General features: G+C 70.2%; 323 protein-coding genes, 1 tRNA gene, 4 pseudogenes and 1 riboswitch (1 of these 329 only partly in view). Of the genes and pseudogenes, 145 read left to right on the forward strand and 183 right to left on the reverse strand.

Going from position 1 to position 429,766, the window contains the following annotated elements; genetic code table 11:
• A protein-coding gene (locus JYK02_RS31250) for a PQQ-binding-like beta-propeller repeat protein (RefSeq protein WP_207056492.1) crosses the window boundary here: on the forward strand, positions 1-54 show its 3' end. The gene continues 2,142 nt to the left of window position 1, outside the view; 54 of the gene's 2,196 nt are visible here — the last part of the coding sequence; the start codon falls outside the window, past its left edge; the stop codon is at positions 52-54.
• Between the two features lie 2 nt (positions 55-56).
• On the opposite strand, the gene JYK02_RS31255 is transcribed toward JYK02_RS31250, so the two are convergent.
• Entirely contained in the window at positions 57-986 is a 930-nt protein-coding gene (locus JYK02_RS31255; protein WP_207056493.1) for a hypothetical protein, read from the reverse strand.
• A gap of 35 nt (positions 987-1,021) precedes the next feature.
• Here JYK02_RS31255 and JYK02_RS31260 point away from each other — a divergent pair, with 35 nt between their 5' ends.
• Entirely contained in the window at positions 1,022-2,074 is a 1,053-nt protein-coding gene (locus JYK02_RS31260; protein ID WP_242589416.1) for an alpha/beta fold hydrolase, read from the forward strand.
• Between the two features lie 3 nt (positions 2,075-2,077).
• Here the strand turns inward: JYK02_RS31260 and udk are convergent, their stop codons facing one another.
• The 3 genes from udk to JYK02_RS31275 form a co-directional block, all read right to left on the reverse strand.
• Entirely contained in the window at positions 2,078-2,716 is a 639-nt protein-coding gene (gene udk / locus JYK02_RS31265) for a uridine kinase (RefSeq protein ID WP_207056494.1), read from the reverse strand.
• A gap of 68 nt (positions 2,717-2,784) precedes the next feature.
• Entirely contained in the window at positions 2,785-4,431 is a 1,647-nt protein-coding gene (locus JYK02_RS31270; RefSeq protein ID WP_207056495.1) for a DUF692 domain-containing protein, read from the reverse strand.
• A 34-nt stretch (positions 4,432-4,465) separates the two neighbouring features.
• Entirely contained in the window at positions 4,466-4,915 is a 450-nt protein-coding gene (locus tag JYK02_RS31275; RefSeq protein WP_207056496.1) for a winged helix-turn-helix transcriptional regulator, read from the reverse strand.
• A gap of 114 nt (positions 4,916-5,029) precedes the next feature.
• Between JYK02_RS31275 and JYK02_RS40575 the strand changes: the two are divergent.
• Both JYK02_RS40575 and JYK02_RS31285 read left to right on the forward strand, forming a co-directional pair.
• Positions 5,030-5,254: pseudogene (locus tag JYK02_RS40575) on the forward strand (SDR family NAD(P)-dependent oxidoreductase); the annotation flags it as partial.
• Between the two features lie 193 nt (positions 5,255-5,447).
• A complete protein-coding gene (locus tag JYK02_RS31285) occupies positions 5,448-6,776 on the forward strand; it encodes a ferritin-like domain-containing protein (RefSeq protein WP_207056497.1) in 1,329 nt (442 codons plus the stop codon).
• On the opposite strand, the gene JYK02_RS31290 is transcribed toward JYK02_RS31285, so the two are convergent.
• Complete coding sequence (locus tag JYK02_RS31290; protein WP_207056499.1) at positions 6,777-7,199, reverse strand: hypothetical protein; 423 nt, start codon at positions 7,197-7,199, stop codon at positions 6,777-6,779.
• A 100-nt stretch (positions 7,200-7,299) separates the two neighbouring features.
• Here JYK02_RS31290 and JYK02_RS31295 point away from each other — a divergent pair, with 100 nt between their 5' ends.
• From JYK02_RS31295 to JYK02_RS31310, 4 genes are all read left to right on the forward strand, one after another.
• Positions 7,300-8,103 (forward strand): GNAT family N-acetyltransferase, encoded by an 804-nt coding sequence (locus JYK02_RS31295; protein WP_207056501.1) that lies wholly within the window; start codon positions 7,300-7,302, stop codon positions 8,101-8,103.
• A gap of 121 nt (positions 8,104-8,224) precedes the next feature.
• Positions 8,225-10,573: a YfhO family protein gene (locus JYK02_RS31300; protein ID WP_207056502.1), complete on the forward strand. Its 2,349-nt coding sequence runs from the start codon at positions 8,225-8,227 to the stop codon at positions 10,571-10,573.
• Positions 10,574-10,713: 140 nt separating this feature from the next.
• Positions 10,714-11,967, forward strand: a complete 1,254-nt coding sequence (locus JYK02_RS31305) for a hypothetical protein (RefSeq protein WP_207056504.1) — start codon at positions 10,714-10,716, stop codon at positions 11,965-11,967.
• 203 nt (positions 11,968-12,170) lie between these two features.
• The gene (locus tag JYK02_RS31310; RefSeq protein ID WP_207056506.1) at positions 12,171-13,631 is read left to right on the forward strand and encodes a PAS domain-containing sensor histidine kinase; all 1,461 of its coding nucleotides are present in this window, start codon (positions 12,171-12,173) and stop codon (positions 13,629-13,631) included.
• Between the two features lie 5 nt (positions 13,632-13,636).
• On the opposite strand, the gene JYK02_RS31315 is transcribed toward JYK02_RS31310, so the two are convergent.
• The 5 genes and pseudogenes from JYK02_RS31315 to JYK02_RS31330 all read right to left on the reverse strand — a co-directional run bounded on the left by JYK02_RS31315 (position 13,637) and on the right by JYK02_RS31330 (position 19,894).
• Positions 13,637-15,316 carry a carboxypeptidase-like regulatory domain-containing protein gene (locus JYK02_RS31315; RefSeq protein WP_242589485.1) on the reverse strand — a complete coding sequence of 560 codons (1,680 nt, stop codon included), beginning with the start codon at positions 15,314-15,316 and terminating at the stop codon, positions 13,637-13,639.
• Between the two features lie 270 nt (positions 15,317-15,586).
• Positions 15,587-15,910: pseudogene (locus JYK02_RS40045) on the reverse strand (carboxypeptidase-like regulatory domain-containing protein); the annotation flags it as partial.
• 41 nt (positions 15,911-15,951) lie between these two features.
• The gene (locus JYK02_RS31320) at positions 15,952-18,210 is read right to left on the reverse strand and encodes an MSCRAMM family protein (protein ID WP_207056511.1); all 2,259 of its coding nucleotides are present in this window, start codon (positions 18,208-18,210) and stop codon (positions 15,952-15,954) included.
• 42 nt (positions 18,211-18,252) lie between these two features.
• Entirely contained in the window at positions 18,253-19,065 is an 813-nt protein-coding gene (locus JYK02_RS31325) for a TIGR02452 family protein (RefSeq protein WP_207056513.1), read from the reverse strand.
• Between the two features lie 4 nt (positions 19,066-19,069).
• A complete protein-coding gene (locus JYK02_RS31330; protein ID WP_207056515.1) occupies positions 19,070-19,894 on the reverse strand; it encodes a hypothetical protein in 825 nt (274 codons plus the stop codon).
• A 376-nt stretch (positions 19,895-20,270) separates the two neighbouring features.
• Here JYK02_RS31330 and JYK02_RS31335 point away from each other — a divergent pair, with 376 nt between their 5' ends.
• Positions 20,271-23,420, forward strand: a complete 3,150-nt coding sequence (locus JYK02_RS31335; protein ID WP_207056517.1) for an ATP-binding protein — start codon at positions 20,271-20,273, stop codon at positions 23,418-23,420.
• Between the two features lie 6 nt (positions 23,421-23,426).
• Here the strand turns inward: JYK02_RS31335 and JYK02_RS31340 are convergent, their stop codons facing one another.
• Genes JYK02_RS31340 through JYK02_RS31355 form a run of 4 tightly spaced genes read right to left on the reverse strand, consistent with a single transcriptional unit; the run spans position 23,427 to position 29,193 of the window.
• Positions 23,427-25,076, reverse strand: coding sequence for a M28 family metallopeptidase (locus JYK02_RS31340; protein WP_207056519.1), 1,650 nt, complete (start codon positions 25,074-25,076; stop codon positions 23,427-23,429).
• Between the two features lie 42 nt (positions 25,077-25,118).
• Positions 25,119-27,143, reverse strand: a complete 2,025-nt coding sequence (mdoH, locus tag JYK02_RS31345) for a glucans biosynthesis glucosyltransferase MdoH (protein WP_207056521.1) — start codon at positions 27,141-27,143, stop codon at positions 25,119-25,121.
• 47 nt (positions 27,144-27,190) lie between these two features.
• The gene (locus tag JYK02_RS31350; RefSeq protein WP_207056523.1) at positions 27,191-27,706 is read right to left on the reverse strand and encodes a hypothetical protein; all 516 of its coding nucleotides are present in this window, start codon (positions 27,704-27,706) and stop codon (positions 27,191-27,193) included.
• Positions 27,694-29,193, reverse strand: coding sequence for a glucan biosynthesis protein (locus tag JYK02_RS31355; RefSeq protein ID WP_431603515.1), 1,500 nt, complete (start codon positions 29,191-29,193; stop codon positions 27,694-27,696). Before JYK02_RS31355 ends, JYK02_RS31350 begins: the two co-directional genes overlap by 13 nt.
• 564 nt (positions 29,194-29,757) lie before the next feature.
• Here JYK02_RS31355 and JYK02_RS31360 point away from each other — a divergent pair.
• The 4 genes from JYK02_RS31360 (at position 29,758) to JYK02_RS31375 (ending at position 35,066) form a co-directional block, all read left to right on the forward strand.
• Entirely contained in the window at positions 29,758-31,209 is a 1,452-nt protein-coding gene (locus JYK02_RS31360) for a DEAD/DEAH box helicase (protein ID WP_207056526.1), read from the forward strand.
• A 196-nt stretch (positions 31,210-31,405) separates the two neighbouring features.
• Positions 31,406-33,355 (forward strand): serine/threonine-protein kinase, encoded by a 1,950-nt coding sequence (locus JYK02_RS31365; RefSeq protein WP_207056527.1) that lies wholly within the window; start codon positions 31,406-31,408, stop codon positions 33,353-33,355.
• 53 nt (positions 33,356-33,408) lie between these two features.
• A complete protein-coding gene (locus tag JYK02_RS31370) occupies positions 33,409-34,230 on the forward strand; it encodes a hypothetical protein (protein ID WP_207056528.1) in 822 nt (273 codons plus the stop codon).
• A gap of 11 nt (positions 34,231-34,241) precedes the next feature.
• Entirely contained in the window at positions 34,242-35,066 is an 825-nt protein-coding gene (locus tag JYK02_RS31375; RefSeq protein WP_207056529.1) for a hypothetical protein, read from the forward strand.
• Between the two features lie 13 nt (positions 35,067-35,079).
• On the opposite strand, the gene JYK02_RS31380 is transcribed toward JYK02_RS31375, so the two are convergent.
• Together JYK02_RS31380 and JYK02_RS31385 are read right to left on the reverse strand one after the other, a co-directional pair.
• The gene (locus JYK02_RS31380; protein ID WP_207056530.1) at positions 35,080-36,045 is read right to left on the reverse strand and encodes a 3-oxoacyl-[acyl-carrier-protein] synthase III C-terminal domain-containing protein; all 966 of its coding nucleotides are present in this window, start codon (positions 36,043-36,045) and stop codon (positions 35,080-35,082) included.
• Between the two features lie 5 nt (positions 36,046-36,050).
• Entirely contained in the window at positions 36,051-37,967 is a 1,917-nt protein-coding gene (locus JYK02_RS31385) for a thiamine pyrophosphate-binding protein (protein WP_207056531.1), read from the reverse strand.
• A 395-nt stretch (positions 37,968-38,362) separates the two neighbouring features.
• Between JYK02_RS31385 and JYK02_RS31390 the strand changes: the two genes are divergently transcribed.
• Together JYK02_RS31390 and JYK02_RS31395 are read left to right on the forward strand one after the other, a co-directional pair.
• Positions 38,363-38,776, forward strand: coding sequence for a hypothetical protein (locus JYK02_RS31390; RefSeq protein WP_207056532.1), 414 nt, complete (start codon positions 38,363-38,365; stop codon positions 38,774-38,776).
• Between the two features lie 149 nt (positions 38,777-38,925).
• Positions 38,926-40,689 carry a hypothetical protein gene (locus JYK02_RS31395; protein WP_207056533.1) on the forward strand — a complete coding sequence of 588 codons (1,764 nt, stop codon included), beginning with the start codon at positions 38,926-38,928 and terminating at the stop codon, positions 40,687-40,689.
• 10 nt (positions 40,690-40,699) lie between these two features.
• Here the strand turns inward: JYK02_RS31395 and JYK02_RS31400 are convergent, their stop codons facing one another.
• The 7 genes from JYK02_RS31400 to JYK02_RS31430 all read right to left on the reverse strand — a co-directional run bounded on the left by JYK02_RS31400 (position 40,700) and on the right by JYK02_RS31430 (position 47,852).
• Positions 40,700-41,278 (reverse strand): GNAT family N-acetyltransferase, encoded by a 579-nt coding sequence (locus tag JYK02_RS31400; RefSeq protein WP_207056535.1) that lies wholly within the window; start codon positions 41,276-41,278, stop codon positions 40,700-40,702.
• Positions 41,279-41,354: 76 nt separating this feature from the next.
• On the reverse strand, positions 41,355-42,584 hold the full coding sequence (locus JYK02_RS31405) for an ABC transporter permease (RefSeq protein ID WP_207056536.1): 1,230 nt from the start codon (positions 42,582-42,584) through the stop codon (positions 41,355-41,357).
• Positions 42,585-42,588: 4 nt separating this feature from the next.
• Complete coding sequence (locus tag JYK02_RS31410) at positions 42,589-43,827, reverse strand: ABC transporter permease (RefSeq protein WP_207056537.1); 1,239 nt, start codon at positions 43,825-43,827, stop codon at positions 42,589-42,591.
• The gene (locus tag JYK02_RS31415) at positions 43,824-44,582 is read right to left on the reverse strand and encodes an ATP-binding cassette domain-containing protein (RefSeq protein ID WP_207056538.1); all 759 of its coding nucleotides are present in this window, start codon (positions 44,580-44,582) and stop codon (positions 43,824-43,826) included. Before JYK02_RS31415 ends, JYK02_RS31410 begins: the two co-directional genes overlap by 4 nt.
• A complete protein-coding gene (locus JYK02_RS31420; RefSeq protein ID WP_207056539.1) occupies positions 44,579-45,832 on the reverse strand; it encodes an efflux RND transporter periplasmic adaptor subunit in 1,254 nt (417 codons plus the stop codon). The genes JYK02_RS31415 and JYK02_RS31420 overlap by 4 nt, the downstream gene beginning before the upstream one ends.
• Positions 45,829-47,154, reverse strand: a complete 1,326-nt coding sequence (locus tag JYK02_RS31425) for a TolC family protein (RefSeq protein WP_207056540.1) — start codon at positions 47,152-47,154, stop codon at positions 45,829-45,831. The genes JYK02_RS31420 and JYK02_RS31425 overlap by 4 nt, the downstream gene beginning before the upstream one ends.
• Positions 47,151-47,852, reverse strand: coding sequence for a YIP1 family protein (locus tag JYK02_RS31430; RefSeq protein ID WP_207056541.1), 702 nt, complete (start codon positions 47,850-47,852; stop codon positions 47,151-47,153). The genes JYK02_RS31425 and JYK02_RS31430 overlap by 4 nt, the downstream gene beginning before the upstream one ends.
• A 216-nt stretch (positions 47,853-48,068) precedes the next feature.
• On the opposite strand from JYK02_RS31430, the gene JYK02_RS31435 reads away from it, so the two are divergent.
• Both JYK02_RS31435 and JYK02_RS31440 read left to right on the forward strand, forming a co-directional pair.
• On the forward strand, positions 48,069-50,636 hold the full coding sequence (locus JYK02_RS31435; protein WP_207056542.1) for an AAA family ATPase: 2,568 nt from the start codon (positions 48,069-48,071) through the stop codon (positions 50,634-50,636).
• Positions 50,637-50,638: 2 nt separating this feature from the next.
• On the forward strand, positions 50,639-51,481 hold the full coding sequence (locus tag JYK02_RS31440; protein ID WP_207056544.1) for a DUF2520 domain-containing protein: 843 nt from the start codon (positions 50,639-50,641) through the stop codon (positions 51,479-51,481).
• A gap of 44 nt (positions 51,482-51,525) precedes the next feature.
• Here JYK02_RS31440 and JYK02_RS31445 read toward each other — a convergent pair whose 3' ends face one another.
• Positions 51,526-52,851: a hypothetical protein gene (locus JYK02_RS31445; RefSeq protein ID WP_207056545.1), complete on the reverse strand. Its 1,326-nt coding sequence runs from the start codon at positions 52,849-52,851 to the stop codon at positions 51,526-51,528.
• Between the two features lie 88 nt (positions 52,852-52,939).
• On the opposite strand from JYK02_RS31445, the gene JYK02_RS31450 reads away from it, so the two are divergent.
• The gene (locus tag JYK02_RS31450; protein WP_207056546.1) at positions 52,940-56,071 is read left to right on the forward strand and encodes a hypothetical protein; all 3,132 of its coding nucleotides are present in this window, start codon (positions 52,940-52,942) and stop codon (positions 56,069-56,071) included.
• Positions 56,072-56,078: 7 nt separating this feature from the next.
• On the opposite strand, the gene nadD is transcribed toward JYK02_RS31450, so the two are convergent.
• The 5 genes from nadD to JYK02_RS31475 all read right to left on the reverse strand — a co-directional run bounded on the left by nadD (position 56,079) and on the right by JYK02_RS31475 (position 60,773).
• Positions 56,079-56,636: a nicotinate (nicotinamide) nucleotide adenylyltransferase gene (gene nadD / locus JYK02_RS31455; protein WP_207056547.1), complete on the reverse strand. Its 558-nt coding sequence runs from the start codon at positions 56,634-56,636 to the stop codon at positions 56,079-56,081.
• A gap of 10 nt (positions 56,637-56,646) precedes the next feature.
• Positions 56,647-57,324: a hypothetical protein gene (locus JYK02_RS31460; protein WP_207056548.1), complete on the reverse strand. Its 678-nt coding sequence runs from the start codon at positions 57,322-57,324 to the stop codon at positions 56,647-56,649.
• Between the two features lie 7 nt (positions 57,325-57,331).
• Positions 57,332-58,522: an exo-beta-N-acetylmuramidase NamZ domain-containing protein gene (locus JYK02_RS31465; RefSeq protein ID WP_207056549.1), complete on the reverse strand. Its 1,191-nt coding sequence runs from the start codon at positions 58,520-58,522 to the stop codon at positions 57,332-57,334.
• 61 nt (positions 58,523-58,583) lie between these two features.
• A complete protein-coding gene (locus JYK02_RS31470; protein WP_207056550.1) occupies positions 58,584-59,960 on the reverse strand; it encodes an adenylate/guanylate cyclase domain-containing protein in 1,377 nt (458 codons plus the stop codon).
• Between the two features lie 78 nt (positions 59,961-60,038).
• The gene (locus JYK02_RS31475) at positions 60,039-60,773 is read right to left on the reverse strand and encodes a tetratricopeptide repeat protein (protein WP_207056551.1); all 735 of its coding nucleotides are present in this window, start codon (positions 60,771-60,773) and stop codon (positions 60,039-60,041) included.
• A gap of 75 nt (positions 60,774-60,848) precedes the next feature.
• Between JYK02_RS31475 and JYK02_RS31480 the strand changes: the two genes are divergently transcribed.
• From JYK02_RS31480 to JYK02_RS31505, 6 genes are all read left to right on the forward strand, one after another.
• Positions 60,849-63,254, forward strand: a complete 2,406-nt coding sequence (locus JYK02_RS31480; protein WP_207056853.1) for an endonuclease MutS2 — start codon at positions 60,849-60,851, stop codon at positions 63,252-63,254.
• Positions 63,255-63,414: 160 nt separating this feature from the next.
• Positions 63,415-65,577: a putative metal-binding motif-containing protein gene (locus tag JYK02_RS40580; protein ID WP_347402632.1), complete on the forward strand. Its 2,163-nt coding sequence runs from the start codon at positions 63,415-63,417 to the stop codon at positions 65,575-65,577.
• 134 nt (positions 65,578-65,711) lie between these two features.
• The gene (locus JYK02_RS31490) at positions 65,712-67,919 is read left to right on the forward strand and encodes a putative metal-binding motif-containing protein (RefSeq protein WP_207056555.1); all 2,208 of its coding nucleotides are present in this window, start codon (positions 65,712-65,714) and stop codon (positions 67,917-67,919) included.
• 56 nt (positions 67,920-67,975) lie between these two features.
• On the forward strand, positions 67,976-70,225 hold the full coding sequence (locus JYK02_RS40585; RefSeq protein ID WP_207056557.1) for a putative metal-binding motif-containing protein: 2,250 nt from the start codon (positions 67,976-67,978) through the stop codon (positions 70,223-70,225).
• A gap of 129 nt (positions 70,226-70,354) precedes the next feature.
• The gene (locus JYK02_RS31500; RefSeq protein WP_207056559.1) at positions 70,355-70,936 is read left to right on the forward strand and encodes a DUF642 domain-containing protein; all 582 of its coding nucleotides are present in this window, start codon (positions 70,355-70,357) and stop codon (positions 70,934-70,936) included.
• Between the two features lie 367 nt (positions 70,937-71,303).
• Positions 71,304-72,626, forward strand: coding sequence for a hypothetical protein (locus tag JYK02_RS31505; RefSeq protein ID WP_207056561.1), 1,323 nt, complete (start codon positions 71,304-71,306; stop codon positions 72,624-72,626).
• Between the two features lie 3 nt (positions 72,627-72,629).
• Here the strand turns inward: JYK02_RS31505 and JYK02_RS31510 are convergent, their stop codons facing one another.
• On the reverse strand, positions 72,630-75,041 hold the full coding sequence (locus JYK02_RS31510; RefSeq protein WP_207056563.1) for an ABC transporter permease: 2,412 nt from the start codon (positions 75,039-75,041) through the stop codon (positions 72,630-72,632).
• Positions 75,042-75,201: 160 nt separating this feature from the next.
• Here JYK02_RS31510 and JYK02_RS31515 point away from each other — a divergent pair, with 160 nt between their 5' ends.
• The 3 genes from JYK02_RS31515 to JYK02_RS31525 all read left to right on the forward strand — a co-directional run bounded on the left by JYK02_RS31515 (position 75,202) and on the right by JYK02_RS31525 (position 76,975).
• Positions 75,202-75,984 (forward strand): class I SAM-dependent methyltransferase, encoded by a 783-nt coding sequence (locus JYK02_RS31515; protein WP_207056565.1) that lies wholly within the window; start codon positions 75,202-75,204, stop codon positions 75,982-75,984.
• Positions 75,985-75,998: 14 nt separating this feature from the next.
• Positions 75,999-76,457, forward strand: a complete 459-nt coding sequence (locus JYK02_RS31520; RefSeq protein ID WP_207056567.1) for a YdeI/OmpD-associated family protein — start codon at positions 75,999-76,001, stop codon at positions 76,455-76,457.
• A gap of 68 nt (positions 76,458-76,525) precedes the next feature.
• Positions 76,526-76,975, forward strand: coding sequence for a hypothetical protein (locus tag JYK02_RS31525; protein WP_207056568.1), 450 nt, complete (start codon positions 76,526-76,528; stop codon positions 76,973-76,975).
• Between the two features lies 1 nt (position 76,976).
• On the opposite strand, the gene JYK02_RS31530 is transcribed toward JYK02_RS31525, so the two are convergent.
• From JYK02_RS31530 to JYK02_RS31545, 5 genes are all read right to left on the reverse strand, one after another.
• Positions 76,977-77,915, reverse strand: a complete 939-nt coding sequence (locus tag JYK02_RS31530) for a class I SAM-dependent methyltransferase (protein ID WP_207056569.1) — start codon at positions 77,913-77,915, stop codon at positions 76,977-76,979.
• A 24-nt stretch (positions 77,916-77,939) separates the two neighbouring features.
• A complete protein-coding gene (locus JYK02_RS40590; protein WP_277991468.1) occupies positions 77,940-78,068 on the reverse strand; it encodes a hypothetical protein in 129 nt (42 codons plus the stop codon).
• Positions 78,069-78,091: 23 nt separating this feature from the next.
• A complete protein-coding gene (locus tag JYK02_RS31535) occupies positions 78,092-78,955 on the reverse strand; it encodes a sigma-70 family RNA polymerase sigma factor (protein WP_207056854.1) in 864 nt (287 codons plus the stop codon).
• A 1-nt stretch (position 78,956) separates the two neighbouring features.
• Positions 78,957-79,418, reverse strand: coding sequence for a carboxymuconolactone decarboxylase family protein (locus tag JYK02_RS31540; protein WP_207056570.1), 462 nt, complete (start codon positions 79,416-79,418; stop codon positions 78,957-78,959).
• Between the two features lie 99 nt (positions 79,419-79,517).
• Positions 79,518-79,979: a carboxymuconolactone decarboxylase family protein gene (locus JYK02_RS31545; RefSeq protein ID WP_207056571.1), complete on the reverse strand. Its 462-nt coding sequence runs from the start codon at positions 79,977-79,979 to the stop codon at positions 79,518-79,520.
• A 119-nt stretch (positions 79,980-80,098) separates the two neighbouring features.
• Here JYK02_RS31545 and JYK02_RS31550 point away from each other — a divergent pair, with 119 nt between their 5' ends.
• A complete protein-coding gene (locus JYK02_RS31550; protein ID WP_207056572.1) occupies positions 80,099-80,710 on the forward strand; it encodes a pyridoxamine 5'-phosphate oxidase family protein in 612 nt (203 codons plus the stop codon).
• Positions 80,711-80,713: 3 nt separating this feature from the next.
• Here the strand turns inward: JYK02_RS31550 and JYK02_RS31555 are convergent, their stop codons facing one another.
• The 3 genes from JYK02_RS31555 to JYK02_RS31565 form a co-directional block, all read right to left on the reverse strand.
• The gene (locus tag JYK02_RS31555; protein WP_207056573.1) at positions 80,714-81,748 is read right to left on the reverse strand and encodes an ABC transporter ATP-binding protein; all 1,035 of its coding nucleotides are present in this window, start codon (positions 81,746-81,748) and stop codon (positions 80,714-80,716) included.
• Positions 81,748-83,406 (reverse strand): ABC transporter permease, encoded by a 1,659-nt coding sequence (locus JYK02_RS31560; protein WP_207056574.1) that lies wholly within the window; start codon positions 83,404-83,406, stop codon positions 81,748-81,750. The genes JYK02_RS31555 and JYK02_RS31560 overlap by 1 nt, the downstream gene beginning before the upstream one ends.
• A 622-nt stretch (positions 83,407-84,028) precedes the next feature.
• On the reverse strand, positions 84,029-85,075 hold the full coding sequence (locus tag JYK02_RS31565; RefSeq protein WP_207056575.1) for an ABC transporter substrate-binding protein: 1,047 nt from the start codon (positions 85,073-85,075) through the stop codon (positions 84,029-84,031).
• Positions 85,076-85,231: 156 nt separating this feature from the next.
• Here JYK02_RS31565 and JYK02_RS31570 point away from each other — a divergent pair, with 156 nt between their 5' ends.
• The gene (locus JYK02_RS31570) at positions 85,232-86,224 is read left to right on the forward strand and encodes an aldo/keto reductase (RefSeq protein ID WP_207056576.1); all 993 of its coding nucleotides are present in this window, start codon (positions 85,232-85,234) and stop codon (positions 86,222-86,224) included.
• Between the two features lie 73 nt (positions 86,225-86,297).
• A complete protein-coding gene (locus tag JYK02_RS31575) occupies positions 86,298-87,656 on the forward strand; it encodes a glycoside hydrolase family 16 protein (protein WP_207056578.1) in 1,359 nt (452 codons plus the stop codon).
• Between the two features lie 83 nt (positions 87,657-87,739).
• Here JYK02_RS31575 and JYK02_RS31580 read toward each other — a convergent pair whose 3' ends face one another.
• A complete protein-coding gene (locus tag JYK02_RS31580) occupies positions 87,740-88,627 on the reverse strand; it encodes a hypothetical protein (protein ID WP_207056579.1) in 888 nt (295 codons plus the stop codon).
• An 810-nt stretch (positions 88,628-89,437) separates the two neighbouring features.
• A complete protein-coding gene (locus tag JYK02_RS31585; RefSeq protein WP_242589422.1) occupies positions 89,438-90,640 on the reverse strand; it encodes a polysaccharide deacetylase family protein in 1,203 nt (400 codons plus the stop codon).
• Between the two features lie 111 nt (positions 90,641-90,751).
• On the opposite strand from JYK02_RS31585, the gene JYK02_RS31590 reads away from it, so the two are divergent.
• The 4 genes from JYK02_RS31590 to JYK02_RS31605 all read left to right on the forward strand — a co-directional run bounded on the left by JYK02_RS31590 (position 90,752) and on the right by JYK02_RS31605 (position 94,273).
• Positions 90,752-91,630 carry an ABC transporter substrate-binding protein gene (locus JYK02_RS31590; protein WP_207056584.1) on the forward strand — a complete coding sequence of 293 codons (879 nt, stop codon included), beginning with the start codon at positions 90,752-90,754 and terminating at the stop codon, positions 91,628-91,630.
• On the forward strand, positions 91,627-92,421 hold the full coding sequence (locus JYK02_RS31595) for an ABC transporter ATP-binding protein (protein ID WP_207056586.1): 795 nt from the start codon (positions 91,627-91,629) through the stop codon (positions 92,419-92,421). The genes JYK02_RS31590 and JYK02_RS31595 overlap by 4 nt, the downstream gene beginning before the upstream one ends.
• On the forward strand, positions 92,418-93,353 hold the full coding sequence (locus tag JYK02_RS31600) for an iron chelate uptake ABC transporter family permease subunit (RefSeq protein WP_207056588.1): 936 nt from the start codon (positions 92,418-92,420) through the stop codon (positions 93,351-93,353). Before JYK02_RS31595 ends, JYK02_RS31600 begins: the two co-directional genes overlap by 4 nt.
• An 86-nt stretch (positions 93,354-93,439) precedes the next feature.
• Entirely contained in the window at positions 93,440-94,273 is an 834-nt protein-coding gene (locus JYK02_RS31605; RefSeq protein ID WP_207056590.1) for a tetratricopeptide repeat protein, read from the forward strand.
• 21 nt (positions 94,274-94,294) lie between these two features.
• Here the strand turns inward: JYK02_RS31605 and JYK02_RS31610 are convergent, their stop codons facing one another.
• From JYK02_RS31610 to JYK02_RS31620, 3 genes are all read right to left on the reverse strand, one after another.
• Positions 94,295-94,513, reverse strand: a complete 219-nt coding sequence (locus JYK02_RS31610; protein ID WP_171415907.1) for a DUF3185 family protein — start codon at positions 94,511-94,513, stop codon at positions 94,295-94,297.
• A 51-nt stretch (positions 94,514-94,564) separates the two neighbouring features.
• Entirely contained in the window at positions 94,565-97,708 is a 3,144-nt protein-coding gene (rnr, locus tag JYK02_RS31615; RefSeq protein ID WP_207056591.1) for a ribonuclease R, read from the reverse strand.
• A 127-nt stretch (positions 97,709-97,835) separates the two neighbouring features.
• A complete protein-coding gene (locus JYK02_RS31620; RefSeq protein WP_207056592.1) occupies positions 97,836-99,236 on the reverse strand; it encodes a protease inhibitor I42 family protein in 1,401 nt (466 codons plus the stop codon).
• A gap of 162 nt (positions 99,237-99,398) precedes the next feature.
• Here JYK02_RS31620 and JYK02_RS31625 point away from each other — a divergent pair, with 162 nt between their 5' ends.
• The 3 genes from JYK02_RS31625 (at position 99,399) to JYK02_RS31635 (ending at position 102,281) form a co-directional block, all read left to right on the forward strand.
• A complete protein-coding gene (locus JYK02_RS31625; protein WP_207056593.1) occupies positions 99,399-100,628 on the forward strand; it encodes a molybdopterin molybdotransferase MoeA in 1,230 nt (409 codons plus the stop codon).
• Positions 100,629-100,750: 122 nt separating this feature from the next.
• The gene (gene ribA / locus JYK02_RS31630) at positions 100,751-101,425 is read left to right on the forward strand and encodes a GTP cyclohydrolase II (protein ID WP_207056594.1); all 675 of its coding nucleotides are present in this window, start codon (positions 100,751-100,753) and stop codon (positions 101,423-101,425) included.
• Positions 101,426-101,459: 34 nt separating this feature from the next.
• Positions 101,460-102,281: an MBL fold metallo-hydrolase gene (locus tag JYK02_RS31635; protein ID WP_207056595.1), complete on the forward strand. Its 822-nt coding sequence runs from the start codon at positions 101,460-101,462 to the stop codon at positions 102,279-102,281.
• A 5-nt stretch (positions 102,282-102,286) separates the two neighbouring features.
• On the opposite strand, the gene lipB is transcribed toward JYK02_RS31635, so the two are convergent.
• The 4 genes from lipB to lipA all read right to left on the reverse strand — a co-directional run bounded on the left by lipB (position 102,287) and on the right by lipA (position 107,411).
• A complete protein-coding gene (lipB, locus tag JYK02_RS31640; protein ID WP_207056596.1) occupies positions 102,287-103,372 on the reverse strand; it encodes a lipoyl(octanoyl) transferase LipB in 1,086 nt (361 codons plus the stop codon).
• Entirely contained in the window at positions 103,369-105,066 is a 1,698-nt protein-coding gene (locus JYK02_RS31645; protein WP_207056597.1) for a ClpX C4-type zinc finger protein, read from the reverse strand. Before JYK02_RS31645 ends, lipB begins: the two co-directional genes overlap by 4 nt.
• Before the next feature lie 99 nt (positions 105,067-105,165).
• On the reverse strand, positions 105,166-106,437 hold the full coding sequence (locus tag JYK02_RS31650) for a dihydrolipoamide acetyltransferase family protein (RefSeq protein WP_207056598.1): 1,272 nt from the start codon (positions 106,435-106,437) through the stop codon (positions 105,166-105,168).
• A 44-nt stretch (positions 106,438-106,481) separates the two neighbouring features.
• Positions 106,482-107,411 (reverse strand): lipoyl synthase, encoded by a 930-nt coding sequence (lipA, locus tag JYK02_RS31655; RefSeq protein WP_207056600.1) that lies wholly within the window; start codon positions 107,409-107,411, stop codon positions 106,482-106,484.
• Between the two features lie 140 nt (positions 107,412-107,551).
• On the opposite strand from lipA, the gene JYK02_RS31660 reads away from it, so the two are divergent.
• On the forward strand, positions 107,552-108,328 hold the full coding sequence (locus JYK02_RS31660) for a DUF72 domain-containing protein (protein ID WP_347402633.1): 777 nt from the start codon (positions 107,552-107,554) through the stop codon (positions 108,326-108,328).
• A gap of 60 nt (positions 108,329-108,388) precedes the next feature.
• Here the strand turns inward: JYK02_RS31660 and JYK02_RS31665 are convergent, their stop codons facing one another.
• The 6 genes from JYK02_RS31665 to JYK02_RS31690 form a co-directional block, all read right to left on the reverse strand.
• The gene (locus JYK02_RS31665) at positions 108,389-109,882 is read right to left on the reverse strand and encodes an OmpA family protein (protein WP_207056601.1); all 1,494 of its coding nucleotides are present in this window, start codon (positions 109,880-109,882) and stop codon (positions 108,389-108,391) included.
• Between the two features lie 174 nt (positions 109,883-110,056).
• Positions 110,057-111,049 carry a SpoIID/LytB domain-containing protein gene (locus JYK02_RS31670; protein WP_207056602.1) on the reverse strand — a complete coding sequence of 331 codons (993 nt, stop codon included), beginning with the start codon at positions 111,047-111,049 and terminating at the stop codon, positions 110,057-110,059.
• A 203-nt stretch (positions 111,050-111,252) separates the two neighbouring features.
• On the reverse strand, positions 111,253-113,556 hold the full coding sequence (pbpC, locus tag JYK02_RS31675; protein WP_207056603.1) for a penicillin-binding protein 1C: 2,304 nt from the start codon (positions 113,554-113,556) through the stop codon (positions 111,253-111,255).
• Positions 113,556-119,453, reverse strand: a complete 5,898-nt coding sequence (locus JYK02_RS31680) for an Ig-like domain-containing alpha-2-macroglobulin family protein (RefSeq protein ID WP_207056604.1) — start codon at positions 119,451-119,453, stop codon at positions 113,556-113,558. Before JYK02_RS31680 ends, pbpC begins: the two co-directional genes overlap by 1 nt.
• A 424-nt stretch (positions 119,454-119,877) precedes the next feature.
• Positions 119,878-121,317 carry a hypothetical protein gene (locus JYK02_RS31685; RefSeq protein WP_207056605.1) on the reverse strand — a complete coding sequence of 480 codons (1,440 nt, stop codon included), beginning with the start codon at positions 121,315-121,317 and terminating at the stop codon, positions 119,878-119,880.
• A gap of 64 nt (positions 121,318-121,381) precedes the next feature.
• Positions 121,382-122,338, reverse strand: coding sequence for an SDR family oxidoreductase (locus JYK02_RS31690; protein ID WP_207056606.1), 957 nt, complete (start codon positions 122,336-122,338; stop codon positions 121,382-121,384).
• A 102-nt stretch (positions 122,339-122,440) separates the two neighbouring features.
• On the opposite strand from JYK02_RS31690, the gene JYK02_RS31695 reads away from it, so the two are divergent.
• The gene (locus tag JYK02_RS31695; RefSeq protein WP_207056607.1) at positions 122,441-123,439 is read left to right on the forward strand and encodes a helix-turn-helix transcriptional regulator; all 999 of its coding nucleotides are present in this window, start codon (positions 122,441-122,443) and stop codon (positions 123,437-123,439) included.
• On the opposite strand, the gene lpdA is transcribed toward JYK02_RS31695, so the two are convergent.
• A complete protein-coding gene (gene lpdA / locus JYK02_RS31700) occupies positions 123,436-124,833 on the reverse strand; it encodes a dihydrolipoyl dehydrogenase (protein WP_207056608.1) in 1,398 nt (465 codons plus the stop codon). The genes JYK02_RS31695 and lpdA overlap by 4 nt on opposite strands.
• A 114-nt stretch (positions 124,834-124,947) precedes the next feature.
• Here lpdA and JYK02_RS31705 point away from each other — a divergent pair, with 114 nt between their 5' ends.
• On the forward strand, positions 124,948-126,051 hold the full coding sequence (locus JYK02_RS31705) for a hypothetical protein (RefSeq protein ID WP_242589425.1): 1,104 nt from the start codon (positions 124,948-124,950) through the stop codon (positions 126,049-126,051).
• Between the two features lie 57 nt (positions 126,052-126,108).
• Here JYK02_RS31705 and JYK02_RS31710 read toward each other — a convergent pair whose 3' ends face one another.
• From JYK02_RS31710 to hisG, 10 genes are all read right to left on the reverse strand, one after another.
• Positions 126,109-126,552: a DofB protein gene (locus tag JYK02_RS31710; RefSeq protein WP_120523716.1), complete on the reverse strand. Its 444-nt coding sequence runs from the start codon at positions 126,550-126,552 to the stop codon at positions 126,109-126,111.
• 222 nt (positions 126,553-126,774) lie between these two features.
• On the reverse strand, positions 126,775-127,392 hold the full coding sequence (hisIE, locus tag JYK02_RS31715; protein ID WP_207056610.1) for a bifunctional phosphoribosyl-AMP cyclohydrolase/phosphoribosyl-ATP diphosphatase HisIE: 618 nt from the start codon (positions 127,390-127,392) through the stop codon (positions 126,775-126,777).
• The gene (gene hisN / locus JYK02_RS31720; RefSeq protein ID WP_207056612.1) at positions 127,389-128,174 is read right to left on the reverse strand and encodes a histidinol-phosphatase; all 786 of its coding nucleotides are present in this window, start codon (positions 128,172-128,174) and stop codon (positions 127,389-127,391) included. Before hisN ends, hisIE begins: the two co-directional genes overlap by 4 nt.
• Positions 128,171-128,932, reverse strand: a complete 762-nt coding sequence (hisF, locus tag JYK02_RS31725; protein WP_207056614.1) for an imidazole glycerol phosphate synthase subunit HisF — start codon at positions 128,930-128,932, stop codon at positions 128,171-128,173. The genes hisN and hisF overlap by 4 nt, the downstream gene beginning before the upstream one ends.
• Entirely contained in the window at positions 128,932-129,477 is a 546-nt protein-coding gene (locus JYK02_RS31730; RefSeq protein WP_014396523.1) for an imidazoleglycerol-phosphate dehydratase, read from the reverse strand. Before JYK02_RS31730 ends, hisF begins: the two co-directional genes overlap by 1 nt.
• Complete coding sequence (locus JYK02_RS31735) at positions 129,474-130,190, reverse strand: HisA/HisF-related TIM barrel protein (protein WP_207056615.1); 717 nt, start codon at positions 130,188-130,190, stop codon at positions 129,474-129,476. The genes JYK02_RS31730 and JYK02_RS31735 overlap by 4 nt, the downstream gene beginning before the upstream one ends.
• On the reverse strand, positions 130,187-130,780 hold the full coding sequence (gene hisH, locus JYK02_RS31740; protein WP_207056616.1) for an imidazole glycerol phosphate synthase subunit HisH: 594 nt from the start codon (positions 130,778-130,780) through the stop codon (positions 130,187-130,189). Before hisH ends, JYK02_RS31735 begins: the two co-directional genes overlap by 4 nt.
• Positions 130,780-131,817: an aminotransferase class I/II-fold pyridoxal phosphate-dependent enzyme gene (locus tag JYK02_RS31745; RefSeq protein ID WP_207056617.1), complete on the reverse strand. Its 1,038-nt coding sequence runs from the start codon at positions 131,815-131,817 to the stop codon at positions 130,780-130,782. Before JYK02_RS31745 ends, hisH begins: the two co-directional genes overlap by 1 nt.
• Positions 131,814-133,115, reverse strand: coding sequence for a histidinol dehydrogenase (hisD, locus tag JYK02_RS31750; protein WP_207056618.1), 1,302 nt, complete (start codon positions 133,113-133,115; stop codon positions 131,814-131,816). Before hisD ends, JYK02_RS31745 begins: the two co-directional genes overlap by 4 nt.
• Entirely contained in the window at positions 133,112-133,969 is an 858-nt protein-coding gene (gene hisG / locus JYK02_RS31755) for an ATP phosphoribosyltransferase (protein ID WP_207056619.1), read from the reverse strand. Before hisG ends, hisD begins: the two co-directional genes overlap by 4 nt.
• Before the next feature lie 293 nt (positions 133,970-134,262).
• Between hisG and thiO the strand changes: the two genes are divergently transcribed.
• The 3 genes from thiO (at position 134,263) to moaA (ending at position 137,855) form a co-directional block, all read left to right on the forward strand.
• A complete protein-coding gene (gene thiO, locus JYK02_RS31760; RefSeq protein WP_207056620.1) occupies positions 134,263-135,378 on the forward strand; it encodes a glycine oxidase ThiO in 1,116 nt (371 codons plus the stop codon).
• Between the two features lie 172 nt (positions 135,379-135,550).
• The gene (locus JYK02_RS31765; RefSeq protein WP_207056621.1) at positions 135,551-136,783 is read left to right on the forward strand and encodes an HD domain-containing phosphohydrolase; all 1,233 of its coding nucleotides are present in this window, start codon (positions 135,551-135,553) and stop codon (positions 136,781-136,783) included.
• Between the two features lie 67 nt (positions 136,784-136,850).
• Positions 136,851-137,855: a GTP 3',8-cyclase MoaA gene (moaA, locus tag JYK02_RS31770; RefSeq protein ID WP_207056856.1), complete on the forward strand. Its 1,005-nt coding sequence runs from the start codon at positions 136,851-136,853 to the stop codon at positions 137,853-137,855.
• A 3-nt stretch (positions 137,856-137,858) separates the two neighbouring features.
• Here the strand turns inward: moaA and JYK02_RS31775 are convergent, their stop codons facing one another.
• From JYK02_RS31775 to JYK02_RS31785, 3 genes are all read right to left on the reverse strand, one after another.
• Positions 137,859-138,269 (reverse strand): DUF4870 domain-containing protein, encoded by a 411-nt coding sequence (locus tag JYK02_RS31775; protein WP_207056623.1) that lies wholly within the window; start codon positions 138,267-138,269, stop codon positions 137,859-137,861.
• A gap of 130 nt (positions 138,270-138,399) precedes the next feature.
• A complete protein-coding gene (gene thiC / locus JYK02_RS31780; RefSeq protein WP_207056624.1) occupies positions 138,400-140,271 on the reverse strand; it encodes a phosphomethylpyrimidine synthase ThiC in 1,872 nt (623 codons plus the stop codon).
• 45 nt (positions 140,272-140,316) lie between these two features.
• Positions 140,317-140,429, reverse strand: a riboswitch (TPP riboswitch).
• 115 nt (positions 140,430-140,544) lie between these two features.
• Positions 140,545-141,678 carry a hypothetical protein gene (locus tag JYK02_RS31785; RefSeq protein ID WP_207056625.1) on the reverse strand — a complete coding sequence of 378 codons (1,134 nt, stop codon included), beginning with the start codon at positions 141,676-141,678 and terminating at the stop codon, positions 140,545-140,547.
• A 253-nt stretch (positions 141,679-141,931) separates the two neighbouring features.
• On the opposite strand from JYK02_RS31785, the gene JYK02_RS31790 reads away from it, so the two are divergent.
• From JYK02_RS31790 to JYK02_RS31800, 3 genes are read left to right on the forward strand one after another with little or no spacing between them, the layout of a single operon-like run.
• Positions 141,932-142,792: a hypothetical protein gene (locus JYK02_RS31790; RefSeq protein ID WP_207056626.1), complete on the forward strand. Its 861-nt coding sequence runs from the start codon at positions 141,932-141,934 to the stop codon at positions 142,790-142,792.
• Positions 142,793-142,825: 33 nt separating this feature from the next.
• Positions 142,826-143,689, forward strand: a complete 864-nt coding sequence (locus JYK02_RS31795) for a hypothetical protein (RefSeq protein WP_207056627.1) — start codon at positions 142,826-142,828, stop codon at positions 143,687-143,689.
• 54 nt (positions 143,690-143,743) lie between these two features.
• Complete coding sequence (locus JYK02_RS31800; protein WP_207056628.1) at positions 143,744-144,925, forward strand: Kelch repeat-containing protein; 1,182 nt, start codon at positions 143,744-143,746, stop codon at positions 144,923-144,925.
• 4 nt (positions 144,926-144,929) lie between these two features.
• Here JYK02_RS31800 and JYK02_RS31805 read toward each other — a convergent pair whose 3' ends face one another.
• The 4 genes from JYK02_RS31805 to JYK02_RS31820 form a co-directional block, all read right to left on the reverse strand.
• Positions 144,930-145,850, reverse strand: coding sequence for a hypothetical protein (locus JYK02_RS31805; protein WP_207056629.1), 921 nt, complete (start codon positions 145,848-145,850; stop codon positions 144,930-144,932).
• 66 nt (positions 145,851-145,916) lie between these two features.
• Entirely contained in the window at positions 145,917-148,184 is a 2,268-nt protein-coding gene (locus JYK02_RS31810) for a xanthine dehydrogenase family protein molybdopterin-binding subunit (protein WP_207056630.1), read from the reverse strand.
• An 11-nt stretch (positions 148,185-148,195) separates the two neighbouring features.
• Complete coding sequence (locus tag JYK02_RS31815; RefSeq protein WP_207056631.1) at positions 148,196-148,657, reverse strand: 2Fe-2S iron-sulfur cluster-binding protein; 462 nt, start codon at positions 148,655-148,657, stop codon at positions 148,196-148,198.
• The gene (locus JYK02_RS31820) at positions 148,654-149,325 is read right to left on the reverse strand and encodes an Isoquinoline 1-oxidoreductase subunit (RefSeq protein WP_207056633.1); all 672 of its coding nucleotides are present in this window, start codon (positions 149,323-149,325) and stop codon (positions 148,654-148,656) included. Before JYK02_RS31820 ends, JYK02_RS31815 begins: the two co-directional genes overlap by 4 nt.
• Positions 149,326-149,676: 351 nt before the next feature.
• Between JYK02_RS31820 and JYK02_RS31825 the strand changes: the two genes are divergently transcribed.
• Positions 149,677-150,042: a hypothetical protein gene (locus tag JYK02_RS31825; RefSeq protein WP_207056635.1), complete on the forward strand. Its 366-nt coding sequence runs from the start codon at positions 149,677-149,679 to the stop codon at positions 150,040-150,042.
• On the opposite strand, the gene JYK02_RS31830 is transcribed toward JYK02_RS31825, so the two are convergent.
• The gene (locus tag JYK02_RS31830) at positions 150,043-150,753 is read right to left on the reverse strand and encodes a siderophore-interacting protein (RefSeq protein ID WP_207056637.1); all 711 of its coding nucleotides are present in this window, start codon (positions 150,751-150,753) and stop codon (positions 150,043-150,045) included.
• Between the two features lie 111 nt (positions 150,754-150,864).
• On the opposite strand from JYK02_RS31830, the gene JYK02_RS31835 reads away from it, so the two are divergent.
• The gene (locus JYK02_RS31835) at positions 150,865-151,632 is read left to right on the forward strand and encodes a DUF6600 domain-containing protein (protein WP_207056638.1); all 768 of its coding nucleotides are present in this window, start codon (positions 150,865-150,867) and stop codon (positions 151,630-151,632) included.
• A 40-nt stretch (positions 151,633-151,672) separates the two neighbouring features.
• On the opposite strand, the gene JYK02_RS31840 is transcribed toward JYK02_RS31835, so the two are convergent.
• The 3 genes from JYK02_RS31840 to JYK02_RS31850 form a co-directional block, all read right to left on the reverse strand.
• The gene (locus JYK02_RS31840) at positions 151,673-153,067 is read right to left on the reverse strand and encodes a hypothetical protein (protein ID WP_207056639.1); all 1,395 of its coding nucleotides are present in this window, start codon (positions 153,065-153,067) and stop codon (positions 151,673-151,675) included.
• Between the two features lie 76 nt (positions 153,068-153,143).
• On the reverse strand, positions 153,144-154,862 hold the full coding sequence (locus tag JYK02_RS31845; protein WP_207056640.1) for a B12-binding domain-containing radical SAM protein: 1,719 nt from the start codon (positions 154,860-154,862) through the stop codon (positions 153,144-153,146).
• Positions 154,863-154,982: 120 nt separating this feature from the next.
• Complete coding sequence (locus JYK02_RS31850) at positions 154,983-157,400, reverse strand: helicase-related protein (protein WP_207056641.1); 2,418 nt, start codon at positions 157,398-157,400, stop codon at positions 154,983-154,985.
• A gap of 241 nt (positions 157,401-157,641) precedes the next feature.
• Here JYK02_RS31850 and JYK02_RS31855 point away from each other — a divergent pair, with 241 nt between their 5' ends.
• Positions 157,642-158,115, forward strand: a complete 474-nt coding sequence (locus tag JYK02_RS31855; protein WP_242589426.1) for a ferritin-like domain-containing protein — start codon at positions 157,642-157,644, stop codon at positions 158,113-158,115.
• A gap of 60 nt (positions 158,116-158,175) precedes the next feature.
• Here JYK02_RS31855 and JYK02_RS31860 read toward each other — a convergent pair whose 3' ends face one another.
• Together JYK02_RS31860 and JYK02_RS31865 are read right to left on the reverse strand one after the other, a co-directional pair.
• Positions 158,176-159,183: a fatty acid desaturase family protein gene (locus JYK02_RS31860; RefSeq protein ID WP_207056643.1), complete on the reverse strand. Its 1,008-nt coding sequence runs from the start codon at positions 159,181-159,183 to the stop codon at positions 158,176-158,178.
• A 99-nt stretch (positions 159,184-159,282) separates the two neighbouring features.
• The gene (locus JYK02_RS31865) at positions 159,283-160,110 is read right to left on the reverse strand and encodes a polyphosphate kinase 2 family protein (protein WP_207056644.1); all 828 of its coding nucleotides are present in this window, start codon (positions 160,108-160,110) and stop codon (positions 159,283-159,285) included.
• Positions 160,111-160,261: 151 nt separating this feature from the next.
• On the opposite strand from JYK02_RS31865, the gene JYK02_RS31870 reads away from it, so the two are divergent.
• Entirely contained in the window at positions 160,262-161,698 is a 1,437-nt protein-coding gene (locus JYK02_RS31870; protein WP_207056646.1) for a cytochrome c peroxidase, read from the forward strand.
• 7 nt (positions 161,699-161,705) lie between these two features.
• On the opposite strand, the gene JYK02_RS31875 is transcribed toward JYK02_RS31870, so the two are convergent.
• Positions 161,706-162,191, reverse strand: coding sequence for an SRPBCC family protein (locus JYK02_RS31875; RefSeq protein ID WP_207056647.1), 486 nt, complete (start codon positions 162,189-162,191; stop codon positions 161,706-161,708).
• Between the two features lie 360 nt (positions 162,192-162,551).
• Between JYK02_RS31875 and JYK02_RS31880 the strand changes: the two genes are divergently transcribed.
• The 11 genes from JYK02_RS31880 to JYK02_RS31935 all read left to right on the forward strand — a co-directional run bounded on the left by JYK02_RS31880 (position 162,552) and on the right by JYK02_RS31935 (position 176,274).
• On the forward strand, positions 162,552-163,184 hold the full coding sequence (locus JYK02_RS31880) for an OsmC family protein (RefSeq protein ID WP_207056649.1): 633 nt from the start codon (positions 162,552-162,554) through the stop codon (positions 163,182-163,184).
• Positions 163,114-163,362, forward strand: a complete 249-nt coding sequence (locus tag JYK02_RS31885; RefSeq protein WP_207056651.1) for a hypothetical protein — start codon at positions 163,114-163,116, stop codon at positions 163,360-163,362. Before JYK02_RS31880 ends, JYK02_RS31885 begins: the two co-directional genes overlap by 71 nt.
• 189 nt (positions 163,363-163,551) lie before the next feature.
• The gene (locus JYK02_RS31890; protein ID WP_207056653.1) at positions 163,552-165,681 is read left to right on the forward strand and encodes a PAS domain-containing sensor histidine kinase; all 2,130 of its coding nucleotides are present in this window, start codon (positions 163,552-163,554) and stop codon (positions 165,679-165,681) included.
• Positions 165,678-167,018 carry a sigma-54-dependent transcriptional regulator gene (locus JYK02_RS31895; protein ID WP_207056655.1) on the forward strand — a complete coding sequence of 447 codons (1,341 nt, stop codon included), beginning with the start codon at positions 165,678-165,680 and terminating at the stop codon, positions 167,016-167,018. The genes JYK02_RS31890 and JYK02_RS31895 overlap by 4 nt, the downstream gene beginning before the upstream one ends.
• A 12-nt stretch (positions 167,019-167,030) precedes the next feature.
• Positions 167,031-167,906 carry a subclass B3 metallo-beta-lactamase gene (gene bla, locus JYK02_RS31900; protein WP_207056657.1) on the forward strand — a complete coding sequence of 292 codons (876 nt, stop codon included), beginning with the start codon at positions 167,031-167,033 and terminating at the stop codon, positions 167,904-167,906.
• A 90-nt stretch (positions 167,907-167,996) separates the two neighbouring features.
• Complete coding sequence (locus JYK02_RS31905) at positions 167,997-168,206, forward strand: hypothetical protein (protein WP_207056659.1); 210 nt, start codon at positions 167,997-167,999, stop codon at positions 168,204-168,206.
• A 981-nt stretch (positions 168,207-169,187) separates the two neighbouring features.
• Positions 169,188-171,527 (forward strand): S8 family peptidase, encoded by a 2,340-nt coding sequence (locus tag JYK02_RS31915; protein ID WP_347402634.1) that lies wholly within the window; start codon positions 169,188-169,190, stop codon positions 171,525-171,527.
• 68 nt (positions 171,528-171,595) lie between these two features.
• Positions 171,596-171,775 (forward strand): hypothetical protein, encoded by a 180-nt coding sequence (locus JYK02_RS31920; RefSeq protein WP_207056663.1) that lies wholly within the window; start codon positions 171,596-171,598, stop codon positions 171,773-171,775.
• Positions 171,776-172,042: 267 nt separating this feature from the next.
• Positions 172,043-172,750, forward strand: coding sequence for a hypothetical protein (locus tag JYK02_RS31925; protein WP_207056665.1), 708 nt, complete (start codon positions 172,043-172,045; stop codon positions 172,748-172,750).
• Positions 172,747-173,658: a type VI immunity family protein gene (locus JYK02_RS31930; RefSeq protein ID WP_207056667.1), complete on the forward strand. Its 912-nt coding sequence runs from the start codon at positions 172,747-172,749 to the stop codon at positions 173,656-173,658. Before JYK02_RS31925 ends, JYK02_RS31930 begins: the two co-directional genes overlap by 4 nt.
• 171 nt (positions 173,659-173,829) lie before the next feature.
• Positions 173,830-176,274 carry an Ig-like domain-containing protein gene (locus JYK02_RS31935; protein ID WP_207056669.1) on the forward strand — a complete coding sequence of 815 codons (2,445 nt, stop codon included), beginning with the start codon at positions 173,830-173,832 and terminating at the stop codon, positions 176,272-176,274.
• 9 nt (positions 176,275-176,283) lie between these two features.
• Here the strand turns inward: JYK02_RS31935 and JYK02_RS31940 are convergent, their stop codons facing one another.
• Genes JYK02_RS31940 through JYK02_RS31950 form a run of 3 tightly spaced genes read right to left on the reverse strand, consistent with a single transcriptional unit; the run spans position 176,284 to position 180,580 of the window.
• Positions 176,284-177,579, reverse strand: a complete 1,296-nt coding sequence (locus JYK02_RS31940; RefSeq protein WP_207056671.1) for a porin — start codon at positions 177,577-177,579, stop codon at positions 176,284-176,286.
• 51 nt (positions 177,580-177,630) lie between these two features.
• The gene (locus JYK02_RS31945; protein WP_207056673.1) at positions 177,631-179,094 is read right to left on the reverse strand and encodes a sigma-54-dependent transcriptional regulator; all 1,464 of its coding nucleotides are present in this window, start codon (positions 179,092-179,094) and stop codon (positions 177,631-177,633) included.
• Entirely contained in the window at positions 179,084-180,580 is a 1,497-nt protein-coding gene (locus JYK02_RS31950; RefSeq protein ID WP_207056675.1) for a HAMP domain-containing sensor histidine kinase, read from the reverse strand. Before JYK02_RS31950 ends, JYK02_RS31945 begins: the two co-directional genes overlap by 11 nt.
• Positions 180,581-180,852: 272 nt before the next feature.
• Here JYK02_RS31950 and JYK02_RS31955 point away from each other — a divergent pair, with 272 nt between their 5' ends.
• The 3 genes from JYK02_RS31955 to JYK02_RS31965 all read left to right on the forward strand — a co-directional run bounded on the left by JYK02_RS31955 (position 180,853) and on the right by JYK02_RS31965 (position 185,188).
• Positions 180,853-182,529, forward strand: coding sequence for a SulP family inorganic anion transporter (locus JYK02_RS31955; RefSeq protein ID WP_242589466.1), 1,677 nt, complete (start codon positions 180,853-180,855; stop codon positions 182,527-182,529).
• A 93-nt stretch (positions 182,530-182,622) separates the two neighbouring features.
• Positions 182,623-183,360, forward strand: a complete 738-nt coding sequence (locus JYK02_RS31960) for a hypothetical protein (protein WP_207056678.1) — start codon at positions 182,623-182,625, stop codon at positions 183,358-183,360.
• A gap of 97 nt (positions 183,361-183,457) precedes the next feature.
• Positions 183,458-185,188, forward strand: a complete 1,731-nt coding sequence (locus tag JYK02_RS31965) for a sensor histidine kinase (protein ID WP_207056679.1) — start codon at positions 183,458-183,460, stop codon at positions 185,186-185,188.
• 17 nt (positions 185,189-185,205) lie between these two features.
• Here the strand turns inward: JYK02_RS31965 and JYK02_RS31970 are convergent, their stop codons facing one another.
• Together JYK02_RS31970 and JYK02_RS31975 are read right to left on the reverse strand one after the other, a co-directional pair.
• Positions 185,206-186,501, reverse strand: coding sequence for a DUF4082 domain-containing protein (locus JYK02_RS31970; RefSeq protein WP_207056680.1), 1,296 nt, complete (start codon positions 186,499-186,501; stop codon positions 185,206-185,208).
• Between the two features lie 127 nt (positions 186,502-186,628).
• The gene (locus tag JYK02_RS31975) at positions 186,629-188,290 is read right to left on the reverse strand and encodes an amidase (RefSeq protein ID WP_207056681.1); all 1,662 of its coding nucleotides are present in this window, start codon (positions 188,288-188,290) and stop codon (positions 186,629-186,631) included.
• A 113-nt stretch (positions 188,291-188,403) separates the two neighbouring features.
• Between JYK02_RS31975 and JYK02_RS31980 the strand changes: the two genes are divergently transcribed.
• Together JYK02_RS31980 and JYK02_RS31985 are read left to right on the forward strand one after the other, a co-directional pair.
• Entirely contained in the window at positions 188,404-191,286 is a 2,883-nt protein-coding gene (locus JYK02_RS31980) for a hypothetical protein (protein WP_207056682.1), read from the forward strand.
• Between the two features lie 107 nt (positions 191,287-191,393).
• Positions 191,394-192,284: a hypothetical protein gene (locus JYK02_RS31985; RefSeq protein ID WP_207056683.1), complete on the forward strand. Its 891-nt coding sequence runs from the start codon at positions 191,394-191,396 to the stop codon at positions 192,282-192,284.
• A gap of 36 nt (positions 192,285-192,320) precedes the next feature.
• Here JYK02_RS31985 and JYK02_RS31990 read toward each other — a convergent pair whose 3' ends face one another.
• Positions 192,321-193,430 (reverse strand): serine hydrolase domain-containing protein, encoded by a 1,110-nt coding sequence (locus JYK02_RS31990; RefSeq protein WP_207056684.1) that lies wholly within the window; start codon positions 193,428-193,430, stop codon positions 192,321-192,323.
• Between the two features lie 348 nt (positions 193,431-193,778).
• Between JYK02_RS31990 and JYK02_RS31995 the strand changes: the two genes are divergently transcribed.
• Positions 193,779-195,194: an HNH endonuclease gene (locus JYK02_RS31995; protein WP_207056685.1), complete on the forward strand. Its 1,416-nt coding sequence runs from the start codon at positions 193,779-193,781 to the stop codon at positions 195,192-195,194.
• 74 nt (positions 195,195-195,268) lie between these two features.
• On the opposite strand, the gene JYK02_RS32000 is transcribed toward JYK02_RS31995, so the two are convergent.
• Entirely contained in the window at positions 195,269-196,498 is a 1,230-nt protein-coding gene (locus tag JYK02_RS32000) for a Kelch repeat-containing protein (RefSeq protein WP_207056687.1), read from the reverse strand.
• A gap of 48 nt (positions 196,499-196,546) precedes the next feature.
• Between JYK02_RS32000 and JYK02_RS32005 the strand changes: the two genes are divergently transcribed.
• A complete protein-coding gene (locus JYK02_RS32005; RefSeq protein WP_207056689.1) occupies positions 196,547-197,377 on the forward strand; it encodes a hypothetical protein in 831 nt (276 codons plus the stop codon).
• 27 nt (positions 197,378-197,404) lie between these two features.
• Here JYK02_RS32005 and JYK02_RS32010 read toward each other — a convergent pair whose 3' ends face one another.
• From JYK02_RS32010 to JYK02_RS32045, 8 genes are all read right to left on the reverse strand, one after another.
• Complete coding sequence (locus JYK02_RS32010) at positions 197,405-197,938, reverse strand: hypothetical protein (protein ID WP_207056691.1); 534 nt, start codon at positions 197,936-197,938, stop codon at positions 197,405-197,407.
• 15 nt (positions 197,939-197,953) lie between these two features.
• Positions 197,954-198,346 carry a hypothetical protein gene (locus tag JYK02_RS32015; protein WP_207056692.1) on the reverse strand — a complete coding sequence of 131 codons (393 nt, stop codon included), beginning with the start codon at positions 198,344-198,346 and terminating at the stop codon, positions 197,954-197,956.
• Positions 198,347-198,474: 128 nt separating this feature from the next.
• Positions 198,475-200,664, reverse strand: a complete 2,190-nt coding sequence (locus tag JYK02_RS32020) for a peptidase domain-containing ABC transporter (protein ID WP_207056693.1) — start codon at positions 200,662-200,664, stop codon at positions 198,475-198,477.
• Positions 200,665-200,667: 3 nt separating this feature from the next.
• The gene (locus JYK02_RS32025; protein ID WP_207056694.1) at positions 200,668-201,240 is read right to left on the reverse strand and encodes a hypothetical protein; all 573 of its coding nucleotides are present in this window, start codon (positions 201,238-201,240) and stop codon (positions 200,668-200,670) included.
• Positions 201,230-202,543, reverse strand: a complete 1,314-nt coding sequence (locus tag JYK02_RS32030; protein ID WP_207056695.1) for a lanthionine synthetase C family protein — start codon at positions 202,541-202,543, stop codon at positions 201,230-201,232. Before JYK02_RS32030 ends, JYK02_RS32025 begins: the two co-directional genes overlap by 11 nt.
• Entirely contained in the window at positions 202,540-205,800 is a 3,261-nt protein-coding gene (locus JYK02_RS32035) for a lantibiotic dehydratase (protein ID WP_207056696.1), read from the reverse strand. Before JYK02_RS32035 ends, JYK02_RS32030 begins: the two co-directional genes overlap by 4 nt.
• A gap of 121 nt (positions 205,801-205,921) precedes the next feature.
• A complete protein-coding gene (locus tag JYK02_RS32040; protein ID WP_207056697.1) occupies positions 205,922-206,116 on the reverse strand; it encodes a class I lanthipeptide in 195 nt (64 codons plus the stop codon).
• 99 nt (positions 206,117-206,215) lie between these two features.
• On the reverse strand, positions 206,216-207,700 hold the full coding sequence (locus tag JYK02_RS32045; protein ID WP_207056698.1) for an NAD(P)-binding domain-containing protein: 1,485 nt from the start codon (positions 207,698-207,700) through the stop codon (positions 206,216-206,218).
• A 121-nt stretch (positions 207,701-207,821) separates the two neighbouring features.
• Here JYK02_RS32045 and JYK02_RS32050 point away from each other — a divergent pair, with 121 nt between their 5' ends.
• The gene (locus JYK02_RS32050; RefSeq protein WP_207056699.1) at positions 207,822-209,057 is read left to right on the forward strand and encodes a hypothetical protein; all 1,236 of its coding nucleotides are present in this window, start codon (positions 207,822-207,824) and stop codon (positions 209,055-209,057) included.
• 111 nt (positions 209,058-209,168) lie between these two features.
• Positions 209,169-209,636: a hypothetical protein gene (locus JYK02_RS32055; protein ID WP_207056700.1), complete on the forward strand. Its 468-nt coding sequence runs from the start codon at positions 209,169-209,171 to the stop codon at positions 209,634-209,636.
• A 21-nt stretch (positions 209,637-209,657) separates the two neighbouring features.
• Here JYK02_RS32055 and JYK02_RS32060 read toward each other — a convergent pair whose 3' ends face one another.
• Positions 209,658-210,083: a hypothetical protein gene (locus tag JYK02_RS32060; protein ID WP_207056701.1), complete on the reverse strand. Its 426-nt coding sequence runs from the start codon at positions 210,081-210,083 to the stop codon at positions 209,658-209,660.
• Positions 210,084-210,344: 261 nt separating this feature from the next.
• On the opposite strand from JYK02_RS32060, the gene JYK02_RS32065 reads away from it, so the two are divergent.
• The 4 genes from JYK02_RS32065 (at position 210,345) to JYK02_RS32080 (ending at position 217,331) form a co-directional block, all read left to right on the forward strand.
• Positions 210,345-212,192, forward strand: a complete 1,848-nt coding sequence (locus tag JYK02_RS32065; RefSeq protein ID WP_207056702.1) for a hypothetical protein — start codon at positions 210,345-210,347, stop codon at positions 212,190-212,192.
• 1 nt (position 212,193) lies between these two features.
• Entirely contained in the window at positions 212,194-213,195 is a 1,002-nt protein-coding gene (locus tag JYK02_RS32070; RefSeq protein WP_207056703.1) for a hypothetical protein, read from the forward strand.
• Between the two features lie 8 nt (positions 213,196-213,203).
• Complete coding sequence (locus JYK02_RS32075) at positions 213,204-214,796, forward strand: DUF1501 domain-containing protein (RefSeq protein WP_207056704.1); 1,593 nt, start codon at positions 213,204-213,206, stop codon at positions 214,794-214,796.
• A gap of 81 nt (positions 214,797-214,877) precedes the next feature.
• Complete coding sequence (locus JYK02_RS32080) at positions 214,878-217,331, forward strand: fibronectin type III domain-containing protein (RefSeq protein ID WP_207056705.1); 2,454 nt, start codon at positions 214,878-214,880, stop codon at positions 217,329-217,331.
• 18 nt (positions 217,332-217,349) lie between these two features.
• On the opposite strand, the gene JYK02_RS32085 is transcribed toward JYK02_RS32080, so the two are convergent.
• Both JYK02_RS32085 and JYK02_RS32090 read right to left on the reverse strand, forming a co-directional pair.
• Positions 217,350-218,099, reverse strand: coding sequence for a metal-dependent hydrolase (locus JYK02_RS32085; protein WP_207056706.1), 750 nt, complete (start codon positions 218,097-218,099; stop codon positions 217,350-217,352).
• Between the two features lie 51 nt (positions 218,100-218,150).
• Positions 218,151-219,002, reverse strand: coding sequence for a helix-turn-helix domain-containing protein (locus JYK02_RS32090; protein WP_207056707.1), 852 nt, complete (start codon positions 219,000-219,002; stop codon positions 218,151-218,153).
• 275 nt (positions 219,003-219,277) lie between these two features.
• Here JYK02_RS32090 and JYK02_RS32095 point away from each other — a divergent pair, with 275 nt between their 5' ends.
• The gene (locus JYK02_RS32095; protein WP_207056708.1) at positions 219,278-220,189 is read left to right on the forward strand and encodes a hypothetical protein; all 912 of its coding nucleotides are present in this window, start codon (positions 219,278-219,280) and stop codon (positions 220,187-220,189) included.
• A gap of 26 nt (positions 220,190-220,215) precedes the next feature.
• Here JYK02_RS32095 and JYK02_RS32100 read toward each other — a convergent pair whose 3' ends face one another.
• The 6 genes from JYK02_RS32100 to JYK02_RS32125 all read right to left on the reverse strand — a co-directional run bounded on the left by JYK02_RS32100 (position 220,216) and on the right by JYK02_RS32125 (position 225,213).
• Positions 220,216-220,962 carry an SGNH/GDSL hydrolase family protein gene (locus tag JYK02_RS32100; RefSeq protein ID WP_207056709.1) on the reverse strand — a complete coding sequence of 249 codons (747 nt, stop codon included), beginning with the start codon at positions 220,960-220,962 and terminating at the stop codon, positions 220,216-220,218.
• Between the two features lie 125 nt (positions 220,963-221,087).
• Positions 221,088-222,029: an alpha/beta hydrolase gene (locus JYK02_RS32105; RefSeq protein ID WP_207056710.1), complete on the reverse strand. Its 942-nt coding sequence runs from the start codon at positions 222,027-222,029 to the stop codon at positions 221,088-221,090.
• 38 nt (positions 222,030-222,067) lie between these two features.
• A complete protein-coding gene (locus JYK02_RS32110) occupies positions 222,068-222,667 on the reverse strand; it encodes a TetR/AcrR family transcriptional regulator (RefSeq protein WP_207056711.1) in 600 nt (199 codons plus the stop codon).
• Between the two features lie 45 nt (positions 222,668-222,712).
• Positions 222,713-223,609, reverse strand: coding sequence for a monofunctional biosynthetic peptidoglycan transglycosylase (mtgA, locus tag JYK02_RS32115; RefSeq protein WP_207056712.1), 897 nt, complete (start codon positions 223,607-223,609; stop codon positions 222,713-222,715).
• A gap of 70 nt (positions 223,610-223,679) precedes the next feature.
• Positions 223,680-224,453 (reverse strand): DNA/RNA non-specific endonuclease, encoded by a 774-nt coding sequence (locus tag JYK02_RS32120; protein ID WP_207056713.1) that lies wholly within the window; start codon positions 224,451-224,453, stop codon positions 223,680-223,682.
• A 256-nt stretch (positions 224,454-224,709) separates the two neighbouring features.
• Positions 224,710-225,213: a hypothetical protein gene (locus JYK02_RS32125; protein WP_207056714.1), complete on the reverse strand. Its 504-nt coding sequence runs from the start codon at positions 225,211-225,213 to the stop codon at positions 224,710-224,712.
• Between the two features lie 261 nt (positions 225,214-225,474).
• Here JYK02_RS32125 and JYK02_RS32130 point away from each other — a divergent pair, with 261 nt between their 5' ends.
• The 5 genes and pseudogenes from JYK02_RS32130 to JYK02_RS32150 all read left to right on the forward strand — a co-directional run bounded on the left by JYK02_RS32130 (position 225,475) and on the right by JYK02_RS32150 (position 229,416).
• Positions 225,475-225,738: a hypothetical protein gene (locus JYK02_RS32130; protein WP_207056715.1), complete on the forward strand. Its 264-nt coding sequence runs from the start codon at positions 225,475-225,477 to the stop codon at positions 225,736-225,738.
• A 144-nt stretch (positions 225,739-225,882) separates the two neighbouring features.
• Positions 225,883-226,869 carry a glutaminase A gene (gene glsA, locus JYK02_RS32135; protein WP_207056716.1) on the forward strand — a complete coding sequence of 329 codons (987 nt, stop codon included), beginning with the start codon at positions 225,883-225,885 and terminating at the stop codon, positions 226,867-226,869.
• Positions 226,870-226,933: 64 nt separating this feature from the next.
• Positions 226,934-227,769 (forward strand): annotated as a pseudogene (locus tag JYK02_RS32140) (IS5 family transposase).
• The gene (locus JYK02_RS40820; protein WP_207056717.1) at positions 227,735-228,772 is read left to right on the forward strand and encodes an AHH domain-containing protein; all 1,038 of its coding nucleotides are present in this window, start codon (positions 227,735-227,737) and stop codon (positions 228,770-228,772) included. The pseudogene JYK02_RS32140 and the gene JYK02_RS40820 overlap by 35 nt, the downstream one beginning before the upstream one ends.
• Positions 228,769-229,416: a hypothetical protein gene (locus JYK02_RS32150; protein ID WP_207056718.1), complete on the forward strand. Its 648-nt coding sequence runs from the start codon at positions 228,769-228,771 to the stop codon at positions 229,414-229,416. Before JYK02_RS40820 ends, JYK02_RS32150 begins: the two co-directional genes overlap by 4 nt.
• Here JYK02_RS32150 and JYK02_RS32155 read toward each other — a convergent pair.
• Both JYK02_RS32155 and JYK02_RS32160 read right to left on the reverse strand, forming a co-directional pair.
• Positions 229,346-230,956, reverse strand: coding sequence for a nitrilase-related carbon-nitrogen hydrolase (locus JYK02_RS32155; protein WP_242589428.1), 1,611 nt, complete (start codon positions 230,954-230,956; stop codon positions 229,346-229,348). The genes JYK02_RS32150 and JYK02_RS32155 overlap by 71 nt on opposite strands.
• Positions 230,953-231,531 (reverse strand): PadR family transcriptional regulator, encoded by a 579-nt coding sequence (locus tag JYK02_RS32160; RefSeq protein ID WP_207056719.1) that lies wholly within the window; start codon positions 231,529-231,531, stop codon positions 230,953-230,955. The genes JYK02_RS32155 and JYK02_RS32160 overlap by 4 nt, the downstream gene beginning before the upstream one ends.
• 258 nt (positions 231,532-231,789) lie before the next feature.
• Here JYK02_RS32160 and JYK02_RS32165 point away from each other — a divergent pair, with 258 nt between their 5' ends.
• A complete protein-coding gene (locus tag JYK02_RS32165; protein ID WP_207056720.1) occupies positions 231,790-232,095 on the forward strand; it encodes a hypothetical protein in 306 nt (101 codons plus the stop codon).
• 16 nt (positions 232,096-232,111) lie between these two features.
• On the opposite strand, the gene JYK02_RS40935 is transcribed toward JYK02_RS32165, so the two are convergent.
• Positions 232,112-232,360, reverse strand: coding sequence for an MYXO-CTERM sorting domain-containing protein (locus JYK02_RS40935; RefSeq protein ID WP_431603511.1), 249 nt, complete (start codon positions 232,358-232,360; stop codon positions 232,112-232,114).
• A 349-nt stretch (positions 232,361-232,709) separates the two neighbouring features.
• Here JYK02_RS40935 and JYK02_RS32175 point away from each other — a divergent pair, with 349 nt between their 5' ends.
• From JYK02_RS32175 to JYK02_RS32220, 10 genes are all read left to right on the forward strand, one after another.
• Positions 232,710-233,990 carry a M57 family metalloprotease gene (locus tag JYK02_RS32175; protein WP_207056722.1) on the forward strand — a complete coding sequence of 427 codons (1,281 nt, stop codon included), beginning with the start codon at positions 232,710-232,712 and terminating at the stop codon, positions 233,988-233,990.
• 18 nt (positions 233,991-234,008) lie between these two features.
• Positions 234,009-234,494, forward strand: coding sequence for an NUDIX hydrolase (locus JYK02_RS32180; protein ID WP_207056723.1), 486 nt, complete (start codon positions 234,009-234,011; stop codon positions 234,492-234,494).
• A gap of 152 nt (positions 234,495-234,646) precedes the next feature.
• Entirely contained in the window at positions 234,647-235,057 is a 411-nt protein-coding gene (locus tag JYK02_RS32185) for a response regulator transcription factor (RefSeq protein ID WP_207056724.1), read from the forward strand.
• A 157-nt stretch (positions 235,058-235,214) separates the two neighbouring features.
• Positions 235,215-235,604, forward strand: coding sequence for a response regulator (locus JYK02_RS32190; RefSeq protein ID WP_207056725.1), 390 nt, complete (start codon positions 235,215-235,217; stop codon positions 235,602-235,604).
• 207 nt (positions 235,605-235,811) lie between these two features.
• Positions 235,812-244,004, forward strand: a complete 8,193-nt coding sequence (locus JYK02_RS32195; protein WP_207056726.1) for an Ig-like domain-containing protein — start codon at positions 235,812-235,814, stop codon at positions 244,002-244,004.
• Positions 244,001-245,179 (forward strand): FecR family protein, encoded by a 1,179-nt coding sequence (locus JYK02_RS32200; protein ID WP_347402635.1) that lies wholly within the window; start codon positions 244,001-244,003, stop codon positions 245,177-245,179. Before JYK02_RS32195 ends, JYK02_RS32200 begins: the two co-directional genes overlap by 4 nt.
• A gap of 1 nt (position 245,180) precedes the next feature.
• Positions 245,181-246,644, forward strand: coding sequence for a CHASE2 domain-containing protein (locus JYK02_RS32205; RefSeq protein WP_207056727.1), 1,464 nt, complete (start codon positions 245,181-245,183; stop codon positions 246,642-246,644).
• A gap of 783 nt (positions 246,645-247,427) precedes the next feature.
• On the forward strand, positions 247,428-248,825 hold the full coding sequence (locus tag JYK02_RS32210) for a hypothetical protein (RefSeq protein WP_207056728.1): 1,398 nt from the start codon (positions 247,428-247,430) through the stop codon (positions 248,823-248,825).
• A gap of 1,201 nt (positions 248,826-250,026) precedes the next feature.
• Positions 250,027-251,826 (forward strand): GGDEF domain-containing response regulator, encoded by a 1,800-nt coding sequence (locus JYK02_RS32215; protein ID WP_207056729.1) that lies wholly within the window; start codon positions 250,027-250,029, stop codon positions 251,824-251,826.
• Positions 251,827-252,053: 227 nt separating this feature from the next.
• A complete protein-coding gene (locus JYK02_RS32220) occupies positions 252,054-253,085 on the forward strand; it encodes an LLM class flavin-dependent oxidoreductase (RefSeq protein ID WP_207056858.1) in 1,032 nt (343 codons plus the stop codon).
• Here JYK02_RS32220 and JYK02_RS32225 read toward each other — a convergent pair.
• The 4 genes from JYK02_RS32225 to JYK02_RS32240 form a co-directional block, all read right to left on the reverse strand.
• Complete coding sequence (locus JYK02_RS32225) at positions 253,036-253,557, reverse strand: DUF6232 family protein (RefSeq protein ID WP_207056730.1); 522 nt, start codon at positions 253,555-253,557, stop codon at positions 253,036-253,038. The genes JYK02_RS32220 and JYK02_RS32225 overlap by 50 nt on opposite strands.
• The gene (locus JYK02_RS32230) at positions 253,550-253,915 is read right to left on the reverse strand and encodes a DNA-binding response regulator (RefSeq protein WP_207056731.1); all 366 of its coding nucleotides are present in this window, start codon (positions 253,913-253,915) and stop codon (positions 253,550-253,552) included. Before JYK02_RS32230 ends, JYK02_RS32225 begins: the two co-directional genes overlap by 8 nt.
• A 117-nt stretch (positions 253,916-254,032) precedes the next feature.
• Complete coding sequence (locus tag JYK02_RS32235; protein ID WP_431603512.1) at positions 254,033-255,397, reverse strand: sigma-54-dependent transcriptional regulator; 1,365 nt, start codon at positions 255,395-255,397, stop codon at positions 254,033-254,035.
• The gene (locus JYK02_RS32240; RefSeq protein ID WP_207056732.1) at positions 255,375-257,507 is read right to left on the reverse strand and encodes an ATP-binding protein; all 2,133 of its coding nucleotides are present in this window, start codon (positions 257,505-257,507) and stop codon (positions 255,375-255,377) included. Before JYK02_RS32240 ends, JYK02_RS32235 begins: the two co-directional genes overlap by 23 nt.
• 199 nt (positions 257,508-257,706) lie before the next feature.
• Here JYK02_RS32240 and JYK02_RS32245 point away from each other — a divergent pair, with 199 nt between their 5' ends.
• The 7 genes from JYK02_RS32245 to JYK02_RS32275 all read left to right on the forward strand — a co-directional run bounded on the left by JYK02_RS32245 (position 257,707) and on the right by JYK02_RS32275 (position 265,399).
• Positions 257,707-258,414, forward strand: a complete 708-nt coding sequence (locus JYK02_RS32245; protein WP_207056733.1) for a TetR/AcrR family transcriptional regulator — start codon at positions 257,707-257,709, stop codon at positions 258,412-258,414.
• Positions 258,411-259,211: a CoA-transferase gene (locus JYK02_RS32250; protein WP_207056734.1), complete on the forward strand. Its 801-nt coding sequence runs from the start codon at positions 258,411-258,413 to the stop codon at positions 259,209-259,211. The genes JYK02_RS32245 and JYK02_RS32250 overlap by 4 nt, the downstream gene beginning before the upstream one ends.
• Positions 259,212-259,270: 59 nt before the next feature.
• Entirely contained in the window at positions 259,271-260,017 is a 747-nt protein-coding gene (locus tag JYK02_RS32255) for a CoA-transferase (protein ID WP_207056860.1), read from the forward strand.
• A gap of 44 nt (positions 260,018-260,061) precedes the next feature.
• On the forward strand, positions 260,062-261,099 hold the full coding sequence (locus JYK02_RS32260; RefSeq protein ID WP_120587968.1) for a zinc-binding dehydrogenase: 1,038 nt from the start codon (positions 260,062-260,064) through the stop codon (positions 261,097-261,099).
• A 43-nt stretch (positions 261,100-261,142) separates the two neighbouring features.
• Positions 261,143-262,393: a hydroxymethylglutaryl-CoA synthase family protein gene (locus tag JYK02_RS32265; RefSeq protein ID WP_207056735.1), complete on the forward strand. Its 1,251-nt coding sequence runs from the start codon at positions 261,143-261,145 to the stop codon at positions 262,391-262,393.
• Between the two features lie 105 nt (positions 262,394-262,498).
• A complete protein-coding gene (locus JYK02_RS40595) occupies positions 262,499-263,959 on the forward strand; it encodes a ferritin-like domain-containing protein (protein ID WP_347402640.1) in 1,461 nt (486 codons plus the stop codon).
• An 81-nt stretch (positions 263,960-264,040) separates the two neighbouring features.
• Complete coding sequence (locus tag JYK02_RS32275) at positions 264,041-265,399, forward strand: ferritin-like domain-containing protein (RefSeq protein ID WP_207056737.1); 1,359 nt, start codon at positions 264,041-264,043, stop codon at positions 265,397-265,399.
• Between the two features lie 4 nt (positions 265,400-265,403).
• On the opposite strand, the gene JYK02_RS32280 is transcribed toward JYK02_RS32275, so the two are convergent.
• From JYK02_RS32280 to JYK02_RS32290, 3 genes are read right to left on the reverse strand one after another with little or no spacing between them, the layout of a single operon-like run.
• Positions 265,404-266,426, reverse strand: coding sequence for an isopenicillin N synthase family dioxygenase (locus JYK02_RS32280; RefSeq protein ID WP_207056738.1), 1,023 nt, complete (start codon positions 266,424-266,426; stop codon positions 265,404-265,406).
• 55 nt (positions 266,427-266,481) lie between these two features.
• Positions 266,482-266,667 (reverse strand): VOC family protein, encoded by a 186-nt coding sequence (locus JYK02_RS32285; protein WP_207056739.1) that lies wholly within the window; start codon positions 266,665-266,667, stop codon positions 266,482-266,484.
• Between the two features lie 6 nt (positions 266,668-266,673).
• On the reverse strand, positions 266,674-267,672 hold the full coding sequence (locus JYK02_RS32290) for a FadR/GntR family transcriptional regulator (RefSeq protein WP_207056861.1): 999 nt from the start codon (positions 267,670-267,672) through the stop codon (positions 266,674-266,676).
• 400 nt (positions 267,673-268,072) lie between these two features.
• Between JYK02_RS32290 and JYK02_RS32295 the strand changes: the two genes are divergently transcribed.
• Positions 268,073-269,125 (forward strand): oxidoreductase, encoded by a 1,053-nt coding sequence (locus tag JYK02_RS32295; RefSeq protein WP_207056740.1) that lies wholly within the window; start codon positions 268,073-268,075, stop codon positions 269,123-269,125.
• Between the two features lies 1 nt (position 269,126).
• On the opposite strand, the gene JYK02_RS32300 is transcribed toward JYK02_RS32295, so the two are convergent.
• On the reverse strand, positions 269,127-269,600 hold the full coding sequence (locus JYK02_RS32300; protein WP_207056741.1) for a GNAT family N-acetyltransferase: 474 nt from the start codon (positions 269,598-269,600) through the stop codon (positions 269,127-269,129).
• 284 nt (positions 269,601-269,884) lie between these two features.
• Between JYK02_RS32300 and JYK02_RS32310 the strand changes: the two genes are divergently transcribed.
• Entirely contained in the window at positions 269,885-302,473 is a 32,589-nt protein-coding gene (locus JYK02_RS32310; protein ID WP_242589430.1) for a non-ribosomal peptide synthase/polyketide synthase, read from the forward strand.
• A gap of 76 nt (positions 302,474-302,549) precedes the next feature.
• Here the strand turns inward: JYK02_RS32310 and JYK02_RS32315 are convergent, their stop codons facing one another.
• The 7 genes from JYK02_RS32315 to JYK02_RS32345 are packed head-to-tail and all read right to left on the reverse strand — an operon-like array spanning position 302,550 to position 310,376.
• Positions 302,550-303,374, reverse strand: coding sequence for a GNAT family N-acetyltransferase (locus JYK02_RS32315; protein ID WP_207056742.1), 825 nt, complete (start codon positions 303,372-303,374; stop codon positions 302,550-302,552).
• Between the two features lie 29 nt (positions 303,375-303,403).
• Positions 303,404-304,126 (reverse strand): hypothetical protein, encoded by a 723-nt coding sequence (locus JYK02_RS32320; RefSeq protein WP_207056743.1) that lies wholly within the window; start codon positions 304,124-304,126, stop codon positions 303,404-303,406.
• A complete protein-coding gene (locus tag JYK02_RS32325) occupies positions 304,123-306,102 on the reverse strand; it encodes a serine/threonine-protein kinase (protein ID WP_207056744.1) in 1,980 nt (659 codons plus the stop codon). Before JYK02_RS32325 ends, JYK02_RS32320 begins: the two co-directional genes overlap by 4 nt.
• Before the next feature lie 52 nt (positions 306,103-306,154).
• Positions 306,155-306,697: a latent transforming growth factor beta-binding protein gene (locus tag JYK02_RS32330; protein WP_207056745.1), complete on the reverse strand. Its 543-nt coding sequence runs from the start codon at positions 306,695-306,697 to the stop codon at positions 306,155-306,157.
• 42 nt (positions 306,698-306,739) lie between these two features.
• A complete protein-coding gene (locus tag JYK02_RS32335; protein ID WP_207056746.1) occupies positions 306,740-308,458 on the reverse strand; it encodes a sigma 54-interacting transcriptional regulator in 1,719 nt (572 codons plus the stop codon).
• A gap of 4 nt (positions 308,459-308,462) precedes the next feature.
• On the reverse strand, positions 308,463-309,101 hold the full coding sequence (locus JYK02_RS32340) for a carbonic anhydrase (protein WP_207056747.1): 639 nt from the start codon (positions 309,099-309,101) through the stop codon (positions 308,463-308,465).
• 60 nt (positions 309,102-309,161) lie between these two features.
• Positions 309,162-310,376, reverse strand: a complete 1,215-nt coding sequence (locus JYK02_RS32345; RefSeq protein WP_207056748.1) for an NAD(P)/FAD-dependent oxidoreductase — start codon at positions 310,374-310,376, stop codon at positions 309,162-309,164.
• A gap of 155 nt (positions 310,377-310,531) precedes the next feature.
• Between JYK02_RS32345 and JYK02_RS32350 the strand changes: the two genes are divergently transcribed.
• A complete protein-coding gene (locus JYK02_RS32350) occupies positions 310,532-311,233 on the forward strand; it encodes an MBL fold metallo-hydrolase (protein WP_207056749.1) in 702 nt (233 codons plus the stop codon).
• A 2-nt stretch (positions 311,234-311,235) separates the two neighbouring features.
• Here the strand turns inward: JYK02_RS32350 and JYK02_RS32355 are convergent, their stop codons facing one another.
• Positions 311,236-311,787, reverse strand: a complete 552-nt coding sequence (locus JYK02_RS32355) for a glutathione peroxidase (protein WP_207056750.1) — start codon at positions 311,785-311,787, stop codon at positions 311,236-311,238.
• A gap of 267 nt (positions 311,788-312,054) precedes the next feature.
• On the opposite strand from JYK02_RS32355, the gene JYK02_RS32360 reads away from it, so the two are divergent.
• Genes JYK02_RS32360 through JYK02_RS32390 form a run of 7 tightly spaced genes read left to right on the forward strand, consistent with a single transcriptional unit; the run spans position 312,055 to position 318,702 of the window.
• Positions 312,055-312,789, forward strand: coding sequence for a GNAT family N-acetyltransferase (locus JYK02_RS32360; protein WP_207056751.1), 735 nt, complete (start codon positions 312,055-312,057; stop codon positions 312,787-312,789).
• Positions 312,786-313,508 (forward strand): iron-containing redox enzyme family protein, encoded by a 723-nt coding sequence (locus JYK02_RS32365; RefSeq protein WP_207056752.1) that lies wholly within the window; start codon positions 312,786-312,788, stop codon positions 313,506-313,508. The genes JYK02_RS32360 and JYK02_RS32365 overlap by 4 nt, the downstream gene beginning before the upstream one ends.
• Positions 313,509-313,518: 10 nt before the next feature.
• Positions 313,519-314,598, forward strand: coding sequence for a DUF3419 family protein (locus JYK02_RS32370; RefSeq protein ID WP_207056753.1), 1,080 nt, complete (start codon positions 313,519-313,521; stop codon positions 314,596-314,598).
• Between the two features lie 13 nt (positions 314,599-314,611).
• The gene (locus tag JYK02_RS32375; protein ID WP_207056754.1) at positions 314,612-315,496 is read left to right on the forward strand and encodes an aspartyl/asparaginyl beta-hydroxylase domain-containing protein; all 885 of its coding nucleotides are present in this window, start codon (positions 314,612-314,614) and stop codon (positions 315,494-315,496) included.
• Positions 315,474-316,604 (forward strand): GNAT family N-acetyltransferase, encoded by a 1,131-nt coding sequence (locus tag JYK02_RS32380; protein ID WP_207056755.1) that lies wholly within the window; start codon positions 315,474-315,476, stop codon positions 316,602-316,604. The genes JYK02_RS32375 and JYK02_RS32380 overlap by 23 nt, the downstream gene beginning before the upstream one ends.
• Before the next feature lie 20 nt (positions 316,605-316,624).
• Positions 316,625-317,260 (forward strand): FMN-binding negative transcriptional regulator, encoded by a 636-nt coding sequence (locus tag JYK02_RS32385; protein WP_207056756.1) that lies wholly within the window; start codon positions 316,625-316,627, stop codon positions 317,258-317,260.
• Positions 317,261-317,289: 29 nt separating this feature from the next.
• Entirely contained in the window at positions 317,290-318,702 is a 1,413-nt protein-coding gene (locus JYK02_RS32390) for an acyltransferase (RefSeq protein ID WP_207056757.1), read from the forward strand.
• Here JYK02_RS32390 and JYK02_RS32395 read toward each other — a convergent pair.
• Positions 318,686-319,903, reverse strand: a complete 1,218-nt coding sequence (locus JYK02_RS32395; RefSeq protein WP_207056758.1) for a GNAT family N-acetyltransferase — start codon at positions 319,901-319,903, stop codon at positions 318,686-318,688. The genes JYK02_RS32390 and JYK02_RS32395 overlap by 17 nt on opposite strands.
• Before the next feature lie 143 nt (positions 319,904-320,046).
• Here JYK02_RS32395 and JYK02_RS32400 point away from each other — a divergent pair, with 143 nt between their 5' ends.
• Complete coding sequence (locus JYK02_RS32400) at positions 320,047-321,261, forward strand: DUF418 domain-containing protein (protein ID WP_347402636.1); 1,215 nt, start codon at positions 320,047-320,049, stop codon at positions 321,259-321,261.
• Positions 321,262-321,267: 6 nt separating this feature from the next.
• Here the strand turns inward: JYK02_RS32400 and JYK02_RS32405 are convergent, their stop codons facing one another.
• Positions 321,268-321,534: a hypothetical protein gene (locus tag JYK02_RS32405; protein ID WP_207056760.1), complete on the reverse strand. Its 267-nt coding sequence runs from the start codon at positions 321,532-321,534 to the stop codon at positions 321,268-321,270.
• A gap of 225 nt (positions 321,535-321,759) precedes the next feature.
• Between JYK02_RS32405 and JYK02_RS32410 the strand changes: the two genes are divergently transcribed.
• Positions 321,760-322,902, forward strand: coding sequence for a hypothetical protein (locus JYK02_RS32410; protein ID WP_207056761.1), 1,143 nt, complete (start codon positions 321,760-321,762; stop codon positions 322,900-322,902).
• Positions 322,903-322,921: 19 nt separating this feature from the next.
• Here JYK02_RS32410 and JYK02_RS32415 read toward each other — a convergent pair whose 3' ends face one another.
• Complete coding sequence (locus JYK02_RS32415) at positions 322,922-323,695, reverse strand: ferredoxin--NADP reductase (protein ID WP_207056762.1); 774 nt, start codon at positions 323,693-323,695, stop codon at positions 322,922-322,924.
• 219 nt (positions 323,696-323,914) lie between these two features.
• Here JYK02_RS32415 and JYK02_RS32420 point away from each other — a divergent pair, with 219 nt between their 5' ends.
• Positions 323,915-328,747, forward strand: a complete 4,833-nt coding sequence (locus tag JYK02_RS32420) for a diguanylate cyclase domain-containing protein (RefSeq protein WP_207056763.1) — start codon at positions 323,915-323,917, stop codon at positions 328,745-328,747.
• A gap of 4 nt (positions 328,748-328,751) precedes the next feature.
• Here JYK02_RS32420 and JYK02_RS32425 read toward each other — a convergent pair whose 3' ends face one another.
• The 3 genes and pseudogenes from JYK02_RS32425 to JYK02_RS32435 all read right to left on the reverse strand — a co-directional run bounded on the left by JYK02_RS32425 (position 328,752) and on the right by JYK02_RS32435 (position 330,585).
• On the reverse strand, positions 328,752-329,123 hold the full coding sequence (locus tag JYK02_RS32425; protein ID WP_207056764.1) for a DUF2019 domain-containing protein: 372 nt from the start codon (positions 329,121-329,123) through the stop codon (positions 328,752-328,754).
• Positions 329,120-330,443 (reverse strand): annotated as a pseudogene (gene sitA5, locus JYK02_RS32430) (SitA5 family polymorphic toxin). The gene JYK02_RS32425 and the pseudogene sitA5 overlap by 4 nt, the downstream one beginning before the upstream one ends.
• Positions 330,444-330,509: 66 nt before the next feature.
• Positions 330,510-330,585, reverse strand: a tRNA-Thr gene (locus JYK02_RS32435).
• A 297-nt stretch (positions 330,586-330,882) separates the two neighbouring features.
• Here JYK02_RS32435 and JYK02_RS32440 point away from each other — a divergent pair.
• Positions 330,883-332,433, forward strand: coding sequence for a Glu/Leu/Phe/Val dehydrogenase dimerization domain-containing protein (locus tag JYK02_RS32440; RefSeq protein WP_207056765.1), 1,551 nt, complete (start codon positions 330,883-330,885; stop codon positions 332,431-332,433).
• A gap of 81 nt (positions 332,434-332,514) precedes the next feature.
• Here the strand turns inward: JYK02_RS32440 and JYK02_RS32445 are convergent, their stop codons facing one another.
• Entirely contained in the window at positions 332,515-332,874 is a 360-nt protein-coding gene (locus JYK02_RS32445) for a PilZ domain-containing protein (RefSeq protein WP_014396384.1), read from the reverse strand.
• Positions 332,875-333,072: 198 nt separating this feature from the next.
• On the opposite strand from JYK02_RS32445, the gene JYK02_RS32450 reads away from it, so the two are divergent.
• Positions 333,073-333,708, forward strand: a complete 636-nt coding sequence (locus JYK02_RS32450) for a DUF6066 family protein (protein ID WP_207056766.1) — start codon at positions 333,073-333,075, stop codon at positions 333,706-333,708.
• Between the two features lie 13 nt (positions 333,709-333,721).
• On the opposite strand, the gene JYK02_RS32455 is transcribed toward JYK02_RS32450, so the two are convergent.
• From JYK02_RS32455 to JYK02_RS32480, 6 genes are all read right to left on the reverse strand, one after another.
• On the reverse strand, positions 333,722-335,257 hold the full coding sequence (locus JYK02_RS32455; protein ID WP_207056767.1) for a trypsin-like peptidase domain-containing protein: 1,536 nt from the start codon (positions 335,255-335,257) through the stop codon (positions 333,722-333,724).
• A gap of 93 nt (positions 335,258-335,350) precedes the next feature.
• Positions 335,351-335,941: a nucleotide exchange factor GrpE gene (locus JYK02_RS32460; protein ID WP_207056768.1), complete on the reverse strand. Its 591-nt coding sequence runs from the start codon at positions 335,939-335,941 to the stop codon at positions 335,351-335,353.
• An 84-nt stretch (positions 335,942-336,025) separates the two neighbouring features.
• On the reverse strand, positions 336,026-336,274 hold the full coding sequence (locus JYK02_RS32465) for an RNA polymerase sigma factor region1.1 domain-containing protein (RefSeq protein ID WP_207056769.1): 249 nt from the start codon (positions 336,272-336,274) through the stop codon (positions 336,026-336,028).
• A 105-nt stretch (positions 336,275-336,379) separates the two neighbouring features.
• Positions 336,380-338,425: an ATP-dependent zinc metalloprotease FtsH gene (gene ftsH, locus JYK02_RS32470; protein ID WP_431603516.1), complete on the reverse strand. Its 2,046-nt coding sequence runs from the start codon at positions 338,423-338,425 to the stop codon at positions 336,380-336,382.
• Positions 338,426-338,573: 148 nt separating this feature from the next.
• Positions 338,574-339,512: a hypothetical protein gene (locus JYK02_RS32475; RefSeq protein ID WP_431603513.1), complete on the reverse strand. Its 939-nt coding sequence runs from the start codon at positions 339,510-339,512 to the stop codon at positions 338,574-338,576.
• Positions 339,513-339,514: 2 nt separating this feature from the next.
• A complete protein-coding gene (locus JYK02_RS32480) occupies positions 339,515-339,922 on the reverse strand; it encodes a (deoxy)nucleoside triphosphate pyrophosphohydrolase (protein WP_207056770.1) in 408 nt (135 codons plus the stop codon).
• 335 nt (positions 339,923-340,257) lie between these two features.
• On the opposite strand from JYK02_RS32480, the gene JYK02_RS32485 reads away from it, so the two are divergent.
• Positions 340,258-340,494: a helix-turn-helix domain-containing protein gene (locus JYK02_RS32485; protein ID WP_043321491.1), complete on the forward strand. Its 237-nt coding sequence runs from the start codon at positions 340,258-340,260 to the stop codon at positions 340,492-340,494.
• 48 nt (positions 340,495-340,542) lie between these two features.
• Here the strand turns inward: JYK02_RS32485 and JYK02_RS32490 are convergent, their stop codons facing one another.
• The 5 genes from JYK02_RS32490 to JYK02_RS32510 all read right to left on the reverse strand — a co-directional run bounded on the left by JYK02_RS32490 (position 340,543) and on the right by JYK02_RS32510 (position 349,251).
• Positions 340,543-341,415, reverse strand: a complete 873-nt coding sequence (locus JYK02_RS32490; RefSeq protein WP_207056771.1) for a MaoC family dehydratase — start codon at positions 341,413-341,415, stop codon at positions 340,543-340,545.
• A gap of 52 nt (positions 341,416-341,467) precedes the next feature.
• Positions 341,468-342,664 (reverse strand): sigma-54 interaction domain-containing protein, encoded by a 1,197-nt coding sequence (locus JYK02_RS32495; protein WP_207056772.1) that lies wholly within the window; start codon positions 342,662-342,664, stop codon positions 341,468-341,470.
• A gap of 48 nt (positions 342,665-342,712) precedes the next feature.
• Positions 342,713-344,467, reverse strand: coding sequence for a hypothetical protein (locus JYK02_RS32500; protein WP_207056773.1), 1,755 nt, complete (start codon positions 344,465-344,467; stop codon positions 342,713-342,715).
• A 192-nt stretch (positions 344,468-344,659) separates the two neighbouring features.
• Positions 344,660-346,894 carry a hypothetical protein gene (locus tag JYK02_RS32505; RefSeq protein WP_347402637.1) on the reverse strand — a complete coding sequence of 745 codons (2,235 nt, stop codon included), beginning with the start codon at positions 346,892-346,894 and terminating at the stop codon, positions 344,660-344,662.
• Positions 346,891-349,251 carry an FdhF/YdeP family oxidoreductase gene (locus JYK02_RS32510; protein WP_242589434.1) on the reverse strand — a complete coding sequence of 787 codons (2,361 nt, stop codon included), beginning with the start codon at positions 349,249-349,251 and terminating at the stop codon, positions 346,891-346,893. Before JYK02_RS32510 ends, JYK02_RS32505 begins: the two co-directional genes overlap by 4 nt.
• A gap of 181 nt (positions 349,252-349,432) precedes the next feature.
• Between JYK02_RS32510 and JYK02_RS32515 the strand changes: the two genes are divergently transcribed.
• From JYK02_RS32515 to JYK02_RS32535, 5 genes are all read left to right on the forward strand, one after another.
• Positions 349,433-349,864 (forward strand): hypothetical protein, encoded by a 432-nt coding sequence (locus tag JYK02_RS32515; RefSeq protein ID WP_207056774.1) that lies wholly within the window; start codon positions 349,433-349,435, stop codon positions 349,862-349,864.
• Between the two features lie 129 nt (positions 349,865-349,993).
• Entirely contained in the window at positions 349,994-351,649 is a 1,656-nt protein-coding gene (gene hutU, locus JYK02_RS32520; protein ID WP_207056775.1) for a urocanate hydratase, read from the forward strand.
• Between the two features lie 10 nt (positions 351,650-351,659).
• Positions 351,660-352,379, forward strand: a complete 720-nt coding sequence (locus JYK02_RS32525; RefSeq protein WP_207056776.1) for a hypothetical protein — start codon at positions 351,660-351,662, stop codon at positions 352,377-352,379.
• A 3-nt stretch (positions 352,380-352,382) separates the two neighbouring features.
• Entirely contained in the window at positions 352,383-353,648 is a 1,266-nt protein-coding gene (hutI, locus tag JYK02_RS32530) for an imidazolonepropionase (protein ID WP_207056777.1), read from the forward strand.
• Positions 353,649-353,735: 87 nt separating this feature from the next.
• Entirely contained in the window at positions 353,736-354,605 is an 870-nt protein-coding gene (locus JYK02_RS32535) for a class II glutamine amidotransferase (protein ID WP_207056778.1), read from the forward strand.
• 1 nt (position 354,606) lies between these two features.
• Here JYK02_RS32535 and tsaE read toward each other — a convergent pair whose 3' ends face one another.
• The 10 genes from tsaE to tilS all read right to left on the reverse strand — a co-directional run bounded on the left by tsaE (position 354,607) and on the right by tilS (position 369,160).
• Positions 354,607-355,095 (reverse strand): tRNA (adenosine(37)-N6)-threonylcarbamoyltransferase complex ATPase subunit type 1 TsaE, encoded by a 489-nt coding sequence (gene tsaE, locus JYK02_RS32540; protein WP_207056779.1) that lies wholly within the window; start codon positions 355,093-355,095, stop codon positions 354,607-354,609.
• Between the two features lie 298 nt (positions 355,096-355,393).
• Entirely contained in the window at positions 355,394-356,926 is a 1,533-nt protein-coding gene (locus tag JYK02_RS32545) for an NAD(P)H-hydrate dehydratase (RefSeq protein ID WP_207056780.1), read from the reverse strand.
• Between the two features lie 14 nt (positions 356,927-356,940).
• Complete coding sequence (locus JYK02_RS32550; RefSeq protein ID WP_120562699.1) at positions 356,941-357,315, reverse strand: holo-ACP synthase; 375 nt, start codon at positions 357,313-357,315, stop codon at positions 356,941-356,943.
• A 6-nt stretch (positions 357,316-357,321) separates the two neighbouring features.
• Positions 357,322-358,047: a pyridoxine 5'-phosphate synthase gene (locus JYK02_RS32555; RefSeq protein ID WP_120550607.1), complete on the reverse strand. Its 726-nt coding sequence runs from the start codon at positions 358,045-358,047 to the stop codon at positions 357,322-357,324.
• Positions 358,048-358,148: 101 nt separating this feature from the next.
• Entirely contained in the window at positions 358,149-359,543 is a 1,395-nt protein-coding gene (gene glmM / locus JYK02_RS32560) for a phosphoglucosamine mutase (RefSeq protein ID WP_207056781.1), read from the reverse strand.
• A gap of 164 nt (positions 359,544-359,707) precedes the next feature.
• Complete coding sequence (folP, locus tag JYK02_RS32565; RefSeq protein ID WP_207056782.1) at positions 359,708-360,931, reverse strand: dihydropteroate synthase; 1,224 nt, start codon at positions 360,929-360,931, stop codon at positions 359,708-359,710.
• A 154-nt stretch (positions 360,932-361,085) separates the two neighbouring features.
• Positions 361,086-363,092 carry a DNRLRE domain-containing protein gene (locus tag JYK02_RS40600; protein ID WP_207056783.1) on the reverse strand — a complete coding sequence of 669 codons (2,007 nt, stop codon included), beginning with the start codon at positions 363,090-363,092 and terminating at the stop codon, positions 361,086-361,088.
• Positions 363,093-363,365: 273 nt separating this feature from the next.
• The gene (locus tag JYK02_RS32575) at positions 363,366-365,372 is read right to left on the reverse strand and encodes a DUF7594 domain-containing protein (RefSeq protein WP_207056784.1); all 2,007 of its coding nucleotides are present in this window, start codon (positions 365,370-365,372) and stop codon (positions 363,366-363,368) included.
• Positions 365,373-365,706: 334 nt separating this feature from the next.
• On the reverse strand, positions 365,707-367,623 hold the full coding sequence (gene ftsH, locus JYK02_RS32580) for an ATP-dependent zinc metalloprotease FtsH (RefSeq protein WP_120525141.1): 1,917 nt from the start codon (positions 367,621-367,623) through the stop codon (positions 365,707-365,709).
• A gap of 181 nt (positions 367,624-367,804) precedes the next feature.
• On the reverse strand, positions 367,805-369,160 hold the full coding sequence (tilS, locus tag JYK02_RS32585) for a tRNA lysidine(34) synthetase TilS (RefSeq protein ID WP_207056785.1): 1,356 nt from the start codon (positions 369,158-369,160) through the stop codon (positions 367,805-367,807).
• A gap of 432 nt (positions 369,161-369,592) precedes the next feature.
• Between tilS and JYK02_RS32590 the strand changes: the two genes are divergently transcribed.
• Together JYK02_RS32590 and JYK02_RS32595 are read left to right on the forward strand one after the other, a co-directional pair.
• Positions 369,593-369,802 carry a TIGR04563 family protein gene (locus JYK02_RS32590; RefSeq protein ID WP_014396356.1) on the forward strand — a complete coding sequence of 70 codons (210 nt, stop codon included), beginning with the start codon at positions 369,593-369,595 and terminating at the stop codon, positions 369,800-369,802.
• Between the two features lie 9 nt (positions 369,803-369,811).
• Positions 369,812-370,093, forward strand: coding sequence for a TIGR04563 family protein (locus JYK02_RS32595; protein ID WP_207056786.1), 282 nt, complete (start codon positions 369,812-369,814; stop codon positions 370,091-370,093).
• Positions 370,094-370,139: 46 nt separating this feature from the next.
• On the opposite strand, the gene JYK02_RS32600 is transcribed toward JYK02_RS32595, so the two are convergent.
• Positions 370,140-370,970 carry a 5'-nucleotidase C-terminal domain-containing protein gene (locus tag JYK02_RS32600; RefSeq protein WP_207056787.1) on the reverse strand — a complete coding sequence of 277 codons (831 nt, stop codon included), beginning with the start codon at positions 370,968-370,970 and terminating at the stop codon, positions 370,140-370,142.
• Positions 370,970-374,143 carry a TonB-dependent receptor plug domain-containing protein gene (locus JYK02_RS32605; protein ID WP_207056788.1) on the reverse strand — a complete coding sequence of 1,058 codons (3,174 nt, stop codon included), beginning with the start codon at positions 374,141-374,143 and terminating at the stop codon, positions 370,970-370,972. Before JYK02_RS32605 ends, JYK02_RS32600 begins: the two co-directional genes overlap by 1 nt.
• Before the next feature lie 114 nt (positions 374,144-374,257).
• Between JYK02_RS32605 and JYK02_RS32610 the strand changes: the two genes are divergently transcribed.
• Both JYK02_RS32610 and JYK02_RS32615 read left to right on the forward strand, forming a co-directional pair.
• Positions 374,258-375,817 carry a ChaN family lipoprotein gene (locus JYK02_RS32610; protein ID WP_207056789.1) on the forward strand — a complete coding sequence of 520 codons (1,560 nt, stop codon included), beginning with the start codon at positions 374,258-374,260 and terminating at the stop codon, positions 375,815-375,817.
• Positions 375,818-375,877: 60 nt separating this feature from the next.
• Entirely contained in the window at positions 375,878-376,564 is a 687-nt protein-coding gene (locus JYK02_RS32615) for a hypothetical protein (RefSeq protein WP_207056790.1), read from the forward strand.
• Positions 376,565-376,601: 37 nt separating this feature from the next.
• Here the strand turns inward: JYK02_RS32615 and JYK02_RS32620 are convergent, their stop codons facing one another.
• The 6 genes from JYK02_RS32620 to JYK02_RS32645 all read right to left on the reverse strand — a co-directional run bounded on the left by JYK02_RS32620 (position 376,602) and on the right by JYK02_RS32645 (position 380,996).
• The gene (locus JYK02_RS32620; protein WP_207056791.1) at positions 376,602-376,997 is read right to left on the reverse strand and encodes a LysM peptidoglycan-binding domain-containing protein; all 396 of its coding nucleotides are present in this window, start codon (positions 376,995-376,997) and stop codon (positions 376,602-376,604) included.
• 110 nt (positions 376,998-377,107) lie between these two features.
• Positions 377,108-378,058: a hypothetical protein gene (locus JYK02_RS32625; protein ID WP_207056792.1), complete on the reverse strand. Its 951-nt coding sequence runs from the start codon at positions 378,056-378,058 to the stop codon at positions 377,108-377,110.
• 82 nt (positions 378,059-378,140) lie between these two features.
• Entirely contained in the window at positions 378,141-378,524 is a 384-nt protein-coding gene (locus JYK02_RS32630; RefSeq protein WP_207056793.1) for a hypothetical protein, read from the reverse strand.
• 117 nt (positions 378,525-378,641) lie between these two features.
• The gene (locus JYK02_RS32635) at positions 378,642-379,439 is read right to left on the reverse strand and encodes a class I SAM-dependent methyltransferase (RefSeq protein WP_207056794.1); all 798 of its coding nucleotides are present in this window, start codon (positions 379,437-379,439) and stop codon (positions 378,642-378,644) included.
• Positions 379,429-380,205, reverse strand: a complete 777-nt coding sequence (locus JYK02_RS32640) for an SDR family NAD(P)-dependent oxidoreductase (RefSeq protein WP_207056795.1) — start codon at positions 380,203-380,205, stop codon at positions 379,429-379,431. The genes JYK02_RS32635 and JYK02_RS32640 overlap by 11 nt, the downstream gene beginning before the upstream one ends.
• A gap of 164 nt (positions 380,206-380,369) precedes the next feature.
• On the reverse strand, positions 380,370-380,996 hold the full coding sequence (locus tag JYK02_RS32645) for a TetR/AcrR family transcriptional regulator C-terminal domain-containing protein (RefSeq protein WP_207056796.1): 627 nt from the start codon (positions 380,994-380,996) through the stop codon (positions 380,370-380,372).
• 91 nt (positions 380,997-381,087) lie between these two features.
• Between JYK02_RS32645 and JYK02_RS32650 the strand changes: the two genes are divergently transcribed.
• Entirely contained in the window at positions 381,088-382,530 is a 1,443-nt protein-coding gene (locus tag JYK02_RS32650; protein ID WP_207056797.1) for an FAD-dependent monooxygenase, read from the forward strand.
• Positions 382,531-382,579: 49 nt separating this feature from the next.
• Here the strand turns inward: JYK02_RS32650 and JYK02_RS32655 are convergent, their stop codons facing one another.
• From JYK02_RS32655 to JYK02_RS32675, 5 genes are read right to left on the reverse strand one after another with little or no spacing between them, the layout of a single operon-like run.
• On the reverse strand, positions 382,580-383,407 hold the full coding sequence (locus tag JYK02_RS32655; RefSeq protein ID WP_207056798.1) for a 3-keto-5-aminohexanoate cleavage protein: 828 nt from the start codon (positions 383,405-383,407) through the stop codon (positions 382,580-382,582).
• Positions 383,404-383,802, reverse strand: a complete 399-nt coding sequence (locus JYK02_RS32660; protein WP_207056799.1) for a hotdog domain-containing protein — start codon at positions 383,800-383,802, stop codon at positions 383,404-383,406. The genes JYK02_RS32655 and JYK02_RS32660 overlap by 4 nt, the downstream gene beginning before the upstream one ends.
• Positions 383,799-384,584 carry an OAM dimerization domain-containing protein gene (locus JYK02_RS32665; protein WP_207056800.1) on the reverse strand — a complete coding sequence of 262 codons (786 nt, stop codon included), beginning with the start codon at positions 384,582-384,584 and terminating at the stop codon, positions 383,799-383,801. The genes JYK02_RS32660 and JYK02_RS32665 overlap by 4 nt, the downstream gene beginning before the upstream one ends.
• Before the next feature lie 4 nt (positions 384,585-384,588).
• Positions 384,589-385,074, reverse strand: a complete 486-nt coding sequence (locus tag JYK02_RS32670) for a hypothetical protein (protein ID WP_207056801.1) — start codon at positions 385,072-385,074, stop codon at positions 384,589-384,591.
• Positions 385,071-386,621: a lysine 5,6-aminomutase subunit alpha gene (locus JYK02_RS32675; protein WP_207056802.1), complete on the reverse strand. Its 1,551-nt coding sequence runs from the start codon at positions 386,619-386,621 to the stop codon at positions 385,071-385,073. Before JYK02_RS32675 ends, JYK02_RS32670 begins: the two co-directional genes overlap by 4 nt.
• A gap of 315 nt (positions 386,622-386,936) precedes the next feature.
• Here JYK02_RS32675 and JYK02_RS32680 point away from each other — a divergent pair, with 315 nt between their 5' ends.
• From JYK02_RS32680 to JYK02_RS32690, 3 genes are all read left to right on the forward strand, one after another.
• A complete protein-coding gene (locus tag JYK02_RS32680) occupies positions 386,937-388,481 on the forward strand; it encodes a catalase (RefSeq protein ID WP_277991470.1) in 1,545 nt (514 codons plus the stop codon).
• Positions 388,482-388,559: 78 nt separating this feature from the next.
• The gene (locus JYK02_RS32685; protein ID WP_207056803.1) at positions 388,560-389,177 is read left to right on the forward strand and encodes an ankyrin repeat domain-containing protein; all 618 of its coding nucleotides are present in this window, start codon (positions 388,560-388,562) and stop codon (positions 389,175-389,177) included.
• Between the two features lie 230 nt (positions 389,178-389,407).
• Positions 389,408-391,183: a glycosyl hydrolase family 18 protein gene (locus tag JYK02_RS32690; protein WP_207056804.1), complete on the forward strand. Its 1,776-nt coding sequence runs from the start codon at positions 389,408-389,410 to the stop codon at positions 391,181-391,183.
• On the opposite strand, the gene JYK02_RS32695 is transcribed toward JYK02_RS32690, so the two are convergent.
• Genes JYK02_RS32695 through JYK02_RS32705 form a run of 3 tightly spaced genes read right to left on the reverse strand, consistent with a single transcriptional unit; the run spans position 391,180 to position 394,264 of the window.
• Entirely contained in the window at positions 391,180-392,205 is a 1,026-nt protein-coding gene (locus tag JYK02_RS32695) for an L-erythro-3,5-diaminohexanoate dehydrogenase (protein ID WP_207056805.1), read from the reverse strand. The two genes, JYK02_RS32690 and JYK02_RS32695, sit on opposite strands and share 4 nt — an antisense overlap.
• Before the next feature lie 13 nt (positions 392,206-392,218).
• Positions 392,219-393,226: an alpha/beta hydrolase gene (locus JYK02_RS32700; RefSeq protein WP_207056806.1), complete on the reverse strand. Its 1,008-nt coding sequence runs from the start codon at positions 393,224-393,226 to the stop codon at positions 392,219-392,221.
• A gap of 36 nt (positions 393,227-393,262) precedes the next feature.
• The gene (locus tag JYK02_RS32705) at positions 393,263-394,264 is read right to left on the reverse strand and encodes a uracil-DNA glycosylase family protein (protein ID WP_207056807.1); all 1,002 of its coding nucleotides are present in this window, start codon (positions 394,262-394,264) and stop codon (positions 393,263-393,265) included.
• A gap of 225 nt (positions 394,265-394,489) precedes the next feature.
• On the opposite strand from JYK02_RS32705, the gene JYK02_RS32710 reads away from it, so the two are divergent.
• A complete protein-coding gene (locus tag JYK02_RS32710; RefSeq protein WP_207056808.1) occupies positions 394,490-395,053 on the forward strand; it encodes an NADPH-dependent FMN reductase in 564 nt (187 codons plus the stop codon).
• A gap of 4 nt (positions 395,054-395,057) precedes the next feature.
• On the opposite strand, the gene JYK02_RS32715 is transcribed toward JYK02_RS32710, so the two are convergent.
• On the reverse strand, positions 395,058-395,876 hold the full coding sequence (locus JYK02_RS32715; RefSeq protein ID WP_207056809.1) for a helix-turn-helix domain-containing protein: 819 nt from the start codon (positions 395,874-395,876) through the stop codon (positions 395,058-395,060).
• Positions 395,877-396,022: 146 nt separating this feature from the next.
• Here JYK02_RS32715 and JYK02_RS32720 point away from each other — a divergent pair, with 146 nt between their 5' ends.
• From JYK02_RS32720 to JYK02_RS32735, 4 genes are all read left to right on the forward strand, one after another.
• A complete protein-coding gene (locus JYK02_RS32720; protein ID WP_207056810.1) occupies positions 396,023-396,430 on the forward strand; it encodes a hypothetical protein in 408 nt (135 codons plus the stop codon).
• 82 nt (positions 396,431-396,512) lie between these two features.
• On the forward strand, positions 396,513-397,412 hold the full coding sequence (locus tag JYK02_RS32725; protein WP_207056811.1) for a hypothetical protein: 900 nt from the start codon (positions 396,513-396,515) through the stop codon (positions 397,410-397,412).
• Between the two features lies 1 nt (position 397,413).
• Complete coding sequence (locus JYK02_RS32730) at positions 397,414-398,094, forward strand: hypothetical protein (protein ID WP_347402638.1); 681 nt, start codon at positions 397,414-397,416, stop codon at positions 398,092-398,094.
• 8 nt (positions 398,095-398,102) lie between these two features.
• Entirely contained in the window at positions 398,103-398,579 is a 477-nt protein-coding gene (locus tag JYK02_RS32735) for an SMI1/KNR4 family protein (RefSeq protein WP_207056812.1), read from the forward strand.
• A gap of 8 nt (positions 398,580-398,587) precedes the next feature.
• Here the strand turns inward: JYK02_RS32735 and JYK02_RS32740 are convergent, their stop codons facing one another.
• Positions 398,588-399,490 (reverse strand): LysR family transcriptional regulator, encoded by a 903-nt coding sequence (locus JYK02_RS32740; RefSeq protein ID WP_207056813.1) that lies wholly within the window; start codon positions 399,488-399,490, stop codon positions 398,588-398,590.
• Between the two features lie 116 nt (positions 399,491-399,606).
• On the opposite strand from JYK02_RS32740, the gene JYK02_RS32745 reads away from it, so the two are divergent.
• Positions 399,607-400,665, forward strand: a complete 1,059-nt coding sequence (locus tag JYK02_RS32745; protein WP_207056814.1) for an SDR family oxidoreductase — start codon at positions 399,607-399,609, stop codon at positions 400,663-400,665.
• Here JYK02_RS32745 and JYK02_RS32750 read toward each other — a convergent pair.
• The gene (locus JYK02_RS32750) at positions 400,655-401,164 is read right to left on the reverse strand and encodes a LysR substrate-binding domain-containing protein (protein ID WP_347402639.1); all 510 of its coding nucleotides are present in this window, start codon (positions 401,162-401,164) and stop codon (positions 400,655-400,657) included. The two genes, JYK02_RS32745 and JYK02_RS32750, sit on opposite strands and share 11 nt — an antisense overlap.
• A 242-nt stretch (positions 401,165-401,406) precedes the next feature.
• Between JYK02_RS32750 and JYK02_RS40940 the strand changes: the two genes are divergently transcribed.
• The 3 genes from JYK02_RS40940 to JYK02_RS32765 are packed head-to-tail and all read left to right on the forward strand — an operon-like array spanning position 401,407 to position 405,630.
• Positions 401,407-402,450, forward strand: a complete 1,044-nt coding sequence (locus JYK02_RS40940; RefSeq protein WP_431603517.1) for a DNA cytosine methyltransferase — start codon at positions 401,407-401,409, stop codon at positions 402,448-402,450.
• Positions 402,413-404,368, forward strand: a complete 1,956-nt coding sequence (locus JYK02_RS32760; RefSeq protein WP_207056816.1) for an ATP-binding protein — start codon at positions 402,413-402,415, stop codon at positions 404,366-404,368. Before JYK02_RS40940 ends, JYK02_RS32760 begins: the two co-directional genes overlap by 38 nt.
• Before the next feature lie 2 nt (positions 404,369-404,370).
• On the forward strand, positions 404,371-405,630 hold the full coding sequence (locus tag JYK02_RS32765; RefSeq protein ID WP_207056817.1) for a PP_RS20740 family protein: 1,260 nt from the start codon (positions 404,371-404,373) through the stop codon (positions 405,628-405,630).
• A 121-nt stretch (positions 405,631-405,751) separates the two neighbouring features.
• Here the strand turns inward: JYK02_RS32765 and JYK02_RS32770 are convergent, their stop codons facing one another.
• Positions 405,752-406,690 carry a LysR family transcriptional regulator gene (locus JYK02_RS32770; protein ID WP_207056818.1) on the reverse strand — a complete coding sequence of 313 codons (939 nt, stop codon included), beginning with the start codon at positions 406,688-406,690 and terminating at the stop codon, positions 405,752-405,754.
• A 46-nt stretch (positions 406,691-406,736) separates the two neighbouring features.
• Between JYK02_RS32770 and JYK02_RS32775 the strand changes: the two genes are divergently transcribed.
• Complete coding sequence (locus tag JYK02_RS32775) at positions 406,737-407,195, forward strand: SgcJ/EcaC family oxidoreductase (RefSeq protein WP_207056819.1); 459 nt, start codon at positions 406,737-406,739, stop codon at positions 407,193-407,195.
• Here JYK02_RS32775 and coaBC read toward each other — a convergent pair.
• The 5 genes from coaBC to JYK02_RS32800 all read right to left on the reverse strand — a co-directional run bounded on the left by coaBC (position 407,181) and on the right by JYK02_RS32800 (position 414,082).
• Positions 407,181-408,398 carry a bifunctional phosphopantothenoylcysteine decarboxylase/phosphopantothenate--cysteine ligase CoaBC gene (gene coaBC, locus JYK02_RS32780; protein ID WP_207056820.1) on the reverse strand — a complete coding sequence of 406 codons (1,218 nt, stop codon included), beginning with the start codon at positions 408,396-408,398 and terminating at the stop codon, positions 407,181-407,183. The two genes, JYK02_RS32775 and coaBC, sit on opposite strands and share 15 nt — an antisense overlap.
• Positions 408,399-408,438: 40 nt before the next feature.
• On the reverse strand, positions 408,439-411,420 hold the full coding sequence (locus tag JYK02_RS32785; protein ID WP_207056821.1) for a carboxypeptidase regulatory-like domain-containing protein: 2,982 nt from the start codon (positions 411,418-411,420) through the stop codon (positions 408,439-408,441).
• A 111-nt stretch (positions 411,421-411,531) separates the two neighbouring features.
• Complete coding sequence (locus JYK02_RS32790) at positions 411,532-412,809, reverse strand: Stp1/IreP family PP2C-type Ser/Thr phosphatase (protein ID WP_043323281.1); 1,278 nt, start codon at positions 412,807-412,809, stop codon at positions 411,532-411,534.
• Between the two features lie 71 nt (positions 412,810-412,880).
• Complete coding sequence (locus JYK02_RS32795; RefSeq protein ID WP_207056822.1) at positions 412,881-413,393, reverse strand: FHA domain-containing protein; 513 nt, start codon at positions 413,391-413,393, stop codon at positions 412,881-412,883.
• Between the two features lie 74 nt (positions 413,394-413,467).
• On the reverse strand, positions 413,468-414,082 hold the full coding sequence (locus JYK02_RS32800) for a hypothetical protein (protein ID WP_207056823.1): 615 nt from the start codon (positions 414,080-414,082) through the stop codon (positions 413,468-413,470).
• Between the two features lie 110 nt (positions 414,083-414,192).
• Between JYK02_RS32800 and JYK02_RS32805 the strand changes: the two genes are divergently transcribed.
• The gene (locus JYK02_RS32805; protein WP_207056824.1) at positions 414,193-414,387 is read left to right on the forward strand and encodes a hypothetical protein; all 195 of its coding nucleotides are present in this window, start codon (positions 414,193-414,195) and stop codon (positions 414,385-414,387) included.
• A gap of 16 nt (positions 414,388-414,403) precedes the next feature.
• Here the strand turns inward: JYK02_RS32805 and JYK02_RS32810 are convergent, their stop codons facing one another.
• Positions 414,404-414,988 (reverse strand): DUF2716 domain-containing protein, encoded by a 585-nt coding sequence (locus JYK02_RS32810; protein WP_207056825.1) that lies wholly within the window; start codon positions 414,986-414,988, stop codon positions 414,404-414,406.
• Between the two features lie 266 nt (positions 414,989-415,254).
• On the opposite strand from JYK02_RS32810, the gene JYK02_RS32815 reads away from it, so the two are divergent.
• The gene (locus JYK02_RS32815; RefSeq protein WP_207056826.1) at positions 415,255-415,671 is read left to right on the forward strand and encodes an EamA family transporter; all 417 of its coding nucleotides are present in this window, start codon (positions 415,255-415,257) and stop codon (positions 415,669-415,671) included.
• 2 nt (positions 415,672-415,673) lie between these two features.
• Here JYK02_RS32815 and JYK02_RS32820 read toward each other — a convergent pair whose 3' ends face one another.
• Both JYK02_RS32820 and JYK02_RS32825 read right to left on the reverse strand, forming a co-directional pair.
• Positions 415,674-416,213 carry a hypothetical protein gene (locus JYK02_RS32820; protein ID WP_207056827.1) on the reverse strand — a complete coding sequence of 180 codons (540 nt, stop codon included), beginning with the start codon at positions 416,211-416,213 and terminating at the stop codon, positions 415,674-415,676.
• Positions 416,214-416,328: 115 nt separating this feature from the next.
• A complete protein-coding gene (locus JYK02_RS32825; protein ID WP_207056828.1) occupies positions 416,329-417,783 on the reverse strand; it encodes an RluA family pseudouridine synthase in 1,455 nt (484 codons plus the stop codon).
• An 82-nt stretch (positions 417,784-417,865) separates the two neighbouring features.
• Between JYK02_RS32825 and JYK02_RS32830 the strand changes: the two genes are divergently transcribed.
• From JYK02_RS32830 to JYK02_RS32845, 4 genes are all read left to right on the forward strand, one after another.
• Positions 417,866-418,693 (forward strand): helix-turn-helix domain-containing protein, encoded by an 828-nt coding sequence (locus JYK02_RS32830; RefSeq protein WP_207056829.1) that lies wholly within the window; start codon positions 417,866-417,868, stop codon positions 418,691-418,693.
• Positions 418,694-418,757: 64 nt separating this feature from the next.
• Positions 418,758-419,531: a dienelactone hydrolase family protein gene (locus tag JYK02_RS32835; RefSeq protein ID WP_207056830.1), complete on the forward strand. Its 774-nt coding sequence runs from the start codon at positions 418,758-418,760 to the stop codon at positions 419,529-419,531.
• Positions 419,532-419,577: 46 nt separating this feature from the next.
• Complete coding sequence (locus tag JYK02_RS32840) at positions 419,578-420,948, forward strand: FAD-binding oxidoreductase (RefSeq protein WP_207056831.1); 1,371 nt, start codon at positions 419,578-419,580, stop codon at positions 420,946-420,948.
• A 123-nt stretch (positions 420,949-421,071) separates the two neighbouring features.
• Positions 421,072-421,482 (forward strand): VOC family protein, encoded by a 411-nt coding sequence (locus tag JYK02_RS32845; protein ID WP_207056832.1) that lies wholly within the window; start codon positions 421,072-421,074, stop codon positions 421,480-421,482.
• 1 nt (position 421,483) lies between these two features.
• On the opposite strand, the gene JYK02_RS32850 is transcribed toward JYK02_RS32845, so the two are convergent.
• On the reverse strand, positions 421,484-421,942 hold the full coding sequence (locus JYK02_RS32850; RefSeq protein WP_207056833.1) for a GNAT family N-acetyltransferase: 459 nt from the start codon (positions 421,940-421,942) through the stop codon (positions 421,484-421,486).
• Positions 421,943-422,042: 100 nt separating this feature from the next.
• Here JYK02_RS32850 and JYK02_RS32855 point away from each other — a divergent pair, with 100 nt between their 5' ends.
• Together JYK02_RS32855 and JYK02_RS32860 are read left to right on the forward strand one after the other, a co-directional pair.
• Positions 422,043-423,293 carry a hypothetical protein gene (locus tag JYK02_RS32855; RefSeq protein ID WP_207056834.1) on the forward strand — a complete coding sequence of 417 codons (1,251 nt, stop codon included), beginning with the start codon at positions 422,043-422,045 and terminating at the stop codon, positions 423,291-423,293.
• 124 nt (positions 423,294-423,417) lie between these two features.
• Entirely contained in the window at positions 423,418-424,137 is a 720-nt protein-coding gene (locus JYK02_RS32860) for a hypothetical protein (protein ID WP_207056835.1), read from the forward strand.
• On the opposite strand, the gene JYK02_RS32865 is transcribed toward JYK02_RS32860, so the two are convergent.
• From JYK02_RS32865 to JYK02_RS32885, 5 genes are all read right to left on the reverse strand, one after another.
• A complete protein-coding gene (locus JYK02_RS32865) occupies positions 424,109-425,089 on the reverse strand; it encodes an ABC transporter substrate-binding protein (protein WP_207056836.1) in 981 nt (326 codons plus the stop codon). The two genes, JYK02_RS32860 and JYK02_RS32865, sit on opposite strands and share 29 nt — an antisense overlap.
• Positions 425,086-426,150 carry a hypothetical protein gene (locus tag JYK02_RS32870; RefSeq protein ID WP_207056837.1) on the reverse strand — a complete coding sequence of 355 codons (1,065 nt, stop codon included), beginning with the start codon at positions 426,148-426,150 and terminating at the stop codon, positions 425,086-425,088. Before JYK02_RS32870 ends, JYK02_RS32865 begins: the two co-directional genes overlap by 4 nt.
• The gene (locus JYK02_RS32875) at positions 426,147-428,240 is read right to left on the reverse strand and encodes an MFS transporter (RefSeq protein WP_207056838.1); all 2,094 of its coding nucleotides are present in this window, start codon (positions 428,238-428,240) and stop codon (positions 426,147-426,149) included. Before JYK02_RS32875 ends, JYK02_RS32870 begins: the two co-directional genes overlap by 4 nt.
• A complete protein-coding gene (locus tag JYK02_RS32880; RefSeq protein ID WP_207056839.1) occupies positions 428,237-428,992 on the reverse strand; it encodes a cache domain-containing protein in 756 nt (251 codons plus the stop codon). Before JYK02_RS32880 ends, JYK02_RS32875 begins: the two co-directional genes overlap by 4 nt.
• Before the next feature lie 16 nt (positions 428,993-429,008).
• Positions 429,009-429,766 (reverse strand): porin (locus JYK02_RS32885; RefSeq protein WP_207056840.1); only part of this gene is annotated, 758 nt, incomplete at its 5' end.

A 429,766-nucleotide genomic window follows, 5' to 3' on the forward strand; every position in this document is an offset into this window, starting at 1 on the left:
GCCGGCACGCTGTCCGCGTACCGGCTGGGTTCACACTTCGCCGTCGTGAAATAGGGCTACTCGCCCTTCTTCGCGGAGGCCTTGGCCGGGTCGATCTCCTCCTCCGGCCGCTCCTCCTGCGTGGCGCCTTCCCAGGTCTCGTTGGCGCCCAGCTTCCACTCCGACGGCACGTCCAGCTTCCACACGTAGGTGGCGTTGGCGTTGCCACCGGACGCCGCGTGCGACGCGACGTTGATGGTCATCTCCAGCTTCGCCACGTCCGAGGGCAGGAGGTCCAGGTCGTAGTGGCCCAGCACCATCTGCGGGGGGAACTCCGCGATGAGGCGCTCCGGGTAGTCGATCTTCATCGACGGATCCGCGCCGCGCATTTCACCCAAGAGCTTGCCCTTCGCGTCGGTGAGCTTCCACACCGTGTCGAACGCGGCGCTGGTGACCATCTTCTTCAGCTTGCCCTCGTCCTTCTCCACGCGCTGCGCGCCCCAGAGCACCAGCTGCAGGCGGATCTGCGGCTTGCCCATCACCATCACCACGTCGTTGGACACCACGTCCAGGCGCATGCCCTTGTCCGTGGCAGTCCACACCGGGCGGTAGCGGCCCTCGTGCAGGGCGTCGAACTGCTTGCGCGCGTACTCGTAGAAGGCCTTGCGGTCCGTGGCGCGGTTGTCCTTCTTCTCGCCGCCGGACGCCTCGCGCTGCTCGAGCTCCGCCAGGTAGCTGTCGAACTTCTTGTTGCCGTGGAAGCGGTCCAGGTGCGCGTCGACGTCGTCGAAGTACGCCTTGAAGAAGGACTTCAGCTCGTCCCGGTAGGACGCCTCATCCGGGTTGGAGCGCATCCAGCCCACGCGCTCCAGGTAGACGGACTGGATGCGGCGGAAGTCCGCGTCCCGCTCCGCCTCCGTGGCCCGCGCGGAGGCGGTGCGGTGACTCGCCACCGCGGCGACGATCACCAGGGCGATGACAACGATGATTCCGAAGTAGCGCTTCAAGCGACAGGCTCCTGTGCGTACGGGCAGGCAATGATATGAGCCCCATCATCGTGCCCCAGGCCGAGGGAATCCAACTGTTCACCGTGCCCCTTCCGCTGGAGGAAGGAGAGCTGCTGGGGAGCCCCCAGATTGCCTGGCAGGCCTTCGGGAAACCGTCTGATGGCAAAGCGGTGGTGGTGCTGCACGACCTGTCCCATTCGCACCAGGCCTTGAGCACGGAAGTGAACGGTGCGTTCCAACCCTCGGGCTGGGGGCGGGAGCTGATTGGCCCGGGCAAGGCGCTGGATCCGGAGCTGACGCCGGTCATCGTGCCCAACCTGCTGGGCAGCCCGTTCGGATCCACGTCGCCGGTGACGCTGGATCCGCACACCGGGGCGCCGTGGGGCACGGCGCTGCCGCCGCTGACCGTGCTGGACATGGCGCGCGGTGTGTCCGCGCTGCTCAAGGCCCTGGGGCTCACGCGCGTGCGGGCGCTGGTGGGCATTGGCCTGGGCGGGCTGGTCGCGCTGCGGCTGGCGGCGCTGTTCCCGGAGCTGGCGGACGGCGTGGTGGTGCTTGGCGCGGCGCGGGCGCTGCCCGAGGGGCTGCGCGAGAAGCTGGGCCTCACGTCGCAGGTGCTGCGCATGGCGCCCGACAACGAGGACACCCCGCCCCTGCGCGAGCGCGCCCCGAACCGGACGCTGGCGCGGCTGCGGCTGGACTACCTGAAGCTGCTCTACGGGCGCGACCACCTGGGCACGGCGTATCCGGACAGCGCGGCGGCGCAGGCGGCGCTGGAGGCGGAGGCCGCGTCGTTCGCGGACACGTTCGATCCGGTGGCGTGGGCGCTGCTCTGCTCCGCGTACGCGGGCTGCGACCTGACGGAGACGTTCCCGAAGATCCGCGCGCGGGTGCTGCTGCTCGCGGGCGCGACGGACGCGCTGGCGCCGGCGGGCCGCGTGCGGGACACGTACCACCAGCTCACGGCGGCGGGCGTGCAGGCGCGGTTCGTGGAGCTGCAGGGGCCGGGAGACCACGGCACCCTGCTGTCGGACGCGCACCGGCTCAAAGGGCCGGTGCAGGACTTCCTGCGCTGGCTGCGCGGCTGAGCGCTAGCGCTGCGACTGGTGCTGGGAGGCGAGCCGCGCCCGGAGCGCGCCCACGAGCATCCCGATGGCGATGTCGTTGTTGCCGCCGTGCGGGATGATGATGTCCGCGTGGTGCTTGGACGGCTCCACGAAGCCCATGTGCATGGGGCGCACGTGGCGCAGGTACTGGCCCACCACGTGGTCGAAGTCGCGGCCGCGGTCCTTGATGTCGCGCGTGAGGCGGCGAAGGATGCGCAGGTCGTCGTCCGCGTCGACGTAGATCTTCACGTCCATCTGGTCGCGGACTTCCTTCATGTGCAGCACGAGGATGCCCTCGATGAGGATGATGTCCCCGGGGTCCACGCGGTGCGTGTGCGGCTGGCGGCCCGACGTGACGAAGTCGTAGACCGGCTTCTGGATGGCCTGGCCCTGCTTGAGCGCGCGCAGGTGGCTGACGAGCAGCTCCGTGTCGAACGCGTCGGGATGGTCGAAGTTCACCTCCCGCCGGTCCACCAGGGGCATGTCCTTCAGGTCCCGGTAGTACGAGTCCTGATCAATGAAGGCGACCCGGCAGTCGGCGAGGGCCTCACGCACCTTGCGGGCCACCGTGGTCTTGCCGGATGCGGTGCCGCCCGCGATACCAACGACGAGGGGTGACGACATGCGGCGGGCAGTACCCCACCAGACAGGTGGGCGCAAGGGTCCGTTCACTCCCCGACAGCGCGCGTGGCTTATGCCCGCCGCAAGAGCCCGCGCGCCTGCCCTTCCGCGAGCAGCCACCCGGGCAGGTCCTCCACCGGACGCGGACCGTCCGCGAGCCCCTGGAGTCCCGTAGCCACCTCGGGCGGCAGCGTCAGGACCTCGAAGCCCGTCGCCTTGCGGCGGATGGCGAAGCGCCACGGGCCCGGGCCCGGCCGGGCCGCCACCTGCGCCAGGGCCTCCAGGCCGGACACCTCCAGGGCCCCGCAGGCCCACGCACGCCCGGTGAGGTGACGCCGCAACGCCCGTGCGGCGAAGACGAGCTCCGTCAGGTCCGCCGGGAAGGCGCCCAGGCGGACGTCCTCGGCCAGCGCCACCTGGCCCGGACCGGGAGCTGGGGGCGGCTGGAGGAAGGCGTGCGGCAGCATCATCTCCAGCGACAGCGCGGCGGCCACCCCGTCCGACGGCGCGGCCATCACGCGCTTGCGTGCCCAGGACGCGAAGGCGTGGGACAGCGACTTGCCCAGCCCGTCGAAGAGGCCGCGGTACTCGCGCGAGCGGGTGAAGGACTCCAGCCCCTCCGGCGTCGCCGCGAGCAAGAGGCGCGTCAGCGGCCAGTCCTTGTCCAGTTGCTCGGCCACCACCGCCAGCCGGAAGTCCCGGTCCGCTCGCGTGCCCTCGGGGTCCGGGTCCTCCGTGGCCGGCGTGACGCCGTGGCCTGCGTCGAACAGCGCCCACGGGCGGCTCTCCCCGGTGAGCGCGGGCACGGGCTCGCGCGACGCGGGGTAGTCGATGGCGGGTCGGGACTCCTTCGGCACGAGCGCGCGCAGCCGCCGCAGCGACGCGAGCGCCACCTCCGGCGGATGGCCGTCGCCTTCGAAGGTCACGGCGCGCACGCGCGGGCAGCGCGGCAGCACCTCCGCCAGCAGTTCGAACAGCTCCTCGCGCACGGGCTGCGTGTGGTCATCCACGTAGAAGGTCCGCCCTCCCCTGCGCGTCACCACGCCGCCCGCGATGTGGATCTCCACCACCTGATCCAACGGGAAGCCGTCCAGGCCCGTTCGCAGGGGCAGCCCCGCGGAGAGCTGGTGGCTGAAGAGGTGGCCCAGGTCCAGGAGCAGCGGCAGGCCCGTGCGCGCGTGCAGCTTCGCCATGAAGTCCAGCGCGTGCATTCCGCCGCGCGTGGCGAGGACGGCGGGGTTTTCAATCACCAGCGGCACGCTCAAGCCCGCCTGGATGTGGAGCGCGTGCGCCGCGCTGTCCCGCACGCCCGCTTCGTTGAACGGCGGCGTGACGTAGAGATAGCCCGGGAAGGGCTGGCCGCCCGCGTGCCACCAGCCCACGTCGTTGCCCACCCACGGGCTGCCCACCGCGCGCGCGTGCGCGTCCAACTGCGCCAACGCGGACGCGGGCTCCAGCTCCGGACCCCACAGGTTCAGGTGTACGGGATGGAAGAGGACCGGCACGTCCGAGCGGCGGCGCCACATCTCCGGGAAGAGCGTGGCCTGTTCCTTCGCCTCCTCCAGCGCGATGGGCGCGCTGTACTCCACGAAGTCGAAGAGGCCGGGCGAGGCGTCGAGCAACCGGTACGGATGCGGCACGTCCGAGGCGCTCAGGTTGCTGCTCAGCCCCAGCCCCATCCAGGGCAGTGACCACGAATCCGATGCAGGGCGCGTCATGGGCACACCCTAACCAGCCCGGCCCTGCGTGGCGCTAACCTTGTGGCACCGGCTCCAGGCGCACGTCCTGGACCGTCAGCACCCGGCCGTCCGCCGCGCGCACCTCCAGCGGCTTCACCGGCTGCCCGTGCGCCTTGTCGAGCACCCGCGTGCGCGGCTCTCCCGCTTCGAAACAGTGCTCCTGCCCCCACTGGCCCAGCGCGATGAGGATGGGAAAGAGGCTGCGTCCCTTCTCCGTCAGCACGTACTCCTGCCAGGCGCTGCCGTCGGAGGCCGGCTGCGTCTCCAGGATGCCGTGGTCCACCAGGTGCTTCAGGCGCTGGGTCAGGATGTTCTTCGCCACGCCCAGGCTCTTCTGGAACTCACCGAAGCGGCGCAGGCCGTACTGCGCGTCCCGCACGATGAGCAGCGACCACCAGTCCCCGATGACGTCCAGGGACCGGGCCACCGGGCACGCCGCCCCCTCCATGCTCGTCCGCTTCATCACCCGCTCCTTCCCGTGACGCCCTGGCCACAACTGGTTGCATAACGAAACCAGGCCTTTTATCCATCCGGAAATTAGTTTCATCATGAAACCATTCAAACCGGAGGCACTCGGATGCGGCTCAACGGAAAGACGGCGCTGATCACGGGCGGAAACAGCGGCATCGGGCTGGCGACAGCGCGGCTGTTCGTGGCGGAGGGCGCGCGGGTGGCCATCACCGGGCGCAACCGGGAGACGCTGGACGCGGCGGTGAAGGAGCTGGGCGGCAACGTGCTGGCGATCCAGGCGGACGCCACGGATCCGGCGGCGCTGGAGCACGCGGTGGCGGCGACGGTGGAGCGCTTCGGCGGGCGCTGGGTGCGCCCCTGTTCCGCACGTCCCAGCCGATTTGATACGGGCCTCAGGTTTCTGAAGGCGCCTCGGTTTTCCGAGCGCACGGACAGGCCCGTGGGACGGCGTCTCGCAGAGGGAGCACGGCGATGGCATCGCCATTGCTCTGCTCACGGGACACTTCGTCCTACGGGAGTCGTCCATGAACACGAACCGGTTGCGGCATCTGTTCTCTCGCGCACTGCGGGCCTCGCTCGCGACGCCGCTGGTGCTGGCGGGCTGTGGCACCAGCAGCACGAACCTGACGGAGTACTCGAAAGTCGAGTGCGCGCCAGGGGGGACGCTCGCCATCGACGGCCTGAGCATCCAGCCGGCGCAGGACTACATCGAGCTGCGCCAGGTCACGAGCTACGACGATCAAGAGCCGCCCACCTACGTGCTCCGGGCCTCCAGCGGCGAAGCGTGCGCGACCGCCACCGACGTGCCCGCCTGTCAGACCGCCCTGGCCGAGGCGCGCTCCAGTGACGGCTTCACCGGCGAGTGCATCCAGGTCTGCTTCGACTACTTCCTGGCGACGACTCGCGGTGACGAAGTGAAGACCTGGGCGACGATGGATGCGCTCCGGCAGTTGATTGGAACGGTCGACACCGCGCAGGACGCGGCGCTCCTGACCTTCGCCGCGGGCTACAGCTTGAGCTGCGACGCGCTGGAGCGGGGGGCGGTGAAGCGCAATCCGGATGGCAGCTTCAACGTCATTGGCACCAAGGGCTTCGTGTGCGGCGAGGGCTCCAGCCTGACGCAGCACGTGGTCCGGGTGTCCACCGACGGCACCCTCAACGAGGTGGAGGGCCACGTGCTGCAGAAGGGCTCCGGCAGCTGCTCCGTGGGCCGCCGGCCCGTGGGGCTCCAGGGCGCCGTCGCGGGCGGCTGCGAGGACGCGCTGGGGCACTACTTCGCCCAGACGGCGCACCTGGAGGCCGCGTCCATCCACGCCTTCCTGCGGCTGCGCGAGGAGCTGGCCCTCCACGGCGCGGAGGCCAGCCTCCAGGACGCGGCGCTCGCGAGCGCGGTGGACGAGGTCCTGCACACGGAGATGACGGGACGGCTCGCGCGCCGCTTCGGGGCCACGCCTCCGCCGCCCTCCGTCGCGGCCGTGCCGCCGCGTTCGCTGGACGCCGTGGCGCTGGACAACGCCGTGGAGGGCTGCGTGCGCGAGACGTACGGCGCGCTGGTGGCCCACCACCAGGCCCTGCACGCGCGCGACGCGGAGGTCCGTGAGGCCATGGTCCGCATCGCCGAGGACGAGACGCGGCACGCGGGCCTGTCGTGGGACATCGACCGGTGGGTGCGCTCGCGGCTGTCCGCTCCGGAGCAGGAGGCGCTGCGCGAGGCGCGCAGGCGCGCGGTGGCCCTGCTGCGCGCGGAGGTCGCGGTGCCGGTCGACGCGGCGCTCGTCACCGAGGCGGGACTGCCCACGCCCGAGGTCGCGCTGGCGCTGCTCGACACGCTGGAGCAGGAGCTGTGGGCCTGATCAGCTCGTGGGCTTGTCGCGCCTGGCGGCCTCGCGCGCGGCTTCGAGCACGTCGTCCACGGCGGACTCCACCGCGTCGCTGACCAGCTCCGGCGCGGAGGTGCGCCAGCGCTCCAGCGACGCTTCGTGCATCGCCTCCGGGTCCTGGAGCCGCGCGTCCGTCTCCGGGGCCACCTCCGCGATGCAGTCCGGGCACACGCCTTCGAGCGCCCGCGACCACACCTCCAGGTGCGTGGTGATGAGCACGCCCTCCATGGCCAGGGCCTCGCGCAGGCCCCGCTGGCCCGCGCCGCGCATCTGCGTCCCGTGCACGCGGTCCAGCATCGTCCGCATCCAGGAGGCCACCGCCTCCGGCTTCGGGCAGGTCTGCCTGCCACATACCCGGCACGTCGTCTGCCAGGGCTGTCCTTCCATGGGGTTCATGCCGCTCGCTTTAGCAGGGCCCCTCCCGCCGCGCACATAGACGCGAGCCACTGGGAATGCGGAGAATCCAACTCCCTTGACCCCGTCTGGAGGCAGCCCCGTGTCCCGAGCCGAGATCGACGAATCACACGCGCAGTTCCGTGGAGCCTGGAGGCTGTTCGCGCTGGGCCTGCCCGGTGGAGAGGTCGTGGAGCGGGCGGACGTGTTCATCACCGCGGGCCACGTCGCGTGGTCCCTGATGAACATGGCGTTCCTGACGCGGCCGGTGGAGACGGAAGCGGAGCTGGAGCGCGCGGTGGACTCGGCCGCGCGCTACTTCGCGCAGGGGCCCCACGGCTGGGCCTTCACGCTGACGCCGGACTGGCTGTCCCCGGTGCTGCGTGACAAGGCGGACGCGGTGCTCGCCTCGCGGGGGCTCAAGCCGGGGATGCTCACGACGGGCATGGTGGCGGACCAACTGCGGGAGCCGGTACGGCACCAGTCCTCGCTCGAGCTCCGGGAGGTGCGGGACGAGTGGGGCCGCAACGCGGTCGCGGACGTGAACTCCGCCAGCTACGACGTGCCGCGGGCCATGGGGCGCGAAGCCCTGGCCGCGCCCGGCATCTACGGCCCCGAGTGCCGGGCCTTCGTCGGCTGCCACGACGGCGCACCGGCGACGAGCACGGCGGTACTGCGCGTGGACGGCATCGTCTATGTCGCGCTCGTGGCGACGCTCGCGGAGCACCGCCGGCAGGGCGCGGCGGAGACCGTGATGCGGCGCACGCTGGAGGAGGCGAAGCGCGTGTGGGGGCTGGAGCGCACGGTGCTGCATGCCACCGCCGCCGGTGCGCCCGTGTACCGGCGCATGGGCTACCGCGACGTGACGAGCTTCTGCTCGTACTTCGCGCCCGCGAAGGAGGCGTGAAGCATCGCTCGCTGGACGGGGACACCCGCGACCAGGAACAATCCGCGTCCCGATGGAGTCCCCCGCATCCCCCGACCGCGCCGAACCACGAGTCCCGGGTCCGCGCGCGGCGTGGGCCGTCGTGGGGGCCGCGCTCGGGCTGACGTGCCTGTTCTTCCACCGGGCCGTCTTCAGCGCGCAGGTCTTCACCGGGCGGGACATGCTGCTCGTCTACGCGCCGCTGCGCCGCTACTGGGCGGAGCGCGTGTCCCACGGGGACTTCCCGGGCTGGTATCCCTTCGACGGCCTGGGCCAGTCCTTCCCGGGGACGATGCTGTCCGCCGCGTTCCATCCCTCGCAGTGGCTGGGGCTGGCGCTGTCCACGGGCACGGCGATGAAGCTCACCGTGCTGCTGTGCCCGCCGCTCGCGCTCTTGGGCACGTACGCGCTCCTGCGCCTGTACGCGGTGCCACGGGCGGGTGCGTTCTTCGCGGGGATCGCGTTCGCGTTCAGCGGCTACATGGTGAGCCTCACCAGCAGCCTCGCGTACCTGATGGCGGGCGCCACCCTGCCCTTCGCGCTCTGGGGGGCGGTCCGCTTCCTTCGCGAGGCCTCGCCCGCTCGTGCCGCCGTCGCCGCGCTGGGCCTGGGCGGCGTGCTCCTGGCCGGTGACACCTGGGCCTATGCGTTCGTGAACGCGTTCGTGCTGTTCCTCGCGCTGACGGAGGACGGGCCTCGCGCGGTCCTCGTGCGGCGGGGGCTGGGGCTCGTGGCCCTGGGCGCGGGAGTGGCCGCGCCGCAGTTGTTCGCGGGCGTGGCGGTGTTCGCCGGCGGTGCCCCGGGCGCCAGCTCCGTCGAGGACGCGCTGCGCTGGTCGGTGGATCCGCTGCGCCTGCCGGAGCTGCTGCTCGGGCCGTTCCTGGCGAACCCCACCGTGGAGCGCGCCGTGCCGGAGGAGATCGTCAAGCCGCTCCTGCGCACCGGGGGATTCTCCACGCTGTGGTCGGAGTCGCTGTTCATCGGCGTTCCGGTGTTCGTGCTCGCCGTGGCGGGATTGCGCTTCATCCCCTTCCGCCGCTGGGCTCCGTACGGCGCGGCGTGGACCGCGCTGCTCGCGCTGGCGCTCGGATCCGCCCTGCCCTTCTATGCGCTGCTCTACCGCGTGCTGCCGCTGTGGCGGCCGTTCCGGTATCCGGAGAAGCTGGTTGTGCATCTGTCCCTGGGCCTCGCGCTGCTCGCGGGGTTCGGATGGAAGGCCGTCGTGTCCTCGCCGGAGCGCATGCGCTGGACGGCTCGCGCGGCCGGGGTCCTCGCCGGGCTCCTGGCCCTCGTGGCGATCGCCGAACGCGCGGCGGGTGCGTGGTCGCATGCGTTCGTGCTCGCGCGCTGGCCCCAGGTCCCCGCGCCGACGCTGGACACGCTCTCCCATGCGTTCAGCACCGCGGGCTTCATCGCGGCGGGCCTGGCGCTGGGCTGCGCGCTCGTCCTGCCGGGCCTCGCGGAGTCCCGCGCGCGCATGGCCGTGCTGGTGGCGCTGCAACTGGGCGCGGCCTTCACCGCGAATGAGCCGCTCGTCATCCTCGGCACCGAGGAACTGCTCGACAGCCCACCGGCGTTCATCGAGACCGTGAAGGCCTGGGCCGACCGCACCGGAACCTCCGTCCCCCGCGTGTCGTCGCGCATCCAGCGCTTCCGTCTGCCGCGCTTCGAAGGCTTCGAGTACCAGGACAGCGTCGCGCTCATGTCGCGGGCCATGCTGGTCCCGGACAGCCCCGCGCTGTGGGGCATCGGCACCGCGGAGGCCTACCTCCCCGCCGCGAGCCCCCGCGTGCTGAACCTCCAGGACGCCACGCCCGGCCTCTTCACGGAGCTGTTGCCCGTCTTCGGCGTGCGCTTCAGCGCCTACACCCCGGCGGACTTCGATGCCCTGAAACACAGACCCGGCGCCATCGTGGCGAAGGATCCCGCCTTCGAGCTGCTGCTGGTGGAACACCCGGACGCGCGCCCTCGCCTGTCCCTGGCGAAGCCCCGGTGCGTCGCGGATGCATCGGCGGCGCTCGAACTGCTGCGCGACGCGGCCTTTCGCTCCAGCGCGCAGGCCGCGGTGGAGTGCGGTGAGCCGGTCCTCCCCCGCGCCAGCGACGCGCTCCTGGAAGGCCACCTCCGCGTCGAACAGGACGCGCCCGAGCACCTCCTCGTGAACGTGGACGCCTCCGAGGACGCGGTGCTGCTGATCAACGACGCGTGGCAGCCCGGCTGGACGGCGTTCGTGGATGACGCCCCCGCGCGCCTGCTCCCCGCCAACGTGGCGGTGCGCGCCGTGCCCACCCCTCGGGGCTCGCACCGCGTGGAGCTGCGCTACCGCGCGCCGGGCGTGCTGCCGGGCGTCTGCCTCTGCGCCGCGACCTTCCTGGGGCTCGCCGTGGCGGAAGCCCTGCGCCGACGCCGACTTCCCCGGAAGACCGGTGCGCTCGCCGGAGTTGGGAGCTGACCTCTCGCGTCAACACCGCGCGAGCCTGTCCCAAGGGTCGTCCACTCAACGCTGCGCGAATCCCCCGCCGGGCCGCGGGGTTTGGACGGCCGTCCCCGCTGCCTAGCTTGAACCCACCCCCTCCACCCTGGACCTCCACCGTGGCGACTTCCCTTCGCACCGACGTGCGTCGTTCCACCTTCGCGCTCCTGGGCGCGCTCCTCCTCCTGACCTCCGCCTCCGCCCGAGCGCAGTCCGCGCCCACGCCGCTGGAGGACAACCGCACCATCACGCTGGGCTACATCGACATCGCGTATGAGCTGGGCGGCATCATCGACCCCACGCTGCAACCCGGTGGCACCAGCAGCGCGCGGCCCAACTGGTTCACCTTCGCACCGCACGCGTCCCAGGCCGGCGGCAAGGGCATGTACAGCGCGGTGCTCGCGCGGCACTTCATCAACACCGCGCGGCTCCAGCCCTCGCTGTCGCTGACGAACGCGCTGGACCGGCTGGGGCTGGGCGGCGTGGTGCGGCTGCGCCTTCAGGACCTGTCCCTCCAGCTCATCGCGCAGGGGCTGACCACGGACGCGGCCACGGCCCTCAGCGTGCTGACCAGCTCGCTCAACACCGCGGCGCTCGCGGACACGCGCACCCTGCTGGCCACCGCGTCGCGCATGGGCGCGATGTACTGGAGCGCTCCGGGCGTGACGCCGCTCGACAAGGTGGAGTCCATCGTCATCACGCTGGAGCGCACGCTCCACGAGGGAAACCTGGCCATCTTCAACGACATCGGCGGTTCGGCGCGCCTGTACCTGGACTGGCGCGCGGCCGCCACCGGCGCCATCACGCCCACGCGCGTGCTCACCGAGTTCACGCTCGTGGACGCCTACAACACCGAGGCGCAGCAGGCCTACGCCTGGGCCGTCGCGCACGCGGAGGACTCGCCGCGCCCCACCCGCATGGACCTGATCTTCCCGGGCATGCACTGGAAGAGCCTGCTCATCGCCGCGTTCGCCCTCTACGAGGACGCCCGGCTGGCGCCCACGCCCGCGCGCCGCGACGCGCTCGTCGCCATGGGCACCAACTTCGTCGCATGGCGTGAGCAGCGCGACCAGGCCCAGCCCGTCTTCACGCCCGCGGGCTCGCCCACGGACGAGGTGTCGCGCTCGGCCGTGCTCCAGGCGCTGACGCCGTTCCTGATGACGGACTTCGGCACGGTGCGCTGGACCTACGCGGACTACGCCTACGCCCAGCCGGACCGCGACGGGAACATCCTCACCGCCCCACCCTGCGAGTACAGCTGGGCGGACTTCTGGGACCGGTGGAACGGCATCCTCTTCGCGTTCGACGGGGCCTACACGCGGCCCACCGAGCTGTGGGTCATGCCTGAACCCCTCACGGATCCGCTGGGCTGACAGACGGCCTGGACGGCCCCTGCGCTTGCTTGACGGGCGCCGGGGCCGTGCGGGAGCGTGCATCCCCGATGAGTCCCCTCCCCGGTGGTCCGTTCGAACCCGTCCGCCCCGCCTCCAAGGACGACCCGTCCTCGCTGGACGCAACCTCCGCGCGCACGCCGAAGGATTCCCACCAGCCCCCGCTTCCGGCCGACGAGGCCAGCATGTCCGCCCAGACCCGCCTGCAGGTCCTGCGGGAGATGATGGCCGAAGCGTTCCTGGCGCTCGACGCGCAGGGAACCATCCATGAGCTCAACCACCGCGCCGCGTCCCTGCTGGGCCTGCCCTATGGCGCCTGCGAGGGCATGACGCCGTGGGCGGCGCAGCCGATGCTGGCCGGCACGACGCTGCACGAGCGGCTGCTGGACGCGCTCACCACGCGCGAGCCCGCGCGGTTCCTGTCGGAGCTGCCGTCGGGCGTCTGGCTGGAGCTGTCGGTGCGGCCGGTGGGCGGTGAGATGTGGGTGCTGGCCACGGACATCACCCGCCGTCAGCGCGCGGAGAACGAGGTCGCGCGCACCGAGGAGCGCTTCCGCCAGTTGGGCGAGCGGTTCCAGGTGGCGCTGGAGTCCGCGCAGATGGCGGTCTGGGAGACGAACCTCGTCACCGGGCAGGTGTTCCGCTCGGAGGGGCATGACCGGCTCTACGGCTACCCGCAGCCCCTGGAGGAGTGGACGCACGAGCAGTTCCTGGCGTCGCTGCACCCGGACGACCGGCCGGAGGTGGAAGCGCAGGTGGCGGCCATCTTCCACAACGACGTGCTGTCGTATTCCTCCACGTTCCGCACGCACTGGCCGGACAACACGTGGCACTGGCTCATCAGCCGCTCGCGCGTCATCCGCGACGCGAACGGCAAGGTGATGGTGGTGCGCGGGGCCATCCTGGACATCACGGCGCTGAAGGAGACGGAGCAGGCGCTGCAGGAGGCGGTGCGCACGCGCGACGACTTCCTGTCGGTGGCGAGCCACGAGCTGCGCACGCCGCTCACGTCGCTGCGACTCCAGATAGACCTCCTGCGCCGCATGGCCGAGGGCAAGGGCCAGGAGCCCGTCAGCTCGGAGAAGGTCACGGCGCGGCTGGACGCGGCGGACCGGCAGCTCAAGCGGCTGGCGGCGCTGCTGGACAACCTGCTGGACGTGAGCCGCATCCGCACGGGCAAGCTGGACTTCGAGCTGGCGAGCGGAGACCTGGCGCCGGTGGTGCAGGACCTGGTGGGGCGCTTCGCGGACGAGGCGAAGCAGGCCGGCGTGGTGCTGGACGCGCGCGTGGAGGGGCCGGCGCCGTGCCGGTTCGACAAGCTCCGGATGGAGCAGGTGGTGAGCAACCTCATCGCCAATGCGCTGCGCTACGGCCAGGGCACGCCGGTGCACGTGGCGCTGCGCCAGCAGGACGGACAGCTGCGGCTGACGGTGCGAGACGGAGGCCCGGGCGTCCCGGCCACCGAGCGCGAGCGCATCTTCCAGCGCTTCGCCCAGGTGCAGGGCTCCGCGCGCACGGGAGGCCTGGGACTGGGGCTCTACATCGTGCGGCAGATATTGGAAGCCCACGGCGGCCACGTCTGGGTGGAGGACACGCCCGGCGGCGGCGCAGCGTTCGTGGTGACGCTGCCGGTGGAGGGCGCGTAGGCGCGTCAGCGCCGGATGAACGTCCCTCCACGGTAGGCGGGGCGATCCAGCGTGACGGTGTGCATCCGCGCGTCATCCAGGACCAGGGGCATGCGCGTGACCGAGTCCCCACCGTCCACTTCGTCGCGGACGAAGACCGTGTAACGCCCCAGGGGCAGGTGCCCGAAGTGGAAGCGCGCGGCGGCCATGAAGGACGGCGTTGCCCCGTCCGGATCCCATGAGTCGTCGCCCGAGCCCTCCCGGAGCAGCGCATCCAGCGCCTCACCTGACACGGGCATGGGGATGTCCCCTGGCACGATGAACGCCGAGACGAATTCACGCGAAGCCTCGACGTGCACGCGCACTGTCCCCGGCCCTTGCCGTGCTTCGATGTCCAGGGCCGGATGCGAGCCCGGGCCCAGACGGATCCGCCGCGGAGCGAAGGACACCGGGGGCGGCTGAGGCGTGGACACATTCAGGGGACGCGCCACGGCATGCACGAAGCAATTGCGGTCGCCCGGCACGTGCATCGTGTAGCGGCCCGCGACGTCGGTTGTGGCCTCCACCTCGAAGCCGCCTTCACAGCGGACCTCCAGGTGCACACCCGCCAGGGGAACCTTCGCGCCACCCGTCACGGCGCCTTGAAGCTCGGCATCGGCCACGAGCCGCGACTTCACCGAGTCGTCCTCGGGATGGAGCGGCCGGAGCACCGTTCCCCTTCCCTTCGCGTGCACGCGGATCAACTGGGGCCGGGACGCCACGTTCTCGAACCGGAAGCGCCCGTCCTCATCGGTCACGGCCGTTCGCGGCGCATGCCGCCCGCGAACCTCCAGGTCGAACACCTCACGCAGCTCGACCTCCTGTCCCGCCACGTTCGTCCAGCCGTCAGCCGCGACGAGGCGCCCCCGGACGGTGCGGCCTTCCTCCAAGAGGACGTCCGGGACCGTCACCGTTTCGTCCAGGCGCCCTTCGGCGCGAACCAGCGCGGGAGCGAAGCCGTGGACATTCCCGATGACCCATTGGACGGGGCCTGATGCGGAGACGTACCGGGTGTACTCGCCACGTGGATTCGCCACGGCGTGACCGTCGATTTCGAAGTACCAGGCGGCCCGTCCATCCGGGCGGAGGACGCGTCCCTTCAAGACACCACTGTCGGAGCTGAACACCCACGGCGCGTCCGCCGCCGAGGGCGGGCGTGCTTCCATTTCCCCGCCCGTCCTGGACTCGTTCACCGACCAGGTCAGCTTGGAGGGGGCCTGGAAGACGAAGGGAATGGCGAAGGAGCCATCCGCCTCCGTGCGGGCCATGCACCTGCCGCTCATGCCCACGCCACCGGTCCCGCCCATCCAGGCCGTCACCACGCCATGGGCGAGCGGTCGCCCCTTCAGGTCCACGGCGCGCCCCCGCCACGGTCCACCGTTCGGAACATCCTGAAAGCTCACCGTCGCTTCCGTCCGCGTGCCCGGAAGGACCTGGCTTTCGAGGGTGCGCTGCCACTCACAGCCCGGCATCGGTTCGTACCGCCCCGTGACGCGGTAGAGCTCCGCGGGAAGTTGCTCGAAGAGAGCGGCGTCCGGAGTTTCCTTCCGGTGCATTGGGAGATCGCGCAACTCGCCCATCCCCTCGATGGACGCGGGGCCTCCAGGCAACGGCCTTCCCTGGGGATCCAGCACCCGGACCTGGAGCGAGCTGAGTCCCCACATCATCACTTCAAGCTCCGGTTGCGGTGCACGACGCCGCAGGAGGACGGGACTCCAGCCATCCTTTTCGGCACGAAGCTGAAGCCACCCGTCCCCCGCGGGCACACCGTCGAACCGGAAGCGCCCCTGCGCGTCGCTCTGGGTTTCCGGCAGTGGTTCCAGGATGTCTTCGATGGGAAGGGTTTCAAGCCGGAGACGGACCCCTTCGAGGGGCTGCCCTTTCATGTCGACCACGCGGCCCTCGAAGGGAACCGCGCGCGCCATGGACAGATCCCACCGGGCCTCCGTGTCGAAGGCAATCCGCACATCCGTACGAATCACGCCCACGAATCCAGGGGCCTCCGCCTGGGCGACGTACCACCCTGGCATGAGGTGGAGCCGGGCCGTCCCGTTCACATCCGTGAGGCCCGACCTGGAGACGCTGGAGCCGCGATCCGCGCGCCGTGCCCGCAGCGTCACCCCGGGAATCGGCTGTCCCAGTGCATCGACGGCCCGGACGGTCAGCGTCCTCTCCTCCAGCGGCCATCGCTTCAACACCGGACGCGGAGCTTCCGCGCACGCGAGCACCACGGCCAAGAGCCCCACCCAGCTCCATCGCATGCCCCGCAGGTTAGCAGGGCATGGCGTGACAACGGCCAGCGTCAGCGAGCGAAGCGCGTGCCGCCCTCTTCAGGGCGCGGTGTCTCGAACCGGTGCACGCCGGGCTCCGTGAGGTTCACGGGGTAGCGGAGCACGACCAGGTTCGCATCGCTCGTGAGCACGAACACCGTGTAACGCCCCAGCGGCAGGTGACTGAATCGAGGCTCCCACCAGGAACGGTAGGACCAGTTCTCCACCTGGCGCTCTGGACGCTGCTCGGCGGGCTCGGAATCCGGCTCGGCGGCGGACACCATCAGCGTGTGGACGGCGTCCACCGTCGACGGCATCGGGACGTCTCCGGGAACGAGCAGGACCCGGTCCCACTCGCCCGCACCGGGGAACAGGACCTGCACGGACGCGGGCCCTGTGCGTGGCCGCAGGTCCACCCGGACCGTCTCTCCCGGACGGCCACTGCTGAAGCGCTGGGGCCAGAAGACACGCAGCGGCGGCGAGGGCCATCCGGAGGGACCGCCCGTGTCGTAGACGCTCAAGAAGCACTCGCGCCCCGAGACGACATCCAGGCTGTACCGTCCCTCCGCGTCGGTGACAGCCATCTGGTCGGGGTAGACCTCGCACCCGGTCATCAGGCGCGTGCCCGGCAACGGACGCCCCGCTTCATCCGCCACCGTCCCCACGAGGTGGGCAGCCGGGACGAGCGGCACCGTCACCTCCGCCACCTCCGGACTCAACGGCAGCGAGGCGGTTCCGTCTTCTTCCGTCTCCGCCTTGAGGATGAGCGGCTCACGCGGCACGTTCTCCAGCAAGAACCGTCCGTCCGCCTCCACCCTCAGGAACGCCTGCTCCCAGGCGAACGTCGACTCGTTCCCTGGCGGCGGGCGCAGGGCCACCCAGCCCTTCGACAGGGCCGGCTGCCCATCCTTCCGCAGCAGCCGGACTCGCACGTCGCGCCCGGCCTTCAGCATCACGTCGGACAGCACGGTCCGTTCCCCCACGGGCTCCACCCGCCTGCGCGTGCTCGCGAATCCCTCCGCCGAGAAGGTCAGCCCCTCGGGCCAGGGACCTTCCAGCGTGTACTGGTAGCGCCCTTCCCGCTCATGGTGGAGCGTCGAGTTCACTTGAAAGTCAGTCAGGGGCTTCCCATCCGGCCCCAGCACGCGTCCCTGCACGCTGGGATGGGAACGGACCTCCACGGAGACGTCTCCCGCGTCCGGGCCGAGCTCGACCTTCGTGTTCCCCTTGTGAACCACCACGCGCACGGGTCCCGCCAGCAGGTGATGCACCGCGAAGCGTCCCTCCAGGTCGGTCGTGCTGGAGGACTCGCTCACGAAGGCGTCCTTCTTCGGGTCACCCGAAGAGGCCCTCAACTGCACGCCCGCCACGGGCCCGTCCGCGCCAACGACCCGGCCCTGAAGCGGTGCGCGCTCCGGCGCGTTGTCGAAGCGGAGCGTCAGCTCGCGGGTCCCTCCCGCCACGACCTCGACGTCCAAGGACGCGCTCCAATCCGCGCCAATCCCCACCGGACACGTGACCGTCACCCGGTAGCGCCCTGACTCCAGGCCCCGGTACACCCGGGCGTCCTTCACCTTCTCGTCGATCCAGGCCCCCTCCTTCGACACGGGATCCAGCGCCTTGATCTTCACCTCCGGCGGGTGCGCAAGCCTTCCCCCCGGGCCGAAGGCCATCACCCGCAGCGAGCCCTGCTCGCGCATCACGAGCGTCAGCTCCACGGGCCGGGCGTCGAACACCCGGCGTTCGTCGCTGTAGCCCTTGCGCCGCGCCAGCAACACGCCAGGGCCTGGCCCCATGCCTTCGAACCGGAAGGTTCCGTCCGGGTTCCCCACGAGGTCCAGACGGGGCGCCGTCGTATCCGCGGGGATCCATGAGAGCGACACGGCGCGGACGGGCTGGCCCGCTCCGTCCACCACGCGCCCTGGCACCGGGGCGGAGGGCCGCAGCGTCATCATCACCGCCGCCGGATGCTCGCGCCCGAGCCGCATGTCCGGATCCACGAAGGTCTGATGGCCCGTGGCCTCGGCGGTGAAGACGTACCAGCCGGAGGGCACCGTCAACACGGCCTGTCCCCGTGCGTCGGTCGTGCCCCAGAACACCTCGGGGGGATTCACCATCGCCTGCCGGATGCGGAACGGGATGCCAGGAAGAGGATGGCCCTCCGCGTCCTTCGCCAGCACCGTGAGCATTGCTGTCGCGGGCGCCGGCTCGGACGCCGTCACGGGTTGCTGCTTCGGCGTGCCCGCGCACGCGAGCATCCCCACCACGAGCCCCAGCTGGCTCCATCGCATGTGCCCGACGCTAGCAAGCGCGCGAGCACACGGGACAGCCCCTCAGCCGAAGCGCTCGCGGAAGGTGCTCAGGTTGGGCCCCTTTCCATCGCGCTCGTACACCGCGAACACCACGCGGCTGAACGCGCCCGCCATCGTGGACAGCCCTCGCGCGAAGGCCTCCGCCGCGTCGCGCGGGTTGTTGCGGAACGCGCCGCAGCCCCAGGCCCCCAGGATGATCGTCCGGTGCCCGTGGTGCGCCGCCACCTGCAACACCTTGAGCGCTCGCGCGAAGAGCACGTCCCTCACCTGCTGCGCGACCTCCGGGTCCCCTGCCGGCAGCTGCTTCGCGTTGGGCGCGGGTGCCGTGAGCAGCGACACGAGGAAGGGCCGCTCCAGCAGGTCATGGTGCTCGTTGCGGAAGAACGGCACGTCCGGCGAGTAGATGAAGTGATCCGTGTACAGCGGCGAGCGCAGCTTGCGGTTCGCGTCGTAGTACTCCGGCCACTTCAACAGACACGGGTACAGCGCCGAGCACCGCGCCAGGTCCTCCTCCTGCGCCTTCGCGCCCGTGAGGAAGCCGCCGCCCGGGTTCACCGCCGACGCGAAGTTGAGCGCCAGCACGCGGCGCTCCCCCTCCTGCTCCACCAGCCGGCGCGCGGCGTCGCCCGTCTTCTCCGGCGTCACCTCGATGGTGAAGCCCTGCACCGGAGAAGGCCGTGTCAGGTGTTCGAAGTCCCCGGGGCGCACCAGCACGGTGCCCTGGACCGCGTGCGCCACCGCGTCGCGAAGGGACACCTCCTTCCCGGAGAGCGGCACGTAGCGGCCCTCATCCAGGATGCGAAGGGTCTCGTCCGCGACGCGGTTCAGCGCCATGGCGTCACTCGCAGCCGATGCGCTGGGTCGCCACCGCGAGGTCGTCGATCCACGTCTCCGACGCGGAGTCGCCCTTGGGGTGCACGAAGCCGTAGCCCACGCCGAAGTTGGTGAACGGCCGGATGCCGACGTTCGGGAAGTCGAAGGCCTGCTGGCCATCCACCCACACCAGCGCGTGGCCCGTGGTGGCGGAGGTGTCGGCGCGCTCCACGCCCCACTCGATGCACGTCCACTTGTTGGGCGACACCGTCACCGCCGTGTTGTCCTGGAGGTTCCAGCCCGTGCCCTTGATGCCGCTCCAGTCATCCAGCGCGAAGGCGCCGTTGTGCATGCCTTGGAGCTCGATGCCGCCGAAGTCGTTGTCCTTCGGGGAGAAGAGGATGAAGTACGTCCCCATCACGCCCTCCGGCGAGGCCCGGCTCAGGTACACGTACGCGCGCGTGTAGAGCTTCGTGCCGAACGCCGGCATGTCCTTGCGCAGGTGCGCGATGGCCTGCTGGTCCCCCGAGCCCGTGTCCTCGTTGTAGCCGGGGTCCGTCTTCACGTGCACCGCGCCGCTGCCGGAGCGGGTGCGCGAGTTGTCGATGGTGATGGTGGCGTGGTGGTTCTCGTCCGGCTGCTTCCAGCCGTTCATCCCCTTGTCGAAGTTCTCGCAGAAGATGGCGGAGGCGGGGCACTGGCCGTTGGGCGTGGTGGTGCCGCCGTCGGTGTTCGTGCCCGCGTCCGTGCCCGAGTCGGGGGTGTTGTCCGTCTTGTCGTCGCCGCAAGCCGACAGCGCGCCCACCGCGAGGGAAGCCATCATCAACGCCAGTGCCGAAGTCGAACGCATGAGTCCTTCCAGGAAGAAGCGTCGCGCCCTCGCGCTCCTGCCGCGGGGACGGGACGTGTCGCAGTCCTAACACGGCCCCCCGTCCACCTTGGAATGGGGCCCGCCAGACCCCGGCCACGCAAGGCAGGCGGGCAGGCGCGAGGCCCGCCGTGACGACAGGCCCCGCGGGGCCATACGGATGTCGGCCAGCGATGGATGCGCGCGCGGCGCGATCACAAGTGCTCACTGGCAGCGCACGGACCTGCCCGGCAGGTGCGCGTTGCCGTTCCGCCCCGTACTGCTTTCCATGTGAAGCGCCAGCGGCACGGGCGTCACCCTCACGGGCAGCAGAGGGGTGGGAGCGGGTGGGGGTTCCTGGCATCGGGGAGAGCGGGAGATGGGAGAGGCCTTCCGAAGACTCACGATCGTCGAGCCCCCGGCCGACGACGCGCCCTCCAATTGCGCCACGCCGCCGCATGCCCGGCACCTGCCGCCCACCGGCTCGGTGGCGCTCGTCTTCACGGACATCCAGGGGTCCACGCGGTTGTGGGAGCGCTGTGGCCAGGCCATGCGCGACGCGCTGGAGCTGCATGACGGCGTGCTGCGCGCGCTGCTGCCGGGCACGGACGGCTACGAGGTGAAGTCGCAGGGTGATGCCTTCATGGTCGCGTTCGCGTCCCCGGTGGAGGCGGCGCACTGGTGCCTTCGCGCGCAGGAAGCGCTGCTGCACGCGAGCTGGCCGGAGACGCTGCTGGAGGAGCCGGACGCGGCGGAGGAGCACACGCCGGAGGGGCTGTCCCACCGGGGGCTGCGCGTGCGCATGGGTGTGCACGTGGGCGAGCCCGACTGCCGCCTGGATCCCTCCACCCACAGGCTGGACTACCTGGGGCCTCCGGTGAACATCGCGGCGCGTGTCGCGGACGCGGGCCACGGCGGCCAGGTGCTGCTGAGCGGCGCGGCGTGGGCCCGCATCCAGCCGGAGCTGGCCTCCCTGGGCATGCCCGTCTCTCGCGCGCTGGGGTCCTTCCGCCTGCGCGGCGTGAGCGACAGCGTGACGCTGGTGGAGCTGCTGCCCGCGTCGCTCGCGCACCGCCGCTTCGGTCCCCTGCGCGCCCCGCGCGAGCGGCCCGGCAACGTGCCCTCGATGCGGCAGGACCTGGTGGGGCGCGCCGAGGAGCTGGACACCCTGCGGCAGTGGATGTCCGAGGGCGCGCGGCTGATCAGCATCCTGGGCCCGGGCGGCATGGGCAAGACGCGGCTGGCCACGCACTTCGGCGCGCTGGAGTCCGACGCGGGCTCGTGGGAGGGCGGCGTCTGGCGGTGCGACCTGGAAGAGGCGCTGACGGAGAGCGACCTCTGCCACGCGGTGGGCCGGGCCCTGGGCGTGCCGCTGACGGCGGACGGCGACGGCAGCACGCCGGCGGAGCGGCTGGGGCGCGCGCTCGCCGGGTGCGGCGACGTGCTGGTCATCCTGGACAACGTGGAGCAGGTGGTGCGGCACGTGCCCGCGACGCTGGGGCGCTGGCGGGTGCTGGCGCCGCGAGCCCGCTTCCTCGTCACCACGCGCGAGGCCCTGCGCCTGCCCGGAGAGCGCGTGCTGGACCTGGCCCCGCTGGGCCTGCCGGATCCCGAGGAGACGCGCTGGGACGTCATCCTTCGCTCGGACGCGGTGCGCCTGTTCGTGCAGCGTGCGCGGGAGACGCGCGGCGACTTCATCCTGAGCGACGCGGAGGCGCCGCGCGTCGCGGACATCGTGCGGCAGTTGGACGGCATCGCGCTGGCCATCGAGTTGGCCGCGGCGCGAGTGAGCGTGCTGGGCGTGGAGCAACTGCGCGAGCGGCTGTCGAAGCGCTTCGACCTGCTGCGCGTGGGACGAAGGGACGCGCCCGCGCGGCAGGCGACGCTGCGGGGTGCCATCGACTGGTCCTGGAACCTGCTGGAGCCGGCCGAGCGCGCCGCGCTGGCGCAGTGTTCCGTGTTCCGCGGCGGCTTCACGCTGGAGGCGGCCGAAGCCGTGCTGGTGCTGCCGGACGGCTCGCCGGACGTGCTGGAGGTGGTGCACTCGCTGCGCTCGCAGTCGCTCTTGTGCGCGCGCGAGGTGGGGGCGCCCGGCGGCTTCCTGCGCCTGGGGCTGTACGAGAGCATCCGCGAGTACGCGGCGCTGCGGCTGCGGGAGATGGGAGACGCGGCGGCGTGCGAGGCCCGGCACGCGGACACGTACCTCCAGGTCGCGGGCCGGCTGCGCGAGCGCGTGCAGAAGACGGGAGGCGCGACGGCGCTGCGGCGGCTGGCCCTGGAGCGCGAGAACCTGCTGGCCGCGTGCGACAACGCGATGGCCGTTCGCCCCGCGACCGCCGAGTCCCTGGGCCGCGCGCTGGAGACGCTGGTGGCGCTGGAGCCGGATGCGCGCACGCGCGGGCCGGTGGGGCTCTTGGTGGATCGGCTGGAGCGCGCGCTGGAGGCCTCGTCGCAAGTGCCGGTGGCGCCGCTGAAGCGCGCGGAGGCGCTGGCGGTGCTGGGCCGCGCGTACCTGGACGCGGGCCAGGCCGAAGCCGCGCGCCGGGCCCTGGAAGAGGTGCGCGGCGTCTTCCACACGCTGGGCGAGACGGCGTCGGAGAAGCGCGTGCTCGTGGACCTGTCCATCGTCGCCCGACATGCCGGGGACGGTGCCGCCGCGTGGACGCTGATGCGCGACGCGCAGGCGCTGCCGTCCGGAAGCAACCGGTGGCTGGAGGCCTACGCCGTGGGAAACCTGGGCCTCGTCGAACAGGTGCGGCATGGACCGGAGGCGGCCATCCCGCATCTGCGCGCGTCGCTGGCGCTGTTCCGCGAGGTGGGCGACGTGACGTTCGAGGTGGGCTTCCTCACCAACTGCGCGGTCGCCATCGGCGAGGCGGGCGACCTGGGCGAAGCGGTGATGCTCCTGGGCGAGGCGCTGGGCCGGGCGCTGAGCGTGGAGGACCGCGCGGGCCAGGCGCTCGCGCGGCTCAACCTGGGCTGCTACCTGATGGACGCGGGCGGCGTCGCGGAGGCGTGCGAGCACCTGGAGGCCGCGGTGCGCCTGTCGCGGCTGTTGGGCCAGCGGCTGCTGGAAGGCACCGCGCTGGGGGAGCTGGGCCGGGCCTCGCTCGTGCGGGAGGACTGGGCGCAGGCCCGCGCGGCGCTGACGGAGGCCGTCTCCATCCTGGGCCGCGTGTCGCGCTGGCAGGCGCTGCGGTTCATCGCGTACCGGGCCGCGCTGGACGCCGCGTGCGGAGAGCCCAGAGCCGCCCGGGACGGCTTCGCCGCGCTGGAAGGCGCCCCCGAGCTGCGCGAGGACCCTGCCCTCTTCCAGCTCGTGGATCTGCTCCGCGCGGCGCTCGACCTGGCGGAAGCCGACGCCGCGCCCCCGGGGAGCGCGCAGGCCCACGAGGCCAGGGCCGCCGCGCGCCGCCGCATCGAAGCCGCGCGCAACGCCCCGCGAGAGACGGCGTCGTCCGACATCCGGGGCGCGCTCCGCTTCCTGGAGGCCCGCCCCGGCGTCAGCGATTCGCACCTGGACGCGTGACGCCGCTCACGGCTTCGCGGCGGGAGCCTCCACGGGCTCCGGCAGCGGCTTCGCGAAGCGGCGGAAGAAGCTGTCGTCGTTCCAGTACGGGCGCCGGGGCTCGTCCGCCACCGCGTTCGTCAGGGCGGTCAGGAAGGTGATGAAGCGCGCGGCGCCCTCGTGATCCACGGGCTGCTGCGCCAGGTCATCCGACGGCGCGTGGTAGCGCTCGGTCAGCCACTGCTTGAACACCTTCTGCTCCTCCGAGCCCGGCGTGTAGCCGAACTTGAAGAACAGCGCGGGCACGCCCTCGCGGATGAACGAGTACTGATCGCTGCGCACGAACAGGTTGCGGTCCGGCTCCGGATCCGGGAGCACCTGCACGTCCTGCTTCGCCGCCACCTCCGCCAGCGGCACCGCGAGCGAGGACTCGTCCTTGCCGTGCGCCACCACGGAGGTGAACGGCCAGTGGGGCATGAACATGTCCAGGTTGAAGTCCGCCACGATGGAGGTGATGGGCACCGGCGGCCGTGACGCGAAGTACTTCGACCCGAGCAGCCCCTTCTCCTCCCCCGTCACCAGCGCGAACAGCACGGACCGCTTCGGCTTCTCCGGCTGGTCGTGCAGCCGCCGCGCGACCTCCAGCACCGCCGCCACACCGGACGCGTTGTCCATGGCGCCGTTGTAGATGCGGTCGCCCTTCACCGGCTCGCCAATGCCCACGTGGTCCAGGTGCGCGCTGAGCACCACGTATTCCTTCGAGAGCACCGGATCCGCGCCCGGCATGACGCCCACCACGTTCATGGACTTCAGCGGCTTCACGTCGAAGGCCACCTTCGCCTTCATGCGCAGCGGGATGTCGAACTTCGGCAACGGCTTGTCCGCGTCGGCCAGCGCCAGCAGCTCCTCGTACGTGTGTGGCGCGCCCTCCAGCCACTTCCGCGACTTCGTCACGTTCACCATCACCGCGACCTTCAGCCCGCGCGAGTCATTGAGCGACGGATCCGCGAACACCACCGTGGGGTTCTTGCTGGAGCCCACGATGCGCTCCCACGGCAGCTCCAGCAGCTTCGGGTTCTGGAGGTACACGTACCCCACGGCCCCCGCGGCCTTGAGCACCTTCAGCCGCTCCGACCACGCGGAGAAGTGCGACTTCACCGGGCCCGGGATGTCCCCCGGCCCGCCCTGGAGCATCACCACCACCTTGCCCTTGAGGTCCAGGCCCGCGAAGTCGTCGTGGCCCAGCTCCGGGATGGACAGGCCGTAGCCCACGAACACCAGCGGCGCGTCCACGGTGCCGTTGTCCCCCTGCCGCGCGGACAGCACCACGTCCTCGCCCTGCACCAGCGGCAGCGTCTGGCCGTCCTTCACCAGCGCGACGCTGGACTTGGACTCGATGAGGCGGCGCGACTGGAGCGCCATGGGCTGGAGGAAGCCCGTCTTCAGCATCGGCTTCACGCCCAGCGCGGCCAGCTCCTTGGACACGTAGCCGGCGGCCGTCGCATAGCCCTTGCTGCCCGTGTCGCGCCCCTCCATCGCGTCACTGGCCAGCACCTCCACGTGCTTCCACCAGCGATCCTCCGCGGCGGCGGCGGGCTTGGAGGCAGGAGGCTCCGCGGCCAGGGCCCCGGAGGAGACGAACAGCGCGAGCGCGGCGACGGACGAGACCCGATTCATGCCCCGGAGCATCCAGGGCGGAGCCGGCGCATGCAACCGCGATCAGGCCTGCACGCCCAGCCGCCGGCCACGCAGCTCCGACAGCGTGCGCGCGTCCAGCAGCACCGCGGACTTCTCCTGCGGAGACAGGGGCTCCACGCCGCCCGCCAGCAGCTTGCGCCGCGCGGACGCCAGCGCCGCGGGGACGCTCGCCGCCGGGTGGGACTCCAGCAGCGCCAGGTGCAGCGCGTGCGCGCGAGGGTCGGTCAGCACGTGGTCCAGCGCGTCGTCCACCGGCTCCATCCCCTCCTCCGCCAGCTCCTGCGCGCGCACCAGCACGGTGGGCGGCTCGGCCTCTTCCGGAATGAGGAGCAGGCCCTGCTTCTGCAGCCACAGCCCCAGCGACGCACGGGAGGTGAAGACGGAGATGGCCGGGGCCAGCCACAGCCCCAGGATGACCGGCGACAGCCACGCCAGCATGCCGGGCGCCACCGCGAGCGTCAGCGCCGCGAGCACGACGCCGATGACCATGTGCCCCTTGTGCCGGCGCAGCGCCTCCGACCACGGCAGGTCCGTGTCCTCGCGCTGCTGGCTGGACCAGTTCACCTTGTAGCCAAACAGCGTCCCGAACACGAAGTGCGACTGGAAGAGCATCATCACCGGCGCCATCAGCGTGGACACCACGCCCTCCAGCAGCACGCTCAGCACCAGCTTGAAGCGGCCGCCCATGCGCGCCGCCTCCTCGCGGTTCGCGAGGATGAGGCCCGTCCCCATCAGCCGGGGGATCCACAGGAGCGCCAGCGACAGCACCATCAGCCGCAGCGCGCCCACCGTGTCGAACGCGTCCCCGCCCGGCAGCGTGGCCTGGAACTCCATCAGCGTCGCGGGCGCGAAGAACCACTCGTGCAGCGCGGCGAACAGGCCGGCCACCAGGAAGATGAGCCACAGGGGCGACGCCACGTAGGACATCACGCCCATGAGGAAGTGCATCCGGCTCATCGGGTGCAGGCCGCCCGCCATCACCAGGCCCATGTGCTGGAGGTTGCCCTGGCACCAGCGGCGGTCGCGCTGCGCGTACGCCAGCAGGTCCGGCGGCGGCTGCTCGTAGCTGCCGCCCAGCTCCGGCACCAGCCACACCGTGTAGCCCGCGCGGCGCATCAGCGCGGCCTCCACGAAGTCGTGGCTGAGGATGTGGCCGCCAAAGGGCTGCTGTCCCGGCAGCACCGGCAGGCCGCAGTGCTCGATGAAGGGCGCCATGCGCAGGATGGCGTTGTGGCCCCAGTAGTTGGAGTCCCCCAACTGCCACGCCGCCGCGCCCGCCGCCACGATGGGGCCATAGACGCGCCCGGCGAACTGCTGCAGCCGCGCGAACAGCGTGGAGCGCCCCACGTTCTGCGGCGGCACCTGGAGGATGCCCGCGCCCGGGTTGAGCTCCATCAGCCGGGCCATCTTCACCACGCTGTCGCCCGCCATCAGGCTGTCGGCGTCCAGCACCAGCAGGAAGTCGTAGCGGCGGCCCCAGCGCTCGCAGAACTCCGCGAGGTTGCCCGCCTTCTTGGCCGTGTTGTCGGAGCGGCGGCGGTAGAAGATGCGCCCCTGCCCGCCCACCCGGCGGACCAGCTCCGACCACGCCAGCTCCTCCGCCACCCACGACTCCGCGCGCGTGGAGTCGCTCAAGACGTAGAAGTCGAACGCGTCCAACTGCCCCGTCGCGGCGATGGACTCGTACGTGGCCTGCACGTGCGCGAACACCGCGGCCGGGTCCTCGTTGTAGACGGGCATCACCACGGCGGTGCGGCGCGTGAGGGGCTTTCCGGCCTCCTCTTCCGTGGGCCAGCGCAGGCCGGGCACGCGCTGGTTCGACACGAGCTGGAGGAAGCCCGCGACGCCGCTCCAGAACGACAGGGCGATCCACGCGAAGCACAGCGCGAACAGCCCCAGCACGAACAGCTCCGGCACCGTGGTGCCGTGGGCCGCGAGCAGCCGGTGCATCTCCACCGAGGCGAACCCGGTGGACAGGGCCGCCAGTCCCAGCACCATGACGCGGCGGGGCCGCGCCAGGGCCGGAGTGTAGGGTTGGGCGTTCATGCGGACTCCGGGCTCCCGTGCGGCTTCAGGTGTGGGGTGTGCCGCGCCTAGCGCGACGGCGACACGTCCGCCTGGCTGGCGGCGGGACGCAGCCAGCGGCGCAGCATGTCCATGAAGGGATTGAGCACGAGCACCTGCTCGCGCATCTGGCAGGGCACTTCCGCCGGCGTGGACATGGGCACTGCTTCACACACCGCGCGGCGCCAGGCCTCCGGCAGCGAGGACGGAGCGCGCATCAGCACGTCCGCGCCCCAGCGCGCGCCGCCCACCAGCACGAACGCGGCCCGGCCGCGACCCAGCAGCGCCGGCCCCACGTGCGCGGGCCCCAGCACCTCCGCCAGCCACCCCTCCACCCGCCAGCGCGCCAGCGCCAGCGCGGCCTCCGGCGACAGGGACAGCTCGCGCGTGCCCAGGATCCAGCCCGCCAGCTTCTCCAGGTCGCCACGGGCGGTGAAGCCGAAGTCCTGGAAGAAGCTCACCAGCGCGGCCTGGGTGTCCGCACGGGGCGCCTGCGGCATCGCCGGGGCGAAGGAGATGAACGGGTGCGTGGTCACGGAATCCACAGGTAGCTCCAGGTCTCGGTGAGGGTCTCGGAACCGCGTTTCAGGAAGCAGCGCAGCTCGACGGGGCCATCCCCGTCGGGCATGAGCTCGAAGGCCGCGCGGAAGCCACCGGTGACGGCGTGGACCTCCGCGCGCGGGTGCAGCACCTGGCCGCGCGAAGCGGTGACGACCGCCTCCACGGGGCCCGTGCCCTCCACGCTGGCCTTGTTGAAATCGAGGACGAAGCGGCGCGCCCCCGGCTTGGTGCCCGCCGCGACACGCGTCGCCGCGACGGTGGAACCTCCGGCCTTCACGCCCTCGGGGGCAAAGCCCCAGGACAGCCGGTAGGCGAAGTGAAGCTGCGCACCCGCGGGCACCGGCGCATCCGGCACCCAGAAGGCCACGATGTTGTCGTGGACCTCTTCGCGGGTCGGCAGCTCCACGAGCCGCACGGAGCCCGCGCCCCAGTCACCCACCGGCTCCACCCAGGCGCCCGGACGGCGCTCGGAGCGCGCCTCCAGGTCCTCGTAGCTGCTGAAGGCCTGGTCGCGCTGCAACAGGCCGAAGCCCGCGAGCCCGTCCGTGTGGAAGCTGCTCACCTGGATCTGCTTGGGGTTCTTCAGGGGGCGCCAGAGCTTCTCGCCGTTCTTCATCCACACGGAGATGCCGTCGGAGTCGTGCACCTCCGGGCGGAAGTCGTCGAAGTCGCCCCGGTCGTTCTCCCCGAAGAGGAACATGCTGGTGAGCGGCGCCACCCCCAACTGGCGCACCGCCTTGCGCACGAACACCTTGGAGGTCACGTCCATCACCGTGCGCTCACCCGGGCGGATGGCGAAGCGGTACGCGCCCGTGACGCTGGGGCTGTCCATCAGCGCGTGCACCACCACCGTGTCGGAGCCCCTGGCCGGCGTCTCCAGCCAGAACTCGCGGAACGTGGGGAACTCCTCGCCCCCCGGCTGCGCCGTGTCGATGGCGAGCCCGCGCGCGGACAGGCCGTACAGGTTGCCCTTGCCCAGCGCGCGGAAGTAGCTGGCGCCCAGGAAGACCACCAGCTCGTCGTAGTAGTCCTTCGTGTTGAGCGGCGCGTTGAGGCGGAGGCCCGCGAAGCCGTTCACCTGGCCCTTGGGCGGCGTCCCCACCAGCGGGCCGTAGGTGAACTGCTCCGTGGAGAACGGCACCGGGCGCGCCTTGCCGCCCTCCACCACGTTCACGCCCACCGGACGGGTGTAGAAGAAACCGGGGTGGAAGAACTGCGCCCGGAAGGGCAGCCCCTCTTCACGCCACAGCGACGCGGCGTCGCGGAAGCGGATGTCGCGGTACTGATCGTAGGTGAGCTTCTCGAAGGACGGCGGCACGCCGACGGGCGGCTCCTGGTACGGCTTCGCGGCCAGCGCGCGGGCCTTCTCTTCCACCGTCGCCGCGGAGAACCCGGACACCTTCGCCGCCCCTGCCTTCGGCTGCTGGGCACACGCCATGGCCGCGACGCACAGCCCCAACCCCCACGCCATCCCCACCGTCTGTCGCTGCCACCGCTTCAAGTCCCGCTCCTCACCAGGGGCCACCGCCCGCGCCAGTACGGCGCGACGCGGCATAGGCTAGCAACGGTCATGCCAAGCGGCAGGGGACGGGGAATTTCCCAATCAATCCAAGGACCTGCTCATCACCGGTTGATTTGAGTCCAAATGATTCCGGTGGGTTGAGAGGGGGACAGGAGAGGGAGCCACCGGCGCCTGGATTGGGGGGTTGTGGACGTTGGGGACAGGGGGCCAACAGCCCTGTCCGAAATCTCCACAGCGGAGGGGGGCAGCCGGGCGGGAAGGATTTCCCGGGACATTGCCGCCCATTGCAGGCAGTGTGGCCCGCGCCCTGGGCGGCACCGGGAATCCATCCGGAGGCCCAAGGGTTCCAAGACGTTTCCAGGTGCCTCGGGCCGCAGGTTGGCCTGACCGCGTACCGCCAGGCGCCCCCGCAATACCGCGGGAGGGCGCGCTGCGCGGTCGGTCCCCCGCCAGAAGGGGGAGTGGTCCCCCGCCAGAACGGGGAGTGCGCCCACCCATCTCATGCGGGATTTCATGACTTTCGACGAACTGCAGTTGACCGATTCACTCCTCAAGGCCGTCAAGGCCGAGGGCTACACCACGCCGACGCCCATCCAGGCGAAGGCGATTCCCCACGCGCTCGCCGGCAAGGACGTGCTGGGCGTGGCCCAGACGGGCACGGGCAAGACGGCGGCGTTCGCGCTGCCCATCCTCCAGCGCCTGTCTGCGAAGGCGCCCGCGGGCGGCGCCCGTCCGGTGCGCTGCCTGGTGCTGACGCCCACGCGCGAGCTGGCCAGCCAGGTGAGCGACAGCTTCGTGACCTACGGCAAGCACCTGCCCCTGCGCCACGCGGTGGTGTTTGGCGGCGTGGGCCAGAACCCGCAGGTCCAGGCGCTGCGCCAGGGCGTGGACATCCTGGTGGCGACGCCGGGGCGCCTGCTGGATCTCATCGACCAGGGCTTCGTGACGCTGCGCGCGCTGGAAGTGTTCGTGCTCGACGAGGCGGACCGCATGCTGGACATGGGGTTCATCCACGACGTGCGGCGGGTCATCAAGGTGCTGCCGCCGGTGCGCCAGACGCTGTTCTTCAGCGCGACGCTGCCGCCGGACATCATGGACCTGGCGCGCAACATCCTGAAGGACCCCGTGCGCGTGGAGGTGTCCCCCGCCTCCAGCACGGCGGAGACGGTGAGCCAGCAGGTGTACTTCGTGGAGCGCGAGGAGAAGCGCGCGCTGCTCACGCACCTGCTCCAGGACGCGAAGGCGATTCCTCGCGCGCTCGTCTTCACGCGCACGAAGCACGGCGCCAACCGCGTGGCCAAGCAGCTCACGGCGGCGGGTGTGCGCGCGGACGCCATCCACGGCAACAAGAGCCAGAACGCCCGCGAGCGCGCGCTGGACGAGTTCCGCGCGGGCACCCTGCGCGTGCTGGTGGCCACGGACATCGCGGCGCGCGGCATCGACATCGACGGGCTGTCGCACGTGTTCAACTACGACCTGCCCAACGTGCCGGAGCAGTACGTGCACCGCATCGGCCGCACGGGCCGCGCGGGCGCCAGCGGCCAGGCCGTGTCCTTCTGCGACTCCGAGGAGCGTGCGTACCTGCGCGACATCGAGCGCACCATCCGCCGCAGCGTGCCGGTGGTGGCGGACGCCGCCTTCCGCTCGCACCTGCCCCCTCCCATGCCCGGTGACGTGGAGGACGACCGTCCCCCGATGAACCGGGGTGGCCGGGGCCCCTCGCGCGGCAACGGCGGCGGCGGTGGCGGTCAGCGCCGTGGCGGGGGTCAGCGCCGCGCGGGTGGCGGTGGGGGTCAGGGCGGCCGTCCGAACGGTGGCCAGTCGCGTCAGGCGAGCGGCGGAAACAGCCAGGCGCCGCGCAACGGTGGCCAGGGCCGTCCGCAGCAGGCCCGGCCCGCCGTGGCGTCGCCCGCCGCGGGGCCGAGCTCGCCTCCGCCCCGTCGCACGATGTCCAAGTGGGGCTGATCCCTCCTCCCGGGTGAGCCGGGAGGGTTGAAGTCCATGACGCCCGGGTCCTCCTTCGAGGGTCCGGGCGTTTGACTGTCCGGGGTGTGGCGGGAGGGGTTGGGCTGGCCCCCTGGCGGATGGGGCCGTGATAGCGTGACGCCCTGATTCACGGTGGTGCCTCGCACCCCTTTGTCATCAGGACACGCCCTCTTCCATGACGCGCTCGGCTGACGGTGAGCTGCACATCGATTCGGTCCTCCGGAACACCTACAAAGTCGTCTCCGTGTTGGGTCGGGGCGGCATGGGTTCGGTGTTCCTGGCCCAGCACCTGCGGCTCCCGGGCAAGCAGGTCGCGGTGAAGGTGCTGCGGGTGGGGGACCACGTGGGGCCGGACCTCCACGTGCGGTTCCGGCGCGAGGCGGAGATCGCCTCCCGGCTGGGGCACCCGAACATCGTGGAGGTGCTGGACTTCGACACGCTGGAGGACGGCAGTCCGTTCCTGGTGCTGGAGTACCTGCGCGGGGAGAGCCTCGCGGACCGGCTGCGGCGCGGGCGGCTGTCGCTGGAGGAGGTGTTCTCCTTCACGCGGCAGATGGGCTCCGCGCTGCAGACGGCGCACCGCGCGGGCGTCGTCCACCGCGACCTGAAGCCCGCGAACATCTTCCTGGTGCCCACGGACTCCGGCGGCGTGGTGGGCGAGCGCGTGAAGCTGCTCGACTTCGGCATCTCCAAGGTCATGTCGTCGGAGACGCTCCAGACGCAGGAGGCGGTGCTCATCGGCACGCCGCAGTACATGTCGCCGGAGCAGGCGCAGGGGCAGAACAGCCGCATCGACGCGCGCACGGACCTGTTCGCACTGGGCGGCATCGTGTTCGAGATGCTCTCCGGAATGACGCCCTTCGGTGGCGGGTCGCTCGCGCAGATCATCTACCGCGTGGTGCATGAGCCGCCGGTGTCTCTGGCCACGCTGATGCCGGACCTGCCGCCGAACGTCGCGAAGGCGGTGGCGCGGGCGCTGGAGAAGAACCCGGACAACCGTCATCCGGACGTCGCGTCGTTCATCGCGGAGCTCACGGGGACGACGCTCCAGTCGCTGCCGGAAACCGAGGAGCAGATCGCGGCCCGGACCTTCTCGCGAGCGAAGCGCCCGTCGGGCGTGGCGCTCCCCTCCGTGGCGCCGAGTGACGAGGAAGCGATGGGCGCCACCATCGCACCAGCGGCCAACAAGGCGCCGGGGACGGGCCGCTTTGGCGCGGATGCGCTCGCGGCGTCGGATGACATCGGCTTCGACGCGACGATGGCGCCGCGAGCCAGCGGCACGGTGCCGTACGGACAGCAGCCCCAGGTCGCGGGCGGCACGATGGGCTTCGGCGCCACGCAGGCGCCTGGAAGCGGCGTGGGAAGCTCAGGCGTGGCCCTGCCCGCGCCGGGTGTTTCCGTGCAGCAGCCGGGAAGCTACAGCGGCCAGCAGGTCGCCCCGGGCAGTCTCCCGGGAGCCATTGTCAGTCCCCCATCCCAGACCCAGCCGCTCGCCCCTGTGAGCGTGGCGGGTCAGCCGGGGATGCCCGGCCCGATGACGATGCCCGTCCCCGCCGCGGGCCCGGCGAAGTCGCACGTGCTTCCCATCGCGGGTGCTGCCGCGCTGATCATCGGCGCCGTGGGGCTCGGCTGGTGGCTGCGGCCTCCGCCGCCGGTCGTGGCACAGCCCCCTGTCGTGAACGCGGCTCCGCCTCCCCTGCCCCCTCTCCCCGTGGCCCCGCCGCCCGTGGCGCCACCGCCGACCCAGCCCGCGACGCCCGCCGTGGCGCAGAATGTCGTGCCCCCGCCCGTTCCCAAGCTGGATCCGCCGCCGAAGCAGAAGGCCACCGGCACCACGAAGGAGCCCCAGGGACCGGGGATTGATCCGCCCAACGAACTCTCACGAGCGGCCCTCGCTGAAGCACGCATTGCGTTCGCGGCGGGCGAGCTGAACACGGCGATCACCCGGGCCAAGCGCAGCTATAGCGATGGTCCTAACCTCGCCGCCTACCTGCTGCTGACCGAGGCCTACTGCAAACAGAAGGATCTCGGAGGAGCGCGCACATATTGGCGGCTTCTGCCCGCCAAGCTGCAACGAAAGGCCGAGCAGGAGTGTCTGACCTCTGAGATAGATCTGAGGCCTTGAGCCGACACCGCCCCTCCGCACGCCCGCGGAGGGGTGAGGGGGAAACATCCAACATGAAATGCATCGTCGCCGTGGCCGCGCTGGCCACCCTTCTGGGCACCCTGCCCGCCCGGGCCGCGCCGCCCGCTCCCGTTGAAGCCGGCAAGGTGTTCGTGGGCCCGCAGGGGGAACAGGTCGCGGTCGTGCCGCTCACGCCCCGCGACCAGAAGAAGTTCCTCCTGCGCATCCAGGGCACGGGCTCCGCGCTGGACAACCTGGTCCTCCCCTACACCGTGAAGGACTGGAGCAGCCAAAGCACCCTGCGCCAGAACTACACCACGCAGTGGCACGGCAAGGACTACTCGCCACTGATCATCGTGGGCAAGAACTCGGAGCTGCACTTCCCCGGCGGCCCCGGCAACGGCATCGCGGTCCAGTACGACGAGGCGCGCTCCCAGAAGCTCAAGCCGGAGGAGGTCTACGCGCAGCACGTGCAGCAGACCCAGAGCGGCCAGCTCGCGAAGCTGATGGCCTTCGACCGCAAGGCGGAGGAAGCCCTCCACGACACCGCCTACGCCGAAGCGCTCCAGGAGCTGAACACCGCCTGCCGCACCTCCGTGGCGGGCGCCATCGACTGGGCCACCATCCCCGAGCCCGTCCTCAAGACCCAGAAGATCGCCCGCTACTGCGTCCATCCCCTCACCGCGATGAAGGCCCTATGCGAGGTCTCCGAGGAGGCCCGAGGCACCGTGAAGGCCCGCCTGCGGACCATGGACTGCCGCTTCGGCTCCGCGCTGGAGCCCGCCCTGCAGGGTGACCGCTTCATCTGGACCACCACTCCGGAGGCGGGCAACCAGGAGAAGGCCGCCACCCGCTACTTCAAGAAGCACCTCTAGGCCCGCGCACCATGCTCTTCCAACGCATCCTTCCCGTGGCCGTGCTCCTCGCCGCCAGTCCCGCCGCCGCCGTTGAACCGCCGTGGGGCAAGGCGGAGAACCTGGGGCAGCGCATGCTCCTGGAGGCCACCTCCGTCTGCACCGACGGCAAGGGCCACTACGTCGTCTCCGTGCCCCGCGAGGACACGGACGGAACGGACGACCAGCTCTACTACGGCGACGGCAAGTCCCTGGTGGAGGTGCCGCGCCCCCGCACCCGGAACCTGTCCGCCAACACGTTCCAGGATCCGCGCTTCTTCAATCCCGCCGGCACCGCGGACTACGACGGCGTGGACCTGCGCGTGCACTCGCAGGTGTCCGTGGACACCAAGGAGCGCACCTGCTCCCTGCGCTGCGGCGAGCGCAAGGTGACGCTGGAGATGGTCCCCGGCGCGCAGGCGCGCGAGCTGCTGCGCAAGGCCACCTACGTGGCCAACCCGCAGAAGTTCGTGCCGCACGCGCTGCTGCGCGACTCGACGGGCACGTACTACTACGTGGACAAGGGCTTCACGCCCGCGGAGTCACGCAACTTCCGCGTGTTCATCGGGCCGCGCGGGGACCTGAAGCCGCAGAAGATGACCAACGTGGTGGCGGACTCCGAGGGGGAGATCTTCACCACGAAGAAGGGCCAGCTGCGGCTCGTCATCGACCGCGCGCAGAAGCCCATGTGGATCGAGAAGGCGAACAAGGAAGTGGAGCTGCGCAACGTCCCCGTGGAGCAGAACCTGCCCCTCATCTACAACGAGCTGGGCGTCTACACGGGCATCCGGCTGGGCACGCCCTGCGACGACCAGTAGCCCCGCCGTCGCGCTAGACGCGCACCAGCACGGCCAGTTGGTGCGCGCCAATGCCCAGTCCGACCATCACCAGGTACTTCGTGCGCAGCTGCCGGTGGAACCGGGCCAGCGTCACCGGCATGGACGCGTGCACCATGTTCCCGTAGTCCTCGAAGGTGTCCAGGTACTCGCGCGGGCGGATCTCCTTCGCCCAGTGGTCCATCAGCTTGCGCGTGGCCTGGTGCGAGATGAGCGTCACGTCCTCGCGCGCGATGCCGTGCTTCGCGAGCAACCGCTCCACCAGCCGGGGCGGCCCGTTCATCCCTGAGTTCAGGAACGCCTTCACGCCCTCCGTGGGCGCGATGCCGTAGGTCGGGTGCGCGATGCCGGACTCCGGCCGCACGCCCATCATCATCGCGCCGTACTCGTCGCTGAAGGTGTCCGCGCCCCAGTCCACCAGCGTGAGCCGGTCCCCCGCGCCCACCACCACCGCGCCCGCACCGTCACCAATGCCAATGGCGTGGCCCTGCGTGTAGTCCACGTTGCGGGTCCACGCGGAGCCCACCGCCACCAGCGCGTGCTGGAGGCTGCCCGCGCGCAGAGCCTCCCAGGCCAGCACGATGCCCATGAGGAAGTTGACGAAGTCCGCCTGCACCGGCACCACCAGCGTGCCCTGCGCAAGGCCCAGGTCCCGGTGCACCGCGTACAGCGCGTTCGGCGTGACGAACTCCGACACCGACACGTAGCCGTACAGCCGGTCCACGTCCGCGACGCCCAGCCCCGCGTCCTGGAGCGCGGCGGCGCCCGCCTTCGCGGTGAGCGCGGCCAGGGACTCGCCGGGCGCCAGCACGCGGCGCTCCCGGTTGCCGTAGAAGAGCGCGTGCTCGCCACCACTTCCGGCGGCGCGGCGCAGGGGCTCGAACAGCGGGTCGTCGTTGCCGCGCACCTGGTCGGGGACGGCGGCGCCGACTCCCAGGAGCGCGAAGGTCGCGGCCGTCATGGGTGCTACTTCGCGTCCGACGCCACGGCGGCGAAGCGGTCACCGTACGGCGGCACCTCGCGGTAGTCGATGTGCGCGACGATGACCTGCGGCTGGCCGGTCTCGTTCGCGCGGCGGATCACTTCCGGCAGCAGCGCGTCCAGCTGGCCGGGGCCGTCCACCGTGTAGGCGCGCGCGCCCAGGGACTCGGAGAAGGCCTTCAGGTCCGGGTTGCCCAGGCTGTAGAAGTCGCTCTCCAGCGCGTTCGAGCGGTCCTGCGCGTGCTCGCCGTGGTTCACCATGCCCAGGAAGTTGTCGTTGAGGACGATGGTCACCGTGCCGACCTTGTAGCGCGAGGCGGTGAGCATCTCGGTGCCGTTCATCAGGAACGCGCCGTCGCCGACGACGGCCACCGCGGTGCGCTCAGGGCGGCCAATCTTGCCGCCGATGACGGCGCCGCAGGACCAGCCCATGGACGACAGGCCGCACGGGTAGAAGATTCGCGAGGGCGGCGTGATGTGCAGGATGTGCGCGGTCCAACCCGAGCAGTTGCCCATGTCGATGTACAGGTCCATGTCCGGGCTCAGGTGCTTGTCGAGCTCCAGCATCAGGTCCTGCGGCTTCACCGAGTCCCGGTCCTGCGGGGTGCGCACGACGGGCGCGGGCTCCGTCAGCGCCATCACCTGCGCCCAGCGCTCCTGCACGCGCGCGCCGCTGGACGGGCCAATCATCTGCCCCAGCTCCGCCAGGCCCGTCACCACCGAGCCCACGTCCGCCACGATGGGCAGCCGCACCGGCAGGAACTGGCCGATGTTGGAGGCGTTCACGTCCACCTGGATGACGTGGTGCACGGACTGGAAGTAGCGGTGGAAGCTCTTGGAGGCCCACTCTCCCAGGCGGCTGCCCAGGACGAGCATCACGTCCACGCCGTCGCGCAGGTACGCCTCGGAGCGCTTGCTGCCGCCCAGGCCCAGCACGCCCAGGGACAGCGCCTCGCGCTCGGAGAACAGCCCCTTGCCGCGCATGCTGGTGGCCACCGGGATGCCGTGCTGGGTGACGAACGCGGTGAACAGGTCGGCGTGCTCCGCCATCGCCTCGCGCGCGCCCGAGCCCAGGAAGATGAGCGGACGGCGCGCGGTGCGCAGCAGCGTGAAGGCGGCGCGCAGATCCTCGAAGGGCGCCATCGCCGGACGCGCGCGGAAGGCGCCGCGCGTGGTGGGCACCGAGGCGCGGTGGATGGGCTGGCGCGCGATGTTGGACGGCACGCTCAGGTGCGCGGCGCCGCCGGGCAGGCCCTGCGCGGTGCGCATGGCGCGCGCCAGCAGCCGGTTGAAGCTCTGCGCGTCGTTGACGCCCGTGGAGCTGGCGCACGCCTGGCGGAACATCTCCACCGTGTTCACGCCGTGGACGCTGCTGCTCTCCTGCATCGCCATCAGGCCCACGCGGTCCGTGGCGACGTTGCCGCTGATGGCCAGCATGGGCACGCCGTCCAGGTGCGCGGAGGCCACGCCCGTCAGCGCGTTGGTGGCGCCCGGGCCCGCCGTCACCATGCACACGCCCAGCTTGCCGGTGGCGCGCGCGTAGCCGTCCGCCATGAACGCCGCGCCCGCCTCGTGCGACGTGATGATGAAGCGCATGGACGCGTGCTTGCGCAGCGCCTGCTGGAACGGAGCGAGGTTGCCGCCCGGGATGCCGAACACCGCATCCACCTGCTCCGCCTCCAGGTGCGCGATCACGCAGTCGGCGACCGTGATGTCCTCCACCGTCTTGAAGCCCCGCGCGTTCGTGTCCCCGTACATCGGGATCGCGTCGCCGTGCCGAGCCTCCATCGCGTTCGTCATCCCAGTGGACGGCGCCTCATGGCGCAGTGCCTCGACGGGCACCTCGTTCCGAAGGGAGGTCGACGTGACGGACTGGAGCTCAACGAGCGAGGAGCTGGACATTGAAGGACGTCTCCAAGGCCCCGGAACCCGTGTAGTCCGACGCGGCTGCGTCGGCTCGCTGCCACCGAGTCCGGGGGGACCTCGATGCGTGTGACAGTTTTGCGGGGGTGCTGGAAAACTGCATCCCTTTAATAGCGGAGAACCGAGCGACTGTGAAGTAAAAAGAGTGGAAAGTTCGCCTGACGCTGGATTCTCACACTTCGTGACGGGTTACCACGTTTACCCCGGGACGTCTTCATCTTCACGCGGAGGCCGGGACTCGCGCGCGCGTACGCAGGTGCAGCAGGAGTGGATCCACTGTGAGCCCGAGTGGAGTAGGCTCGTGGCACGCTGCCATCCGGCCCGAGTCGCACGGACATGGCGCGCGCACCACAAAAACAACGTGGGGGTTTCTCATGGCTGAGAATCTGCGGACGGAGTACGGCTTCCGGATCAATGCGCCGGGCTACATCACCCCAGCTGAGGCCAAGGCCTGGTACGACGACCTTCGCACCAAGGTGTCGGTGAAGCGGGGACGGCCCTTCGGGCTCCTGGTGGACATGCGGAGCCAGAAGGCGAACCCGCCGGAGACCCAGGAGATCATCAAGAACGCGATGGGCTGGCTCCGGCAGAACGGCATGGTGCGCTCGGCGGTGGTGCTCGACAGCACCGTGGCCCGCCTGATGATGGTGCGCATGGCCAAGCAGAGCGGCGTGTACGAGTGGGAGCGCTACATCGACGCCTCGAAGGACACGGACTGGGAGCACAAGGCGATCGACTGGATCACGAACGCCACGGAGCCTTCGAAGGAAGAGGACGCCGCGGCTTGAGGTGATGTGATTTCCCGGGTGATGGCGGTGAGGCTCCCGTTGAGAGGCCCACCGCCTCCCCTGCCCGGTCGGGCACGACCGTTCCCCCCGCTACCTCCCAGGTCCTGTCCGTGATTGCCGGGTCCCCGCGGACGCCAGGCTGGTTCGGGGTGGTCCTGCTCCTCATGGCGGGACTCCTGGGGCTGCGCTGCGCCGCCCCCGCCCCACCGCGCGACGGCTCGCGGGCGCGGATCGCACCTTCACCGACCTTGTCCCCCTCCCCGGCCGCGCGCGTGCTGCGGGTTCGCGTGTACGCGGATGGAGACCACCGCGCGCGGGTCCTCCATTGGGAGCGGTCCTTCGCGGCGTGGCTCCAGCGCGCGAGCGAGTCGGTGCGCGGGCCCCTGGGCGTGACGTTCGAGCTGGAGTCCGCCCGGACCTGGGACCGGCGCGGCTCCGAAGGTCCGCTGGAGCCGGTGCTCGGGGCGCTGGAGTCATTGGACGCGGGCGAGGACGTGGACCTGGTCATCGGCCTGGTGGCGGCGCCGGTGTCGTTCGACGGTGCCCAGCACGAGCTGGGCTTCGCGCGCGTGCTGGGGCGCCACTGCGTCCTGCGCGGTCTGGGCGGAGGGCTGCCGGTGGACGCGCGGCAGCGGCTGGAGGTGGCGGTCCTCCTGCATGAATGGGCGCACACGCTGGGTGCGCCGCATGTGCGTGACGGACGTGGGTGGATGTCGCCGAAGTACGACGCGGCCCAGACGGGGTTCGATGCGCGGACGCTCGCGTTGCTGGGCGCGGGGCTGCGGCACCTGCCCGCGGCGCGCGTGGAGCTGGAGGCGCAGAAGGCCTGGGCTCGCGAGCTGCGGCGGGAGGTGGAGGGGATGACGGGTCCGGCGTGGGAGGGACCTGAGCGGGACTTCCTCCTGGAGTGGACGGAGCGGGTCCGCGTCTCCGGCGTCGTGTTGGGGCCGGAGGGCACGCCCCGTTCGCTGACGCCGCTGGAGCGCCAGCGATTGGCGGAGGTCATCGCGCTGGAGAAGGCGGGCCGGCCGGAGGTCGCCGCGGAGGCCCTGGAGCCGCTGGCCGTGCGGCATCCCCACGACGAACGCGTGCAGTTGCTGGCGTGCTACCTCGCCGTGCACCTGACGCCGGGACTGGACGCCACGCGGGAGCGCTGCGAGCGCGCCATCGCGCGGTTTCCCGACGAGCCCTCCCTGCGGATGAACGTCGCGCTGCTGCACCTGCACGCGGGCCGCTTCGACGAGGCGCAAGACAGTCTGGTGGCGGCGCGGAGGAACCTGGAGGCACGTTCGGAGGTGGAGCCCGCGCAGTGGGCGGATCTGGCGGCCCTCTTCCTGCGCGCGCACTGCGTGACGTGGGCGGAGGAGATGGCGGCCCGGGCACCGGGACTCGCGGCGTCAGCGGCGGTCCTGGAACAGGCGGCCCGGCTGCGGCGGCAGGTCGCGCTGCCAGCCCTGCCCGAGGCGAGCACCGCCACTGCCCTGCCCCCCGCGCGCGAAGGAACGCTGGTGCGCGCGGTGTCCGACGTGGAGGCGCTGCTGCATGCCGGCTCCTCGGGCCCGGCACGTGAGCGCATCGCCGCGCTGGCGCAGGCGTTCCCGGCGAGCGCGTCCGTCGCGCTCCTGCAATGTGAGCTGCAACTGCTCCAGGGACGCCTGTGCTCCGCGCGGACCGCTTGCGAGCGCGTGCTCGCGTTCCGGGAGGATGCGGTGCAGGCCCACCTGCTGCTCGGCGTGCTGGCGACGAACACCCGTGCGCATGCGCGTGCACGCAAGCACCTGGAGCGCGTCATCGCCCTGGAGCCCTCGCGCACGGAGGCGTGGCACCTGCTCGCCCGCGAGTACCGGGGCACCCGGCAACTGCGCACGCTCCAGACGCGCTACCGCGAACAGTTCGCGCGCGACCTGCCGTGAGGCGCGCGGCCTACTTCGCGACGGACGCGCGCCAGGCGTCCTCGAGCAGTGCCAGGAGGGCCATGTCGTTGAAGCCGCCCCCGTTGCCGTCGGCCTGGTAGCCGCGCAGCACGCCTTCCTGCTGGAAGCCCACGCGCGTCAGCGCCCGGTGCGATGCCGTGTTGCGCACGTTCACCATGCCCTCGATGCGGTGCAGGTTCATCTGCTCGAAGCCGAAGCGGATCAGCGCGGGGAGGATTCCCGTCATCACGCCCTGCCCCCACAGCGCGCGCCCCACCATGTAGCCCACCTCCGCGCGGCGGTCCTTCTGGCTCCAGTTGAAGAGGGTCAGGTAGCCCAGGGGCGCCGGGGCCTCCTCGTGCGCCAGCACCCACCGGATGCCCTTGCCCTGGCGCATCGCCTCCAGGTCGCCGGTCAGCTTCGTGTGCAGCGTCTCCCGGAGCACCGGCACGGTGAAGTTGAGGCTCCGCGCCACTTCCGGCTGGGAGTACAGCGCGATCACCCCGTCCATGTCCTCCGGGGTGAAGAGGCGCACCCGGTACGGCGCGGGAACGACGGGCAGCGGCAGCGTGGCGTAGGACATGGACATGCGGAGGGAGGCCCCGTGCGCGGTAGGGACCTCCTCACCCTACCGGCTGAGCGCCATCCCCGCCATCGCGCAGTCCCTACTCCGCGCGCATCGCCTCCACCGGATCCAGCCGCGCCGCGCGCGACGCCGGGTAGATGCCGAACAGCAGGCCCACGCCGCAGCTCATGCCCAGCGACAGCGCCACGGCCCACGCGGGCACGCTCATGGGGAACAGCAGCACCCACTTGCCCAGGAAGACGAACCCGAAGCCCAGCCCCAGTCCCAGCACCCCGCCGACGAGCGACAGCATCACCGCCTCCGTGGCGAACTGGCCCAGGATGCGGCGGCGGCGCGCGCCCAGCGCCTTGCGGATGCCAATCTCCCGCGTCCGCTCCGTCACCGACATCAGCATGATGTTCAGGATGCCGATGCCGCCCACCACCAGCGACAGCAGGCACACGCCCACGCCCGCGAACGCGATGACCTGGGACAGCTCGTTGAAGGACGCCGTCATGGACTCGTTGGTGTGCACCTCGAAGTCGTTCGGCTCCTGCGGCGTCAGGCCCCGCCGGCGGCGCATCAGGTTCACCACCTCGTCCTGCGCCTTCTGGAAGGACTCACCGTCGCGCGCCTGGATGTCGATCTCCACCGAGCGGTTCTTGCCGTAGAACTGCTGGAAGGCGCGCATGGGCACGATGGCCTGGTTGTCCTGGCTGGCCATCCCCATGACGCTGCCGCGCTTCTGGAGCACGCCAATCACCTGGAAGGGCCGGCCCTGCAGCCGCACCTCGGAGCCCACCGGGTTCATGCCCGGGAAGAGCGTGTCCGCCAGGTCCACGCCAATGACCATCACCGGGCGGCCGTCCAGCGTCTCCGTCTCGTTGAAGAAGCGGCCCGTCGACACGACGACGCCGCTCGTCTCCAGGTACGTGGGCTCCGTGCCCAGGACGCTCACCGACGGGGGCGTCTCCCGGAACGCCGTGGTCAGCTTCTTGCCCCACTCCTGGGCCACGGGCGTGGCCGCCCCCACCGAGGGACAGGACTCCACGATGGCGCGCACGTCGTCGCCGAGCAGGTCCTTGCGCTTGGCGTACTTCGCCCAGTTGATGCGGCCGAAGCCGGTGGGCCACTTCGTCACCTCGAAGGTGTGCGCGCCCAGGCTGCCCAGGTTCTTGTTCACCTGTTCGCGCAGGCCCTCGATCAGGGCCATCATCGTGATGACGGTGGCCACGCCGATGACGATGCCCACCAGCGTCAGGAGCGAGCGCAGGGGGTTGCCCAGGAAGGTGCCCACCGACAGCCGCAGGTTGTCCAGGAAGGCCCGCATCGCTCTATTCGTAGCGGAGCGCTTCCACCGGGTCCAGCTTCGCCGCCCGCGCGGCCGGCCAGATGCCGAACAGCAGGCCCACCAGCGCCGCGAACGCCACCCCGCCCACCACCGTGCTCGGACGCACGTCCGCCGCCAGCGGCGTCACCAGGGACACGATCTTCGCCGTGCCCAGCCCCACCGTCGTCCCCAGCAGGCCCCCCACCGCGGACACGCTGGAGGCCTCCATCAGGAACTGGAGCACGATGGTGCGCTGCCGCGCGCCCAGCGCCCGCCGGACGCCAATCTCCCGCGTCCGCTCGCGCACCGACACCAGCATGATGTTCATGATGCCGATGCCGCCCACCAGCAGGGTGATGAGCCCCACGCCCGTGGCCACCGCGTAGAGCGCGCCGGTGAGCTGCTCGTAGGTCGCCGCGAGCGAGTCCGTGCGGTTGATGTTGAAGTCGTCCGGCTGGCCCGGCGGCGTCGCGCGCACGCGCCGCATGATGCCCACCAGCTGGTCCTCCACCTTCGCCATCTGGCCCGCGTCCGCCACGGAGATGGCGATCTGCATGGGCCGCCCCTTGCCGAAGCTGGCGTTGAAGGTCTTGAAGGGCATGAACACGGACATGTCCATGTTCTCCGCCACGACCTTCCCCTTGCGCCCCAGCGTGCCCACCACCTGGAAGGGCCGCCCGTCGATGCGCACCGTCTGCCCCAGCGGGCTGATGCTGGGAAAGAGCGTGGCGGCCACGTCCGCGCCCAGCACCGCCACCGGCCGGTTCACTTCTTCGTCCGCGCGGGTGAGGAAGCGGCCGGACACCACCTCGTAGTTGCCAATGGCCAGGTAGTCACTCCACACGCCGTTGATGCGCACGTTGGAGACCTGGAGCGCGCCGTGCGCCACGTCGGACGAGCGCAGCACCGCGGGGGAGATGGCGGTGATGAAGTCCGCCTGGGCGCGCAGCTGCGCCACCTGCTCCAGCGTGAAGTTCTTCCGGTTGCGGTACATCCACCAGTTGCCCTTGATCATCCAGGGGTACTTGGAGATGAACACCGTGTTCGCGCCCAGGGTGGCCAGCTGCTTCTCGAACGACGAGTTGAGCCCCTGGATGATGCCCACGATGGCCAGCAGCGTCGCCACGCCGATGCCGATGCCCAGCGTCGTGAGCACCGTGCGCATCCGGTTCGCGCGGAGGGAGAACACCGCGATGCGGGCCCCCTCCAGCACGTCCACGCGGAAGCCCTGCCCGAACCTCATGCCGTGCCCGCCTGCGGCACCGGGCCGTGCACCCCCAGCGCCACCTCCGGCCCCGGCCCGTCCGCGACAATCTCTCCGTCGCTCAGGCGGATGGCGCGGGGACAGCGCGCGGCCAGCTTGGGCTCGTGCGTGACGAGCACCAGCGTGTGCCCCGCCCGGTGCAACTGCTCGAAGAGCTTGACGATCTCCTCGCCGGTGGCCGAGTCCAGGTTGCCCGTGGGCTCGTCCGCCAGGAGCATGGACGGCTCCGACACCAGCGCCCGCGCGATGGCCACGCGCTGGCGCTGACCGCCCGACAATTCGTTGGGCCGGTGGTGCATGCGGTGCGTGAGCTGCACCTTGTCCAGCGCCGCCTTGGCGCGCTCGCGCCGCTCCTTCGCGCCCATGCCCCGGTACACCAGCGGCAGCTCCACGTTGGCGAGCGCCGTCTCCCGGGGGAGCAGCTGGAACGTCTGGAAGATGAAGCCGATCTCCACGTTGCGGATGACGGCCAGGTCGTCGTCGTCCATGCGCGACACGTCCTTGCCGTTGAGCATGTAGCGGCCGCTCGTGGGCGTATCCAGGCAGCCCAGCACGTTCATGAGCGTGCTCTTGCCGGAGCCGGACTGGCCGATGATGGCCACCCATTCCCCGCGCTGGATGCCAAAGGACACGCCGCGCAGCGCGCGCACCTCCTCACCGCCCACGAAGAAGGCCCGCGTGAGCCCCTCCACCTGGATGAGGGGGCCGGCGTCCGTTGCAGGGGTTCCCGTCACGACTTGCCCTTCGCCGCGGCCTTCTCCGGCTCGCGCACCGCGTCCCCGTGGGACAGTTCCTTGGACAGCGTGCGGTAGGGGCCCTCCACCACGCGGTCGCCCACCTGCAGGCCTTCCAGCACCTCCAGCTCCGTGTCGGACGCGATGCCCGTGCGCACGCGGCGGACCTGGGCCTTGTTGTCGTTGTCCACCACGAAGACGACCTTGGCCAGCGCCTCCGTGCGGCGCTTGGCGGTGAGGGTCGTGCCCTCCACCGGCGCCTGGTAGTCCGGCAGCGAGCGCTCGGCGCGCACCGTGACGGCCTGGATGGGCACGAGCACCGCGTCGTCGTGCGTCTCCGCGCTGATGCGCGCCTCGGCGCTCATGCCGGGGAGCACGCCCGGCGGACGCGCGTCCAGGGCGACGGTGATGGGGAAGCTCGTCACCTCGGCCTCCGTGCCCGGGTTCTTGATGGTGGCCTTCTGGGCGATCTCCACCACGGTGCCGCTGAAGGACTGGCCCTCCAGCGCGTCCAGCGTCACCTCCGCGGGCTGGCCGTACTTCAGGTGCACGACCTCGTGCTCACCCACCTCGAACTTCACCTCCATCTGGTTGAGCGCGGCGATGGTCATCACCACGTCCTCGGAGAAGTCCGAGCCGCGCACGCGCTCGCCCACTTCACGCGACAGCTCGATGACGTTGCCGTCGATGGGGGACAGGAGCGTCGTGCGCGCCAGGTCCGTCGTCGCCTGCTCCAGCACGGCGCTGCTCTGGGCCACGCGCTGCTTGGCGGCGGTGAGGCGCGCCTCGGCGGTGTCCGTCACGGCCTGGGACTGCTCCACCTCCGCGGCGGACGCGAGCCCCTTCTCCGCCAGGCCCTTCACGCGGGCCAGGTCCGCGCGCTGGCGCACGGCCTCCACCTCCGCCACCTGCACCTCGGAGCGGGCCGCGTCGCGCGACGCGGTGGCCTGCTTCACGGCCGCCTCGTAGTAGCGCTTGTCGATCTGCCCCAGCACCTGCCCCTTGGTGACGGAGTCGCCGTCCTTCACCTTGAGGGCGACGAGGTCGCCGGACAGGTTGGAGGAGATCTTCACCGTGGTGGCCGCCTGCACCTTGCCCGCGCCGGTGATGGTGCGGGTGATGGTGCCCTTGCGGGCCTTGGCCATCTGGACTTCCTGCGTCGGGGGCGGCCGTTCACGCAAGCCGCCCACGGTGATGGCCACCGCTCCCAGCAACAGCGCGCCGGCGATTGCCGCCTTCCACCACGTCATTGTGATTCTCCCGGGTTCAGCGTGCCCATGGCCCGGAACAGGGCATAGCGGGCGATTTCGACATCAATGCGGCTCTGGAGCAACACCAGCTCCGCCTGGGTCAGCTTGAGCTGCGCGTCTCGCACGTCCAGCGTGGAACCGGCGCCCGCGCGGAAGCGCTGTTCCGCCAGCTCCAGGCCCTGCTGGGCGACCGCGCGGTTGGCCGTCGCGAGCTTCGCGGAGGCAATCTGTCCGTCCAGCACCTGGTGGGCGCGGCGGACCTCCGCCTCCAGCTCGCGCGCCGTCTGCGCGAACGTCAGCTCCGCCTTGCGGATGTTCACCTGGGCGCGAGCGGACTGGGCATCCGTGTTGAACCCGTTGAAGAGGTCCCACGTCAGGTTGATGCCGCCCGTGAAGATGTTGCCGTAGCCGGGCTCGCTGAAGAACGGGCCCGGGGCCTGGCTGGTGTGCGAGTACTGCGCGGACAGGCCCACGCGCGGGATGTAGTCCCCCTGCACGATGGCGCGCTGCAGCTCCGCCACGCGCACGCGCTGCTGGAGCGCCTTGAGCAGGGCGCGGTGCTCGCGGGCCTGCTTGATGGCGTCCTCCAGGACGGGCGCGGGCGCGGGCTCCTGCTGGAGCACGCCGGGGTCCACCGCCTGGATGGCCTCGGTGCCGGGGCGCGCCAGCCACACGGCCAGCTGCACCTGGTCCGCCACCAGCTGGTTCTGGCGCTGCACGATGTTGATGCGGTCGTTGCCCAGGTTGACCTCCGCGGAGATCTCCTCGGCCTTGCCCACGCGGCCCGCCTGGAAGAGGGCGCGCGCGCGCTCCAGCTGCTCCTCGCTGCGCTTCGCGGTGGCGTTGAGCACGTCCAGCGTGGCCTGCGACAGGAAGAGGTTGAAGAAGCGGCGGATGGCCTCCAGCTCGGAGGTGTCCGCCTCCTCGATGGACTGGTTGCGCGTGGCGTCCACGTTGACGCCCGCCTGCTCCAACTGCTTCCAGAGGCCGCGGTTGTAGATGACCTGCGACAGGCCCAGGGACGCGGAGTAGCTGTCCGCCGTGTTGGAGGTACTCACCACCTCGCGCGTGACGGTCTCCGTCTCACTGACGGGGACGCTGAAGACCTGCCGGCGCCGGCCCAGGTACTGGAGGCTGGGGCCCAGGTTGAGCTGCACCTGGGGCAGGAGGCCGGAGCGCGCCACGCGCTGGTCCTCCTGGGCCACGGCGACGTCCAGCGCGGCCTGGAGCGCCTGGGTGTTCTTGCGGCCGAGCTGGCGCGTCTCCTCCAGCGTGATGGGCGTGGCGGACAGCAGCGCCGCGACGACGAGGAAGCCGCTCACTGGCCACCTCCCATCCCCGGCAACCCGATGACGAAGACGCCGACATACATGAGGTAGAGCACTCCGATGAGGACGAGCGCGCGCCCCAGACGCATCCCGGTGGCGGTGGAGAAGCCCACGCCCAGCAGGCCCACGCTCCACAGGTTGAAGAAGTCCGCGCCCTTGAGCACCCGCTGCATCTTGGGCGACAACCCGTCCAGGAGGGCCAGGCTGGAGGGCACGAGCCGCTCCGCGCGCAGGGTGGTGAGCGAGTGCTGGTAGCTGGCGCACACCGCGTAGATGAGGTGGTACAGCGCGATGGGCAGCAGCGCCACCGCGGCGGCCGCCATCAGCTGACCGAAGGAGGCGGGCTTGTTGAAGAGCCACGCCGTGACCCAGAGGATGCACGCGAGCAGCAGCACCATCAGGGGCATCACGATGAGGCCGTTCGCGATGCCGCCCACCAGCGCCTTGCGCGACGCGGTCTGGATCTGCTCGGCGATGTCGGACTCCGACACGCTGGAGGCCGTGGCGTCCGTGGGGAGGGAGCTCACCACGGAGGTGGCGGCGTCCCAGCGCAGCGCGAAGACGGTGCCGGAGGCGGCGACGCAGAAGGCGAGGATGAGGAGCGGCCACAGCCAGTGCCGGGCCTCGACGGCGCTGCGCGTGCCCCCGAGGGGGTCCACGAAGATGCGCGCCGGTTGGACAAGGGAGGTCATAGGGATGGGGTCTCTGGGCGGATTACGCAGCCCACCCGGCGTGATTGCCCGGTCGCTTGAATTGAGTCGGGAAACGGGCGGGCAGCCAATCGAAATCCGGCCGCGCCCCAAGGTTTATCCTGCCTTGCATCCATCCTGTAGCGGTCTGTAGCCTAAATTTTGCGGCGGGGCGGCGGACGGTGTATTCCGCTCGGCTGCACGCTTGCCGGAGCATGAATGGTCGACAGCACGGATCTCGCCCAGGTTCTCCATGAGGCGCATGACATCGCCCGCAGCGTCGCCCAGAAGCCCACGTCGGCCCACGTGCTGCTCGCGCTCTTCACGGTGGAGAACCGCGCCCAGCTCCTCCTGAAGGAGAAGGGCGTGGACGAGGACGCGCTGCTCCAGCTCATCACGGAGGCCCCGGCGGAGACGGGCAACGTGGTGCAGGAGCTGACCGCGCGCGCCCGCGAGCTGGCCAGCAACTCCCGGGCGAACGAGGCGGACTGCCTCCACCTGCTCATCGCCATCATCCGCAAGCGCTGCGCCGCGAGCGACCTGCTGGGGCGGACGGGGCTGGACCTCATCTCGCTGTCCAACACGGCGCTCGCCTATTCCACCAGCGGCGGGCTGCCGCGCCGCCTCCAGCCGGGCTACGGCCAGGCGGTGACCACGCGCGCGCCGGTGAGCCGCCCGGTGGGGGCGCCGCCGTCTCCCCTTCCCTCCTCCACGTTCGCGCTGAGCGTGCCGCGTCCGGCCCCCATCACGACGCCCCCGGTGACGACCCCGCCGCCGCCGGCCGCGCGCGCGACGCCCGCGCTGTCCCCGCGAGACCTCATCGACGTGGACGAGGACGACGTGACGCAGGACGCCGCGGAGCCGGTGCCTCCGCCGATGCCGCGCATGGCGCCGCCCGCGCCTCCGGCCCCGGTCGCCCGCGCGACGCCGCCTCCCGCGTCCCAGGCTCCGGTGACGCGTCCGTCCCCGCCTCCGTCCTCGCAGGCCAGGGGACAGGCGCTGACGCTGGACGCCAAGGCGTTCCCGATGCTCACGTCGCTGGGCCGCAACCTGAGCCAGGCGGCCCGCGAGGGGAAGCTGGACCCGGTGGTGGGCCGCGCGCGGGAGGTCGAGGAGGTCATCGACATCCTGGGCAAGCGCCGCACCAACAACCCGTGCCTCCTGGGCGAGCCCGGCGTGGGCAAGACGGCGGTGGTGGAGGGCGTGGCGCAGCGCCTGCTGGGCCTGCGCGGCACGCTGGCGGAGAAGATCCTCGTGGAGCTGGACATGGCCACGCTGGTGGCGGGCACGCAGCTGCGCGGCTCGTTCTCCGAGAAGCTCAACGCGCTGAAGGAAGAGGTCCGGCGCGCCGAGGGGCGCGTGGTCGTCTTCATCGACGAAATCCACACGCTGGTGGGCGCGGGCTCCACGGGCGAGGGCCCGCAGGACGCGGCCAACGAGCTGAAGACGGCGATGGCTCGCGGCGAGTTCCCCTGCATCGGGGCGACGACGCACGACGAGTACCGCAAGTTCATCGCGGCGGACCCGGCGCTGGAGCGGCGCTTCACGCCGGTGGTGGTGAACGAGCCGTCCGTGCCGGAGACGGTGCAGATCCTCCAGGGCATCATCGGCCGCTACGAGGAGCACCACGCGCTGCGCTACCTGCCGGAGGCGCTGGAGGCGGCCGCGTCGCTGGCGAGCCGCTACGTGACGGACCGGTTCATGCCGGACAAGGCCATCAGCGTGGTGGACCTGGCGGGCAGCCGCTGCCACCGCGAGGGCAAGCAGCGGGTGGACGCGGCGGACGTGGCGCGCGTGGTGGCGAAGCTGGCGGGCGTGCCGGAAGAGCGGCTCCTGATGAAGGATTCCGCGCGGCTGTTGCGGCTGGAGAACGACCTGGCGGAGCGCGTGATTGGCCACGGCGACGCGGTGGTGCGCATCGCCCGGGTCATCCGCCGCAACTACGCGGGCTTCGCGTCGCGCCGTCCCATGGGCAGCTTCCTCTTCCTGGGCCCCACGGGCGTGGGCAAGACGGAGATGGCGCGGGCGTTGGCGGAGGTGCTGTTCGGCAACCGGGACGCGCTGGTGCGCCTGGACATGAGCGAGATGTCCGAGTCCCACGGCGTGTCGCGCCTCATCGGTTCGCCCGCGGGCTACGTGGGCTTCGGCGAGGGTGGGCAGCTCACGGAGCCGGTGCGCCGGCGGCCGTCGTCGGTGGTGGTGCTGGACGAGATCGAGAAGGCGCACCGCGAGGTGCAGATGCTGCTGCTCCAGGTGCTGGAGGAGGGACGGCTGACGGACGGCAAGGGCCGTCACATCGACTTCTCCAACACGGTCATCGTGATGACCACGAACCTGGGCGCGGAGGCGTTCAACCGCACGGGCCGCGCGGTGGGCTTCGGCGCGGCGGACGCGGCCGAGGGCAAGGCGCTGGACATGGCGTCGGACACGGCGCGCAAGGCGCTGCCGCCGGAGCTGTGGAACCGCATCGATGAGCGGCTGCCGTTCCGTCCGCTGGCGGAGCAGGAGGTGGCGAAGATCGCCACGCTCATCCTGGCGGAGAGCAGCAAGCGGCTCGCGACGGAGCGTGGCATCGTCTACACGGCGGGCACGGACGTGGTGGGTCACCTGCTGAAGTCCGGCGGCTTCGATCCGATGCTGGGCGCGCGGCCGATGCGCCAGGTGGTGCAGCGGCTGGTGGAAGGTCCCCTGGCGGAGCGAATCCTCTCCGGCGAGTTCGGCGCGGGAGACCGCGTGCGAGTGGCCGTGCAGGCCGGGCAGCTCCAGTTCGCGCGGGACGCCGCCTGACCGTGAAGTCGAAGGCGAAGCGCGCGCCCGTGGTCATCGTCGGCGCTGGCCGGCTGGGTGGTGCGCTCGCGCTGGCGCTGCAGGCGAAGCGCTGGCCCGTGCGCGTGTACTCGCGCGACGACGCGGGCCGTGAGCGCACGTGGGCACTGGGGCTGAAGCCCGCGACCCCGGCGGATCTGAAGAAGGCTCGCGTCTGCGTGCTGTGCGTTCCGGATGCGGCGGTGCCTTCCGTGTCCGAAGCGCTCTCACGTGAGCTGCCGCGCACGGTGGCGCTGGTGCATACCGCGGGCGCCCTGCCCCTCTCCGTGCTGGGGACACAGAAGAGCCGCGCGGTGGGCTCCTTCCATCCGCTCTGCGCCGTGTCCTCCGCCCGGGATTCGCTCGCGGGCCACACGGCCGCCATCAGCACGCGCTCCCCTGCCCTGCGCGCCCTGCTCCAGCGCATGGCGGAGGACGTGGGCTTCGCGATGTTCGACGTGCCGGAGGAACACCGGGCCGCCTACCACGCGGGCGCGGTGCTGAGCGCTGGCGGACTGGTGTCCCTGGCGGACGCGGCCGTGGGCGCCCTGGGCGCGGCCGGCATCGAACCCGAAGCCGCGCTGAAGGCCCTATTGCCGCTGATGCGCTCGGCGTTGCGAGGCATCGAAGCGCGCGGCCTCTCGGGCGGACTCACAGGCCCCATCGTCCGGGGTGACGCGGGCGTCGTCGCGGCGCACCTCGCGGCGCTGCCCGCGGACATCGCCCCGCTCTACGCACAGCTCTCGCGGCGGGCCCTGCGGCTGGCCTCCGAGCGGCTCCAGCCTGGACCGCGCGCCGCGCTAGAAGCCCTGCTCGCCAAGAAGTGACGGCGCGCGTCCCGGTACTCCCGGACGCGCGCCCCCCCACCGGACTAGGTGAGGATGATGCGCGGGCTCTGCAGCGCGCGGCGCACGATGGCCAGCGCCTGCTCGGAAGCGGCCTCGGCCTCGGTGAGGCGGCGCAGGCAGACGTCGCCCGGCACCGACACGGAGCGCTTCAGGTCCGCCAGCAGCGTCAGCGCCGCCTGGAGCATCTCCTTGCCCTGCGCGGACTCCGCGGCCGGCTGGCCCGCGGCCTTCGACACGTGCGCCGTGAAGCGCTGCACCGCGTCCATGGTCGCGTTCGGGTCGTACTTCTCCAGCAGCGGCTTCAGCCGGTCCGGGTTGATGCGGATGAGGCGCAGCGCGCCGACCTTCTGGAAGGCCGGGTGCACCAGGCCGATCTCCGACATCTCGAACGCGCCCAGCAGGCCCTCGTCCGGCGCGCGGTGCGAGTGCGGCACCACGTCCACGAAGAGCGCCAGCGGATCCGCGCCCTGCTTGAACGCGTCCAGCTCCTCGTCATCCAGCGGCGGGAAGCTCGCGGGCGTGCCGATGAACAGCAGCGGCAGCACCACGTCGTGCCAGAACTCCTCCGGCGCGGAACCCGTGCCGCCCACCGTCGCCACCAGGTGCGTCATCAGCTCCGCCAGACGCGGGGCGCGCTCGGCCTGATCCGCCAGCGTCTTGCCCTGCTCCATGCGCTGCAGGGACGTGACGATCTGCCCCTCGAACTGCTGGCGGGCCTCCGGCGGCAGCGGCGGCTGGGTGCGGCCCAGCGCGTCACGCACGTCGCGCGCCAGCACGTCCGTCTTCGCCTCCAGCGTCTGCTTCGCCTTGGCCTGATCCACCACGATGAACTGGAGGAAGCCCGGGTCGAAGAGGCGCTGGTAGTCCTGGGGCGCCAGCTTCTGGGGCTGACCGCCGCCCAGGGCCTGCGCGGGGTTGGTGCCGAAGCGCACCTGCCCCAGCGAGCGGCGGATGTCGCTGGCCAGGTCGTCCAGGCGCGTCAACTTGCCCTGCGCCAGCGCGTCCATCACCGCGCCGAACGGGGACAGCATGATGATGGCCTCGGGGAAGCCCAGCGAGGCGCCCTCCGGCGAGTCCCGGTTGGGGAACCAGAAGGCCTGGTGCTCGGAGATGAGCCGCAGCGCGAAGCCGCCCGCCAGGCCCAGCGCCGCGCCCTGGTGGTTCGGGTTGTTCGGGTCGAACCGGCCGCCCAGGAGCTGGATGACCGACTTCTCCACGTCCGCCCACGGCGCCTTCGTCAGGTCGACCGGCGCGCCGCTGGCCTTCTCCAGTGCGGCGGAAATCTGGAGCTGCGCGTTGTGGACGTGCTGCGGAACAGGGAGCCCCTGGGGCTCGGCGGGTTCGGTCATGGAAAGATTCCTGTGAGGAAGGCGACGCGTTCCCTTACCGTGAAAAACGCGTTCGTGACTACGAATTGTGGTCGGTAGGATGCCCACCATGTCAGCTTCTCGCGGGCCTGCCCGCCAGCCCGCCATCCTCGCGTGTCTCCTTCTGCTGACATCGGGGTGTGCTTTCGTCGCACCCCGTTTTCCGCAAAACGTCCAGGCGTCGTTCGCCCGGGACGACATGCACAAGCTGACCACGCGTTCCCTGGAGCTCTACTACCCGGTGCACCTGCGCGCGACGGCGCTGCGGGTGGCCGCCCGGATGGAAGGCTGCGTGGAGCGGCTGCGCACCGACGCGTGGAGCAAGGCCGAGCGCAAGCGGGTCCTCGTCTACCTGACGAGCGCGGACTTCAACAACGCGTACGTCCAATCGGAGTTCGCCAGCACGCCGCAGCAGATGGTCCTGCCGCAGCACATGACGCTGGAGCAGTTCAACCTGCTGGGCCTGGGTGAGACGGACATCGGAGACGTGGCCTGTCACGAGTCCGTCCACTACGTGCAGATGCAGCAGGTCGGGGGCCTCTGGAACGTCCTCAACAAGGTCACGGGCGGCCTCTTCCAGCCCAACATCTTCACCGAGTCCTGGTTCCTGGAAGGACTGGCCACCTACTACGAGGGACGGCTGGGCAAGGACACGGGACGTCCCCACAGCCCGGTGTGGCGCGGCTGGTGGGAGGGCGCGGTGCAGGCCCGGCGCGGTGAGCTCAACGCGGGCTACCTGTCCCCGGAGCACCGCGCGCTGGAGCCGTTCGGCGGCAACTACCTGAGCGGCATGCACTTCGTGGAGTACCTGGCGAAGACCTACGGCGAGAAGCGCCTGTGGAAGCTGGTGGAGGAGCAGGGCAGCTCGCTGTTCCCGCCCGTCGCGGTGACGCTGCGGTTCAAGCGGGTGTACGGCAAGGACATCGGGTCGCTGTTCAGCGAGTTCGAAGAGAGCCTCCAGAAGGACCTCCCGGTGCGCGAGCGCCCCGCCACGCAGCAGGTGCTCGTGCGGGAGGGAGGCTACTTCTCGCGGCTCGCCGCGAACCCGCTCGACGGCAGCACCGCGCTCCTGAGCGTGGGCCGCGAGGAGATCACCCACCTCACCGTGCGCGAGCGCGACGGCCGCGAGCGCTTCAGCCGCGCGCTGGTGCAGCTCTTGCCCGGGCGCAGGTGGGTGGTGGCCAGCCCGTCGCTCGTCAGCGGCATGACGTTCAGCCGCGATGGCCAGTGGCTCTACCTGGTCAGCGCGGACGTGGACTCGGTGGGCAGTTACGTGGGGAAGCTGTGGCGGGTGGACGCGCGCACGGGCGACGTGGTGCGGCTGTGGGACGACCTGGACGGCATGGGCGGCGACGTCACCGCGGACGGCCGGGCCTACGTGTTCGTGGACGTGAAGGGTGACGCGGCGAACCTCGTGCGGTTGGACCTGGAGAGCGGCCAGCGCGAGCGGCTGACGGAGTTCCCGGCGCACACGGCGCTGGGCACGCCTGTCACGTCTCCTGACGGTGGGCGCTACGTGTTCCCCATGGCCGGCGCGCAGGGCTGGGACCTGGTGCTGCGCGAGCCGGACGGTTCGCTGCGCTGGCTCACGCGGGACGGGCTGTTCAACTACTCGCCCCGGTGGCTGGACGATGATCACCTCGTCTTCCTGCGCGAGCACGAGGGCCGGCTCCAGGCGCACGTGATGACGGTGTCCACGCGTCGCATCGCGCGGGTCACCGACGCGCCGCTGCTGGTGCTCGACGTGGCGCCCGTGGGCGGGGACACGGTCGTGTTCCTCAACCGCGACGGTGTCAACTTCACCGTGGACCGCGCGCCCCTCACCGAGGCCCTGGCGGAGCTGCGCGCGACACCGGAGCCCGCGTCCGAGAGCATCGCGGCCGCGCCGGCCCCGGCACCCGCGCCCCCGGAAGCGCCAGCCGCCCCGAGCACGGACGCGCAGGAAGGCTTCGTCGCCTTCCCGGGCCAGCCCGCGGCCCCGACGGATGCCCCCACGCAGGCGCCTGCCGATGCATCCATCGCCCAGGTAGCACCGCCGCCTCCGCCGCCGGTGGATCCCGCGCAGGACGTGGACGCCCCCGTGACGCCTCCCGCCGTCGCGGGCCGCGCGGTGGACGTGCTGACCGACGAGCCCTACTCGCCGCTCGAGGGCTTCTTCATCCCGAACTACCGGGTCCCCTACTTCTACACGGTCCCCAACGAGGTCGACGGCGAAGACCCTTACCTCGCCGCGGGCCTCTCCATCGCCGGCCAGGACCGGCTGGGCTTCCACGCCTACGCGCTCACGCTCACCTACGACACGAAGGAAGAGCAGCCCAGCCTGTCGTTCGCGTACGGCAACGCGCAGTTGTCGCCCTTCTACCTCCAGGTCTCCGCGTCGCGCCTGCGCGAGGACGACCGCACGGACCTGCAGGCCACCGTGTTCGCGTCCCGCACGTTCTGGACGACGCCGGTGAGCTTCGGCGTGCTCGCGCTCGACCGCCGCTTCGACGCCACGGACCGCCGTCCGGCCATCACCACGCGCCTCATCGGTCCGGAGGTCGCCGCGTCGTACTTCTCCGGCGAGGGCACGTCCTACGGCGGCACGCAGCGCGGCCTGGGGCTATCCGTGAGCGGTGGCATCTTCCCGAAGGCGTTCACGCTCGACTCCGCCGTGGGCGACGTGCGACTGGGCGTGGATGGCTACCTGGGCGGCCTGCCCTTCACCGGCAAGGACAACCTCCAGCTCTCCGTCGTGGGCCGAGCCCTGCCCGGCGCGCCCGACGGCCTCCTGGAGGTCGGCGGCATCCTCCCGGGCCAGGCCTTCTTCATCAACCGCGACAGCACCAGCGATGGCGGCCTGCCCCTCCAGCTCCAGCCCGGGCTCGCCTTCAGCGAATACCTGCGCGGCTACGAGGACCACACCTTCCGCGCGCGCAACGTGCTCATCGCCAACGCGCGCTACCGCTACCGCTTCATCATCGACTACGGCTGGGCCTCCACGCTGTGGGTGCTGCCGTCGCTCTTCGTCAGCCAGGTGGAGCTGGACGGCTTCGGGTCCATCGCGCGCACGGACAACCGGGACAACCACGCGGCGGTGGGCGGCATGGCCACGCTGCGGCTCACCGTGGGCCAAGCCTACGCCGTCGCCTTCTACTACCAGTACGCCCACCGCTTCGATGACGGCTTCGGCGACCTGCACCTCATCGGCGTGACCTTCTAGCCTCCGCCTACCTGCCGCGCAGGCCGAACAGTCCCTCCTCGCGCGCCACCTTGAGCACCGCGGAGGGCACCAGCTCCGACGGCTCCAGGCCGCGCGCCAGCAGGTCGCGCACCTGCGTGGAGGACACCTCCGCCAAGGGCGGCCCCACCGTGTCCGGCGCCGGGTAGCCCGCGCGGTAGAGCACCAGCACGCGGGCCATGCGCTGGATGCGGTCGAAGTCCTTCCAGTTCGGCAAATCTCTCAGGATGTCGCTGCCGATGATCAGCGAGAACTTCGTATCCGGGTAGCGCTCCACCAGGAACGCCAGCGTGTCCACCGTGCGCCCGCCGCCGCCCAGCTCCCGCTCCACCAGGCTCGTCTGGAGCCAGCCGGACGTCTCGCGGCAGAGCGCCTCGCACATGCGCACGCGCGCGTCGAAGGACTCCAACTGCTTGCCGAACGGATGGTGGAACGTGGGCATCAGCCAGACGGCGTCCACGCCCTGCGTCGCATGGACGTAGGAGGCCGCCATCAGGTGGCCCACGTGCGGCGGGTTGAACGAGCCTCCGAGCAGCGCGACCTTCACGGCGGGCCTCTTATTTGACGGTGAGCTTCGTCGAGCGCGAATCGACCTGCAGCACCCGGGGCGGCAGCACCAGGTGCCCATCCAAGCGGAACGCGGAGAAGCTGAGGTTGCGCTCCGCCTTCTCCAGCAGGCCGCACGTCTGCTCCGCGGCCCCCACCAGCCGGCCCGGCGTCACGAAGTAGCGCGGGCCAATCTGCACCACCGCGGGCTCCGGCTCCTTGCCGTGGATGAACACCTGCGCGTTGAGCAGGTCGTCCCGCACCAGGTCGTTCTTGTCGTGCACCACGCAGCAGAGCGTGTCCCCCACCAGGTCCATGGCCTTGTTGGCCACGGTGGGGTCCCGGTACGCCAGCGAGTCGCGCTCCGGCACGCGCACGAAGCGCTCCATCACCAGCCGCCGGTCGTCCTCGGACGTGAGGTCCGCGGGGGCCTCGCGGGACGCGGGCGTGCGCCCCAGGCCGTCCTGCGGCGGCGCCACCAGCCACTGCGTCACGTCCGCCAGGAAGTCCGCGTCGGAGTACTCGCGCCCGCCCCGGCCCTTCTGCCGGCGCCACAGCACCCACTCATCCAGGTCCGTGTAGCGCGCGCCGGTGAAGAGGAAGCGCCGGGCACCCTTGGCCCGCAGCAGCTCATAGGCCGCGTCGAAGGCGGCGAGGTCGCCGTGCGTATCGGAGAAGACGCCAATCACGTGAGGGTCACCGCCCGGAAGCGTACAGCAGGGCGGGCTCGCGGTGCTTGCGGAAGGCCTCCGTCTGCGGCTCGAAGCCCTCCAGCATCCGGTCCAGGCTCCACCCCTCCTCGATGCCACGACGCACCTGGTCGGTGCCGCACAGGAGGTCGAACGCGGGCACGTCCTCCACGAACTCGTACGCGTCCGCCCGCCAGTCGAAGTGCCCCGGGCCAATGTCGTGCAGCGCCTGGGTGATGGCGATGCCCGTGCGCAGCGGCTTGAACGCCTTGCGGTCCGTGACGTGGATGAAGGCCCCGTTGCACGACTGGCCCTTGAACTTGTCGAACGTCGGCGTGAAGCCCACCGGACGGAAGGCCACGCCCGGCAGCCGCTCCCTGTCCAGCCGGGCCATGAGCTGATCCGTGTCCACCCACGGCGCGCCGAACTGCTCGAAGGGCCGGCAGGTGCCGCGGCCCTCGGACACGTTGGTGCCCTCCAATTGGCACATGCCCGGGTACACCAGCGCGGTGTCCGGGGTGGGCATGTTGGGCGACGGCGGCAGGAACGGCAGGCCCGTGTCGCTCCAGTACATGTCGCGCGTCCAGCCCTCGCACGGCACCACCGTGAGGTCGCAGCCGAAGCCCTCCTGCGCGTTGAACAGCCGGGCCAGCTCCCCCGCCGTCATGCCGTGGCGGTTGGGCAGCGCGTACAGCCCCACGAAGGAGCGGAACTTCTCCCCCACGAGGTTGCCCTCCAGCGTCACCCCATCCAGCGGGTTGGGCCGGTCCAGCACGTAGAACGCGACGCGGGCCTGGGCCGCGGCCTTCATGGCCAGGGCCATGGTGTAGACGTAGGTGTAGTAGCGGCTGCCCACGTCCTGGATGTCGAAGACGAGCGCGTCCAGGCCCTTGAGCCACTCCTGGCGCGGGGAGAGCGACTCGAAGGTGGAGCCATAGAGGCTGTGCACCGGCACGCCCGTCTTGCGGTCGCGCGCCTCGTCCACGGCCACCATGTACTGGGCCTCGCCGCGGATGCCGTGCTCCGGGCCGAAGAGCGCCGCCAGCGTCACGCCCTCCGTGCCGGCCAGCAGGTCCGCCAGGTGGCGGAAGCGCGAGTCCACGCTCGTGGGATTCACGATGGCGCCCACGCGCTTGCCCTTGAGCGCGGAGAAGCCCTGCGCGGCCCACACATCCAGTCCCGTCTTCACCTTCGTCACGTTCGGTCGCCTCGTCCCGCCGCCCACGGCATGCGCGGGCACGACAGGTCAGGTTCAGAGGTCAGTTCGCGGCCAGGCGCTTGAGCGCGCTCTGCGCCGCCTTCTTCGAGTCACAGGCGCCAAAGCCGAGGACGCCCCCGGACCCTTCATTCGGGCCCCCGTCGTCCGCGAGCGTCTTCAGCGGCCCCCGCGCGGACTCCAGGCGCAGGCTGGCCAGGGCCTCCGCCGCGCTGACGCGCACGCCGCACTGCTCGTGCTTCAGCAGCGAGATGAGCCGGGACGCCGCGCGGTCGCTGCCGTCCTCGCGCACCGCCTTCTTGTAGAAGCCCATCGCGGTGGTCATGCTGCCCAGCGCCTCGTCCAGCCGGCCATCGAGGTAGTTCCGCTCATCCTCGTCCTCCAGCTTGATGAGCCGCCGCGCCTCGTTCGCTCGCGTGAGCTTCTCCGCGCCGGTGGCGTGCTCCACGTCGCGGATGGCTCGCATGGCGGGGCCCCCGCCGTTGACGAGCAGCGCCCCGCCCAGCAGCACCACCGCCAGCAACAGCGCGCACACGGCCCAGCCGGCCACGGTGGACGACACCTTCGAGGTGATGGCGGGCGGCAGCTTCGCGTACGTGCGCGCCCAGAGCGCATCCGTCGCGGTGCGCGCCTGCTTGCCCAGCACCGTGGCCCGCTGCCTCACCGCCACCGCGCCCGCCGCCGCGCGCTGACTCACCACCACCGCGCCTGCCGCCGCGCGCTGCCCCACCGCCACCGCGCCCTGCCCCACCACCGCGCCCACCACGGCCGCGCGCTGGCCCAGGACCGCCAGGTCCAGGCCCGAATCCGGCACGCGCGACAGGGCCAGGTTGCCGTACGGCGGCAGCGAGGACGCCTCCTCCGGCGCGGGCAGCACCGCGTCCGGCGCCGGCGCCAGCACCCGGTAGGGCGCGCGCGGCACGCGGAAGACGCGGATCTTCCCGGGGATGCCCTTGAGCTCGAAGGCGCCCACCTCCTGGGAGGGCACCTCCGCCTTGTTCATGGAGAGGTAGACGGCCTCCGTGAAGAAGACCTCGTCCGCGTCGGTGATGCCCTCCACGCGGGCCGCGATGTTCACCGGCTCGCCGAAGATGTCGTTGCTCTCCACCCGGACCTCGCCCACGTTCACCGCGACGCGGACGTGGATCTGATCATCCTCCAGCAGCCCCCGGTTGTGGTGCCACAGCCGGTCCTGGATGGCGATGCCGCTCAGGACGGCCTGGGTGGGGGACTCGAAGGTGACGAGGAACGCGTCGCCAATCGATTTGATGATGCGTCCACCGAACGCCTTGAACAGCGGCGCGAGCAACGCCTCGTGCACCTGGAGCAGCCGCTGGTTCTCCTCCAGCGTCTGCCGACTGGTGCGCTCGGTGAAGCCCTTGATGTCGGTGAAGACGATGGCGAGGTTGGCGGTCTTCAAAGCGGGGGCAGTGTATGCAGCGCGTCGCGCGAAGCAATCGCCATGGACCGCGCCCCGCTGCTCGCTGTTCGCGCCTTGTCAGCGCTTCGAAGGTTTGAGGGCCCGCATGTTTCGCTTCTCCGGCGCCGTCAGCTGCGCCCGCACCTTCGCTGCGAGCTGGGGCCTGTCCGTCCGCTCGTAGAACGCGGCCAGGGTCCGCAGCACGCCCGGGTTGTCCGGCTGGGCGTCGCGCGCGGCCAGGAACTCCCGCTCCGCGTCCAGCGTCCGGCCCTGCTTCTCCAGCACCGCCGCCAGCTGCATGCGAACCTGGACCCACGCAGGGCGGGACTTGGAGAGCGGACGGTAGTGCAGCTCCGCCTTGAGCCAGTCCCCCGCCTGCGCCCAGAGGCCCGCGAGCCGGAAGCGCGCGTCGTCGTAGGACGGCCGCAAGGCAACGGCCTTCTCGTAGGCGCGGATGGCGTCGAGCGACGTCCCGCGCTCCTCCAGCAGTTGTCCCTGGAGGAACCAGACGCGGGGGTTGTCCGGGGCCTCGCGCAGGGCGGCCTCCAGGTGGGTGGCCGCGCGCTCCAGCTCCGGGGCGCTGCCTCCCTTGAGGAGCAGGCGCGCGGCCTCCAGCCTGGGCAACTCCCAGCGGGGCTGGTTAGAAATCAGCCGCTCCAGGGCGACGAGCGCTCCCGCGTCGTTGCCCGCCGTCTCCAGCGCCAGCGCATCCGCCAGCGGACTGGAGGCCGGAGCCGCTTGCGCCGTCAGGACCGGAGAGGCCGGTGCGTCGGACGCGCCCGCAAGCAGCGCCGCCACGAGAACCCACATCATGGTTGGCAGATAGCAGGTCCCGGTGGGCCACCTCAATACTTCCCCTTGACGGACACCCGGCCTCGCATGAAACCCATGACTGTGCAGATTTCCCAAAGGACGTTGGAAGATCTTGGTTTCTCGGAAGTGCTCCGCGCGCTGACGCAGCGCTGCCGCACGGAGCCAGGAAGGGAGCGAGTGCTCGCCCGTCCATTCCTGGACACCGAGGCGGAAGTCACCGAAGCGCTGGCCCTGGTCGACGAGGCCCGCTTCCTCTCCCAGCAGCAGTTCTCCCTGCCCCTGGGCGGCGTGACGGACCTGCGCACCGCCGTGGGCCACGCGGAGAAGGGCGGCGTGCTGGAGCCCCGCCAGCTCATCGACGCGGCCCAGTTGCTCTTCGCCTTCGCGCGCACCCGTGAGGCGCTGGACGAGCGCAAGGAGCGCGTCCCCCGCCTGGTGGAGATCTCCAAGCGCCTCCCCTTCCTGGAGGCCATGGCGCGCCGGTTGGATCAGTGTTTCGAACCGGACGGAACCATCGCGGACCGCGCCAGTCCTGAGCTGAAGGAAGCGCGGGACCGGGCGCGCGGCCTGCACCGGCGCATCAAGACGCGCCTGGACGAGCTGCTGCACGACGAGAGCTTCACCACCAAGCTGCGCGAGAACTACTACACGCTGCGCAACGGGCGGTACGTGGTGCCGGTGGTGTCGAACTACCGCTCGGAGGTGGACGGCATCGTCCACAACGCCAGCCAGACGGGGCAGACGCTCTTCATGGAGCCCCAGGCGATGGTGGGCCTGGGCAACGACCTGGCCATCGCGCAGTCGGAGGTCGCGGAGGAGGAGCTGAAGGTGCTCCAGGAGCTGAGCAAGCACGTGGGCCGCGAGTCCGTGCGCATCCTGGAGGGCCTGGAGGCGGTGGCGGAGCTTGACGAGGTGGAGTCCATCGCGGTGCTGGCCGCGGACCTGGACGCCACGACGCCCATCTTCGTGGACGTGAAGGAACTTCAGCTGCGCTCGCTGCGCCACCCGCGCCTGGTGCTCAAGGGCACGGAGGTGGTGTCCAACGACGTGACGCTCACGCAGGACGCCCGGGCGCTGGTGGTGTCCGGCCCCAACGCGGGCGGCAAGACGGTGACGCTGACGGGCGTGGGGCTGTGCGCGCTGATGCTGCGCGCGGGCCTGCCCATCCCGGTGGGCGAAGGGTCGCGGATGCCGCTGTACCGCTCCGTGCACTCCACCGTGGGTGACACGCAGGACCTGGCGCAGGGCCTGTCCTCGTTCAGCGGCCACGTGACGATGCTGCGCGACATCCTGTCGGTGGTGGGCACGGACTCGCTGGTGCTCATCGACGAGATCGCCTCGGACACGGATCCGCGCGAGGGCGCGGCCATCGCCATCGCGGTGCTGGAGGAGCTGCTGGGCAAGGGCGCGTACGTCCTGGTGACGACGCACCTGGAGGAGCTCAAGGCGCTGGCGCACATGGATCCGCGCTTCCTCAACGCGCGCGTGGGCTTCGACGCCAAGCGGATGGCGCCCACGTTCCGGCTGCAGATGGGCGCGTCCGGCCAGTCGTCCGCCATCGACGTGGCGGCGCGGGTGGGCCTGCCCGCTTCGGTGTGCGAGCGCGCGCGGGAGCTGTCGCTCAACGCGGGCGGTCCGCTCAGCAAGGCGCTGGCGGCGGCGGAGGAGGAGCGGCGCAAGCTCACCGAGGAGCTGGAGAAGGCGCGCATCGCGGCGAAGGAGGCGGAGGCACTTCGCGCGGACCTGGAGAAGCAGAAGGTCGCCTTCGAGCGCGAGCGCAAGGGCCGCATGATGCAGTTCAACGAGGACGTGCACGCGGCCAGCGAGCACGCCGCGCAGGAGGTCCGAGACCTCCTGACGAAGCTGCGCGCGGAGCAGAACGAGAAGGCGCTGTCGGAGGCGCGGCAGCAGTTGCAGCAGCGCGCGGACGAGGCGGCGAAGCGCGCGGCGGCGGCCAAGGCGGAGCTGTTCCAGGTGGAGGCCCCGGGGCCCGCGAGCCTCAAGGTGGGCGCGTGGGTGCACCACTCCGGCCTTGGCCGGGACGTGGAGATCCTGGAGCTGACGGACGGCCAGGCGGTGGTGTCCGCGGGCGGCGCGCTGAAGATGCGCGTGCCCACGACGGAGCTTTCCGGTTCGCGGGGCAAGAAGCCGCAGCAGGCGAAGTTCCCGGACCAGAAGAAGGGCGAGGCGGCCCTGAAGCGCGCGGCCTCCGCGGCGCCGTCGCAGGTGGACGCCACGAACTTCCGCTGCGACGTGCGAGGCATGCGCGCGGACGACGCGCTGGCGGAGCTGGAGACGTTCCTGGACCAGGGCCTGCGCAAGGGTGAGGAGGCGGCGCTCATCATCCACGGCCACGGCACGGGAGCCCTCAAGCAGGCCATCCGGGACCACCTGGCCGCGTCGCCCTACATCCGCATGTTCCGCCCCGGGGAGAGCCACGAGGGCGGCGACGGAGTGACGGTGGTGTCCCTGCGAGGCTGAGAGCCCCTTGGTGACAGGGGGCAGGGTCTGGATGGCCCCGCTCCCCTGCCCCTTGGGGGGTTGAGTACAGTGCGGCGCCATGTATCGGCTCTGCCTGCTGGGATGTGTGGTGTTGCTGGCTGCCTGTGGGGAAAAGGCTCCCGACGAAGGCGCCATCCGCGTGTCCGTGACCTACGGCTCCTTCAAGCCCGCGTGCCTGCGCGTCGAGGCGAAGGATGCAACCGGACACTCAGAGCGGACGGACATCCTCTCCAGCCAGTTCAAGAACGCTGACAAGCGAGAGGTCCTGGTCGCGGTGCGCCGCAAGGCGGACTGGGACACCGCGCTGAACGTCACCGTGTCGTCTTACGCGGCGGCGTCGGGGAACAGTTGCTCGGGCGAGGCCGTGGAGACCTTTCCGAGTAATTCACTCACCGTCGTGCCCAAGGAGTTCACGCGCTTCGACGTGACGCTGCAGGCCGTGGACGGAGACGGAGACGGTTCTCCCACGGGCATCGAATGGGCGGGGATCTCCGACTGCGACGACAAACGGGCCGACGTCCGTCCTGGCGCCGATGAGAAGTGCGACACGGAAGTCGACTTCGACTGTGATGGCAAGAAGGCGTGCGCGGACTCGAAGTGCGCACAGAAGACGTGCACGGACGGGGACCTGTGCAACACCGGCAAGCGGTGCATCGGAGTGGGCGCAGCGGCGGAGTGCGGGGGTGGCGAGCCGAAGTGCAAACAGACCGGGGGCCAGTGTCAGTCAGCGGTGCGGTGCGAAGCCTTCACGGGTCAATGCATCGATGAGATCGTGCTCGAGGGGACGGCCTGTGATCCCGGCGACAAGTGCGTGACGAATGGCCGCTGCACCGCCGACAAGCGATGCGTCGGCGATGTGAAGCCGTGCAACACACCGTTGGACGCCCAGTGCCAGGAGTCCGTGGGCACCTGCAACTCGACCAACGGCCTCTGTGAGTACGCCCCCAAGCCGGTCACCACGTCCTGCGTGGATGGGAACGTCTGCAATGATCCGGGGTCCTGCAATGGCAGTGGCGTATGCATCGGAACGCCCACGCCGTGCCCGCCCAGGGAGTGCCATGCCGTGGCGGGTTGCACGCGCAACGCGTCCTGCGTCTACGCGGGTGACCCGGCGCAGGTCAACAACCCCTGCAGCGAGGACAACTCGGGAACGCCGCGCGTGTGCAAGGTGGATGGCCAGTGTGTCGCGTTCCCCTACAGCCCGAGCAACTTCGATCCGAACGACATTCCTGGTGGGCAGATTGGTGAGCTGAAAACCACCGGCGCGGTGGTGTTCGACACGGATGCCCGGACCTGGACCCCTGCGAATCTGGGCCCGGATACTGACGCGTTCACAATCAGGGCCCTGCCCCAGGCTGGGGGCCCCGAGATTCTCCTCATCCCGGTACGGACCCTGGCCTTGGGTGGCGAGCTGCGCATCGTGGGCAGCCGCGCGGTCATCCTCGCGGTGTATGGGAATGCAACGTTAAGCCACGACATCCTCGCGAGCGGGCGCATTGTGAATGGCGAGCTGGTCCCTGGAAGTGGCGGCAATCAGCAGTGCGGGACTTCGACTGGAAAGAACGGGAAGTTCGGCGGTGGTGAGGGCGGTGGCGGAGGTGGTGCTGGTGGTGCGACGGTCGGGGCTGTTGGCGGCAAGGGCTACGACGACGGTGCCACGCGGGGCGACGCGGGCGCCCAGCAGGCCTCGGTCATCACGCCGCTCCTCGGCGGGTGCGCGGGAGGCAATGGTGGAGGCACGGGCGACGCGGCTGGTGGATTGGGCGGTGCCGGTGGTGGCGCACTCCAGCTCTCCGTTGCCAGGACCCTGACCATCAGCAAAACCCTTTCCGTCAGCGGCGGGGGTGGCTTGGGCGGCAAGGTGAGCACTTCGCCTGCCCAGGCGGCAGGGGGTGGAGGCGGCGGGAGCGGAGGACGCATCGTGCTGGAAGCCTTCCAGGTGAGCCTGACCGCCGATGCCAGTCTCACCGCCAATGGCGGCGGAGGTGGCCAGGGCGCCGGCCAGAGCGTCGGCTTCGCGAACAATGGAGCAGATGGTGCGAATGGCAGCGAGACCACTAGCACCACCGCGAGTGGTGGGACTGGTGGCAGCACGCTGGGAGGCACGGGCGGAGCCGGTGGCGCCCTGGACATCCCGACGGCTGGCGGCGCAGGAAGCACGGTCCCTGTCGCTGGCGGTGGCGGCGGTGGCGGCGGCGGCGGTGGCGCCGCGGGCTTCATCTACCTGCGCAGCATGCGGCCCTGCATGGTGAACACCACGGTGGTCAGCCCCACGCCCACGGGAGGCTGCACTCCCCTGTGACGGGTCTGTGGGACCCCTGCCATCCCCATCAGCGCCAGTCGCAGTCTACCCGCCACGGCCGGCTGCACGCGGCCTTGGCCCGTCTCCTCCGCGAGGCTTCAGAGGAGGAGGGCCGACAGGTAGACTGCGCAGCCATGTATCGGCTCTGCCTGCTGGGATGCGTGTTGCTGCTGGCCGCCTGTGGCGAGAAGGCGCCCGACGAAGGCGCCATCCGTGTGGCCGTGACCTACGGCTCCTTCAAGCCCGCATGCCTGCGCGTCGAGGCGAAGGACGCGAACGGGCATTCCGAGCGGACGGACATCCTCTCCAGCCAGTTCAAGAACGCTGACAAGCGAGAGGTCCTGGTCGCGGTGCGCCGCAAGGCGGACTGGGACACCGCGCTGAACGTCACCGTGTCGTCGTACGCGGCGGCCTCGGGGAACGGTTGTGACGGGCCCTTCGTGGAACGGCACGAGAGCAGTGGTCCCCTTCCCATCGTCGCCAAGAAGTTCACGAACTTCGAAGTGCTCTTGAAAGCGTCGGACGTGGACGGCGACGGCCATCTGGCGGGTGCCATGTGGGACGAGCCCGAGGACTGCGACGACTCGAAGCCGGATGTGCACCCGGGTGCCGTGGAGTCTTGCGGTGCCACCGTGGACATCAACTGCAACAAGCTGGTGGGCTGCCAGGAGGCAGGCTGCGGGGGCAAGTCGTGCGACGACAGCAGTGCCTGCACCACGGGAGACCACTGCGAGGGTTCAGGCCTGGACGCGAAGTGCATGCCTGGTCAGACGAAGACGTGCACGCAGCCCACGGGCATCTGTGATGCGCCCCAGGCATGCAATCCCAACACAGGTGCATGCGAGGCCCAGGCGGTCCCGACTGGAAAGAGCTGCGACGACGGGAACAATTGCACGGACATGGACGCCTGCGGAGCCGATGGGAAATGCGCAGGCACCGCTCGCACGTGCGTCTCCAACGGACAATGCGTGCAGAATCAAGGCACTTGCAACCCGATCACCGGAGCCTGTGTCTTCACTCCGCTTCCGAACACGACCTCCTGTCAGGACCCGCTGACGTGCACCACCTCGGACCGCTGTGACGGAAGCGGCAACTGCGTGGGCACCCCTGGGACTTGCGCTCCCCCTCCGTGCTACCGCGTGAAGCAGCAGTGCACGGCCAGCACCGAGTGTGAGTACGAGGTGGACCTCAACGCCGCATGCAGCACGTCCGGTGGCGTCCCCGGCGTGTGCTCGGCAACGGCCGAGTGCAGCCCCTTCCCCTACCGGCCCTCCAACTTCGACCCGAATGCCGTCGTGGCGGCGGACATCGGGGAGTTGAAGACCAGCGCGAACGTGACGTTCAACACCGCCGACCAGACCTGGTCGCCGTCGAGCGCGGTCACGACGCTGGCCAGCCTGCACGTCATGACGATCACCCAGGGTGCCGGAAATCCCCCGGCGCTCCTCATCCCGGTGAAGGCCCTGGAATTGAATGGCAGCCTCACCATCACCGGCCCCCTCCCTGTCATCCTGGCCGTCTACGGCGCGGCGACCGTGGACCAGTCCATCCTGGCCACCGGCAGCATCTTGAATCCCAACTTGGCCTGCGGCGCGTCCCAGGGCACCGCGGGCACCTTCGGCGGCGATACGGGCGGCGGGGGTGGCGGAGGCGGCAATACCACCGCGGGCGGGAATGGCGGCAAGGGCTATGACAATGATCAGCCTCAAGGTGGGGCCGGCGTCCTCCGGCCTTCCGGGCTTGAACCGCTCCTGGGAGGCTGCCCGGGGGGAAATGGTGGAAGCGGGGGACCTTCGTCCGCGGGAGGCAAGGGCGGAGCGGGAGGTGGTGCCATCCAGCTCTCCGTCGCTCGCACCCTGACCATTTCGAAAATGGTCTCCGCGAGCGGGAACGGGGGTGAAGGCGGCAAGGCGGGCGGGGGCAAGGGAGCTGGCGGCGGAGGCGGCGGCAGCGGTGGACGGATCGTTCTGGAAGCCTTGCAGCTGTCGCTGACTTCCGCCGCGCGTATCACCGCAAATGGCGGCGCTGGCGGCGAGGGAGGTTCCAGCGCCAACAATGCTGGCGAGAATGGCTCCAGCGGCAGCCAGGACACGTCCATTCCCGCGAGTGGCGGAAGCGGCGGAGCCGTGACGGGAGGAGACGGCGGCGACGGCGGCACAGGCACGGTTGGCCCGGGTAAAGGCATTAGTGGAAGCAGGGATGGTTTCAGCGGCACCGAGGGCGGCGGCGGTGGTGGTGGTGGCAGTGTGGGCTCCATCCACCTGCGCAGCGTCCAGAGCTGCACCCTGCCCGTCGGTCACGTCATCAGCCCCCCAGCCACGGGCGGCTGCGTGGCCCCCTGAGTTGTCCTTTCCCGTGTAATTCCAGCAAAGAGGGAGGACGAGTACAGTGCGGCACCATGCGTCTGATTTGTCTATTGACCTGCGTGGTGCTGCTGTCCGCCTGTCGGATGAAAGACCCGGCTGAGGGCGTCCTTCGCTTGACGGTGAAGTATCCCTCCTACACGCCCCAGTGTCTCCGCGTGGAGGTAGGCGACGGTCACAACCAGGTGGGCACCGACCTTCCCTCCAGCCAGGCCAAGGACCCTGACGCGAAGGAGGTCCAGGTCGCGATGGTCCGCAAGCCGGGGTGGGGGAATCGGCTGAACGTGAAGGTGACCTCGTTCGCAGCCTTCAGCGGCATTCAATGCGCAGGCTCGGTCGTGGAAGCCCACGAGGATCGCGCGTTGGATGCGCCTCCTGGAAAGTCCATCGACTGGACCGTCACGCTCCAAGGCCAGCAGGCGGCGGACGCGGATGGTGACGGTTTCGTCCCAGGCATGCCCGGAGTGGAGTCGCCCGACTGTGACGATACCCGCGCGGACGTCCATCCGGGCGCTGAGGAGAAATGCGACACGGCAGTCGACTTTGACTGTGACGGCAGGAAGGCATGCGCGGATCCGGACTGCTCCGACAAGACGTGTACGGACGGGGACCTGTGCACCCAGGGCAAGCGGTGCGTTGGCGTGGGCGTTATGGCCGAGTGTGGGGGCGGCGAGCCGAAGTGCAAACAGACCGGGGGCCCGTGTCAGTCGGCCGTGCGGTGCGAGGCCTCCACGGGTGAATGCATTGATGAGACGGTGGACGAGGGAACAGCCTGTGATCCTGGCGACAAGTGCGTGAACAATGGCCGGTGCACTGCCGACAAGCGGTGCGTGGGTGACGTAAAGACGTGCAACACACCGTTGGACGCCCAGTGCCAGGAGTCCACGGGAACCTGCAACTCGACCAATGGCCTATGTGCGTACGCCCCCAAGCCGGTCACCACGTCCTGCGTGGATGGCAATGTCTGCAACGATTCAGGATTCTGCAATGGCAGCGGTGCATGCAACGGCACGCCCACGCCCTGCCCGCCCAAGGAGTGCAACAGCGTCGCCGGCTGTACGCGCAATGCCTCCTGCATCTACGCGCCTGATACGGCACAACTCAACCTGCCCTGCAGCGAGGACAACTCGGGAGCCCCACGCGTGTGCCGTGCGGATGGCCAGTGCGTCGCGTTCCCCTACACACCCGCAAACTTCGATCCGAATGCGATTCCAGGCGGGCAGATTGGTGAACTGAGGACCACCGGGGCGGTGGTGTTCGATACGGACACGAGAACTTGGACCCCCTCTGCGGCCGGTCCCAATGTGGAGAATCTCACCATCAGAACCGTTACCCAGGCTGGAGGCGCCCCGGAGGCCCTGCTCATCCCGGTGAGGGCCCTGGTCCTCGGCGGTGAACTGCGCATCGTGGGCAGCCGCCCGGTCATCCTCGCGGTGTATGGCGATGTGGCGTTGAACCACGACATCCTCGCTAGCGGGCGCATCGTGAACGGTGCGCCGGTTCCAGGCGCAGGCGGTACTCAGCAGTGCGGGACATCAACTGGAAAGAACGGGACGTTCAGCGGTGGCGAGGGTGGCGGCGGCGGTGGAGCGGGCGGTGCGACGGCCGGTGCTATTGGCGGCAGGGGCTACGACAACGGTGCCACGCAGGGTGACGCGGGCGCGCAGCAGGCCTCCGTCATCACGCCGCTCCTCGGAGGATGTGCGGGAGGCAGTGGCGCAGGCATGGGCGGCACGAGCGGTGGGTTGGGCGGCGCCGGAGGTGGCGCACTCCAGCTCTCCGTCGCGAGGACCCTGACCCTCGGCAAGGCCCTTTCCGTGAGCGGCAGCGGCGGCTTAGGAGGCCAGGCAACTGTTTCGCCCGCCCAGGCGGCAGGTGGTGGAGGCGGCGGAAGCGGTGGCCGGATGGTGCTGGAAGCATTCCAGATAAACCTGTCGACTGGTGCGCGACTCACCGCCAATGGCGGTGGGGGTGGCCAGGGTGGCGGTGCCGGCTCCGGATCTGCGAGCAACGGAGCGAACGGCACGAGTGGCAGCGAGACCAGCGGAAGCAGCGCTAGCGGCGGCACCGGGGGCAGCACTTCAGGTGGTGCGGGTGGCTCGGGTGGTACATCGAGCAATCCCACCTCGGGTGAGAACGGAACCGCAATCATCTTGGCAGAAGGAGCTGGCGGTGGTGGCGGTGGTGCCGCAGGCTCCATCTATCTGCGCAGCATCCGGTCATGCGCCGTAAATGCCGCCGCCGTCGTCAGCCCCCCGGCCACGGGTGGCTGCACTCTCCCCTGACCCGCCTGGGTAGCAGCCGAGCCAGCAGTCCCTGATGTGAAGTTTCACACACTCGATGTGAAACTGTGTAATATCTGTTTCGCCTGTCGCACGACGCGCGGGCGAAACACATCCAGGGGGATTCACATCATGAATCGCAAGCATGTGCTGCGTTGCAGCGCGGTGGTGGGCTTTGGCTTTTTCGCGCTGGCGGGCTGTGGGGGCCCGGACGCGGTGATCCAGGAGCCGGAGCTCGGCAACGTCGAGCAGGGCATCAACGTCGCCACCAACGGCAGCTTCGAGAGCAACGCCATTGCCTCCAACTACGTGGTCCTCAGCGCGGGCAGCACCGCGCTGCCGGGCTGGACCATCACCTCCGGCATCAAGGTGATGCGCAGCCCGTACAAGACGGCGCAGAACGGGTCGCAGTCCATCGACCTCAACGGCCTGGGCGCGGGCTCGCTGTACCAGGACGTCCCCACCGTCGTCGGCGCCGGCTACACGGTGACCTTCTACCTGTCCAACAGCCCCGCCTGCGCCACCGTGTCCCGGTCCGCCACCATCAACTACGGCCCGTCCAGCGCCAGCTTCTCCAACGCGTCCGCGTCGTGGAGCCTGCGCACCTACGTGTTCAACGCCACCAGCACCACGTCCCGCATCCAGCTCACCAGCACCTCCGGCGGCGTCGGCTGTGGCCTCGCCATCGACAACCTCCAGGTGAACGGGCCGTGATGCACCGCGTCCGCTGATCCAGCGGATCATCCCTGTAGCCCTCCGGGCCGCCGCTCCGCTTCTGTGGAGCGGCGGCCTTTTTCCGCTGTAGCGCCCTGTAGCGTCCTTCGTGGGACGTCCGCTGGAGAACCCGGGGGGTAGACGGTTCGGGCCCGACGACACAGATCGCCGATGCCTTGGATCATCCCCCGCCCCCATCCCACATCCTGCGCTCGTGGAGAGCCCGGCTTGCTGCCGGCTCCGTGCGATCAACGCGGGATCAGCGGACCGGGAGACGACCCACGGCATCGGGCGGCGACGTGCGCCCGTAACGGGCACCAGGACACAGGGCCGGACGCTTCACCGCGTCCGGCTGGGAGGCGTGGACGTGGCGGGTCTGGACTGGGTGCAGGTGGACGTGGGCTTCCCCATGAGCCTCGCGGTGATCGGCGCCGCGCGTTCGCTGGGCATGGAGCGCCGCGCGTTCCTGGGCGCCATGGTGGAGCTGCAGATCTGGGCCGTGCAGGCCCTGCCCGAAGGCCGCTTCGTGTCCTTCGGACCGTCCGCGGATGCGTCCGGCGGACAGGCGTGGGACGCGTCCGCGGACGAAGCCGTCTGGATTGAAGCGCTGGAGTCCGCCGTCCGCTGGACGGGCACCCCCGGCGCCTTCTGGTCCGCCCTGCTCCGCGCCCGCCTCCTGATCCGTGAAGAGGACGGCGTGCGCCTCACCCTGTGCGACCGCTACGTCGGAGTGCTCGACAAACGGAAGAAGGAGGCCGAGCGCAAGCGACGGGAACGGGCGGCCGCCAGGGGCATCGACGTGTCCGCCGGACGTCCTCGGGACACGTCCGGGACGTCCTCGCCCAGAAACAGAAGGGAGAAGGAGAAAAAGAGATCTTCATCTGCTGCTGCCGGCCTGGATGAACTGGAAACCCACCGGGACACCGCCGCCACGCTCCCGGCCCATCTGGCCCCCGTGGCGCTGCTCCCGGTCGAGGACGCACCCACCCCGGACGCGGAGCAGGATCCCATCCAGCTCTCCCTCCCCGGCACGCACCTGGTCCCGGCCACCCCGCCCCGCGAGGACGCCCCCGCGCCGTCCCCGGACGCGGTCCGTCCCCTGCCCGGCCCCACGCTGACCGCGCGCGCCACGGCCTTCTTCGAATCCTTCCAGGACGCCAGAACGCGGGCCTTCCGGGGCGTTCCCCGGGAGAAGCCGCCCACCGGCTGGACGGAGTGGTACGCCCAGGCGCTGCGCGCCGTGGACGGCGACGAAGCCCGGCTCCATGCGGCCTGCCAGGGCTACCTCCAGTCCGACTGGGGCCGTGCCCGCCAGCCCCCCGGGACCGTGGTCGCGTTCTGCTCGCCGCGCGTGTGGACGCGCTACGTCCCGCAGCTGGAGGACGGACCGGAGACGGACACTGCGGAGTCCGGCCTCCCCGTCACGTCGGAGGCGGCGTCCACGGAAGCAAATCGCGTCTGGAGCGCCTGTCTGGACGGCGTGCGCGCCCAGGGCAAGCGGTATGCGCTGTCCTGGCTGGGCAAGGCCCGCGCGGTGGGCCTGGAGGACGGACACCTGGTGCTCGCGGCGCCGGACGCCTATTTCCGCCAGTGGGTGGAGGAGCAGTACGGCTCGCTGATGGAGGCGGAGGCGCGCGGCCTGGGGTTGAAGGGCGTGCGCTGGGCCCGGGCCGCGCACGAGGTCGCGTAGGCCTTATTCGTCGGCGCGCAGCGCGATGGCGGGCGTCACGCGCAGCGCGCGGCGAGCGGGCAGCCAACTGGCCACGAGCGCCACCACTCCCAACAGCAGGGGCACGCCTCCGAACGTCAGGGCGTCCAGCGTTCCCACGCCGTAGAGCATCCCCGCGAGCCCGCGCGCGAGCACCGCCGCGCCCACCAGCCCCACTCCGACGCCCACCGCGGCCAGCCGGAGTCCCTGCCCCACCACCAGCCACAGCACCTGCCGATCCGTCGCGCCCAGCGCCATGCGGATGCCCAGCTCGCGCGTGCGCTGGCTCACCGTGTACGCCAGCACGCCGTACAGCCCCACGCCCGCCAGCGTCAGCGCGAGCACGGCCATGGCCGTGAGCAGGCCGCCCATCACCTGCGTACGCCCCAGGCTCTCCGACACCACGTCCTCCAGGTCGCGCACCTGCATGAGCGGCAGGCCCGGATCCACCGCGCGAAGCTGTTCACGCAGCGCGGGCACCAGCGCCTGTGCGCTCCGGGTGGCGCGCACGGCGATGACCATGTGCAGGCCCTCGAACTGATCCATGGGCAGGTACACCTCCGCGCGCGGCTCCTCCGCGAGGCTCGCGTGGTGCACGTCTCCCACCACGCCCACCACCTCCCGGAACGGCTCGCCGTCGAGCGTCAGCCGGGCGCGCTGTCCCAGGGAGGGACCCTTCGGAAGAAAGCGCTTCACGAAGGCTTCATTGACCACCATCACTGGCGCGCTCCCCGCGCCGTCCGAGGCGCGCACGTCACGGCCTTCCTTCAGTGGGATGCGCAGCGTGGCGAAGTAGCCATCGCTCACCGCGCGGAAGTTGACGGGCTCGCGCGCATCGGCCTCGCGCTCCGTCTCACCGGGCAGCAGCACCGCGCTGAAACCGTTGCGATTCCACAGCGGCAACGTGCTGGCCAGTCCCGCCGACTGCACCGACGGCAGCGCCCGCACGCGCGCCAGCAGCTCCGCGCTCACCAGCCGCCGTCGCGTGTCGTCCTCTCCATACGCCTCGCGAGGGAACGACAGATCCATCGCGCTGACACCGTGCGGCTCAAAGCCAGGTGCTACGGAGTGCAGTGCGTGGAGCGTGCGCAGCATCAGCCCCGCGCCCACCAGCGGCACGAGCGCCAGCGCGACCTGCGCCACCACCAGCACCGCCCGCGCCCGCACCGGCCCCGTCGCGCCCCTTCCTCCGCGAAGGCCTCCGAGCGCGCCCTTCGCCTCCGCGCGGGAAGCGCGCAACGCGGGCACCAGACCGAAGAGGATGCTCGTGGTCAGCGACAGCCCCGCCGCGATGGCGAGCACGTGCGGCTCCAGCCGGATCTCCTCGGGTGACACCACCTCACCGGGCACGAACACGCGCAGCAGGTCCATGCCCCACAGCGCCAGGAGCAGCCCCACCGCGCCGCCCAGCACCGCCAGCACCGCGCTCTCCACCAGGAACTGCCGCACCAGCCGGCCCCGGTCCGCGCCCAGCGCCGCGCGCACGGCCACCTCCCGCTCCCGGGCACTGGCTCGCGCGAGCAGCAGGTTCGCCACGTTGGCGCACGCCACGCACAGCACCAGCACCATCACTCCGGCCAGCAGCCACAGCTGCTCGCGGGACGTCTCCACCACCTGTTCATGCAGCGGCACCAGGCGCACTCCGGGCACCGCTTCACCTCCACCCACCGTCGCGGCCCAGGCGCGCGAGCGCTCCTCCAGCTCCGCACGGGCGCGCTCCAGCGGAACGCCCGGCCGCAGCCGGCCCACGCCGCGCACGTAGAGTTCCTCCGGAACCTGCCCCGGTGCGGCGGTCGCGGGGGCCAGCGGCATCCACAGCTCCACGCCTGGCCAGAAGCGGAACGACGCGGGCAGCACGCCCTGGACGACGTGCGGGGTGCCATCGAGCGTCACCGTCTGCCCCACCACGTCCGCGCGTCCCGCGAAGTGGCGCCACCAGAAGGCATGGGACAGGAGCACGCCCCGGTCGCGCCCGGGCACCTGGGACTCGGGACCGAAGGCCTGGCCGCGCTCGGGCCGCACGCCCAGCAGGGGCAACAGGCCCGGAGTGGCCAGCCCCGCCCGCACCCGCTGCGCCGCGCCCGGACCGGTCAGCGTGTAGTCCACGGCGGTCACGCCCTCGATGCCCTGGAACGCGTCCGAGCGCTCGCGCCACGCCTGGAGGTACGAGTACGCCACCCCGCCCCGCTCGCGCTGCGGCGTCGACTGGTACAGGCGCAGCAGCTCCTGGGGCTCGGGGTACGGCAGGGGCTTGAGCAGCACCTGGTACACGAGGCTGAAGACCGCGGTGGTGGCGCCGATGGCGAGCGCGAGCGTGGCCACGACCACCCCGGTGAACACGGGCTCGCGGCGCATCCGGCGCAGCGACAGGCGGACGTCTTGGAGGAGCTGGGACATGGGGTGGGTCCGGGGCTGCAACTCTAGCGCCACGGGTCTTCGCCGGGCCGGGGTCGGAGGAAGGCGGAGCGGGTGTTCGCTCGTGGCACACGGCGTCCCGCAAGCGGACAGCGGCCGTTTTTCGGAAGGCAGGCGCGGGCCCCGGCGATATGGAGGGCCCATGCGCAATGCACTGATGGCGGCTTCGTTCCTTGCCCTCGCGGGCTGTTCCCACTCGACGCCCACGGCTCCGGCGTCCTCCCCCCAGGCCCAGGCGGCGTCCGTGCCGGCGCAGGCGCTGGTGGACGCGCCGGACCGCACGGAGGCGGACCGCAAGCTGGACGCGGGCCGGCACCCCGCGGCCCTGCTCGAGTTCGTGGGCGTGAAGCCCGGCATGCAGGTGGCGGAGCTGATGGCGGGCGGCGGCTACACCACGGAGCTGCTGGCTCGCGCGGTGGGGCCCACGGGCAAGGTGTACGGCGAGAACCCCAAGGTCGTGCTGGAGCGCTTCGCGGAGAAGCCGTGGCAGGAGCGGCTGGCGCGGCCGGTGAACCAGAACGTGGTGCGCCTGGACCGTGAGCTGGACGCGCCCTTCCCGCCCGAGCTCAACGGCACGCTGGACGCGGTGGTGAGCCACATCATCTACCACGACACCGGCTGGCTGGGCGTGGACCGGGCGAAGATGAACGCGGCGGTGTTCCAGGCGCTCAAGCCGGGCGGCGTCTACGTCATCCTCGACTCCAGCGGGAAGCCGGGCACGGGCATCACGGAAGGCCAGACGCTGCACCGCATCGACGAGCAGTTGGTGCGCGACGAGGTGCAGGCCGCGGGCTTCAAGTTCCAGGAGGAGGCCAACACCTGGCGCAACCCCGAGGACACGCGCGACTGGAACTCCAGCCCGGGAGCCGCGGGCGAGCGCCGGGGCACGAGCGACCGCTTCGCGTTCAAGTTCGTCAAGCCGTAGAGGCAGACACGCACATGGCCTCTCACAAGTTCAAGGCGAAGCTCGAAGTGGCCAACGACGTGGGAGGCCGGTTCGTGCGCTGTCCGTTCGACAGCCGCGAGGCCTACGGTGAAGCGCGGCCTCCCGTGGTCGGCACCGTCAACGGGCATCCCTTCCGGAGCCGGTTGATGGTGTACGGCGGCATCACCTACCTGGGCTTCACCCAGAAGGTGCGCGAGGCCGCGGGCGTCGAGGACGGCGCGCTGCTGAGCATCACGCTGGAGCGCGACACGGCGCCTCGCGAGATTGAAGTGCCGGAGGACCTCCAGCGTGCGCTGGACGCGGAGCCCGCGCTGCGGGACGTGTTCACGAAGCTCGCGTTCACGCACCGCAAGGAGTTCGTCCAGGCGCTCACCGAGGCGAAGAAGGAGGAGACCCGCGCGCGCCGCCTCGCGCAGACGCTGGAGAAGCTGCGCGCCAAGGTGGCGAAGTAGACCGGGTACGGACAGTGTCTGCTGGAGCCCCAGGCTGCCCGTCCCAGGGGTGGAGTAGCCTTCAGCCCATGGCCTCTCGCATCCCGGCTCGCCCTGTCCGCAACGTCGACGATTCGAGCGCACGCCTCATCGCCTGTGGCGTGTCCATCGGGCTGTTCGTGATCGCCTGTTTCATGCCCGCGCTGATCACGCGCACCCCGCACCATGGGGGTGACTCGTCGGTGAATGGAGCGTTCCTGCTGCTCATCGGCCCCACGGCCGTGGTCTCCGGGAACTTCGGTTGGTTCGCCAATCCCCTGCTGGCCGTGGCGATCGTCATGCTCGCGCTGAGGGCGGACCGGAAGGCGTTCTGGTGGGGGGCCACGGCCTGCGTCCTCGGGGCGTCTTCGATCATCAGCACGCGCTCCTACAACGCCGACGTGCAGGGGACCGAAATCGGCTTCTATGTCTGGATGGCCAGCCTGCTGGTGGTGCCTGTCACGGCCAACCTCCTCTCACTGCGCGACACGCAATCCTGATTCAGGCGTCTTCGTCCGCCGAGCCGAACGCCTGACCTCTCACCGCCGTAAGCAGCAGGTCGTACTTGCCGCCCAGGAACGTGCGGAAGCCGTGCTGGTGCAGGTAGCGGCGGTAGAAGGACAGGTCCTTCACCAGGAGCGACAGGTCCGGCTCACGCAGGTTGCGCACGCGCGCGCCGTACACGACCTCTCCGTCGCGGAAGCGTGAGTTGGGGAAGCCCAGCACCAGCGAGGCCTTGGGCTCCAGGTGCTCCTGCACCAGCTTGCGCAGGAGCGCGCGGTCATCCACGCCCGGGCTCTGCAACGTGCCCACCGACACCACCACGTCGAAGCGCCCCAGGTCCGAGGGCAGCGCGTTCAGGTCCGCCTGCACGAAGGCATGGCGCGCGTCCGGGAACGCCGTCCGCGCTTCCGCCAGGGCGCTCGCGCTGTGGTCCACCCCGACGAAGCGGATGCCCTCCACCTCCGCGAACGCGGCCAGCTCATCGCCCCGGTTCACCCCCAGGTCCAGGAGCCGCGCGCCCGGGGGCAATGACAGCCGGCCCACCGCCTCCAGCCAGGGCACGAGGAAGCCCGCGTCCTCGAACTTCCGCACGCGCGCGAAGTCGGATGCGGCGCCATAGCGCTCCTGCGGCGCCTCCGTGCGCGTCCCTCCGCCCGCATGCCACGACGCCTCCGACCCCAGCGGCTCGAACGTGAGCCGCACGTGCGTTGCGTCCACCGCGCGCGGCGTGCGCAGCCGGCACGACAGTCCCTCCGCCAGGTCGCACCAGCTCCGCAGCGGCCGGTGCACCAGTCCCCCCTCCACGCGCTCCCCGGGATAGCGGCCGTGGCCCAGGTCCGGATCCGGCACGTCGATGGACACGGGCCCTGAGGGCAACCGCGCCTCCAGGTGGCGCAGCACGAGGATCAACGGCTCGGCGTGGAAGCGGCGTGACATGCGCCGCACCCTACCCCGCGGGCTTCAGTGGGACTCCAGCACGATCTTCCCGAACGCGCCCCGGCGCAGGTGTTCCAGGGCGGCAGGCAGCGCCTCCAGCGGATAGCGCTTGTCGATGCCCGGCTTGAGCCCCGTGGCGTCCACCGCGCGCACCGGTGAGTGACGGACTGCCTACGCTACGAGGCCTCCCCCACCACGGCCCGCCGGATGCCCTTCAGCTTGTCGGGGTTGCGCGTGACGTAGAGGGCGACGATGCGGCCGTCCTCGATGGCGAGCGCCGTCGTCTGCAGCGTCCCATCCGCCTCCAGCGTGACGTACGCGGGCAGGCCGTCGATGGTGCCCTCGTGCACGAGCTGCGCCGACTTCACGGCCGCGTTACGGCTCACCCCCGCGAAGAAGCGCAACAGCTTCTCCTGGCCATAGATGGGGTTGAGGACCGCCTTCGCCTTGCCGCCGCCGTCTGCATACATGACGACGTCCTGGGCCAGCAGTGCCTGGAGCGACTGCGTGTCTCCGCTCCGGGATGCGGCGTGGAACGCCGAGGCCAGCTCGTGCCCCTTCGCCTCCGTCACGGGGAAGCGGGGACGCGCCTCCTGCACGTGGGCCCTCGCCCGGCTGGCCAGCTGCCGGCACGCGGCGGGGTCCCGGTCAATGGCCTTCGCCACCTGCTCGAAGTCCATGCCGAACACGTCGTGCAGGAGGAACGCGGCCCGCTCCAGCGGGGACAGACGCTCCAGGGCCATCATCAGGGTCAGCGTCAAGTCGTCGCCCTCCACTGTCTCGATGATGGGCTCAGGAAGCCACGTGCCCACGTACTCCTCGCGCCGGACGCGCGCGGACTTCAGGACGTCCAGGCACAGGCGCGTCACCGTGCGGACGAGCACGGCCTCGGCGTCGCGCACGGCCGCGCGGTCCGTCTGGTGCCACCGGAGATACGCCTCCTGCACCACGTCCTCCGCCTCCGCGACGATGCCCAGCATCCGGTACGCGATGCGGAGCAGCCGGGGGCGGAGCGGGTCGAAGACGTCCGCGGGGTTCAGGTCAGGCGGCGTCACTGCGAGCGGTCACCGGGTGGATGGACCGGAAGCCGATGGCGAACCGGTTCCAGGAGTTGATGACACCAATCATGAGGGTCAGCTTCACGATCTCCTCTTCGGTGAAGTGCGGCTTGAGCGCAGCGTAGTCCTCATCCGGGGCGTGTGTCTGGGAGATGAGCGTCAGGGCCTCGGTCCAGCCCAGGGCCGCCCGCTCACGCTCGGTGTACAGCGGCGACTCACGCCAGCCGTCCAGCAGGTAGATGCGCTCCTCCGTCTCCCCATGCGCGCGGGCGTCGCGGGTGTGCATGTGGATGCAGAAGGCGCAGCCGTTGAGCTGGGAGGAGCGGATCTTGACCAGCTCGCGAAGGCTGGGCTCCAGCCCCAGGGCCTCCACCTTCTTGCTGAAATCCATCATGAGGTTGACGGCGTCCGGCGCGACCGCGAAAGCATTCATGCGGGTCTTCATGTGCGGATCCTCTTTCTGGTGGGCGAAGCGCCCTTCCATCCCCAGGACGACGCAGCGGGTGCCGCGTGTGACATGGGCATTTAAAAAGCGATTCGGGGCTCAGGCGGCTTCGCTGCGAGGGGTCACCGGGTGCACGACCCGGAAGCCGAGGATGATCCGGTTCGCGATGTTGATCATGCCAATCAGGAGGGTCAGCTTCACGATCTCCTCCTCGGTGAAGTGCGGCTTGAGCGCGGCGTAGTCCTCGTCGGGCGCGTGCGTCTCGGAGACGAGCGTCAGGGCCTCGGTCCAGCCCAGGGCCGCGCGCTCGCGCCCGGTGTAGAGCGGCGACTCACGCCAGCCGTCCAGCAGGTAGATGCGCTCCTCCGTCTCCCCATGCGCGCGGGCGGCGCGGGTGTGCAGGTGGATGCAGAAGGCGCAGCCGTTCATCTGGGACGAGCGGATCTTGACCAGCTCGCAGAGGCTCGGCTCCAGCCCCAGGGACTCCACCTTCTTGCTGAAATCCTTCATCAGGCTGAGGGCGTCCGGCGCGACCGCGAAAGGATTCATGCGAGCCTTCATTAGAAACTCCTCGTTCTTGGGGGGGCGAAGTGCCCTTCCATCCCCAGGACGAGGCTGCGGGGGCCGCGTGTGACATGGTCATTTAAAAGGCGAAAATGACCAGCCAGGAGGCATCCCGGATGCAGACCGTGACGGATGTGGAGACGCTTGAGCGGCTGTACGGAGTGGTCGGGCAGTCGTCCGTACTCAAGGAGGTGGACCACCTCCACCCTGCGTACCGGCCCTTCATCGAGCGCTCGCCGTTCATGGTGCTGGCCACCGGGGGCCCTGGAGGGCTGGATGCGTCACCTCGGGGGGACCCCGCCGGCTTCGTGGTCATCGAGGACGCGCACACGTTGCTGCTGCCCGACCGCCGGGGGAACAACCGCATCGACTCGCTGCGGAACATCCTGGCGGATCCGCGAGTCGCGCTGCTGTTCTTCGTTCCCGGCGTCAACGAAACCCTGCGCGTCAACGGCCGGGCGAGCATCGTCATCGAGCCGTCGATGCTGGAGCGCTTCCCCTTCGAGGGGAAACTGCCGCGCTCCGTCCTGCGCATCACCGTGGAGACGGTCTTCTTCCAGTGCAGCCGCTCGCTGATCCGCGCGGGGCTCTGGGACCCGGCCCGCCACGTCGCGCGAGCGGAGCTGCCCAGCAACGGCGCCATCCTCGAAGCGCTTAGCCAGGGCTCCATCAACGGCGGTGAGTACGACCGCGACCTGCCGGGCCGGTTGAAGACGTCGCTGTACTGAGCCTCAAGCGCCCGCGTCGAACACCGTGGCCTTGCGCACGCGCACGCGGAGGGTCTGACCGGCGCGCACGCCCTCCAGCGCCGGTCCGATGACGCGCAGGAACGCGTCACCCACCGGGAAGCGGTACTCCGCGGCGTGTCCGAGGAACAGCCGCGCGGAGAGCACCAGCGGCGTGCCGGTGTCCCCCAGCTCCAGATCCTCCGGACGCACGACGAGGGTTCCCGATCCGCCCTTCGCTTCGAGGGGCAGCTCGAAGGCGAGCTCCGTCCCCGAGCAGTGGAAGGCGCCCGCGCGGACCTCGCCCGGCAGCACGTTGGCGCCGCCGACGAAGCCCGCGACGAACGGCGTGGCGGGTTGCCGGTACAGCCGCTCCGGCGTGTCCACCTGTTCGATGACGCCCCGGTTCATCACGGCGATGCGGTCCGACAGGGCCAGCGCCTCGCCCTGGTCGTGCGTGACGAAGACCAGCGTCGTGCCCAGCCGGGCCCGCAGCGCGGCGATCTCCGCGCGTAGCTCCTCGCGCAGGGCCGCGTCCAGGTTCGACAGGGGTTCATCCAGCAGCAGCACGCGAGGCCCCGCCACCAGCGCCCGCGCGAGCGCCACGCGCTGCAACTGTCCGCCGGACAGCTCATGCGGCATCCGCGACGCATAGGCATCCAGGCGCACCCAACGCAGGGCTTCGCGCACGCGCGAGGCGACCTCGTGACGGGGCACCTTCCGGAGCACGAGGGGATAGGCGACGTTCGCCTCCACGCTGCGGTGCGGCCAGATGGCGTAGCTCTGGAACACCATGCCCAGTCCGCGCTTCTCGGGTGGAACGCGCACGCCGGGCCCGGCGACGAGGTCGTTCCCCAGCCGGATGGTGCCCGCGTCCGGATGCTCCAGCCCCGCGAGCATCCGCAGCGTCGTCGTCTTCCCGCAGCCAGAAGGCCCCAGCAGGGACACCAGCTCGCCCTGCCCCACCTCCAGGCTGAGGCCGCGCACGACGGGCGTCCCGCCGTATGCCTTGACCAGTCCCTCCAGGACGATGGCCGCCATCACCGCACCTCCGGAACGCGACGTCGGGCCCACGCCAGCACGGCCTGACCCGCCACCACCAGCGCCACGAACGCGCACGCGAGCACGGCCGCGGCGGCCGGGTCCGCGTAGCTCTGCAACTCGAACAGCAAGGTGCCCAGCACCTCGGAGCCCGCGGGCACCAGCAGCACGGACAGGGTGATCTCCGTGGCGCACGCGAGGAACGCCAGCACGAAGGCCACCGTCAGCGCGGGCCGGAGCAGCGGCAGCGTCGCGTCCACGAACGCCCGCACGGGCCCCGCGCCGCCGACGCGCGCGGCTTCCGCGAGGGAGGGATCCACCTGGGCCAGGGCCTCGGAGCTGTTGCGCTCGCCCAGGGCCAGGTACTTCGCCACGTAGCCCACGAGCAGCAGCCACGGCGTATGCGCCAGGGCCAGCACGAACGCGAAGCGGTCCAGCACCACCAGCCGCCAGTCGCGAGAGAACGCCACCAGCAGCGCGAGCGCCAGCACCGTCCCCGGCACCGCGAAGGGCCACACCGCCATGGCCTCCACGCCCGCGCCGCCGCGACGGAACGCCCGCCGCAGGAGCGCACCCGCGAGCCCCAGCCCCACCACCAGCAATCCCGCCCCGGCCGCGAGCAACACGCTGCGCCCCGTGGCCCGCACGGTGCGAGCGTCCCAAAGCACCCCGGACCAGTGCGACAGCGTCAGCGTGTCCCACGTCAGCGCCGCGCCGAAGCTGCGTTGCAGCGACGTCAACAGGATGGCGGCCAGGGGAAGGACCACCAGCACGCCACCCACCGCCCCCACGCCCATGAGCGCCCAGGACCGCCAGGCCCCCAGCGAGATCACACGCGGAGACACGCCCTTGCCCGCGCTCAAGCGAACCCGTCCGGTCCGGCCCAGCCCCCAGGTCAGTCCCAATGCCAGCGGAGTGAGCAGCAGGAGGAACGACGCAAGCACCGACGCACGAGGCAAGCCCTCCTCGCTGCCCAGCAGCACCAGCTCATAGATGCGAGTGGTGAGGACGCGAGTGGGCGGCGATGCGGAGACCCCCAGCAGGTACGGCACGCCGAAGGACGACGCGGCCATGAGGAACACCATCACCGAGCCCGACAGCAGCGCGGGCAACACCAGGGGCACCGTGGTGTTCAGGAGGGCGCGAAGCGGCGAAGCACCACACACACGGGCTGCTTCTTCGAGCGCGGGATCCACGCGCCGCAACGCCGCCGCCCCCGCGAGCAGCACCAGCGGCAGGCCCGACAGGCCCTCCACGAACGCGATACCCGCCGCGCCATAAAGGTCGAGCACGTCCGAGCCCAGCATGCGGTTCAGGTAGCCAGCGCGAGGGCTCGCGAGCGACAGCCACCCCATGCCCCAGATGAACGCAGGGATGGCGGAAGGCAGCGTGAACAGCACGGTGAACGCGCCACGAAGGGGCAGGTCCGTGCGGAACAGGAGGAACGCCAGAGGAGCACCCAGGCACAGCGCCCAAGCTGTCGCGCCCAGCGAAATGCCCAGCGTGTTCACCAGCGCCCCGGACTCCGCCGCGAGCACCGCGCCCAATCCACCGGTCGCCGCCCCCACGCCCCGGACGAGCAACGCCACGACCGGCACCACCGCGAAGAGCATCAGCGGCACCAGCCACGCGGCCAATGCAATCCACCGGCCTCTCATCGCGCGTCCCCAGCGATAAGAAAAAGAGAGCCCAGTTGGGCCACCCCGTCCAAGGCGCAGCGCACGAACTGGTCCAACAGTCGGACCAGTTGGGACCACCGCCCCGGCCGCCCCGGGGCCGACGGATGCCCGAGGCCACGCCCCACCTCGCCATCCACCTGTCGGACAGGTTTGGACAGTCGCCCTGGCCTGGCCGGTGCCAACGAGCCCACATGGCCACTCCCCATCCCATCGCCCACCTCAGGGGCGGAGCGTCCCGTCCACCCGGGCAGCTGAAACGGGTCCGACTGTCGGACCCGTTGAGACGACCGCCCCGGCCCCGCCCGGACTGACGACGTCCAACGGCCATTACGAATCTCGTCACCCGCCGTGGGCAGAAGGCCCCGGGTCCGCCCAAGCAGCGGTAACGGGTCCGACAGTTGGACCCGTTGGGAAGTCCCGGGCCGAGGGTGCCCGGTCCATCGGAGCAATGGAAACGGGTCCGACCGTCGGACCCGTTGGGGTCGGGTCGGGCAGAAGGCGGACCTCGTGGATGGTCTGAGGTCTTGGGTTCGGCTTCGCGCCTGGGGCTGGGCCACCTCGCCGCGGAGGGCCTTGGCGCCACGGTGGAGGCGTTCGTGGATCATCGCGCGAACGCCCGGCTGAAGGCTTCCTTGATGTCGCCTCCGTGCAGCAGCCCCTGCTCCAGCAGTTCCGGAGTCCAGGCCTGCGCGCGGCCCAGCAACCCCTCCACACCGGACTCTCCACGGGGGCCGCTCAGGCGCGGATCCACCGCGTGCATGTCCCCCTTCTCCACGATGATCCGCTGACCCTCAGGGGACAGCAGCACGTCCACCAGCGCCTTCGCCGCCACCGGGTTTCGCGTCGATGCGAACAGCCCCACCGGGCCGGGGATGACCACCGCGCCGTCCTCCGGCCAGATGATTTCGATCGGGCTGCCCTTCGCTTTCGCCGCCAGCGCGTTCTCCAGCAGCAGCACGCCCGCATCTACCTCGCCGCTCTCCACCTTCTGGAGCACCGCCGCGTTGCCTCCCGCCACCACCGCGCCCTTGTCCCTCAGCCCCGCGAAGTACGCCTCTCCTCGCTTCGCGTGCAGGAACACCGCCCACGTGAACGCGGTGCCTGACGTGAGCGGATCCCCGATGGCCGCCCTGCCCTTCCAGCTTCCGTCCACCAGCGCCGCGAACGACTTCGGCGCATCGCCCGCGCCCAACCGGTGCACCAGCACCATCGTGGACAGCCGCACCGCCGCGTACCTCGCGTCCAGGTCCAGCAACGTGCGAGGAATGCGCAGCGCGTTCACGGAGGCGTAGCGCAGGAACGCTCCGTCCCGAGCCAGCCGCTCGTACAGGAACGGATCCGACGTCATCAGCACGTCCGCGCGCACCGCGCCCGCGGCCCGCTCCGCTTCCAGCCGGCTGGCCACCTTCTCGCTGCCCGCCTGGTACCAGTGCACCTGCACGCCGGGCAGCCGCTCCTTCAGCAACGGCTCCATCGCGTCCAGCACGTGCCGGTACATCGACGTGTAGACCCACACCTCACCGGACGGCGTCGCGGCCTGCGTCACGGCGGCGCCTCCCGACGGCGCGGCGGATTCGATGCGGCACGCGGCCAGGAGGATCAGCGCGAGGAGCGGACCCACGCGCCGCACAAGGAGGGGGATGCGCATGCGGGTGTCGATTATGCGGCACCCGCCCTCCCTGCACACCCACCGCGCAGCGATGGCTCCTGCACATTCAGCCCGCGCGCCCGTTGTCCCCGGCCCCTCGGGGTCCCAACGTCCGCCTTCCAGACGCCACCTGCCCCTCTGGAAGGACGCCCGTACATGACCCGGAAGGAATTCCTCGCCGCGACGCTGTCGCTGATGGTCGCCCCGCCCGTGCTGGGCGCTTCGCCCACCAAGGCGAAGAACGCGCCCGCCGTGCCCCGCCGCAAGCTGGGCCGCACCGGCCAGGAGGTGTCCTGCGTGGGACTCGGGGGCTTCCACATCGGCAAGCAGAAGGACGAGTCGGAGAGCATCGCGCTCATCCGGGGCGCCCTGGACCTGGGCATCAACTTCCTGGACAACTGCTGGGACTACAACGACGGCAAGAGCGAGGAGCGCATGGGCAAGGCGCTGCGCGACGGCTACCGCGCCAAGGCCTTCCTCATGACGAAGATCGACGGCCGCGACAAGAAGACCGCCGCGAAGCAGATCGACGAATCCCTCCAGCGCCTCCAGACCGACCACGTGGACCTGCTCCAGCTCCACGAGGTCATCCGCGACAATGATCCGGACAAGGCCTTCGCCGAGGGCGGCGCCATCGAGGCCATGAAGGACGCGCAGAAGGCCGGCAAGGCGCGCTTCCTGGGCTTCACCGGCCACAAGTCCCCGGACATCCACCTGAAGATGCTGGAGACCGCGAAGCAGCACGGCTTCCGCTTCGACACCGTGCAGCTCCCGCTCAACGTGATGGACGCACACTTCAACAGCTTCGAGAAGCGCGTGCTGCCCGTGCTCGTGAAGGACGGCATCGGCGTGCTCGCCATGAAGAGCATGGGCGACCCGTTCATCCTCGACAGCAAGACCGTCACCGCGCCCGACTGCCTCCGCTACAACCTGTCCCTGCCCGTCAGCGTCGTCATCACCGGCATCGACTCGCAGGAGCGCCTTCAGCAGGCCCTCACCGCCGCGCGCACCTTCAAGCCCCTGAGCGAAAAGGAAGTCCAGGCGCTGCTCGCGAAGACGAAGGACGCGGCGAAAGACGGCGCCTTCGAGAAGTACAAGACGAGCCACCACTTCGACGGAACCGTCCAGAACCCGCAGTGGCTTGGCTGAGCCGTTCCGGGCTTTCCTGGCAAGACGCGTTAAAACAGGCAAATATGAATGCTCCCCCATCCCCGGAGCATTCATGCACCGCCCCTTTCGAGCAGGCCTCGTCGCCGCAGGACTCCTGACCACCCTCTCCGGCTGTTCTCCGGAGCCGGAAGCCGCCGCCCCGGTGGAGGCGGAAGGCTACGGCCAGACGCAGCAGGGCGAGCGCGCGTACGACCCGGGCTCGGGCTGGTCGTTGGCGTGGCAGGACGACTTCACGGGCACGGCGCTGAACACGGGCGCGTGGACCGCGCTGACGAGCAACTGGGATCCGGTGACCAACAACTGCAACTTCGGCACGGGCGAGCTGGAGTTCCCGCGCGCGCAGAACGTGGCGGTGGCCAACGGCAAGCTGATCATCTCGGCGGAGCGCACGGCGGACAACCCCACGGATTCGCGCTGCCCGGGGCAATACCGGTCGTTCTATTCCGGCCGCATCCACACCAAGGGCAAGGTGGAGGGGCGCTACGGGAAGATCGTCGCGAGCATCAAGATTCCGCCGGGCTACGGCATGTGGCCGGCGTTCTGGACGCTGGGCTCGAACATCCAGAGCGCGGGCTGGCCCGCCGCGGGGGAGATCGACATCCTGGAGTGGAAGTCCACGGAGCCCACGTGGATGAAGTCCGCGGTGCACTGGTACAACGGCGGCAACGCGGACTGGGGCACGGGCGCGAGCCGTGGCGTGGACCTGTCCCAGGACTTCCACACGTATGAAGTGGAGTGGACCGCGAACACGATGGTGTTCCGTCTGGACAAGGACTTCGTGTCCACGGCGACGTTCAACCACAACGAGACGGAGTTCCAGCAGAACCACTACCTCATCCTGAACCTGGCGCTGGGAGGCGTCTGGTACGGGAACCCGGCTCCGGCCTCCGTCGACCTGGCCTGGGGCGCGAAGAAGACGATGGAGGTCGAGTGGGTGCGCTGGTACCAGCCGGGCACCACGCAGCCGCTGACGCTGACCAACCCGGGCTTCGAGAGCGGCATGACGGGCTGGAACACCTGGAGCCCGAACGGCACGGCCTCGGCGGCGTTCTCGGAGACGTACAACGGCGGGCACTCGGGCAGTTTCCACCTGACGCACTGGACGTCGGCGGCGGCCTACGAGGCGTGGACGTACCAGACGAAGTCGGGCCTCGCGTCGGGCAACTACAAGCTGCGCGCCTGGTTCCGCAAGGGCGGCACGTTCGACTTCGCGCGCTTCCAGGTGAAGAACTGCGGAGACTGCGCCGCGGCCATCACCAACCTGGGCACCTACGGCAACTACACGCTCGTGGAGACGCCCGCCATCAACGTCACCAACGGCTACCTGGAGTTCGGCCTGCACAGCAAGTCGCCGGCCCACAACGGCTCCAACGTCATCCACATGGATGACGTGGAGCTGATCAAGCTGTAGGCCCTGCTGACTTCACCCGCGCGCGCCGGAGCGGACCCCGGCGCGCGGCCATCACAGGTGACACATTCGTCACCCCAAACCGCTTATGTTTTTCTGGGCGGTTCTTCAGCAGATGCTTTGTCCTCGGAAGTCCCTGCGACGGCAGACTGTTCCTTTCGGACCGCAGCCGTGCGCACTACTTCTTCGGCATGAAGCCGTCTCAATTTGTTCTGAGCCCAACCAGATGGCACGCCGCGCTCAGCCAACATCGAAATAATAAGCCGATCAGACAATCCGCGCTTTAAGTACAGACGCATCAAGTCTTCGGCCTCATCAGGCCCAGGCACTTCCCTGTGGGAAGACAACCCTCCCGCCTGTGTGGCTCGCAACTCCGTCTTGACCAGGTCCAAGTCTCGCTTCACCTGGAGCAGCTCTTTTCTCTCCGGAGTGATTGTCGTTTTTCCTTCACCCGCACTAACCTTGAGAAAAGTTGGCAGAACTGACTCAAGCGGCGAAGACAAGACTTCCTTTAATGCCATTTTTATGTTGTCGCGAAGATCATTGCCCCAGTCCGGAGCGTTCTTGTCGTAGATGATTATCCGAAGAGCCCGCAAGTCAAATGGGACATCGTCCATCGATGGCGCAATCATGACCACCGGCTTTGCCGACGCGTGAGCAAGCCCTAACTCATAAAAAACGTTGGGGTTTTTCCCGGTAAGATCAGCCAAGATTACTCGTGATTTTTTTGTATACTCCCAGATGTCGCTAACAATGGATTGTGGTCCATACAGGTCATCTGCTCGGTGTGGCTCAAGTCCAGCATCCTTTACGCCCGGAATGTAGATCGACTCGTAGTAGGCATTGAAATAACCTCCGAAAGGCATAATCACAAAACACATGTCACGCGACTTTGGACCTTTACTTGAGCGCGTGACACCACGAAGCTTCCTGCTCGCCCTGGTCTTTTGTTGCTGCTTTTTCTTTGCAGTCACTGCAGTCTCCCTGTTGAACAAACACACTAGGCATCATCAAAAACAGCGGCGACCGAAGATAATTTCAAATCCTTATCCACAACTCGCCAAGCTCCAGCGCTTCACTGTACAGCAGGAAACAAGATCCATCCAGGACATCTCAGCATAAGCACGCGCAATACCCCTCGGTGGCGGAAGCAACCAGGACTGAAATCAAAGTAAATTTCAGCTCGTGTGCCTACGCAAGTGCCAATCACACGGCGTCGAGTTCAGGAGCGGCCTCTGAATGAAAGACTTGCGCAACAAGGCAGCTTTTCCCGCGCGTCTATCGAATCCTCATTCGTCTATGCTTCAACGGTGGAGTCGCGGCAAGTCCGTCAGACAGCCCGATGACATAAACAACCCTTCTCATAACTCGCCCGGCCTATCCCACCGTCTTTGGGCCGGAGGCATCCTTGCTTACGGCAGACTCTTCGCGACTGGACCTATGCGTCCGAGAAGGTCCTGCGCGAACTGCGCAGCGTAGCGGCGTCACTGCTCAAACTGTGAGTTTTGGCATCAAATCCAGAGATCGGCTGGGTCGCCTCAACTAGATTGTATAAGCACGCTAGTTTGGAGGCACTATTGGAGTCGCCTTCAAGGCCGCGACGGCTACAAGACACAGGTTCGCTTTGACATCTTCGTCCTTGGCTGCTGCATCAGGTTCCAGAGGAACCTCTGACCTGCTACTTGTCAGGATCAGTAAGTCATCTCATGCGCCTTTGTGCGGGCTCATCTCCCTGACAACCGCGCGCCGGCGCGAACCCCGGCGCGCGGCTGCAACACGGCGGCTCAGTACGGCACGAGCACGAAGTCGTCCACGTACACGGTGCCCTGATCCGAGCCGGAGTCGTCCATCAGGTAGATGTCATCCACCGTGCCGGACGTCGCGCCCAGCGTGGTCAGCGGGATGGAGATCTTCTGCCAGGTCCCCGCCGCGATGGGGTGCCCCAGCGCCGTCTCCAGGTTGATGCTGCCCAGCGGCGTGCCGCCGTTGTAGAGCGCCAGCCGCACCTGCTGCCCGCCCGCCGTGCCTCCGTGCACCCAGAGGTCGATGGACTGGTACAGCGACAGGTCCAGGCCCGTATGGTGGAACATCAGCGCCTCCCAGTAGTCCGGCTCGAAGCCCACCGCCGTGGAGCCGGAGTGCACCGTGACGGCCTGGTCCAGGTCGTGCGTCGCCCAGCTCCAGTCCTGGAAGCCGCTGCCCATGGCGTCGTCGTAGACGACCGTGCCCACCGACGGCGGCGCCTCCGTGACGCCGTCCGACAGCGCCAGGCCCTGCTCCACCGTCACGGTGCGGATGCCGGACGACTTCACGTAGCTGAGGATGCTGGTGAAGTTCGTCGTCTTGTACTGCGTCTCCCGCGTGGGCGTGCCGCTGGTGAACTCGTGGAAGAGGATGATGAGCCAGCTCTTCTCCGCGATGGCCTGGTTGATCCACCCCTTCACCTGCGCCACCGTCACCGCGCTCGACACGTCGTTGGCGCGCAGCTCGTAGACGACCGTGTCCTTGAAGTTGCGGCCCGCGTTGATGGTGCGGTGGCTCGCGTACTCCGTCTTCAGTGCCGTCATCACCGTCGCGTTGTACGCGCCGTAGGGTGACGCGAAGTCCTTGCCGCACGCCGCCCCCACGTTCGCCTGCAGCCACGCGCGCGAGTCGTGCAGCTCCGACGTCAGCTGCGCGGCCGTCAGCGTGGTGAGGTCCGCGTGCGTACGCGTGTGGCTGGCGATCTCGTTGCCCTCCGCCTTGAGCGTCTGCACCTGCGCGAGGGTCATGTAGCCCCCCCAGCCCTGGGCGACGGCGTCGGTGACCAGGTAGTACGTGGCGGGGATGGCTCGCGACTTCAGCGCCGGCCTCGCCAGCGTGTACTGCGTGCTCCAGCCGTCATCCAACGTGATGGAGATCATCCCTTCCGCGAACGGCGACGCGGCAAGGGCCGAGGAAGTGCAAAGCAACGCCGCGGCGCAGAGCGCGCGCGAAGACCAGTTCATCCAAGCCATGTCCGGGTATTCCCCCTGTGAGGAGCTCCCAGGATATGCGCGCTCCCCCAGCGAAACCCAGACGCCGCTTCCTCCGACCCGCGTGCTAGAAGTCGGCCGCCCATGAGTCTCTTCCGCCTCCCCTCCCTGCTGTGCGTGGTGCTCGCGCTCGCGGCGGGCTGCCAGCGTCCGGCGCCCCCTGCCCCGGAGGGCCAGGCACGGCGGATCGTCTCCCTGTCGCCGTCCGTCACGGAGACGCTCTTCGCCCTGGGCGCGGGCGCGCAGGTCGTGGGCGTGTCCGACTACACCGCCCTGCCCCAGGGCACGCCCGCCCTGCCCCGGGTGGGCACCACGTTCGCGCCCAACTTCGAGGCCATCGCGAGGCTCAAGCCCACGCTGCTCGTGGATCAGCAGGTGAAGCAGGCCCCGGCGGAGGCGCTCGCCGCGCTGGCGCCGCTGAAGGTGCTGCCCTGGACGTCGCTCCAGGAGGTGGTGGGGAGCGTGAAGGAGCTGGGCCGGCTGAGCGGTCATGAGCCCCAGGCAACGGCACTCGCGGAGAAGCTGGACCGCACGCTGTCACGGCCCGCGCCCAAGGACGCGCCCCGCGTGCTGCTCGTCCTGGGCGACGCCGCGGGCACGCTGTCGGAGGTCTGGTACATGAAGCGCGCGTCGCTGCACGGCGCCGCGCTGGAGGCCGCGGGCGCGCGCAACGCCGTCTCCGACGAGCGCACCGGGCCGCCCAACCTGTCGCTGGAGGGGGTCATCGCGCTGGATCCGGACGCGGTGCTGGTGCTCGTCAACGTGCCCGCGCTGGACGCCGCGCAACAGGCCCAGGTCCTGGCCCCGTGGAGGCAGCTCACCGCGCTGCGCGCCGCGCGGGAGGACCGGGTGCGGCTGGTCATCGGTTCCGACGTGCAGTCCACCGGGCCCGCCATCCTCGACGTCGTCGAGCGGCTTCGCGCCGCCCTGGGCACCCTGCCCTCCCCGCCCCCATCGCCATGACGGCCGGCCTGACGCTGGACGCGGTGACGGTGCGGGCGCGGGGACGGACGCTGCTGGACGGCGTGTCCCTGCGCGTGGCCCCGGGAGACTTCGTCGCCATCGTCGGGCCCAACGGCGCGGGCAAGTCCACGCTGCTGCGCGTGGCGCTGGGCCTGCTGCGGCCGGACTCAGGCCATGCGCTCGTGGACGGCCAGGACGTGTCGGGGCTCGCCCCCCGGGCGCGCGCGGCGCGGCTCGCGTGGCTGCCCCAGCGGCTGGAAGCGGCGGAGCCCATCACCGCGCTGGAGCAGGTCGTCTCCGCGCGCTACCGCTTCCCCGAGTCCCGCCGCGCCTCCGAGACGGCGGCGCACAAGGCGCTCGCGGAGGTGGGCGCCGCGTCCTTCGCCATGCGGCCCATCACGGAGCTGTCCGGCGGCGAGCGCCAGCGCGTGGCGGTGGCGGGGCTGCTCGCGCAGGAGACCCCGCTGGTACTGCTGGACGAGCCCGCCAACTTCCTGGACCCCGCGCACCAGTTGGAGCTGTACACGCGCATGGGCCACCTCTGGCGCGCCGGACGCGGCATCCTCTGCGTCACCCACGACGTCAACGTGCTCACCCACGCCCGCGCGCCGGGCAGCTCCGCGCCCCGCGTCGTCGGGCTGTTCCAGGGCCGCGTGGCGTTCGAGCTGCCGTACGACGCGCCCGAGCTGGGGGACCGCCTGGGCGAGCTGTTCGGCGTGCGCATGCACGCGACGTCCGTGGACGGCCACCGCGTCTTCGTGGGACTGCCCCGCAGCGGAGGCTCCCCGTGAAGGTCTGGATCCTGCTGGCCGTCTGCCTGGCCGCGTGCGCGGTGGCGCCGTTCATCGGCCCGGGGTTCACCGCCGACTCGGCGGACTTCGTCCTCTGGCAGCTGCGCGTGCCCCGCACGCTGATGGCCATGCTGGTGGGCGGCACGCTGTCGCTCGTGGGCGCCGTGTACCAGTCCCTCTTCGCGAACCCGCTGGCCGCGCCCAGCACCGTGGGCACCACGGCGGGCGCCACCCTGGGCGCGCTGGTGGCCATTATCCTGGGGGCCCGGCTCGCTCCGAGTGGATTTCCGTTCATCACCGCCGCGGCCTTCGTGGGGGCGATGGGCGTCAGCCTGGTGGTGGCCGCCATCGCCGCGGGCCGCCGCGTGCGGATGAACGACGTGGTGCTCGCCGGCATCGCCTGCTCCATGGCGGCGGGGGCCCTCTCCACCGGCTTGCAGTTCACCGCGGACTCCGCGGAGCTGACGGCCGCCCTGCGCTGGTCCCTGGGCCACCTGCCGCAGGTGGGCTACACGGGCGTGCTGCTCCTCACGCCGTTCGCGGCCGTCACGCTCGTGGGGCTGCTCGCCCTCACCCGCGCGCTGGAGGTCTTCATCGCGGGCGAGGATCACGCCGAGTCCCAGGGCGTCCCCGTCCGCCGCGTGCGCACGGTGGCCATCGGCCTGGGGGCGCTGGGGGTGGCCGCCTGCGTGGCGTGGTGTGGCCCCATCGCCTTCGTGGAGCTCATCGTCCCGCACGTCGTGCGCCGGACGCTGGGGGTGAGCCGCCGCGTGCTGCTGCCCGGCTCCGTGGTGGTGGGGGCCGCGTTCCTCGCGTTGTGCGATGCGTCGGCGCGGCTGATCCTCCCTGGGCGTGAATTGCCCGTGGGAGTGGTGACAGCCGCCCTGGGCGCGCCCCTGCTCGTCTCCCTGGTCGCGCGCGCCCGCTCCTGAAGCCGAGCCGAGTTCGGGTATATTCCGCGCCATGTGGGGCCCCCGCCTGGGACGTGCCCCTGGAACCTCTACGAAAGGCTTTGGGCATGAAGCGGCTGGGTAGCGTGGGTTTGATGCTGGGAATGCTGACCCTGGGCGGGTCCTTCGGCTGCGGTGACGAGAAGGCGGAGAAGGCCAAGGAGCACCGGGTCAAGGGCACCAACTTCCTCGCCGACAAGAACTACGCGGAGGCGGTGAAGGAGTACGAGGAGTCGCTGAAGATCGACCCGACCCAGGAGAAGGTCTGGGAGAAGAAGGCCTTCGCGCACATGCAGGCGGGCCAGACGGACCTGGCCGCGCAGTCCGCGCTGAAGCTGGTGGACTTCGCGAAGACGCCCCAGGACAAGTCCGACGCCTACCGCAACGTCGCGGCGATGTACGCGAAGAACGGCCCGCTGGAGAAGGCGGAGCAGTACTTCCAGGAGTGCCTGAAGATCAACCCGAAGGACACCGACGCGCTCAGCTGGATCGCCGAGGTCCACGCCCAGCGCGGTGGCGCCCGCTCCATGTCCGCCCCGGCGGTCCCCTCGGAGCTGGACCTGGCGCTGAAGACGTATGACCAGGTCATCGCCATCAACCCGGACCTGCCCAACACGTACCTGAACAAGCGCATCGTGATGTTCAAGTACATCGAGCACGAGAAGGCGCTGCAGCAGGCCGCGGAGCAGGAGGCCGTCGAGGCCGCCACGCCGCCCAAGCCGGAGAAGGGCAAGAAGGCCGTCGTGGATCCGCAGGCCGCCGAGCGCGTCGCCGCCGCCAAGGCCAGCGCCGAGGCTCACGCCAAGCGCATCACGGAGCTGACGGCCCAGGCCAACGAGTCCACCAAGCAGTTCGGCGAGGCGACCAAGCGCGCCAAGGCCGCGCAGGCTTCGAACAAGTAGTCCGGGTGGTGGGGACGGGGCCTAACGCCGGCCTCGTCCTCCCCCGAAGAGGGCCAGCAGGATGCCGCCCACGAGCGCGGCGCCGCCGCCCGCGACGTACAGCGTGGTCTGCTCGGTGTTGCGGCCGGTGATGAGCTCGGTGGCGCGTTCGGTGAGTGAGTCCCGCGCCTTGAGCCCGGTGAACAGCAGCACCCCGCCCGCCACCGCCAGCATCAACCCCACGATTCGCACAGCACCCACACAGCCTCCTTGAGTGGAACGGCGGCGAGGCCGGAAGGTCCGGCCCCGCGTTCAGCGCTTGCGCTTGCCCGGGGCACCGCGTCCCGGCTTCTTGCCCGCGCCCTTCGACCCGCCGGCCTTCTTCCCCGGCGAAGCCTTCTTCGAGGGCTTCGCCCGAGCACTCGCGCCCGAGGCCGCCTTGCGGACCTTCTTGGACGCGCCCGCGCGGCCCGGAGCCGCCCCCGTGGAGAGCTGCCCCCGCTGCGCGGCGAGCGCACGGATCCGGTCGAAGCCCGGGTGCGGTGAAGCGGCTGGAGCGCTGTCGTCGCCGCCAAAGGCCGGCGTGAAGTCCGCGCGAGGCGGAGCGGCCTCGTCATCGAAGCGGTCCGCGCCAGACGGCGCCTCCGAGGTGCTTTCCTCGGACGGGGGCAGCGCGGGACGGATGACCTTGCGCTTGCCCTTGGCCGGAGTGGCCGGCTCCGCCTTCGGTGCGGGGGCCTCTTCCGTACGGGCCTTCAGGAAGCGGGAGGTGGAACGCGCGGGGGCGGCCTCCTCGCGGCGACCTTCCCGGCTGAACCGCCCGCGCGGACGCGGCCGGGCCGTTTCTTCCTCCGAAGTGCCGTACCCGGAGAGCGCCGCGGCGTCCTCCGACGCGACGTCCTCGGCCGTGGGCGGCTGCCACCCCTTCACTCCGAACGGCGTCTGCTCCGCCTCCGCCATCGACTTCCACTGGTCCGCGTCGGAGGCCTCCGCCGCACCGGGCTTCCGCCACGGCGTGCGGCCCGTCTTCGCGGCCTGGCGCTCGTGACGGGCCCCGGCGTGACGGCCCGGCGCTTCGTTCACGGACTCGCGGCGGCGCAGCGTCGGCCGCGCTCCGGTGGCACTCGGCAGCGGCGCCTCGTCTTCGAACTGGAGCGCCTCGAAGTCGATCTTCCGCGACGTCGTGTTCGCGGACAGCAGCCGCACGCGCAGCTTCTGCCCCACGCGCACGCGCCGGCCATTCGAATACACGAGCGAGTGCGTCCGCTTGTCCAGCTTGGAGCCCGGCCCCAGCGTCTCCGCCTTCACCAGGCCCTCGACGTGGACCTCGTCCAGCTCCACGAAGAAGCCGAACTCGGCGATGCCCGCCACCGTCGCGTCGAACTCCTCGCCCACGCGGTCCTTCATCATCAGGGCCGCGTAGAACGCCACCACCTCGCGCTCCACCGTCATGGCCGCGCGCTCGCGCTCCGAGCACTGCTGCGCCATGCCCTCCAGCCGCTCCTCCTCGCGCTCCAGCTGCGACTCCGACGGCCGCTTGCCCTTGCGCGCCCACACCGCCTTCAGGATGCGGTGCACCAGCAGGTCCGGATACCGCCGGATGGGCGACGTGAAGTGCAGGTAGTTCTCCGCCGCCAGGCCATAGTGGCCCACGCGCGTCGACGTGTAGACGGCCTGCATCATGGAGCGCAGCAACAGCTGGTTCAGGGCCCGCTGCTCCGGGTGTCCCTCCAGCTGCGTGATGAACGCGTCCAGCTCCTTGGACGACACGCCGTCTTCCACGTTCAGGTGGAAGCCGTACGCCTCCGCCAGGACGGCGAACGCGGCCAGCTTCTCCGGGTCCGGCTCGCCGTGGAACCGGTACACCGTGGGCAGGCCCTCGTCCTGGAAGTACGTCGCCACCGCCTCGTTGGCGGCCAGCATGCACTCCTCGATGAGCCGGTGGCTGTCCTTGCGCTCGCGCTTCTCCATGCGCAGCGGGATGCCGTCCTCGCCCAGGACAATCTTGTGCTCGGGCACGTCGAAGTCGATGGCGCCTCGCGCCTTGCGCATGGCCATCAGCGAGCGCGCCAGCGCCATCAGCTGCTCGAACTGCGGCTTGAGGAAGTTGCGGTGCGGCACGTCCTTGCCGTCCAGGACGTCCTGCACCTCGTTGTACGTGCAGCGCGCCACGCTGCGCATCACCGCCGGGTACAGCTCGTGCGAGCGGCGCTGGCCGTGGCGGTCGAACGTCATGTCCGCCACCATGCACAGCCGGTCCTCGTCCGGACGCAGCGAGCAGATGCCGTTGGACAGCCGCTCCGGCAGCATGGGCAGCACGCGGTCCGGCAGGTACACCGACGTCGCGCGGTTGAGCGCTTCGGCATCCAGCGCGGTGCGCTCCTTCACGTAGTGCGACACGTCCGCGATGGCCACCACCAGCCGCCAGCCCCCGGCTATCGGCTCCGCGTAAACGGCGTCGTCGAAGTCGCGCGCGTCCTCGCCGTCGATGGTGATGAGCGGCATCTGCCGCAGGTCGCGGCGGTTGCCCTCCGTGGCCTCCGCCTCCGTGACCGTCACCGCGAAGGCGTCCGCCTCGTCCATCACCTCCGGCGGGAACTCGTCGGAGAAGCCATGGGCGAAGGCCGAGCCCAGCACCTCCGCGCTCGGGTCGCCCGGCCGGCCCAGCGAGCCGGCCACCTCACCGAACAGCCCCTGCCCGGGCTCCAGCAGGTCCGCGCCCACGCCCAGCCGCACCTTCACCAGGTCGCCGTCGCGCGCCATCTGCGTCGGCGGCACGCGGATGGGGCCCGGGAGGTTCGTGTCCGTGGTCATGACCAGCGAGTGCCGGCCCTGCGCCACGTACGTGCCCACCGCCAGCTCACGCCGCCGGCTGATGACGCGCGCCAGCCGGCCCTCGAAGCGGCCCGGCCGTCCCGCGACCTCCACGAGGACGCGGTCGTTGTCGAGCGCCCGCTGCGCCTCGCCGGGCGGCAGGAAGATGTTCTCGCCCTCGCCCGACACCGGGTGCACGAAGCCGAAGCCGTCCCGGTGCATGTGGAGGATGCCCTCCACCATGGGCTGCCCGGACTCCTCGAAGCGGTCGTCCCGGAAGCCACGCTGGAGCGAGCGCCGGAAGTCGCCGCCGCGGACACCCGGACGGTCCTCCCGGAAGCCGCCCCGGCGCTCCTCGCGCCCGCTGCCTGGCGTGGGGCCGCGCTTCTTGAAGGGAGGCGTGGACGGGTCCCGGCGGGCTTCGAAGCCTTCGTCGGGCGCCCGGGGCGTGCGCGGGCCTTCCAGGCGGAAGCGCTTGCCGTCCTTGACGATGGCGCCCGCGCGCACCAGCTCTCGCAGGGCGCGCTTGAGGTCGGTCTGCTGGCCGGGGTTCAAACCTCCCAGGCGAAGGAGTTCCTTCAGGCCCAGGGGGTGATCGGCTTCGGCGAGCAGCTGTCGGATATGGTCTTGGGAAATGCTCACGGTGGGGACGCGGCAAGGCCGCTGAGGGAACGGGTAAGCCCGAAGGGTGCGGGCGGGAACCCCCCGGCCCCCATTCGCCCTCCCCAGGTGACCTTGCGGTCCGGGGAGGGCCCGTGCGTCCAGGCCCTCAGGGCTTGACGGTGACGTTGATCTTGAAGGAGCGCTCCACCACGCCCGGCGTGAACGCCTTGGCGAGGAAGAACTCCACTTCGAAGCTGCCGGGGTTGCGCGGCGTGAAGAAGAACTCGCGGGTGGCCGGGCTGCCGTTGGGACCCGGCTCGAAGTTGGCCTCGCGCAGACCCACGCGCTTGGCCAGCGTGGGCTCGATGGCCCAGGTGGAGCCGGGCTGCTCCTGCAGGCGCACGGTGAGGCCGTGGTTGAGCTTCACGTCCACGGACGTGGGCACCTCGCCCTCGATGTGGACCAGCTCCATCTCGTCGCGCGACACCGAGCGGGCCTCGGACGGACGCGGCTCCACGGTCTCCGCCGTGATGCGGCCGCCCCAGCCGGACGTCTTGTCCACCACGCCCGTCACCTGGAGCGTCTGCCCCACGTGCTTGCGCAGGCTCTTCACGGCCGCCTTGCCTTCAATCGCGAAGGACACCTGCTGGCGCGTGCCGCCGTTGGACACGACGAGCACGAAGTCCTCGCCCATCATCTCCAGGTTGCCCCGGATGCTGGCGAAGCCCTTGACGCCCGCGCCCATGCCCGCGGCGATGGCCATGGAGACCTCGCCGGGCGACAGGTAGCGCAGCTTCGGCTCCGTGTCCGCGGGCGGCGGCGCGACCTCTTCCACCTCGGGCTTCTTGGCGGAGTACTTGCGCACCTCCACCACGCCGCTGTGGTTGGTGGTCTTCTTGATGAGGCCGACCACGGAGACCTTGTGGTCCACGTACGCCGGCAGCACTTCCTGATCCGGTCCCTGGAGCAGGAACGTCAGCTCGCGCTTGTCGCGGCCGACGACGACCAGGTGGGGCATCTCGCCGCTGAGGATGAGGCGGCCCTTGAGGCTGCCCTCCCCCATCACGCCGCGGCCTTCGCCGGCCGTGAGCAGCTGCTCCATCTCACGCTTCGTGAGCGGCTCGCCGACGGGCGGCAGCTTCGTGGCGCGCGGACGCGGCTTCTCCACCTGGGGGCCGGCGGGGACGGCCGACGGGGCCTTGCCCCCCGCCTTGCCAGCGCCCTTCTTGCCAGCGGCGGCAGGCGCGGGGGCCGCGGCCTTCGCGGCGGCCTTGCCAGCCTTCGCGGGAGGCGCCGGGGGCGCGGGAGGCGCCGCCTTGCCCGCCGCCTTCTTGGCGGCCGCGGGGGCCTTCTCCACCTTCTCCGCCACCGCCTTCTTCGCCGCCGCGACCTTTCCCTTCGCCCCTTCCGCCACCGCCTTGACGACCTTCGTCGCGGCCGTCGCCACCTTCTTGGAGGCGTTTCGGATCAGATCCAGGCGGGCCGCGTTGTCCTTCTTCGCGGCAGGCTTCGCACCGGCTTTTGCAGCGGGAGTCGGCTTCTTCGCCCCGGACTTGGGCTTGGCCATCGACGCTGTCTCCTTGGAAATTTCCCGTGTGCTATCAACGGGTTGGCGGGACGCCCCTGCTGTTGGACGCGAGCCTCGCGATCACGGTTGCTTGTAACGATGATCAGCTGGGCTGTCAAACTAACACTTGATTTTCCCACGGACTTTGGGTGGGAAAACATCATGAGTGACGCCCCCGCATTGCTGCCGGTGGAGGAGGCCCGAGCGCGGATCCTCGGGCTGTGCACGCCACTGCCCACCGAGTGGGTGCCCGGAGATGACGCCCTGGGCCGCGCGCTGGCCGAGGACGTCCTCGCCCGCCGCACGCTGCCCCCCTGGGACAACTCCGCCATGGACGGCTACGCGGTGCGCGCCCGGGACCTGGCGGGCCCCCTGCCCGTGCGCCTCGCCGTGGGCGAGACGGTGTTCGCCGGCAGGCGCCCCACCCGTGAGGTCGTCCCCGGCACCTGCGCGCGGATCATGACAGGCGCCCCCCTGCCCCCGGGCGCGGACGCGGTGGTGATGCGCGAGCGCACCCGCGCCGTGCCGGACGCCCCGGACGCCGTGGAGATATTGGAGGCCGTGGAGCCGGGGAACTTCATCCGCCCCCGGGGCGAGGACGCCAAGGAAGGCGACGTGCTGCTGCGGCGCGGCACCCCGCTGGGCATCCCGGAGCTGGGCCTCGTGTGGGCGCAGGGCCAGGGCACGGTGCCGGTGCCCCGCCGGCCGCGCGTGGCGGTGCTGTCCACCGGCGACGAGCTGTGCCGCGTGGACGAGCCCCCCGGCGACGGCATCGTGGACGTCAACGCCCCCGCGCTGGCCCTGGCGGTGCGGCGCGCGGGCGGCATCCCCACGCTCCTGGGCATCGCCCGGGACACGCGGGAGGCCGTCCAGGAGGCCCTGTCGCGCGTGGAGGGCTTCGACGTGGTCCTCACCAGCGCCGGCGTCTCCGTGGGTGACCACGACTTCGTGAAGGACGCCCTGGAGGCCCTGGGCGTGGAGCAGCGCTTCTGGCGCGTGGCCATCAAGCCCGGCAAGCCGCTGGTGGTGGGCCAGCGGGGCCACACCCTGTTCCTGGGCCTGCCCGGCAATCCCACGTCGTCGCTGGTGACCTTCGAGCTCTTCGTGCGCCCCGCCCTGCGCCGGCTCCAGGGGCTCACGGACGTGGAGCCCCCGCGCGTCTCCGGCCGCCTGGAGGGGCGCCTGTCGAAGGCCCCGGGGCTTGCCCACTTCGTGCGCGTCACGGCCACCTGGCGGGCGGGCGAGCTGTGGGCGAAGCCCCTGGGGACTCAGACGTCGGGGGCCCTGCGTTCAGCTTCGGCAGCCACACATTTGCTTCACTTCCCCCACGACGCTAGCAGCCTGACTGATGGCTCCCATGTGGAGCTGCTCCCCCTGTCGTGGGTCGCTTGAGCAACGCAGTCCACGTCCGCCGCATCCAAACAGGCGGGTTTCACCACACCCCTCCGGGTGTCACCTTGACTTGCATCCAGGGGGGCGAGAAGTAACAGCCCCCTACTGGGAGACGACCTACCATGTCCGACACGCGCTCACCCCAGGTCCTGCCGACCCGCAAGCCGACCCAGCACCTGGAGCGGTACTCGGAGGCGGACGTGCCCACGGCCCGCGGGGTCCTGAAGACCATCGTCTTCCGCGACAAGCGCAACGGGCGCGAGCACGTGGCGCTGGTGGTGGGCGAGCCCAAGGGCCTGGAGGGGGTGCCGGTGCGCATCCACTCCGAGTGCCTCACGAGCGAGGTCTTCGGCAGCCTCAAGTGCGACTGCCGCGAGCAGCTGGACCGGGCCCTGGACTTCGTGGCCCAGAACGGGCTGGGCGTGGTGCTGTACCTGCGCCAGGAGGGCCGGGGCATCGGCCTGGGCAACAAGATCAAGGCCTACGCCCTGCAGTCCAAGGGGCTGGACACCTACGAGGCCAACCGGCAGCTCGGCTTCGCGGACGACTTGCGCTCGTATGACATCGCTGCGGAAATGCTGCGGTCGCTGGATGTGCGGTCGGTGGACCTGATCACCAACAATCCGCTGAAGATCGCCGGGCTGGTGGAGGAAGGCGTGGCGGTCCGGCGCCGAATCCCTTCCCGGACCGAGCACAATCCGCATAACGTCGACTATTTGAAGACGAAGCGCGAGCGTACGGGGCACCTGATTGAGCTCTTCGCGGAGGACGACGACACCGAAGCCAAGGCCGGCTGAGCGCCCGGTCCGGCGGAGCACCGCGCGCTTCGAGGTGCGCTTCTGGGGGGTGCGCGGTTCCATCCCCGCACCCGGCCCCGCGACGAAGCGCTACGGCGGCAACACGCCGTGCGTGGAGGTCCGCTGCGGGGACGAGCTGCTCATCTTCGACCTGGGCTCCGGAGCGCGAGGCCTGGGAGATGCGCTGGTGGCGACGCGAAAGCCCGTCAAGGCGTCCATCTTCATCTCGCACTACCACTACGACCACCTGCAGGGCCTGCCGTTCTTCTCGCCGATGTTCAATCCGGCGAACGACGTGACGCTGTACGGGTCGCCTCGGGACGGCAAATCGCTCAAGCAGATATTGGCCGGGCAGATGGTGCACCCCTACTTCCCGGTGACGGCGGAGGACGTGTTCCGCACGCGCCTGGCGTACCGGGACGTGGTGGTGGGCGAGGACATCCCGGTGGGCAAGGCCACGGTGCGCACGCTGGAGCTGAACCACCCGGGCGGCAACGTGGGCTACCGGGTGGACTTCGGCGGGCGCTCGCTGGTGTACGCGACGGACGTGGAGCACGGCACCGCGCTGGACGCGAAGCTGTTCGACTTCGCGCGCGGCGCGGACGCGCTCATCTACGACTCCATGTACACGGAGGACGAGTACCGCGGCCGCACCGGGCCGGCCCGCACGGGCTGGGGCCACTCCACCTGGGAGGCGGCGGTGCGCGCGGCGGACGCCAGTGAGGTGAAGCAGCTGGTGCTCTTCCACCACGACCCGGGCCGCGACGACGCGAGCATGGACAAGCTGCTGCGCGAGGTGCGCAAGCACCGCAAGGCGACCATCGCCGCGAAGGAAGCGATGGTCATCGAGCTGTAGCGGAGTTACCGCCTGGGCGCGTTGAGCGCCCGGGTCACCGTCTCGCGCAGGCCCCGGAAGGGCAGCCGCGCGAGCGCCGTGGGCACGTCCACCCACTCGAAGGCGTCGTGCTCCGGGCCCAGGCGCACCTGCGTGTCCGGCGCGGCGTGCACCGCGAAGCCGTGCTCCTCCACCAGGCGCGGCGGCAGCGCCTCCCCCAGCGCGAACGCGTGGCGGTAGGCCAGGTCCACCACGGGGAGCTGGAGCCCCGTCTCCTCCGCCACCTCGCGGCGGGCGGCCTCCACGGGGGACTCGCCCGGCTCCAGGCGCCCCGTCACCGTCTGCCAGAAGCCGCCGCGCTCCGGCGTCCGGCGCAAGAGCAGCACGCGGGCCTCGGGGCCCCGGCCGTGCACCACGGCGACGCTCACCGTGCGCAGGTCCACCGTGCCGTCCACGCGCCGGGCGTCGAAGACCTGGGTGAACTCGCGGGCGAGCGCCTCCTCCACGTCCGGGACGGACACGGGGTGGCCCAGCTCGCGCTGCATGGACGTGACGCCCGCCTCGCGGATGCCGCACGGGACGATGAGCTGGAAGTGCTCCAGGTTCGTGTTCACGTTGAGCGCGAAGCCGTGCGTGGTGAGCCAGCGCGACAGGTGCACGCCAATGGCGCCAATCTTCCGCGCGTCCGGCGAGCCCTCGTGCCCCAGCCACACACCCGGCCACTTGGGGATGGCGCCCGCCGTGAGGCCGAAGCCCGCGAGCGTCTGGATGAGGCCGCGCTCCACGTCGCGCACGTAGCGGCGCACGTCGCGGCGGTCCTCCGGCAGCAGGAGGATGGGGTAGCCCACCACCTGTCCGGGGCCGTGGTAGGTGACGTCGCCGCCCCGGTTGGTGTCGAACACCTCCACGCCTTCCTGCGCGAGGTGCGCGTCGGTGGCGGTGATGTTCTCGCGCTTCGCGGCGCGGCCCAGCGTGAGGACGGGCGGGTGCTCCAGCAGCAGCAGCGCGTCGCCGATGAGCCCCTGCAGGCGGGCCTCGCCGAACAGGTGCATCAGCTTCAGTCCGTCCTCGTACTCCACCCGGCCCAGGCGGAAGACGGTGAGCGTGTTCATGGTGATCCCTTTCGCCCCCCTCGAGGGTTGTGGGATGGCGCGGCGGGCGTCTGCGCGGCTTCCAGGCTCCAGCTGCCCGCGTAGACGCGCGACAGGAGCGCCTGGAGCTCATGCCCCGCGCGCGGGGAGCGGACCGCTTCCGCGGCGAACGCGCCCAGGACTTCTTCCGACAGCGTGACGGCCGGCTGGCGCAGGGCCAGGGAGCGGCGGGCCACCTCGACCAGCTCCGGCACCGTGGGGCGGCGCACCGGGAGCAGCACCTGCACGCGCTCCAGCAGTGACACGGGCACCAGGCCCTGCACGGCTTCGATCATTCCCGCGGTGGTGGGCACGGGCAGGCTGCCGCCCTCCCCTCGCACCCACAGGCCCAGGGACGACACGGCGCCGCGAGCGCTCATCACCACCGCGCGTTCCCGGTGGCTGGCGAGGAACGCGGTCAGCGCGGCCTGCCCGCCGGACTCCAGGCGGTCCACGTCCTCCACGAGGAGCGGCTCCGTGCCCGGCGTGGACTCCAGCGCCTCCACGGTCGTGAGCACTCCCTGGCCGCGCCGCTGGAGCGACTGGAAGAAGAGGCTCTTGCCGCAGCCTTCCGGGCCCACGAGCAGCAGGCAGCGCGCGCCCGCCTGGAGCGTGCGCTCCAGCAGGGTCTTCACCTCGTCGTGGCCCACCATCTCCACGGTTCCCGTCTGGCGGGGCTCCTCCACGACGGGCTTGCGCACGGGGGGCGGCGGGACGACGTCGCCCAGGAGGCCCTGGGACTCGCCCAGGCAGCCCTTGCAGATGAACGCACCGGCCGGACCCGCGACCAGGTCGCCGACTTCTCCACGGGGGCGGCAGCAGAACGAGCACCACGCATCCAGCGCCGGATCCGCGCGGGTCGGACCGCGCTCGATGATGCGCTTCTCGCGCCGGCGGCCCCGTGCCGGCTCAGCGTGCACGGGCGACATGTCCTCGTCCGGCGGACGCAGGAGGCCCCCGGGAACGACGACGTCTTCCGCGCCCGAGGCACGCAGCAGCCCCGTCGCAGGGGCCAGTTCATCCTCTTCCGGCGGAAGCAGCATGCCGCCCGGAACGACGACGTCGTCGTCAGGAACACTGCGCTGGCCATCCGTGCTGGCCGCAGCGGTTCCATCCGAGGCAGGCCGCGAGGCATCGCCGGATGCGACAGCGGCCAGACTCGCGGCCGATTGCCGCTGGCCACCAGAAACGGGGGTCTCGTTCTCCGCGCTCGGGCCATCGGCCTCCGCCGTGCTCGTGGAACGAGGCCCGTCATGCAGGGTGACAGCTTCGGCCGACGACGGAGCACCGATGGCGGCGATCCTTCCGGCGAGCTTCGGCAGGCCGGGCTCGCTGGGCAGCGCCGCGCCACCGGTCACGGAGGACTCCTCCAGCGTGTGCACCCGGGCGTCCGCCTTGTCGTTGAACGCGGCGGACACCTCATCGCTCCAGCTCACGGCGCGGAAGGCCATCGCGTCCTTGCCTCCGGCCATCGCCGCGGTGAAGGCGGGGCTCACGTCCGGGGCGCGGGCCTTCAGCTGGCGCGCCTGCCGCAACAACTGCGAGGCGCGCGAGGTATGCCCGGAGCGCTGGTAGAGGGCGGCGGCCTGCTCCAGGCACTCCGCCGCTCGCGTGCGGTCCCCCTGGAGCTCGGCGGTCTGCGCGGCGCGGATCAACTCACGGGGATTGTCGGCCATCGCGCGTGCCCGCCTTCAGCGTTGCTGTTCCGGAAGTCCCCCGCGTCCCGGCCGCCCCCCGGAGCTGGAGCGGTCGGGCGAGCCCCACGACGCGTGTCCTCACGCCATCGCGAGGAACAGCAGGTCCGGCGCCTCCAGGTACTTGATGATCTCGTACACGAAGCTCGCCGCGACGTCGCCGTCGATGACGCGGTGGTCGCAGGACAGCGACAGGTTCATCATGTCCCGGACGACGACCTGGTCGTTCTTCACCGCCGGGCGCTTCTTCAGCTTGTGAACGCCCAGGATGCCCACCTCGGGGTGGTTCAGGATGGGCGTGGCGAACAGGCCGCCGCTCTGCCCCAGCGAGGTGATGGTGAAGGTGCCGCCCGTCAGCTCCTCCATCTTCAGCTTGCGGTCGCGCGCCGCGACGCTCAGGCGGGAGATCTCCTTCGCCAGCTCGCCCAGCGTGAGCTGATCCGCGTTGCGCACCACCGCCACCGTGAGGCCGTCCGGCGTGGCCACCGCGATGCCGATGTTGTACTCGCCGCGCACCACCAGCTCCTGCGTCGACTCGTCGAAGTTCGCGTTGAGGTGCGGGAACTTCTTCATCGCCGCGATGGTCGCCTTCACGATGAACGGCAGGTAGGTCAGCTTCGTGCCGTCCCCTGCCGCCGCCAGCTGGCTGTTGAGCCGCGTGCGCAGCGCGACCAGGTCCGTGGCGTCCACCTCCTCCACGAACGCGAAGTGCGGCATCGTGAACTTCGAGCGCACCATCTTCTCGGCGATCTTCTTGCGCAGCCCGCGCAGCGCGATGCGCTCGTCGCCCTTGCCCGAGGACACGGGCGGCGCCGCCGGACGCGCGGCCTGGGGCGCGGGAGCCGCGACCTCGTTCTTCTTCGGCGCGCCGGTGCCACCCTCCAGCGCCGCCACCACGTCCGCCTTCGTCACGCGGCCCTGAGGCCCCGAGCCGGAGATCTCCGCCAGGTCCAGGCCGTGCTCGCGCGCCATGCGGCGCGTGACGGGCGTGGCCAGCACCTTCGTGGCGGAAGCGGGAGCCGCGGGCGCCGCCGCCTGCGCGGGGCTCGCAGCCGGAGCTCCGTGCGCCGCCGGGGCGCCATGGGCAGGGGCGGCCGCCGCGGGAGCGCTCCCCTCCAGCTCCATCGTCACCAGCAGCTGGTGCACCTTCGCCATGTCGCCCTCACGGCCGTGCGTCTTCACGACGCGGCCGGCGTGGGGGGTGGGCACGGTGACGGTGGCCTTGTCCGTCATCACCTCGCAGAGCACCTGGTCTTCCTTCACCAGGTCGCCCTCCTTGACGTGCCACTTGACGAGCTCGCCCTCCGCCACGCCTTCACCGAGGTCCGGGAGCTTGAATTCGAAAGTCGCCATGAGCGGGAGTGTCTCTCTGTGGGTTGGGGAAGGGGTGCGTCCGGTCAGCCGAGTCGCTCGACGCGCTCGCGCTCCATCAGGCCCTTCATGAAGAACTCGGCGGCGCGGTAGCTGGAGCGCACCAGCGGCCCGGACGCCACGTAGAGGAATCCGTAGGACTCCGCCAGCGTCTTGTAGGCCTCGAACTGCGCGGGCGTCACGAAGCGCTCCACGCGCAGGTGGTACTGCGACGGCTGCAGGTACTGGCCCAGCGTGAGCACGTCCACGCCCACGTCGCGCAGGTCCTTGAACGTGCGCTCCAGTTCCTCATCCGTCTCGCCCAGGCCCACCATGACGGACGTCTTGGTGTAGACCTTCTCCGGGCGGTTCTTGAGGTACTCCAGCACGCGCAGGGACTGGCGGTACGTGGCGCGGCGGTCGCGCACCGTCGGCGTCAGCCGCTCCACCGTCTCCACGTTGTGCGCCACCACGTGCGGCTTCGCCTCCGCCACCGTGGCCAGGTCCTCTTCCTTGCCCTTGAAGTCCGGGATGAGGACCTCCACGAGCGTGCGCGGGCTCTCCTTGCGCAGCTCCCGGATGGCGGACGCGAAGTGGCTGGCGCCCCCGTCCGGACGGTCGTCGCGGTTCACCGACGTGACGACGATGTACTCGAGGTTCATCTCCTTCACCGCCTGCGCCAGATGGATGGGCTCCATCGGGTCCAGCGGCGGGGGCGCCCCGACCTTCACGTGGCAGAAGCGGCAGGCGCGCGTGCACACCTCGCCCATCAGCATCACCGTGGCGGTGCCTCCGCCCCAGCACTCGGCGATGTTCGGGCAGCGGGCCTCCTCGCACACCGTGGCCAGCCCCACCCGCTTCACGATGGCCTTCACCCGCTCATAGCCCTCGCCATGCGGCAGACGCACCTTCAACCACTCGGGTTTACGGGTGCTCTCAGAGACCTGTGGGAGGGGGAACCGGTCGGGAGTCGCCATGGGTCGCGGGCCTTCTAGAGGGTGGGTGAAAGCAGGGTCAAGCGTGAAGCCCTAACGCGAGGCGTTAGCGCGGGCCAGCCTGGAGGAGAACTTCCGGCAGGTGTAACGCGGTGGACAGGGCGCGGCCACGCGGGGCGGGCGTGCCCATCCTCCAGCGCATGGCGGCCATCCACCTGGGGACCAGCGGGTACGTCTACAAGCACTGGAAGGGGCTCTTCTACCCGGACGGGCTGCCGGCCCGCCGCTGGCTCCCCTACTACGCGCGCGTGTTCTCCACCGTGGAGCTCAACGCCACGTTCTACCGCCTGCCCACGGAGGCCGCCGTGGACGGCTGGCGCGAGCAGGTGCCCCCGGGTTTCCTCTTCGCGTGCAAGGGCAGCCGCTTCCTCACGCACCTGAAGCGGCTCACGGAGGTGGGCGAGGGCGTCGAGCATTTCTTCTCGCGTGTCCTGCGCCTGGGCGGCCAGCTGGGGCCGGTCCTCTGGCAGCTTCCGCCCGGCATGACGAAGCCGGATCCGGAGCGGCTGGAGCGCTTCCTCGCCCACCTGCCGGGCGGCGTGCAGCACGTCTTCGAGTTCCGGCAGGCGGCCTGGTACCACCCGGAGGTGCTCGCCGTGCTGGAGGCGTACGGCGCGGCGGTGTGCGAGCACGACCTCGTGGACGCGCCGGTGCCCCACCCCACGGGCGGCTTCCGCTACCTGCGCTTCCACGGCGCTTCGGGGCGCTACGAGGGGCGTTACGGCCGGCGCGCGCTGCGGCGGGTGGCGGACGACTTGAACGCCTGGCGCGATGCAGGACGGACCGCGTGGGTGTTCTTCAACAACGACCTGAAGGGCCATGCGCTGCTGGACGCGTTCGACCTGGCGGAGCTGCTGGGCGAACCGCTGCACCGGCCGGAGCTGTCCGCCGTCACATAGACAGCGGCGCCCGGTCCTGGATGGGGGACCGGACGCCGCCGGGACCGCGTGCCCGGGGGATCACTGACCGAGCACCTGCACCTCGATGCGGCGGTTCTGCACGCGGCCCTGAGGGGAGTCGTTGGAGGCGATGGGATCCGCGTCACCCTCGCCACTGACTTCGATGCGGTCCTGCGGGATGCCGTCGCTCACCAGCTCGCGGCGGACGCTCTCCGCGCGGGTCTCCGACAGCTGGCGGTTGGCGTCCGCGTTGCCGGTGGAGTCCGTGAAGCCCTTGATGCGCACGCGCGTGTCGGACTTCTCCTTCAGCACGTTGCCCAGCTCGTCCACCATGCGCTTGCTCTTCGAGGTGAGCTGCGACGAGCCCGTGCGGAACTCCACGCCCTCCAGCACGAAACCCTGCTCCGCGCCCGGGCCGGAGATGGCCTCACGCAGGCTGCTGGGGTCGCTCACGCGCATCTTCTCCTGGCCGGAGCCGCCGGTGCCCGCGCTCTCCTTCTCCACGTCGCCGGAGCCGCCAGTGCCCGCGTCCTGCGCCATGCTGGAACTCTCGCCGCCCGCAGCGCCGGAGCCACCCGTGCCCGCGTCCTGCGCCGCCACGTTGGCGCCCGCGCCCGACTGACTCCCGGAGCCGCCGGTGCCTTCCGTTCCCTCCGTGCCGGAGCCACCCGTCGCGGGCGGGACCACGACAGGCGCGGGAGTCGTCGGCCGCACGGGCTCTGGCGTCTGCGCGACGCGGTCCTGCGCCGCGGGTGCTGTCGTGCGGGTCACCTGCGGGGCCCGGGTGCGGTCCGCCCGGCGTCCGCGCAGGGCGCCCCACGCGAGCACGACCAGGGCGAGCAGGGCCAGCGGAATGGCCCAGCCCGCGATGCTCTTCTTGCGCTCCGGCGGACGGTTGTAGGTCTGCCGGTGCATCGGCTCGCGCACGGTGTGGGCCTCGCGCACGGGGCCCGGCTCGCGGGCCTGGGCCACGTCGCGGTGGGGCTCGATGACCTCCGCGACGGCGTGGCGCGCACCGCCGAAGCCCAGGATGCCGCCCAGCCCGGCCGGCAGCGCGGCGGCGATGTTGTTGCGCTGGCCGTTGAGCAGTTGCATCAACCCGGACGACCCCATGCGCTGGTCGCGCACCTGCTTGCCCAGGACGCCCATCAACATGGGCGCGGCCAGGGACAACAACCGCGTCGCCGAGCCGGCGTTGCGCATCCCTCCGAAGCGCGTGAGCCCCTCGGTGATGCCGCCCAGCTTGTTGCCGAAGATGCCGCTCAGCATCCCCTTCCCGCGCTCCTCTTCCTCCATCAGCCCCTCGCCCATGCCGCCGGTGCGCGCGGGTGCGTCGGGGCCGGTGAAGCCGCCCTCGTTGAGCTTCGTCAGCAGGCGGTGGGCACCGGCCTCGTTGCCGCCCTGGTCCGCGACGCCCGCGGCCACGGCGGCGATGGCGCCCGGCAGCGCCTTGGTGGTCGCCTGCGGGTCCTCGCCCAGCGAGCCACTGATCTTCTGGAGCAATCCCTTCTGCATGAACTGTGAGCCGACTGCTTCGATCAGATTGAACGCCATGTGATGCCTCCCGGTCGGGTCCCGCACCGGGATGGCCGGTGCGCGAAGCCACCTCCCCACCGGACCGCGCGGGGCTGAGGGCTCTGGTGCAATCGATACGGAGCACACCGGGTGCTGATAAGCCCTGGCGCCGAGTCAGGAGGAGAACGCCGGAGGGCCGTCCCGCCCCCGCGTTCACTTGTCCGTGAGCTTCCCGGGGAGGGCGCGCGGGAAGTAGTGCGCGAGCAACTGCTCCGCGGTCCATCCCTGCCGTGCGAGCAGGGCCGCGCCGGCCTGACAGAGCCCGACGCCGTGACCATGGCCCTGCCCTTCGAGGAGCGCCTGGTCCCCACCGAACGTCATGGAGAACCGCGCGCTGCGGATCCGGTCCCACCCGGTGCGGGCTCCGAGCGCGCGGAAGAACGCATCACCGCGGGCATCGCGTCCTGAAGCGCGGTCCACGACGCGCACCACCGCGCCGCTGGAGTCCCGGTCCAGCAGCAGGTCCACCGCCTGCGCGGGGCCACCGAGCGCATCCGACGCGGCGGCGGACACCAGCGAGCGTGGCACGACCGCGCGCCAGGGAGACGCGGGGCAACGGTCCGGCACGGCGGCGGCACCGGTGAGGTCCGGCGCACCGAACACCGCCACGGGCTCGGCCGTGTGTCCGCCGCAGCTTGCATGGAATGGCGAGAGCGCGATGGATCCATCCGGAAGGCGCAGCACGAGTCCTTCGGTTGCGCGGGCGGCATCGCGAGCACGGCGCAGGTGGCGGGCGAAGCCTTCGCCGCGAAGGACCTGGCAGTGCGTGAGATCACAGGCCCGCGCCTCGTCATGCCGCTTGCCGGAAGCGAGCACGTAGCTGCGGGCAGTGATGGCCTGGGCGCGAAGTGCTTCGAAGGGAGTGTCGACCTCGGTCTCGCTGGCGGTGACGGCGGCGACATAGGTCTCCAGCGCGAAGCTGGCGACGACGATCAACTCCCCCTCCCGGGCCGCCAGCGACAGCGAGGCCTCGTAGCGGCGGTCCAGGCCCCGGCCCCGGACATGCCAGCGGCCCGCATCCAGCCGCAGGGCCTGAGCCTGGGGACGTCCGTCCACGACGAGCGTGTTCCCCGACGCCACGACCTCCAGCGAGCGCGGACCATCCAGCCGCAAGCGCGAGGGCCGGTGCTTGGAGAGGATCCGCACGTCGACCTGTGCGTCGGCCGTGGCCTTCGGCTCACGCGCGAGGGCGTCAGGCTTGGAGGACGAGCTCGTGCGATAGGCCGGTGCAGCAGCAGTCGGCGACCGAACATGAGTGGCCGCCGCTGAGGGCTTCGGTGCGCTCCACCCGGCACCAGGCGGCGTGCCCGCCACCAGCGCGGCGAGGAGCACGGCGATGCCCGCCGCGTTCATCGGACCCGGTACCGCGTCACCGCCAGGGGTTCGGAGCCTCCGGGCGCCCAGAGTTCCAGGCGGCGCTCCCCTTCCACCGCCGGCAGCCGCGTCACGAAGGGCGGGCGCAGTTCGATGCGGCGGCCGTCGTCCGTGCGCAGCTCCAGCAGCTTCGCTCCCTTGGGCGCCATCACCCGCACCGGCACGGCCTGCGCGCTTTCGGGCAGCTCCGGCTCCACGAGGAACTCATCCCCGTTCGCCGGCAGGATGAAGCCGGGCTGCATCCCCGGGCCTTCCTCCGCGCTCACCGACGTGGACGTCAGTCCCTCCGCCTGCGCCCACGCGAGGTACGCCGGGCCCACGTCCAGCGCGCCGTCGCTTCGATGCATCGTGCAGGCGTGGCGCGGCGCCGTGCCCGGCAGGTAGACCTCCTTCATCGCGCCGGGACAGTTCGGGCCCGCGCGCTCGCCGGACAGCGGGCAGATCTCCGCGGACTCGAAGTGGCTGCGGTCCACCAGCGGCGCGGCGCGCAGGCCCCGCATCGCCAGCGCCATCACCCGCGCGAACACCGGGCCCGCGCCCGTGATGCCGGAGACCCCGCGCATCGGCGTGCCGTCGAAGTTGCCCACCCATACCGCCACCGTGCGCTCGCGCGTGAAGCCCGCCGCCCAGTTGTCCACGTGCGCCCGGCTCGTCCCCGTCTTCGCCGCCACGCGGAACGGCAGCCGCAACGCGTTGTCCAGACCGAAGGCCGGTGCCCGCGCGGCCTCGTCCGCCAGCACGTCCGTGAGCAGCTCCACCGGCCGCGCCGCCAGGAAGCGGTGCTCCTGCATCTCCTGCGGAATCCGCAGCGCCCTGCCATCCGGCCCGAACGCCGCGCGCACCTCCAGCAACGGCCCCACCACTCCACCCCGCGCCAGCCCCCGGTACGCCCGCGCCAGCTCGCGCAGCGTCACGTCCCCGTTGCCCAGCACGATGCCCACGCCGTAGTGCGACGCGCTCTCCGTGAGGCTCTGGAAGCCCGCCTCGCGCAGCACGCGCAGCACCTGCTCCGGCCCCAGCGCGTCCGCCACCCGCACGGCCGGGATGTTGTAGCTGGACGCCAGCGCCGCCCGCAGTCGCACCGGGCCGTGCACGCGCCGATCGTAGTTCTTCGGCACGTACGCGCCGCCCGGCGTCGCCAGGTGCACCTCCACGTCAGCGAGCACGCTCGACGGCGTGAACCCCTTGCTCAGCGCCAGCCCGTACGCGAACGGCTTGAGCGCCGACCCCGGCTGCCGCAGCGAGCGCACGCCGTCGTTCTGTCCGCCCTTCTCCTCGTCCAGGAAGTCCGAGGAGCCCACGTACGCGAGCACCTCGCCCGTCGCGTTGTCCAGGACGATGGCCGCCGCCTCGCCCACGCGCCGGTGCGCCAGCCCGCGCAGCTCCTCCGTGATGGCCCGCTCCACCGCCGCCTGGAGCGCCGGGTCGATGGTCGTCTCGATGCGCGACGCCCCGTCCAGCCCCAGCTCCGGCAGCCGCTGGAGCAGCGCCGTCGTCAGGTGCGGCACCTCGAACACGCGCTCCGGAGGCACCAGGTCCAGCGGCGTCTCCTCCGCCGCCTTCGCCTCCTCCTTCGTCAGGAAGCCTTCCTCCACCATGCGCGAGAGCACGTCGCGCATCCCGGCCATCGCCATCTCCGGCCGCCGGTACGGATCCCTCCGCGCGGGCGAGCGCGCCATCCCCGCGAGCAGCGCCGCCTGTCCCGCGGACAGCCGCTCCGCCGGGCGCCCGAAGTACCGCCGCGCCGCCGCCTCCACGCCGAACGTGGAGTTCCCCAACGGCACGCGGTCCAGGTACTCCAGCATCACCTGCTCCTTGGACAGGTGCGCCGTCAGCCGCAGCGCCCACAGCGCCTCGCCGGCCTTGCCCCACCACGAGCGCTCACGCGGCACCAGCCTGCGCGCCAACTGCTGCGGAATCGTGGAGGCGCCGGACACGATGCGCCCGGCCGACACGTTGTCGCGCGCCGCCCGGGCCACCGCCACCACGTCCACGCCTGGATGCGACGTGAAGCGCTGATCCTCCGCGGCGATGAAGGCCTGCCGCACCTTCGGGGGAATGCGTCCCCCCGGAAGGCCCACACTGCGTCCGTCCTCGCGGGAGAGCACCTCGCGCAGGGCATGGCCCGTGCGGTCGGTGAGCACCAGCGAGGACAGCGCCTCGCGGGACAGCAACGTCCCCGGCAGCGGCCACGCGATGAAGCCCGCGCAGCCCACCACCACGAGCACCGTGAGGACCGCCACGGCGCGCGACAGCCCGCGAAGCGTGAGGCGCTTCATCACTTCGAAGCGACCTCGTCCGGCATCAGCACCGGGAAGCGCCCACCCTCGGAGCGGCCGAACACCTCCGGCGCGTACATCTCCTCCGCGTGCGCGGGCTTGAGCACGAAGTCACCCGGCGTCGTGGCCCGGGCGACGAAGCTCGTCACGTGCACGCCAGGGGGCAGCTCGTCGGCGAAGAACACCACGCGGTCATCCCGCATCTCCGTGTGGTTGAACGGCGACCAGAAGCGCGTCGCCCAGACGTTGTTGGGCTCGTCCGTCTCCGACAGGTCCTCCTCGCTCTCGTACTCGTAGCCCTCGCCGGGGCCCTCCTCCTCACCGGAGCCGGCGGGGCCCGGGAGGCTCGCCGTGCTGGCCAGCGACGTGTCCACCGGCTCCAGGCCCGCGGGCAGCGGCACGTCCACCGCCACGAAGTTGCGCCGCATCGGCGTGGCCACGCGCACGCGCACGCGCACCAGCTCACCCGCGCGCGCCGCCTTCGCCTGGCCGCCGCCCGAGTACGGCTCGAACCAGCGCTGGACGATGATGCCCCGGTCCAGCGGATCCACCGGCAGCTGCGCGGGCGCGTAGCGCAGGAGCGCCCCGTAGTAGAGGTTGCCCGTGCCGTTCACCCCGAAGGTGAAGGGCTGCGCCTTGTCCGCCGCGCCCAGCTTCTCCACCGGCACCTGCACCGTCTTCACGCCCATGTCGCGGCCCTTGAAGTCGGCGGAGGCAATCACCTGTCCGCCCAGCTTCACCACCGCCTCGAAGGACGGCACGGCCGTCTCCTTGCGGCGGACCACCTCCGACAGGGCCATCAGCGTGAAGGCCGCCTCCTGCGTGTTGCGGAAGCGCCCGTCACCCTCGCGCGCGGAGGCCAGGTAGCGCCCCATCTTCGACACGTAGGGGTGATCCGGCTGCACGTCCACCAGCGTCTGGAGCACGATCGCCGTGGTGCGCGTGTCGGAGGACCAGAGCGGCGCGTACGTCTTCGCGTCCGTCTCCTGGAAGTGCACGCCGGCGGCGGTCTCCTGGGCCGTGTTGAGCAGCTCCTGGAGCATCTTCTGGCCCTGCGTGCGGTTGCCCTTCCCCACGAAGATGGCGTCCGTCAGCATCGCCCGCGCGAAGAGCGGCAGCTTCTGCCGCTGCTCGAACAGCTCGTTGTAGTACGACGGCCGCGGTGCCCCCATGCGCGCCAGCGTGTAGAGCGCGAAGACCCGCGTCTCCGGCCCCACCTCGCTGCAGCCGTAGGCGCACTGCGAGCACACGCCCGCGGCCACCTTGTCCGCCAGGAACTTCTTCGCCTTGTCGAGCACGCCCGCGCTCACCGCGTAGCCGACCTCCTTCGCCCGTGCGAGCGCCAGCGTCGCGTACGCGGAGGCATACGACGACGAGCAGTCGCTGGAGGCCCAGAAGCGGAAGCCGCCGTCGTGGTTCTGGAGCGCTTCAATCTTGCGCACCGTCGCCGCCACCACCGTGTCCGGATCCAGCGTGCCCTGCGTCTTCAGCGCGTCCTCGCTGAGGAAGCCCCGGACGAACGCCTGCTTCTGCTCGTCCGAGCCGCCGGTCCACGCCACGCCGAACTTGCCGGACAGCTCGCGCAGCGCGACGAACGGCACCAGCCGCGACGACATCTGCTCCAGGCAGCCATAGGGGTAGTCCACGAGCTGGTTCATCGACTCGTCGAACCCGCCCATCACCGTGGAGGACATCGTCACCGTGAGGCCGCCCATGCCCGGACGCACGCCGCCCGGCGGCTTGAGCCCCTCCACGCGCTCGCTCGTTGTGTCGCCGTAGGTGGCCACCGCCTCCATGCCCACGGGCAACTGCACGGGGATCTTCTGCTCCACCGCGTCCGTCTCCCCGCCGCCGGCGACGGCGAACTGCAGCACCGCGGTGCCCGGCTGCTCGGCCACGAAGGTGAAGCGCACCTCGCGGGCCTTGCCGTCCAGCGACACCGTCTTCTCCGCGGGGCCCTCCACGCGCACGCCCGTGAGCTTCGCGGTGACCTTGGCCTCCTTGATGGCCGGGTTCGTGGTGTGGATGACCACGCCCGCTTCCGCCTTGTCGCCCACGCGCACCAGCCGGGGCAGCGCCGGCAGCGCCAGCAGCGGCTTGGCCACCTGCACCTTGCTCTCACCCACGCCGAAGCGGTCCGCGTCCGTCACGGCCACCGCCATGATGCGGAAGGTGGTCAGGTTGTCGGGCAGCGTGAACTCCACCTTCGCGTTGCCCTGGTCGTCCGTCTCCACCGACTGGAAGACCGCCGTCGTCTTGAAGTTGGACCGGATGCCGGAGCCCGTCGTGTCGGAGCCGCCGGAGCCGCCCGGCCGCGAGCCCTTCTCGCCGTACAGCTTGCGCAGCACCAGGTGGATGAGCGGCTCACCGATGCGCACCGACAGGCCGCGCTCCTGGAACATCGCGTCCAGCGGATCCGGCGCCTTGTAGCCCGTCAGCCGCAGCACGCCCTCGTCCACGGCCCACAGCGTCACCTCGGACTTCGCGCCCTGGCCCGCCGCGTCCTTCACCGCCACGTTCACCGTCACCTTGTCGCGCGGGCGCTTCTCCTGCGCGTCCGGCGTCAGCGCCACCGACAGGCGCTTGGACTTCTTCTCCACCCGCAGCTGCGTGTAGCCCACGCGGACGGCGGGACGGCCCGGGTCGTCACCGGACTCGATGCCCTTGGCCGCCTCCACGCGGCCGCGCACCAGCACCACGCCCACGAAGACGTTGGGGATGGCGCCCTCGCCCAGCGGGATGTCCAGCGCGGTGGCGCTGCCCTTGAGCTTCACGCGGCGCACGCTGAGCACGCCCTCGCGCTCCACGGTGACGAGCGCGTCCGCCTGCGGGTATGGGCTCTTCACCAGCACCTTCGCCGTCTCACCCACGTCGTACAGCTGCTTGTCCGCCACCAGGTCGATGCGGTCCGTGTCGTTGCGTTGCCAGGACACCCAGCCGGAGCCGGTGACGTAGAGCGAGTCGCGCGTCGTCGCCTTGCGGCCCTTCGCGTCCGTGGCCACCGCCTCCAGCACGTACAGGCCGGGCTCCGCCGGGGTGAACTTGCACTGCTGCGGCGTCGCCGCGCTCTTCACGCCGCACTTCGCGGCCTCCGTCTCCACGGGCTCCGTGACGGTGAACCACTGGCCGCCGTCGCCCTTCTTGCGGATGGACTTCCACTCGCGGCGCTTGATGTTCACGTCCACCGCGACGCCGTCCTGGCGCTTGCCCTCGGGCGACACGGCGACCACTTCCAGGCCCACCTCCTTGCCCGCTTCCGCGAAGCCGGTGGAGAGCAGGCGCAGGCCCGCGTAGACGTCCGCGGGGTGCACGATGATGAGGTTGCGGTTGGCGACGCGCTGGCGGTTGACGTCCTCCACCTCCGCCTCCAGCGTGTACTGCCACGTCTTGCCGCCCGGCGCGTCCGCGGTGCCCAGCGCCAGCGCCAGTTGGCCCTGCGCGTCCGTGCGCCCGTCACCGGAGCCGAACGAGTCGCTGCTGTGCTCCGGCTGCTCGTCGTCCCACCACCAGGTGTTCACGCCGAAGGTGAAGGCCTCGTTGCCCGGAGGCGTGAAGAAGGAGCTCTCGCGCTGCACGTTCCAGCGCACCTGCGCGTCGCCCATGGCGCCGCCGAACAGGTAGCGCGCGTCCACGCGGGCGGTGAGCGGCTCGCCGGCGGTGACGTCCCGCTTGGGCACGGCCACGTCCACGCGGAACTGCGGCGCGCGGTACTCCTCCACGCGGAAGGTGCCGCCGTAGCTCAGCGACTCGCCGCCGACCTTCAGCTTCGCGGCGATGTCGTAGAAGCCCAGGGGCAGGTCCTTGCCCAGCTTGAGGTCCGCGCGGAAGGTGCCGTACTTCGTGACGGGGGCCTCCGTTTGGAAGATCTTCTCGCCGCGCGAGCTGGTCACGGTGATCTGCGCCTTCGCGTTCGCGGGCGGCGACTTGAGCACGCCCAGGCGGCGGTAGCGCGCCACGCCCTTGAGCATCACGTCGTCACCGGGGCGGTAGATGCCGCGGTCGGCGAACACGAAGCCCAGGCTGTCCGGGACGCGGCCCTCCCACGCGCTCTGCAGCGAGAACGCGCCGGGCGACATGCCACCCTCCCACGTGGACAGCGTCACGCCGATGTCCGTGTCCTTCACCGCGGACACCATGGCCCACGGCGTGCTCCAGGAGGACTCCTCCTTGGGCTTGAGCATCTCCGACAGGCCCGGCACCTTCGCCAGGCCGTTGGCGTCCGTCGTGCCCGTCCAGTGCTCCGTGCCCTGCTTGTCCCAGAGCGTCAGCTGCGCGTCCGGCACCGGGGCGCCCGTCGCCAGCGACGTCACCCACACCACGCCGGAGGCGGCGCCCAGCTTCGCGTGCACCGCCAGGTCCGTCACCTGCCCGATGACCCGGCGCGGGTACTTCTGATTCAGCGACGGCGCGTTGAGCCGCGCGAGGAACAGGCCCGTCTTCGCCCCGCTGAACGCCGGGCGCAGGTCGAGCGGCGAGGTGCGCTGCACATTGCGCTCGGCCTGCGTGCTCACCGTCGTCCGGTAGGGCTCCGAGGACGGCCACTCGTTGGTGTCCATGAGCTGCGCGAGCTGCGCGGGGGACAGCGACCACACCTCCGCCTGCACCTCCGGGACGTTGGTGGTCGTCAGCGGGATGGAGCCGTCACCGGACGCCTCCACCAGCGCCTCGCGCGAGCCCGAGTCGAAGGACGGCTCCACGTCCGACAGCTTCGCCTGGCCCTGGAAGGCGGGGCCCGTCTGGCCGAAGAGATCCTTGTAGCCCGCGGCGACCTTGATCTTGTACGTGGTGCCGGGGCGGTAGCGGCCGGGCAGCGACACGTAGGGGAACTTCACCTCGGAGCCCGACCACGGCAGCTGCGTCTGCACGCGCTCCCAGTCGATCTCCGCCTTCGGCTCCAGCGTCACCTTGCCCTTGAGCGAGGCGACGTCCAGCTCGTTGGACGTGAAGAGGATGAGCGGGCCATAGGAGCACTGCTCCTCGCCCCAGGTGAACACGCACGCGCCGGTGGACTCCACCTTGAGCGCGCCATAGGTGGAGTACGGGCTGCGCACCGCCTCGCCCATGGGCAGCGGGCCGTCCGTGCCGGTCAGCTCACCGTCCACCACCAGGGTGAACTGCGCGCCCGCGGGCAGCTTCTGCGCGGGCTTCAGCTCGTACTTCACGCGCCGGTCCTGGGACTTGCGCTCCGGGCCGCTGCCGACCTGCGTCTCCTTCATGTCCGCGTACGCCGTCGCCTTCACCAGCGTGAGCGGCACGGGGGCGCCGCTCGCGGGCTCCAGGCGCGCGTGCTGCGCCAGGTCCTTCACGGCCTGGTTGAAGGTCAGCGTGAAGACCTGCTCCGGCTGCACCCAGCGGAACTGCGGCTCCGGCTGAGAGGACTGGAGGGACGGGCGCGGCGTCTCGAATTGGAAGCTGTACGGCTCCGCCAGCGTGGTGCCGTCCATGGCCTTGAGGCCCGCGGGCACCGTCACCGTGTACTGCGTTCCCAGCTTCACGGCGGAGCCCGGCACGAACTCCACGCTCGCGGAGCCCAGCCAGCGCCACTCGCCTTCCAGCGCGGGAGCGATCTTCGCGGGCGCCGCCAGGCCGCGCTCCGCGGCGACGGAGCCCAGGGCGATCATCGGCTTGGTGAAGGTGATGGTCGGCCGGACGTTGCCGTAGGCCTGGCCTTCGGGCCGCACGGCCGCGATGGCGAGCGGGCCCTGCGCCGCGGCGTCCTGGGCGTCGATCTTCAGCGCGGGAGGCTCGGGCAGCGGCTCGACGGCGATGCCAGGGGACTTGGAGGACGGAGTCGGCGCGGTGCCGGTCTCCGAAGGGCCGCCCTTCGCGTCCTTGTCGCCCCGCGAACACGCGGTCGCGACGACAAGGCAGAGGGCCAGCAGGGAGAGTCTGCGCATGGTGGGGCTCACAGAGTTCCAGGGCGGGCACTCGTGGATGCCCCCCCTGAAAAATGACGCGAGCACCGTACCATGGGGCCCCCCGCCCCGCCTTCACTCCCGTGTCATCCCGGCAGCAGTGGATCCGTGCCTCGGATTCCGAGCGCTTGAGAGTTCCGGACCGGGACGGGAACGCGGGTGTAACGCGGCCGGCCATCCAGCATAGGGGGGCCATCCGCGAGCACGGACGTGGGCGCGAAGGCCCGGGCAATGGACACGACGCAGCCGCCCAGCAGCTTGCGCCAGTGGGACTTGGGACGGCGAGAGGGTGACGCCATGGGTGCCTCCGGCCCGGATGGGGAGACACCAAGGTGGAAGGGGGGCCGCCCACCGGCCATCGCACCGGTGCGCGAGCACCCCTTCCTTCAACGGACAGTGCCGGGCCTCAACCGTGGAGCAGCGTGGCGCCCGCGGCGAGTCCCAGCAGGAAGGCCACGACGACGAGCAGCAGCACCCAGCGCGCGGCGACGCCCGTGGCACGCGGGGTCTGCGGGCCCACGGTGGCGCGGGTGGGCGCGGATTCATCCGGCACGAGGATGCGGACCTGGATGGCGGCGGTGCGCAGCACCTCGTCCACGTCGGTGAGGAACTTCTCGTACTCCTCCGGGACGAGCTCCAGCGGGCTGCCGTGCTGGAACTCGTAGCGCTTGGCCACGGCCTCGTGGTTGCGCAGCGAGGCCTGTCCCTTGGCCACGTCCACCCAGCCCGCGACGAGCGCCGGCGCGATGCCCTTGCGGTCCACCAGCGAGATGGCCTGCCGGGCCTGCTTGCCGCCCGCGGTGCTGGGGCCCTCGGGTTCGTCCACGCGCAGGATGCGGTGCGGGGAGCGGCCGTAGATCTTGTGCTGGAGCTCGGCCTTGAGGCGCTCCGCGAGCAGCGCGGAGTGGGTGGCGAACATCGTGCGCAGCTCGGGCGTCTGCGCGGCCTGGCTCGCCGCCTGCGCGGAGGGAAGCGGCGCGAAGATCATCGGCTCCGGGCGGCTGGCCTTCGCCGGACTGTCGGCGCGCGGCGCGCGAGGCGGTTCGGAGGCGCTTCCGTCCAGCTCCGCGCCCCGGCCCGCGTGGATGATCTCCGGCAGCGCGAACTCCTCTTCCTTCGCGGCGTCACGGCCACTGCCGCGAGGGGCGCCACCCGCGCGGGGAGGACGGACGATTTCGGGAAGGCCCTGGCCTTCCTCACGCGCGCCACTCCGGCCCGGACGAATGATCTCCGGAAGGCCTTCACCTTCCTCGCGCGCGCCACTCCGGCCTTCACGTGCGCCGCCACGACCGGGGCGGACGATCTCAGGAAGCTCCTGTCCCTCTTCGCGCGTCACCGCCCGGCCCGGGCGAGCCACTTCAGGCCTCCCCTGCCCTTCCTCGCGCGCACCGCCACGTGAGGATCGCCCGCCCTCTCCCGCACCTCCACGCGATGGACGGAAGGCGGTCTGCGGAGCGGCGAAGCCCTCGTCATCGCCGCCCTCGAGGCCCAGGTCCTCGAGCGCAGGGGGCGGAGGCGGGGGCTTGAGGCCGTCCACGCGGGTTTCCTCGACGAGGTCCTCGTCGGGAACCGGGGGCGGCGTCATCCGCGTTTCCAGGCCCGTGAACTCGGCGGCGCGCGGGGCCGCGCTCGTGGGTGGCGCGACGCGCGTCTGGTTGCCCCAGGACTTCCGGCCAGAGCTCCCCGCGGACGCACGGGCCGCCTCCGCGTCCCGCTGCGCGGTAGGCGGCACCTGGGTCCGCTCGGTGCGGACCTCCTCCGTCTCGTCCAGGTCGTCGTCGAGCGGCGCGACCCGGGTCTCATCGACCCGATCCGACTCGTCGTTCCTGCGGTGCCCCTTGGCCATGTGCGTGACCTCTCGCGTCGGACCATAGCGCTTCGTCCGGCCGCCGGGGATGGGCCGTGCCCGGTCAGTAGGCTGGCCAGTCCGGGCACACAATTTCGATGGAGCCCCCCATCCAGGACGCATAGGCCGCGTCGTCCGCGACGGTGTACGGCTTGCCGTACGTCCGCTCGAAGTGCTCGGCCCAGTGCGGCTGCGAGCCATCCAGGTCCGTGAAGCCGTACTCGCGCGCCAGCGTCCACGACGCGACCACGCGCCCCGCCCTCCGGTGGACGTCCGGATCCGCCGCCAATGCCGCCACCGCGCGCCCCACGTACGACGGCGTCTCCGACGCGATGAAGTCCGGGACCTTCTTCACCGCGTCGCGCCAGTTCGACTCCTTCACCCCGAACCCATCCAGCATCTCCTCCGAGCGCAGGAACCCCGGCGTCACCGCCAGCGCCGTGATGTTCGTGCGGCGCAGGTCGCGCGACATCGCGAACGCCAACCGGATGACCGCCATCTTCGTCACGTCGTACGCGACGCCGCCCCGGTACCCGAACGAGTCCCCGTCCGTCACCTCCACGATGAGCCCCTTGTCGCGCTCCAGCATCAACGGCACCGCGTAGCGGCTCGTCACGATGTGCGTGCCCACGGCACGGTCGAGCATGAGCCGGGCCTTCGCTGGCGACTGCTTCCAGAACGGCAGCCCCAGCTCGTGCAGCGTCTCTCCGCCCCAGATGTCGTTGACCAGCACGTCCAGCTTCCCGGCCTCCGCGCGGACGCGCTGACAAAGCGCCTCCACCTCCTCCTCCACGGCGTGGTCCACGCGCACCGCGATGCCCTTCCCGCCCAGCGCCGTCACCTGCTCCGCCGTCTCTTCAATCGTCTCCGGCCGCGAGTCCCCGCTCGCCAGCCGGCCCCGCACGCTGCGCCCGGTGCAGTACACCGTGGCCCCCGCCGCCCCCAGCATCGTCGCGATTCCCCGGCCCGCGCCCCGCGTCGCTCCCGCGACCAGGGCCACCTGTCCCTCGAGTGGCTTCATGTCCGTGCTCCCCTTTCACGCGCCACCTTGCACGCCCAATCCTGACAACCCCTGTCATGATTCGCGGCGCAGGCTGCACCCCACCTGGAACCCGGAGGGCCCATGCGCGCGGATCGCCTCGTCCACCTCTTGATGCGCCTCCAGGCCCGCCCGCGCAGCACCGTGGGCGAGCTGGCGCGCGAGCTCCAGGTCTCCAGCCGGACGGTGCACCGCGACCTCGACGCCCTCTCCACGTCGGGCGTCCCCGTCTACGCGACGCGAGGCGCGGCGGGCGGCGTGGCGCTGATGGAGGGCTGGCGCACGCAGCTCACCGGCCTCACGCGTCCGGAGCTCCAGGCCCTGGCCACGGTGGGAGCCCCCGGCGCGCTGGACGACCTGGGCCTGTCCACGCCGCTGCGCACGGGCCTGGTGAAGCTGGCGGCGGCCCTCCCCGCCCTCCAGCAGCCCGCGCTGGAGCACGCGCGCCAGCGGCTCCACGTGGACGCCTCTGGCTGGTTCACCGGCCGCGAGCCCCTGCCGCACCTGGGCAAGCTGCGCGACGCCGCCTGGCAGGACCGCCGCGTGTCATTGAGCTACGAGGACTTCGACGGCGCCCGCTCCCGCCGGACGGTGGACCCCTACGGGCTCGTCATCAAGGCGGACCGCTGGTACCTCGTCGCCGGGACGGACAAGGGCCCCCGCGTCTTCCGGGGCGGGCGCATCGCGGACGTGCGGCTGCGCCCCCAGGGCTTCACCCGTCCCCACGGCTTCGACCTGCCCGCGTTCTGGAAGGACTGGTGCGCGAGGTTCGCCGTGGAGCGTCCCCGCTACGACGTCACCCTCTCCTGCACGACGGAAGGCGAAGCGGCGCTGCGGAAGGTGCGTCCCCCGGCCGACGGTGAGCGCATCGACAAGGCGCCCGCGGCACGCGGTGGGAAGCGGAAGGTGACGCTGGACTTCGAGCGGGAGGCCATCGCGGTCTCCCAGCTGTGCGAAATCGGGGCGGGCGTGGAGGTGCTCGCCCCGGAACCGCTGCGCCTGCGGCTGGCCGCGCTGGCGGCCTCACTGCAGGCGCTCTACGGCGGGCCCGGCCAGAAGAGGCCGGGCCGCCGCGCCCGCTAGAAGTGCAGCGGGTGACCCAGCGTGGCCTCGGCGCCCTCGTGCATGATCTCGGAGAGCGTCGGGTGCGCGTGGATGGTGTGGGCCAGCTCCTCGGTGGTGATCTCCAGCTTCATCGCGACGCAGGCCTCGGCGAGCAGCTCCGTGGCGTGCGGCCCGATGATGTGGATGCCCAGCACCTCGTCGTACTTCCGGTCGGAGACGATCTTGATCATGCCGATCGACTCGTTGGAGATGGCCGACTTGGTGACGGCGCCGAAGGGGGCGATGCCCACCTTCACGTCGTAGCCGCGCTCCTTGGCCTTCTTCTCCGTGAGGCCCACGGACGCCACCTCGGGGTAGCAGTACGTGGCGGACGGGGTGAGGTCGTAGTTGATGGGCGCGGGGTTCTTCCCGGCGATGTGCTCCACCACCATCACGCACTCGGCGCTGGCCATGTGCGCCAGCATCGGCGTCGGGATGACGTCGCCAATGGCGTAGACGTTGGGCTCGCTGGTGCGGCACATCGTGTCGACCTTGATGAAGCCGCGGTCCACCTGGATGGACGTCTTGTTGAGGCCCACGTCCTCGGTGACGGGCGCGCGGCCCACCGCCGACAGGAGGATCTCGGCCTCCAGCGTCTTGGTCTCCTCGCCCACCTTCATGGTGACGCGCACGCCGTCCGCCGTGTGCTCCACCTTCTGCACCGCGGAGCCCGTGTGCACGTCGATGCCGCGGCGGCGGAAGATCTTGTCCAGCTCCTTGGAGATGTCCGCGTCCTCGATGGGGAGCAGCGCGGGCATGTACTCCACGATGGCCGTCTTGCTGCCCACGTGGTTGAACACGGAGGCGAACTCGCAGCCCACCGCGCCGGCGCCCAGGACGATGATGCTCTTGGGGATGCGGTCGATGGTCAGGATGGAGTCACTGTTCATCACCCGCTTGTGGTCCACCGCCACGTTCGGCAGGGACTTGGGCACGGAGCCCGTGGCGATGATGATGTTCTTCGTCTCCAGGGTCTGCTTGGAGCCGTCCTCCGCCGTGACCTCCACCTTGCCCTTGCCGGCGATGCGCCCGTGGCCCTTCACCACGGTGATCTTGTTCTTCTTCATCAGGAAGTCGATGCCGTTGGCACCCTTGGTGACGACCTTGTCCTTGTGCTTCTGGGCGTTGGCCCAGTTCACGGTGGGGTTCGCCACGTCGATGCCGAAGTCGGACGACTCCTTGATGTGGTGGAAGAGCGACGCCGTCCACAGGAGCGACTTGGTGGGGATGCACCCGCGGTGCAGACACGTCCCGCCCAGGCGCTTGTCCTTTTCGATGATGGCCGTCTTCAGCCCGAGCTGGGCCGCGCGGATGGCGCCCACATAGCCGCCAGGACCCGAGCCGATGATCACCACGTCGAAAGTCTCAGCCACACACGCCTCCGGTCATTTTTGCGGATGGAACTCGCGGGCGCTGATAACCCCCGGTCCCGGTTGGAATCAAGGAGTTTGCTCGTGCGTCGCTTCCCGCTCCACACGCTTCTCTTGATGCTAGTAGCGCTGCTGGCGTTCGCGCGCCTCTATTACGTGACGCATCAAACCCCGCCCGCTCCGGCCCCCGGGCAGGCGCCGGGCGCGAAGCCGCCGGTGAAAATCACGCCGCCCGACCTGGGCCCCGCCGCGTGCCGGGGCCTGGACGCCGTCCTCGGGGACCTGCTCTCTCCCGACGGAGGCGCCTCCACCTCGGGGGACGCGGGGACCGCCTGGAGCGACGCGCGCCGTCAGCTCGGCGACTGCCCCACCCCTCCCGCCGCCGCCTGTGCGAGGGGCCCGGCCCTGGCCTCCCTCGCGCCCCTCACCGCGAGGGACGGCGTGCCCCGCGAGCTGCTCGCCACCCTCTGCGAGCGCTGTGCGCCGGCCGACAATCCCTGCGGCCAGGCCGTGACGCGCGCGTTGCAGGAGGCCGCCCGCCGGGGGAACCCGGACCTGCAGGAGGCGCACTGGAGCCTGGAGCACGCAGGCACTGCCCTGGGCGCGGCCTGCCAGGAGCTCGTGCGCCAGGCCGTGGGGCCCGCGGCCGTGACGGGGGCGGACGTGGAGCCGCGGCTGCTGGCGATGCTGGAGGAGCTGGCGCCCACGTGCGTGACGACGGGCCAGCTGCCCGCGCCGCTCCTGAACGCGGCGGCGGTGCAGCAGGGCTCGCGGGCGCCCCGGCTCGCGACGCTGCACACGCAGGGCGCGGTGGAGGCCAAGGCCATCGAGCCGGATCAGCAGAAGGGGCCGGGAGACGCGTTCCGCGCCTTCGACCGGGACGAGCTGTCGGGGGTGAAGCTGTCCATGGCCGAGGTGGGCTCGGACGGCGCGCTGCGGCTGGAGTACGCGCCCACGCTGAAGTACGCGGTGTCGTTCCAGGTGCTCGCCACGGGACCGGGCTCGCTGCGGGCACACATCCGCGCGCCGGACGGCGTGGGGCGCCAGGAGCCGGGAGGCACGGGTTTCTTCGTGGATCCCACCGTCTGCCGCTTCCGCGGCACGGGCAGGTGGGAGGTCTGCAAGCCCGCGGTCCCCCTGCTCGACGTGGACGCGGTGAGCGTCGTTCCGGAGCGGCCGGCGGTGGAGCTGAAGGAGCTGGAGATCATCGGCGCCCGGTAGCGCGGGCGCCATGACGCACGCGGCGTCGGAAGCACTCCGACGTCGCTCGCGTGGGTCTCAGGCGATGAGGCCGCGGTCGCGCGCCTGGCGGAAGATGGACGACGCGTCCTTCTTCAGCGCGGTGGAGACGTCCTTCACGATGGCGTCCGCCGACTTGGCGACCGACAGGTAGTTGTCGAACGTGCGCGTGAGGATGAGCACGCCCGAGATGATGACTCGCTGGAGGTTGTGCTGCAGGTCCGTGCCCTCGTACACCAGCCAGGACTGCTCACAGTAGCGGCGGCCCTCGGCCACCATCTGGTTCAGGTGCGCGCGCTCGGTCGCGTCGGGAACCTTCGCCTTGGGGCTGATGGACGCGATGTACAGCACGTTCTGTCCCAGCCGCTGCGTCGCCTCCTCCATCTGCGCCATGATGGCCTGGACGTCATCCTTCGTCGGCGGGTTGTGCCAGCGCGAGAAGAGGACGCGGTCGATGAGTTCGGATTGGTACGTGGCAGACACGAAGCCTCCGGGATGCGAACGCTGATGACGACGGGGCCGCTTCGTCGGGCACGGCCCGTGTCGCAGGCCGGAATCTGTACCAGGATCACAGAAGCACTTGAAGAGTAGCGGACACACGCCTGCACCTTTGGCGCGCTTGTGTGCCAGTCACGCTGTGAGGATGCAGTGCTGCTGGACAACTCCGCCTGGGTCGCAACCGACACGCCGGGCAATCCGGGGAGTTCAGGGCACCTTTGGACGTGCGCGCGCGGCCAGGACGGCCTTCACGTCCTCCAGCGTCAGGCCCAGGGGACGCACCGCCACGAGCACGTGGTACAGCACGTCGGCGGCCTCCTCGGCGGCCCGGTGGGCATCCGCGTCCGCGCAGGCGGTGACGAGCTCCGCTGCCTCCTCCCCCAGCTTCTTCAGCCGCAGGTTCCGGTCCTCCAGCAGGCGCCGCGTGTAGCTGGGCTTCGCGCCTTCCGGCACGGGGCCCGTCGCGCGGGCGGCGAGCGTCGCGTCCAGGTGCGCGAGCGCGTCCCAGCGTCCCTCGCCGAAGCACGTCTCCTCGCCGGTGTGGCAGGCAGGGCCGGCCTTGCGCACGCGCGCGAGCACCGCGTCGCCGTCGCAATCCGCGGTGAGCGAGACGACCTTCTGGGTGTTCCCGCTGGTGGCGCCCTTGTGCCAGAGGCCGCGCGTGCGGGAGCGGTAGTGCATCTCGCCCGTCGCGAGCGTGCGCTCCATCGCCTCGCGGTCGGCATGCGCCACCATCAGGACGTCGCCGGTGTTCGCGTCCTGCGTCACCACCGTCACCAGCCCCTGGCCCTTGTCGAAGTTCAACCTGGAGAGGTCCAGCGTCATGACCGCACTCCCTTGCCCAGCACGTCGCGCACCTGCTTCGCCAGCGCTCCGTTGGTGGCGATGCCGTCACCGCCGAACGCCGTGCGCCTTCCCTTCCAGTCGGTGAACACGCCGCCCGCCTCCTCGATGATGGGTTGCAGCGCCGCCGCGTCCCAGGGCGACAGGCCCTCGTCCACCATGGCCTCCGCGCGGCCGGTGGCGACGAGGAGGTAGCCGTAACAGTCCCCCCAGGTGCGGGAGAGCGACGCCTGCTGGGACAGCTCCCGCCACGCCGCGCCCTTCGCGGGGTTCTGGAGGAAGCGCTCGTCGGTGATGAGCACCACGGCGCGCTCCAGCGAGTCCTGCTCCGACACGTGCGCCGCGGATCCGTTCCAGAAGCAGCCCAGGCCCGGGGACGCGACGACCAGCTCGTTCACGGCGGGGAAGTAGGCCGCACCCGCGAGGATGTTCTCCCCTTCCGCCACCGCGACCAGCGTGCCCCACAGCGGCACGCCCCGGATGAACGTCTTCGTGCCGTCGATGGGATCCAATATCCAGCGGCGCTTCGCGCCCGCACGCGACTCACCGAATTCCTCGCCCAGGATGCCGTCCTCGGGGAAGCGCGCCTCCAGCCACTCGCGGGCGGTCCATTCGGCGGTGCGATCCGCCACGGTCACGGGCGTTCCATCGCTCTTGGTGTCCACGGCGATGCCGCGCCGGAAGAAGTCCAGCGCCACGTCACCGGCCTTGCGCGCCACGTCGGCGGCGGCCTCCATCAGGTCTCTCGGGTCCGCGTTCTTCATGTCGTGCTCCGGATGGAGATGCCGTTGTCCTTCAGCAGGGACTTCAAGGCGCCCACGGTGGTGAGGCCGTCGTGGAGGATGCCCGCGACGAGGGCCGCGTCCGCCGCGCCGACAGTCAGGGCATCGCGCACGTGCTCCGCGCGGCCCGCGCCACCGGAGGCGATGACCGGCACGTCCACGGCCTCCGCCACCGCGCGCGTCAGCTCCAGGTCATAGCCGGTGCGCGCGCCGTCCCGGTCGATGCTGGTGAGCAGCACCTCGCCCGCGCCGCGCCGGACGCACTCCTTCGCCCAGGCCACCGCGTCCAGGTCGGTGGGACGGCGGCCGCCGTGCGTGTAGACGCGGTAGCGGTCACCCTCCCGCTTCGCGTCGATGCTGGCCACGACGCACTGGGCGCCGAAGCGCTCCGCGCAGCCGGTCAGCAGCTCCGGGGTGGCCACCGCCGCGGAGTTGATGCTCACCTTGTCCGCGCCGGCCCTGAGCGCTCGGCCCACGTCGTCCACGGTGCGCACGCCGCCGCCCACCGTGAGCGGGATGAAGAGGCGCTCCGCGGTGCGCTGGACCAGGTCCCACAGCGTCTGGCGCTCCTCGGCGCTCGCGGAGATGTCCAGGAAGGTCACCTCGTCCGCGCCGGCTTCTTCGTAGCGCCGGGCCAGTTCCACCGGGTCGCCCACGTCGCGCAGGCCCTCGAACTGGACGCCCTTCACCACGCGGCCGCCCTTCACGTCCAGGCAGACGATGATCCGTCGGCGGAGCATCACTTCACCTCCAGGGAGACGCTGCCCTTCATGCTGAAGACGACGCCGGAGTCCACCATCGCGTCGCGCAGCGCGAGCCCCAGCGCCTTGAAGGCCGCCTCGGTGAGGTGGTGGCTGTCCTTGCCGCGCAGCACCCGCAGGTGGAGCGTGATGCGCGAGTGCTCGCAGAACGAGCGCATCCAGTGTTCGTACAGGCGGTTCTTCAACGGGCCCCGGTAGTAGAAGCGCCCGCCCGCGTCCAGGCACGCCTGCACGAGCGCGTCGTCCATGGGCAGGGTGCGCTCGCCGTAGCGCGCGGCCGTGGCGGGGATGACGCGCTGGACGGCGGTGCCCAGGGTGATGGCCACGTCCTCCATCAGGTGGTGGCGCAGGTCGCCGCGCGCGTGCAGGGTCAGGTCCAGCCCCGCGTAACGCGCGAAGGTGGCGAGCATGTGGTCGAAGAACTTGAGGCCCGTGTCCACCCGGGCCACGCCTGTTCCGCGCGCCAGCTCCACCGTGACCTGTGTCTCCTTCGTTTCCCGGACGACCGTGGTGACCGTGCTCATTCCGTGAACTCCCGCGCGACCGCGCGCGCATCCAGCCGTCCTGTGTAAAGCGCCATGCCCACCACCGCTCCGTGCGCGCCCAGCTTCGCCAGTGCGCGCAGGTCCTCCAACGTCGTCACGCCGCCGGAAGCCAGGAGCCGGTGCCGGCTCGAGCGGGCGACCTCTTCCATCAGCGGAAGGTCCACGCCGCCCAGCTGTCCCTCCTTGTGCACCGCCGTGACGAGCATCCCGCCCAGCGGCAGGGGTTCCAGCGCGGACAGCACGTCGCGGATGTCGCGCGCGCTGCCGGCCGTCCACCCCCGAGTCACCACCTCGCGGCCCTTCACGTCCGCGGCGACCACCACTCGGCCGGGGAAGCGCTCCGCGACCTCGGTGAGCCAGGCGAGGTCCTCGATGGCGCGAGTCCCCACGACGACCGAGGACGCCCCACCCGCGAGCACCGCCTCCACGCGCGAGGCATCACGAACTCCGCCACCCACCGTGAAGGTGAGGCCCGGGGCGTGCGACACCAGTCGCGCCACCACGTCCGCGTTGGAGCCCTTGCCCAGCGCCGCATCCAGGTCCACGACGTGGAACGTGCGGAAGCCCAGCGCGAGCCACTGCTTCAAGGCATCCAGCGGATCGTTCACGCGCACGCGCTCCGCTTCGTAGGAGCCCCCCACGAGCTGCACGCACGCCCCTTCCCGCAGGTCGATGGCCGGAATGGCGATCACGAGGCCACCTCCTGGAGGAACGCCTGCACGAAGCGAACACCCGCCTGGGAGGACTTCTCCGGGTGGAACTGCACGCCCAGCACGTTGCCGCGTCGCACGGACGCGGGGAACCGGTCGCCCTCGTGGGTCGTCCAGCCCACGACTTCGCGCGAATCGGCGGCGCGGCACACGAAGCTGTGCGCGTAGTACACGGTGGACAGCCGCGTGGACTCCAGCGCCCGGTCCTCCTCCACGTCGTTCCATCCAATCTGCGGGACGTGCCGCGCGGACAGCCGCGTCACCCGGCCCGGGAAGTAGCCAAGTCCCTTCCCTGCCCCCTCGTCGCTCTCCTCGAAGAGGAGCTGCATGCCCAGGCAGATGCCCAGGCACGGCAGGCCCGCGTCCAGTGCCTTCCGCATCGCTTCGCGTCCTGGAGCCAGCCGCGCCGCCGCGGATCCGAACGCTCCCACTCCGGGCAGCACCAGCACGTCGGTGTCCAATGCGCGCAGCGGATCCTCCTGCACGCGCACCTCCGCTCCAGGCGTGGTGGCCAGAGCCTTGATCAGCGAGTGCAGGTTGCCCGCGCCGTAGTCGAACAGGGTCACTCGCATCACAGCACCTCCTTCAAGGCCTTCAGCGCCGAAGCCATCAGGGGCCAGGGACCGCAGCCGATGCGCAGCGCATCGCCCACGCCCGTGAGCCCTTCGAACACCCGCACGTTCACGTTGCGCTCCCGCAGCGCCTCGCCCACCCTGCGAGCCTCCGGCACGGGGACGAGGAGGAAGTTCCCCTCCGAAGGCAGCGGCTCCAGGCCCAGCGCCTTCAATCCGCCGCGCAGCCGCTCGCGGTTCTCCACGGCCTCCGCCGCGCAGGCCTCCATCCACGCGACGTCCTCCGTGAGCGCGGACACCGCCACGGCCTCGCCCAGCGTCGTGTGCTTGTAGGGCCCCCGTGCCTTCTCCACCTCCGCGACCAGCGACGGCGCACCGACGCCCCACCCCACCCGCAGGCCCGCGAGCCCGAACGCCTTGGACATCGTGCGCGTCACCAGGACGTTGGGCCGGGTCCTCGCGAGGTCCAGGAAGTCCCCGCCCCGCGCGAACTCCACATAGGCCTGATCAATGAGCACCACGCCGCGGGCCTCATTCACCAGCCGCTCCACCGCCGAGCGAGAGGCCACCGTGCCCGTGGGGTTGTTCGGCGTGCACACGTAGATGAGCTTCGCCCCCGTGGCGAGCAGTCCCTCCACGTCCAGGTCATGGTCCGCACGCAGCGGCACGGGCACCGGCTTGAGCGCGCTCAACCGGGCGAACATGGGCACCATCACGAACGTGGGATCCGGAAAGGCGACCACGTCTCCGGGCTCCAGGAAGGCCCGCAGCGCGCAGTCGATGACGTCGTCCGAACCACACCCCGTCGTCACGCTCTCCACCGCGACGCCCGCGTAGCGAGCCACGGCGCGCTTGAGGTCGGGCGCGTAGCCCGCGGGATAGCGGGAGAGCTTCAGGAAGCCCTCCTCGCGCAACACGCGGTCCGCCGAGGGCGGTGCGCCGAAGAGGTTGGTGTTGTCGCTCAGGTCCACCCGGCACGGCTTCTTCGCCGGGGAGTACAGCGGGATGTCCCGATACGTTTCGCGGAAGGGAATCACGGCACCCTCCAGGCCCGCGCCGCGGCCGCGTGGGCGAAGAGCCCCTCGCTGTCCGCAAGCGTCCCCACGTCATCAGCCATCGCCGCCGCGGCAGCGGGCGTCACGCTCTGCCACGTGGTCCACCGGTAGAAGTCCAGCACGCTCAGCCCCGAGTAAGCCCGGGCCAGGCCCGCGGTGGGCAGCACGTGGTTCGCGCCCGTGAGGTAGTCGCCGAAGGCCACCGACGCGCGCTGTCCCACGAACACCGTGCCCGCGTTGCGAACGCGCGACAGGTCCTCCGAGGGCTTCGACGTCGCGAGCAGCAGGTGCTCCGGCGCGAAGTCCGCGACGAAGGGCCACGCCTCCTCCAGCGAGTCGATGCGCAGCACCGCGCCCCGGCTGCCCAGCGCCGCGAGGACGATGTCACCGCGTCGCGCGACGCGGGCCTGCTGCTCCACCGCGTCCCGCACCGCCTGCGCCAGCGGAGCACCCACCACCAGCGCCACGCAGCAGGCCTCGGGGTCGTGCTCCGCCTGCGCCAGCAGCTCACGCGCCACGGCCTCCGGGCGAGCACTCCCGTCGGCGACCACGAGGATTTCACTCGGGCCCGCGGGAGCGTCGATGGCGACGGCGTCCACCACCTGGAGCTTCGCCGCCGCCACGTAGGCATTGCCCGGTCCGACGATGCGGTCCACCCGGGGAACGCTCTGCGTGCCGTAGGCCAGCGCGGCCACCGCACCCGCGCCACCCAATGCGAAGACCCGGTCCGCGCCCGCCAGCGCCGCCGCCGCGAGCACTCCCGCGCTCGGCAGACCGTCCGGCCCGGGCGGTGAACAGACGATGACCTCCCCCACGCCCGCCACCTTCGCGGGCACCACGCCCATGAGCACGCTGCTGGGGTACACCGCCCTGCCGCCCGGCGCGTAGACGCCAACGCGGCTCAGTGGATCCGGCCGGCGGCCGACAACGACGCCGGGCTCCGTCTCTACCTCGATGGCCTGGGGCCGCTGCGCCGCGTGCGCCCGGGCGATGTTGCGTGCCGCGCGGGTCAGCGCCTCGCGCACGTCGGACGGAATCGACTCCAGCGCCGCGTCCCACCGTGCGCGAGGAACCTCCAGGGCCTTCAACTCCACGCGGTCGAACTCGCGAGCGAAGTCGAAGAGGGCCCGGTCACCTTCCGAGCGAACGCGCGCGATGAGCGCCTGGACGCGCGAAGCCACCTGGGCGTCCGACTCCCCCGTGCGCGCCAGCAGCTTCCGCCGCGCGTCGGGCTCCAGTAAAGCCAGGGCTCCCTGATACTTGAGGACGGAGGCGCTCATGCCATCAACCTCTCGATGCGCGTGACGAGGATGCCTTGCCCGCCCAGCGCCTTCAGCGCGTTGACCGTGCGGTAGAGCGTCTTCGACGAGACCACCGCGTGCACCGCCACGAAGTGGCCGCCGTTCATCACGTCCACCACCGTGGGGCCGTTGAGGCCGGGCAGCACCTCGCGCACCTGCTCCAGCGACGTCTTCGGGACGTTGGCCATCAGGTAGCGCCGCCCGCGCGCCGCCAGCACCGACCCCAGCGCCTGCGTCAGCTCCTCCAACGCACGCCGGGCCTCCGCGCCGTTGCCGGGATACGCCACCAGCCGGGCGCTGGACTCCAGCACGGTGGACACCTCCCGCAGGCCGTTCATCTTCAGCGTGGAGCCCGTGGACGTGAGGTCCACCACGATGTCCGCGATGCCCAGGTGCGGAGCGATCTCCGCCGCGCCGCTCACCGGCACCACCGTCACCTTCTGTCCGCGTTGCTGGAAGAAGGCCTGCGTCAGCCGGGGGAAGCAGGAGGCCACCCGCATCCCGTCCTTCACGTCCTCCACGCGCGTGATGCCGCTCTCGTCGCGCGCGGCCACCACCAGCCGGCAGCGGCCGAACTCCAGGTCCATCAGCGACTCCAGCTCGCGCCCGGCCTCGTTCACCAGGTCCCAGCCGGTGACGCCCGCCTGCGCGGCGCCGTCCGCGACGAACTCCGGGATGTCCTGCGCGCGGACGAAGATGGCCTCGAACTCGCCGCCCAGGGACGCGGTGAGGGCCCGCTCACCGCGAGCGCGCACCTCCAGGCCCGCGTCGTTGAACAGCTCTCGCACTTCCTCGGACAGACGTCCTTTGTTGGGCAGGGCAATCTTCAACATGGATGGGCTCGGGGGACTGCGATGGCGGAAACGAAAAAAGGCCCGTCCTGGGGGGACGGGCCTTCGGTCACTGCGGCATCTGCCGGAAGTGGGTGCGTTCTAGTGCGTCACCCAGGCATGCGCGCGGCGAACGGTCCCGTCATGGGCCGGCCGATGATGCGCATGGTGGTGATGCAGGGACGTGGAACGCACGGCACTAGGGTTAACGACCGGAGGCCCCGGCGTCAAGTCACCCCGGGTCATCGCCTGTCTTGACGCTTGCAAACCCGTGCTCGCTTGAGCACAAGCGGCGCATGGCAACCTCCGACGTCCTCGTGGTGGGCGGTGGCGTGATGGGCTGCGGCATCGCGCTGAAACTCCGTCAGGCTGGTGCGCGCGTGACGGTGCTGGAGCGCTCCATCCCCGGCGCCGAGGCCTCCAGCGCCGCCGGCGGCATCCTCGCGCCGCAGTGGGAGGCCGACGGACCGGGCCCCTTCTTCGAACTCTGCCTGCGAAGCCGCGCCCTCTATGGAAGCTTCGCCGCCGAGCTGCGCGAGCTGTCCGGCGTGGACATCGCGTACCGGCCGTGCGGCCTGCTGCGCGTCGCGTTCGACGAAGCGGACCTCCATCACGTGGAGTCCACCGTGGGCTGGCAGCACGGCATGGGGCTGCGCGCCGAGCTGCTCGATGGCAAGGCCGCGCGCGAGCTGGAGCCGCACCTGGCCCCCACCGCCGTGGGCGCCGCGCACTTCCCGGATGATCACCAGGTCGACAACCGGCTCCTCGTCCGCGCGCTCACCATGGCCGCCGCGCGCGTGGGCGCGGTGTTCCGCAGCGGCTACGTGCGCGGCGTGGTGCACGAACACGGCCGCGCGGTAGGCGTGGACCTGGATGGCGAGGTGCTGCGCGCGGACGCCGTCGTGCTGGCGGCAGGCTCGTGGTCGTCCCTGGTTCAAGGTGCGGGCGTGTCGGCGCAGGCGGTGCGTCCGGCGCGCGGGCAGATGGTACAGCTGCAGACGCGGCTGCCCCTCCTGGAGCGGGTGGTGACGTCCGCGAAGGGCTACCTGGTGCCGCGCGCGGACGGGCGGATCATCGCCGGGAGCACCATGGAGCACGTGGGCTTCGACAAGCAGGTGACTGCGGCGGGCCTGGCGCGGATCCTCGACATGGCGCTGGAGCTGTGTCCGGACCTGGGCAGCGCCCCCATCACGGAGACGTGGGCCGGCTTCCGTCCCTGGACCCAGGACGCGCTGCCCTACATTGGAGAGGGGCCCACGCCCGGTCTGTTCCTGGCCACGGGCCACTTCCGCAACGGCATCCTCCTGGCCCCCATCACCGCGAAGCTCGTCGCGCAGGCCGTGCTGGGGGAGAAGCCCTCGGTGGATCTCACCCCCTTCCGGTACGACCGGGAGACGCGGGCGCGCGGATGACGCAGGGCGCCTGCCCGCCCTACGCGCGGAGGCGGGGAATGCGCCGAGGACCCGCGACGTTCACCCCGGCGCCAGGGCTCGCACCCCACCCTGGATGGCAGGGAGGCGAGGGGGTGATGATTTCTCGCACTCGTTCGCCTTTAATCCCTGGAAACCTCTAGAATCTTCCACCGTGGAAGCCATCCCCCCCGCACCGCCCAGAATCCTGATCGTCGACGACGACGACTCCGTCCGCGACGTCATCTCCGTCCTTCTCCGCGAGGAGGGCTACAACTGCGTCGTGGCCAACGGCGCCGAGATGGCGCTCGACGTCGCGGGTGAAGAAGAGACGCCGCTCGTCATCAGCGACATGAAGATGCCGGGCCGCGACGGGCTGTGGCTCCTGGAGAACCTGCGCGAGCGGCTGCCGGACACGTCCGTCATCATGCTCACCGGCTACGGCGACACCGAGTCCGCCGTGGACTGTCTGCGCCGGGGCGCGGTGGACTACCTGCTCAAGCCACCCAAGCTCACGGACCTGATCCGGGCCATCGAGCGTGCGCTCGCCAAGCGCCGCATCGAGATGGCGCGCAAGCGCTACCAGAAGAAGCTCGAGGGCAAGGTGCGCGACCGCACCGCGGAGCTTCGCAGCGCGCTGCACAACATCGCCAACACGTACCAGAACACGCTGCTGGCGCTGGTGGCGGCCCTGGACGCGCGCGAGCACGAGACGAGCGACCACTCCCAGCGCGTGGTCAGCTACACGAGCGCCATCGCCAGCCGCATGGGCATCCACGGCAAGGAGATGGAGGAGATCGGCCGAGGGGCGCTTCTGCACGACATCGGGAAGATCGGCGTGCCGGACGCGGTGCTGCTCAAGCCCGGCAAGCTCACCCCCGACGAGTGGCTGGAGATGCGGCGTCATCCGGAGATCGGCTTCCAGATGATCCAGAACATCCCCTTCCTCTCCACCCCGGCGGACATCGTCCTGTCGCACCAGGAGCGCTATGACGGCGCGGGCTACCCCCGCAACCTCCAGCGCAACGAGATCCACATCGGCGCGCGCATCTTCGCGGTGGCGGACACGCTGGACGCGATGACGAGCGACCGGCCGTACCGCAAGGGCACGACGTTCGCCAACGCCATCCAGGAGATCAAGCGCTGCGCCAACACGCAGTTCGACCCGGACGTGGTGAAGGCGTTCCTGGACATCGGCGAAGAGGGCCTCATCCGCATCAAGAAGGAGATGGCGGAGAAGAAGCTCAACCCGATGCAGGCCGCCGCGGACGCCGCGGAGTCCGAGGCCGAGCTGGCGCGGCTCACCGACCTGGATGACGAGCCGGACTCTCCGCCGGTGGGCAGCACGGCCACGCCCATTGGCGCGCCGCCCGTCGTCATCCGCTCCGCGTCCGGCACCGAGGGCTGAGCCTGCCCGCCGGAAGCGGTGCCTTTCCCTGGCAGGGTTGCTATCCATGAAGGCGGAAGGCCCCGTGATGACCGCCCCCCTGCCCGCTTCGAATCCGCTCGCCCCGCCGCTGTGTGACGCCCAGGGGCGGCGCATGACGTACCTGCGGCTGAGCGTCACGGACCGCTGCAACTTCCGCTGCACCTACTGCTCGCCCGCGTCGTGGGGCGGCAAGAGGGACCTGCTGGACGCGGGAGAGTTCGAGCGCATCGTCTCCGTCTTCGCGCGCATGGGCATCCGCCGCGTGCGCCTGACGGGCGGCGAGCCGCTTGCCCGGCCGGACATCCTGGAGATTGCCCAGCGCATCGCGGCGGTGACCGGCGTGGAGCACCTGGCCATCACCACCAACGCCAGCCGCCTGGAGTCCCTGGCCGAGCCGCTGCGCGCCGCGGGCGTCACCCAGCTCAACCTGAGCCTGGACACGCTGTCCGCGGACGTCTTCCGGCGCATCTCCAAGCAGGGCGACTTCGCGGCGGTGCTGCGCGGCATCGACGCGGCGGCGGGCGCGGGCTTCCAGTCGCTGAAGCTCAACGTCGTGGTCATGCGCGGCGTCAACGACGCGGAGGTGCCGGAGCTGGTGACGTACGCGCACGCGCGCGGCATCACCCCGCGCTTCATCGAGCTGATGCCCTTTGGCCAGGGCACGCCGGTGCCCACGGCGGAGCTGCTGGAGCGCCTGGCGGCTTCAGGACGCGTCCTCACCGAGGAGCCCCAGGAGAGCGCCGCGTCGCCCACGTCCGGCCCCGCGCGCTACTGGCGCACGGAGGGTGGGCGCGTGGGGTTCATCTCCCCGCTGACGCAGAACTTCTGTGGCGGCTGCAACCGGGTGCGGGTGGCGTCCAACGGCGACCTGCGCAGCTGCCTGGGTGGGCGCGCGCAGGCCCCGCTGCATCAGCTCATCCGGGGCGGCGCGACGGATGAGGAGCTGGCCGTGGCCGTGCGCCGCGCGCTGGGAGAAAAGCCGGAGGGGCACCGCTTCACGGAGGCCGGAAACGGCGCCACGCTCCTGCCCATGATGGGCATTGGCGGCTGACGGCTACTTCACCAGCCGCAGGTTCACGGGGTAGCGGTACACCTGACCCTCGTTCGCCTTGATGCCGCCGATGACGCTGAACACCAGCGACGCCAGCGCGACGATGGGCACCAGGATGAAGCCCACGCCCACGCACATCAGGATGCCGGAGATGAACATCGCGATGAGCGTGGTGATCTGGAAGTTGAGCGACTCCACCGCGTTGCCGCGGACGAAGGACGACTCCTTGCCCTTGGTCAGCATCAGGAACAGCGGCACGGCCCAGCCCAGGAAGCCCGCGCCCACCACCAGGCCGGCGATGGCGCCCAGATGGGACAGCATCCCCATCACCTTCTCATCCTGCGTCGCCGTGGGCGAGCCGGTGATGAACTGGCCGAACTGCTGATCCTCACGCTGCTGGGGGTCCATGTCCATGAGAGCCCTTCCGGTAGGTCCGAGGGGCGCGACGGATGCGCCCGATGGGGCGCACCATGACATGCCGTGTCGGTGCCTGTCATCCAGCGGACAGGGGCCACGCCAGGAGGCCCCCGCCCGCTGGCCGGCTCTAGCGGTACAGCGCGTGGCCGGCCTTCTTGAATTCCTCGCTCTTCTCCTTCATCCCCTGCTCCAGCGCCTGGGCCTCGTTGACGCCGACCTTGTCCGCGTAGTCGCGCACGTCCTGGGTGATCTTCATGGAGCAGAAGTGCGGGCCGCACATGGAGCAGAAGTGCGCGACCTTGGCGCCCTCGGCGGGGAGCGTCTCGTCGTGGAAGGCGCGAGCGCGCTCGGGGTCCAGGGACAGGTTGAACTGATCCTCCCAGCGGAACTCGAAGCGCGCCTTGGACAGGGCGTTGTCACGGGCCTGCGCGCCGGGATGGCCCTTGGCGAGGTCCGCGGCGTGGGCGGCGATCTTGTACGTGATGACGCCTTCCTTCACGTCATCGCGGTCGGGCAGGCCCAGGTGCTCCTTGGGCGTCACGTAGCAGAGCATCGCCGTGCCGAACCAGCCGATCATCGCGGCGCCAATGCCACTGGTGAAGTGGTCGTAGCCCGGAGCGATGTCCGTGGTGAGGGGCCCCAGCGTGTAGAACGGCGCCTCGTGGCACACGGCGAGCTGCTTCGTCATGTTCTCCTGGATGAGGTGCATGGGGACGTGACCGGGGCCTTCGATCATCGTCTGCACGTCGTGCTTCCAGGCGATCTTCGTGAGCTCGCCCAGCGTCTCCAGCTCGCCGAACTGCGCGGCGTCGTTGGCGTCGGCGATGGAGCCGGGGCGCAGGCCGTCACCCAGGCTGAAGCTGACGTCATACGCCTTCATGATCTCGCAGATCTCCTCGAAGTGCGTGTAGAGGAAGTTCTCCTGGTGGTGGGCGAGGCACCACTTGGCGAGGATGGAGCCGCCGCGGCTGACGATGCCGGTGAGGCGCTTCGCGGTGAGCGGGACGTACTGGAGGCGCACGCCGGCGTGGATGGTGAAGTAGTCCACGCCCTGCTCGGCCTGTTCGATGAGGGTGTCGCGGAAGATGGCCCAGGTGAGCTCCTCGGCCTTGCCGCCCACCTTCTCCAGCGCCTGGTAGATGGGCACGGTGCCGATGGGCACGGGCGCGTTGCGGAGGATCCACTCGCGCGTCTCGTGGATGTTGCGGCCGGTGGACAGGTCCATGACGGTGTCCGCGCCCCAGCGGATGGACCAGACCATCTTCTCCACTTCCTCCTCGATGGAGGACGTGACGGCGGAGTTGCCGATGTTGGCGTTGATCTTCACCAGGAAGTTGCGGCCGATGATCATCGGCTCCACTTCCGGGTGGTTGATGTTGGCCGGGATGATGGCGCGGCCGCGGGCGATCTCGTCGCGCACGAACTCCGGGGTGATCACGCGAGGAATCGCGGCGCCCCAGGAGTGGCCCGGGTGCTGGGCGGCGAGTGAAGCATCGAGCTTCTGGTTCTCACGCACGGCGACGTATTCCATCTCCGGCGTGATGATGCCCTTGCGGGCGTAGTGCATCTGGCTGACGTTGGCGCCGGCCTTGGCGACGCGGGGCTTGCGGATGTGGCCGAAGCGCAGGCCATTGAGGCGCGGATCGGCTTCACGGGCGCGGCCGTACTCCGAGGTGATGCCAGACAGCTCGTCGGTGTCGTTGCGAGCGCGGATCCAGTTCTCACGGACAGCGGGAAGGCCCCGGCGCAGGTCGATGTCGGCGGAGGGGTCGGTGTAGGGGCCGCTGGAGTCGTAGACGTAGACGGGAGGGTTGGGGGTCTCAGGGCCGGAGTGGCCATGGTGGCGCGTGGGCGTCTGGGCGATTTCGCGCAGGGGAACGCGGAGGTCGGGGTGCAGGGACCCGGGCGCGTAGACCTTGCGCGAGGCGGGAAGCGGGCCGCGGCTGATCCCCTCCAGCACCTTCCCATCGACCTTGAGGCTCTTGGACGCTCCACTCATCGGACATCTCCTCGTGAGAACGGACGGGAGACGGGACGGGGGCCTGGAGCACCCACACCGCTTCCCTCCGCCGGTACTAACCGGTTCAGGTTCAAAGGGATCGGAAGCGGCCACGCCTCCGTCTCAGCCCCCTTCCGGAGGCACCCCTAGCGACTGCGGAGCGGTGTAGCGCAGGGGGAAGCGCGCTTCAACCCGGGGAGCCTTGAGCCTGGGGACAGTGGACGCACGGCGGCCCTCCAGGGAGGGGCGCATCACTTCCAGGCCCGGTGTTGCTCAATGACTGACCGCGGCGCGTTCCTGTGGATGGGGAGCCTGACCTGGCCGGGTCGCCAGGGCCCGGCGCAACACGATCCCTGCCCACTCGAGCTCTTCCTGTGACAAGTCCATTCCCAGCAGCTCGCGGCCCTTGTCGTGCTCGATGACGATGCCCCTGCCCCGTGACACCTTCGTCCGTGCGTCGCGCACGTCGATGTCCTGGATGCGCGAGGCCGGCAGCCTCGTGACCTTGCGGCCCCGCCAGGGGCCGTACCGCGTCAGCTCGATGCCTCGCGAAGAGGCGTTGATGGACCACCGGCTGGTGGCTTCCCTTGCGACCCACCACCAGAAGGCGGCGCCGCAGGCGACGAAGAACGTGCTCACGATGATGGGCACCGGCGAAGCCGCGGACTGCATTCCGAACATCTGTCGCCACTGCTTCAGCAGGAACAGCGGCCCGCCCACCGCGATGACGACGGCGAAGGCCGCCTGCGCCGCGTATTCGGGCCGCCATCCGCAGGCAGGCAGCTCCAGCGTCAGCCCCCGGGCGTCCTGCTTGAACTGGATGCTGCTGCCAGCCGGCAGGTCCGGGAGGCGTTCATCCGTGAGCGGTGCCTCCTCCAGACGTGCCGTCACGGAGCGACTCTGCCCCCCTTCCACGCTCAGCCCCAGCCCGAGGAACCGGGCCACAGCCTGGGCCAGGCTCAGCGCCTCGTCCCGGTCGTCGCTGTGGGACAGGACGAGCGCTCCAGAAGGCCCCAGCAGCGCCACGACGTAGACCTTCGCGATGAAGAGCCCCTCCGTGGACCCCTTGTCGCGCATGTAGAGAGCCACCGACGTGAACGACTCCAGGGGCTGCGGCTTCGCGCCCAGGGCCTCCCGGACGCCGGCGCGGCGCCACACGGTGCGGGCCTGCTGGTCCAAGACCACCTTCCACCGGGACGTCAGGTGGTGGAGGGACACGGCGCCCATCGCCATCATCAGGAGCCAGATGCGCACGTCACCGAAGAGGCCCGTCACGTAGGCCACCGCCGGGAAGGCCACCACGACCAGCGCCGCGCCACGCGCCAGCCAGCCGTCGATGGGGCCGACCTTGTGCTGGATGTTCAGTAAGGGGCCGGAGATGGACCAGTCGTGAGTGCCGCAACGCATCCGCCCGACGTTAAAGCCCCTGTGCCAGGGACGAAAGGCGCGGCGTGCCCGCCAGACAACGTGAACAACACCGCCTGTCGCTCCAGAAGCAACATCTGGGATGAGACAGCCCCGCTCCTCCCTCTGGGGAGCGCGTTGGTACGGCTGTTGAAACAGGTCACTGCATCCACGGGTCGCGGCGGTAGCGGCGCGTCGTGGCAGGGGGAGCCCCTCGGCGGGCACTTCCTTCACTTCTGTGAATGGAGGCAGGACCATGCAGCGCAACAAATCGCGAGTCTTCTCGCGCGCGGGCACTTTTGTCGTGACCCTGGGGTTGATGTCCGGCTCCGTGGCGGTCGCGCAGGACCGGCCCACGGCGGAAAAACCATCGGACATTCCTCCCAGCCGCGTCATCGCCGGCCGGGTCCTCCACTCGCCTCCGAAGCTGGATGCGGCGGATGCTCGCAAGAGCGTCAGCGCCTTCATCACCTGGGCCGGGGAGTCCGTGGTGGAAGAGCAGTACGACGCCCGCCGGGCGCTCGTCTCCGCCGCGAAGCAGCCGGCGCTGGTCCAGGCCTTCACCGAGGAGATCCTCGCGGCCCAGGAGTCCGGTGACACCAGCCGCGCGCTCGTGGGTCTGGGCCTGCTCGGGGAGATGCGGACCTACGACGGCGCGAAGTTCCTCGTGGAGTTCGTCCGCCGGCCCCTGCCCACCAAGGGCACCGTCATCGAAGGCGAGCTCCAGGAAGAGGCCCAGGCGGCGCGCCTGCAGGCCAAGGCCATCGCGGGCGTCGCGTACATGCGCAACGCGGACTTCGACCGCGAGGTGGCGAACCAGGCCGGCAACCACCCCTCCGTCATCGTCCGCGCGGAGGCCATCAGCGCCTTCCTGTGGAACCGCGGGGACACCCTGGAGGCTCGCAAGGAACTGGAGCCGTTCGTCCGCAAGGAGGAGCGCCTGTTCCTGGACCGCGTCCGGCGCGTCAGCGGCGAGGGCGCGGAGGCGTTCAACCGCAAGCTCACCGCCTACCTGAAGGCCCACCCCGAAGTGCAGGCACCGGATCCGGAGCGCAAGGACGAGCGCCCGCCCGAGGAGAAGCCCAACACCTTCGACGTGACCCCTCCGAAGTTCTGACCTTCCCTCACGACCTGAGGAGCGAGAACGCCCATGAATCTCAAGCAAGGCATTGCCCTGATGTCGTCCGTCCTGGCCTTTGGCCTGGCCACCGAGGCCGGCGCCGTCTGCACCCAGACGGCCGCGAGCAACGCGGACCGGGCCCTGTGGAACACCCACGGCTGCTGGCAGGACTTCTTCCTCTGGCAGTACCAGGCCTACGGCCTGCGCTCCGGGGACTGGAGCAACCGCGGCTGGAATGACGCCTGCAACGTCAACCTGGAGTTCCCCAAGCACTGGAACGCGTCCTACCTGCTGACCTACGGCATGGCGGACAACCTGTCCCAGTCCTTCCACGGCACCACGGACTACCGGGCCACGGCGGAGGCGCGCAGCAGCAACTTCCACGACAGCCTCTACCACAGCATCACTGACCGCACGGACGTCTTCGGGACCTTCACCCCCCGGTTCTGGCCGTGGGACACGGACCGCGTGGAGACGGCCTGCCCGCTCTACAACCCCAACGTCAGCAACTCCAACCCGGGCTCGCGCGCGGGTGACTACATGCACGAGGGCTGGCACGCGTACTTCGACAAGTACAGCTTCAACAATGGCAACGTCGGCGGCCACCGTCCCGGCCCGCAGGGCGCGTGCACCATCAACGGCTGCGACTACTTCTACTTCCACGGCATCGGCGCGTATGCCTTTGGCGCCATGTGGGAGAACAATGGCACGGCCAGCCGGTTCCACTCGCCCAACCAGGTGCAGGTGGAGTTCCTGTGCGACGTGGCGGATCAGTCGCAGTGGTGGATCCCGCTGAGCGTGCGGCAGACTGCCGCCGCGGATGCGAACGCCCGCGCGGCGTCTCGCTTCATCAACGGCCCGGGCTACACCTGCGGCAGCCCCCGTCCCTGGTAGCAGGAGGAATCCCCGATGGCGCATTCGAAGCGTGACGCAGTGAAGCCGTTTCGGATGCGCCTGGGTTCAGGCCTGTTCCTCCTCACCCTGGTCTGCTGCTCGAGTCCACGGAAGACCGGGGTGGAGGAACAGGGCACCTGGGAGCCCCTGCCCATGGGCGCGAGCCCTGGCGCGGGGCTCCAGGTGGCGACGGTGTTCGACGGCCAAGGCGTCCTGCTCTGGGGCGGACTGGGCGGCTGCACCGTGAACGGGGTCTGCGGAGACGGGGCCCGGTTCGACCTGGCATCGCGGACCTGGACGCCCCTGGCGACCCAGGGGGCTCCCGCCGCCCGCACCCTGCACACGGCCGTGTGGACCGGCCAGCGGATGCTCGTCTGGGGCGGCGTCGGCTGCGGTGATCGGCCCCAGACGCCTTGCGGCGACGGCGCGGCCTACTCACCGTCCACCGACTCCTGGAGCGCGCTTTCGGCCCAAGGCGCGCCCTCCGCTCGCGGCTGGCACTCGGCGGCATGGACGGGACGGTGGATGCTGGTGTGGGGCGGCGAGGAGCCCCTGCAGTCGCGCGTGCTGGGCGATGGGGCCCGGTACGACGTGGAGGCGGGCGCCTGGACGCCCATGTCCGGTGCCGGGGCCCCCGGGGCCCGCCGCTACCACTCCTCGGTGTGGACGGGGGAGGCGCTGATGGTCTGGGGCGGCAGTGGCGGCGCCACGAAGGACGTGGCGCTGCGCGATGGCGCGGCCTACTTCCCCGATTCGGACACCTGGCGTCCGCTGTCCTCCGAGGGGGCTCCCCAGGGACGCTGGGCACATACGGCGGTGTGGACCGGCTCGAGGATGCTCGTCTGGGGCGGCCTGGGGTGTGGCAGCGACGGGCAGGACTCGCCGCGCTACTGCGAAGGAGGCGCCGTGTATGACCCGCTGCAGGATGCCTGGTCGCCCATGTCCGGCAAGGACGCGCCCTCCCCTCGTACCGGCCACTCCGCGGTGTGGACCGGGACGCGGATGATCGTCTGGGGTGGCGCCTCGTCGAAGTGTGGCTCGGGGGGCGCCTGCTCGGATGGCGCGGCCTATGACCCCGCCACGGACACGTGGACCCCGCTGCGCAACCAGGGTGCCCCTTCCGCCCGCTCGGGACACGCGGGTGTGTGGACCGGGGACTCCCTCTTCATCTGGGGCGGGATGGGCAGTGGCGGTTCGGAGATTGCCCTGTCGGATGGCTCCCTGTTCGTGCCCTGAGCCATCAATCCATCGGCATCTCCGGGCCGGTCGCCAGGGTCTTGACGTCCCGGGCCCCTACCTCCACGACCGACAACTGATCGCATCCCTCGTAACAGATGGGACGCGTCAGCGCGAACAGGCGGCCGTCCAGCTCCAGCAGCACCGAGGCCCGCTCGCCGGAAATGTCCTTCTCGTCGACATGAACAGCCTGGTCCAGGCGCAGCACCTGGAGCTTTTCCGGAGTGCCTACCACCCACGCCTGAACCCAGACGTTCGCGATACAAGCAGCCTTTGTCGAAACCATGCGACGGGTGAAGCGGACATGGCACACCTGCGGGCGCTCCGCCGTTCCCCGTGCGCACGCCATCATCTGATACGGGCCCATGGCGAGTTCCTGAGCAGAGAGGGCCTGCTCCGTCCAGCCTCCGGCGCCCTCACAACTGTCGCCGGCGGCCTTTTGCAACCGCTGGCCCAGCTCCCCCCCTGAGGGGAAGGCCGCGAGCACCTTGCGCGTGAGCGCATCCCGCAGCGGGCCTTCGGGCGGAGTCGTGAAGATCCGTGCCCGGTCATCCTTCGGGCCCAGCGAGACGGCGTACACCACGTCATCCTTGAGCCCGTCCTGGATCCGGGTGCCGGGCAGGGCATCGCCCCAGGCAGGCTGGAAGGGCTTCACGGCGGCATCCGTCCGCAGGGCCACGCGCCCCAGGTCCGAGCCATCCGCCTTCGTCACGACGAAGCCGGACCAGGTGGTGGGCCCCTTCGCGCGCAACGCCGCTTGCGTCGTCAGGGCCTGCCACTGCCCTGCCTTGTATTCGAGCACAGGCATGAGCAGGTGCCCGTCCTGCTCCGTTGCCGTCTCCTGAGCCACCAGCACGGTGGGGGGCGGCTCGGCGGACACGGGTGCGGCACAGACCAGGGCAAGGGCGACCAGGGGCATTCTCATGCCCACGGGGTTTGCAACCACCGGGCCGGCCACGGTGTGGCCATCCAGCCACACCGTGGTTTCTGCTCAGACCTTCACGCTCTTCACCAGCGGCAGCTCGCGCACGCGGGTCCCCGTGAGCGCGAACACGGCGTTGGCGAGGGCTGGCGCCACCGGGGGCACTCCGGGCTCTCCCACGCCTCCCGGGCGGCCGTCGCTGGGGATGATGTCGACGTGGATCTTCCTCGGCGTCTCCGCGATGCGCGCTAGGCGGTAGTCGCGGAAGTTGCTCTCCACCGTGGCGCCGGCCTTCATCGTGATGGCGCCGTAGAGCCCCAGGCTCAGGCCGAACACCACCGCACCCTCCATCTGCGCCCGGACGCGCTCCATGTTCACGATGGTGCCCGCGTCCGCGACGATCCACGCCTCGTCCACCCGGATGCGCTCGTCCGCGTCCTTCACCACCGACACCACCACCGCCACGTACGACAGGAAGCTGCGGTGCGCCGCGAGCCCCAGCGCCCTTCCCTGCTGCTTGCGCTCGTCCCAGCGCGCAAGGCCCGTCACCCGCTCGATCACGCGACGCAGCCGCGCCGTGTCCACCGGGTGCTCTTCAATGGACTGGCCGTAGTTCGGCACCTTCGCCACGCCCAGGTCCTTGGGCGTCACGATGCGGGACGGCCCCAGCACCTCCAGCAGCGTGTCGCGCGGATCCGTGCCGCGCGCGTGCGCCAGCTCGTCGATGAAGCTCTGCACCGCGAACGCGTGGTAGATGTTCGCCACGGAGCGCAGCCAGCCGATGCGCGTGTGCGCTCGCGCCTCGCAGTTCTCCATCCGCACGTCGGGGATGGCCAGCGGCAGGTCGATGATGCCCTGCCCCATCTCCCCCTCTCCCGCGAACGTCGCGTCCGCGAACGTGGAGCCGATGGGCGGGAACGCGATGCGCTGGTGCCACGCCACCACCTTGCCGCTCGCGTCCAGGCCCGCCTCCAGCCGCTGCGCGCTGGTGGAGTGGTAGTAGTCGTGGCGCACGTCGTCCTCGCGCGTCCACTGCAGGCGCACCGGCGCGCCCACCGCCTTCGCGACGAGCGCCGCCTCCACCACGTAGTCCGGCTTCGACTTGCGGCCGAACCCGCCGCCCAGCAGGGTCACGTGCACCGTCACCTTCGACGGGTCGAGGCCCAGCGCCTTCGCCACCTCGCTGCGCGCGGCCTGCGGGTTCTGCGTCGTGGCCCACACCTCGCAGGTGCCGTTCTCCACCTTCGCCACCGCCGCGGGCGGCTCCATGGGCGCGTGCGCCAGGTGCGGCGTGTTGTACGTGGCCTGCACCCGCTTCGCCGCCTTCGCCAGCGCGCCTTCCGCGTCGCCGACGTTGCGCACCACCTTGCCCGGCTTGCCAATCACCTCCAGCAGCTGCTCGCGGTACGCCTCCGAGTCGTAGACGGCGTTGTCCCCGCCCTCCCACGTCACGTCCAGCACCGCGCGGCCCTTCATCGCCGCCCAGGTGTTGTCCGCCACCACCGCCACGCCTCCCAGTGGCTGGAACAGGAAGGGCTTCTTCGCGGCCGGCAGCTCCACCACCTGCCGTACGCCCGGCACCGCCAGCGTCTTCGCCGCGTCGTAGCGGGCCACCCGGCCTCCGGCCACGGGCGGACGCGCGATGACCGCCGTGCGCATCCCCGGCAGCACCACGTCCGCGCCGAACACCGCCCGGCCCGTCACGATGTCCGGCCCGTCCAGCAGCGGCAGCTCCTTGCCCAGGTGCTTGAGCTCGCTGCGCGGCCGCAGCGTCACGGCCTCCTTCTTCGGGACCTTGAGCTTCGCCGCGTCACTGGCCAGCTCGCCGAACTTGAGCGTCCGCTGCGTGCCCTTGTGGAACACCGCGTGGTCGCGCGCCTCGCACTCCGTGGGCGCCACCTTCCAGCGCTTCGCCGCCACCGCCACCAGCATCGTGCGCGCCGTCGCGCCCGCGTAGCGCAGGTCATCGAAGATCTTCCGCACGCTGCTGGAGCCGTCCGTGTTCTGGTCGCCGTAGGCCTCGTCGCCGTCGCCCTGGACCACCTTCACGTGGGCCATGTCCGCGCCCAGCTCGTCCGCGATGAGCACCGGCAGCGAGCTGCGCACGCCCTGCCCCATCTCCGAGCGGTGACAGACGATGGTCACCACGCCGTCCGGCGCCACGTGCACGAAGACGTTGGCCCGCAAGCCTTCCGCGGGTACGGCCGGCAGCGACGTGGGCATGGGCGCGGCGTGCGCCCTGGCGGGCAGCATCACCTCCAGCCCCAGGCCCCCGGCCACGAAGCCCATTCCCGCGAGCACGGAGCGGCGCGACAGACGGATGCGCGTGTCTTGCATGGTGGGGGTCCTCACTCCGTCGGCAGTCCCGCCGCCTTCTTCACGGCGGTGCGGATGCGCGTGTACGTCCCGCAGCGGCAGAGGTTGCCCGCCAGCGATTGATCAATCTCCGCGTCGGTGGGCTTCGGCTTCTTCGCCAGCAGCGCCGCCGCCGTCATGATCTGCCCCGCCTGACAGAAGCCACACTGCGGCACCGCCAGGTCCACCCAGGCCTTCTGCAACGGGTGCGAGCCGTCCGGCGACAGGCCTTCAATGGTCATCACCTCGCGGCCGTCCGCGCGGCGCACCGGCGTCACGCACGAGCGCACCGCCGCGCCGTCGATGTGCACCACGCACGCGCCGCAGAGCGCCTGGCCGCAGCCGTACTTCGTCCCGGTCAACGTCAGCAGGTCGCGCAGCGCCCAGAGCAGCGGCATCTCCGGATCCACGTCGAGCACGTGCTCGGTTCCATTCACTCGCAGACGGATGCTCACGGTCGGCTCTCCTCGCGCGGGCACTCCGCGCCGTCCTTCACCCACGCGGCCATCAAGGCCCCGAACTCCGCCTGCGTTCCCGGCGCCGGCACCCGGTCCGCGCCCGGCTTCCAGCCCCAGCCCACCAGCTCGTCATGCGCGGAGTGCTCGATGATCTCCGCCAGGTTCTTGCCGCCGTTGCGCGCTGGATCCTTCAGCTGCTCGCACAGCGAGCGCGGCGTGCGGCCCTCCCAGAACATCGCCTTGGGCGCCAGGTGCCACTTGGGGGCGCCAGGGACCCGCGCCAGCTGCGCGTTGCGGTCCTGGTGGCAGGAGGTGCACTCCAGGCCGGGCACGCCGTTGTCCTCGGGGCCCCGGGCCACCGGCGGATCATGGACCTGGCTGTTCATGCCCTGCAGGGGGCTGTCCCCCACGGGGTGGCAGTTGACGCAGCGCGGATGCAGCATCACGCGGCTCGCCTCCAGGAACAGCGCCCGCGAGCGCTCCTTCTTGTCGCCAATGCCCGCGAAGGCCTCCGGCGTCCGGAGCACCCGCGGATCCTCGGGCGGCGGCACCGTGGCGACATGCGCCGCGCGTCCGCCACATCCCGCGCCAAACAGGAGCGCCAGCGACATGCCCGCCGCCCCCGCGCCCAGCACGACTCCCAGTGCTTTCGAGCGAAGCTTCATCGTGCCCCGTCCATCCCTTCGGCCAGAGGTCGCCCGGCCTCACGCGCAGCGCCACGCGGCCGGACGGCGCATGATGCCCGGGTCCAGCCCCTCGCGAGCGTGTCAAAAAGCCGAATGGCCTGTGAAGGGTTTCTTCACAACGGTCCGGCCTGGGAGTGCACGGCGCCGCCACGCGGCGTGGGGGACAGCGGCCTTCGTGAAGGCCCCCGTGCCTGAGTGACAGGGGGCATGGGCGCGATTGACGGAATGTCCTTTCAGAGGCCCCGGGGCTTCGCGCAAGTGCGCGGAATCGCGTGCGCGGGGGCTTGGAACGCCGTGTGTATTGGGAAGCGCGCAAGGAGATAGCCCGCCATGCGCCAGAGCCCCGCGTCGTCCGTGTTCTCCCTCACCCGCCTCTTCGTCGAGCAGTGCGCCCGCTGGCGGCTGCGCGAGGAGGTCATCGCGTTCATCCTCGAGTTCGGCACTCCCGCCCGCGCGTGCGGTGCCACCCACCTCACCGTGCACGAGCGCGACCTGCCCGCGGCCCTTCGCGATTCGTCGCTGGCCCGGCAGGCGCGCGGGTGGATCCTCATCCTCAATGACGAGGACCGGCTCCTCACCTGCTACCGCCGCCAGGACGCATCGCGCTTCCTGCGGCAGAAGTCCAAGCGCCGCCCAGCGGGCGTCACCCGGGGCCGCGACGACTTCCTGCGCGGCCTCGGGTTCGCTCCGGCCTGATCAGTCCAGCCCCGCCTTGCCCACCGCCCAGTAGGCCTTCACCCTGGGCGTGGCGCGTTCGCCGTCGCCTCGCAGCCGGGTGCGCAGGGCCTGGATGGACTGTGCCCGGCCCGTCATCACCAGCGTCGCGCCGGGCTTCGCGCGCAGGGCTTCACGCAGCCGCTCGTGGACCTGCGTCAGGTGCGCGTCCCCTGGCGTGCGCTCCACGTCCTGGCCCTCGAAGCCCAGCTCGCGCAGCGCGGGCGCGCAGTCCTCGCGGCGCGTCACCTCGAAGAGCGGCGTGACGTCACGCTTCGCCGCGGTCCGGAACGCGTGCGCCACCGCGAAGGACGTCTCGTCACCGAAGAGCACCACCGGTGCGTCGCCGGCCTCCAGCGCCAACGAGCGCCGGGGCCCGAAGAACTGGACCGTGTCCCCGACCCGCACGTCGCGCCCCCACTTCGCTCCCGGGCTGTCGCCGTGCAGGTACACCAGGAAGGCCGTGGCGCCGCGCGCTTCGTCCCAGGACAGCGGCGTGTACGTGCGCATGCCCAGCCCTGGCAGGAACACCTGCACCTTGTCGCCGGGGGTCCATCCCTGCCCCCGCAGCGCGGGCCCCTCGCAGTCAATCTGTCGAAAGGCGCGGGACAGCTCGCGCACCTGCGTCACTCGGGCTTCGGTGAAGAGGAAGCGGCCCAGCATGCTTCCCAGCATGGCCTTCGCGGATGCCATTGGAACCTCCGTTCAAGCATCCATACGCCCCCCCTGCCGTGCCAGGCTCGTGAAGTTGCGTGAAGTCATCCGCACCTTCCAGGACAGGAACCCCCACGAAAGGAACCGGACATGGCCTCCTGGCTCAACCGGGTGCGCTGGCTTCGGACCGGCGGCGTGAATGTCTTCGCCATCCTGGCAGCCAGCGGCTGCGCCATGAGCCCGGCGGGGGAATTCGGGCCGCAGGCGACGGCGACCCCGGCGGCCCTCACCCAGCCCATGTCCCAGTTCCGGGAGGTGCTGGCCCCGTACGGCACCTGGATGGAGCTACCGGACGAGGGCTGGGTGTGGCGGCCGGATCCGAACGTCGTGGGCGCGGACTTCGTCCCCTACTCCACCGGTGGTCAGTGGGTGGACAGTGACTGGGGATGGACCTTCGAGAGTGATTGGGATTGGGGACAGGCGCCCTTCCACTACGGCCGCTGGTTCGTCGCGCCGTCGGTGGGTTGGGTGTGGTGGCCCGACAATGAGTGGGCGCCCGCGTGGGTGGACTGGCGGTGGGGGGATGGCCTCATCGGCTGGCAGCCGCTGGCGCCTCCCGGCATCAGCACCGGACTGAGCTGGACCTTCGTGGGCGTGAACGACTTCGTGCGGCCCGACGTGGGCACGCATCGCCTGCCGGCCTCACGGGTCCAGGAACTGATGGACAGGACGCAGCCCGTGGGCGAGCACGTCGTCGCCCGCGAGGGGCACTGGAACCGGGGGCCGGAGCCGGAGAAGGTCGCGCAGGTCACCGGCCAGGAGGTTCCCCGCGCGAAGCCGATGACGCCGCCCACCGGTCATCCGCCGCGTGAGCAGGCCGAGCACGGGCACTCCGAAGGCGCCCACCGGCAGCGGTGACGGAGCGGTTCGTCAGTCGAGCAAAAGGTCCGTCGCGAGCCTACTTCACGCAGTGAAGCGCAGGCCCCTTGGGAATACCGTCCCATTGGCTCACGCTGAGCAACGCGATGGACGAGTTGTTGTGCGTGATGGCCTCCAGGCAGCTCACCGGCCACAGTCGTCCGTCATCCAGATAGAACGCGGCAGGACGTCCCGCCGCGCCGTAGACGGCCGCTCCCGAGTGCATCGAAGCCCCGTATGGGATGCGATAGAAGATGTCTGACGAGACGGCAATCGCATTGCGCGACAGGTCCAGCGCGGGCGCGGCCAGTGCGAATTGGAGCCGCGTCCCGCCGCGCACCAGGGTGAGCGGCAGGCCAGCGGTCTGGACGAGGTAGTTCTCGTAGACCCGCCCCACCGGCACCTGGTCGCACGAGCGCCCCGTCAGCAGATCCACCCCACTGTGCGCCAGGTTCCAGGTGTTCACGTCGCCCGTGCCCACCGAGCGGAGGACGTCCACCGGGACCGTGCCGCACGTGGACGACGCAACAGCGTGCTTGTCCGGCCGAGACACGATGGCCGGTCCTTCCGTCCACGTGCCCGCGACGTCGAACTGGTCCACCTGCTGATTCAGCGCGCTGTTGAAGAGGAAGACTCGCGTCGCACCGGCGGTGCTTCCGTCCACCGCGACGGCGAACGTGTCGTTCGTGTCCACGTACTGCCAGTCCACGGAGAACGCGCCAATCAGCGAGTGCCGCGTGTGGTTCGCAGCCGTCCGGGGCGCGAAGCCCGTGGCCGTCAGTTCCTCCACGCCCGTCTGGAAGGTGGGGTCCGACGAGCGCAGGACGAACTGGCCCCCGCCGTTGCCGTCCACCGCGTAGCCCGTGGAGTCCGTGAAGATGAGGTAGAACTTCCCATCCACGTACGTGACGCTCGGCTGTCCCGCGCCGTACTTGTTGGGCACGGTGCGGTAGTCCCGCGCGGGCACGATGATGGGATTGCCGCCATTGAGGCGCGTCCAGTTGAGGCCGTCCGGGCTGGACGCCACGCCAATCATCGTGGTGCCCGTGCCGTCGCCGTAGCCGCCGTAATACATGTAGTACGTCGCGTCGACGCGGATGACGGACGGATCACAGACGTGGATGCCGTCGAACTGCGCGGCGTTCCCCGTGGGCGCGAACACCGTGTTGTGACTGTTGGCCGCCGTGGAGCCGCGCGCGTGCCAGGGGCCGCTCAGGCTGTCCGCCTCGGCGTAGAGGATGTAGTCGCCCGCGATGCCGCCGCACCACCACATGCGGTAGACGCCGTCCTTCATCACGCTCGGCACGTAGTCATACGAGGTGCGCGAGTAGACCGGCGTGTTGCCGCCCCGGTAGTTCGTCACCGTCGCCGCGCCAGCCGCTGATGCCAGCAGGCCTCCAGCCACGGTGAGCCACAAGGTCGCATTCCTGAACATCGGACCGCTCCTTTTCACGAAGAGGAGCTGTCAGGATATCCAGCTTTTATTGCTATTGCACGCTTTGCTCCGACACCTACGCGGGCTGGAGGAACCGCCCGTCCACCAGGTGTTCGATGACGTCATGGGCGGACTGCGGATCCAGCCTTGCCTTGGTCCCCAGGTGCGTCACCGCCTGGGAGACGGTGGTGGGCTGCTTGAAGGCATCCAGGGCGGTGAGGAGGATGGCGCCGTCCTCGCCCTGCGTCAGCGTGGCGTCGTTGTACCTGCGCGGGCTCACGGTCGGAGCGCAGCTCAGGGTGATGCCGTCCACCGAGCGCAGGACCGTCACCGGCTCCTTCGCCAGCTTCGCGGGCGCGCGGTGGCTGCCCAGCCAGTCCCCCAGCGTGAAGCGCTCCGTCGAGGGCGCGGTGTTCTTCAGCCGCGTGCGCCCGTTGAGGGGGACACGCTTCCTCGCGTCGCGGTGCTTCCAGGCGAGCTCGTCCACCCGGTCCGAGTTGCGCTGCACCGCCGCTTCCAGCTCCGCGTCCTTGAAGCGGATCATCGGCACGGACACGTCGCCAGGCTCGCGACGCTCGAAGTAGCCGAGGAACTCCGCGAACGTCTTCGCCTCCGTCACCATGTCGAAGCGCGCGGGGTGCTCCGTGACGAGCGCTCCCGGCTGCGCCTCCAGCCGCTGGTAGCCCACCACGCAGTCCAGGCCGATGACCTGCTCCACCAGCCGCAGCTCCTCCGCGAGCCGCGCCTTGTTCGTGAACGGGAGGCCTCCGATGCCGGAGATCTCGATGTCGACGTTCGGATGGCGGCGGACGGACTCGATGACGTCCAGCAGCTCGCGGTCCTTCGCGCACGGCTTGAGCAGGCCCTTGGACATCTGCTCCAGGCGCTGCTGTTCGGAGAAGCAGCCGATGTCGATGACCATGTAGATGCGCTCGAAGGTCGCCGCGAGCGCCGCGACCAGCTCCACGCGCGGCACGCCCCAAAGGAAGTACGTGCAGCAGTGGCGGGAGAGGTCCACGCCCGCCCAGGTGCTCCCCAGGAACTCCGCCGTGCTGCCCGCGAAGTCGTAGCGCATCTGCCACGTCCGGCTGGCGATCTCCTGGTGGTCCCGGCGCACGTTCTCCTCGGCGCGCAGGAACGGCTTCGCGCGCCCGAAGTCCGCCTTCTGGTTGCCACGCGCCCCGCCGCAATACAGGCAGTTCTCCCCGCAGCCCTTGCCCGGCGCGACCCAGCCGGAGAAGGAGTGCGCGTCGCGCTGGCTGAGGAAGATGTCGTTGAAGTGCGAGTAGTAGACGTCCTGCGTGTTGGTGGAGCGCTGCACGTACGCCAGCGGCAACCGGCGGGGACGGCCATCCGGCGTCCGCGTCACGACGTTGGGCGGCGCCTCCTCTCCGTTGCAGAGCGCCAGCAGGGGCGCCTCACCGTCACCCAGCACGACGTGGTCGATGCAGTCGTAGCCGCTCAGCTCCTTCCACCAGTACGACGCGGAGTTGCCTCCCACGACGATGCGGATGGACGGGTCGATCTTCCGCACGGTCCGCGCGATGAGCAGCGCGCGGTCCACGTGGTGGAACCACTTCAGGCTGATGCCGATGAGCTTCGGGCGCACGCGGGCGATGAGGCGCTCGAAGGCGTCCTTCACCTCCCCCGCGCTCTCGTCGCCGTCCCACAGCCGCACGAAGGCTTCGATCCCGCCGCGCCGCAGGTAGCTCGCCAGGTAGAGGATGCCGCACGTGGCTTCGCCCGTTCCGGCACCGACGAGGAGGACTGGCGAGAGGGCACGACCACTGCTCATGGGACGACCACCGGCCTTGAATGGGGAGACAGCGCCAGCGTAGGCGAAACCCACCAGGGCCCGCGTGGATTCGTCGCCTCCCCTCCTCCCGGGCAGGCGGCCAGCTCCCTGGACGTCCTCTCAGGAGGGGCGGTCGTTGAGCCACTTCGAGCCCGCAGGTTCACGGCCGCGAGCGCCATTCGTGTCCGGAGCCGTCGGGGAGGGCTTCCGTCCCCGCCTGCGCCGCCGCCGCTTCGAGGCCGCGCCCGGGGGCTGTCCGCCCAACGCCCGCAGCACCTGCGCGCGCACGCTTCCATCCAGTCGCAGTTGTTGCAGGAGCGCATGCGCCTGCCGGGCGCCCTGGGGATGGCGCAATCCCTCTCCCAGCCGCTCCACGATGTCGATGCGCAGCGCCACCGGCCCGATGACCTCGTAGCCGAAGGAGCGCGCGTTCCGGCCGCCCAGCGCCGCGACGTTCAGCGCCGGCTCCTGCGGGATGCCCTGTGGGCACGGAGCCTGCTGGAACAGCGCCGTCAGCATGGCCCGCCGCTCCAGGGCCTGGGGCGACAGGGCTCCGGTGACGTAGAGGAATCGCTGGCCCTCGTGGACGCCCTGCGCCTTCAGCCGCTCCCGCGACTCCTCGTCCAGGAGCTTCCACTGTTCGCGCGCCTCGCCCTGGGAGATGACGCCCAGCCCTTCCGCCAGCCGGTAGGCCACGCCTCGCAGCGCCGGTGCGCGGCTCTCGCCTGTGAAGGACTCCGCGGGAAAGCCTCCCATGGCCTCCGTGACCAGGTCCCTCGCCAGCGCCACCAGCCGGCGCTCCAGCCGCTGCCGCGCGCCGCCCGTCCACACCTCCGGCTCCGCCAGCGCGAGCTGCGGTGAGCGCCGGTCGCGTCCCCGCACCAGCCGGGCCAGCGGCTGCGATTCGAAGGAGATGCGCCCCAGGGGGTCCACCTCGAAGGCGTCGTGCGTCGCGTCCACCACGCGCTGGACGAACTGCTCCTCCGTCATCACCGCGCCTTCCGCGCCCGGCACCTCCGTCAAGAGCTGCCCCAGCTTGGCGAACGGGCTGTCCGAAGCGGCCTGCGGCTGCGCGCTGGCCCTCACGAAGCGGCGCGCGCTCCTCCTCGCCGCGCGCTGGACGAAGCGCTCCACCAGCCGCTCATGCAGGGCATCGCCCAGCGCGTCCTCGATGCGGCGCGTGCGCTCCTGCCAGTCCGCCGCGTCTTGCAGCCAGCCCGGACGGTGGCTGATGTACGTCCAGATGCGGATGGCCGCGAGCCGGTCCATCAGCGTGTGGATGTCCCCGGATGCGTCGTCGAGCGGTGACACCTGCCGGCCCAGCCACGTGGGGTCCAGCTTTCCGTCCCCCGCGGTCAGTTGCAGGAACGTCTCACGCAGGAGCGCGACGTGCTGGCCGAAGAGGCCCTTGCGGAAGTCCGGGACCTGGCAGACCTGCCACAACAGTTCGACGGAGGCCTTGTCGGTGGTGAGCTCGCGGATGGCGGGCACGGCCGACAGCCCCTTGAGCGCGTCGAAGTCGTCCGCGCGCTCCACCCGGACGAAGGCGTTGTCACGCGGCGCCCGCGACAGCGAGTCCAGCAGCGCCTCCGGGCTGGAGAAGTCGAGCGAGGAGTTGCGCCAGATGAGGCTGCGCACCGCCGGGAAGCGGTGCGATTCGATGGCGGAGACGACGCGTGGCGGAAGCTCCGGCAGCGTGTTCAGCGCACCGAAGCTGCCGTCGTTCAGGTGGCGCCCCGCGCGGCCGGCGATCTGCGCCAGTTCATCCGGATACAGGTCGCGCTGTTCGGCGCCGTCGAACTTGGAGAGCGTCGCGAAGGCCACGTGGTTGAGGTCCAGGTTCAACCCCATGCCAATGGCATCCGTGGCCACGAGGTACTGGACCTCGCCGGACTGATACATGGCCACCTGCGCGTTGCGCGTCCGGGGCGACAGCGCGCCCAGCACCACCGCCACGCCACCCCGCAGGCGCCGCAGCGACTCGGCCAGCTCGTAGACGCGGTCCGCGGAGAACGCGACCACCGCCGAGCGCGGCGGCAGGCTCTTCAGCGACTTGCGCCCGGAGTAGCGCAGCTGCGACAGGCGCGTGGCGCGCTTCATGGACGCATGCGGGATGAGCGCCTGCACCATGGGCCGCATCGTCTCCGCGCCCAGGAACCAGGTCTCCTTGCGACCTCGCGCGTGGAGCAGCCGGTCCGTGAAGACGTGCCCGCGTTCCCGGTGCGCGGCGAGCTGGATTTCATCCACCGCGAGGAAGTCGACCTGCCGGTCGGTCGGCATCGCCTCCACGGTGCAGATCCAGTAGTCGGGCCGGGGCGGGATGCGCTTCTCCTCGCCCGTCATCAGCGCGACGCGGCCCTCGCCCACCTTCGCGGTCACCCGGTCGTAGACCTCACGGGCAAGCAAGCGGAGGGGCAGCCCGATGATGCCGGAGTCGTGCTCGAGCATCCGTTCGATGGCGCGGTAGGTCTTCCCGGTGTTCGTGGGCCCCAGCTCCGCCACGACGACGGACGGACGGCTGGATGGGCTCGAGCTCATTGGCGAAGACTAACCCCGAACCCCCTCCTCCGCCCCGAAGGGCGCAAGGGATGTTCGCGGGCAACGTCCCTGCCCGCGCCGGGCGTGGAAGCAAGCGTCGGCGGCGGGAAACCCACCGGGGAACCCGGGCCCCGGGGTGGGACGGACAGGCGCGGAGCTCCGGCACGCGGGGGCAGGTGGGATGGACGGCGTTGCCCGGGCCGCCCAGCTTCCCGACACCTCGCCGCCCGGAGGCAGTGCCATGGCCGACACGCGTCCGCAGCCGTTCGACCCCGGAGACGACCTCCGGGTCCGGCTCACGCTGCTCAACGCCGCGCTCGCGACGAAGGTCGTCCACGTGCGGTGCTACACGCGCGATGCCCTGTGCGCGGCGGGCCCCGGCTCGGAAGCGGTGAAGGCCGCGTTCGGCCGGAACGCGCGCGAAGCCCAGGGCCACGCGCTGAGGCTCGCCGAGCGCATCCAGCAACTGGGCGGACGGCCCGACTTCCACGTTGGAGGACTCATGTCCCGCGGTGACACCCACGACGAAGAGGGGCGGACGCTGGTGGAGTTGCTCCGCGAGAACCTGGCGGCGGAGCGCGCCGCCATCGAGACGTACCGCGACCTGCTCCCCTACTTCGCGGAGCGCGACCCCGACACGCAGCGGCTGCTGGAGGAGCTGCTCACCGAGGAGGAGTCGCACGCCAGGGCGCTGCAAGCGCTGCTGGAGCCTTGAGACCCCGGCCCGGTGGGTTCCTCGGGCGGGTCCTGAACGGACCCGCCGGGCCGTGGTTCCTCAGGCGCTGGGGGCGAGCCGCGCGTCGCGGTAGCGCACCATCCGCTTCAGCGACGGATCCCACAGGTTCAGCCGCAGGCAGCCCACGATGTCCTTCAGCGTGAGCGTGGTGACGTGGGGTCCCTGGAGCTCCGGGATGGCCGCCATCGCCTCCGGCAGCCGGTAGAACGGGATGCGCGGGTTGAGGTGGTGCACATGGTGGTAGCCGATGTTGCCCGTGAACCACTCCATCACCGGCCCGAAGCGCATGTAGCTGCTGGCCTCCAGCGCCGCGTCCGCGTGGTTCCACGACGTCTCCGGCAGGATGGCTACGTCATCGAAGTTGTGCTGCGCGTAGAAGAGGTACGTGCCCAGCGCGTACGCGACGAACAGCGGCCCCAGGAAGGCGCAGAGGTAGACGCCCAGGCCCAGGAAGTGCCAGACGGCAGCGGACAGCGCCACGTGCACGCCCAGCGCGAGCCCGGAGGACCAGTAGCGCTTCGGGTTCTTCACGAACGGCTGGAGGCACAGGCTGTAGAGGAACGCGGTGAAGTAGCCGAGCATCAGCGTCACCGGGTGGCGCTCCACCACGTAGCCCAGGCGCTGCGCGCCCGTGGCCTTGCGCCACTGCTCCGTGGTCCAGGTGACGAACGTGCCCGCCGAGTCCGCGGCGATGCGCGCGGTGTTGGCGTGGTGGTGGTTGTGCGTGTCGTTCCAGATGCGCGCGGGCGTGAGCGTGAGCAGCCCCTGCACCTGGAAGAGCGCCTTCGCCCACCGGGACTTCGGCAGGAGCGCTCCGTGCATGGCGTCGTGGAAGAGGATGAAGCAGCGGATCAGCACCAGCGCTTCAATGAAGCCGCCCACGATGCGCAGGGGCCACCACGGCGCGGCCACCGCCAGCGCGACCGCGCCCGCGAGCGCGGCGTAGGTGGAGACGAGCGCCCCGACGGAGCGCGCGGTGTCCTGGGCCGCGAAGGGACGCGTGCGGGCGATGAGGTCCTTGCTCGACAACGACGCGGTTCGTTCCATGGCGCCGTTGTCCCATCCCCATGTCACGGCCGGGTCAGCGGTTCCCACGACACGCGGCGTGGGCCTTCCGCGTCATCCATGACGCGGAAGGCCGTGTCTTCAGCGCTTCTTGCGCCAGGCGCGGAGCTCCGCCTTCTTGTGCTTGCCGACCTCGTCCAGGCGCTCCTGCCACTGCTCCCGGTAGGGGCGCAGGGCCTCCGCCACGGCGCGGGCCACCACGAGGTTGCGGTACCACTTGGCGTCCGAGGGCACCAGGTGCCAGGGCGCCTGCTCGGTGGACGTCTGCGCGAAGACGTCTTCGTAGGCCTGCGTGTAGTCCGCCCAGTGCTTGCGGTCCTCCCAGTCCCCCGCGGAGATCTTCCACGCCTTGCGCGGCTCCTTCTCGCGCGCCAGGAGCCGCCCCTCCTGCTCCTCGCGGCTGATGTGGAGGAAGAACTTGAGGACGACGGTGCCGTGCTCCGCGAGCAGGGTCTCGAAGTCGCGGATGTGCTGGTAGCGCGCCTTCCAGAGCGGCTTGGGGACCAGGTTGTTCACGCGCGCCACGAGCACGTCCTCGTAGTGCGAGCGATTGAAGATGGCGAACTCGCCCTTGCGCGGGGCCACGCGGTGCACGCGCCAGAGGAAGTCGTGCTCCTGCTCCTCGGTGCTGGGCACGCCGAAGGAGGTGACGCTCACGCCGCGCGGGTTGAGGCTGCCCACCACGTGCTTGATGGTGCCGTCCTTGCCGGCGGTGTCGCGCCCCTGCAGGACGATGAGGACGGAGTTCATCTTCGCGCCCCACAGCAGGTCCTGCAGGTCGAACAGCTCCTCGCCCAGCGCCTCGAACTCCGCCTTCGCCTCCTCGCGGTCCGCCTTCTTCGGCGGCGCCGCGGAGATGCGCTCGAGCTTCACCTTCGCGCCCTGCTTGTCATTGCGGATGATGTCCATGGTCCCCAGCGTGCCCGGAGCGGAGGCGGATTCACACCATTCCAGGTCCCGGCGTCACCGAAACGTCCGGGTCGAATCATTCAAGGGCGGTGACACGAAGCGGGGGGGCGCGGTGTTCCCTTGCCCATCGTAGGAAATGGGAGGGGAACACATGGCAGGGCATCGACTCATCGCGCGCACCGTGGGGGCCTTCGTGCTCGCCGGGCTCGTGGGCTGCACCGAGGGCGCATCACCCGTGGAGGCCACCGACCCGCTCGCGACGTCCCAGGCGGAGCTGGTGTCCCCGGGGCAGGCGGTGGCCGGCAGGAAGCACTTCCAGGAGGCCCTGCCCGGCTCCAACGGGCGCTCGTGCGCGACGTGCCACGTGCTCTCGGACAACACCGCGCTCACGCCCTCGCACGTGGAGGCACTCTGGGCCCGGAACCCCGCGGATCCGCTGTTCAACCGCATCGACGCGGATGACCCCGCCGCCCCCGTGCCCACCTACGAGCACCTGAAGAAGGGACTGGTGCGCGTGGTGCTCCCCCTCCCCGCGAACATGGACGTCATCGACGTGCAGGGGAACGTCATCACCTCACCGGACCGCAAGGTGGCCGTCTGGCGCGCCGTGCCGAGCATCGCCGACACCGGTTTCTCCGGCCCCTTCCAGGCCGACGGCCGCGAGACGGACCTCGTCACCCAGGCCCAGAGCGCCGTCACCAGCCACAGCGAGGGCGGGACCGTGCCGCGCCCCGTGCTCCAGCGCATCGCCGCGTTCGAGCGCAGCGTCTTCAGCTCCCCGCGCGCCCGCTTCGTGTCGGAGCTGCTGGAGCAGGGCTGGCCGCTGAGCGCCATCCCGGATCCGGACGCCCTGCTCCTGCTCGACGCCTCCGAGCGGCGCGGACGCGACGTCTACAACCTGGCCTGCGAGGCCTGCCACGGCGACCGCACCCGCAACCGCGTCGTGAACCGCGCCACGCACGACGCCCTCTTCTACGCCCTCAAGCCCGACGGCAACATCCAGTTCACCGTCACGCCCGGCGGCCGGCCCGAGCCCGTCCGCGTCCCCCGCCCCCACAGCGAGTTCCTCAACGCGGGCTACGCGTACATGACCTACCTGGGACAGCGCGGCGTCGTGCCCCTCTTCAACACGTCCGTGGACTTCCCCCAGTACCGCTTCCGCTTCTACACGGACGGCACGCGCCAGCACCGCGTCACCGACCTGCCCCCCATCCCCGTCACGGCGAGCGGCGACCCGGACGACATCAACCCCGCCCTGGATGAGAACGGCGCGCCCATCACCGGCCCCGCGCTGGCGGCCCAGTGGTACTCCACCGACCCCGGCCGCGCGTTGATCAGCGGCGACCCCGCGGAGTTCGAGGCCTTCGACGTGCCGTCACTGCGAGGCATTGCCCGCACCGCGCCCTACTTCCACGACAACAGCCACGCCACGCTCCTGGACACGGTGGACACCTACAGCCGCTTCATCCTCCCGGGCATCCCCACCGTGGGCCTGCCGCTGCACCCGCCCGAGTTCCCGGGCGGACCGCCGGAGTCCCTCACCCCGGCGCAGAAGCAGGACCTGCTGCGCTTCCTCCAGCGGCTGTGAGCGCCCTTCAGCGCCGCCACTCCAGCTCCGGCGCGGACACCCGGGGCGGAGGCGGCAGGAAGGTGTGCGCCAGCCCCCGCAGGCCCCGCGCGAAGAACTCCTCGCGCAGCCACTGACACACCGCCGCCGCCTCGCCCTCGTGGCCGGGCGCCAGGCTGAACGTCGCGGACCACTCGACGAAGGTCTGTCCGGTCGCCGTCACCGGCGTCACCCGCAGCTTCGCCAGGTGGTCGCGCACGGGCAGCGGCCCCTCCACCAGCGTGTACGCATAGCTGCGCGCGTGCGGGTCGTGCTCCAGCCTCGCCTCCAGGTACACCTCGCCGTCGCGCGTGGTGAGCCGGCGCAGGGGGCCGGGCCCGGTCTCGGGGCGCGTCACCCGCTCGCTGGAGACGACGCCCGGGTGCCAGCGCGGAAGGCTGTCAAAGCCTCCCACCCGGTCCCAGACCACGTCCGCGGGGGCCTGGATGAGCTGACTTGCATACGCTTCGGCCATCGATGCCTCACGTCGTTCTTGCATGGACATGGTTCAAGCGGCCGTGCGGCCCTGGAAGCCCTCGCAAAGCCATACAGTCAACGCACACCGCACCCCACCACCGCGTCGCATCGAACCCATGCCGTCCCCCCATGTCAGGCATTGAGGCGCTGGATGTGGAGCAGGGACGGCGGAGGCGAAATCGTCCAAAAGGGCTGTTGCCGGGCGGCCGCATCCCGGGCCAGGGCGCATGTGGCCTCGCGATCACCGTCCTACCTGGGGGGACTCGTACTCAAGGGCAATGCCCTGCGGAATGTGAAGCATTGCCGCGGCATGCGTGTTGAAAGCGCATTGCGCATACCCCGACCGAGGACATGCCTGATGACCTCCGCTTCCATCACCGAGTACGAAACGCGCCTCTACTGGCAGGGTGAGCGGGCCGCCGTGCTGACGAGCGACCATGCGCCCCCCGTGCCGATTGGCCGCCCGATGAATGACCTGGCTGGCGGCCCCGGAGATGGGCGCTGGGACCCGGAGGCGCTGCTGGTGGGCGCGGTGGAGGGGCGCACCCTGCACGCGTTCCTGGACGGGGCCCGGGAAGCAGGCGTGGGGGTGCTCTTCTACCAGAGCTGCGCGACGGCCCGGCTGGTGAGCGGGAGGCCGGATCAGGCCGCCCAGTTCACCGACCTCATCGTCCGGCCACACGTCGCCGTGGCCAGCGCGCGGGAGGCGGAGGCCGTGCGCCAGCTCTTCGCGCGGCTGCCGGCGCGCTGCTTCCCCAGCTCCATGCTCCAGCTCACCCCGCGCATCGAGCCCGTGGTGGAGGTCTGGGCCCACTCCCGCCGCCGGGACGCCGGGGCACCTGTCGAAAACCACGCACCCGCTGACGGCGACGAGGGCGTGGCGGTTCCCTGGGAGGACGGCGTGCGCAGTGTGAAGGTCCATGCCGACGAATCCACAGACGAACCCTCCCGCGAAGCCGGTGAAGGAGCCGGAGCCGAAGCCCACGCCTGAGATCGAACCGCCCCGGCCGTCCGTGCCGGAGAAGGATCCGCCGCCGGGCGAGCCCCAGCGCCGGGAACCGCCTCCGCCCTTGCAGGACCCCGAAATCAAGCCGGGCATCCAGGATCCACCCGCGCATGATCCGAACCGTCCGGGACCGCCGGACATCATCGCGGGGCCGGCTGTCTGAGATTGCTCCCGTCCGCGCGGCTCGGGGGTTTCCACAGGTTCCGCGCACCGGGCGTTCCATCGGGTTCACCGGCAGGGAGGGCTTCGGGGTCCTCCCTGGACCTTTGTTCAATGCCCGCGATGGCCGCGCCCGGCCGGCGATGCAAGCCGATGCGGGGAATCGTAGAGTGAGGCGCGCTCCCCGCGCGCCATGGCCTCGTCCTCTTCTCCTCCACTCCTGCGGATCATCGCCGCCGCCACGGCGTGCGCGGTGCTCATGGCGCTGGTGGGGGCGTGGAGCGGGAGCCTGGCACCGGGGCCTCGCGTCGCGGTGCTGGCGGCGGGCGCGTTCGTACTGGCGGCGGCAGGCGCATGGGCCGCCCTTCGAGCCCTGGCCCGGAACGAGCGCGAGTGCATCCGCTTGCGCGAACAGTCGGACGACGCGCGGGCGCTGCGCGACGCGGTCATGGACATCACGCCGGTGGGCTTCGCGTTCTACGACCGCGACCTGAAGTACGTGCACGTCAACGCCGCGCTGGCCGCGATGAACGGCCTGCCCGCGCAGGCGCACCTGGGCCGCCATGTCTCGGAGGTGCTGCCCGCGCTGGGCACCGTGCTGGCGCCCCGGCTCGCCCGCGCGCTGGAGTCGGACGCGTCCCTGCAGGATCTCAGCCTCCAGGTGGAGACGCCCGCGGCCCCCGGCGAGACGCGCTTCTGGTTTGGCAGCTACTCGCGCGTGCGCGGCGCGGGCGGCGCGGTGCTGGGCGTCATCGCGTCCCTGTCGGAGGTGACGGAGCGGATGCGCGCGGAGGCGTCCCTCCAGGAGCAGGACGGGCGCCTGGACGTGCTCACCCGGTCGCTGCCGGACTACCTGTGGGGTGGGAAGCTGCGGGACGGCGTATTGCGTGACTTCTACTGCACGCCCGTCATCGAGCGCACCACCGGCTACCCGCCCAGCGCCTTCACCGGCGGCGGTCCGGAGGGCACACCCTCGCCGCTGTGGGCGGAGATGATCCACCCCGAGGACCGCACGCGCTACCGCGAGTGCATCGAGTCCCTGGCCCTGGCCCCGAGCACGGAGGTGGAGATCGAGCACCGCATCATCTGCGCGGACGGGCGCGTGCGCTGGGTGCGCAGCCGCGCCGCGGCCTCCGGCCTGGACGACCGGGGCGGCGTGCACCTGGGCTGCGTCGTCACCGACATCACCGACCGGCGCCTCGCGGAGGACCTGCGTCAGCGATTGAACGACAGCTTCCGCCGCTCCGCGACGGAGTGGCGCCGCACCTTCGACGCGGTGTCCTCGCCGCTGCTGGTGCTGAGCGCGGACGGCATCATCCACCGGCTCAACGACGCCGCCCGCTTGCTCTTCCGGGAGGCGGACCCCTCCGGCCAGCCGCTGTCCTCGACCTCCGGGGCCCCGCCCTGGTCCAGCGCGGGGCCGCTGGTGGAGGAGTTGCGCGCGACGCACGGCAGCACCAGCCGCCAGGTGCAGGACGCGGAGTCCGGGCGCACCTGGGAGCTGGCGGCCGCCTGGGTGGATGAGCAGGCCAGCGAGGATCCGCGCATCATCCTGGTGGCCACGGAAGTGACGCGGCTCCTGGAGCTGCAGGCCCACGTGCGCCGCAGTGAAACGATGGCCGCCATGGGCGCCATCGTCGCGGGCGTGGCGCACGAGGTGCGCAACCCCCTCTTCTCCATCTCCGCCGTCGTGGACGCGGTGGAGGCCACCTACGGCGCGCAGCCGGAGCTGAAGCCCTATCTGGACGTGCTGCGCGGCGAGGTGCGCCGGCTCACGCACCTCACCCAGGAGCTGTTCGAGTACGGCCGTCCCACGCGCGGCGAGTGGACGGACGGCGCGGTGGGCCCGGTGGTCGCCGAGGCCCTGTCGGCCTGCCAGCTTCCCGGCGACAAGGCCTCCGTGACGCTCACGCGCGAGCTGTCGGACGCGCTGCCTCCGGTGCGCATGGACGCGCGCCGCCTGTTCCACGTCTTCCGCAACGTGGTGGAGAACGCCGTGCAGCACTCTCCCCAGGGCTCGACCGTGCACGTGACGGCGGAGGCCGTGGAGGAGGCGGGCCGCCCGTGGGTGCGTTGCACCGTCCACGACGGAGGGCCCGGCTTCAAGAGCGAGGACCTGCCCCACGTCTTCGAGCCCTTCTTCAGCAAGCGCCGCGGAGGCACCGGCCTGGGGCTGTCCATCGTCCAGCGCATCCTGGAGGAGCACCAGGGCCGCATCCGCCTGTCCAACCATCCCCAGGGAGGAGCCGAGGTGACCATCCTGCTGCCCGCCCTGTCCCCGGCTGTGATCGCCGGGCCCCATCCGAAGTCACAGGTATCATGACGCGCACCCGCATCCTGCTCGTGGACGACGAGCCCGGCGTCCGGCTGGGCATGAAGGGCTACCTCACACAGCACGGCTTCGACGTGGACGAAGCCACCAGCGTGGCGGAGGCCCAGGAGGGCTTCCGCACGCACCGGCCCGACGTGGCCGTCATCGACTACCGGCTGCCGGACGGCACCGCGCTGGAGCTGCTGCCCCGGCTCAAGGAGCTGGACGCGGCGGTGCCCCTGGTGGTGCTGACCGGGCACGGCTCCATCGAGCTGGCGGTGCAGGCGGTGAAGGAAGGCGCCGAGCAGTTCCTCACCAAGCCGCTGGAATTGGCGGTGCTCAAGGTGGTGCTGGAGCGGCTCGTGGCCCAGCGGCGCGAGCGGCAACGGCTGGCCGCGGATCGCTCGCGCACGGCGCGCACCCAGGTGGACCCCTTCCTGGGCAACAGCCCCGCCATCCGCGCGCTGCGCGACGAAGCGGAGCGCGTGCGGGACAGCGACAGCCCGGTGCTCGTCACCGGCGAGACGGGCAGCGGCAAGAGCGTGCTCGCGCGCTGGCTGCACGAAGGTGGGCCGCGCAAGGACGCCCCGTTCGTGGACCTCAACTGCGCCGCGCTGTCCAAGGACCTGCTGGACTCGGAGTTGTTCGGCCACGAGAAGGGCGCCTTCACCAGCGCGGTGGCCGCGAAGCAGGGCCTGCTGGAGGTGGCGGACCGGGGCACGCTGTTCCTGGATGAGATTGGCGACATGGACGTGGCCGTCCAGCCCAAGCTGCTCAAGGTGCTGGAGGAGAAGCGCTTCCGGCGCCTGGGCGACGTGAAGGACCGGCGCGTGGACGTGCGGCTCGTCGCCGCCACGCATCAGGACCTGCAGGTGGCCGCGCGGGAGAAGCGCTTCCGCAGCGACCTGTACTTCCGCATCAGCACGCTCATCCTCCACGTGCCGCCCCTGCGCGAGCGCGCGGAGGACGTGCCGGTGCTCGCGCGCCACTTCCTCGCGGAGATGGGCGCGCACCGGGGCCGGGGCCAGGTGGAGCTGGAGCCCGACGCGGAGCGGGCCCTGATGGCCTACGCCTGGCCGGGCAACATCCGCGAGCTGCGCAACGTGCTGGAGCGCGCGGTGCTGCTGTCCGGCACCGCCCGCCTGTCGCGCAGCGCCCTGCGCTTCGAGTCCCTCCTCCCCGCGGAGGAGCAGCCCCTGGGCGATGACCTGACGCTGGAGGAGCTGGAGCACCGGCACATCGAACGCGTGCTGGCGCGCGAGGGCGGCCACGTGGAGCGCGCGGCGGCGAAGCTGGGCATCTCCCGCAGCTCGCTCTACGCGAAGCTCAAGGGGTGGCAGCGGGGCTAGGATGCCGGCGCCATGCGCCTCCAGACCTTCGCCAGCGCCCTCGCCGCGACCCTGCTGCACTCCACCTCCGCCCTCGCCGCGCCGCCGCCTCTTCCGCAGCTGGAGGCCTATACCGTGGATGCGACCTGGCTCCAGCCCATGGAGCCTCTGCGCATCGCCGACCACACCTGGCAGATCGGCACCCAGGAGCTGACCGCCCTGCTGGTGGAGACCCAGGACGGCCTCGTGCTGCTCGATGGCGGCATGCCCCAGATGGCCGACCATCTGCTGTCCAACCTGAAGCGCCGTGGCTTCGCGCCGCAGGACCTGCGCCTGCTGCTGAGCAGCCACGCACACGCCGACCACGCCGGCCCCTTCGCCGCGCTGAAGCGCCGCACCGGCGCGCGGGTCGTGGCCAGCGCCATGTCCGCGGTGATGCTGGCGCGTGGGGGCAGCGACGACCTGCACTTCGGTGACGACATCACCTTCCCGCCCGTCGTGGTGGACCGCGTGGTCATGGACGGCGAGGTCGTCTCGCAAGGCGGCGTCGAGTTCACCGCGCACTTCATGCCAGGGCATACGCCGGGCAGCATCGGCTGGACGTGGAACGACACCCGGGACGGCAAGCCGGTACGCCTTGCCTACGCGGACAGCCTGACCGCGCCCGGCTATCAGCTGCTGGCCAACCCGCGTTATCCACGCATCGTCGAGGACTACCGGCGCAGCTTCGCCACCGTGCGCGCCCTGCCCTGCGACGTGCTGCTGACCCCGCATCCGGGCTCGAGTGGCTGGAACTACGCAGCCGGAGCGGCGGCCGGCGCCAAGGCGATGAGCTGCATGGCCTACGCGGATGCCTCCGAGCGCGACTTCAACGCGCAACTGGCCAAGCAGCGCCGCAAGGCCCGTTGACGACGGCAGCACCACAATCAGTCACCCAGGATTCAAAAGACAGACACACCACCCGGGGCATGATTGCGCGACAACCCTCACGGAGGATGCATGCGCACGTTCCTGATTGGCGGTTTGCTGGCGTTGGCGGTGGGCTGTGGCGGTCCCATGGAGCAGGAGGAGGCGCCGGACCTGGCCTCGCAGGAGGCGCCGCTCCCGGACTGCGCCAGCAGCGTGACCAGCGTCAGGACCTACTACAACGCCGCCCGCACGACGATCATCGGCGAGCGCGGATGCGACTGCGGGTACTGGCTCAGCTGAGGCCAGACATCGACCGCCTCCGACATCCACACCACCTGCGAGATCAACCGCTGAAGGTGGCCGTAATTCGACCCGGTGCCTTGGCTCCGGCGACGTTGTTGCCTGCCAAGCCACTGTGGCTTCTCAGACAATGACAGCCATCGACTCAACGAGAGCTACTCCTTGTTGGCTTCGGGAAACTCCACCGGAGCCATTCCAATGAAGCTTCGGCGTGGCCCGCACCCTGCTGATCGACACATCGAGGCCTGACCCATGCCTGTGTTTCATGGAGCCCGCCGGCTCGCACTTTGCCTGCTCACGTTCGTTCTCGCCTGCGGTTCCACTGAGCTGGATTCAACGCCTGGGGAGGATGACGACAGCGGTAAGGTCGCCGCGCGCACCCTCACACCGAACGGGGCGACGCTCCCGGTGGGCGAGACGCTGACCCTCGCCGCGCAGGCGCTCGATGACAGCGGCCACACGCTCAAGAACATCGAGGTCACTTGGTCCTCCTGCCTGCCAGAGCCAGCGACGCCTGCGGCCGACGAAATTGCGCGCCGACAAGGCCTACGCCTCCGGGAAAAATCGGAGTGGGCTTCGCCTGCGCAGCACTACCGCCCGCATCGCGCGCCCGGGTGTCGAGCCCAAGGAAAGGCTCGGACGCTACCGCTGGGTCGTTGAGCGCACGCTGGCTTGAAAGAATTTCTTGCGCCGTCTTTGCGTCCGCAACGAGCCCAGGGACGACGTCCATTTCGGATTCCTCCTCCTTGGCTGCTGCGCTATGCTTCTCCGCCGACTCTGTCCTGACATTTATTAGGCTTTACATTGCCCTACCAGCCAAGGTGCACTCAAATGAGACAACGCAACCTACCTGGAACTACATGCACAAGAACTCTCGCACTCGCGCTAGGACTGCTGACGGCTTCGCTCGCGGAGGCAGCGCCTAGCGCATTGAAGGAACGGGCTCCCGCGAGCAAGCTGCAGAGCGCCCTGGTTGGGGACGTGGTGGTGGAGCGGTTGGTGGTGAAGTTTCACGAGGGCACGCGGGTGCGACTGCGTGGTGGCCGTTTCGTAGTGCTCGCTGAGGAGCGCGAGTCTGTCGAGCGCGCGCGCATGGTGAGGCGGGGCTTGACGGACGTGAGGCTGGGGGCAGACCTGACTGCGGCGCTTGCTGTGCTGGAGCGTGTGCCCCGCATCGGCGCGCCGGGCCGGCTGTTCACGGATGCGGAGTCGGTGTTGAACGAGCGGAAGCGCACCGGCGAGGAGCGGGGTGGCCAGCAACTCGCAGACCTCAACCTATATTTCGAGGTGCCACTGCTTCCCGGCACATCCGCAGGCTCTGTTGCGCAGTTGGTGAAAGAACTCAATGCGATGGACAGCATTGAGGTGGCGTACGCCGAGCCTCGCCCGGTGCCTGCCATGGTGGACTTTGGGTTGAGCGACACCGTGCGGAGTCTGCTGACAGCAGCAGACCTCCCCCCAGTCACTCCCATGTACGAAAGTCTCCAGGGATACCTGAATGCTGCGCCCAGCGGTATTGACGCGCGGTACGCATGGACTGTGCCTGGTGGCAATGGTTCCGGCGTGCGCATTGTAGACGTCGAGAATGGATGGCGCACCACCCACGAGGACATGCCAAACCTCTTCACGCAGATTGGCACGCTGTACCCGGATAGCGCCCACGGCACCGCAGTACTGGGTGTAATCGTGGGCGTGGCCAATGGCTATGGAGTGACGGGCATCGCGCATGGTGCGACGGCGGGCGTGGCGTCGGCCTGGGGGCAGCACTCGGCGTCCTCCATTGCCAGCGCTGCGGCTGCGGTAGGACGTGGCGGCGTCGTCCTTATCGAACTGCAGTATCCGGGTCCGGTGATCCGCGCGACGTGTGGCTGCAACGGGTCCGATTGCAATTTCGTCCCACTAGAGTGGTTGCAATCCAATTACGATGCCATCGCCACAGCGACCGCCAACGGCGTCACGGTGGTGGAAGCCGCCGGCAACGGCGGTGTCAGCTTGGACGAGGCCGGATTTGGCAACGCATTCAACCGCAACGTGCGTGACTCGGGCGCAATCCTCGTGGGCGCCAGCACCGCCAACACGCGGGAACCCATGTGCTGGACCAATTACGGCAGTCGAGTGGACGTTCACGGATGGGGCCAGAATGTGACGACGCTGGGTGGTGATGGTCGCCTTTTCGACTACGGCTTCGTCTACGACGAGGACCAGCACTACACGTCCACTTTCAGCGGCACCTCAAGCGCGGCGCCCATCGTGACCGGCGCCGTTGCCAGCCTCCAAGGCATCTCGATCTCCAGTGGCCGTGGGTTCATCGAGCCGCGAACAATGCGGCGAATCCTCGCGGAGACCGGAACGCCACAGGCCGCATCAAGCAAGGCCATCGGCCCGCTCCCCGACCTTAGACAAGCCATCAACCGACTGCTCAACGGCAATTACAATTCAATCGCGTGCACCGGCCAGACGCCTCGAGGGGCGACGAACTGGCAACCCTATGACGCGGGCGGAGCGGGCACGATGTACCTGGATGTGAACACATCAGGTTGCGGCTTCTTGTCGACACCTCGCTACTTCGCGTCCATCGGCGGTGACTCCAACCACTGGTCGGTCAGCGGTGCTTCGGCCATCTACTTCCCCACGGCCACCGGCTTCCGCGTTTACGTCTCCCAGGGCGGAATTAACCCTTCTCTCGCCAACCAGCTCGGCTACCACCTCAACTGGCAGGCTCTGCCGAACGGCCTGCGACTGCCATCGCTGTGTGCGGGGCAGACCCCTCCAGGAGCGACGAACTGGCAACCCTACGGAACGGGTACGATGTACCTGGATGTGAACACATCGTACTGCGGTTTCTCGTCAACGCCACGGTACACCACGTCCATTGGTGGTGACACGGACCACTGGTCGCTCAACGGTGCCTCGGCCATCTACTTCCCCACAGCCACCGGCTTTCGTGTCTACGTTTCCCAGTCTGGCATCACCCCTGCCCTTGCCAACCAACGACGCTATCACCTCAACTGGCAGGCCACGCCTCCTGGCGTGTATCAGCCGTACTTGTGCACTGCACAGACCCCTCCAGGGGCGACGAACTGGCAACCCTACGGAACGGGCTCGATGTATTTGGATGTGAACACGTCGTTCTGCGGTTTCTTGTCAACGCCGCGATACATCACGTCCATTGGTGGTGACACGGACCACTGGTCACTCAATGGTGCCTCGGCCATCTACTTCCCCACGGCCACTGGCTTTCGCGTCTATGTTTACCAAGCTGGCATTACCCCTGCCCTCGCGAACCAACGCCGCTACCACCTCAACTGGGGCGCACGCTAACACTACTCGGTCAGATGTATCGGAAGAGGCAGCCCCGTGTTGATGGTGCATGAGAGTCCCCTGCTTCCGTGGACACCCACGATATGATGGAAGGGTGTTCGATGCCGGAGAGCGAGAAGAAGCAGAGGCGGCAGCGGCGTAGGTTCCGCCCGGAGTTCAAGACTGGGGCTGTGAAGCTGCTGGTGCTGGAGGAAGGCGAGTCGGTGGCGCGGGGCCTGGACCTGACCGAGACGGCACTTCGAAAGTGAGTGAATCAGGCGAAGGCCGACACGGGCCAGGGCAGGCCGGGTGCGCGCACCTGCGAGGAGCGGGTGGAACTCTCCGATCAATGACGCCCTGCCGATTGCCTCCCCTGGACCAAGGGCCCGCCGTGGGCCCGCTTGGGAGCGTATGACGGCATGGCGTCGGATAGAATCCGGCGCATGCGTCCCGTGACGAGTCTCTGGATGGCCTGTGCCCTGCTGACGGCTTGTGCTGGTGGTTCACGGCATTCCCGGCATGGGGAGTTGGGGTTCGTGGATACGGACACGGCCGCACGGGCACGGTATGCGGCGTATGTGGCGGAGCAGGCCGCCGCGTCCGCCACCCGGGCCGCAGCGTCCCGCCTGCTCCGCGCCATTCCACCGGCCATCCTCGCACTGATGCAACAGGACCACGATGAGGGGGAACTCGAAAAGCAACTCGCCGCATGCGCGGTGCAAGCCGAGCAGGTGGGGAATGCGCGCTACTTCCAAGACCGACCTCTGACGCGGCAGGAGTGCGCTGAAGTCGTTGAGAAGGACCGCTGCGGCAATGCCGTGACCCGAGCCATGTTCCTGGGCAAGCAGAAGCACGTGCTTGCACTTCAGTGCGCCGAGGAGGTGCTGAGGAGGCTGTGGCCAGCGCCCTTCAGCATCGAGCAACGCTACCGCTACTACCCGCATGCCCGGATGGTGGAGACCCTCAGCAAGCAGAAGGAAGCGCAGCTCATCGCTGATGGCTGCACCGACGAACTCCGGGGGACCATCAAGCCGGACATCGTCCTGCACGGCGACCGCAACTTGCTGAAGTCCATACTCACGCTGGACTTCAAATTCCCGTGCCCGGCCAGCAACCAGCCACAGTGGGCCTCGTATGGCCCAGGGAGCCCTTATTTCAGAAGCAACCAGCGCACCGTCTACGAAGCCGCGTTGGGCGGAAAGCCTTTGCTCATCTCGCCACAGAGAGGAGTGTGGGCCCCATGAAGGAAGCCCCTCCCTCCATTCAGCTTCGAGACAAAGGTGGTTGGCTGGCCGCGCAGGACGGCCTCGTCATCTCCTTCTACCTCAACACCTCCCCTGAAGAAGTCGCGCCTGCCATCTGGCGCTCCCTCCAGCGCTATCTCCAGGTCATCCCGCCCAAAACCTTGAATTGGTACGTCTCGGACGAGGGAGACATGGCCCCATTGGATGATATGGGCTGGGAGCAGATCCGTCAGTACCTGCTTGAACCTCCATGGAACGGCGCCTGGGCGATCGAGTTGTCGGAGAGCCCTAGCGAGGCGGGAAGCTACCAGTTCGAGTACTATGGGCGGCGGCCAGGCGATCCCCTCTACAAGGATCCGACCACATCCGTTTCATTCGCATTCCCGACCCAGGACCTGCGGGAACATGGCGCACTCCGGATGCGCGCATTGGCCCTTGAGCTGGCGGAGGAATTGCCTTTCAACTTCGGATACGTCAGTCCCGCCATTGTCTCGCCCCATGGCTACTGGTCTTCGGGGGATGGGCACCTTCTCGAGGCGCTCCTCAATCGATACCCCAGTCTGGACCTCTACCACGCCAGCACCTATAGCTCGCTCATCGGTACGCAGGCGCTGAGTCCCACATGGCTTACCTTTCTGGGTCAGCCCCTGTTGGGACAAATGGGTGGCATCGACGCGCTCCGGAACGCGCTTTCCTTTCCGGAGGTCTCCCTGCTCCCCATGGACGGGGACCGTGTTCTCGTCACCCTGGACGAATGGCCAGCGCTCATCGACACAGAGCGGGAGGCCATCCCTCCCCAGTATCGCGCGCTGGCACGCCTGATGGAGCCCTTCCTCTTCCAGTACAAAAGCGAAGAGCTCCTTCCCTACCAGCAGGACATGAACCGACGGATCCGCAGATTCCTCTAACCCTCGGACAGGGCCTTGTTGCCTGCCAGGCCACTGTGGATTCCCAGGCAACGACAGTCATCAAATCACGGATGGATATTTTGTTGATTTGGGGAAACTCCGTCCGGAATCATGACGATAAAACTTCGGTGTGGCCCGCACCCTGCGGATCGACACCTTGAGGCCTGACCCATGCCTGTGTTTCATGGAGCCCGCCGGCTCGCGCTGTGCCTGCTCACGTTCGTTCTCGCCTGCTCTTCCACTGAACCGGATCCGAAGCCCGGGGAGGACGACGACAGCGGCAAGGTCGCCGCGCTCACCCTCACCCCGAACGGGGCGACGCTCCTGGTGGGCGAGACGCTGACCCTGGCCGCGCAGGCGCTCGATGAGAGCGGCCAGACGCTCAAGAACGTCCAGGTGACCTGGTCCTCCTACCTGCCCGAGTACGCCACCGTGGCCGACGGCCGGGTGACCGGCGTAGCCCCTGGCGGCACTGTCATCACCGCCAGGGTGGGTTCGGTGAGCACGACCCTGTCGGTCGTCGTGATGCCGGGCGACGCGTCCCTTCCGTCGAGCGACGAGGTCCTGACGTCCGCGCACGAGTCAGGCATCATCAACGACGAGGAGCTGCTGGCCTACCGGGTGTACGCCGCGTTCAGCGATCCCCGGCTGCCCCTCCAGTACAAGGCCCGCGTCGAGCCGGGCTTCGACGTCACCCCGCTGGAAGACCTGCACTCACGCTTCGACGACCTCTCCGCGCCGATGCAGGAGGCGCTCGGGATGTACCTGCTGCGTCCAGACGACCCGGGGAGCTGGCTCAACGCGCCCCTTCCCGACGCCCGGCTTCGCAGCATGGGGCGGCCTACCTGCAGGCCCAGCACGGACAGGTGGGACTCCCCTTCCAAGTCCTTCTCGAAGGTGAAGGTCTGGTACCAGTACACCGTCCCGGGACAGCGCGAGCAGGCTGTCCTCCTCGACGAGGCGATGGAAAAGGAGATCTGGCCGAAGCTGATGGCGCTGGGCCTCAAGGCGCCCCTCACCGACGAGGCCAACGCGGGCTGCAACGGAGGAAGCCCGCAGCTCGACATCTACCTGACCCCCAACATGGCCGGCCGGGGCCTGACCCTCCCGGACCAACTGGCCAACACGCAGGCACCCACCTACATCCTGCTGTGGGATGGGCTCACCGGTGACGACCTCAAGGCCGCGGCGACGCACGAGCTGATGCACGCCATCCAGTGGTCCTACAAGACGAAGGCCTGGCAGCGCGACTACGGATGGATCCGCGATGCGACCGCGAACTGGGCCATCGACCATGTGTATGGGCAGCAGCCGCAGCTGGAGCATGACTACGCCAACTGCTTCATGAGCAGCCCGGACCTGCCGCTGGAGGATCGCTCCGAGGGGCACTGCACCTCGGCGGCCGCGGGCAGCAAGGCGGCGCGCGACTATGGCGCCTATCTCTTCTTCCAGTTCCTGGCGAAGAAGCACGGCCCGAACGTCGTGGTGGCGGCGCTGGAGAAGCTGACCACGGAGACCTCCAGCCTCACCGCGGTGGACGCTGTCGTCCCCGGCAAGCTGGAGAAGGTCTGGCCGGAGTTCGCGAAGGTGCTCTGGAACCAGGCGCCCATCGACGCCAAGGCGGACTCCTTCGCGAAGTGGGACCAGCTCAAGGAGAAGGTGAAGTTCCACGCGATCAAGGGCGACCTGGCCGGCGCGCCCGAGCTCAAGGAAGACCTCCACGACGAGCTGAAGAACCTGTCCAGCCACTACGAGCACTTCACGTTCAGCGACCCGAACACCCGCTCGATGATCTTCCACAACGGGTGGTTCAAGAACATCACCGAGTCGAAGGAGCCGGTGAAGGTGCTCGCGCTCTGGAACGACGCGAGCGGGACGTGGCACGAGGAGGACTGGAGCAATTACGAATACGTGGGCCTCTGCCGCGACATGAAGTCGCAGCGGGCCCAGGACCTGATCATCATCACCAGCAACGCGAAGTTCGAGCCCAATGGCGGTGGGAGCCTGAAGGCGCAGAAGACGCCCTACCTCAAGCGCAGCAACGTGGGCTGCTGGAAGTACAAGGGCACCACGAAGGCGGTCCTGGTGGGGGTGGGCTGGTCGGGCGGGAGGCACCTCCTCGAGACGAACGTGGAGTTCCAGGTGCTGGGAGGCTTCGCGACCGCGGACTACGACCATCCGAACCTGCCGAACACGAAGCGGCTGGGCGCCTTCATGATCATGCCCCCCACCGGCGACTTCACGCTCGACATCGACTACACGTCCGGTGGGTGCCGGTACACGCACGGGCCCACGAAGTACTCGCTGATCGCCTCGGGCGGGGTGATGTTGATGAACCCCTTCAACGAATTGAAGTCACCGGATCCCGACACCCAGTGGTGGCTGTCGCACGCCTCACGCTCGTACACGTCGGCGCTCTCGGATGGACGCTTCGTGGATGTCGCCGTCAGCGGAGGCCCGGACTGCAGGGGGACGGTGAAGGATGTCCCAGGGAACATCCTCTTCACGGACGCGGGCTCCCCGCCGCTCGCCAAGCCCAATGGCGAGCTGTCCGGGACGTTCCCCTACTCCGACACCGTCTTCACCTGGACGTTGCAGCCGCAGACGGAACCCTGAGTCCGTGCCCTAGAACGCGACCTGGAAGCGGGACAGCACGACGTTCTCCGCTTCCCGGTCGCCACCGTCCGGAGCCCCACCCTCGTAGCCCGTGCGGTGGTAGTTCAGGGAGACGCGCACGCGCCGGTTGAGGGCGAAGAGCGTGGCGACGCCGAAGCCCCGGGCCCGGCTCACGGAGCGGGCCGGGTCCGCGAAGAGGGGGAACGCGTCGTCGTCCAGGTCCAGGCCCTGGTAGCGCACGGAGAGCTCCAGCGCGCCGCCCTTGCCCGTCTTGGGGTCGAACGGCCGGTGAGGCTTGGGGCCCGTGAAGGACGCGTCCCCGCCCAGCACATACGACGCATACGCCTGCCACGCGTGGTGGCGCAGGCGCGCACGCTGATCCCCGACGCTCACCTCCTGTGACGACAGGACGTACTCCGCGAGCAGCCCCACCGGGCCCCAGTAGAAGTGGCCCTGGGGCGAGAGCCGCACGTGCTCTCCGTTCGCGATGGTGGTCGGTCCGGTGGTGCCGTTGTTCAGGTAGCTGAAGATGATCTCCTGGCCGGTGCTGCGCTGGGGCACCAGGCCGGTGTTGGCCGGGGTGGCGGAGGGCGTGCCGAACTGGAGGCCCCGGGAGACGGCGACGCCCAGGCCCAGGCCCTGGAGCGCGGAGGACGTGTCGCCCTTGAAGGGCTGGGCGAAGACGCGGGCCACCAGGTCGAAGCTGTCGTCGGTGTTGACGTCGATGCTGGCGCCGTCGGGATCGCCGTTGACCACCGCGAACGCGTAGTGGAGCCGCCCGCCGGCGATGTCGCCGTGCAACTGAAGGCCCGCGTCGCGGACGGGGACCAGGTCGAAGGTGAGCGAGCGTTCGATGAAGGGAACGTCCGTGTTGGCCTGGAGCAGCTCCAGCCCGAAAGGCGTCTTGAAGCGGCCGGCGCGCAGACGGAGCCACTCCACGGGGCGCAGGTCGATGTACGCGTCCTGGATGAGCGGCTGCGTGTAACCGAAGTCCGGCATGAGGCGGAAGTCCACGAAGCCGAACAGCGTCCCGTCCAGGAAGGGGCGCAGGCGCCGGATGAGGAACGTGTTGGTGCCGCTCCGGTCCGAGTCCGCCACGTAGAAGCGGCCGTCCCCCTGGAGCTGCCCACGGACCTTCAGCACGAAGGCCTTGTCGGCGGTGGAGAAGACGTAGCCCTCCTCGGAGAGCTGGACGCTGGGAGGCTCCGGGGGCTTTTCGGGCTCGGTCGCCTGGGCGCGGGCCGGGGACGCGGCGAGCAGCAGCGCCCCCAGGGTGGCGAGAGGGGCGGCGGAGATGGCGGACACGCGGGACCTTTCACATGAGGGGCGCGCACGTTCCCATGTGAAGTGATGCTGTCAAGGGTCGCGCGGTGCCGGACGCGTGGCCCCGGCCTCGGACGTTTCCTTGAAGTCAGCGGCGGACAGGCCGTGCCGCTTGAGCAGGTCGTAGAAGTCGCTCCGGTTGCGCCCGGCCATCCGGGCCGCGGCGCTGACGCTGCCGTTGCTGCGGCGCATGGCCTCCGCGAGGTAGGCGCGCTCGAAGGCATCGCGCGCCTCGCGCAGCGAGGGCAAGGCCTCCGTCCCACCGGGAACGCCCGGCAGCAGCGGGGCCTCGGCCGGAGGGCGCTCCAGCGCCTGACCCAGGCGGGGCACGTGTCGCGGTTGCAGCTCGTCCGCGCCGGCCAGCAGCACCGCGGCCTCCATCTCGTGGATGAGCTCCCGGACGTTGCCGGGCCAGCCGTAGCGTTGCAGCAGCTCCACCGTCGCGGGCGCGAGCCGCGGCGGACGCAGGCCATAGCGGTTCGCCGTGCGCTCCAGGAAGAGCTGCGCGAGCAGCGGGATGTCCTCCAGCCGCTCGCGCAAGGGAGGCAGCTCGATGGGCACCACGTGCAGCCGGAAGTAGAGGTCCTGACGGAAGCGCTTCGCGGCCACCTCCTCCGAGAGGTCCCGGTTGGTGGCGGCGACCACCCGCACGTCCACGGTCTCCTCCACGTCCGCGCCCACGCGCGTGAGCCGCTGCTCCTGCAGCACGCGCAAGAGCTTCACCTGCACGGACGGGGACGCCTCGCCAATCTCATCCAGGAACAGCGTGCCGCCGTTGGCCGCGCCAAACAGGCCCTCGCGCTCGCGCACGGCGCCGGAGAACGCGCCCTTCACGTGTCCGAACAGCTCGCTCTCCAGCAGCTCCGGCGGAAGCGCGCCGCAGTTGACGGCGACGAAGCGCTCCGCGTTGCGGCGCGAGAGCACGTGGAGCATCCGCGCCGCCAGCTCCTTGCCGGTGCCGCTCTCGCCGGTGAGCAGGACGGTGGCGTCGGTGGGGGCGATGCGGGCAATCACCTCGCGCACGCGCGAGATGGCCTCGCTGACGCCCAGGAGCAGGGGCTCGCCGTCCTCGCCCATGCGCCGCCGCAGCTCCGCCACCTCCCGGCGCAGCACCGAGCGCTCGAGCGCGTGCGTGAGCTTCTGCATGAGCTCGTGGTCGTGGAACGGCTTGGTGAGGAAGCCGTAGGCGCCCTCCTGCATGGCCTGCACCGCGGTCTCGATGGAGCCGTGCGCGGTGAGCATGATGACGGACAGCTCGGGCGCCCGCTGCCGCGCGGCCCGGAGCACGTCCATGCCATCCATGTCCTCCAGGCGCAGGTCGAGCACCATCGCGTCCACGCGCTCCTGCGAGAGCCTGCGCAGGGCGGCCTTTCCCTCGCCCTCCACGGTCACGCGGTAGCCGCGGGAGGTCATGCGCATGGACATGAGCTCCGCGAGCTGGAGGTCGTCGTCCACCAGGAGCACGTGGGGCTGCTGGGCGGGGGTTTCAGGCGTCAAGGCGGCCTCCAGGGGACGTGGGGTCCTCGAGGGGAATCCAGAAGATGAAGGTGGCTCCGGGCCCGGACGTCTCCGCGAGCGACAGCTGGCCGCCGTGCGCGGTGATCATCTCACGCGCGATGGTCAGTCCCAGCCCCGTGCTGCGGCGCCCGCCGACCTCCAGGCTCGCGAAGGGACGGAAGATCCACTCGCGCGCGTGCGCGGGCACCCCCGGGCCCTGGTCCGCGACGGACAGCTGGACCGCGGACACGGAAGTGGCGGCGCCAGGGCGCTTGCGGCTCACCAGCTCACACGAGATGCGCACCGTCTTGCCCGCGCTGGAGACGGCGATGGCGTTGCTCACCAGGTTGGACAGGGCGCGCTCGACCAGGGCGGTGTCCATGGGCGCGCGCACGGGCTTCGCTGCGGGTTCGTACACCAGCTGGACCTTGCGCTCGTCCGCTTCGAAGGCGAGGTCCTGGAGGACGTTCTGGACGATCTGCTCCACCGAGGCCCCGGCGTTGCGCTGCAGCGGCTGGCCGGACTGCACGCGCGACAGGTCCAGCACGGAGGTCACCATGCGGATCTCCCGCTCGCACGCCGCCTGGGCGAGCTTCACCACGCGGGACTGCTGCGGCGTCAGGGGGCCCGTGCTGCCATCGCCCAGGAGCGACAGGGCCTCGCGCACGCGGGCCAGCGGCGTGCGCAGGTCGTGGGACACCGAGGCCACGAACGCGCTCTTGAGCTGATCCAGCTCCGCCAGGCGCCCGCGCATGCGGTCCAGGTCCAGCGACAGCGCGCGCAGCTCCTCGGGCCCGCGCAGTGGGGGCAGCGGGCTGAAGTCCCCCTGACCGATGCGGCGCGCATGCGTGGAGAGCAGCGCCACCGAGTTCGACACCGCGCGCGCCTGCGACAGGGCGAGCACGCCCGCGGCGACGATGCCCAGCAGGCCGAAGAGCCCGCCCGAGCGCAGCGCCGCCGATCCGATGGACCGCGCGTGGTCCTCCTTCGCCTGGATGGCCAGGCGCATGTCCCGCGTGCGCTCGGACCACACCGTGGTGAGGACCTCATCCAGCTGGAGCCGTCGCTCCCGCAGGGGGAACGACACCATCGACTCACAGGTGCCGGCCTGCTCCAGCTGCAGGGCGTACTGCACGTAGTCCTGGGCGCTCGCGCGGAAGCTGGCGTCGAGCTGCGTCGTGCCCTCTCCGAGCGCCTTCTGGAGGTCCTTGCGTGCATCGGCGACGGCGCGGTGTACGGAGGCCGCGCTGCCGTCATTCTGCTCGCAGGCCACCACGCCACGGCGCACCGCGAGCTCCAGCGCCCAGGCCGCGACGTACACGCGCTGCTCGCGCTCGAAGGACGCGAGCTCTTCCTGGCCCACGCTCGCCACCACCTCGTGGGTGTGCATGAGGCCCACGGCCATCTGTGAGAACGCCGCCACCAGCAGCGCGGTGACCACCGCGTAGGACAACAGGAGCCGGGCGCGCAGTCGAAGCACCAACATGGCGCGCAATCTAGCGCGCGACCGTGCGCGCGGCCCGACACTTCGCACGAGCGTCCGCCAGCACCCGCACGGCCGTCTGTCGGTCCCGACAGTGTCGGTCCCAGCCGACAGGGGCGCTGGGGGGATGGACCGACACCGCGGCGCGCTCCCCTCGGAGACAGCGCTGGCACGGCATCTGAAAGAGGCCGTCGTCCATGCGTTCTACGACCGCTCCCTTCAAGCGACCTTTCTCGACCCGGCGTGCGGGCGAGCTCATCCACAGCTGGCGCGAGATGGTGCACCCAAGCAGCCTGCCAGCCGATGCGGCCGCCGGCCTGAGCGTCGCGTGTGTGGCCCTTCCCCTCAACGTCGCGCTCGCCACCGCCGCGGGGCTCCCCGCGAGCGTGGGGCTCGTCTCCGGCGTGGTGGCCGGCATCGTGGGCGGGCTGCTCAGCGGCAGCCGCTACCAGGTCACCGGCCCGGAGGCGGCGCTGCTGCCCCTGGCCGCGGCCATCGTGGCGGCGCACGGAGCCGCGGGCCTCGTCATCGCCACGGTGCTCGCGGGTGCCATGCAGGTGGTGCTGGGGCTCGTGCGCGCCGGACGGTTCGCGCGGCTCATCCCCCGGCCGGTGGTGATGGGCTTCACGGTGGGCATCGGGCTCTTGCTGCTCAACACGCAGCTGCCTCGGCTGTTCGCGGTGGAGGACACGCACACGAACGCCGTGGCGCTGGTGACGGATCGCACCTGGGGCGGGCACGTGGGCTGGCTGGGCGTCGCCGCCGGTGCGCTCACGGCGCTGGCCATGGTGACCCTGCCCCGGCTGCACAAGCGCATCCCCGCGGTGCTCGTGGGGCTGACGCTGGGCACCGTGCTCATGATCACCCTGGGGGCGGGCTACGACGCGGTGGGCGCCCTGCCCCGCTCGCTGCCCATGCCGACGCTGCCTTCCTTCGAGAGCGTGAACTTCGCGGAGCTGCTGCCCTGGGCCGTGGGTCTCGCGCTGCTCGCGTCGCTCGGCTCGCTGCTCGCGACCAGCTCGCTGGACACGCTCACGGGGGCGCGCACCCACAGTGACCTGGACCAGGACCTGATCGCGCAGGGCCTGGCCAACATGGCGGCCGGCCTGATTGGCGGCTTCCCGGTGATGGGCGCCATCGTGCGCGCCAGCGCGTCCATCCAGGCCGGCGCGCGCACCCGCGCCGCCTCCGTCCTTCATGCCGTCTGGCTCTTCGTGGCCATGGCGCTTCTCGCGTCGCTGGTGGCGCGCATCCCTATCGCTGCACTCACCGCCATCCTGCTCGTCGTGGGAGTGCGGCTGCTCAACCTGGAGGGCCTTGTTGCCATGTGGAATCAGTCCAAGTCGACGTTGAGCGTGGTGCTCGTCACCGCGCTGGGCATTGCTGTGTTCAACGTGTTCGCTGGCATCGGGGCCGGTCTCGCGCTGGCGAGCCTCCTCTACGTGCGGCGCCATGGCGCCCTGCGGCTGGAGGTGCAGCGGGTGACGGATGCGTCGCAACTGCAGCGCGGTCTGCACGTGCAGGCCCCGGAGCTGCCCAACTCCCCGGAGGGGCTGGACCTGGTGGTCGCGCGGGTGGACGGGCCCATCCTGTTCATCAACCACATCAAGCTCTACGAACTCGCCGAAGGCCCGCCCTGGGCAAAGCTCGTGGTCGTGGACCTGTCTCGCGTGTCGCTGGTGGACGCCGCCGGTGTGGCGACGCTCCAGTACCTGGCGGAGTTCCTCGCCGTGCGCAGCGCGCACCTGGCCCTGGTGAAGGTGCCGCCCCACCTGGAGGCCGCGCTCGAGCCGATTTCGCAGCACCTGCTCGAAGGCCGGATGCACGGCTCGCTCGAGGGTGCGCTCCTGGGAGCGGGCCTCCTGCCCCCCGCGCCCCTGGAGGAGCCGGTCGTCCACCCCGCGCACGCTCCGGCGCCCGCGCCCGCGACGACCAGCGCCGCGCACGCGTAGCGCGCCGCGCACGGCAATCCGACGGTCGGGTTCAAAGGCAGCCCGACACGAATCCGACCGTCGCTGGCGGGCGAATCAGACGAAGATGCGCCCATGCTCCTTTCGAAGAACGACTTCCTCGCGCGCGCGGAGGCCACGCTCGCCCGGCTGGACGGTGCCGTCCGGGATGCCCTCTCCCATCAGGGCACGCCCCTGGTCACGACCCTGGCGAGGGCGTTCCCCAAGGACGCGCCCCTTGCGCCCGCCGCGCTCGCGAAGGCGCTGTGTCCCGGGCCCGTGTCGCACGTCGGCCTGGCCGCCTTGGTGATGCGTGAACTCCTCGAGCCCGTGGACGCCGTGCTGGAGGCGTCGCTGTCCAAGGCCACGGTCGTGACGGGCAACGCGAAGGCTCCCGGCTCGCTGCTCGTCACCTGTCCCCTCCTCGTGCTGGGCGACCTGGAGGTCGAGGGCTTCCTGGACGACTGCGGACCGGACTCGACCATCGTGGTCCTGGGCCGCTGTGTCGCTCACGGGCTGCGGACGTCGGGGAACTTCCTGGTCCTGGGCGACCTGGTGGTCCGGGACGTCATCCAGGGCGTCTACAACGACGAGAGCCTCATCGTGGCGGGCAACCTGGAGACGCGCTTCCTGGATGAGAACGATCACGATGTCGCGTGCTACGGAGAGCTCCGCACGGAGCATCGCTTCGAGAACGGCCGCTCCGGCGAGGAGGCCGCATCGAAAGCCTCCGCCTTCCTGGTGCCCGGCCTTTGCGACGTCGACCTCGGCGAGATCGACCACGACGAACTCTTCGAACGCATCCGGCGGAACGAACCAGTCTTCTCCGACTGATCCGGGAGTCCCAGTCGCAATGACTCCCAGTGAGTCCCGGACAGAGGGGGGATGTGGGGATTGACGCAAGGTCGGGGCTTGGGTGAGGTCGGCACCAATGCCCGACCCTCTCCCGCCTCACGAACTCCCCTCCTCCGACGAGCAGCTCCAGCGCGCGCTGCGGCGGCTGGAGGAGTACGAGCGCTCCGAGAAGGTGGTCGCCGCGGCGGGCATCGGCCGTTGGTCCCGGGACCTGTCGCAAGCCCACGTCGTCTGCGACGCCATCTGCCGCGTGCACTATGGCCTGCCTCCTGACGGCGCGGTGACTCCCGCCCTCCTCCGGGAGCGCATCCATCCGGAGGACCGCGAGCTGGTGTGGGACGCGGGGCGGCGCTCGCTGGAGGAGCGGGCGCCCTTCGAGCTGCGCTTCCGGGTCCAACCCGGCAGCGAGGCCGCCATCAAATGGCTGCACGTCACGGGCTCCGTCTTCCACGACGCGGCCGGGCAGGCCCGGCACTTCGAGGGCATCACGCGGGATATCACCGCCGAGCGGCAGCTCGAGGAGTCCCTGCGCCATACGCTCATCGAAAAGAACGACTCGCTCCAGAACCTGGAGATCATCAACAGCACCGGCCAGGCGCTGGGCGCGGAGCTTCAACTGGAGAAGCTGGTACAGGGCGTGACGGACGCCGCCACCCAGCTCTCCCGGGCCGCGTTCGGCGCGTTCTTCTACAACGTGCTGGATGAGCGGGGAGAGGCCTACATGCTCTACACGCTCAGCGGTGTGCCCCGGGAGGCCTTCGCGAAGTTCCCCATGCCGCGCTCGACCCGTGTCTTCGCGCCCACCTTCAAGGGCGAGGGCATCATCCGCAGCGACGACATCACGAAGGACCCGCGCTACGGCCACAACGCCCCCCGCAAAGGGATGCCCGAAGGCCACCTCCCGGTGCGCAGCTACCTGGCGGTGCCCGTGACCTCGCGCTCCGGAGAGGTGATTGGCGGGCTGTTCTTCGGCCACCCCACGCCCGGCGTCTTCACCGAGCGCGAGGAGCGGCTGGTGGCGGGGCTGGCCGCGCAGGCCGCCGTGGCCATGGACAACGCCCGGCTCTTCCAGCGGGTGCAGGAGGCCGTCACGTCGCGGGACACCTTCCTGTCCATCGCCTCGCACGAGCTGCGCACGCCCATCACGTCCATGAAGCTGCTGTCGCAGCACATGCGCAAGCGCATCCACGCCAACGACCCGGCGGCCTTCACCCCCGAGCGCGTCACCCGGATGGTGGAGCAGACGGAGCGCTCCATCGACCGGCTCGCCCGGCTGGTGGATGACATGCTGGACATCTCGCGCATCGCCGCGGGCCGGCTGCAATTGCACCTGGAGCCCGTGGACCTGAGCGACGTCGCGCGCGACCTGATGGAGCGCTTCGAGCAGCAGCTCATCGCGGCGGGCCACACGCTCACGCTGCGGATCGCGACCGGGGTGGTGGGACGGTGGGATCGGATCCGCCTGGAGCAGGTGCTCGCGAACCTGCTGACCAACGCCCTCAAGTACGCGCCCGGGACGCCGCTCACGGTGAGCCTCACGGCCCGGGACGGCCACGCCGTGCTGGAGGTGGAGGACCGCGGGCCCGGCATCGCGCCGGAGCACCAGCACCGCATCTTCGAGCGCTTCGAGCGGCTCGGCAGCGCGAGTGAAGTCAGCGGCCTGGGGCTGGGCCTCCATATCGCCCGCCACATCGTCGAGGCGCACGGGGGCCGCATCCACGTGCGGAGCGCCGTGGGTGACGGCGCCCGCTTCTTCGTCGAGCTGCCGCTCTCAGGCCCCCCGGACGTCAAGCCCGGGGCGCCGTAGACGCGGGCCAGGACGGCTCAGCGAACGCGGAACACGGGCTCCACCCAATAGTTGGAGCTCTCCCAGCTCAGCGTGGGGAAGGTGCCCTCGGGCCCGTAGGCGAAGACGCCACCGTCTGCTTCCACGTGCAGCGGCTGGGCGTAATACGGGATGACGAAGGCCTGCGAGGCCACGGTGTAGCCACCCGCCGGCGCGTAATACGACACGGTGTACGCCGTGTTCTCCTGCACGGCCACGTCCGGGTACAGGTCCACCGTCTGCCAGCCGCTGCCCGGCCCGCCCTCCCCCACGAAGATGCCCGTGGCCAGCAGGACGCCCTGCGCGTCCCACAGATGCACCACGCGCTCCTCCAGCGGCGCGGCCGGGTCCCGGTAGAAGCGCACGGCGTCGACGATGCCCGGAACGTCGCTCTTGAAGCGCACCCCCAGCTCCACGCCGGCCGTGTCGTCAGAGGCAAGGACACCGGAGGGCGCGGGCTTCTGCCACAGGCTGTAGGCGGTGGGCGCGGGCGTCACCGTGGCCCGGTAGGACGCGGCGCTGGTGCCGTACGTGTTGGACGCACGCACCTGGTAGAAATACGCGACGCCATTCGTGGCGGTGGTGTCCAGCCAGGCCGTCCGCGTGAGGCCCGATGCGACCGGCTGGTAGGGCCCGGCCTCCGAGGTGGCGCGCAGGACCGAATACGTCTGCGCCCCCGACGCGGCATCCCAGCGCACCGCGGCGGCGTTGTTGCCGGGATAGGCCCGCGTGAACAGCGGCGTCTCCGGAGGCGCCATCTTCACGAGGGGCTCCACCCAGTAGTTGGAGTGGTTCCACGTCTCCGTCGGGAAGGTGCCGCTCGGCCCGTACGCGTAGACTCCGCCGCCCGCGGGCACCGACAGCACCCCGGCACTGTAGCCGCTGGCGAAGAAGTCCTCGGTGACGGTGTAGCGCCCCTGGGGCGCGAAATAGGAGACGACGTACGTCGTGTCCGCCGTCAGGGGGATGTCTGGATAGAGGTCCAGCGTCACCCAACCCGCATGAGGCCCACCCTCGCCCACCCAGACACTGGAGGCGAGCAGTGCGCCGCTCTCGCTCCACACGTGCACCTCGCATCTGGGGAGGGGCACGAGCGGATCCCGGTAGAAGCGCACCTTGTCGAGGACACCGGGGGCCGAGGCTTGGAAGCGAACGCCCACCTCCACGGCCGTGGTGTCCGGATCCAGCTGCGCGGGAGACGGCGCCGTGGTGCCGTTCCACAGCGAGGCAGTGGTCTGCGCGAGCGCGAGCCCCGGCGCGCAGAGCAGGAGGACGCAGAGCAGCGAGGAGCTCATTCCAATCTGTTTCATCAGGGACCTCGGTGGCCTGGATGGCCAGGGGAAAGGAGAGGTCACCATAGCGATTGAGCTCCGCGAAGGTCGTCCCCCGCCCCCGGCCAAGGTCTTCGAGTCGAGAAGTTCCCTACGCTCCGCGCAGGTCCACGCTCCGGGCGAAGGTGGGCTTTTTCCGCGCATGCGAGGCCTGCTCGTAGGCGTAGGCGAGCTTGAGCAACACGGGCTCGCTCCAGGCGCGGCCAATGAATGACACACCCACCGGCAGCCCGTACACGTCGCCCGCGGGCACCGTGATGCTTGGATAGCCGGACACGGCGGCGGGCGTGGAGCTGCTGCCCAGCCAGTGGTCGCCCAGCACCAGGTCGATGGGGCCCGCCGGTGCCTGGGTCGGCGCCACGAGCACATCCAGCTTGTGCTTGTTCATCACCGCGTCCAGGCCCTCGGCGCGCGAGTACCGGCGGCACGCCGCGAGCGCCTTCTTGTAGGCTGCGTCGGTCAGCGGCCCCTTCTTCTGCGCCTGGAGCAGCAGCTCCTGGCCGAAGTACGGCATCTCGCGCTCGCGGTTCTTCTCGTTGAAGGCGATGAGGTCCGCCAGCGTCCGCACGGGAGCGCCCTCGCCAAGCTGTGCGAACCAGGCCTCCAGGCCCGCCTTGAACTCGTACAGCATCACCTCCAGCTCCGGCTCGTCGAGCTTCGCCATGTTGGGCAGCGTCACGGGGTCCACCAGCACGGCCCCTTGCGCCTTCATCAACTCCAGCGCTCGCTCCACGACCGCGTCCGTGGCCGGGTGGTAGCCGAAGAACCGCTCGCGTGGCACACCGATGCGCGCACCCTCGAGCCCCTTGAGGTCGAGGAACTTCGTGTAGTCCGCGTGGCCGCGGCCCTTGCTCGCGGCGGTGGCCGGGTCGCGTGGGTCCTCGCCCGCGAGCACGCTCAGCAGCGCCGCGGCGTCCGCCACGGTGCGCGTCATGGGGCCCGCGGTGTCCTGGCTCGCGGAGATGGGGATGATGCCCGCGCGACTGACGAGCCCCACCGTGGGCTTCAAGCCCACTAACGAACACGCGGACGAGGGCGAGACGATGGAGCCGTCCGTCTCCGTGCCCACCGACACGGCGCAGAGGTTGGCCGCGGTGGCCGCGCCCGAGCCGGAGCTGGAACCCGAAGGGGTCCGGTCCAGCGCGTAGGGATTGCGGCACAGGCCGCCGCGTGCGCTCCAGCCGCTCATCGAATGCGTGGAGCGGAAGTTGGCCCACTCGCTGAGGTTCGTCTTGCCCAGGAGGACGGCGCCGGCGGCGCGCAGCCGCTCCACGATGAACGCGTCCCGCGGAGGCACGGCGCCCACCAGCGCGAGCGAGCCCGCGGTGGACTGCATCTTGTCCGCCGTGCCGATGTTGTCCTTGATGAGCACGGGGATGCCGTGCAGCGGCCCGCGCGCACCCTTCGCCTTGCGCTCGGCGTCCAGCGCGTCGGCCAACGCGAGCGCGTCGGGGTTCACCTCGATGACCGAGCACAGCGGCAGGTCTCCGGCGCGGTCGAGCGCACGGATGCGCCCGAGGTAGGCCTCCGTCAGCCCGCGCGCGGTGTGCTTGCCGGACTCCAGGCCCGCGCGCAGCTCCGCGACCGTCGCCTCCTCCAGCGCGAAGGCCCCAGGCGCGGGCGCGGAGGCCGGCGTGGCGGCGCGTGCATCGCGAGCGGCCAGCGCCCCGGTCACCGCCGCCGCGGCCCCGAGCAGCGTGCGGCGGGAGAGACCCGTCGGATTCACATCGGAAGCAGCCGTCTTCTTCGTCATGGAACCAGTGGACCCGATTCCCCCCACCGGAAGGAAGCGCCACGGGGAAATGCAAGAGAATTCCCGCCGTCCCATCCCTTTACAGGGGCCGTCTCAAGGGGGAGCGCAGCACCATGGGGATCCGAAGCACCACCGCCGCAGTCAGCACCTACCGCGCCCCGACCCCGCTCCGTCCGGAGCCTGCGTCCGCCCGCGCGGCCACGCCGACTCCGGCGCCGCGCGCCTCGCTGGCCTCCGCGAACCAGGACCGCTTTGTCTCCGCCCCCGTGACGCGAGGCCCCAACCTCACCGGGCTGGATCGCGACACACCTTTGACCACCAGTCCCCTGACGCCCTCCACGGCGCTGCATGCCGTGAGCGGCGGTCGGGTCCAGAAGACAGGCGAGACGGAAGGCGCGTCCATCCCCTTCCGCATCCAGTTGAATGGCCTGAAGAAGGAATCCCTCACGTCCAAGACGCTGCTCATCCTGTTCGCCCAGCAGTACCACAAGGTGGATGCCGCTCGGGCCAAGGCCATGGTGGAGGCCCAGCCGCCCGAGGTCCGCTGGGTGAAGGAGCCCGACCTGAAGGCGGTCCCCAAGGGCGCGACCCGCATCGAGATCAACGTCATCGACACTTCGCTCAAGCCCCTGGATGCGAAGGACGACAAGTCCGTGGACGGCGCGCTCGCCAAGCTGCCTCCCGCGGATCAGAAGCGAATCAAGGACGCGGCCCGCAGGGAGTTCAAGGAGCGCGCCAATGGCGAATATGACCCGACCAAGGCTTCGTCCCAGGAAAAGGCCTACCTGAAGAACCTGGAGGGCGCCGAGCTCCTGAAGGACCTCTACGACAAGCTGCCCCCGCACGTGCGCGAGGCCCTCTTCCAGAAGGGCGCCCCGCCGCCCAAGGACTACACGGCGGCCATCCGCGCGGCGGAGTCGCTGGCGAAGCTGTCCCCCTCCGAGTTGGAGGACTACCTGTCCAAGACGACCGGGACGAGCTCCGACTGGGCCGTCGTGGACGCGTCCGTCGAGTCCTACCGGGCCGACCGCGCGCAGCGGCTCAAGGGCGCGGAGGCGCTCGACAGCGCGTCGAAGCGGATCGAGGGAACCGCCGCCCTCTACGTGGCGCTCAAGGAATACAAGGCGGCGCTGTTCACGGCGGCCTCGACGGAGAATTCCTCCGCCCAGAAGCGCCGCATGGACGACGTCGACGTGATGGAGCGGAACCTCACCCAGGAGCTCCAGCGGCACGGCATCCCGAGCATCCCGGCCTTCGAAGGCATGCTGCGCGACTACCAGACCGCCTTCGAGAAGGAGACGGTCGCGGTGGCCAACGACCTGATGGCCAGGACGGACCACGTCCTGCACGGGTTGCAGGACAAGTACCAGGACGCGGGCGTCGTCCAGGACCTCTACCAGCGGCTGTCGAAGGCGCGTGAATACGAGGCCCGTGCCGTGGCCCTGGAGAGCACCGCGTCCCTCCAGGGGCTCGGCGCGGACGGCCCGGCGACGATGCGGCTGCTCCAGCAGGGCAAGCCCCCGGAGAAGCTCCGCGCCGAGGCGAACTCACTCCGGGAGGCGGCGCGCGCGGAGGCCGCCCGGCTCGTCCAGGACCACCCCATCCTCCGGGACGACAAGCTCCAGCTGCGCGACCTGGTCCAGGCCCGCCCGGAGGCCCTGCAGTCCCTCATCCAGGAACACCTCGCGTCGCGCCGCGATGACGTCCGCGACACGCGCATCAACCTCCAGAAGGACCCGGGTCTCGTCTATGGCTTCGATGCGCTGCTGAAGGCCTCCAAGCAGGTGCAGGGCATCCAGCCCGGCTCCGTGCAGGACCTGGTCATCAACGACGCCGACGCGAACGCCCGGTTCAAGAAGTTGATGGTCGACGTGGGCCTGGGCGCGCTGGGGCTGGCCGCCGCGCTGCTGCCCGGGGGCGCCGTGGTGACCGCCATCCTGACCGGCGCCGTGTCGGGGGTTCAGATCTCCCGGAGCGTGGAGGACTACCAGGTGAAGGACGCCGCGTTCGGCGCGGGCATGCTGAAGGACGACCCGTCCATGGCGGACGTGGTGCTGACCGTGGCGGGCGCGGGCCTCGACGCCGCCGCGCTCAGCTCCGTCCTGCAGGCGGTGAAGGCCTTCCGGATGGCCCCGGTGAAGGATGCCGGGAAGCTGGCGAAGGAACTCGGCGACGTGACCGGCATGAGTGAGACGCTCATCCGGCGGGTGGTGGCGGCGGAGACCGGGGCGCTCCCCCAGGTGACGTCCAAGGCCGCCAAGGACCTGGATACCGCGCTGTTCGACCTCTACAAGGTGACGAAGAGCCCCGACTTCGCCAAGGCGAGCGCCGCCGCGCGCCGGTCGACCTACCTGCAGGCGGTGACGGACGTCGGTGCGGATCCGAGGGTCCGCGAGGCGATGGAGAAGCTGACGGACCCCATGATCCGCGAGCTCTTCATGAAGCCCGAGGAGCTCCTGCGGGCCGCCGGCGCCAGGGACCCGAAGCGCATCGACGGCCTGGTGAAGTTCCTCGAGCTCCACGTGGGGAAGAACAGCTCGGACCTCAGCGTGTCCAACGAGCTCAAGAAGCTGGCCTCCATCACGGCGGATGGCGCCACGGGCACGGGGCCGGTGACGAACCCGAAGGAGATCCAGCGGCTCTTCCAGGAGAAGTACGGGGCGAAGGAGGCCGTCTACTACCGGGGCATCCGCATCCCCGAGAACGGCAAGTTCCAGGGGACCTACACGGGGGCCGGTAACGGGCAGATGCTCAGCCGCTCCGCGGACTCGGCGCTGACGTACGCGAAGCAGGCGCCAGGGCTCGACAAGGGCAATGCGCTCGCCACGAAGTGGGTCATCGTCGAGGTCCGCGTGCGCCCCGAGGACATCGCGGAGGACATGTACGGGACGATGGAGCACATCATCGTCAAGCGCGACGTGGACCTCACGAAGCTGCCCGGCTACCGGCAGCTCAGCGCGAAGGAACTCCAGGCGCTCGACAAGAAGGCGCGGTGAGGGCCGCCCCTGGCCGCGAGGTGTCGTGTGACAAGGCTGACACAATCGCAGTCAGGGGGTGTGTCAGGAGCGTGTGATACAGGGAATCCCTCACCTGGAGACTCCCCATGCGTCTTAGCGCCCTTGCCTTGACCTGCTTCACCGCACTCGCGGCCTGTGACAACACCCCCATCGAATCCGAGTCCCCGGAGGCGCTGGGGGTCAGCACCGCCGCGGAGACGGCGACCCGCCTCTACGCCACGGTGGGCGACAACGAGCTGAGCTTCGAGACGCTCGGCACCTTCGAGCAGCGCGACGGCGTCCGCGCGCTCATCATCCGCGCCACCGCGAACCGCTACCTCGCGGACGTCCTCAGCTTCGTTCCGGACGACGCCTTCGGGGACGCGAACGTCATCAGCGAGCGCCGGTTCGAGATCGTCCTGCACGAAGGGCACGAGCTCAACACGGTGCTCTCCGGGCTGCCGCTCTTCGTCAAGGTGACCACGAACACGGGCACGCCGCGCTCGTACACCGCGCGCATCGTGGTGGCCCCGCGCTTCTACGACTTCCGCGGCGACTCGGGCATCTGGATCGACGAGGCCGTCACGCCCCGCTACGTCATCCAGGGCAACGACAACCTGCTCTACCGGGGCCGCGCCTCGGTCTCCGGCTACGTGGACTGGCTCACCGTCACGGCGCCCGACGGCGTCCCGTCCGTCTACGGCCGGCCCAACTACAAGCTCGACTGGACGTACACGAAGCTGCACGAGGCCATCGACCCGCACACGGTCCCGCTGGCGTTCAGCGCGGGGGGTGACAACGGCGCGACGATGCAGAAGACCGCCCGGCTGGTGGCGCGCGTGACGGAGTTCGCGCTCACCGACGGCGACGCCTACGACGTCTGGCCCAGCCCGCCCTGCGACCCCGTCGTCTCGGCCTGCTACCACTCGCAGCCCACGGGCACGACGGACTTCAGCCAGTGCGGCACCTACCGCCAGGTCCTGCGCTGCACGTACTGAGCGGCCCGCGGTAGGTGTAATCCAGCGGTTGTCGCCTCACTCCCGGGCGAGCACCTCCAGCAGCTTCCCGGTGATGCGTGACACGTCGGCCCCATCGCGGTTGGTCAGCACCGCGATGGAGGCCTTGCGCTCGGGCAGGTAGAGGGCCAGGGCGGAGAACCCGGGGATCTGCCCGTCATGGCCCTGGCCGGGCCCCACGGGAGTGAGGGCCTGGACCAGGCCCAGGCCATATCCGGGCATCGTGGGGAGGGGCGTCGCCACCCAGTCGGTCATCTCCGCGAGCTGCGCCGGGGCGAGCAGGGAGCGCTCGAAGAGGGCCTGATAGAAGGCGCTGAGGTCGTCGGCGCTTGAAGTCAGGGCGCCGGCCGCGCCGGCCGCGGACGGATGGAAGAAATCCGTGAGGTCCCTCCAGGCACCCTCGCCCGGGTCCCGCGAATAGCCCCGCGCGGTGACGGGCGGCAGTGGCTCGGCGCCGTCCAGTCCCGTGCTGTCCAGCGCAAGGGGCTCGAGGATGCGCGTGCGAACCAGCTGCGCCAGCGGCGTCCCCGTCACCGATTCGAGGATGTGGCCGAGGAGGATGTAGTTGGTGTTGGAGTACTCCCAGCGGGCCCCTGGCTCGAACACGGGCGACTTCGCGGCGCCGTAGGCAAGGAGCTCCTCGGGCGTCCACGTCTTGCCGGGGCGCGCCTCGGCCTCCGCGAAGAAGTCCCGACTCTCCGTGTAGTTGAAGGCGCCGCTCGTGTGATTGAGGAGCTGCCGCACGGTGATGCGGTCCGCACGGGGGAAGTCCGACACCCAGGTGGCGAGAGGCGCGTCCAGGGACAGCCGCCCCTCGGCCTGGAGCTGCAGAGCCACCACGGCGATGAAGCTCTTGGTGACGCTGCCCACGCGAAACCGGTCCTCGACCTTCATATCGGTGGCGGGCTCCACCTTGGCAACGCCCGCCGAGCCCCGCCACGTGCAGTCCTGGAACCGCAGCGAAGCCGTGGCCCCAGCAAGCTCCGCGTCCAAGGTGGCCTCCTCGAGCGCGTGCTGCAACTGGGGCGCGAGCCGGTCACAGAGCGGGCCGTCATCCTTGTCGCAACCCGACAGCCACAGCAGCAGCGTTGCGCCAAGCACACGTCGACCCGACCAATGGGTGAACATCCGAAGTCCTCCTGGAAGCTGCGCGGTATGCGTATCAATCACCGGAGACCCGCGCAGCTGTTACCCGGTAGCCGAAGCGGCAGTCGCCATGGTTCCCAGGACTCGAAAAAGAACGAGCCGCACCTTCAGACCAAGGAGCAGCTCGGTCCGCATCTCTCGCAGCGCCCCCGCTCGACCCAGTGCGCCTGGGGCCTCCCCTACCCGCTGCCCACTGTTCATGCTTGGAGGATACTGCCGCAAGCCTATCTGGGAGGCTTGCCTGTCCCACCACTCGTCGCAGGCTCCGCAGACTGGAATGCACTGGGGGCATCGCGGCGGTCAATGCGGCGCCTCACCGTATCGAGACATATGACTTCGTTCGACTACCGACACGACGCCGATGCGGCACGCGAGATCATCGCCATTGCGCAGCCCTCTCCAAGGGCACGGCGGGCTGCCCTCGATTTGCTCGCCGAAGGGATTCTGGCAGCCCATGCCGCCCACTCCGGGTCCTGGGGCGTGACACTCAACCGAGGAGCGGATGCCGCCGTCCGCCTCAGCGTCGGCCCCATCGAAGTTGTCGTGCTCCACCACGACGGCTCGCTCCGGGTAACCGTCCACGAGGACGAGGCGGAGGCACTGCGCCTGCGCGGGCTGCCCGGCATGACGGTGCACCCGGCCGGCGCCTATGCCAGCACGCCCTATGCGGCTTCCACGGTGACGTCCGCCGAAAGCATCGAGACGGCCGCGCCTCTCCTCTTGCCCGGTCTCGTCCACCTCGCTTCGGTGCGCGCCGCCAGTCACGAGGGCTTCCGGTGGACAGGCTCCCATTCCCCCGGTGTCATCAGGCACCTGCAGCAAACGCTCGCGCGGAGCATCCCCTCGCCGAGCTACACGACGCCCGTCAACGCGGAGCTGCCCCTCGCGCCGGCGAGTCCGTCCGCGTACCTCCTTATCTGGAATCCGGAGCGCTGGCCCTGGGTGCATGGCGCCACACAGGCGGCAGCCGTACGTGCCGGAGAGACCGTCACCGAGGACTGGAGTACGGGCGTGCGCCGCCGCATGCCCGTGGGCAGTCGCCTCTTCCTCATGCGCAAGGGAGCGCCTCCACGAGGCCTCATCGGCGCGGGCTGGTCCGCGGGCGAACCCCGCCCTGGCCCCCACTGGGGCGATGAAGCGGCGCGCGAGGCCCTCTACGTTCCCTTCACCTTCGAGGAGTTGTTTGACCCCTACTCCACGGACCTGCTCCCCGTGGAGGGGCTTTATGAGGGTGCCACCGGACGGGTGAACTGGGATACGCCCGGTGGAGGCATTGAGATTCCAGCCGAGGCACTCGCGGAGCTGGAACGACGCTGGGACGAGCACCTGCTGAAACGGGGCTACCTGACTCACCCGCCGGCCGAAACGCAGGAGCGCCGCCTCGAGGCGGTGCGCCGCAAGCAGCGCGATGCGCGCTTCCGCGCCGTCGTCCGCGCTCACAGTGGCGGCCGGTGTGCCGTGTGCCCCGCGGAGCTGAACTACGAGGAAGCTAACATCCTCGAAGCCGCGCACGTGCGCGCCGTCGAAGCCGATGGCGTGGACGCGCTCTGCAACGCCCTGCCACTCTGCCCCAACCACCATCGGCTCTTCGACGGAGGGTTTTGGACCCTCGAAGGGACGCAGGTGGTGTTTTCCAAGGCACTCGCGGAGCCCCTCCGGCGCACGTTCGCTTCAGCCCTCACCCTCGGGTGGAAACTCGAGCCCATCCATGTCCAATGGCACCGCACCATGCGATTCCGCAAGTAGCCTGGTGCGTGAGCCCTTCTTGAGCCCCTCTTCCCTTTCTGCGCACAACAGTCTGGAGATGTCCTGGCTGGAGCTCAGCGCTTCAGCCAGGTCAGCTTCCAGAGGTCGTCGAAGAACTCGCTCGCGCCGCCGTCGGACGAGGCCCCACCGTTCAGATACAGCTCATAGGCGGTGGGCGTCTCCCGCACGAAGGAGATGCCTCCGACGCGGGCCGGGGGGATGGGCGAACCCGAGGCAATGGCCACCTCGGTCCACCGGTTGTCCTTCACCGAGTAGAACCACAGGTCGCTGGAGAGCCCGTCGAAGCGCTGCCCCCCGACGACGACCAGCCCGCCATGGACGGTGTCGAAGAACGACACCGCGTTGTCGCGCGGCGAAGGCACGGGCCCCGCCGGCTGGAGCCGGGTCCACGCGAGCGTTTCGAGGTTCAGCGACCAGAGGTCGTTCTCGTAATTCGTCGGACCGAAGAGCTCGCCGGCCGGCGTATCAGGGCCTTGATCCGCGCCCAGGCGGTAGCCCCCAAAGACAATCAACGAATGGCTGTCCGGATCGTACCCGCCCGCGGCCCAGGCGCGAGGCGCGGGCTTCTCACCGGTGGTCGTGACGAGCCTCCAGCCCGTGTCCTCGTCATGGACGGCGACATCGTTGCGAAGACCGGTGGGCGTCGTGGCGAAGCGCGGAAGCGTGTTGCCCACGCCGCCAAACGCATAACGGGTCTTCTTGCCGGACTGGCCCGCCCTGGGCACCTCCACCACCAGGGCGGAGGAGCGGCGCACGGCGAACGGATCTCCCAGCTTCTCGGAGGAGGCCTGCTCCCACTGCTGACTCCGCACATGGTAGGTCCACATCTCGGGGAACATCTGGTCCGAGCCCGTCCGGAACCGGCCCCGCCCTCCCACGACGCTCACGCAGTCGTCGCAAGGCCCCGGAATCATCACGGCCTCCGCGCGTGCCGTGGGCACTGGTGAGGTCAGCTTCGTCCAGGTGGCCGTGGCGATGTCGAAGGCATGGAAGTCATTGACGGTGAAGTCGTCCGGGAAGTTCCCGCTCTGGCCGCCGAAGCGGTAGACGACGGCCGGCTCACTGCTCGTGAGGGAGAACGACGCACTGGCCTCCCAGAGCGCGGGCGGAACGTCTCCATGCTGCTCGACGGCCTCCCAGCGCGGGCTCTCGCAGCACTCAGGCGGCGAAGGCTTCTCGGAACCACAAGCGGTCAACACGAGCACGGAGGCGAGGCCGCAGCCGCGAAAAAGGTGGGCCAGGCGGGAGCGTGCGTGGAAGGTGGACGGGGTCCTGAGGGTCATGACCGATCCATACCCCTGGACGCGCGCTCGGGCATACTGCGCGTCCCAATGCCTTCACCCTCCTGGCGCCGCACCTTCGGCCTCACCGCCATCCTGGGCCTCTGTGCTTGCGGTGGTTCCGACAGCAACGTCTACCTGCTCGACTTCGGCTACCACTCGAACACGCTCGTGATGGGCACGAGCAGCGTCGAAATGGCCCCGGACGCCTTCCGCTCGGCCGACCATCTCTTCTTCAAGGTGGAGAGCCTGACGTACAGGCTGGCGGACCTGCGGATGGACCTGCCGCCCGAGCTGCGTTGCAAGGACGCCGAAGAGGTCCTCTCTCCAACGGTGTCCTGTGAGGACGCCGTGGCGGGCATCCCTGACTCGCCCTACCTCCCCGGCTCCGAGGAGGGCCCCCGTGGCGCGCTTCACCTCCCGGGCCCCGTGGAGGTGGGCACGAACAAGACCCTGACCGTGAGGGGCGAACAGGTGTTCATCCCCCGCGTCGCCTACGACGCCATCGACACGCGGTGGGACCCGGGGACACCGGAGCACCCCAGCTTCCAGCTTCGCGCGCGCTTCATGTACTTGGGGAAGCCCCGCATGCTGGAGTTCGCCTTCCAGTCGGACGAGCCCATGCGCTTCGAAATCCAGGGCATCCCGATGGGTCTGCCCAGGGAGTTCGCGGATCATCCCGCCGCCTTCGGCGGGACCCTGGACATGGACGACTGGCTCAAGGGCACCGACATCGGTGGCTGCCTGGCCACGGGGGACCTGACCCTGGACGGGAACGTGCTGCGGCTGGAGACCGGACGGGGCGCCTGCGCGGATGCCGCCACCTACCTGCGGCTCAGCATCCAGCAGAGCGGGAACCTGTTCGCCGGTCTGCGCCGGTAGACACGAACGTCGGCACGCGGCGGCTTCTCAGAACGGGGCGCCGACGACGTCGACCTTCACCTTGCCGCTGTTGATGTTGACGACCAGCGTGCGGATGACCTCCTGCCGCTGCTCCGCGGTGAGCTGGGACAGCAGCGGGCGCAGCTCCGCGCGCTGTGCCTCGCTCCACCGCCCGGTGGCCACCGCCTTCTCCACCAGTGCGCTCCCCTGGCTGAAAGCGGCCATGCTCTCCGGGGTCGGCTCCGGGAGCTTGGGCTCCGGCGCGGCGGGCGTGGGCGCGGAGGTGGCGGCGCGCAGTTCCTCCTTGAGGATCTGACGGATCTCCTCACGCAGCCCGGAGGTATCCACGGCCACGGTCGCGCGCAGGGGCGGCCCGTCCGAGGTGGGCTGGCAGGCCTCCAGCTTTCGCAGGGCCTCCTCCAGCCGGGCCTCCTGCCGCGCCAGCGCGTCGGACCGCACGGCACTCCCCTCCCCGGGCCCCAACACGGCAGCGGTGCCGAAGCCGATGGCTCCGGAGAGGATGGCGACGCCCAGGAAGGGCCACGGTCGAGTGGTGCTCATGGGCGTGTTCCCACGCTACGGCGCCTTCGGCTCGTAATACGACATGGTGTAGACGGTCAGCTCCGTGCACTCGCCGGCCGTGTTCCATGCGAAGAGCACGTACGAGTCGCTGGCCAGCGAGCGCGCCGCCGCGACGAAGCTGGGCTTGGTGGAGTAGCAGGTGGCGAAGTTGCCCAGAGCGTCCTCGGCGTAGACGTTGACGTCCTCGCCGCCCACGTAGATTCGCGTCGTGACGCCGATGTACTGCTTGTTGTCGGTCGAGTTACGCGCGGAGCCAAGGCTGCCGTACGCCATCCGGGCCGCGGTGCTGATGGTCACGGGAACCGGGAGCTTCAGACCGGCCCACGCCGTGCCGCCAAGTCCCAACGTCGCAACCGCCAACCCCGCGAGGAGTGTCTGCTTCTTCATGGTGTTTTCCCTCTGGAACGACGCAGCCGAAGAGCCACGGTGAGCGGGCCTGAGTAGCGGACCGCTTCACCCGGAGTCAAGCTGGGAACACCTGGATTCTATGCGAATCGCGGTTCGAGGGCGTGACGTCAGCCCGCGCGGGCCTGGGGGCGTGCGGGCATCTCCAGCTGGGCCTGCACGAGCCGCGCGTAGGCGCCGCCGCGCGCGAGCAGCTCCGCATGCGTGCCCTGCTCCACGATGCGGCCCTTCTCCATGACGAAGAGGATGTCCGCGCCGGCCACGGTGCTCAGCCGGTGGGCGATGGTGACGCGGGTGCATGAGAGGGACTGCAGCGCCTGCTGCACGCGCCGCTCGGTGACGGCGTCCAGCGCGCTCGTCGCCTCATCCAGCAGCAGCACCGAGGGCTGGCGCACCAACGCGCGCGCCAGGGCCAGCCGCTGTCGCTGTCCGCCGGACAGGCTGGCCCCCTGGTCTCCCAGGGGCGTGTCGTAGCCCAGCGGCAGCGCGAGGATGTCCTCGTGGATGCCCGCGCGCGTCGCCGCGTCCACCACGGCCGACAGCGGGATGGACGGATCCGCGAAGGCGATGTTGCTGCGCACCGACGCGTTGAACAGCCGCGTGTCCTGCACCACGATGCCCAGCTGCCGGCGCACCGAGTCGCTCTCCAGCTCCGTCAGGTCCATCCCGTCGAAGCGCACGCGCCCTGCCTCCGGCCGGTACAGCCCCAGGAGCACGCGCGCCAGCGTGGACTTGCCACCGCCGGAGGGGCCGACGATGGCCGCCCACTGCCCCGGAGCGATCCTCAGCGACACGTCCTGCAGGCACGGTGACTCCAGCGCGCCGTAGCGGAAGCGGACGCCCTCCACGGTGATCCCGCCCGCCAGCTTCGGCGCGGGCCGCACCTGGCGCGCGTCCTGTTCCGGGGGTGTTTCGAGCAGGTCGTCGATGCGCTCCAGGTAGCCACCCGCGAGCTGCAGCTGCCCGCCCACCGCGACCAGGGAGGCCAGGGGGGCCAGCGCGCCCAGCGCCAGCGCCTGGGCCGTCAGCATCGTCCCCAGCGTCAGCTCGCCGCGCAGCACCTGCCAAAGCCCCGTGCCCAGCAGCAGCGAGGGCGCGCCCACCTGGAGCCCCGCCGCCAGCGCGTCCACCACGCCCTGGTAGTAGCGCTTGCGCGAGGAGGCATTGAGCTGCCGCGTGTACAGCTCCCCCCAATGGCCCACGGCCTGGCCCTGCGCGCCCGAGGACTTCAGTACCTCCAGGCCGGACAGCATCTCCACCGTGAAGTCCTGGGACTTCGCCTGCGCGTGCATCTCGCTGGCGAGCAACTCCTCGCGCCGCCGCCGCGTCAGGAGGAGCACCAGCACCTGCGCCGCCGCCACGCCCGCCACCACCAGGAGCAGCGGCCGGCTCAGGCCCGCCAGCATCCCCACCGAGGAGAAGATGAGCAGCCCGTCCAGCATCACCGCCAGCGTGGCCGCGCCCAGGGCTTCGCGGATCATGGCCAGGCTGTTGATGCGCATCATCAGGTCGCCCGACGAGCGTTGCTGGAGGAAGGCATAGGGCAGCGACACGAGGTGCCGCACCAGCTCGCCCGCCATGCCCACGTCCAGCTCCACGCGCAGCCGCACCAGCAGGGCCGAGCGCAGCGACGTGGCCAGGACGTGGCACACCAGCACCAGCCCCACGCCCACGCCCAGCGCCGCCAGCAGGCTTGCGTCCTGACGCGGCACCACCCGGTCCACGGCCATGCCCGTGAGGAAGGGCAGCACCAGGGACAGGGCTTGCAACACCAGCGACACCGCGAAGATGCGCGCCCAGTTGTCCGCGTGGCCGCGCAGCAGCGCTGGCAGGCGGCGCACCAGGGCCGGCCGCGTGTGGCTGCCCTTGAGCGCGGGGGTGGGCTCGAACAACAGCGCCACGCCGGTGAAGGCGTCGCGGAACTCGCCCCAGGACAGCCGCCGCCGTCCCAGGGCGGGGTCCACCACGTCCACCCCACCCCGCCACAGTCCGTCGAAGACGACGTAGTGGTTGAACTCCCAGTGGAGGATGGTGCCGCGCTCCAGCACGGGCACTTCATCGATGCCCAGGCTGACCCCTCGCGCGTCCAGGCCGAAGCGCCGCGCCGCATCCACCAGTGCCAGCGCGTGCGCTCCTCCGCGCCCCGCTCCTACCGCGCCGCGCACCTCCGCCGGACGCGCCGGGGCGCCGTGGTACGCCAGCACCATGGCCAGGCACGTGGGGCCGCAGTCCGCCGCGGTGAACTGCTGGAGGAACGGCACCCGGCGCCACCGCCGTCTCAGCTCACGCCACCGGCCCATGCCTCACCTCCGCCCGCCGCGCGCCTGCGCCCACAGCGCGGCCAGCAGCGACTCCGTGCCCACCTGAACTTCGACCGTGCCCGGAGTGCCCGGCGCATCGCCGCTCGACGACGCGACGTCACGGGCCCGGACGAGCACACCCGTCACAAGCCTTCCGAGCCCCGCGTGAAACGACGCTGGCTCGCGACTCCCCGTGTCCACCCACTCCACCTCGTAGTCGCGCATGCCCTGCGGCGTCCTCGCGCGCACACGCGTCCCCGGACGCAGCGCGCCCTGGTGCACAGCGGGCACGGTGAAGAACAGCCGTGTCCGCGCTTCACTCGCGGGCCGCGCGTCCAGCGACGGACGCATGGGCGCGCCCTGGGACAAAGCCACCACCCCTGGGACGCTCACCACGTGGGCCACCGGCACGCGCGCCGCGAAGAGCCCCAGGCCCGCGAGCGCGAGCCCCAGCGGCAATGGCAGCCAGCGCACCCAACCCGGATGCTCCAGCTTCACCCGCTCCGCGACGGCCCCTCGCGCGTGGCGCTCCAGGGCCTCGCGCCGGAAGGGCGTGCTGCCTCCGTCAGCGGCCATGCCACGACTCCAGCGGCGGGCGGAACGAGGCGAGCAGCATCCGGTCCCACGCGGGCTCCTCGTCGCTGATGGCCGCCAGCAACGCGAGCGCGATGCCCACCGAGCCCGTCAGGAAGCTGGCGTTGTCCTCCACCCGATCCGGGTAGACCTCGCGAGGGAACCACACCGAGTAGCCACCGACGCCCTCCCCCGGCACGCGCCGCGCCAGGAGCCGCGCGAAGCACTCGCGCGCCTCGCGGCCGAAGGCCTCTTCCCCCGTCATCCGGTACATGCGGTGGAACAGGTGCGCGAGCCCCGCCTCGCCGTGGCACAGCCCGCCGTCCATCACGTCGCGCGTCTCCTCGGGCCGGCGCACCGCGCGCAGGCCCGTCTCCACCGCCACCTGCTCCCACTCCGCGTTGCCCACCGCCCGCGCGGCCATCAGCAGCGTCGCGGCCACGCCCGGATCCCCGTAGCACCACGCCCCTCGCGACACCTGGGAGCGCCGCACCTCGTCGTCCGCGTAGTAGGCGAAGGCGGACAGCGAGCTCGCGGGCTGCCGCTGCGCGAGCAACCATCGCACCGCCTCCTCCAGCGCGGGACCCACCCGAGCCCGGTCGATGCCATGCGCCCACGCGGCCGCCAGCAGGCCCACCACGCCCGGATTGCCGTGGGCCACGCCCAGGTTGTAGCCGCCGTCCTGCTGCTTCTTGCGGGTGGACGTGGGGATGAGCTCCGCGGGGGTCCGCCACGCCCGTCCCTGCGGCCCCAGCTCCGACATGGCCAGCAGGTGGTGGACGACGCGCTCCAGGCACCGGCGCGCCCGCGCTCCCGGCAGCCGCTCCAGCGCGAAGACCCCCAGCCCCACCAGCCCGGCGATGAGGTCATAGTGCTGCCCCCAGGACTCGACGCCCAGGGCCGCCTCCAGCGCCGCCTCCACGTCCTCCAGCGGGTCGTCCTCCGTGCCCAGCGCATCCGGCAGCAGGTGCGCGCCCAGGTGGTGCGTCACCCACGCGACCTGGACGAAGCCGCCATGCAGCGCCGGGCGCATCCACTGGCGTCCCGCCTCCTCCAGCGCCCCGTCCAGGAAGCGCGAGGCGTGCTCCGGGTCCTCCCCTCCGGGCCACACGCGCGCCAGGTAGCCGTGCAGCAGGGCCTGGCTGGCCAGCCGCTCCGCCATGCGCGCGCCCTTGTGGGTGAAGGGCTTGTGCAGCTCGGTGGTGATGGCACGCACCGTCTCCGCGGCCTGATCCGCCAGCGAGCCGGAGAGCAGCGGCCACCCCCGGGGCGCCTCCTGAGAAGAACGGGCGGAATGGGCCATCATGAGCGCTGCTCCTTGGCGCGGGCGCGCGCGAGCTGGGACTGGTACGTCCGGGCGAGGAAGTCGTAGAGCACCAGCTCCTGCGCGCGCGCCGCCGAGCGCAGCATCCGGTTGGCGTGCATGTGCAGGAGGGTGCCCGCCAGGGCCATCAGGGACACACCGAGCCGGCCCTCGCGCGAAGCCGCCTCCAGGCGCCGCCGCACGGGGACCAGCCGCTCCGAGCGCTCATGCAGCACGGCGAGCCCCTCGACGAGCAACGGGTTCGCCTCCGCGTCCGGAGTCCACGCCGCCTCCAGCCCCGCGCGGGCCTGGCGGTAGCGGGCCCCGAGCTGGTGCGTGAAGGCCGTGTCCATGTGGAACTCCCGCCCGAAGTAGTCGCGGGAGCGCTCGGCCACCGTCAGCTTCGCGCGCGGGTCCAGGCCCAGGTCGTCCAGCAGCAGGTCCAGGCCGCGCAGGGTGAGCTGCCACCGGGCCTCGGCGCCCGCGTCGCCGTCCAGCAGCGCCATCAGCTTCAGCACCGCCTCGCTGTCCGCGTGGAACAGCTCCTCGGCCAGGGTCATGCCCTCGGGGCCGCCGTAGCGCTCCAGCTCGCGCTCGTACGTGTCGAGCTGCACCTTCCACACCACGCCGTCCCGCGCCAGCGGCGCCACCGCGGCGGACAGCGCGGGCAAGGCGTCGCGGTGCAGGCGGGCCGGATCTCCATGCAGCCGCAGACGCACGTGCCAGTCCGGGTCCTCGAAGCGGATGAAGAACCAGCGGTCCACCACGCCCTCGCGAACCAGCCGCTCCATCAGCGGCGCCACCGCGTCGCACAGCACGTCGTCCGCGCCGGCGGTGCCCGCGTACAGCTTCGCGTAGAGCCACTCCGAGCCGGGCGCGAAGTGCCGGGGCGCACCGGCGGCGGGAATCGAGCGCGGGGCCAACGTGGAGGCCGTGGGCTCCTGACGCCGCACCATGGGGAGGAACAGCTCGTGGACGAAGCGCCCCTCCGGGCCGTAGGCGCACAGCGCGTCCGGCCCGACGAGCTGCTCGCGCAGCACGGCGCGGCCGCTGTCCTTCACCAGGGACGCGAGCGTCTCCACACACAGGACGCTGTCCAGGTCCAGCGGCAGCACGTTGTCGCCATTCACCAGCGCCACGTGGCGCGGCAGGCCCAGCCGCTCGCGAAGCTGCTGCACGGCCCGGAAGCACTCCTCGCCGCGCGCCGCGCCCAGCGGCTTGAGCACGTCCGGCCCCAGCCGCCACCTCGCCAATGCCAGCACCACCCGGCCGGACGTCACCCGTGGCAGGAAGTCCAGGCCCTCCAGCGCGCCCCAGCTCCACGACAGGCCCACCGCGCGCCCCTCGTGCTGGAGCATGCACAGGAAGCGGTAGACGCCCAGCCCCCGGGAGAAGTTGTGCGCGGTGGTGAGCCGCGGCAGCACCTCGCGGCCCAGCCGCTTCGAGCGCAGCACCACGCGCCCCTCCACCACCGACACGCGCAGGTCCTCCACCGGAATCTGCCCGGCCCCGGGCGCACCGGAGGCCCCCAGGAAGGGAATCTCGTGCCCGCGCAGTTGGGGCCGCAGCAGCACGTTGCCGATGCGTCCCTCCGGCAGGTGCACCACCTCCGCGAAGACGGCGTCCGGGCGAAGCGCCTCCTCGGCGCGCAGGTGCCGCTCCACCGCTTCGCGCAGCGCCTCGTCCCCATGACAGAAGCGGCCCAGGGTGTTGGCGCCGGAGGGCCCGCCCGCGCCGCGCAGCACCAGCGAGAAGTCCCCGCGCGCCAAGGCCTCGTCCGAGGCGGCCATCACGCTGAAGCCCACGGAGAGGGCATCCGGCGCAGGCGCGGCCTTCTCCGAGGACAGCGCCTTCAGGTCCTCCTCGCCCAGCGTCAGCACGCGAGCCCCAGGACTCGCGGTCAGCCTGCGCATCAGGTGCAGTTCGCGCGCGCCGAACGTCCCTCCGCCTTCCGTCGACGCGGGGAAGGCCAGCCCGCGCAGCAGCGGCGCCCCATCCGCGGCGGGCGCGTTGGACACCTGGAAGCCCACGCCGGACTCCTCGTCGAGCGCCTCCAGCAGCGGCACCTCGCGGCCCTCGTAGCGGCGGGTGAAGGCCTCGCAGAAGGCGCTCAGCGCCGAGCGGCCCGCTGGAGGCCCCATGCGCCGCACGAGCTCCACCGCGCGCGTCACCTCCGCCAGCACCTCCGGGCCCAGCGTGGCTCCGGGCGCCGGACGGTAGAGGTCCACCTGGAAGAGGCGCGGGAGCTCCACCTTCACGGGGAGCGCCTCCAGCCGCGTGGCGATGGCGAGGTAGGCCTCCTTCGACCGGCCGGGGCCCTCCGCGTCCAGCCTCGCGAGCTGTCCTCCGACGTCATCCAGGCACGTGGCCGCCTCCAGCGCCACCCGCGCGGCCTCGGCGGGGCCCGCGTCCTGCGCCAGCACGCGCAGCCGCTCCACCAGGTACGGGAGCGGCTCCGGCCCGGTGACGGGCACGGCCAGCTCCGGCACCAGCAGGTCGTTGTCCACGAGGGACCGCACGTATTCAGCGGCCTCCTGCGCATCCACCTCCGCGTCCAGCGCCACCAGCGTCCGCACCAACTGGTCCGGTCGTGCCCCTTCGCGTGCATGCTCCAGGACCGCGTTCAGGTACGCATCCGGCCGCACCGAGGACAGGTGGTGCCGGCGCACCGCGCCCACGTGCCGCGTCTCCACGTAGCGAAGCCGCCCGGCCGCGCGATACAGGCTGCCATTGGGGCGGTAGCGGAGCACGTCACGCAGGGCCGGGTGGCGCACCAGCGCCCCTACCAGCCGCGTGAGGTAGTCCATGTCCAGACGGGTGTCGCGCTGGCACCCGCGCGCGTCCGCCACCTCCAGGTGCGTGCGCGCTCCCAGGTGCCCCACGGAGCACGACGCGAAGAGGCCGAAGGGCGTGCAGCGCCCCGCCATGCGCAGGAAGTAGCGCACCAGGGCCCGCTCCACCTTGAGGCCATACTCGCTGTCAGGCGCCTGGAGCCAGAGCGGCAGCCCCTCCTCCAGCGAGGGCGACGCGACGAAGAGGGCCTCGCGCACCTCCGGCCGCTCCACGTACGCGCGCAGCCGCGTGCGCAACAGCGTCCGGTCCGCGTCCAGCGCCTTTGAGAGGGATTGCGGTTCGTGCGGCGCGGTGAGCTGTGCACTCCACTGCTCCACTGCGTCGAAGGGCAGCAGCGGCGTGCGCAGCACGAAGAAGTCCGCCGGTTCCATCTGGGATGGGGCGGGAGCGCGGCGGGGCTGGGACATCGCGACGGACCTCTCGAACCGCATGCGGGAAGAACCCCGGGCCGATGCTCGCCGGCCCGGGGCAATGGCTCACCCTGCGCCGGAGGCGGACCTCACCTCCGAGCGCACGGCGCGCAGCACATCAGTAGCAGCAGGTGAAGTACTCCTGCGTCTGGCAGGCCGCGTTCGTGTAGCAAACGGTGGCCTCCGTCGGGTCCGTGCCGTCGCAGTCGTAGACGGAGGGCGGGATGCCACCGGCAACCTGCTTCAGCTCGGTCTCGTTCAGCGCGCGGAGGGTGTCCTTCGACAGCGTCAGCTTCTTGGAGGGCTTCTTCATGTTTCGTTCCTCGGGGGTCAGGCCGTACGAAATTGCACGGTCGAAACGAAATACGAAGGCGTCCTGAATTTCTGGTCGTCGTCTGCTTTTGATCCCTTCTCAATGCGCCGCGTCCCGCGGGGGCAGCCACGTGAGCGCATTGCGCGTCCACAGCTTGCGGAAGAGGGCAACGAGCTTCGCGCGCTCCTCGCGGGTGTGCATCTCGTTGGCGTCCGCGATCTCCCCGATGCTCGCGGTGCCGTCCGCGAGCCCGAGCAGCTCCCGCTCCATGTCGCTGGCGCCGCGCCCGATGGGCAGCAGGAAGCGGGTCGGATCCACACCGGTGGCGCGCTCCAGACTCCGCGCGGTGGGGCTCTCCAGCAGGTGCGGGTGCACCCACGCGCGGCTCCAGGACCCCACCGCCAGCGGACGCAACGACTCCACGCGCTCGGGCGGCACGTCCGCGCGCAGCACCTGGAGGAGGGGCTCCAGGTTGAGCAGGGCCCGCGCCAGCGGCGGCGCCATGCCCGCGGGCACCGGCGCGCCCGCCATCGCGCGCACCGCGAACACGGCGGTGGCGATGGACACCATCACCCCCGCGTTGGAGGCGCCCACGTGCAGCGGCCCCCCGGCCAGACGCACGCGGCGGCGTCCCTCGAAGACGAGCGGCCACAGGTCCGGTCGCGACTCCACGGCCAGGCGCTCCTGATCCGCCGCGGTCCCCGCCGGGTGCGCCTGCTTCGCCTCCTCCAGGCTGACGGACCCGCTCAGCCTGCGCGCCTCCTCGTGCGTCAGCACCCGCGCGCGCGTGAGCAGCTCCAGCACGTGCGGGGACAGGCGCGCGCCGCACGCGGCCACCAGCACGTCGCACGGCAGGTGACGCGTCTCGCCGTCCTCCTGGTACGTGACGCCGTCGTGGATCACGTGCACCGCGCGGACGTTTGGCACCAGCCGCGAGCCCGTGGCCTCCATCAACCGCTCGAAGTGCGGCAGCCGGTGAAGGCCCCGCGCCTCGCCGCGCATCAGCAGCGTCACCGGCTGGCCCGCCATCATCAGCGTGCCGGCCTGCTCGAAGCCGGAGATGCCGCCGCCCAGCACCGCCACGCGCCGGCCGGCCACCTCCGCCGCGGAGCGCAGCCCCTCCCGCACCTCCACGCGCGAGCCGGGCTCCACCGCGTCCGGAGGCAGGGGCCGCCGCTCATACCAGGCGGTGACGAGCACCTGCTCGGCGCGCACTTCGCAAAGGCCCTCGGGCGTCTCCACCACCACCGTGACGCCGTCCGCGTCCGGGCGCAGGTCCACGCAGCGGTGGCGGCAGCGGATGTCCAGGCGCCCCAGCTGGATGACGCGTGCGTAGTAGTGCAGCACGTCCTCGCGCGAGCACTCCAACGCGTCGCGGCAGTCCAATGGCAGCCCTCCCACCTCCCAGTGCGAGGCGGGCGACAGGTAGACGAGGCCCTCGATGTGGGCCTGCAGCGAGGCCAGGGGGGTGGCGCCGGCCTCCAGGGCCAGGGCGGGGATGCCTCGCTCCCGGGCCTCGAAGAGGGCCGCCACCGCGGTGGGCCCGCCGCCAATGACACACAGCATCGTCGTCAGGTTCGTCATGCGCACGTCAACCTATACGCTCCGCGGATGCGCCAGTGGCACGGCCCCCTTGAAAAGAATCGAGCCAGGGTGGCCGCCTCGCTGCGTATGCGACGTGGACAACCGGTGAGCGGGGAATCGCATGCGCATCTTCCAGGACATGGGAAGGCTCCTCCAGGAGCGGTGGCTGAAAGCCCAGCACAGCGAGGAGGCCTTCCCCGACATCGCGGCCGAGGTGCTGCGCGAGCTGGCCCCGCATCAGGCGTTCCAGACGCTGGAGCCGCTGGAGTGGCTTTACGGGACGCGCGACTTCCCGAAGCAGCTCACCACGCGGCCGGGCTTTGGCCAGCCCGCGCTGACGGTGTTCTCCGACTCCCGCCTGCTCATCGACCTGTACTACTGGGTGGACGGCACCACCGACATCCACCAGCACGGCTTCTGTGGCGCCTTCCAGGTGCTCCAGGGCAGCAGCATCCACGGGCACTACCGCTGGCACGAGCGGAACAAGGTGAACAGCCGCGTCGCGTTCGGCGACATGGAGCTGTTGTCGGTGACGGGGCTCTTCAAGGGCGACATCCAGCGCATCCTTGGGGGAGACCGGTACATCCACTCCCTGTTCCACCTGGAGCGGCCATCGGTGACGTGCGTGGTGCGCACGCTGCACTCGCCGGAAGGGGGCTACCAGTACTCGTACAAGAAGCCCCACCTGGCCTACTACCCGGGCGTCGAGGACGCGCACACCAGCAAGGTGCTCCAGTCCCTGTCGCTGCTGGCGGAGCTGAAGCCCCCGGAGCGCACGCGGCTCATCTCCGGCCTCATCGAGCGCTCGGACATCCTGACGTGCTTCCTCGTCTTCGAGCGGCTGCTCCAGTTGCACAAGAAGCTGGAGGCGCTGGACCCGTACTGGGACGTGGCGGTGCGCGCGCATGGCGGGCTGGCGGAGGAGCTGCGCCCGGTGTTCAAGGAGTACATGCGCCAGGCGCTGCTCATCGACCGGCGGGGACAGGTGAAGGACCCGGAGCACCGCTACTTCCTCGCGCTGCTCTTGAACGTCGAGCGCGGCGAGCACATCCAGCAACTGGTGCGTCAGCGCTTCCCGGACCGGGACCCGGTGGAGCTGATCATGAAGTGGGTCACCGCGCTGACGCAGCCGGTGGAAGCCGGGGGCCGCGCGCGAGACTCACTGGGGGTGCCGCTGGACGAGTCCGCCCTCATCGTCTTCCGCGAGCTGCTCCACTCCCGTGGCCACGCGGAGGTGATGGCCCGCCTGAAGGAGTCCTTCGACGACGCGGAGGTGGAAGGCCAGTCGGACGACATCGCCGCGCTGGCGGCCTCCCTGCGCGAGTCCACGCTGTTCCAGCCCCTCTTCCGGCGCTGAGCGGGCCCGGGCGCGGCATTCGCGAAAAAGAATGCAAAAGAATTCCGAAGGGTCCTTCCCTGGGGAAACAGCGGTCCGCACCCGCGCGGCCCGTTTCCACCAGGAGCCTTCATGTTCCGCGTTCCGACCCTGTGCCTCTGCCTCCTTGCCTCGCTCGCCATCGCCGACGAGTCCTCCTCGAAGCCCGCCCGGCTCACGGTGGCCCAGAAGAACGGCTGGGCCACGTACGACGCGGAGCTGAAGAAGAAGGAGGACGCGGTCAACAAGGCCTGCGGGTCGTCGGTGAAGAGCAGCTACGACCGGTCCACCTACCCCGCCTTCGACCCGATGAAGGACCGGACCCAGAGCGCCTGCCAGATGGCCGTGGGCACCCTGGTGGAGGTCTGCGGCACCGCGGATGGCAAGGCGGCGGTGAAGGAGACCGTGAAGAAGACGGTCTGCCGCCTGTCGACGGAGGGCACCAAGGTCTCGCTCGATGGCAGCGTGATGACCATCTACATCGACCCGGAGAACACCTCCATCACGGGCAAGCAGCCCGGGAGCTACAGCTGGAAGAGCGCCTACGAAGAGGTGCTGTAGCCAGGGCCTCGGGCCGGGCCGCTACCGTCGCGCCTGGGTGCGAGCAATCATCGCGCCCACCGGGACACCGGCCTGCTCGAACCGGACCGCGGCGCGCTCCAGCGCCTCGGCCAGCGACGCGACCTCTTCATGTTGATCCGCGGCGGGCCGGACGAAGCTGGTGACGGCCCTCGCGAGCCTGGCGGTGGTCGAGTTGACCACCACGAAGAATCCCTTGCAGTACTCGCGAGCCAGGTCGGCGACCTCGGTCTGATGATCCGCCAGCATCATCCGCTGTGAATGTGTCAGCGGACGGGAGCGGGAGAAATCAATCACCAGGACATAGGGCTCGCGTCGCTTGATGAGCCGGGTCAGGCTTTGAAGGATGCTCGCCATCTCCTGGTCCGTCGTGGTGTCGCTGCGCTGGACGATGACCAGGGGCCAGAGTGATTCGTCGAGGATGTACATAGGGGAGATGCTTCAACCGGCGAGGACAGGGCCAAAGAGATGTAAGCCGGGAACGCGGAGCCGCGTCAGTGACCTCCGGTGAAACAAACAACACCCGGGTACTGGTGTGATCGAACGCCGGAAACGGTGTAGCGCGCGGACCTCAAGCTGTGGTGGACACTCCCCGCTCCGCCACGGCGCAGGAGCTTGGAAACCGCCTCCTGCACACTCCGAGCGTTAGCGTGAATGGCCCATGGCATATGGCTTGCCAACGGGCTGCGCATGCCTCATCGAAAGCTCCCTCCCCCAGGGCTGGCCACCGCGCGAGACGCGTGCGCGCTGCTGTGGCTCCTCCCCTTCCTTTTCTGCCTGGGCTGCTCCGGCAACATCGGGCCCGCGGGACACACTCCGAATGGCGGGGATGCCGGCTGCGTCGAGCCCCCGCCCGCGGATGGCTCCGACGCGGGCGTGCCGGCAGACGTGCTCATCCCCAGCCGCCTGCTGCGGCGCAGCGCGCTGGCGCTGAGAGGCGAGCCTCCGACGGATGAGGAGTACGCCGCGCTGGAGGCCGCCGGGAGCGAGGCGGCGCAGCGCGCCTACGTCTCCGCCTTCGTGGACCGGACGATCCAGGAGCCCACCTTCTACCGGACGCTGTTCGAGACGGCGCGCGACTGGTTCAACATCCCGCCCGTGGGGCCAACGGCGGATCCGCCGGAGTATGGCCTGCAGCAGCAGCGCTCCATCGTCCGGTGCCCCGAGGGCACGCCGAAGGCGGGAGCGTGGAAGTACTTCCGCGACGACAAGGATGCCTGTCAGGGCCTGAAGCCGGATGGCACGCCCGCGGAGGAGCGCTCCCTTGAAGCGTGGTGGGCCCCGGGCGCCACGACGAGGCTGGTGGGCTTCGCGGCGAGCGTGTCGCCCACGGGGCAGAGCTACGACGCGAGCGGATTCCCGGTGACGGTGAACTGCGCCACCGCGGGCCCCGTCGCGAACTGTGGCTGCGGGCCCGCCGCCGCGCGCTGCCACGCCGACACGGGGAGCTATCCGGGCTGGGAGGACTACGGGCTTCACAGTCCACAAGGGCAGCGGCGACTCGTCGCCGAGGAGCCCGCCCGACTGTTCGCGCACCTCGGCTGGCACGACCGGCCGATGACGGACCTCATCCTCGGCAACTACTCCGTGGGCCCCACGCGCCTGCAGGCCGCCTACGTCATGCAGGGCCTCGCCGGCGAGTTGACGTACCTGCTGGAGGACGACTCCTGGTGGAGACCGTCGCGCTTCGCCAGCGCACCGGTCGACCCCGACCACCGCCAGGGCGACCCCACGGCCTGGCGCGAGTACTCCGTGCCGGCCCGCAACCCCTTCTTCCTGGAGGAGCGGGACTACCGGTACGACCCGCGCACGCAGTCCACGGCCATGAAGGGCATCCCCGCCGCGGGCATGCTTACCAGCCTCGGCTTCCTCAGCGCCTACCCCCGTGAGCGCGTGCGCGGCGCGCGGGCGCTGGAGATGCTGGCCTGCGAGGAGCTCTCCCCGCCGCAGGGGCAGGAGTTCAACGAGTACAAGCGGGACCCGGGCACGGAGGGGACCTGCCAGCACTGCCACCGACGGTTGGACCCCGCGGCCATCCACTTCAAGCGCTTCGCGAAGGTGGGGCACGGCTTCGAGGGCCACGGCGCGACCTACCCGATGCCGGGTGTGGGCAAGGTGTGGCACTGGCCCGCGCGGTGGCGCACCGGCGAGTACCCCTATCACTCGGACCCGTTCAGCCACTGGAACCGCTGGTACATGCCGGACACGCTGCTGACCCCCGTCACGCAGGCCCAGGCCGACGCGAATCCGGAGGCCGTCTTCATCGACTTCCTCCCGGCGGAGCACACCCTGCTGGGCCAGACGAGTGACGGGACGGTGGGGCCGCTGGGTTTCGCCAAGCTCATCGTCGCCTCGGGCTCGTTCGACCGGTGTGTCGTGCGGCACCTGCACGCGCAGGTGATGGGGCGGGACATCGACCCGGCGAAGGAGGCGGGCTACCTGGAGGACCAGGTGGCGCGCTTCATCTCCGGAGGCCGCAAGGTCCGCCCTTACGTCAAGTCACTCACGCAGTCCGACCTCTTCCAGAGGGGGCGCTGACATGAACCGCTATGCATGGCTCCTCGTACTCCCCTGGATGGCCGCCTGTAGCTCGGAGGTGACGCCGTCCACATCCCGCTCCCAGACGCAGTCGGCGTGCGGCACGCCGGCGACCTCGGAGACCCTGCGCGTCATGGAGGGCCTCAAGCCGCACTGCGAGGGCTGCCATGCGCAGGGTGCGCGCGGCTACTTCGCCTCGGTGGAGGCCTTCCAGGGCCTGCTCGTCGCGGATGCGCGGCTGGTGAAGGCCGGCGACCCCGACGGAAGCGAGCTGCTGCGGCTGCTGGAGGGCCGGGGAACCGGCTCCTTCAAGCAGATGCCCATCGGCCAGAAGACCTACGGGCAGCTCGTCTCGGAGGGCACCGCGAAGCTCACCGTGGAGGCGGTGCGAGCCTGGATTCAAGGGCTCGGCACGCAGCAGCGCGATGCCCGGCCGGACCGCGACGCCCCGCGCATCACCCGCATGAGCGCGGACCAGATGCAGCGCGCGCTCTACCAGCAGCTCGGGCTGGGGTACGACGACTTCTTCGTCAATGCGAAGGAGTTCGGCTTCGACATGGCGGAGTCCCGGGGCGAGGAGTACCTCCCGCTCCAGTCGCCGGACGCCATCCCCGCTCCCCGGCAGTACATCAGCGGCGAGCGCTTCCATGGGCTGGGGGGAGGCTCGGTGATGAATCAGGTCTCCGCGGACCGGACCCCTTCGCCCACGCTGGCCCTGACGCTGACGCAGGTCTCCCAGCGCTGGTGCCGCAGGGCCCTGGCCCGGCAGGACAACACGGCGCTGTTCCCGAACGGCGCGGCGCGCACGGCGGACCCGGCCGACGTCAAGGCCACGCTGAAGCGCTGGTCGCTCCACTTCCTGGGAGAGCGCTTCACCGACGCGCAGGTGGACGAGCTGTACACGGACGTCTTCGTGCCGCTCGCGACGCCGACTGACACCGAGCCCGCCTACGTGGGGGCCTGCTCGTACTTCATCCGCCACCCCCACTGGATCTTCTACTGAGGCCCGCCATGAAGCTCTCTCGTCGCAATCTCTTTCAAGCGGCCTTCGGGGCCGCGCACGTCGGGCTGATGGCGCGGTATGGCCTGCCGTCGGCGATGGCGCAGTCGGCGTCGGGCCGGCCCACGAAGATGCTGGCCATCTGGCTGGTGGGCGGACTCCATTGGGAGTCCTTCTTCGCGCCGATGACCCGCGCGGGCATCCAGAAGTTCATCCCTCCCGCGCAGGGAGGCAACTACGCCTACGGGTACAACCCGGAGCAGGTGGAGCACCTGGACCGCTCTCCGGTGGACCTGATGTCCCCCGGGCCCGTGCGCAAGCTGCGCGTGCCCGTCTACTGGAACTGGGCCAATCCCTCGGACAGGAACGGGAACAACCCCGTCGTCGGCAACGCCCAGGTCTACCGCCCGGAGGGATACGTGTGGGCCAACCCGGCCTACAAGCTCTACGAGAAGGCGGTGCTGCTGGTGGGCGCGGACCAGGGGACGGCGGCGCACGCGAGCGGCCTCATCGCGAGCATGTCCGGTGTCGCCGGCTCCACCTTCCGGGCTCCGTCGGTGCAGGCCGTCGTGGCCAACGCGATGGCGTCACGCTTCCCGGACCGGCCCCTGCCCAATGTCGCCCTGGGTGGGCCGCTGCCGATGGCGCTCGGGCTGCCCGCGCTGGCGAACCCGACGCTGCTCTCCTCCAGTGCGAGCGTGGAGCCCACGCTCTCCGACCGGCGAGACGGCACGTGGCACGGCCTGCGCGCGCGCAAGGACGAGCCGGCCCTCGCCTTCGATGGCACGCCCATGTCCGGCGCGGTGCCCGCGACAGCGGTGGACTCGGCCCTGCTCAAGGCGGTGCGCCGCGAGCGAGGCACCTCCAGCGCCGGAACGGACGGGTACCTGGAGCAGCTCTACGACACGTACAAGGGCGCCAGTCGCACGATTCGCCGGGACATGCTGTCGGTGCTGGAGAAGACGCCCGCCTGGGAGAAGCTCAAGGCCGACCCCGCGTATCCCGAGGACTGGATGGCCTGCACCGGCTATGCGGATGCCTGCGGCACGATGCCGTCGATGGGGGACTATGCGTTCGCGCTCCAGTTGCTGAAGTCCGACCTGGTGTCGACCGTCAACCTGCGGGCAACAAGCATCGAGGGTTTCACCTTCGACTCCCACTTCGTCAACGGCCAGATCGTGCATGCGCAGTACCTGCGCATCGCCCTGGAGATGGTGGGGCGCATGTGCCTGGAGATGAGCCTGACGCCGAGCCGCTCGGATCCGTCGCGTTCGCTGCTGGATGAGACGCTCGTGTACGTCTACAGCGACTTCGGGCGGACGTTCCCCAAGGTGGGCAGCGACCACCACCCCGCGACGTGTGCCCTCCTGGTGGGAGGCGGCATCCAGGGGAACCAGATGATCGGCGGCTACGACGAGAGGATGGACGGCTCGCCCATGGGCATTCCGGTGAGGCTCGTCGAGGAGTCCGGGGACATCACGACGCGGACGCCGACCTCGCAGGACGTCGCGGCGACGGTGCTCCGCGCCTATGGGCTCGTGCCCGGAAAGGACTTCTTCATCCCGGGCGGCTACGGCGTCTTCGACGGCGTCGTGAGGAGCTGAGTCAGTACCGCGGTGCCCCCCCAACAGGACTGGACACAGATGCCCTCCCCCTCGCTCGTTCGAAGCCTTGTCCTCGGTGTGTTGATTCTGGGCTCCGCCGGCTGTTCCGGCGGTTCCACTTCGTCCAATGACGGCGGAGTCGTCGCGGAATCTGATGCGGGAACCGACGCCGGTGTCGATGCAGGTGCCGACGCCGGTGCCAGCGCCTGCGCTCCGAGGCCCGCGCCGCCCGCCGCGCCCACGCAGCTCGTCGCGGCGAGCGTCTCCCCCTTCGAAGTCTCCCTGACGTGGGCGCCGTCGACGACCGGCTCGGTCAAGCGCTACCGCGTGTTGCTGGGGGCGGGGCAGGTCGGACAGGTCGAGCGGCCGGCCTTCGCCCACCGCCCGGTCGTCCCGGGCGAGACGTACACGTACACCGTCACGGCGCTCACCGACGAAGGGGGAGAGAGTCCTCCGTCCAATCCGGTGACGGTGACGATTCCGAACCCACCCCCCGATGCGCTCTCCGCGTTGGAGCCGGGGCACTGGTACGCGTTCCCGAATTCGAACCTGCGGGCCGCGGCCCTCTCCCCCGAGCTGCATCCGTGGCTCGGCTGGGGCGAGGGCATCAGCGGAATCATGAACGACTGGTCGAGTGGTGCCCTCGACACCCAACGCGACCGGCTCTACATCACCGGCGGCGGGCACAACGGTTACTTCGGCAACGAAGTCTACGGCTTCGATCTGCGGACGGGCGCGTGGGTCCGCCTGACCGACCCGGATCCGGTGAGCCCCGGAGCGGAGTGTCCCGACCGGGCGCTGGGCGTCAATTGCGCCATCCACACCTACGATGGGCTCGAGTACCTGCCTCCGCCCTTCGACCGGTTCCTCGCCATTGGCTGGGATGGCTGGCCTCAGACAGCGCTCAACCTCGACACCCGGCGCTGGGAGAACCACCCCGAGCTGCCACAGCTCGGGACGCGCACCGGCGCCAACTCCGCCTACGACCCCAACACCCGCGTCCTCTGGTACCACTCCGGCGCGGAGGCGGTGTCGGTCTGGGATCCCGCCACCGGCAGGTGGACCATCCGCGGCGAGCCGGATCAGCTCGGCTATTACAAGAACGCGGTCGTCGATCCCCGGCGCAAGCTGTACGTCGAGGTCGGTCAGGGCTCCACCGACACCTGGACCATCGACGCGCTGGGGAAGTTCGTTCCGAAGCGCACGCGGCTGGTGACCACGGGCGCGCGGGAGATTGAAGCGGTGGGAAATCCCGGCGTCGACTACGACCCGGTGACCGATCAGCTCGTGGCATGGAGCGGCGGCGGGGACATCTACACGCTGAACCTCGACACCCGCGTCTGGACGAAGCGTGCGGCGCTGGGCACGGTGGTGCCCGGACCGGCCAACCTGAACGGGACGTTCGGGCGGTTCCGCTACGTGCCGAGCCTGAATGTCTTCGTGGTGGTCAATACCGTCGACACCCAGGTCTTCGTCTACCGGCTCGATCCGCGACCTGCGCGCCTGTTGCGGCGCATCGACGTGACGGCGCCTGACGCGAAGGTCGAGGTGAACTCGACCGGCAAGCTGGGGGTGACGGCGGTGTTCCAGAACGGGACCTCGGTCGTCCCCACCTCGGGAATCACGTTCAGCTCGCTCGACCCGGAGGTAGCGACCCTGGATGAGGACGGCACCTTCCGGGCCATCAACCCGGGCCGGGCCCGGCTTCAGGCCAGCTACACCGACCCCCTCACCCGGCGCGGGCTGGTGGGCGCCCGGGTCATCGAAGTGGTGCCGATGACGGGCGACGTCGTGCTCGATGCGTTGACGATTCAGCCCTCGTCGACGCTCACGGTGGCTCGCGGCGGGACGGCGGGCCTCACGGCCGTCGGCGCCTACCACCGCGGCGCCGACCTCTTCACCCGCGACGTCACCTGCGAGGCCACCTGGAGCTCCGACGGCGCGTCGATCGCCACGGTGGCCGACGGCACGGTCAGGGGAGTGTCGGAGGGAACGACGACGCTCCACGCGAAGGTCGGGACGGTGGATGCCCAGGCGACTCTCGAGGTCATCCCGCGAGCGACCCAGGAGCTGATCGCGCTGAACTTCCAGCCTCCTGGCCCGCCGATGGTGACGGGCTGGGCGGTGGCCGACGACTCCGCCTTCAACGCGACCCGCGGCTGGGGCTGGCAGGACGCGGCCGGCCTCCAGACCCGAGGCGACCGCAAGGGCACCCAGGATGCGCGTCTCGCCAGCTTCGTGCTGACGACGCAGACCGGAGCCAGGTTCCGGCTCCAGGTTCCCGATGGCCGCTACCACGTGGCGGCGTCCGTGGGAGACAACAACTTCGGCGCGGGGCTCGCGAGCGTGGAGCTCGCGGGCTCGGGCATCGTCTACGGCGTCGGCACGGGGAACACAGCGGGGGGCAGCATCGTCGAAGCCACTGGCGGCAAGGGCCTCGTCTTCGACGTCGTGGGGCCCATCAACTGGCTCGCGGTGATGCGGGTCAACGGCATGGACTTCAACGAGGTGCTCGCCGCGGCGAAGACCTGGTAATCGCGCCATCGGGGCCGCTCAGAGTGAGGCGGCAATCCCGGGGGTGAGCCAACGCACGCGCGGGTCGCTTCCCAGGACCTCGCGCGCCTGGGCCTCGGTCGCCAGCGGCTCGAAGGTGCCGAAGTGCATGGGCACGATGACGGAGGGGCGGAAGTACTTGCGCACCGCGAGCGCCGCGGTCCTGGGGTCCATGCCGTAGCGGCCGCCGCCCACGTTGAGGAGGACGATGTCCGGGTGCAGCAGCTCCTGCACCAGCGCCATGTCGCCGAACAACCAGGTGTCACCCGTGTGGTAGAGCGAGCGCCCCCCGGGAAGCACCAGGACGTAGCCCAGGGGCCGCCCGTCGGGCTCGCACGAGTGCATGGCCGGCACCGCGTGGATCGTGACGTCGCCGATGCGCGTGGAGCCGCCGACGTTCACCGTGTGTTGCTGGGCCTCCGGCACCTTGAGCCAGCGCAGCGTCTCCCCCGTTCCGACGACGGGCGCCCCGCTCAGGCGCGCCAGGGTATGCACGTCCTGCGCGTGATCGCCGTGCGAGTGCGTGAGCAGGATGGCCGCTGGCGGCGTGCGAGCGAGGCGCGTCAGGTCCTTCCAGGCCTCGGGTGCACGCGGGTTCTCCTTCAGCCAGGGGTCGATGAGCAGGCGCGTGCCTCCGGGCGAGACGACCTCGAAGCCGGCGTGGCCGAGCCAGGTGACGCGGAACTCCTGGGGCGGCGGGTTCGGCGCGGCGCCGAACAGCGCCGCCATGAGGGACAGGGAGAGGAGCATGGTGCGGGGCCTCGCATGGCTCCGGCGGCGGGACCGACCCGACGGCGGGCTTCAGCGGCGAGAATGTGTCGCCCGCTCCGCGCCCTTCTTGGGCGAAGTTGACGTGCCGCGCACGGCGCGCGCGTAGGCCCCCGGGCTCGTGCCGACGATGCGCACGAAGTGCCGGTGCAACTGGCTCTGATCATAGAGCCCCACCTCCAGGGCCGCGCGTGCGGCGGGGACGCCCCGGGCGAGCAGCTCGCGCGCCCGCGAAACACGCAGGTGCGTGAGGTAGGCATGGGGCGTCAGTCCCAGCTCCTGACGGAAGGTGCGCAGCAGGTGGAAGCGGCCCAGGCCCGAAGCCACCGCGAGCGCCTCCAGGCTGACGCCTTCCACGACCGAAGCGTGCAGCAGGTCGCGCGCACGCAGCGCCGCGCGGCGTGCCCGGGGGACGGACTCCGCTGACGCGCGAGCGCTCAACAGCGCCGCGAGCATCTCCGCGAGCAGGCCTTGCAGCATGAGCGCGTCACTGCCTGGATCCCGCAGCGCCGCGTGCAGGGCCAGCGCCTCGGCGTGCCCGATGCCGCCGAAGAGCGCGGGCATGCGGGGCGGTGCGCGCAGCCCCAGCTCGCGTGCGGCGCCCTCCACCACCGGCGCCTCCAGGGTCATCGACTGGGCGGTCACTGGCGAATGCACACGCAGGTCGCGGTGCACCTCTCCCGGCTCCTTCAGCTTCAACACGCCCTCGGACTGCGTCCACGTCCGCCCGCGGTACCAGAAGTCGAAGGCGCCCGCGTAGACCACCGTGACGCCGTAGCGCGTGGAGACGCCGGACCACAGCCGCGTGTCACCCGCGACGCGGACCCCTTCCACGCCCGCGAGCCGCGAGGGCAGCACCACCAGGCCAGGAGCGTCGCGCCGCATCGTGACGCCAGTATGGAGCAAGTCCGGGCAACGCTCTGCCCGCAAATCCTCTCATGCGCTCCCTGGCACTAGAGGATTCTCGCTGCGAGCGCTCAGCATTCCTGCATCACTGCCGGACTCGCCGACTCATTCTATTTGAGTGGTCCGGCCCTGCGCATGGAATGAAATTGAACATGAACAGGACAGCCACTCAGACAGCCCCGCGGCACGGTCTCTCTGTCTGGATCAACACAAACCACAGCCCCACCCCACTCATGACCCAATCAAAACTCCTGATGGCGGCAGTCCTGGCGGTGTCCCTCTTCGCGGCGAGGCCCGCCTCGGCGCAGGTGCATATCAACACCATCACGGCACCCAACACCATCACGGATCCCCTCGCCCCCTTCACAATCACCTACACCCTCTTTGGAAGTTCATACATGGCCTCGGCCAATGTGAGCTTCTATCTTGCCACCACTTCGACGCAGTCCAGCGGACGTGTGCTGTTGGCCAGTTCCCAGATCTACCTTGGCTCTGGTAGCGGGCTTCATTACCCGCCGTCTGGACCGCAGACGCGCCAGTTCTACCCCGCCTCCTTCCAGGCCGCCGCGCGGTCCCAGTTCAATGCCATCATGGCGGCTTGCCAACCGCAGACCTGGTACATCCAGGCTGAAGTGGACTACACCAACACCCGCGGTGATGACACCCTGATTGGCACCTACAAACAGCCGGACTTCTATTTCACGGCCGGGACGCTGAGCCCTTCGACGATTCAACCGGGAGGCACCACCAGCTTCTCTTTTGATCTCTACACCCGGTGCCCGGCCGCATCCCCGTCGACGGTCGGCGTCTTCCTGGCGGATGCCAACCAGCAACCGCTGAGCTACATCGGCGGGATTTCCATCGGTGCTGGCGCGGGAACCTTCTCCCTGCCTCCCACGTCCATCACATTCTCGCCCTCCATTCCACCCGGTCCCTACAGCCTCGTGCTGATCGCGGATGTGAATGAAGGCATCGCGGAAAGCAATGAGGACAACAACGGGGGGGCTTTCGCCCTCGACATCGTTCCGTATGCAATGGCGGCCTTCGACAGGGATGAGAGTCCGCTGACGCTGGAGGTCCCCATTCCCACCGAAGCCGCTTCGATGCGGAATGCCCCCGGGGGCAACCTGGCGGACAACTACGTCCAGAAGTCCTGGGCAGACTGATTGAGCTGTGTGTCTTACCGGCGGGTTCAGCGCGGCGCGGGCGGCAGCCAGCCCGCGCCGCGCATCGCTTCAAGCGTTACATCGGCCAGTTGCTGATAGCCGGCGGGGCTCGGGTGGAAGCCGTCGGAGGAAAGCCACTCGGCGTGCCCGGCCAGCGAGCGTGAGGCGGGCAGCAGGTCCACCACCAGGACGCGAGGGCCGAAGGCGCGGGCCGTGGAGCTGATGGCTGCGTTCCACGCCTTGACCTGCTCGCGCAGCCTCACGCGCATCTCGGGTGAGGCACGCGGGCCGGCCAGGGTCGCCAGGTCCGGGACGTTGAGCAGCACCACCCGGGCCTCTGTCTCCTTCATCAGCCGCTCAAGCGTGGCCTGGAGGGATTTCTGGTAGCCAGGCAGTGGCACGGGACGCAGGGCGTCGTTCACCGACAGCCACATCGTCACGAGCGTGGGCTTGAACGCGATGGCGCGGGGCACCTCGACGTCCACCGCCTCCGAGAGCGTGATGCCGCTGCGGGCAAAGCGGTCATAGGCCGTGTTCCCGGGCAGCGCGGCGCGCAGGCGCGCGGTCCAGTTCTCGCTCGCGGGTGAACGGCTTCCGACGCCCACGGTGTCGGACGCACCCAGCGCGGCGTAGCGGATGGGCATGCCCAGGGGCTCGGAAGCGCGTGGCGCCTCCGTGGAGGTGGGCGGTTCTGGCGAGGGCTGGGCTTCGGCCAGCGAGGCCGTGCCTGGCCCGAACAGCGCGGCCAGGGGCAGCAGGAGGAGTTTGCGCATGGATGAGAGAGCGGGCCCTTTCGCGGAATGCGTCGGGGAGGAATGGGTAGCCGCGGCTCGAGGCCCGCGCAGCCACCGTGCATGCGCGGACGGTGGCCCGGACGTTCGTCTCGCGAGCAGGCGGCTCAGCGCCCGTGCACCCTGTGTGGCGTCGTCCCTCGCGCGGAGGCCATCGACGCCAGCAGCTCCGGCCCGGGCCAGGCGTTGCCCGGCCGTCCTTCCGCGAGGAAGTCCACCGCGGGCGACAGCACCTGCGGCGCGTAGAGGATGCGGAAGTGCCCCAGCCCTTCCGTTCGCGTGAGCTTCGCGCCCGGCCACGCGCGCGCCACCGCTTCGCCTGCTTCCAGCGGCACCTCACGGTCCCCCACGTCGTGGAAGATGCGCAGCGGCACGTCCAGCCGTGACACGAAGGCAGGCAGCGCGAGGTCCGCCAGCCGCATGTCGAAGCGTGCCTCGATTCGCGCCGCCATCCGCCGCCAGGTGTCCTCCGACAGGCCCACCGTGTCCGCGAAGTCCTGGATGCCCGCCAGCGGATCCGCGGGCGGGGAGATGAAGACCGCGCGCTCCACCTTCATCCCGTCCCTCAGCGCCACCGCCGTGGCCGCCGCGCCGAACGAGTGCGCCACCACCGCGTAGGGCCCGCCCGTCGCCTCGCCCACCGCCGCCACCATTCCCGCCAGCTCCGGCAGCGAGCTGGTGCGCCCGGAGGACGCCCCATGCCCCGGCGCGTCGTACGTCACCACTGAGAGCCCCGCGTCCACCAGCGGCTGCACGAAGGCCGTGAGCTGCCCGCCGTAGCCGCTCCACCCGTGCACCAGCAGGACCCGGGGGCCCTCGCCCCAGCTCCACACCGCCACGTCCTCGCCCTCCAGCTTCAACATCCGGGGCTGACCGCGCGCCAGCACCGCCTCCGCCGTCCGCGAGCGCCGCGGCCGCTGGGGCGTCAGGAACAGCCGCTCCGCCCACGCCGCCGCCAGCCCGGGGGACACCGCTCCCAGACTCCGCGCCGCCGCCCGCACACCCCACAGCGCCATCTTCGTCCGAACGTTCGTGCTATTTTCTACCATGATGAGGTCCTCCTCGAAGGACACGGCAACGACAAAGGTCAGGAAGTGGGGGCGCGAGCGGCGGTGACGAGCGCTTCGAAGGCCCGGTGGGCTCGCGCCTCGGCCTGGGGGTCGCGCATCAACCGCTTCGCGTGGTGGAAGCCCAGCATCACCGCGTACTGGTCATGGGCGAACTGCTCCACGTCCAGCTCCTTGCGGAAGTGCCCTTCCGCCACGGCGATGCGGGCGGCCTGGGCCAGGCAGTCCAGCCAGTCCCGCTGGCTCTGCACCAGCGTGTCCCGCGCGGGCCCGGGCGCGTCGTCCAGCTCCGCCGCGGCCGCCACGAAGATGCAGCCGCCCTCGAGCACCTTGTCCCGGTCCCACGTGAGCCAGCCGTCGAAGAGCGCCCGCACCCGGGGCTCACCGCGGGCCTTGCTCAGCGCCGGGCGGACGACGCGCTCGGTGAAGACGGCGGTGGCCGCCTCCAGGACCTGCACCTGGAGCTCCGTCTTGGACTTGAAGTGCGCGAACAGGCCGCTCTTGGAGAGGCTCAGCTCCTCGGCCAGCCCGCCGATGCTCAGCCCCTGCAGCCCCACCCGGCTGGCCAGCCGGACGGCCGTCTCCAAGATGGTCTGATGGGTGAGCTCGCCCTTGCGCATGACCCTTTCATAGAACGGTCGTGCTTTTTATGCAACCGGGAGGCGTCAGCTCCCCGCGCTTGCGTCCGCCACGTAGCCGGGCTCGGACGGTGCGTCGAAGAAGCGGGAGAGCTCGGCCTGGGCCTCGCGGGCCTGCGCCGCGCTGATGCGGCCTTCGCGCTCCAGCCTCCCGACGATGACACCCGCACGGTTGCGCAGGGATTCGGGGCGCTGGGCCGGCAGCCAGCGGCGCGGTGCGGGCAGCATCCCCGCGAGCATCGCTCCCTGCGCCACGGTGAGCGACCGCGCAGGGACGCCGAAGTGCTCGCGCGCCGCGGCTTCAATGCCGTAGACGCCCTCCCCCCACTCCACGACGTTCAGGTACAGCGCGAGGATGCGCTGCTTGGACAGGTGCGTCTCCAGCTGGCGGGCGATCAGCAGCTCCTTCCCCTTGCGCAGCAGGCTGCGGTCCGTGGAGAGGTAGAGGTTCTTCGCCAGCTGCTGCGTGAGGGTGGAGGCGCCGCGGCCCAGGCGCGCCTCGCGCACCGACTGCTCGAAGGCGTTCTCCACCTCGGTCCAGTCCACGCCCTCGTGCCGGTAGAAGCGCGCGTCCTCGGAGATCAGCACGGCGTCCACGGCGTGCGGCGCTACCGCGTTGAGCGAGACCCAGGCCTGGCGCGCGCGGGGCTTCTTGCCGGCGTCCAGCGCCTCCTCGGCGCGCTGATCCATGAGCGCGGTGGTGCGAGGGTTCTGCGTCCGCAGGGAGCCCACGTCGGGCAGCCGCGCGAACTCCACCCCGAGCCAGAGGGCGAGCAGCAGCCACCCGCCGAGCGCCCAGCGGCGACCCCAGCCCGAGCTCGAGTTGGAGCGCTTCGCCACGACGCGTCGGGAGCCCGTGGTGAGCTGCTTCGTCTTCTGCGTCCGGACGGTGGAGGTGCGCGTGGGGGGCGGACGGGATGCCATCGACACACACATCTGCCCCGGGATGTAGCGGCTGTCCAGAAGACGGCCGGACGGCACCTGGCGGCCGTCGTCAGTTGCACCCCTGGCTCGACAGCCAGTTCACGCCACGGGTCCGCTCGGTCGTCCCGTTCGCCCCGCCGCCGTCCACGTTCGAGAAGGACATGGACACGGAGCTGCCCGTGGACTGGTTGGTGATCTGCATCGTCAGGGTGTTGGGGATGAGCGTGGTGGAGTTCGGGTAGTTCGTCCCGATGGAGTAGCGCAACCGGCCGATCGGCAGGCTCCCACACTTGGCCATCTTGTTTTCGAGCTGCAGCCAGTTGCCCCGGTTGAAGTTGGCATCCTGGGGCACGAGGTTCGCGCGCCCTCCCCAGCCCCCGAGCTGCGAGCCGATGAGGTGTCCTCCGTCGTAGTCGTTGCTGGGGTTCTCCGCGTCACCCCACTGGCCCACGTTCGTCTGACAGGAGTCGATGCGCGGCGCGGCGGTGATGCGCGGCAGGTCCTTGTACGCCCGGTTCGGACGGCCCACGCTGTCGATGTAGTAGTACTCGCCGTCGAAGCTGTGCCATGTGCTCCGGTCCGTCGACGGGAAGAACTTCGGGCAGTCACTGATCAGCTCCGCGGTGACGTCCCCGTGCGCGACGTACCCGACGCCGTAGGGTGTCAGCGCCTCCCGGATCTCCGCCTCCGTGTGGCTCTGGAAGAAGTCCATCAGGCCGTCCGGACCTCCGAAGTCCTGCTCGAGCTGCCAGGCGACGTCTTCTCCGCCCAGGTCCGTGACGCCGCAGCCGCCGAGCAACAGACCCAACACCACCGCGACCGAGAGCTTGTTCAGGGTGCGCATTCTTCCGGCTCCTTTCTCGCGACCTCGACTACCAAGAAACCGAGAGAAATACGAGAGCAAGGAGATATGCACCTTGCGCGAATTCCGCAACGGCCCTGCTACATCATGTTTCACACACTCGCATGCCCTGGAGGTATCACAGCGGCGCGTTCCCGCCCGGGCCGTCCAATCCCTCTCTTGAACCGTCATGAAAACGCCCCCCACGATTGGACGTGGAGGGCGTTCGCGTGAAACCAGACGCGTGTTTCGTCAGCGTCTACCAGCTCCCGTCGTAGCCGGTGCCCGTCCTGAGGGTCAGGTAGGTCTCATCGCAGCGATGGTCGATGTTGCCATTCGCATCGTAGTCGCACTCGTACACGCCACTGCCGATGTAATAGCTGTGACCGCCAGCCTGCAGCGTGGTGCTGAGGTTGCTGTTCATCGACTGGTTGTACTTGTAGTTGTAGAACGTGGACTTGTAGTTCAGCTGGAGCGCGGAGCTCAGGTTGACGGGGATGGTGCGCGCGCGGTCGGCCCAGAAGGTCGCGTAGTAGGCCGTCTCCACGTGGACGTAGTACGTGTCCTCGTAGCGCGCGGTTTCGATTGCCTCCAGGGTGACGAAGGGCACGCCGGCCAGCGCATCGCGGTTCTCGGCGGTGGGCGTGCCGGTCCTCGGCTCCGTCACCTCGGGCTGCTGCGCACCGGGGACATCGGTTTCCGGCTGGCAGGCGAACAGCACGGGGAACAGCGCGAGGGTTGCTGCAAGGAAGGTCTTTTTCATGGGGTCAGGGTGAGGCGTTGGGGGGGATGGCCATGGCGACAAATGCGCCGCCACAAGCATGGCCAGACGAGGCCGGCTGGCTTGCATTTGAATGAGCCGGCGAGGAGGAAACCAATGCAGGAAAACCCACAAATCAGCCAGCAAAAAAAGCAAGACGCACGGAGATGGAATTTGGCGCCCTGGCGGCAAAGACAATCAGCAATAACCAGGCCGCCCTGGTTTTAAGAAGAGATGGGCGGCCACCCGGTTGCCCGGGGAGCCATGAAGCAGTTCCTGAGCGCCACCCTTCCGTCGATGTTCGCGGCGTCCCTGCTGTCGTTGGCCTGTGGCGGTCCGCTGGAGGAGGCCCCGGACGCGGCGGAGACGCAGGCCTTCCAGGCGGAGGGACAGGCCCTGACGACGCTGAGCGTGGGTATTTCCAGCACCATCGGCAAGCCGAACCAGGTGACGCTGACCGTCACGGACTCGCTGGGCGCCACGGCTTCAGCCCAGCGCAACTTCCAGTGCACCACCATCGCGCCGTAGCCGGCCCCACGGTCGCATGCGCTGTGCCGCACCGGACCCCATGAATGGACAGACGTGCGGCATTGACATGCATTGAGGCACGACGGACCTTCCAGGCGGGAAGCGCGGCTTCCCCCTGCACCCGGAAGCCGAGGGCCGTCACGCATGGAAACGACAGGCGAGCCGCCCTTCATCTCCACCGGGCAGCTCCCCGCCGAGGAGCGGGTCCGGGCGCTGGTGGACGAGGCCTACCAGCGCCACAGGGCGAACACGGAAGGCCAGTGCTCCCAGGTCTACCCTGCCCTGGCGCGGGTGGATCCCCGGCTCTTCGGCGCGTGTGTGGTGGGCATCAACGGCAGCAGCCATGGGGCTGGGGACGTGGACCACCCCTTCTCCCTCATGAGCGTCTCCAAGCCGTTCCTCTTCGCCCTTGTCTGTCAGGTCCTGGGGCCCGAAGTGGCCCGGCGCAAGCTGGGAGTCAATGGCACCGGCCTGCCGTTCAATTCGGCCATGGCCATTGACCAGAGCCCGGACGGACGGACGAACCCGATGGTGAACTCGGGAGCGCTGGCGACCACGAGCCTCGTTCCGGGCAGCAGTCCCGAGGCCCGGTGGCGGTTCATCCAGGAGGGGCTGTCTCGCTTCGCCGGACGCCGGCTCGTGCTCGATGAGGAGGTGTATGCCTCCGCGATGCAGACCCACCACCGCAACCAGGGGCTGGCCTTCCTGCTTCACGGACTGGGCCGCCTGGAGGCGGATCCCATCCAGACGACGGAGCTCTACACCCGCCAGTGTTCCCTGGCGGTAACCGCCCGGGACCTCGCCGTGATGGGAGCGGCCCTGGCGGACGGAGGCGTCAACCCGATCACCGGGACGCGCGTCGTCGACGAGGAGGTTTGTCATCACACGCTCGCGGTGATGGCCACCGCAGGGATGTATGAGACGTCAGGGGACTGGCTCTACGACGTGGGCGTCCCGGGCAAGAGTGGCATTGGGGGCGGCATCGTCACCGTCGCGCCGGGAAAGGGCGGGCTGGGCACCTTCGCCCCGCTGCTCGACGTGGCGGGGAACAGCGTGAAGGGGCAGCTCGTCGCGCGGTTCCTGGCCCCACGGCTGGGCTTGAGCCTGTTCATGTCGCGCCCCAACTCCTAACAGCACCTAACGAAAGTCGGGCCGGGGCTGGTCAGTGACAAGGGGCATCCACAGCTTGTGGGGCATGGTCCGCGAACTCGTCCCCGACGCTTTCTGGCAGCGCGTGGCACCGCTGCTGCCACCGCCTCGGCCCAAGAAGAAGCTGGGCCGTCCTCGGGCGGACGACAGGGCGGCGCTGGAAGCCATCGTCTTCGTGCTTCGCAGCGGCATCCCGTGGGAGATGCTGCCTCGCAAGCAGTTCGGCCTGTCGGGCATGACGGCCTGGCGCAGGCTGGAGGAGTGGACCCGAGCAGGCGTGTGGGAAAGGCTCCAGGAGCGGCTGCTGGATGAGCTGGGGCTGCAAGGCAAGGTGGACTTCTCCCGCGCCGCTATCGACTCTTCGTCCGTCCGGGCGTCAAAAAGGGGGCCCTCACGGGCCCAAGCCCGACGGATAGAGCGAAGGCGGGTAGCAAGCATCATCTTCTCGTAGACGCCCAGGGACTGCCGCTCACCGAGTCCGTGACGGCCGCCAACGTCCACGACACGCACGAACTCTTCCCGCTCGTCGACTCCGTGCCCGCGGTGAGGATGCCTTCGGGCCAGCGACGCTTGCGGCCAACGAAATTGCACGCCGATAAGGCCTATGCCTCCAGGAAGAACCGGCAAGGGCTTCGCATGCGCGGCATCACCGCTCGCATCGCGCGTCCAGGCGTCGAGTCCAAGGAGCGATTGGGGCGCTATCGCTGGGTGGTGGAGCGCACGATGGCTTGGAAGAACCAGCTGCGCTGTCTTTGAGTTCGTGACGAGCGCAGGGACGACGTCCACTTCGGCCTCCTCGTCCTTGGCTGCTGCGTCATGCTCCTGCGTCGCATCTGCCCTGGTATTTGTGACGATCCAATTCGGATTCATCGACAACAGTGAAGGAGCCAATCAAGGTGCCGGCGGCGCCTACGTCGGCGTCCCCGTGTACCAGCCGGGTTCGATCACAGCGCATTCTGTCACCCTGCCCGTCAATCCCTGGGGGGCTGGTGCGGCCCTGATGTCGAAAGCCGCCAAGGACGGCGCGGCCTCCAAACGGGACACCGACTCCCTCCTGACCGAGCGCACAGTGAGTGACGCCGAATGGGAGAAGCTGCTGGAGAAGCTTCCCAACTGGGACAAGCTCAAGGACCTCGTCGGACGCAAGGTTCCGAAGGAAGGAACGCCCGCGCTCAACGCTTTCAAGAAGGAGTTGGAGGCAGCAGGCTACCGTCTGGAGAAGATGAACAAGGGCTCCCAGCCCTATCGGATTCGCCGTCCGAACGGGAACGCCCTGAGCGAAGAATACGGAGCGCTCACCGTCACCGAGGACGGACTGGTCGTCCTCAAGGTCGGCAAGGGGACGCCCCGCATCAGCATCTTCAGTCGCTACCGAAAGAACTACCTGGACTGGGTGGAGAAGACCCACGGCGGGGCGGCCCGGAAGGCAGCGGAGATCCGCATTGCTCGCGGGAATCCCATGCACCACCTCATTCCGGATGCAGTCGCCCAGAAGCATCCGCTGATCCGCAAAGCCCTGGAGCGGATCGAGGGATACACCATCGACCGTGGAACGAACATCCTCGACATGCCCTGCAAGGATCCGAAGGGGAAGATCATGCACCTGGGCAGCCATCCCAAATACAACAGCTACGTCACCACCTTTCTCGATGATGCGCTGGAAGCGCTGGATGATGCCCTGGGCAAGCGCAAGCCGGGGTCCAGCCCGATGCCGAGTGAGATCGAAGATGCGATTCTCGAGATTGAGATGAACCTTCGCGATGCCATTGAGTCCGGCAACCTCCCCGTGGACGTCCTCAAGGAGTTGCGCGAGGATGGCATCGTCGTGGGAGTGAAGCTGGCGTTGCTGGAACTCCCCTCCCACGAGGAGTCACTCACTGCATGATGTACGCACTGACGGCCGACATCTCGCACATCGAGGAAGAAGATGTCTTCGATGCCGTCAGCATCGAGTTCGACGGCTTCGAGTCCGTGACGTTCCACAAGCCCGGCATCGACTACCAGCGGGAACGGGGGGCTCCCGAGGTCATTGAGTTCGTTGGCAATCTGGAGAATGCCGCCCGCCTGGACCACCTGTTCACCGCGCCCCGGGCGCTGCTGCTGATCTCCCGGCGCATGGTGCGCGTGCTCGAATCCGTGGGGCCGTTCCGCCACCGCCTCATCCCCACGGTCATCTACTCGGAACGCGTCAAGCACCTGGTGCGTGACCGGTTCACCCGGCAGCGGACCTGGTACCCGGTACAGGACCCCACAATGAAGAATGAGGACTTCGTCATCCTCCAATTGCTGGAGGAGACCGACTGTCTCGACCGGGAATCCACCCTCGTCAAGGGCGTGCCCTTCCACCAATCCGGAGCGGGACTCCTGGGCAGGGAGAAAGCCCGGCCCCTCGTGCTCCGCCCACCGCCGGGAGGCTTTCCTCCGGTGTTCGCCGTCCCCGAACTTGCCTTCTACTGCTTCACGGAGGCGGCCCGGCAGGCATGTGAGCAGGCAGGACTGAAGGGGCTTTGGTGGAGGCCCCAGCAGTAACAGCCCTGCGCCGCCGCGCGACGAGTCCGCGAATGGACGCCTGGAGCCCCCAGCCCAGCGCGACCAGCCCGGAGAGCATGCCCACCGAGTCCCCGATGCGCGCATAGAGCGTGGGCACCCGCCCCACTGGCAGCTCCGCGCGCAGCACCCGCTCCTGTTGCGCCGTGAAGTGGTCCAGCTCGCCAAACACGCGCCCGTAGCCGTCCACCGCCACCGAGAGCCCCTGGTTGACCTGCCGCACCATGCTGAAGCCCTGCTCCACCGCGCGGAACACCGCCTGCCGCGTGTGCAGTGGGCTGATGCCCTTCCAGTCGCTCGACGGCAGCAGGAGCAGCTCGAGCCCCCGCTCCGCGGTGCTGGCGAACACCGCCGGGAAGTCTCCGTCGAAGCAGATGGCGCCTCCCAGGACGCCCACGCCGGGGGCCTGGCTCACCGCCGGCTCCGCGCTGCCCGGGATGGAGTGGTCCGCCTCCCACCCCGGCACCGGCCGCGACTTCACGTAGCGCCACGCCACCGCGCCATCCGGCCCGACGAGGATGAGCTCGTTGCGCAGCATCCGCTCCGCCTCGGGCGTGAGGCTCGCCACCGACATGCCGAGCCACACACCCTGCTCGCGCGCCAGCGCGCTCCCCCGTGCGACGAGCGCCTCCAGGTCCCCGGCCAGCACCACCGCGTTGCCCTCGGACCAGAGGAGGACCTTCGCGCCCTGCGCGGCCTCGCGCGCCGACAGGCGCAGCAGCTCGTCGTTCACCGTGCGCGAGGCCTCCGCGAAGGCGCGCCAGTCCTCATCGGCGAAGACCTCGCCCTTCATGAGCCGGGACAGGCCTGCCTCGCGGCCCGTGGCCAGCGCTCCCGCCACGGTGATGCCCGCCACGCGGACGGGTTTGCCCACGCTCTCCGCCCCCGCGAGCCGCAGCGCGCTGAAGCCGAGGATGGCCACCAGCACCGCCGCGTACACCGCCACCCCGGACAGCACGCGGCGTCCCACCTCCCGGTGCTCGAACGCCCAGTTGGCCACGGTGGCGAACCACACGAGGAGGAACGTCAGGCCCCACAGTCCCGTCACCGACACGAGCTGCACCAGCACCGGCACGCGGGCCTGGGTGTAGGCCAGCACGCCCCAGGTGCCGAACGGGTTGCCCAGGCTGCTGAAGTACTCCAGGCCCGTCGTCGCCGCTGGAAGGAAGAGCGTCCCCGCGAAGGAGCCCCGAGGCCCCACGATGAGCCGGTCCGCCAGGTACAGCCCGGCGACGACCAGCGCGCCGCCCAGCGCCATGCCGAAGGCGCTCGCGGCGGAGCCCGGGAACACGCCCAGGTTCGTCACGCCCGCGGCGACGGTGTTGATCACCAGGAGCCCGACGAAGCCCACCGCGGGACGTTGCCGGCGGGAGAAGAAGAGGAACAGCGCGCCCATCAGCCAGCCGGGCAGCACGGCCCACTCCGTGTTCAGCAACAGCAACAGTCCGGCGCCCACGCCCAGGGCGAGCCACGGCATGAACGCGGGCAGACGCCGAGCTCCTTCGTCCGGATGACCGTTCATCGTGCGCTCCGCTTCTTCGTTGAACCGGTCAGCTGCTGAAGCGCTTCGCGCGCCTCGTCACACCAGCGCAGGTGCGCCTCCAAGCCGATGAGTCCCGCGCGGATGGACAGGTGCTGGTAGGCAAGCTCCGGGTCGCTCTTCCGGGACTGGCGCACGTTCTCGTCGATGATGTGCAGCGCCGCCAGCAGTTCCTCCGCCTCGGCGCGGCTGCGTTCCACCTGGACCAGGGAGTCCTCGGCTCCCACCTGGGCCCCGAAGAAGAGCTTGAGCAGCAGCTCGTTGCGCTCGACGTGCGGGAGCACCGGCCGCCGCAGCCATTCCGCGAGCGCCGCGCGCCCCGCCGTCGTCACCCGGTACACCTTCCGGACCCGCCCGCTCTGCGAGGGCTCCTCCGGAACAAGCTCGACGAGGCGCTCCTCCGCCATCCGCTCCAGCGCCGGGTACAGGTTGCCGTAGCTCTCCTGCCAGAAGTGCCCCACCGAGCGCTCGATGGCACTTCGCAGGCCGTATCCGCTCATCGGCTCCCGGCACAGCATCCCCAGGACCGCGAACCGGCAGGTGCTCTCCCTCGACATGACCGCCTCCTCCGGCCGGATATATCAGGCTGATATATCCGGCCGCCAGCCCCTTGTTCGGCGTCCACCTGGAGGGAGTGGGGCTACCGAGGCTCGGCGGGGGTGATCATCCGGGGTCCAGCATCGGCGTTCGTCCCCCGACACACGGCTGGAGGCGGAGGTTCGACATGCGGGCAGGGGCTTTGCGTTCTCATCGTGACGCGAGTGATTCTTGACGGGACGGATGCCCAGTCATGCAGGGCTTCCGAGGAGAATCACATGCACGCAGTCCTGTCTCAGGTGAAGCCGTCGTGGACGTGTCTGCTGGTGGCCGGCGCGCTGGCCCTCTCCGGCTGCGGCGGGATGGAGGCCCCTTCCAACGTGGAGGGCGAGTCGCCGACGCATTCGGCAGCGGAGTACGAGGAGGGTGACTGCGACGGCCCCAATGACTGTCCGGTGAGCGGACCGTATGTCGACTGTGGCCCGGGCCTGCCCCAGGCCTACGCCTGGCGCACGAACGACGGCGGGTACTGCATGGAGCGCAACGCCTGTGGCCCGCGTGGATACGCCTGCCCCATCTGGTAGACGGCCCGGACCGCGCTCAATCCCTTGCGTGCCTGCGCCGCCGGGAGGTCACGGCCAGCAAGGCCAGGCTCGCCAGCAGCCACGAAGAACCGCCCGGCCCCGCTGAGCATCCGACGCCCTTCTGCTCCGCGGTGAGCTTGAAGCTCATCGCGAGGCTGACCGGGCTGGTGATCCCCTTCTCGTGGGCATGGGCGTTCCCTTGGACAGGTCGGCGTAGGCCGCTGGCGAAGCGCAGGCGCTGAAGTCCGCGCCATCCAGGCTGCATTCAAAACGCACACCTTGCGGACTGGCGAAGACGAACCGGGCCGTGGCCAGGCCGCTGGGACTGCGGGGAACGGATTGCAGAAGGGTGTCAGGCGTTGCAGCCGTCCCCTGGGCCAAGACCAGCGCCTTTACAAAGGCAGCCCCTGCCACGTCCGCTTCAGCGGTGTCTGGCGCAAGCGAATCCCCCAACGGCAAACACTCACGACACGAATCCAACGGCGATGGGCCCAATCCCTGAGCAGCCAATCGTCGAGTGATGGCTTGCGAACAAATGTCATGGGTGAAGATCTACCCACACATTCGCGGCGTGTCACCCCTGCGTGGGATTGGGCCGACAGGGTTCATGGGATATGAAGCTGCCTTCTCCCCAAACCCTCTGGCTGACAATGCGCTTGCTGATCCGACCCATGCGGAAACCCACGACCCTCGTCCATGCGGCACTGGCCATGACCCTGATGTGCAGCGCCTGTGGCGCTCCGGAGGCCCCGGAGAGTGACCGCGGGGAGCTCACCCACACCGCCCGGCGGGACGTCACGTTCGAAGAGTTCCTCTCCACCGTCCAGCAGGACTCGAACGGCCGGTACGTCTACGACGGTGACATGCCCGCCCGTGACCTGGCGGACCTGCGCCGCGCCTGGGAGCAGCTGTATCCGAAGGACGGCGCCCTCACCGTCAGCATGCTCAACGCGGCGGCCGACAACATCTGGAAGTCTGGCGAGCAGCTCAACATGAGCTATTGCGTCAGCAACGACTTCGGTGCGAGCAAACAGGCTGTCGTCAATGCCATGAGTTCCGCCGGGACCGCCTGGGGAGCGCAACTGCTCGTCAACTTTGTCTATGTCCCGGCCCAGGACGCCAACTGCACCAACCAGAACACCAACGTCTTCTTCAACGTCAGCCCCATCACCTCGGCCCCGTACTCCGCCCAGGCGTTCATGCCTGGCCATTCGCGCCCGGATCGCACGATCTTCATCACCAGCTCTGCGTTCAGCGGCACCTGGCCCCTGACCGGGATCCTGATGCACGAGCTGGGGCATACGCTCGGGCTGCGGCATGAGTTCCTCCGCTCCGGCATGTGTTACGCGAGCAGCGAGCCCCAGAACTGGCGTGGCGTCACGACCTATGACGCGGCCTCGATCATGAACTACCCCTATCCCGAGTGCGGCGGCACCGGCGGCACCAGCCTGACCCAGCGCGACGTGGAGGGCGTCAGCCAGCTCTATGGCAGCCGCGTCCTGGCCCGCCCGGTCGCGCCAACGGGCTGTGGTCATCTCCCGGTGGGTAAGGGACTGGGTGTGGGTGAGTATCTCTACTCGTGTGACAGGATGCACTTCCTCACGTTCAGGACGTTCGGTGTCCTTGAGCTGGTCAAGGTGACCTTCACCTCCACCAGCACCATTTATCAAACCACCTGGTCCACCGAGGCCTCGACCGGTGGGCAGGGGGGCTATGGCCTGTACATGCAGGGCGACGGCAATCTCGTCATCTACACCGGCCTGATGCGGCCCCTCTGGCATACTTCCACGGGAGGCCAGCCGGGCTCCTCGCTGGCGGTCCAGAACGACGGCAACGTGGTCATCTACTCGCCGCAGGGGCAAGCGCTGTGGAATACCGGCACGTGGGGGCAGTGACGCCTTGAGTCACCGTTCATGAGCAGTCCAATCGATCCCCTCATGCGCGTGGCCTATCGCGGCGCCTACCACCTGGCACTCGCCTGGTGGTTCGTGCGCCGGCCGAGCACGGAGGGCACGCTCGTGGGGGTGTGGCGGGGCCGGGAGGTCCTGCTGCTGCAGAACTCCTACAAGCGCTCCTTCTCCCTGCCCGGGGGCGGCCGGCACCGCGGCGAGTCACCGGAGGAGACCGGGGCCCGGGAGCTGCGCGAGGAGGTGGGACTGCACGTGCCGGCCTCCCGCCTGCGCGCCGTCCGCGAGCTGCACCACACGGATGAGTTCAAGCGGGACCGGTGTCACTTCGTCGAGCTGGAGCTCGATGCCGAGCCCCGGCTCGTGCTCGACAATCGCGAGGTGGTGTGGGCCCGGTGGCTCGACGTGGAGACCGCATTGCGGCTTCCCCTTATGCCCGTGGTGCGCGCCTACCTCGAGGATGCCGCGCGGCGGCGGGGCTTGGTGCCCTGACCTCCCGTGCGATTGATTCCGGATTCCGGAGCCCGGTCCAGGAACTGGAAATTGTTCGCCGCCGCCCTGCCCCTCCTTCCGCCAATCCCTTGCAATGACTGGGATTGGCCCATGACGCCCCGCGTGGCACAACCGCTGCACTGTTGTTGTGCATGCACGGTAAAATCCTCCTCCTCGATTCGAAGCCCCCGGTTCGCGGGGCAACGGCGCGTCACCTGACGGCCGCGGGCTTCACCGTCCTCACCGCTCGCACGGACGGGCAGGCGCGCAGCCTGCTGGACACCAACCTCTTCGACGCGGTCCTCATCGACCACCCCTTCGGCCGGCCCGGCATGGAGGAGGGACTTCGCTTCGCGCGCGACCTCCGCCTGCACGACTCGCGCCTTCCCATCCTGCTGATGACGGCGCTCCCCCTGGACGAGGTGCGGCACTCGGCGTGGGCGAGCGGCATCACGAAGCTGCTGCCCAAGCCGCAGCTGATGCCCGTGCTCATCCTCCACCTGTCCGCGCTCATCCCCGCCGCCGCCAACGAGGACCAGCCCCTGGCCATCCCGATGCGCTAGAAATCCGGGCTCTCGTCGTTCCCGGTTCCGGTCCGGATTCCGGAAAATGGATCCGCAAGCTGGACAAAGGCCCGCGCCGGACGCTGTTCCGCCGGGCCAAGTGGCCGTAAAGACTGTTCCGCGGTTTATTCCCGAGTCCCTGGCCCCAGCCTTGCTCATGCCTCCCCGTGTGCCCCGGAACCTGCTGATCATCGATGACGAGACGGTCCTGTGCTGGGTCCTGGGCCGCTTCTTCTCCAGCGCGGGGTACGAGGTCGACTCGGCCACGGACCTGGACGAGGCGCTGGAGCGCGTGAAGCACGGCCGGTACGACCTGGTCATCAGCGACCTGCGCCTGAGCGGCACGCAGTCCGAGGAGGGGCTCATCATCGCGGAGCGGCTGCGGGAGGCCTCGCCGGACACACGGATGGTGTTGCTGACGGCGTTCACGACGCCGGACCTGGGGACGCGGGCGCAGGCGCTGGGCGTGGACCTGGTGCTGAGCAAGCCCCAGCCGCTGCCGGCGCTGGCGGAGCACGTGTCGCAATTGCTGGAAGCTTCGCGCTAGGGAAACGCGCGGTCGCCGTCGCGCAGCGGATCCTGATTCTGGAATCTGGATCCGCAAACAGGACAAGGCGCCTCGCGCGGCCAACCCCTGTATTCCAACCCCCTGGAAGAATTCAACGTTGCCTGTGCGCGGAGGCTGGCCCTGGCCTTGCTCTTGAGAGGTCGCCTGCCTCGCTGACCCTCGCCGCCGCCGTACCGAAGAGCCCCCATGGCCCCCACCTCCGACGACTCCGCCCTCGCTTCGTACCGGGACGCCGCCCCCCTCGCGCAGGCCTGGAGGCTGGCCTCCCTGGTGGTCCTGGTGCTGCTGCCGCTGGGGGCGTCCGCCGCTCCGACGCTGCGCTACCAGACGGATCAGCGGGGCGACTTCGTGCTGTTCGGCAACACGCTGTCGCAGGAGTGCCGAACGGGAACGCCGGCGCCGCTGGTGGGCACGGTGGGCGCCTGCGGCAACAACATCGATGACCAGGCGGCGGACGTGCACTGGACGACCAACGGCAGCACGGCGTCCGCGGACACGTCCGTGGCACCGGGAAGCGCGAGGAGCCAGGCGGTGCTCGCGCTGCCCGCGGGCGCGGTGGTGACGTACGCGCGGCTGTACTGGAGCGCGGTGCGCTCGGTGCAGAACAGCACGGGCACCATGGCCCCGGGCACCTCCGTGACGCTGGCGCGCGTGGGCACGTTCTCCACGCCCATCACCGCGGACTCCAGCAAGGGCTACACGAGCGGCAACAACTACGCCTACCAGTCCACGGCGGACGTGACGTCGCTGGTGCAGCAGTACGGCACGGGCGCGTACCTGCTCTCCGGCGCGGACGTGCTGGACTTCCGCAACGTCAACGACACCTTCCCCTACTCCGGCTGGGCGATGGTCGTCTTCTACCGGCTCGCCAGCGATCCCCTGCGCAACCTCACCCTCTTCGACGGCCTGGACATCGTGAGCAACGGCGCGAGCGCGACGGCCACGCTGTCCGGCTTCCTGGTGCCGTCCTCCGGCTACACGGCGAAGCTGGGCGTCATCGCCTACGAGGGTGAGAACGTCTATTCGGGCGACGCGCTGAACTTCAACGGCGTGGCCCTGTCCGACGCGCAGAACCCGGCGAACAACTTCTTCAACGGCACGCGCAGCCGGCTGGGCGTGGCGCAGAGCAACGCCGGGGACCTGCCGCGCTTCGCCGGCACGCCAGCCACGCTCGAAGGCATGGACCTGGACGTCGTGGACATCACCGCGCGCGTCTCCGGGGGCCAGACGTCCGCGACGGTGTCCGCGACCTCCTCGGCGGACCAGTACCTGCTGGGCGCGTTCATCACGTCCATCTCCACGCAGAAGCCGGACTTCATCCAGACGGTGAAGAGCGTGGCGCCCGTGTCGCCGCGTCCGGACGGCAGCCTGCGCGGCGGCGACGTGCTGGAGTACACGGTGCAGACGACGAACACGGGCGATGACTCCGGCATCCTCACCGTGCTCACGGACGCGCTGCCCTCGAACGTCACCTACGTGCCGGGCTCGCTGCGGGTGACCTCGGGCGCCAACACCGGCGCGAAGACGGACGCGACGGGCGATGACCAGGGCGACTACGACGCGGCGAACCGCCGGCTCACGGTGCGCCTGGGGACGGGCGCCAACGCCACGCAGGGCGGCGTCATCAACATCGGAGAGAGCACGACCCTCGTCTTCCGGGTGACCATCAACGTGGGGGCCTCGGGGAGCATCGACAACCAGGCCATCGTGCGCAGCACCGGGCAGCAGGGCGCGCCGCAGACATCGTTCCCGTCCTCGCCGCCGGTGGGGACCGGTCCCACGACGACGCCGGTGGGCGGTCCGCCCGCTCCGGCCGTGACGTCGCCCGCGGCCAACGCCACGCTGACGACGCGCACGCCTCCCTTCAGCGGCACGGGCGAAGCGGGCAACACCGTCACCGTGCGCGAGGGCACCACGGTGCTGTGCACCGCGACGGTGAGCGCGGGCGGCACATGGAGCTGCACCTCCACCGTGCAGCTCGCGGATGGCGCGCACACGGTGACGGCGCAGGCGGCGGACGCCAACGGCAACCTCAGCCCGACGACGTCCGTTGACTTCAGCGTGGACGCGACGGCGCCGGTGGCTCCGGTCATCTCCACGCCCGCGCAGAACGCGCAGCTCAACACGACGACGCCGACGTTCACGGGCACGGCGGAGGCGGGCAGCACCGTCACGGTGCGCGAGGGCACCACGGTCCTGTGCACCGCGACGGCCAATGCGTCGGGCGTCTGGTCCTGCACGTCCTCGACGCTCGCGCAGGGGGCGCACACGATCTCCGCCACCGCGCGCGACGCGGCGGGCAATACCGGCCCGGCGAGCACGGCCGTCCCCTTCTCCGTGGACACGGTCGCTCCGGCGGCGCCTGTCGTCACGGCACCCACGGCCAACCAGACGGTGACCACGAAGACGCCGGTCCTGTCCGGTACGGCGGAAGGCGGCAGCACCGTCACCGTGCGCGAGGGCACGACCGTCCTCTGCACCGCCACGGCGAATGCCTCCGGCGCGTGGTCGTGCACTTCGGCTTCGCTCTCGGAAGGTGCGCACACCGTGACCGCGACGGCTCGCGATGCCGCGGGCAATACCGGCCCGGCGAGCACGGCCGTCCCCTTCACCGTCGACTCCATCGCTCCCGTGGCTCCGGTCATCACGGCGCCGACCTCCGGTCAGACCGTGGCCACGCAGACGCCGGCGCTGTCCGGTACCGCCGAGGCGAACAGCACCGTCACCGTTCGTGAGGGCACGACGGTGCTGTGCACCACCACCGCGAACGGCTCCGGCGCCTGGTCCTGCACCTCGTCGCAGCTGACGGATGGCTCGCACACGATCTCCGCCACGGCGCGCGACGCGGCCGGCAACACCGGCCCGGCCAGCACGTCCGTCCCCTTCACCGTGGACACCACCGCGCCCATCGCGCCGGTCATCGCGTCGCCCACGGCCAACCAGACGGTGGCGACGCAGACGCCGACGCTCAGCGGCACGGCGGAGCCCAACAGCGCCGTGACCGTGCGCGAGGGCACCACCGTCCTGTGCACCGCCACGGCGAACAGCTCCGGTGCGTGGTCGTGCACGTCCTCCACGCTCACGGACGGCCCGCACACCCTCACCGCCACGGCGCGGGACGCGGCGGGCAACACGGGCCCGGCCAGCACGGCGGTGCCCTTCAGCGTGGACACCACCGCCCCGGCCATCCCCGTCGTCACGGCCCCCACGTCCGGCCAGGCGGTCTCCACCTCGACGCCCGCCATCACGGGCACGGCCGAAGCGGGCAGCACCGTGACGGTGCGCGAAGGCACCACCGTGCTGTGCACCGCGACGGCGGATGAATCCGGCGCGTGGTCCTGCACGTCCTCCGCGCTCACGGATGGCCCGCACACCGTGTCCGTCACGGCCCGCGACGCGGTGGGCAACACCAGCCCCGCGCGCACCGTGTCCTTCACCGTCGACGCCACCCTGCCGGACGCGCCGGTCATCGTCGCGCCCGCGAACGGCGCGGCGCTGAACGCGTCCCCCGTCACCTACAGCGGCACGGCCGAGCCCGGCAGCCGCGTCACGGCGACGCTGGACGGCACGCCGCTGGGCACCGTCACCGCCAATGCCTCCGGCGAATGGAGCTTCACGCCCGGCATCGTGCTCGATGACGGCGGCCACACGCTCACGGCCGTCGCGCGTGACGGCGCGGGCAACGACAGCCCCGTCGCCACCTCCCTCTTCACCGTGGACACCTCCGCGCCGGACGCGCCGGTCTTCACGGCACCGGCCCAGAGCTCGACCGTCACCACCGCTCGCCCGGCCATCACGGGCACCGCCGACGTCGGCACGCAGGTGACGCTCGTCATCGGCGGCGACACCTTCGGTCCGCTGACCGTGGACGCCTCCGGCAACTGGAGCTTCACGCCGGCCACCGACCTGCCCCAGGGCGCCATCACCGTCAGCGCCACCGCGAGCGACGCGGCGGGCAACGTCAGCGACGCGGCCCAGCTCAAGTTCACCGTGGACTCGGTGTCGCCCGACACCGTCATCACCTCGCAGCCTCCGGTGGCGAGCAACAGCACGTCCGCCACGTTCACCTTCCGTGGCACGGACGCGGATGTCGCGGGCTTCGTCTGCACGCTGGACGCCACCAGCGTGCCGTGCGCCTCGCCGTACACGGCCACGAACCTGGACGCGGGCCCGCACACGTTCACCGTCGCCGCCGTGGATGCGGTGGGCAACGTGGACCCCTCGCCCGCCAGCTACACCTGGACCGTGGACGTCACGCGTCCCGACGCGCCCATCGTCCTCCAGCCCACGAGCGGCGAGGTGCTCACCGCCGCCTCGCCCGTCATCACCGGCACCGCGGAGCCGGGCAGCACCGTGTACCTGGTCCTCGACAACGGCGCGCCGCTGGGGCCCATCCTCGTCAACGCGCAGGGCGAGTGGAGCTACCCCGTGCAGGCCACGCTCGCGGACGGTTCGCACGCACTGAGCGCCACCGCCACGGACGCGGCGGGCAACGTCAGCGAGCCCGTGTCGCTCACGTTCTTCATCGACACCGACGCGCCGGACACCACCATCGAGTCGGGCCCCGCCCAGCCCTCGAACAGCGCCAGCGCCACGTTCGAGTTCAGCTCCACCGGCGGCGGCATCCGCTACGAGTGCAGCGTGGATGAGGGCACGTTCACCGACTGCGACAGCCCCTTCACGCTCGACTCCCTCGCGGAGGGTGAGCACACCCTCGCCGTGCGCGCCGTGGACGCGGCGGGCAACGTCGACCCGACTCCGGCCGAGTACACCTGGACGGTGGACCTGTCCGCGCCTCCGTCGCCGGCCATCACCTCGCCCGCGAACGGCGCCCTCTTCAACACGGGCGCGGTGTCCTACGCCGGCACCGCGGAAGCTGGCACCACCGTGCGAGTGACGGTGGATGACGTCTTCGTGGGCACGGCCACCGTCTCCGACACGGGCACGTGGACGTTCACCACGGGCCCGGTGCTGGGCACCGGCGCGCACACCGTCTCCGCGACCTCGGTGGACGCGGCCGGCAACAGCAGCCAGGCCACGAGCGTCACCTTCACCGTGGACCTCGTCGCGCCGGACACGGTCCTCACCGCGTCCGTCCCCGCCGTCACCTCGAACCGCGACGCCTCCTTCGAGTTCACCTCGGACGACGCCACCGCGACCTTCGAGTGCCGCTTCGGCACGACGGGGGCCTTCGTCCCCTGCATGAGCCCGCAGGAGCGCACGGCGCTCGCGGACGGCACGTACACCGTGCAGGTGCGCGCAGTGGACACGGCCGGCAACGTGGACCCCACGCCCGCCACCTTCACGTGGACCGTGGACACCACCGCGCCCGACACGTTCATCCGCTCCGGTCCGGCCGCGAACGACGCGCCGAACCCCGCCACGTTCGACCTGGACTCCGACGAGACCGGCGTCAGCTACGCGTGCAGCCTGGATGACGGCCCGTTCACGCCGTGCTCGGACCCGGCCCTCTTCACCGTGACGCCCGGTCCCCACACCCTCGCCGTGCGCGCCACCGACGCGGCGGGCAACGTGGACGCCTCACCCGCCACCTGGTCCTGGTCCGCGACCGATGACGCCGACAACGACGGCCTCACCGACGCGGAAGAGGCCCAGGCCGGCACCGACCCGCGCAACCGCGACACGGACGGCGACGGCCTGTCCGACGGGGTGGAGGTCCACTCCGGCCGCACGAACCCGCTGGATGACGACTCCGACGACGACGGCCTGCTCGACGGCAACGAGGACGCCAACCACGACGGCGTCACCCAGGCCACGGAGACCGACCCGACGCTCGCGGACTCCGACGCCGACGGCCTCACCGATGGCCTGGAGCTGGGCCTCGCCGCGCCGCAGGGCACGGGCACCGACCCCGCCCGCTTCGTCGCGGACGCCGACCCGTCCACCACCACGGATCCGCTCAAGGCCGACACCGACAGCGGCGGCGTCTGGGACGGCATCGAGGACAAGAACCACAACGGCAAGGTGGACCCGGGCGAGACGGATCCGCTCGACGCCGCCGACGACGTGGACGCCGACGGTGACGGCGTGGACAACGCCACCGAGCTGGAGCTGGGGTTGGATCCGTTCAACCCCGACACGGACGGCGACGGTCTGCCGGATGGCATTGATGGGCTGGTCGACACCGACGGCGACGGACTCATCGACGCGCGGGACACCGACAGCGACAATGACGGGCTCACGGATGGCGAGGAAGACGTGAACCACGACGGCATCACCCAGGCCACGGAGACCGACCGCCGCAACGCCGACACGGACGGCGACGGCCTGAAGGATGGCGTCGAGGTGCACGGGCAGAACCCCACCGACCCGCTGGCCCGCGACACGGACGGCGACGGCCTGTCCGATGGTGAAGAGGACGTCAACGCCAACGGCGTCCGCGACGCCAACGAGACCGACCCCAATCGCGAGGACAGCGACGAGGGCGGCATCCCTGACGGTGTCGAGGTGAAGGGTGGCACCAACCCGCTCGACGCCGATGACGACTTCACCGTGCTGGGCCGGGGCTGCTCGACGGGCGGCGCCGGGGGTCTGCTCCCGCTGGCGCTGGGCCTGCTGGCCGTGCCGTTCCTCGGCCGTCGCCGCCGCGCCCTCCCCGCCCGGGGCCTGGCGTTGGCGGTGGCCGTGGGCCTGTCGCTGGGCACCGCGTCGCGGGCGGAGGCCCAGGCGCCGGTGTCGCAGGCCATCGACGTGCAGCAGTACAAGCCGGGGCCGGGCGCATATGACGTGCTCGGACTGCACAGCGCCCGCGTCGCGCCGCACCTGACGTGGAACGTGGGCGCGTCACTCAACTACGCGCACCACCCGCTGAACTTCTTCGACCCGCGCGAGGAGACGTTCGTCTACCGCATCGTGCAGCAGCAGGTCTCCCTGGACCTGATGGGCGCGGTGTCCCTCTTCGACCGGTTGGAGGTGGGCCTGGTGCTGCCGTTGACGGTCACCGGCTCGGAGTCCGCGAGCGCCGTGTCCGAACAGTTCGCGGACGGCGTGGGCTCCGCGGGCCTGGGCGACCTGCGCGTGGTGCCCAAGCTGGCGCTGCTGTCGAAGGGTGCGCTGAACCTGGCGGTGCTCGCGCCCTTCACCCTGCCCACCGGCGGCGGGGACCACTTCCTGGGCGCGGACGGGCCCACCTTCCAGCCGCGCGTGGCCGGTGAGTGGGCCACGCCGTCGCTGCGGCTGCTCGCCAACGTGGGCGTCAACCTGCGCAAGGCCCAGGACCTGCGCAACCTGCGCGTGGGCAACGAGTTCGCGTTCGGCGTGGGCGCGGAGGTGCCGCTCACGCAGGCGCTGTCCGCACAGGCCACGCTCGCGGGCGCGGTGGGCCTGTCGGAGTCCGACAAGGAGGAGTTCCCGCTGGAGGTGCTGGGCGCGGTGAAGTACCGCTTCGCCCAGGGCTTCGCCGCGCACGTCGGCGCGGGGCCGGGCCTGACGCGCGGCTACGGCACGCCCGCCTTCCGCGTCCTCGCGGGGCTGGCCTACACGCCGGGAGGCGCACCGGCCCCGGTGGCCGCCGCGCGCGAGCCCACCTGCACGCTGGGGCCCGAGGACTTCGACGGCTTCCAGGACGACGACGGCTGTCTGGATCCGGATGACGACCACGACGGCATCCCCGACGTGAGCGACACCTGCCCCACCGAGCCGGAGACGGTGAACGGCGAGCGCGACGAGGACGGCTGCCCGGACACGGTTCCGGAGGAGAAGCCCGTCGCGAACGCCACGCAGCCCCCGGCCCCGCTCGCCCTGCCGCCCGCCCCGGTGGACACGGACGGCGATGGCATCCTCGACCCCGAGGACCGCTGCCCGACGGTGGCGGAGGACCCCGACGGGTTCGAGGACGAGGATGGCTGCCCGGATCCGGACAACGACAAGGACGGCATCGCGGACGCGGACGACCAGTGCCCGCTGGAGGCGGAGGTCATCAACGGCGTGAAGGACGACGACGGGTGCCCGGACAAGGGCGCGTCGAAGGTGCGCCTGGAGGGCTCGCGCATCGTCATCCTCGACAAGGTGTATTTCGCCACCGGCAAGGACGTCATCCTGCCGAAGTCGTTCCCGCTGCTGTCGCAGGTGGCCGCCGTGCTGCGCACCCACCCGGAGCTGGAGCTGGTGCGCGTGGAGGGCCACACGGACAGCCAGGGCGACGACGCGAAGAACCTGGACCTGTCGCAGCGCCGCGCGAACACCGTGCGCGACTGGCTGGTGAAGAACGGCATCGCGGCCGCGCGCCTGGAGGCGGTGGGCTCCGGTGAGACGAAGCCGGTGGACACCAACGACACGCCGAAGGGCCGGGAGAACAACCGCCGCGTGGAGTTCAACATCGTGAAGACCGCCGGCCAGGCGGAAGGAGTGTCGCCGTGAGGAAGGCAGGCGCCCCCCTGATGCTGTCGCTGCTGCTGTCGGCCTCGCCCATGGCGGGACTCGCGGCGGAGGCGGACAGCGCCTGTGGCGGGCTGACGTTCGACAACGGCCGGCTCACCACGGGCCGCCCCCTGGAGGCGAAGGGCCCCCGCACGGAGGCCTGCCTGCGCGAGGTGGCGGAGGCCGTGAAGGCGCGCCCCGCCATCCGGGGCCTCACCGTGGCCGCGAAGCTGCCGGACGCGGAGCGGCTGGACGGCCAGGGCCTGGCGGTGGCGAAGGCCGCGGCGGAGGTGCTGGTGAACGCGGGCATCCCCCGCACGCGGGTGTCCTTCGTGGCGCCCCCGGGCGACGCCAACACGCCGGGCCAGTTGCAGCTCGCCTACGTGGAGCGCCCCGGGCAGCTCTCGGTGGCGCGGCTGCGCACGGCCAGCGGACAGGTGACGGCGGCCCAAGGCGAAGCGGAGCCGAAGCCGCGCGTGGCGGGCGACCCGCTGTACGCGGGCGAGCTCGTGGCCACGGGCGACACGGGCCGGGCGGAGCTGGCGCTGGCGGACGGCAGCCACCTGTTCCTGTCCCCCCGCAGCGCCGTGCGCCTGGGCACGCTGGAGCTCACCGCCGAGCGCCAGCGCAAGGTGCTGCTGGACCTGGTGAAGGGCACGGTGGAGACGCAGGCGGCGCCGGGCGGCGCGGGCTCCACCTTCGAGGTGCGCACGCGCGGCGCGGTGGCCGGCGTGCGGGGCACGCGCTTCCGCGTGGTGCAGCAGGAGGACGGCACCAGCCGCGTGGAGACGCTGGAGGGCAAGGTGGCCCTGGGCGCCGAGCAGGCCTCCGTGGACGTGGACGCGGGCTTCGGTTCGCGCGCGAAGCCGGCCCAGGCGCCGGAAGCACCTCGCGCGCTGCTCGCGGCCCCGGTGCAGGACCGGCCGCGCGGCGGTACCTACCCGAAGGCGCCCGCGCTCGTCTGGAAGACGGTGCCGGGCGCGAAGCTGTACCGGGTGGAGCTGGCGTCGACGGCGGACTTCACGGGCGACGTGCGGGTCCAGGAGTCCGCGAACCCCACCGTGGACGCGGCGGCGCCGGGCGCGGGCAAATGGTTCTGGCGGGTGCTGGCGGTGGATGCCGATGGCTTCGTAGGCTACCCGTCGAAGATCTTCAGCTTCGACGTCACCGGGTGAGATGACCCTGCCTGCTCGCGGTCCCAGGTCCTCGCTGCTGTCCTCCCCTGCCCTCCTGCGGGGGTTGGGCGTCGGCGTGGGCCTGCTGCTCGCGGTGGGCTCGGCGCTGACGGGCGGCGCGCCGGGCCCGGGCGAGCGGGCCCTGTACGACTTCACGGTGAGCCGGCTCCTGCCGCCGCTCCCTCCCACCGCGGACCTGGTGCTGGTGGAGGTGGACGACCGCGCGCTCGCGGCGCTGGGCGAGCGCTGGCCGCTGTCGCGCGCCACCTGGGCGAAGGCCTTCCAGTCGCTGGCGGCGTACCGGCCCAGCGCGGTGGTCGTGGACGTCCTCTTCGACGCGCCGGAGTCCCGCGACGCGCTGGACCTGGGCGAGGACGTGCTGGAGCGCCTGCGCACCTCGGGGCTCGCACGGACACCCGAGGGCGCCTCGCTGGCCAGCGACCTGGAGGCGCGGCTGTACGCACAGGACGGCGACGCGCGCCTCACGGAGGCCTTCTCCGGGCTGGGCACCGTCATCCTGGGCAGCATGGCGCTGACGGAGGACGCCGGGAGCCTGCCCGCGCAGGGAGAGCCGCTGACGCCAGTGCCCCTGGACGCGGACCGGCTGCGCCTGGGCGCGCGGGGGCTGTCCACGAGCCTGGCCTCGCTGCGGCTGGCGGCCTGGGGCAGCGGGACGCTGAACGTGCTCCTGGACGCGGACGGCGTCATCCGGCGCTATCCCTACGCGGTGCGGGTGGACGGCAAGGCGTGGCCCTCGCTCGCGCTGGCGACGGCGCTGCGATTGTGGCCGGAGCGCTCGGAGTCGCTGCTGCGCGTGGCGTCCACCGACGACGGGGCGCCCCTGATGCGCCTGCCCGCGCCGGACTGGCTGCCGCGCGTGAGCCTGGCGGACGTGCTGGCCGCGGGCCCGTCCTCGGTGGGGCTGGACCTGGCGCTCCGGGGGAAGACGGTGTTCGTGGGCGTCACCGCCACGGGGCTGCACGGCCAGAGCACCCTGCCCGGCCAGCTCGCGGTGCCGGGCGTGGAGATCCACGCCTTCGCGATGGACAACCTGCGCACCGGCCGGGTGCTGCGCGCCACGGGCCCCGCGCAGCTCCTGGGTCTGGTGGAGACGGCGCTGGTGCTGGGGCTGCTGTCCTGGCGCACGCGCCGCGCGAGGAGCCTGGGCGCGGTGGTGGGCCAGGCGGCGCTGCTGCTCGTCGCGCACACGGCCTTCGTGGGCTGGCTGATGGCGGACCCCGGCTGGGTCGTGCCGCTGCTGCCCGCAGTGGTGGGCATCGTCCTGGTGACGCTGGCGGAGGCCGTCGTGCGCACCGGGGACCTGCAGCGGCAGAGCGGCGCCCTCAAGCGCCTGTTCGGCCGTTTCCCTCGCGAAGGCGCTCCTCCTCCAGGTGGACTTGTCTCCGGTAATGGATTGGATGAGGAGGAAGCCCCACGTTCGAGCCCCGGGGGACCTCGGCGTTAGGAGGCCATATGAGCAAAGCGGCCCATCTAGCAAAGCCTGCTGACGCAGCCATGCCGCGCTTCGTCAGCCTCGGCACGCACCGTGTTTCGCTTTACCAAGGGTGCTATGGTGGACACACAAAGCGACATCCAGCGTTCGGCATTAATGGGCCAAGCTGGTGCCGCTCTTGATAGCTGGGGGGACAAACTTTGGCAGACAAGAATGAAGCTGCTCGCACAGAGCCCTCAAAGCCGGCGCCCATCTCCTATGACCCAGAAGATCGGGCTGGCCCAATCTGGATGGGCTTGGGGCTGCTGAGTTTCGGTTTTGCCACGGGGGGGATCGCGGGCCTCTCCATCCATGCAGGCACCTCGCAGGCACTCCTCACCTCGGTCTTTACGTTCGCTGGCGGAGCACTGCTCACGTTCAGCGGTTTCGTACGGGCTCAAGCCAAATCTCCCGGGGTCATGTACCTGCGTGTGAGCAGGGTTGGCGCGGGCCTGTGCTGCTTTTCCCTGGGACTGGTCGGTGGGGCACTTGGTGGAATCGCACTGCGGGTTCACATGGCCGAGGCAGCAAGCCTCACCCAGCCCGCCAATCAGGAACCAAGCCCCCAGAGGGCGCCCCCAGGCGGCACCCCTTCAAGCAAAGTCAGTACCGGGCTGACACATCTGGAAAAGGCCAAGATCATCGCCTTGCATTCCCAGGCTCAGGACAAATGCGCCACTATCCGCAGTCGCTCCGACGATACCTATCAAGGTGAGCAAGGAGCAAAGCTGGCTCTCAGCGACTTGGAGTGGGTTCGTGAGCACGTTCTCTGCAGCCCGTAACTGGGTGATGCTCTGCTTGCTCGTCACAGGCGCAGCCCGGGCTGCTGACGTCCCGACCTTCGTCGTCGAGACGAACTCCGGCTCAAAAGGAAATGCTTTCATTGTCAAGGACTGGCGGCCTGGCCGTCTGGGAAGACACCTGCTTGTGACTGCGCTGCACGTGCTACACCGTATGTCCAAGATAGCCATCATGCGTGTGGACTGCAGCAATGCGACCTCCTCACTGAACAAGGTGGCTCAGTTCTTCAGCGAGGGAACGCAGGTTCTCACCTGGCCGCAGTACGACCTCGCTGCAATTGAGATCGCCCCATACGCCACCCTCGACCAGGAACAGGCAGGTGAAATCGAGTTCAACGAACCCGACTTAAAAGGGGTCTATTTTGTCAACATCCATGGCACCTCCAGCTTGAGCGTCTGCCAGGAGGGCATGGGCTTCCTCATGGGGCGGCCTGTCGCGGAGAAACTCGCGAAGCATCTGGAGAGCTTGGGACAATCTTCTCAAGGCTCCATCGCTGGCCACGTACCATTGTTTCAGTATTTCTCACCCTCTGCTCCAGGCACGAGCGGAGCAGCTGTCACCATGCCAAATAGAAGCAAGATGGTTATTGGCATCCACAACGCGGGATATGTGGGCTCGAGCGTCTCATGGGCGGTGGGTTTCTCTGGACAGCGCAGCGCCCTTGCCACGCCTCAGGCCATCGCGCACCTCGGCAAGGACGACTGGCCGCTCTTCATCAAACCCGAGCTTTCGCAGGCGTTCGCACTCAGCGTCTTTCCTGAAGAGACCCAGGCGAGCGCACGGCGTTCGGCCCGCCAGAACTTCCTCGACTGTGTCTGGCTCCTGGAGACGGCGACCACGGTGAATCTCACGGCCCAGGCTGTGCGCTGCAGTTTCACCTATGAGGTGCGGCGCTTCCCATCGACCAGCCAATCCACGGGATTGGGGCTGCGTCTCTCGGCGGGATATCGTTGGGCGAAGTCTCTTGAGTCGGCCCTCGGGCCAGAGGGCCGCCCGTTGTGGGAGAGAAATGTCTGGGCCAAGGGACTCTTCCTTGAACCCGAGATGGAATTGCGCTTTTTGCGTTTGAGCCAGTTTCGCCCGGCCCTGGGCATTAGCGCCCGTCTCTGGTACGCGCACTCTTCTCTTTGGGAAGAGCCAACTGAACTCGAGGTGGGGGCGCTGGCAGGCAATCTGCGGCTCTATTTTACTCCGCGAAACAACATTCCCTTGTCCATCCTGGCTGAATTGAGACTCGCAAGAGGGCATGAAATCCGCCCTGAGCATCGCTATACAGGCATTGGCGCCGAGGTGATGACTCGCGAGTCCTCTGCCGTCTGGCTGATGGGTGGCGCTCTCGGAGTCGTGTACTGATGCGTGAATCTTCCAGGTGCACTGCGTTTGCCGCCGCCGCGTTGATGATATTCGTCGTCGCAGGCGCCAGTGGTTGCCCTGGCGAAGACCCCGGCTCTCCCTGCGACAGGTGCATCGAAACCCTTGAGATTTGTATCTCCAGGACCCTATGCAACGATGACGGCTGCTTCGAAGAAGACGTTGGGTGTGAAGAGGCATGCAACCCTGAGGTCAGTCTGGTGTGTGCACCCGGCCGGCCATGTGAACCCTACAAGGATGCAGGTTTTTGCAGTCCTTGCCAGAACGAGCTTTGCGGCCCGCGCCAGGAGTGCGTGGCGGGAGCCTGCAGGGCGGTGCAGTGTGGCTTTGCCACCCCCTGTCTTGAGGCGGCCGAGTTCTGCGACCCGTACGTCAAGCAGTGCTACCAGAGCAACGGAGCCTGTGGGTCCGCGAGCGATTGTCCCCAATTCGATGGGCGGGCCCTTGAGGCAGCACGACTCGATTGCATCGCAGGGTTCTGTCGTCTCCAGCCAACTCCACGGCAGCCCATCCCGGATTTGAGGGCGGAGGACGCACTGGAGGTGCTCTTCCCGCAGCCTGGGCAGACCTTCAAGGACGACGAGGCGTTCTCCATCTCATGGAATGGCCCTGCGGCAACGGCTATCGCTCTCATCCTCAAGGAAGTCCCCAGGTCCAAGAGCGAAATCAACGCAGTGGCCATCTGGGGGGCGAGCCTTCCAGCCTCGGCGAAGACGGTGTTGCGCGTGTCCGATGGTGTCAAAATCCAAGACGGGATCTGGGGTGGGCCGGCTTCCAGCCTTCCGCGCGATAGCCCCTTGTACGTCCTGGTACAACTCATCCGGGACACTTCGCTTGTCGCAGCAAGCCCGCCCATCCCCTTTACCCTCGGAGATTCATGGTTGGGACCGGGTGACGCTTGTGAGGAGACGGAGGCAGTGCTTCGTCCGTGCGAGAACCCTTCGTATGCCCAGGCATGCATCGACGAGCGGTGCCGCGTGCTGTGTGCCTCTGACCGAGACTGCCTGCCCTGGGGGCAGGCCTGCACCCTGCCCCGTGATGGCTTTCGCCATTGCAGGTAGCTCTCAGCGATTTCCGGTCTCCGAGCGGCGTGCTCACGGCCGGTGCCCGGTCCGATGTCCGATTCCTGGACAGAGGACCCAGGGACACGTTCGTGACAGGCGTGGCACCATGAGTGGACCGCATGCCTCGCTACGCGCTCATCGCTGAACCGGATCGCCACCGCGCCGCGGCCCTGCTCGCGCTCGCGCAGCAGGAGGGACTGGAGGGCACGATCGCGCGGGATGGCGCGGAGGCCCAGGAGCTGATGCGCCAGCGCGGCGCCCCCACGCTGCTGGTGACGGACCTGGCGCTGCCGAGGGTGGACGGCTTCGCGCTGCTCGCGTGGCTGCGGGGCCGCCCGGATGCGAGCGGCACGGCGGTGGTGGTGGTGACGGCGTTCGACGAGCTGCGCGTGCGCGCGTGGCAGCTCAAGGACGCGCTCGGCATCCACGCGCTGCTCAGTCGGCGCGCGGGCCCGGAGGCGATGCGGGATGGCGTGCGGCGCGCGCTCGCGGGTCAGCTCGCGGGCACCCTGCAGATGGAGTCCAACGGCGACGACGAGAAGCGCCGGCTCCAGCGCATCGAGGAGCTGGCGCTGGTGGACCCGGCGCCTCCCGACACGGAGCTGCAGGAGCTGGTCTCCGAGGTCGCGCAGGCCTTCGGCGTCCCCGTCGCCCTGCTGACGCTGGTGCTGGGCGACCGCCAGTGGTTCAAGGCGCACGTGGGGCTGCCCGCCGCGCTCGCCAGGGACCGTGGCACGCCGCGCGACTGGTCCTTCTGCCATCACGTCGTGCAGGGCCGCGAGGCCATGGTGGTGCCGGACGCCACCCGCCACCCGGTGTTCCGCGACAACCCGCTGGTGCGTGACGGCATCGTCGGCAGCTACGCGGGCGCGCCGCTCGTCACCGCCACGGGCGACGTGCTGGGCTCGCTGTGCGTCATCGACACGCGTCCGCTGATGCTGGGCCCGGAGGACCTGGCGGCGCTGCGCGAGCTGGCGAACCGCGTGGCGGAGAACCTGGAGCACACCACCGCGCACGGCCGGCCCCGCCCCGCCGCGACGCGTGTCCGCGGCACGTCGGAGCCCGTGCTCACGGAGGCGTCAGCGCTGGCGCTCGTGCGCGAGGCCGTGAGCGCCCTGGACGTGCCGGTGCTGGTGGTAGCCCCGGGCCGCAAGCCGTTCGCCGCCAACGCGGCGCTGGCGGAGCTGCTGGGGCTGCCGGAGGACCGGCTGTCGGGCATGGCCTTCGATTCGCTGTGCCAGCACGTCGCGAACCTGACCTCGGACCCCGGTGGCACGCTGCGGCAGCTGGACCTGGCGGCGGAGGGTTCGCGCGGGCTGCACCTGACGCTGTCGCTGGAGCGCCCCCGGCCGCGCGTGGTGCGCTGGGTGGCGCGGCCCTTCCTGGTGCCCGGTGGCGTCGCGCAGCTGCTGTCGCTGATGGACCTGGGCATCGGCTCCGACCTCATGGGCAAGCGCGAGCGGATGATGCGCCAGGATGCCCTCACCGGACTGGACACCCGGCGCGTGGGCGAGGAGCGGCTGGCCAAGGAGATTGGCCGTTGCCGCCGCGAAGGGCTGCCCATCAGCCTGGTGCTGGTGGACCTGGTGGAACTGGGCACCCTCAACCGCACGCGCGGCTTCGACGCGGGCGACGGGGCGCTGCGGGAGCTGGCCCGGCGCGCGGAGGCGCTCTGCCCTCTGCCGGGCTTCGCGGTGCGCTGGACGGGGGACACCCTCCTGCTCACCCTGCCCGGAGCGGACGCGGTCATCGCGGAGGCCGTGCGCCAGCAGCTCCACGACGGGCCCGGCCCGTGTGGCTGCGTGTCCGTCGCCGTGACGGTGCAGGGTGAAGAGGATCCGCACGGCACCCTGACCCGTGCCCGGGCCGCCCTGGCCCGAGTGAAGCCGGAGCGGAAGGACGCTCCCTCGCACGACTGACCCACCTCCGGGCGCCGGTCTGGACCAACTGGTCCGACTGTCGGACCAGTTCGTCGGCTCCGGCCCCCGGCCGAGCCCGGCCACAAGCCCGGCTGATGGGTGGGATGGCCCCTGCCTGGCGGTCCGGGGGGCCCCGCCGCCGAGCAGTGCGTCAATGCCGTGAAAACCCCGGGGGCCCTGGCTATCGAAGGGCTTTTCCGCCCCCCATGGCGCGAGGGTCCCCCGCGATGATCCCCTTCTCCGTCCTCGACCTGTCCCCCGTCATCTCCGGGGGCGACCCCGGCCAGGCCCTGCGCAACACCCTGGACCTGGCCCGCCACGCGGAAGGCCTGGGCTACCAGCGCTTCTGGCTGGCCGAGCACCACAACATGACGGGCATCGCCAGCGCGGCCACGTCGGTGGTCATCGGGTACGTGGCGGGGGGCACGAAGACGATCCGCGTGGGCGCGGGCGGGGTCATGCTGCCCAACCACGCGCCGCTCATCATCGCGGAGCAGTTCGGCACCCTGGAGACGCTCTACCCCGGCCGCATCGACCTGGGGCTGGGCCGCGCGCCGGGGACGGACCAGCGCACCTCCGCCGCGCTGCGCCGGGGACTGGGGGGCGCGGACAGCTTCCCGCAGGACGTGGTGGAGCTGCAGAGCTACTTCAAGGACCCCACGCCGACCCAGGCCGTGCGCGCGGTGCCGGGCGCGGGCCTGCACGTGCCCCTGTGGCTGTTGGGCTCCAGCACCTACAGCGCGCAGCTGGCCGCGGCCCTGGGCCTGCCCTTTGCCTTCGCGTCGCACTTCGCGCCCGCGCAGATGATGAGCGCGCTGCACCTGTACCGCACGCAGTTCCGCCCGTCGGACGTGCTCCAGAAGCCGTACGCGATGATTGGCGTCAACGTCTTCGCCGCGGACACGGACAAGGAGGCCCAGCGCCTCTTCACGTCGCTGCTCCAGGCCTTCCTCAACCTGCGCCGGGGCCGCCCGGGCCCGCTGCTGCCGCCGGTGGACAGCCTGGACGGTCAGCTCAACGAGATGGAGCTGGCGGAGATCGAGCACATGCTCGCGTGCACCGTCGTGGGCTCACCGGACAGCGTGCGCGAGGGGCTCCAGTCCCTCCTGGAGCAGACCGGCGTCGATGAGCTGATGGTGACCGCGCAGATCTACGACCACGCCGCGCGGCTGCGTTCCTTTGAAATCGTCGCCCAGGTGCGCGAGCAGCTCACGGCCGGGGGCACGCGGCCCGCACCGTCCCCGCAAGCCGCGCGATGAGCTGGGCGTCGTGGCTGCCGAAGACACGGCGCGCGCCGCCCGGCAGCCCGAGCACCAGGTAGTGGGTGTCCTCCACCACGAGCAGCGCGGCCATGGACGCGAAGAAGCCCAGGGCGGTGAAGACGAGCCCCGCCTCGTAGGCCCCCCGGAACGCCGTGACGCTGACGGACAGCCAGGACAGGAGCGGCAGGCCCAGCACCGCCCCCAGGCCCACCGCGAGCAGGTAGGGCCACACCTTCGGGGTGCGGCGCGCGGTCTCCACCTGGAGCACGTCGCGCAGCGCCCAGGCCTGCGCGCCCACGACGAGCCGGTCGCGGGTGACGCGGACCTGGCCGGCCTGGAAGAGGGAGGGCTCCCCCGCGTCCGGCACCGGGGCCACCAGCGGCTCCGGCGCGGCCACCGGGCGGCGCTCCACTTCACGCAGGGGGACAACGGGACGCAGCACGGTGACGACGGCCATCGGTTCACCCATGGGTGGTCTCCAAGGAGGGAAAGTGCGAGCGCAGGAGGGCGCGAAGCTCATCGAGCGGACGGCCCAGCGCGAAACATGCCCGGGCCCCCTGACACAGGGCGCGTGACACCAGGCGCTCGTCCGCGAAGGGAAGCAGCACGACGACGGGCGCGGCGGCGGCGCAGGCGCGCGCACGCGTCAGCACCGGGAGGATGGACTCCCCGCGCTCCACGTGCGCCAGCACCAGGTCCGGCCGGGCCGCGTCGCCCGCGTCCAGGAACAGGGCGATGCCCAGGTCGCCCAGCACGTCCGCCAGCAGCGACGCCAGGGACTCATCCGCACCGAGCAGCAAGGCCCGGGTTGTGCGCAGGGACGCCACGGCCCCACGTCACAGCAAGCTACATGCCGGAACCACCGCCCCCCGGGGCCGGGGAGTGATCGCCAGTGGACCGTGGCAATCCGCCAGCCCCCCGTGGCGGATTGCCATGCCGGCCGCCTACCGCTCCCGCTCGCGACGATGGATGGTGGACACATCGATGCCCAGCAGCTCCGCGGCGCGGGTCTTGTTCCCGCCGCAGTGCTGGACCATCCAGTGGATGTACTCCCCCTCCAGCTTGCGGAGGGTCCACACGCCCTCCTGCGCCTGCTCGAGCGGGGACGCGGCTTCAGGCACCGGCGCGTGGGGCCGCAGGTCCTCCAGCGTCACCGTCTCCCTGGGAGAGAGCACCACCAGCCGCTCCACCAGGTTCTCCAGCTCGCGCACGTTGCCCGGCCAGGGCATGGCGCCCAGCGCGGCCACCACCTCCGGTGACAGCGACGTCACGCGCGAGCGCGGGTTGCGCGCCCGGGAGCGGGCGGCGAAGTGCTCCACCAGCTGCGGGATGTCCTCCCGGCGCTCCTTCAGCGACGGCACCCGCAGCGTCACGACGTTGAGCCGGTAGAAGAGGTCCGCGCGGAAGCGCCCTTCCTTCACGCGCGCCTCCAGGTCCTGGTGCGTCGCCGCCACCACGCGCACGTCCACGGTGCGGCTGGCGTCCGAGCCCACCGCGCGCACCTCTCCGTCCTCCAGCACGCGCAAGAGCCGCGCCTGGAGCTCCGTGGGCATGTCGCCAATCTCGTCCAGGAACAGCGTGCCGCCGTGGGCCTCCACGAACAGGCCGCGCCTGACGGCGGTCGCCCCGGTGAAGGCGCCCTTCACGTGGCCGAACAGCTCGCTCTCCAGGAGCGGCCCCGGCAGCGCGGTGCAGTTCACTGCCACGAAGGGCCCGGGCGCTCGCGGCCCCTCGAAGTGGAGCGCGCGGGCCACCAGCTCCTTGCCGCTGCCACTCTCGCCGCGCAGCAGCACCGGGGCCGCCGCGTGGGCCACCCGGTCGATGAGCTCGTACAGCCCGCGCATGGGGGCGCTGCGGCCCACCAGCGCGCCCAGCCCCGAGCGCTCCTGCGACGCCTGCTTCAGCGCCCGGTGCTCCGCGCGCAGCCGGCGGTCCTCCAGCGCTCGGCCCAGGTAGAGGCGCACCTCGTCCAGGCGGAAGGGCTTGGTGAAGTAGTGGTAGGCGCCCCGGCGCATCGCCTCCACCGCGCTCTCCACGCCGCCGAAGGCCGTCATCAGGAGCACGGGCAGCTCCGGATCCACCGCGTGCGCGGCGGCCAGCACGTCCAGGCCGTCCACCTTCTCCATGCGCAGGTCCGTCAGCACCGCGTCGTACACGCGCGAGCGGATGAGGCCGAGCGCCTCCTGGCCGCCCGTGGCCAGGTCCACCGTCCAGCCCGCGTCGGCCAGGGGCTCCTGGAGCATGCGCCCCATCTCCACATGGTCGTCCACCACGAGGATGCGGGCGTCAGACGGCAAGTCGCTCGGCATGGCGTTCCTCTGGGACGGCGCGGGCCACCGGCCACAGCACGGTGACGCGGGTGCCCTGTCCCGGCGTGCTCTCCAGCTCCACCCGGCCGCCGTGGTTGCGCACGACGTGGGCCACCATCGTCAGCCCCAGCCCCGTGCCCTGGCCGCGCTTCTTCGTCGTGAAGAACGGATCGAACACCTGGTTGAGGCGCTCCTTCGGAATCCCGCACCCGTCGTCGCGCACGGTGAGCGCGACCAGGCCCCAGGTCCCCTCCTCCGGCCCCGCGAGCGCGGAAGCCGAGACCTCCACCTTCCCGCCCTCACTGCACGCGTCGCACGCGTTGAGCGTGAGGTTGATCAGCACCTGCTGGAGCTGATCCGCGTCCGCCGCCAGCGCGGGCACCGACTCCGGCACGTCCACGCTCAGGCTCACCCGCCGCCGCTCCGCCTCCACCTGCAGCAGCTCATGCACGCTCTTCACGAGCGGTCCCAGCGACACCGGCCGCACCATCGCCGGCTGCAGGCGTGAGAAGTCCAGCAACTGGCGCAGCGTGCGGCTCACCCGGTCGATCTGCTCGACGATGACTCCCAGCCCCGGCCCCTGCGGGTGTGAGGGGCCCAGCTTCCCCTGCACGTACTCCGCACGGCCGCGCACCACGCCCAGCGGCGTGCCGATCTCATGCGCGATGCCCGCCGCGAGCACGCCCACCGTGGCCAGCTTCTCCGCGCGGAGCAGCTGCGTCTCCAGCGCGCGCACGTCGCTCAGGTCCTCCACCACCAGCAGCGCGCGCGCCTCCTCCCTCGGGTCCTCCGCCGTGAGCGGCACCGCGTGCAGGTTGTACGTGCCCTCCTCGCCAAAGAGCGCCAGCGGTTCACCCAGCAGGCTCAGCGGCCGGTCCTCCTGTCGCGCGGACGCCACCAGCGCCGACAGCCGCTCCACCACCGGCGCCGGCGCCCCGGGGAACGCGGCCGTCAGCGGCGCTCCCGTCACGTTGCCGGGCACGCGCGAGCGCAGCGCCTGGTTGACCGCGCTGATCCGCCCGTCCGCCGTGAGCGCGAGGACGCCCGTGGGGATGTGGTCCAGAATCTTTCGCGTCCGGTCATGCAGCGCGGCGAGCTGGGCCGCGTGCCGGCGGCTCTCCCGCAGCGCCACCGCGCGACGCCGCGCCAGCACCACGTACACCGCGAAGGCCACCAGGAAGAACGCCACCAGCGCGCCCGCGCCCAACAGCCGCACCACCAGCGACTGCTCGTGCGAACGCAGCGCCGCGGTGGACACCAGCGTCGCGACCGCCCAGTGGCTGCCGCCGCGCATGCGGATGGGCGTGTAGACGGCCACCACCTCCGCGCGCCCCAGCCCCAGCCGCTCCGCCTCCTGTTCGGACAGGGGCAGCATGCCGCGAGCGCCGGCCTTCAGCCGCGTCACGAGGAACGCGAAGCCCGGCACGCCGGAGTCCTTCTGGCTCGCGCGACGGAACCACTCCGCCAGGCCCGGGTCGCTCGCGGGCGTGGGCTGGCCGTGCGTGCCCACGAGCAAGAGCCGCGCCTCCAGGTCCGACGTGACGATGCGCAGCGGCGCGAAGAAGGACTCCGTGTCCACCAGCACCGCCACCGCGCCCTCGGGCTTTCCGTCCGTCGCGGGCAGCGCCGTGGCCAGGATGCGCAGCCAGCCGCCGTTGGCCGCGTCCAGGATGGGGGACGTGGTGAGGTCCCCCGGCGGACGCTGCAACGCCCGGCGCGCCGTGCCCGCCATCTCCGCCACCAGCTCCTCGCGCGACAGCTGCGGGTCCGGCTTGCGGTCCAGGAGCAACAGCCGCTCCACGCCCTCGCCGTCATACGCCGCGATGGCCTTGTACTGGCCCACCGCCTCCAGGAGCGCGCGCAGCTCCCGCCGGTGCTCCGGCAGGCTCCCCGGCTGGGACATCAGCTCCCCGGCGAAGCGCAGGTTCCGGCCCACCTCCTCCAGCGAGTCCGTGACGCCGCCCACCGCCTCGTCCAGCTGCTTCTGCCGGTCCCCCGCGAACTGCTCCACCAGGGCCGTGCGGCTGCGCTTCACCAGCGTCCAGACCCCCACCCCCACGCTCGCCAGCGCGGCGCACAGGAGGAGGATGGGCAGGAGCGTGGACCGCATGGGTGACCCGCAACCTAACCCGTTGGGTGGGCCCAAGTCCTTGTTTCCAAAAGCTTTTGTCCCACCTGCACCCCAGCGCTTGCCCATTGACGGCCTGCGTCGGGCAGTGCTACCTACCGGTCGGTAGGTGAAGTGACCTACCGGTCGGTAGGTGGTTTCAGCCCGGCAGGAGCAGGCAGGCCGGCGAGGGAAGGCACGCATGACACCCACGGGGCGCAAACCGGACGAGGGCGAGCGGTACCGGACCATCCTGGAGACGGCGGCGCGGCTCATCTGCGAGCGCGGCTACGAGGGCACGTCGATGCAGGAGATCGCCGCCGCGTGCCGGATGACGAAGGCGGGGCTCTACCACCACATCCAGAACAAGGAGCAGCTGCTCTTCGCCATCATGAACTACGGCATGGACGTGTTCGAGGAGCAGGTCCTCGCGCCCGTTCAGGACGTCGCGGATCCGGTGGAGCGGCTGCGCCAGTGCATGCGGCACAACATCCACCTGGTGACGAGCGGCCGCAGCAAGGAGGTCATCATCATCCTCCACGAGCACGCCACGCTCACCGGCGAGGCGCGCGAGTACATCGACCGGCGCAAGAAGCGCTACGTGCGCTTCCTGGAGGACGCGTTCGCGGAGGCCAACCGCCTGGGCCGCCTGCGCGGCGTGGTGGACCCCACCGTCGCGGCCTTCTCGTTCCTGGGGATGATCCTCTGGGTCTACAAGTGGTTCAAGCCGGACGGGCGCCTCTCCGAGGAGCAGATCGCCGACGGCATGGTGGAGCTGCTCTTCCCGGGCGCCGGGCTGGGCGCGGTGGCCCCGGCCCCCGCGACGGATGACCAGGACGCGCCCGCGCTCCGCGTGGTGCCGCGCGCCGCTTACGGTTCCGCCTCCGGCTCTGGGGAGGAGCCCCAGTGAACCGCGCCCGGTGGAGTGCGTTGTCGGAGGCGGTGGCCTCTATTCCTGACGGCGCGTCGCTCGCGGCCGGCGGGTTCATGCTGGGCCGCGCGCCCATGGCCCTGGTGCTGGAGCTGGTGGCGCAGGAGAAGCGCGGCCTGCAGCTCATCTCCCTGCCCAACCCGCTGCCGGCGGAGTTCCTGGTGGCGGGCGGGTGCCTCCAGCGCGTGGAGCTGCCCTTCGGCGCGCTGGTGCTGGAGAACCGCGTGCGTCCCCTGCCCTGCCTCAAGCGGGCCATCGAGGCGGGCGAGCTTGAATGGCGCGAGCACGACGGCTACCGCGTGGTGCAGCGGCTGCGCGCGGCGTCCATGGGGCTGCCCTTCATCCCCGCGCCGGACGCGGACGTCTCCGAGCTGGCCGAGGTGGACGCGCCGCGCACGGTGGAGGATCCGTTCACCGGCCGCCGCGTGCCGGTGGAGCCCGCCTACTACCCGGACGTGGCGCTCATCCACGCTCGGGCGGCGGACGACAAGGGCAACCTCTTCATCGAGGACCCCACCACGGACCTGCTCGTCGCGGGCGCGGCGAAGCGCATCATCGCCACGGTGGAGGAGCGCGTGCCGAAGCTTGCGCGCGTGACCATCCCGGCCTTCCAGGTGGAGCGCGTGGTGCTCGCCCCCGGCGGCGCGCTGCCCACGGGGTGCCTGGGCCAGTACCCGCATGACGACGCGATGCTGGCGGCCTACCTGGCCGCGGCGGAAGCAGGCGACGCGAAGGGCTTCCTCATGTCGCTGCGCGCGACGCGGAGCGCGGCATGACGGCGGCCAGGGTGGACGCGAGGACGGTGGTGTCGCTGCTGGCGGAAGAGGAGCGCGGCATGACGGCGATGACGGTGGATGCGACGCCCGCGGAGACGGTGGTGTCGCTGCTGGCGCGGGAGATTGAAGATGGCTCGGTGGTGGCCACGGGCGTGGCGTCGCCGCTGGTCATCCTGGCCATCGCGGTGGCTCGGGCCACGCATGCGCCGGGGCTGACGTACCTGGCATGCGTGGGCTCGTTGGACCCCGCGCTGCCGGAGCTGTACCCGTCGTCGGAGGACCTGCGCTACCTGGACGGCCGGTCCGCGGAGGTGAGCATCGCGGACCTCTTCGACCACGCGCGGCGAGGCCGGGTGGACACGGTGTTCTTCGGCGCGGCGGAGGTGGACCCGGCGGGCCGCACGAACATGACGGCGTCCGGCAGCCTGGAGAAGCCCCGGACCAAGTTCCCCGGCGTCGCGGGCGCGGCCACGCTGCGCCAGTGGGTGAAGAACCCCGTGCTGCTGGTGCCCCGGCAGTCGCGCCGCAACCTCGTCCCGCAGGTGCAGGTGGCGACGACGCGCGACCCCAGCCGTCCGGTGCGGCTCATCTCCGACCTGGGCACGTTCGAGCTGGGCGGGCCCCGGGGCGCGCGGCTGCTGTCGCGTCATCCGTGGGCCACGGTGGACGGCATCGCCGAGCGCACCGGCTTCGAGTTCGCGGTGCCGGACGCCCTGCCCGTCACCTCGCTTCCGGACGCGCGCACGGTGTCGGCCATCCGCGCGCTGGACCCCCGCAACCTGCGCGACGCGCTCGTCGGCGGCTGAAGCCCTTCTCATCCCTTTTTCGCAGCACGGAAATGAGGCACCGCATGGAAGCTGTCGTTCTTCGCCAGTTCGGGAGTGCAGAGAACCTGCGTCTGGAGACCGTGCCGGTTCCCCGGCCGGGCAAGGGCGAGGTGCTGCTGAAGGTCCACGCGTGCGGCGTCTGCTACCACGACGTCATCAACCGCCGCGGCAACCTGCCCCGCACGCACGTGCCCGCCATCCTGGGCCACGAGGCCGCGGGCGAGGTGGTGGAAGTGGGCCCGGACACGGTGGGCTGGAAGGTGGGCGACCGCGCCGCCACGCTGCAGCGCATGTCCTGCGGCGAGTGCGCGCTGTGCCTCTCCGGCCGCAACAGCCTGTGCAAGACGGACAACCGCTTCTTCGGCGAGGAGCTCCAGGGCGGCTACGCGCAGTTCATGGTGGCCCCGGTGCGCGGCCTGGGCCGCGTGCCCTCCGACCTGCCCTGGGCGGTGGCCGCCACGGTGTGCTGCACGCTGGGCACCGCCGTGCACACGCTGCGCACGCGGGCGAAGGTGAAGGCCGGGGAGACGGTGCTGATCACCGGCGCCAGCGGCGGCGTGGGCCTGGCGGCGGTGCAGCTGGCCAAGGTGGACGGGGCGCGCGTCATCGCCATCACCTCCGGCGAGGCGAAGGTGGCGGCGCTGAAGGAGGCGGGCGCGGACGAGGTGATTGTCTCGCGCGGCCTGGACTTCGGCTCGGAGGCGCGCAAGCGCACACAGGGCCAGGGCGTGGACGTAGCGGTGGAGATTGTCGGCAGCGCCACCTTCGACCAGACGCTCAAGGCCATGGCGCCCGGTGGCCGCGTGGTGGTGGTGGGCAACCTGGAGTCGGGGGTGGTGAACCTCAACCCGGGCCTGGTCATCGTGAAGGAGCTGGAGATTCTTGGCGCGTACGCGACGACGCGCGAGGAGCTGGACGAGTCGCTGCGGCTGACGGCCAAGGGCCTCATCCGCCCCTTCGTGTCGGAAGAGGTGGCGCTGGCGGACGCGGGCCGCGCGCACTTCCGGCTGGAGAACCGGGAGGTTGCGGGCCGGCTGGTGCTGGTGCCGCCGGCGGCGTGAGGCCTTCTGGATTCGCGACCATTTTTGACTTGAGGAGCTCCCCATGAAGAAGCGGGTTGGAATCGAAGCGCTGGCGGTGGCGGTCCCCCGGCGGTACATCGACATCGAGGACCTGGCGCGGGCGCGCGGCGTGGACCCGGCGAAGTTCACCGCGGGCCTGGGCGCGAAGGAGATGGCGGTCAACGACCCGGGTGAGGACTCGGTGTCGCTGGCGGCCACGGCGGCCGCGCGGCTCATCCAGCAGCAGGGCGTGGACACGTCGAAGCTGGGCATGCTGGTGGTGGGCACCGAGACGGGCGTGGACCACTCGAAGCCCATCGCGTCGCATGTGCACGGCCTGCTGAAGCTGCCGCGCGCCATGCGCACGTTCGACTCTCAGCACGCGTGCTACGGCGGCACGGCGGGCCTGATGGCGGCGGCGGAGTGGATCGCGTCTGGCGCCGGTGCGGGCCGCTCCGCGCTGGTGGTGTGCACGGACATCGCGCGCTACGGCCTGAAGACGGCGGGCGAGCCCACCCAGGGTGGCGGCGCGGTGGCGCTGCTGGTGTCGGAGACGCCGGACCTCCTGGCGCTGGACGTGGGGCTCAACGGCGTGAGCACCGCGGACGTGTACGACTTCTGGCGGCCGGTGGGCCGGCGGGAAGCGCTGGTGGACGGGCACTACTCCATCAGCTGCTACCTGGACGCCATGGCGGGCGCGTACCGGGGCTGGCGCGAGCGCGCCATGGAGCAGGGGCTGGTGCGGTGGGACTCGAAGCTGCCCAGCGAGCAGCTCGCGCGCATCCTCTACCACGTGCCCTTCTGCAAGATGGCGCGCAAGGCGCACGCGCAGGTGCGGCTGTGCGACCTGGAGGACTCGGGCAGCGGGCCGGCCACGCCGGAAGCGCGCGACGAGGCGGCGAAGTCGCAGGCCAGCTACGACGCGCAGGTGGCGAAGTCGCTGGGGCTGAACGCGCGCGTGGGCAACGTCTACACGGCGTCGCTGTACCTGGCGCTCGCGGGCCAACTGCACGCGGAGGGCGCGGCGCTGGCGGGCCAGCGCATTGGACTGCTGTCCTACGGCAGCGGTTCCTGCGCGGAGTTCTTCTCCGGCATCGTGGGTGAGAAGGCGGCGGAGCGCATGGCCCGCGCGGACCTGGACACGGTGCTGGCGAAGCGCGAGCGCGTGTCGGTGGAGGAGTACGAGCGGCTGATGAACCTGCCCTACGACGCGCCGGAGGCCATCGCCCCGGAGCCCGGCACGTTCCGGCTGGCGGAGATCCACGAGTTCCGCCGCAAGTACGCGGGGGCGTAAAGCCTCACGGATTCCACTGAAGGCCCACGGGCGATGCGCGTTTCTGCGTGCATCGCCCGTCTGCCTTGTCTGATAGGGTTCACGTCAAGGGAGTCTCCTTTGAGCGTGGAGCGATTGCGGCACCTGTTCGCGAAGGCATTGAAGGCCTCACTGGCCACGCCGCTTGTGATTGCCGGATGCCACGGTGAACGGCACGTGAAGCCGGACGTGCCCCCTGGACTCCTGGCGACGAACTACCGCCGGATCCGGTGCGAGGAGGCTCCTACCCGAGAAGGATATTCCTACGTCGACGGCGTCCCCGAAATCGACAGGGCCTGGATGGTGCCCGCGCCGGACTTCGTCGAATGGAGGCGGTACTCGTACCGCTGGGGGTTCGTCTTCAACCGCGCGCAACGCCGGCCGCTCAACGGACGCTGGCGAGTCCAGACGGAGTGGAAGCGGTTTCCGGGCTTCCTGCCCATCTTCTCCACGGGGGAAGCCTGTGAGACGGCTCTCGACAAGGAGGCCTGCCTCAAGGCGCTCCAGGCGCAGGACGGAGGCGAGGAAGGCATTCAAGGTGTTTGTGCTGGTTTTCCCATGGGCATTTGCACTGCCTATTACGTGGTGACCACGCGCGGCGACGAGGTGCGGACCTACAACACGATGGATTCCCTCAGACAGGTACTGGGCACCATCGACCGGGCACAGGAGGCCGCCCTCCTGGCATTCGCGGCGGGCCACGACGTCTGCTCACCCACCGAGTTCCCCCCAGCAGTCGGCGTCAACCCCGACGAGGGCTTCACGGTCCTGGTGCAGAACGGCCATGCCTGTGGTGAGGGCACCTGGACGGCTCGGGTTCCGGTGCGGGTCTCCTCGTCTGGCGAGGTCGTCGAATACGAACCCATCATCGTCAAGTACGGCGACAGCGGCTGCTACCCCGGCAGAAGGCCCGTGGGGCTCCAGGAGGTGGTGGCCCAGGGCTCCTGCGAGGACGCCCTCGGCGCCTGGTTCGCGCGAGCCGCCCGGCTGGAGTCCGCCTCCATCCACGCCTTCCTCCGGCTGCGCGAGGAGCTGGCCCTGCACGGTGCGGGTCAGGCCTTGCAGGACGCGGCGCTCGCCAGCGCGGCGGATGAGGTCCGGCACGCGGAGGTCACCACCCGGCTCGCGCGTCGCTTCGGGGCCGAACCTCCCCTGCCCTCCGTGGCCGACGTGCCGCCTCGGGCCTTGCTCGAGGTGCTGCTCGACAACGCCGTGGAGGGTTGCGTGCGCGAAACGTACAGCGCGCTGCTGGCCCACCATCAAGCGCTGCACGCGGAGGACCCGGAGATCCGCGAGGCCATGGTCCGCATCGCGGACGACGAGACCCGGCACGCGGGCCTGTCGTGGGACATCGACACGTGGGCCGCACCGAAGCTGTCCCCAGCCGAGCGCGACACGCTCCGCGATGCCCGGCGGCAGGCGCTGGCCGAGCTGTGCGCGGAGGTGGCGGTGCCACTGGACGCGCGCCTGACAGCGGACGCGGGGCTGCCTTCACCGGCGGTGGGGCTGGCGCTGCTGGACTCACTGGAGCAGGAACTCTGGGCCTGACGAGGTCCATGTCCCAGGTTGCCCGGGCCGCGTGTCCAAGTGGGGCGGGCTTGGGGCTCGCGCCTTGCCTCCGAGGGATTCATGAACGCCGACCGGCTGCGATTTCTCTTCTCCCGCGCCCTGCGCACCTCCCTGGCCACGCCGCTGCTCCTCGCGGGATGCGGAACGGAGCCCGTCGTACAGCCCCCACCGACGAAGCCGGAGCCTGTCGACCTGAGCCAGCACTCGGACGTCGCGTGTGCGAACGGCCTCCCCGTCATCACCGGGCTGACCATCGAGCCTGCTCCGGATGCGATCCAGCTCCGCGATGTCGACCGGATTCCCCCTTATGACGACCACCTCCGGACGTCGGAAGGAGAAGCCTGCGCGACGGCTTCGGATCCGCGGGCGTGCCTGGACCGAGTGGAAGCGTTGGGTGTCACTCGAGGCTTCCCGCGAATCTGTGGCCTCAGCATGGAGTGCTCGGAGGGCTTCCTCGTCACGACCCGCGGGGATGAGGTGACGGCGTACACGCCCCCGGAGTCCGTCCGGGCCCTGCTGGGCAGCATCGACACCCCCGAGGAGGCCGCGCTCCTGGCCTACGCCTCGGGCTATGCCCTGTGCGGATACCCCGCCTATGAGCGCGGCAAGGTGCGGGCCCTTCCGGACGGGAGCTTCAGCGTGGTCAGCATCCAGGACTACGACTGCGAAACGAACGTGTACGAGACCCGCCACGACCTGAAGGTCACGCCGTCCGGCGTCGTGACGGAGGAAGGCACCTTCCCCCTCAAGGAAGGCAAGCCCGACTGCGTCGTCGGCCGGAGGCCCGTCGGACTCCAGGGCGCCCCGGACGGCGGCTGCGAGGACGCGCGGGGCGACTACTTCGCGAAGGCCGCCCGGCTGGAGGCCGCCGCCATCCACGCGTTCCTGCGCCTGCATGACGAACTGGCCCTGCACGGTGCCACCCGTGAGTTGCAGGCCGCGGCGCTGGCCAGCGCACGGGACGAGGTACGCCACACCGGCGCCACCGCCCGCCTCGCCCTCCGCTTCGGCGCCACGCCCGTGCCTCCCGCCGTCACCAGCCTGCCATTGCGTCCGCTGGACGAGGTGCTGCTCGACAACACCGTGGAGGGCTGCGTGCGGGAGACCTATGGCGCGCTGGTGGCGCACCATCAGGCCCTGCACGCGAAGGACCCGGAGATTCGCGAAGCCATGGCGCGCATCGCGGACGACGAGACCCGGCACGCGGGCCTGTCCTGGGACATCGACGCGTGGGCCCGGCCCGCCCTCTCCGCCGAGCAACAGGCTTCACTAAACGAGGCCCGGCGTCAGGCCATCGCGGTGCTGCGCGAGGAGGTGGCCGTGCCGCTGGACGCGCACCTGAGCGCCGAAGCGGGCCTGCCCTCTCCCGCGGAGGGACTCGCGCTGCTCGACACGCTGGAGCAGTCGCTCTGGACTTGAGGCGCTACTGCACTTCCGCGCGCAGGTCGGGGAACACCTTCCCCACCTTCCCGAGCAGGTAGTCCCCATACGTGCCCCGGAAGGCGTGCACGCTCTGCCGGTCCCAGCGCTCCGCGTGGTCATCCGCGCCGGCGTCCTTCAACGCGGGCGAGTCGATGGCGCGCACCTCCGCCGTCCAGTCCGGATCAAAGAAGAACGGCAGCGACAGCCTGTCGCGGCCCGCGCGGTTGAGCACGCGGTGCGGAGTGGAGCGGTACACGCCGCGCGTCATCCGGTCGAGCATGTCGCCGATGTTGCACACGAACGCATTCTCCACCGGCGGCGCGTCCACCCAGCGCGTGTGTCCGTCCTGGCGAGTCTTCACCTGGAGCCCGCCCGCGTCGTCCTGCTTGAGGATGGTGAGCACACCGTAGTCGGTGTGCTCGCCCACGCCCCACACCGGCAGCCCCTCCGCGTCCACCTCCGGGCCTGGCGGGTAGTTGAAGATGCGGAACAGCACCGTCGGATCGGCCATGTACCGGGTGGCGAAGTAGTCCGCCTCCAGGTCCAGGCTGAGCGCGATGCCGGACATCAACGAGTGCCCCAGCGACGTCAGCGCCGCCATGTACTCCAGCACCGCGCCGCCCAGTCCCTCCGGCTCCCGTGGGAACAGGTTCGGACCATGCAGCGGAGTGCCGGCGCGCACGCGAGGGTCGTCCGGCGGCAACTCCGTGCCGAAGTACAGCCCCTCCTTGCGGTCCGGCCGGCCCGACGTGAGCTCCCCACCCACCGGGAAGAACCCCCGCCAGGCCCTGCCGCCAAGCGCCATGCGCACCCGCTGCTTCTCCGCCTCTGGCCGCGCGAAGAAGTCCCGAGCCAGCGTCTCCAGCCGGGACTGGAGCCCCACGTCCACCCCATGGCCCACGACGTAGAAGAAGCCGGTGTGGCGGCATGCCGTGCCCAGGCGGGCGGCGGCCTCCCTTCGGGCCTGTGGACTCGATGAGGCGTCGACGAGAGCTCGGACGTCGATGATGGGCACGGTATCCATGACGGACTCCAGGAGCGACTGCCCCAGGTGGGCGAGGTCGCGTGCGACGACCGCTTCAGCGGAGCTGCTCGGCCAGCGCGACGATGATGCCCTCAGGGTCGCGGACGGAACAGAGCCGATATCGGTTCTCGTTCCGGACCAGCCCACCAACGAGTTCAGCGCCATGGGCACGCAGGCAGGCAACGACGCCCTCGATGTCGTCGGCAGCGAACACGATGTGTCGGATGCCCAGCGTGTCCACCAGCGCTCAACTCGGCCGTGGCCATCCGGGGTCCGCATCATCGCAGTGTTGGCGAGGTGCCAGGACGTCCCGGTCACTCCCCCCCGGACACTGAGGAACCCCGGGGCGCTGAGGGCCAGGAGGCAGCCCGCCCTCATCAGGCTTCGCCTGTGGAACCAGCAGCGCCCCGCTGCCGGGTTCCATGATGCGGGCCGGCTCAGGGGGACGCGCATCGGGCGCATCGACCCGCGCAGGAGCTGACACGGGGCCGTCGGGCAGGCACTCCTGGGCGAGGGGGTCGTCTGGGGCCTCATGCTTCTGGGGAGCAGGGGCGAACTGGTCAAGCACCCGCTCATCGCACGCCTTCAGCATCACCGGCAGTTGGTGCTGAAGCGCCTGCATGTCACGCTCGTTCAGGGCATGCATCGCGCACCTGGCCCATTGGCTCAGGGCTTCGCCGCCCATGAAGGGCAGCAGCCGCGCCGCAATGCCTCTAAATGCCCGTTGCAGCGATTGGATGAGGAGCAAATGCCCGGGACGCGCAGCCGTCTGGGCCGCCAGTCGCAGCAACTCGAATTCCAACTGGGCACAGCGCTCTCCGGGGTACCAGCGCGCCGCGTCCGAGAGCGCGTAACAGACGGACTCCAACTGGCCCACCTGTGACTCGGCGGCGCTCGCGCAGCAGTCGGCCAGGAGCTCCACCAGCACCTGCCGCTTGAGGCTGAAGAAGCCTTCCAAGAGCCGCCGGCACTCCTCGGAGCGCGGGTTATGCAGCGCCAGGCCCAGGTTCTCCAGCGTCAGGGACTCGTCCAGCGCCACCGCACGCGCCTGGCGCCCGGAGCGCTGCACCACCAGGCCCCGCGCCGCCAGCCGCCGCAAGGCCTCGCGCACCGTGCCCCGGCTCACCCCATACCAGCCAGCCATCACCCGCTCAGAAGCCAACCGCCCGTTCCTCGGCAGCCTCCTCAGTGCGATGTCCCGCTCGATCTGCTCCTCCACGTACGCCACGAGACCTACCCGCACCATCACCGTCCCCCTCCTCGCCCATGCTTCGCCCATCCAACCAGAGGGGTCTGACATGGACGCGTGGGCAATCCATCCCCCATCCCTGGCAGGGCCAGGCGGTCTCGGGTGGCGGGCGATGCGAACTGGTCCGACTGTTGGACCAGTTGGTGGACCTCGCTCCCGGCAGGGGGGCCTCGGCACATGAGCCCGCCCTGGCTTCCGCTCAAGCCCATCCGCTCGGCCCACCGCTGCGCTTCACGTGACGCGTTTTCGAGGCGTGCATCTTCGAGCCGCGCTTCGGATCGCGGGATGGATTGACCGACCGCTGTCGGCCTGTCGGTCGCGCGGATGTCGGGAAGGCGGCAGGGGCAGGCCCTCGCGGATGTCCGCACCGGGGCCACTTCCCGCTACCCTCCGGTCCATGACCTCCGCTCGTGTCCCTGGCTCCCCGCTGCGGGTGGGCCTCCTCGGCTATGGCCTGTCCGGCTCGCGCTTCCATGGGCCCCTCATCGCCGCGGAGCCCGCGTTCACCCTGGCCGCCGTGGCTTCGAGCCGCGCGGAGGCCGTGGCTCGCGACTGGCCGGGCGTTCGCACCGGCACTGTGGAGTCGCTGCTGGCGGATCCGGACCTGGATGTGCTTGTCGTGTGCACACCCAATGAGCTGCATGCGCCGCTCGCGGAGCGGGCGCTGCGCGCGGGCAAGCACGTGGTGGTGGAGAAGCCCTTCGCGCTGGACGCGGACGAAGCGCTTCGGCTGGACGCGCTCGCGAAGGAGCGGGGCCTGTGCCTCACCGTGTTCCACAACCGGCGCTGGGATGGCGACTTCCTCACCGTGCGCCAGTTGCTGGAGCAGGGGCGGCTGGGAACGCTCTACAGCCTGGAGAGCCACTTCGACCGCTTCCGACCCCAGGTGAAGGCGCGCTGGAAGGAACAGGACGTTCCCGGAGGCGGCACGCTGTGGGACCTGGGCTCGCATCTCATTGATCAGGCCGTGCAGCTCTTCGGCCTTCCAGAGTCCGTGGCCGCCGACCTGGGCCAGCAGCGTCCGGGCGCACAGGGTACGGACTGGTTCCACCTGGTGCTTCGCTACGGCACGCTGCGCGTGGTGCTGCACTCGGGCTCCGTGGTGCATGACCCGTGGCCCCGCTTCGTGTTGCAGGGAGACCGGGATGCGTACGTGAAGTCCGCGCTGGATCCGCAGGAGGGCCAGCTCGAAGCGGGCCTGCGTCCCGGCCACCCGGACTTCGGCCGCGAGCCCTCGGAGCGCCATGGCCGGTTGCTGTCCTCGGGGGAAACCGTCGCCACCGTGCCCGGTGACTACGGTCAGTTCTACCGGCAGCTCGGCGCCGCCATCATTCACGGCGCTCCGGTGCCCGTGACGGCCCTGAGCGCGAGCGACACCGTGCGCGTCATCCAGGCCGCGCTCCAGAGTGACCGGGAGGGCCGCCGCATCGCTCTGCCCCCTCGGGGTTGAGTCAGAGCACCTTCTCCAGCACCAGGAACGTGGGCGACGTGTAGCCCGCGTGCGTGCCGTGCGAATGGAAGACGTAGCCCTGTCGCGCGTACCACGCATGGTGCGACGTGAGCGCGAGCCGGACCGAGAGGCGCACTCGCGTCTGGCCCAGCTCTCGCGCGCGGGACTCCACCGCCTGCATGAGGCGCAGCGACACGCCCCGGCCCCGGTGGGACGGCAGCACCGCGAGCCGATCCAGATAGAGATGGTCCGACTTCGGGTGGAAGAACACGCAGCCGAAGAGGCTGCCGTCCAATTCCGCGACGAAGGCGCCGCCGTCCGAAAGCTCGCGCCTCACCACGGCCTCCGTCTTGTCGTGCGCGCTGGAGGGCGGATCCAGGCGGCCCCGGTATTCCTCGAAGGCGTCGCGCAACACCTGCGTGAGCCGCGCGGCATCGGTCGGCACGGCTTCGCGGATCAGGGAGGACTCAGGCATTCCCGAAGTCTAGTGGAAACATCCGGCGCGAGCGTTTCCACCACCACGGTGAAACACCGCTGAGAGACGTCACAAGACACCGGGCGTGGAGCGGAATTCCCGGAGTGTTCACATCGTTCGCGAGTGCGCGTGCCCGAGCGGGCTGACAACCAGGCCCCTGTGAGCAAATCGCTGCGGCCGTGTCGGAGGGACTGTCTACTATCCCGCGCGCTCACGAGTCCGGGAAGCCGTCACACCGCCTTCCCGTGCGTTCGCGAGGCCCCCCTCCAAGGAGTCGCAGGTCCATGGCTTCCACCCCTGAGCAGAAGCGCGCGCGGCTGGCGGAACTGCTGCGCGAGAAGCGCCGCCCCACGTCTCGTGTCCCGGCCTCGTTCGGACAGGAGCGCATGTGGTTCCAGGAGCGGCTGGCACCAGGGCAAGCCGGGTTGAACCTGCTCTATTCGGTGCGCCTGGAGGGGCGGCTCGACGTGCCCTCCCTGGCGGGCAGCCTGAACGAAGTGGTGCGCCGTCACGCGGTGCTGCGCACCACCTTCGTGGAGCAGGACGGACGGCCGTGGCAGCGCATCGCGCCGGAGCTGGACGTGCCCCTGCCTGTTGTTCCGGTGGCGGATTCGGAGGAGGCGTGGCGCAGGCTGCACGAGGAGGCCCTTGCGCCGTTCGACCTGGAGCAGGGACCGCTGCTGCGCGCCGTGCTGTTCGAGGTTTCTCCGGCCGAGCACCTGTTGCTGCTCGCGCTGCACCACACCGTGTCCGATGGCTGGTCCATGGGACTGCTGGTGCACGAACTGGGCGTGCTCTACGAGGCCCTGGCTTCCGGGGGAACGCCGGTGCTTCCCGCGCTGGCGTTGCAGTACTCGGACTTCTCCGTGTGGCAGCGCGAGGCGTTGAAGGGCGAGGCGCTGGAGGCGGCGATTGAGGTGTGGCGCTCGCGGCTGGATGCGCGGGCCGTGCTGTCTCTGCCCACGGACCGGCCCCGCACCGGACAGGCGGACAGCCGCGGCGCGACGGTGACCGCGATGCTTCCCGGCGCGCTGGTCCAGCGGCTCGCGGCCCTGGCTGGACAGGAAGGCACCACGCTGTTCACCGTGTTGCTCGCGGGCTTCAAGCTGCTGCTCTCGCGCTACTCCGGTCAGGATGACTTGACGGTCGGCACGCCTGTCGCGGGACGCTCGCGCGCGGAGCTGGAGCCGCTGGTCGGGTTGTTCGTCAACACGCTCGCGCTGCGCACGTCACTGGAAGGAGACCCTTCGTTCCGCGGGCTCATCGGCCGCGTGCAGGCGACGTCGGTGGAGGCCTTCGCGCACCAGGACGTGCCCTTCGAGAAGCTGGTGGAGGTCCTCCAGCCTCCTCGCCACCTGGACGTTCCGCCGTTCTTCCAGGTGATGTTCGTCCTGCAGAACACGCCGCTGCCCGCCGTGCGCCTGCCGGGACTGACGCTGGACGCGCAGCTCGTGGACAGCGGCTTCGCGCAGTTCGACCTGACCCTCTTCGCCTTCGAACAGGCGGACGGTCTGCGCCTCACCGCCGAGTACCGCACCGCCCTCTTCGACGAGGCCACGATGGTGCGGCTCATGGGCCACCTGCGGGTCCTGCTGGAGGACGCTGTCTCCCGGCCGGAGGCTCGCCTGTCGGAGCTGTCGCTCCTGGACGCGGCGGAGCGGCAGCGCGTGCTCCACGCGTGGAACGGGCCTCGTGAGGCGTACCCGCGTGGAGTGCTGTTGCATCAGCTCGTGGAAACGCAGGTGGCGCGCACGCCGGACGCGGTAGCCGTCACGTTTGGAGAGACGTCGCTCACGTATGCGCAGCTGGAGGCCCGGGCCAACCCGCTTGCGTGGCACCTGCGGTCGATGGGCGTGGGGCCGGAGGTCCGCGTCGGGTTGATGCTGGAGCGGTCGTTGGAGATGGTGGTGGCGCTGCTCGCGACGTTGAAGGCGGGAGGTGCGTACGTCCCCCTGGATCCGTCCCTGCCCGCGCAGCGGCTCGCGTGGATGTTCGAGGATGCCCGGCCCGCCGTGGTGCTCGTCCAGGAGCGGCTGGTGGCGCGGCTTCCGGCAGGTGTCGGCGTCCCGGTGCTGCGGTTGGATTCCCAGTGGGCGGAGGTGGCGCGGCAGCCGTCCTCGGCGCCTCCTGCCTTGGCCTCCGAGGACGCGCTGGCCTACGTCATCTTCACCTCCGGCAGCACGGGACGTCCGAAGGGCGCGATGAACGCTCACCCTGGCATCGTCAACCGGCTCCTGTGGATGCAGGGGGCACATCCGCTGTCTCCAGACGATGCGGTGCTTCAGAAGACGCCGTACAGCTTCGACGTGTCCGTGTGGGAGTTCTTCTGGCCGTTGATGACGGGGGCACGACTGGTGGTGGCTCGGCCAGGGGGACACCAGGAGCCGGGCTACCTGGCGGACCTCATCGCGAAGGAGCGCATCACCGTCACGCACTTCGTGCCGTCCATGCTCCAGGCGTTCCTGGAGGAGCCCGGCCTGGAACGGTGCGCGTCGCTGCGCCGGGTGGTGTGCAGCGGGGAAGCGCTGCCGTCGGAGCTGGCCGAACGATGCCTGGCGCGGCTGCCCGGCATCCGGCTGCACAACCTCTATGGCCCCACCGAGGCCGCCGTGGAGGTCACTGCGTACGAGTGCGCCCGTGGAGCGCTCGGGCGCTCCGTGCCCATCGGGTATCCGGTGGCGAATACGTGGATCCGGTTGCTGGATGCGTCGCTGCGGCCGGTGCCCCAGGGGGTGCCGGGAGAGCTGTTCATCGGGGGCGTGCAGGTGGGGCGTGGCTACCTGGGCCGGCCGGACCTGACGGCGGAGCGCTTCATCCCGGACGGGTTCAGCGACTCGCCCGGGGCCCGGCTCTACCGCACGGGCGATCTCGCCCGGTGGCTGCCCGACGGCGCCATCGAGTACCTGGGCCGCACCGACTTCCAGGTGAAGGTGCGCGGGCTGCGCATCGAGCTGGGGGAGATTGAAGCCGCGCTGGAGCAGCACCCCGCCGTGAGGCAGGCCATCGTCGTGGCGCTGGCGGGCGTCACGGCGAGCGACACGCGGCTGGTGGCGTACCTCGTCGGCGGTGCGGACGTGCCAGGGGCGGAGGCGCTTCGGACGTTCCTCGCGGAGAAGCTTCCCGAGTACATGGTGCCGGGGGCCTTCGTTCCGTTGGAGGCACTGCCTCTGACGTCCAGCGGCAAGGTCGACCGCAGGGCACTGCCCGCGCCGGATGTCGTCTCGGCCGTGGCTCCTGAGTACGTCGCGCCTCGCACGCCCACGGAGGAACGGCTGGCTTCGCTGTGGGCGGAGCTGCTGCGCGTGGAGCGCGTGGGCGTGCATGACGACTTCTTCGCGCTGGGTGGCCATTCGCTGCTCGCGACGCAGCTCCTGTCGCGCATCCGGGCGACGTTGCAGGTCGAGCTGCCCCTGCGCTCGGTGTTCAAGACGTCGATGCTCGCTGCGTTGGCGGCCTCCCTGGATGAGGCGCGGGGCCGGACGACGGGTCTTCAGTCGCCGCCCCTGCGGCCGGTGTCGCGGGACGGGGAGTTGGCGCTGTCGTTCGCGCAGCAGCGCCTGTGGTTCCTGGAGCAGCTCCAGCCCGGCGGCGTGGCCTACAACCTGCCTGGGACGGTCCTGCTCGAAGGCGTGCTCCATGTCCCCGCGCTGCGGCAGGCCCTGGATGCGCTGGTCCAGCGTCATGAGGTGCTGCGCACCACGTTCGCATCCGGGACACAGGGGCCCGTCCAGCGCATCGCGGATCAAGCTGCGTGCCCGTTCGAACTCGTGGACCTGGACGCGCTGCCTCCAAGCCCGCGCGTAGCCGCTGCGCAGCAAAGTGGCATCCTGTCCCTGGAGCGGGCTGCGCATGTGAGCGCGCGAGAAGCCTCTGCACAGCGAAGTGACAGCCAGTCCCTGGAGGGGGCTGCTCACGCGAGCGCGCGCCCCGCTGCTGCGCAACCGAGTGGTCCCCATTCTCTGGAGAGGTCCGCGAACAAGGACCCACGCGAGGCCGCTGCACAGCGCGGTAGCTCCAATTCCCAGGAGTGGGCCGCTCATGCGAGTCCGCACAAAACCGCTCTACAGCTGGGTGGCACCCCTTCCCAGGAGTGGGCTGCCCACGCGGGCTCGCACGAAGCTCCTGCGCTGCGGAGTGGCATCCAATCTCTGGAGCAGGCTGCCCGCACGGGCTCGCACGAAGCTGCTGTGCAGCGGAGAGGCATCCATTCACTGGAGGGGGCTGCTCACGCGAGTCCGCGCGAAGCCGATGCACTGCTGAGTGGCACCCAGTCCCTGGAGGGGACCACCCATGCTCAGCACGCGCGTGACGCGAGACAGCCGGATGACATCAATGCCGTGGCGGCGGGCAGCTCCATCCCGCGCACCCCTACAGCCGAACAACAGGCCGGTGATGCGCGTGCGGCCCGGCTGCGGGACTTCATCTCCGAGCAGGCACAGCGGCCTTTCGATCTGGCTCGGGGACCGATCTTTCGTGCGGTGCTCGTGCGGCTGGAGGAGACGCGGCATGTGCTGCTCGTGCTCACGCACCACATCGCCTCGGACGGTTGGTCCACGGGGGTGCTTGTGCGTGAGCTGGTGGCGCTGTACCGGGGCTTTGCTTCCGGCGCGCAGGCTTCGCTTCCGCCCCTTCCCATCCAGTACGCGGACTTCGCTGCGTGGCAGCGGCAGTGGCTTCAGGGAGAGGTGCTCAGGACTCAGCTTGCCTGGTGGCGTGAGCAGCTTGCGGGGACGCCTCCACTCCTGATGCTTCCCACGGACCGGCCTCGTCCGGCGGTGCAGACGTTTTCGGGCGACCTGCTTCCGGTGCTCCTGCCCCGGAAGATCATGGAAGGCGTGCATGCGGTGGCGCGGCAGGCCGGCGCCACGCCGTTCATGGTCCTGCTGGCCGCGTATCAGCTCCTGCTGTCCCGGTATGCCGGGCAGGATGACGTCAGCGTTGGCGCTCCGGTCGCGGGCCGCACCCGTTCGGAGACCGAGGGGCTGATTGGCTTCTTCGTCAACACGCTCGTGCTGCGTGCGCGCATCGACCCGCGTGCTTCGTTCCGGACGCTGCTGGCGCAGGTTCGCGCCACCACGCTGGGTGCCTTTGAGCACCAGGACGTTCCTTTCGAGAAGCTGGTGGAGGAGCTCCAGCCCGCTCGCGACCCGAGCCACACGCCCTTCTTCCAGGTCACCCTCACCCTCCAGAACGCTCCCACCGCGGAGTGGCGGCTGCCGGACCTCACGCTGCGCGAGTTGCCTCCGCCCTTCACGCCGTCGAAGTACGACTTCAGCCTCATCCTGGAGGAGTCGCCGGAGGGCTTCACCGGGAGCCTCCACTACAACACCGACCTCTTCGACGCGGCCTTCCTCCAGGAGTTGATGCGGGGCTACGCCTCGTTGCTGGAGTCACTTCCCGCGCAGCTTGAAGTTCCGGTGGAGCGCCTTCCGCTCATGCCCCTGGAGGCTCGGCGCCGGGTGCTGGAGGAGTGGAGCGGGGCTGCTGGCGTCCGGGACTTCTCCTCGCAATCCATCCCGGCTCGCTTCGCGGAGCAGGTCGCTCGGACGCCGGACGCGGTGGCGCTCGTGTCCGAGGCCGGCGGTCTGACGTATGCGCGGCTGGAGGCCCGGGCGAACCAGCTTGCGCACCACCTGCGTGCTTCGGGCATCGCGGAGGGCAGCCGCGTCGCGGTGCTGTTGCCCCGCTCCCCGGACCTCATCGTTTCGCTGCTGGCCGTGCTCAAGGCCGGGGCGGCCTACGTCCCCATCGACCTGCATGCCCCGCCCGAGCGCTGGTCCCTCCTGCTGGAGCAGTCCGGGGCAGCGATGGTCGTCACGCTGGAGGCGCTCGCGGATGAGCTGCCGTCACTGATGACGCCGCTGGTGCTGCTGGATGCGGATGCGTCCCGCGTGGCGGCACGTCCGGAGACCTCGGTGCTGGAGCAGCACACGGCGGGGGACCGGTTGGCCTATGTCCTCTTCACCTCGGGCTCCACGGGGACTCCCAAGGGCGTGTGTGTTCCGCATCGCGCCGTGCTGCGGCTGGTGGTGGACACCGGCTTCATGCGCTTCGGTCCGGAGGAGGTCGTCCTTCAGCTCGCGCCGGCCGCGTTCGACGCGTCGACCCTCGAAATCTGGGGTGCGCTGCTCCATGGTGCCCGGCTCGGGATCGCGCCTCCGGGCGAGCTGTCCCTCTCGCGCATCGCGGGGCTCCTCACCGAGCACCAGGTCACCACGCTGTGGCTCACGGCCGCGCTCTTTGAACAGATGGCCGTGCACCATCCGGAGGCCCTTGCCTCCGTGTCGCAGGTGCTGGCGGGCGGCGACGTGCTCCCGGCGGCCCGTGTCCGGGAGCACCTGTCCCGACTGCCTCCGGGCTCGGTGCTGATCAACGGCTACGGACCCACGGAGAACACCACCTTCTCCGCCACGCACCCGATGCAGGCGGGCGACGCGGTGGGGACCGCCGTTCCCATCGGGCGTCCGCTGCCCCACTCCACCGCCTACGTGCTGGATGCGGCGATGCGGCCGGTGCCTCCTGGCATGCCTGGAGAGCTGTACGTCGGCGGTGAAGGGCTCGCGTGGGGCTACCTCCACCAGCCCGCCCTCACCGCCGAGCGCTTCGTGCCCCATCCCTTCAGCACGGCGCCGGGTGCTCGGCTCTACCGCACGGGGGACAGGACGCGCTGGCGCGCGGATGGCTCGCTGGAGTTCCTGGGGCGCACCGACTTCCAGGTGAAGCTGCGCGGCTTCCGCATCGAACCAGGTGAGGTCGAGGCCGCGCTGCGCCTCCTGCCGGATGTGCGGGAAGCCGTGGCCGTGGTGCGCGAGGACGTCGCCGGAGACAAGCGGCTGGTGGCCTACGTCGTCGGCGAAGCCCTGGACGGCAAGGCCCTGCGATCCGCGCTCCAGGAGCGGCTCCCCGATTACATGATCCCCAGCGCCTTCGTGGTGCTGGACGCCCTGCCCCTCAACGCCAACGGCAAGCTGGACCGCTCCGCCCTTCCCGCTCCCGAAGCGCCCGTGGCTTTGGCGGACCGGTACGTCGCGCCTCGCGATGCGGTGGAGGAACAGCTCGCCGCCCTCTTCGCGGAAGTGCTGCATGTGGCTCGCGTGGGCATCCACGACGACTTCTTCGACCTGGGCGGCCACTCGCTGCTGGCCACGCAGGTGGTGTCGCGCGTGCGTTCGACGCTGGGCGTGGAGTTGCCGCTGGGCGACCTCTTCGCCGCTCCCACGGTGGAGACGCTCGCGGTCCGGGTGACGGCGCTGCGCTCGCGGGGCGAAGCACGTCCGGGGACTCCGCCGCTCGTGGCGGTGCCTCGCTCCGGGCCCGTGCCGCTGTCCCATGCGCAGCAGCGGCTGTGGTTCCTGGATCAGCTCCAGCCGGGCAGTGCCTTCTACAACGTGCCCGGCATCCTGGTGCTCGATGGGGCGCTGGATGCTTCCGCGCTGGAGCAGTCCCTCCAGTCGCTGGTGCGGCGCCATGAAGTCCTGCGCACCACGTTCGCGTCCGAAGGGGACTCGCCGGTCCAGCGGATCCACTCCGATGGGACGCTCACGCTGCCCGTCGTCTCGCTGGAAGCCATTCCCGAGAACCACCGTGAAGCCGAGGCGCACCGCCACGCCGCCTCCGAAGCGGCTCGGCCTTTCGACCTGGGCACGGGGCCCCTCGTCCGCGCCGTGCTGCTGCGGCTGGATTCACGGCGTCACTGGCTGCTCCTCACGCTGCACCACATCGTCTCCGATGGTTGGTCCATCGGCGTCTTCGCTCGCGAGCTGGGTGCGCTGTACCGGGCCTTCGCTGCTGGACAGGCTCCGGCGCTGGCGCCCCTGCCCCTCCAGTACGCGGACTTCGCTGTGTGGCAGCGCTCCTGGCTCCAGGGGGACGTGCTCCAGGCGGAGCTGGACTGGTGGCGGCAGCAGTTGGATGGCGCTCCCACCTCGCTGGAGTTGCCCACCGACCGGCCTCGCCCCTCCGCGCAGTCGTTCCGGGGGGCGTCGCTTCCCGTGTCGCTGTCCACCGGCGTGTCCGAAGCGGTGAAGGCACTGGCGGCCCGCGAAGGCGCCACGCCGTTCATGGTGCTGCTCGCGGGCTTCCAGTTGCTGCTGTCCCGCTACGCGGGGCAGGACGACGTGCTCGTGGGCTCCGCCATCGCCAACCGCAACCGCGCGGAGACGGAGGGGCTCATCGGCTTCTTCGTCAACACGCTGGTGCTGCGCGCTCGCATGGATCCGCGGGGCTCGTTCCGCGCGCTGCTGGCCCAGGTGAAGGCGACGACGCTCTCGGCGTACGCGCACCAGGACCTCCCCTTCGAGAAGCTGGTGGAGGGCATGCAAGGGGCTCGTGACCTGAGCCGTTCCCCGCTGTTCCAGGTGGCGTTCACGTTCCAGAACGCCCCCGTGGGAGCGCTGGACCTTCCCGGCCTGCGCCTGGAGCTTCGCGGCGGGGCCATCACCACCGCGAAGTTCGACCTGGACTTCAGCCTCCAGGAGCGGAACGGCGCGTTCAGCGGCGACCTCAACTTCAGCACCGACCTCTTCGACGCCACCACCGTCACCCGGATGATGGCGCACTTCGAGGTGCTGCTCGGCGCGCTCACGGCTCGGCCAGAAGCACCGGTGCGGGAGCATTCGCTGCTCGGCGGCGCTGAGCGCCAGCGGGTGCTCGTGGACTGGAACGCCACGCACCGTCCGCTCGCGCTCCACACCGTGCCGGAGCTGTTCGCGGCCCAGGTCCTCCGCGCTCCCGATGCGGTGGCGGTCCAGCACGAGGGTCAGGTGCTGACCTACTCGGCGCTGGCGACGCGGGCGCGGCGGTTGGCCTTGCGCCTGCGGGCCTCCGGACTCCGGCCTGAAGCCCGGGTCGCGCTGTGCGTGGAGCGGGGGCTGGAGCTGGTGGTGGGGATGCTCGGCATCCTGGAGGCGGGCGGCTGCTACGTGCCCATGGATCCCGCCTATCCGCGCTCGCGCCTCGCGTTCATGTTCGAGGACGCGGGCATCTCCGCGGTGGTGGGCCAGCGGGACCTGCTGAGCGCCCTCCCCGCGCATTCGCTGCCCACGGTGTACCTGGGGTCGGAAGCGGAGGGGCCCGGTCCGCAACCCGCGCTCGCTTCCGAGGACGTCGCCGTGCGGCCGGAGCAACTGGCGTACGTGCTCTACACGTCCGGCTCCACGGGCACGCCCAAGGGCGTGGGCATCACGCACCAGTCCATCGTGCACCTGGTGCGGGACACGAACTACGTCGAGCTGGGACCGGACGACTGCATGGTCCAGGCGGGGACGCCGTCGTTCGACCTGGCCACCTTCGAGATCTGGGGCGCGCTGCTCAACGGCGCCCGGCTCGTCATCCTTCCGCGCGAGGTGACGCTGGCGCCCATGGAACTCGCACGCACGCTGCGCGAGGTGGGCGCCACCACGGCCCTGTTCGCCACGGCGCTGTTCCACACCGTGGCGCGGGAAGTCCCGGACGCGTTCGCCACGATGCGCTTGGTCATCTACGCGGGTGAGGCCGCCAACGCGGATGCGGCTCGCGCGGTGCTTCGCGCGGGGCCTCCGGACCGGCTGGTGAACCTCTATGGCCCCACGGAGTGCACCGTGGGCGTCACCACGCACGACATCGTGGACCTGCCGGAGCACGCGACGTCAGTGCCCATCGGCCGGCCGATGACGCGCGTCCAGACGTACGTGCTGGATGCGCAGGGCCAGCCCGTGCCCGTGGGCGTCCCGGGCGAGCTGTACCTGGGCGGCGACGGACTGGCCCGGGGCTACCTGGGCCGCCCCGCGCTGACGGCGGAGCGCTTCGTGCCTTCGCCGTTCGGTGACGAGCCCGGTGCGAGGCTGTACCGCACGGGCGACCGCGTGCGGTGGCTGGCGGACGGGACGTTGGACTTCCTGGGCCGCATGGACACGCAGGTGAAGCTGCGCGGCTTCCGCATCGAGCTGAGCGAGGTGGAGGCCATCCTGCGCCAGCACCCGTCGGTGAAGGCCGCGGTGGCGGGGGTGAACGCGGATCGCCTCGTGGCGTGGTACGTGCCGGGCGCTCCGGTGGAAGCGGCGGAGCTGCGCGCGTTCGTCTCCGAACGGCTGCCTTCGCCGCTGGTGCCGTCCGCGTTCGTGTCGCTGGACGCACTGCCGCTCACGCCCGTGGGCAAGGTGGACCGCAAGGCCCTGCCGTCTCCGGATGCGCGCTCGGTCGCCGCCGGGCCCGTGGCTCCGGAGCGGATGACCCTGTTCCAGCAGCGCATCGCCACGCTGTTCCAGGAATTGCTCCGACTGGAGTCCGTGGGGCTTCACGACGACTTCTTCGTCATCGGAGGGCATTCCCTGCTGGCCACGCAGCTCGTCTCCCGGCTGCGGTCGACCTTCGGCGTGGAGCTGCCGCTGCGCGCCCTCTTCGATGCGCCCACCGTCGCCCGGCTCACGGAGCGGGTGGAGGCCCTGCTGCTCTCGCGCGTCGCGGGACCGCGCATCCCGGCGCTCGTCGCGACGTCACGGGATCGGGAGCTGCCGCTGTCGTTCGCGCAGCAGCGGCTGTGGGTGGTGGAACAATTGCGCCCGGGTGGCAGTCACTACAACATCGCCACCGCGCTGCGGCTGGACGGCGCGCTGGACGTGGAGGCGCTGCGCCGAGCCCTGGAGCTCGTCGTCTCCCGACACGAAGCCCTGCGCACCACCTTCGCGATGAAGGACGGACAGCCCGTCCAGAAGGTGCACATAGCGGGCACGTGGGAGCTGCCCATCACGGACCTGACCACCGTGCCCCGGGAGTCTCGCGAGGCCGAGGCCCAGCGGCGCTCCGTGGAAGAGGCCGCGCTTCCCTTCGACCTGGGCTGGGGACCGGTCCTGCGCACCCGGCTCTTGCGGCTGGAGGCCCGGGAGCACCTGCTGCTCCTGTGCATGCACCACATCGTCTCCGATGGCTGGTCGCTGGGCGTGCTGGTCCGTGAAGTGGCCGAGGGCTACGAGGCCTTCGCCTCTGGCCGGACGCCCGTGCTGCCGGCGCTATCCGTGCAGCCCGCGGACTTCGCCGTATGGCAGCGCTCCTGGCTCCAGGGGGACGTGCTGGCGCGGGAGGTGGCGTGGTGGAAGCAGCACCTCGCCGGAGCGCCCCAGGTGCTGGAGCTGCCCGCGGACAAGGTGCGCCCGGCGCTCCAGTCCACGAAGGGGGCACTGCTTCCCGTGCACCTTCCGGCGGCGCTGGTGGAGCGGTTGGTGACGCTGGGCCGCTCGGAAGGTGCGACGCCGTACATGGCGCTGCTCGCGGTGTGGCAGGTGCTGCTGTCGCGGTACTCGCGGCAGGAGGAGCTGCTGGTGGGCTCGCCCATCGCGGGGCGGGACCACTCGGAGCTGGAGGGGCTGGTCGGCTTCTTCGTCAACACGCTGGTGCTTCGCGGGCGCGTGCATCCGGGGGACTCGTTCCGCACGCTGCTGGCCCAGGTCCGGGCCACGGCGCTCTCCGCCTTCGAGCACCAGGACCTGCCCTTCGAAAAGCTTGTGGAGGAGCTCCAGGTGCCTCGCGACCTGAGCCGCAACCCGCTGGTGCAGGCGGTGTTCGCGCTCCAGAACGCGCCCACCGGCGAACTGAAGGCCCCGGGGCTCACGCTGCGGCCGGTGCCGGTGGACAACGCCACCGCGCGCTTCGACCTGGGCCTGCTGCTGCATGAGGCGCCGGACGGCCTGCGCGGCGTCATCGAGTACAGCACCGACCTCTTCGAGCGTTCCACCGTGGAGCGGCTGGCCGGGCACCTGCGGACGTTGCTCGACGCCGTCGTCGCCGCGCCGGACGTGCCGCTGGCCCGTCTGGACTGGCTCACGCCCGAGGAGCGCCAGCAGGTCCTCACGACCTGGAACGCCACGGACGTGGACTATCCGCGTGAGTCGAACATCGCGGAACGCTTCGCGCTCCAGGCCGCACGGCGTCCGGAGGCCATCGCGCTGGAGTTCGGGGACGCGCGGCTGACGTACTCGCAGCTGGAGGCGCGGGCGAACGCGCTGGCGTGGGTGCTGCGCGCGCAAGGCGTGGGCCCGGATGCGCTGGTGGCCGTGTGCCTGGAGCGCTCCGTGGAGCTGATCGTCACGCTCCTGGCCATCCTCAAGGCGGGGGGCGCCTACGTGCCGCTGGATGCCGCGTATCCGGCGCGGCGGCTGGCGCTCATGGTGGAGGACGCACCGCCTCGACTGCTCGTCACCACGCGCACGCTGCGGGCGTCGCTGCCGGTCGCGGAGGGCGTGCCGTGCCTCTTCGTGGAGGAGGTCCGCCTGGAGGGGCAGCCCGCTTCCGCACCAGACGTGGCCCTGTCGTCGCGGAACCTCGCGTACGTGGACTTCACCTCCGGCAGCACCGGCCGTCCCAAGGGCGTCGCCGTGGAGCACCGGGGCGTGCTGCGGCTCCTGCACGGTGCCACCTGGGCCCGCTTCACCCCGGACGAGACGTTCCTGCTGATGGCGCCCCTGTCCTTCGACGCGTCGACGCTGGAGCTGTGGGGTCCGCTGCTGTTCGGCGGCAGGCTCGTCGTCTTCCCGCCTCAGCGCTCCACCGACCTGGAGCTGCTGGGGCAGGTCATCCGCCGTCACGGCGTCACGTCGCTCTACCTGTCCGCGGGCCTGTTCGCGCAGGTGGTGGACGTGAAGCTGGAGGTGCTGCGCGGGCTGCGGCAGCTCATCGTGGGCGGGGACATCCTGTCCCCCACGCACACGCGCCGCGTGGTGGAGACGCTGGGCCTTCCGGTGATCAACGGCTACGGCCCCACCGAGGCCACCGTCTTCGCCTGCTGCCTGCGCATGGAGCGGCCCGAGGACATCCGGCCCGAGTCCATTCCCGTCGGCCCTCCCCTGCCGAACACGCGGACGTTCGTGGTGGACGGCTCGATGCGGCCGGTGCCCGTGGGCGTGCCGGGAGAGCTGCTCATTGGCGGGGACGGACTCGCGAGGGGCTACCTCTCCCGCCCGGACCTCACCGCCGAGCGCTTCATCCCCCACCCCTTCGCCACCACGCCCGGCGAGCGCGTGTACCGCACGGGCGACCGCGTGCGCTGGCGCGCGGACGGGAGCCTGGAGTTCCTGGGCCGCATCGACAGCCAGGTGAAGGTGCGCGGCTACCGCATCGAGCTTTCCGAGGTCGAAGCCGCCCTGCGGGATTGGCCCGCGCTCACGGACGCGATCGTGATCGTGCGCGAGGACGTGCCCGGAGATCAGCGGCTCGTGGCCTACGTGGTGGCGGGCGTGCTGGACGTCCCCGCGCTGCGCGAACACCTGCGGCAGCGGCTGCCCGAGTACATGGTCCCGGCCGCGTTCGTCTCGCTGCCCGTCCTGCCCCTCTCCGCCACCGGCAAGGTGGACCGTCGGGCCCTGCCCGCGCCAGACGTCACAGCCAGTGCTCGCAAGGGCCGGTTCGTGGAGCCCGCGGATCCGCTGGAGGAACAGATCGCTGCCGTCTGGGCCCGGGAGCTGGGCGCCCGGAGCGTCGGTGTCCATGATCACTTCTTCGAGGACCTGGGGGGCACGTCGCTGACCGTGGTCCGCGTCGCCAGCCGGCTGCACGATGCGCTTCAGCGCGACGTGCCCGTGGTGTGGCTCTTCGAGCACCCGACTGTTCATGGACTGGCCCGGAGACTGGGGCGCGAAGGACTGAGCGCACAGCCGGCCCGCGTGACCGTGCCCGTCTCCGAGCCAGTGCCTTCGCAGCCCGTGCCCGTGCCTTTGCCTTCCGAAACGGTGAAGGACGGGACGGCGGCGCTGCCGTCGAACGCCATCGCCATCATCGGCATGTCCGGGCGATTCCCGGGCGCGGCGTCGGTGGAGGAGTTCTGGCGCAACCTGCGTGAAGGCGTGGAGTCCATCTCCCACTTCACTCCCGAGGAGCTGGAGTCCATGCCGGGCCTGCCTCCGGGCGTGGAGCTGTCACAGCACCCGGGGTTCGTGCCCGCCCATGGTGTGCTCGCGGACATCGAGGAGTTCGATCCCGCGTTCTTCGACATGGCCTTGCGCGAGGCGCAGTGGACCGACCCGCAGCAGCGGATGTTCCTCCAGTGCGCGTGGACGGCGCTGGAGGACGCGGGCCTCGACCCCGCGCGCTTCCCGGGCGTCATCTCCCTCTTCGCGGGAGCGAACGAGTCCGGCTACGCGGCCGAGGTGCAGCGGCACCTGCCGCTGGACTCGGCGGCGTTCTTCGAGCTGTTCGGCACCGCGACCTACCAGAGCCTGCCGACGAAGGTGTCCTACAAGCTGGGGCTCACCGGCGAGAGCATGCTCGTGTACACGGCGTGCTCCACGGGGCTCGTGGCGGTGCACGTCGCGTGTCAGAACCTGCTGGCCGGCTTGTCGGACGTGGCGCTCGCGGGCGCGACGCGGCTGTCGGTGCCGCAGCGCACCGGCTACGTGCATCAGGAGGGGATGATCTACTCCCCGGACGGCCACTGCCGCGCGTTCGATGCGAAGGGCCAGGGCACCGTCTCCGGCAGCGGCGTGGCCGCGGTGGTGCTCAAGCGCCTGGAGGACGCGGTCCGCGACGGCGACCCCATCCACGCCGTCATCCGAGCCACCGCCGTCAACAACGACGGGCGCGACAAGTCCGGCTTCACCGCGCCCAGCGTGCAGGGCCAGGCGACCGTCATCACGCAGGCGCTGCGGCGCTCGGGCGTGACGGCGCGGGACATCGGGTACGTGGAGGCGCACGGGACGGCGACGCCCCTGGGCGACCCCATCGAGGTCGCTGCGCTCCAGCGTGCCTACGGCCTGGGCCCCGAGCACCAGGGCACCATCGCGCTCGCTTCGCTCAAGACGAACGTGGGCCACCTGGACACGGTGGCGGGGCTCGCGGGGCTCATCAAGGTCGCGCTGTCGCTGCGCGAGGAGGAGATTCCTCCCAGCCTCCACTTCGAATCGCCCAACCCGAGGATCGACTTCGACGCGGGACCGTTCTTCGTCAACACGCGCTTGCGGCCCTGGCCTCGGGGGAAGACGCCCCGGCGCGCGGCGGTGAGCTCCTTTGGCGTGGGCGGGACGAACGCGCACGCCGTGCTGGAAGAGGCCCCGGTCGTCCGCAGTGGGCCCTCGGCTCGCTCGCACCAGTTGTTCGTGTTGTCGGCGCGCTCGCCGGAGTCCCTGGAGGCGGGAGCACAGGCGCTGGCGTCGCACGTGCTGGCGGACCGGTCTCCGGAGGCGCTGGAGGCAGCGTCGTTGAAGCTGGCGGATCAAGTGTTGTCCGCGCGGTCGCCGGAAGCGCTGGAGGCAGCAGCGAAGCAACTGGCGCTGCGGGTGTTGTCGGCGCGGTCGCCGGAGTCCCTGGAGGCGCTGTCGGCCCGGTTCTCCGTGGACGTCGCGAGCGACGGGAGCGGGTTCGCGGACACGGCGTACACGCAGGCCGTGGGACGGCGGGCCTTCGAGTACCGGCGCATGGTGGTCGCGAGGGATGCGGAGGACCTGGCGAAGCAGCTTCGCAAGCCGGCCACGCCCGCGAGGTTGAAGGACGTGGAGGGGGCCCGCCGCAAGCGGGTGGCCTTCGTGTTCTCCGGTCAGGGTTCGCAGCAGGTGGGCATGGGGCGGGAGCTGTGCGCGTCCGTGCCGGTGTTCCGCGCGCAGGTGGAGACGTGCCTTGGATTGCTGGACGCGCCCCTGCGCTCGCGAGTGGACGCGCTGCTGCGGCCTGGACCGGGCCAGGAGGCGGAGGCGTCCGCGTCGCTCGCGGATACGCGCGTCGCGCTGCCGGCCCTGTTCACGGTGCAGGTGGCCCTGGCCCGGCTGTGGCGGGAGTGGGGCATCGTTCCGCACGCGGTGCTGGGACACAGCTTCGGTGAGTACGCCGCGGCCTGTGTCTCGGGCGTGCTCTCCCTGGAGGACGGCCTGCGGCTGGCCGTCGCGCGCGGGGAGCTGATGCACCGGTTGCCTCCGGGCGCGATGCTCGGCGTGGCGCTGCCTGCGGCGGAGGTCCAGGCCCTGCTCTCCGGTCGTCTGACGCTCGCGGCGCTCAACGCGCCGGACCGGTGTGTCGTCTCCGGGCCCGTGGACGAGGTGGAGCGATTCCAGGCGGTGTTGCAGGAGCGCAAGGCGGGCGCGGTGCGCATGCCGTCGGGTCACGCGTTCCATTCGGCGGACGTGGAGCCGTTGATGGGGGAGCTGGCTCGCGTGGTGGCTTCGCTCCAGAGGCATGAGCCTTCCGTGCGGTACGTCTCCAGCCTCACGGGAGCGCTGGCGCGGCCGGGCGAGCTGATCGCACCGGACTACTGGGCCACGCAGATGCGGCAGCCCGTGCGCTTCACCGATGCGGTGGGGACGCTGCTGGAAGAGGGCTGCAGCGTGCTGCTGGAGGTGGGGCCCGGCCAGGACCTCACGCCGCTGATGCGTGCGTGCCTGGGTGAGGACAAGGAGCGCGTGAAGGCGCTCGCTTCGTTGCGCCGGGGCGGCACGACGACGGAGCAGTCGGGGCTGTTGCAGTGCGTGGGTGAGCTGTGGATGCAGGGACTGGACGTGGACTGGACCGCGTTCTACGCCCACGAGCAGCGTCGTCGCGTGCACCTGCCGACGTACCGGTTCCTGCGCAAGCGCTGCTGGGTGGAGCCTCGCGGCCCGGGCGGTGCATCCGTGGGCACGGGCGTCGCACAGACGGCCGCACCGCAGCACCACATCGCCGAAGCTGGGGCCCAGACAGAGGCGGCAGGAGCGGCGATGGTGCCTCCGTCCCTGACGCGTCCTGACTCTCCGTTGGCGCCGACAACGGTCGACAGGCCTGCGCTGCCCGTGAGCACGGGTGCACTGACGGTCCCCCAGACCACGCGGGCGCTGCCCTCCAAGTCCCCTGCCCTCCCGGTGCCCGGTGGTCGTGAGGATGCGCCTCGCGGTGACGTGGAGGTCCGGATCGCCACGCTGTGGCGTGAGCGGCTGGGCGTGGACTTCGTCGGACGCGACGACAACTTCCTGGAGCTGGGCGGCAACTCGCTCATGGCCGCGCAGCTGCTCAACCAGCTCCGCGACACCTTCCATGTCCAGGTGCCGCTGGCCGCCCTCTTCGAAGCGCCCACCGTCGCGGGGCTTGCCTCCCGCATCGAGCCGCTGCTCCAGAACGCTCCCGCCCAGGAGCCCACGCGCGAGCTGCCTCTCGTGCCCCGATCCCGCACGGAACCGCTGCCGCTGTCCTTCGTGCAGGAGCGCGTCTGGCGCCTGGAGCAGTACCTCCCCGGCCTGTCCGCCTACACGATTCCCTTCGTCCTGCGCCTGGAAGGCCCCGCCGAGCCCGCCATCCTGGAGCGCGCCATCCAGGAGGTCGTCCAGCGTCACGAGGCCCTGCGCACCACCTACGACGCCGTGGACGGCAAGCCCGTGCAGCGCTTCCATCCCTTCGTGCGCATCCCGCTCCCCATCGTGGAGGTGGAAGGCACGCCCGAGGAGCGCGAGGAGGCTGCCCTCCACATCGCCCGCGAGGACGCAGCACGCCCCTTCGACCTGGTGCGAGGCCCCGTGCTGCGCACCACGCTCGTGCGTCTGCGCTCGGACCTGCACCTGCTGGTCTGCGCCATCCACCACATCGTCTGCGACACGCTCTCCACGGCGCTGTTCCTCCAGGAGGTCGGCCAGCTCTACGCCGCCTTCCTCCAGGGCCGGCCGTCTCCGCTGGCGCCCCTGCCCGTGCAGTACGCGGACTTCGGCGCGTGGCAGCGGCAGTCGCTCGCGGAGGCCCGCTTCCCCGAGCAGGAACAGTGGTGGCGTCAGCGGCTGGCCGGCATGCCCCGGCGGCTCGGCGTTCCCTCCGACCGGCCCCGGCCCTCGAACTGCCCGCTCACCTCCGAGCGCATGGTGCTGGACTTCCCACCGGCGCTCGCCGAGGCACTGGTCGCCTTTGGACGCAGCGAGGGCTTCACGTCGTACATGACGGTGCTCGCCGCGTGGAACGCGCTCCTGCACCGCTACACCGGGCAGGCGGACCTCATCGTCGGCACGCCCATCGGCAACCGCACGCGGCCGGAGCTGCTGCCGCTCATCGGCTACGTGGCGCACTCGGCCGCGTTCCGCACCCACGTCGGGGATGACCCGAGCTTCCGCGAGCTGCTGCACCGCGTGCGGCGCGAAGTCACCGACGTGCAGTCGCGGCCGGACGTGCCCTTCGAGATGCTCGTCGAACAGCTCGTCCCGGGCCGGGACATCGGCCGCGAGCGCATGACGGACACGGTCTTCGTCTACCACTCGAATCTAGAGATGGGCGGCGACGCGCTGGCGGCCGTCGGAGCGCGAGGCACGTTCATCGAGGTGCCGGGCACGCCCGTGCAGTGGGGCGCCACGCTGTCGGACCTGACGCTCATCCTCACCGAGGAACCCGGCCGCGTGCACGGCGCGCTGGAGTACGCGACGGAGCTGTTCGACGCGTCCACCGCGCGGCGGATGCTGGAGCACTTGCAGGTGTTGCTCGGCGCGGCGCTGGCCCGGCCCGAGGAACCCCTCTCCCGCCTGCCGCTGGCCACCGAGTCCGAGCGCCGCGCCTGGCCCGTCCCACCGCCCGTCACGCACGCTCCAGTCCTGCCCGCACGGCTGCGTGAACACGCACTGCGAAAGCCGGACGCCGTCGCCGTGGAGCAGGCGGGGCGCACCTGGACGTGGCGGGAACTGGCCTCGCGAGCACAACGGCTCGCCCTGCGGCTGCGGGAACAGGGGCTCCAGCCGGGAGAACCCGTGGCGCTCTGCCTGCGCGCGTCGCCGGAGAAGCTGGCCGCGCTGTGGGGTGTCCTGGAGGCCGGTGGTGCTCCGGTGACGCTCGGGCCCACGGATCTGGACTCACTGGCCGTCTACGCCGTGGAGGGCAGCGTCGTGCCCTGGCTCGTCACCTGGCGGGGGCTCTTCACCTCCACGCGCCTGGAGTCCTCGCGCGTCCTGCACGTCGAAGAAATGCTGGGGGACGCGTCGTCCGTAGCGGGAGACGCGGCGCTTCCGCTTCCCTCCCCGGAGTCCCTGGCGTGGCTGCTGCCCATGGGCGCGAGTCAGCCCGCGTGGACGTTGAGTCACGCGTCGCTCTCGGGATTCTTCGCGGGCCTGGATGCGCGGCTGCATCCGGCGCCAGGCACCACCTGGCTCGCCGCGTCCGAACCGGCTCCCGAGAAGCCCGAACTGGAAGCCCTCTGGGCCCTGTCGCGCGGCCTGCCCGTGCTCTTCCCGGCCGAGTCCACGGCATCGCGCCGGGCCTCGTCAGCCGGGGAGTCCTCGCGTCCGCTCCAGCTCAGCCTGTCGTACTTCGCCAATGACGAGGACTCGCTCACCGGCCCCAAGTACGAGCTACTGATGGAGGGCGCGAAGTTCGCGGACGCGCAAGGCTTCTCCGCCATCTGGACGCCCGAGCGGCACTTCCACTCGTTCGGCGGCATCTACCCGCAGCCCGCGGTGGTCTCCGCGGCGATCGCGGCCGTCACTCGCAACCTGCGCCTGCGCTCCGGCAGCGTCGTGTTGCCGTTGCATGATCCGCTGCTCGTCGCGGAGCAGTGGGCCGTCGTGGACAACCTGTCGCAGGGCCGCGTCGACGTGTCCGTGGCCACGGGCTGGCACGTCCAGGACTTCGTCTTCGCGCCCGGCAACTACGCGGACCGGCGCAACATCCTGCTGCGGAACCTGGAGACGCTGCGCGGCCTGTGGCGCGGCGAACGGCTGCGGCGGCCGGGCGGCAACGGCGTCACCGTGGAGGTGGGCCTGCGTCCGAAGCCGGTGCAGAAGGAGCTGCCCGTGTGGCTCACCGCCACCGCGAACCCGGAGATGTTCCGGCTCGCGGGCGAGCTGGGCGCGGGCGTCCTCACGGGCCTCTTCGCCCACTCGCTGGAGGAGCTGAAGCCGAAGGTGGCCCTCTACCGCGAGGCCTGGCGCCGCAACGGGCACCCGGGCCGGGGCCACATCACGTGCATGCTGCACACGTTCCTCGGTGACGACGAGGCGGAGGTCCTGAGGCAGGTGCGCAAGCCGCTGCTGGCGTACTTCCGCAGCTCGGCGGACATCACGACGTCGCTGCTCGCCGCGCAGGGATATCAGGGGGAGATCGCCAAGGTGTCCCGCGAGGACATCGACGCGCTGCTGGAGCACACCTTCGAGCACCACGCGAAGGGCACGGGGCTCATCGGCACGGTGGAGAGCGGCATCCAGCGGCTGCGGGACGTGCGGGCCTCGGACGTGGACGAGGTGACGTGCCTCATCGACTTCGGACTGGAGACGCCGGTCGTCCTGGAAGGGCTCCGGCGTCTGGCCAGGGCGAGGGAGGCCGTGGCCGCGGATGCGGCGTCCCACTCGCTGCGGGTGCGCGGCGAGCAGGAGACGGACGCGGAGGAGCTGGTGTCCCTGGCCCGGCGCTCGGGCGCGGTGCTGGTGAACACCACGGCGAGGCTGGCCCGTGCGTTGACGGACCTCCCGGGAGCACGTGAGGCCCTGGCGCCGGTAGGTGCATGGGTCCTGGAGAACGCGTCGGAGGAGCTGGCGTCGGCGCTCCAGCGCACGGCGGGCGGCAGCGTGCTGCTCGCGGGCGAGGCCCGTGACGGAGGCCTGTTGCCGCGCGCACCGGAGGAGAAGCTGCCTCCGGGGCTGGACGTCTGGGTGCTGGACGCGGCCGGGAACCCCGTGCCCGCGGGCGTCGTGGGAGAGCTGGCCCTGTCGGGCGCGGGTCTGCCCGCTTCGCTCTGGAGATCGGGTGATGCGTCCGAGCGACTGGTGCCGCATCCGTTGAATGGGGGCATGAGCCTCTACCGCACCGGCCGTCCCGTGCGTTCGCGCGCGGATGGCCGTGTCGAAGCCGTGAACCTCCCTGGGTTCAAGCTGCCCGCGCAGCGCCCCATGGCTTCGGGAGCCGCGAGTGCGCCAGCGGGTGCGCCATCCTCCACTGTCTCCACCGTCGTGGCCTCCAGTGCCCTCCAGGCAATTCCGCGCGCACCGCGCGACCGGCCCCTGCCGCTGTCGTTCGCGCAGCAGCGGCTCTGGTACCTCCAGGAGCTGGAGCCGGAGAGCACCGCGTACAACAACGCGATCATCTTCCGGCTCACGGGCACGTTGGACGTCACCGCGCTCCAGACGGCGCTCCACGCCCTCGTGGAACGCCATGAGGTCCTGCGCACCACCTACGCGCTGGCCGACGACGGCGCGGTGCAGGTCGTCCATGCGACCGGCGCCCTTCCCCTGGAGACGGAGGACGTTCCCGGCGACACGGCCGAAGCGCGCGAAGCCGCCATGCTTCGCCGCTGCCAGGCGTACACCGCCACGCCGTTCCACCTGGACACGGGCCCCGTGGCCCGCGCGCTCCTGCTGCGGCTGGCTCCCGACACGCACGTCCTCCACCTGCTCCTGCACCACGTCGTCTCCGACGCCTGGTGTGCCCTGGTCCTCAGCCGCGAGCTGCCCGTCCTCTACGCCTGCGCCAGCGCGGGAGTCCCCTCCGTCCTGCCGCCGCTGCCGGTGCAGTACGCGGACTACGCCGTGTGGCAGCGCGCGTGGCTGACAGGCCCGGTGCTGGCGGAGCAGGCCCGCTGGTGGAAGGACCTGCTCCAGGGCACGCCGCCGCTGGAGCTGCCCACCGACCGGCCTCGCCCCGCCACGCAGTCCTACGCGGGCGCCGCCCACGCCTTCCACCTGCCTCGCGAGCTGTCCGAGCCCCTGCTCGCCCTGGGCCGCCGTGAGGGCGCCACGTCCTTCATGGTCCTGATGGCGCTGTTCCAGGTGCTGCTCGCCCGCACCTCCGGACAGGACGACTTCGCGGTGGGCACGCCCATCGCAGGCCGCTCCCGCCCCGAGGTGGAAGGCCTGCTGGGCTGCTTCGTCAACACGCTCGCCTTCCGCGCGAAGCTCCACGGGGCGCCGGGCTTCCGGGAGCTCGTGTCGCGCGTGAAGCAGCAGGCCCTGGGTGGCTACGCACGGCAGGACATGCCCTTCGAGCAACTGGTGGACGTGCTCCAGGTGCCTCGCGACCTGAGCCGCACGCCGGTGTTCCAGACCGTCCTCAACGTCATCAACGTGCCCGAGGCCCAGACGACAGGAGGCGCAGGGCTCCAGATTGGCGGCGTGGACGTGCCGGTGACGACGTCCAAATTCGACCTGACCCTGGAGGTCTGGGAGCAGCGCGACGGCCTGCGCTGCCGCCTGGAGTACGCCACCGCCCTCTTCGACGCCGCGACCCTGACCCGCATGGCGGAGCACCTGACCGAGCTGGCGAAGGCCGTCGTCGCCGCGCCGGACGCTCCCGTCTCCACCCTGCCGTGGCTCACGCCGGACGCACGCGCACAGGTGCTGCTCGGCTGGAACGACACGCGCGTGGACTTCCCCCGTGGCGCCACGCTCCACCAGCTCTTCGAAGCCCAGGCTGAACGGACGCCTGGAGCCATCGCGCTTCAGTTCGAAGCGCAGCGCCTCACGTACGCGCAGCTCGATGCACGCGCCAACCAGCTCGCGCACCACCTGCGGGCTCGCGGCGTGGGTCCGGAGACCCTGGTGGGCGTCTGCCTGGAGCGCTCCCTGGAGATGGTCGTCGCCCTGCTGGGCGTCCTGAAATCCGGCGCGGCCTACGTGCCGTTGGATCCGGCCACGCCCGCGGAACGGCTCGCCGGGATGCTGGAGGACACCGCCACGCCCGTTCTGCTCATCCAGGAGCGCTTCCGCGCTACGCTGCCTTCGCACGCAGCGCAGGTCGTCGCGTTGGACGCGCAGTGGGAAGCCATCGCGCGGGAGTCCACGACTCGTCCTGAACCGCTCGCCGGTGAGGACTCGCTCGCCTACGTCATCTTCACCTCCGGGAGCACCGGCCGTCCCAAGGGGGCGATGAACGCGCACGCGGGCGTCGTCAACCGGCTGCGCTGGATGCAAGCGCGGTACGGCCTGACGCCTTCGGACACGGTGCTTCAGAAGACGCCGTTCAGCTTCGACGTGTCCGTGTGGGAGTTCTTCTGGCCCCTGATGACCGGTGCGCGGCTGGTGCTCGCGCGGCCGGGAGGGCACCAGGAGCCGGACTACCTGGTGGCGCTGATGGCCCGTGAGGGCGTGACGACCGCGCACTTCGTGCCGTCCATGCTGCGCGTCTTCGCGGAGGAGCCCGGCCTGGAGTCCCTGACGCGCCTGCGTCAGGTGATGTGCAGCGGCGAAGCCCTGCCCGCGGACCTGGTGCTCCGCGCGCAGTCCCGTCTGCCGCACGCCACGCTGCACAACCTCTACGGCCCCACCGAGGCCGCCGTGGACGTCACGTCCTGGGAGGCCCCACGCGACGCGGCACTCCGCGTCGTCCCCATTGGACGGCCCGTGGCCAACACGCGCATGTACGTCCTGGATCGTCACGGGCAGCCGGTGCCCGTGGGCATCCCGGGGGAGCTGTTCATCGGCGGCGTACAGGTGGGCCGGGGCTACTGGCGCCGCCCCACCCTCACCGCCGAGCGCTTCATCCCCGACGCCTTCAGCGACACGCCCGGTGCCCGCCTGTACCGCGCGGGCGACATCGCCCGGTGGCGCACCGACGGCACGCTGGAGTACCTGGGCCGAGCGGACTTCCAGGTGAAGCTGCGCGGCTTCCGCATCGAACTGGGCGACATCGAAGCCGCGATCCAGTCCTGGCCCGGCGTGCGCGACTCCGTGGCCGTCGTGCGCCAGGATGACTCGGGAGGACCGCGCCTCGTCGCCTACGTCACCGTCGATGGCGGGACGCTCGACACGGCGGGGCTGCGCGCGTTCCTGCACTCGCGGCTGCCCGAGTACATGGTGCCCTCCGCCCTCGTCCGCCTGGAGTCCCTGCCGCTCACCTCCAGTGGCAAGGTGGACCGCAAGGCCCTGCCTGCGCCGGACGCTCCCGTCGCCGTTCGCGGAGAGCCCATCGCCCCGCGCGACGACACCGAGCGCACCCTGGCGGAGATCTTCGCGCAGGTGCTCGGCATCGCGAGGGTCGGCGTGCGGGACAGCTTCTTCGCGCTGGGCGGCCACTCGCTGCTCGCGACCCAGGTGGCCGCGCGAGTGCGTGCGCGGCTGGGCCGCGAGGTGCCGCTGCGCACGCTGTTCGAAGCCCCCACCGTGGAGGCGCTCGCCAAACGCGTCGCCCTGTCCGGAGCCGAGGCCCCCGCTCCGGTCCAGCCCGAGCCGGCTGCCTCCACCGGCCTCACTCCGCTGACGCGAGGGGTACGGCCCGCCGTGCTGCCGCTGTCGTTCGCGCAGCAGCGGCTGTGGTTCATCCATCGACTGGGCGCCGCGGACACGGCGTACAACATGCCGTTCTCGCTCCGGCTGGAGGGCACGCTCGACGTCGGCGCGCTCCAGCGGAGCTTCGACCGGCTGCTGCGCCGTCATGAGGCCCTGCGCACCACGTTCCGCGAGTACGAAGGCGCACCGGAGCAGGTCATCCACGCCCCCGGCCCGCTGCACATGCGCCAGGGGGACCTCACCGGTATCCCGGACCTCGAGCAGCGCCGAGCCGAGGCCTCACGGCTGTCCACGGAAGAAGCCCGCACGCCATTCGACCTGGAGCAGGGACCCCTCCTGCGGGCGTTGTTGCTGAAGCTGTCGCCCACGGAGCACGTGCTGGTGCTGAACCTGCACCACATCATCTCCGACGGCTGGTCCACGGGCGTCCTGGTGCGAGAGATGGGCGCGCTCTACGCCGCCCTCTCCCAGAACCTCCCGTCCCCGCTGCCTGAGCTGCCCGTGCAGTACGCCGACCACGCGCTGTGGCAGCGAGGCTGGTTGCAGGGCGCGGTGCTGGAGGCACAGCTCGGCTACTGGCGGCAGCAGTTGGAAGGAGCGCCGTCACACCTGGAGCTGCCCACGGATCATCCGCGTCCGGCGCGTCAGACCTTCCGTGGCGCCCTGATGCCGTTCACGCTCCCGCCCGCTTCGAGCGAAGCCCTGGAGTCCCTGGCCAGGCGAGAAGGCGCCACGCCGTACATGGTGCTGCTGGCCGCGTTCCAGGTGCTGCTGGGCCGCTACGCCGGTCAGGACGACGTGCTGGTGGGCTCGCCCATCGCGGGCCGCCGCCACGCCGAGTCCGAAGCCCTCATCGGCTACTTCGCGAACACGGTCGTCCTGCGCACCCGGCTGCGCGAGGACGACACCTTCGTCTCGCTGCTGGCGCGAGTACGGGACACGACCCTGGGCGCGTACGAGCACCAGGACCTCCCGTTCGAAAAGCTCGTCGAAGAGCTGAAGCCCGCGCGCGACGCGTCCCGCACGCCCTTCTTCCAGGTCACCTTCACGCTGCAGAACGCGCCGCTGCCGCCGCTGGCCCTGCCCGGCCTGACGCTCGAACCGATGAACGCCGACCCGGGCGCGATCCGCTTCGACCTGGAGCTGCTGCTGCACCGTGCGCCAGAGGGCTTCACGGGTGGCCTCAACTTCAATACCGCCCTGTTCACATCCGGCACGGTGGCCGGGATGGCCCGGCACCTGAAGGTGCTGCTCGACGCCGCGGTGGCCGAGCCAGCGACGCCGCTGACACGCCTGCCGCTGCTCACGCCAGACGAACGGCGGCAGGTGCTGAACACCTGGAATGACACCGCGACGGAGTATCCGCGTGAGGCCTCCGTGCCCGCGCTGTTCGTGGAGCAGGCCGCGCGAACGCCGAACGCCATCGCCGTGAGGATGCCCGCGAGTGCCGGAGCCTTCCTGCCAGCGGACGCGGCACGCGAGCTTTCGTACGGAGAACTCGACCGACGTTCCAACCAGCTCGCGCACCACCTGCGACGGATGGGCGTGCGGCCCGGGGATCGCGTGGGGCTGTGCTTGGAGCGTTCGCCGGAGCTGGTCACCGGCATGCTCGGCATCCTCAAGGCGGGCGCGGCCTACGTGCCCGTGGAGGCGAAGGCTCCGGCGGATCGCACGACCTGGGTGCTTCAGGAGGCGGGCGTCAGCGTGCTCGTCACGCAGGAGGCACTGGCGGATGAACTGCCGCAGGTGACGGACCTGCAGGTCCTGCTGGACGGAGACGCTGATCCGATTGCACGGCAGCCGGACACGGCGCTGGACCTGACCGTGCCCGCCGACGCGCTGGCCTACGTGATGTTCACGTCGGGCAGCACCGGCCGTCCCAAGGGCGTCTGCGTGCCCCACCGGGGCATCGTGCGCCTGGTCCGTGGCAACGGCTTCATCAACTTTGGCCCGGAGCAGGTCTTCCTCCATGCGGCACCGGTCGCGTTCGACGCGTCCACGCTGGAGCTCTGGGGCGCGCTGCTGCATGGCGCGAAGCTGGTGCTGGCACCTCCGCGTGCACTCTCGCTGTCGGAGCTGGGCACGCTGCTGGCCGTGGAGGGCGTCACCACGCTGTGGCTCACCGCCGCCCTCTTCGAGCAGATGGTCCTGCACGAAGGTGCCTCGCTCGCGGGCGTGCGGCAGGTCCTGGCGGGCGGCGACGTGCTGCCCGTGCCTCGCGTTCGGGAACACCTGGCGCGAATGGCGCCGGATGCCGTGCTCGTCAACGGCTACGGCCCCACGGAGAACACCACCTTCTCCACCACGCACACGCTGCGCGCCGGAGACACCGTGGAGCGCTCGGTGCCCATCGGCAGGCCGCTGGCGAACTCCACCGCGTGGGTGCTGGATGCGCACTTGCAGCCCCTGCCACCAGGGCTCCCCGGTGAGCTGTACGTGGGCGGCGACGGCCTCGCCTGGGGCTACCTCCAGCGGCCGAACCTCACCGCCGAACGGTTCATCCCCCACCCCCACTCCGCCACGCCGGGTGCCCGCCTGTACCGCACGGGCGACCGGGCCCGCTGGCGCGACGACGGCACTTTGGAGTTCCTGGGCCGCACCGACTTCCAGCTCAAACTCCGAGGCTTCCGCATCGAGCCCGGAGAAGTGGAGGCCGTGCTGCGCCAGGCTCCGGACGTGCGCGAGGCCATCGTGCTCGCGCGCGAGGACGTGCCCGGAGAGAAGCGGCTCGTGGCCTACGTGGTCCTCGAAGAGGACGCCGCCAGCACCGACCGCGTGAAGGCGCACGCGCAACGGCAGCTCCCCGACTACATGGTGCCGTCCGCCTGGGTGGCCCTGCCGTCCCTGCCCCTGTCACCGAACGGCAAGGTCGACCGCAAGGCCCTGCCCGCACCCGAAGCGCCCCGGTCCTCGGAGTCCACACGCGAGGCCCCGCGGAACACGCTGGAGGCCCAGCTCGCGGCCATCTGGGCGGAGGTGCTGCACCTGGACGCCGTGGGCATCCACGACGACTTCTTCGACCTGGGCGGCCATTCGCTCCTGGCCACGCAGGTGGTGTCGCGGATCCGCGCGGTGCTGGGCGTGGAGCTGCCCCTCGGTGAGCTGTTCAACGCGCCCACCGTGGCCGCGCTCGCGCAGCACCTGGGCGCCACCACGAAGCGGGATGCCCAGGTGCCGCCGCTCACCCGGACGCCCAGGCCTCCGCTGCTGCCGCTGTCCTTCGCGCAGCAGCGGCTTTGGTTCATCGATCAGCTCGAACCGGGCAGCGCGCTCTACAACATGCCCGTCGCCCTGCGGCTCCTTGGCGCGCTGGACGAGGCAGCGATCAAGGGAAGCCTGGACGCGCTGATGGCGCGGCACGAAGCCCTGCGCACCACCTTCCGCACGGAGGCGGGCCAGCCCGTGCAGCACATCCACGCCCAGGCCACCGTGCCGCTGGAGCGCGTGGACCTGACGTCGCTTGAGGACACCGGAGTCCGCCTGCGCGAAGCGGAGCGCCGGGCCACGGAGGAGTCACAGCGGCCATTCGACCTGGAGCGGGGGCCGGTGATCCGCGCCCTGTTGCTGAAGCTCGCGGCGGAGGAGCACGTGCTGGTGCTCCACCTGCACCACATCGTCTCCGACGGATGGTCGCTGGGCGTGATGGTGCGCGAGCTCACCGCCCTCTACGCGGCCCTGCGAGAAGGCCGTCCGCCCGCGCTTCCGGCGCTGCCCGTGCAGTACGCGGACTTCGCGCTGTGGCAGCGAGGCTGGCTCCAGGGTGAGGCGCTGGAGGCGCAGCTCGCGTGGTGGACCAGCCAGCTCGCCGGAGCCCCCCGAGCCCTGGAGTTGCCCACCGACAAGCCCCGTCCCGCCGTCTCCACGCAGCGCGGCGACACCGTGCCGGTGCACCTGCCCCTGGCCCTGTCCGAGCGCGTGGAGACCCTCGCAAGGCAGGAGGGCGCCACGCCGTTCATGGTGCTGCTCGCGGCCTTCCAGACGGTCCTGCACCGCTACTCGGGCCAGGATGACGTCCTCGTCGGAACACCCATCGCGAACCGCCGTCACGCGGAGACCGAGGGGCTCATCGGCTTCTTCGTCAACACGCTGGTGCTGCGCGGAAGCTTCGGCGCCCGGACGACGTTCCGGGAGCTGCTGGCCCAGGTGCGCACCACCACGCTGGGCGCGTACGAGCACCAGGACATCCCCTTCGAGCGGCTGGTGGAGTCCCTGCAGCCAACGCGCGACCTGGGACGCATGCCGCTGTTCCAGGCGATGTTCGCGCTCCAGAACGCGCCAGTGCCGGAGCTGTCGCTGCCCGGGCTCACCGTGCGGCCCGCGGCCCTCGCGGAGCGCACCACGTCCCAGTTCGACCTGAGCCTGGACCTGGACCGCCGCGAGGATGGCTTCCACGGCAAGCTCGAATACGCCACGGACCTCTTCGAGCGTCCCACCATGGCGCGGCTCCTCACCCACCTGCAGGTGCTGCTGGAGGCGGTGCTCACGCAGCCGGATGCACCGCTGTCCGGCGTGTCCCTCGTCTCGGAGCAGGAACGCCAGCGGCTTCTGGGCGACCTGGCCGGAGGCGTGTCGCCGTTCGACGGAGACGGCACACTGCACGGCCGCTTCGAGGAGCAGGTGGCGCGGACCCCGGACGCCGACGCCGTGGTGTTCGGGGCGACGACGCTGTCCTTCCAGCAGCTCAATGCCCGGGCCAACCAGCTCGCCTGGCACCTGCGCTCGCTGGGCGTGGGGCCGGAGGTCCCGGTGGCCTTGTGCCTGGAGCGCTCGGCGGAGAGCGTCATCGCGCTGCTCGCGGTGAACAAGGCTGGAGGCGCCTTCGTGCCCCTGGACCCGTCCGCGCCCGCCGCGCGCAAGTCATTGGTCCTCAAGGATTCTGGCGCGACCGTGCTGGTGACGACGCGGGCGCTGCAAGAAGCGTGGCGACCCGAGGTGGCCCACCTGGTACGGCTGGACGAAGAACCTGTCCGACAGTCGGACAGGTTTGGGGAGGCCGTGCCGGCGGAGGCGGGAGACCTCCAACTGGTCCGACTGTCGGACCAGTTCACGGACAACCCGCCGCCGGCGGCGGGCTCGGGGAACCTCGCCTATGTCATCTACACCTCCGGCTCCACGGGCACGCCCAAGGGCGTAATGGTGCGCCACCGCTCGCTGATGCACCTGCACCACGCGCTGCTGCGGACGGCCTATGCGGGACAGCCCCCGACGCTCCGCGTCAGCATCAACGCGCCGCTGTTCTTCGATGCCTCCATCGAGCAGGTGCTCCAGTTGCTGGGCGGCCACTGCGTGTGCCCCGTGCCGGACGACCTCCGGCTGGAGCCGGAGCGGATGCTCGAGTGGCTGGAGCGGATGCGCGTGGACGCGCTGGACTGCACGCCCGCGCAACTGAAGCTGCTCCTGGACGCGGGGATGCTGGAGCGTCCCCGCCTGCCCGCACTGGTGCTGGTGGGCGGCGAGGCGCTGGACGAGGTGATGTGGCGGCGGCTCGCCACAACCTCCCGCACGCGGGCCTTCAACGCCTACGGCCCCACCGAGTGCACCGTGGACGCCACCGTGTGGGACGTTCAGGGAACGACCCACGCGCAGCCCGTCATCGGCCGGCCGTTGGACAACCTGCGCGCGTACATCCTCGACGCGCGTCAGGAGCTGGTGCCCTTCGGTCTGCCGGGTGAGCTGTGCTTCGCCGGAGAGGGCGTCGCGCGTGGCTACCTGGGCCGTCCGCACCTGACCGCCGAGCGCTTCCTGCCGGATCCCTTCGGCACGGAGCCCGGCGCACGGCTGTACCGCACGGGCGACAAGGTCCGCTGGCGCGAGGACGGCACGCTCGAGTTCATGGGCCGCCTGGACTTCCAGGTGAAGCTGCGCGGCCACCGCATCGAGCTGGGCGAAATCGAAACCACGCTGCGAACACACCCGAATATCCGGGACGCGGTGGCGCTGGTCCGCGAGGACGTTCCAGGTGACGCGCGCCTCGTGGCCTACGTGACGCCGGAGGTGGACACCGCTCCGCTTCGCGAGCACCTGCACCGGCACCTGCCCGAGTACATGGTGCCCGCCGCCCTCCTCGCCCTGCCCGTCCTACCGCTGACCCCGAACGGCAAGGTGGACCGCAACGCGCTGCCCGTGCCGGACGCGTCGCGGCTCCCGGCGCGAGTCTCCGAACCTCCGGCCACACCCACCGAGGAGCGCCTCGCCGCCCTCTGGGAGGAGCTGCTGCGCGTGCCTGGCGTGGGCCGCCACGACAACTTCTTCGAGCTGGGTGGGCACTCGATCCTGGCCACGCAGGTGGTGGCCCGGGTGCGCGCCCGCTTCGGCGTGGAGCTGGCCGTCCGGGCCCTCTTCGAAACGCCCACGGTGGCGGGCCTCGCACGGCGGCTGCCGGATGCCGCGCCCACGCCCACGCTGCCGCCGTTGGCGCGGACGCAGGGGGAAGGACTCGCGCCCCTGTCCTTCGCGCAGCAGCGGCTGTGGTTCATCGACCAGTTGGAGCCGGGCAGCCCGCTCTACAACATGCCCTTCGCACTGCGGCTGACCGGAGCGCTGGACGTGTCCGCGCTCCAGCGGGCCTTCGACGCGCTGGTGCAGCGGCATGAGACCCTGCGCACGACGTTCGAGGCCCACGACGGAACACCGCGCCAGCGCATCCACGCAGCCCCCTCGGGGACACTGCGCACGGAGGACCTGGAGTCCCTGCCCGCGAAGGAGCGCGAGGCCGAGCTCTGGCGCCACGCGGACGCGGAGGCGCTGCGTCCCTTCGACTTGAGCACCGGCCCCCTCGCGCGTTTCACGCTGCTGCGCGTGGACGCGACGGAGCACGTGCTCCTCCTGTGCACGCACCACACCGTCTCCGATGGCTGGTCCTTCGGGGTGCTCGTGCGCGAGCTGGTGGCGCTCTACGAAGCGTTCCGCCAGGGTCAGCTTTCGCCGCTGCCGGAGCTTCCCGTGCAGTACACGGACTTCGCCCGGTGGCAGGTCGCGTGGATGGAAGGCCGGGTGCTGGAGGGACAGCTCGACTGGTGGAAGCGGCAGCTCGAAGGAGCGCCGCACGCACTGGCGCTGCTGACCGACCGGCCCCGTCCGCCGCGTCGCTCCGCGCAGGGCGCGCGGCTGTCCGTCCAGCTGTCACCGGCCCTGAGTGACGCGGTGGAGGCGCTGGCGAAGCACGAGGGCGCCACGCCCTTCATGGTGCTGCTGGCCGCGTTCCAGTTGCTGCTGTCGCGGTACGCCGGACAGGACGACGTGCTCGTCGGCACGCCCATCGCGAACCGCCGCCACGCGGAGACCGAAGGGCTCATCGGCTTCTTCGTCAACACGCTGGTCCTCCGGGCCCGCTTCACCGCGGACACGTCGTTCCGGAGGGTCCTCGCACAGGTGCGTGCCACCACGCTGGGCGCGTACGAACACCAGGACCTGCCCTTCGAGCGGCTGGTGGAAGCACTCCAGCCCGAGCGCGACCTGGGCCGCACCCCGCTGTTCCAGGCCCTCTTCGCGCTGCACAACACACCGGAGCTGGAGGCCGTGCTGCCCGGCTTGAAGCTCCAGGCGGTGGAGGTCACGCCCACGATGGCGAAGTTCGACCTGGACCTCGCGCTGACACGGCTGCCCGACGGCTTCCAGGGCGCGCTCACGTACAGCACGGACCTCTTCGACGCCGCCACGGTCCAGCGGTGGATGGAGTGCTGGAGCACGCTGCTGGAGACGGTCCTCGCCGCACCCGACGCGCCCCTGGACCGGACGTCCCTGCTGACGGAGGACGAGCTGCGCCGGATGCACGTCCCGGAGGCACCGGCCTCCCGTCCTTCCGAGGCCGCAGACGTCGCTCCGCGAGACGACCTGGAGCGCGAGCTGGTGGCGCTCTGGGAGGAGCTGCTGGGCGTCCGGCCCATCGGCGTGACGCGGCCGTTCTTCGACCTGGGGGGCCACTCCCTGCTCGCCGTGAAGCTGATGGCGCGCATCCGGGAGCGGTTCCACCGCGAGCTGCCCCTGGCCGCCCTCTTCCAGGCGCCCACGGTGGAGACGCTGGCGCGGCTGCTCCAGCAGGCGCCCGAGGTCTTCTCCCCGCTCGTGCCCATCCAGCGCGAAGGCACGCAGCGCCCCTTCTTCTGCGTCCACCCGGTGGGCGGCAACGTGCTCACGTACGCGGCGCTGGCGAAGCAGCTCGGCGCGGATCAGCCCTTCTACGGACTCCAGTCGCAGGGGCTGGAGGGAAGCCGTCCGCCGCTCGACACGGTGGAGGCGATGGCGGCGCTCTACGTGGCCGCCGTGCGCGGCGTGCAGCCTCACGGCCCGTATCGCCTGGGAGGCTGGTCCATGGGCGGCGTGGTGGCCTTCGAGATGGCCCGCCAGCTCCAGGCCCGAGGCGAGGCCGTGGAGCTCGTGGCGCTCATCGACCCGAGCCCGGCGACGGACGACCGCGTCCCGCTCGACGTGGACGACGCGCGGCAGGTGGCCGAGCTGTTCGAGCTCGACCAGGGACAGCTCGCGTCGCCCGAGGCATCGACAGCCTCGGCGCGCGCGCTCCTGAACGTCTTCACCCACAACCTGCGGGCGCTGAAGCACCACCGTCCCGGAAGCGTCACCGGCCGCGTCCTCCTGCTCCAGGCGGGCGGCAATCCGGCCACCGGGGATGGCGGCTGGAGCGCGCACGTCCACGGCGAGCTGACGCGAGAAGTCCTCCCCGGCACCCACTACACGCTGCTGCAAGCGCCCCACGTCCAGCGGCTCGCGGAAGCGCTCCAGCGCCATTTCGTCGAGGGCCCTGAGGGGGCATGACAGGCCACCCCACAACGCACACCCGGGACGAACACCCAGGCGCTCAGCACGCTGCCCACGAGCTGCCTGGACATCCTCAGGGCGACGGCGCCAGCCCCGCGCCGGGCTTCACCAGCACGACGCGCGAGTAGGCCATCTGGAAGCCCAGGCGCATGGCGTTGCGCTCGGTGGGGATGCCGGGCGAGGACATGATGGCGGCCAGGTCACTGCCCTTCTCCCGGCCCCGGGCCAGCCGCGCGGCGATGAGCGCCTGCTGCACGCCGCGCCGCCGGTACGCCGGCAGCACCGACGTGCCGAACAGGGACGTGAGCCCGTCGCTCACCTCGCAGCCCCCTGCTCCCGCCGGCTCGCCGTCGATCCATGCCATGTACGAGTCCGAGTCGGGCTTGCGCGCCGCCTTCAACCCCATCTCCCAGAAGACCTCCGGCATCTGCTCGCCTTCCGGGACGAAGCCGCTGCCGGCGACCGCCACGAACCGGCGCACCGCCGCGTCGTCGGACGGATCCACCCGCTCGATGCGCAGCCCCGGGGGCACGCTCTTCGTCAGCAGCGACAGGTCCTCTCCGGCGGGAAGCGGCCGGTACAGCACCGTCTCGAACTCGCGCAGCACGAAGCCCCGGTCGGCCAGGCCCTTCAGCAGGGCCTGCGACGCGAAGGGGCTCAGCTCCGCCTTGGGCTCCACCCCGCGCGAGGAGAAGAAGTCCACCAGCGCGTCCAGCTCCGCGCCCGTGACTTCACGCTCGAAGCCGTAGCCGCACGACTTGTTGATGTACGAGCCCACGCCGCCAAACGCCATCCAGCCGTCGGCGAGCGGCGCGGAGTCCGTCGCCAGCGCCACCGCGGAGGTGGCCTGCTTGGACTCGAACCGCCGCGCGATCTCCACCAGGTTCACGTCGTTCATCCGGTCCCTTTACACCGGGCAGGGCCGAGTCAGTGAGTGGGAACGCGATCCGGAGGCGGTGCGGGAGAGGACAGGAGCCCGTCCAGCACGCCATAGGCATAGAGCGCCGCGAAGGCGTAGGCGCCCACAAGATAGGAAACGTTGAAGGCCCGGGCCGTGGGCGCGTCCTGCTCGGAGTAGCGGCCGTCGGAGCCGCGCAGGGACAGGGCCACGCCCAGGGAGACCGCGGACACGGCGAACGTGGTGCCCTGGCCCACCGCCAGCGCCGTGCCCTTGGAGCGCCGGCCGTGAACGAGGTGGCCCACGCCGAACGGCACCAGGTACCAGCCCTGCGACGCCGGGCGGGATTCAACGAGGACGGGAGCGGAGCGGGAGGGCGGAGGCAGGAGCACGGGAGGCCGGCGCTCAACGGCGCGCCGGGCGATGCGGTCGCGCCGCTGGACGTTCACGCGCTCGACGAAGGCGATGAAGTCCGGCGGATACACGAGTGGGTCCAACTTCGCGTCGGGGTTGAGCGCAAGGCCCTCCACGGCCTCCTGCTCCGCGCGAGGCAGGTCCTCCTGTGCGTGGAGTGTGGCGGCGAGCAGCAGATGGGCTTCGGCCTCTTCCTGCGGGTTGGAGAGTCGCAGGGGCTGGAGCAGGCCCTCCAGCGAGGCCCGGGCCCGGGGCAGGTCGCCGGACTGGTAGGCCTCACGTGCGGGTCCCAGCGTGGGCGCAGCCGCGAGCACGAGGGACACGATGGCGGTCTTCATGGCGACGTCTCCAGCACGACCGTGGTGCGGGAGCCCGCCACCGCATTGAGCGATTGCCGCAGCACATTGCCGCCCGAGTCACGGGCCGACACGAGGTGTCCCCCATGCGTGAGCTTCACGGGAGCAGGCAGCGGGGCCACGCCCACCTCCACGCCATCGACGAAGACGCGGGACGCCGCGGGCGCGACGATGGTGACCTCCGCGTCGCGAACCCGGAGGGACACTTCCCTGGACAGCGCTGCACCGGCAGCCACATCGAGCACTTCCTCGACAGGTTCGCAGAGGGGATTGTGGAAGCGGATCCGGTGCACGCCGGGAGTCAGCCGCAGTTCGCGCAGCCTCGGTGTGTAGCCCCGGCTCTGGCCATCCACGAAGACCTCTGCCCACGGGCGCGTCGCCACCGTGAGGGTCGCGAAGTCCTCTGCGTCCGGAACACGAACGGGCACGTCCTGCTCCTGACCAGCAACGGCCTCCGTCGAGGAACGCGAGTCCCGAGGCCGCGAAGTGACAGCGGTCTCCCGTGTCGGCGGACTTGAAGTCCGTGAAGGAGCCCCGGAGGAACCGCCGTTCGTGCTCGCGGCGAACGCGGAGTCGCCCTTCGTTGCGTTGGAAGCCACCGTGTTCGAACTGGCGCCAGACGCGGAGTTCACGGAGGTGTCCCTCGCTGCACCGGCCGCCATGCCAGATGGATGAGCGGAGGCACCCGCAGCGTTCGAACCCGAGACGGACTGAGGAGGCCCGGAGGCGCCACTCAGTGAAGCCACGCCCGATGGCACAGCGGGACGCACAGAGGTTGCCGCAGTTGAGGCGTCGGCATCCTGCTCACGTGAGCGCCATCCCCACGTCCCCAGACTCCCCAGCACTCCCGCGAGCACCACGCCCGCCACGAGCCCCTTCGTTCGTTCCGGCCAGGCATCCCACGCGCGCCGCACCAGCCCCTTCCTCATCGGACGCGAGCGCAGGAGCGCCAGCACCTCGGGGGCCCCGGGTTGGAGCATCAGCGCGGCGTTGAGGCACCGGGCGGCCTGGGCCCCCTGCCCTGCTCCAAGCAACGCGCGGCCTTCGCCCAACAGCCGCTGGAACCCGTCCTCGCGCCAGCGGGCCACCGACGTCTCCTGCGCCAGGAAGAAGGCCCGTGATGCTTCCGCGGGCGCACCGACCCACGGCCGCAGCACCGCCTCCAGTTCCTGCACCAGCGCCGCCCCATCCGCGGGCCGGTCGCGCGCATCCCGGGCCAGACACCTTGCGACCAGCGCCCCCAGCGGCGCGGGCGTGCCCGGCGCCACGTCCACCAGCGACGGCGCATCGCGGGTCATCACCGAGACCGCCAGCCGAGCACTGCCCTCTCCGGCATGCGGCGTCGTCCCCGCGCACAGCTCGAACAACACGACGCCCACCGCGTAGACGTCCGACGCCGGAGACCACGCCCCGGTGTCGATGCGCTCGGGCGCCATGTACGCCAGCGAGCCGATGATGGCGCCAGTGCTCGTCAGCCGGGCGCGATCCGCCAGCGCCGCGATGCCGAAGTCCGCGAGCTTCAGCGGCCCCCCGCGCGCGACGAGCACGTTCTCCGGCTTGACGTCCCGGTGCACCACGCCCCGCGCGTGCGCCGCCTCCAGCGCGCGGGCCAGCTCCCAGCCCAGCAGCGCGACGGCCTCGGGCGGCATGGGCGCCAGGCGCTGCGCCAGCTCGCGCAGGTTCTCGCCCTGCACCCACTCGCAGACGAGGAACGGGCCGCGCACGGCGTCCTCCCCCACGTCATGCACCGCCAGCACATTGGGGTGCTGGAGCGACGCCACCACCTCCGCCTCCTGGCGGAAGCGCTCCGTGAAGCGGGCCTCCATGCCCGGGTGCAGCACCTTCACCGCCACGCGGCGGGACAGCCGGAGGTCGCGGGCGAGGAAGACCGTCGCCATCCCGCCCCGCCCCAACTCCTGCTCCAACTGGTAGCGGCCGGCCAGCAGTTCGCCCGTCATCGCGCGCGCAGTCTAGGAAGCGCGATCCGCGCGAGCAAACCCCGGGGCGCCGTCACTGCTGGCACACGCGCAGGGTGCTCCCGGGGATCAGGACACACGCCCCGGGCCGCGAGTCGGGGCACTCCGCATCCGACCGGCAGGGTTGCTGGCACTTCTTCCCACTTCCCAGGTCGGCACAGAGGCCGCAGCGGGTGCACTCCAGCGAGGACTCGCAGAACCTCCCCAGGCTCTCCGGTGTCAGGCCCTCGCACGTCTCGACGCACACGGACTCCGGTGCCGGCGAGCACTGGTAGCCCGAAGGACAGTCCTGCACACCACAGCGCCGCGAGCAGCGTCCGTCCTTGCAGCTCGCGATTCCGTAACAGGCGATGTTGTCCGAACAGGGCTCGGTGAGCCGGGGGCCAGGCTCGCACTCATCGTAGAAGTCATTGCAGCGCTGGCCCGCCGGACACTCCCGGTCCGCGGCACACGACACCACGCAAGACGCCCCCGCACATCCCGCGTCCGGCGACTCACGCACCTGGATGTCGAGCGGACAGCCCGGGCCCACCAGCAGGACCCCGAGCACGAGGAGGAACGGGAACGGGCGACGCATGGTCACAAGGAGTACTTCAAGGCGAAGGAGGAAGCACAGCCCTCAATCCTCTTCGCCCAGGTAGCGGAACACGGAGCGCAGGCCGATGCCCAGGGCCTTGGCCGCCTCCTTCTTGCTGCCGCCGCTGCGGGCAATGGCCTCGCGCACGTAGCGCAGCACGAAGGCATCACGCGCCTCGTCCAGGGGCACCAGCGGCGCCGTGTCCGCGGCCAGGTCCAGGTCCTCGACGCCAATGAGCTCCCCGGACGCGAGGATGACCGCGCGCCGCACCCGGGACACGAGCTCCCGGACGTTGCCCGGAAAGGGATGACCGCGCAGCGCCTCCGCCGCCTTCTGCGTGAAGCCCCTGGCCCGGGCCCCCTCCTGCTTCAGCACGTGGTGCGCGATGAGCAGCACGTCCTCACCGCGCTCCCGCAGCGGGGGCACCTCCACGCGCACTTCATCCAGGCGGAAGAGCAGGTCCTCACGGAAGGCACCCCGGGCGACGAGCGCCTTCAAGGGCTGGTGCGTGGCCGCGACGACGCGCATGTCGACCTTGCGCGGACGGTGCTCTCCCAGCCGCGTCACCTCGTGTTCCTGGACGACTCGCAGCAGGCGCGACTGGAGCGACAGCGGCATGTCTCCAATCTCATCCAGGAAGAGCGTGCCCCCATCCGACGCCTCCACCAGCCCCGCGCGGTCGGACGTCGCGCCGGAGAACGCCCCGCGAGCATGACCGAACAGCTCGCGCTCGATGAGTGACTCCGGAAGCGCCGCGCAGTTGATGGCCACCAGCCGGCCGCGGCGGCCGCTCCGCCGGTGAAGCGCGCGCGCCACCTCCTCCTTGCCCGTGCCCGTCTCTCCCTGGATGAGCACGTGGAGCGACGTGGGCCCCAGGCGCTCCACCTGCCGGTAGAGGTTCCGCATCGCGGAGGATTCACCGATGAGCCCTTCGAACGTGGCCGCGGCGATGCGCTGCGTGAGGCTGTCCACCTGCTCCCGCAGCTCGGTCAGTTCGCGGGACGTGGCCAGCAGCAACGCCGCGAGCGAGGAGAGCGCCATCGCCTCCTCCAGCTCGCGAGGCGAGAACGGAGGGCTGCCCAGGCGCCGCCCCAGGTACACGGCACACAGGGGCGCGGAGGCCGCGCGCAAGGGCAGCACGAGCGCGGAGGTCAGCCTCAGGGCCAGGACACTGGGAGCCCCCGCGAGCGCCGCCTCCGCCGCGATGTCCGGCACCAGCACCGGCGCCCCGGAGCCCACGACCTGATCCACCAGGCTGTCCACCACCACCGAAGCCGGCACGGAGCCGGTGGCCCCCAGCACCTGCCGCCGGTCGCCCTCCACCGACACGAGGAAGCCCACGTCCGCGGACGTCACGTCCGCGATGCCGCGCAGCGCGGCCTCCAGCAGCTCCGCCGCCGGACGCTGCACGAGCAGCCGCGAAGCAAAGTCCGTCAGCACGCCCAGGAGGCGCGAAGGCGTCGCGGAAGGCACCGGCGAGCCCCCGGAAGCCGTCAGCGTGAGCGACGCCTTGCCCAAGCTGAAAGACGCCCCCGGCTCCAGCGGCGACAGCTCCACCCGCTTGCCACCCACCCGGACGTCGCAGTCCGGGGCGGCGGCGGACACCGTCCACCCTCGCGCGTCCCGGAACAGCAGGGCATGGCTGCCCTTCACCCCGGGCGCGGAGAGGACGACGTCACACGCGGGCTCCGAGCCCACGGACACCACCGGCTTCTCCAGCGCGAAGGAGCGTCCGTCCGGGAGGGTCAGGAAGAAGCCCACGGCCTCACTCCTTCGTGAGGTCGTAGACCTCCTGGATGTTGTGGAGCGTCTGGACGAAGTCCAGCTTCAGGTCCTGGAGGATGCCGTTGCGCAGGTCGAACACCCACGAGTGCACGATGGGGAAGCCGCGCGTCAGGTAGGACTTCTGCACGGCGGCCGTCTTGATGATGTTGATGCTCTGCTCCAGGACGTTGAGCTCCACCAGCCGCTCGTAGCGCTTCGTCTCGTCCGCGATGGCGTCCAGCTCCTGCTTGTGGAAGCGGTACACGTCGCGGATGTTGCGCAGCCAGGGGTTGAGCAGCCCCAGGTCCTTGGGCTGCATCGCCGCGCGCACGCCGCCGCAGCCGTAATGGCCGCAGACGATGATGTGCTTCACGTCCAGATGCCGGACGGCGTAGTTGATGACCGACATCACGTTGAGGTCGACGTTGTTGACCAGGTTGGCCACGTTGCGGTGCACGAACACGTCACCGGGCGGCAGGCCCATGATCTGGTTGGCGGGGACGCGGCTGTCCGAGCACCCGATGTAGAGGAAGTCCGGCTGCTGCGACACCGACAGCTTGGTGAAGTAGTCCGGATCCGCGCGGAGCTGCTCCTCCGCCCAGAGCTTGTTGTTCTCGAAGATCTTGTCGTAGGGAGTCACGGCCGGGACGCTGGCACGGGCCGGGTCCCACCGTCGAGCGTTCGCTTGCCGAAGTGTCAATCAGGCACGCCCCCGCAGCATCCAGTCCCAGTACAGGCGCGGCAGCCCGTACTTCTTGAGCAGCCACAGGTCGCGCCGCTCCACCAGGGTGTTGATGAACGGGAGGCTCGGCGCGGGCTTGCCCTCGTAGTCGAACTCCGCGAGCAGCATCCGGCCGTAGCCCGTCACCAGCGGACAGGACGCATAGCCGTCATAGCGCGCCGTGGGCTCGCGCCCCTCCATCACCGCGAGCAGGTTCTCCACGAGCACCGGCGCCTCCGCCCGGACGGCCGCGCCGGTGCGGGACGTGGGCAGGTCGCTGGCATCCCCGATGGCGAACACGTCCGGGTGATCCGGATGTTGCAGCGTGTGCTTGTGCGCCTTGACCCAGCCCGCGTTCGGGCCGTCCTGATGGGCGAGTGCGCTGCGCTTGATGAAGTCCGGAGCGCTCTGCGGCGGCGTGACGTGGAGCAGGTCATAGCCCACCGTCACCCGCTCCCGGCGCCCCTCCCGCGTCACCGCGAAGACGGCCTCGCGGGAACCCGCGCGCACCTCCACCAGGTCGTGGCCGAAGTGCGTCTCGATGCCGTAGCGATCCACGACGCCCTCCAGCACCTTCGCGAAGGGCTGCACCGCGAAGAGCGCCTTGGCCCCCGAGCCGAAGACGACGCGCGACTTCCCGGCGAGCCCGCTGCGGCGCAGGTGATCCGCCACCAGGTACATGATCTTCTGCGGCGCCCCCGCGCACTTCACGGGCGTGGCCGGGTGGGTGAAGAGGGCCGTGCCGCCCTGGAACGCCCGCACCATCTCCCACGTCTTCGGCGCGAGCCGGAACTCGTAGTTGCTGGACACGTACGGAGTCTCCAGCGCGTCGCGCAGGCCGTGCACCCGGTCCCAGTCCAGTTGGATGCCGGGAGCGACCACCAGGAAGTCATAGGCCAGGCACTCCCCGCCCCGCGTGCGCACCTGCCGGGAGACGGGGTCCACCTCCTCCGCCCGGTCCTGGATCCACCGCGTCCCCTCCGGGATGTAGTCGGCTTGCGGCCGCACGGAGCTCGCGATGTCCGCGGCGCCAGCGCCCACCAGCGTCCACAGCGGCTGGTAGTAGTGCTTGTCCGAGGGCTCGAGGATGGCGACGTCGCGCACGCCCTTGCGCCGCAGGCGGGCCGCGACCGTGAGGCCCGCGCTACCGCCACCGATGATCAGCACCCGGTGGTGCCACGAGGGAGCGGTCATGGACGGCCTCCGTATGAGCGGCGGGGAGCCTGCGTGCGCAGCTTCCCCAGGGCAACTGTGCCCCGAGGCGACTTCACGTTGAAAGCAGGACATCCCCTTTTCCTGGCCCCGGCTTCCGGAGCAGGATTCACGGGCCCGAACCCGGAGTCTCCGACATGCTCTTCCGCCAGCTCTTCGACTCCGAGTCGTCGACGTACACCTATCTCATCGGGGATGAGTCCACGCGGCAGGCCGTGCTCATCGACCCGGTGCTGGAGCAGGTGGACCGCGACCTGCGGGTGGTGTCCGAGCTGGGACTCGTCCTCACCCACGTCTTCGACACCCACGTGCACGCGGACCACGTCACCGCGTCCGGCGTGCTGCGCGAGCGCACGCGGTGCCAGGTGGTGGCCGGAACGGGAGGGGCCGACGCCGCCGACCTCCACGTGCGGCATGGGGACACGGTGTACGTGGGCCAGTGCGCCTTCCAGGTGCTCGCCACGCCGGGCCACACGGACGACAGCGTGAGCTACCTGCTGGGCGACCGCGTCTTCACCGGGGACACCCTGATGGTGCGGGGCAACGGCCGCACCGACTTCCAGAACGGCAGCGCCAGCCAGCTCTACGACTCCATCACCCGCGTCCTCTTCCAGCTCCCGGACGCGACGCTCGTCTATCCCGGGCACGACTACCACGGCCACACGGCGACGAGCATCGGCGAGGAGAAGCGGCACAACCCGCGCATCGCGGGACGGAGCCGCGAGGAGTTCATCCAGGTGATGAACGCCCTCAACCTGCCCCGCCCCAAGAAGATCGACATCGCCGTCCCGGCCAACCGCGCCTGTGGACGGACGGAGCCCCCGGCACCGGGGGCCTGACGTCAGGCCGGCTTCGCCAGCTCCGCGTCAATGGCCTGCAACAGCCGCGGATCCTCCGCCGTCACGTCCGGCGCGAAGCGGCCCGCGACGCGGCCATCCCGGCCGATGAGGAACTTCTCGAAGTTCCACTGCACCTCCGGCTGGGGGTTCGCCTCGATGCCGTAGCCCTTGAGGCTCGCGCGCATGGAGCCCTCGCCCGTGGCCACCGGGATGGCGCCCGTGAGCGCGTGGTAGAGCGGGTGCTTGTCCTGCCCCACCACGGAAATCTTCGAGTACATCGGGAAGGTCACGTCGTACTTCAGCGTGCAGAACTGCTGGATCTCCGCCTCGCTGCCCGGCTCCTGCCCCAGGAAGTTGTTCGCGGGGAAGCCCAGCACCTCCAGGCCCTGCGCCTGCTTGCTCGCGTAGAGCTTCTGCAGGCCTTCGTACTGGGGCGTCAGGCCGCACTTGGACGCGACGTTCACCACCAGCAGGACCTTGCCCTTGTGCTGACCGAGCGTCCGGGGGGCGCCGTCGATGCCTTTGAGGGGGATGTCGAAGAGGTTCTGGCTCATGTTCTGCTCGGTCTCCGTTCGAGGGGGCGGCCACTCTAACGGGCCGGACGTGGGATGTCTTTCTTTGAGTCGTGACGCGCGCTACTCGCGGAGGAGGCTCGAGCCACGGCGGGATGTCTACCCCTGGCGCGCTTTACGCGATGTGCCGATCCAGGCGACTGTTCTGTTGCAGGCGAGACACATCTCGCCCCAATCCTTGAACACGTTTGCCATTGCGCCGGCGCCCGCCGCCAGCGGCAGCATTGCGAAAGCCAGAGGGGGAAGTCCGTGGCTGATACAGGTGGTGGCGCGTCCCGCGACGAGGAGCTCGCCTCCCGTCTCGCGGCGATGAGCGTCCTGGAGACGCGGATGGCCCGGCTCGGCGCGGGCCAGACGCCCGTGGTGATGGCAGGCCCCTTCTTCCATGCGACGACCCCCGCCGAGGTCGAACGCGTGCGCCAGTTCCGCGACGCCCAGTACCGGGCGCGGCTGAGCTACCTGCTGAGCCCCGAGCAGCTCCAACTGGACTGGCGGCTGGAGCTGGACGAGCGCAGCGCGCACTTCCACGCCAGCCGCGACGGCCAGCTCGTGGGCAGCCTGCGCATCACGCCCGGCCCCTTCGAGTTCCAGGCGCTGGCCCCCTCCCTGGAAGGTGAAGCCCCCCGGTTCCAGGGCTACGCGGAGTTCAGCCGGCTGGTGGTGGATCCAGAGGCGCGCAGCCCCTCTGTCACGCCGCGCCTGCTCGTCGCGGCCTGCACCTGGGCGATGACGGAGGGCTACGTCGGCATCGTCGGCCTGTGCCGCCGGGCCGCGCGCACCGTGTTCGAGCGCTACGGGCTGGCCGCGGCCTCCGAGGAGCAGCACCGCGTGCCCATGCGGGGCCCCCAGCCCTACACGCTGATGGCGGGCACCTGGCCGCAGCTCATCGCCGCGAGCACCCGGATGTCCGAACGACTCACCCGCCTCCGGCTGAATGACTCACCGGACGCCTATTCCCGCTTGGTTGAGGTGGAACAGACATGACCGACACGACAAAGGCAGTCCCCGGCCTGGAGGCCCTGAAGCAGCGCCGCTCCCAGGTCTGGGACGAGCTCCTGGGCCAGTCCCGCTTCGTCCGCACCGTCCAGCAGGGCGAGGTCACCAAGGCGCTCTACGCGCTGTATCTGATTGAGACGTATCACTACACCCGTCACAACGCCCGCAACCAGGCGCTGGTGGGCGTGCGCTGTGAGGACGACCGGCACTACCAGAAGTTCTGTTTCAACCACGCGGAGGAGGAGGTCGGCCACGAGCAGATGGCCCTGCACGACGTGGCCAGCATGGGGCTCCAGCCGGGGTTCCCCATCCCGCGCGCCCTGCCGGCGACGGACGTCCTCATCGCGTACCTGTACTGGGTCTCCTACCAGGGCAATCCCTTGCAGCGCCTGGGGTACAGCTTCTGGGCGGAGAGCTGCTACGACTACATCCGGCCGCTCCTGGGCAAGGTCCAGAAGACGCTGGGGCTCACCCCGGCGCAGATGACCTTCTTCGTCGCGCACTCGGACATCGACGCGGAGCACTCGCAGGCGGTCGACGAGATGATCGCCAAGAAGTGCAAGACGCCCGAGGACTGGGAGGACGTGGCCCAGGTGATGGAGACCAGCCTCCGGCTGACCTGGCGCATGATGGACGAGGTGGCGGACGCCTACGCCCAGCTCATCGATGGGCGCAGCGAGCGGGCCGCCTTCCTCAAGGCGCTGTGAGCCCCAAGCCATGGCACGCGCCTACTTCAGCCACCTGAACTATTCGCTCGGCGACGAGGACTCCAGCGTCGAGCTGCACGCCCTCCCGGCGGACGCCCGGCACGTGGTGGCCGTCGCCGGCAGCGGCGGGCGCGTGGTGCCGCTCCTCGCCCGAGCGCCCCGGAAGCTGACGTGCGTGGACATCTCCGACACGCAGCTCGCGCTTACCGAGCTGCGCATCGCCGCGCTCCGCCAGTTGAACCACGCGGAGTACCTGGGGCTCCTGGGCTACGAGGACATGTCCATCCAGCGCCGGCTGGAACTCCTCGCCACCCTGCCCCTGTCAGGCACGGCGCGGACAGCCCTGGACCCCGTGTGGAAGGCGGTCCAGGCCGGCGAGCGCATCGTCTACCTGGGCCGCTTCGAGGGGATGTTGCGCACGCTGTCGCGCTTCGTCGGGCTGTTCACCGGCCAGCGCGGCCGGAAGATGTTCGACCAGCCGGACGTCGCGGGGCAGCGCGCCTGGTTGGACACGGGCTTCCCCAAGGCGGCGTGGAAGCTGGTTCTCCTCTTGATGGGCAACTCCGCGGTGCTCAACTCGCTGCTCTACCGGGGGGACTTCCCGAAGAAGAACCTCCCGGGCAGCGCGTTCCGCATTTACTGGGACATCTTCGACCGGCTCTTCCGCACGCTGCCGGCGCGCTCCAGCTTCTTCCTCCAGCTCGTGTTCTTCGGAGAGCTCCGCTACCCGGAGGGCTATCCCATCGAGTGCGACGCGGACGTCTTCCTTGCGGCGCAGCAGGCCGCGCGCAAGAGCGGCATCACGTACGTCCGGGGCGACATCATCCAGCACGTCCAGGAGCAGCGGGACGTGGACTTCGTGTCGCTCTCCGACGTGCCCTCATTCCTCCCGCCGGACCGCGAGCGCGACTTCCTGAACGCGATGAAGCCCGGCCTCACGCCGGACGCCCTGGTCGTCACGCGGGGGCACCTGCGCGTCGCCGCACCGGAGGTCCAGGGCTACGAGGCCGTCTCCGACCGCTACCAGGACGCCATCGCCCAGGAGCGCACGCAGCTCTGGCGGATCCACTTCTATCAACGACGTTCTTGAGGAGCGCCGTCCCATGCATGCCGTGAAGCTGACGAAGACGTTCGACCCCCAGGCGCTGGAGGCGGCCTACCACGCCGTCCGCCGCCACGTGGAGGCCCTGCCCGCGGGCTATCCCGGCGAAGGCCATCAGGGGTGGACCTCCATCTGTCTGCACTCCGCCACGTCGGGAGCCTCGCCCGTGCTGGAGCAGGCCCCCTATCTGCGCGACCTGCTCTCCGGCCTGGGCTTGAAGCTGCGGCTGGCGCGCCTGCTGCGCCTGGAGCCCGGCGGCGTCATCCGCGAGCACTCGGACGCGTTCCTCTCCAAGCGCATCGTCCGGCTGCACATCCCCGTGGTCACCCACCCGGACGTGGAGTTCTTCGTGGGCGGCCAGCGGTGCGTCTGGAGCGCGGGAGAGTTCTGGTACGGCGACTTCTCGCTGCCGCACCACGGCGTCAACAAGAGCGCCGTGGCCCGCATCCACCTCGTCCTGGACGTCACGGCGGACGACGCGCTGTTGCACCTCTTCCCACCGCAGCAGGTCCCGCCGTCGCTCCAGGCGATGGGGAGTGAAGCCGCGGAAGCGGAGCTGGATCCACGCGTGGTGGAGCGCTTCGCCTTCGACTTCACCCTCCCCCAGGGCTTCACGCTGCCCGGCACGGGCCTCGCGCCGCTGCCGTCCGAGGCCCGGGGCGGCATGCGCATGGTGGACAACGAGCTGTGCATCTTCGTCAACGAGCAGCCGATGCTGAAGGCCGTTCCGGTGTCGGAGGACACGGTGGACCTGCTCGGCATGGGGCCGGAGGCGCGCCTGCGCTACACGTTCCGGGGCGAAGCAGTGCGGGATGTGACGCTCACCGTGGGCACGACCCCGGTGTACTCGTTCGACGTGCGCCATGGCTCCGGTCAGGCTCATTGAGCACGCCCCTCCGTCCACGGAGGGCAGCGACAGCGCGAGGCTGGCGTCGAAGCTCGTCGGCCACTACGTCGAGCGCGGCACCACGCCCTTCATCGGGAACACCCGCCACCGCGTCCTCCTGGCGGACGTGGATGGCGAGGTGACGCCGCTCATCGTCAACGACGGCGCGGACAGCGACTGCTACCTGACGTCGCCGTTCATCAACTACATCACCTACGCGGAGGAGTTCGTGGACTCCGTGAAGGAGCCCGGCACGCGCAGGGCGCTCCTCGCGTTCATCCGCGCCGTGCGGGCCGTCATCCGCCCAGCGCACCTGGACCGGGTCGTCTACGTGAACCACTGGATGGTGGCCACGGGACCGGCGCTGCGCTTCACACCGGAACAACTGGAGAGGCTGACGCAGGCGCTGCGCGAGCGCTTCCCGAAGCACGCCTTCGTCTTCAAGCGGGCCACCGCGGAGACGGCGGAGGCGGTGGCCCGCGAGCGTCCGGGCGCGGGGCTGCAAGCCATCTTCAACCGGCAGATGTACGTGTGGCGGCACGAGGAAGGAAAGAAGCCGCCCCGCGAGTTCCGGCAGGACCGCAACCTGCTGAACCAGCACCGCGCGAACCTGCGCCGGCTCACGGCGGCCGACCCGGGCGTCATCGACCGGCTGCGCGAGCTGTACCGGGCGCTCTACATCGACAAGTACTCCGACCATAACGCCTTCTTCACGGAGGCCTGGTTCGAGGAGGTGTTCCGGCAGGGGCTGCTGGAGGTCTACGGCATCGAGGTGGAGGGCCGCCTCGCCTACTTCGTCACCTGCTTCGTCGCGGGCGGGGAGCTGATTGGCTCCGTGGTGGGCCACGACCCGGTGCTGTCGCGCAAGCACGGCCTGTATCGAGCGGGAATGAGCCACCTGATGCAGCTGGCGGAACAGCGAGGCCTGCCACTCAACCTCAGCTCCGGCTCCGGGCAGTTCAAGCAGAAGCGAGGGGCCACGCCGCTGACCGAGTACGAACTGCTCTGCTTCTCTCACCTGCCCTGGCGTGCAAGGCTGTCCTGGTCGTTGCTCCGACGCATCTACAACGAGGTCGGCCCCAGGGTGTTCTCCGCCCTGAGCATCTGACCGCCCTCGTCGAGGACCGCATGCTCTACACGCCCCGCACCTTCCAGGAGTCGGACCTCCCCACGCTGCACGCGTTCATGCGGCAGCACAGCTTCGCCACGGTCATCTCGCACGGCTCCAGCACCCACGTCTCGCACGTGCCGCTGCTGCTGGTGCCTGGCCGGGGCGGCAAGGGCACGCTGCTGGGGCACCTCGCACGCGCCAATCCGCACTGGAAGGACTTCGACGGCGAGCGGCCGGTGACCTGCGTCTTCCATGGTCCCCACGCCTACATCTCACCCACCTGGTACAAGATCCGGCCCTCGGTGCCGACCTGGAACTACGCGGTGGTGCACGCGCTCGGACGGCCCCGGATCATCGACACACCGGCGGAGCTGTCCAAGCTGATCGACGCGACGATCGCGGAGTACGAGCCCGCCATCGGAGTCCCCGGCCACGACACCCGCCTGTCCGAGGAGCAGCACGCGCGGATGCTGGAGCAGATCGTCGGCTTCGAGCTGCCCATCGAGGAGCTCCAGGGCAAGTTCAAGCTGGGCCAGAACCGCTCGGCGGAAGACCAGGCGGGAATGATGGAAGCGCTGGCGAGCCAGGGCGGCGAAGCGCTGGCCCTGGTCGAGCTGATGCGCGAGCGGTCCCGCGCGCGCGAAAAACCCTGACGCAGTTCCCTCTCCGGAGGCCCCCGCACATGACACGGCAGCGAGTCCTCACCCCTTCCGAACCGCTGAAGCGGACGTGGGCGCTGAGCGCCGTGGACGTCGCGCTCAAGGACATGTTCGTGAGCTTCGCGGCGGTCTTCAGCGGGCGCATCGACACCGAGCGCTTCACCCAAGCGCTCCGAGCGACGCTGATCCGCTACCCGTTCTTCCACGGCACGCTGAGACAGCAGGACGACGCGGTACTCGTCCTCTGCCACCACCCGTCCCGCCCCGGGGTGCGTGAGGGCATGAGCGCCGTCGGCCTGGACCTGGACGAAATCGACGCGCCCTTTCCCACGGGAGACCGGAGGGTCCTCTACTCCGGGGACTTCGTCTCGCGGCTGGCGCCCGGGAAGCCACCGGCCCACGACGGGCGCCGTCCCCTGCTGCACCTGAAGCTCACGCACTTTCGCGATGCCTCCGTGGTGGGCCTGAGCTGGAACCACGCGCTGACGGACCTGCACGGCATCTACGACTTCCTGCGCGCGGTGTCTGTCGCCTACACCGACCCGGGCCACGAGCCAGGAGAACCGCCCGTCTTCGATCGGCGTGACATCTGGAGGCACCTGGGCGAGCCGGGTGAAGCAACCGGAGCCCAGCCCTCCAGGGAGGGCCGTCACGGCATCGTCCACATCTCGCGGGCGAAGGCGACACTGGGCATCGCTCGTTACCTGAAGCAGGCCGTGACGGATGCCGTGCCTGTGTGCCTCTTCATGGACGAGGACGGCGTCGACACCATCAAGGCCCAGGCGCAGGCCGCGGGCACCAAGGTGTCCACCAACGACGTGGTCAACGCGACGCTGCTGAAGTTCTTCGGCGAGTGCACCCGCGAGCAGCACGCCCCACCCGAAGTGGGCTTGTACTTTCCCATCGACGTCCGAGAGCTGCTGGGAGCACCGTCAGGCTCCGTGGCCAACTGCCTGGGCAATGCCTCCGCGATGCTGAGGCGCGCGGACCTCTGGAGTTCCAGCGTCACGGAGCTGGCCCTCCGCAACCGGGCCGTGGTGTCTGCCTATGGCCGGGAGCAACTGCGCGAGGACCTGCACTGGGCGGACTACTGGCGCCGCAACACGAGCCAGGGGAGCGTGTATCACCACTGGCTGCTGGGGCAGGACCGCGTCTACTGCTCGAACTGGACCAGCCAGGAGCTGGCGCGCGTGCGCTTCGACGATGCGGCCTTCGTCACGCTGCTGCGAAGCTCCCAGCTCAACAAGTGGCTGCTGCTGCCAGCCTTTCACAGCACGGTCCTGCCGCGCATGGAGGGCGGCCGGATGAAGCAGGTGGTGCGGGTGAGCGTCCGGCGGGAGCACTTCCGGACGCTGGCGCGGCACCTGCGCGAATGGCCCCACGTGCAGGAGGCCATCCGTCTGGACACCGGAGAACGGCTCAGGGCCGCGGCGTAATTGGCTGCTCCGCCAGTGCCGGGTCCTGGAACACGGGAACGTCCTCCTTGAAGACGTTGCGTTCCACCGGAGGGGGCGGCTTCATCAGGTTCTGGGTGAGCCAGCCCAGGCCCTGACGCTGCAGGGCGGACCGGTGCCAGATCCAGGCCGACACATGGACGGGCTGGGCACCGACGCTCATCTTCGGCCCGGCCGTGGTCATCCCCATGTTGACCGCCTTGCAGCCGTGCTCGATGCCGTAGCGGACGACCTCGTACAGCAGCCGGAAGTAGACCCCCTCCTCCAGGGCCGCCTCGCGGGAGAACCCGGTGCAGGAGAACCGGAGCATGGGGCCGTCGACGAACAGCAGCCCGAACCCGGCGATGCTGTCATCAGGCCGGCGCAGCAGCATCACCTTCGCCTCGGGCATGTCGCTGGCGGAGGCGAAGAAGCCCTCGGTGAGGACCAGCCGCCGGTACTGGGTGGCGCGGTCGTAGAGAGTCCGCCACAGCGCGGTCAGCTGGGGCGCAAGCTCCGCGAACTGCTCCACGACCTCGACGCGAAGCGAAGCCGTCTCCTTCATGCAACCCGCGAGTCGCCCCCGGTAGCGGGCCCGCATGTGGGCCTTGTATTCATTGAACGAGGTGAACGGCAGCGGAACGACGAACGCCGCAGGGAGCGGCGAGGGCACGAAGCCCATCCGGCGGAGCACTTCCACGGCACAGGGAGCGGCCGTCGGCTCGATGTCCCGGATGACGACCAGCGAGGCACGCTGACGGTCCGCCTCCGCTTGCGCCCAGCGCGCCAGGGTCGTGATGGCTTCCGTGCTGGACAGCGACGAGCGCACCGGGAACCCCACTCCCGCCGGGTTGCCCACTTCGATGACGCCGTACTTCAGGAAGCGAGGCGCCGCGCCGCGCACCAGGTGGACGGCCTGCTGGATCCGCTCATTGCCCAGGTCCGCCCCGTCGATGGTGTTGCGATAGGTGGCGGCAACGCCCACGGGCTGCCCGCGTCCGTCGCTCAGCGTGACGGGGACCTGATGGAACCCGTCCATCTGGATGTGCTGGGCGCACTTCAGGAACCGCTGGCTGAGGTTGAAGTGTCCGTCGGGAACCCAGCAATCCCAATCACGCGCGCCCCCGTCCTTCCAGAACGCCCCACCGGCTTCCCGGACCGTCACTTCGACGGATGAAAGCCTCTCAGCACTGCTACCGCGCATGTCATTCCTCCGCGGACATCGGAGGCGGAACAGTGCCTTGACGCCCCATGACACGGGAAGGCTCCGGCGGGTTGCCGGAGGTCTGTCACAAAACCCAACCGTGTTCTCAAGGCAATGTCAGAGGCTCCTCGCAGGATGCCGCCGTGTCTCACTCATCTCCGGTGTCGTCTCAAGAGCGCGTCGAATTGGTGGATGCCCTGCGCGGCTTCGCGCTGTGCGGTGTCTTCGTCTCGAACAGCTTCCTCTGGTTCGGAGGCCGCAACCTGCTGCCCCCCGAACAGCTCCGGGCCCTGGGCTCACCGCTGCCCGAGCTGGTGACCGGAGCCCTCTTCCTGTTCTTCGTGGCGCACAAGTTCCTCAACCTCTTCGGCTTCCTCTTCGGGCTGGGCTTCTCCATCCAGTTGTCGCGAACGGAGGCGCGCGGTGCCTCGCACGTCCCCGTCCATCTGCGGCGGATGGGGGTGCTGTTCTGCATCGGAGCGGTGCACCTGCTGGCGCTCTGGATGGGAGACATCCTCCACCTGTATGCGCTGGCGGGTCTCCTGCTGCTGCTCTTCGCCGGGAAGACGGACCGGACACTGTGGCGCTGGGTGGTGGTGTTGCTGGGAGTGATGCCGCCCCTGGTGCTCGCGCTCCAACTCTGGGGGCCGGAAGTCACGGCGCATGCCCCTGAATCAGCGCTGCGGGCCGAGCTGTTGGCAGCGCTCTCCAGTGGCTCCGTGTGGACAGCGCAGGCGGGCAACGCCCGCTACGTCTGGGAGACCTGGTTCAGCTCCCCTCGCGTGCTCATCTGGCTCACGCTCATCCTGGGCCGCTTCCTGCTGGGCCTGCTGGCGGGGCGTCACCGGCTGTTGCAGGACGTGGAACGCCACCGTCCCCTGCTCCGCCGGATGCTGTGGTGGGGGCTGTGCGTGGGAGGACTGCTCAACGCAGGAGGACTGCTGGCGTTCCAGCTGCGAGCCCAAGGCCTGGATCCGGCGAGCCACACCGGGCTGTTCCTCCTGACTGCGTTCCAGGAGCTTGGATACGCGTCCCTGGGAGCAGCGTACCTCGCCGGCTTCGCGCTGCTCTTCCAGCGTGAGCGCTGGCGCCGGGCGCTGGGGGTGCTGTCCCCCGTGGGCCGCATGGCGCTGACGAACTACCTGATGCAGACGGTGCTGAGCCTGTGGCTCTACAACGGCTGGGGCCTGGGGCTCATCGGCCGCGTGCCACCGTCACACTGTGTCGGCATCGCGCTGGTTCTGTTCGCGGTGCAGGTGCTGCTCAGCCACGCATGGCTGAAACACTTCCGCTTCGGTCCCGCGGAGTGGCTGTGGCGGTCACTCACCTACGGCCGCCTCCAGCCCCTGCGCGGATGAACGGCTTCAGTGAAGGCACGTCAACGTCGAAGGACTGCACTCGTAGCCGGCGTTGCAGTACTTCCCCTGGCAGCACCGCTTCATGAAGCCACCACAGCCCGTGTCCAGGTTGGCCTGGGTCTTCTCACCCGGCACGGCTTCCATCGCAGGAGCCTGGGCCTCGGTCGACACTCCCTCCGTCTGCTCGGTGTCCGCCGTCTCCGCTCCACCACAGGCCAGGGCAAACCCCAGCCCCATCACGACGAAAGCACTCTTCACGAGACGCGTCAGCATTGGGAGCTCCTCTCGGTGAGAACCGCGGCGCTCTGAATATCGGAAGCAGGCATGCGCTTGCAATTCAATGCCTTGCATCCGAACCATCCCGTTGCAAAGGGATTGAATCTCGGTCCCCACCAGCCCTGACGCACGCGGATGCCTGGAAACGTCTTGCCCCAGCGGCAGGGCAAGCAGCGTGATGACTGGCCAGTGCCACACCCAAGGCGCAGTTTTGAATTCGCCATGGACGTCCCCGCCTCGCTGCTCGACTTCTCGCTCACTCAAGGAAGCGCACTCGGTTGGCGGCGCTCGATTGCCCGCCCCCGCCGGGCCTCCCGGCCGTTGCGGATCCTCGTGCTGACGCTGGTGGGCTGGCTGCCGCTCCTCGCCCTGTCGCTCGCCCAGGGCGGGCCCACCGTGCCGTGGGCGTTCCTGCGCGACCTGGGGATCCACGTCGAGTTCCTGGTGTCTCTACCGCTGCTCATCGCGGCCGAGCGCTACGTCGACCTGAGCCTCGGGGCGGCCGTGCGCCAGTTCGTCGTCTCCGAGCTGATTGATGCGAAGCACCTGGCCACCTTCGAGGGCATCGCGCGCGGGGTGATGTGGCTGAGGCGCAACGCCACCATCGAGGCCGGGCTGCTCGTGGCCTCCTTCGCCGTGTCCTTCATGGACCTGCCCCACCAGGCGAACCCGGGCTGGGTCCACACGGAGCCCGGTGGCCCGCCCACCCTGGCCGGGTGGTGGTACCTCGTGGTGAGCATGCCCCTCATCCGGTTCCTGGTCCTGCGCTGGTTCTGGCGGGGCGTCCTGTGGGCCCTCTTCCTGTTCAGGGTCTCCCGGCTGCCGCTCGCCCTCGTGCCCACGCACCCCGACACCGCGGGAGGCCTGGGCTTCCTGGGCACCTGCCAGGCCAGCTTCGCCCTCATCGTCCTCGCGGTGGCCTCCACGCTCACCGCGCAGCGGCTGGCGCGAGCCCCCGGCGCGGACTTCACCGACTACGCCCTTCACCTGTTCGCCTTCGCGCTCCTCAGCCTGCTCATCGTTTTCGCGCCGCTGGCCTTCTTCAGCCGTCAGCTCCTGTTCGCGAAGCGGCGGGGGGACCACGCCTATTCGGGCGTGGCTTCCTGGCACTCACGGCGCTTCGAGCAGCGGTGGTTCCACCGCGAGCTGCCCGCCGGACAGGAGCTGCTGGGCGCGCCCGAGTTCTCCTCGCTCGCGGACCTGGGGACCTCCTTCAACACCGCGCGCAGCATGCGCTGGTTCCCGGTGGACGTCCGTGCGGCGCTGGCCGTCCTCATCGCGGCCATGGCGCCCATGGTGCCCCTGCTCCTCGCCGATCGACGCTTCCTCGAGGTGATGTTGGCGCTCGGAAAAAGCGTGCTCTGAGTCCAGAGCCTACGAACCGTCAGCGCTCGGCGAAGGCCTTCTCGGTGACGTAGTGCCCGGCCTCACCCGGGGTGCCCTCCCGGAAGCCGCGCTCCTCCAGCATGGTCGTGAGGTCCGAGAGCATGCCGGGGCTGCCACAGAGCATCACCCGGTCCACCTCCGGGTTCAGCGGCGGCAGGCCCACGTCCTTGAAGAGCTTTTCGCTCTGGATGAGGTCGGTGATGCGGCCCGTGTTGCGGAAGTCCTCACGCGTGACGCTCGGGTAGTACGTGAGCTTCTGCTTCACCAGCTCCCCGAAGAACTCGTTCTGGGGCAGCTCGTGGATGAAGAGGTCGTGATAGGCCAGCTCCTCGGCCCGCCGGCAGGTGTGCGTGAGGATGACCCGGTCGAACTGCTCGTACGTCTCCGGGTCCTTCACCAGGCTGAGGAACGGCGCCAGGCCCGTCCCCGTGCTCAGCATGTAGAGGTTCTTGCCGGGCAAGAGGTGCTTGAGCACGAGCGTGCCCGTGGCCTTCTTGCTGACGAGGACCTGGTCCCCCTCCTTCAGGTGCTGCAGGCGGGAGGTCAGCGGCCCGCCGGGCACCTTGATGCTCAGGAACTCGAGGTGGTCGTCATAGTGCGCGCTCACCATGCTGTAGGCGCGCAGCAGCGGCCGGCCTTCGACTTCCAGGCCCATCATCGTGAACTGGCCACTGGCGAAGCGGAAGCCCGGGTCGCGCGTGGTGACAAAGCTGAACAGGGTGTCGGTCCAGTGGTGCACCCGCAGCACGGACTCCTTCATGAGACTGCTCACGTCATCGCTCCCAAAGAGGGTCAGGCCTACACGAGCGCCTCGCGCTCGAACACGCCGCGTTCTGCGACGGATTCCCCGCCGAGAACAAGGGAAGTCGGCGGGCAGCCTGCCTTGCGCTTATTGAGGGGTTCAGGTCTCCAGCGGCTCTTCTCACACGCCCTGTGAGGATGCCAGCCGTCAACCCGACTCTTCCCTGATTCACGGCTAGGATGGGAAAGCATGGGGCACGGTGCTTTCGGCGACCTACAACTCGAAGCGGAGATCGGGCGCGGCTCGCAGAGCGTGGTCTACCGGGCCTCGCGCGGGGGCGCTGTCTTCGCACTCAAGGTCCTCCGGGAGGACGTGGCGCGCTCCGGCCACGTCTCGCGGACGCGCTTCCGCCGGGAGGCCGCGCTCCTGGCGTGTCTGCGGCACCGGAGCCTGCCGGCGATCCTCGAGGTGGGAGATGTAGACGGGCGGCCCTACCTCCTGCTGGAGCTCGTCCTCGGGCCGAGCCTCGCGGCGCACTTCGCGCAGGGGCGGCCGACGGAAGCTTCTCTCATTTCCATCGCGCGGGACCTCGCCGGGGCGCTGTCGGAGGTCCACCGGCACGGGCTGGTCCACCGGGACGTGAAGCCGCAGAACGTGGTGGTCTCGGACATCGGGCGCGCCACGCTGATCGACTTCGGGTTCGTCGCCCGGGCCACCGGCGGCGAGGCGGGCCGCAAGCTGGCGGGGACGCTGCAATACAGCGCGCCGGAGCAGTCCGGCATGCTCAAGCGGCCCGTGGACGGACGGGCGGACCTCTACGCGCTCGGGGCCATCCTCTTCGAGGGCGCCGCCGGCCGGCCCCCATTCACCGCCACCGACGTGGGCGAGCTGCTGCGGCAGCACGCCGCGCACCGTCCACCGGACCTGCGCGTCCTCCGTCCGGACCTGAGCCCGGCCCTGGTCGCGGTCATCGAGAAGCTCCTCGCCAAGGACCCCGACGACCGGTACCCGTCCGGCGAAGCGCTCGCCGCCGACCTCGACCGCCTCTCCGGGCTGGAGGCATCTGGCAAGGCAGAGCTCCGCACGACACCGGTCGCGGAGTCCGCGTTCGCCGGCCGTGAGGCGGAGCTCGCCTCGCTGTCCCGGCTGTGGAGTCGCGGCCTGGAGCGTCGCGGCGGCGTGGCGCTCCTCCACGGCGAGAGCGGGAGCGGCAAGAGCCGGCTGATGCGCGAAACGGCGCGGCAGGCGCGCTCCGCCGGGGCGCTGGTGCTCGAGGGCAAGTGCCTCCGGGCGGATCCCCTGCCCTTCGCCCCGTTGCGCGAGGCCATCGACGAACACCTCCGGCAACTGCGGCGGTTGCCCGGCGCCGAGCGCGAAGCCGCCGAGCAGCGCATCCGACAGGCCGCCGGAGACGCGGCCGGACTCCTCAAGCGGCTGTCGCCGGGGCTCTCCCTCCTGTTCCGCGACGCGAGCGAGGAGGCCGGGCCGGACGAGGCGCAGGACCTCTTCTATGGCGCCGTCGCCCGCTTCCTGGTGCGCCTGGCCGAGTTCCACCCGGGCGCGGCGTTCCTCCTCGACGACGTCCAGTGGGCGGATCCAGCCACCCTCCAGGTCATGCGCTGGCTGTCGACGTTGCTCGCGCAGGCGCCCCTCGTCCTGCTGTGCACCTCGCGCGACGAGCCCGAGTGCGCGGAAGGACTGCGTGCCTTCACCGACGCCATCGGAGGCGCTGGAGAGGTCGTCCTGCGGCTCGGACCGCTGGCCCCTTCCGAGGTGGAGGCGCTGGTGTCGAGCGAGCTCGGAGGCCGCGCCGTCCCGGCCGAGCTCGTGGAGGCGGTGGCGTCCCGGAGCAACGGACTGCCGCTGGCGGTCGTGGAGTACGTCCGCGCGATGCTGGACTCCGGACTCCTCGTCCCGCACTGGGGCGCGTGGAAGCTCGACACCGAGGAGCTGGATCGGCTGCAGCTTCCCCAGGACGTGATCCAGCTCGTGGTCCGGCGGCTCGGCTCGCTCGGGGACGAAGCGCGGCGGGTCCTCACGGCGGCCGCGGTGGTCGGGATGCGGTTCTCGACGGCGCTGCTCGGCCCCAGCTGCGGGCTCGGGGAGGACGAGGTGCTGGCGGCGCTGTCCGAGGCGGTGACGGCGCGCCTGGTGGACTTCAAGGACGCGGGGACCTGCGCGTTCGTCCACAACCGCGTCCGCGAGGCGCTCCTCGGAGGGCTCTCGGTGGACGAGGCCCGAGCGCTGCACCGGGGCATCGCCACCGCGCTGGACGCCCAGGAGGGCCGGGACGCATCGAGGACGTATGCGCTGGCCCGTCACTACGAGCTGGGTGAGGCGCCCGAGCATGCCCGGCGGCGCTACGAGACCAACCTCGCCGCCGGACAACTGGCCCTGGAGGAGCGCGCCAACGAGGAGGCCCACGGCTTCCTCGAAGCAGCACAGCGGGCGGCCAGCGAGCTCGGGCTGCCGAGGGACGCGGAGCTGACCACCGCGCGCGGAGATGCCTGTGCGCGCTCGGGCCGGCTCGCCGAGGCGGTGGAGCAGTACACGCTCGCCCTCTCCGCGGAGCGCATCCCGGCGCGACGGGCGGAGCTGCGCTGCCGGCTGGCCCACGTGCACCTGGGAGGCTTCGACACCCAGCAGGCCTGGTCCGACATCGCCTCGGGCATGGCCGAGCTCGGCATCCGGCATCCCCGGAGTCCGCTGTTGGGAGTCTGGGTGCTCCTCTGGGCCTGGCTCGTCGGGTGGATGACGGGCCTGTTCGGATCACGTTTGGGGCCCGCCCGAGGAGCGGAGGCCGAACGCCATCGCCTCTTCGCCAAGCTCTGCGACCTGGGGGCGCACGTCGCCTACTTCGACGTCCGCAACCTGCTGCTGCTCCAGATGACCTACCGGCCCTGGGCGTCGGCGCTCCGGCTCGGGCCGGGTCGCGAGCTGATCTTCTTCCTCGGGAACAACGCGATCGTGCAGGCGGTGCTGGGGCGTCCGCGGGCCGCGGCGAAGGAGTCCGCGAAGGCGGCGAGCGTGGCCGAGCAGCTCAACGACCGGGCGCTGATCGCCCGGAGTCTGCTGTACCAGGGGATCGCGACGCACATCGCGGGGGACTCGTCCGGCGCGGAGGCGCAGCACCGGCGCTGGGTGGACGCCTACGGGCGATTCCTCGACGCGGGGGACTTCGTCAATGGCTGCGTGGACGCGGCCTGGGCGATGCTGGCCCGAGGGTACGTGCGCGAAGCGGAAGCGTGGATCCGGCGCGCGCACGCACGAGCGGCCCCGGCAAGCGCGGGAGCGGATGCGGCGCTCCTCGGCCATCCCTACCCGTCCTTCCTCGGGGCCATCCTGGCGATCCTCGGACGGCCCACGGACGGGCTCGCGGAGCTTCAGCGCGTGCGGCGGATGGTGGAGAAGGCGCCCGGTGAGCGGTGGCGCTGGAGCGTCTACCTGCAGAACCTGGTGCTCTTCCACCTGGAGCAGGGAGAGCTGGGGCCCGCGCTCGAGGAGGCGATTCAAAGACATGCCCAGCTCGGGATGCGGCCGGAGTTCACGCCGTTCCACCTGAGGCTCTTCTTCGTCTACGCCGCCCACGCGCGCCTCGCGCAGCTCCGGGCGAGCACGCCACGAAACCGCGAGGAGCTGCTGGGCAAGACGCGTGCGGCCACAGCGGAGCTGAAGCGAGCGGCCACGACTCCGGTGCTCCGGGCCCATGCGCTCCTCTGCGAGGGCATCTTGCGACGGCAGGAGGGCAACGCGGCCATCTCCGAGAAGCTGCTCGCGAGGGCCGAGGCGCTGGCCCGCGAGGTGGACTGCCCGTGGGTCCTCTTCGAGGTGATGGTCGAGCGTGCCCAGCGCTTCCGCGAGCATGGGCGGATGGAGGCATCGAGGCGCGAGGCGAGGCTCGCGTTGACGCTGGCCGACGAGGCCGGCTGGGAGGCGCGAGCCCGGCGGGTGCGGGCCCACTTCCAGGTGGAGTCCTCCAGCCGGAGCACCTCCAACTCGGATCCCACGGAGGAGGCACCGGCGCACGCGCTCCGCCTGCAGCGGCAGCTCGATGCCCTGCTCGAGGTCAGCCTGGCCTGCGCGAACGTCTTCGAGCCCCGGGAGCAGGCGCGCGTGGCGCTGGACGTCATCGTGCGGATCTTCGGAGCGGAGCGAGCATTCCTGCTGCTCTGCCCGGAGGGGACGCAGGAGCTGTCACTCAGCGTGGGGCGCGGCGCGGGCGGAGTGGACCTCGCGGAGCTGGGCGGCTACAGCCGGACGGTGATTGAACGGGTCCGGGACACGCACCGGCCACTGGTCGTCACAGGCACCGACGAGGGCGAGGTGCGGGCCACGGAGAGCATCCTCGCCAATGACTTGCGGAGCATCATGGCCGCGCCGCTGCTCCTGCACGGAAGGCTGCTCGGGGTGGTCTACCTGGACCACCGTCTGGCGCGAGGCGTGTTCGGCCGAGAGGACGAGGTCATCTTCGTGGCCATCGCCAATCACATCTCGGTCGCGCTGGAGACAGCCCGGGCCGCGCGCCTGCAGTTGGAGCGGGTCTCGCTGGAGCGGGACCTGGCGGCGATGCACCAGCAGGCGAACACCGACGCGCTCACCGGACTGAGGAATCGAAGGGCCCTCGAAGAGCATCTCCAGACAGCAAGTGCCCGGGCAAGGCGGAGCGGCCTGCCGCTGACCGTGATGATGATGGACATCGACCACTTCAAGTCGGTGAACGACAAGCACGGGCACCAGACAGGAGACGTGGTGCTGGCGTCCGTGGCGAAGGCCGTGGCGACCTGCACGCGAATCACCGACTTCGTGGCCCGCTACGGAGGCGAGGAGTTCTGCGTGGTGCTCGAGGACACCGACCCCACAGGAGCGCAGGCCCTGGCCGAACACATCCGCCAGACCGTGGCCGCGCTCACATTCCATAGCGAAGCCGGAGAGTTCAAGGTCACGAGTTCCGCCGGGCTCGGAGCACTGGGCGTGCATGGGGACACCATCGAAGAGGTCCTCCACGCAGCGGACGAAGCGCTCTACGCAGCCAAGCGCGGCGGCCGGAACCAGGTGCAGGTCGCCCATGCGAAGGCAGCCTGAAGAATCACCTGGGCTTGTATGTCCCGTCCTTCCACGCATCGAGCAGCACTGCCGCGCTAAGGCCAACCTGGCTCAAGGGCGGTGTTGCAAGCTCGGCCAGTACTCGTGCGCCTTCCGTGGGGGCGAATCCCAGCGCGGCTGAAGCTGCCCAGAAGCGCGTGCCTGGAGCTGGGTCGCCAAGAAGCTTCAGGATCCATGCGTGCGCATCCGCACCGCGTCCCCGCAGTTCCGTCTCGATGGCGAGCACGCGGTCATATTCTTTGTTCGCCGCCCGCGTTTTCAGGGCATCCAAAAGGTGGCCGTGTTTCGCTGAAATCTCTCGGTACTTCTCCACGAGCTCGTCCGTAGAGAGGGCTTTCCAGGCATCTGCCTTCATGGAATGGCACCAAACTGTTTGAGCATCCGGAGGCCGAACGCCCGCTGTTGTTCGTAGGACTGCTCTCGAAGCCATTCACGAACGACCCGGTTGTCGGCAAAGCGCTGCTTGGAGGAATAGTACGCGCTGATCCGCTCGTGAACCCTCACATCGACGGCGACGACATTGTCCGTGTTGTGAAGGGCTTCAGGCCCAAAGCGCTCAACGTTCCCAGGCGTCTGCTCGACAATGTGATGCCACTGCTTTCCGCTGCCCGCCGGCCCCATCGCCTTCTTGAAACCACTGAAGGACTTCCACGCCTTCACGCGCGACGAACCGGCGCCGCTCGATGACATGGCCACAGCACCGGGAGCGAGGCCGAACGTGAAGCCATCCGCGGCAATGGCCACGGACTCGACCTGCCCCACGGCCGCGTAGCCCCCCCCCCGCCTCGGACTCGGCCCTCACCGCGGCCTGGGCGGCCCCTGGCAACCCCGGAAGCTTCGCGCCCAGCGCGACCCCCGTGCTTCCAATGGCCGCCGTCGCCAGCATCACGAACGCCCGCGCCGCGTTCCGCCCCATCACCTTCCCGAACCGCTCCCCCGCCCCTCGCAGCTCATCGAACGTCAGCGCCGCATCCGCCTCCACCATCAGGTGCCGGAAGCCCTGAATGAGTCCCCAGAACGTATCGATGCCCACGTAGGCAATGAGCGCCGCTGTCAGCACCGCCGCCACGCCCTTCGTCGCGGGCTCCGGCACCGTCCAGAGCAGCGCGTAGGTCGCGGCCGTCCACAGCGCGGCCTGCACCAGGGCCTCGGGATTCGCCAAGTCCTTCACGGCGTCCCACAGCTCCTCCAGCACCGCCCCCTTCGCCAGCGCGAGCGCCAGGGCGAAGCGACCATCCCCCGCGATGACCGGCCCCTCGCTCAACAGCCCCAGGCAGTCCCCCGGCCGTCCAGTCCGGCCACACCAACGCAAGTAGGCGCGGGTCAGCTCCACGTCGGCCTGCGATTGCCCACCCGCCAGGTGCTCACCCGGCCCGAGCGGCGTGATGCGGCGGCGCCGCACGTCCACGAGGTACGAACCGCTCCGGGGCTCCACCTCGAACAGCCGCCGCGCGGCCTCCTGCGCCCGCGGCGACGCTCGGATCCGCTGGCCCAATCGCGCCACGGCCTCCTTCACGTCGTCCGCATCCAGCACCACGGATCCGGCAGCGCGCTCCGTGCGAGGCACATGCACGACCGGCGAACCGCGCCCCGTGTCGAGCCGGACGACCTTCGTCGCCCCGCCGCACCCGACCAGCACCCAGAGCAGGGCCAGCACCCACCACGGCAGCCGCATGCGAACCTCCGGCCCCAGGACACGAAAAAGGCCGGCTGCCACAGGGGCAACCGGCCTTCTTCTTCTTGGAGCCGACATCCGGATTTGAACCGGAGACCTACTGATTACGAATCAGTTGCTCTACCAACTGAGCTATGTCGGCGCACCGAAAGTGCGCGGTAAGTACCATCCGCATCCGGACCCGGCAAGCAGTTTCTCCGCGCCTCTTCAGGGCCTCGCCTCCACCCCCGCTTCTAAGCGCCAGAAGCCCTGACACCCATGACACGGTGCATCGGGTGGAGTGACACACCGCGTCGCCTAAGTCCGCGACATTTCTCCATAATTTGGAGAAATGGTCGGCTGCCAGAGCGGTTGAACTCGCGTGGCGCCTGTGCTCATAAGGGCGCCGCTTTCCCCAGTGGCCCCCATCCGGGTGGGCCCTCAAGGAGCACGTTCCATCATGGCCAGCGAAGAGACTTTCATGCGCGCCCCGGCCCCTACGCCCAAGCGCACCATCTACACGGAGGCGATGGAGATCTTCCACTTCGCGGCGGATCTCATCGGCCTGGACAAGCGGGTGCGTCTGGAGCTCGAAGAGCCCGACTACGAGCACATCTTCTACGTCACCGCGAAGCTCAAGGACCGCCTGGTCCCGCTCCTGCCGGAGGAGGCCAAGTCCTTCGCGGACCTGCCCGTCACCCAGGTGCGCAACCCCGAAGGCCTGGAGCGCCTGGCCAACGGCAACCTGATCCTCAACGGCCGCGCCCTGCTGGGCTCCGACGTCGCCATCCGCCACGGCCACCTGCGCCTGCCGGACGGTCACGTCTACCAGCTGGTCCCCGGTGAGTCGCAGCGCTTCAAGGCCTACCGCGTCCAGCACAACCAGGCCCGTGGCCCCTACAAGGGCGGCCTGCGCTACCACCGCGAAGTGTCCCTGGACCTCTTCAAGGCCCTGGCCGCGGAGATGACCTGGAAGACGGCCATCGCCGAGGTTCCGTTCGGCGGCGGCAAGGGCGGCATCCAGCTGGACCCGCGCGAGTACGGCCGCGAGGAGCTGGAGGCCATCACCCTGCGCTTCATGTACCGGCTCAAGAGCCTCATCGGGCCGAACATCGACATCCCGGCGCCGGACGTGGGCACGAACCCGGAGATCATGGCGCTGCTCTACCGCCAGTTCTCCGACGGTGAGCGCGAGCGCCACAACCTGCGCGGCATCGTCACCGGCAAGGACGTGCGCATCGGTGGTTCGGAAGGCCGCGGCAAGGCCACCGGCCAGGGCGTCGCGTTCTGCATCGAGGACTACTACGCCGACCGCGGCGAGTCCGTGAAGGGCAAGACCTTCGTCCTCCAGGGCTTCGGCAACGTGGGCAGCCACGCCGCCATGATCCTGGCGAACATGGGCGCGCGCCTGCTGGCGGTGAACGACGCCGACGGCTCCATCTTCAACGGCGACGGCATCGACGTGAACGCGCTGGCCGCCTACGTGGCGGACCCGAAGAACCTCAAGCGCTCCGTCGTGGGCTTCCCGGGCGCCCAGCGCATCGAGAAGAAGGACCTGTGGGACGTCCAGGCGGACATCCTCGTGCCGGCGGCGCTCGGCGGTGAGATCACCGCGGACGTCGCGGAGCGCCTCAAGGTCAAGCTCATCGCGGAGGGCGCCAACGGCCCCACCACCCCGGAGGCCGACCGCGTCCTGCAGAAGCGCGGCATCGAGCTCATCCCGGACATCATCGCCAACGCGGGCGGCGTGACGGTGTCCTACTACGAGTGGATCCAGAACAAGCGCATGGAGCGCTGGAGCGAGGCGGAAGTCGATCAGCGCCTCGAGCGCGCCATGAAGCGCAACTACCGCATCATCCGGGACATCTCGCGCAACCAGCCGCGCAAGACGGAGATGCACGACAGCCGCCCGTACTGCATCGGGAAGACGGTGGACAGCCGCTGCGCCGCGATGATCCTCGCGCTCAAGCGCATCGAAGCCCACTACCTGCTGGAAGGCTTCTCGCAGTAACCGCTTCAGCCGGTTCCCGCGTCGCCCCCCCGGGGCACGGTGTCTTCCCTCTTCAGGGGAAGGGCCGTGCCCCGTGGTGTTTCAGTGCATCACCCGCTCGCGGTCCACCAAGAGCAGCGGCGCGTCATCCATGGTCTCGTAGGCCACGATGCGCAGGCCCACCCCGCGGCTGTTGCCGGGCCGCCCGTCCTTGCGGCCGAAGGCCAGCGCCACCTGGTAGCGGACCTCGCACAGGCACGTCATCTCCGTGCCGTCCTCGCCCGCGAACGTCACCTTCAGCTTCTCGCCCAGCCCCAGCGAGTCGCGCACCTCGATGAACATGCCCCGCGCGCTGATGTTGCGGCCAATGCCCCGCATCATCCCGTCCTGCGTGGACAGGTACACGGTGAAGATCTTGTCGAAGCGCAGGTGGGAGCGGCGTTCCTGGGGCTGCGTGTTCATGCGGGGAGGGCTCCGAAACAGGTGGGGACAGGGGCAAACTACACGGTGGCATGATGTAGGCAAAATAATCACCTACATCCACCCTGACGCACCATGGCGCACCATGGCCCATTTCACGGGAAAGCGCTGCCCCCGGCGCGGCGGGAGTGGCAGCATCCCCGGGCTGTCCTTCCCCCCTTTTTTCCGGAGTTTCCCGCCGTGAATCGCTTCCTGGCCGCCGCCTTTGCCCTCCTTGTGCCCACGCTCGCCCTGGCCGACGTGGACTCGCGCTTCGCGAAGCTGCGTGACGAGTCCGAGCCCCTGGGCGGCCTGGGGGCCTTCCTGGAGAAGTACGTGGGCGAGTGTGACGGGGCGCTCGTGGATCCGCAGTGCAAGCAGCAGGCGGAGGCCTTCCGCAAGAAGTACACGGGCAAGCGCCTCTACATGATCATCACCGAGGACGACGCGGGCATGCTGTCCCCGGGCGACTTCAACCCCGGCACCAACGAGTACACCATCAACATCACGCCCTTCTTCGCGGGCGGGAAGTACGGGCTGTCCCACGGCACGCCGAAGAAGACGGACGCGCAGGGCAACCCGGTGATGAACTACCTCGTGGTGAGTGGCACGGCGCCGGACATGTGGAACGGCGGCACGTTCAACCGCATGTTCATGGCCCGGGGCGTGCGCGCGCAGGTCGTCTTCACGCCGCAGTCGGTGTGGACGCTGCCCAAGAAGGGCGGCGGCAAGAACTACGGCGTCAACGCCCGCATCGAGGCCATCCTCGTCACCGAGGGCCGCACCGGCAACCAGCTGGGACTGTGGCTCAACGGCAAGGACGCGGCCGCGAAGTAGCGGCCTGGGGCCGTCAGCGGGCGATGGCGATGTACTGGAGCGCGTCGCCCCGCTGCACGCGCAGGAGGATGCTGGCCCCGGCGCTGCCCCGCTCCAGGGCGGCCTTCACCCCGGCGGCATCCTTCACGCGGCGGCGGTTCACCTCCATGACGACGTCGCCCGCGAGCAGTCCGGCCTGCTCCGCCGGGCTGCGCGGCACCACGCCGGACACGAGCGCGCCCAGGAAGGACTCGTAGCCCAGGGGCGCCGCCACCTCCGGCGTCAAATCCCGCAGCACCAGCCCCAGGTCGTTCGCGGAGCTGCCGCCCCGGCTGGAGAGCCCCTCGGTGGCCTCCTGCGCGGGCCGGGCCACGAGCCGCACCGACACCTCCTGGGTGCCGCCGTCGCGCAGCAGCGTCAGCTTCGCCTCCGTGCCCGGCGCCAGGAGCGCCACCTTGCGCAGCAGTTGGAGGTAGCTGCCGATGGGCCGGCCATTCACCGCCACCAGCCGGTCCCCGGGACGGATGTGCGCCTGGGCGGCGGGGCTGCCGCGGTAGACGTCCTTCACCACGGGGGCCGTGGCGGTGGCGTCCGCGCCGTCCTCGTTGATGACGACGCCCAGCCAGCCGCGCTCCAGCTTCCCGTTCTCCCGCAGGTTGGGCAGCAGGTCCTTCACCAGGTTGATGGGCACCGCGAAGCCGATGCCCTGCCCTTCGCTGATGATGGCGGTGTTCACGCCAATCACTTCGCCCTTCATGTTGAAGAGGGGGCCGCCGGAGTTGCCCGGGTTGATGAGCGCGTCCGTCTGGATGAAGTCGTCGAACTGGCCCACGCCCAGCACGCGCTCCTTCGCGGAGATCATGCCGTGCGCCACCGAGTGGTCCAGGCCGAACGGGTTGCCGATGGCCACCACCCAGTCCCCCACCTCCAGCGCGTCGGAGTCGCCCAGGTAGACCGCCGGCAGCGTCCCCAGCCCGGCGCCGTTGAGCCGCAGGAGCGCCACGTCCGTGGACGCGTCGCGGCCCACCACCTCGGCGGGGAACTCGCGGCCGTCCGCCAGCCGCACGGACACCTGCTGCACCGGCACCTCGCGGGGGCCGTCCTTGCCGGGCGTGATGCCGGAGCCGGACGGGTACACCGCCGGGCCCTGCGCGTTGGCGACGACGTGGTTGTTGGTGACGACCAGCCCGTCAGGCGTCAGCACGAAGCCGGAGCCGGTGGAGCGCTTCACCGCGCCCGCCACCGCGCCGGGCCCCACCGTGGTGATGTTCACCACGCCCGCCTCCACCGCGCGGATCAGCGGCGCCAGCGACGTGGGGGGCGTGAAGCGCGGCAGGCCCGAGTAGCCCGCGGGGCGCTCGCGCCAGAGCGAGGACACGCCCGCGATGGCCGGAGCATCCGTCGCCTCGGGAGGAGGCGCGGCGAAGTACGCGATGTGCTCGCGCACCCGGGCCTGGAGCCAGGGCGTGAGCGGATCCTCGGCGGCTCCCGCCACCGGGGCGAGCGCCACCACGAGAAGGACGCTGAGCAGTCGGACGGACACGGGGCGGCAGCTTACACGGCGGGCCATGGCGTCAGGGCCCAACAGACCGGTGCCCCCTGCCCTTCCCGGCCGCGCCCCGGAGGCTTCCTTCCGGGACGCGGGCAGGCGGCGAAGAGGCGCTCAGGCCTGGGCCGGGGCCACGTACCGGGCCACCTTCACCCGGGCGGGGCGGATGATGCGGTCCTTCAGGCGGTAGCCCGCGCGGAACTCGGCGACCACCTTCTGGTCGTCGTCCTGTACGGGTGTGACCTCCATGTCGGCCGCCTCGGCGAGGTTCGGATCATACGGGCGCCCCACCACCTGGAGGCGCTCGATGCCGGTGGCCTGGGCCTTGGACAGCAGGCTGTCGCGGATCATCCGCACGCCCTGCACCAGGGGAGACTGGTCCTGCTGGCTGTTGGCCAGCACCAGGTCCAGCTCGTCGATGGCCTCCAGCAGCGTGCGGGCCACGTTGCCGCGCTCCACGTCGAGCATCCGCTCGCGCTCGCGGGTGATGCGCTGCTTGAACTCCTCGCGGTCCTTGGTCAGGTCCTGGAGCCCCCGGGCCAGCTCGTTCACCCGGCGGCGCGCCGCCTCCAGCTCCGACTGGAGCCGCGCCACCTCGCCATCCTGGGCGGCCTCGGCCTGCGTGTCGGAGGACGCGCCCTCCGCCTCACGTTCGGCGGAAGCCTGCGTCTCCGGGGTCTCGTCGCTGCGGGGATTGCCGTCCATTGTCGAACCTGCGCCAGGGGTTGGAAGAAGCGGACCTCGATGAGCGGCGCGAACGTAACCGCGAGGGCGGCCCTGTCAACGCGCCTAGTGGTTCGACGGAGCCTGGGGCGGCGCTTCCGCCATGAAGCCGTGGTCCACCTGCCCCGTCACCTCGTCGATGATCTCCACCTGGGCGGCACGAAGGGAGTAGTAGAGGAGCCACCGCTCGGCGGCCGTCAGCGTCCCCGGGGGCAGCGCCTCCTCGATCTCCTGCACCGTGAGCCGGCCGTCCTTCAGGCCCTTGGCGAACAATGCTTTCCGCGCGACGTAGCTCTTTCCGATCCGGTTCTCCACGGCGACGCCTCCTTGTCGTCAGAAAGTAATTTCGCCCACCGGCCACCGCAGGCTGGCGGTGGATCCGGTGGGCGAAGGGCTGCCCGGAGGGCAGGCAGGCTCAACTCATGAGTCGAGCTTGCCTTCCGCGTGCTGCGTCGGCGGGACGACCGGCTCGGTCTCCGTGCCGCCCACGGGGTGCGCGGAGATGACCGTGCGCGCCTCGGGGTGGAGCAGACCGCGCTGCGCCAGGACCTTGGGCCCCAGGATGGCGATCATCGCTTCCTCCTCGATGACCTCCGTCGCCAGCAGCCGCGCCGCCAGGGCCTCCACCTTGTCGCGGTTCGTGTGCAGGACCTCCCGGGCGCGGTCGAGCGCCTCGGAGACCATCTTGCGGACCTCCTCGTCAATCATCCGCGCCGTCTGCTCGGAGTAGCTGCGCGACTCCGGCATGCCCGCGGACCTGAGGAAGCCCGGTCCCTGCTCACCGCTCAGCGCCACCGGACCCAGCGTGCTCATGCCGTAGTCGCGGACCATCATCTTGGCGATCTCCGTCGCCTGCTTGATGTCGTTGGACGCGCCGGTGGACACCTCGCCGATGAAGATCTCCTCCGCCGCGCGGCCGCCCATCATGCCGGCCATCTTGTCGCGCAGCTCGTCGAAGGACATGAGGTAGCGGTCCTCCAGCGGCAGCGACATGGTGTAGCCCAGCGCCGCCAGGCCGCGCGGGATGATGGACACCTTCGTCACCCGCTCCGCGTAGGGCAGCATCCAGCCCACCACCGCGTGGCCCGCCTCGTGGTGCGCGACGATCTCCTTCTCGCGCTCGTTCATGCGGCGGTTCTTCTTCTCCAGACCCGCGACGACACGCTCGATGGCCTCGTCGAAGTCCGCCCGCATCACCGCGTCGCGGTTCTTGCGAGCGGCCAGCAGCGCCGCCTCGTTCACGACGTTGGCCAGGTCCGCGCCGGCGAAGCCCGGGGTGCGGGAGGCCAGCTGCTTCAGGTCCACGTCCGCGGCCAGCTTCACGCCCTTGGCGTGGATCTCCAGCACGCGCTCGCGGCCGCGCTTGTCCGGACGGTCCACCAGCACCTGCCGGTCGAAGCGGCCCGGGCGCATCAGCGCGCTGTCCAAAATCTCCGGACGGTTCGTCGCCGCCAGGATGATGAGGCCCGCGCGGCTGTCGAAGCCGTCCATCTCCGCGAGCAGCTGGTTGAGCGTCTGCTCACGCTCGTCATGGCCGCCGGCCACGCCCGAGTTGCGGCTCTTGCCGATGGCGTCCAGCTCATCGATGAAGATGATGCACGGCGCCTTCGCGGTGGCCTGGGCGAAGAGGTCGCGGACACGGGCCGCGCCGACGCCCACGAACATCTCCACGAACTCGGAGCCGGAGAGGTTGAAGAAGGGCACGCCCGCTTCACCCGCCACGGCCCGCGCCAGCAGCGTCTTGCCCGTGCCCGGAGGGCCCACGAGCAGCACGCCCTTGGGGATGCGGCCACCCAGACGGCGGAACTTCTCCGGCGTCTTGAGGAACTCGACGATTTCGCGAAGCTCGTCCACGGCCTCGTCCACGCCGGCCACGTCCTTGAAGCCCACGCCGGTGTCGGCTTCCGCCTGCACCTTCGCGCGCGTCTTGCCAAAGGACATGACGCTCTGCGGGCCCTGGCCCATGCCGCCGGACATCCGGCGCATCATGAAGCTCCAGAAGAGGATGAGGAGGCCCATCGGGATGAGCCAGATCCACAACACTTCGCTGAAACTCGACTGGGGGACGGCCTCGAACTGGATGCCCTTCTGCTCCAGCAGCGGCACCAGGCCCTCGTCACCGGGGACGCGGTAGGCCATCCACGGCAGGGCGCTGGGCTCGCTGCGCAGGGTGCCGCGCTCGCCCGGAGGCGGCTGGGCATTGTCCTTGAGGAAACCCTTCACCCACTCATTGGAAATCTGGACGCGGCTGAACTGATTGTTCTCCACCGCGTCGCGCAGTTGGCTGTACGACACCCGGCGCACGCCCGCGTCCTGAAACACGTTCCGGAACAGCAGGAACCCCAGGACGAGCAGGAGGATGTAGCCCAGTGGTGAGCCGAACTTGAACCCACCTTTCGTGGGTGTTGGCTTGTCGCTCTTCTTTCCGCGCGGGCCCATCCCCGGCGGCAGGTCCTGTGGCTTCATCGTCGGCACGCTCGCCCTCCCCCTCCCCCGTACAGACGACACCATGTCGTATGACGGTTCCCTCAGCCGGCCAAAGATGGTCACCCCCGCCAAGCCGTCAACCGCAGGGCGTGATCGGACGACAACGAACGGGGTCAGGACTGTCCGATCAGCGGCAGTCGACGCGGACCAGGGGCTCGCCCACGAACTCACTGCCCAACAGGTAGCCGCGCCCGTCCTGGAGGAACGTCACGGCCTCCGCCTGGGCCTGGCTCGCGCCGGGCACCTCCACCACCTGCGCCTGGACGAAGTCCTCCAGCCGCTTCGCGTCCGGGCGGCGCAGCTCCCACACGCGGGTGTACGTGCGGACCAGCAGGCGCTGGCCGGAGGGGTGCAGGGCGGCGGCCGTGGCCAGCCGGTCCACGTCATCCGGCACGCGCAGGGTGCCCAGCTTGCGCGCCTTGCCCGTGGCGCCGGGCTTCAGCCCCTCCACCGAGTACAGGTCGCCCAGGGACACGCGCGTCTTGGTGAGGATGCCCACCTGACCGGAGCGGCCATCGACGATGAGCGACTCGGCGTCGTGGGGGCCGTCCTCGTAGGTGAAGAGCAGCGTCTCCACCGGGACCGAGGCGTTCTCCACGGCCGCGGGCTCCGGCAGCCGGAACAGGCGCACCTCCTTGCGCCGCTCGAAGTTGTCGCCGGTGTCCGCCAGGAAGATGCAGGACTCCTTGCCCCCTGGCGCGCACGGGCCCACGGCGACGTCTTCGATGTCGCGCGGATCCGCGCCGGTGAGCGTGAGGGTGGCCTTCACCGCGCCCGTCTCGTCCAGGGCGAACAGCTCGAAGGCGTTGTTGGAGTCGTTGTGTCCCCAGAAGATGCCGGGGTGCTTCTGGCTGGCGGCCAGCCCGGACAGCTCCGGGACCTGCTTCGGCACGGCGCCCGTCTGATGGCCGTCCGTGTAGAGCAGGCAGCCCTCCATCCCCGTGGCGGGCACCTGCTGCAGGCCGGCGTCCGGGGCGTTGGCGCCGGTGGGCGTGGGGCGGGAGCTGGAGCAGGCGGCGGACAGCAGGAAGCCCGCGGCGGCGAGCAGACGCGTGGAGGGGCGCACGGTCAGTGGTCCAGGTCCAGCAGCCGGGCCAGCGTCTTCGCGTCCGCGTCGGGGAAGCGGTACTGGCCCATCTCCTCCAGGGCCACCCAGCGGTGGTCATGCACGCGCAGGTGGTGGATCTCCGCGTCCGGCTGGCTCAGGCGGCAGCGGAACACGCGGAAGTCGATGTCGTAGGTCGGGTACTCGTGGTGCGTGTGCATGACCTGCTCGAGCACCTCGATGCGGACCCCCATCTCCTCCTGGAGCTCGCGGGCGAGCGCCACCGCGTCGTGCTCCCCCTCCTCCACCCGGCCGCCCGGGAACTCCCACAGCAGGGGCAGCGACGCGGACGGAGGACGCTGGGTGATGAGGTAGCGACCCATCTCGTTCTGGAGCATCGCGCCGACGACGCGCACGTGACGACGGGTCATTCACTTCTCCTCGATTGGGGTCCCAAAGATGGAAGTCAGGGTGCGGCGGCGTAACACAGCCCCTGGCCGGCGCCAATGCGCAAGGCCCCTCTGGGCAGCAGCGTGCGCATGGCCGGGACGCGTGGCCACCCCACCCCGGCCTCCGTCTGACGGGAGCTGGCCGGGGCGGTGGCGTCGCGATGCGGAAAAGGGGCTGGCGGCGGCCGGGACCCGGGGGGAGCGGGCTGTTGGGGACTTCACGTCCCGGGGAGGCGCTCCCCGGCCGGGCCGCCGTCCTGGAGGGGTGCGTGTGGGATTCAAGTGACGGGAGGGCCGGATGGCGCCATGCTCGGGGGATGACACAGAGTCGGAGAGAGCGGGCCGAAGCGCTTGGCGCCGCGCTGAAGGCAGCGCGGCAGCAGGCGGGGCTCTCCATGGAGGAAGTCGCCGAGCATCTGGAACTGGGCGTGGAAGTCCTGGCCCGCGTCGAGCGAGGGGTGATGGTGCCGACCATCCCCACGCTGAGCCGGCTGTGCGCCCTGATGAAGCTGGACCCGGACAGCCTGCCGGACCTCCCGGAGCTGAGTGACTGACGCGGCTGGCGGGCCCCTCACCGGCCCGCCGGCGCGTCGGCCGCCCCTTCAGCCCAGCCGCCCCACGAGGTGCGGCTTTCCCTCTTCCGACAGCACCCGGAACGCCACGCCCGCGGACTCGCGAGCCGTCTGGAACGTCACCCGGGAGGGCAGGAAGAGGGGCTTCTTGAAGTCGCACTCCAGGCCCAGCGCGTCCGCGTGGCCCGCCTCCCCCAGCTCCGCCACGCACCTCGCGAGCGTCCACATGCCGTGCGCGATGGCGCGCGGGAAGCCGAAGGGCTTCGCGGTGACGGCGGTGAGGTGGATGGGATTGAAGTCGCCGGAGGCCCGCGCGTAGCGGCGTCCGGTGTCGGCGGGGATGCTCCAGGACGCGGGCCGGCTGGACGCGAAGCGAGGGTCCTCGGGAGGCGGGGCCTTGCGAGCGCCGTCCTTGTCCTTCCGGGCGGGACCGCGGCGCAGCATGGTGCTGACGGCCTCCCAGAGCAGCTCGCCGGTGTCCTGGGCCTCCACGCGCGTCTGGATGTCGAACTCATGGCCGGCGGGGACTTCGCGCTGGCCGTCGAAGCGGCAGGCCACGGTGAGCGCGGTGGTGTCCGGCACGCGGCGGTGCTGCCGCAGGTGGTTGCGCACGTGCACGATGCCCACGGCGGAGTAAGGGAAGTCGGGCAGGCCCAGCAGGCTCAGGTGCAGCGGCGTCGCGAGCACCTGCGGGTACGTGAGCGGCAGGAAGCCATCGGCATCGAAGCCGCACGCGGTGCGGTAGCGCTCCAGCAGCACGGGCGAAGCACGGCATCCGTGCGCCCGCAGCGTCAGGTCCGGCAGCGTGGCGCGGTTCCGCGACTTCCCGAAGGGAACGGCCGCGCGCAGAAGCGTGGCGGGCATCGACGGGAGCGCGTGCAGGTCGAGGATGGGGGCGGACATGCGGCGGATTCTCCGCCACCCGCCCGCGCCGCGCGCGGGATTTGTGAGCGCGTCAGCTCTTGAGGCCGTGCCGGCGCAGCAGCCGGTACAGGTAGACGCGGTCCATGTCCGCGGCGGCGGCGGCCTGGGACACCTTGCCTCCGTGCAGCTTGAGGAGCGCTTCGACGTAGTCGCGCTCGAAGTTCTCCAGCGCCCGGCGTCGTGACTCCGCGTACGTCAGCGACGGGTCCACCGCGCGGGGCACGGCGGGAGTCAGGGGATTCACGCCATCGGGTGTCGTCGGCGGCAGCGCGTCCTGGAAGACGAGGCAGCGCTCCAGGTGGTTGCGCAGCTCACGCACGTTGCCAGGCCAGGCAGCGCGCTGGAGCCTCGCGAGGAAGTCCGGCGTGGTGAGCTTCTCCAACTGCTCGGGCGTGGCGCCCAGCCCCGCGAGGATTCGCTCGACGATGAGCGGGATGTCCTCCGTGCGCTCGCGCAGCGACGGGATGGGGATGCCCACCACCGCGAGGCGGAAGTAGAGGTCCGCCCGGAAGCGGCCCGCCTGGACCTCCTGGCGCAGGTCGCGGTGCGTGGCCGCGATGACCCGCACGTTGACCGGCTGGTAGGTGTTGGAGCCCAGGCGGCGGATCTCCCGGTTCTCCAGCACGCGCAGCAGCTTCGGCTGGAGCTCGGCGGGCAGCTCGCCAATCTCGTCCAGGAAGATGGTGCCGCCGTCGGCTTCTTCGAAGGCGCCCACGCGGCGCTGGATGGCGCCGGTGAAGGCCCCCTTCTCGTGGCCGAACAGCTCGCTCTCCAGCAGGTTGGCCGGGAGCGCTCCGCAGTCCACGACGAGGAAGGGCGCGTTCGCGCGGGCTCCGGCGCGGTGGATGGCGTGTGCCGCTCGGCTCTTTCCGGTGCCCGTCTCCCCTTCCAGCAACACCGTGGCGTTGCATGCCGCCGCGCACGCCATGCGCTCGAAGCTGGCGCGCGTCGCGGCGGAGGTGGCCACCAGGTCTCCGAAGGTCGCCCGCACCGGCACGGCCTCCGGCTCCAGCGGGAGCGGCGCCACCGCGTCCCTCGCTTCGTGGCGCGCGGGAGGATGCGTGCCCGTGGCTCCCCCCCGCCCCCGGGCCCTCGATTGACGCCACCGGAGCCCGTCCACGTACGTCCTGGGACGCTCATCCGGGGCCCGCGCGTGCGCCCCCTTCTGCTCCAGCTTCAGCTCGCAGTGGAAACGCGACACGGCGGACTCCTCGTTCGACAGGTTCATTGAGGACACGGTTCCCCCCGGGACCGGTGGCGTGTGGTGGACGGCGCTTCAGTAGGCGCGGAGGATCTTCAGGCGCCAGCCTTGCGGCCACAGCTCGTCGTAGCGGCCGCGGTAGCCGCTGTAGTCCGAGCCGTACAGCTGCGACTCGCTCGCGGTGCTCGGGCGCCAGACGGCCGTGTAATAGGTCTGCCCGTTCACCACGTACGGCTCCAGCAACTTCAGGCGCCAGCCCTGCGGCCACAGCGAGTCATACGTCGCGCGGTAGGACGCGTACGTGACGCCGTACACCTGGATCTCGCCCTCGGTGCTCGGGCGCCAGACGGCCGTGTAGTAGGTCTGGCCATTCACCACGTACGGCTGGAGCAGCTTCAGGCGCCAGCCCTGCGGCCAGAGCGAGTCGTACGTCGAGCGGTACGACGCATAGGTCGCGCCGTAGATTTGAATCTCCCCCTCGGTGCTCGGGCGCCAGACGGCCGTGTAGTAGGTCTGCCCGTTCACCACGTACGGCTGGAGGATCTTCAGGCGCCAGCCCTGCGGCCACAGCTCGTCGTACTTCGCGCGGAAGGCCGTGTACGTGGCGCCGTAGAGCTGGAGCTCCCCTTCCGTTCCCGGGCGCCAGACGGCGTTGTAGAGCACCTGCGTGCCCACCACGTACGGCTGCAGCGTGTGCAGGCGCCAGCCCTGCGACCAGAGCTGATCATACTTCTCGCGGTACTCCGCGTAGGTGCGGGCGTAGGCCTGGAGCTCCGACTGCGTGCCCGGCTCCCAGACGGCGGTGAAGGTGCCCGGGAGGTTGGGGACGCCCACGTCCGTGTACTGCGTGATGCGGCATGCGGACGTGTTGGGCAGCGGCACCTCGTTGCGGCGCAGCGCGCAGGCGCGGATGGCGGCGGCGGCGCTCGCGTTGTTCGCGTCGTAGTACGTGGTGCCCGGCATCATCCAGATGGGCGACGCGGGCGAATGCGGGTTCTTCGCCACCTCCGACGTCGCGGTCGCGCGGATGCCCAGGTCCAGCGCCACGCCGTCGTCGTAGCCCAGCTGGTTGTTCGTGCCCATGCGGTGGCAGCCCAGGCACACGTTGCCGGCGACCTCCACCTTGTAGGCCTTCCACGTCGCGAAGTCCGCGCCGATGAAGCGGTAGGGCTGGTCGTGGTTGAAGCCGACGTCGCCCGCGCCCGGCAGCTTGTTCACGCCCGTCACCTGCGTCAGGTACGGCGAGCGGATGAGCGCGCCGTTGTCATGGCAGCGCACGCAGCGGATGGACGCCGTGTCCGCTGGCGTCTTCCAGCTCCACGCGCCCGTGCCCTTGGAGGGGGCCTTCACATCCGCGCCGTAGAGCGTGCCCAGCGCCTGGTAGAAGCAGGTGGCGCCGTTCTTCTTGTTCGTCTGGATGACGGCGATGTCGCCGTAGTAGTTCGCTGCGTTCCCCTGCTTGCGGCAGTGCGCGACGATGGACACGTCCGCCGTGTCCTTCAGCACCTGGAAGCGGCTGCCCGGGTCACACTGCTCGTTGAGCCGGTTGGGCCGGTCACACTTGCCGTTGAGGTGGTTCGTCGTGGGCACCACCGTGCCCAGCTCGCAGTTGAAGTCCGGCACCGTGGCGCCGATGGCCGCGTCGCACTTGGCCGCGTACTGCTCCAGCGTGTCCGACAGCGCCGACGTCTGCTGCGCGAGGACGGGCTCGCCGGAGGACGACACGAGCCGGTGCTCGGCGTTCACTCCGGTGCCTTCGCCACACGCACCCAGTCCGGCCGTGACGGCCAGGCCCAGCAGGGCCCACGCCGCACGCAACGAAGTCTTCATGATGAAATGCCTCAGTCTTCCGTGGAGACACGCGCGACGTGACGCGCGTGGAGGCATGCCTGTGCTGCTCCGTCAGCCGACGGCCGGACCTGTGACCCGGGACCCCTCCCGGGCGTGTTCCCGCACCCCTCATGGGCCTTTACGCCGGGGTGTCTGGATATTCCCGGACATTTCCCGGGGCTTTTCCGGGGGTCAGCGGACCGTGAGCTCCACCACGAACTCCGCGGCGGCATCGCCCTCGCGCGCGGCGTCCACCACGTCGGGCCGTTCGTCGCCCACCCACAGCCCCAGCACGTCGTACACCAGCCACTGCGCCAGGGACCGGGAGGCCCCCTGGACAGCGTCGCGCGGCACGCCGGACAGGGCGCCCTGCGTCTCCATCAGCGCCCGGGCCAGCCGCGCGGGAACCACCCAGCACTCCGGGCGCACGAAGGCGGGCACCAGGAAGAGGCAGTACGCGGCCTCCGTGCGGCCGAGCAGCGCGTCCAGGCGCTCCCGGCCCAGGCGGAACGAGGGCAGCCACTGGCCCTCCCCGCGCTGCTCCAGCTTCGCCACCGGCACGCGGACGACGCGGCGCGTGCGCACGAAGCCCTCGCGCTCCACGGACACGACGAAGGCCACCTCCGTGCCTCCGTCCGAAGGCGGCGCCGGCTGACGGTGCACGGCCATGGACAGGGACAGCGGCGAGGCCACCAGCGAACCCAGGTCCGCCTGCGCGCGCTCCAGCTCCGAGCGCAGCCCTTCGAGCAGCCCCGCGACCAGCTCCGAGGTCTCCTCGCGGAAGCGCTGTGGGTGCCGCTGGGTGACGTCCACCTCCACGCGCCCCACCGCGCCCACGAGCAGGTCCTCCAGGTCGCGGTCGCGCAGCCACGTGCGTCCGCCCATGGGCACCGCGCGCGTCGCGTGCAGGTGACGCAGGGAGGCGGTCAGCGTCGCGGGCTCGGAGGAATCGACGGGGGGCGCGTGCTTCCCCTCCCCTGCGCCCGCCTGCAGGAAGGCCTGGAGCGAACGGGCGCGGAAGCGTGCCCGGGGAGACGGGTGCTCCAGCAGACGGCGCACCTGCCGGCGGTCCGTGGCGGTGCGCACGAGCGCCAGCGTGGCCAGCTCCGCCTCCGAGGACGCCTCGTCCGGCGCGCACCACAGGAGGAACTCGATGGCGGCCTTGCGCAGCACGGGCTTGCGGCCCATGCGCCAGGTCACCTCCTTGCGCCAGGCGACCAGCCCATCCAGCCCGGGCCGCGCGGGCGTGCGGAAGCGCGGCCACATCTCCGCGCACTCCTCCGCCAGCCACACCAGGTGCGTGAAGCCGGGCAGCGACTCCAGCTTCGCGCGGGCGCGGGTGCGCCGCTCGAAGGCCTCCGGCACGCCGCGCCGCACGGAGGCGCGGAACAGCCGCTCCTCCAGCCACAGCAGCGTGAGCGCCAGCGCGGGCTCGGCCTTGCGCATCGTGGCCTGGCAGTGGTCGAGCACGAAGCGCGCGTGGCCCAGGTCGGCGGCCGTCTCGAAGTCGCTCTGCACGAGCGCGCCCAGGGCCCCGCGCAGTCCGTCCACCGGAGAGCTGTCGAAGAGCGTGAGCAGGTCGCAGAGGTTCTCCACCACCGCGGGCGGTCCGCCCACCTCCACGGTGCGCGCCAGCAGGAGCCCCGCGCGAGAGCACCAGTCCGGCTCCTTGCGCCCGTTGGGGTAGCACGCGAGGAAGCCGCGCATGCCGCCGCGGCCGTCCGGGGACGTGGCCAGCGCGAAGAGGCGCTCGCCCAGCACTTCACTGGCCTCGCGCCAGGGGATGCGGGCGGCGCGGGTGCGGATGAAGTCGGTGAGCTTGTCGCGGCCGCCGTCGCGCGTGTCCGGGAGCAGGGAGCGCAGCTGCTCCAGCAGGTCCACGGACTTCGCCCCGGTGCCCATGACGTACTTGAGGTCCACCTCCACCGTGTCCTGGAAGCGCAGCGCGCGGCCGTCGTAGGTGCAGGGCACGCCGCGCACCATCGTGGACAGCGCCTCCGGGTGGCGCTTGAGGTGGCGCGTCAGCACCGTGGAGACGGTCACGGTGCTCTCACGCTGGATGCGCTCGGCGTTCTCCGTGTCGCCTGCTTCGCGGAGCGCCGTCACGGCGGCGTGCTGCCGCGCGAGCAGCTGCTTCAGCAGGCCCGGGCGCGGTTCCTCGTAGGGCCAGAGCAGCTCGCTGAGGGTGGACAGCAGGAAGAGGAGCTCCGCCGGGGTGCGATCGCCCGAGGACAGCCGCTCCCACGCGGCGGCCTGAGCGCGCGTGCGCTCCTCCAGGGACGCCCCGCGCACCCAGCGGGCGAAGTCCTCGCGCCACTCCGCGCTCGACGCCACGGCCTCTTGCGGCGCTACCGAGGCAACGCGCGCATGGAGGGCCTGGAGCGCTTCAGGCCAGGAGGCTTCCACCATGGGCTGCGACAGGCTCACCCGGACCTCGGATTGCTGGCGGGGACCAGCGCCGCGGCCACGGGGCTTGGGGCCACGGTGATGACCACGGACTTGGACGTGGGCGTGCGGCTCTTGTCCGCGAAGCTGTCCACCGGCACCAGCACGTTCGCTTCCGGGAAGTAGGTGGCCGCGCACTGGCGCGGGATGTTGTACGGCACCACCAGGAACTCGCGCGCCACGCGCGTCTCCCCCTGGAAGTGGCTGGTCAGGTCCACCTTCTGCCCCGCCGTCAGCCCGCGCGCCTTCACGTCCTCCGGGTGCAGGAACACCACGCGCCGGCCCTGGCGGATGCCCCGGTAGCGATCATCCAGGCCATACACGGTGGTGTTGTACTGATCATGCGAGCGCAGCGTCATCATCAGCAACTGCCCGGGCTCCAGCCGGTGGCGCGGCATCTCGTGCACCGTGAAGTGCGCCTTGCCGTCCTTCGTCGTGAAGCGCCCCTCGCGCGGACCGTTGGGCAGCGCGAACCCGTTGCGCTCACGCACCCGGCGGTTGAAGTCGTCGAAGCCCGGGATGCAGCGCTGGATCAGCTCACGCACCCGGTCGTAGTCCTCCACCAGCGACAGCCACGGCACCTTCGAGCGCGCCCCCAGCACCGCCTTCGCCAGCCGGGCCACGATGACGGGCTCGCTGAGCAGGTGCTCGGACGCGGGGGCCACGGCGCCGCGCGACGCGTGCACCATCCCCATCGAGTCCTCCACCGTCACGAACTGCCGCCCCGCCGCCTGCACGTCGTGCTCGGTCCGTCCCAGGCACGGGAGGATGAGCGCGCGCTGGCCATGCACCAGGTGCGCGCGGTTGAGCTTCGTGGACACGTGCACCGTGAGCCGCGCCCGCCGCAGCGCCCGCGCGGTGAACTCCGTGTCCGGCGTGGCCGACAGGAAGTTGCCGCCCATGGCGAAGAACACCTTCACGCGCCCTTCATGCAGCGCCTGGAGCGTCCCCACCGTGTCCAGGCCCCGGTGGCGTGGCGGCGCGAAGCCGAACTCCTTCGCCAGCGCGTCCATGAACTCCGGCTTGGCGTGCTCCCAGATGCCCATGGTGCGGTCACCCTGCACGTTGCTGTGACCGCGCACCGGGCACACGCCCGCGCCCTGCTTGCCGATGCTGCCGCGCAGGAGCGCCAGGTTGACGATCTCCTGGATGTTGCCCACCGCGTTCTTGTGCTGCGTGAGCCCCATGGCCCAGCAGAAGATGGTCCGCTCGGAGCGCGCCAGGATGTCCGCCGCTTCCTCAATCTGCTCGCGCGGCACCCCGCTCTCCTCCACCACGTCGACCCAGGACACCGTGGCCAGGTGCGCGGCGTACGCGTCGAAGCCCGCCGTCCTGCCTTCGACAAAGGCCCGGTCCACCACCGTGCCCGGCGCCTTCGCCTCGCGCTCCAGCAGCGCCTTGCCCAGCCCCTGGAGCAGCGCCACGTCGCCGTTGATGCGCACCTGGAGGAACAGCTTGTTCAGCGCCGTGCCCGGGCCGAACAGGTGCAGCACCTCCTGCGGGTGCTTGAAGCGGTTGAGCCCCGTCTCCGGCAGCGGGTTGACGGAGACGATTTCACAGCCCCGGCGCGCGGCGGCCTGGAGCGCCGTCAGCATGCGCGGGTGGTTGGTGCCCGGGTTCTGCCCGATGACGAAGATGGCCTGGGCGTGGTCGAAGTCCTCCAGCGTCACCGTGCCCTTGCCAATGCCAATCGTCTCCGTGAGCCCCGTGCCGCTGGACTCGTGGCACATGTTCGAGCAGTCCGGCAGGTTGTTGGTGCCGAACTCCCGCACGAACAACTGGTAGAGGAACGCGGCCTCGTTGCTCGTGCGGCCAGACGTGTAGAACGCGGCCTCGTCCGGCGAGCCCAGCACGTTCAGCTCCTCCGCCACCAGCGCGAAGGCCTCGTCCCAGGACAGGGGCTCGTAGTGCGTCGCGCCCTCGCGCAGCACCATGGGGTGCGTGAGCCGGCCCGCCTTGCCCAGCCACAGGTCGGACTGCTCGGCGAGCCGCGCCACGCTCCACTCGCGGAAGAACTCCGGCGTCACGCGCTCCTGCGTGCCCTCCTCCGCCACCGCCTTCGCGCCGTTCTCGCAGTACTCCTGCACGGAGCGGTGCCGCGGATCCGGCCACGCACAGCCCGGACAGTCGAAGCCGTCCTGCTGGTTGATCTTCCAGACGAGCCTGCCGCCGCGCCACGGGCCCGCTTCCGACAGCACGTGCTTGAACGCGCTCAACACCGCGGGCACGCCGCCCGCCACCGTCTTCACCGGCCCCACGTCCGGAGGCTGGGCCTCCAGCGGAGGCTGCGCCCCCGGCACCACCAGTGCGTTCCCGCCCCCGTCCTGTCCCTGATCCATGTCCCACCTCTTCGCGCGGCCGGACTCTACCCCGCCCGCGCCTTTCCGGCAGGCCGGGGGCCTTCCGTCGCCGCCACCCGGGTAAACCACTATTTCAAGCCTAGCGGGGAGCATGCAGGATGGACTTCACGCGGAGTGCCCCCCGGCGCTCCGCGTCACCCCCGCTTCAGGAGGCACCCCCATGAAGGCCTTCCGTTCCGCCGTCGTCGCCGCGCTGTTCCTGTCCCTCCCCGCCCTGGCCGCCCCGGTGGTCCACAGCATCTGGTCCAGCCACGGCCTCTACGTCTTCGACAACACCGGCCACTACAACGTGACCAGCTCCAACACGGTCGTCAGTTGGAACCAGTCCACGAACACCGCGTTCGTGAACTTCCACGGGTTCGCGGGCGGCAACGAGTATGACTTCGAGCTGGTGGGCTCGCCCGCGAGCGCGACGAGCGGCTTCGACATCACCGGGCTGTGGAACATCCGCCGCAACGGAGGCCTCATCTGCACCGGCTGCCAGGGCACCGCGTACGGCCTGGACCAGCCGGTGGGCAGCTACATCAAGTTCTACGACGCCACCAACGTGTTCCACTTCAGCGCCTTCGTGGACGCCCGCAAGGACTACTGACGCACGGCGTCCAGTGGGCCACGGGGTGACGCCGTCCATGCACGGCATCCCCCCGCGGCCCCGGAGCTTCGGTTAGGGTGCCCGCATCCAGCGCCCTTTTCCGGCGCCCCCTTCTCAGGAGTCTTCCGCATGTCCCGCATCATCCGCGCCTCTCGCGGCACCACCCTCTCCTGCAAGGGCTGGGTGCAGGAGGCCGCGCTCCGGATGCTGATGAACAACCTCGACCCGGAGGTGGCCGAGCAGCCCGGGGACCTCGTCGTCTACGGCGGCACCGGCAAGGCCGCCCGGGACTGGCCCTCGTTCGACCGCATCGTCCAGAGCCTCCAGAGCCTCACCGACGAGGAGACGCTGCTCGTGCAGTCCGGCAAGCCCGTGGGCATCCTGCGCACGCACCCGGACGCGCCGCGCGTGCTCATCGCCAACTCCAACCTCGTGGGCCACTGGGCCAACTGGGAGCACTTCCACGAGCTGGAGAAGAAGGGCCTGATGATGTACGGCCAGATGACGGCCGGCTCGTGGATCTACATCGGCACGCAGGGCATCCTGCAGGGCACCTACGAGACCTTCGCCGCCGCGGGCCGCTTCCACTTCGGCAGCGAGGACCTGGCCGGCCGCCTCATCCTCTCCGGTGGCCTGGGCGGCATGGGCGGCGCGCAGCCCCTGGCCGCGACCATGAACAACGCCGTGTTCCTGGGCGTGGAGATCGACCCGCACCGCGCCCAGCGCCGCGTGGAGACGCGCTACCTGGACGTCGTGGCCAAGGACCTGGACGAGGCGCTGGCCCTGGCGAAGGAAGCGCAAGCCAAGCGCGTGGGCCGCTCCATCGCCATCATCGGCAACGCGGCGTCGGTGTTCCGGGAGCTGTACAAGCGCGGCATCAAGCCGGACCTCGTCACGGACCAGACGAGCGCGCATGATCCGCTCAACGGCTACATCCCCACGGACCTGTCGCTGGAGGCCGCCGCGGAGCTGCGCAAGCGCGACCCCGAGGGCTACGTGAAGCGCGCCCGCGAGTCGATGATCATGCACGTGCAGGCCATGAACGACTTCCAGGCCGCCGGCAGCCACGTCTTCGACTACGGCAACAACCTGCGCGGCCAGGCGAAGGTGGGCGGCATGGCGAACGCCTTCGAGTTCCCCGGCTTCGTGCCCGCGTACATCCGCCCGCTGTTCTGCGAGGGCCTGGGGCCCTTCCGCTGGGTGGCGCTGTCCGGAGACCCGGAGGACATCCGCCGCACGGACCGCGCGGTGCGCGAGCTCTTCCCCCAGAAGGCGTCGCTCAACCGCTGGCTGGACATGGCCCAGGAGCGCGTGGCGTTCCAGGGCCTGCCCGCGCGCATCTGCTGGCTGGGCTACGGCGAGCGCGCCAAGGCGGGCCTCGCCTTCAACGAGCTGGTGCGCAAGGGCGAGGTGAAGGCGCCCATCGTCATTGGCCGCGACCACCTGGACTGCGGCAGCGTGGCGTCCCCCAACCGCGAGACGGAGGCCATGAAGGACGGCTCGGACGCGGTGGCGGACTGGCCCATCCTGAACGCGCTGGTGAACGCGGTGAACGGCGCGTCGTGGGTGTCGTTCCACCACGGCGGCGGCGTGGGCATGGGCTACTCGCTGCACGCGGGGCAGGTCATCGTCGCGGACGGCACGCCGGAGGCCGCGCGCCGCATCGAGCGCGTGCTCACGTCCGACCCCGGCATGGGCGTGCTGCGCCACGCGGACGCGGGCTACCCGGAGGCCATCGACGTGGCGAAGGAGCGGGGCGTTCGCATTCCCGGCCTCACCGCCTAGAGTGCGCCGGATGCCAGGACGCGTCCGAGCCTTCGTGATGACCGCGGTGATGGGTGTGCTCGCAGGCTGCGCGCCCACCACCGCCGGGCCCATGGTGATGCGCATGGGCCCGGGCATGCCCCAGGAGAACTTCTTCCAGCTGGGCCTGCGCGCCGGCCCCCGCCTCAACGCCCCGCAGCTGTCGGAGCGCGGGGAGAACGGCGCCTTCCAGGGCGACGCGAAGCCCTTCCATTCCGACCAGTGGGGCCTCAACCTCGACGGCTCGGTGACGGTGCCCGTGGGCGACCAGCTGTCGTGGCACCTGGGCCTGCAGGGCGAGTTCATCGGCCTGCCCGTGCCCGGCTACGGCGTCTACACCGGGCTGTCGTACTACGTCGGCTCGGAGCGGTTCGGCCTGGCCCCGGCCCTCTCCGTGCGGGGCGCGTCCAACTTCGGCCTGGGCGATACCAACAGCACCAGCAGCCTGTTCGGCGTGGAGGCCACCTGCGCGCTCACCGTGCAGCCGGAGCCCGGCATGTCGCTGGGCCTGGTGCCGTTCTTCAGCGTGCAGCAGTCGCTGGTGAACCCCGGCTCGCAGGTGACGACGCACTTCTACGGCGCCGTGGTGGCGGCGCAGCTCAAGTTCGGTGAGAGCCGCACGAAGCTGGAGCTGTCCGGCGGCTTCGGCCGGGCGCATTCAGGTGACACGAGCTGGAACGCGCCCGTCGCGGGCGTGCGCGGAGGACGCTAGAGCATGGAAGCCCTGGACCTGTGGGTGCGCAACACCTCCGAGGTGCTCACCGTGGAGGGCACCCACCGGGAGCCCGCGGAGGATGCCCTCACCCCCCGCCCGGGCGCGGGCATCGGCGTGAAGGACGGCCGCGTGGCCTATGTGGGCCCGGAGTCCGGCCTGCCGAAGGGCGCGCTCACGGACGCGACGGAGGTCATCGACGCGGAGGGCGGCTTCGTGGGCCCGGGCTTCGTGGATCCGCACACGCACCTGGTGTTCGCGGGCGAGCGCTCGCGCGAGTTCGACCTGCGCAACCAGGGCGCCACGTACCTCGAAATCGCCAAGGCGGGCGGCGGCATCGTCAACACGGTGAGCGCCACGCGCGCGGCGAGCGAGGAGGAGTTGGCCACGCTCGCCCTGCCCCGCCTGGAGCGGCTGCTCGCGCAGGGCGTGACGACCGCCGAGGTGAAGAGCGGCTACGGCCTGTCGCTGAACGACGAGCTCAAGATGCTGCGCGCGGTGCGCCGCTTGAGCGCGTTGTCGCCGCTGGAGCTGGTGCCCACGCTCCTGTGCGCGCACGCCGTGCCCGCGGAGTACAAGGATCGCCGCGCCGAGTACCTGGACCTCTGCATCAACGAAATCCTGCCCGCCGTGGCGCGCGAGGGCCTGGCGCGCTTCTGCGACGTCTTCACGGAGGAGAGCGCCTTCACCGTGGACGAGTCGCGCCGGCTGCTCAACGCGGCGAAGGCGCTGGGGCTCACGCCGCGCCTGCACGCGGATCAGCTCACCGCGTGTGGCGCGTCCGCGCTGGCCGCGGAGGTGGGCGCCGCCAGCGCGGACCACCTGGAGCAGGTGACGGACGAGGGCATCCGCGTGCTCGCCGCCGCGAACGTCACCGCCGTCCTCGTGCCCACCTCCACCCTCTTCCTGCGCATGCGCCCCTACGCGCCCGGCCGGAAGCTACGCGACGCGGGCGTCAACATTGCTTTGGGTTCAAACGTGAACCCCGGTTCTTCCATGACGGAGAACACGGCGCTGGTGCTGGGGCTCGCCTGCCTGGAGAACGGCCTGTCAGCCGCCGAGGCCTACTGGGCCGCCACCCGAGGGGCCGCGCAATGCTTGGGGTTGCAACGGCAGGGGCGACTGGCCGTGGGTGATGCGGGCGACCTGGTGGTGTTCGCCTGTCGCAGTCACCGGCATCTGCCTTATCATCTGGGTATCAGTCACGCGCGCGTGGTGGTGAAGGGTGGACGTGTGGTGTTTCGCGCGCGAATGAATCACTGCTCCTGAGTGGGTGCCGCTGAACAACTGGCACCAGACATGGGGGCAGGTGGAACTTCCCTCGTGGGCCGGCCGTTGTAGAGATCAGCTGCCACCATGTGCCGATTATTTGGATTCAGAAGCGCTGTTCCCGCCGCTGTCCATACCGCCCTGGTCACGGAGAGGAATTCCCTGCTCATCCAGTCGCGTGAGCACAAGGACGGTTGGGGTATCGCCACCTACGGTCAGGAGTGCTCGCCGCTCGTCGCGCATGGCGTGGGCCCGGCGCACAGCGACCCGGACTTCGAGCGGGTGTCCAGCCAGGTGTCCGCGCGCACCGTGGTGGCGCACATCCGCCAGGCGAGTGTCGGTGCGGTGGAGCTGCGCAACTCGCACCCGTTCCACTACGGCCGCTGGTCCTTCGTGCACAACGGCACGCTGCGCGAGTTCGCGAAGCACAAGGCCGCCGTGGAAGCGCTCATCCACCCGGAGCTGCGCGTCAACATCAAGGGTACGACGGACAGCGAGCGCTGCTTCTATCTGTTCCTGACGCGGCTGTCGGCGCGCGGGCCGCTCGACGGCACGGTGAGCGTGGAGGCGATGGCGCAGGCGCTCGCGGAGACGATGTCGCTCGTGTCCGTGATGACGGACGTGCCAGGGAGCCGCGAGCCGAAGGAGCGCTCCGCGATGAACTTCCTCGTCACGGACGGCGAGGCGATGGTGGCCACGCGCCGCAACCGCACGCTCTTCATCTCCTCCGGCATGGGCGGATGCCCCGAGTCCCTGCGCCCGCCGAACACGGGCGTGCCGCTGCAGCAGTTCCTCGTCGCCAGCGAGTCGCTGTGCGGCGGGCCCCACTGGGTGCCCGTGGATGAAGAGGACGTGGTGGGCGTGGACTCGCGGCTGGTGTTCCACCGCTGGAAGGTGCAGACGCTGGCGGACGGGGTGCTGAACCCGCGGCCGCTGGAGCAGCACGCCCCGGTCTGACTCAGCCCAGCCACGCGTCGAGCAGTGCAACAGGACGCGCGCCGAAGGCCTCCACATCGAGGCTCCGCGCGTCCTCGCCCTCATGGCGGAGCGTGACGCGCAGGAAGTCGCGCGGCGCGGCCTGGGGGATGCGATCCAACCACTCCACCAGCATCGCGTGCTCGCCGCCCACCAGGTCCAGGAACCCGGTGGCGTACAGCTCGTCGTAGTCCGTTAGGCGGTACAGGTCCGCGTGGTACAGCGGGATGCGGCCCTCGTACGGGTACACGATGGCGAACGTGGGGCTGGCCACCTCCGACTGAGCCACGCCCGCCCCTTCCGCCACGCCGCGCACCAGGTGCGTCTTGCCCGCGCCCAGGTCGCCAATCAGCCCCACGAAGTCCCCGGGCTGGAGCAACTGCCCCAGCTTCACGCCCAGCCGGTGCGTCTCCTCCGGCGACGGAGATACGAGCCGCCGCGAGCGCGTGGGCTGAGCTTCCGCGCCACTCATCGCGCCCTCCGCGCCGCGACAAGGCCGCGGCCCACGAGCACGTCCGCCCGGCGAGGAGCCATGTGGCGCGGCGTCCGCGTGCGCATTGAGCGCTCCGCGCTCAAGAAGGGCCGGGTTCCACGCGCACGTCTGCCCGACATGACGGCCAGCAACGCGCCCACCGTGACGGTCGCGTCGAGACAGGGCTGCGGCCCACACGCGCGTTTGCCCTGCACGACAGCCCGCAGCGCGTCACTCGCGCCATGACAAGGCCGAGCGCCGCAAGGCGCGGAGGCGTGAAGTGCCACGTTCGCGCCGATCATCGCTCCCACCGCGTCCACACGTGGCCCAGGCCAATCAGGAGGTCCGTGGCGATGAGGCCCATGAGGCCGCGCTCCCGCGCCATCAGGTCGCCCGCGAGCCCGTGCGCGTACACGGCCGTCCACGCGGCCTTGGGCAGCGGGATGCCCTGCGCGAGCAGCGCGCCGCACAGGCCCGACAGCACGTCGCCCGTGCCGCCCGTGGCCATGCCCGCGTTGCCCGTGGGGTTGATGAACACGCGCCCTCCCGCTTCCGCGATGAGCGTGCGCGAGCCCTTGAGCACCACCGTGCAGTTGAGAGACGTGGCCAGGTTGAGCGCCACGCCCACGCGGTGTGCCTGCACGTCTTTCGTCGTCCGGCCCCACAGCCGAGCCATCTCTCCCGGGTGCGGCGTGAGCAGCACGGGCCCCTTCGCGTCCCGCAGCACCTTGAGGTCCTCGGCCACCGCGTTGAGCGCGTCCGCGTCCAGCACCGCGGGCACCTCCACCGACGCCAGCAGGTCGCCAATCAGCGCGCCCGTCTCCGGCCCCCGGGGGATGCCCGGTCCCATCACCAGCGCGTCCTTGCCCTCCAGCGCGGCCTTCAGCGCCTCCAGGTCGCCCTTGCCCAGCGGGCCCTCACCGGGAATCGGTACGCCCATGATCTCCGGCGAGTGCGCCATCACCCACGGCAGCGCCTCCGGACGCGTGGCCACCGTCACGAGCCCCGCCCCGCTGCGCAGCGCGGACAGGGCCACCATCGCCGCCGCGCCCGTCTTGCCCGGGCTGCCCGCCACCACCAGCACGTGACCGTAGGTGCCCTTGTGTGAATCCGCTCGGCGCTTCGGAATCGCGTCACGCGCGTCCTTCTCCTCCACGCGGAACAGCTCCGCGCCGGACACCGCGCGCGTGGACTCACCGCCCAGGCCGATGTCCACGCGCCGCACGTCGCCGCACAGCGACGCGCCGGGCTCCAGCTCATGCGCGGGCTTCACGAAGCCGAAGGCCACCGTGACGTCCGCCTCCACGCACGGCGAGAAGGGCTCCGCCGTGTCGCTCTGCAGGCCGGACGGCACGTCCGCGGCCACCACCTTCGCCCCCGCGCGCCGCCACCGCGCCACCGTCCCGATGGCGTCCGCGAAGATGCCCTCCGGCGCGCGCTTGAGTCCCGTGCCGAAGAGGGCGTCCACCACCACGTCGCCCGGGCCTGCTTCCGGCAGCGCCTCGAAGGCGCGCGGAGACTCCCCGAAGCCCTCCAGCGCCTGGAGGTTGCGCTTCGCCTCCGGGGTGAGCTTCCCCGTGTCCCCCACCAGCGACACCACCACGCGAGCGCCGCCCTCCAACAGGAAGCGCGCGGCGACCAGGCCGTCCCCGCCGTTGTTGCCGGGGCCGCACAGCACCGTGAAGCGCCCGCCGGGCCCCGAGAGGCTCCGCGCGGCCTCCGCGAGCGCACGGCCCGCGTTCTCCATCAGCAACCCGGACGGCATGCCGTGCTTCTCTTCGGCGGCCTTCTCGGCCTCACGCATCTGGACGGCGGTGAGCACGCGCTGCATGGCTTCCAACCTCCCTACTTCGTCTGGAGCACCACCGTGGCCGCGGCCACGCCGGCATCATGGGTGAGCGCGAGCATCGCGTCCCACCCCCGCGCTTCCATCACCTCACGGGCCACGCCGGAGAGCACGAAGCGCGGCGGACCGCCCTCGCGCACCACCTCCATGTCCCGCCACTTCACGCCGGGAGGCACACCCATCGCCTTCACCAGCGCCTCCTTCGCCGCGAACCGCGCCGCGTACGCGCTGGCCGCGTCATGCCGAGGCGCGCAGTAGGCCCGCTCCCCGTCGGTGTACACGCGCTGAAGGAACGCCTCCGCGCGCGGTCCGTCGAGGATGCGCTGGATGCGCTCGATGGAGCAGAGATCCAACCCCAGGCCGACGATGGGCATGCGTGCCTATCCCGGGTCGCGCATCAGCTCGAGCATCTCGCGCACCGCGCGCTCGAAGCCCACCAGCACCGCGCGCGCCACGATGGCGTGCCCGATGTTGAGCTCGTCGATCTCCTGGATGCGCGCGATGGCCTGCACGTTGTCGTAGTTGAGCCCGTGGCCCGCCGCGACGCCCATGCCCAGCTTGGCGCTCGCCTTGGCCGCGTCCACGATGCGCGCCAGCTCCCGCGCGCGCTCCTTCTCGTTGCGCGCCTCGCAGTAGCGGCCCGTGTGCAGCTCGATCCGGTCCGCGTTCACCTTGTGCGACGCGCGCACCTGGTCCAGGTCCGGATCGATGAACAGCGAGACGGCGATCTCCCCGTCCTTGAGGTTCTTGATGATCTTCGCGATGGACTCGCGCTGGCCCGCGACCTCCAGGCCGCCCTCGGTGGTGAGCTCCTCGCGCCGCTCGGGCACGAGCGTCACCACGTCCGGCTTGTACTCGTAGGCGATCTTCACCATCTCCGCGGTGGCGGCCATCTCCAGGTTGAGGAGCGTCTGCACCGTTTCGCGGAGGATGCGCAGGTCCCGGTCCTGGATGTGGCGCCGGTCCTCGCGCAGGTGGATGGTGATCTGCCGGGCGCCGGCCAGCTCCGCCATCGCCGCGGCCGTCACCGGATCCGGATACACGGTGCGCCGCGCCTGCCGCAGCGTCGCCACGTGATCCACGTTGACACCCAGTCGCTGTCCCATCGTCCCGCTCCTTGCGCTGGCGCGGTGCGGGATTGTCCAGGGACCCGGGCCCGCGCCGGCCCCTCTATTCGTGGCCGGCGTCCGGAAGTCAACCGCTGTCGCTAGCCGTTGAGCGCCTTGGAGAGCGCCTCGACGATTTGACGGGCGTACGCCTCGTTGCGCGCCGCGTCCTCGCCTTCAATCAGCACGCGGGCCTTGGGCTCCGTGCCGGAGAAGCGCACCAGCACGCGGCCATTGCTGCCCAGCTTCTGCTCCACGTCCTTGATGGCCTTCATCACCGTGGGCAGCTCACCCAGCTCCTTCTTCTGCTTCACCACGACGTTGAGCAGCGTCTGCGGCACCGGCTGGAAGATGGAGGCCAGCTCCGACAGCGGCTTCTGCTGGCGGCACATGACGGCCAGCAGCTGCAGCGCCGCGAGCGTGCCGTCGCCCGTGGTGGTGTGATTCAGGAAGATGAGGTGGCCGCTCTGCTCGCCGCCCAGGCTGTAGCCATTGCGGCGCATCTCGTCCACGACGTGCCGGTCGCCCACGCGCGTGCGGACCACCTTCACGCCCCACTGCGCCACCGCGCGCTCCAGGCCGATGTTGCTCATCACCGTGGAGACGAGCGTCTTCTTCTTGAGCTCCTTGCGCGCGACGAGCTCACCCGTGCAGATGGCCATGATGGCATCGCCGTCCACGACGTTGCCCTTCTCGTCCACGACGATGAGGCGGTCCGCGTCGCCGTCCAGCGCGATGCCCAGGTGCGCGCCGTGCTTCACCACGGCCTTGGACAGGCCCTCCGGGTGGAGCGCGCCGCACTTGTGGTTGATGTTCTTGCCGTCCGGGGACACGCCCAGCGCGATGACCTTCGCGCCCAGCTCCTCCAGCACCGACGGCGCCGTGCGGTACGCCGCGCCGTTGGCGCAGTCCACCACGATGGTCATCCCCTCCAGCGTCAGCTCGCGGGGGAACGTGGCCTTCAGGTAGACGATGTAGCGGCCGCGCGCGTCGTCCAGGCGGATGGCCCGGCCAATCTTGGTCGCCGTGGGGCGGATGTTGTCGATCTCACCGCTGGAGACCAGCTCTTCGATCTTGGCTTCCGTCTCGTCCGGCAGCTTGAAGCCGTCGCGCCAGAAGAACTTGATGCCGTTGTCCTGGTACGGGTTGTGGGACGCCGAGATGACGGCGCCCGCGTCCGCGCGCATGGACGTGGTGAGGTTGGAGATGCCGGGCGTGGGCAGCGGGCCCACCTGCTCCACGTCGACGCCCATGGAGATGAGGCCGGCGGACAGGGCCTGCTCCAGCATGTAGCCGGAAAGGCGCGTGTCCTTGCCCACGATGACGCGGTGGCGGTGCGGACCGTTGCGGATGAGGTACGCCAGGGCGCGCCCGAGCTTCATCGCGACCTCGGCCGTCATCGGATAGACGTTGGCGACGCCGCGGACGCCATCCGTTCCGAACAGCCGCTCCGTCTTCTGCGCTTCCTTGGGGGGCATGTCCATCCTGTACGCCATGTGTGCCGCTCCACCTTTCCCATTGCCGGAAGGGCTCCGGCCACTCGCGTCCGGGGGCTTATACCCCGTCCGGCACGTGGGCCCGAAGCTAGGGATGCGGTGCCACCCAGGCAAGCGCCCGGGCGTGCGGACCTGAACACCTCCGACGCCAGGGCTTGTCCGCGTCACCCGCCGTACAGGTCACCGCCGCCCCGGGCCCGCCGGATGGCGTCCGCCACCGCCAGCGCGTCCCGGGCCTCTCCCACGTCGTGCACCCGCACCACGTCCGCGCCCCCCAGGACCGCCATGGCCGCCACGGAGCCCAGGGTGGCCGCCAGGCGCTCCTGGGGGCCCTTGCCGCCCGCCAGCTTCCCGAGGAAGGACTTGCGGCTGGTGCCCACCAGCAAGGGCTGTCCCAGCCCGCGCAGCTCCTCCAGCCGGCGCAGGAGGAAGAGGTTGTGCTCCAGCGTCTTTCCGAACCCGATGCCGGGGTCCAGGAGGATGCGCCCGCGCGGGATGCCCGCCTCGGTGGCCGTGAACATCCCCTCCTCCAGGTAGTCCATCACCTCGCCCACCACGTCGTCGTAGCGGGGGGCCTGCTGCATCGTCTTCGGCATGCCCTGGGTGTGCATCAGACAACACGCGGCGCCCGCGGCGGCCACCACGCCGGCCAGCGTCGGGTCGGAGTGGAAGCCGGTGACGTCGTTGATGAGGTGGGCGCCGGCCTGGAGCGCCTCCTTCGCGACGGCGGCCTTCATCGTGTCCACGGAGATGGGCACGGTGGAGCGGCGCTTGATGCCCTCCACGACCTTGAGGATGCGCGACAGCTCCTCGTCCGCGGACACCGGCAGGGAGCCCGGCCGGGTGGATTCACCGCCCACGTCGACGATGTCCGCGCCCGCGTCCACCAGCTTCAGCGCGTGCTCCACGGCGCTGTCCGCGTCCGGGAGGCTGCCGCCGTCGGAGAAGCTGTCCGGCGTCACGTTCACCACGCCCATGAGGTACGTGCGCGCGCCCCACTCGAACCGGCGGCCGCTCAGCGTCAGCGCCGTCATGGGCGTGGGGGACAGCACCTCCTCCAGCACGCGCGCCAGGCCATCCGTGCGCGGGGACTTGCGGGCGAGCGAAATGAGCCGGTCGAACTGCTGGCGGCTGCCGGACAGGAGCACCTCGCCGGGGTGATCCACGTGTCCGCCGGGCGTCCAGGTGGGCAGCTTCTCGCGTTCCTTGGAGCCGTACGGAGGCACCAGCTCCTCCTCGTAGGAGGGACGGCCCCCGGTGACGAGCACGTGCGCGTAGCCCAGCTCACGCGTCAGGTGCTCGCGGTTGCGGGGCGACAGGTTCAGGCGGCGCAGGACGAGCGACAGGTCCTCGGGACGGTCTCGCGAGATGAGGCGGGCACGCAGCACGTTCAGGTCCCCTTCAAGAGCGTGAGGGCGGCGAGGGGTCAGTGTCGCCGCTTCCCCCGGTCCAGGGAAGCGAGGATGACGTGAACGCGCACGGGCCCGGCACCTCGCGAGGAAGGCACCGGGCCCGGCGCGCGTCAGGGGCCGCCCGCGGACGTCACGGGATGAACTGGATGACCCCGATGTCCGACTCGCCCCCGCCGACGGACGTGACGACCCGCTCGCCCACGTAGGCGGTGTCCCGGAAGGTGAAGCCCAGCCGCGTCGACCCCGAAGGCGTCACCGCCATCGCGGTGTTCACGACCCCGGGCCCCACGAGGCGCGACCAGCGCAGCGCGCCCGTCGGGCCGTAGCTCGCGAAGAAACCCATCGGGTCGTACAGGGACAGGCCTTCGGTCCCCAGCGGACCGCCGCCCAGGTCGAAGGTGTTCAGCGGCGTGATGCCATTCACGATGACGTTGCCCGCGCTGTCCACCGCCACGGACCGGGCGCTGTCTCCGCCGCCGTAGCCTCCGAAGACGCGCACCCAGCCGTCCGTGCCGGTGCCGGTGAGCGTGCCGAACACGGCGTCATCCACGCGCTCGTCGTACGTCGGGTCCTTGCTCGTGTACTGCGTGCCCTGGAAGACGAACGTGCCATTGAAGTCCCCGGCGAAGGCCACCCCGCCCGACGGCAGCACCGCGAGGCTGTGGATGGTCCCCGTGCTGCCCTTCAACGCACGGCCCCACGCCGGCGTGCCGTCCGGCGCGAAGCGCGCGACGAAGGGCGACAGGCCGTACGCCCCCGCCGACGCGAGCACCGGGTTGCCGCTCCGGCCGCCCAGGAAGATGGCCCCGTTGGCATCGGTGGCGAGCGCCGCGGTGTCGTCGCCCTCCCCGCCCTCGAAGGCCCGGGACCAGAGGTGCCCGCCGTTGAAATCGAACTTCGCGAGGAAGAGGCCGTTGGTCGGGTCATCCTGCTGGCTGCCGGGACCCGCGAAGATTTCACCACCGCCCAGGTCCAGGTAGCCCTGGAAGCGGCCCGTCACGATGAGACTGCCGTTGGCGTCGGTGGCCACCGCGGCGGGGACGGCCGGGGCGGCGAACACCTGCCCGGGCGAGCCCCCGGGGCGCTTCTGCGCGCGGTAGCCGCGGGCCCAGACCGGCGCGCCGTCAGGGGCCAGCTTCAGGAGGAACAGGCCCTGGCCGCCCAGCCCCGGCTGGACGTACGGCAGCGGCCCGGTGCCGAAGTCCGGGCTGCCCTCGTAGGTGCCCACCACCAGCACGTTGCCCAGCGGCGTCGCGGTCAGCGCACGCATCGTCACCTGCGCGCCCGGCGCGTAGACCCGCGCCCACTGGGTGTTGGCGCCGTTGTCGTCGCGCGACACGAAGAGGCCGCCGGGCGCCGGCAGCGCCACGCCCCCCATCGAGGCCGTGCCCTGGTAGCTGCCCCCCATCACGAAGCCGCTGCCGTCCGGCAGGTTGACCAGCCCCACCAGCACGTCCTTGCCCGCCCCGCCGTACTTCCGGCGCCAGTCCGTGCCCGCCAGCTCCGGGCCCTGGAAGGTGCACCACTCGTAGTGCGTCACCGTGTCCAGCATGGGCCGCCGCGACGCATTGGACGCCTCGCGCGAGGAGAAGTCCGCGCCGTCCTCGCCCACGGGCTTGAGCGCCAGCGTCAGCGTGGAGTACGAGCGCACCGCGTCCTTCACCTCGGCGGTCAGCCATCCATCCGTCGCGACCTCCGGCACCGTGGCGACCTCGATGCCCTCCACGGGCCGCGTGTTCCAGGTGAGGTCGCCCTCGGAGAAGCCCGACATCGTCCCGTGCACCGTCACGCCCGTCGAGGTGCCGTTCTTCGCGTAGAGCCGCAGCCGGGCCCGCGTCAGCGTCCCGCCCTGATCCACCAACGGGAAGAGCAGGTAGGACTGGTAGCGCGTCGGCACCGAGTCCACGAGCAGCGTGCTGGAACCGCTGAGGTTCGCGTCCGGTTGGTCGCTGCGCACCGTCCCGTCCGCGATCGCCACCACCGTCCGCGCCACATCCCGGCTCTGGGGCCGGCACTCGGGAAGCAGCGCCGCCTTCGACTGCCGCACCACCCCCGGTGTCCCTTGCGTCTCCGTTTCCTGCCCTTCCGTCATCCCGCCACAACGTGGCAACAGCGTCACCATTGCAACTGCCGTCAAGCCCCTGACTCCCCACTTCCACCCGGTCATCGTGCTTCTCCCAGCGAGGTCGTCCTCGCGCGCACTCGTAGTGCATCCCGAGTGCCAGCGGCCTTCCGCGAGTGGACACCCCGGCCGGAGGGAAAACCGTCGCGGAGAAACGTCACGGGGACGCCCAACGCACTCGCCCGGAGTTCACTCCCCGCATGAGGCCGGAGGCCCGAAAAGGCAGCGGGCCCGGCCCCTCCGCGAGGAAGGACCGGGCCCGAGGCCCCGCATCAGCGCGTCACGTGCTTACGGCGTGAACTGGATGAGCCCCATGTCCGCCTGCCCCGCGGAGACGAACGTCGTGGCGCCCACCGGCGTGGAGCCCTCGAACGTGAAGCCCAGCCGCGTGGCGCCATCCGGGGACACCGCCATGAACGCGCTGGACACCTGGGTCCCCAGCATGCGCGACCAGCGGTGGGTGCCCGTGGGGCTGTAGCTGGCCACGAACCGGAGCCCGCTGCTCCCGGGCAGCCCGAACGTGCCCAGCGCTCCGCCGCCGAAATCGAACGTGTCCGCGGACACGCGGCCGTTCACCATGAGGTTGCCCGCGCCATCCACCGCCACCTGCTCGGCGATGTCGCCGCCAGGCTCGGTCGTCAGCACGCGCACCCACCCCTCGCCACCGGACGCGGTGAGCGTGCCGAACATGCCGTCATCCGGCCGCACATCGTGCATGGGGTCGTGGCTCGAATACGTCTGGCCCTTGAAGGTGAACGTCCCGTTGAAGCCGCCCGCGAACGCCACGCCCCCGTCGGGCAGGGCCGCCAGACCACTGACGCGGCCAATGGCCCCATTCAGGCCATAGCCCCACACCGGCGCGCCGCCCGGCGTGAAGCGCGCCACGAAGGCCGTACCCACGCGCTTGCCCGGCGTCGCGAGCACGGGGTTGTTGCCGCGGCCTCCCATCAGGATGTTGCCCGCCGCGTCCGTGGTGAGCGCGTTCGCCTCGGTGTACTCGTCCACGGTCTCGAAGACCTGGGACCACTGGTGGCCGCCGTTGTAGTCGTACTTCGCCAGGAACAGGGACTGGGTCGAATCATCCGAGGCCTCGCTCATCGAGCCCGCGTAGAGCTCGCGGCCCCCCAGGTTCGTGTAGCCCTCGAAGTGGCCCGCGACGATGAGGCTCCCGTTGGCGTCGGTGGCGACGACGGTGGGGACGACGAAGGAGGGATAGATCTGCCCTTCCCCCCACGCGGGCCGCTTCTCCGCGTGGAAGCCGTGCGACCAGACGGGGTTGCCCGTGGGGGACAGCTTCAGCACGAACATCCCCAGCTCCCCCGTATTGGGATTGACGTACGGCAGCGCGCCGGGGCCCAGGTCCGGGCTGCCCTGGTAGGTGCCCACCACCAGCACGTTGCCCACCGGCGTCACCGTCATCGCCCGCAGGGACACCAGCTGACCCACGGCATAGGCGCGCGACCACTGGTGCTGGGCCGCCGTGTCGAAGCGAGCCACCAGGATGCCCGAGGGCCCCGGCAGCGCCGCGCCGCCCGCCTGCGCCGGGCCTCCGCTGTACGTCCCGCCCAGCACGAAGCCGGAGCCATCCGGCAGGTTGAGCAGCGCGTGGACGCGCTCACTCGACGCGCCCCCCAGCGTCTTCGCCCAGGCCTGCGAAGGCGTGCTGCTGCCCCGGTACGTGCACCAGTCATAGCGGTAGACCGTGTCCAGCTGCGGCCTGCGCGCGGCGTTGGACGCCTCCACCGAGGAGAACTCGGCCCCGTCATCGCCAAGCGGGAGGATGCCCAGGTCGAAGGTCCGGCGGCTGGTCACCGCGCCCTTCACCTCCGCCGTCAGCCAGGCGTCATTGGCGACGGATGCCACGGTGGCCACCGCGGCGCCCTCCGTCGGCCGGGTGTTCCAGGTGACGGCGGGCGGATAGGCGCCTCCCGTCACCGGATGGAACGACACGCCGGTGTTCGTGCCCTGCTTCGCGTACAGCCGCAGCCGCGCCTGGACGAGCTCGCCGCCCTCCCCCTCCTGCTGGAACCGCAGATAGGACTGGTAGCGCGTGGGGGCCGAGTCCACGTACAGCGTGGAATGGGTGCTCATGTTCACATCCGGCTGGTCATTGCGCACCGACGCGTCGCCCACCGGCATCAGCGTCCTGGAGTCCAGGTAGCTCCGGGGCTGGCACACGGTGGGAAGCGCCGCAGCCTGCTCCACCGCCTTCAGTGCCCCGTCCTGGACCTCGTCCTCCGCCCCCGTCGCTCCGCCGCACCGTGGCAGCAACGCCAGCATCGCGAACGCCGCCACACCCTGCGCTCCCCGCTTCCACCCGATCCGCATTGTCGTGTCGTCCCCCACGAGGCCTTCCCAGCCCCGCGGTCCTTTCAAATTGCATCCCAGGTGCCAGCGTGAATCCGCTCGCGGACACCGGAATCGCCCCCCAGGGAGGCCCTCGCGGTGCCCTTCACGGAGAAGCCGCGCGCGGTGCCAGGGAACGCGGAGGGCGCGCGGTGGCACCAGGAGTTCACTCCGAGCAAAGGACGCTCGGGCAGCAGCCGGGCGGCTCGAAGACAAACGAAAAGGCCCTCCCCGTTTCCACGGGAAGGGCCTTCGTCACTTCAGGAGGGAGGCTGGAGAGGCGTTACGCCTTCTTCGGCTCCATGTTGGGCAGGCCCTCGAGCGCGTCGAGGATCTTCCGCTTGTCCTTCTTCTCCGTCGGCTTCGGCGTGGAGCTGACGCGCGGCGCCGGACGCTCACGGGTGAGCTGGCCACCCTGGAGGATGATGTTCACGTCCTCCGCGTCGAGCGTCTCGTACTCCACCAGGGCGTCGGACACGCGCTGGAGCACGTCCAGCTTGTCCGTCAGCAGCTGCTTGCCCGTGGTGTAGCAGCCCACGACGATGCTGCGGACCTCCGCGTCGATCTGCCGGGCGGTGTCCTCGGAGTAGTCCTTGGACGAGTTGAAGTCGCGGCCCAGGAACACCTCACCGTCGCTCTTGCCGAACGCCAGCGGGCCCATCTTCTCGCTCATGCCCCAGCGGCACACCATGGCGCGCGCCGTCTCCGTGGCGCGCTCGATGTCGTTCGCCGCGCCGCTGCTCATCTCGTTGAACATGAGCTCTTCGGCGATGCGGCCACCCATGGCCATGGTGATCTGGTCGAGGATCTGCTTGCGGTAGCCGTTCACCTTGTCCTCGGTGGGCAGGCTCCAGGTGACGCCCAGGGCCTGACCGCGCGGGATGATGGTGACCTTGTGCAGCGGGTCGCAGCCGGGCAGCAGCTTGGCGAGGAGCGCGTGGCCGGCCTCGTGGACGGCCGTGTTCCGCTTCTCCTTGTCGGTCATGATCATGGACCGGCGCTCCGGGCCCATGAAGACCTTGTCCTTCGCCTGCTCGAAGTCCGCCAGGTCCACGCGCTCCTTGTTCTGGCGCGCGGCCATCAGGGCCGACTCGTTGACCAGGTTCTCCAGGTCCGCGCCCGTCATGCCGGGCGTACCGCGGGCGATGACCTCCAGCTCCACCTCCGGGGCCAGCGGCACGCGGCGGGTGTGCACCTTCAGCACGCCCAGGCGGCCCTTGAGGTCCGGACGGGGGACGATGATGCGGCGGTCGAAGCGGCCCGGGCGCTGGAGCGCCGGGTCCAGCACGTCCGGACGGTTGGTGGCGGCGATGAGGATGACGCCGTCGTTGGACTCGAAGCCGTCCATCTCCACCAGCAGCTGGTTGAGCGTCTGCTCGCGCTCGTCGTGACCGCCGCCCAGGCCCGCGCCACGGTGGCGGCCCACGGCGTCGATCTCGTCGATGAAGATGATGCAGGGGGCGTTCTTCTTGCCCTGCTCGAAGAGGTCGCGAACGCGGCTGGCACCGACGCCCACGAACATCTCCACGAAGTCCGAGCCGGAGATGGAGAAGAACGGGACGCCCGCTTCACCGGCCACCGCGCGGGCGAGCAGCGTCTTGCCCGTGCCCGGGGGACCCATCATCAGGACGCCCTTGGGGATGCGGCCGCCCAGCTTGGTGAACTTCTTGGGGTCCTTGAGGAAGGCGACGATCTCCTCCAGCTCCTCCTTGCACTCGTCCACGCCGGCCACGTCCGCGAACGTGACCTTGTTGTGGCTCTCGCTCAGGAGCTTCGCCTTGGACTTCCCGAACGTCATCGCCTTGCCGCTGCCGCCCTGGAGCTGGCGCATGAAGAAGATGAAGAACAGGAACAGGAAGACGACGGGCATCCACTGCCCGAGGATGGTCAGCCAGAGGCTGTTCTGCTCCTCGCGCTCGTACTTCACGTCCACGCCGGAGGCGCGGAGCTGGTTGAGCACGGCCACGTCCGGCGCGGGACCCGTCGTCCGGAACTTGTCGTTCGAGTCGCTGAACGTGCCGGAGTAGGTGTTGCCCTTGACGGAGACGGCCCGGACCTTCTTCTCCTCCACCTTCGTCAGAAGCTGGGTGAAGGTCGGTTCCTGCACCTGCTCGTTGCCTTGCGAGAAGAAATTGTAGAAGGCGACGAAGAGGACGATCAGGATGACCCAGAGCCCGATGGTCTTGTAGGTCGAACGCACGTTTCAGCTGCCCTTTCGGTACTCGGCGGGATGAGGGCCGTGCCAGGAAGAACCCCGGCGAGTTTCGTCATGTGCCCGGCGCCCGCCCGTGTGCAGGCCAGCGACGGACCGTATCAGCAACAGCAAAAAGCCCTCAACTATTTAGGGGACCGCGACCATCCCCCGTTTCGAAGCTTCGACTCTATAACGGAGGGGTCTTCCGTTCGCTTGAAGCCGGCGGGAATGCCCACAGCGAGTGTCGGCAAGGCACCGCGCCAGCTTCGACGAAGCGCGGCAGGACCCCGGGAAGCCACAGCGGCGAACCGCGCGCGTCCACCACCACCGGCTGCGCGTCGCGCGCCTCCGCGGGAACGCGGGCATCCACCAGCGCGTCCTGCACCTTGCGGTGGCCCGCGCGCGTCCGGACGCGGTCGCCCTGCTTCCTCGAACGCACCGTGAGTGGCCACGCCGTCCCCTCCTCCAACACCAGGGCCAACACGCCCGGGGGCGCGGATCCTTCCGCCACCTGGAAGCGCCACGCGCCGAAGTCCCCCTGCGCCCCTGGCCCCGCGAGCACCAGCGGCATGGGTGGCGCCTGGCGTCCGGGCCCCACGCAGCGCACCCGCCCGCCGGTGGCCTTGAGCTGGAAGCCGTCGCTGAGCGGCATGACGCCGCCCCGCGCCACCACGTCGCGCCCGCGCTCCAGCGTGGCGTGGTCCACCCGCGCGCCCGAGGTGAGCAACAGCCGTGCGAGCACGCGGCGCGACAAGGGCGGCTCCAGCGCCCGCAGCCCCACCGCGTCCAGGCCGCCTCCTTCCAGGGCCAGCCGCTCCCACGCCGCGTCCGCCAGCCCGGCGAGCAGGGCCTCGTCCTCGGAGGCGAGCCGGGCGAAGGTGGCCAGGTGCGCCACGGTGCTGAAGCCCGCCGCGCGGTGGAGCGCGGGCAGCACGTCCTGGCGCATGCGCGTGCGGAAGAGGGAGGGGTCCGCGTTCATCGGATCGCTCACGAACCCCACCTCCTCGGTGGCCAGGAAGGCGAGCACGTCCTCGCGCGAGCACGTGAGCAGCGGCCGGACGAGCGCGGACACACGCGCGTGGATGCCCCGCGCGCCCCGGAGCGCGGCGCCCCGGGACAGGCGCATGAGCAGCGTCTCCGCCTGGTCATCGAGCGTGTGGCCGGTGGCGATGGCGTCCAGCCCGCGCTCCTGTCGCAGGACCTCCAGGGTGGCGTAGCGCGCCTCGCGGGCCCGGGCCTCCACGCCCGCCCCGGGCGACAGCGCGAGCTTCCGGACGTGGCAGGTCAGGCCCAGGCGTGCGGCCAGCCCCACGACGGAGGTCACCTCCCGCGCGGCTTCCGGCCGGAGGCCATGGTCCACCGTCGCCACTTCCACGCGCAGCGCCAGCGCGTCCCGCACGCGCGCGGTCCCCACGAGGAGCGCGGTGGAGTCCGCGCCTCCGGAGACCGCGAGCAGCACCGAGCGCGAGGCGAGGCCGTGCTCGGCATAGGAGCGGGCGAGCGCGGCGGTCAGCGTGGGGCGTTCAGGAGACGCGGGAGGCATGGCGTCAGCGTTCGGAATGGAGTGTCAGATGGCCGGGTTACAGAGTCGCGGTGGACGGAAGGCGTGGGATTGATTCCATGATTCCCACAATGGATGGACGCGGGGCGGAAATAGAACGGCGCCTCACGGTTGTTGGTTGGACGTTCTGGACTTCATGACGTTGGACCTAGGGGTCCCCCCCCTCCCCCTCTGGGTCCACGGGGCCGCTTGGAGATTCGCTCCTTGCGGTCCCTCTTTCCGAAGCGCCCCGGTCTCCCTCGTGGAGGCCGGGGCGTTTCTCTTTTCGCGTGTCATGCATTGTCGGAAGCGGAGCGTTCAGCCCACGGGCGCACGCCTGACTGCTCCGAAACCGTTGACCCTTCAGGGCGTCTGTCGGATAACCGCTCCGGTGTGTTCAGGTCGTCACCTCGAATCCGCCCCGGAGACCCAGGCATGGCAGGCACCGACAAGCGCAAGCAGTCGCTGTACTTCCCCGAGGAGATGCTGAAGGAGATCCAGGAGGAGGCGAACCGGCAGGACCGTTCCCTCTCATGGGTGGTGCAGCAGGCCTGGAAGATCGCCCGCGACCGCATCAAGTCATTCCCTGCCGTGAACGACGTCACGGGCGACGAGCGCACGGACCCGCGCGAAGAAAGGCCGTAAGGCAGGGCCATGGCCACCACGGATCATCGCAAGCAGTCACTCTATTTTCCCGAGGACATGCTGGAAGAGATCCAGCGCGAGGCGACCCGGCAGGATCGTTCCCTGTCATGGATCGTCCAGCAGGCGTGGAAGGTCGCCCGCGCCGACATCCGTCGGATGCCTTCGGTCAATGACGTGCTCGGCCCCCTGCCTCCACGGCCGGTGGCCCCCGCGGCGCAGACGGCCACCTCCGCTCCGGCGGTGGTGACGACCAGCGCCCCGGCCTCCTCGGACGAGCCCTCCAAGCCGTAGGGCCCCGTCCTCCCCGGCCCCCGCAGTCCGACACCGCGCGCAGGCTTCAGCGCGGAGCGGGCCGGGCGGGCCGGGCACAGTTGTCGAAGACGATGCGCGGGGCTTCCTTCAGCGCCTGGACCGGGCTGGGATAGGTGCTCTTCATGTACGCCGCCGTGATGTTGGCGTCCGTGCCGCCCAGCTTGCGCGCCGTCACCGGGTTGCGGTCCGGGTCCTGTCCCGCGTTGCCCAGGATGCCGCCGTAGCCGTCCCCTCCCTCCAGCACGAACGTGGACATCGCCACGCGGTAGCGGATGGACGCGTCGTCGCGCGCGGGGAGGGACACGGTGCGGCCCTTCACGCGCAGCTCCGTCACGCGCTGGCCCACCGGGCGCGCGCAGTCCACGCGCAGGGAGGTGCCATCGGACACGTGGAGGAACGCGCCGGACGGCGACACGATGGCCTGCCCTTCCAGGGCCAGCGCCTCCACGGAGTGCTCGAACAGGGCCACGAGCTGCTTCTCCGTGAGGTCCACCGTCACGACGAGGTTCTCGAAGAGGATGACCTCGTGCAGGACGCCGTCGGTGAGCGGCCCCGTGCGCAGGGACGTGCGGGTGACGCACAGGCCCTCGTCGCGCAGCGAGCCGCCGTTGATGATGCCCAGCTCCGTGGGCTTCGCGGCGCCGTCCTCCGCGTGGAGGAACGCGTCCGCGGCCAGCTGCCCCAGCGCGTTGTTGTCGTGCCGGGCGAAGGCGCTTCCCAGCTGCACTTCCTCCCCCAGGTAGCCCACGACGGCGTCGGGGTCGTCCACCAGCGGGGTGCAGGAGTCGTTGTACGCGAGGCACCCGGGCAAGAGCGCGAGGGCCGTTAGCGCGGCGGTGAGGTGGCGGCGGTCCATCAGTAGAAGGCCCTCAGGGTGAGGTAGCCGGACACGCCCTCGCGCGGCAGCAGGCCGGTGACGCGGTCCGGGCGGGGCACGTCGTCGCGCAGGTCGTGGTCGAAGAGGTTCTGCGCGAACAGCGTCACCTCGAAGTGCTCCCAGATGGGCTCGGTGCGCAGCTGCGCGGTGATGAGGCTGTACGCGGGAATCTCATAGCGGCGGATGAGCTCCAGGGTGGAGCGGTTGTTGTTGCGGCGCTCGGCGCCGGAGCGCACCACCACGTCCAGGTTCAGCCAGTCCCCCAGCGGCATGGACACGCCCGCGTTGAAGCGCGCCTGGGGCACGTCCGTGAGCAGGCGGGACTGCTCCGGCAGCTCCAGGTCCTGCGCGCGCGACAGGCTGGCGTTGACCCACGCGACGGCGCGCTTGGACGCCTCCAGGCGCGCCTCCGCCTCCACGCCGTACACGCGCACGCCCAGCTCGCGGTTGCGCAAGGGGACGATGTTGCCGCTGGTGTCCACCGGGGTGATGGGCGAGGCGAAGTTCTGGAGGAAGGCGTTGGCGCGCACGCGCACGCGGGTGTCGCCCGCGGCCTGGACCAGGTCCATGCCCAGCTCGAAGGTGTCCACGGTGGTGGGCTTCAGGAGCGGGTTTCCCTCGAAGCGGCCCTGGTTGTAGTCGGTGTCGGGGATGCGCTCGACCAGCTCCTGCGGGGTGGGGGCGCGGAAGGCGCGGCCGTACAGCGCCTTGAGCACCAGCGCGTCCGACGCGGCGATGACCAGGCCCACGCGCGGGTTCACGCGCACCACCATCTTGCTGGCGTCGAGCGAGCCCGCGTCCACGTCGGGCAGCTGCGTGGCGTCCAGGCGCAGGCCGAAGGTGAGCGTGAGCGCGGACAGCACGGTCCACTGGTCCTGCGCGGAGAGGCCCAGGTTGAGGCGGCGGGAGGCCGCTCCCTGCGTGAGGTCCACGAGCCCTTCCGGGGCGGTGGGGCTGGGGAGGAGGCGGCCGTCGAGCGTGTAGTTCGTGGTGTAGTCGTAGCGGGACAGCGACTGCTGTTCGGCGACGAGCCCCAGCGTGAGGTGGTTCTCCTTCGCCAGCGCGAGGTCCGCGTCCACGGAGGCGGTCACGGTGCGCACGGTGACCTGGGTCTGCTCCTGGAGGCCGTCCGGGAAGAGGCGGTCCGCGCCGTCACCGGTGCGGAAGTCGTGGGGGGTGAGCTGGAAGAGGCGGTCGGTGGACTGCTGGTCGAAGCCCAGCCGGGCGCGCACCTGGCCGCCGCTGGAGAGGGAGCGCTCCCAGGTGAGGTCGGCGAGGAGCACGCTCCAGGACAGCTGGGAGTCATTGCCCACGGTGTCGAACAGGCCGACGAGGGCATCGCGCTTCTCGGAGAGGTAGCGCGCGGTGACGCCCACGCGGCCGGCGCTGTCCAGGCCGTAGGACACGCCACCGCCCGCGTTCACGAGGAACCGTCCGTCGCGGGTGCGGCCCGCGGGTTCGTCCACGTCGCGCAGGCCCTGGTCCACGGCCTCGTCGTCGAGCGCGTCGTGGTTGATGACGAGCGAGTCCCCTTCCTGGGTCCAGAGGTCCAGGTCCGCGAACAGGCGCAGGTCGCCGGTGGAGTGCGCGGCGGACAGGTGGCCGTCGGTGGCGAGCGCGAGCCGGCCGTCGTCGCGGGGCACGCCGCCGGTGGAGACGGCGCCGCGCACGCCGTTGGCGTGGTTCATGACGAGGTTGACGACGCCCTGGAAGGCGCCCGCGCCGTAGATGGCGGAGCCGGGGCCGCGGATGACCTCGATGCGCTCCAGGTTCTCCACCGGCAGGTTCATGAGCGCCTTGCCGTCGAAGAAGTTGTTGAGGCGGTGGCCGTCGAGGAGGAAGAGGACCTCCGCGTCGTTGCGAAGGCCCCGGATGGCGGTGCGGTGGAAGCCCTGCACGTCGCGGCTGACGGACACGCCGGGCACCACGTCCAGCACGTCCGCCACCGTGCGGGCCCCCAGTGCGACCATCTGCGAGCGGTTGAAGGAAGCACCAATGGCCGGCACGGTGCGCACGGCCTCCTCCTGGAGTGTCGTCACCGCGAGCACGTCCTCCGCGCTGTAGAGCGCCAGGTCGTCGTCCAGGGCGGTGCGCGAGGAGTCGGCGCGGGTGTCCGGAGGAAGGTCCGCGTTGAGCGCGGCCATCGCGTCGTCGGAGTTGGCTGCACGCGAGTCGGAAGCATCCATCCGGCCCGAAGCCCGCGCGTTCGGGCCACCTGTCGTGCGCGAGTCGGAGCTTCCCGTCCGGTCCGTGCCGTCCATGCGGCCCGAAGCCCGCGCGTCCGCGCCACTGGCGGTGCGTGAGTCGGAGGTCCCCGTCCGGTTCGACGAGCGCGGGTCCGTACCGTTCACGGTGCTCGATGTACGCGAGTCAGAGGTCCCGGCCCGGTTCGAGTCCGCACCGTTCACGGTGCTTGAGGCTCGCGAGTCAGAGGTCGCCGTCCGGTTCGACGAGCGCGAGTCCGTCCCGTTCGAGGTGCTGGATGCTCGTGAGTCGGAGGTCCCCGCGCGGGAGTCGGTGCTGTCCGGGCGATTCGACGTCCGCGAATCGGAAGTCCCCGCGTGGGTCGATGCACGCGCGTCCGTTCCATCCATGCGCGTCCCGGTGGCATTCGGAGCGGCAGTCCCGATCCTCGCGGGTGGCGGTGCCGAAGTTGCGTCGTCCTCCCCTGCCCCCGACGGCGGCGTGAAGGCATCGATGTCGGGCGCGGACTTCGGCTCCTCACGGCTTCCCCTGCGGCCCGGCGGCGTCCTTGCCGGTGGAGGCTCCGGGGGCTGCGCTCCCACCATCACCCTCGCGGGCCGGAGCGCGGACATGAAGAGCGGCGTGCGCGCTCCATCCACCATCGCCGCCTCGACGAAGTACTCCACGCCGGGTGGCACCATGTGCTCCGCGGGGATCAGCGCGCGGTACAGGTCCCCGTACTGCAACTCCATCGGGACCTGGACGTACGGCTCTCCCGGGCCGCGATAGCGGACGAAGAGCTCCAGCACCTTGCCGCCGTCCACCAGCGTCGCATCCAGTTGGAGGGGCTGCCGGGCCTCCGCGCGCTGCGGCGGCGCGTGCAACAGCGCGGGCTCCTGCGCGTGGACGGAGGCCGCGACGAACACCACGGCCCAGAGGATGAGCGTGCGAGGAAGAACGGTCTGCAAGATTGACGACGATGGTCCGTTGCAGGGCCATGCGAGTCAAGCAAGGCACCTCTGCCCACGCCCCGCCGATTTTTTGCCGCCCCCGCGAGCGCATGCGACGGTGCCTGTCGCTCCATGCGCGCGTCGCTAGCCCTTCACCTCGCCCTCTTCCGCCGCCAACGCGCCCAGATCGCCCGGGTGGTCGAAGGCCGCACCGAAGCCTTCCGCGCCTACGAGGCCCGCTACCGCCGGCGCACGAGCACCTACCAGCGCGTGGTCCCGCTGACCCACGTGCATCAGCGCATCGCCGCGTCGGACCTCGTCTACGTCGGCGACTACCACACGCTGCCGCTCGCCCAGCAGACCTACCTGGACCTCGTCGAGCGCGCCCTCGCCTCCGGACGCCGCGTCGTGCTGGCGCTCGAGTGCGTGGAAGGCCGTCACCAGTCGGCCCTCGACGCGTACCTCGCCGGACGCCTGCCCGAGCGCACCCTCCTGTCGCGCCTGGGCCACGGCCCCACCCCGGGCTTCGGTCCCGGCGCCGGCATCCGCGCCGTGCTGGGCTTCGCGAAGCGCCACAAGCTCCAGGTGGCCGCCATCGACCGGCGGGCCCAGGGAGAGCGCTCGCTCGCGCTGCGCGACGCCTTCGCCGCGGAGCGCATCGCGCACGTGGCCCGAGCGGAGGACGTCCCGCTGGTGATGGTGCTGGTGGGCCAGTTCCACGCCGCGCCCTGCCACCTCCCCGCGCAGGTGGAGCGCGCACTGGGTGACGCCCACCCGCGCCGTGGGCTCGTCGTGTACCAGAACGCCGAGGGCCTCTGGTGGCGCCTCGCGCGCGAGGGCCGGCTGGGCGGCGCGGAGGCCGTGGAGCTGGCGGACGGCGCGCTGTGCCTGATGAACGCCTCGCCCGTGCTCTGCCAGCAGAGCTTCCTGGACTACCTGGAGGCCGAAGGCGACGACGCGCCCCTCCTGGACCGCAGCGCCGCGGAGCGCTTCCGCGACATGGCGGAGCTCATCGGCGGGCTCGCGGGCGTGCCCGTGGGCCGCGAGCTGGACTCGGTGGAGGTGACGACGGTGGCGGACAGCGACGTGCTCGCCCGCATCCGCCGGCGGGGCCGCTTCACCCAGGCGGAGCTGGCCCAGCTGCGCAAGCACATCCTGTCGCGTGAGAGCGGCTACATCCCCCGCGCGCGCACGGCCTGGCTCGCGTCGCTGTCCCTCAACCACGCCGCGGAGGAGGCCGCCCACTTCGTGCGCCACTGCGCCGTGGGCGACGCCATGGACGCTCCGCGCGGCGCGTCCGAGGCCTTCTACGCGCGGTGCCTGGAAGAGGCCCTGGGCTTCTTCGGCTCCAAGCTGATCAACCCGCGCCGCACCTGCCCCAGCGTCACGGAGTGGGCCCGGCGCTTCGGTGAGGCCCGGGGCCTGGAGCGGCAGATCGCCGCCTTCGTCCTGGCCCACAAGGCCACGGAGTCCGAGGCCCCCGACGAGGCCGTGAAGCTCCTCCCCCTGCGCCGCGACCGCCTGTTCCACGGTGTCAGCCACGCGCTCGGCTACCTCCTGGGGGACAGCCTCTACCGTGCCTTCGACGCCGGCCAGGTGGACACCGCGGAGATCCGCGCCCTCTTCCGGGATCCGCTCGTGGATCCGCGAGGCGCGTACCTCGCCTGGGCCGCGCGCCTGCGAGGCCTCTAGGCCTGTGGTGCCGCTGACCCAGCTGAATCCAGCGGCGGCTTGCAGCTACCCTCCGGCGGCATGAATCCATCTCCTCGCCGCGTCACCTCCGTCCTCCTCCTGGCCCTCGCCGTGGGCCTCATGCTGCCCGGGTGCTTCGCCGAACAGGGCGCCTGCGTCCATGGCTCCAGCGTCTATTTCTGCAACGATGACACCTCGGACGAGTGCCGCGACTTCTGGTGCGACGGCTGGGACTACTGCGGCTACTTCGAGGGCGACTCGTGCGAGGACGTGGGCTTCCCGGAAGGCACGGTCACGCTGGAGAGCTACTCCGAGCCGAGGTCGCCCGAGTGGAGCTGGGGAACGCCCTCCGGAGGCTCCAGCGGCGGCGGTGGTGGTGGCGGAGGTGGCGGCGGCAACGGCAGCGGCGCGTGTGCCTATTACGACTCGAACCTGAACCGCGTGCTGTGTGATCAGCGCACGTCGGCGTCCAGCTGTTCAGGCAAGTGGATGGGCAGCGGCACCACCTGCTCCGGCCTCAAGTGCACCAGCGGCACGGACCCCTTCAGCTGCACCGTGTCGGGCGGAAGCTCGGGCGGCACCTGCACGTCCACGTACCAGGGGCCGACTGGCGATGCGCAGGTCTATACCCAGTGCGCGTCCGTGTGGAACTACCGCTGCCAGCAGAAGAACAACGACGCCGCGGACCAGAACTGCCTCGTCTACGACTCGCTCGAGGCCACGGTGGAGTGCCCGTACTGCCCTTGATGAATTGGCAGGACGGGCCTCCGTTCCTCGCCGCGGCTCAGGCGCGGTTGGCGATGGTCTTCGGCGGCAGCTTGAGGACCTGGCCCACCTTGATGTGGTCCGGGTCCTTGAGCTGATCCTTGTTGGCCTCGAAGATCTTCGGGTACAGCTTCATGTCCCCGTAGATGTCCTTGGCCAGCTTGCTGAGCGTGTCGCCGGACTTCACGGTGTACAGGCCGTAGGGCTCGGCGTGGGTCACGGTGAGCATGACCATGATCTCGTCGTTCCACTTCGGGTGCTTCGCCTTGATCTGATCCCACATGCGATCGCGGTCGAAGGCGTGGTCCACGGAGCCCTTGATGACGAGCTTGCCGTTCTCCTCGCGCGTTTCGATCTTCGCGCCCACGCTCTTCGCCACGTCCAGCACGTCCTGGTAGTCGTTCTGCAACGCCATTCGCGTCCTCCTGCTCGTGAGGCGGCGAACTCAAGCACCCCACCCGCGCACGGTGCCGGCTGGACGCGAAGGGCCTGAACGAAGCTCAACAGTGCGGCGGCGGAAGCTGTTCAGAGCACCACGTCCGAGCCGGGCCCCGGCTCGGCCTTCAGGGCCTCGGGCGGTGAGAAGGTGCCGTCCGGGCGCAGCTCGCGCAGGACCTCCTCCCGGCTCAGGCGCACGGCGCGGATGGTGCCGTCGGGCGACAGCGCGTAGACGCAGTCCTGGTCCGCCGCGCCGACGAAGAGGCCGCCCAGCGCGGGATAGAGCATCACCAGCGCGAGCTCCGTCTCCAGCGGTCCCGGAAAGAGCACGTGCGCGTGCGCGGAGAAGGGAGGCACCTCCCCGTCCGCGTCGGGCGCGACGGACACGGGGATGAGCCCCTGATGCAGCGGCAGCTCCTGGAGCTGCTGGCGGCCGTCCTTGCTGAACTTGAAGCGGAAGTCGCCGCCCAGCAGGTACAGGTTCGAGTCATCGAAGCCCTGGAGCACGTACACGGTGATGCCGCCGTCCTCCTCCACGACGACGGGGTTGAGCTGCTTGCGGCCGTGCACCTGGAAGACGCGCTCGCAGGCGGCGCTCACCGCGCGGGCCAGTGCGTCCATGCCTTCGGGCAGGGACTCCACGGGGAAGTCCTCCATCTCGCCGGAGAACTCGATGGGCGCGCGGTATGCGTACGCGGGGACGAACGCGTCCTGCGGGTTGAAGCGGCCGAAGACGGCGTACCAGGCGTTGCCGCGCGGCACGGTGAAGAACCAGTTCATCCGCGAGCGGTCCAGGTCCGGACGCGCGAGCAGCAGGTCCGTGGCGCGGATGGCGCCCTGCTCCGACTCGACGATGTACTGGGCGCGCTTCTGCACGCGCTGGAGCTCCGCGTCCGCCACCAGCACCACCGACGACTCGGCCTCGTCCGGCGCGTCCACCGGGGCCTGCCGCGCCGTCACCGCGGCCTCGGTCGCGCTGGAGTGCGCGCGGCAGCCAGCGGTCAGGAAGACGAGGGCGACGAGCAGGCTGCGAAACATGGGGGCTCCCGCGGACGAAAGGGCCCGGTCAGTCTGTGCCGGCCGGGGCCCTCGCGTCACGTCCCCCACTCACGGCGGGACCTCAGGCGCCCTGCTGCGTGGGCGCCAGCGCCGCGCGGATCTTCTGCTTCAGGGCCTTGCGGCGCTCCTTGAACTGCGCGCGCTGGGTCTCGTCCACCTGGCCGTTGGCGGCGGCGCGGGCGGCCTTCATCTCCTCGTGGAGCTGCTTCGCCTCCGCCTTGAAGCTGTCCGCCTGGGCCTGCGTCAGGCGCCCTTCCGCGACCTGCTTGTCCAGGCGGTGCTCCATGCGGCCGAACCTGTGGCCTCCGCCGTGCTTGCCCCGGCGTCCCTCGCACTGGCCCGCCGTGTTGGCGGAGCCGGACGGCGCGGCCGTCTGGGCGAGCACGGGCACGGCGAGGAGCAGCGTGGCGACGGCGGTACCGCGAAGCATGGACTTGAGCGACATGGTGTGTGGACTCCGGGTTCAGGTCAAAACGCGCCGGGAGCAGCCGTGCCGCCTGCTTCCCGTCGCGCTCTGACACTCAAGACCCCGGAGCCCGCCGAAGGTTAAATCGCCCTGTTTTCACAGCCGCGAGGCGGGCTTCAGGGCACGCGTGGCCATGAAGGTGGACAGGAACGTGGAGAGCAGGTCCTTCGTCCCCTCGTACTTGTCCTCGAACAGGTGCGTGAGCACGAAGCCCGCGTCCAGCTGTCCGCCCAGCTGATCCTCCAGCGAGTGTCCCACGCACATGGGCTCGTCCTTGTCCATGTAGCGGCGGCGCTCCTCGTCCGTGAGGCTGGTGAAGTCGGAGTACGGCATCGGGTACTTCAGCCGCATCACGCCCTTCTCCTCCTCGGCCGGATCGAAGAGGTAGCGCACCGGGTTGCAGATGCCGGACAGGAGCACGCCTCCTGGACGCAGCACGCGGAAGGCCTCGCGCCACACGGAGCGGATCTCCTCCGCGAAGCAGTTGGAGCACGGGTGGAAGATGAGGTCGAAGCTCCCGTCGGCGAACGCGGACAGGTCCCGCATGTCGCCCTCCACGTACTTCATCTCCAGGCCCTCGCGCTCGGCGACCTTCCGGTCCTGCGCCAGCTGCGCGGGCGAGTTGTCGAACACGGTGACGCGCGCTCCCGCCGCCGCGAACACCGGGCACTGCTGACCGCCCGCGCTCGCCAGGCCCAGCAGGTCCTTGCCCTTCAGGTCCCCGAACCACGCGCGCGGCACGGGCTTCGTCGGGGTGAGCACCACGCTCCAGTCACCCCGTCGCGCGGCGGCGATGACCTCCGGGGCCACCGGCAGCGTCCACTTGTTGCCCCGGCCCACCTCGCCGTTCCACGCCTCGCGGTTGTACGTCCGCACGTCCAGTTCAGTCTTCATGCAGCACCCGTCCTTCCATGCCTCCAGCCACGGTGACGACCTCACCCGTCACGTGGCCGGAGATGCGATCCGACGCGAGCGTCACCACGACGCGCGCCACGTCCTCCGGCTGCCCCACCTTGCGCAGCGGCATCGTCCGCGTGACGCGGCCGACGAACTCCGGGTCCACCAATTTGGCGCGGTTGCGGTCCACTTCCGTCCAGCCCGGGCACACCACGTTCACGCGGCCCATGGGGGCAATGCGGTGCAGCTCGTTCTTCAGGCTCTTCACGAAGCCGGCCGCGAGCGCGCCCTTCGCCGCCGCGTAGTCCGTGTGGCCCGCCTCGCCGAAGAGGCCCGCCGTGGAGCTGATGATGACGATGGTGCCCATGCGCGTCGTCTCCACGTGGCGCAGGAACGCGCGGCAGCTCAGGAACACGCTGTCCAGGTTCTGCGCCAGCGTGCGGCGCCAGCGCTCCAGCGACATCGTCCACAGCGGCTCGTCGGGCGCGGGATACACGCCGGTGTTGCAGACCAGCACTTCCAGCCGGCCCAGGTCCTTCACCGCCAGGGGCACCAGCGCGTCCACGTCCGCCTCCACCGTGAGGTCCGCGCGAACCGACGTGCCGCCCACCTCGCGCGCGAGCGCCGCCGCCTTCTCCTGGCTGCGGTGGTAGTGCACCGCCACCTTCGCGCCTTCACCCGCGAACGCGCGCACCAGCGCGGAGCCGATGCCGCCCGCGCCGCCCGTCACCAGCACACCCTTGCCCTGCAGTCCCGTGTCCATCGCTTCGCGACTCCCCGTGGGCTCCCGTCAGGCCGGGAGGAATGCGCGGCATGATGCCCGAGCCGTCCCGGGGGGACAGCCGGATGAACAGGCGGTGTCCGCGGGTGCGCTGCGTGCCGGGCAGCGAGACGAAATGCGCGCCGGACTCCTGACAGGACTTCGCGCTAGGGCGTGGACAGCCGCGCGCGGATGCCCGCGACCAACAGGTCCAACCCGAAGGCGAAGCGCCGCTCGAAGTCGCGGTCCAGGATGGCGTCCACCGCGCCGGCCGCGTGGGGATAGCGCGCAGAGGCGAGCTGGCGCAGTGCCCCTTCCCGCTCCCGCGCTTCGGCGTCCTGCGCGGTGAAGCCCTGCTCCTCGATGGTGAAGCCCAGCACGTAGTCGAGCACCGTGAACGCCGCCCAGCCCGCTGCCCGCGAGTCGAGCCCCGCTCGCGTCAGCGCGCCAATGACGGTGTCGGAGACGCGCAGCGTGTGCTCGGACACCACGAGGGTGCCGGCGTAGACGCGGGCGCCGTCCCGGTGAGCCAGGAACGCGCGCCGCAGCTCCTGCGCCACGGTGCGCACCACCGGCTCCCACGGCGAGTCCGCCGTCAGCGTCCTCGCCACGTCCTGCACCAGCGTGTCCGCCATCGCGTCCAGCAGGGCCTGCTTGCCCGGGAAGTGCCAGTACAGCGACGGCGCCTGGATGGAGAGCGCCTTCGCCAGCACGCGCATCGTGAGGCCCTCCAGGCCGTGCTCGTCCAGCAGCGTCCACGCCGCCGCCACCACCTGCTCCCGCTGGATTCGCATGCCCTGGAAGGCCCTCGCTGGCTTGACAAACTAACAGCGTTAGTCGATCCCTAACAACGTTAGTTTGACGCCTTCGGGCGGGAGGTCGGTCATGGCGGAGGTCCTGGATGTGGCGGTGGTGGGAGGAGGTCCCACCGGGCTGTGGCTCGCGTGCGAGCTGGCGCTGGCGGGGGTTCGGGTGGAGGTGTTCGAGCGGCGCACGGAGGCCGTGCGCGAGTCGCGGGCGCTGACGCTGCACCCGCGCTCGCTGGAGGTGCTGGCGCTGCGTGGGCTGGAGGGGCGGTTCCTGGCGCGGGGGCGGCCGCTGCCCACCGGGCACTTCGCGATGCTCGACACGCGCCTGGACTTCAGCGTCCTGGACACGCGCTTCCCCTACACGCTGTTCCTTCCGCAGGCGGTGACGGAGGCCCTGCTGGAGGAACGGGCGCGGGAGCTGGGTGTGGCCGTGCGGCGCGGCCATACGGTGGAGGCCCTGCGGCAGGACGGCGAAGGCGTGGACCTGGAGGGCGCCACGGCTGCGGGCACCTTCCGGATCCGCGCGCGCTTCGTGGTGGGCGCGGACGGGGCCCGGAGCGCGGTGCGGAGGCTGGCGGGCATCCCGTTCCCGGGGACGGACGTGACGCGCACGGCGATGCTGGGGGACGTGACGTTGGGCTCGCCACCGGCACAACCCGCCATCGGCATCGCGAACGAACGGGGCGGCGTGATGGTGGTGCCCATGGCCCCAGGCGTCCACCGCCTCGTCGTGAATGATCCGCTCCGGGAGAAGGCGCCGGTCCGCGAGCCCGTCACGCTGGAGGAGCTGAGGGAGTGCACGCTGCGCATCGCGGGCACGGACTTCGGGATGCGGGACCCACAGTGGCTGTCCCGCTTCGGCAACGAGACGCGGCTCGCGGAGCGCTATCGCGACGGGCGCGTGCTGCTGGCGGGGGATGCCGCTCACATCCACTTCCCGGCGGGAGGCCAGGGGCTCAACGTTGGCCTACAGGACGCGATGAACCTGGGGTGGAAGCTCGCGGCGGTGGTGAAGGATGGCGCGCCGGAGGCACTGCTCGACAGCTACTCGCGCGAACGACGTCCGGTGGGTGAAGCGCTGATCCACAACACGCTCGCGCAGACCGCGCTCATGGGCGCCACGCGGGAGACACTGGCCCTGCGCGCGATGATGAGCGACCTGCTTCGTGAGCCCCGGCTGAACCGCCAGCTCGCGGACAACATCGGGGCGCTCGACGTCGCGTACGCGCCGCTGGAAGTACCCGCGCCGGAGGTGTCGTTGCTCCCGGAATGGAGCGGCCGGCGGTTGAGCGACATGGAGCTTGGCACGGACACGCGGCTCTACGCGGCGCTGCACCCGGGCCGTTGGCTGCTGCTGGGCCTGGGCGAGGACGCCTCCCGCCCCCTGCCCCGCTGGGAACCCGGCTGGCCCTCACAGGTGACGACGCTGCGCGCACGCGTGGGGCGCGCAGATCTCGAAGGCGTGGGCGGCATGCTGGTGCGCCCGGACGGCCACGTCGGCTGGGCGTGGGCCGCCTGAAACACGCGGGCCCGGGGCGTCGTCCGCTTCCGGGCCTCGCGTCGAAGTCTCAGCCCAGGCGCAGGAGCTGCCGGGCCTGTTCGGGGGTCGCGAGTTCGCGGCCGGCGGCACGGGCCCGCTTCGCGGCCTCCGCCACCAGCTCGAAGTTGCCCTTCGCGAGCACGCCCTTGGACACGTAGATGTTGTCCTCCAGACCCACGCGCGCGTTGCCGCCGCGCTTCGCGGCCTCCTCCACGAACGGGAGCTGCTGGCGCCCCACGCCCGCCACCGTCCAGGAGCTTCCCTCCGGCAGCGCGGCGATCATGAAGTCCAACACCTCCGGCCGCGCCTGGAGCGTGCCCGGCACGCCCAGCACGAAGTCGAAGTGCGCCGGCAGGTCCACCAGCCCTTCCTTCGCCAGGTAGCGCGCCTCGTCGATCATCCCAACGTCGAAGCACTCCAGCTCCGGCTTGAGACCGATGCTCTTGATGCGCTTCGCGATGTCGCGCACCAGCGGCCGGGGATTCCAAAATACTTCCTCCCCGAAGTTCACCGTGCCCGTGGTGAGCGTGGCCATGTCAGGCTTGTCCGCGCCCGTGAGCGTCAGCCCGCCGCACCGCTCGTTCACGTCCATGCCCACCGCGCCGCCGGTGGACACCTGGATGAGCACGTCCGTGCGCTTGCGGATGGCGCGGATGGCCGCGCGGAACAGCTCCGCGTCCTGCGACGGCTTGCCCTCCGCCGTCCGCACGTGGATGTGCACCATCGCCGCGCCGGCCTCGCGGCACTTCGCCGCGTCTTCCGCGATCTCCTCCGCAGTGATGGGCAGGTACGGCGTCTGCTCGCGCGTCGTCTCCGCGCCCACCAGGGCGGCGGTGAGGACCATGGGCTTGCTCATCGCTTCACCCGCTGCTTGTCCTTGGGCACCACGCAGGTGCCCGAAGCGCGGCACACCACCACCGCCTCCGGAAGCACGTCCGCCGCCGAGTCGTTCACGTCCGGCCGGGGCTTGATGACCTTGCGAGCCTCGAAGCGCATCTTCCGCGACGTGTTGCCCGCGGAGACGATCTCCCCTTCCGCCTCGATGAAGTCGCCCGCGTACACCGGGGCCAGGAACTCCACGGAGTCGTAGGCGCGAAACAGCCCCTCGTCCCCGTCCGAGCGGATGCACAGCTCCGTGGCCACGTCCCCGAACAGACCGAGCATCCGCGCCCCGTCCACCAGGTTGCCGCCGTAGTGCGCGTCATGGCTGCCCATGCGCAGCCGCAGTACCGCCTTCGTGCCAGTGCTCACGTGGGTTCCCCCTGGTAGTGGGAGTCCGCGGACTCCGTGCCCTCTTTCTTCATCACCGCGTGCACGATGTAGTTCGCCACGTCCGACGGCTTGGTGCCCGGCCCGAAGCCCGCGTCGAAGCCCAGCTCCAGCGCCAGCTTGTGGTCCACGCGCGGCCCGCCCAAGAGGAGCAGCGTCTTGCCGTGGATGCCCGCCGCCTTCGCCGCGTCGATGAACTGGCGCGAGTTGTCCTTGTGCACGTCGCGCTGCGTGACGACCTGCGAGACGAGGATGGCGTCCGCGTGCTTCGCCATGGCCTTCTTGATGAGGTCCTCGTTGGGCACCTGGCTGCCCAGGTTGAACGCCTCGAAGCCGGGGTAGCGCTCCAGGCCGTAGTCGCCCGCGTAGCCCTTCATGTTCAGGATGGCGTCGATGCCCACCGTGTGCGTGTCGGTGCCGGTGCACGCGCCGAAGACGACGATGCGGCGGCGGACCTTCTCCTTGATGAGCGCGTTGAGGTCGTCGAACCCCATCTTGCGCACCACCACCTCCGGCACGTCGATCTCCGCGTAGTCCAGCGTCACGTTGGAGCGGGCGTAGACGACGAAGAACGTGTACTGGTCCGCGGCGCGCTCGGCGGCGGCCACCTTCACGTCCGTGAAGCCCATCTTCTTCGTGAACTGGGCGGCGGCCTCCTTGGCCTTCTCCGACAGCGGCACCGGCAGCGTGAACGACAGCTGCACCATGCCGTCGTCGCGACGGTCGCCGTAGGGGCGGATGATCTGCTTGCTCGGCTTCACCATCGAACTACCCCTTCTTGTTCTTGGGCGGCGTGAACGACACGCTGGTGCCCACCTTCTCGGCCACCGCGGCGAAACGGTCCTTCTTGCCCTGCTCCATGTAGAAGACCACGGACCAGGTCGTCTTCCCGTTGCACCCCACGTACGTCACCGTGTCCACGTTGCCGCTGCCGTCCGGCGCCGCGTCCGTGTCCGTCTTGGTGGCCGCCGGCTGGCCGCCCACCTTCAGCATGGTCCAGCTGTCGCCGCCGATGTTCGCGAGGATCTTCGTGCGGCACAGCTCCGCCTTCATGCCCGCGGTCTGCACCGTGCCCACGTCCACCAGGAAGTACGCGTCACCGGAGGGCGCCAGGAACTTCTCCGTGCCGTCCATGTTGGAGCGCGTCCACGCCGCCGGCGCCTTCAGCGCGATGTTCTTCACCGTGACGCTGCTCAACGCATCCGCGCTGCCGCCCGCGGCCAGCATCACGGCCACGAAAGTACCCAGGATCATGTCGCCTCCAGCATTTCCAGGAACGGATTGAAGTAATCCGGCGCCTTCTCCAGCACGCCGTCCAGGCCCTTGCCACCGGTCTCCTCGCGCTTCACGTCACCGAAGCGCCCCTTGCCGATGGCCGCCACCATGCCCTCCGAGTGGCACTCGCGCAGCAGCTCCTCCGCCTTGGCGAAGACCTCGCGCGCGCGGTTGGCGATCTTCCCGTCCTCGCGGACGGTGAACTCCTCGTCGATGCCGCGGGCCGCGCGGTGGATGTACGACGCGGACTTGAGCGCCACGTACCGGTCCGCGAGCAGCGGCGTGTGCATGGCCTCCGTCATCATGCCCAAGAGCTGGATGCCCTGCCGCGTCCAGATGGCCACCAGGTCCGCCATCACGTCGTACGCGTGGCTGAAGAAGATGTCCGTCTCCTTGTGCTTCGTGGGCGGCATGTACTTGAGCGGCGCGTCCGGGAAGCAGCGGCGCACGAGCATCGCCTGCGACAGCTCCAGGAGCAGCGTGTCGTCGCGGTACGGGTCGATCTCGTACGAGTGCCCGATGCCCAGCTGCCAGTCCTTGAGGCCCGCGCGCTTGGCGAAGCACTCGTTGATGAACTGGCTGGCGATGACGGTGTGGGCCGCGTCGTAGGCGTCCGCGGTGGTGATGTAGTTGTCCTCACCGGTGTTGATGATGATGCCGGCCAGGGCGCAGATGCGGCGGCTGAAGTACTGGTCGATGAACGTCCGCCGCATGTTGATGTCGCGGAAGAGGATGCCGTACATCGCGTCGTTGAGGAGCATGTCCAGCCGCTCGTACGCCGCGCAGAAGGCGATCTCCGACATGCACAGGCCGGACGAGTAGTTGGTGAGCTGGATGTAGCGCTTGAGCTTGCGGCTCTCGTCATCCAGGGCCTCGCGCATCACGCGGAAGTTCTCCTGGGTGGCGTAGGTGCCGCCGTAGCCCTCCGTCGTCGCGCCGTGGGGCACGTAGTCCAGCAGCGACTGCGCCGTGGAGCGGATGACCGCGATGACGTCCGCGCCCGCCTGCGCCGCGGCCCGCGCCTGGTCCACGTCGTCGTAGATGTTGCCGGTGGCGACGATGACGTACTTGTGCGGCGCGGGAGACATGGGGAACTGCTCGCGCAGGGCGTTGCGCTGGGCGATGCGGGCCTTGAGCTCCGTCATCGCCGCGCGGGCCTCCTCGCGCACGGCGTCGCGCAGGTTCGCTTCCATCTCCGGCGACAGCGCGCCCAGCTTGTCCGTGGGCAGCGCGGTGATGCGCTCCACGGCGTCCAGCGGACTGCTGGCGCCCAGTTGCAGCGCGCGGCCGTACCAGTAGGCAGCGCCCCGGTTCAGCACCCCGGCGGACTTCAGCTTGTCCACCATGAGGTTCGCCAGGGGCACGCCTCGCGCACCCGCGCCGGAGATGCCAAAGAAGCGCAACACGGTGCGCTCATTGGAGACAGTGGTGTTGCGTTGGATGAGGTCGAAGATCGGATTGACGATCTCGTCCGCCAGCTTGCGCGCCTCGGCAATCCGCGCGTCGTCGATAAACGGGCCTGACATGCGCGCACCCTACCCGAGCGCCGCGTGCTTCGGCTCAAGAACGCAGCCCCCACACCCTCAGCGAACGATGCCGCACCGCGCCTCTTGAATGGCGAGACGCATCACGCGAACGCCGCCGCACCGATATTCCGCTGAACGCTCCGACACCGATAAAGCGGTGGCGACACCCACCGCCATTTCGGTTCGACCACCGAATTGTCGGTGACTCCGGCGAATCAACGACACCCAACCCATTGGAATCACACGAGTCGGCACGTCGGCATGGGACCTGCTCTGGGGTGGTCCTGGTTCCCCCGTCAACCCCCAGGAGTTCCCTTGAACCGACGCTCCTTGATGCTCGCGGTCCTGCTGTCCGGCGCTCCCGTCCTCGCGGCCGGCAACCCTCCTCCCATCACCACCGACTCTGGCGCGCCGCTGGGCACGAACCAGAGCTCCAAGACGGCCGGCCCCCGCGGCGGCATCCTGCTGGAGGACTTCGCCCTCATCGAGAAGCTCGCGCGCTTCGACCGGGAGCGCATCCCGGAGCGCGTGGTGCACGCGCGCGGTGTCGGCGCCTACGGCTCCTTCGAAAGCTACGGCGACTTCTCCAACCTCACGCGCGCGTCCGTCTTCTCCCAGAAGGGCAAGAAGACGCCGATGTTCGTGCGCTTCTCCACGGTCATCCACCCCGGCGGCTCGCCGGAGACGCTGCGCGACCCTCGCGGCTTCGCGCTGAAGTTCTTCACGGACGAGGGGAACTGGGACCTGGTCGGCAACAACCTGCCCATCTTCTTCATCCGGGACGCCATGAAGTTCCCGGACATGGTGCACTCGCTGAAGCCGTCCCCCGTCACGAACCGGCAGGACCCGGGCCGCTACTTCGACTTCTTCAGCCACCAGCCCGAGTCCACGCACATGATCACCCAGCTCTATTCGGACCTGGGCATCCCGGCGAACTACCGGCAGATGGACGGCAACGGCGTGCACGCCTTCAAGTTCGTCAACGCCAAGGGCCAGGTGAAGTACGTCAAGTTCAACTGGAAGTCGCAGCAGGGCGTGAAGGGCCTCACCGCGGAGGAGGCCACGACGCTGGGCGGCCAGGACTTCCAGCACGCCACACACGACCTCTACACGAACATCCAGGCCGGGAAGTTCCCCTCGTGGGAGCTGAGCGTGCAGGTGCTGGATCCGAAGGACCTGGAGAGCTTCGCGTTCGATCCGCTGGACGCCACCAAGGAGTGGCCCAAGGACAAGCTGCCCCCGGTGAAGCTGGGCAGGTTCACCCTCAACAAGATGCCGGACAACTTCTTCGAGGAGACGGAGCAGTCCGCCTTCTCCCCGGGTGTGATGCCGCCGGGCATCGAGCCCTCCGAGGACCGGCTGCTGCAGGGCCGCCTCTTCTCCTACGCGGACACGCAGCGCTACCGCCTGGGCGCCAACTACCTGTCGCTGCCGGTGAACCGCGCGCGCGCTGCGGTGAACAACAACAGCCAGGCCGGTGCGATGAACAGCGGCCACACGAAGTCGGACGTGAACTACGAGCCCAGCGTCACGCGCGAGACGTCGGACACGCCCGCCGCCCTCTTCTCCAACGCGCCGTTGACGGGCACCACGCAGCAGCGCCCCATCGCGAAGACGGATAACTTCTCGCAGGCGGGCGCCTTCTGGGCGTCGCTCGACGCGGCCGCGCAGGAGCGGCTCATCCAGAACCTGGCCGGCGACCTGGGCCAGGTGCGCGACGCGAAGGTCAAGGCGCGCATGGTGGGCCACTTCTACGCGGCCAACGTGGACTACGGCACGCGCCTGGCCAGGGCCGTGAACGTGAAGCTGGACGACGCGAAGGCCACCCTCGCGCCGCTGGCCACGCGCGACCAGCCGTGACCTGACTTCGCCGGGGCCGCCGGTGGCACGACGGCGGCTTCGTCTCCCCTTCACCTGTCCTTCGCTGGAGATGCCCTCATGGTTCGCAAGCTGCTGCTCGGTTCGTTGGGTCTGGTGATGCTGGTGTGCACGGTGCTGACCGCCGCGTGGATGTCCCTGCGCGCTCCGGCGACGCCCACCGGAAGGCTGCTCGCCACCAGCGATGCGGAGCGCTACCTGCTCGCCGCCGCGCGCGAAGGGGAGACGGACATCGTGGAGGGGCTCGTGAAGGCCGGCACGCCCGTGGAGGCCCGCGACGCGCGGGGCTTCTCCCCCCTCATCCTGGCCGCCTATTACGGCCACACGGGGACGGTGAAGGCGCTGCTCGCCGCCGGTGCGGACGCGTGCGCGGGTGACAGCCGGGGCAACACCGCGCTCATGGGCGCCGCCTTCAAGGGCTACGCGGACGTGGTGCGGCTCTTGAGCGCCCAGCCCTGTGCCGTGGACCAGACCAACCGCCTGGGCCAGACGGCGCTGATGTTCGCCGTCCTCTTCGGCCGCACGGAGGTCGCCGACCAGCTGCGCCACCAGGGTGCCTCCCCCGCCCTGCGCGACGCCAGCGGCCGCTCCGCCAACGACTGGGCCGGGACCCAGATGCCCGAGGCCCCCGTCGCGCCCGCCCAGGTCCCGGAGGCTCCTACCGCGCGGGTGCGCTGAAGCCCAACACCCGTCAGTGGGCCCGCGCCTGCCGGCCGCCCCCGCACCAGCCGTGCTCAGGGGGCGGGTTTCCCATCCGCAGAGGTCTTGTGATTCCCTAGCAGAATGGGATTAGTCGGCTTAATACCCGAATTCCAGTTCATACAAAATTGCCACAATTTTCCAACTACTCTTGACTCGGAGTGTGGGGTTGACGGCATAACATCCCGCGTCCTTTCAGGAGTGCAGGGATGAACAGCCATCGGGCAATGCCAGTGCGAGGGTGGGTGGGTCTGGCCTTCGCGGTGATGTTGAGCGCGTGCGACTTCGGCGGCGGGCCGGACGCGCCGCCCCCGCCGCTCACCCCTCCCGAAGCACCGAAGCAGGTCGTCGCCCAGCCCGGAGACGCCTCCGCGCTGGTGACGTGGACGGTGCCCCCCGCGGACGGCGGCAGCCCCCTGCTCTACTACGTCGTGCGCTGCGTGCCCGAGTGCGGCGGCGCGCTGGTGAAGGTGCCCGACACGCAGGCCACGGTGCTGGGGCTGAACAACGGCTTCACCTACGTCTTCAAGGTGTCCGCGGTGAACGCGATGGGCGAAGGCCAGGCCTCCGTGGAGACGGACCTGGTGACGCCGCTGGCGGGCATGAGCATCCCGAACCCCACGGTGCCGGGACAGCCGCGCTCGGTGGTGCCCACCGCGGGCAATGGCCAGGCGTACGTGAGCTGGCTGGCGCCCGCGAGCTACGGCGGCCGGCCCCTGTCGTACTTCAAGGTCATGACGGAGCCGGGCGGCCAGGTGAAGCGGGTGGACGCGCCGGCGTCGGGCACGCTCATCGAGGGCCTCGCCAACGGCACCGGGTACACGTTCACTGTCTGCGCCGCCAACGAGATGGGCGAAGGCCCCTGCTCGCGCCAGTCGGCCCGGGTGACGCCGCGTCCGGGCGGCACGTCCACCAGTTGGGTGATGGGCTACTGGGTGGGCTACCAGCGCGACCTGCACCCGGTGGACTCGGTGGACATGTCGCTGCTCACGCACGTGGTGGTGGGCCGCATCCGCCCGCGCATCGACGGCACGCTCTATACCGACTTCGACGTGGACGCCGTGGAGGGCCCGAAGATGGCCCGGGCGCTGGCGCAGCGGGCGCACGCGGCCGGCAAGAAGGCGCTGCTGATGCTGGGCGGCATGGGCGAGTACGACGGCTTCAAGGGCGCGACGGAGACGCTGGAGAAGCGCCGCAACTTCGTGCGCAACATCATCAGCACGATGCGCGCGCTGCAGTTCGACGGCGTGGACGTGGACTGGGAGCCCATCCTCCTGCCTCAGGACAGCGCGCCTCTGCTGGCGCTGCTGGACGACCTGCGCGCCGCGGACGAGAACATCATCATCACGGTGCCCGTGGGCTGGGTGAACTCCAACTTCCCGCTGGGCAAGGTGGACGCGGAGTTCCACCGGCAGCTCGCGGCCCGCGTCGACCAGATGAACATCATGGCCTACAAGATGAGCGGCCACTGGGGGCAGTGGGCCAGCTGGCACTCCAGCGCGCTCTTCGGTGAGAACTCCGGACACCCCAGCTCCGTCGCCAGCTCCGTGCAGGCGTTCCTGGACGCGGGCGTGCCCGCGCAGCGCATCGGCATTGGCGTGGGCTTCTTCGGAACCTGCTGGAAGGGCATCACGGAGCCGGGCACCCCGCTGGACGGGCGCGACGACATCCGCGAGGAGCAGAGCGACAACGCGATGAGCTACGCCAACATCCAGTCGCTCTACTACTCGCCGGAGGCGTACCGCTGGGATGACGCCGCCAAGGCGCCCTACCTCTCCTTCCCCACCGCGTTCGGCCCGCAGTCCTGCAACTACATCTCCTACGAGGACGTCGCGTCCGTGTCGGAGAAGGGCCGCTGGGCGCGGGAGAAGGGCCTGGGGGGCGGCATCATCTGGACCATCAACCAGGGCCACTTCAAGAACGCCCCGGTGGGTGAGCGGGATCCGCTGATGAAGGCCGTGCACACGGCCTTCCTGAAGCCCTAGATGTAGCGGGCCTCGAAGAGCTGCCGCAGCGCCGGTTCGGTGCGCAAGAGCTCCAGCGTGAGGGCGGCGTGGCCGGGCACGTACCCATTGCCCACGAGCATGGTGACGTCCTTGCCCACGCCCTCCGCGCCCAGCGCCGCCGTGGTGAAGCTGGTGGCCATGGAGAAGAAGATGACCGTGCCGCCGTCCTTCACGGACAACAGCGACGCCATCTCCGTGTTGCCCACGCTGGCGCAGTTGACCACCAGGTCGCAGAGCTGACCGCCCGTCGCCTTCAGCACCGCCTCCATCACGTCCACGCCCTGGGTGGCGTCCACCTTCAGGGCCTCGTCGCACAGGCCGATGGCGGACAGCGCGTCCAGCGCCTTCTGGGAGATGTCCAGCGCCAGCAGCCTACCGCGGCTCTCCAGGCTGCGGCGGGCCTGCGCCAGGCACAGCGCGCCGCTCTTGCCCGCGCCCAGCACCGCCACCGTCATGCCCGGGCGCACGTGGCGCGCCACCAGCGCGGGCGCGCCGCACACGTCCAGCGCCGCCAGCGACAGCGTGTCCGGCATGTCCGACGGGAGCTTCGCGTAGATGCCGCTCGCGAAGAGCAGCGCGTGGCCCCGGATGTCCACGCGGTCGATGTCCGCGTGCACCGCCTTCACCTCTTCGATGACGAGCGGCGTGAGCGTCAGGCTCACCAGCGTGGCGATGCGGTCGCCCGGCTTGAGCACGCCGTTGGCGGGGTGCTTCGCGCCCAGCTCCTTCACGCGGCCAATGAGCATGCCGCCCGAGCCGGTGACGGGGTTCTGCATCTTGCCACGCTCGCGCACGATGTCCTGGATGCGCCCTGCGATGCGCGCGGGGTCGCCGCCCACGTCGTCCTTGATCTGCTTGAAGGACGCGGCGTCGATGTTGAGGCTCTCCACGTCGATGAGCAGCTCCGCCTCGCCGCAAGGCAGCGAGGGGTCCAGCTTGCGCGCGCGCTGCGGCAGCACGCCCTTCTCACCGACGACGCGCGACAGTCCGTACGTATCCATGGCCCCCCCCTTATCAGTCCGCGGCCAGGCGCGGCACCAGCACCGACAGCGACCGCTCGAAGCGGTACGACACGCCCGAGTGTCCGTCCTCGAACTCCTCGTGCACCACGTCCACGCCGCCGGCCTTCAAGTCGTCCGCCACCATGCGCGTGCCCCAGCGCAGGTTGAACTCGTCGCGCGTGCCGGCGTCCAGGTAGACCGTCTTCAGCTTGCGGAACGAGTCCAGGAACTTGGGCACGAAGCGCACGGGGTCGTGCACCAGCCACCGGTTCCACACGTCCAGGCGCAGCTTCGCGTTGTGCTGCTCGAAGGGCAGCTCCAGGTTGAGCGGCTCGCCCTTCTTCGGCGAGTACGCCGCCGCCATCGCCAGGATGTTGATGACCGGGAAGTCGTCGCCGCGCACCTTGGTGGCGGCGGCGCGCTGACGCAGCTCCGACACCCACGTGTCCACGCCGCCGGCCTTCATCAGCGCGGTGGCCGCCTTGGGCAGGTCCGGCAGGTACGAATACTCGAAGTAGGAGTCCGGCGCGTGCGCGCCCACCAGGGAGAAGACCTCCGGGTGGTAGCGGCCCATCACCAGCGCGCCGTAGCCGCCGGAGCTGTGGCCCACCACCGCGCGCGACGCGGCCTTGGGCAGCGTGCGGAAGGTCTTGTCCACGAAGCCGACGATGTCCTTGATGAGGTAGTCGCGGTAGCGGCCAATGGCGTCGCTGTTCACCCACTGGCTGCCGCCCAGCTTCGTCCACGCGTCCGGGAAGACGCCGATGACGGGCGGGAGGGTGCCGGCCTCGATCAGCGCGTCCAGGCGGTCCGGCACGGAGGGCGAGAAGCCCGACGCATTGGTCCAGGAGCCCCCGCCGTTGCCAAAGGCGTGCAGGAAGTAGACGACCGGGTAGCGCTGCGTGCCCGCGGCGTAGCCCGGCGGCAGGTACACGGTGAGCCGGCGGCGGGCCGGATCTCCCAGCGGGTTGTTCTCCAGCGCGGGGGAATGCACTTCGCGCGTCTCGAGCACGCCCTTCATGGTGCCTCTCCTGGTCGTCGCGGTGCGCCGCGCGGTCTATGCGCTGGAGCCCGGATTCTTGCCGAACAGCTTCATCACCTGCTGCAGGTCCTCCCACGCCTTGCGCTTCTCCGCGCTGTTGCGCAGGAGGTACGCGGGGTGGAAGGTGGGCATGAGCTGGATGCCCTCGTATTCGCGCCACTGTCCCCGCATGCGGGTGATGGGGGTGGTGTCCCTGAGGAGCGTCTGCGCCGCGAACTTGCCCAGCGCGACGATGACCTTCGGCTGGATGGCGAGCAACTGCGAGCGCAGGAAGGGCTCGCAAGCGGCGATCTCATCCGGCTCCGGGTTGCGGTTGCCGGGCGGGCGGCACTTCACGACGTTGGCGATGTAGACGTCGTTCCGGGTGAAACCCATGGCGCCAATCATCTTGGTGAGCAGGTCGCCCGCGGCGCCCACGAAGGGCACGCCCTGGAGGTCCTCGTTCTCACCGGGGCCCTCGCCCACGAACACCAGGTCCGCGCGCGGGTTGCCGGAGCCGAACACGATGTTCTTGCGGCCCGTGCACAGCTTGCAGCGGCGGCAGTCACCCAGCTCGCGGCGGATCTGATCCAGCGTGGGGCGCTCGCCCTCCACGACGCCGGGCAGCGCGCCGTTGTAGCGGGGCGTCGACTTGGGCACGTCCAGCAGCATGCCCGGAGCCGGGGCCGGCGGCGGCGCGGCCATGGGCGCGCGAGGGGGTGCGGCGGGAGGCGGAGCGGCCAGCGGACGGGGTGCGCCCAGGGGCTGCTTCATGGCGGCGTGCAGGGCGTCGCGCGTCGGCGACTCCGCCGGGGGCCGGGGAGGCAGGGGGGCGGCGGCCGGCTCGGGGGCCTTGGTCCGGGCGATCATCGAGCGCACGGACGAGGCGGCGGCGCGCTGCTGCTGGAGCTCGGCGGCCACCTTCGCGTCGACGAGGAGTGAGCGGCCCGCGGTCTCCTCCTGCCAGAGGAGGTGGCGGCGCACGTCCTGGAGCACGTCGGCAAGCTCCTGCGCGGAATCAGGCGTGTCGTCGTTCACGGTCGTGGATCGGTAGCGGAGGAGCTGTCCCGGTGCAAGGAAGCAGCCGGGGAAGTTGCCTGTACGCTTAGCCCAGGGTCGGGGCTTGCGCCACCTTCCGGGCGGATGCGCCGGGCACTGGTCGAATCAGGACACACCCGCCGCGAACCGCCCTTCGCCGCCGGGCGGACCTGGGGAAGATGCCGGACGCGGATTTCACGCCCTTTCCCCAGGAGTCTCCTACACATGATCAAGGTGGCCATCGTCGTTGGAAGCACGCGGCCCGGACGCAAGGCGGACAAGGTCGCGGCCTGGGTCCACGACATCGCGAAGAAGCGCGGCGACGCCACGTACGACATCGTCGACATCCAGGACTTCAACCTGCCGCTGCTGGACGAGCCGACCCCGCCGTCCATGCGCAAGTACACCCAGGAGCACACGAAGCGCTGGAGCGCGACGGTGGAGAGCTACGACGCCTACGTCTTCGTCACGCCCGAGTACAACCACGGCACGTCCGGCGCGCTGAAGAACGCGCTCGATTTCGTCTACGCCGAGTGGAACAACAAGGCCGCCGGCTTCGTGGGCTACGGCAGCGCGGGCGGCGTGCGCGCGGTGGAGCAGCTGCGCCTCGTGGCCGCGGAGCTGCAGATGGCCACGGTGCGCGCGCAGGTGCAGCTATTCCTGTCCACCGACTTCGAGCACTACACCGTCTTCAAGCCCGACCCGGCGAAGGAGAAGCAGGTGAACACGCTGCTGGATCAGCTCGTGTCGTGGGGCACGGCGCTGCGCACGGTGCGCGTGAAGCCGTAGCGCCTCAGGTGGCCTGGCGGGCCCGCTCCGTCGCGGCCCGCCGCAGCGCCTCCGCCGTCTCCGGATCCGCGGGGAAGAACGACTCGATGGCCAGCTCCGCGAGCGTGATGTCCACGGGCGTGCCGAACACGGTGGTGGTGCTGAAGAGCGACAGCCGTCCCAGCGACGTGCGCACGCGCAGGGGCACCACCACGCCCGCGAAGTCGCGCGCCTTCGCGTCCGGAGTGGCCTCCGGCACCGGATAGCCTTTCAGCTCCTCCAGGAGCGCCGCGAGCGTTGCGTCCGCGCTGGCGTCCACCTGCCGGTGCAGCCGCGTGAGGACGTGGTCGCGCCACTGCCGCAGGTTCTCGATGCGCGGCGCGAGCCCGTCCGGGTGCAGGCTCAGGCGCAGGACGTTGACGGGCGGCTGGAGCATCTGGGGCGGCAGGTCCGCCAGCAGCACGCCCACCGCGCGGTTCGCGGTGACGAGCGTCCAGTGCCGGTCCACCGCGAGCGCGGGGTATGGCTCATGGCCCGCGAGCACCAGCTCCACGGCCTCGCGCGTGGCGGTGAGCGCGGGGTCATTCAGGGGGCGCTCGGAGAAGACGGGGGCGAAGCCCGCCGCCACCAACAGGCCGTTTCGGTCGCGCAGGGGCACGTCCAGTTCCTCCGCCAGGTGGAGCAGCATCTCGCGGCTGGGCTGGGAGCGGCCGGTCTCCAGGAAGCTCACATGCCGGGTGGAGACCTCCGCGCGCAACGCGAGGTCCATCTGGCTCAGCCCGCGCCGCTGACGCCAGCCGCGCAGCAGCTCTCCCACGGGCCGGCTCTGCTGAAGGCTTGTCATGGCCGGGAAGATAGGGGGCGCACGTCAGCGCTTCCATTCCCTCGGAGGTAATCGACACCGCGCGGGCCGGCTCGCATCTTGTCCACCAACGACGGACGGCTTCACGGCCGCCGCCGCTTCCACTCCTTCGCAAGGAAACGTATGCCATGAGCGTCAAGAACGTGTCGGGAACCTTTCTGCGCCGTGCGCTGCTGCTGGACGCCGTCGCCAGTGGAGCCATGGGCCTGTTGATGGCGGCGGCCGCGGGCCCCATGGGTCCGCTGCTGGGCCTGGAGCCGGGATTGCTGCGTGCGGCGGGGCTGGGGCTCATCCCCTTCGCGCTGCTGCTCGGGTACCTGGCGTCGAAGGACATCCTGCCCTCGTGGCCGGTGTGGTTCGTGGTCGCGGTGAACGCGTTGTGGGTCGTGGACAGCGTGCTCCTGATGACGCACGGCCCGACGGCGCCCACGGGGCTGGGGGTGGCGTTCGTCTCGGCGCAGGCGTTGGCGGTCGCGGTGTTCGCGGCGCTGGAGTACGCGGGCCTGCGGCGCGGCACTTCGGCGGCGCTGGCCTGAGCGTGGCGGAGTGTTCGGTTCGCGCGGCCCGGGCCTTACGCCGTGCCGCGCGGATGGACTTGCGTTGCTATCGTGAAGGGACATGGCTTCCTTCCCGCGCCCGTGGCTTGTCATCGCAGCGCTGTCCTCCGGAGTCATTGGCTGCGCCACGCTGGGAGGCGCGCAGGGGAAGGACCTGGTGACGCTGCGCTACGACTGGCCGGAGCAGACGGCCATCCGGGTGATGCACACGGTGGACGTGCGGACGGACTGGAGCGGCCGGATGACGGCGCAGCGCCGGTACGCGATGCGGCTGGGGCCCGTGGATGAGGAGGGGCGCAGGCGGTTGGTCATCCAGGACGTGGAGATCCTTGAAGCGCCCTTCCCCGCCTTCGTGGAGCCGCTGGCCACGTCCATCATCGACGCGGAGGGGGACTTCCAGGGGATTGATCCGCTGGAGGACGGCCCCGGCCAGGACCTCCTGGATGCGTTGCCGGTCAGCCCGAGGAAGAAGGAGCAGATGACGAAGGCACTCACGAACGGACTCGAGCGCGAGGCGCGCAACCGGTGGAACGAGTGGGTGGGCAGTTGGCACGGAGCGCGCTTCAAGCCAGGGCAGACGGAGGTCGTGACGACGACGATGTCCGTGGGCACCGGGAGAAAGAAGACCGAGGAGGTCCCCGCCGAGGAGCGCGTCCGGTTGGACGTGGGCGTGCCCTGCTCCGAAACAGATGCGGAGCCCCGGTGCGTGAAGCTGAAGCTCGTGCGGGAGCCCGTGGGGCAGACGGACGCGACGCAAGGACAGTACGCGCACCTGGAGCTGGAGTTGGTAACGGATCCGGCGACGCTGCTGCCGTACTCCTCACGGGTCATCCGCATGGACCGCGTGGACTGGAGCAATGGAAGCGGCGAGCCGGACTTCCACGAGGCCGTGCACGTGGAGCAGCACACGTTCCTCCATGGCGTGGAAGGAACACCGGGACAGGTCGCGGCCGTGGAGTGACGTGAGCGCGGTTGGCGGTCGCACGCTTGCCGCGCCATCACAGCCTGCCGTGACAGCCCCTCTGCGTGCCGCGAGCGCGGCGTTGGTATTTGCCCTTGTCGGATGCGGCTCGGTCACTGTTGGCACGGTGGGCAAGCCCGCCATGGCGAAGTGGGTCGGGCCAGTCTTCGGGACACCGGACGGAGGTCAGCTCCGGACGACCATCTATTACGGCCCCTGGCAGTGCAGCGCCGCGTTCCTGTCCCGCTGCGAGTCGAAGTGCGCGGCCCAGGGCTACCCACTCATGGGTTGCATGTGGCTGGCCGACATCAAGGCGGACTGGCAGGGGCGCTACCTGTTCATGCCCGCGGAGGCCGGCGGGCGCATGGCCATCACCCACTGCTGCTGCGACTACCCGAAGGTAAACGACTTGAAGTGGCGCAGAGACACCTGGGACAACGCGCGCAAGCGCTTCCGGCAGGATTGGGGCTCCGAATTCGGAGCATGGCCCTCGACGGGCGGAAACCTCTGGACCGGTCATCACATCCTTGATCTGGCACACGGGGGCGCGCCGACAGCCACGAACAACGTGCTTCCCGTTCCGGACGCCATGCACAAGGCGTTCAACGCTGAGTACCCTGCCTGCTACGCGCCTGGCGGTAAGTGGCTGACTCCTGGCCCCGAACATCCCTACGTGGATTGAACGACACCATGTCCATGAAGCGCATCCTGGCTGAAGTCTCCACCCATCACTTTCCCAACCCACCGGCGACGCCCGCGCAGGTTGCCGCTTTCGAAGCACGCGTTGGATGGGTGCTGGATGAGCAGCTTCGCGCCTTCTACCTGCACTGCAACGGGGCAGCCTTGTTCGAGGCTCCACCCGAGATGAATTACCGCATCCTCCCGCTCGAACGCATCGAGCGAGCCAGTGTCGCCATCCGCGGCAGCCAGGACGATGCGGATGGGTCGCCATGGCATTTCACATTGGTGGACATGCAGGACACCAACTTCGTCATCCTGGACGTGGCCGCAGCGGAGAACGGCAGCTACCCGATGCTCGACGCGTTTCATGAGACGTATCCAGACGAGGCTCCGCGCATCGCCTCTTCCTTCGAAGAGTTCCTGGAGAAGGCGCTGCGCAGCGGCAATCGCTCGTTCTGGCTGAGCAGCGAACCCGTGGAGGAATAGGGGCGCACTCAGCCCAGGCCCACTTCGCCGAAGTAGTCGAGGAACGCGCGGATGCGTGCTGGGAGCTGTCTCGCGGGATCGAGGAACACCGCGTGGAAGGCTTCGGTGTCTCCGGGGTTCCGGTCCTCCATCACCGCCACAAGCCGTCCTGCTTTCAGGTCCTCGCGGACCATGAACACCGGGAGCCTTGCGAGCCCTGCTCCCGCGAGTGCCAGGTGCCGCACCGCCTCCCCGTCACTGACCTGCACGTTGCCGACACATGGGACGGAGACCGCGACTCCGCGCTCCACGAAGGGCCAGCGCTGCGTGGCTCGCGCGTAGCTGGCGCCCAGGCGGTTGTGCTTCTCCAGGCTCGCCACCGTCCTGGGCGTCCCATCGCGCTTCAGGTACTCCGGTGAACCGACGACGTGGAAGCGCGTCTCTCCCAGCTTCCTCGCGACGAGGTTGGACGACTTCAGCGGGCCCGCTCGGATGGCCACGTCCGCGCGATCCTCCAGCAGGTCCACCACCTGATCCGTGAGCCCGATGTCCAACCGGATGCCTGGATATCGAGCCTGGAACGCGGGCACGTGCGGCAGGAGAACGTGCGTACCGTAGGGCACGTTGGTGTTCACGCGCACCCGGCCCGACGGGGCATCGTGTGATGTGACGCCCCGCTCGGCGGCCTCCAGCTCCGCGAGCACCTGGACGCTTCGCTCGTAGAAAACGCAGCCCTCGGACGTGAGCTGGAGACCCCGGGTGTTTCGGTGCACGAGCCTCGCACCCAGGCGGCCTTCCAGCCTTGCGACGAGCTTGCTGACCGCCGACGGCGTCATCCGCAGCGTGCGCGCCGCCGCGGAGAAACCCTCCTGCTCCACGACCCGGACGAAGACCTCCATTTCTCCGGAGCGATTGATTTCCAGACGGGCCATTGAATTGAACTCACAAGTCCTGTGCCTGGAGCGGCTCTACCTCGTGACACGGCACACGAATACTAGACCCGTGCGGCCCCGGAAACGGATCCACGTCGGGCCGCATGGAGAACCCCATGTCTTCCCCCAAGAACGTGGCCCTGGTCGTCGGGGCCCATGGCATCGCTGGCCTCAACTTCATCGAACACCTGGAAGCGCTCGGAGGCTGGGAGGTCATCGGCCTGTCCCGCCGGGGCGGCGAGCCGCGCAAGGGCGTGCGCTTCATCTCGGTGGACCTGCTCGACGCGGCCGACAGCCGCGAGAAGCTGAGCGGCCTGACGCACGTGACGCACATCTTCTACGCCGCCTACCAGGACCGACCGACGCTCGCGGAGTTGGTGGCGCCCAACGTCGCCATGCTCGTCAACGTGGTGGACGCGGTGGAGCCCGTCGCCCGGAACCTCCAGCACATCAATCTGATGCAGGGCTACAAGGTCTACGGCGCGCAGCTGGGCCCCTTCAAGACGCCCGCCCGGGAGACGGACGCGGCGCACATGCCGCCCTCGTTCAACGTGGACCAGCAGGTCTTCCTGGAGCAGCGGCAGCGGGGCAAGGCGTGGACGTGGTCCGCGCTCCGCCCGTCCGTCGTCGTGGGCTACGCGATGGGCACGCCGATGAACGCGGCGCTGGCCATCGCGGTGTACGCGTCCATGTCGAAGGAGCTGGGCATCCCGCTGCGCTTCCCCGGGCCGCCGTCCGCCTACGACATCCTCATGGACCTCACGGACGCGAGGCTCCTGGCGCAGGCCATGCTCTGGGCGGCGACGAGCCCCCAGGCCGCCAACCAGGCCTTCAACATCAACAACGGCGACCAGTTCCGCTGGAGCGACCTGTGGCCGAGGATCGCTCGCATGTTCGACCTGGAGGTGGCCCCTCCCCTCCCCATCTCCCTCGTAGAGACGATGGCGGACAAGGCTCCGTTCTGGGACGCGATGGTCGCGAAGCATGGGCTCGCGCCCATTCCATACACGGACATCAACCCCTGGCGGCATGCCCAGGGGGTGTTCTCCACGAACTTCGACTTCCTCGCGGATCCGTCCAAGGCGCGCCGCCACGGGTTCCCGGGGCACATCGAAACCGAGGCGAGCTTCCGCGAAGTCTTCGCGGACTACCGCCGCCGCAAGGTCATTCCCTGAGCGCTTCCACCACGAGCGAGCGGAAGTAGCGCGCACCCGGGTCCGCGTCCGTCCGGGTGTGCCAGATGAGCGACTTGGTCATTCGCGGTGAGGGAAACGGCATCTCCACCGTGCGCAGGGGCAGCATGTCGCAGAAGGCCCGGGCGACGCGGCGGGGCACTCCCGCCACCAGGTCGGAGCGGGCCGCCGCCATCGCCGCCGCGAAGAAGTGCGGGACGGCGAGCCCCACTTCCCGCGTGAGCCCGTGCTCCTTGAGGATGCGGGCGTGCTGCTGGGCGCCGATGCCCGGGCGCCCTTCCGCGAGGTGCAGGTCGATGTGCTTCGACGTGTTGTAGAGCGCCTTCGTCAGCGTCTTGCCCCGGATGCGCGGATGGTCGCGGCGCACGAGCAGCACGGCGTCATCCGTGTACAGCGGTTCGGCGTGGCACCCCGGCCCCTTGGCCTCCGGTGGCCCCAGCGCCACGTCCACCGCGCCCGTGGTCAGTCCATCCCGCTCCACGAGACGCCCGACACACGCAAACACACATAAACACACATAAACACCCTACTGGACTCGATTAAAATTAATCAACACTCCGCCAATAGGCCTGCAACGGACTTCCAGAGGAATCCAAATAGGAAGGCATGAATGTTGTGCTTCGCACTCATCCTCAAGCTGGGTACAATATCTATAGACACATCACCAAGGACAAGGAAGTGAATGACTGCGCCTCCCGAGATGCACATGCATACCACAGCAACATGCCACCGACCGAAAAACTCGGCACAGGATGGCGAGTCATTGACTTGTGTTGTGGTCTCGGGGGCATTTCTCTCGCAGCACGATCACTCGGGTGTGAGATTGCTGCAGGCGTGGATATCTCCAAGTCGGCATTGGAGACATTCAAGAAGCATTTCCCCGAGGCTAGTTCCATCCTGGGCAGCATCTCCCGCGCGGAAACAGTCACGGCCCTAAACGCTACAATCAATGCCTCCTCCGATCAACGGACCCTGGTCGTCTCTGGCCCGCCATGCCAAGGTTTTTCTGTTGCCGGAGCGCGTGTACAGCGCGACCCTCGAAATCGGATTTTACCGGCAGTAGGCCGCGCCATAGCGCAAATCCAACCCACGGCTGCGCTTATTGAAAACGTTGCAGCCATCCTGAGCGATCGACACAAACGCAGCGTAAGTAGATTCCTTAAAATAGTTTCAGAGGCAGGATACAAACACACCATACTAAGAATGAACGCTGCAGACTACGGGGTCCCGCAGGTGAGGCATCGTGTCTTTTTCCTAATCACAAGGAAATCCCCGTCCTCGAAGCGCATTCAATACTATATCTCAAGCTTAACGCGTCCCAAGGTTTCGGTTCGCGAAGCCCTCTCGGGATTAGCCTCACCGCCAGTCTACTCAAAGGGCAACGAGATTCACGACTCGGGCCTTCAGAACCACATCGCAATGAGACACTCCTTGCGTGTTCGCGAAAAAATATCAGCAATCAAGCCGGGCTCGGGCCCAATGTCTTACAGGCGGCTACACCCAGATCGACCCGCCAGGACGCTAATTTCAGGCAATCGCGCACCACCCGCCCATTTCGAAGAACCTAGAAGCATTACGGTAAGGGAAGCAGCGCGGCTTCAGGGCTTTCCTGACAACTTCGAAGTTCTGGGATGCTTCTCAAAGCAAATGCAACTTGTCACAAACGCAGTTCCTCCGCCTCTCGCAAGAGCAGCCCTTATTACTCTTTTCATGACAATGGAGACTACGCATGGCCGCACAGCCACTCTCTCCGACAAAGCTAGCTAAACAAATCAGCGAAGCCTCCCCTGGCGAAAGCCCAATTCAAACGGAACTCTCGACTTCTGAGAGAGTCCTTCGTCGCGTGACGGATGGCATTTACCGGGAACCATGGTCGGCCCTTCGTGAATTAGTTTCGAATGCATATGACGCCGATGCAACGGAAGTTGTTATCGAAACGGACGCGCCTCGATTCGAGCGAATAATCATTCGCGACAATGGCGTCGGTTTCACCTCCGATTCACTAGCCTCAATGATCAAGAACATCGGCGGGAGCACCAAGCGAACAATTTCAGGAGCAACAGTAGGCGTAACCTCAGCAAACGACCCTACTCTTAGTCCAGGTGGTCGCCGACTAATTGGGAAGCTTGGGATTGGATTGTTTGCTGTATCGCAATTAACTCACGAGTTTCAGGTCATCACAAAGCGCGCCGGCGAGAAAACCCGCACCGTAGCCGACGTGATTCTATTCCAGTACGCCGAGAACAAGAAGGCGAAGACTAACGACGAGACAAACTTCCAGACAGGCTCCGTCAGAATCTGGAAAACACCTGCTCGCGACAGAAAGTCTCAGGGCACTGAAATAATTCTCAGAAATCTGCTGCCAAAGACTCGGGCTGAACTCACGAGTGAGAAGCTATGGACAATGGTATCCGCCACTGTCGTGCCCGGTGACGACGACGAAAGAGAGACGTGGCAGAGGCCGCGTTACCACATCGGGCGCGTCAACCCTGCCAATCCGTCAGAGTACCTGGAAACTCCAGAGTATCCATGGAACGACGAGGCCAGTCCTTCTGACAAATTTGAGCTTCTCACCCAGCGCATGTTCGCGCGAGCATCTGAAGCTAGCGGAGCAAAGCCAAGCCTGGAAAACACATTTGACAACTATCTACGCTTTATCTGGAAGTTAAGCCTAGCCGCCCCGCTAGACTACATGCATGGACATCCATTTGATTTAAATTCTGGGTCCGAGCCAATGCTATTCAAGATTAGTAATGCCAGAGATGGGTCCTCGGAGCCGATAGTCCTAGCCGGAACTGAAACTGTTCGCGAAAAGTTCAACCTTAAATCACCGGAACGGGGCACCAACTCGGATTTCAGGGTCCTCGTTGACGGTGTCTTATTGAAGCGGCCACTTAAATTCCGTGATCTACCGACAAGCGATGGCGCAGTAAATCGCCCCCTCTTGTTTATAGGGCATGATCGACCAGATCTTAGTCGATATCCTGAAACGATACGTGGTGGAGATTTGGAATTTGAGGCGTACCTGCTGTGGACGCCGCGGGTCGTTCCGACTGAGCACAATGGCGTACTCCTAAGAATCAACGACGCCAGTGGCACGTTGTTTGATCCGACATTCATGGATTACCGAGTGTCAGAACAGACCCGAATGCGCCAAGTTGTAGCCGAGATATTTATCACAGAAGGCCTAGACGCAGCGCTAAACCTGGATCGCGAATCGTTCAACGTCTCCCATCCCCACTATCAGTACATTGCCTTGTGGGTGCACAACGCATTTAAACAGTTTGCCACTCGCCACAAGGACTTGGCAAAGAAAGTCCGAACTCAAGAGCGCTCATCCAAGAGCGAGACTGAGCGAAAACATTTGGCTCGTGTTGCAGCTGAGATTGTCTCCGAGTGGAGTGGCGGGGACGAAAAGCCGGTACCTATCGAATTCACCAAGAAGATTGAAAAGTCATCCAAGGAGAAGCTGGCTTTCTCAATTGACGAAGTCTTTAAGGCATATGGCCAAGGCGAACGTCGCTCCGCAAAGAAAGATGTAGAATTCAAGGTTGATCAAGAAATAATGCGTAGCGTCGCGCAAGTGCTTCTGGCTGCTGGAGTTTTTGAAAAGATGAGCCATGCCAAGCAACAAAAGCTCCTTGCAGACCTAGCAAAGGTTATTTTTTACGGGAGAGGTTCTTGACAATGGACGAAATCAAGACTCCTCCCGCTCCAGCTACTGAATTAATTGCGACGAGCGAGATATATCCAACAGCCCCTGATCATGCTGTCCCAGAGCCACTGCCGCTCTCGGACTTTTATTCCTGGCATTTACCTAGAAAACAATGGGTACGCCGAAAGCAATGGGCTGCGACTGCCGAGGCTCTGATGGACGCCATCGTCCCACTGGATAGGCCATTTCGTTATCTAGGGCTGCCGGGAACTGAGTTATTGGATCTTGAGGTTCTTGCTGAAACCTGCATCAAGAAGAACACGCGACTAAAATACATTGGCTTCAACTCTGGCGCCCAAAGCCCAGGACGAAAGACGACTCAACAGCTTGCAGAGCAAGCCTTGATCGAACTTGATGTGATTGAGCAGCCATCCACCGTTCTGGTTGACGATATTTCGACCCTGGGTTCGGCAACCAGCATTGCGACGCGGCGAATCAAGGAGTTTGAGTCGTTCGATCTCGTGAATCTCGATTTCTGCGATGTTTTTTCAGGAGCAAAGGAGAATCCGAAACACACCGCAGTCAAAAGCATCGTTGAGTTTCAGCTGAATCGCCGGACACAGCCATGGCTCATGTATTTAACGACGGCTATTGCTCCACATGCACTCGACGGAGCGGATCTCAATGAATACCGTCTATTATTTGAACGCAACACCAAAGACTCTGAGGAGTTTGGTCGATTGCTGGGCGCCCCAGAGCTAGCAGCTATTCCCATTGGCTCTGGCGATCCCTTTCTTGGTGCCGCTGGTGTTCGACTAGGCAGACTGCTTACTGTTGGCGTGGGAAAGTGGCTTCTTGCCTTGCTTTCCCAGTCCAAGGGATGGATTCTGGAGTTGAAATCATGCGTCTGCTACCGCAGAGGTCTGGCAGGTGGCGATGCTGAGTCTGCAACAAGTCGTGAGCCAGATTTGTTCAGCCTTGTTTTCGGATTTAGGAAAAATACAGATACCATTTCAGATCCCACAGGGCTTGCCAGGGGCTCGCCGGCCTCCAGTCGAAATTGGATCGAGCTGGAAACTAAAGCGGCAATTCAGATTGCGACAAGGACGCTAAAATCCATAGATCTTGACGCAACGCTCGAAACATCCGAAGACCTCGCCCTCCAGATGCTTGATGAATCAGCTCGAATGTTAAGGCTTCGCAACTACGACGAGAAGCTATATCGGGAGTGGGTTGCTGGAATGCCGGCTGGCTTTGCGGCCCCCACCGCAAAGAAAACCCGGCCGAGATAAATCCAGCCTCATGGATGTAACTGTGTTGACCGATTAACAGCACGCTGCCTTGGTTTCGAGGGGCACATCGAAACCGAGGCGAGCTTCCGCGAGGTCTTCGCGGACTACCGCCGCCGCAAGGTCATTCCCTGAGCGCTTCCACCACGAGCGAGCGGAAGTAGCGCGCACCCGGATCCGCGTCCGTCCGGGTGTGCCAGATGAGCGACTTGGTCATGCGCGGTGAGGGGAACGGCATCTCCACCGTGCGCAGGGGCAGCATGTCGCAGAAGGCCCGGGCGACGCGGCGGGGCACTCCCGCCACCAGGTCGGAGCGGGCCGCCGCCATCGCCGCCGCGAAGAAGTGCGGGACGGCGAGCCCCACTTCCCGCGTGAGCCCGTGCTCCTTGAGGATGCGGGCGTGCTGCTGGGCGCCGATGCCCGGGCGCCCTTCCGCGAGGTGCAGGTCGATGTGCTTCGACGTGTTGTAGAGCGCCTTCGTCAGCGTCTTGCCCCGGATGCGCGGATGGTCGCGGCGCACGAGCAGCACGGCGTCATCCGTGTACAGCGGTTCGGCGTGGCACCCCGGCCCCTTGGCCTCCGGTGGTCCCAGTGCCACGTCCACCGCGCCCGTCGTCAGCCCATCCCGCTCCACGAGGTAGTCGATGCTCACGACGCGCAGGAGCGACGTGGGGAGGCGCTTCGCGAACAGCGCCGCGAGCACCGGCACGTCGGAGACACCGTGGTGGTCCGCTCCCGCCACGGTGAAGGTCCGCGTGCACGTCTCCGGCTTGAAGCCCTGCCCTCCCTCCAGCGCCAACTGGAGCTGTCCCACGGCGGACGCGATGAAGGGCCGCAGCTCTTCACACCGGGGCGTCGGTACCAGTCCGCGTCGGCTGCGCACCACCAGCGGATCTCCCAGTACGTCGCGCAACCGGGCCAGCGCGTTGCTCACCGCCGACTGCGTGACGTGGAGCTCGCGTGCCGCCCCCGTCGCGCTGCCGGACTCCAGCACCGCGTGCAGCACGAGGAACAGGTTGAGGTCGATGGCGGAGAGATTCACGGCCGTGATTCTAACCATCATGGACCATCACTGGTGGAGATGGCTCCTGTGGCCTTAGTCATGCCCCATGTCATTCCCCACCGAAGCCGCCGCCATCCGCGAGCGCATGCAGCACCTCTACGAATGCTGGAACCAGGGCGACGCCCAGGCCTACGCCGCCTGCTTCACGCAGGACGTGGACTACGTCGCCTTCGACGGCAGCCACCTCCAGGGACGGCAGGCCAACGCGGAGTCCCACCAGGCCCTCTTCGACGGCGTCCTGCGCGGCTCCACGCTCGAAGGCGATGTGAAGTCCCTGCGCTTCCTCGCGCCGGACGTGGCGCTCATCCACACCGAAGGCGTCATCAAGCTGCGCTGGCAGCGCACGGCGCCCAAGGGCCGCCGCTCCATCCAGACCACCGTCGCCGTGAAGCGTGAAGGCGTCTGGTTCTTCACCGCCTTCCAGAACACCCGCATCCAGCCGCCCAACGCCTTCGCGCGCCTGATGCTGCGATTGATGACGCCGAAGCGCTCAGCCGCGCGGTGACACGAGCAGCAGCGACAAGATCTCTCCCGCCACCGCGCGCTTGCTCCCCTGCAACACGCGGTCGGGCCCGGTGCGGGAAATCACCGTCACGCGGTTCGTGTCCGTGCCGAACCCCGCGCCCTCGGCGGTGACGTCGTTGGCGACGATGGCGTCCAGCCCCTTGCGCTCCAGCTTCTCTCGCGCGTGCTCCACCACCCGCTCCGTCTCCGCCGCGAAGCCCACCAGCACCGGGCGCCTGGCCCGGCCCTCCACCTTGCGTGACGCCTCCAGCAGCACGTCCGGCGTGCGCACCAGCTTGAGGTTCTCCGGGCCCTCGCCCTTCTTCACCTTCTGCGGCGCTCGCGTCTCCGGACGCCAGTCGCTCACCGCCGCCGTGGCGATGAACGCGTCCGCGGACTCCACGCGCGACAGCACCTCGCGCGCCATGTCCTCCGCGCTCACCACGTCCACCACCTCCAGGCCCGTGCGGTCCACCGCGCCCACCGGCCCCAGCACCACCGTCACCTTCGCCCCCAGCGCTCGCGCCTCGTGCGCCAGCGCCAGGCCCATCTTCCCCGTGGACGGATTGGAGATGAACCGCACCGGGTCCAGGTACTCGCGCGTGGGGCCCGCCGTCACCAGCACCGTCTTGCCCGTGAGCGGACCTCCGCCCAGCCGCGCCGCCACCGCGGACACGATGGCGCCCACGTCCGCCAGACGCCCCGAGCCCACGTCGCCGCACGCCAGCATCCCCGCGCCCGGCCCCACCGTGCTGAAGCGCGCCTCCGCCAGCAGCGACGCCACGTTCTCCTGCGTCCGCGCGTTCTCCCACATGGCCACGTTCATCGCGGGCGCCAGCACCACCGGCCCCTTGAAGGCGAGCAGCGACGTGGTCACCGCGTCTCCACCAAAACCCGCGCGGATCTTCGCGATGAGGTCCGCCGTCGCGGGCGCCACCACGTAGGCCTCGCCCCAGCGGGCCAGGTCCAGGTGGCCGAAGTTCCCCTCCTGCGCCGGGTCGAAGTAGTCCGTCAGCGGCGGGTGCCCCACGAGCGCCTGGAAGGTCAGCGGGGTGACGAACTGGCGCGCGGCCTCCGTCATGGCCACCCGCACCTCCGCGCCCGCGCGGCCCAGCTCACGCACCAGCTCGCAGGCCTTGTACGCCGCGATGCCGCCACCCACGCCGACGATGATCCGGCGACCCTTCAATGCCGATGCGTCCATGCGGCTTCATTACGCGCCAGCACGCCCGGTCGCAACACGACTACCGCAGGGACACCTCACCCTGGGAGGGAACGTCCACGGCGCGCACCACCGGGCCCGTCCCCGGCATCTCCGCGTGGAAGTAGCCCCACACCAGCGTGTAGCGGCCCGGCCGCAGGCCCTGCACCACCACCCGCTCCGACATGGGCTGGTACACGAGCTGCGCATAGCGCGAGCGCAACAGCTCCGTGGGCGGATTGCCCACCGCGCCCACCTCTCCCGGCACCACCCACAGTGCCTTGCCCCGCTCCGGCTGGAGCAGCACCGTGACGGAGCCCGTGCCCGGCACCGGCCCCAGGTCCAACGTCATGTCCGCGCCCGCCACCTGCACCACCACCGCCGGCTCGCCCATGCCTCCGCGCGGCCCCACCACGAAGCGGTAGCTGCCCGGTGACAGGTCCGCGCTGTAGCGGCCATCCGCGCCGGTGATGAGCGATACCGTCTCGCTGCGGTCCGCGTTGAGCCCCTCCACCTGCGCGCCCGCCGCGGGCTGGCCGTTCGCCAGGTACACCCGGCCCGTCAGGCGCGTCGCGGGCTTGAGGGTCAGCTCCACCGGCGCCGTGCTCCCGCGCGGCACCTCCTGCGTGCCGCTCACCTTGCCCTTGCGCGCGGACACCGTGAAGCGCGGCACGAAGGGAGGACTCGCCAGCGTGAAGGTGCCGTCCGGCCCCGACAGCACCGACCCGTCGCACACGTCGCACGTCACCACCGCGTCCGGCACCGGGCCGCCGGACGCGTCCTTCACGCGGCCGGACACCGACGGCGCCTTCACCAGCACGATGTCGCCCATGTCCGGCGGAGACCCCGGGCGGTCCACCACCTGGGGCTCGTACCCCGCCGCGTCCACCGCGACGATGAGCCGGTCGCCCGCCGTGGACAGCGGCAGCTCGAAGCGGCCATCCGGGCTGTTCACGTCGTGCTCGTCCACCCGGAAGCGGCGCACCGGCTGGCCGGAGTCGTCCACCACGCGCCCCCGGAACGTCGAGCGCTTGCGCATCTTCACCTGGACCGGCGGCCCGCCCGGCTTGGCCTGCGGGCGCTCCATCGCCTCGTAGCCCGAGTGGCGCGCCTCCACCATGTACGTGCGGTCCGGCCGCAGCGCGCGGAACTCGAAGTGGCCGCTGGAGTCCGACTGCGTGGGCTCCGCCACGCGCGGCGCCACGCTCATCGCCGCGCCCACCACCGGCTGGCCGTCCTCGTCCACCACGTCGCCGGTGAGCTGCGCGCCGGGCTCCAGCTCCACCGCCACCTGCTGCTTCGTGCCGTCCTGCACCGTCACCGACTTGGGCCCGGACTGCAGGTACTCCGGATGCGACGCCATCAACTGGTACGTGCCCGGCGGCAGCCCGCGCATGGGCACCACGCCGTCCGGCCCGGAGGGACGGTCGCTGCGGAAGATGTTCTCCGGATCCGCCCACATCACCACGTCCGCGCCCTCCACCCGCCGGCCGCCGCTGGACACCGTCACGTCCGCGCCCGCCTTCGCCTCCAGCGACAGCGTCACGTCCGTCGCGGGCGCTGTCGCCTGCACGCTGCCACCGCCCCACTCGGAGTGGTGCGCGTGCAGCGTGTAGAGCCCGGGCATGGGCACCTGCGCCGTGAAGTGGCCGTCCTCGCCCGCGTTCACCACCTCGCCGGTGGGCTGCACCAGGACGGACACGCCCGACGCGGGCCGGCCGTACTCGTCGATGACCTGCCCGCTGATGACCGTGGCCTTCGCCAGCTCCAGCTCCAGCGGCGTCTCGCCCTGCGACACGCGCGCGGGCAGCTGCGCCGCGGTGAAGCCCTCCGCCTGCCCCTCCAGCACGTACTCGCCCGGGGCCAGCGGCCCCAGCTCCGCCAGCGCTCCGGTGGGCACCGCGTCGCGGCGGATGAGGTCGCCCGCCACCGTGCGCAAGAGCAGCTGCGGGTTGGGCACCGGCTGGCCGTCCTCGTCCACCACCGTGACGAGCAGCCGCCCTGCCGCCTCCAGCACCAGCGTCACCTGCGTCACCCGCTGCGACAGCGTGAGCGTCTGGGGCGTGGAGCCGAAGCCCGGCGCCTCCGCCGTCACCACCACCTCGTCCGGGTACAGGCCGTTGAAGCGCACCGGCCCGCCCTGCGCCTCCGTGTGCTCCTCGCGCGTCAGGTGGTCACCCCTGAGCCGCACCGTCGCCGCCGCGGGAGCACCGTCGCGCGTCACGCGCACCTCCAGCGTGCGCGACGGCGTCAGCTTCAGGCGCAGGGGCTGCGAGTCCGCCTCCACCTGCTGCGCCACCGCGGGCTGGAAGCCCTCCGCGTCCGCGAGCACGTAGAAGGGCCCCTCGCCCAGGCCGGACAGCGTGAAGGCCCCGCCCGCGCCCGCCACGGCCTCGAAGGGCAGCGGCACCTTGCGCGACACCGCGCGCACGCGCGCCCCGGGCCTCGCCTGGCCGGAGTCATCCACCACCGTGCCGGTGATGCTGCGCAGGGGCGGCAGGTACAGCTCCACCGGCTCTCCCGGCGCGGCCCGGTCCTTGAGCGCCACGCCCAGGCCCGCCGAGCGCGCCCAGACGGTGAAGGACACGCCCGCCAGGTGCTCGAAGCGGAACTTCCCTTCCGCGTCCGTGCGCACCGTGGCGCGCGCCGTGAGGAAGCCCTGCTGCTGTTCGAAGAAGGCCCGCGTGTGCAGCGCCGTCTCATGCGCGGTGCAGGCCAGGAGCGCCAGGCCGCACTCGTCGCACCGCACGTCCGCCAACGTCCGCTCCGCCGACGCCGCGAGCGACACCTCCGCGTCCGGCACCGGCCGGCCGTTGCCGTCCAGCACGCGCCCGGTGAGCGTCAGCCCCTCCTGCGCGCCGGAGGACACCGCCACCGCGTTGAAGGCAGGCATCCCCTGGCGGATGGAGCTGGCGGAGACGGGCGAGACGGGACGCGCGGCGGGAGCGCCCCACCGGGGCCCCAGCACGATGGCGGCGGCGAGCGCCAGCACGGCGGCCACCGCGATGAAGACCCATTTGCGCATGTGTACGCGGCCGGGACCTTACTCGCCGGCCGGCCCCCCAACGACGGTTTCCCCCGGGAAATTCCAGAGCGTCCTGTTGAGGACGTCCCGGGGGACGGTGGAGCCGCCGGATCAGTCTTCCGCGAACGGCTGGATGGCCTGGGCCACCGCCAGCTCCTGGCGGGCCTCGCTCAGCTCCGAGTTGGTGGCGCGCAGCCGGTCGCTCAGCACCTGCACGAAGCTCCAGAGCATCTTCACCGCCAGGATGGCCTCGCGCTTCATCAGGCCCATCAAATCCGAGCGGGCGATGACCATGGTGCGCGTGGGCTCCGTGGCGCGCACGGTGGCCGAGCGGGGCGCGTTGTCGATGAGGCCCATCTCGCCGAAGTGCCCGCCCGAGCGCAGCTCCGCGATCTCCACGCCGTTCTTCTCGATGGCCACCCGGCCCCGGATGACGACGAAGAGCTCCTCGCCCGGCTGCCCCTCCACCACGATCTCCCGACCCGCCGGGTAGGTGCGCGTGGTGGCGATGGACAGCACCGCCGTCTGTTCCTTGTAGGTGAGGTGGCGGAAGAGCGGAATCTTGCGCAGCGCCTCCATGCGCGACTGCGCCTCGCTCGTCTCCTCGCTGGCGAGCGCCGCGCTGTCGCCGGCCACCTTCACCACCACGGCGGTGATGTTGTCCTTGCCGCCGCGCTCGTTGGCCATCTCCACGAGCTTGCGCGGCAGGTCCCCGGGCTGTAGCCCCGCGACCAGGGGCAGGATTTCTTCGTCCTCGATGTAGCCGTGCAGGCCGTCCGAACAGAGGAGGAAAACGTCGCCGGGCATCAGGTCCACGATGAGCGTGTCGACCTGGACGGACTCCTGGATGCCCACCGCGCGGGTGATGACGTTGCGGTACTGCGAGGTGGCGGCCTGCTCCTTCGTGATGGTGCCGGCCTTGAGCTGGGCTGCGACCAGCGTGTGGTCCTCGGTGAGCCGGTGGCACTGCCCGTGCCGCACCAGGTACACGCGGCTGTCGCCCACGTGGCCGATGACGCCCTTGTTGCCGCCCACGGCCAGGCACACGAACGTGGTGCCCATGCCGCGCTTGGAGGCGTCCGTCATCGCCGTGCGGTAGATGTCCGCGCACGCGCGCTGCACGGCCACCTCCACCAGCGCGGCGGCGGCGGAGCGGCTGTCGGCGGTGGGGTTCTGCGCCAGGTCCTTGAGCAGGTGCCGGTTGGCCGCGATGTGCTGCTTGACGACCTCCGTGGCCCGCGCGCTGGCGACTTCACCCGCGGCGTGTCCGCCCATGCCATCGGCGACCATGAACAGGCCGAGCGACGCGTCCACCATCATCGCGTCTTCGTTGTGTTGCCGTTTCCGGCCGACATCGGTCAGCCCGAAGGCTTCTGTGGTCAAGGCCACCGCGAACGCTCCATCCGTGCCTGAAGGGTGACTCCGCACGTTACGCAGGCCGCCGAAGACGTGGCAAGGCTTCAGGGCTGCAGGCGCACCGACAGCAGGCGCGAGAAGCCGCCCGCCGTATAGAAGCTGACCTCCACCTGCCCGAAGCGAAGCCGCATCCCGTCCTCCACCGGCATGGGTTTGCGAGCCAACAGCCGGCCGCCCGCCACGTACGAGCCGTTCTTCGAGCCCGCATCCGTCAGCATGAAACCGGTATCCCCGGAGTCCCGCGAAAACCACGCGTGAAAGCGGGACACACTGCCGTCATCCAGGACGACGTCGTTGTTGCCGGTGCGCCCCACGGTGATGCCCCGGCCGAAGGCGTTGCCCTGGCACTTGAGCACCGGGAAGACGACGGGTTCGTCCTGGCCGAGCGTGGGCGGGCCCGCGTTCGTCACGGTGCGCAGCGGGTACTCCTCCAGGTCGGAAGGCTGCACTCCGCCCAGGGGAGGCGTGAAGAGGAGGATCGCGGCGGGGAGGCCCCGTTCGAACTCCTCGCGGTTGCGCAGGTAGCGCGCGACGTGGGCACTGAGCAGCTCGACCATGGGGGACGGGGGACGCGGCGCCCTGCCCGCACCGGCAGGCGGGGCCGCTCTCGCTCATGGAGTGTACCGCGCCCCTACCGCCAATCCGCGAAAAATCCGATGTTCACGCCACCCACGAAGTCGCGTGCGAAGCTGCGGTTCTTCAGGCCGAAGGGCTCCGAGTAGCCCAGGGCCACGCCCAGGCCCACGTCGCGCTCCAGCTGGTAGCCAATCTGGAAGCGGCCCTGGACGGTGCCCGCGGTGCGGCGGTCCGGGGGCTGGGTGGTGAAGTGGGCGCCATAGAAGGTGGGGCCGCCCGTCACCTGGAAGCCCCAGTGGGCCTTGCCCGGCAGGTGGTTGCGGTAGCCGAAGCCCACCTGCACGGTGTGCTCGTAGTAGGAGGACACCGGCAGGTAGAAGTTCTCCAGCGCCGTGTCGGGCAGCGACGCCGCCCATCCCACCCCACCCTCCAGGATGGCGATCCACGCGTCCTTGCGGTCCTGGAAGAGCGTGAGCTCCCACTGCACGCGCACGTTGGGGACGACCGCGCCGTTGTTGAGCTGCGTGCCCAGGAAGACGCCCCGGGGCAGCCAGGCGGGCGTGCGCGACACGTGGCCCCGCAGGTCATCCGCCCCGCGCGACTGCGCTGCGGCGGAGGTGGAGACGACGGCAAGTGAAATGACCAGCAATGCGCGAGCGAGGTGGAGCATGGGGCCCTATCCACCGTGGCAGCGCGCACTTGTCAACGAAGTGATTCGTTGGCTATGACACGCAACGCCCTCCTGCCCGTCGCGGGAGGTCACCAGGAGCGGAACACCGAATGCCAGTCGTCACGGTCCGGGCCAGCAGCAAGCAGGGTCCGGCGCAGCTCGACACGCTGGTCCGCAAGGTCACGCAGAAGACGTCGGGGCTCCTGGAGGAGAACGACCGGGTGCTCGTGGTCTACGGCCAGGGGCAGGCCAGCCTGTACTACGAGGGTGCGCCCCGTCCGCGCGCCGTGTCCCGCCCGGCCTGACGCATTCCGCTTCACCTCATTCGTCGGGCCCGAGCCTGCGCGCGCGCTGGAAGAGCGCCGGCGGGTTGGCGTCCACGGCGGCGATGAGGCGGTGTCCCAGCAGCTCGTAGGTCTCCGTTTCGATGGGGCCACGGCCCGGCGCCTCCAGCCCGTCGAAGTTGCCCACGCGGTAGCGCGCCGCGAAGACGAAGTGGAAGTCCGGCGGCGCGAAGAGGTGTTCGGGGTCCCCCGCCGGGTGGACGTCCATGGCCCAGCGCGGCTCGAACGACGGCGGGTGGATGCCGCGCTCCACCTGCTCCATGTGCTCGCGCGTGTAGAGCCCGGTCATCTCCTGGAGCGTCGCGCCGGTCTCGAAGCGCACGTGCGGGTAGAAGCGGTAGCACGGGTGCCGCGGATCCAACGCGTAGAGCCAACCGCCGGGCGGGGTCAGCTCGCGGAACACGGCGAGCATCCGCTCGGACAGGTCGCGGTAGAGCTCCAGCCGGGCGTCGTGCTCCAGGCGGAAGAAGGCGTCGTCGACGACGAAGCGCACATTGCCCTGCTCGGCGGACGGCCATGCGTGGTCCAACGCGTGGTGCTCCGCATCGGAGGACAAAGGCATCCAGGCTTCGGGTTCTGCTTTGAGCTCGAGCATGGCCTTGTCCCCCCGTTCCGCGAAAGCCAGGGTATGCGCGCAACGCAGGAATCGCGCAAGCACCTGCCGGGAGGGGTCCATGTCTGTCATCCGACGTCCCCGCGAAGAGGGCCACGGATGTGAGTCTTTGAGGACCGCAGCCCGTGTCACGCGGCGGACGGCGTGATTGCGCGGGGGCTCGCGGCGAGGCAGAGACGGTGGGCCGTTCTCGACCTCGCCGCGGGAGTGCCGTGATGACCTGGTGGATGTATGCCCTGCTGTCCGCGGTGTTCGCGGCGCTGACCGCGGTGCTGGCGAAGGTGGGCGTGGAGGGAGTGCCCTCCACGCTCGCGACGGCATTGCGCACCGTGGTGGTGCTCGTCTTCGCGTGGAGCATCGCGCTGGCTCGCGGTGAGCAGCACGCGCTGCCCTCGCTCAGCCGCAAGACATTGCTGTTCCTGGCGCTGTCGGGCGTGGCGACGGGCCTCTCGTGGCTGGCCTACTTCCGGGCCCTGCAATTGGGCCCGGCGTCACGCGTGGCGCCCATCGACAAGCTCAGCCTGGCGCTCACGGTGACGTTCGCGGTGCTCATCCTCAAGGAGCCCCTGTCCTGGCGGCTGGGATTGGGCGTGGCCCTCATCGTCGCGGGCACGCTCTTGACCCTCGAATAGGCCTACGGCAGTTCCACCTCGTTGCCCAGGTACGCGTAGCCGAAGGAGCCCACGCGGGTGCCCTGGCCGGCGTTGACCTCCTCGTACGTGCCCCGCACCACCGTCCCCGAGTAGTCGATGGTGAGCTGGCTGTTCTGGATGCGGCCCTTGCCCAGGCGGAAGTCCAGCCAGAGGTTCTCTCCGAACTCCGAGGGCACCGGGCACACGCGGATCTGATCCGGACGCACGTCGCGCAGGTCCTCGTACTGCACCTTCCCGCCTTCCGTGCCGGGCTCGCTGATGTCACCGACGTAGATGGCGGCGAGGGAGCACTGGAGCTTGTTCATCGTGATGAGCGCGTCGCCGTTGCCGTAGACGTTGAAGCCCACGTCCAGGTCTCCTTCCGACTGCTTCGCGCCGGTGTCGAGCTGGAGGTCCAGGTTGTACGTCCCCTGGTACTTGCGGTTGATGTCGTCCTGTCCGCAGCCGGTCAACGCCGTCGCGGCGAGCAGCAGGCCCGCGAGGATGGACGTGGGGCGGTGGCTCTTGAGTGCGTGGGTCATGGGGTTCCTCTCCAAGGTGGGGGTTGTCGTTCAACGAAGGGCCTTCCCGCCCTTCCCTGTTCCCTTGGTCTCCGAGGGCCCGTGGATTGATCAAACAATCCACCGGGTCTGGCTTTCAGAACGGCGCGGGCGACGTGAACTCCAGACGCTCGCCCGAGCGCGGATGCACGAAGGCCACCGCATCGGCATGGAGCATCAGCCGCGCGTCCTCTCGTCCCAAGCGCGCGTCCCCGAGGATGGGAAGTCCCAGCCCCAGCGGATGCGCTGCATGGATACGCAACGCGTGGGGAAGTTGGGTCGTGGGCACGAACTCCACCCGGGTCCGGGAGCCTTCGCGCTGGAGCACCCTCCAGGCGCTCCGGGTCCGCTTGCCGTGGCGCGCGTCCACGCAGTCCTCCAGTGACGCGTGGGCCGCTCCGCGCAGGGGCAGCTCGATGGTGCCGGCCTCGCCTTCCACGGAGCCGTCGAGCCACGCGACGTGCCGGTGCTCCGCCTCGCGGCGGGAGAACTGACGCTGGAGGGAGGCGCGCGTCTCCGCGTCCCGCGCGATGATCAGGAGACCAGAGGACTCGGGCTCCAGTTCGTGGAGGAAGCTGGCGGAGGTCAGCTCCGGGAACCGGGCCTGGAGCCGGACGAGCAGTGAGTCGCGCGTGGGCGCATGGCGTCCGGGGAGCGTGGGCAGTCCCACGGGCTTGTCGACCACGAGGAGCCATGGGTCCTCATGGAGGACGTGAGGCCCCTGGGCGACTGTCATGGTGGGAGAAGGCAGGTCCACCGACAGGCCTTGCAGCATGAACGGCAGCACCGTGCCGCATTTGTTGTCACAGGCCGGGTAGTACGCACCGGACTCGCGGCGGCCATCCAGCGGCGGCGCTCCCCACCAGAACTCCGCGAGCACGAGCGGCGTGAGCCCCTGGCGAAAGGCATACGCCAGCAGCTTGGGCGCCGCGCAGTCACCCGCGCCTCCGGGAGGCGGCTTGGGCGCGAACAGCGCGGCCAATGTCTGGGTTTCGCCGCGTGCATTGGGAATGACATATCCCTGCGTCACCTGCCGCCACAGGGCCCGCGAACGTTCCGCGCGCACGTGCTCCACTTCTGTCAGGCGCGCTTCCGCGTCCCGGAGCGGATGAACGAGGCCCTGCGCGCGCAGTGCAGCGGCTTCCCGGGTCAGCTCCGCATGCCGTTGCTCCAGTGTGGCCAACTCCGCCTCGCCCGCGGGCCAGAACGCGTCGCGGTCCAGGGGATCGAACAGCGGCGGCACGAAGCCCTCCACGTTCCACGCGCCGTTCAGCATCCCGGAGAACGCGCTCAGGAACCCCACCCGTCCGCCCGGTGCCGCGACCACCAGCACGCCGAACATCTTGCCGCCGCCGGTCCGCCACAGGGCTTCACGGCAGGTGGCGTCCTGCCGCAGCCGTTGCTGGAGGGCTTCCGCTGCGCGCAGCCCCCAGGGGCCGGGAGCCGGTGCCTGGAAGGGGTTCGCCAGCCGCGTGGGCAGGTCCTCGGGCCGTGCCCCCTCGAGGAACATCAGGGTCCGGATGAGCTCCGCCTCGTCTGTTCGGGTCTTCATCCGGGCCCCATCATCCCCTGAATCCTCCGGTGAGGGGCGGCTTCCCTCCATGCCGCTGGCTGGTGGAGGCTCCAGACCGCCCGTGCACTTCCTCAAGCAAGCTCCCGCCGCGCCGCTGTCGCCCTTCGTGCTCGGGTACTGGTTCATCCAGGACCTGAAGGGCGCGTACTCGGGACGGCCCATCCAGACCTCACCGTCTCCGGCGGCGGTGCTGACCCTCAACTTCGGCCGGCCGTGCTCGAGCGACTTCGCTGCGGGTGCCCCACGCGCCTCGCTCCTGGGAGTCCAGTCCCGTCGCCGCGTCTGGCGCTCTGGCGAGGGCTGCGCCTTCGTGATGGTCATGCTGAAGCCCGCTGGCCTCGCGCGACTCTTTCCCGCGAGCGGGCGGTCGACGGGTGACGACCTGCTGGAGCTGGGCGCGGTGCTGGGCGATGGGCAGACCCGGCGGCTCCTGGAGGACCTGTCGGCCGCGTGGGAGCCCCACCAGGTCACCCCTCGCCTGGATGCGTGGCTGCTCCAGAGGCTGTCCATGACGAAGCCCCTCCCTGAAACCGAACGGCTCGCGCGGGCCTGGGAGGTGCTGCGCCGCACGTCGCGCGTGGACGCCGCGGCGCGGGCGGTGGACGTGTCGACGCGCCAGTTGGAGCGCGGCTTCCAGGAGCACGTCGGGCACTCGCCCCGTCAGTTGTTGGCCCTGGAGCGGATCCATTCGAGTCTGCTCGCGGCGCAGACGGGTCAGGGGGATCCGCTTCAAGGCTTCAGCGACCAGGCGCATCGCATCCGGACGTGGCGCCGCTACCTGGGGCTGACGCCTGGACGGCTCGACCGGGCGACACGCTCGATGATGGCGGACTACTTCAATCCCAGCCGGGAGGGCTCTCCGGCCGCGGCGCTCGCGCACTTCCTGTGAAGCCTCGCGCATGTCGCATTCGTTCAAGACGGCCCGGCCGTGGTGGGGGCAGCGTGGGGCCACCATGCCCCTCCATACCGGAACCCATGACTACGCCGACGGTGAGACCCTCTGTGAAGGGTACGTCGCCCATGAGTCCACCCACGACGGCCCGCGCCCCTGCGTGCTGATTGCCCATGCCTGGGATGGGCAGAACGCCATCATCCGCGCGATGGCTGAACGGTTCGCGGCCCAGGGTTACGTGGGCTTCGCCCTGGATGTGTATGGGAAGGGAGTCCGTGGCGACGTGACGGGAGACAACTCCCACCTCATGGGCCCCTTCCTGGAGGACCGGGCGCTGCTGCGCCGTCGCATGTGCGCGGCACTGGAGGCGGCGAGGCGCCATCCGCGTGTGGACCCCACGCGCATCGCGGTGCTGGGCTATTGCTTCGGAGGCCTCTGTGCACTCGACCTGGCTCGCGCGGCTCCGGAGGGCCTGCGCGGCGCCGTGAGCGTCCATGGAATGCTCCACGCGCCACGCCTGGGCCCCCAGCCGCCCATCTCCGCGAGCATCCTGCTGCTGCATGGCTGGGAGGATCCGACCGCGAAGCCCGACGCGGTGCTGGCCATCGCTCGGGAGCTGACGGACGCGGGCGCGGACTGGCAGCTCCAGGCCTACGGCCACGCGATGCACGCCTTCACCTTTCCCGGCGCCAACCGTCCCGAAGTGGGCATCCAGCACCACCCGGTCGCGGCCGGCCGCGCGGACGCCGCCTTGCGAACGTTCCTGGCGCAGGTCCTGGATGAAGCGGCCCCTTCCAGAGGGCAAGCTGGAGGTTCGGAGCCGGGGCACGGATGACGGGTGGCCTGCCCGGCGTTCATGCTCCGGAGCCTGGGAGGCCTTCATGACGGTCGACGTGGAGCGGGCGCTGGCGGAGGTGTTGCCGGCGGAGGCGGTCACCGCGGATCCGGACGTGCTCGCGGCGCACCGCAACGACCAGGCGGAGTGGGCGCCCTCGGGCATGCCCAGGGTGCTCGTGCGGCCCGCGTCCACCGCCGAGGTCCAGGCCGTGCTGCGCGTGGCCACGGCACTGCGTGTGCCAGTGGTGCCTCGCGGGGCGGGCTCCGGCCTGTCGGGCGGCGCGAACGCGAGCGACGGCTGCATCGTCCTGTCGCTCATGCGCATGAACCGCATCCTGGAGGTGGACCGTCGCGGCATGCTGGCGGTCGTGCAGCCCGGCGCGCTCAACGGCGCGGTGAAGGCCGCCGCCGCGGAACAGGGGCTCTGGTACGCGCCGGATCCCGCGAGCTGGGAGTTCTCCTCCATCGGCGGCAACCTGGCGACCAACGCGGGGGGCCTGTGCTGCGTGAAGTACGGCGTGACGGGCGACGCGGTGCTGGGCCTGGAGGCGGTGCTCGCGGACGGCACCGTGGTGCGCACCGGCGGACGGACGGTGAAGAACGTGGCGGGCTACGACCTGACGCGCCTCTTCGTCGGTTCCGAGGGCACGCTGGCCGTCCTCACCGAGGCCACGCTGCGGCTGCGGCCCCGGCCATCGAAGGCGACGACGCTGGTGGCCGCGTTCCCGACGCTCGTGAGCGCGGGCACGGCCGTCTGCGACATCATGGAGCGCACGCGCCCTTCCCTGCTGGAGCTGATGGACCGCACCACCGTGCGCGCCGTGGAGGCCTGGAAGCCCATGGGCCTGGACGTCGAAGCCGCGGCCCTGCTCCTGGCGCGCTCCGACGCCGGGGGCCCGCAGGGCGAAGAGGAGCTGGCGCTGATGGTCGCGTCCTGCGAGCGGGCCGGCGCGACCACCGTGATGAGCACCGCCGACGAGGTCGAAGGCGAGCTGCTCATGGGCGCCCGGCGCTTCGCATTTCCCGCGCTGGAGCAGCGCGGCGCCACGCTGCTGGACGACGTGGGCGTGCCCGTCGTGCGCATCCCGGAGCTGCTCGCGGAGGTGGAGCGCATCGCGGAGCGGCACGGGGTGCTCATCGGGACGTTCGGGCACGCGGGCGATGGGAACATGCACCCCACCGTCGTGTTCGACCGGAAGGACGCGGCGGCCCTGGCACGAGCGAAGGAGGCGTTCGACGACATCCTGCGCGCGGCGCTGGCCCTGGGCGGCACCATCACCGGCGAGCACGGCGTGGGGTCCCTCAAGCGCGGCTTCCTGGGCGCGCAGCTGGGCCCGGAGACGCTGCGCCTGCACCAGGCAATCAAGAGTGCACTCGACCCGCTGGGCCTGCTCAACCCCGGCAAGCTGCTGTGATTCCAGAGGTTTGGCGGGGCTGCTCGGAAAAATAAATCCGGTGTCGATCCGGCGGAGGCGCGTTCGTCGCGTGGATGAAGGCGACGTTCACCTCATCCCTTTCCTTCCGTCTGGAGACACACCATGGGCACCAAGATCTTCGTCAACCTCCCCGTCGAATCGCTGGACCGCGCGGTCGGGTTCTTCACGAAGCTGGGCTACTCGTTCAACCCCCAGTTCACCGACGCCAACGCCACCTGCATGGTCATCAGCGAGGACATCTACGTGATGCTGCTGGTGAAGCCCTTCTTCAAGACGTTCACCCAGAAGGAGGTCGCGGACGCCACGAAGACGACCGAGGTCCTCATCGCCCTGTCCCAGGAGAACCGCGCCGCCGTGGACGCGCTGATGGAGAAGGCGCTGGCGGCGGGCGCGAAGGAGACCAAGGACAAGACGGACATGGGCTTCATGTACCAGCGCAGCTTCTCCGACCTGGACGGCCACCAGTGGGAGCCGTTCTGGATGGACCCGGCCGCCGCCCAGCCGCAGCAGTGATTCAGAGGGGGCGCTTCATGCCCTCGTGGCTCGCCACGAAGCCCAGCCGCGCGTAGAAGCGGTGGGCCTCGTGGCGGCGCTTGTCCGTCGTGAGCTGCATCAAGCCGCAGCCCCGGGCCCGGGCGCGCTCCATCGCGTCCACCATCAGCGCCTCACCGATGCGCTGCCCTCGCAGGTCCGCGCGCACGCGCACCGCCTCCACCAGCGCCCGCCGCATCCCGCCCCGGCTCAGGCCCGGGATGTACGTGAGCTGAAGCGTGGCGATGATCTGCCCCTCCTGTTCGCCCACGATGAGCTCGTTGTTCGGGTCCGCGTGGATTTCATCGAACGCGGCGCGCACGGCGGGGACGACCTCCTCCGTGTAGCCGGTGCGTGACTGCGCGATGGCGTCGTCCGCGAGCAGCGTGAGGATGGCGGGCAGGTCCGTGGCCTTGGCGATGCGGAAGGTGATGGGGGGCATGCGAGGAGTCTAGCCGTCTTCACAATCGATGGCCGTCCCGCGTCCTGGAGCCAACGCCTGTTGGAGCGGGCGCTCAAAGCTCCAGAGGGAGAGGTCTTCGATGAGCCTGGTGAAGCAGCAGGGCATCCTGAGCCCGGACACGCGGTGCGAGAGGGACTCGGACGTCATCATGACGGCGGCGATCCTCGGGTGGGCGTGGAGCCGCCTGACGAACGCCGACGTGAACAAGCGGCACGCGCGCATCGACTTCGAGGTGCAGGACGCCCAGAAGCTGAACGAGAAGGAGCTGCGCGAGCAGACGGAGAACGTCGCGCTCCACATCTCCACCATCGAGAAGCTCAACCAACTGCTGCACGCCACGGGGCTCAAGCCCGAGCAGAAGGTGGAGCTGGGCACGACGCCCATCTGGACGACGGGCGGCCGCATCTCCGGAGGCACCGGCGACAAGAACCCCGCGGACGCCTACCGCTACAACCCGCCGCTGCCGGAGGGACTCGCCGCCCGGCTGTTCGAGCTGGCCACCAACCCGGCCACCGCGGGCCAGCTGGGCTACCAGGGACGCGGCGCGTACACGGGCTTCATCGACGGCCGGACGGATGGGCAGACCGGGCTGATGAGCACCTTCCAGCACACCGTGCCTTTCGACGACGCGTACGGGCGGCGGTGGCATCCGCCGGAGGCGCCGCCGGACAAGACCTGGGGGATGATCCTCACCACGGACATGCAGGACCACGTGGACCCGGACGAGAAGAAGCAGGGCCTCAAGCAGTGGGGCATGCACTTCGAGGGCCCGACGCCCCAGCGCAACCGCGACATCTGCGCGTACACGCACGGGATGATCCAGGCCATCTACGACGTGCACGTCCACCAGCTGGCCAACGACACCAGCCCGAACAAGAAGACGCCCTACAACCCGGGCACGCCGTATGAGATCGCGGTGGGCAAGCAGACCACGAAGCTGGCCTCCTGCTTCCCGTGCAGCATCTTCATGGAGGCCACCGGCCACGCGGCGTCCTCGACGCACCTGGGCCGCGGCGAGTCCTGGAGCCCCCTGTACCCGCCCGCCAATCCCACCACCACGCAGCACAAGGCGTGGCAGGCGTGCAACGCGCAGTGGCAGGCCTACTGCAAGTCCATCATCGACGCCGGGCTCCAGTGCCTGAAGAAGGCCCCGGCCCAGGTAAACGCGGACTGGACCGCCAGCGTGGCGGCGCTCGACCTCTACCTCAACGGTCCGCGCGGCGTGAACAAGACGCCGGCCACCGCGGCCCTGGGCTACGCCAACCTCATCCTCGACGCCGTGACGGTCCACGACAGCGAGGTGAAGCGCGTCAACCGGACCCTCAAGTAGCGGCCTGGCGCCGGTGACTCTGGAAGGCCTCACGGGCACGCCGCTCGTGGGGCCTCTTTTATTTTCAGGGGAATCACAGCCGCGGTTCCCGCGCCGTCCTCGCGGCATGATCCGAACGCACATCTTGAAGGCTTGTGAAGCGCGGGACTCCGCGCTGTTCGACGTCGCACTGCTCGCGGAGCGCCTGACACGGGCCCCGCGCGGACAGGGCCCGCTGGAAGGCGACGCCCTCTTCGCGTCGCTGCGGGAGCGGCTGCCGGAGGGCCCCAACCGCGTGCTGGCCTTCGGGGTGGCGCTGCGGACCGCGACCGAGGACTCCGGACACCCTGGCGTCGCGGAGCTGCCGCTGGCGCAGCTCGCCCGCGAGCTGGGGCTGACGGCCACCCAGACGCGCGACATGCGCCGGGGCCTCGCGGACGGCATCTCTCCGCTGGTGCTGGCGGCGGAGCCCACCTCCCTCCTGCACGCGCGGGTGCTGGAGGCCGTGCTGCTGACGGCGGGGCTGGAGGTCCACCTCACCGAAGCGGAGGTGACCGCGCTGGAGCGGGCGACGGAGGACGTGGATCAATTGAAGGAGCTGGCCGGGCAGTTGCTGTGCCGGAACGCCTTTGGCTCACGGGTGGCCTGGCCGCTGGAGGCCCTGCGCCAGCAGTTGACCGCGCTCGCGCTGGCGCCCGCGACGCTCGCGCACCGCCAGGAGGCCTGGCGTCTGGCGGTGCGCTTCTCCCATGCCCTCGGTCAGGACCTAGCCCAGCAGCTGGTGCTCGACCTGATGCGGGAGCTGCTCCACGTCGAGGCGATGGAGTGCCCCCGCCCTACCGCTCCCGCATCCTCGCGTACCTGAGGATGTGCATGGGCGGGTACAGCCCCAGCGCGTGCGCCGCCGGCATGTTCACCTCGAAGGAGAAGCGCGACAGCGCTTCAATGGGAATCTCCGAGGGCGGCCGGCGGTCCCGGAGGATCTGCGCGGCCTTGAAGCCCGCGAGTCCTCCCACGTTGTAGAAGGGCGCCACCAGCCCCATCATGCCGCCCGCTTCCAGCTGCACCTCGATGGCGCAGAAGGTCGGCAGTCCGAGCCGCAGCGCTTCGCTCATCAAGAGCTCGCTGTGCGGCGCGAAGAAGTTCACCGGCGGCAGGTACACCAGGTCCGGCCGCCGGGCCGCCAGCCGCTGCATCATCGTGGGCAGCCTCGCCGCGTCCGGCTTTCCATCCGGGCCCAGCGGATCCACGGCCACCAGCTCGATGCCGGCCTGGGCGGTGAGCTGCGACAGCCGGTCGAACATGGTGCGCTGGGACAGCTCGGCCGGGTTGTACGCGATGCCCAGCCGCTTCAGCGGCATGAAGGACTGCATGGCCTTGAGCTGGACTGGCAGCGAGGCCACGTGGATGGCGCCCGTCAGGTTGCGCCCGGAGCTCTCCAGCCGCTCCACCAGGCCGGCGCTGACCGGATCCGACACCATCGCGAAGACGACCGGGATGTCGGTGATGCGCGGGGGCGCGTCCGTCTCTCCCAGCTGGCCCACCAGCCCCTGCGTCACCAGCGTGCTCTGCGCATAGACGAGGTCCGGGCGCTTCGTGCGGATCTCCTGGACGATGGCGGGCAGCTTGCTGGCGTCTCCCTCGATGTTGCGGACCGTGAAGGCCACCTCCAGCCCGGCGCTGTGCAGGTAGTCCTTGAAGCCCTGGTCCGTCTCCGCGCCGGAGCGGTGCAGCACCATGAAGACGCGGTACGGCGCGGCGGAGGCGGAGGCCGCCGCCAGCACCACCAGCGCCGCGAGGAGCGCCGGACGGCTCATCGTCCAGACTCCCGCGCGGTCCGCTCGGACGCGGCGCTCCACAGCCCGCGCTGCCGGTCCAGGCTGTGACGGACGATGTGCTCGATGACGTCCGCCTGGGTGAAGCCCGCCTGCCGCGCGGTGAACATGATGGCCGCGTGGCTGCCCAGGTTGCAGCCGATGTTGAACTCCAGCAGGAACACCTCGCCGGTGTCGCGGTGCAGGCGGAAGTCGACGCGCAGGTAGTCGAACTCCATCACCGCGGCGCACAGCTTCAGCGCATGCCCTCGCAGCTGCTCCGCCAGCGGTCCCGGCGGCACGAGCTTGCGCTCACGGCCTCCGTCCAGCAGCCGCTTCTGCCGGTGGGTGACGATGCCGTGCGGCAGCGCGGACTTCTCCTCCGCGACGCCCAGCACCCGGGGCTCCGGCCCGCCGAGCACCGGCACCGTGAGGTCCAGACCGGGGATGAGGGCCTCCACGATGCAGGCCTGGCCCAGCTCCTGGAAGTAGCGCAGGCGCGCGTGCAGCCCGGCCTCCGTCTCCTGGATGCTGTCCTCGGTGATGCCCACGGACGCGGCGCCGAAGCGCGGCTTCACGAACCAGGGGCCGGGGAAGTCCGGCGCGGAGGGCAGCGGTCCCTCGGCCGGGCAGATGATCCACGGGGCCGTCGGGATGCCCAGGGCCCGCGCCGTCAGCTTGGTGAGGTGCTTGTCCTCCGCCAGCGCGCGGATGTTGGGCGGCGCGCCGAGGTAAGGCACCTCCAGCCACTCGCAGAACGCCGACGTGAAGACCTCCGAGCTGCGGAACGGCGCGCGGTTGAGCAGCGTGAAGACGTAGTTGGGCTCGCTGCGCAGGTGGACCAGGTCCTCCAGCGCGCGGCAGGGCGAGCACCGCAGCCCCAGGTCCGCCAGCACGTGGAACAGCTCGTGGTTGTAGCGCGGGAGCACGCCATGCTCCGGGTGCAGGCCGGGCCACGGCGCACCGGGCTCCGGCGCGTACTGCGCCAGGAACAGCACGTCCAGGCGCTCGCGCTGCAAGGGGGTCAGCTTCAGCAGGTCTCTTGAGATTGGCTTCTGGGTCATGGGGCTTTCGGGGTGGGGGTGGATGGGGGAAGCGAGCGGACGAAGAGGTAGGCGGCGAGCCCCGCGGTGAGCACGAGCATCCCGGTGCCGATGGCGTGGGCACACCGCACGAAGCCGCTGGCGCTCAGCAGCGCGGCGGCGAGCAGCGGGCCGGCGAGGCTGCCGACCCGTTCGATGATCCGGAACACGGACAGGAGCGCGTCCAGGCCAAACCCGGCGCACTCCTCCGCGAAGAGCGGCGGCACGCTGGCCAGCAGCGGCGTGGCCGCGAGCGCCTGTCCCAGCCCCACCAGCAGCACGGAGGCGAGCAGCGGCCAGGGGCCTCCGGCCGACGCGAACAGCAGCACGCCCAATCCGGAGGACGCGCCGCCCGCCAGCATCATCCCCCGGTGCCAGCCGAAGCGGTCCGCCAGTAGCGACACCACCGGCGTGGCGAACACCGTGGAGATGAAGGAGCCCATCATCAGCCGGCCGATGGCGGCCTCGCTGAAGCCCAGCTCGTGCAGGCGCAGCGGCGTCAGGAAGAAGAGGAAGCCCGTCAGCACCAGGCGCACCGGCATGGCCGCCAGCAGGATGAACAGCAGCACCCGGCCGCGCTTGAGGATGCCCAGGTAGGCCGCCACCGGCCGGTGCTCGGCCGCCTCGCGAGGCCCCGAGTCCGGCGTCAGGAGCCCCACCAGCACCATGGACAGACACACCAGCGCCGCGGCGACGCCGAAGGTCGCGCCGTAGCCGATGCGGTCCGCGAGGATGCCGCCGATGGCGGTGCCGCACACGCTGGCGGCCGTCGACGCGCCCACGAACACGCCCATGCTCCGCGCGCCGTGGCTCTGCCTCGACGTGCGCGCCACGTGCAGCAGCGCCGTCGCCGTCACGATGCCGTAGCCGCCCGCGGTGACGATGCGCCACAGGAACAGCTCGGTCAGGCTGGACGACTGGCCCGTCAGCGCGAGGCCGAGCGCGCTGGGCACCATGCCCGCCAGCAGCGCCACGCGGCTGCCCCGGGTGTTCAAGAGGCGCCCGCCCAGCGGCGTGCACAGCACCATCGCGGTGACCCACAGCGACATGGGCAGCGCCACGATGAAGCTCTCGGAGAAGAAGGGACCGGGCTGGTAGAGCTGCTTGACGTAGAGCGGCCAGAACGAGCGCGAGAGCTCCGAGCCGAAGAGGTAGATGAACAGCGGAAGCCGCAGGTCGCCGGTTTCCGGTTCCTCCAGCGCCGCGGGGGACTTCGGGTCGCCGAACCGGAACTTCTCCCCCAGCGCCGCCAGGGCCTGCTCCACCGCCTCGCCGGGCTTTCCCTTCCGCCGTGCCTGCGCGACACGCTCGGTCAGCGCGGCGTGGCGGACGTTGAGGCCGCGCACCAGCCTGGCCGCGGCGGCCAGCGCCCGGGTGGCCTCGTCGTGCAGCCGCAGCCGGGCCAGCCGGGTGAAGTCCCCCGCGCTCCCGAGCGCCAGCAGCCGGTGCAGCAGCCGCAGCGGCCGGATGACGAGCAGCCCCATCAGCGCCATCAGCACCTCGATGGTGACCAGCGCCGTGACGAACAGGGTGATGAGGATGTCGGTGTGGATCTCCTGGAGCCGCTGCTCGACGTAGCCCGCGTCGATGCCCAGGTGGAGCCGGCCGATGACGCGCCCTCGCGACTCGACGGGATAGGCCAGGTCCATCGCGCCCTCCAGGCGCGCCAGCCCGCGCGACTCCTCGTGCGTGTGGGCCTCCTTCATCCGGTCGAAGAAGGACTCGGGCCGCGTCTTCAGCTCCCGCGACGCGTACAGCATGCGGCCCTCCGAGGAGGCGAAGCCGATGTAGCGGAGCTCCTCGTGGCCCGCGGCCGCGTCGTCCAGGTACGCGTCCGCCGCGCCCAGCCGCGTCACCGGGATGCCCAGGTCCGCGGCACGCCGGAACTGGAGCGCCACCGTCTCCGCCAGCGTCTCCGCCTTGGCGCGCAGGTCCGGGCGCAGCGACTCCTCGAAGAGATGCGAGGCTTGCAGGGACGCGGCCACCAGCGTCGCGACGATGAGCAGCGTGGACGACAGGCTCACCTGCCAGATGCGGCCCCGGGACAGTCCTCCGTCACTGGCCGGACTCATGTGCCCTCCAGGGACTTCTCCGCGCGGGTCAGTGCCTGGGAGGCGTCCCGGTAGCGCGCATCGAACGCGCGCAGTTCTTCATCGGCCGGGGCCGTGTGCTCCGGGCCCTCCATGCCGCGGAAGGTCTTCTCCATGGCCTGGAACCGCTGGCCCATGGGCTTGAGCAGGCCCCACATCAGGGCGCAGACCAGCGTGAAGCCGCAGCCCAGCGGCCACAGCGCCTGCCGGGCGAAGGTGTGGAGGAAGGCGCTCGCCCGCGCGTCCAGCGCCCGGCGGTCATAGGCGATGAGCACGAACCCCACGGGCTGGCTGAAGGGGTTGAGGATGGGCGCCCCCACCAGCAGCGCCGTGCTGTCCGTGCGGTTCCAGGTGCCGTCGCGTGAAGCGGCGGCCTCCTCGAACCAGACCGCGCGCTCGCGGGCGGAGCCGGGAAGATGGGTGGTGGCGTGCAGCCCGCTCTGGAACAGCACGGTGCCCCGGCGGTCGAGGATGACGACGCCGCGGATGTCCGGATCCATGTCGGAGACCCGGGTGACGATCTGCTGAGCGTCCCGCGCTGCGGGCAGGGCCAGGCCCAGGTCGATGGCCGCCTCCGTGGAGGCCTTCGCGTCCAGCGCGAGCACCCGCAGCCGCGAGCGCTGCAGCTCGCCGAGCGTCGTCTCGAACTTGGCGTAGTTGAGCAGGACGATCAGCGCGATGGAGAAGCACAGGATGGCAGCGGTCGCGGCCCCCAGCTTGAAGAACAGACTCATGGCCCCGCCCTCGCCTTCAGAAGAAGGACCACTGGATGCGCATGAGGAACTCGTCGAAGGACGGCTGCCCCTGCGAGAACCGGTACCGGCTGGCGTTGAACGTCCAGCGGGTGGACGTGTTGAGGTACCAGTTGAGGCCCGCGGTCAGCTCCTGGATGCGCTCCTCGGAGGGGCCGTCGTGTCCCGGCAGGCCGTCGAACTTCAGCTGCGCGAACCCGTAGCGCAGCGCCACCTCCCACGCGCCCGCTCCGTATTTGCCGTCGCCGGGGTCGAAGGGATGAGAGGGCTCCACGCCGCGCTCCACCCGCTTCTCCCCGGTCAGCACCCACGTCCCGGACGCGTACACGGCCTGGGCACGCAGCCCCGGCAGGTGGACGCGCCGCGCGTCGTTGCCCACGTCCGAGGCCTGGAGCCAGCCGTCACGCTGGGAGGCGTGGAAGCGCGCGTACTCCACCTTCAGCGAGGTGGGGCCCTGGAAGGAGACGGCGTCGGCGCCCAGCCGCCAGTCGGCGGGGGCCACGAACAGGCCTGAAGCGCCGGTGGCGTACGTGACCTTGTATTGAGGGCCCGCGAGGAAGGCGTAGCCGGTGGCCAGCTTGCCCCGGGGCTCCTCGGGCAGGTTGTTCCCCAGCGCGTGCGTGGCGCTCACCGCGACGGAGACGCCGTCCAGCGGTGACACGGAGAGGCGGCCGGCGAGCATCTTCCCGCGGTCCTCGTCGCGTGCCTTGGCGCTGGCCTCGTTGAAGAGCCCCACCCAGTACTCCACGCGCTGAT

Origin of the sequence: Corallococcus macrosporus, assembly GCF_017302985.1 — a bacterium.
Classification (GTDB): domain Bacteria; phylum Myxococcota; class Myxococcia; order Myxococcales; family Myxococcaceae; genus Corallococcus; species Corallococcus macrosporus_A.

Bases quoted from the DNA above. Each gene is read 5' to 3' on its own strand.
- JYK02_RS32820 (WP_207056827.1), bottom strand. From the start codon at position 416,213: ATGACCCACGCACTCAAGAGCCACCGCCCCACGTCCATCCTCGCGGGC.
- JYK02_RS32190 (WP_207056725.1), top strand. From the start codon at position 235,215: ATGCCTCCCCGTGTGCCCCGGAACCTGCTGATCATCGATGACGAGACG.
- JYK02_RS31625 (WP_207056593.1), top strand. From the start codon at position 99,399: ATGAGTGACGCCCCCGCATTGCTGCCGGTGGAGGAGGCCCGAGCGCGG.
- JYK02_RS32665 (WP_207056800.1), bottom strand. From the start codon at position 384,584: ATGGTGAAGCCGAGCAAGCAGATCATCCGCCCCTACGGCGACCGTCGC.
- pbpC (WP_207056603.1), bottom strand. From the start codon at position 113,556: ATGAAGCGCCTCACGCTTCGCGGGCTGTCGCGCGCCGTGGCGGTCCTC.
- JYK02_RS32690 (WP_207056804.1), top strand. From the start codon at position 389,408: ATGAACAGCCATCGGGCAATGCCAGTGCGAGGGTGGGTGGGTCTGGCC.
- JYK02_RS32675 (WP_207056802.1), bottom strand. From the start codon at position 386,621: ATGTCAGGCCCGTTTATCGACGACGCGCGGATTGCCGAGGCGCGCAAG.
- JYK02_RS31430 (WP_207056541.1), bottom strand. From the start codon at position 47,852: ATGACCTCCCTTGTCCAACCGGCGCGCATCTTCGTGGACCCCCTCGGG.
- JYK02_RS32280 (WP_207056738.1), bottom strand. From the start codon at position 266,426: ATGGATACCGTGCCCATCATCGACGTCCGAGCTCTCGTCGACGCCTCA.
- JYK02_RS32005 (WP_207056689.1), top strand. From the start codon at position 196,547: ATGCCTTCACCCTCCTGGCGCCGCACCTTCGGCCTCACCGCCATCCTG.
- JYK02_RS31980 (WP_207056682.1), top strand. From the start codon at position 188,404: ATGGGGATCCGAAGCACCACCGCCGCAGTCAGCACCTACCGCGCCCCG.
- JYK02_RS40585 (WP_207056557.1), top strand. From the start codon at position 67,976: ATGCGTCTGATTTGTCTATTGACCTGCGTGGTGCTGCTGTCCGCCTGT.
- JYK02_RS32760 (WP_207056816.1), top strand. From the start codon at position 402,413: ATGGCCGCACAGCCACTCTCTCCGACAAAGCTAGCTAAACAAATCAGC.
- JYK02_RS31975 (WP_207056681.1), bottom strand. From the start codon at position 188,290: ATGACGAAGAAGACGGCTGCTTCCGATGTGAATCCGACGGGTCTCTCC.
- JYK02_RS31490 (WP_207056555.1), top strand. From the start codon at position 65,712: ATGTATCGGCTCTGCCTGCTGGGATGCGTGTTGCTGCTGGCCGCCTGT.
- JYK02_RS31665 (WP_207056601.1), bottom strand. From the start codon at position 109,882: ATGGCGTTCAATCTGATCGAAGCAGTCGGCTCACAGTTCATGCAGAAG.
- JYK02_RS31515 (WP_207056565.1), top strand. From the start codon at position 75,202: ATGCGCAATGCACTGATGGCGGCTTCGTTCCTTGCCCTCGCGGGCTGT.
- JYK02_RS32150 (WP_207056718.1), top strand. From the start codon at position 228,769: ATGATGTACGCACTGACGGCCGACATCTCGCACATCGAGGAAGAAGAT.
- JYK02_RS32635 (WP_207056794.1), bottom strand. From the start codon at position 379,439: ATGAAGACTGAACTGGACGTGCGGACGTACAACCGCGAGGCGTGGAAC.
- JYK02_RS32130 (WP_207056715.1), top strand. From the start codon at position 225,475: ATGAAGCAGTTCCTGAGCGCCACCCTTCCGTCGATGTTCGCGGCGTCC.
- JYK02_RS32105 (WP_207056710.1), bottom strand. From the start codon at position 222,029: ATGGTAGAAAATAGCACGAACGTTCGGACGAAGATGGCGCTGTGGGGT.
- JYK02_RS31705 (WP_242589425.1), top strand. From the start codon at position 124,948: ATGCTAGTAGCGCTGCTGGCGTTCGCGCGCCTCTATTACGTGACGCAT.
- JYK02_RS32805 (WP_207056824.1), top strand. From the start codon at position 414,193: ATGCCAGTCGTCACGGTCCGGGCCAGCAGCAAGCAGGGTCCGGCGCAG.
- JYK02_RS32650 (WP_207056797.1), top strand. From the start codon at position 381,088: ATGGCGGAGGTCCTGGATGTGGCGGTGGTGGGAGGAGGTCCCACCGGG.
- JYK02_RS31730 (WP_014396523.1), bottom strand. From the start codon at position 129,477: ATGAGCACGGTCACCACGGTCGTCCGGGAAACGAAGGAGACACAGGTC.
- JYK02_RS32160 (WP_207056719.1), bottom strand. From the start codon at position 231,531: ATGTCGAGGGAGAGCACCTGCCGGTTCGCGGTCCTGGGGATGCTGTGC.
- JYK02_RS32055 (WP_207056700.1), top strand. From the start codon at position 209,169: ATGTTCCGCGTTCCGACCCTGTGCCTCTGCCTCCTTGCCTCGCTCGCC.
- JYK02_RS32320 (WP_207056743.1), bottom strand. From the start codon at position 304,126: ATGAAGACCGCCATCGTGTCCCTCGTGCTCGCGGCTGCGCCCACGCTG.
- ribA (WP_207056594.1), top strand. From the start codon at position 100,751: ATGTCCGACACGCGCTCACCCCAGGTCCTGCCGACCCGCAAGCCGACC.
- JYK02_RS32235 (WP_431603512.1), bottom strand. From the start codon at position 255,397: ATGCCGAGCGACTTGCCGTCTGACGCCCGCATCCTCGTGGTGGACGAC.
- JYK02_RS32065 (WP_207056702.1), top strand. From the start codon at position 210,345: ATGCCTCATCGAAAGCTCCCTCCCCCAGGGCTGGCCACCGCGCGAGAC.
- JYK02_RS32365 (WP_207056752.1), top strand. From the start codon at position 312,786: ATGACCGACACGACAAAGGCAGTCCCCGGCCTGGAGGCCCTGAAGCAG.
- JYK02_RS32410 (WP_207056761.1), top strand. From the start codon at position 321,760: ATGGACGTCCCCGCCTCGCTGCTCGACTTCTCGCTCACTCAAGGAAGC.
- JYK02_RS31890 (WP_207056653.1), top strand. From the start codon at position 163,552: ATGGCCTCGTCCTCTTCTCCTCCACTCCTGCGGATCATCGCCGCCGCC.
- JYK02_RS32225 (WP_207056730.1), bottom strand. From the start codon at position 253,557: ATGGGTGAACCGATGGCCGTCGTCACCGTGCTGCGTCCCGTTGTCCCC.
- JYK02_RS31905 (WP_207056659.1), top strand. From the start codon at position 167,997: ATGCGCACGTTCCTGATTGGCGGTTTGCTGGCGTTGGCGGTGGGCTGT.
- JYK02_RS32345 (WP_207056748.1), bottom strand. From the start codon at position 310,376: ATGACCGCTCCCTCGTGGCACCACCGGGTGCTGATCATCGGTGGCGGT.
- udk (WP_207056494.1), bottom strand. From the start codon at position 2,716: ATGTCGTCACCCCTCGTCGTTGGTATCGCGGGCGGCACCGCATCCGGC.
- JYK02_RS31410 (WP_207056537.1), bottom strand. From the start codon at position 43,827: ATGAGGTTCGGGCAGGGCTTCCGCGTGGACGTGCTGGAGGGGGCCCGC.
- JYK02_RS32060 (WP_207056701.1), bottom strand. From the start codon at position 210,083: ATGTACATCCTCGACGAATCACTCTGGCCCCTGGTCATCGTCCAGCGC.
- JYK02_RS31365 (WP_207056527.1), top strand. From the start codon at position 31,406: ATGACGCGCTCGGCTGACGGTGAGCTGCACATCGATTCGGTCCTCCGG.
- JYK02_RS31930 (WP_207056667.1), top strand. From the start codon at position 172,747: ATGAAGGAAGCCCCTCCCTCCATTCAGCTTCGAGACAAAGGTGGTTGG.
- JYK02_RS31450 (WP_207056546.1), top strand. From the start codon at position 52,940: ATGTCAGCTTCTCGCGGGCCTGCCCGCCAGCCCGCCATCCTCGCGTGT.
- JYK02_RS31935 (WP_207056669.1), top strand. From the start codon at position 173,830: ATGCCTGTGTTTCATGGAGCCCGCCGGCTCGCGCTGTGCCTGCTCACG.
- JYK02_RS32625 (WP_207056792.1), bottom strand. From the start codon at position 378,058: ATGTTTCGCAGCCTGCTCGTCGCCCTCGTCTTCCTGACCGCTGGCTGC.
- JYK02_RS32550 (WP_120562699.1), bottom strand. From the start codon at position 357,315: ATGCCCATCGTCGGCCTGGGGTTGGATCTCTGCTCCATCGAGCGCATC.
- JYK02_RS32785 (WP_207056821.1), bottom strand. From the start codon at position 411,420: ATGCGCAAATGGGTCTTCATCGCGGTGGCCGCCGTGCTGGCGCTCGCC.
- JYK02_RS32720 (WP_207056810.1), top strand. From the start codon at position 396,023: ATGAGCGTCAAGAACGTGTCGGGAACCTTTCTGCGCCGTGCGCTGCTG.
- JYK02_RS32155 (WP_242589428.1), bottom strand. From the start codon at position 230,956: ATGAACGGTCATCCGGACGAAGGAGCTCGGCGTCTGCCCGCGTTCATG.
- JYK02_RS31545 (WP_207056571.1), bottom strand. From the start codon at position 79,979: ATGAAGGCTCGCATGAATCCTTTCGCGGTCGCGCCGGACGCCCTCAGC.
- JYK02_RS31585 (WP_242589422.1), bottom strand. From the start codon at position 90,640: ATGAACTGGTCTTCGCGCGCGCTCTGCGCCGCGGCGTTGCTTTGCACT.
- JYK02_RS31500 (WP_207056559.1), top strand. From the start codon at position 70,355: ATGAATCGCAAGCATGTGCTGCGTTGCAGCGCGGTGGTGGGCTTTGGC.
- JYK02_RS32590 (WP_014396356.1), top strand. From the start codon at position 369,593: ATGGCAGGCACCGACAAGCGCAAGCAGTCGCTGTACTTCCCCGAGGAG.
- JYK02_RS31860 (WP_207056643.1), bottom strand. From the start codon at position 159,183: ATGGAACGAACCGCGTCGTTGTCGAGCAAGGACCTCATCGCCCGCACG.
- JYK02_RS31825 (WP_207056635.1), top strand. From the start codon at position 149,677: ATGCGCCAGAGCCCCGCGTCGTCCGTGTTCTCCCTCACCCGCCTCTTC.
- JYK02_RS32295 (WP_207056740.1), top strand. From the start codon at position 268,073: ATGACCTCCGCTCGTGTCCCTGGCTCCCCGCTGCGGGTGGGCCTCCTC.
- JYK02_RS32735 (WP_207056812.1), top strand. From the start codon at position 398,103: ATGTCCATGAAGCGCATCCTGGCTGAAGTCTCCACCCATCACTTTCCC.
- JYK02_RS32610 (WP_207056789.1), top strand. From the start codon at position 374,258: ATGCGCGCGTCGCTAGCCCTTCACCTCGCCCTCTTCCGCCGCCAACGC.
- JYK02_RS31800 (WP_207056628.1), top strand. From the start codon at position 143,744: ATGCGCCTGGGTTCAGGCCTGTTCCTCCTCACCCTGGTCTGCTGCTCG.
- JYK02_RS32030 (WP_207056695.1), bottom strand. From the start codon at position 202,543: ATGATGGCCCATTCCGCCCGTTCTTCTCAGGAGGCGCCCCGGGGGTGG.
- JYK02_RS32125 (WP_207056714.1), bottom strand. From the start codon at position 225,213: ATGAAAAAGACCTTCCTTGCAGCAACCCTCGCGCTGTTCCCCGTGCTG.
- JYK02_RS31690 (WP_207056606.1), bottom strand. From the start codon at position 122,338: ATGAAGCCACTCGAGGGACAGGTGGCCCTGGTCGCGGGAGCGACGCGG.
- glsA (WP_207056716.1), top strand. From the start codon at position 225,883: ATGGAAACGACAGGCGAGCCGCCCTTCATCTCCACCGGGCAGCTCCCC.
- JYK02_RS32515 (WP_207056774.1), top strand. From the start codon at position 349,433: ATGAAGGCCTTCCGTTCCGCCGTCGTCGCCGCGCTGTTCCTGTCCCTC.
- JYK02_RS32110 (WP_207056711.1), bottom strand. From the start codon at position 222,667: ATGCGCAAGGGCGAGCTCACCCATCAGACCATCTTGGAGACGGCCGTC.
- lipB (WP_207056596.1), bottom strand. From the start codon at position 103,372: ATGAACACGCTCACCGTCTTCCGCCTGGGCCGGGTGGAGTACGAGGAC.
- JYK02_RS32695 (WP_207056805.1), bottom strand. From the start codon at position 392,205: ATGGATACGTACGGACTGTCGCGCGTCGTCGGTGAGAAGGGCGTGCTG.
- JYK02_RS31420 (WP_207056539.1), bottom strand. From the start codon at position 45,832: ATGACGTGGTGGAAGGCGGCAATCGCCGGCGCGCTGTTGCTGGGAGCG.
- JYK02_RS32825 (WP_207056828.1), bottom strand. From the start codon at position 417,783: ATGAAGACCCGAACAGACGAGGCGGAGCTCATCCGGACCCTGATGTTC.
- JYK02_RS32440 (WP_207056765.1), top strand. From the start codon at position 330,883: ATGGCCAGCGAAGAGACTTTCATGCGCGCCCCGGCCCCTACGCCCAAG.
- bla (WP_207056657.1), top strand. From the start codon at position 167,031: ATGCGCCTCCAGACCTTCGCCAGCGCCCTCGCCGCGACCCTGCTGCAC.
- JYK02_RS32315 (WP_207056742.1), bottom strand. From the start codon at position 303,374: ATGAACGACGTGAACCTGGTGGAGATCGCGCGGCGGTTCGAGTCCAAG.
- JYK02_RS32800 (WP_207056823.1), bottom strand. From the start codon at position 414,082: ATGCTCCACCTCGCTCGCGCATTGCTGGTCATTTCACTTGCCGTCGTC.
- JYK02_RS31695 (WP_207056607.1), top strand. From the start codon at position 122,441: ATGCGCGCGGATCGCCTCGTCCACCTCTTGATGCGCCTCCAGGCCCGC.
- JYK02_RS31445 (WP_207056545.1), bottom strand. From the start codon at position 52,851: ATGACCGAACCCGCCGAGCCCCAGGGGCTCCCTGTTCCGCAGCACGTC.
- JYK02_RS31620 (WP_207056592.1), bottom strand. From the start codon at position 99,236: ATGGCCAAGCCCAAGTCCGGGGCGAAGAAGCCGACTCCCGCTGCAAAA.
- JYK02_RS32300 (WP_207056741.1), bottom strand. From the start codon at position 269,600: ATGCCTGAGTCCTCCCTGATCCGCGAAGCCGTGCCGACCGATGCCGCG.
- JYK02_RS32460 (WP_207056768.1), bottom strand. From the start codon at position 335,941: ATGGACGGCAATCCCCGCAGCGACGAGACCCCGGAGACGCAGGCTTCC.
- JYK02_RS32405 (WP_207056760.1), bottom strand. From the start codon at position 321,534: ATGCTGACGCGTCTCGTGAAGAGTGCTTTCGTCGTGATGGGGCTGGGG.
- JYK02_RS31965 (WP_207056679.1), top strand. From the start codon at position 183,458: ATGCCCGACCCTCTCCCGCCTCACGAACTCCCCTCCTCCGACGAGCAG.
- JYK02_RS31320 (WP_207056511.1), bottom strand. From the start codon at position 18,210: ATGCGATGGAGCCAGCTGGGGCTCGTGGTGGGGATGCTCGCGTGCGCG.
- JYK02_RS32395 (WP_207056758.1), bottom strand. From the start codon at position 319,903: ATGCGCGGTAGCAGTGCTGAGAGGCTTTCATCCGTCGAAGTGACGGTC.
- JYK02_RS31390 (WP_207056532.1), top strand. From the start codon at position 38,363: ATGGCTGAGAATCTGCGGACGGAGTACGGCTTCCGGATCAATGCGCCG.
- JYK02_RS32555 (WP_120550607.1), bottom strand. From the start codon at position 358,047: ATGGGACAGCGACTGGGTGTCAACGTGGATCACGTGGCGACGCTGCGG.
- JYK02_RS32380 (WP_207056755.1), top strand. From the start codon at position 315,474: ATGGCTCCGGTCAGGCTCATTGAGCACGCCCCTCCGTCCACGGAGGGC.
- JYK02_RS31685 (WP_207056605.1), bottom strand. From the start codon at position 121,317: ATGGCCAAGGGGCACCGCAGGAACGACGAGTCGGATCGGGTCGATGAG.
- JYK02_RS31435 (WP_207056542.1), top strand. From the start codon at position 48,069: ATGGTCGACAGCACGGATCTCGCCCAGGTTCTCCATGAGGCGCATGAC.
- JYK02_RS32745 (WP_207056814.1), top strand. From the start codon at position 399,607: ATGTCTTCCCCCAAGAACGTGGCCCTGGTCGTCGGGGCCCATGGCATC.
- JYK02_RS31335 (WP_207056517.1), top strand. From the start codon at position 20,271: ATGGGAGAGGCCTTCCGAAGACTCACGATCGTCGAGCCCCCGGCCGAC.
- JYK02_RS32845 (WP_207056832.1), top strand. From the start codon at position 421,072: ATGGGCACCAAGATCTTCGTCAACCTCCCCGTCGAATCGCTGGACCGC.
- hisG (WP_207056619.1), bottom strand. From the start codon at position 133,969: ATGTTGAAGATTGCCCTGCCCAACAAAGGACGTCTGTCCGAGGAAGTG.
- JYK02_RS40935 (WP_431603511.1), bottom strand. From the start codon at position 232,360: ATGCAGCCTGGATGGCGCGGACTTCAGCGCCTGCGCTTCGCCAGCGGC.
- JYK02_RS31290 (WP_207056499.1), bottom strand. From the start codon at position 7,199: ATGAACCCCATGGAAGGACAGCCCTGGCAGACGACGTGCCGGGTATGT.
- hisN (WP_207056612.1), bottom strand. From the start codon at position 128,174: ATGAAGAACGCGGACCCGAGAGACCTGATGGAGGCCGCCGCCGACGTG.
- JYK02_RS31795 (WP_207056627.1), top strand. From the start codon at position 142,826: ATGAATCTCAAGCAAGGCATTGCCCTGATGTCGTCCGTCCTGGCCTTT.
- JYK02_RS31810 (WP_207056630.1), bottom strand. From the start codon at position 148,184: ATGCAAGACACGCGCATCCGTCTGTCGCGCCGCTCCGTGCTCGCGGGA.
- JYK02_RS32180 (WP_207056723.1), top strand. From the start codon at position 234,009: ATGAGCAGTCCAATCGATCCCCTCATGCGCGTGGCCTATCGCGGCGCC.
- hisIE (WP_207056610.1), bottom strand. From the start codon at position 127,392: ATGACGCTGGACCTCTCCAGGTTGAACTTCGACAAGGGCCAGGGGCTG.
- JYK02_RS32240 (WP_207056732.1), bottom strand. From the start codon at position 257,507: ATGCGGTCCACGCTCCTGCCCATCCTCCTCCTGTGCGCCGCGCTGGCG.
- JYK02_RS31990 (WP_207056684.1), bottom strand. From the start codon at position 193,430: ATGTTCACCCATTGGTCGGGTCGACGTGTGCTTGGCGCAACGCTGCTG.
- JYK02_RS31875 (WP_207056647.1), bottom strand. From the start codon at position 162,191: ATGGCCGAAGCGTATGCAAGTCAGCTCATCCAGGCCCCCGCGGACGTG.
- JYK02_RS32090 (WP_207056707.1), bottom strand. From the start codon at position 219,002: ATGCGGCGCGACGCTCCTGGCCTGGTGGTGCTGCCCTCGCGGCTCGCG.
- JYK02_RS31850 (WP_207056641.1), bottom strand. From the start codon at position 157,400: ATGAGCTCGAGCCCATCCAGCCGTCCGTCCGTCGTCGTGGCGGAGCTG.
- JYK02_RS31560 (WP_207056574.1), bottom strand. From the start codon at position 83,406: ATGAGAGGCCGGTGGATTGCATTGGCCGCGTGGCTGGTGCCGCTGATG.
- JYK02_RS31530 (WP_207056569.1), bottom strand. From the start codon at position 77,915: ATGTCACGCCGCTTCCACGCCGAGCCGTTGATCCTCGTGCTGCGCCAC.
- JYK02_RS31880 (WP_207056649.1), top strand. From the start codon at position 162,552: ATGACCTCCGCTTCCATCACCGAGTACGAAACGCGCCTCTACTGGCAG.
- JYK02_RS31790 (WP_207056626.1), top strand. From the start codon at position 141,932: ATGCAGCGCAACAAATCGCGAGTCTTCTCGCGCGCGGGCACTTTTGTC.
- JYK02_RS31340 (WP_207056519.1), bottom strand. From the start codon at position 25,076: ATGAATCGGGTCTCGTCCGTCGCCGCGCTCGCGCTGTTCGTCTCCTCC.
- JYK02_RS31885 (WP_207056651.1), top strand. From the start codon at position 163,114: ATGCCGACGAATCCACAGACGAACCCTCCCGCGAAGCCGGTGAAGGAG.
- JYK02_RS32630 (WP_207056793.1), bottom strand. From the start codon at position 378,524: ATGTCGCTCAAGTCCATGCTTCGCGGTACCGCCGTCGCCACGCTGCTC.
- JYK02_RS32000 (WP_207056687.1), bottom strand. From the start codon at position 196,498: ATGACCCTCAGGACCCCGTCCACCTTCCACGCACGCTCCCGCCTGGCC.
- thiO (WP_207056620.1), top strand. From the start codon at position 134,263: ATGGCAACCTCCGACGTCCTCGTGGTGGGCGGTGGCGTGATGGGCTGC.
- JYK02_RS31950 (WP_207056675.1), bottom strand. From the start codon at position 180,580: ATGTTGGTGCTTCGACTGCGCGCCCGGCTCCTGTTGTCCTACGCGGTG.
- JYK02_RS31955 (WP_242589466.1), top strand. From the start codon at position 180,853: ATGGTGCACCCAAGCAGCCTGCCAGCCGATGCGGCCGCCGGCCTGAGC.
- JYK02_RS31260 (WP_242589416.1), top strand. From the start codon at position 1,022: ATGAGCCCCATCATCGTGCCCCAGGCCGAGGGAATCCAACTGTTCACC.
- JYK02_RS32015 (WP_207056692.1), bottom strand. From the start codon at position 198,346: ATGAAGAAGCAGACACTCCTCGCGGGGTTGGCGGTTGCGACGTTGGGA.
- JYK02_RS32685 (WP_207056803.1), top strand. From the start codon at position 388,560: ATGGTTCGCAAGCTGCTGCTCGGTTCGTTGGGTCTGGTGATGCTGGTG.
- JYK02_RS31830 (WP_207056637.1), bottom strand. From the start codon at position 150,753: ATGGCATCCGCGAAGGCCATGCTGGGAAGCATGCTGGGCCGCTTCCTC.
- JYK02_RS32215 (WP_207056729.1), top strand. From the start codon at position 250,027: ATGCCTCGCTACGCGCTCATCGCTGAACCGGATCGCCACCGCGCCGCG.
- JYK02_RS32355 (WP_207056750.1), bottom strand. From the start codon at position 311,787: ATGAGCCAGAACCTCTTCGACATCCCCCTCAAAGGCATCGACGGCGCC.
- JYK02_RS32070 (WP_207056703.1), top strand. From the start codon at position 212,194: ATGAACCGCTATGCATGGCTCCTCGTACTCCCCTGGATGGCCGCCTGT.
- tsaE (WP_207056779.1), bottom strand. From the start codon at position 355,095: ATGAGTGGCGCGGAAGCTCAGCCCACGCGCTCGCGGCGGCTCGTATCT.
- JYK02_RS32765 (WP_207056817.1), top strand. From the start codon at position 404,371: ATGGACGAAATCAAGACTCCTCCCGCTCCAGCTACTGAATTAATTGCG.
- JYK02_RS31360 (WP_207056526.1), top strand. From the start codon at position 29,758: ATGACTTTCGACGAACTGCAGTTGACCGATTCACTCCTCAAGGCCGTC.
- JYK02_RS32490 (WP_207056771.1), bottom strand. From the start codon at position 341,415: ATGTCCGCCCCCATCCTCGACCTGCACGCGCTCCCGTCGATGCCCGCC.
- JYK02_RS31375 (WP_207056529.1), top strand. From the start codon at position 34,242: ATGCTCTTCCAACGCATCCTTCCCGTGGCCGTGCTCCTCGCCGCCAGT.
- JYK02_RS32095 (WP_207056708.1), top strand. From the start codon at position 219,278: ATGGCGGCAGTCCTGGCGGTGTCCCTCTTCGCGGCGAGGCCCGCCTCG.
- JYK02_RS32725 (WP_207056811.1), top strand. From the start codon at position 396,513: ATGGCTTCCTTCCCGCGCCCGTGGCTTGTCATCGCAGCGCTGTCCTCC.
- JYK02_RS32010 (WP_207056691.1), bottom strand. From the start codon at position 197,938: ATGAGCACCACTCGACCGTGGCCCTTCCTGGGCGTCGCCATCCTCTCC.
- JYK02_RS31315 (WP_242589485.1), bottom strand. From the start codon at position 15,316: ATGATGTGGGGACTCAGCTCGCTCCAGGTCCGGGTGCTGGATCCCCAG.
- JYK02_RS32670 (WP_207056801.1), bottom strand. From the start codon at position 385,074: ATGATCCTGGGTACTTTCGTGGCCGTGATGCTGGCCGCGGGCGGCAGC.
- JYK02_RS31370 (WP_207056528.1), top strand. From the start codon at position 33,409: ATGAAATGCATCGTCGCCGTGGCCGCGCTGGCCACCCTTCTGGGCACC.
- JYK02_RS32770 (WP_207056818.1), bottom strand. From the start codon at position 406,690: ATGATGGTTAGAATCACGGCCGTGAATCTCTCCGCCATCGACCTCAAC.
- JYK02_RS31330 (WP_207056515.1), bottom strand. From the start codon at position 19,894: ATGCGTTCGACTTCGGCACTGGCGTTGATGATGGCTTCCCTCGCGGTG.
- JYK02_RS31595 (WP_207056586.1), top strand. From the start codon at position 91,627: ATGACGGCCGGCCTGACGCTGGACGCGGTGACGGTGCGGGCGCGGGGA.
- JYK02_RS31805 (WP_207056629.1), bottom strand. From the start codon at position 145,850: ATGAGAATGCCCCTGGTCGCCCTTGCCCTGGTCTGTGCCGCACCCGTG.
- JYK02_RS31520 (WP_207056567.1), top strand. From the start codon at position 75,999: ATGGCCTCTCACAAGTTCAAGGCGAAGCTCGAAGTGGCCAACGACGTG.
- JYK02_RS32480 (WP_207056770.1), bottom strand. From the start codon at position 339,922: ATGACCCGTCGTCACGTGCGCGTCGTCGGCGCGATGCTCCAGAACGAG.
- JYK02_RS32865 (WP_207056836.1), bottom strand. From the start codon at position 425,089: ATGAGCCGTCCGGCGCTCCTCGCGGCGCTGGTGGTGCTGGCGGCGGCC.
- JYK02_RS32495 (WP_207056772.1), bottom strand. From the start codon at position 342,664: ATGAACCTGTCGAACGAGGAGTCCGCCGTGTCGCGTTTCCACTGCGAG.
- JYK02_RS32085 (WP_207056706.1), bottom strand. From the start codon at position 218,099: ATGCTCCTCTCCCTGTCCCTCATGGCGGCGCTGTTCGGCGCCGCGCCG.
- JYK02_RS32260 (WP_120587968.1), top strand. From the start codon at position 260,062: ATGGAAGCTGTCGTTCTTCGCCAGTTCGGGAGTGCAGAGAACCTGCGT.
- JYK02_RS32420 (WP_207056763.1), top strand. From the start codon at position 323,915: ATGGGGCACGGTGCTTTCGGCGACCTACAACTCGAAGCGGAGATCGGG.
- JYK02_RS32710 (WP_207056808.1), top strand. From the start codon at position 394,490: ATGATCAAGGTGGCCATCGTCGTTGGAAGCACGCGGCCCGGACGCAAG.
- moaA (WP_207056856.1), top strand. From the start codon at position 136,851: ATGACCGCCCCCCTGCCCGCTTCGAATCCGCTCGCCCCGCCGCTGTGT.
- JYK02_RS32485 (WP_043321491.1), top strand. From the start codon at position 340,258: ATGACACAGAGTCGGAGAGAGCGGGCCGAAGCGCTTGGCGCCGCGCTG.
- JYK02_RS31275 (WP_207056496.1), bottom strand. From the start codon at position 4,915: ATGAAGCGGACGAGCATGGAGGGGGCGGCGTGCCCGGTGGCCCGGTCC.
- JYK02_RS32840 (WP_207056831.1), top strand. From the start codon at position 419,578: ATGACGGTCGACGTGGAGCGGGCGCTGGCGGAGGTGTTGCCGGCGGAG.
- JYK02_RS31775 (WP_207056623.1), bottom strand. From the start codon at position 138,269: ATGGACATGGACCCCCAGCAGCGTGAGGATCAGCAGTTCGGCCAGTTC.
- JYK02_RS31645 (WP_207056597.1), bottom strand. From the start codon at position 105,066: ATGGCCGACAATCCCCGTGAGTTGATCCGCGCCGCGCAGACCGCCGAG.
- JYK02_RS31650 (WP_207056598.1), bottom strand. From the start codon at position 106,437: ATGGCGACTTTCGAATTCAAGCTCCCGGACCTCGGTGAAGGCGTGGCG.
- JYK02_RS31380 (WP_207056530.1), bottom strand. From the start codon at position 36,045: ATGACGGCCGCGACCTTCGCGCTCCTGGGAGTCGGCGCCGCCGTCCCC.
- hutI (WP_207056777.1), top strand. From the start codon at position 352,383: ATGGAAGCCCTGGACCTGTGGGTGCGCAACACCTCCGAGGTGCTCACC.
- JYK02_RS32600 (WP_207056787.1), bottom strand. From the start codon at position 370,970: ATGGACCGCCGCCACCTCACCGCCGCGCTAACGGCCCTCGCGCTCTTG.
- hisD (WP_207056618.1), bottom strand. From the start codon at position 133,115: ATGAGCGCCTCCGTCCTCAAGTATCAGGGAGCCCTGGCTTTACTGGAG.
- JYK02_RS32205 (WP_207056727.1), top strand. From the start codon at position 245,181: ATGACCCTGCCTGCTCGCGGTCCCAGGTCCTCGCTGCTGTCCTCCCCT.
- JYK02_RS31355 (WP_431603515.1), bottom strand. From the start codon at position 29,193: ATGGCGTGGGGGTTGGGGCTGTGCGTCGCGGCCATGGCGTGTGCCCAG.
- JYK02_RS32290 (WP_207056861.1), bottom strand. From the start codon at position 267,672: ATGGTGCGGGTAGGTCTCGTGGCGTACGTGGAGGAGCAGATCGAGCGG.
- JYK02_RS32510 (WP_242589434.1), bottom strand. From the start codon at position 349,251: ATGGATCAGGGACAGGACGGGGGCGGGAACGCACTGGTGGTGCCGGGG.
- JYK02_RS32545 (WP_207056780.1), bottom strand. From the start codon at position 356,926: ATGCAGCGCGTGCTCACCGCCGTCCAGATGCGTGAGGCCGAGAAGGCC.
- JYK02_RS31475 (WP_207056551.1), bottom strand. From the start codon at position 60,773: ATGATGTGGGTTCTCGTGGCGGCGCTGCTTGCGGGCGCGTCCGACGCA.
- JYK02_RS32185 (WP_207056724.1), top strand. From the start codon at position 234,647: ATGCACGGTAAAATCCTCCTCCTCGATTCGAAGCCCCCGGTTCGCGGG.
- JYK02_RS32655 (WP_207056798.1), bottom strand. From the start codon at position 383,407: ATGAGCAAGCCCATGGTCCTCACCGCCGCCCTGGTGGGCGCGGAGACG.
- JYK02_RS31405 (WP_207056536.1), bottom strand. From the start codon at position 42,584: ATGCGGGCCTTCCTGGACAACCTGCGGCTGTCGGTGGGCACCTTCCTG.
- JYK02_RS31400 (WP_207056535.1), bottom strand. From the start codon at position 41,278: ATGTCCATGTCCTACGCCACGCTGCCGCTGCCCGTCGTTCCCGCGCCG.
- JYK02_RS32855 (WP_207056834.1), top strand. From the start codon at position 422,043: ATGAGCCTGGTGAAGCAGCAGGGCATCCTGAGCCCGGACACGCGGTGC.
- JYK02_RS32620 (WP_207056791.1), bottom strand. From the start codon at position 376,997: ATGGCGTTGCAGAACGACTACCAGGACGTGCTGGACGTGGCGAAGAGC.
- JYK02_RS31480 (WP_207056853.1), top strand. From the start codon at position 60,849: ATGACTGTGCAGATTTCCCAAAGGACGTTGGAAGATCTTGGTTTCTCG.
- JYK02_RS32595 (WP_207056786.1), top strand. From the start codon at position 369,812: ATGGCCACCACGGATCATCGCAAGCAGTCACTCTATTTTCCCGAGGAC.
- JYK02_RS32535 (WP_207056778.1), top strand. From the start codon at position 353,736: ATGTGCCGATTATTTGGATTCAGAAGCGCTGTTCCCGCCGCTGTCCAT.
- JYK02_RS32245 (WP_207056733.1), top strand. From the start codon at position 257,707: ATGACACCCACGGGGCGCAAACCGGACGAGGGCGAGCGGTACCGGACC.
- JYK02_RS32500 (WP_207056773.1), bottom strand. From the start codon at position 344,467: ATGAAGACTTCGTTGCGTGCGGCGTGGGCCCTGCTGGGCCTGGCCGTC.
- JYK02_RS32330 (WP_207056745.1), bottom strand. From the start codon at position 306,697: ATGCGTCGCCCGTTCCCGTTCCTCCTCGTGCTCGGGGTCCTGCTGGTG.
- hisF (WP_207056614.1), bottom strand. From the start codon at position 128,932: ATGCTCCGCCGACGGATCATCGTCTGCCTGGACGTGAAGGGCGGCCGC.
- JYK02_RS32835 (WP_207056830.1), top strand. From the start codon at position 418,758: ATGCCCCTCCATACCGGAACCCATGACTACGCCGACGGTGAGACCCTC.
- JYK02_RS32525 (WP_207056776.1), top strand. From the start codon at position 351,660: ATGCCAGGACGCGTCCGAGCCTTCGTGATGACCGCGGTGATGGGTGTG.
- JYK02_RS31960 (WP_207056678.1), top strand. From the start codon at position 182,623: ATGCTCCTTTCGAAGAACGACTTCCTCGCGCGCGCGGAGGCCACGCTC.
- JYK02_RS31895 (WP_207056655.1), top strand. From the start codon at position 165,678: ATGACGCGCACCCGCATCCTGCTCGTGGACGACGAGCCCGGCGTCCGG.
- JYK02_RS32870 (WP_207056837.1), bottom strand. From the start codon at position 426,150: ATGACCCAGAAGCCAATCTCAAGAGACCTGCTGAAGCTGACCCCCTTG.
- glmM (WP_207056781.1), bottom strand. From the start codon at position 359,543: ATGGCGTACAGGATGGACATGCCCCCCAAGGAAGCGCAGAAGACGGAG.
- JYK02_RS31845 (WP_207056640.1), bottom strand. From the start codon at position 154,862: ATGAGCAGTGGTCGTGCCCTCTCGCCAGTCCTCCTCGTCGGTGCCGGA.
- JYK02_RS40940 (WP_431603517.1), top strand. From the start codon at position 401,407: ATGCCACCGACCGAAAAACTCGGCACAGGATGGCGAGTCATTGACTTG.
- JYK02_RS31310 (WP_207056506.1), top strand. From the start codon at position 12,171: ATGTCCGCCCAGACCCGCCTGCAGGTCCTGCGGGAGATGATGGCCGAA.
- JYK02_RS32385 (WP_207056756.1), top strand. From the start codon at position 316,625: ATGCTCTACACGCCCCGCACCTTCCAGGAGTCGGACCTCCCCACGCTG.
- JYK02_RS32875 (WP_207056838.1), bottom strand. From the start codon at position 428,240: ATGAGTCCGGCCAGTGACGGAGGACTGTCCCGGGGCCGCATCTGGCAG.
- JYK02_RS31835 (WP_207056638.1), top strand. From the start codon at position 150,865: ATGGCCTCCTGGCTCAACCGGGTGCGCTGGCTTCGGACCGGCGGCGTG.
- JYK02_RS32850 (WP_207056833.1), bottom strand. From the start codon at position 421,942: ATGCCCCCCATCACCTTCCGCATCGCCAAGGCCACGGACCTGCCCGCC.
- JYK02_RS32275 (WP_207056737.1), top strand. From the start codon at position 264,041: ATGAACGCCGACCGGCTGCGATTTCTCTTCTCCCGCGCCCTGCGCACC.
- lipA (WP_207056600.1), bottom strand. From the start codon at position 107,411: ATGGCGACTCCCGACCGGTTCCCCCTCCCACAGGTCTCTGAGAGCACC.
- JYK02_RS31840 (WP_207056639.1), bottom strand. From the start codon at position 153,067: ATGTTCAGGAATGCGACCTTGTGGCTCACCGTGGCTGGAGGCCTGCTG.
- JYK02_RS31970 (WP_207056680.1), bottom strand. From the start codon at position 186,501: ATGAGCTCCTCGCTGCTCTGCGTCCTCCTGCTCTGCGCGCCGGGGCTC.
- JYK02_RS32350 (WP_207056749.1), top strand. From the start codon at position 310,532: ATGCTCTTCCGCCAGCTCTTCGACTCCGAGTCGTCGACGTACACCTAT.
- coaBC (WP_207056820.1), bottom strand. From the start codon at position 408,398: ATGGACGCATCGGCATTGAAGGGTCGCCGGATCATCGTCGGCGTGGGT.
- JYK02_RS32025 (WP_207056694.1), bottom strand. From the start codon at position 201,240: ATGGCCGCTGACGGAGGCAGCACGCCCTTCCGGCGCGAGGCCCTGGAG.
- hutU (WP_207056775.1), top strand. From the start codon at position 349,994: ATGTCCCGCATCATCCGCGCCTCTCGCGGCACCACCCTCTCCTGCAAG.
- JYK02_RS32045 (WP_207056698.1), bottom strand. From the start codon at position 207,700: ATGACGAACCTGACGACGATGCTGTGTGTCATTGGCGGCGGGCCCACC.
- JYK02_RS32455 (WP_207056767.1), bottom strand. From the start codon at position 335,257: ATGGCCCGCCGTGTAAGCTGCCGCCCCGTGTCCGTCCGACTGCTCAGC.
- JYK02_RS32165 (WP_207056720.1), top strand. From the start codon at position 231,790: ATGCACGCAGTCCTGTCTCAGGTGAAGCCGTCGTGGACGTGTCTGCTG.
- JYK02_RS32220 (WP_207056858.1), top strand. From the start codon at position 252,054: ATGATCCCCTTCTCCGTCCTCGACCTGTCCCCCGTCATCTCCGGGGGC.
- JYK02_RS31525 (WP_207056568.1), top strand. From the start codon at position 76,526: ATGGCCTCTCGCATCCCGGCTCGCCCTGTCCGCAACGTCGACGATTCG.
- JYK02_RS31605 (WP_207056590.1), top strand. From the start codon at position 93,440: ATGAAGCGGCTGGGTAGCGTGGGTTTGATGCTGGGAATGCTGACCCTG.
- JYK02_RS32615 (WP_207056790.1), top strand. From the start codon at position 375,878: ATGAATCCATCTCCTCGCCGCGTCACCTCCGTCCTCCTCCTGGCCCTC.
- JYK02_RS32075 (WP_207056704.1), top strand. From the start codon at position 213,204: ATGAAGCTCTCTCGTCGCAATCTCTTTCAAGCGGCCTTCGGGGCCGCG.
- JYK02_RS32370 (WP_207056753.1), top strand. From the start codon at position 313,519: ATGGCACGCGCCTACTTCAGCCACCTGAACTATTCGCTCGGCGACGAG.
- JYK02_RS32740 (WP_207056813.1), bottom strand. From the start codon at position 399,490: ATGGCCCGTCTGGAAATCAATCGCTCCGGAGAAATGGAGGTCTTCGTC.
- JYK02_RS32375 (WP_207056754.1), top strand. From the start codon at position 314,612: ATGCATGCCGTGAAGCTGACGAAGACGTTCGACCCCCAGGCGCTGGAG.
- JYK02_RS32715 (WP_207056809.1), bottom strand. From the start codon at position 395,876: ATGACAAGCCTTCAGCAGAGCCGGCCCGTGGGAGAGCTGCTGCGCGGC.
- JYK02_RS31855 (WP_242589426.1), top strand. From the start codon at position 157,642: ATGGCCGACACGCGTCCGCAGCCGTTCGACCCCGGAGACGACCTCCGG.
- JYK02_RS31565 (WP_207056575.1), bottom strand. From the start codon at position 85,075: ATGCGCATCCCCCTCCTTGTGCGGCGCGTGGGTCCGCTCCTCGCGCTG.
- tilS (WP_207056785.1), bottom strand. From the start codon at position 369,160: ATGCCTCCCGCGTCTCCTGAACGCCCCACGCTGACCGCCGCGCTCGCC.
- JYK02_RS32795 (WP_207056822.1), bottom strand. From the start codon at position 413,393: ATGGTCGAGCTGCTCAGTGCCCACGTCGCGCGCTACCTGCGCAACCGC.
- JYK02_RS32120 (WP_207056713.1), bottom strand. From the start codon at position 224,453: ATGCGCACCCTGAACAAGCTCTCGGTCGCGGTGGTGTTGGGTCTGTTG.
- JYK02_RS32810 (WP_207056825.1), bottom strand. From the start codon at position 414,988: ATGCCTTTGTCCTCCGATGCGGAGCACCACGCGTTGGACCACGCATGG.
- JYK02_RS32645 (WP_207056796.1), bottom strand. From the start codon at position 380,996: ATGCGAATCCAGCGGGAGCAGGTGGTGGCGGCGGCGTGGACGCTGCTG.
- JYK02_RS32775 (WP_207056819.1), top strand. From the start codon at position 406,737: ATGTCATTCCCCACCGAAGCCGCCGCCATCCGCGAGCGCATGCAGCAC.
- JYK02_RS31865 (WP_207056644.1), bottom strand. From the start codon at position 160,110: ATGGACATCATCCGCAATGACAAGCAGGGCGCGAAGGTGAAGCTCGAG.
- JYK02_RS31590 (WP_207056584.1), top strand. From the start codon at position 90,752: ATGAGTCTCTTCCGCCTCCCCTCCCTGCTGTGCGTGGTGCTCGCGCTC.
- JYK02_RS32050 (WP_207056699.1), top strand. From the start codon at position 207,822: ATGCGCATCTTCCAGGACATGGGAAGGCTCCTCCAGGAGCGGTGGCTG.
- JYK02_RS31680 (WP_207056604.1), bottom strand. From the start codon at position 119,453: ATGCGCAGACTCTCCCTGCTGGCCCTCTGCCTTGTCGTCGCGACCGCG.
- JYK02_RS31870 (WP_207056646.1), top strand. From the start codon at position 160,262: ATGGCAGGGCATCGACTCATCGCGCGCACCGTGGGGGCCTTCGTGCTC.
- JYK02_RS32390 (WP_207056757.1), top strand. From the start codon at position 317,290: ATGACACGGCAGCGAGTCCTCACCCCTTCCGAACCGCTGAAGCGGACG.
- JYK02_RS31575 (WP_207056578.1), top strand. From the start codon at position 86,298: ATGCACCGCCCCTTTCGAGCAGGCCTCGTCGCCGCAGGACTCCTGACC.
- JYK02_RS31820 (WP_207056633.1), bottom strand. From the start codon at position 149,325: ATGAAGCTTCGCTCGAAAGCACTGGGAGTCGTGCTGGGCGCGGGGGCG.
- JYK02_RS32325 (WP_207056744.1), bottom strand. From the start codon at position 306,102: ATGACGGGCGAACTGCTGGCCGGCCGCTACCAGTTGGAGCAGGAGTTG.
- JYK02_RS32265 (WP_207056735.1), top strand. From the start codon at position 261,143: ATGAAGAAGCGGGTTGGAATCGAAGCGCTGGCGGTGGCGGTCCCCCGG.
- JYK02_RS32020 (WP_207056693.1), bottom strand. From the start codon at position 200,664: ATGGGCCGGTGGCGTGAGCTGAGACGGCGGTGGCGCCGGGTGCCGTTC.
- JYK02_RS31385 (WP_207056531.1), bottom strand. From the start codon at position 37,967: ATGTCCAGCTCCTCGCTCGTTGAGCTCCAGTCCGTCACGTCGACCTCC.
- JYK02_RS31325 (WP_207056513.1), bottom strand. From the start codon at position 19,065: ATGGCGCTGAACCGCGTCGCGGACGAGACCCTTCGCATCCTGGATGAG.
- JYK02_RS32100 (WP_207056709.1), bottom strand. From the start codon at position 220,962: ATGCGCAAACTCCTCCTGCTGCCCCTGGCCGCGCTGTTCGGGCCAGGC.
- JYK02_RS31555 (WP_207056573.1), bottom strand. From the start codon at position 81,748: ATGGCGGCCATCGTCCTGGAGGGACTGGTCAAGGCATACGGCGGGACG.
- JYK02_RS31785 (WP_207056625.1), bottom strand. From the start codon at position 141,678: ATGCGTTGCGGCACTCACGACTGGTCCATCTCCGGCCCCTTACTGAAC.
- JYK02_RS31985 (WP_207056683.1), top strand. From the start codon at position 191,394: ATGCGTCTTAGCGCCCTTGCCTTGACCTGCTTCACCGCACTCGCGGCC.
- JYK02_RS32035 (WP_207056696.1), bottom strand. From the start codon at position 205,800: ATGTCCCAGCCCCGCCGCGCTCCCGCCCCATCCCAGATGGAACCGGCG.
- mtgA (WP_207056712.1), bottom strand. From the start codon at position 223,609: ATGGCATCCCGTCCGCCCCCCACGCGCACCTCCACCGTCCGGACGCAG.
- thiC (WP_207056624.1), bottom strand. From the start codon at position 140,271: ATGAGTGGAGCGTCCAAGAGCCTCAAGGTCGATGGGAAGGTGCTGGAG.
- JYK02_RS32700 (WP_207056806.1), bottom strand. From the start codon at position 393,226: ATGAAGGGCGTGCTCGAGACGCGCGAAGTGCATTCCCCCGCGCTGGAG.
- JYK02_RS31510 (WP_207056563.1), bottom strand. From the start codon at position 75,041: ATGTCCCAGCTCCTCCAAGACGTCCGCCTGTCGCTGCGCCGGATGCGC.
- JYK02_RS31270 (WP_207056495.1), bottom strand. From the start codon at position 4,431: ATGACGCGCCCTGCATCGGATTCGTGGTCACTGCCCTGGATGGGGCTG.
- JYK02_RS31540 (WP_207056570.1), bottom strand. From the start codon at position 79,418: ATGAAGACCCGCATGAATGCTTTCGCGGTCGCGCCGGACGCCGTCAAC.
- JYK02_RS32445 (WP_014396384.1), bottom strand. From the start codon at position 332,874: ATGAACACGCAGCCCCAGGAACGCCGCTCCCACCTGCGCTTCGACAAG.
- JYK02_RS32175 (WP_207056722.1), top strand. From the start codon at position 232,710: ATGAAGCTGCCTTCTCCCCAAACCCTCTGGCTGACAATGCGCTTGCTG.
- JYK02_RS32425 (WP_207056764.1), bottom strand. From the start codon at position 329,123: ATGAAGGCAGATGCCTGGAAAGCCCTCTCTACGGACGAGCTCGTGGAG.
- JYK02_RS32195 (WP_207056726.1), top strand. From the start codon at position 235,812: ATGGCCCCCACCTCCGACGACTCCGCCCTCGCTTCGTACCGGGACGCC.
- JYK02_RS32310 (WP_242589430.1), top strand. From the start codon at position 269,885: ATGGCTTCCACCCCTGAGCAGAAGCGCGCGCGGCTGGCGGAACTGCTG.
- mdoH (WP_207056521.1), bottom strand. From the start codon at position 27,143: ATGAACGCCCAACCCTACACTCCGGCCCTGGCGCGGCCCCGCCGCGTC.
- JYK02_RS31285 (WP_207056497.1), top strand. From the start codon at position 5,448: ATGAACACGAACCGGTTGCGGCATCTGTTCTCTCGCGCACTGCGGGCC.
- JYK02_RS32880 (WP_207056839.1), bottom strand. From the start codon at position 428,992: ATGAGTCTGTTCTTCAAGCTGGGGGCCGCGACCGCTGCCATCCTGTGC.
- JYK02_RS32640 (WP_207056795.1), bottom strand. From the start codon at position 380,205: ATGGACACGGGACTGCAGGGCAAGGGTGTGCTGGTGACGGGCGGCGCG.
- JYK02_RS32040 (WP_207056697.1), bottom strand. From the start codon at position 206,116: ATGAAGAAGCCCTCCAAGAAGCTGACGCTGTCGAAGGACACCCTCCGC.
- JYK02_RS31995 (WP_207056685.1), top strand. From the start codon at position 193,779: ATGACTTCGTTCGACTACCGACACGACGCCGATGCGGCACGCGAGATC.
- JYK02_RS31550 (WP_207056572.1), top strand. From the start codon at position 80,099: ATGCAGACCGTGACGGATGTGGAGACGCTTGAGCGGCTGTACGGAGTG.
- hisH (WP_207056616.1), bottom strand. From the start codon at position 130,780: ATGCGAGTGACCCTGTTCGACTACGGCGCGGGCAACCTGCACTCGCTG.
- JYK02_RS32815 (WP_207056826.1), top strand. From the start codon at position 415,255: ATGACCTGGTGGATGTATGCCCTGCTGTCCGCGGTGTTCGCGGCGCTG.
- JYK02_RS31570 (WP_207056576.1), top strand. From the start codon at position 85,232: ATGACCCGGAAGGAATTCCTCGCCGCGACGCTGTCGCTGATGGTCGCC.
- ftsH (WP_431603516.1), bottom strand. From the start codon at position 338,425: ATGAAGCCACAGGACCTGCCGCCGGGGATGGGCCCGCGCGGAAAGAAG.
- JYK02_RS32255 (WP_207056860.1), top strand. From the start codon at position 259,271: ATGACGGCGATGACGGTGGATGCGACGCCCGCGGAGACGGTGGTGTCG.